At 59.4% G+C, this 428,602-nt stretch carries 424 protein-coding genes, 2 tRNA genes, 1 pseudogene and 1 riboswitch (1 of these 428 only partly in view); of the genes and pseudogenes, 216 read left to right on the top strand and 211 right to left on the bottom strand.

The annotated features are described in order from the left end of the window. Nucleotides 1-277: pseudogene (gene glyA, locus ACRZ95_RS03805) on the bottom strand (serine hydroxymethyltransferase); the annotation flags it as partial. A gap of 122 nt (nucleotides 278-399) precedes the next feature. Here glyA and ACRZ95_RS03800 point away from each other — a divergent pair. Continuing rightward, nucleotides 400-1,206, top strand: a complete 807-nt coding sequence (locus ACRZ95_RS03800; protein WP_170676686.1) for an NAD kinase — start codon at nucleotides 400-402, stop codon at nucleotides 1,204-1,206. A gap of 265 nt (nucleotides 1,207-1,471) precedes the next feature. Here ACRZ95_RS03800 and ACRZ95_RS03795 read toward each other — a convergent pair whose 3' ends face one another. From ACRZ95_RS03795 to ACRZ95_RS03785, 3 genes are all read right to left on the bottom strand, one after another. Then, a complete protein-coding gene (locus ACRZ95_RS03795) occupies nucleotides 1,472-2,911 on the bottom strand; it encodes an amidase family protein (protein ID WP_170676684.1) in 1,440 nt (479 codons plus the stop codon). Between the two features lie 63 nt (nucleotides 2,912-2,974). Beyond that, nucleotides 2,975-4,864 (bottom strand): propionate-CoA ligase PrpE, encoded by a 1,890-nt coding sequence (gene prpE / locus ACRZ95_RS03790; protein WP_170676682.1) that lies wholly within the window; start codon nucleotides 4,862-4,864, stop codon nucleotides 2,975-2,977. Between the two features lie 268 nt (nucleotides 4,865-5,132). Further along, nucleotides 5,133-7,406 (bottom strand): NADP-dependent malic enzyme, encoded by a 2,274-nt coding sequence (locus tag ACRZ95_RS03785; protein ID WP_170641064.1) that lies wholly within the window; start codon nucleotides 7,404-7,406, stop codon nucleotides 5,133-5,135. 163 nt (nucleotides 7,407-7,569) lie between these two features. Here ACRZ95_RS03785 and ACRZ95_RS03780 point away from each other — a divergent pair, with 163 nt between their 5' ends. The 7 genes from ACRZ95_RS03780 (at nucleotide 7,570) to upp (ending at nucleotide 13,948) form a co-directional block, all read left to right on the top strand. Continuing rightward, on the top strand, nucleotides 7,570-8,274 hold the full coding sequence (locus tag ACRZ95_RS03780) for a hypothetical protein (RefSeq protein ID WP_170552672.1): 705 nt from the start codon (nucleotides 7,570-7,572) through the stop codon (nucleotides 8,272-8,274). Further along, nucleotides 8,237-9,340: a cupin domain-containing protein gene (locus tag ACRZ95_RS03775; RefSeq protein WP_170676680.1), complete on the top strand. Its 1,104-nt coding sequence runs from the start codon at nucleotides 8,237-8,239 to the stop codon at nucleotides 9,338-9,340. Before ACRZ95_RS03780 ends, ACRZ95_RS03775 begins: the two co-directional genes overlap by 38 nt. Nucleotides 9,341-9,423: 83 nt before the next feature. Next, nucleotides 9,424-9,816 carry a cytidine deaminase gene (locus ACRZ95_RS03770; protein ID WP_170465629.1) on the top strand — a complete coding sequence of 131 codons (393 nt, stop codon included), beginning with the start codon at nucleotides 9,424-9,426 and terminating at the stop codon, nucleotides 9,814-9,816. Nucleotides 9,817-9,820: 4 nt separating this feature from the next. Then, nucleotides 9,821-11,128 (top strand): thymidine phosphorylase, encoded by a 1,308-nt coding sequence (locus ACRZ95_RS03765; RefSeq protein WP_170676678.1) that lies wholly within the window; start codon nucleotides 9,821-9,823, stop codon nucleotides 11,126-11,128. Next, the gene (locus ACRZ95_RS03760; protein ID WP_170676676.1) at nucleotides 11,125-12,336 is read left to right on the top strand and encodes a phosphopentomutase; all 1,212 of its coding nucleotides are present in this window, start codon (nucleotides 11,125-11,127) and stop codon (nucleotides 12,334-12,336) included. The genes ACRZ95_RS03765 and ACRZ95_RS03760 overlap by 4 nt, the downstream gene beginning before the upstream one ends. Then, entirely contained in the window at nucleotides 12,333-13,319 is a 987-nt protein-coding gene (locus ACRZ95_RS03755) for an adenosine deaminase (protein ID WP_170676674.1), read from the top strand. Before ACRZ95_RS03760 ends, ACRZ95_RS03755 begins: the two co-directional genes overlap by 4 nt. Next, complete coding sequence (upp, locus tag ACRZ95_RS03750; RefSeq protein ID WP_170374268.1) at nucleotides 13,316-13,948, top strand: uracil phosphoribosyltransferase; 633 nt, start codon at nucleotides 13,316-13,318, stop codon at nucleotides 13,946-13,948. The genes ACRZ95_RS03755 and upp overlap by 4 nt, the downstream gene beginning before the upstream one ends. 6 nt (nucleotides 13,949-13,954) lie before the next feature. On the opposite strand, the gene ACRZ95_RS03745 is transcribed toward upp, so the two are convergent. Beyond that, nucleotides 13,955-14,968, bottom strand: a complete 1,014-nt coding sequence (locus tag ACRZ95_RS03745; protein ID WP_170676672.1) for a hypothetical protein — start codon at nucleotides 14,966-14,968, stop codon at nucleotides 13,955-13,957. Between the two features lie 96 nt (nucleotides 14,969-15,064). Here ACRZ95_RS03745 and ACRZ95_RS03740 point away from each other — a divergent pair, with 96 nt between their 5' ends. From ACRZ95_RS03740 to ACRZ95_RS03730, 3 genes are all read left to right on the top strand, one after another. After that, nucleotides 15,065-16,042 (top strand): DMT family transporter, encoded by a 978-nt coding sequence (locus ACRZ95_RS03740; protein WP_480554526.1) that lies wholly within the window; start codon nucleotides 15,065-15,067, stop codon nucleotides 16,040-16,042. After that, a complete protein-coding gene (locus ACRZ95_RS03735; RefSeq protein ID WP_170676670.1) occupies nucleotides 16,039-16,701 on the top strand; it encodes a sulfotransferase family 2 domain-containing protein in 663 nt (220 codons plus the stop codon). The genes ACRZ95_RS03740 and ACRZ95_RS03735 overlap by 4 nt, the downstream gene beginning before the upstream one ends. 161 nt (nucleotides 16,702-16,862) lie before the next feature. Further along, complete coding sequence (locus ACRZ95_RS03730; RefSeq protein ID WP_480554524.1) at nucleotides 16,863-17,648, top strand: Hint domain-containing protein; 786 nt, start codon at nucleotides 16,863-16,865, stop codon at nucleotides 17,646-17,648. Nucleotides 17,649-17,690: 42 nt separating this feature from the next. Here ACRZ95_RS03730 and ACRZ95_RS03725 read toward each other — a convergent pair whose 3' ends face one another. The 8 genes from ACRZ95_RS03725 to ACRZ95_RS03690 all read right to left on the bottom strand — a co-directional run bounded on the left by ACRZ95_RS03725 (nucleotide 17,691) and on the right by ACRZ95_RS03690 (nucleotide 25,412). Beyond that, nucleotides 17,691-19,892, bottom strand: a complete 2,202-nt coding sequence (locus ACRZ95_RS03725; RefSeq protein WP_170676668.1) for a 3-hydroxyacyl-CoA dehydrogenase NAD-binding domain-containing protein — start codon at nucleotides 19,890-19,892, stop codon at nucleotides 17,691-17,693. Next, complete coding sequence (locus ACRZ95_RS03720; protein ID WP_170676666.1) at nucleotides 19,885-20,373, bottom strand: cupin domain-containing protein; 489 nt, start codon at nucleotides 20,371-20,373, stop codon at nucleotides 19,885-19,887. The genes ACRZ95_RS03725 and ACRZ95_RS03720 overlap by 8 nt, the downstream gene beginning before the upstream one ends. Next, nucleotides 20,373-21,584: an acetyl-CoA C-acetyltransferase gene (locus tag ACRZ95_RS03715; protein WP_170676664.1), complete on the bottom strand. Its 1,212-nt coding sequence runs from the start codon at nucleotides 21,582-21,584 to the stop codon at nucleotides 20,373-20,375. Before ACRZ95_RS03715 ends, ACRZ95_RS03720 begins: the two co-directional genes overlap by 1 nt. 11 nt (nucleotides 21,585-21,595) lie before the next feature. After that, nucleotides 21,596-22,234 carry a glutathione S-transferase family protein gene (locus ACRZ95_RS03710; protein ID WP_170676662.1) on the bottom strand — a complete coding sequence of 213 codons (639 nt, stop codon included), beginning with the start codon at nucleotides 22,232-22,234 and terminating at the stop codon, nucleotides 21,596-21,598. Between the two features lie 60 nt (nucleotides 22,235-22,294). Continuing rightward, nucleotides 22,295-22,507, bottom strand: a complete 213-nt coding sequence (locus tag ACRZ95_RS03705; protein WP_170374251.1) for a hypothetical protein — start codon at nucleotides 22,505-22,507, stop codon at nucleotides 22,295-22,297. A gap of 55 nt (nucleotides 22,508-22,562) precedes the next feature. Next, entirely contained in the window at nucleotides 22,563-24,344 is a 1,782-nt protein-coding gene (locus ACRZ95_RS03700) for an acyl-CoA dehydrogenase C-terminal domain-containing protein (RefSeq protein ID WP_170676660.1), read from the bottom strand. A 42-nt stretch (nucleotides 24,345-24,386) separates the two neighbouring features. Continuing rightward, nucleotides 24,387-24,788 carry a MerR family transcriptional regulator gene (locus ACRZ95_RS03695; protein ID WP_170374246.1) on the bottom strand — a complete coding sequence of 134 codons (402 nt, stop codon included), beginning with the start codon at nucleotides 24,786-24,788 and terminating at the stop codon, nucleotides 24,387-24,389. Nucleotides 24,789-25,043: 255 nt separating this feature from the next. Further along, nucleotides 25,044-25,412 carry a MerR family transcriptional regulator gene (locus ACRZ95_RS03690; RefSeq protein WP_170374244.1) on the bottom strand — a complete coding sequence of 123 codons (369 nt, stop codon included), beginning with the start codon at nucleotides 25,410-25,412 and terminating at the stop codon, nucleotides 25,044-25,046. 111 nt (nucleotides 25,413-25,523) lie between these two features. Between ACRZ95_RS03690 and ACRZ95_RS03685 the strand changes: the two genes are divergently transcribed. The 3 genes from ACRZ95_RS03685 to ACRZ95_RS03675 are packed head-to-tail and all read left to right on the top strand — an operon-like array spanning nucleotide 25,524 to nucleotide 27,782. Further along, nucleotides 25,524-25,943, top strand: a complete 420-nt coding sequence (locus ACRZ95_RS03685; protein WP_170676658.1) for a PaaI family thioesterase — start codon at nucleotides 25,524-25,526, stop codon at nucleotides 25,941-25,943. A gap of 1 nt (nucleotide 25,944) precedes the next feature. Then, nucleotides 25,945-26,463, top strand: coding sequence for a PaaI family thioesterase (locus tag ACRZ95_RS03680; protein ID WP_170374239.1), 519 nt, complete (start codon nucleotides 25,945-25,947; stop codon nucleotides 26,461-26,463). Nucleotides 26,464-26,465: 2 nt separating this feature from the next. Further along, nucleotides 26,466-27,782: an MATE family efflux transporter gene (locus tag ACRZ95_RS03675; RefSeq protein ID WP_170676657.1), complete on the top strand. Its 1,317-nt coding sequence runs from the start codon at nucleotides 26,466-26,468 to the stop codon at nucleotides 27,780-27,782. On the opposite strand, the gene arsC is transcribed toward ACRZ95_RS03675, so the two are convergent. From arsC to ACRZ95_RS03655, 4 genes are read right to left on the bottom strand one after another with little or no spacing between them, the layout of a single operon-like run. Further along, nucleotides 27,779-28,120, bottom strand: coding sequence for an arsenate reductase (glutaredoxin) (gene arsC / locus ACRZ95_RS03670; protein WP_170676655.1), 342 nt, complete (start codon nucleotides 28,118-28,120; stop codon nucleotides 27,779-27,781). The two genes, ACRZ95_RS03675 and arsC, sit on opposite strands and share 4 nt — an antisense overlap. Then, the gene (locus tag ACRZ95_RS03665; protein WP_170676653.1) at nucleotides 28,117-29,175 is read right to left on the bottom strand and encodes a quinone-dependent dihydroorotate dehydrogenase; all 1,059 of its coding nucleotides are present in this window, start codon (nucleotides 29,173-29,175) and stop codon (nucleotides 28,117-28,119) included. Before ACRZ95_RS03665 ends, arsC begins: the two co-directional genes overlap by 4 nt. Beyond that, on the bottom strand, nucleotides 29,172-29,603 hold the full coding sequence (locus ACRZ95_RS03660) for a DUF1330 domain-containing protein (protein WP_170639458.1): 432 nt from the start codon (nucleotides 29,601-29,603) through the stop codon (nucleotides 29,172-29,174). Before ACRZ95_RS03660 ends, ACRZ95_RS03665 begins: the two co-directional genes overlap by 4 nt. Then, nucleotides 29,600-29,938, bottom strand: coding sequence for a DUF952 domain-containing protein (locus tag ACRZ95_RS03655; protein WP_170374228.1), 339 nt, complete (start codon nucleotides 29,936-29,938; stop codon nucleotides 29,600-29,602). Before ACRZ95_RS03655 ends, ACRZ95_RS03660 begins: the two co-directional genes overlap by 4 nt. 108 nt (nucleotides 29,939-30,046) lie before the next feature. On the opposite strand from ACRZ95_RS03655, the gene ACRZ95_RS03650 reads away from it, so the two are divergent. From ACRZ95_RS03650 to mnmH, 3 genes are all read left to right on the top strand, one after another. Next, a complete protein-coding gene (locus tag ACRZ95_RS03650; protein WP_170676651.1) occupies nucleotides 30,047-31,630 on the top strand; it encodes a bifunctional metallophosphatase/5'-nucleotidase in 1,584 nt (527 codons plus the stop codon). Nucleotides 31,631-31,713: 83 nt separating this feature from the next. After that, the gene (locus ACRZ95_RS03645; protein WP_170676718.1) at nucleotides 31,714-32,379 is read left to right on the top strand and encodes an SOS response-associated peptidase; all 666 of its coding nucleotides are present in this window, start codon (nucleotides 31,714-31,716) and stop codon (nucleotides 32,377-32,379) included. A 47-nt stretch (nucleotides 32,380-32,426) separates the two neighbouring features. Further along, nucleotides 32,427-33,479, top strand: a complete 1,053-nt coding sequence (mnmH, locus tag ACRZ95_RS03640) for a tRNA 2-selenouridine(34) synthase MnmH (protein WP_170676649.1) — start codon at nucleotides 32,427-32,429, stop codon at nucleotides 33,477-33,479. On the opposite strand, the gene selD is transcribed toward mnmH, so the two are convergent. From selD to ACRZ95_RS03605, 7 genes are read right to left on the bottom strand one after another with little or no spacing between them, the layout of a single operon-like run. Then, nucleotides 33,470-35,629: a selenide, water dikinase SelD gene (gene selD / locus ACRZ95_RS03635; protein WP_170676647.1), complete on the bottom strand. Its 2,160-nt coding sequence runs from the start codon at nucleotides 35,627-35,629 to the stop codon at nucleotides 33,470-33,472. The two genes, mnmH and selD, sit on opposite strands and share 10 nt — an antisense overlap. Nucleotides 35,630-35,634: 5 nt before the next feature. After that, nucleotides 35,635-36,021 (bottom strand): Na+/H+ antiporter subunit G, encoded by a 387-nt coding sequence (locus ACRZ95_RS03630; protein WP_170374220.1) that lies wholly within the window; start codon nucleotides 36,019-36,021, stop codon nucleotides 35,635-35,637. A 7-nt stretch (nucleotides 36,022-36,028) separates the two neighbouring features. Then, a complete protein-coding gene (locus tag ACRZ95_RS03625; protein WP_152457439.1) occupies nucleotides 36,029-36,298 on the bottom strand; it encodes a K+/H+ antiporter subunit F in 270 nt (89 codons plus the stop codon). Continuing rightward, nucleotides 36,295-36,792 (bottom strand): Na+/H+ antiporter subunit E, encoded by a 498-nt coding sequence (locus tag ACRZ95_RS03620; RefSeq protein ID WP_170374373.1) that lies wholly within the window; start codon nucleotides 36,790-36,792, stop codon nucleotides 36,295-36,297. The genes ACRZ95_RS03625 and ACRZ95_RS03620 overlap by 4 nt, the downstream gene beginning before the upstream one ends. Beyond that, nucleotides 36,792-38,327 carry a monovalent cation/H+ antiporter subunit D gene (locus ACRZ95_RS03615; protein ID WP_170676644.1) on the bottom strand — a complete coding sequence of 512 codons (1,536 nt, stop codon included), beginning with the start codon at nucleotides 38,325-38,327 and terminating at the stop codon, nucleotides 36,792-36,794. The genes ACRZ95_RS03620 and ACRZ95_RS03615 overlap by 1 nt, the downstream gene beginning before the upstream one ends. Further along, complete coding sequence (locus ACRZ95_RS03610; protein WP_170676642.1) at nucleotides 38,324-38,683, bottom strand: Na+/H+ antiporter subunit C; 360 nt, start codon at nucleotides 38,681-38,683, stop codon at nucleotides 38,324-38,326. Before ACRZ95_RS03610 ends, ACRZ95_RS03615 begins: the two co-directional genes overlap by 4 nt. Beyond that, nucleotides 38,683-41,553: a monovalent cation/H+ antiporter subunit A gene (locus ACRZ95_RS03605; RefSeq protein WP_170676640.1), complete on the bottom strand. Its 2,871-nt coding sequence runs from the start codon at nucleotides 41,551-41,553 to the stop codon at nucleotides 38,683-38,685. Before ACRZ95_RS03605 ends, ACRZ95_RS03610 begins: the two co-directional genes overlap by 1 nt. A gap of 218 nt (nucleotides 41,554-41,771) precedes the next feature. Between ACRZ95_RS03605 and ACRZ95_RS03600 the strand changes: the two genes are divergently transcribed. Beyond that, nucleotides 41,772-42,242: a rhodanese-like domain-containing protein gene (locus ACRZ95_RS03600; RefSeq protein WP_170676638.1), complete on the top strand. Its 471-nt coding sequence runs from the start codon at nucleotides 41,772-41,774 to the stop codon at nucleotides 42,240-42,242. Then, a complete protein-coding gene (locus tag ACRZ95_RS03595; protein ID WP_170676636.1) occupies nucleotides 42,242-43,066 on the top strand; it encodes an alpha/beta fold hydrolase in 825 nt (274 codons plus the stop codon). The genes ACRZ95_RS03600 and ACRZ95_RS03595 overlap by 1 nt, the downstream gene beginning before the upstream one ends. On the opposite strand, the gene mdoH is transcribed toward ACRZ95_RS03595, so the two are convergent. The 13 genes from mdoH to cbiE all read right to left on the bottom strand — a co-directional run bounded on the left by mdoH (nucleotide 43,067) and on the right by cbiE (nucleotide 57,772). Next, the gene (mdoH, locus tag ACRZ95_RS03590) at nucleotides 43,067-44,935 is read right to left on the bottom strand and encodes a glucans biosynthesis glucosyltransferase MdoH (protein ID WP_170676634.1); all 1,869 of its coding nucleotides are present in this window, start codon (nucleotides 44,933-44,935) and stop codon (nucleotides 43,067-43,069) included. Beyond that, nucleotides 44,932-46,431, bottom strand: a complete 1,500-nt coding sequence (locus ACRZ95_RS03585; RefSeq protein ID WP_170676631.1) for a glucan biosynthesis protein G — start codon at nucleotides 46,429-46,431, stop codon at nucleotides 44,932-44,934. Before ACRZ95_RS03585 ends, mdoH begins: the two co-directional genes overlap by 4 nt. After that, nucleotides 46,428-47,648, bottom strand: coding sequence for an OpgC domain-containing protein (locus ACRZ95_RS03580; protein WP_170676629.1), 1,221 nt, complete (start codon nucleotides 47,646-47,648; stop codon nucleotides 46,428-46,430). The genes ACRZ95_RS03585 and ACRZ95_RS03580 overlap by 4 nt, the downstream gene beginning before the upstream one ends. A 28-nt stretch (nucleotides 47,649-47,676) precedes the next feature. Then, complete coding sequence (locus tag ACRZ95_RS03575; protein ID WP_170676627.1) at nucleotides 47,677-49,047, bottom strand: tetratricopeptide repeat protein; 1,371 nt, start codon at nucleotides 49,045-49,047, stop codon at nucleotides 47,677-47,679. 179 nt (nucleotides 49,048-49,226) lie between these two features. After that, nucleotides 49,227-50,411, bottom strand: a complete 1,185-nt coding sequence (locus ACRZ95_RS03570) for a CoA transferase (protein ID WP_170676625.1) — start codon at nucleotides 50,409-50,411, stop codon at nucleotides 49,227-49,229. Further along, nucleotides 50,398-52,017: a thiamine pyrophosphate-binding protein gene (locus ACRZ95_RS03565; protein WP_170465723.1), complete on the bottom strand. Its 1,620-nt coding sequence runs from the start codon at nucleotides 52,015-52,017 to the stop codon at nucleotides 50,398-50,400. Before ACRZ95_RS03565 ends, ACRZ95_RS03570 begins: the two co-directional genes overlap by 14 nt. A gap of 81 nt (nucleotides 52,018-52,098) precedes the next feature. After that, nucleotides 52,099-52,557: a DUF302 domain-containing protein gene (locus ACRZ95_RS03560; RefSeq protein WP_170465726.1), complete on the bottom strand. Its 459-nt coding sequence runs from the start codon at nucleotides 52,555-52,557 to the stop codon at nucleotides 52,099-52,101. 77 nt (nucleotides 52,558-52,634) lie between these two features. Beyond that, the gene (cobF, locus tag ACRZ95_RS03555) at nucleotides 52,635-53,378 is read right to left on the bottom strand and encodes a precorrin-6A synthase (deacetylating) (protein WP_170676623.1); all 744 of its coding nucleotides are present in this window, start codon (nucleotides 53,376-53,378) and stop codon (nucleotides 52,635-52,637) included. Further along, a complete protein-coding gene (gene cobA / locus ACRZ95_RS03550) occupies nucleotides 53,371-54,099 on the bottom strand; it encodes a uroporphyrinogen-III C-methyltransferase (RefSeq protein WP_170676621.1) in 729 nt (242 codons plus the stop codon). Before cobA ends, cobF begins: the two co-directional genes overlap by 8 nt. Then, the gene (locus tag ACRZ95_RS03545) at nucleotides 54,096-55,424 is read right to left on the bottom strand and encodes a cobyrinic acid a,c-diamide synthase CobB (RefSeq protein WP_480554519.1); all 1,329 of its coding nucleotides are present in this window, start codon (nucleotides 55,422-55,424) and stop codon (nucleotides 54,096-54,098) included. Before ACRZ95_RS03545 ends, cobA begins: the two co-directional genes overlap by 4 nt. Further along, nucleotides 55,417-56,211 (bottom strand): precorrin-4 C(11)-methyltransferase, encoded by a 795-nt coding sequence (cobM, locus tag ACRZ95_RS03540; RefSeq protein WP_170676619.1) that lies wholly within the window; start codon nucleotides 56,209-56,211, stop codon nucleotides 55,417-55,419. The genes ACRZ95_RS03545 and cobM overlap by 8 nt, the downstream gene beginning before the upstream one ends. Further along, on the bottom strand, nucleotides 56,208-56,576 hold the full coding sequence (locus tag ACRZ95_RS03535; protein ID WP_170676617.1) for a cobalamin biosynthesis protein: 369 nt from the start codon (nucleotides 56,574-56,576) through the stop codon (nucleotides 56,208-56,210). Before ACRZ95_RS03535 ends, cobM begins: the two co-directional genes overlap by 4 nt. Continuing rightward, a complete protein-coding gene (gene cbiE / locus ACRZ95_RS03530) occupies nucleotides 56,573-57,772 on the bottom strand; it encodes a precorrin-6y C5,15-methyltransferase (decarboxylating) subunit CbiE (protein WP_170676615.1) in 1,200 nt (399 codons plus the stop codon). The genes ACRZ95_RS03535 and cbiE overlap by 4 nt, the downstream gene beginning before the upstream one ends. Between cbiE and ACRZ95_RS03525 the strand changes: the two genes are divergently transcribed. Further along, nucleotides 57,771-58,535 carry a cobalt-precorrin-6A reductase gene (locus tag ACRZ95_RS03525; RefSeq protein WP_170676613.1) on the top strand — a complete coding sequence of 255 codons (765 nt, stop codon included), beginning with the start codon at nucleotides 57,771-57,773 and terminating at the stop codon, nucleotides 58,533-58,535. The two genes, cbiE and ACRZ95_RS03525, sit on opposite strands and share 2 nt — an antisense overlap. Here the strand turns inward: ACRZ95_RS03525 and cobJ are convergent. Genes cobJ through ACRZ95_RS03490 form a run of 7 tightly spaced genes read right to left on the bottom strand, consistent with a single transcriptional unit; the run spans nucleotide 58,508 to nucleotide 66,478 of the window. Then, entirely contained in the window at nucleotides 58,508-59,260 is a 753-nt protein-coding gene (gene cobJ / locus ACRZ95_RS03520) for a precorrin-3B C(17)-methyltransferase (protein WP_170676611.1), read from the bottom strand. The two genes, ACRZ95_RS03525 and cobJ, sit on opposite strands and share 28 nt — an antisense overlap. Next, on the bottom strand, nucleotides 59,257-59,985 hold the full coding sequence (locus ACRZ95_RS03515) for a precorrin-2 C(20)-methyltransferase (RefSeq protein ID WP_170488651.1): 729 nt from the start codon (nucleotides 59,983-59,985) through the stop codon (nucleotides 59,257-59,259). Before ACRZ95_RS03515 ends, cobJ begins: the two co-directional genes overlap by 4 nt. After that, nucleotides 59,982-60,611 carry a precorrin-8X methylmutase gene (locus ACRZ95_RS03510; RefSeq protein WP_170676609.1) on the bottom strand — a complete coding sequence of 210 codons (630 nt, stop codon included), beginning with the start codon at nucleotides 60,609-60,611 and terminating at the stop codon, nucleotides 59,982-59,984. The genes ACRZ95_RS03515 and ACRZ95_RS03510 overlap by 4 nt, the downstream gene beginning before the upstream one ends. Continuing rightward, nucleotides 60,611-61,750, bottom strand: coding sequence for a precorrin-3B synthase (gene cobG, locus ACRZ95_RS03505; RefSeq protein ID WP_170676607.1), 1,140 nt, complete (start codon nucleotides 61,748-61,750; stop codon nucleotides 60,611-60,613). The genes ACRZ95_RS03510 and cobG overlap by 1 nt, the downstream gene beginning before the upstream one ends. Then, nucleotides 61,747-65,040 (bottom strand): cobaltochelatase subunit CobN, encoded by a 3,294-nt coding sequence (gene cobN / locus ACRZ95_RS03500; protein ID WP_170676604.1) that lies wholly within the window; start codon nucleotides 65,038-65,040, stop codon nucleotides 61,747-61,749. Before cobN ends, cobG begins: the two co-directional genes overlap by 4 nt. A gap of 5 nt (nucleotides 65,041-65,045) precedes the next feature. Then, nucleotides 65,046-66,101, bottom strand: coding sequence for a cobalamin biosynthesis protein CobW (cobW, locus tag ACRZ95_RS03495; RefSeq protein WP_170676602.1), 1,056 nt, complete (start codon nucleotides 66,099-66,101; stop codon nucleotides 65,046-65,048). Next, entirely contained in the window at nucleotides 66,098-66,478 is a 381-nt protein-coding gene (locus tag ACRZ95_RS03490; RefSeq protein WP_170676600.1) for a DUF1636 domain-containing protein, read from the bottom strand. The genes cobW and ACRZ95_RS03490 overlap by 4 nt, the downstream gene beginning before the upstream one ends. A gap of 83 nt (nucleotides 66,479-66,561) precedes the next feature. Continuing rightward, nucleotides 66,562-66,765: riboswitch (cobalamin riboswitch) on the bottom strand. Nucleotides 66,766-66,791: 26 nt separating this feature from the next. Here ACRZ95_RS03490 and ACRZ95_RS03485 point away from each other — a divergent pair. After that, nucleotides 66,792-67,862, top strand: coding sequence for an NAD(P)-dependent oxidoreductase (locus ACRZ95_RS03485; protein ID WP_480554516.1), 1,071 nt, complete (start codon nucleotides 66,792-66,794; stop codon nucleotides 67,860-67,862). A gap of 39 nt (nucleotides 67,863-67,901) precedes the next feature. Here the strand turns inward: ACRZ95_RS03485 and ACRZ95_RS03480 are convergent. Then, nucleotides 67,902-67,975 (bottom strand) — tRNA-Cys (locus ACRZ95_RS03480). 221 nt (nucleotides 67,976-68,196) lie between these two features. Between ACRZ95_RS03480 and ACRZ95_RS03475 the strand changes: the two genes are divergently transcribed. From ACRZ95_RS03475 to ACRZ95_RS03465, 3 genes are all read left to right on the top strand, one after another. Continuing rightward, on the top strand, nucleotides 68,197-68,850 hold the full coding sequence (locus tag ACRZ95_RS03475) for a protein-L-isoaspartate O-methyltransferase family protein (RefSeq protein ID WP_170676598.1): 654 nt from the start codon (nucleotides 68,197-68,199) through the stop codon (nucleotides 68,848-68,850). Between the two features lie 94 nt (nucleotides 68,851-68,944). Further along, nucleotides 68,945-70,363, top strand: coding sequence for a TolC family outer membrane protein (locus tag ACRZ95_RS03470; protein ID WP_170676596.1), 1,419 nt, complete (start codon nucleotides 68,945-68,947; stop codon nucleotides 70,361-70,363). An 86-nt stretch (nucleotides 70,364-70,449) separates the two neighbouring features. Beyond that, nucleotides 70,450-71,205, top strand: a complete 756-nt coding sequence (locus ACRZ95_RS03465) for a hypothetical protein (protein ID WP_480554514.1) — start codon at nucleotides 70,450-70,452, stop codon at nucleotides 71,203-71,205. Nucleotides 71,206-71,209: 4 nt separating this feature from the next. On the opposite strand, the gene ACRZ95_RS03460 is transcribed toward ACRZ95_RS03465, so the two are convergent. Further along, nucleotides 71,210-72,667 (bottom strand): cobyric acid synthase, encoded by a 1,458-nt coding sequence (locus tag ACRZ95_RS03460; RefSeq protein WP_170676592.1) that lies wholly within the window; start codon nucleotides 72,665-72,667, stop codon nucleotides 71,210-71,212. A 60-nt stretch (nucleotides 72,668-72,727) separates the two neighbouring features. Here ACRZ95_RS03460 and ACRZ95_RS03455 point away from each other — a divergent pair, with 60 nt between their 5' ends. Next, nucleotides 72,728-73,297, top strand: coding sequence for a cobalamin biosynthesis protein CobQ (locus ACRZ95_RS03455; RefSeq protein ID WP_170676590.1), 570 nt, complete (start codon nucleotides 72,728-72,730; stop codon nucleotides 73,295-73,297). A 67-nt stretch (nucleotides 73,298-73,364) separates the two neighbouring features. On the opposite strand, the gene ACRZ95_RS03450 is transcribed toward ACRZ95_RS03455, so the two are convergent. After that, on the bottom strand, nucleotides 73,365-73,685 hold the full coding sequence (locus ACRZ95_RS03450; protein ID WP_108785849.1) for a DUF6280 family protein: 321 nt from the start codon (nucleotides 73,683-73,685) through the stop codon (nucleotides 73,365-73,367). Nucleotides 73,686-73,903: 218 nt separating this feature from the next. Between ACRZ95_RS03450 and efp the strand changes: the two genes are divergently transcribed. Further along, entirely contained in the window at nucleotides 73,904-74,467 is a 564-nt protein-coding gene (efp, locus tag ACRZ95_RS03445) for an elongation factor P (protein WP_170459112.1), read from the top strand. Between the two features lie 55 nt (nucleotides 74,468-74,522). Here efp and ACRZ95_RS03440 read toward each other — a convergent pair whose 3' ends face one another. The 3 genes from ACRZ95_RS03440 to ACRZ95_RS03430 all read right to left on the bottom strand — a co-directional run bounded on the left by ACRZ95_RS03440 (nucleotide 74,523) and on the right by ACRZ95_RS03430 (nucleotide 77,222). After that, nucleotides 74,523-75,458 carry an ABC transporter transmembrane domain-containing protein gene (locus ACRZ95_RS03440; RefSeq protein WP_170639490.1) on the bottom strand — a complete coding sequence of 312 codons (936 nt, stop codon included), beginning with the start codon at nucleotides 75,456-75,458 and terminating at the stop codon, nucleotides 74,523-74,525. Between the two features lie 109 nt (nucleotides 75,459-75,567). Next, nucleotides 75,568-76,305: a CAF17-like 4Fe-4S cluster assembly/insertion protein YgfZ gene (gene ygfZ, locus ACRZ95_RS03435; RefSeq protein ID WP_170676588.1), complete on the bottom strand. Its 738-nt coding sequence runs from the start codon at nucleotides 76,303-76,305 to the stop codon at nucleotides 75,568-75,570. Nucleotides 76,306-76,394: 89 nt separating this feature from the next. Further along, entirely contained in the window at nucleotides 76,395-77,222 is an 828-nt protein-coding gene (locus ACRZ95_RS03430; RefSeq protein ID WP_480554511.1) for a hypothetical protein, read from the bottom strand. Between the two features lie 103 nt (nucleotides 77,223-77,325). On the opposite strand from ACRZ95_RS03430, the gene ACRZ95_RS03425 reads away from it, so the two are divergent. Further along, a complete protein-coding gene (locus ACRZ95_RS03425) occupies nucleotides 77,326-78,096 on the top strand; it encodes an alpha/beta fold hydrolase (protein WP_170676587.1) in 771 nt (256 codons plus the stop codon). 13 nt (nucleotides 78,097-78,109) lie between these two features. Here ACRZ95_RS03425 and ACRZ95_RS03420 read toward each other — a convergent pair whose 3' ends face one another. From ACRZ95_RS03420 to ACRZ95_RS03405, 4 genes are all read right to left on the bottom strand, one after another. Then, nucleotides 78,110-78,391 carry a DUF1496 domain-containing protein gene (locus ACRZ95_RS03420; RefSeq protein WP_170676585.1) on the bottom strand — a complete coding sequence of 94 codons (282 nt, stop codon included), beginning with the start codon at nucleotides 78,389-78,391 and terminating at the stop codon, nucleotides 78,110-78,112. A gap of 518 nt (nucleotides 78,392-78,909) precedes the next feature. Further along, nucleotides 78,910-79,533 (bottom strand): hypothetical protein, encoded by a 624-nt coding sequence (locus tag ACRZ95_RS03415; RefSeq protein WP_480554509.1) that lies wholly within the window; start codon nucleotides 79,531-79,533, stop codon nucleotides 78,910-78,912. Further along, nucleotides 79,533-81,491, bottom strand: coding sequence for a DNA topoisomerase IV subunit B (gene parE, locus ACRZ95_RS03410; RefSeq protein ID WP_170676583.1), 1,959 nt, complete (start codon nucleotides 81,489-81,491; stop codon nucleotides 79,533-79,535). The genes ACRZ95_RS03415 and parE overlap by 1 nt, the downstream gene beginning before the upstream one ends. A gap of 111 nt (nucleotides 81,492-81,602) precedes the next feature. Next, on the bottom strand, nucleotides 81,603-82,151 hold the full coding sequence (locus ACRZ95_RS03405) for an NYN domain-containing protein (protein WP_480554507.1): 549 nt from the start codon (nucleotides 82,149-82,151) through the stop codon (nucleotides 81,603-81,605). 155 nt (nucleotides 82,152-82,306) lie between these two features. Between ACRZ95_RS03405 and ACRZ95_RS03400 the strand changes: the two genes are divergently transcribed. The 3 genes from ACRZ95_RS03400 (at nucleotide 82,307) to ACRZ95_RS03390 (ending at nucleotide 85,471) form a co-directional block, all read left to right on the top strand. Then, the gene (locus tag ACRZ95_RS03400; RefSeq protein WP_170676579.1) at nucleotides 82,307-82,915 is read left to right on the top strand and encodes a peroxidase-related enzyme; all 609 of its coding nucleotides are present in this window, start codon (nucleotides 82,307-82,309) and stop codon (nucleotides 82,913-82,915) included. A gap of 124 nt (nucleotides 82,916-83,039) precedes the next feature. Beyond that, nucleotides 83,040-83,969 (top strand): polyphosphate kinase 2, encoded by a 930-nt coding sequence (gene ppk2 / locus ACRZ95_RS03395; RefSeq protein WP_170676577.1) that lies wholly within the window; start codon nucleotides 83,040-83,042, stop codon nucleotides 83,967-83,969. Nucleotides 83,970-84,106: 137 nt separating this feature from the next. Continuing rightward, nucleotides 84,107-85,471 (top strand): MATE family efflux transporter, encoded by a 1,365-nt coding sequence (locus tag ACRZ95_RS03390; protein WP_170676714.1) that lies wholly within the window; start codon nucleotides 84,107-84,109, stop codon nucleotides 85,469-85,471. Between the two features lie 3 nt (nucleotides 85,472-85,474). Here the strand turns inward: ACRZ95_RS03390 and ACRZ95_RS03385 are convergent, their stop codons facing one another. Both ACRZ95_RS03385 and ACRZ95_RS03380 read right to left on the bottom strand, forming a co-directional pair. Further along, complete coding sequence (locus tag ACRZ95_RS03385) at nucleotides 85,475-85,876, bottom strand: hypothetical protein (protein ID WP_170676575.1); 402 nt, start codon at nucleotides 85,874-85,876, stop codon at nucleotides 85,475-85,477. A 13-nt stretch (nucleotides 85,877-85,889) separates the two neighbouring features. Further along, the gene (locus ACRZ95_RS03380; protein WP_170676573.1) at nucleotides 85,890-87,092 is read right to left on the bottom strand and encodes a pyridoxal phosphate-dependent aminotransferase; all 1,203 of its coding nucleotides are present in this window, start codon (nucleotides 87,090-87,092) and stop codon (nucleotides 85,890-85,892) included. A 92-nt stretch (nucleotides 87,093-87,184) separates the two neighbouring features. Here ACRZ95_RS03380 and ACRZ95_RS03375 point away from each other — a divergent pair, with 92 nt between their 5' ends. The 3 genes from ACRZ95_RS03375 to ACRZ95_RS03365 all read left to right on the top strand — a co-directional run bounded on the left by ACRZ95_RS03375 (nucleotide 87,185) and on the right by ACRZ95_RS03365 (nucleotide 88,408). Beyond that, on the top strand, nucleotides 87,185-87,583 hold the full coding sequence (locus ACRZ95_RS03375) for a helix-turn-helix transcriptional regulator (protein ID WP_170374367.1): 399 nt from the start codon (nucleotides 87,185-87,187) through the stop codon (nucleotides 87,581-87,583). Continuing rightward, entirely contained in the window at nucleotides 87,576-87,833 is a 258-nt protein-coding gene (locus tag ACRZ95_RS03370; RefSeq protein WP_170676571.1) for a succinate dehydrogenase assembly factor 2, read from the top strand. The genes ACRZ95_RS03375 and ACRZ95_RS03370 overlap by 8 nt, the downstream gene beginning before the upstream one ends. 77 nt (nucleotides 87,834-87,910) lie before the next feature. Next, on the top strand, nucleotides 87,911-88,408 hold the full coding sequence (locus ACRZ95_RS03365; protein ID WP_170676569.1) for a winged helix DNA-binding protein: 498 nt from the start codon (nucleotides 87,911-87,913) through the stop codon (nucleotides 88,406-88,408). Here the strand turns inward: ACRZ95_RS03365 and ACRZ95_RS03360 are convergent. From ACRZ95_RS03360 to ACRZ95_RS03350, 3 genes are read right to left on the bottom strand one after another with little or no spacing between them, the layout of a single operon-like run. After that, on the bottom strand, nucleotides 88,402-89,115 hold the full coding sequence (locus ACRZ95_RS03360) for a DUF1194 domain-containing protein (protein WP_170676567.1): 714 nt from the start codon (nucleotides 89,113-89,115) through the stop codon (nucleotides 88,402-88,404). The two genes, ACRZ95_RS03365 and ACRZ95_RS03360, sit on opposite strands and share 7 nt — an antisense overlap. Further along, nucleotides 89,112-89,846, bottom strand: a complete 735-nt coding sequence (locus tag ACRZ95_RS03355; protein ID WP_170676565.1) for a DUF1194 domain-containing protein — start codon at nucleotides 89,844-89,846, stop codon at nucleotides 89,112-89,114. The genes ACRZ95_RS03360 and ACRZ95_RS03355 overlap by 4 nt, the downstream gene beginning before the upstream one ends. After that, a complete protein-coding gene (locus tag ACRZ95_RS03350; RefSeq protein ID WP_170374130.1) occupies nucleotides 89,813-90,241 on the bottom strand; it encodes a VOC family protein in 429 nt (142 codons plus the stop codon). Before ACRZ95_RS03350 ends, ACRZ95_RS03355 begins: the two co-directional genes overlap by 34 nt. Before the next feature lie 177 nt (nucleotides 90,242-90,418). On the opposite strand from ACRZ95_RS03350, the gene thyX reads away from it, so the two are divergent. Further along, on the top strand, nucleotides 90,419-91,330 hold the full coding sequence (gene thyX / locus ACRZ95_RS03345) for an FAD-dependent thymidylate synthase (RefSeq protein ID WP_170676563.1): 912 nt from the start codon (nucleotides 90,419-90,421) through the stop codon (nucleotides 91,328-91,330). 58 nt (nucleotides 91,331-91,388) lie between these two features. Next, the gene (locus tag ACRZ95_RS03340; protein WP_170488721.1) at nucleotides 91,389-91,691 is read left to right on the top strand and encodes a hypothetical protein; all 303 of its coding nucleotides are present in this window, start codon (nucleotides 91,389-91,391) and stop codon (nucleotides 91,689-91,691) included. Nucleotides 91,692-91,778: 87 nt separating this feature from the next. On the opposite strand, the gene ACRZ95_RS03335 is transcribed toward ACRZ95_RS03340, so the two are convergent. Continuing rightward, nucleotides 91,779-91,985, bottom strand: coding sequence for a cold-shock protein (locus ACRZ95_RS03335; RefSeq protein ID WP_008758035.1), 207 nt, complete (start codon nucleotides 91,983-91,985; stop codon nucleotides 91,779-91,781). Nucleotides 91,986-92,198: 213 nt separating this feature from the next. Between ACRZ95_RS03335 and ACRZ95_RS03330 the strand changes: the two genes are divergently transcribed. Both ACRZ95_RS03330 and ACRZ95_RS03325 read left to right on the top strand, forming a co-directional pair. Further along, entirely contained in the window at nucleotides 92,199-92,516 is a 318-nt protein-coding gene (locus ACRZ95_RS03330) for an ArsC/Spx/MgsR family protein (RefSeq protein ID WP_170660231.1), read from the top strand. Between the two features lie 41 nt (nucleotides 92,517-92,557). Then, on the top strand, nucleotides 92,558-92,926 hold the full coding sequence (locus ACRZ95_RS03325) for a hypothetical protein (RefSeq protein ID WP_170660230.1): 369 nt from the start codon (nucleotides 92,558-92,560) through the stop codon (nucleotides 92,924-92,926). Between the two features lies 1 nt (nucleotide 92,927). On the opposite strand, the gene ACRZ95_RS03320 is transcribed toward ACRZ95_RS03325, so the two are convergent. From ACRZ95_RS03320 to thrS, 5 genes are all read right to left on the bottom strand, one after another. Continuing rightward, a complete protein-coding gene (locus ACRZ95_RS03320; RefSeq protein WP_170459064.1) occupies nucleotides 92,928-93,446 on the bottom strand; it encodes a DoxX family protein in 519 nt (172 codons plus the stop codon). After that, entirely contained in the window at nucleotides 93,443-94,204 is a 762-nt protein-coding gene (locus tag ACRZ95_RS03315; RefSeq protein WP_170660229.1) for an HvfC/BufC N-terminal domain-containing protein, read from the bottom strand. The genes ACRZ95_RS03320 and ACRZ95_RS03315 overlap by 4 nt, the downstream gene beginning before the upstream one ends. Then, a complete protein-coding gene (gene bufB / locus ACRZ95_RS03310; protein WP_170676561.1) occupies nucleotides 94,201-95,058 on the bottom strand; it encodes an MNIO family bufferin maturase in 858 nt (285 codons plus the stop codon). Before bufB ends, ACRZ95_RS03315 begins: the two co-directional genes overlap by 4 nt. 73 nt (nucleotides 95,059-95,131) lie before the next feature. Beyond that, nucleotides 95,132-95,434 carry a BufA1 family periplasmic bufferin-type metallophore gene (locus ACRZ95_RS03305; protein WP_170374122.1) on the bottom strand — a complete coding sequence of 101 codons (303 nt, stop codon included), beginning with the start codon at nucleotides 95,432-95,434 and terminating at the stop codon, nucleotides 95,132-95,134. Between the two features lie 221 nt (nucleotides 95,435-95,655). After that, complete coding sequence (thrS, locus tag ACRZ95_RS03300; RefSeq protein ID WP_170676559.1) at nucleotides 95,656-97,614, bottom strand: threonine--tRNA ligase; 1,959 nt, start codon at nucleotides 97,612-97,614, stop codon at nucleotides 95,656-95,658. Nucleotides 97,615-97,829: 215 nt separating this feature from the next. On the opposite strand from thrS, the gene ACRZ95_RS03295 reads away from it, so the two are divergent. The 4 genes from ACRZ95_RS03295 to ACRZ95_RS03280 all read left to right on the top strand — a co-directional run bounded on the left by ACRZ95_RS03295 (nucleotide 97,830) and on the right by ACRZ95_RS03280 (nucleotide 101,019). Then, nucleotides 97,830-98,579: an alpha/beta fold hydrolase gene (locus ACRZ95_RS03295; RefSeq protein ID WP_170676557.1), complete on the top strand. Its 750-nt coding sequence runs from the start codon at nucleotides 97,830-97,832 to the stop codon at nucleotides 98,577-98,579. Beyond that, complete coding sequence (locus tag ACRZ95_RS03290) at nucleotides 98,576-99,571, top strand: alpha/beta hydrolase (RefSeq protein WP_480523201.1); 996 nt, start codon at nucleotides 98,576-98,578, stop codon at nucleotides 99,569-99,571. Before ACRZ95_RS03295 ends, ACRZ95_RS03290 begins: the two co-directional genes overlap by 4 nt. Nucleotides 99,572-99,611: 40 nt before the next feature. Continuing rightward, nucleotides 99,612-100,226 carry a hypothetical protein gene (locus ACRZ95_RS03285; protein ID WP_170641379.1) on the top strand — a complete coding sequence of 205 codons (615 nt, stop codon included), beginning with the start codon at nucleotides 99,612-99,614 and terminating at the stop codon, nucleotides 100,224-100,226. 82 nt (nucleotides 100,227-100,308) lie between these two features. After that, nucleotides 100,309-101,019: an alpha/beta fold hydrolase gene (locus tag ACRZ95_RS03280; RefSeq protein WP_170640898.1), complete on the top strand. Its 711-nt coding sequence runs from the start codon at nucleotides 100,309-100,311 to the stop codon at nucleotides 101,017-101,019. On the opposite strand, the gene ACRZ95_RS03275 is transcribed toward ACRZ95_RS03280, so the two are convergent. Together ACRZ95_RS03275 and phaZ are read right to left on the bottom strand one after the other, a co-directional pair. Next, nucleotides 101,016-101,594, bottom strand: coding sequence for a DUF6151 family protein (locus ACRZ95_RS03275; RefSeq protein WP_170676555.1), 579 nt, complete (start codon nucleotides 101,592-101,594; stop codon nucleotides 101,016-101,018). The genes ACRZ95_RS03280 and ACRZ95_RS03275 overlap by 4 nt on opposite strands. Nucleotides 101,595-101,599: 5 nt before the next feature. Then, nucleotides 101,600-102,871, bottom strand: coding sequence for a polyhydroxyalkanoate depolymerase (gene phaZ, locus ACRZ95_RS03270; RefSeq protein ID WP_170374116.1), 1,272 nt, complete (start codon nucleotides 102,869-102,871; stop codon nucleotides 101,600-101,602). A 111-nt stretch (nucleotides 102,872-102,982) separates the two neighbouring features. On the opposite strand from phaZ, the gene ACRZ95_RS03265 reads away from it, so the two are divergent. The 4 genes from ACRZ95_RS03265 (at nucleotide 102,983) to ACRZ95_RS03250 (ending at nucleotide 106,825) form a co-directional block, all read left to right on the top strand. After that, entirely contained in the window at nucleotides 102,983-104,785 is a 1,803-nt protein-coding gene (locus ACRZ95_RS03265) for a class I poly(R)-hydroxyalkanoic acid synthase (protein ID WP_170676553.1), read from the top strand. Nucleotides 104,786-104,928: 143 nt separating this feature from the next. Then, nucleotides 104,929-105,375: a phasin family protein gene (locus ACRZ95_RS03260; protein ID WP_170374114.1), complete on the top strand. Its 447-nt coding sequence runs from the start codon at nucleotides 104,929-104,931 to the stop codon at nucleotides 105,373-105,375. Nucleotides 105,376-105,509: 134 nt separating this feature from the next. Beyond that, nucleotides 105,510-106,058, top strand: a complete 549-nt coding sequence (phaR, locus tag ACRZ95_RS03255; RefSeq protein WP_170552879.1) for a polyhydroxyalkanoate synthesis repressor PhaR — start codon at nucleotides 105,510-105,512, stop codon at nucleotides 106,056-106,058. An 11-nt stretch (nucleotides 106,059-106,069) separates the two neighbouring features. Then, nucleotides 106,070-106,825 carry a trypsin-like serine protease gene (locus ACRZ95_RS03250; protein WP_170676551.1) on the top strand — a complete coding sequence of 252 codons (756 nt, stop codon included), beginning with the start codon at nucleotides 106,070-106,072 and terminating at the stop codon, nucleotides 106,823-106,825. On the opposite strand, the gene ACRZ95_RS03245 is transcribed toward ACRZ95_RS03250, so the two are convergent. The 7 genes from ACRZ95_RS03245 to ACRZ95_RS03215 all read right to left on the bottom strand — a co-directional run bounded on the left by ACRZ95_RS03245 (nucleotide 106,813) and on the right by ACRZ95_RS03215 (nucleotide 115,671). Continuing rightward, entirely contained in the window at nucleotides 106,813-108,027 is a 1,215-nt protein-coding gene (locus ACRZ95_RS03245) for an aminotransferase class I/II-fold pyridoxal phosphate-dependent enzyme (RefSeq protein ID WP_170676549.1), read from the bottom strand. The two genes, ACRZ95_RS03250 and ACRZ95_RS03245, sit on opposite strands and share 13 nt — an antisense overlap. A 116-nt stretch (nucleotides 108,028-108,143) precedes the next feature. Beyond that, on the bottom strand, nucleotides 108,144-109,448 hold the full coding sequence (locus ACRZ95_RS03240) for an NAD(P)/FAD-dependent oxidoreductase (protein ID WP_170676710.1): 1,305 nt from the start codon (nucleotides 109,446-109,448) through the stop codon (nucleotides 108,144-108,146). Between the two features lie 20 nt (nucleotides 109,449-109,468). Beyond that, a complete protein-coding gene (locus ACRZ95_RS03235) occupies nucleotides 109,469-110,827 on the bottom strand; it encodes a glutamine synthetase family protein (protein ID WP_170676547.1) in 1,359 nt (452 codons plus the stop codon). After that, nucleotides 110,827-111,507: a type 1 glutamine amidotransferase gene (locus ACRZ95_RS03230; protein ID WP_170676545.1), complete on the bottom strand. Its 681-nt coding sequence runs from the start codon at nucleotides 111,505-111,507 to the stop codon at nucleotides 110,827-110,829. Before ACRZ95_RS03230 ends, ACRZ95_RS03235 begins: the two co-directional genes overlap by 1 nt. 59 nt (nucleotides 111,508-111,566) lie before the next feature. Beyond that, nucleotides 111,567-112,886: a glutamine synthetase family protein gene (locus tag ACRZ95_RS03225; RefSeq protein ID WP_170676543.1), complete on the bottom strand. Its 1,320-nt coding sequence runs from the start codon at nucleotides 112,884-112,886 to the stop codon at nucleotides 111,567-111,569. Between the two features lie 130 nt (nucleotides 112,887-113,016). Next, nucleotides 113,017-115,203 carry a xanthine dehydrogenase family protein molybdopterin-binding subunit gene (locus ACRZ95_RS03220; protein ID WP_170676541.1) on the bottom strand — a complete coding sequence of 729 codons (2,187 nt, stop codon included), beginning with the start codon at nucleotides 115,201-115,203 and terminating at the stop codon, nucleotides 113,017-113,019. Between the two features lie 3 nt (nucleotides 115,204-115,206). Continuing rightward, complete coding sequence (locus ACRZ95_RS03215; RefSeq protein WP_170374105.1) at nucleotides 115,207-115,671, bottom strand: (2Fe-2S)-binding protein; 465 nt, start codon at nucleotides 115,669-115,671, stop codon at nucleotides 115,207-115,209. 138 nt (nucleotides 115,672-115,809) lie between these two features. On the opposite strand from ACRZ95_RS03215, the gene ACRZ95_RS03210 reads away from it, so the two are divergent. Then, nucleotides 115,810-116,421, top strand: coding sequence for a TetR/AcrR family transcriptional regulator (locus ACRZ95_RS03210; protein WP_170488757.1), 612 nt, complete (start codon nucleotides 115,810-115,812; stop codon nucleotides 116,419-116,421). Nucleotides 116,422-116,453: 32 nt separating this feature from the next. Here ACRZ95_RS03210 and ACRZ95_RS03205 read toward each other — a convergent pair whose 3' ends face one another. Beyond that, on the bottom strand, nucleotides 116,454-118,511 hold the full coding sequence (locus tag ACRZ95_RS03205; RefSeq protein ID WP_480554501.1) for a CocE/NonD family hydrolase: 2,058 nt from the start codon (nucleotides 118,509-118,511) through the stop codon (nucleotides 116,454-116,456). Between the two features lie 146 nt (nucleotides 118,512-118,657). On the opposite strand from ACRZ95_RS03205, the gene dusA reads away from it, so the two are divergent. From dusA to ACRZ95_RS03190, 3 genes are read left to right on the top strand one after another with little or no spacing between them, the layout of a single operon-like run. Beyond that, on the top strand, nucleotides 118,658-119,665 hold the full coding sequence (dusA, locus tag ACRZ95_RS03200) for a tRNA dihydrouridine(20/20a) synthase DusA (protein WP_170676537.1): 1,008 nt from the start codon (nucleotides 118,658-118,660) through the stop codon (nucleotides 119,663-119,665). Nucleotides 119,666-119,703: 38 nt separating this feature from the next. Continuing rightward, nucleotides 119,704-120,528: a sulfite exporter TauE/SafE family protein gene (locus tag ACRZ95_RS03195; protein ID WP_170676535.1), complete on the top strand. Its 825-nt coding sequence runs from the start codon at nucleotides 119,704-119,706 to the stop codon at nucleotides 120,526-120,528. Next, nucleotides 120,522-121,307, top strand: a complete 786-nt coding sequence (locus tag ACRZ95_RS03190) for a hypothetical protein (RefSeq protein WP_170676533.1) — start codon at nucleotides 120,522-120,524, stop codon at nucleotides 121,305-121,307. Before ACRZ95_RS03195 ends, ACRZ95_RS03190 begins: the two co-directional genes overlap by 7 nt. A 523-nt stretch (nucleotides 121,308-121,830) precedes the next feature. Here ACRZ95_RS03190 and ACRZ95_RS03185 read toward each other — a convergent pair. Genes ACRZ95_RS03185 through ccmI form a run of 3 tightly spaced genes read right to left on the bottom strand, consistent with a single transcriptional unit; the run spans nucleotide 121,831 to nucleotide 123,766 of the window. After that, nucleotides 121,831-122,061 (bottom strand): DUF1289 domain-containing protein, encoded by a 231-nt coding sequence (locus tag ACRZ95_RS03185; RefSeq protein ID WP_170374099.1) that lies wholly within the window; start codon nucleotides 122,059-122,061, stop codon nucleotides 121,831-121,833. Between the two features lie 17 nt (nucleotides 122,062-122,078). Beyond that, nucleotides 122,079-122,543 (bottom strand): Holliday junction resolvase RuvX, encoded by a 465-nt coding sequence (gene ruvX, locus ACRZ95_RS03180; RefSeq protein WP_170676531.1) that lies wholly within the window; start codon nucleotides 122,541-122,543, stop codon nucleotides 122,079-122,081. Continuing rightward, complete coding sequence (ccmI, locus tag ACRZ95_RS03175; RefSeq protein ID WP_170676529.1) at nucleotides 122,540-123,766, bottom strand: c-type cytochrome biogenesis protein CcmI; 1,227 nt, start codon at nucleotides 123,764-123,766, stop codon at nucleotides 122,540-122,542. The genes ruvX and ccmI overlap by 4 nt, the downstream gene beginning before the upstream one ends. Nucleotides 123,767-123,941: 175 nt before the next feature. Here ccmI and ACRZ95_RS03170 point away from each other — a divergent pair, with 175 nt between their 5' ends. The 4 genes from ACRZ95_RS03170 (at nucleotide 123,942) to ACRZ95_RS03155 (ending at nucleotide 129,224) form a co-directional block, all read left to right on the top strand. Continuing rightward, nucleotides 123,942-125,186 carry a sarcosine oxidase subunit beta family protein gene (locus tag ACRZ95_RS03170; RefSeq protein ID WP_170666423.1) on the top strand — a complete coding sequence of 415 codons (1,245 nt, stop codon included), beginning with the start codon at nucleotides 123,942-123,944 and terminating at the stop codon, nucleotides 125,184-125,186. A 76-nt stretch (nucleotides 125,187-125,262) separates the two neighbouring features. Beyond that, the gene (locus tag ACRZ95_RS03165) at nucleotides 125,263-125,592 is read left to right on the top strand and encodes a sarcosine oxidase subunit delta (protein WP_170676527.1); all 330 of its coding nucleotides are present in this window, start codon (nucleotides 125,263-125,265) and stop codon (nucleotides 125,590-125,592) included. Between the two features lie 43 nt (nucleotides 125,593-125,635). Beyond that, nucleotides 125,636-128,665, top strand: coding sequence for a sarcosine oxidase subunit alpha family protein (locus ACRZ95_RS03160; RefSeq protein WP_170676525.1), 3,030 nt, complete (start codon nucleotides 125,636-125,638; stop codon nucleotides 128,663-128,665). Further along, nucleotides 128,658-129,224: a sarcosine oxidase subunit gamma gene (locus tag ACRZ95_RS03155; protein ID WP_170676523.1), complete on the top strand. Its 567-nt coding sequence runs from the start codon at nucleotides 128,658-128,660 to the stop codon at nucleotides 129,222-129,224. Before ACRZ95_RS03160 ends, ACRZ95_RS03155 begins: the two co-directional genes overlap by 8 nt. Nucleotides 129,225-129,333: 109 nt before the next feature. On the opposite strand, the gene ACRZ95_RS03150 is transcribed toward ACRZ95_RS03155, so the two are convergent. After that, on the bottom strand, nucleotides 129,334-130,095 hold the full coding sequence (locus ACRZ95_RS03150; RefSeq protein WP_170552934.1) for an FkbM family methyltransferase: 762 nt from the start codon (nucleotides 130,093-130,095) through the stop codon (nucleotides 129,334-129,336). 99 nt (nucleotides 130,096-130,194) lie between these two features. Here ACRZ95_RS03150 and ACRZ95_RS03145 point away from each other — a divergent pair, with 99 nt between their 5' ends. The 3 genes from ACRZ95_RS03145 (at nucleotide 130,195) to ACRZ95_RS03135 (ending at nucleotide 132,458) form a co-directional block, all read left to right on the top strand. Continuing rightward, the gene (locus tag ACRZ95_RS03145) at nucleotides 130,195-130,794 is read left to right on the top strand and encodes a superoxide dismutase (RefSeq protein ID WP_170676522.1); all 600 of its coding nucleotides are present in this window, start codon (nucleotides 130,195-130,197) and stop codon (nucleotides 130,792-130,794) included. Nucleotides 130,795-130,979: 185 nt separating this feature from the next. Then, entirely contained in the window at nucleotides 130,980-131,765 is a 786-nt protein-coding gene (locus tag ACRZ95_RS03140) for an ABC transporter permease subunit (RefSeq protein ID WP_480554496.1), read from the top strand. 234 nt (nucleotides 131,766-131,999) lie between these two features. Then, nucleotides 132,000-132,458, top strand: a complete 459-nt coding sequence (locus ACRZ95_RS03135) for a host attachment family protein (protein ID WP_170676520.1) — start codon at nucleotides 132,000-132,002, stop codon at nucleotides 132,456-132,458. Nucleotides 132,459-132,494: 36 nt separating this feature from the next. Here ACRZ95_RS03135 and ACRZ95_RS03130 read toward each other — a convergent pair whose 3' ends face one another. Then, the gene (locus ACRZ95_RS03130) at nucleotides 132,495-133,034 is read right to left on the bottom strand and encodes a TIGR00730 family Rossman fold protein (RefSeq protein WP_170676518.1); all 540 of its coding nucleotides are present in this window, start codon (nucleotides 133,032-133,034) and stop codon (nucleotides 132,495-132,497) included. A gap of 126 nt (nucleotides 133,035-133,160) precedes the next feature. On the opposite strand from ACRZ95_RS03130, the gene ACRZ95_RS03125 reads away from it, so the two are divergent. The 3 genes from ACRZ95_RS03125 to ACRZ95_RS03115 all read left to right on the top strand — a co-directional run bounded on the left by ACRZ95_RS03125 (nucleotide 133,161) and on the right by ACRZ95_RS03115 (nucleotide 136,950). Beyond that, complete coding sequence (locus ACRZ95_RS03125; protein ID WP_170676516.1) at nucleotides 133,161-134,645, top strand: LysM peptidoglycan-binding domain-containing protein; 1,485 nt, start codon at nucleotides 133,161-133,163, stop codon at nucleotides 134,643-134,645. A 77-nt stretch (nucleotides 134,646-134,722) separates the two neighbouring features. Beyond that, complete coding sequence (locus ACRZ95_RS03120; protein WP_480554537.1) at nucleotides 134,723-136,528, top strand: ABCB family ABC transporter ATP-binding protein/permease; 1,806 nt, start codon at nucleotides 134,723-134,725, stop codon at nucleotides 136,526-136,528. 98 nt (nucleotides 136,529-136,626) lie between these two features. After that, the gene (locus ACRZ95_RS03115; protein WP_170666440.1) at nucleotides 136,627-136,950 is read left to right on the top strand and encodes a hypothetical protein; all 324 of its coding nucleotides are present in this window, start codon (nucleotides 136,627-136,629) and stop codon (nucleotides 136,948-136,950) included. A gap of 56 nt (nucleotides 136,951-137,006) precedes the next feature. On the opposite strand, the gene ACRZ95_RS03110 is transcribed toward ACRZ95_RS03115, so the two are convergent. Together ACRZ95_RS03110 and ACRZ95_RS03105 are read right to left on the bottom strand one after the other, a co-directional pair. Further along, the gene (locus ACRZ95_RS03110) at nucleotides 137,007-140,798 is read right to left on the bottom strand and encodes an efflux RND transporter permease subunit (protein ID WP_170676512.1); all 3,792 of its coding nucleotides are present in this window, start codon (nucleotides 140,796-140,798) and stop codon (nucleotides 137,007-137,009) included. Then, nucleotides 140,795-142,027 (bottom strand): efflux RND transporter periplasmic adaptor subunit, encoded by a 1,233-nt coding sequence (locus ACRZ95_RS03105; RefSeq protein ID WP_170676510.1) that lies wholly within the window; start codon nucleotides 142,025-142,027, stop codon nucleotides 140,795-140,797. The genes ACRZ95_RS03110 and ACRZ95_RS03105 overlap by 4 nt, the downstream gene beginning before the upstream one ends. Before the next feature lie 226 nt (nucleotides 142,028-142,253). On the opposite strand from ACRZ95_RS03105, the gene ACRZ95_RS03100 reads away from it, so the two are divergent. The 5 genes from ACRZ95_RS03100 to ACRZ95_RS03080 all read left to right on the top strand — a co-directional run bounded on the left by ACRZ95_RS03100 (nucleotide 142,254) and on the right by ACRZ95_RS03080 (nucleotide 147,653). Continuing rightward, nucleotides 142,254-142,925 (top strand): hypothetical protein, encoded by a 672-nt coding sequence (locus tag ACRZ95_RS03100; protein WP_170552958.1) that lies wholly within the window; start codon nucleotides 142,254-142,256, stop codon nucleotides 142,923-142,925. 42 nt (nucleotides 142,926-142,967) lie between these two features. Continuing rightward, the gene (locus ACRZ95_RS03095) at nucleotides 142,968-144,290 is read left to right on the top strand and encodes a PQQ-like beta-propeller repeat protein (RefSeq protein ID WP_170676508.1); all 1,323 of its coding nucleotides are present in this window, start codon (nucleotides 142,968-142,970) and stop codon (nucleotides 144,288-144,290) included. A gap of 48 nt (nucleotides 144,291-144,338) precedes the next feature. Beyond that, on the top strand, nucleotides 144,339-145,802 hold the full coding sequence (gene der / locus ACRZ95_RS03090; RefSeq protein ID WP_170676506.1) for a ribosome biogenesis GTPase Der: 1,464 nt from the start codon (nucleotides 144,339-144,341) through the stop codon (nucleotides 145,800-145,802). 162 nt (nucleotides 145,803-145,964) lie between these two features. Beyond that, complete coding sequence (locus ACRZ95_RS03085; protein ID WP_170676504.1) at nucleotides 145,965-146,954, top strand: fatty acid desaturase; 990 nt, start codon at nucleotides 145,965-145,967, stop codon at nucleotides 146,952-146,954. Between the two features lie 72 nt (nucleotides 146,955-147,026). After that, nucleotides 147,027-147,653 (top strand): helix-hairpin-helix domain-containing protein, encoded by a 627-nt coding sequence (locus ACRZ95_RS03080; RefSeq protein ID WP_170676502.1) that lies wholly within the window; start codon nucleotides 147,027-147,029, stop codon nucleotides 147,651-147,653. A 60-nt stretch (nucleotides 147,654-147,713) separates the two neighbouring features. On the opposite strand, the gene serS is transcribed toward ACRZ95_RS03080, so the two are convergent. Together serS and ACRZ95_RS03070 are read right to left on the bottom strand one after the other, a co-directional pair. Then, the gene (gene serS / locus ACRZ95_RS03075) at nucleotides 147,714-149,006 is read right to left on the bottom strand and encodes a serine--tRNA ligase (RefSeq protein ID WP_170676501.1); all 1,293 of its coding nucleotides are present in this window, start codon (nucleotides 149,004-149,006) and stop codon (nucleotides 147,714-147,716) included. A gap of 88 nt (nucleotides 149,007-149,094) precedes the next feature. Further along, the gene (locus ACRZ95_RS03070; RefSeq protein ID WP_480554490.1) at nucleotides 149,095-150,609 is read right to left on the bottom strand and encodes a mechanosensitive ion channel family protein; all 1,515 of its coding nucleotides are present in this window, start codon (nucleotides 150,607-150,609) and stop codon (nucleotides 149,095-149,097) included. 345 nt (nucleotides 150,610-150,954) lie between these two features. Between ACRZ95_RS03070 and yajC the strand changes: the two genes are divergently transcribed. From yajC to ACRZ95_RS03020, 10 genes are all read left to right on the top strand, one after another. Continuing rightward, nucleotides 150,955-151,242, top strand: a complete 288-nt coding sequence (yajC, locus tag ACRZ95_RS03065) for a preprotein translocase subunit YajC (protein ID WP_155151194.1) — start codon at nucleotides 150,955-150,957, stop codon at nucleotides 151,240-151,242. A 33-nt stretch (nucleotides 151,243-151,275) separates the two neighbouring features. Further along, a complete protein-coding gene (gene secD / locus ACRZ95_RS03060; protein WP_170676498.1) occupies nucleotides 151,276-152,937 on the top strand; it encodes a protein translocase subunit SecD in 1,662 nt (553 codons plus the stop codon). Nucleotides 152,938-152,939: 2 nt separating this feature from the next. Continuing rightward, nucleotides 152,940-153,908 (top strand): protein translocase subunit SecF, encoded by a 969-nt coding sequence (gene secF, locus ACRZ95_RS03055; RefSeq protein WP_170374075.1) that lies wholly within the window; start codon nucleotides 152,940-152,942, stop codon nucleotides 153,906-153,908. Then, on the top strand, nucleotides 153,901-154,647 hold the full coding sequence (locus ACRZ95_RS03050; RefSeq protein WP_170676497.1) for a sulfite exporter TauE/SafE family protein: 747 nt from the start codon (nucleotides 153,901-153,903) through the stop codon (nucleotides 154,645-154,647). Before secF ends, ACRZ95_RS03050 begins: the two co-directional genes overlap by 8 nt. Nucleotides 154,648-154,656: 9 nt before the next feature. Beyond that, complete coding sequence (locus tag ACRZ95_RS03045; RefSeq protein ID WP_170676496.1) at nucleotides 154,657-155,010, top strand: Mth938-like domain-containing protein; 354 nt, start codon at nucleotides 154,657-154,659, stop codon at nucleotides 155,008-155,010. A 145-nt stretch (nucleotides 155,011-155,155) separates the two neighbouring features. Continuing rightward, nucleotides 155,156-155,770 (top strand): heme ABC exporter ATP-binding protein CcmA, encoded by a 615-nt coding sequence (ccmA, locus tag ACRZ95_RS03040; protein ID WP_170676495.1) that lies wholly within the window; start codon nucleotides 155,156-155,158, stop codon nucleotides 155,768-155,770. Then, nucleotides 155,767-156,423: a heme exporter protein CcmB gene (ccmB, locus tag ACRZ95_RS03035; protein WP_170676494.1), complete on the top strand. Its 657-nt coding sequence runs from the start codon at nucleotides 155,767-155,769 to the stop codon at nucleotides 156,421-156,423. The genes ccmA and ccmB overlap by 4 nt, the downstream gene beginning before the upstream one ends. A 61-nt stretch (nucleotides 156,424-156,484) precedes the next feature. After that, a complete protein-coding gene (locus ACRZ95_RS03030) occupies nucleotides 156,485-157,258 on the top strand; it encodes a heme ABC transporter permease (protein ID WP_170676493.1) in 774 nt (257 codons plus the stop codon). After that, on the top strand, nucleotides 157,255-157,413 hold the full coding sequence (gene ccmD, locus ACRZ95_RS03025) for a heme exporter protein CcmD (protein ID WP_170374069.1): 159 nt from the start codon (nucleotides 157,255-157,257) through the stop codon (nucleotides 157,411-157,413). The genes ACRZ95_RS03030 and ccmD overlap by 4 nt, the downstream gene beginning before the upstream one ends. Next, nucleotides 157,406-157,945: a DsbE family thiol:disulfide interchange protein gene (locus ACRZ95_RS03020; RefSeq protein ID WP_170374068.1), complete on the top strand. Its 540-nt coding sequence runs from the start codon at nucleotides 157,406-157,408 to the stop codon at nucleotides 157,943-157,945. The genes ccmD and ACRZ95_RS03020 overlap by 8 nt, the downstream gene beginning before the upstream one ends. Here ACRZ95_RS03020 and ACRZ95_RS03015 read toward each other — a convergent pair. Next, nucleotides 157,942-158,643 carry an SDR family oxidoreductase gene (locus ACRZ95_RS03015; protein ID WP_170676492.1) on the bottom strand — a complete coding sequence of 234 codons (702 nt, stop codon included), beginning with the start codon at nucleotides 158,641-158,643 and terminating at the stop codon, nucleotides 157,942-157,944. The genes ACRZ95_RS03020 and ACRZ95_RS03015 overlap by 4 nt on opposite strands. Nucleotides 158,644-158,787: 144 nt before the next feature. After that, nucleotides 158,788-161,478, bottom strand: a complete 2,691-nt coding sequence (gene acnA, locus ACRZ95_RS03010; protein ID WP_170676491.1) for an aconitate hydratase AcnA — start codon at nucleotides 161,476-161,478, stop codon at nucleotides 158,788-158,790. A 222-nt stretch (nucleotides 161,479-161,700) separates the two neighbouring features. On the opposite strand from acnA, the gene ACRZ95_RS03005 reads away from it, so the two are divergent. Then, nucleotides 161,701-162,402: a DUF1223 domain-containing protein gene (locus ACRZ95_RS03005; protein WP_170676490.1), complete on the top strand. Its 702-nt coding sequence runs from the start codon at nucleotides 161,701-161,703 to the stop codon at nucleotides 162,400-162,402. Here ACRZ95_RS03005 and ACRZ95_RS03000 read toward each other — a convergent pair whose 3' ends face one another. The 4 genes from ACRZ95_RS03000 to purB all read right to left on the bottom strand — a co-directional run bounded on the left by ACRZ95_RS03000 (nucleotide 162,403) and on the right by purB (nucleotide 166,601). Then, a complete protein-coding gene (locus tag ACRZ95_RS03000) occupies nucleotides 162,403-163,326 on the bottom strand; it encodes a lysophospholipid acyltransferase family protein (RefSeq protein WP_170666470.1) in 924 nt (307 codons plus the stop codon). Nucleotides 163,327-163,410: 84 nt separating this feature from the next. Further along, the gene (locus ACRZ95_RS02995) at nucleotides 163,411-164,496 is read right to left on the bottom strand and encodes a flagellar motor switch protein FliG (protein ID WP_480554486.1); all 1,086 of its coding nucleotides are present in this window, start codon (nucleotides 164,494-164,496) and stop codon (nucleotides 163,411-163,413) included. A 77-nt stretch (nucleotides 164,497-164,573) separates the two neighbouring features. Continuing rightward, complete coding sequence (locus tag ACRZ95_RS02990; RefSeq protein WP_170676488.1) at nucleotides 164,574-165,122, bottom strand: tetratricopeptide repeat protein; 549 nt, start codon at nucleotides 165,120-165,122, stop codon at nucleotides 164,574-164,576. Between the two features lie 174 nt (nucleotides 165,123-165,296). Beyond that, nucleotides 165,297-166,601 (bottom strand): adenylosuccinate lyase, encoded by a 1,305-nt coding sequence (gene purB / locus ACRZ95_RS02985; protein WP_170676486.1) that lies wholly within the window; start codon nucleotides 166,599-166,601, stop codon nucleotides 165,297-165,299. A gap of 117 nt (nucleotides 166,602-166,718) precedes the next feature. On the opposite strand from purB, the gene ACRZ95_RS02980 reads away from it, so the two are divergent. From ACRZ95_RS02980 to ACRZ95_RS02965, 4 genes are all read left to right on the top strand, one after another. Continuing rightward, the gene (locus ACRZ95_RS02980) at nucleotides 166,719-167,147 is read left to right on the top strand and encodes a DUF6314 family protein (RefSeq protein ID WP_170676484.1); all 429 of its coding nucleotides are present in this window, start codon (nucleotides 166,719-166,721) and stop codon (nucleotides 167,145-167,147) included. Between the two features lie 72 nt (nucleotides 167,148-167,219). After that, a complete protein-coding gene (locus tag ACRZ95_RS02975; protein WP_170676482.1) occupies nucleotides 167,220-167,807 on the top strand; it encodes a biotin transporter BioY in 588 nt (195 codons plus the stop codon). 140 nt (nucleotides 167,808-167,947) lie between these two features. Then, on the top strand, nucleotides 167,948-168,505 hold the full coding sequence (locus ACRZ95_RS02970) for a hypothetical protein (RefSeq protein ID WP_170676480.1): 558 nt from the start codon (nucleotides 167,948-167,950) through the stop codon (nucleotides 168,503-168,505). A gap of 9 nt (nucleotides 168,506-168,514) precedes the next feature. Continuing rightward, on the top strand, nucleotides 168,515-168,850 hold the full coding sequence (locus tag ACRZ95_RS02965) for a hypothetical protein (protein ID WP_170374057.1): 336 nt from the start codon (nucleotides 168,515-168,517) through the stop codon (nucleotides 168,848-168,850). A gap of 12 nt (nucleotides 168,851-168,862) precedes the next feature. Here ACRZ95_RS02965 and ACRZ95_RS02960 read toward each other — a convergent pair whose 3' ends face one another. After that, the gene (locus ACRZ95_RS02960; protein WP_170676478.1) at nucleotides 168,863-170,077 is read right to left on the bottom strand and encodes a bifunctional alpha/beta hydrolase/OsmC family protein; all 1,215 of its coding nucleotides are present in this window, start codon (nucleotides 170,075-170,077) and stop codon (nucleotides 168,863-168,865) included. Nucleotides 170,078-170,293: 216 nt separating this feature from the next. Here ACRZ95_RS02960 and ACRZ95_RS02955 point away from each other — a divergent pair, with 216 nt between their 5' ends. Continuing rightward, nucleotides 170,294-170,485: a hypothetical protein gene (locus ACRZ95_RS02955; RefSeq protein ID WP_170666482.1), complete on the top strand. Its 192-nt coding sequence runs from the start codon at nucleotides 170,294-170,296 to the stop codon at nucleotides 170,483-170,485. A 4-nt stretch (nucleotides 170,486-170,489) separates the two neighbouring features. Here the strand turns inward: ACRZ95_RS02955 and dddP are convergent, their stop codons facing one another. Then, nucleotides 170,490-171,833 (bottom strand): dimethylsulfonioproprionate lyase DddP, encoded by a 1,344-nt coding sequence (gene dddP, locus ACRZ95_RS02950; protein ID WP_170676476.1) that lies wholly within the window; start codon nucleotides 171,831-171,833, stop codon nucleotides 170,490-170,492. A gap of 124 nt (nucleotides 171,834-171,957) precedes the next feature. Here dddP and ACRZ95_RS02945 point away from each other — a divergent pair, with 124 nt between their 5' ends. After that, nucleotides 171,958-172,701: a heme-dependent oxidative N-demethylase family protein gene (locus ACRZ95_RS02945; RefSeq protein ID WP_170676474.1), complete on the top strand. Its 744-nt coding sequence runs from the start codon at nucleotides 171,958-171,960 to the stop codon at nucleotides 172,699-172,701. A 36-nt stretch (nucleotides 172,702-172,737) separates the two neighbouring features. On the opposite strand, the gene ACRZ95_RS02940 is transcribed toward ACRZ95_RS02945, so the two are convergent. The 5 genes from ACRZ95_RS02940 to ACRZ95_RS02920 all read right to left on the bottom strand — a co-directional run bounded on the left by ACRZ95_RS02940 (nucleotide 172,738) and on the right by ACRZ95_RS02920 (nucleotide 177,216). Continuing rightward, the gene (locus ACRZ95_RS02940) at nucleotides 172,738-173,634 is read right to left on the bottom strand and encodes a hypothetical protein (protein ID WP_170639565.1); all 897 of its coding nucleotides are present in this window, start codon (nucleotides 173,632-173,634) and stop codon (nucleotides 172,738-172,740) included. Between the two features lie 200 nt (nucleotides 173,635-173,834). Next, on the bottom strand, nucleotides 173,835-174,626 hold the full coding sequence (locus ACRZ95_RS02935) for a lytic murein transglycosylase (protein WP_170676472.1): 792 nt from the start codon (nucleotides 174,624-174,626) through the stop codon (nucleotides 173,835-173,837). A 63-nt stretch (nucleotides 174,627-174,689) separates the two neighbouring features. Further along, nucleotides 174,690-175,334, bottom strand: a complete 645-nt coding sequence (locus ACRZ95_RS02930; protein ID WP_170676471.1) for an MSMEG_1061 family FMN-dependent PPOX-type flavoprotein — start codon at nucleotides 175,332-175,334, stop codon at nucleotides 174,690-174,692. Between the two features lie 103 nt (nucleotides 175,335-175,437). Then, nucleotides 175,438-176,844, bottom strand: coding sequence for a type I glutamate--ammonia ligase (gene glnA, locus ACRZ95_RS02925; RefSeq protein WP_170374049.1), 1,407 nt, complete (start codon nucleotides 176,842-176,844; stop codon nucleotides 175,438-175,440). A 33-nt stretch (nucleotides 176,845-176,877) separates the two neighbouring features. After that, complete coding sequence (locus ACRZ95_RS02920) at nucleotides 176,878-177,216, bottom strand: P-II family nitrogen regulator (RefSeq protein WP_170325301.1); 339 nt, start codon at nucleotides 177,214-177,216, stop codon at nucleotides 176,878-176,880. 169 nt (nucleotides 177,217-177,385) lie between these two features. Here ACRZ95_RS02920 and ACRZ95_RS02915 point away from each other — a divergent pair, with 169 nt between their 5' ends. From ACRZ95_RS02915 to tig, 3 genes are all read left to right on the top strand, one after another. After that, nucleotides 177,386-179,029 (top strand): NAD(P)H-hydrate dehydratase, encoded by a 1,644-nt coding sequence (locus ACRZ95_RS02915; RefSeq protein WP_170676469.1) that lies wholly within the window; start codon nucleotides 177,386-177,388, stop codon nucleotides 179,027-179,029. Between the two features lie 308 nt (nucleotides 179,030-179,337). Further along, a complete protein-coding gene (locus ACRZ95_RS02910) occupies nucleotides 179,338-180,462 on the top strand; it encodes a porin (protein WP_170553061.1) in 1,125 nt (374 codons plus the stop codon). 184 nt (nucleotides 180,463-180,646) lie between these two features. Beyond that, a complete protein-coding gene (gene tig, locus ACRZ95_RS02905) occupies nucleotides 180,647-181,978 on the top strand; it encodes a trigger factor (RefSeq protein WP_170666493.1) in 1,332 nt (443 codons plus the stop codon). 94 nt (nucleotides 181,979-182,072) lie between these two features. Here the strand turns inward: tig and ACRZ95_RS02900 are convergent, their stop codons facing one another. From ACRZ95_RS02900 to rpsF, 6 genes are all read right to left on the bottom strand, one after another. Next, nucleotides 182,073-182,927 carry an acyl-homoserine-lactone synthase gene (locus ACRZ95_RS02900; protein WP_170676467.1) on the bottom strand — a complete coding sequence of 285 codons (855 nt, stop codon included), beginning with the start codon at nucleotides 182,925-182,927 and terminating at the stop codon, nucleotides 182,073-182,075. Nucleotides 182,928-183,034: 107 nt separating this feature from the next. Next, nucleotides 183,035-183,736, bottom strand: coding sequence for an autoinducer binding domain-containing protein (locus ACRZ95_RS02895; RefSeq protein ID WP_170374044.1), 702 nt, complete (start codon nucleotides 183,734-183,736; stop codon nucleotides 183,035-183,037). A gap of 220 nt (nucleotides 183,737-183,956) precedes the next feature. Next, nucleotides 183,957-184,442, bottom strand: coding sequence for a lytic transglycosylase domain-containing protein (locus ACRZ95_RS02890; RefSeq protein WP_170676465.1), 486 nt, complete (start codon nucleotides 184,440-184,442; stop codon nucleotides 183,957-183,959). A 149-nt stretch (nucleotides 184,443-184,591) separates the two neighbouring features. Further along, nucleotides 184,592-185,212 (bottom strand): 50S ribosomal protein L9, encoded by a 621-nt coding sequence (gene rplI / locus ACRZ95_RS02885; RefSeq protein WP_170676463.1) that lies wholly within the window; start codon nucleotides 185,210-185,212, stop codon nucleotides 184,592-184,594. 12 nt (nucleotides 185,213-185,224) lie between these two features. After that, nucleotides 185,225-185,452, bottom strand: a complete 228-nt coding sequence (gene rpsR, locus ACRZ95_RS02880; RefSeq protein ID WP_005608650.1) for a 30S ribosomal protein S18 — start codon at nucleotides 185,450-185,452, stop codon at nucleotides 185,225-185,227. Nucleotides 185,453-185,479: 27 nt separating this feature from the next. After that, nucleotides 185,480-185,833, bottom strand: a complete 354-nt coding sequence (gene rpsF, locus ACRZ95_RS02875; protein ID WP_068332653.1) for a 30S ribosomal protein S6 — start codon at nucleotides 185,831-185,833, stop codon at nucleotides 185,480-185,482. Nucleotides 185,834-186,117: 284 nt separating this feature from the next. Between rpsF and ACRZ95_RS02870 the strand changes: the two genes are divergently transcribed. After that, entirely contained in the window at nucleotides 186,118-186,636 is a 519-nt protein-coding gene (locus ACRZ95_RS02870) for a hypothetical protein (RefSeq protein ID WP_170553073.1), read from the top strand. A 130-nt stretch (nucleotides 186,637-186,766) separates the two neighbouring features. Then, the gene (locus ACRZ95_RS02865) at nucleotides 186,767-187,339 is read left to right on the top strand and encodes a YceI family protein (RefSeq protein ID WP_170676461.1); all 573 of its coding nucleotides are present in this window, start codon (nucleotides 186,767-186,769) and stop codon (nucleotides 187,337-187,339) included. A 61-nt stretch (nucleotides 187,340-187,400) separates the two neighbouring features. Here the strand turns inward: ACRZ95_RS02865 and ACRZ95_RS02860 are convergent, their stop codons facing one another. Next, nucleotides 187,401-188,627, bottom strand: a complete 1,227-nt coding sequence (locus tag ACRZ95_RS02860) for a cytochrome b/b6 domain-containing protein (RefSeq protein WP_170676459.1) — start codon at nucleotides 188,625-188,627, stop codon at nucleotides 187,401-187,403. 174 nt (nucleotides 188,628-188,801) lie between these two features. On the opposite strand from ACRZ95_RS02860, the gene fabD reads away from it, so the two are divergent. The 7 genes from fabD (at nucleotide 188,802) to mltG (ending at nucleotide 195,123) form a co-directional block, all read left to right on the top strand. Continuing rightward, on the top strand, nucleotides 188,802-189,740 hold the full coding sequence (gene fabD / locus ACRZ95_RS02855) for an ACP S-malonyltransferase (RefSeq protein WP_170676457.1): 939 nt from the start codon (nucleotides 188,802-188,804) through the stop codon (nucleotides 189,738-189,740). A 42-nt stretch (nucleotides 189,741-189,782) separates the two neighbouring features. Beyond that, entirely contained in the window at nucleotides 189,783-190,520 is a 738-nt protein-coding gene (fabG, locus tag ACRZ95_RS02850; protein WP_170676455.1) for a 3-oxoacyl-[acyl-carrier-protein] reductase, read from the top strand. Nucleotides 190,521-190,729: 209 nt separating this feature from the next. Next, nucleotides 190,730-190,963, top strand: coding sequence for an acyl carrier protein (locus ACRZ95_RS02845; protein WP_008756330.1), 234 nt, complete (start codon nucleotides 190,730-190,732; stop codon nucleotides 190,961-190,963). Nucleotides 190,964-191,102: 139 nt separating this feature from the next. Further along, on the top strand, nucleotides 191,103-191,642 hold the full coding sequence (locus ACRZ95_RS02840; RefSeq protein WP_170676453.1) for a GNAT family N-acetyltransferase: 540 nt from the start codon (nucleotides 191,103-191,105) through the stop codon (nucleotides 191,640-191,642). Nucleotides 191,643-191,766: 124 nt separating this feature from the next. Beyond that, nucleotides 191,767-192,510 (top strand): 1-(5-phosphoribosyl)-5-[(5-phosphoribosylamino)methylideneamino] imidazole-4-carboxamide isomerase, encoded by a 744-nt coding sequence (locus tag ACRZ95_RS02835; protein ID WP_170676451.1) that lies wholly within the window; start codon nucleotides 191,767-191,769, stop codon nucleotides 192,508-192,510. A gap of 189 nt (nucleotides 192,511-192,699) precedes the next feature. Further along, entirely contained in the window at nucleotides 192,700-193,965 is a 1,266-nt protein-coding gene (gene fabF, locus ACRZ95_RS02830; protein WP_170676449.1) for a beta-ketoacyl-ACP synthase II, read from the top strand. Further along, nucleotides 193,966-195,123: an endolytic transglycosylase MltG gene (gene mltG, locus ACRZ95_RS02825; protein WP_170676447.1), complete on the top strand. Its 1,158-nt coding sequence runs from the start codon at nucleotides 193,966-193,968 to the stop codon at nucleotides 195,121-195,123. It abuts the gene before it with no gap. Between the two features lie 43 nt (nucleotides 195,124-195,166). On the opposite strand, the gene ACRZ95_RS02820 is transcribed toward mltG, so the two are convergent. Both ACRZ95_RS02820 and ACRZ95_RS02815 read right to left on the bottom strand, forming a co-directional pair. Next, complete coding sequence (locus tag ACRZ95_RS02820; RefSeq protein WP_170676445.1) at nucleotides 195,167-196,423, bottom strand: DEAD/DEAH box helicase; 1,257 nt, start codon at nucleotides 196,421-196,423, stop codon at nucleotides 195,167-195,169. A gap of 319 nt (nucleotides 196,424-196,742) precedes the next feature. Next, complete coding sequence (locus tag ACRZ95_RS02815; protein WP_170676443.1) at nucleotides 196,743-198,248, bottom strand: peroxidase family protein; 1,506 nt, start codon at nucleotides 198,246-198,248, stop codon at nucleotides 196,743-196,745. Between the two features lie 414 nt (nucleotides 198,249-198,662). Here ACRZ95_RS02815 and ACRZ95_RS02810 point away from each other — a divergent pair, with 414 nt between their 5' ends. Both ACRZ95_RS02810 and ACRZ95_RS02805 read left to right on the top strand, forming a co-directional pair. Beyond that, nucleotides 198,663-199,007, top strand: a complete 345-nt coding sequence (locus ACRZ95_RS02810) for a hypothetical protein (RefSeq protein ID WP_170466153.1) — start codon at nucleotides 198,663-198,665, stop codon at nucleotides 199,005-199,007. Beyond that, entirely contained in the window at nucleotides 198,985-200,286 is a 1,302-nt protein-coding gene (locus ACRZ95_RS02805) for a DNA-packaging protein (protein ID WP_480554476.1), read from the top strand. Before ACRZ95_RS02810 ends, ACRZ95_RS02805 begins: the two co-directional genes overlap by 23 nt. A 72-nt stretch (nucleotides 200,287-200,358) precedes the next feature. Here the strand turns inward: ACRZ95_RS02805 and ACRZ95_RS02800 are convergent, their stop codons facing one another. Together ACRZ95_RS02800 and ACRZ95_RS02795 are read right to left on the bottom strand one after the other, a co-directional pair. Continuing rightward, a complete protein-coding gene (locus ACRZ95_RS02800; protein WP_170640794.1) occupies nucleotides 200,359-200,613 on the bottom strand; it encodes a hypothetical protein in 255 nt (84 codons plus the stop codon). Nucleotides 200,614-200,874: 261 nt separating this feature from the next. Further along, nucleotides 200,875-201,723: an SDR family NAD(P)-dependent oxidoreductase gene (locus tag ACRZ95_RS02795; protein ID WP_170676441.1), complete on the bottom strand. Its 849-nt coding sequence runs from the start codon at nucleotides 201,721-201,723 to the stop codon at nucleotides 200,875-200,877. A 239-nt stretch (nucleotides 201,724-201,962) separates the two neighbouring features. Here ACRZ95_RS02795 and ACRZ95_RS02790 point away from each other — a divergent pair, with 239 nt between their 5' ends. From ACRZ95_RS02790 to cysE, 17 genes are all read left to right on the top strand, one after another. Beyond that, a complete protein-coding gene (locus ACRZ95_RS02790) occupies nucleotides 201,963-203,111 on the top strand; it encodes a phage portal protein (RefSeq protein ID WP_170676439.1) in 1,149 nt (382 codons plus the stop codon). Continuing rightward, entirely contained in the window at nucleotides 203,104-203,322 is a 219-nt protein-coding gene (locus tag ACRZ95_RS02785) for a GTA head formation protein, RCAP_rcc01685 family (RefSeq protein WP_170676437.1), read from the top strand. Before ACRZ95_RS02790 ends, ACRZ95_RS02785 begins: the two co-directional genes overlap by 8 nt. Nucleotides 203,323-203,348: 26 nt before the next feature. Next, on the top strand, nucleotides 203,349-203,894 hold the full coding sequence (locus ACRZ95_RS02780; protein ID WP_480554474.1) for an HK97 family phage prohead protease: 546 nt from the start codon (nucleotides 203,349-203,351) through the stop codon (nucleotides 203,892-203,894). A gap of 33 nt (nucleotides 203,895-203,927) precedes the next feature. After that, the gene (locus ACRZ95_RS02775; protein WP_170676434.1) at nucleotides 203,928-205,106 is read left to right on the top strand and encodes a phage major capsid protein; all 1,179 of its coding nucleotides are present in this window, start codon (nucleotides 203,928-203,930) and stop codon (nucleotides 205,104-205,106) included. A gap of 170 nt (nucleotides 205,107-205,276) precedes the next feature. Continuing rightward, complete coding sequence (locus tag ACRZ95_RS02770; RefSeq protein ID WP_170676432.1) at nucleotides 205,277-205,876, top strand: head-tail connector protein; 600 nt, start codon at nucleotides 205,277-205,279, stop codon at nucleotides 205,874-205,876. After that, on the top strand, nucleotides 205,873-206,211 hold the full coding sequence (locus ACRZ95_RS02765; protein ID WP_170639586.1) for a phage head closure protein: 339 nt from the start codon (nucleotides 205,873-205,875) through the stop codon (nucleotides 206,209-206,211). The genes ACRZ95_RS02770 and ACRZ95_RS02765 overlap by 4 nt, the downstream gene beginning before the upstream one ends. Then, nucleotides 206,208-206,621 (top strand): DUF3168 domain-containing protein, encoded by a 414-nt coding sequence (locus ACRZ95_RS02760; protein WP_170458824.1) that lies wholly within the window; start codon nucleotides 206,208-206,210, stop codon nucleotides 206,619-206,621. The genes ACRZ95_RS02765 and ACRZ95_RS02760 overlap by 4 nt, the downstream gene beginning before the upstream one ends. 20 nt (nucleotides 206,622-206,641) lie before the next feature. Next, nucleotides 206,642-207,055 (top strand): phage major tail protein, TP901-1 family, encoded by a 414-nt coding sequence (locus ACRZ95_RS02755; RefSeq protein WP_170374021.1) that lies wholly within the window; start codon nucleotides 206,642-206,644, stop codon nucleotides 207,053-207,055. Then, nucleotides 207,055-207,372, top strand: a complete 318-nt coding sequence (locus ACRZ95_RS02750) for a gene transfer agent family protein (RefSeq protein WP_170458820.1) — start codon at nucleotides 207,055-207,057, stop codon at nucleotides 207,370-207,372. The genes ACRZ95_RS02755 and ACRZ95_RS02750 overlap by 1 nt, the downstream gene beginning before the upstream one ends. Beyond that, nucleotides 207,369-207,578 carry a rcc01693 family protein gene (locus tag ACRZ95_RS02745; protein WP_170482874.1) on the top strand — a complete coding sequence of 70 codons (210 nt, stop codon included), beginning with the start codon at nucleotides 207,369-207,371 and terminating at the stop codon, nucleotides 207,576-207,578. The genes ACRZ95_RS02750 and ACRZ95_RS02745 overlap by 4 nt, the downstream gene beginning before the upstream one ends. Further along, nucleotides 207,565-208,227, top strand: coding sequence for a phage tail tape measure protein (locus ACRZ95_RS02740; protein WP_170676429.1), 663 nt, complete (start codon nucleotides 207,565-207,567; stop codon nucleotides 208,225-208,227). The genes ACRZ95_RS02745 and ACRZ95_RS02740 overlap by 14 nt, the downstream gene beginning before the upstream one ends. Before the next feature lie 12 nt (nucleotides 208,228-208,239). Further along, nucleotides 208,240-208,872: a DUF2460 domain-containing protein gene (locus ACRZ95_RS02735; RefSeq protein WP_170676427.1), complete on the top strand. Its 633-nt coding sequence runs from the start codon at nucleotides 208,240-208,242 to the stop codon at nucleotides 208,870-208,872. After that, nucleotides 208,872-209,759, top strand: coding sequence for a baseplate hub domain-containing protein (locus ACRZ95_RS02730; protein ID WP_170676425.1), 888 nt, complete (start codon nucleotides 208,872-208,874; stop codon nucleotides 209,757-209,759). The genes ACRZ95_RS02735 and ACRZ95_RS02730 overlap by 1 nt, the downstream gene beginning before the upstream one ends. Continuing rightward, a complete protein-coding gene (locus tag ACRZ95_RS02725) occupies nucleotides 209,756-210,202 on the top strand; it encodes an NlpC/P60 family protein (protein ID WP_170676423.1) in 447 nt (148 codons plus the stop codon). Before ACRZ95_RS02730 ends, ACRZ95_RS02725 begins: the two co-directional genes overlap by 4 nt. Then, nucleotides 210,202-214,143, top strand: a complete 3,942-nt coding sequence (locus ACRZ95_RS02720; RefSeq protein WP_170676421.1) for a baseplate multidomain protein megatron — start codon at nucleotides 210,202-210,204, stop codon at nucleotides 214,141-214,143. Before ACRZ95_RS02725 ends, ACRZ95_RS02720 begins: the two co-directional genes overlap by 1 nt. Before the next feature lie 5 nt (nucleotides 214,144-214,148). Further along, the gene (locus tag ACRZ95_RS02715; RefSeq protein WP_170676419.1) at nucleotides 214,149-214,445 is read left to right on the top strand and encodes a DUF7742 family protein; all 297 of its coding nucleotides are present in this window, start codon (nucleotides 214,149-214,151) and stop codon (nucleotides 214,443-214,445) included. A 132-nt stretch (nucleotides 214,446-214,577) separates the two neighbouring features. Next, nucleotides 214,578-215,387 carry a serine O-acetyltransferase gene (gene cysE / locus ACRZ95_RS02710; protein ID WP_170374012.1) on the top strand — a complete coding sequence of 270 codons (810 nt, stop codon included), beginning with the start codon at nucleotides 214,578-214,580 and terminating at the stop codon, nucleotides 215,385-215,387. Between the two features lie 3 nt (nucleotides 215,388-215,390). Here the strand turns inward: cysE and ACRZ95_RS02705 are convergent, their stop codons facing one another. The 7 genes from ACRZ95_RS02705 to ACRZ95_RS02675 all read right to left on the bottom strand — a co-directional run bounded on the left by ACRZ95_RS02705 (nucleotide 215,391) and on the right by ACRZ95_RS02675 (nucleotide 221,504). After that, the gene (locus ACRZ95_RS02705; RefSeq protein WP_170676417.1) at nucleotides 215,391-215,630 is read right to left on the bottom strand and encodes a hypothetical protein; all 240 of its coding nucleotides are present in this window, start codon (nucleotides 215,628-215,630) and stop codon (nucleotides 215,391-215,393) included. A 148-nt stretch (nucleotides 215,631-215,778) separates the two neighbouring features. Beyond that, nucleotides 215,779-217,083 carry a pyruvate dehydrogenase complex dihydrolipoamide acetyltransferase gene (locus ACRZ95_RS02700; RefSeq protein WP_170676415.1) on the bottom strand — a complete coding sequence of 435 codons (1,305 nt, stop codon included), beginning with the start codon at nucleotides 217,081-217,083 and terminating at the stop codon, nucleotides 215,779-215,781. Nucleotide 217,084: 1 nt separating this feature from the next. After that, nucleotides 217,085-217,345 carry a hypothetical protein gene (locus ACRZ95_RS02695; protein ID WP_170374009.1) on the bottom strand — a complete coding sequence of 87 codons (261 nt, stop codon included), beginning with the start codon at nucleotides 217,343-217,345 and terminating at the stop codon, nucleotides 217,085-217,087. Next, on the bottom strand, nucleotides 217,345-218,718 hold the full coding sequence (locus tag ACRZ95_RS02690; RefSeq protein WP_170676413.1) for a pyruvate dehydrogenase complex E1 component subunit beta: 1,374 nt from the start codon (nucleotides 218,716-218,718) through the stop codon (nucleotides 217,345-217,347). The genes ACRZ95_RS02695 and ACRZ95_RS02690 overlap by 1 nt, the downstream gene beginning before the upstream one ends. A gap of 15 nt (nucleotides 218,719-218,733) precedes the next feature. After that, the gene (pdhA, locus tag ACRZ95_RS02685; RefSeq protein ID WP_170676411.1) at nucleotides 218,734-219,723 is read right to left on the bottom strand and encodes a pyruvate dehydrogenase (acetyl-transferring) E1 component subunit alpha; all 990 of its coding nucleotides are present in this window, start codon (nucleotides 219,721-219,723) and stop codon (nucleotides 218,734-218,736) included. A gap of 129 nt (nucleotides 219,724-219,852) precedes the next feature. Then, nucleotides 219,853-220,152, bottom strand: a complete 300-nt coding sequence (locus tag ACRZ95_RS02680) for an FtsB family cell division protein (protein WP_170482904.1) — start codon at nucleotides 220,150-220,152, stop codon at nucleotides 219,853-219,855. 161 nt (nucleotides 220,153-220,313) lie between these two features. Next, nucleotides 220,314-221,504: a phosphoglycerate kinase gene (locus tag ACRZ95_RS02675; protein ID WP_170676409.1), complete on the bottom strand. Its 1,191-nt coding sequence runs from the start codon at nucleotides 221,502-221,504 to the stop codon at nucleotides 220,314-220,316. 132 nt (nucleotides 221,505-221,636) lie between these two features. Between ACRZ95_RS02675 and ACRZ95_RS02670 the strand changes: the two genes are divergently transcribed. Then, complete coding sequence (locus ACRZ95_RS02670; protein WP_170374004.1) at nucleotides 221,637-222,143, top strand: peptidylprolyl isomerase; 507 nt, start codon at nucleotides 221,637-221,639, stop codon at nucleotides 222,141-222,143. Next, nucleotides 222,136-222,690 carry a peptidylprolyl isomerase gene (locus tag ACRZ95_RS02665; RefSeq protein ID WP_170374003.1) on the top strand — a complete coding sequence of 185 codons (555 nt, stop codon included), beginning with the start codon at nucleotides 222,136-222,138 and terminating at the stop codon, nucleotides 222,688-222,690. Before ACRZ95_RS02670 ends, ACRZ95_RS02665 begins: the two co-directional genes overlap by 8 nt. A gap of 57 nt (nucleotides 222,691-222,747) precedes the next feature. Here ACRZ95_RS02665 and aqpZ read toward each other — a convergent pair whose 3' ends face one another. The 6 genes from aqpZ to ACRZ95_RS02635 all read right to left on the bottom strand — a co-directional run bounded on the left by aqpZ (nucleotide 222,748) and on the right by ACRZ95_RS02635 (nucleotide 227,831). After that, nucleotides 222,748-223,434, bottom strand: a complete 687-nt coding sequence (gene aqpZ, locus ACRZ95_RS02660; RefSeq protein WP_170458789.1) for an aquaporin Z — start codon at nucleotides 223,432-223,434, stop codon at nucleotides 222,748-222,750. 92 nt (nucleotides 223,435-223,526) lie between these two features. Continuing rightward, nucleotides 223,527-224,342, bottom strand: coding sequence for a M90 family metallopeptidase (locus ACRZ95_RS02655; protein WP_480554469.1), 816 nt, complete (start codon nucleotides 224,340-224,342; stop codon nucleotides 223,527-223,529). A 125-nt stretch (nucleotides 224,343-224,467) separates the two neighbouring features. Beyond that, nucleotides 224,468-224,968 (bottom strand): bactofilin family protein, encoded by a 501-nt coding sequence (locus tag ACRZ95_RS02650; RefSeq protein WP_170676405.1) that lies wholly within the window; start codon nucleotides 224,966-224,968, stop codon nucleotides 224,468-224,470. Further along, nucleotides 224,958-226,289 carry a DUF5930 domain-containing protein gene (locus ACRZ95_RS02645; protein ID WP_170676404.1) on the bottom strand — a complete coding sequence of 444 codons (1,332 nt, stop codon included), beginning with the start codon at nucleotides 226,287-226,289 and terminating at the stop codon, nucleotides 224,958-224,960. Before ACRZ95_RS02645 ends, ACRZ95_RS02650 begins: the two co-directional genes overlap by 11 nt. A 174-nt stretch (nucleotides 226,290-226,463) precedes the next feature. Next, nucleotides 226,464-227,282 carry a ferritin-like domain-containing protein gene (locus tag ACRZ95_RS02640; protein ID WP_480554535.1) on the bottom strand — a complete coding sequence of 273 codons (819 nt, stop codon included), beginning with the start codon at nucleotides 227,280-227,282 and terminating at the stop codon, nucleotides 226,464-226,466. Between the two features lie 87 nt (nucleotides 227,283-227,369). Continuing rightward, entirely contained in the window at nucleotides 227,370-227,831 is a 462-nt protein-coding gene (locus ACRZ95_RS02635) for a peroxiredoxin family protein (protein WP_170676350.1), read from the bottom strand. A 68-nt stretch (nucleotides 227,832-227,899) separates the two neighbouring features. Between ACRZ95_RS02635 and ACRZ95_RS02630 the strand changes: the two genes are divergently transcribed. From ACRZ95_RS02630 to ACRZ95_RS02615, 4 genes are all read left to right on the top strand, one after another. Continuing rightward, nucleotides 227,900-231,283 carry a YhdP family protein gene (locus ACRZ95_RS02630; protein WP_480554467.1) on the top strand — a complete coding sequence of 1,128 codons (3,384 nt, stop codon included), beginning with the start codon at nucleotides 227,900-227,902 and terminating at the stop codon, nucleotides 231,281-231,283. 41 nt (nucleotides 231,284-231,324) lie between these two features. Further along, on the top strand, nucleotides 231,325-232,371 hold the full coding sequence (gene queA, locus ACRZ95_RS02625; RefSeq protein WP_170676700.1) for a tRNA preQ1(34) S-adenosylmethionine ribosyltransferase-isomerase QueA: 1,047 nt from the start codon (nucleotides 231,325-231,327) through the stop codon (nucleotides 232,369-232,371). 112 nt (nucleotides 232,372-232,483) lie between these two features. Then, nucleotides 232,484-233,764 (top strand): MFS transporter, encoded by a 1,281-nt coding sequence (locus tag ACRZ95_RS02620; RefSeq protein WP_170466251.1) that lies wholly within the window; start codon nucleotides 232,484-232,486, stop codon nucleotides 233,762-233,764. 100 nt (nucleotides 233,765-233,864) lie between these two features. Next, the gene (locus ACRZ95_RS02615; protein WP_170676346.1) at nucleotides 233,865-234,443 is read left to right on the top strand and encodes a DUF924 family protein; all 579 of its coding nucleotides are present in this window, start codon (nucleotides 233,865-233,867) and stop codon (nucleotides 234,441-234,443) included. Here the strand turns inward: ACRZ95_RS02615 and ACRZ95_RS02610 are convergent. Beyond that, nucleotides 234,440-234,874, bottom strand: coding sequence for a hypothetical protein (locus ACRZ95_RS02610; protein WP_170676344.1), 435 nt, complete (start codon nucleotides 234,872-234,874; stop codon nucleotides 234,440-234,442). The genes ACRZ95_RS02615 and ACRZ95_RS02610 overlap by 4 nt on opposite strands. Before the next feature lie 216 nt (nucleotides 234,875-235,090). On the opposite strand from ACRZ95_RS02610, the gene lpdA reads away from it, so the two are divergent. After that, a complete protein-coding gene (gene lpdA / locus ACRZ95_RS02605; RefSeq protein ID WP_170676342.1) occupies nucleotides 235,091-236,485 on the top strand; it encodes a dihydrolipoyl dehydrogenase in 1,395 nt (464 codons plus the stop codon). Nucleotides 236,486-236,621: 136 nt separating this feature from the next. On the opposite strand, the gene ACRZ95_RS02600 is transcribed toward lpdA, so the two are convergent. Next, nucleotides 236,622-238,007 (bottom strand): dipeptidase, encoded by a 1,386-nt coding sequence (locus ACRZ95_RS02600; protein WP_170676340.1) that lies wholly within the window; start codon nucleotides 238,005-238,007, stop codon nucleotides 236,622-236,624. Nucleotides 238,008-238,335: 328 nt separating this feature from the next. Here ACRZ95_RS02600 and hemA point away from each other — a divergent pair, with 328 nt between their 5' ends. The 4 genes from hemA (at nucleotide 238,336) to ACRZ95_RS02580 (ending at nucleotide 242,736) form a co-directional block, all read left to right on the top strand. Then, nucleotides 238,336-239,559, top strand: coding sequence for a 5-aminolevulinate synthase (gene hemA / locus ACRZ95_RS02595; protein ID WP_170660136.1), 1,224 nt, complete (start codon nucleotides 238,336-238,338; stop codon nucleotides 239,557-239,559). Nucleotides 239,560-239,688: 129 nt separating this feature from the next. Continuing rightward, on the top strand, nucleotides 239,689-240,885 hold the full coding sequence (locus ACRZ95_RS02590; RefSeq protein WP_170676339.1) for a helix-turn-helix domain-containing protein: 1,197 nt from the start codon (nucleotides 239,689-239,691) through the stop codon (nucleotides 240,883-240,885). Between the two features lie 70 nt (nucleotides 240,886-240,955). Continuing rightward, nucleotides 240,956-242,077, top strand: a complete 1,122-nt coding sequence (ispG, locus tag ACRZ95_RS02585) for a flavodoxin-dependent (E)-4-hydroxy-3-methylbut-2-enyl-diphosphate synthase (RefSeq protein ID WP_170676337.1) — start codon at nucleotides 240,956-240,958, stop codon at nucleotides 242,075-242,077. A gap of 89 nt (nucleotides 242,078-242,166) precedes the next feature. Next, entirely contained in the window at nucleotides 242,167-242,736 is a 570-nt protein-coding gene (locus tag ACRZ95_RS02580; RefSeq protein ID WP_170676335.1) for a hypothetical protein, read from the top strand. A gap of 36 nt (nucleotides 242,737-242,772) precedes the next feature. On the opposite strand, the gene ACRZ95_RS02575 is transcribed toward ACRZ95_RS02580, so the two are convergent. Further along, nucleotides 242,773-243,531, bottom strand: coding sequence for a DsbA family protein (locus ACRZ95_RS02575; protein WP_480554464.1), 759 nt, complete (start codon nucleotides 243,529-243,531; stop codon nucleotides 242,773-242,775). Beyond that, complete coding sequence (locus tag ACRZ95_RS02570; RefSeq protein WP_170676331.1) at nucleotides 243,528-244,910, bottom strand: M48 family metalloprotease; 1,383 nt, start codon at nucleotides 244,908-244,910, stop codon at nucleotides 243,528-243,530. The genes ACRZ95_RS02575 and ACRZ95_RS02570 overlap by 4 nt, the downstream gene beginning before the upstream one ends. On the opposite strand from ACRZ95_RS02570, the gene ACRZ95_RS02565 reads away from it, so the two are divergent. From ACRZ95_RS02565 to ACRZ95_RS02540, 6 genes are all read left to right on the top strand, one after another. Beyond that, complete coding sequence (locus tag ACRZ95_RS02565) at nucleotides 244,909-246,069, top strand: aminotransferase class I/II-fold pyridoxal phosphate-dependent enzyme (RefSeq protein ID WP_170676329.1); 1,161 nt, start codon at nucleotides 244,909-244,911, stop codon at nucleotides 246,067-246,069. The two genes, ACRZ95_RS02570 and ACRZ95_RS02565, sit on opposite strands and share 2 nt — an antisense overlap. A gap of 66 nt (nucleotides 246,070-246,135) precedes the next feature. After that, nucleotides 246,136-247,356 (top strand): N-acetylmuramoyl-L-alanine amidase, encoded by a 1,221-nt coding sequence (locus ACRZ95_RS02560; protein ID WP_170373984.1) that lies wholly within the window; start codon nucleotides 246,136-246,138, stop codon nucleotides 247,354-247,356. A 94-nt stretch (nucleotides 247,357-247,450) separates the two neighbouring features. Then, a complete protein-coding gene (locus tag ACRZ95_RS02555; protein ID WP_170676327.1) occupies nucleotides 247,451-249,940 on the top strand; it encodes a PBP1A family penicillin-binding protein in 2,490 nt (829 codons plus the stop codon). 112 nt (nucleotides 249,941-250,052) lie between these two features. Further along, entirely contained in the window at nucleotides 250,053-251,177 is a 1,125-nt protein-coding gene (gene prfB / locus ACRZ95_RS02550) for a peptide chain release factor 2 (protein ID WP_170373982.1), read from the top strand. Between the two features lie 190 nt (nucleotides 251,178-251,367). After that, nucleotides 251,368-252,768 carry an amidase gene (locus tag ACRZ95_RS02545; protein ID WP_170676325.1) on the top strand — a complete coding sequence of 467 codons (1,401 nt, stop codon included), beginning with the start codon at nucleotides 251,368-251,370 and terminating at the stop codon, nucleotides 252,766-252,768. 23 nt (nucleotides 252,769-252,791) lie between these two features. Then, nucleotides 252,792-253,565 carry a DUF2189 domain-containing protein gene (locus ACRZ95_RS02540; protein WP_170676323.1) on the top strand — a complete coding sequence of 258 codons (774 nt, stop codon included), beginning with the start codon at nucleotides 252,792-252,794 and terminating at the stop codon, nucleotides 253,563-253,565. Here the strand turns inward: ACRZ95_RS02540 and ACRZ95_RS02535 are convergent. From ACRZ95_RS02535 to ACRZ95_RS02525, 3 genes are all read right to left on the bottom strand, one after another. Next, nucleotides 253,562-254,263: a helix-turn-helix domain-containing protein gene (locus ACRZ95_RS02535; RefSeq protein ID WP_170676321.1), complete on the bottom strand. Its 702-nt coding sequence runs from the start codon at nucleotides 254,261-254,263 to the stop codon at nucleotides 253,562-253,564. The two genes, ACRZ95_RS02540 and ACRZ95_RS02535, sit on opposite strands and share 4 nt — an antisense overlap. Nucleotides 254,264-254,544: 281 nt before the next feature. Beyond that, the gene (gene ilvN, locus ACRZ95_RS02530; RefSeq protein WP_170373979.1) at nucleotides 254,545-255,105 is read right to left on the bottom strand and encodes an acetolactate synthase small subunit; all 561 of its coding nucleotides are present in this window, start codon (nucleotides 255,103-255,105) and stop codon (nucleotides 254,545-254,547) included. A 66-nt stretch (nucleotides 255,106-255,171) separates the two neighbouring features. After that, a complete protein-coding gene (locus tag ACRZ95_RS02525; RefSeq protein ID WP_170676319.1) occupies nucleotides 255,172-256,923 on the bottom strand; it encodes an acetolactate synthase 3 large subunit in 1,752 nt (583 codons plus the stop codon). A 425-nt stretch (nucleotides 256,924-257,348) separates the two neighbouring features. Between ACRZ95_RS02525 and ACRZ95_RS02520 the strand changes: the two genes are divergently transcribed. Beyond that, the gene (locus ACRZ95_RS02520) at nucleotides 257,349-258,194 is read left to right on the top strand and encodes a HalD/BesD family halogenase (RefSeq protein WP_170676317.1); all 846 of its coding nucleotides are present in this window, start codon (nucleotides 257,349-257,351) and stop codon (nucleotides 258,192-258,194) included. Nucleotides 258,195-258,240: 46 nt separating this feature from the next. Continuing rightward, the gene (locus ACRZ95_RS02515; RefSeq protein ID WP_170676315.1) at nucleotides 258,241-258,624 is read left to right on the top strand and encodes a bleomycin resistance protein; all 384 of its coding nucleotides are present in this window, start codon (nucleotides 258,241-258,243) and stop codon (nucleotides 258,622-258,624) included. A gap of 79 nt (nucleotides 258,625-258,703) precedes the next feature. On the opposite strand, the gene ACRZ95_RS02510 is transcribed toward ACRZ95_RS02515, so the two are convergent. Together ACRZ95_RS02510 and ACRZ95_RS02505 are read right to left on the bottom strand one after the other, a co-directional pair. Then, on the bottom strand, nucleotides 258,704-259,342 hold the full coding sequence (locus ACRZ95_RS02510) for a response regulator transcription factor (RefSeq protein WP_170373975.1): 639 nt from the start codon (nucleotides 259,340-259,342) through the stop codon (nucleotides 258,704-258,706). Continuing rightward, nucleotides 259,339-260,772, bottom strand: coding sequence for a cache domain-containing protein (locus ACRZ95_RS02505; protein WP_170466340.1), 1,434 nt, complete (start codon nucleotides 260,770-260,772; stop codon nucleotides 259,339-259,341). The genes ACRZ95_RS02510 and ACRZ95_RS02505 overlap by 4 nt, the downstream gene beginning before the upstream one ends. 248 nt (nucleotides 260,773-261,020) lie before the next feature. Between ACRZ95_RS02505 and ACRZ95_RS02500 the strand changes: the two genes are divergently transcribed. The 3 genes from ACRZ95_RS02500 (at nucleotide 261,021) to ACRZ95_RS02490 (ending at nucleotide 265,522) form a co-directional block, all read left to right on the top strand. Further along, nucleotides 261,021-262,103: a TRAP transporter substrate-binding protein gene (locus tag ACRZ95_RS02500; RefSeq protein WP_170373973.1), complete on the top strand. Its 1,083-nt coding sequence runs from the start codon at nucleotides 261,021-261,023 to the stop codon at nucleotides 262,101-262,103. 120 nt (nucleotides 262,104-262,223) lie between these two features. After that, the gene (locus ACRZ95_RS02495; RefSeq protein ID WP_170466343.1) at nucleotides 262,224-263,150 is read left to right on the top strand and encodes a TRAP transporter small permease subunit; all 927 of its coding nucleotides are present in this window, start codon (nucleotides 262,224-262,226) and stop codon (nucleotides 263,148-263,150) included. A 17-nt stretch (nucleotides 263,151-263,167) separates the two neighbouring features. Then, a complete protein-coding gene (locus ACRZ95_RS02490) occupies nucleotides 263,168-265,522 on the top strand; it encodes a TRAP transporter large permease subunit (protein WP_170676313.1) in 2,355 nt (784 codons plus the stop codon). A 124-nt stretch (nucleotides 265,523-265,646) separates the two neighbouring features. On the opposite strand, the gene ACRZ95_RS02485 is transcribed toward ACRZ95_RS02490, so the two are convergent. The 4 genes from ACRZ95_RS02485 to ACRZ95_RS02470 all read right to left on the bottom strand — a co-directional run bounded on the left by ACRZ95_RS02485 (nucleotide 265,647) and on the right by ACRZ95_RS02470 (nucleotide 267,864). Next, nucleotides 265,647-266,036, bottom strand: a complete 390-nt coding sequence (locus ACRZ95_RS02485) for a VOC family protein (protein WP_170676311.1) — start codon at nucleotides 266,034-266,036, stop codon at nucleotides 265,647-265,649. 7 nt (nucleotides 266,037-266,043) lie between these two features. After that, nucleotides 266,044-266,868 carry an arginyltransferase gene (locus ACRZ95_RS02480; protein ID WP_170676309.1) on the bottom strand — a complete coding sequence of 275 codons (825 nt, stop codon included), beginning with the start codon at nucleotides 266,866-266,868 and terminating at the stop codon, nucleotides 266,044-266,046. 75 nt (nucleotides 266,869-266,943) lie between these two features. Continuing rightward, nucleotides 266,944-267,375 carry an RDD family protein gene (locus ACRZ95_RS02475; RefSeq protein WP_170482976.1) on the bottom strand — a complete coding sequence of 144 codons (432 nt, stop codon included), beginning with the start codon at nucleotides 267,373-267,375 and terminating at the stop codon, nucleotides 266,944-266,946. 66 nt (nucleotides 267,376-267,441) lie between these two features. After that, complete coding sequence (locus ACRZ95_RS02470) at nucleotides 267,442-267,864, bottom strand: DUF2852 domain-containing protein (protein ID WP_170676307.1); 423 nt, start codon at nucleotides 267,862-267,864, stop codon at nucleotides 267,442-267,444. A gap of 143 nt (nucleotides 267,865-268,007) precedes the next feature. Here ACRZ95_RS02470 and ACRZ95_RS02465 point away from each other — a divergent pair, with 143 nt between their 5' ends. The 5 genes from ACRZ95_RS02465 to ACRZ95_RS02445 are packed head-to-tail and all read left to right on the top strand — an operon-like array spanning nucleotide 268,008 to nucleotide 273,275. Next, nucleotides 268,008-268,394, top strand: a complete 387-nt coding sequence (locus tag ACRZ95_RS02465) for a DUF4440 domain-containing protein (RefSeq protein ID WP_480554460.1) — start codon at nucleotides 268,008-268,010, stop codon at nucleotides 268,392-268,394. Between the two features lie 49 nt (nucleotides 268,395-268,443). Continuing rightward, on the top strand, nucleotides 268,444-271,239 hold the full coding sequence (locus ACRZ95_RS02460; protein ID WP_170676305.1) for a [protein-PII] uridylyltransferase family protein: 2,796 nt from the start codon (nucleotides 268,444-268,446) through the stop codon (nucleotides 271,237-271,239). Further along, nucleotides 271,223-271,495 (top strand): hypothetical protein, encoded by a 273-nt coding sequence (locus ACRZ95_RS02455; protein ID WP_170676303.1) that lies wholly within the window; start codon nucleotides 271,223-271,225, stop codon nucleotides 271,493-271,495. Before ACRZ95_RS02460 ends, ACRZ95_RS02455 begins: the two co-directional genes overlap by 17 nt. Nucleotides 271,496-271,533: 38 nt before the next feature. Next, a complete protein-coding gene (locus ACRZ95_RS02450) occupies nucleotides 271,534-272,736 on the top strand; it encodes an RSP_2647 family RNA methyltransferase (protein ID WP_170676301.1) in 1,203 nt (400 codons plus the stop codon). Then, nucleotides 272,733-273,275 carry an RSP_2648 family PIN domain-containing protein gene (locus ACRZ95_RS02445; protein ID WP_170676300.1) on the top strand — a complete coding sequence of 181 codons (543 nt, stop codon included), beginning with the start codon at nucleotides 272,733-272,735 and terminating at the stop codon, nucleotides 273,273-273,275. The genes ACRZ95_RS02450 and ACRZ95_RS02445 overlap by 4 nt, the downstream gene beginning before the upstream one ends. A gap of 70 nt (nucleotides 273,276-273,345) precedes the next feature. On the opposite strand, the gene ACRZ95_RS02440 is transcribed toward ACRZ95_RS02445, so the two are convergent. Beyond that, complete coding sequence (locus tag ACRZ95_RS02440; protein WP_170666582.1) at nucleotides 273,346-274,032, bottom strand: M48 family metallopeptidase; 687 nt, start codon at nucleotides 274,030-274,032, stop codon at nucleotides 273,346-273,348. An 85-nt stretch (nucleotides 274,033-274,117) separates the two neighbouring features. Further along, nucleotides 274,118-276,124, bottom strand: a complete 2,007-nt coding sequence (locus tag ACRZ95_RS02435; protein WP_480554458.1) for a hypothetical protein — start codon at nucleotides 276,122-276,124, stop codon at nucleotides 274,118-274,120. 189 nt (nucleotides 276,125-276,313) lie between these two features. Here ACRZ95_RS02435 and ACRZ95_RS02430 point away from each other — a divergent pair, with 189 nt between their 5' ends. Continuing rightward, on the top strand, nucleotides 276,314-276,790 hold the full coding sequence (locus ACRZ95_RS02430) for a hypothetical protein (RefSeq protein WP_170373960.1): 477 nt from the start codon (nucleotides 276,314-276,316) through the stop codon (nucleotides 276,788-276,790). 32 nt (nucleotides 276,791-276,822) lie between these two features. Here the strand turns inward: ACRZ95_RS02430 and ACRZ95_RS02425 are convergent, their stop codons facing one another. From ACRZ95_RS02425 to ACRZ95_RS02405, 5 genes are all read right to left on the bottom strand, one after another. Then, nucleotides 276,823-278,007 (bottom strand): vWA domain-containing protein, encoded by a 1,185-nt coding sequence (locus tag ACRZ95_RS02425; RefSeq protein WP_170373959.1) that lies wholly within the window; start codon nucleotides 278,005-278,007, stop codon nucleotides 276,823-276,825. A 3-nt stretch (nucleotides 278,008-278,010) separates the two neighbouring features. After that, nucleotides 278,011-278,181: a hypothetical protein gene (locus ACRZ95_RS02420; RefSeq protein ID WP_170373958.1), complete on the bottom strand. Its 171-nt coding sequence runs from the start codon at nucleotides 278,179-278,181 to the stop codon at nucleotides 278,011-278,013. A gap of 7 nt (nucleotides 278,182-278,188) precedes the next feature. After that, the gene (locus tag ACRZ95_RS02415) at nucleotides 278,189-279,553 is read right to left on the bottom strand and encodes a DUF2927 domain-containing protein (protein ID WP_170676296.1); all 1,365 of its coding nucleotides are present in this window, start codon (nucleotides 279,551-279,553) and stop codon (nucleotides 278,189-278,191) included. Further along, nucleotides 279,550-279,999: an N-acetyltransferase family protein gene (locus ACRZ95_RS02410; RefSeq protein WP_480554456.1), complete on the bottom strand. Its 450-nt coding sequence runs from the start codon at nucleotides 279,997-279,999 to the stop codon at nucleotides 279,550-279,552. The genes ACRZ95_RS02415 and ACRZ95_RS02410 overlap by 4 nt, the downstream gene beginning before the upstream one ends. Before the next feature lie 77 nt (nucleotides 280,000-280,076). Beyond that, nucleotides 280,077-280,922, bottom strand: coding sequence for an AAA family ATPase (locus ACRZ95_RS02405; RefSeq protein WP_170466382.1), 846 nt, complete (start codon nucleotides 280,920-280,922; stop codon nucleotides 280,077-280,079). A gap of 371 nt (nucleotides 280,923-281,293) precedes the next feature. Between ACRZ95_RS02405 and dksA the strand changes: the two genes are divergently transcribed. Together dksA and ACRZ95_RS02395 are read left to right on the top strand one after the other, a co-directional pair. Next, a complete protein-coding gene (gene dksA, locus ACRZ95_RS02400; protein ID WP_170374347.1) occupies nucleotides 281,294-281,716 on the top strand; it encodes an RNA polymerase-binding protein DksA in 423 nt (140 codons plus the stop codon). A gap of 71 nt (nucleotides 281,717-281,787) precedes the next feature. Then, nucleotides 281,788-282,939: an FAD-dependent monooxygenase gene (locus ACRZ95_RS02395; protein ID WP_170676294.1), complete on the top strand. Its 1,152-nt coding sequence runs from the start codon at nucleotides 281,788-281,790 to the stop codon at nucleotides 282,937-282,939. Between the two features lie 2 nt (nucleotides 282,940-282,941). Here ACRZ95_RS02395 and xth read toward each other — a convergent pair whose 3' ends face one another. Beyond that, complete coding sequence (gene xth / locus ACRZ95_RS02390) at nucleotides 282,942-283,721, bottom strand: exodeoxyribonuclease III (protein WP_170676292.1); 780 nt, start codon at nucleotides 283,719-283,721, stop codon at nucleotides 282,942-282,944. Nucleotides 283,722-284,002: 281 nt separating this feature from the next. Next, the gene (locus tag ACRZ95_RS02385) at nucleotides 284,003-284,326 is read right to left on the bottom strand and encodes a HesB/IscA family protein (protein WP_170676290.1); all 324 of its coding nucleotides are present in this window, start codon (nucleotides 284,324-284,326) and stop codon (nucleotides 284,003-284,005) included. A 76-nt stretch (nucleotides 284,327-284,402) separates the two neighbouring features. On the opposite strand from ACRZ95_RS02385, the gene ACRZ95_RS02380 reads away from it, so the two are divergent. Continuing rightward, entirely contained in the window at nucleotides 284,403-285,545 is a 1,143-nt protein-coding gene (locus ACRZ95_RS02380) for a deoxyguanosinetriphosphate triphosphohydrolase (RefSeq protein ID WP_170676288.1), read from the top strand. Here ACRZ95_RS02380 and ACRZ95_RS02375 read toward each other — a convergent pair whose 3' ends face one another. Further along, complete coding sequence (locus ACRZ95_RS02375) at nucleotides 285,546-286,091, bottom strand: molybdopterin-binding protein (RefSeq protein ID WP_170676286.1); 546 nt, start codon at nucleotides 286,089-286,091, stop codon at nucleotides 285,546-285,548. A 131-nt stretch (nucleotides 286,092-286,222) separates the two neighbouring features. On the opposite strand from ACRZ95_RS02375, the gene argS reads away from it, so the two are divergent. The 6 genes from argS to ACRZ95_RS02345 all read left to right on the top strand — a co-directional run bounded on the left by argS (nucleotide 286,223) and on the right by ACRZ95_RS02345 (nucleotide 291,825). Further along, nucleotides 286,223-287,968, top strand: coding sequence for an arginine--tRNA ligase (gene argS / locus ACRZ95_RS02370; protein ID WP_170676284.1), 1,746 nt, complete (start codon nucleotides 286,223-286,225; stop codon nucleotides 287,966-287,968). Between the two features lie 87 nt (nucleotides 287,969-288,055). Then, nucleotides 288,056-289,111, top strand: a complete 1,056-nt coding sequence (locus ACRZ95_RS02365) for an SPOR domain-containing protein (protein WP_170676282.1) — start codon at nucleotides 288,056-288,058, stop codon at nucleotides 289,109-289,111. Further along, a complete protein-coding gene (gene nagZ, locus ACRZ95_RS02360; protein ID WP_170676280.1) occupies nucleotides 289,108-290,115 on the top strand; it encodes a beta-N-acetylhexosaminidase in 1,008 nt (335 codons plus the stop codon). Before ACRZ95_RS02365 ends, nagZ begins: the two co-directional genes overlap by 4 nt. After that, complete coding sequence (locus tag ACRZ95_RS02355) at nucleotides 290,105-290,899, top strand: segregation and condensation protein A (protein WP_170483405.1); 795 nt, start codon at nucleotides 290,105-290,107, stop codon at nucleotides 290,897-290,899. Before nagZ ends, ACRZ95_RS02355 begins: the two co-directional genes overlap by 11 nt. Continuing rightward, the gene (gene scpB / locus ACRZ95_RS02350; RefSeq protein ID WP_170676278.1) at nucleotides 290,892-291,542 is read left to right on the top strand and encodes an SMC-Scp complex subunit ScpB; all 651 of its coding nucleotides are present in this window, start codon (nucleotides 290,892-290,894) and stop codon (nucleotides 291,540-291,542) included. Before ACRZ95_RS02355 ends, scpB begins: the two co-directional genes overlap by 8 nt. A 64-nt stretch (nucleotides 291,543-291,606) precedes the next feature. After that, a complete protein-coding gene (locus ACRZ95_RS02345; RefSeq protein ID WP_170483409.1) occupies nucleotides 291,607-291,825 on the top strand; it encodes a hypothetical protein in 219 nt (72 codons plus the stop codon). On the opposite strand, the gene ACRZ95_RS02340 is transcribed toward ACRZ95_RS02345, so the two are convergent. From ACRZ95_RS02340 to ACRZ95_RS02305, 8 genes are all read right to left on the bottom strand, one after another. After that, a complete protein-coding gene (locus ACRZ95_RS02340) occupies nucleotides 291,822-292,901 on the bottom strand; it encodes a 2'-deoxycytidine 5'-triphosphate deaminase (RefSeq protein ID WP_170676276.1) in 1,080 nt (359 codons plus the stop codon). The two genes, ACRZ95_RS02345 and ACRZ95_RS02340, sit on opposite strands and share 4 nt — an antisense overlap. A gap of 61 nt (nucleotides 292,902-292,962) precedes the next feature. Then, nucleotides 292,963-293,039: transfer RNA gene (locus ACRZ95_RS02335), tRNA-Pro, on the bottom strand. Between the two features lie 60 nt (nucleotides 293,040-293,099). After that, a complete protein-coding gene (locus tag ACRZ95_RS02330; RefSeq protein ID WP_170676274.1) occupies nucleotides 293,100-293,660 on the bottom strand; it encodes a MerR family transcriptional regulator in 561 nt (186 codons plus the stop codon). Nucleotides 293,661-293,678: 18 nt separating this feature from the next. After that, complete coding sequence (gene ihfA, locus ACRZ95_RS02325) at nucleotides 293,679-293,981, bottom strand: integration host factor subunit alpha (RefSeq protein ID WP_037316145.1); 303 nt, start codon at nucleotides 293,979-293,981, stop codon at nucleotides 293,679-293,681. A 96-nt stretch (nucleotides 293,982-294,077) separates the two neighbouring features. Further along, the gene (locus tag ACRZ95_RS02320; protein ID WP_170676273.1) at nucleotides 294,078-295,049 is read right to left on the bottom strand and encodes a beta-ketoacyl-ACP synthase III; all 972 of its coding nucleotides are present in this window, start codon (nucleotides 295,047-295,049) and stop codon (nucleotides 294,078-294,080) included. 21 nt (nucleotides 295,050-295,070) lie between these two features. Next, nucleotides 295,071-296,159 carry a phosphate acyltransferase PlsX gene (gene plsX / locus ACRZ95_RS02315; RefSeq protein WP_170548168.1) on the bottom strand — a complete coding sequence of 363 codons (1,089 nt, stop codon included), beginning with the start codon at nucleotides 296,157-296,159 and terminating at the stop codon, nucleotides 295,071-295,073. 24 nt (nucleotides 296,160-296,183) lie between these two features. After that, nucleotides 296,184-296,390, bottom strand: coding sequence for a 50S ribosomal protein L32 (gene rpmF, locus ACRZ95_RS02310; protein ID WP_008756996.1), 207 nt, complete (start codon nucleotides 296,388-296,390; stop codon nucleotides 296,184-296,186). Between the two features lie 204 nt (nucleotides 296,391-296,594). Then, on the bottom strand, nucleotides 296,595-297,131 hold the full coding sequence (locus tag ACRZ95_RS02305; protein ID WP_170676271.1) for a DUF177 domain-containing protein: 537 nt from the start codon (nucleotides 297,129-297,131) through the stop codon (nucleotides 296,595-296,597). Nucleotides 297,132-297,215: 84 nt separating this feature from the next. On the opposite strand from ACRZ95_RS02305, the gene ACRZ95_RS02300 reads away from it, so the two are divergent. The 3 genes from ACRZ95_RS02300 (at nucleotide 297,216) to ACRZ95_RS02290 (ending at nucleotide 300,404) form a co-directional block, all read left to right on the top strand. Then, nucleotides 297,216-297,692, top strand: coding sequence for an outer membrane protein assembly factor BamE domain-containing protein (locus ACRZ95_RS02300; protein ID WP_170466431.1), 477 nt, complete (start codon nucleotides 297,216-297,218; stop codon nucleotides 297,690-297,692). A gap of 100 nt (nucleotides 297,693-297,792) precedes the next feature. Then, nucleotides 297,793-298,527, top strand: a complete 735-nt coding sequence (locus ACRZ95_RS02295; protein ID WP_170676269.1) for a GNAT family N-acyltransferase — start codon at nucleotides 297,793-297,795, stop codon at nucleotides 298,525-298,527. 68 nt (nucleotides 298,528-298,595) lie between these two features. After that, nucleotides 298,596-300,404: an ABC-F family ATP-binding cassette domain-containing protein gene (locus ACRZ95_RS02290; RefSeq protein ID WP_480554451.1), complete on the top strand. Its 1,809-nt coding sequence runs from the start codon at nucleotides 298,596-298,598 to the stop codon at nucleotides 300,402-300,404. Nucleotides 300,405-300,446: 42 nt separating this feature from the next. Here the strand turns inward: ACRZ95_RS02290 and ACRZ95_RS02285 are convergent, their stop codons facing one another. After that, nucleotides 300,447-300,983, bottom strand: coding sequence for a sugar O-acetyltransferase (locus tag ACRZ95_RS02285; protein ID WP_480554449.1), 537 nt, complete (start codon nucleotides 300,981-300,983; stop codon nucleotides 300,447-300,449). A 28-nt stretch (nucleotides 300,984-301,011) separates the two neighbouring features. Then, complete coding sequence (locus ACRZ95_RS02280; RefSeq protein WP_480554447.1) at nucleotides 301,012-301,767, bottom strand: 3-hydroxyacyl-CoA dehydrogenase; 756 nt, start codon at nucleotides 301,765-301,767, stop codon at nucleotides 301,012-301,014. 199 nt (nucleotides 301,768-301,966) lie between these two features. Here ACRZ95_RS02280 and ACRZ95_RS02275 point away from each other — a divergent pair, with 199 nt between their 5' ends. Further along, nucleotides 301,967-302,716, top strand: coding sequence for a hypothetical protein (locus tag ACRZ95_RS02275; RefSeq protein ID WP_170676263.1), 750 nt, complete (start codon nucleotides 301,967-301,969; stop codon nucleotides 302,714-302,716). A gap of 100 nt (nucleotides 302,717-302,816) precedes the next feature. On the opposite strand, the gene ACRZ95_RS02270 is transcribed toward ACRZ95_RS02275, so the two are convergent. Together ACRZ95_RS02270 and tyrS are read right to left on the bottom strand one after the other, a co-directional pair. Beyond that, nucleotides 302,817-303,578 (bottom strand): DNA/RNA non-specific endonuclease, encoded by a 762-nt coding sequence (locus tag ACRZ95_RS02270; RefSeq protein WP_170664970.1) that lies wholly within the window; start codon nucleotides 303,576-303,578, stop codon nucleotides 302,817-302,819. A 109-nt stretch (nucleotides 303,579-303,687) separates the two neighbouring features. Beyond that, nucleotides 303,688-304,938 (bottom strand): tyrosine--tRNA ligase, encoded by a 1,251-nt coding sequence (gene tyrS / locus ACRZ95_RS02265; RefSeq protein ID WP_170676261.1) that lies wholly within the window; start codon nucleotides 304,936-304,938, stop codon nucleotides 303,688-303,690. Nucleotides 304,939-305,231: 293 nt separating this feature from the next. On the opposite strand from tyrS, the gene ACRZ95_RS02260 reads away from it, so the two are divergent. From ACRZ95_RS02260 to ACRZ95_RS02215, 10 genes are all read left to right on the top strand, one after another. Next, a complete protein-coding gene (locus ACRZ95_RS02260; protein ID WP_480554533.1) occupies nucleotides 305,232-306,305 on the top strand; it encodes an anhydro-N-acetylmuramic acid kinase in 1,074 nt (357 codons plus the stop codon). Nucleotides 306,306-306,389: 84 nt separating this feature from the next. Then, entirely contained in the window at nucleotides 306,390-306,671 is a 282-nt protein-coding gene (locus ACRZ95_RS02255; RefSeq protein ID WP_170676259.1) for a hypothetical protein, read from the top strand. A gap of 10 nt (nucleotides 306,672-306,681) precedes the next feature. Beyond that, a complete protein-coding gene (locus ACRZ95_RS02250; protein WP_170676257.1) occupies nucleotides 306,682-307,143 on the top strand; it encodes a hypothetical protein in 462 nt (153 codons plus the stop codon). Between the two features lie 341 nt (nucleotides 307,144-307,484). Then, nucleotides 307,485-308,789, top strand: a complete 1,305-nt coding sequence (locus ACRZ95_RS02245; RefSeq protein ID WP_170676255.1) for an amidohydrolase family protein — start codon at nucleotides 307,485-307,487, stop codon at nucleotides 308,787-308,789. Between the two features lie 36 nt (nucleotides 308,790-308,825). Continuing rightward, nucleotides 308,826-309,809: a BMP family protein gene (locus tag ACRZ95_RS02240; protein WP_170676253.1), complete on the top strand. Its 984-nt coding sequence runs from the start codon at nucleotides 308,826-308,828 to the stop codon at nucleotides 309,807-309,809. Continuing rightward, the gene (locus ACRZ95_RS02235) at nucleotides 309,790-311,184 is read left to right on the top strand and encodes an amidase (RefSeq protein WP_170676251.1); all 1,395 of its coding nucleotides are present in this window, start codon (nucleotides 309,790-309,792) and stop codon (nucleotides 311,182-311,184) included. The genes ACRZ95_RS02240 and ACRZ95_RS02235 overlap by 20 nt, the downstream gene beginning before the upstream one ends. Then, a complete protein-coding gene (locus ACRZ95_RS02230; protein WP_170676249.1) occupies nucleotides 311,181-312,701 on the top strand; it encodes an ABC transporter ATP-binding protein in 1,521 nt (506 codons plus the stop codon). Before ACRZ95_RS02235 ends, ACRZ95_RS02230 begins: the two co-directional genes overlap by 4 nt. After that, nucleotides 312,691-313,734, top strand: coding sequence for an ABC transporter permease (locus ACRZ95_RS02225; RefSeq protein ID WP_170676246.1), 1,044 nt, complete (start codon nucleotides 312,691-312,693; stop codon nucleotides 313,732-313,734). Before ACRZ95_RS02230 ends, ACRZ95_RS02225 begins: the two co-directional genes overlap by 11 nt. Then, on the top strand, nucleotides 313,731-314,672 hold the full coding sequence (locus ACRZ95_RS02220) for an ABC transporter permease (RefSeq protein ID WP_170377319.1): 942 nt from the start codon (nucleotides 313,731-313,733) through the stop codon (nucleotides 314,670-314,672). Before ACRZ95_RS02225 ends, ACRZ95_RS02220 begins: the two co-directional genes overlap by 4 nt. Before the next feature lie 764 nt (nucleotides 314,673-315,436). Further along, entirely contained in the window at nucleotides 315,437-316,978 is a 1,542-nt protein-coding gene (locus ACRZ95_RS02215) for a phospholipase D family protein (RefSeq protein ID WP_170676244.1), read from the top strand. A gap of 59 nt (nucleotides 316,979-317,037) precedes the next feature. Here the strand turns inward: ACRZ95_RS02215 and ACRZ95_RS02210 are convergent, their stop codons facing one another. From ACRZ95_RS02210 to ACRZ95_RS02200, 3 genes are all read right to left on the bottom strand, one after another. After that, entirely contained in the window at nucleotides 317,038-317,382 is a 345-nt protein-coding gene (locus ACRZ95_RS02210) for a hypothetical protein (protein WP_170676242.1), read from the bottom strand. 51 nt (nucleotides 317,383-317,433) lie between these two features. Beyond that, nucleotides 317,434-317,706: a hypothetical protein gene (locus ACRZ95_RS02205; protein ID WP_170676241.1), complete on the bottom strand. Its 273-nt coding sequence runs from the start codon at nucleotides 317,704-317,706 to the stop codon at nucleotides 317,434-317,436. A 117-nt stretch (nucleotides 317,707-317,823) separates the two neighbouring features. Continuing rightward, on the bottom strand, nucleotides 317,824-318,246 hold the full coding sequence (locus ACRZ95_RS02200; RefSeq protein ID WP_170676239.1) for a cupin domain-containing protein: 423 nt from the start codon (nucleotides 318,244-318,246) through the stop codon (nucleotides 317,824-317,826). An 87-nt stretch (nucleotides 318,247-318,333) separates the two neighbouring features. Here ACRZ95_RS02200 and ACRZ95_RS02195 point away from each other — a divergent pair, with 87 nt between their 5' ends. Continuing rightward, the gene (locus tag ACRZ95_RS02195) at nucleotides 318,334-319,752 is read left to right on the top strand and encodes a protein adenylyltransferase SelO (RefSeq protein WP_170676237.1); all 1,419 of its coding nucleotides are present in this window, start codon (nucleotides 318,334-318,336) and stop codon (nucleotides 319,750-319,752) included. Here ACRZ95_RS02195 and ACRZ95_RS02190 read toward each other — a convergent pair. Continuing rightward, entirely contained in the window at nucleotides 319,728-320,645 is a 918-nt protein-coding gene (locus ACRZ95_RS02190; RefSeq protein ID WP_170373929.1) for an adenylate/guanylate cyclase domain-containing protein, read from the bottom strand. The genes ACRZ95_RS02195 and ACRZ95_RS02190 overlap by 25 nt on opposite strands. A 157-nt stretch (nucleotides 320,646-320,802) precedes the next feature. On the opposite strand from ACRZ95_RS02190, the gene ACRZ95_RS02185 reads away from it, so the two are divergent. The 5 genes from ACRZ95_RS02185 to ACRZ95_RS02165 all read left to right on the top strand — a co-directional run bounded on the left by ACRZ95_RS02185 (nucleotide 320,803) and on the right by ACRZ95_RS02165 (nucleotide 324,834). Further along, nucleotides 320,803-321,507 carry an endonuclease/exonuclease/phosphatase family protein gene (locus tag ACRZ95_RS02185; protein ID WP_170676235.1) on the top strand — a complete coding sequence of 235 codons (705 nt, stop codon included), beginning with the start codon at nucleotides 320,803-320,805 and terminating at the stop codon, nucleotides 321,505-321,507. A gap of 83 nt (nucleotides 321,508-321,590) precedes the next feature. Next, nucleotides 321,591-322,004 (top strand): Fur family transcriptional regulator, encoded by a 414-nt coding sequence (locus ACRZ95_RS02180; protein ID WP_170373928.1) that lies wholly within the window; start codon nucleotides 321,591-321,593, stop codon nucleotides 322,002-322,004. Nucleotides 322,005-322,144: 140 nt separating this feature from the next. After that, nucleotides 322,145-323,029, top strand: a complete 885-nt coding sequence (locus tag ACRZ95_RS02175) for a DMT family transporter (protein ID WP_170676233.1) — start codon at nucleotides 322,145-322,147, stop codon at nucleotides 323,027-323,029. A 136-nt stretch (nucleotides 323,030-323,165) separates the two neighbouring features. Beyond that, nucleotides 323,166-324,443 carry a phosphopyruvate hydratase gene (gene eno, locus ACRZ95_RS02170; RefSeq protein WP_170676231.1) on the top strand — a complete coding sequence of 426 codons (1,278 nt, stop codon included), beginning with the start codon at nucleotides 323,166-323,168 and terminating at the stop codon, nucleotides 324,441-324,443. Nucleotides 324,444-324,663: 220 nt separating this feature from the next. Then, the gene (locus tag ACRZ95_RS02165; RefSeq protein WP_170638520.1) at nucleotides 324,664-324,834 is read left to right on the top strand and encodes a hypothetical protein; all 171 of its coding nucleotides are present in this window, start codon (nucleotides 324,664-324,666) and stop codon (nucleotides 324,832-324,834) included. Here ACRZ95_RS02165 and ACRZ95_RS02160 read toward each other — a convergent pair. The 3 genes from ACRZ95_RS02160 to mazG all read right to left on the bottom strand — a co-directional run bounded on the left by ACRZ95_RS02160 (nucleotide 324,831) and on the right by mazG (nucleotide 327,124). Beyond that, the gene (locus ACRZ95_RS02160; RefSeq protein WP_170676229.1) at nucleotides 324,831-325,280 is read right to left on the bottom strand and encodes a GNAT family N-acetyltransferase; all 450 of its coding nucleotides are present in this window, start codon (nucleotides 325,278-325,280) and stop codon (nucleotides 324,831-324,833) included. The genes ACRZ95_RS02165 and ACRZ95_RS02160 overlap by 4 nt on opposite strands. Further along, nucleotides 325,277-326,215 carry a nucleoside hydrolase gene (locus tag ACRZ95_RS02155; protein WP_170676226.1) on the bottom strand — a complete coding sequence of 313 codons (939 nt, stop codon included), beginning with the start codon at nucleotides 326,213-326,215 and terminating at the stop codon, nucleotides 325,277-325,279. Before ACRZ95_RS02155 ends, ACRZ95_RS02160 begins: the two co-directional genes overlap by 4 nt. Before the next feature lie 63 nt (nucleotides 326,216-326,278). After that, the gene (gene mazG / locus ACRZ95_RS02150; RefSeq protein ID WP_170526728.1) at nucleotides 326,279-327,124 is read right to left on the bottom strand and encodes a nucleoside triphosphate pyrophosphohydrolase; all 846 of its coding nucleotides are present in this window, start codon (nucleotides 327,122-327,124) and stop codon (nucleotides 326,279-326,281) included. A 67-nt stretch (nucleotides 327,125-327,191) separates the two neighbouring features. Here mazG and ACRZ95_RS02145 point away from each other — a divergent pair, with 67 nt between their 5' ends. From ACRZ95_RS02145 to ACRZ95_RS02130, 4 genes are all read left to right on the top strand, one after another. Next, a complete protein-coding gene (locus tag ACRZ95_RS02145) occupies nucleotides 327,192-328,355 on the top strand; it encodes a M20 aminoacylase family protein (protein WP_170676224.1) in 1,164 nt (387 codons plus the stop codon). 11 nt (nucleotides 328,356-328,366) lie between these two features. After that, nucleotides 328,367-329,341 carry an agmatinase gene (speB, locus tag ACRZ95_RS02140; protein WP_170676222.1) on the top strand — a complete coding sequence of 325 codons (975 nt, stop codon included), beginning with the start codon at nucleotides 328,367-328,369 and terminating at the stop codon, nucleotides 329,339-329,341. Between the two features lie 89 nt (nucleotides 329,342-329,430). Further along, nucleotides 329,431-330,378, top strand: a complete 948-nt coding sequence (gene speB, locus ACRZ95_RS02135) for an agmatinase (RefSeq protein WP_170676221.1) — start codon at nucleotides 329,431-329,433, stop codon at nucleotides 330,376-330,378. Between the two features lie 65 nt (nucleotides 330,379-330,443). Then, nucleotides 330,444-330,845 (top strand): DUF1499 domain-containing protein, encoded by a 402-nt coding sequence (locus ACRZ95_RS02130; protein ID WP_480554441.1) that lies wholly within the window; start codon nucleotides 330,444-330,446, stop codon nucleotides 330,843-330,845. A 7-nt stretch (nucleotides 330,846-330,852) separates the two neighbouring features. Here the strand turns inward: ACRZ95_RS02130 and ACRZ95_RS02125 are convergent, their stop codons facing one another. After that, nucleotides 330,853-331,134: a hypothetical protein gene (locus tag ACRZ95_RS02125; protein ID WP_170676219.1), complete on the bottom strand. Its 282-nt coding sequence runs from the start codon at nucleotides 331,132-331,134 to the stop codon at nucleotides 330,853-330,855. A 63-nt stretch (nucleotides 331,135-331,197) separates the two neighbouring features. Between ACRZ95_RS02125 and prfA the strand changes: the two genes are divergently transcribed. From prfA to ACRZ95_RS02110, 3 genes are all read left to right on the top strand, one after another. Continuing rightward, nucleotides 331,198-332,253, top strand: coding sequence for a peptide chain release factor 1 (gene prfA / locus ACRZ95_RS02120; RefSeq protein WP_170373916.1), 1,056 nt, complete (start codon nucleotides 331,198-331,200; stop codon nucleotides 332,251-332,253). Continuing rightward, nucleotides 332,250-333,095: a peptide chain release factor N(5)-glutamine methyltransferase gene (prmC, locus tag ACRZ95_RS02115; protein WP_170676218.1), complete on the top strand. Its 846-nt coding sequence runs from the start codon at nucleotides 332,250-332,252 to the stop codon at nucleotides 333,093-333,095. The genes prfA and prmC overlap by 4 nt, the downstream gene beginning before the upstream one ends. Nucleotides 333,096-333,336: 241 nt before the next feature. After that, nucleotides 333,337-333,918 carry a DUF4167 domain-containing protein gene (locus ACRZ95_RS02110; RefSeq protein WP_170466528.1) on the top strand — a complete coding sequence of 194 codons (582 nt, stop codon included), beginning with the start codon at nucleotides 333,337-333,339 and terminating at the stop codon, nucleotides 333,916-333,918. 155 nt (nucleotides 333,919-334,073) lie between these two features. Here ACRZ95_RS02110 and rsmA read toward each other — a convergent pair whose 3' ends face one another. The 5 genes from rsmA to lptG all read right to left on the bottom strand — a co-directional run bounded on the left by rsmA (nucleotide 334,074) and on the right by lptG (nucleotide 340,469). Then, on the bottom strand, nucleotides 334,074-334,916 hold the full coding sequence (rsmA, locus tag ACRZ95_RS02105; RefSeq protein WP_170676217.1) for a 16S rRNA (adenine(1518)-N(6)/adenine(1519)-N(6))-dimethyltransferase RsmA: 843 nt from the start codon (nucleotides 334,914-334,916) through the stop codon (nucleotides 334,074-334,076). 84 nt (nucleotides 334,917-335,000) lie between these two features. Next, nucleotides 335,001-335,966 carry a 4-hydroxythreonine-4-phosphate dehydrogenase PdxA gene (gene pdxA, locus ACRZ95_RS02100; RefSeq protein WP_170676216.1) on the bottom strand — a complete coding sequence of 322 codons (966 nt, stop codon included), beginning with the start codon at nucleotides 335,964-335,966 and terminating at the stop codon, nucleotides 335,001-335,003. Further along, on the bottom strand, nucleotides 335,963-337,216 hold the full coding sequence (locus ACRZ95_RS02095; protein WP_170676215.1) for a peptidylprolyl isomerase: 1,254 nt from the start codon (nucleotides 337,214-337,216) through the stop codon (nucleotides 335,963-335,965). The genes pdxA and ACRZ95_RS02095 overlap by 4 nt, the downstream gene beginning before the upstream one ends. Further along, nucleotides 337,207-339,369 carry an LPS assembly protein LptD gene (locus ACRZ95_RS02090; RefSeq protein WP_170676214.1) on the bottom strand — a complete coding sequence of 721 codons (2,163 nt, stop codon included), beginning with the start codon at nucleotides 339,367-339,369 and terminating at the stop codon, nucleotides 337,207-337,209. The genes ACRZ95_RS02095 and ACRZ95_RS02090 overlap by 10 nt, the downstream gene beginning before the upstream one ends. Then, entirely contained in the window at nucleotides 339,369-340,469 is a 1,101-nt protein-coding gene (gene lptG / locus ACRZ95_RS02085) for an LPS export ABC transporter permease LptG (RefSeq protein WP_170676213.1), read from the bottom strand. Before lptG ends, ACRZ95_RS02090 begins: the two co-directional genes overlap by 1 nt. A 229-nt stretch (nucleotides 340,470-340,698) precedes the next feature. On the opposite strand from lptG, the gene ACRZ95_RS02080 reads away from it, so the two are divergent. Genes ACRZ95_RS02080 through ACRZ95_RS02070 form a run of 3 tightly spaced genes read left to right on the top strand, consistent with a single transcriptional unit; the run spans nucleotide 340,699 to nucleotide 343,709 of the window. After that, entirely contained in the window at nucleotides 340,699-342,165 is a 1,467-nt protein-coding gene (locus ACRZ95_RS02080) for a leucyl aminopeptidase (protein WP_170676212.1), read from the top strand. 4 nt (nucleotides 342,166-342,169) lie between these two features. Continuing rightward, nucleotides 342,170-342,628, top strand: a complete 459-nt coding sequence (locus ACRZ95_RS02075) for a DNA polymerase III subunit chi (protein WP_170676211.1) — start codon at nucleotides 342,170-342,172, stop codon at nucleotides 342,626-342,628. Nucleotides 342,629-342,662: 34 nt separating this feature from the next. Then, the gene (locus ACRZ95_RS02070) at nucleotides 342,663-343,709 is read left to right on the top strand and encodes an aldo/keto reductase (protein WP_170676210.1); all 1,047 of its coding nucleotides are present in this window, start codon (nucleotides 342,663-342,665) and stop codon (nucleotides 343,707-343,709) included. A 71-nt stretch (nucleotides 343,710-343,780) separates the two neighbouring features. On the opposite strand, the gene ACRZ95_RS02065 is transcribed toward ACRZ95_RS02070, so the two are convergent. The 3 genes from ACRZ95_RS02065 to ACRZ95_RS02055 form a co-directional block, all read right to left on the bottom strand. Further along, the gene (locus ACRZ95_RS02065) at nucleotides 343,781-344,761 is read right to left on the bottom strand and encodes a GlxA family transcriptional regulator (RefSeq protein ID WP_170676209.1); all 981 of its coding nucleotides are present in this window, start codon (nucleotides 344,759-344,761) and stop codon (nucleotides 343,781-343,783) included. Between the two features lie 290 nt (nucleotides 344,762-345,051). Next, on the bottom strand, nucleotides 345,052-345,234 hold the full coding sequence (locus tag ACRZ95_RS02060) for a hypothetical protein (RefSeq protein WP_170373905.1): 183 nt from the start codon (nucleotides 345,232-345,234) through the stop codon (nucleotides 345,052-345,054). Nucleotides 345,235-345,314: 80 nt separating this feature from the next. Continuing rightward, entirely contained in the window at nucleotides 345,315-346,181 is an 867-nt protein-coding gene (locus tag ACRZ95_RS02055) for a helix-turn-helix domain-containing protein (RefSeq protein ID WP_170676208.1), read from the bottom strand. Between the two features lie 109 nt (nucleotides 346,182-346,290). Between ACRZ95_RS02055 and ACRZ95_RS02050 the strand changes: the two genes are divergently transcribed. Genes ACRZ95_RS02050 through ACRZ95_RS02040 form a run of 3 tightly spaced genes read left to right on the top strand, consistent with a single transcriptional unit; the run spans nucleotide 346,291 to nucleotide 348,304 of the window. Next, nucleotides 346,291-346,500 (top strand): DUF2061 domain-containing protein, encoded by a 210-nt coding sequence (locus ACRZ95_RS02050; protein WP_170373903.1) that lies wholly within the window; start codon nucleotides 346,291-346,293, stop codon nucleotides 346,498-346,500. Continuing rightward, nucleotides 346,487-347,380: a fatty acid desaturase gene (locus ACRZ95_RS02045; RefSeq protein ID WP_170676207.1), complete on the top strand. Its 894-nt coding sequence runs from the start codon at nucleotides 346,487-346,489 to the stop codon at nucleotides 347,378-347,380. The genes ACRZ95_RS02050 and ACRZ95_RS02045 overlap by 14 nt, the downstream gene beginning before the upstream one ends. Before the next feature lie 21 nt (nucleotides 347,381-347,401). Beyond that, on the top strand, nucleotides 347,402-348,304 hold the full coding sequence (locus ACRZ95_RS02040) for an EamA family transporter (RefSeq protein ID WP_170676206.1): 903 nt from the start codon (nucleotides 347,402-347,404) through the stop codon (nucleotides 348,302-348,304). 12 nt (nucleotides 348,305-348,316) lie between these two features. Here the strand turns inward: ACRZ95_RS02040 and ACRZ95_RS02035 are convergent, their stop codons facing one another. The 4 genes from ACRZ95_RS02035 to ACRZ95_RS02020 all read right to left on the bottom strand — a co-directional run bounded on the left by ACRZ95_RS02035 (nucleotide 348,317) and on the right by ACRZ95_RS02020 (nucleotide 353,198). Then, nucleotides 348,317-349,675, bottom strand: coding sequence for a DEAD/DEAH box helicase (locus tag ACRZ95_RS02035; protein ID WP_170676205.1), 1,359 nt, complete (start codon nucleotides 349,673-349,675; stop codon nucleotides 348,317-348,319). 184 nt (nucleotides 349,676-349,859) lie between these two features. Continuing rightward, nucleotides 349,860-350,789 (bottom strand): glycosyltransferase family 2 protein, encoded by a 930-nt coding sequence (locus ACRZ95_RS02030; protein WP_480554437.1) that lies wholly within the window; start codon nucleotides 350,787-350,789, stop codon nucleotides 349,860-349,862. After that, the gene (locus ACRZ95_RS02025; protein ID WP_170676204.1) at nucleotides 350,786-351,541 is read right to left on the bottom strand and encodes a hypothetical protein; all 756 of its coding nucleotides are present in this window, start codon (nucleotides 351,539-351,541) and stop codon (nucleotides 350,786-350,788) included. The genes ACRZ95_RS02030 and ACRZ95_RS02025 overlap by 4 nt, the downstream gene beginning before the upstream one ends. A gap of 49 nt (nucleotides 351,542-351,590) precedes the next feature. Then, a complete protein-coding gene (locus ACRZ95_RS02020) occupies nucleotides 351,591-353,198 on the bottom strand; it encodes a peptide chain release factor 3 (RefSeq protein WP_170676203.1) in 1,608 nt (535 codons plus the stop codon). Between the two features lie 110 nt (nucleotides 353,199-353,308). Between ACRZ95_RS02020 and ACRZ95_RS02015 the strand changes: the two genes are divergently transcribed. The 7 genes from ACRZ95_RS02015 (at nucleotide 353,309) to ACRZ95_RS01985 (ending at nucleotide 359,600) form a co-directional block, all read left to right on the top strand. Beyond that, entirely contained in the window at nucleotides 353,309-353,671 is a 363-nt protein-coding gene (locus tag ACRZ95_RS02015; RefSeq protein WP_170373896.1) for a SnoaL-like domain-containing protein, read from the top strand. Between the two features lie 74 nt (nucleotides 353,672-353,745). Next, nucleotides 353,746-354,525 carry an SDR family oxidoreductase gene (locus tag ACRZ95_RS02010; protein WP_170676202.1) on the top strand — a complete coding sequence of 260 codons (780 nt, stop codon included), beginning with the start codon at nucleotides 353,746-353,748 and terminating at the stop codon, nucleotides 354,523-354,525. A 2-nt stretch (nucleotides 354,526-354,527) separates the two neighbouring features. Further along, nucleotides 354,528-355,643: a hypothetical protein gene (locus ACRZ95_RS02005; RefSeq protein ID WP_170676201.1), complete on the top strand. Its 1,116-nt coding sequence runs from the start codon at nucleotides 354,528-354,530 to the stop codon at nucleotides 355,641-355,643. A gap of 126 nt (nucleotides 355,644-355,769) precedes the next feature. Next, nucleotides 355,770-356,813, top strand: a complete 1,044-nt coding sequence (locus ACRZ95_RS02000) for an ABC transporter ATP-binding protein (protein WP_247748213.1) — start codon at nucleotides 355,770-355,772, stop codon at nucleotides 356,811-356,813. A gap of 111 nt (nucleotides 356,814-356,924) precedes the next feature. Then, nucleotides 356,925-357,707 carry a 5'/3'-nucleotidase SurE gene (gene surE, locus ACRZ95_RS01995; RefSeq protein WP_170676200.1) on the top strand — a complete coding sequence of 261 codons (783 nt, stop codon included), beginning with the start codon at nucleotides 356,925-356,927 and terminating at the stop codon, nucleotides 357,705-357,707. Continuing rightward, nucleotides 357,704-358,354, top strand: a complete 651-nt coding sequence (locus ACRZ95_RS01990; protein ID WP_170373891.1) for a protein-L-isoaspartate(D-aspartate) O-methyltransferase — start codon at nucleotides 357,704-357,706, stop codon at nucleotides 358,352-358,354. Before surE ends, ACRZ95_RS01990 begins: the two co-directional genes overlap by 4 nt. 64 nt (nucleotides 358,355-358,418) lie before the next feature. Beyond that, complete coding sequence (locus ACRZ95_RS01985; protein ID WP_170676199.1) at nucleotides 358,419-359,600, top strand: peptidoglycan DD-metalloendopeptidase family protein; 1,182 nt, start codon at nucleotides 358,419-358,421, stop codon at nucleotides 359,598-359,600. Between the two features lie 62 nt (nucleotides 359,601-359,662). Here the strand turns inward: ACRZ95_RS01985 and ACRZ95_RS01980 are convergent, their stop codons facing one another. Continuing rightward, entirely contained in the window at nucleotides 359,663-360,334 is a 672-nt protein-coding gene (locus ACRZ95_RS01980; RefSeq protein ID WP_170676198.1) for a helix-turn-helix transcriptional regulator, read from the bottom strand. A 21-nt stretch (nucleotides 360,335-360,355) separates the two neighbouring features. After that, complete coding sequence (locus tag ACRZ95_RS01975; RefSeq protein WP_170466595.1) at nucleotides 360,356-360,658, bottom strand: hypothetical protein; 303 nt, start codon at nucleotides 360,656-360,658, stop codon at nucleotides 360,356-360,358. A gap of 218 nt (nucleotides 360,659-360,876) precedes the next feature. On the opposite strand from ACRZ95_RS01975, the gene ACRZ95_RS01970 reads away from it, so the two are divergent. The 4 genes from ACRZ95_RS01970 (at nucleotide 360,877) to ACRZ95_RS01955 (ending at nucleotide 363,390) form a co-directional block, all read left to right on the top strand. Then, nucleotides 360,877-361,092, top strand: a complete 216-nt coding sequence (locus ACRZ95_RS01970; protein WP_170373887.1) for a twin-arginine translocase TatA/TatE family subunit — start codon at nucleotides 360,877-360,879, stop codon at nucleotides 361,090-361,092. A gap of 6 nt (nucleotides 361,093-361,098) precedes the next feature. Beyond that, nucleotides 361,099-361,557, top strand: coding sequence for a Sec-independent protein translocase protein TatB (gene tatB, locus ACRZ95_RS01965; RefSeq protein WP_170676197.1), 459 nt, complete (start codon nucleotides 361,099-361,101; stop codon nucleotides 361,555-361,557). Next, entirely contained in the window at nucleotides 361,554-362,429 is an 876-nt protein-coding gene (gene tatC, locus ACRZ95_RS01960) for a twin-arginine translocase subunit TatC (protein WP_170676196.1), read from the top strand. Before tatB ends, tatC begins: the two co-directional genes overlap by 4 nt. A gap of 118 nt (nucleotides 362,430-362,547) precedes the next feature. Further along, on the top strand, nucleotides 362,548-363,390 hold the full coding sequence (locus tag ACRZ95_RS01955; RefSeq protein WP_170676195.1) for an ATP-binding protein: 843 nt from the start codon (nucleotides 362,548-362,550) through the stop codon (nucleotides 363,388-363,390). A 59-nt stretch (nucleotides 363,391-363,449) separates the two neighbouring features. Here ACRZ95_RS01955 and ACRZ95_RS01950 read toward each other — a convergent pair whose 3' ends face one another. From ACRZ95_RS01950 to purF, 3 genes are all read right to left on the bottom strand, one after another. Beyond that, nucleotides 363,450-364,106 carry an SDR family NAD(P)-dependent oxidoreductase gene (locus ACRZ95_RS01950; RefSeq protein ID WP_170466605.1) on the bottom strand — a complete coding sequence of 219 codons (657 nt, stop codon included), beginning with the start codon at nucleotides 364,104-364,106 and terminating at the stop codon, nucleotides 363,450-363,452. Between the two features lie 42 nt (nucleotides 364,107-364,148). Continuing rightward, nucleotides 364,149-364,397: a hypothetical protein gene (locus ACRZ95_RS01945; RefSeq protein WP_170373882.1), complete on the bottom strand. Its 249-nt coding sequence runs from the start codon at nucleotides 364,395-364,397 to the stop codon at nucleotides 364,149-364,151. Nucleotides 364,398-364,618: 221 nt separating this feature from the next. Further along, the gene (gene purF / locus ACRZ95_RS01940; RefSeq protein ID WP_170676194.1) at nucleotides 364,619-366,142 is read right to left on the bottom strand and encodes an amidophosphoribosyltransferase; all 1,524 of its coding nucleotides are present in this window, start codon (nucleotides 366,140-366,142) and stop codon (nucleotides 364,619-364,621) included. Between the two features lie 1,181 nt (nucleotides 366,143-367,323). Here purF and ACRZ95_RS01935 point away from each other — a divergent pair. Together ACRZ95_RS01935 and ACRZ95_RS01930 are read left to right on the top strand one after the other, a co-directional pair. After that, complete coding sequence (locus ACRZ95_RS01935; RefSeq protein ID WP_170527811.1) at nucleotides 367,324-368,613, top strand: hypothetical protein; 1,290 nt, start codon at nucleotides 367,324-367,326, stop codon at nucleotides 368,611-368,613. A gap of 206 nt (nucleotides 368,614-368,819) precedes the next feature. Beyond that, the gene (locus ACRZ95_RS01930) at nucleotides 368,820-370,382 is read left to right on the top strand and encodes a serine hydrolase (RefSeq protein ID WP_170575543.1); all 1,563 of its coding nucleotides are present in this window, start codon (nucleotides 368,820-368,822) and stop codon (nucleotides 370,380-370,382) included. A gap of 257 nt (nucleotides 370,383-370,639) precedes the next feature. Here the strand turns inward: ACRZ95_RS01930 and ACRZ95_RS01925 are convergent, their stop codons facing one another. The 15 genes from ACRZ95_RS01925 to ACRZ95_RS01855 form a co-directional block, all read right to left on the bottom strand. Beyond that, nucleotides 370,640-371,230, bottom strand: a complete 591-nt coding sequence (locus ACRZ95_RS01925) for a CvpA family protein (protein WP_170641868.1) — start codon at nucleotides 371,228-371,230, stop codon at nucleotides 370,640-370,642. A 39-nt stretch (nucleotides 371,231-371,269) separates the two neighbouring features. Continuing rightward, nucleotides 371,270-372,634, bottom strand: coding sequence for a DNA repair protein RadA (gene radA, locus ACRZ95_RS01920; protein ID WP_170676193.1), 1,365 nt, complete (start codon nucleotides 372,632-372,634; stop codon nucleotides 371,270-371,272). A 120-nt stretch (nucleotides 372,635-372,754) separates the two neighbouring features. After that, nucleotides 372,755-373,537: a kinetochore Spc7 family protein gene (locus ACRZ95_RS01915; protein WP_170676192.1), complete on the bottom strand. Its 783-nt coding sequence runs from the start codon at nucleotides 373,535-373,537 to the stop codon at nucleotides 372,755-372,757. Between the two features lie 155 nt (nucleotides 373,538-373,692). Continuing rightward, on the bottom strand, nucleotides 373,693-374,139 hold the full coding sequence (locus ACRZ95_RS01910; protein WP_170676191.1) for a paraquat-inducible protein A: 447 nt from the start codon (nucleotides 374,137-374,139) through the stop codon (nucleotides 373,693-373,695). Between the two features lie 83 nt (nucleotides 374,140-374,222). Next, on the bottom strand, nucleotides 374,223-375,419 hold the full coding sequence (locus tag ACRZ95_RS01905) for an adenylate/guanylate cyclase domain-containing protein (RefSeq protein WP_170676190.1): 1,197 nt from the start codon (nucleotides 375,417-375,419) through the stop codon (nucleotides 374,223-374,225). Between the two features lie 66 nt (nucleotides 375,420-375,485). Then, the gene (locus tag ACRZ95_RS01900) at nucleotides 375,486-376,232 is read right to left on the bottom strand and encodes an ATP-binding cassette domain-containing protein (protein ID WP_170466619.1); all 747 of its coding nucleotides are present in this window, start codon (nucleotides 376,230-376,232) and stop codon (nucleotides 375,486-375,488) included. Then, on the bottom strand, nucleotides 376,229-377,011 hold the full coding sequence (locus tag ACRZ95_RS01895; protein ID WP_170458563.1) for an MlaE family ABC transporter permease: 783 nt from the start codon (nucleotides 377,009-377,011) through the stop codon (nucleotides 376,229-376,231). The genes ACRZ95_RS01900 and ACRZ95_RS01895 overlap by 4 nt, the downstream gene beginning before the upstream one ends. Next, complete coding sequence (gene alr, locus ACRZ95_RS01890) at nucleotides 377,008-378,042, bottom strand: alanine racemase (protein ID WP_170676189.1); 1,035 nt, start codon at nucleotides 378,040-378,042, stop codon at nucleotides 377,008-377,010. The genes ACRZ95_RS01895 and alr overlap by 4 nt, the downstream gene beginning before the upstream one ends. Nucleotides 378,043-378,268: 226 nt before the next feature. Further along, nucleotides 378,269-379,312, bottom strand: coding sequence for a Hint domain-containing protein (locus tag ACRZ95_RS01885; protein ID WP_170676188.1), 1,044 nt, complete (start codon nucleotides 379,310-379,312; stop codon nucleotides 378,269-378,271). Between the two features lie 106 nt (nucleotides 379,313-379,418). Then, on the bottom strand, nucleotides 379,419-380,909 hold the full coding sequence (locus ACRZ95_RS01880) for a replicative DNA helicase (protein WP_170676187.1): 1,491 nt from the start codon (nucleotides 380,907-380,909) through the stop codon (nucleotides 379,419-379,421). 259 nt (nucleotides 380,910-381,168) lie between these two features. After that, complete coding sequence (locus tag ACRZ95_RS01875) at nucleotides 381,169-381,846, bottom strand: orotate phosphoribosyltransferase (protein WP_170458556.1); 678 nt, start codon at nucleotides 381,844-381,846, stop codon at nucleotides 381,169-381,171. A gap of 141 nt (nucleotides 381,847-381,987) precedes the next feature. Next, nucleotides 381,988-383,169: an ammonium transporter gene (locus ACRZ95_RS01870; RefSeq protein WP_170676186.1), complete on the bottom strand. Its 1,182-nt coding sequence runs from the start codon at nucleotides 383,167-383,169 to the stop codon at nucleotides 381,988-381,990. A 198-nt stretch (nucleotides 383,170-383,367) separates the two neighbouring features. Continuing rightward, on the bottom strand, nucleotides 383,368-383,844 hold the full coding sequence (locus ACRZ95_RS01865; protein ID WP_170676185.1) for a CinA family protein: 477 nt from the start codon (nucleotides 383,842-383,844) through the stop codon (nucleotides 383,368-383,370). Continuing rightward, nucleotides 383,841-384,338, bottom strand: a complete 498-nt coding sequence (locus tag ACRZ95_RS01860; RefSeq protein WP_170676184.1) for a phosphatidylglycerophosphatase A family protein — start codon at nucleotides 384,336-384,338, stop codon at nucleotides 383,841-383,843. Before ACRZ95_RS01860 ends, ACRZ95_RS01865 begins: the two co-directional genes overlap by 4 nt. Then, nucleotides 384,335-385,465 carry a bifunctional 2-C-methyl-D-erythritol 4-phosphate cytidylyltransferase/2-C-methyl-D-erythritol 2,4-cyclodiphosphate synthase gene (locus ACRZ95_RS01855; protein WP_170676183.1) on the bottom strand — a complete coding sequence of 377 codons (1,131 nt, stop codon included), beginning with the start codon at nucleotides 385,463-385,465 and terminating at the stop codon, nucleotides 384,335-384,337. The genes ACRZ95_RS01860 and ACRZ95_RS01855 overlap by 4 nt, the downstream gene beginning before the upstream one ends. Before the next feature lie 182 nt (nucleotides 385,466-385,647). On the opposite strand from ACRZ95_RS01855, the gene dusB reads away from it, so the two are divergent. From dusB to ACRZ95_RS01820, 7 genes are all read left to right on the top strand, one after another. Next, complete coding sequence (dusB, locus tag ACRZ95_RS01850) at nucleotides 385,648-386,631, top strand: tRNA dihydrouridine synthase DusB (RefSeq protein ID WP_480554428.1); 984 nt, start codon at nucleotides 385,648-385,650, stop codon at nucleotides 386,629-386,631. Next, complete coding sequence (locus ACRZ95_RS01845) at nucleotides 386,628-387,716, top strand: ATP-binding protein (protein ID WP_170676181.1); 1,089 nt, start codon at nucleotides 386,628-386,630, stop codon at nucleotides 387,714-387,716. The genes dusB and ACRZ95_RS01845 overlap by 4 nt, the downstream gene beginning before the upstream one ends. After that, entirely contained in the window at nucleotides 387,716-389,083 is a 1,368-nt protein-coding gene (locus ACRZ95_RS01840; RefSeq protein ID WP_170373863.1) for a response regulator, read from the top strand. The genes ACRZ95_RS01845 and ACRZ95_RS01840 overlap by 1 nt, the downstream gene beginning before the upstream one ends. Before the next feature lie 99 nt (nucleotides 389,084-389,182). After that, a complete protein-coding gene (locus ACRZ95_RS01835; RefSeq protein ID WP_170676180.1) occupies nucleotides 389,183-391,471 on the top strand; it encodes a sensor histidine kinase in 2,289 nt (762 codons plus the stop codon). Next, nucleotides 391,468-392,877 (top strand): nitrogen assimilation response regulator NtrX, encoded by a 1,410-nt coding sequence (ntrX, locus tag ACRZ95_RS01830; RefSeq protein ID WP_170676179.1) that lies wholly within the window; start codon nucleotides 391,468-391,470, stop codon nucleotides 392,875-392,877. Before ACRZ95_RS01835 ends, ntrX begins: the two co-directional genes overlap by 4 nt. A gap of 18 nt (nucleotides 392,878-392,895) precedes the next feature. Next, on the top strand, nucleotides 392,896-393,486 hold the full coding sequence (locus tag ACRZ95_RS01825) for a helix-turn-helix domain-containing protein (RefSeq protein WP_170676178.1): 591 nt from the start codon (nucleotides 392,896-392,898) through the stop codon (nucleotides 393,484-393,486). Between the two features lie 43 nt (nucleotides 393,487-393,529). After that, nucleotides 393,530-394,690, top strand: coding sequence for an MFS transporter (locus ACRZ95_RS01820; RefSeq protein ID WP_170676177.1), 1,161 nt, complete (start codon nucleotides 393,530-393,532; stop codon nucleotides 394,688-394,690). On the opposite strand, the gene ACRZ95_RS01815 is transcribed toward ACRZ95_RS01820, so the two are convergent. Then, the gene (locus tag ACRZ95_RS01815) at nucleotides 394,678-395,157 is read right to left on the bottom strand and encodes a hypothetical protein (RefSeq protein WP_170641851.1); all 480 of its coding nucleotides are present in this window, start codon (nucleotides 395,155-395,157) and stop codon (nucleotides 394,678-394,680) included. The genes ACRZ95_RS01820 and ACRZ95_RS01815 overlap by 13 nt on opposite strands. 96 nt (nucleotides 395,158-395,253) lie before the next feature. On the opposite strand from ACRZ95_RS01815, the gene trkA reads away from it, so the two are divergent. The 4 genes from trkA (at nucleotide 395,254) to hflX (ending at nucleotide 399,809) form a co-directional block, all read left to right on the top strand. Further along, nucleotides 395,254-396,630: a Trk system potassium transporter TrkA gene (gene trkA / locus ACRZ95_RS01810; RefSeq protein WP_170676176.1), complete on the top strand. Its 1,377-nt coding sequence runs from the start codon at nucleotides 395,254-395,256 to the stop codon at nucleotides 396,628-396,630. Then, nucleotides 396,630-398,168, top strand: coding sequence for a TrkH family potassium uptake protein (locus ACRZ95_RS01805; protein WP_170676175.1), 1,539 nt, complete (start codon nucleotides 396,630-396,632; stop codon nucleotides 398,166-398,168). The genes trkA and ACRZ95_RS01805 overlap by 1 nt, the downstream gene beginning before the upstream one ends. 130 nt (nucleotides 398,169-398,298) lie before the next feature. Then, nucleotides 398,299-398,538: an RNA chaperone Hfq gene (gene hfq / locus ACRZ95_RS01800; RefSeq protein ID WP_005982826.1), complete on the top strand. Its 240-nt coding sequence runs from the start codon at nucleotides 398,299-398,301 to the stop codon at nucleotides 398,536-398,538. Continuing rightward, a complete protein-coding gene (gene hflX, locus ACRZ95_RS01795; protein ID WP_170676174.1) occupies nucleotides 398,538-399,809 on the top strand; it encodes a GTPase HflX in 1,272 nt (423 codons plus the stop codon). Before hfq ends, hflX begins: the two co-directional genes overlap by 1 nt. A 3-nt stretch (nucleotides 399,810-399,812) precedes the next feature. Here hflX and ACRZ95_RS01790 read toward each other — a convergent pair whose 3' ends face one another. The 4 genes from ACRZ95_RS01790 to hemB form a co-directional block, all read right to left on the bottom strand. Further along, nucleotides 399,813-400,208 carry a nuclear transport factor 2 family protein gene (locus ACRZ95_RS01790; RefSeq protein ID WP_170676173.1) on the bottom strand — a complete coding sequence of 132 codons (396 nt, stop codon included), beginning with the start codon at nucleotides 400,206-400,208 and terminating at the stop codon, nucleotides 399,813-399,815. 105 nt (nucleotides 400,209-400,313) lie between these two features. Beyond that, entirely contained in the window at nucleotides 400,314-402,776 is a 2,463-nt protein-coding gene (locus ACRZ95_RS01785) for a penicillin acylase family protein (protein WP_170676172.1), read from the bottom strand. A 162-nt stretch (nucleotides 402,777-402,938) separates the two neighbouring features. Further along, nucleotides 402,939-403,511 (bottom strand): lipid-binding SYLF domain-containing protein, encoded by a 573-nt coding sequence (locus ACRZ95_RS01780; protein WP_170373852.1) that lies wholly within the window; start codon nucleotides 403,509-403,511, stop codon nucleotides 402,939-402,941. A 142-nt stretch (nucleotides 403,512-403,653) separates the two neighbouring features. After that, a complete protein-coding gene (gene hemB, locus ACRZ95_RS01775; protein ID WP_170676171.1) occupies nucleotides 403,654-404,652 on the bottom strand; it encodes a porphobilinogen synthase in 999 nt (332 codons plus the stop codon). 119 nt (nucleotides 404,653-404,771) lie between these two features. Between hemB and ACRZ95_RS01770 the strand changes: the two genes are divergently transcribed. Beyond that, the gene (locus tag ACRZ95_RS01770) at nucleotides 404,772-405,296 is read left to right on the top strand and encodes a component of SufBCD complex (protein WP_170665031.1); all 525 of its coding nucleotides are present in this window, start codon (nucleotides 404,772-404,774) and stop codon (nucleotides 405,294-405,296) included. Nucleotides 405,297-405,317: 21 nt separating this feature from the next. Further along, entirely contained in the window at nucleotides 405,318-408,779 is a 3,462-nt protein-coding gene (mfd, locus tag ACRZ95_RS01765) for a transcription-repair coupling factor (RefSeq protein ID WP_170676170.1), read from the top strand. Between the two features lie 133 nt (nucleotides 408,780-408,912). On the opposite strand, the gene ACRZ95_RS01760 is transcribed toward mfd, so the two are convergent. The 4 genes from ACRZ95_RS01760 to ACRZ95_RS01745 form a co-directional block, all read right to left on the bottom strand. Then, on the bottom strand, nucleotides 408,913-410,571 hold the full coding sequence (locus tag ACRZ95_RS01760; RefSeq protein WP_170676169.1) for a tetratricopeptide repeat protein: 1,659 nt from the start codon (nucleotides 410,569-410,571) through the stop codon (nucleotides 408,913-408,915). Nucleotides 410,572-410,632: 61 nt separating this feature from the next. Beyond that, a complete protein-coding gene (locus tag ACRZ95_RS01755; protein WP_170676168.1) occupies nucleotides 410,633-411,841 on the bottom strand; it encodes a multidrug effflux MFS transporter in 1,209 nt (402 codons plus the stop codon). Nucleotides 411,842-411,919: 78 nt separating this feature from the next. Beyond that, nucleotides 411,920-412,588, bottom strand: coding sequence for a DsbA family oxidoreductase (locus ACRZ95_RS01750; RefSeq protein ID WP_170373847.1), 669 nt, complete (start codon nucleotides 412,586-412,588; stop codon nucleotides 411,920-411,922). Next, nucleotides 412,585-414,102 carry a class I adenylate-forming enzyme family protein gene (locus ACRZ95_RS01745; RefSeq protein ID WP_170676167.1) on the bottom strand — a complete coding sequence of 506 codons (1,518 nt, stop codon included), beginning with the start codon at nucleotides 414,100-414,102 and terminating at the stop codon, nucleotides 412,585-412,587. The genes ACRZ95_RS01750 and ACRZ95_RS01745 overlap by 4 nt, the downstream gene beginning before the upstream one ends. 65 nt (nucleotides 414,103-414,167) lie before the next feature. On the opposite strand from ACRZ95_RS01745, the gene ACRZ95_RS01740 reads away from it, so the two are divergent. Next, nucleotides 414,168-414,791 carry a helix-turn-helix domain-containing protein gene (locus ACRZ95_RS01740; protein WP_170373845.1) on the top strand — a complete coding sequence of 208 codons (624 nt, stop codon included), beginning with the start codon at nucleotides 414,168-414,170 and terminating at the stop codon, nucleotides 414,789-414,791. 2 nt (nucleotides 414,792-414,793) lie between these two features. Here the strand turns inward: ACRZ95_RS01740 and ACRZ95_RS01735 are convergent, their stop codons facing one another. Further along, entirely contained in the window at nucleotides 414,794-415,015 is a 222-nt protein-coding gene (locus ACRZ95_RS01735) for a hypothetical protein (RefSeq protein ID WP_170458509.1), read from the bottom strand. A 296-nt stretch (nucleotides 415,016-415,311) separates the two neighbouring features. Then, nucleotides 415,312-417,126, bottom strand: coding sequence for an extracellular solute-binding protein (locus ACRZ95_RS01730; protein WP_170676166.1), 1,815 nt, complete (start codon nucleotides 417,124-417,126; stop codon nucleotides 415,312-415,314). 286 nt (nucleotides 417,127-417,412) lie between these two features. Between ACRZ95_RS01730 and ACRZ95_RS01725 the strand changes: the two genes are divergently transcribed. Both ACRZ95_RS01725 and ACRZ95_RS01720 read left to right on the top strand, forming a co-directional pair. Further along, nucleotides 417,413-418,186: a 3-hydroxybutyrate dehydrogenase gene (locus ACRZ95_RS01725; protein ID WP_170676165.1), complete on the top strand. Its 774-nt coding sequence runs from the start codon at nucleotides 417,413-417,415 to the stop codon at nucleotides 418,184-418,186. Between the two features lie 64 nt (nucleotides 418,187-418,250). Next, nucleotides 418,251-419,276, top strand: a complete 1,026-nt coding sequence (locus tag ACRZ95_RS01720; RefSeq protein ID WP_170676164.1) for a patatin-like phospholipase family protein — start codon at nucleotides 418,251-418,253, stop codon at nucleotides 419,274-419,276. On the opposite strand, the gene ACRZ95_RS01715 is transcribed toward ACRZ95_RS01720, so the two are convergent. The 3 genes from ACRZ95_RS01715 to ACRZ95_RS01705 form a co-directional block, all read right to left on the bottom strand. After that, the gene (locus ACRZ95_RS01715) at nucleotides 419,277-419,954 is read right to left on the bottom strand and encodes a DUF502 domain-containing protein (RefSeq protein WP_170373840.1); all 678 of its coding nucleotides are present in this window, start codon (nucleotides 419,952-419,954) and stop codon (nucleotides 419,277-419,279) included. A gap of 64 nt (nucleotides 419,955-420,018) precedes the next feature. Beyond that, entirely contained in the window at nucleotides 420,019-420,930 is a 912-nt protein-coding gene (locus tag ACRZ95_RS01710; protein WP_170676163.1) for a pseudouridine-5'-phosphate glycosidase, read from the bottom strand. After that, nucleotides 420,927-421,820, bottom strand: coding sequence for a PfkB family carbohydrate kinase (locus tag ACRZ95_RS01705; RefSeq protein WP_170466701.1), 894 nt, complete (start codon nucleotides 421,818-421,820; stop codon nucleotides 420,927-420,929). The genes ACRZ95_RS01710 and ACRZ95_RS01705 overlap by 4 nt, the downstream gene beginning before the upstream one ends. Nucleotides 421,821-421,985: 165 nt before the next feature. Here ACRZ95_RS01705 and ACRZ95_RS01700 point away from each other — a divergent pair, with 165 nt between their 5' ends. After that, on the top strand, nucleotides 421,986-423,092 hold the full coding sequence (locus ACRZ95_RS01700) for a HupE/UreJ family protein (protein ID WP_170676162.1): 1,107 nt from the start codon (nucleotides 421,986-421,988) through the stop codon (nucleotides 423,090-423,092). Here ACRZ95_RS01700 and ACRZ95_RS01695 read toward each other — a convergent pair. Continuing rightward, nucleotides 423,085-423,708 carry a thiamine phosphate synthase gene (locus ACRZ95_RS01695; protein ID WP_170676161.1) on the bottom strand — a complete coding sequence of 208 codons (624 nt, stop codon included), beginning with the start codon at nucleotides 423,706-423,708 and terminating at the stop codon, nucleotides 423,085-423,087. The genes ACRZ95_RS01700 and ACRZ95_RS01695 overlap by 8 nt on opposite strands. 161 nt (nucleotides 423,709-423,869) lie before the next feature. Here ACRZ95_RS01695 and ACRZ95_RS01690 point away from each other — a divergent pair, with 161 nt between their 5' ends. The 4 genes from ACRZ95_RS01690 to ACRZ95_RS01675 form a co-directional block, all read left to right on the top strand. Beyond that, complete coding sequence (locus ACRZ95_RS01690) at nucleotides 423,870-424,613, top strand: RNA methyltransferase (RefSeq protein WP_170676160.1); 744 nt, start codon at nucleotides 423,870-423,872, stop codon at nucleotides 424,611-424,613. 62 nt (nucleotides 424,614-424,675) lie between these two features. Then, nucleotides 424,676-425,821, top strand: a complete 1,146-nt coding sequence (gene ctaA, locus ACRZ95_RS01685; protein WP_170676159.1) for a heme A synthase — start codon at nucleotides 424,676-424,678, stop codon at nucleotides 425,819-425,821. A gap of 4 nt (nucleotides 425,822-425,825) precedes the next feature. Beyond that, nucleotides 425,826-427,295, top strand: coding sequence for a carboxypeptidase M32 (locus ACRZ95_RS01680; RefSeq protein ID WP_170676158.1), 1,470 nt, complete (start codon nucleotides 425,826-425,828; stop codon nucleotides 427,293-427,295). A gap of 87 nt (nucleotides 427,296-427,382) precedes the next feature. Beyond that, nucleotides 427,383-428,602 carry the 5' portion of a DsbA family protein gene (locus tag ACRZ95_RS01675; protein ID WP_480554419.1) on the top strand. 49 nt of this gene lie beyond the right edge of the window, so the window shows 1,220 of its 1,269 coding nt (coding positions 1-1,220); its start codon is at nucleotides 427,383-427,385; its stop codon lies beyond the right edge, outside the window.

Raw genomic sequence — 428,602 nt, 5'->3', positions numbered from 1 at the left:
ACAGCTCTTTCGCGCGGTCGATGGCCAGGTTTTCGGCGATATCGACGAACTGGCAGCCGCCATAGTAGCGACGGCCGGGATAGCCTTCGGCGTATTTATTGGTCATCACCGAGCCCTGCGCCTCAATCACGGCGGCAGAGACGATGTTTTCCGACGCGATCAGCTCGATCTCGTCGCGCTGACGGCCCAGCTCGGACGTGATCGAGCCAAATAGCTCAGGATCACGGTCCGACAAAGACTGGGTGAAAAAACCTGTGTCACGGAGATTGGCGTTCATGATAGCTCCACATGTCTGGGGTATTGCTTGCGGATTTCCTATCGGAAACCCTGCCGAGGCAACAGCTTTAAAGCGACGAATTGCGCCGCGTGGGCGTCAACTCTGGCCTATTGGGGAAAGGTATGTTTGTTTCGGAACCAAATGTGCAGCACCGGAAACCGGAAAAAATGAAAAAGAGAATCGCTTTTCTCGCAAGCGAGGCTGAAGTCGCGCAATCAGCCCGCGAGGTCCTGGTCGCCAAATACGGAAATGCCGCGCCGCGCGATGCGGATGTGGTGGTGGCGCTGGGTGGCGATGGGTTCATGCTGCGCACGCTCAAGAACATGCAGCACCTCGATGCGCCGGTATACGGGATGAACCGCGGGACCATCGGGTTCTTGATGAACACCTATTCTGACACCGATCTCTTGGAACGTCTCGATGATGCCGAGGTGGAGGTCATCAACCCTCTGGCCATGCGCGCCATGGATCAATCCGGGAAACTGCATGAAGCGCTGGCGATCAACGAAGTGTCACTGTTGCGCGCAGGTCCACAAGCGGCGCGTCTGAAGATCAGCGTCGATGGCCGCGAAAGGATGGGAGAGCTTGTCTGTGACGGCGCGCTTCTGTCTACGCCTGCGGGATCGACCGCGTATAACTACTCAGCCCATGGTCCGATTTTGCCGATCGGGGCGGATGTGTTGGCCCTGACCGCGATTGCTGCATTTCGACCCCGTCGGTGGCGCGGGGCCTTGCTGCCCAAAACCGCAACAGTTCGCATAGACGTGCTGGATGCCGACAAACGCCCGGTAATGGCCGATGCCGATTCTATTTCCTTTCCTGACATTGATTGGGTCGAAATCTGCTCGGAATCCGAGATCACCCATCGCATTCTTTTCGACCCCGGACATGGCCTTGAAGAGCGCCTGATTTCTGAACAATTCACTTAGAATTTCGTCAGTTTTGAAAAATAATTTTTCCTTGTGTGAACAAGTTCACATGCGGGTGAGCGTGCGATAGGTAATGTGATCTTGCCTGGAGAACACGCTTAGGTGGGAGTGAGTGGCCACCAAACAGCGTTTTCGACATACTTGCGCATTTTTTGCGCTGGCGAGGGTGGGTGGTGCCACGCTCGTTATCTGAAATCCAGGCATATTTAAGCAAGCGGACCCCGGGCACAAAAACCCGGGGTCGATTCTTTTTTTTGGGGGGGGGTCAGTCGGAGCGGGTCATTCGCTCCCAAAGAGGCTTGCACATCTGCCCGACCCGCGCCTCGATCGCCGCCGCCGCCTCGACCGCCAGATCTTCACGCCAACGACGCGCTGCGATCTGAACATTGATGGGCTGCAGGCCGTTGGGCAATTCTGCCAGTCTTGCCGGAACGCAGGCGGCGGGCAGGCCAAGGAAGTTCATCGCATAGGAATAGACCGCGCAGCCCAGAACCTCATGCACGCCTTCGGCCCCTTCAGTGTCGCGGTCCGGCTTGAAAAAGGGTTGAGGCAAGAAGGGAGACAGGACCAGAGGGTAGTCTTCAAGGAAGAGGGACCATTCACGGGCATAATGGCTGCGTTTGGCGAGCATTTGCAGCAGCTCGGTCTCAATGATGGGCGGAAATTCCTGAAAATAGACCTCGAAGATATCTTGGATGGTTTGGGAGCCGGCCGCTTGGATATCGGATTTCAGAAGGGTCAGAACCTCACCCATCAATGTTCGGTATCCGATGCGACCGCATTCGAAGACATCAGGGGGGTCGATCTCGTCAACCAGATAGCCCGCATCGACCAGCGCGTCGCGCGCGGTGTCCAGCGCCTTTTCGACCTCTGTATGCAGGGCATATCCGAATGTGTTCTTGGTAAAGGCCACTTTGATCGGAGCGTCCAGAGCCTCACCCCGCCATGGCAGAGGAACATGAAACGGGTCGCGCGGGTCCGGGGCGATCAGGCTGGGCATCGACAGGGACAGGTCGGCTGCGGATCGGGTGATCAGGCCCTGAACGGACATGGATTGGGCGAGTATTCCTCGCTCGGCCGTTTGGCTGGGGTTCCAGGCGGGAACGCGACCAAGGCCGGGTTTGACTGCCACCGCTCCGTTGGCGGCAGCCGGAAACCTGAGGCTTCCGCCAATGTCATTTCCATGCGCCAACGCGCCGATCCCGGCCATGACGGCCGCCCCGGCACCGCCCGATGACCCTCCGGCCGAGATATGACGCCCCCAAGGGTTATGCGTGCGCCCATAAAGCGGATTGTCGGTGTCGGCGCGGAAGGAAAACTCGGGCGTGTTGGTCCGACCGATCACGATGGCTCCGGCATTTTGAAGGTTTGACACAACCGGCGCGTCATCAGGGGCGATGACATCTTTCAGCGCTACGACCCCGTTTGTCGTGGCGTGGCCTTTCTGGTCGACATTGATTTTGATGGTTACCGGCACCCCGTGCAGCGGCCCGGTCGGTGCCCCAGCTGCCCGTGCGTGATCCAAGGCGCGCGCGCGTTTCAAGGCCTGCTGGCTCAGATCCTCGACCACAGCATTCAGATCGGGATTGACGGCATTCATGCGAGAGATGGAGGAGGCAACAGCGTCTTCAGCGCTTACATCGCCGTTGCGGGTCAGGGTGGTCAGCTCAGTGGCGCTGAGTTGCCAGATTTTGCTTTGAGTCATGGGCCCTCACTGTCTTAGCAAGACAGTAAGGGGCCTGTTTCAGGTTGCAAGAGGGGGCTCGGGTTACTGAGCGTAGCCAATCGTCTGCAACGCGTCCTTGATCTCGTCCAAGATGGCGGGATCGTCGATGGTCGCGGGCATCTTGTACTCTTTGCCATCGGCAATCGAAACCATGGTGCCCCGCAGGATCTTGCCCGAGCGGGTCTTGGGCAGGCGGTCCACCACCACGGCCAGTTTAAAGGCAGCCACAGGGCCGATTTTGTCTCGGACCATCTTGACAACTTCGTTCGAAACCTCGGCATGGTCGCGGTCGGCACCGGTATTCAGGCACAGGAAGCCCACCGGCATCTGGCCTTTCAACTGGTCCGACACACCGATCACTGCGCACTCGGCGACGTCGGGGTGGGCGGCCAGGACCTCTTCCATCCCGCCGGTCGACAGGCGGTGGCCCGCCACGTTGATCACGTCATCGGTGCGCGCCATGATATAGAGGTAACCATCCTCGTCGATCATGCCCGCATCGCCGGTTTCATAGTAGCCGGGGAAGTGGTTCAGGTACGAGCTTTTGAACCGCTCTTCGGCGTTCCACAGCGTTGGCAAAGTGCCCGGAGGCAGCGGCAGCTTGACCGCAATCGCGCCCAGCTCGCCCGGTTTCAGCGGATGGCCACCCTCGTCTAGGATCTGAACGTCATAGCCTGGCATCGGCTTGGCCGGAGATCCCAGTTTGATGGGCAGTTCCTCGATCCCCAGCGGGTTGCCTGCAATGGCCCAGCCGGTCTCGGTCTGCCACCAGTGGTCGACGATCGGAACGTTCAGCGCATCCTGTGCCCAGGTGATGGTATCGGGGTCAGCGCGTTCGCCTGCAAGATACATCGCGCGCAGGCCGGACAGATCGTACTTGCCAATTAACTCGCCCTTAGGGTCTTCTCGCTTGACCGCGCGGATCGCGGTGGGGGCGGTGAAGAAACTGCGCACGTTATGTTCGGAGATCACCCGCCAAAAGGTGCCTGCGTCGGGGGTGCCGACGGGTTTGCCCTCGAACACGATGGTGGTGTTGCCGTGGATCAGCGGGGCGTAGCAGATGTAGGAGTGCCCAACGACCCAACCCACATCCGAGGCGGCCCAGAACACATCGCCCGGATCGACATTGTAGATGTTCTTCATCGACCAGTTCAGCGCAACCAGGTGCCCGGCGGTCGGGCGCACAACGCCCTTGGGCGCGCCTGTGGTCCCGGAGGTGTAAAGGATATAGGCTGGATCATTGCCCGCGACCGGCACGCATTCGGCAGGTTCGACGCCGTATTGGAAGCCATGCCAGTTGAAGTCGCGTCCTTCGATCAGTTGTGCCACTTCCTGTTCGCGCTGGAAGATGACGCAGAACTCGGGCTTGTGGCTGGCTAGGTCGATGGCGCCGTCCAGCAGAGGTTTATAGTGAACCACGCGACCCGGCTCTAACCCGCATGAGGCGGCGATGATGGCCTTGGGTTTGGCATCGTCGATCCGCACAGCCAGTTCGTTGCTGGCAAAGCCGCCGAACACCACCGAATGCACCGCGCCCAGACGGGCACAGGCCAGCATCGCTTCGAGCGCTTCGGGGATCATCGGCATGTAGATGATGACACGGTCGCCTTTTTCAACGCCTTTGGCGCGCAGCGCACCAGCCAGCGTTGCCACTCGGTTCCGCATCTCGACATACGAGATTTCGCGCTTGGTATGGGTGATTGGACTGTCATAGATGATGGCGGTCTGTTCGCCACGCCCATTTTCCACGTGGCGGTCGACGGCGTTCCAGCAGGTATTGACCTGCGCATCGCTGAACCATTCATACAGAGGGGCATTGTCGGCGAACAAGGCTTTGCTGGGGGCCGAGACCCAATCAATGCCTTTGGCGGCATCCATCCAGAACGCCTCGGGGTCGTTTTTCCAGCCATCGTAAACGTCTTGATATGCCATCAGGCCCTCCTCCCAAAATCACTGCAATTGTTGTTAGGCAGCGATAGGGCAGTGGGCAAGCGGCGCGAGTGACGGCGCGTCAGTTTATCGCAAAATATTTGCAGGATGGCTAAAAACAGCCTGCAAATTTTTGCAAACCTCAAGATTTTATGGAATTTAGCAGGTCGAGAGTAAGGTTTTGCAAACCTGCAAATCTATGAGTGCAAAGGATATTGGTTGAGTCGGACAGCCAGACACCCACAGGATGTCTGGTGTTGAACTAGCCGCCCTAGCCGTAGTGGGTTACGGGCGTGCCCGCGATCGCTGCCATGTTCAGCAGCCCCCTTGAGGTGATCGAAGGGGTCACGATATGTGCCTTATTGCCCATACCCATCAGGATCGGACCAACTTCGATTCCGTCGGCTTTCATCTTTAAAACATTGCGCACGCCGCTTGCGGCATCCGCATGCGCGAAGATCAGGACATTCGCGGCACCTTCAAGGCGTGAGGCGGGGAAAATGCGTTCACGCAGTTCTGGGTTGAGGGCCGTGTCCAGGTTCATCTCGCCTTCATAGGTGAAGTCGCGCGGTTCGCTGTCCAGAATGGCAATTGCCTCACGCAGTCGCTTGCCCGAGCCTTCGGCCTGGTTGCCGAACTGCGACTGCGAGCAGAAGGCAATCTTGGGCTCAAGCCCGAAACGCCGCACGTGGCGGGCTGCGCCCAGCGTGATCTCGGCAAGTTCCGCCGGATTCGGCAATTGCCGTACATGAGTGTCGGCGATGAATAGAGGGCCGTCCTCGAGAATCATCAGTGACAAAGCCCCATGTGGGCGCAGGTCAGGCGTGCCCAGAACCTGCTCGACATAATTCAAATGCCAGCGGTATTCGCCGAACGTGCCGCAGATCATGCTGTCGGCTTCGCCGCGATGAACCATGATAGCGCCTATCGCTGTGGAATTTGTGCGCATTATCGCTTTGGCCAGATCGGGTGTGACGCCGCGGCGCTGCATGATCTGGTGGTATGAGTTCCAGTAGTCGTAGTAGCGCGGATCGTTTTCCGGGTTCACAATCTGCAGATCCTTGCCGGGACGGACGACCAGGCCGAGACGCTCACAGCGGGCCTCGATCACTTCGGGGCGGCCAATCAGGATCGGAGTTTCGGTCGTTTCCTCAAGGATGGCCTGTGCAGCGCGCAATACACGTTCATCCTCGCCCTCGGCGAAGACGATCCGGCGGCTTGAGGCTGCGGCGGCCTCGAACACGGGGCGCATAAGAAGGGCAGATTTGAAGACGGTCTGGTTCAGCTTTTCCTTGTAGGCCTCAAGGTCGTCGATCGGACGTTTGGCAACGCCGCTCTCCATTGCGGCCTTGGCGACCGCCGAAGATACGATCCCCACAAGGCGTGGATCGAAGGGTTTAGGGATCAGGTAGTCCGGGCCAAACGTCAGTTGCTCACCCTTGTAGGCAGCGGCGGCCTCGGCGCTTGTGGTGGCGCGGGCCAATTCGGCAATGCCTTCGACGCAGGCAATCTGCATCTCGTCATTGATCTCGGTTGCGCCGACATCCAATGCGCCGCGGAAGATGAATGGAAAACATAGCACGTTATTGACTTGATTGGGAAAATCGCTGCGTCCGGTCGCGATGATCGCATCAGGCGCGACTTCACGCGCGGCTTCGGGCAGGATTTCGGGCGTCGGGTTGGCCAGAGCGAAGATGATCGGGCGGTCAGCCATTTTCTCGACCATCTCGGGCGTCAGAACATTTGGGCCGCTTAGGCCCAGAAACAGATCGGCCCCACCAATCACGTCGTCCAAGGTGCGTAGGTCGGATTTCTGGGCGAACTGATCTTTGTGCGGATTCATATCCTCGGCGCGACCCTCATAGACCAGCCCGTGAATATCGCACAGCCAGATATTCTCGCGCTTGACGCCAAGTTTGACCAGCATGTTGAGGCAGGCGATCCCGGCCGCTCCACCGCCGGTCGAAACGATTTTTATTTCCTCGAACTTCTTGCCGGCGACGTGCAATGCATTGCGGGCCGCGGCCCCGACAACAATTGCGGTTCCGTGCTGATCGTCGTGAAAAACGGGGATGTTCATGCGCTCGCGACACAGCTTTTCGACGATGAAGCAATCGGGGGCTTTGATGTCTTCAAGGTTGATTGCGCCGAAGGTCGGTTCCAGAGCGCAGACGACATCGGCTAGTTTTTCGGGGTCGGGCTGGTCGACCTCGATGTCGAAGCAGTCGATCCCGGCGAATTTCTTGAAAAGGACGGCTTTGCCTTCCATCACCGGTTTCGAGGCGAGGGCACCGATATTGCCTAGACCTAGAACAGCCGTTCCGTTCGACACGACGGCCACAAGGTTGCCGCGTGCGGTATAGTGTTCCGCGTTCGAGGGGTCGGCCTTGATCTCAAGACTGGCCTCGGCCACGCCCGGCGAATAGGCGCGGGCCAGATCCCGGCCGTTTGCCATCGGCTTCGTGGCCTTGATTTCAAGCTTTCCGGGCTTGGGATGAGCGTGATAGTCAAGCGCGGCCTGCCGCAAGCTGGGTGTGTCAGACATCGGCGGTAAAGCTCCCCTGCAAAATTTGATTTAGCCTTAAACTATTTTTTTCGACTTGGCTATGCCGCGTCTGACGCTTGGCAGAACCCGACCGTTTCCTTGATTAATTGTCGCAAAATTTTTACAAACCGCAAACTCCTGCGAATTGTTCTGAGACACCAAAATGCCCAACGATCTCAAAATGACACCTTCCGAGGTGTTTCCACCATCCCGTTTCCGCTTTGGGGTGGACCGGTTCTGGTTCTGGGCTGCGCTCGGCGTTGCGGCTCTGATCCTCGGGTGTATTGCCTTGTTCCCGTTGCAGGCTGAGGTATTCAACCAAGAAGGCGGATTGATCGAGACGATCTCGGCGGCTGGCTTGTTTACGGCTGGGGTAGTGGCCTTGGTCAAATATCGAGGGCTAGCGCGGCTTTACATCGGCGTGGGGTGCCTGCTTCTGGCGGAGCGTGAGCTTGAGGCGGATATTTACGCCGAAGGCTCTGTGCCATTCGGGGTGCTAAGCGGCTTGGACGGTCTGCTGGACATGACGCTCGTGCGCGTCGCCCTGGCGGTCGTCGTGCTGGGGGGTGTGCTTTGGCACGGCATTCCCAACGCGTGGCGGGCGGTCAGAGTTCAGGCGCCGTTCCTTGCGATCTTTGTGCTTGCCGGAGTGGCCGCAGTTGTGGCGCAGGGGCTCGAAGAAATCTCGGGCCTGTATGAGGCCACGATGTCCTCGGTTATGAAGATACGGCTGTTTGTTCTGGAAGAAACGCTCGAGATGTATTTTTCGATTGGCATTCTGGCGTCGGTTCTGATCGGATGGCCGAAAGAACCGACTGACGAGAGCTTGCATGACCCAGACAGCGCACGCGGCGAGCACCCGCGCTGAAATCCGTTTGCCTACGCAGGAATTGCGCGACGATATTCCGTTCTACACCAAGGTTTTGGGGATGCAGATGGATATGATCTATCCTGCTGACGATCCTCGAACTGCTGTTTTTTCCGGCCATGGCCTAAGGTTGCGGATCGAGAAGGATGCGCCCGAAACCCCCGGCACTTTACGTATTCTGACCGAGAACCCTGAGGGTTTTGCCAATGGGGATCGGGTTCTGGTAGCTCCGAATGGAACGCGTATCGAAATCGAAGATCTCGATCCCCCTCTGGTGATGCCCGAAACGGTGCATTCCTTTGTCGTGCGCAGGCTCAAGGACCAAGCACCGTGGATCATCGGAAGGGCCGGGATGCACTATCGCGATCTGGTGCCGGATCGTTTGGGCGGGTCGATCATTGCCAGTCATATTCGCATCCCCGATGGCGGCCCTGTTCCGGATATGGTGCATTTCCATAAGGTCGGGTTTCAGCTGATCTTCTGCATACATGGCTGGGTCGATGTCGTTTACGAAGATCAGGGCGACAAATTGCGTCTGACCGCCGGGGATTGCTTCATCCAGCCTCCCGAAATCCGCCACCGCGTGCTGGAAGCCTCGGACAATGTGCAGGTGATCGAGATCGGCGTTCCGGCCGAACATGTCACCGAAATTGATCACGAGATGGAACTGCCGACGCCGCATCTGCGCCCCGACCGGGAATGGCAAGGGCAACGCTTTGTTTACAATCAGGCGAAAGATGCGGATTGGGTGCCGTTCCGACTGCCGGGTTATACCTGCCGCGACACCACGATTGCCGAGAACACCAAAGGGGTCGCCGGTGTTCAGGTCGTCCGGCGCGGGCAGGGTGATCCGGTCTGGGCCAGCCACGACACCGACATCCATTTCACCTTCGTCATGAGCGGAGAGGTCACTCTGGAGGGCGAAGGCCGTGACCCCTATCAACTGGAGCAAGGGGATGCCTTTGTGATACCACCGGGGATGCGCACACGCTTGTCGCAGCCCTCTGACGATGTTGAACTGCTCGAGGTGACCTTGCCGGGGGTGTTCAATACGGTTCTGGAATAAATGCGCGGTGGGGCTTCTAATCGCCCCACGTTTTCCGATAGGGTCTGAATTTCTGACCAACTGATCAAAAATGGGGAATCGCCATGTCGCTTAAAGATGCCGCCTTGAAGGTCCGCGAAAACGCCCATGCGCCTTATTCGAACTTCAAAGTGGGCGCGGCGATCCTGTCGGGATCAGGGACGCTCTATGTTGGATGCAACGTAGAAAACGTGGCCTATCCCGAAGGCACCTGTGCCGAAGCAGGCGCAATTGCCGCCATGGTCGCCTCGGGTGAAACCGAGCTGGCCGAGGTCTATGTCGTTGCCCAAAGCCCGCAGCCGGTGCCGCCTTGTGGTGGCTGCCGTCAGAAACTGGCCGAGTTCGGCGCGCGGGATGTAAAGGTCACCTTGGCGACAACCGACGGCGCCGAGTTGGAAACCACGATCGGACAGCTTTTGCCCGGCGCATTTGACGCCTCGCATATGCAGGACAGCTGATCGCATGGATGCGCGTTCGATCATCGTTAAACTGCGCCGAAGTGAAGTGCCCACCGGACCAGAGCTTACGTGGTTTGCCCAAGGTCTGGCCGATGGCAGCGTCAGTGACGCCCAGGCCGGAGCCTTTGCGATGGCCGTCTGCATGGGCGGGCTGGGCGCGCAGGGTCGTGCCGACCTGACCGTGGCGATGCGAGACAGTGGTGACGTGCTGCGCTGGGATCTGGATGGCCCGGTGATCGACAAACACTCCACGGGCGGTGTTGGCGATTGCGTCAGCCTGATCTTGGCTCCGGCTCTGGCCGAATCTGGGGCCTATGTGCCCATGATCTCGGGCCGTGGGCTGGGCCATACAGGAGGGACGCTGGACAAGCTTGAGGCGATTCCGGGCGTCACTACGCAGATCGGGCAAGAGCGTCTGGCGCAGGTATTGCGCGACACAGGGGCCGCTATTGTCGGCGCGACGGGGCAGATCGCGCCTGCGGACAAGCGTCTCTATGCGGTGCGGGATGTGACGGCGACGGTGGAGAGCCTCGATCTGATCACGGCCTCGATCCTGTCCAAGAAACTCGCGGCAAGTCCCGATGCGCTGGTGCTGGATGTTAAAACCGGCAGCGGTGCGTTCATGAAAACCATTGAAGACGCGCACGAGCTAGCTCAGGCGCTGACCGCAACTGCTAACGCTGCCGGCTGCCGAACCTCGGCCGTTATTACCGATATGAACCAACCTCTGGCCTCGGCGCTGGGCAACGCCTTGGAGGTAGCCGAGGTCATGAAGGTTCTGACCGAAGGGGGAGCGTCTCCTCTGGCCGAAATCTCTGCCGAATTGGGCGGGGTGTTGCTGGCGGATGCGGGTATCTCTGAAACAGTAGATCAGGGCCGCGAAAAAATCGTCGAGATCATTCGGGATGGCCGCGCTGCAGAACGGTTTGGTCGCATGATGGTGGCCGTTGGAGGCCCAGTGCAATTTGTTGATACGTGGTCAAGGTTCCTGCCCGAAGCCAGCGTGATCACCGAGGTTCCATCACCGCGCGACGGGTACATCACGGCCATTGACGGTGAAGCTTTGGGGCTGGCCGTGGTGGCTCTTGGCGGTGGGCGTCAGGTGGAAAGCGATGTGATCGACCCGGCGGTGGGTTTGTCAAACATGGTACGGCTGGGCGAGCGGGTCACCAAAGGCGCGCCATTGGCCGCTGTTCACGCGGCGCGCGAGGACGCGGCAACTCAGGCGGCCCAGAGCGTATTGGCGGCGATCACAATCGCTGATGCTCCGGTTGCTGTGCCCGACCTGGTGCATGAAAGGATAATGGCATGAGCCGCGCCTTTCTCGTCGTGATGGACTCGGTCGGTATCGGCGGGGCACCTGATGCAGGCGCGTTCTTCAACGGAGATGTACCTGATACCGGGGCCAACACACTGGCCCATATCGCGCAAGCCTGCGCCGATGGGCGGGCTGAGGACGGGCGCAGCGGCCCGCTTGCGCTGCCCCATCTGGATGCGCTGGGTCTGGGTGCTGCGACGCGACTGGCCTCGGGCGACACAACGCCGGGGTTGGCGGCTCAACCGACTGGCCTGTGGGGATGCGCGCGCGAACTGTCGCCGGGCAAGGATACGCCTTCGGGCCACTGGGAACTGGCCGGGCTGCCGGTGCCGTGGGACTGGCACTATTTTCCTGACACACAGCCCGCATTTCCTCCCGATCTGAGCCAAGCAGCCGCGCAAGCTGCAGGAACCGAAGGTATTCTGGGCAATTGCCACGCATCCGGAACAGCCATCATTGCCGAGCTGGGGGCCGAGCATATGCGCACGGGCTGGCCGATCTGCTACACGTCCGCTGACAGCGTGTTCCAGATCGCCGCGCATGAGGAAAGCTTTGGCCTCGATAACCTGCTTGCGATGTGCCGAACGCTTGCGCCGCGTCTGCATGAGATGAAGGTGGGCCGTGTAATCGCGCGCCCGTTCCTCGGATCGCCCGAAGAGGGGTTCACCCGCACAACGAACCGCAAAGACTTTGCCATCTTGCCGCCCGCGCCGGTGCTGACGAACTGGGTTCAGAACGCAGGCCGCCGCGTGCACGCCGTTGGCAAGATCGGAGACATTTTTTCGATGCAGGGCATCGACACGCTGCGCAAAGGCTCCGATGCCGAATTGATGGTGCACCTGTCCGACCTGGTGGATGAGGCCGAGGATGGCAGCCTGAGTTTTGCCAATTTCGTCGAATTCGACAGCCTCTACGGTCATCGTCGCGGTATCAGCGGCTATGCCCGTGCGCTGGAATGGTTTGATCGGGAAATCGGAGCCATCCTACCAAAATTGCGCCTGGATGACATGCTGGTGTTGACGGCGGATCACGGCAATGACCCCAGTTGGAACGGCACCGACCACACCCGTGAACAGGTGCCGGTCTTGGTGGCCGGGAAAGGGTCAGGCCAGCTCGGTCAAATCCATTTCGCCGATGTCGCCGCCAGCGTTGCCCATCACCTGAGTGTACCGGCGCAAGGGCCGGGAAAGAGCTTTCTATGAGTGTCGCAGACCTTCCGAAAATCGAATTGCACCTGCACCATGAGGGCGCAGCGCCGCCTGCATTCATCCGGCAATTGGCGCATGAAAAACGCATCGACCTAAGCGGTATCTTCAAGCCCGATGGCAGCTACGACTTCCGCGACTTCGCCCATTTCCTCAGTGTCTATGAGGCCGCGTGCGAGGTCCTCAAATCGCCCGAGGATTTCCGCCGTCTGACCTTGGCTATCCTTGAGGAAAGCGCAGCCAATGGGGTGGTGTATTCCGAGACCTTCCTCAGCCCCGATTTCTGCGGAGGTGGTGATCTTCACGCGTGGCGCGACTATCTGAACGCCATTCAGGATGCCGCCGATGAGGCCGAGCGCAAGTTCGACATCACTCTGCGCGGCGTGGTCACCTGTGTCCGCCATTTCGGCCCGGACCAGGCCAAGATCAGCGCCCGGTGCGCCGCTGAAACCGCAGGCGATTGGATCACCGGTTTCGGTATGGGGGGCAATGAATCCATCGGCACTCAGGGCGATTTCAAATGGGCTTTCGATTGCGCCCGCGAGGCCGGTTTGCGCCTTACCTCTCACGCAGGTGAGTTCGGCGGCCCTGAGAGCGTGCGCGACGCGGTGCGCGAGTTGTCTGTTGAACGTCTCGGCCACGGCGTGCGCGCCATTGAAGACCCCGATATGGTGCATGAACTGATCGACCGGGATGTCACGCTTGAGGTCTGCCCAGGATCAAACGTGGTTCTGGGTCTCTACCCGGATTTCGCTGCGCATCCGATTGCGCGGTTGCGCGACGCCGGGGCGAAAGTCACCGTTTCCACGGATGACCCGCCATTTTTCCATACCACTATGCGGCGTGAATATGAGATGTTGCAGGCAGCCTTTGATTGGGATGCCGAAGACTTCGAAGCCCTGAATGAAACGGCCCTAAACGCCGCCTTTTGCGATGAAGACACCCGCGCGCGGGTCAAGAAAAGACTGGAGAACACATGAGCGAACACCTGACCGTCGTTGACCACCCGCTGGTGCAGCACAAACTGACGCTCATGCGGGACAAAGGAACCTCGACCGCCGAATTCCGTCAGCTGCTGCGGGAAATCACGCTGTTGCTGGCTTATGAGGTGACCCGAGAGCTTAAGCTGACCACCCGCCATATCGAAACTCCGATGGAGGAGATGGACGCGCCCATTCTCGCCGGTAAGAAACTGGCGCTGGTCTCGATCCTGCGTGCCGGGAACGGGATGCTGGACGGGGTGCTGGAACTGATCCCTTCGGCCCGCGTGGGATTTGTCGGGCTTTACCGCGACGAAGAAACGCTGAAGCCGGTTCAGTATTATTTCAAAGCGCCAGAGGGCCTGAAAGACCGGCTGGTTATCGCCGTGGATCCGATGCTAGCCACCGGCAACAGCTCGGCCGCAGCGATTGATCTGCTGAAAGAAGCGGGCGCGACCGAGATTCTGTTCCTCTGCCTGCTGGCGGCACCAGAAGGGGTTGCCCGCATGAAAGAGGCCCATCCGGACGTGCATATCGTTACTGCTGCGCTGGATCGTGAGCTGAACTCGAAGGGCTATATCATGCCCGGTCTCGGCGATGCCGGAGACCGTATGTTCGGCACGAAATAAGCCGGATCACTCGCTGCAGATGTTTTGAAGCTGGACCCAATCGCGGTCCGGCAAAACCTGTTCCAGCGTGCGTCCGGCCATTGGGTCGGCCTCGATCAGGCCCAGAACCGTTTCCCCGGTCACATCCCGCGCATAGGCATATGGGGTCGAAGGCAGGGCGGCCTGTGCAAAAACCGACAGCAGTGCTTCATCTGTCAGAGACGGACGAGGTTCCGACAGGACTTGCTCGGTATAGCTGTCGACGATCTCGGGCGTCAGGCCCCCGGTCGTCAGCAGGCGAAAGGCCGAGGAGGCGCCGGTTCTGTCCAGAACATCATCCAACGGGTCTTGTGCCTCGATACGGGCGCGCTCGGCGATGACATAGCCGGCGGCCACGGCGGGATCTTCATGATCCTCGACCAAGGCCCGGTTCAACAAGACCGTCCCGCCCGGCAGGCTGAGGCTGTCCTGCACCCCGGCGGGCAGGATAATGATCTGCCGCACGCCCGTGCGCTTAGCCAGACGATCCAAAGAGGCCTGCGCATCGCGTGAGGCACAGGCGCGCCCCGAGACCCGCTCGATTCGTTTCAGAATCTCGTCACCGATGTCCTGCCGTTTGACCTCGGGCACGACCGAGACCACATGGTTTTGCAGGGCCCCGGGCAACCAAAGCAGCAACACCGCCAGAACAGCGGCGACGACGCCTGCGACGCTAAACCATCGCAACCGACCGGGATGCGGACGCGAGCGGTCGATGGCGCGCTGCAGCCGGTCGATAGCCTCGAGCATCGTCTTTTCGCTTTCGGCCAGTTCCAGCGTTTCGTCCGGGTCGCCGTCAGGGTTGAAAATCGCAGGGAAACTGCCCGGATTCTGCCGCTCCAACGCGGCCAGAGACCAGTGCGTCAGCGCCCGGTCATTGAAATCCGAGATCGTCAGGGTCGCCTCACCAATCGAGACCACAACCTCGCGCCGCTGATCATCGGGCGAGGGGCGCCACAGACCGGTGGCTTCGATCCGCTGGTACTGTTTCAGGGCCGTCATCTGGATTGGGCTGCTCGTGTTTTTCTTTTGCCAAAGCATAGCATGTGGAAATCACGGGGCGCAAACCTGTTGCGCAGGCTTTCAGAAATATGCTGGATGGCACAAGCGCTGTTGCGCGTATCCAACCCGAGGCAGGACATGCAGCCAGGCAAAGAAACCCTCCCCTTTTTGGCCTCGGTGCTGATGGTCTCGGCGATGGCCATTCTTGGCGTGATCGACAACGTGGTGATCCTGCTGGCCGAAACCATCGGGCTGTGGCAGTTCCATCTTAGCCGTGCTGTTTTGATGTTGCCTCTGATCATCGGACTGTCCCTGTTGGGTTTGGGAAGTCTGCGGCCAATACGGCTGCGGTTTGTCCTGCTGCGCAGCGTTCTGATCGCGACGGGCATGTTGTTCTATTTCGCGTCGCTGGCGTTGATGCCTATTGCGCAGGCCCTGGCGGGTTTGTTCACCTCACCGATGTTCGTGCTGTTGATATCGGCGCTAGGGCTGAAACAAGTCATCGGACCATGGCGCATCGGCGCGGTTCTACTGGGGTTCATGGGCATCCTGTGCGTGTTGCAACCCAACCCGACCGAGTTCGATGTTAGGACCTTTTTGCCGGTTGTCGGAGGGTTCTTCTACGCGCTCAGCGTGATTGTCACGCGGACCTATTGCTCGGATGAAAGCACGGTCGCCCTTCTGGCAAATAATATGCTTGTTCTGGGCGTTGCCGGGGCCATCGGCTTGATCGTTTTCACGGCCTTTCCCGCATCCGGACCCGACGGTCCCGAAGGCTTTGTGACCCGTGGTTTGGTCTTCGATATGCGCGCTGCCTTGCCATGGGTCGCGGTGCAGGCCGTCGGGTCCACCGTGGCCGTTTTCATGATGATCAAGGCCTATCAGGTCGGAGAGCCCTCATTCGTTGCCGTGTTCGAATATTCGATCATGATCTTTGGTCCTCTGTTCGCCTGGGTTGCCCTTGGACAGACGATCGGAGTGATGCAGATCTTTGGCATCGGCCTGATTGCAACAGCTGGCGCAGTTCTGGGCTGGAGAGCCAGGCGCGCGGCCCCCGAGCAGGAGGTCGCATGATCATCTCTCGCGGCCGCCGCTATGTGTTTGTGCATATTCCAAAGACGGGGGGAACTTCGCTTGCTTTGGCGCTGGAGCAGCGGGCCATGAAAGATGACATCCTGTTAGGAGACACGCCCAAGGCCCTGAAACGGCGGCGCCGCGCCAAGGAACTGACCGCGCGGGGAAGGCTGCACAAACACGCGACGCTTGAGGATATCGACGGGGTGTTGCCAGAGGGTGAACTTGAGGCCATGTTTGCCTTCACGCTGGTTCGCAACCCTTGGGATCGCATGGTCAGCTATTACCACTGGCTACGCTTTCAGAGTTTCGCGCATGAGGCTGTCACCCTGTCCCAGCAATTGGCGTTCGAGCCTTTTGTTCTGCACCCAACCATTCGTCGTTCGTTTCAGGACCATCCGGCGCGGCGCTATATGACCCGCGCGGATGGGGTCGAACAGTGTCAGTTGTTCATACGGTTGGAACAGTTCGAACAGGACGCTCAAGCTCTGTTTCGCCATCTGGGGTTTGAGGTGGAATTGCCCCATATCAACCCCTCGGACCGGCAGGCGGATTATCGGGCGTACTATTCAGACGTGTCCGCCCAATCTGTGGCAGAGACCTGCGCAGAAGACATCGAGAGATTCGGCTACGCTTTTGACGCGACGACCGGCTTATAGTTTCCGATTAGTTGATAAACCCACTCTTGCACTGCTTTCTGTCGCGAAAACCCCTCGTTTTAGCCCAAATCGGGCGTAAATACGGCGAAACTAAGACCGAAAGCCGCTAGGTCTGCTATCTCTTGAGATGTGAGTATTTGTGCCAAAAGGGGGTTCGGCACGTGTTGGAAGTAGTGAGTTTTTCGGATGTTTCCGAGTATCATGACGATGCGGATCTGCCAGTTGCGCTGGACGCAGTGTCATCGCGCAGAGGAGGGTTCCTGCACGGAACCAAAATCGCGACCACCAGTGGATGGAAGCTAATCGAGCGTATCGCCGCTGGCGATTTGGTTCGAACGCTGGATCACGGATTCAAAGAAGTCCGCAGAGTCTCGACCAGTTGGGTCAATATCCCCGCAGGTGAGAGGCGATCAGCCCATCTACCGATCTTTGTGCCTGCGCGGGCGGCCTATAACGGGCGCGCGGTTTGGTTGATGCCGGAACAGGGTGTCGCGCTGGATCGCGGCAAACTCGACCTGACGGATCAAGGTGTTTCTGTTTTGCCTGCGCGGCTTCTGGACGGAGCCTGTCGGTTGTCCTCGCAGTCGCCGGGATCGTCCTTCGAGGTCACGACCCTGTTCTTCGACCAGGACGAGGTGATCTATATCGAGGGTGGCTTGCAAGCCTATTGCCCTTCGGGGCGCTTCAGCCGCACGTCTGGTCAGGCAAAAGAGTATGCGGTGGCCGACGAAGACGCTGCGACTGCGTTGGTCGGTGCGCTTGCTGCAAGTGGTGAGATTTCGGCACTGGCGAACCCATTGGGCGCTTTGCCTGCTCCGATCCCGACGGATCCGATTTTCCCGATCCGCCCAGCGGCGGGTATTCGTAGGCCCGGACGGCCGGGTCGACCAAATGCGCCGGTTCTGTTTCTCCGGCCTGAATGGCAAACCGCTCCGGCTGTTCAGTAAGGAAGACGCAGGCGCAAGGGGAGTTGCGCCTGCGTCGTTGTTTTAAGCGGCTTTGGCGTCCGGGTTGAACCGGCCGTAGAAGCTTTGACCTTTTTCAGCCATTTCACGCAGCAGGGGCGGGCAGGCGAAACGCGCGCCATAGGCCTCGGCCAGTTGATCGCAACGCTCGGCCGCGTAGGGCGTGCCGATGATGTCCAGCCAGCTGAGCGGACCACCGGACCAAGGCGCAAAGCCCCAACCCAAAATCGCGCCCACGTCACCTTCACGGATGTCTTCCAGAACGCCTTCTTCCAGCGCACGGACCGCTTCCAGAACCTGTGCGAACATCAGACGTTCCTGCACTTCGATCAGGTCAGGCTGCTCAGCGGCCAGAGGGTACTTGTCCTGCAGACCCTTCCAATATTCGACGCGTTTGCCCTTCTCGTCATAGTCGAAGAAGCCTGCATTGGCCTTGCGACCCAGACGGCCCTGTTCCTCCATCCAGAAGATCAGATCGTCCGAAGGGCTTTCGGGATAGGCATTGCCCATCGCCGCCTTGGTCGCACGTGCAATCTTGGCACCCAGATCAATTGAGGTTTCGTCGGTCAGCTGGATCGGTCCCACCGGGAAGCCCAGCTGACGCGCCGCGTTGTCGATCAGGATCGGGCTGACGCCCTCGGTGATCATGCGCGCGCCTTCGTTGATGTAAGGGATGATGCAGCGGTTGGCGTAGAAGAAGCGCGCATCGTTGACCACGATTGGCGTCTTCCGGATCTGGCGCACATAGTCCAGAGCCTTGGCGACGGCGCGATCACCAGTTTCCTTGCCTTTGATGATCTCGACCAGGAACATCTTCTCAACGGGTGAGAAGAAGTGGATGCCAATGAACTGCTCGGGCCGGACGGAGGCTTTTGCCAGATCGGTGATCGGGAGGGTCGAGGTGTTCGAGGCAAAGATGCAATCCTCGGGGATGATCGCCTCGACCTTTTTGGTCATATCGGCTTTCACACCGGGGTCTTCGAACACGGCTTCGATAATCAAATCGCAGCCTTTCAGATGCTCTAGATCAGGGGTCGCGGTGATGCGGGCCAGCAGGGCCTCTTTCTTCTCAGCCGTGGCTTTGCCGCGCTTGATACCCTTGTCCATGTAGCTTTCGGAATAGGCCTTGCCCTTGTCGGCGGCAGCCTGATCACGGTCGACCAGAACAACCTCCATCCCGGCCTGCGCCGAGACCAGAGCGATACCGGCGCCCATCATGCCAGCGCCCAGAACGCCGACCTTTTTAACGCGCTGATCGGCCACATCTTTGGGGCGAACCGCGCCTTTCTCCAAGGCTTCCTTGTTCAGGAACAGCGACCGGATCATGGCCGATGATGAGGGATTCATCAGGACGTTTGTGAACCAACGCGCCTCGATCTTCAGGGCGGTGTCGAAGTCGACCAGCGCCCCTTCGTATATCGAGCTCAGCAGAGCCTTGGCAGCCGGGAAGGCGCCTTGGGTCTTGCCGTTCACCATCGCGTTGGCACCAACGAAAGTCATGAAGCCAGCAGGGTGGTAGGGCGCACCGCCGGGCATTTTGTAGCCTTTCGCGTCCCAAGGCTTGACCAGATCGGCGTCTTTGGCGTTCAGAACCCATTCCTTGGCTGCTGCGACCGGATCGTCCGAAACATCGTCGATCAGCTGTGCGCCCTTGGCTTTCTTCGGGTCCATCATTTTGCCTTCCAGCAGGACCGGAGCGGCTGCCATCGCACCAACCATACGGCTATAGCGCATGGTGCCGCCACCACCGGGGAAGATGCCCAGCAGGATCTCAGGCAGGCCGATCTTGGACTTTGGGCTATTGGTCATGACGCGGTGGTGACAAGCCAGCGCGATCTCGGTCCCGATGCCGGCGCAGGTGCCGTTGATGGCACAGGCGATCGGCTTGCCGCCCTTCTTGGTCTTGGGGTCCATGCCCGCCAGTTCCAACTTGCGCAGTATGTGGTGGCCGCCCATGACAAAATCGAACAGCGCCTGCGCCGGTTCATCACCGGCCTCCTGACGGATGGTGGCCAGCGTGTTCAGGTCCATGCCACCCGCGAATGAGCCTTCTTTGCCCGAGGTAATAACGATCCCTTTGATCTCATCATCGCTCAGGGCCTGATCGATCAGCTGGCTGACCTCCTGAAAGGCCTCGCGGGTCAGAACGTTCATGGATTTGCCCTGAGCATCCCAGGTCACAAACGCGACGCCGTCTGCGTCTTTGGTCAGAGTGAAATCAGTCATTGTCATCTCCAATCTGGTCAGCCGTCAGTGGGCTGCCGTCTTTCCGGGTGAAAGAGAATCCGTTCTCATCATCCTTCACCATCATGTCTATGTCGCTGTAGTAGCCGGTCTCGGTCGGGGTCCGTGTGCCCACCACTAGAAAACTCGCGGGCGCATCGGTCTTGTTCACAAGGTGATGGCCGTTGGCCTCACCGGCTGGCCACGCGGCGCAGTCACCGGGCAGCATCTCATGCTCACCATCGTCGTCGATCAGCACGCATTTGCCGCTGAGCATGACGGCAAACTCGTCCTGCTCCATGTGGTAGTGGCGCAGCGAGGACAGAGCCTGCGGTTCAAGCCGTACGATGTTGACCCCGAACTGGGTCAGTCCGCCTGCATCTCCGACGCCTTGGTTGAAACGGCCAACGACCGCTTCTGCGAGTTTGCCGGGATAAGACGAGCCACCCTTGAACGGGATCTGAGAAAGATCCAGCTTGGGCATCAGACCCGCTCGATAATGGTTGCCGCACCCATGCCGGACGCAATGCAGAGCGTGGCGAGACCGGTCTCCTTGTCCTGACGCTCCAGCTCATCCAGCAGCGTGCCGATGATCATGGCACCGGTTGCACCCAGCGGGTGACCCATTGCGATCGAGCCGCCGTTGACGTTTACCAGCGCCGGATCGACATCGAACGCCTGCTGGAAGCGCAGCACAACCGAGGCGAAGGCTTCGTTCACTTCGAACAGGTCCAGATCGCTGATCTTCATGCCGTTGTTGGCAAGGATCTTCTCGGTCACCGGAACCGGGCCGGTCAGCATGATGGTCGGGTCGGTGCCGATCTTCGCAGTTGCTTTGATGCGGGCGCGCGGCTTGAGGCCGTATTTCTCACCGAATTCCTTGTTGCCGATCAGAACAGCGGCTGAGCCGTCAACGATGCCCGAGCTGTTGCCCGCGTGGTGGATGTGGTTGATCCGCTCCAGATGCGGGTATTTCAGCATCGCGACTTTGTCGAAGCCGGGCATTTGCTCACCCATCATCTGGAAGGACGGGTTCAACGCGCCGAGGCTCTGCATGTCGGTACCGGGGCGCATGTATTCGTCGCGGTCCAGAATGGTCAGGCCGTTCTGGTCCTTGATGGTGATGACCGACTTCTCAAACCGGTTGTCTTCCCAAGCCTCTGCCGCGCGTTTTTGAGACTCTACGGCCAGTGCGTCGGCGTCGTCACGGCTGAACCCATACTCGGTCGCGATGATGTCGGCCGAGATGCCCTGCGGCACGAAATAAGTGTCCATTGCCAGCGTCGGGTCTACGGCAATCGCAGCACCGTCGCTGCCCATGGCCACGCGGCCCATCATCTCAACACCACCAGCGATATAGGCGTCGCCCGCGCCGCCTTTAACCTGGTTCGCGGCCAGGTTCACGGCTTCCATGCCCGAGGCGCAGAAGCGGTTGATCGCAAGACCAGGGATCGACTGGTCGAGGTCCGAGGCCAGAACCGCCGAGCGCGCAAGACAGCCGCCTTGCTCCATCACCTGCGTAACGTTGCCCCAGATCACATCCTCAACGGCGTGGCCTTCGAGGTTGTTGCGTTCCTTGATCGCGTTCAGGGTCAAGGCGGACAGGCGCACCGAGGTTACCTCGTGCAGGCTGCCATCCTTACGGCCCTTGCCGCGCGGAGTGCGCAGGGCGTCATAAATGTAAGCTTCGGTCATGGGTCTTCTCCTTAAGCTCGATCCGACGGGTTGCCGGGCATCAGGTCATAGGGGTGTTTCCAGCCAGGCTGCTCAGACATACGAGTCAGCCAGGCGTCGATGTTGGGCCAGTCGGCTCTGTCAAAGCCGAACGGTTCAGGATAGTAGAGGTATCCGCAGCAGCTGAGATCAGCGTTGGTCACGCTGTCCCCAACAATCCAGTCGCGGCCCTCAAGGTGATTGTTCAGTACATCGTAGGCCGCTTTCAGACGGCCTTGGTTGAAGGCAATCACATCGGCATTGCGGTGTTCTTCTGGCAGGAAGTTCATCAGAAACCGCGTCATGCCGGCCATTGAACTGAGTTTGTGATTGTCCCACAGAACCCAACGCAGAATGTCGTAGTTCTCTTCCCGTGTCTTGCCGCCGAACTTGCCGGATTTTTCGGTTACATAGGCCTGGATCGCGCCGGATTGGGAGGTTTTGAAATCGCCGTCGATCAGGAAGGGCGCTTCGCCCATTACATTTACGTCCGAGCGGAACTCGGGGCTGCGGGTGACGCCTTTGAAGAAATCGACAAAGACCGGCTCCCACTCAAGGCCGGACATTTCCAGCGCCAGAGCGGCTTTGTAAGAATTGCCGCTTTCACCGAAGCAGTGCAGTTTTATGGTCATGCGGTCGCCCCTCCCGTGGCGTTTTGTGCATCGTCCGCCCAAGCTTTTCGGCCTTGGTGCCTAGCGCTTGCGTGCCTCCAACTCGGAATTGAAGAGACGCAACCGGTGGGTCAGGTTGTCTTCGTCGATGACGCTGTTGAAGTTCTCGAACAGAAAAGACAGCGCTTCGCCTTCATCCAACCCGGCCTCGCGGGCGAAGCCGCGAAGTTTGCGATAGCCGTCCTCGGTCATGGCGACCGGGAAACGGCGGGTCAGGCGAAAGCGTTTGGGCATTCTGTCTCCTCCGAATAGTAGGGCCCGGGCGGTGTCGCCCGAGCCCAGACTTTGATCAGAAGTTCGCTGCGTCCAGAACCATCACCGTGTCTGCGCCGGTCTGAATGCGGGAAAGATGCATAGCTGTCGCGGGCAGGCGGCGGGCCATATAGAAACGGCCGGTGTTGATCTTGGTCTCGTAGAACTCTTTGTCAGAGGCCCCACCGTCCAGCGCGTCTTGAGCGGCCTTCGCCATCTGCGCCCACATCAGGCCCAGGCAGACATGACCGAACATGTGCATAAAGTCATAAGACCCGGACAGAGCGTTGTTGGGGTTCTTCATGCCTTCCTGCATGAAGTACATGCCAGCGGCCTGCAGATCCTTGGACGCTGCTTTCAGTGGTTCGATGAAGGCTTTATCGTAGGCTTCGTTCTGGCCCGCGTTTTCCTTGCAGAAGGTTTTGACCATTTCGAAGAACGCCATGACATGCTTGCCGCCATCCTGCGCTAGCTTACGGCCGACAAGGTCCAGCGCCTGAACGCCGTTTGCGCCTTCGTAGATCATGGCGATTCGGGCATCACGGGTGTATTGCGACATGCCCCATTCTTCGATGTAGCCATGGCCGCCATAGACCTGCTGCGCCTGAACGGTCATGTCGTAGCCTTCGTCGGTCAGGAAACCCTTGATGACCGGTGTCAGCAGCGAAATCAGCCCGTCCGCGTCTTTGTCTTCGGAACGGTGCGCCTTGTCGATCATGGTCGCGCCCCACAGCAGGAACGCTCTTGCGCCTTCGGTAAAGCTTTTCTGATCCATAAGGTTACGGCGGATGTCGGGGTGGACGATCAGCGGATCGGCGGGGCCGTCCGGGTTCTTTACTCCGGTCACATCGCGGCCCTGTAGGCGATCTTTGGCATATTCCAGGGCGTTTTGATAAGCAGCTTCGGCCTGTGAGACCCCCTGCATACCCACACCCAGACGCGCTTCGTTCATCATGGTGAACATGGCGCGCATGCCTTTATGCTCTTCGCCCAGCAGCCAACCGGTGGCCTCGTCATAGTTCATGACGCAGGTCGAGTTGCCGTGGATGCCCATCTTCTCTTCGATCTTGCCGACCGAAACGCCGTTACGCTCACCCGGGGTGCCGTCTTCGTTCACGATGAACTTGGGCACGATGAACAGCGAAACGCCCTTGATGCCTTCTGGGCCACCGGGGATTTTGGCCAAAACCAGATGGATGATATTGTCGGCCATGTCGTGATCACCGGCCGAGATAAAGATCTTCTGGCCCGAGATTTTATAGCTGCCGTCGCCCTGAGGTTCCGCTTTGGTGCGCATCAGTCCCAGATCGGTACCGCAATGCGGCTCGGTCAGGTTCATGGTGCCGGTCCATTCGCAGCTGATCATGTTCGGCAGGTATTTGTTCTTCTGCTCGTCCGAGCCGTGCGCCAGAATGGCCGAAGCTGCACCGTGGGTCAGGCCCTGATACATCGTAAACGCCTGGTTCGCGCCCGAGAACATCTCGCCCACGGCCGTTCCAATAACGTAGGGCATGTTCTGGCCGCCATACTCTTCCGGCATGTCGAGGCCAGTCCAGCCGCCTTCTTTCATCTGCTCGAAGGCATCTTTGAAGCCTGTGGGTGTGTACACGATACCGTTTTCCAAACGGCATCCTTCGGTGTCGCCGACAACATTCAACGGGAGAAGAACATTGGTGGCGACCTTGCCAGCTTCTTCCAGAACGGCGCCGGTGAATTCGGCCTCTAGTTCGTTGTAACCCGGAATGTCAGATTCCGAGATTTTCAGGACATCATGCAGGATGAACTGAGTGTCTTTTGTTGGCGCGTTGTAGACGGGCATGTGAAGCTCCCTTAATTCATATGTCCGGAGGGCAGGGCGAAGTTATTCGGCCGCCTTCTTTTCCTGTTTCATCGAGGCGATGACTTTTTCGCCCCAGCGCAACTGCTCTTTCAGATCGTCGATGGCCTGCGTCAGCTCTTCACGGCGCGATTCCATATCGGCCAGACGTTCGCACGCGATTTCATAGGTGCGCGACATCTGGGTCACCTGCTGGTCGCCCACGTGATACAGGTCCAGAAGCTGGCGAATTTCCTCAAGGCTGAAACCAAACCGCTTGCCACGCAGAATCAGCTTTAGCCGCGCGCGGTCGCGTTTGGTGAACAGACGCTTCTGACCCTCGCGGATCGGAAACAGAAGTTCCTTCGCCTCGTAGAACCGCAAGGTGCGGGGCGTGACATCATAGGTCTCGCACATTTCACGGATGGTCATCAGATCTTCGGTCATTCGTCATACTTTCGTCACTGGCGTCTTCCGAATAGAGTTGCGCAGTTGCTGGACGCTTTACAACATGTAGGTGACGTTTACGTAATCCAGACGCTGCGTCATTTCTAAGTTGACGTAACTTCCAGTCGCGTAATGACGGGTTTCGCGAAATTTTCTTTCCCTAGGGGCAAGGGAAATTCGCCCTCAGATTGGTCCGAGGACGCGATTCCAAGGTGCATTGCTTGGTCTCACCAGAACCCAGAAGGGCAGGGTGTTCTACTTGATGGACTTAGCCGTTTGATCCCGAAGCTGTTTGAGGGCATCCATCGCCTCATCAAGCTGGGCGCGCTGCTGGCGCAGCTCTTCCATCTGACGATCTGCCATTTCTACGAAGGTCGCCATCTGAGCTTCGTTGCCTTGATCTTCGTAGATCAACAGCCATTGGCGAATCTCTTCCAAAGGAAACCCGAATTTCCGGCCGCGCATGATCAGGGTCATGCGGGCGCATTCTCTGGGGCCATAGTACCGGGATCGCCCTTCACGGTCGGGCTGCAAGAGCTCGATGTATTCGTAGTAACGCAGGGTGCGTGGAGTCACGTCGAACTCGGCACACATCTCTTTGAATGACAAACGGTTGTCGGACATTCGGGGTCTCCTCGGCAGCAACCTAGGACGTCATGCGAACAAGCGCAACAGGTGGGCTTGCCCTTTGATCGGATGGCGGCTCATAAAGGGGCAAGACAACAGGATATGATCATGGTCGACAAAGCAAAGCTAGCCCGCCAGTTTATCGAAGCTATTCCGCATGCGCGCGCGATGGGCCTTCATCTTAGCCAGATCGGGGAAGGTGAAGCCGAGATAACAATGCCTTACAACGAAGATCTTATCGGAGATCCGCGCACGGGTGTGGTCCACGGCGGCGCGATTTCGACCATCCTGGATACCTGCTGCGGGGCCGCAGTCATGAGCCATCCGTCTTCTCCGGGCGGAACAGCGACGATTGACTTGCGCATCGACTATATGCGCGCTGCCACGCCGGGGCAGAGCATCACCGCGCGGGCCAATTGCTATCACATCACCCGAAACGTCGCCTTCGTGCGGGCAACGGCGATGGATGACGATCTTGACCTGCCAGTGGCGACCGCTTCGGGTTCGTTCACGGTTGAGGGGAAGTAATATGGCCCGTTCCCGTCCCGAACCCATGCAAGTGGTCAAACAACGGCGCGACGCCGCCTTGCGCGCTTTGGTTGATGGCGTGCCCTATATCCGGTTTCTCAATATCAGTTTCGACCGGCGCGGGGATGAGCTGACCGGCGTGCTGAACTTTGACGAGAAACTGATCGGCAACCCGTTTCTTCCAGCCCTTCATGGTGGTGTTACCGCGGCGTTTCTTGAGGTCACTGCCGTTATTACGCTGAGCTGGGAGCACATGTTCTCGGACATCGAAAGTGGTGAAATTGATGCCGAGGCCATTGTTACGGATGAATCGATCCGCTTTCCCAAAACCATCGACTTTACGGTCGACTATTTGCGCTCGGGTCTGCCGCGCGATGCCTATGCGCGCGCCTTTGTGAACCGGGCCGGACGGCGTTACGCCTCGGTTCGGGTTGAGGCCTGGCAAGACAACCATGCCAAGCTTTTTGCACAGGCGACGGGGCATTTCCTCATGCCGCAACAGCCCCGCGACAAGGGCTGAACATGCAGGATGCCTCGGCACCCATAACTCACAAACGGGTGCTGAAGATCGCGGTTCCCATTGTGTTGTCGAACGCGACTGTACCGATCCTCGGCGCGGTGGATACCGGCGTTGTCGGGCAGATGGGGGCGGCTGCTCCGATTGGCGCGGTGGGCATGGGCGCGGTGATCCTGTCCGCGATCTACTGGATATTCGGCTTTCTTCGCATGGGTACCACGGGCCTCGCCGCGCAGGCGCGCGGGGCCGGAGAGACCGCCGAGATGCGCGCCTTGCTCATTCGCGGGTTGATGCTCGGGGGGGCGGCAGGCCTCGTGTTTATCCTTGCCCAGGTCGCGATCTTCAGTGGCGCGTTCTGGCTATCCCCGGCCAGCCCAGAAGTGGAAACACTTGCGCGCTCGTACCTTGAGATTCGAATCTGGGGGGCACCCGCGACCATTGCCCTATACGCGATCACAGGCTGGCTGATCGCTGTTGAGCGGACACGGGGAGTGTTCCTACTGCAGATATGGATGAACGGTCTCAACATCGTGCTGGACCTGTGGTTCGTTCTTGGGCTGGGCTGGGGCGTAGAGGGTGTTGCGATTGCGACCCTGATCGCGGAGTGGACCGGATTGGCACTGGGTCTATGGCTGTGCCGGGACGGGTTTGCCGGGCAAATCTGGCGCGACTGGCCGCGCATTTTCGATGCCACGCGGCTGCGCCGGATGGTGCAGGTGAACGGAGATATCATGATCCGGTCGGTTCTGCTGACTGGCTCGTTCACCACCTTCCTTTTCGTCGGGTCCGATTTGGGAGACGTCAATCTGGCGGCCAATCAAGTGCTGCTTCAGTTCCTTGAAATCACCGCCTTCGCTCTGGACGGATTCGCCTTCTCCGCCGAGGCACTGGTCGGAGGCGCGGTTGGCGCACGGGACCGATACCAAGTGCGGCGCGCCTCGGTCATGGCGTCTCAGTGGGGTGTCGGTGGCGCGGTGCTTCTCAGCGCCGTTTTCTTCTTTGCAGGTCCCGCGCTGATTGATCTGATGTCCACCTCTCCCGAAGTACGCGAGGCGGGACGCACGTTCCTGTTCTGGGCGGCTTTGGCTCCGATCATCGGTGTCGCAAGCTGGATGTTCGACGGTATCTATATCGGGGCCACATGGACCCGCGACATGCGCAATGCGATGCTGCAATCAGTGGCAATCTATGTGGTCGCTTTGTTCATTCTGGTGCCCGCGTTCGGCAACCATGGCCTGTGGGCCGCGCTGATGGTTCTGAACCTTGCGCGCGGCGTGACGATGGGCTGGCGTTATCTGAAGCTTGAAGCTCAGGTGGCCTAGAGCAGGGCGAGCAGATTTTCGGGTGGGCGGCCAATTGCGGCTTTATCGCCCGAGATGGCCAGAGGACGTTCGATCAGGATCGGGTTGTCCGCCATGGCTTGGATCAGCTCCGCATCCGGCGCGTCCTTTGACAGGCCCAGCTCCTTGAACCGTTTCTCGCCCGCGCGCATCATCTTGATGGCTGGCAGGTCCAGCAGAGATTGCGCAGCGCGCAATTCGTCGACCGAGGGAGCGTTCTCAAGGTATTTCCGAACCTCGATCTCTGCACCGCGCTCCTCTAGCAAAGCCAATCCCATGCGGGATTTTGAACAACGCGGGTTGTGCCAATATTCGATCACAGCCAATCCTCTCGCTTGCTGCCTACAGCCTGAGCGACGGTGTCAAACCCATCGCGGGCCAAAAGGTCATCCAGACCCTGCGCGATATCGGCGGCCAAGGACAGGCCGCCATAGACCATCGCGGTGTAAAACTGCACTGCCGACGCGCCTGCGCAGACCTTGGCGTAGGCCTGCTCCGCCGAGCTGACACCGCCCACACCGATCAGAGGGATTTTGCCATCGGTCAGCTGGCTCAAATGGGCCAGAACGCGGGTGGACTTCTCAAACAATGGCGCACCGGACAGGCCGCCTTTTTCGTCCTTGTGCGCACTAAGCAGCCCGTCGCGCGACAGAGTTGTGTTGGTGGCGATGACCGCATCCACTCCCGTTTCCGAGGCCACTTCGGCGATGTCCCGCAATTCATCCTCGGTCAGGTCAGGCGCGATTTTCAGGAAAATGGGCAGAGGGCGCGGCAGAGCGTCCCGCGTCTTGATCACACCACTCAACAAAGCGCCAAGGGCCGCCTTGCCCTGAAGATCGCGCAGCTTTTCGGTGTTGGGGGAGGAGACATTGACCGTCGCGAAATCCAGATGCGCGGCGCAATGGGCCAGCACTTTGGCAAAGTCGCCGGGCCTGTCATCGCTATCCTTGTTGGCACCGAGGTTCAGGCCGATCACCGCATCCTTAGGACGGCTGGCCAACCGTTCAGCCATCACCTCCATACCTTCATTATTGAAGCCGAAACGGTTGATGGCGGCTTTGTCCTCGGTCAGGCGGAACAGGCGGGGTTTCGGGTTGCCGGGTTGCGAGCGTGGGGTCACCGCTCCGACCTCGATGAACCCAAACCCTGCGCGGGAAAGAGGGGCCAGAACCTCTCCGTTCTTGTCGAACCCGGCGGCGAGGCCTACGGGGTTGGGCAGGCGCAGCCCTGCGAGTTCGGTCTGTAGACGCGATGACGTCACCGGTCCGGGCGTTGGCGCCAGGCCGGCCTGCAAGGCCTTGATCGACAGACCATGGGCCGCTTCAGGGTCCATACGGTGCAGGGCGGCGAGGCCCAGTTTCTCGGTCAGTTTCATCCGAAAGACGCGCCTCCTTGCGCGGTACCGCAGCGGATCAGGCGGGAGGTTGCGACAGCGGCCTGACGGTGGACCACCGCAGACCGGTAAACCGGGTCTGTTACCATTTCAAGAAACGCATGGGCTGTAGGATATCGGGCAATGAACACTTCATCCCAGACCTCGTCTTGCGGTCCGATCAATGTGGTCTGAAACGCCCCGCGCCACAGGATTGACGCACCGATTCTGGCGATGATCGGGGCGGTTTCAGTCCCGTAGTGCCGATAGGCTTCGGCGCCCGTCAGATCTTTATCTGCCAAAGCATGGCCCATCGGATAGTCGGCCTTGGCGCGAAACCTGACAAGGTTCAGCATCTCTATGGGTTGATCCCGATCCAATGCCTTGAAGGCTTCGAACTGTTCGCGGTCGGGATCAATATAGGCGGTCATACCATCTCGCTCGGGAATTGGTGGGTTTGACCATCGAAGGGCAGGGGGCGGGACCAGACCACGTCGCTCAGCCGGATTTGGCGGTAGAGATGCGGAAACAACGCCCCACCGCGCGACACTTCCCATTTCAAGTCGTCGCCCATGGCGTCAGCGTTGCAGCCAAGCAGTGTCAGACCTTCAACCCCAGCAAAGTGTTTGGCAGCGGTTTCCGCCGCCTGTTCGGCTGTCGAAAAGTGGACGAACCCGTCAGCGATATCAATTGGCGCGCCATCAGTTGCGCCATTTGCCTGCAACGCGGCCCATTCCTCGGCCCGGAATATCTTGTAGATCAGCATGAGGGTCTGATGCCCCGCATAGCCCGTGGAATCAAGCCGGATTTCCCCCTTTGACTCTTCCGCCGCATCAGCGCACGATCCCGAAAAACAATGACAGGGAGTTTCAACATGGTAAGCCGCCTTTTGACGTCGGTCGCGATCCTCGGCCTGAGTGCAGGCATCGCTGCTGCCGACTACAAGCTGACCATTCTGCACACCAACGACATTCACAGCCGGATCGAGTCGATCAACAAATACGATTCCACTTGCGATGCTGAAGATGAAGCCGAAGGGAAGTGTTTTGGCGGTGTGGCGCGTCTGAAAACAGCCGTTGACGCCAAGCGCGCCGAACTGGCGGATGAGAATGTACTTTTGCTAGATGCGGGCGATCCGTTTCAGGGCTCGTTGTTCTACACGACCTACAAAGGTGCCGCCGAAGCCGAGTTCATGGAAGCTATCGGTTATGACGTGATGGCCGTCGGCAACCACGAATTCGATGACGGCCCCGAAGGTCTGGCAGCCTTCATCGACGCGGTTAGCTTTCCCGTCATCTCGGGCAATCTGGACCTGTCCTCTTCGGCCGAGCTGAAGGACAAGGTGCAAAACCACGTGGTGCTTGAGGTGGGTGGCCAGAAGATCGGCATCATCTCGGCCCTGGCCACGGATACGGTGGACACGTCGAGCCCTGGCAAGGACGTTGTTTTTCAGGATGAGGTCGAAAGCCTGAAGGCGGATGTGGCGGCTTTGGAAGCCGAAGGTGTGGACATCATCATCGCGCTGAACCACGTGGGTTTGGCTCAGGATATTAAGATCGCCGAACAGGTGCCCGGCCTTGATCTGGTTGTCGGTGGGCACTCGCACACCCTGCTGTCCAACACGGATGAGGACGCGGCAGGTGCGTACCCGGTGATGGTGGGCGAAGTTCCGGTGGTTCAGGCCTATGCCTATTCGAAATATCTAGGCGAAATCACCCTGACCTTTGATGACGACGGCAATCTGATTTCGGCAGAGGGTGAGCCGATTCTGTTGGATGCCTCTGTCACACCAGACGAGGGCATCGCAGCCCGTGTCGCCGAAATGGGTGCCCCGATTGAAGAGATGAAGGGCCGCGTTGTCGCCAGCTCAGCTGCGACCATCGAAGGCTCGCGTGATGTCTGCCGTGTGCAAGAATGCGAGATGGGCAATCTGGTTGCAGATGCCATGCTGGCCCGCGTTGCGGATCAAGGCGCGCAGATCGCGATTGCGAATGCGGGTGGCCTGCGTGCCTCGATCGACGAAGGCGAGGTCACCATGGGCGAAGTGCTGACGGTCCTGCCGTTCCAGAACACCCTGTCGACCTTTGAGATCAACGGTCAGGGCGTGATCGACGCGCTGGAAAACGGCGTCAGCCAGGTCGAAGAGGTCAAAGGCCGGTTCCCGCAAGTCGCAGGCCTGACCTTTACATGGGACCCCTTAGCCGCCCCGAATGAAGGGCGCATCACCGAGGTGATGGTCGCCGATGGCGACGGTTTTGTTCCGATTGATCCCTCGGCCACGTATCTGGTGGTGACCAACAACTACGTGCGCAACGGCGGTGACGGCTACAGCGTCTTCGAAGGCGACGACAAGAATGCCTATGACTTCGGCCCGGATCTCGCGGATGTAACGGCGGAATATTTGGCAGAAAACGCGCCGTACCAGCCTTATCTGGATGGTCGTATCAAGCAGAAGTAAGACCTGAAAAGCCGTGCCCGTTGGGTGCGGCTTTTTTGGGTGAAATCGCATCCCGCTACGATCCGGGATTGGACAACGGACTGATGTGCGGACGGTTTGCAATCACTTTGCCCAATGACGCGATGGCGCAGCTGTTTGCCGCGCGCCCAGCGAATGCTTTGCCCGAAGTGCCCAACTATAACGTCTGCCCGACCAATCAGGTGCACGTCGTTCGCGCAGGAGATTCTGGTCGTCGCTTGGATGCGCTGCGTTGGGGCTTTCTGCCCCATTGGTACAAGGCCGAAAATGCAGGCCCCTTGTTGATCAACGCACGGGCCGAGACTCTGGCCGAAAAACCCGCTTTCCGCGACGCCTGTCGATCGCGGCGCTGCCTGATCGTGGCGACGGGGTTCTATGAATGGACTAAGACCCAACAAGGGACGCGCCTGCCATGGTACATCCATCGCAAGGACGGTGCGCCCACCGCCTTTGCGGGTGTCTGGCAGGATTGGGGGCCGGAACAGGCACGGCAATCCACCTGTGCCATCGTGACGACTCAGGCGAACCAGAACCTGTCGACCATTCACCACCGGATGCCTTTAATCTTGGAATCAGACGATTGGTCCCTTTGGTTGGGAGAGGCGGGAAAAGGTGCCGCGCGGTTGATGCAACCGGGTGCCGAGGATGTGCTGGAGTTTCATCGTGTCGACCCCGCCGTGAACTCCAATCGGGCGTCTGGCCCGGACCTGATCGAACTCATCGAGGACTAACAGCAGATGCGTTCCCTTTACTTGCGACCAAAAGGCAGGCGCTTGGTATGGCATTGAAATTCAAAGATCTACCGCAGCTTTATGCGCACGGGTTCGATACGGTCATCGACGTCCGCAGCCCGGCAGAGTTCGCCGAAGACCACCTGCCGGGGGCGATCAATCTGCCGGTTCTGGACAATGAAGAGCGCGCGCGGGTCGGCACGATTTACAAACAGAAAAGCCCTTTTCTGGCGCGAAAGCTTGGGGCGGCGCTGGTGTTTCGCAATGCGGCCAACCATATCGAACAACGCCTCAGCCATCATGAGGGGAACTGGCGGCCCTTGGTTTATTGCTGGCGCGGCGGGCAACGCTCGGGCTCGTTTACATGGATGTTGCAACAGATCGGCTGGCAGGCGGATGTCGTCGATGGAGGTTATCGGACCTATCGTCGGCTGGTGAAGGCCTACCTATACGACCAGCCGCTGCCCTTCCAACTGATCGCGCTGGATGGCTACACCGGCACCGCCAAGACCGAGTTGTTGCACCATCTGGATCGTCGCGGCGTGCAAGTGGTTGATCTGGAGGGGCTCGCCAACCATCGTGGCTCACTGCTGGGGGAAAGACCAGGTGGGCAGCCCAGTCAGAAGGCTTTTGAATCCGCCCTGTCAGCCGCCTTTTGCGCCCTGGACCCATCTCGCTCGGTTGTGGTTGAAGCGGAGTCGTCGAAAATAGGCGATCGCATCCTGCCACCCAGCGTCTGGACGGCGATGTGCGCCGCGCCGCGTATTCATATAGACGCGCCTTTGTCCGCCCGGTCGGCTTATTTGACGCAGGCCTATGACAACATCCTGTCGGATACCGAGCGCCTTCGGGATCGCCTGTCTCCACTGCGATCTCATCGCGGGCATGAGGTCGTGGACGGGTGGTTGAACCTCATGTCGTCCGGCGACAAACAGGCTTTGACGCGTGCGCTGATGGAGCAGCACTATGATCCGGCATATGCTAAATCCCAGCGTCAACACCCGGCCAAGATTTTGGCGCGGATCGAGATTGCGCAGTTGGATGACAATGGCCTGAGGGGCGCGGCGGATCGCATCAAAAACACGCTGGATCAGCTTTGAAGGTTCAACCCCGGAGTGTCGGTCAAATGCCCGATCCGCGCAGCCGGGTAACCCGCCGCTCGCAGATCCTCAAGCAATTTGTCGGCGATCTCGGGTGCTACCGCAGCCAGCAGTCCGCCCGCTGTTTGTGGGTCGAACAACAGCGCCGCTTTGCCGTCCATGTGCAGCTCGGGCGCGATAGAACGGTTATCTGCAAAAAGGGTCGATTGGATTCCGGCGTCGCTGAGCTCGATGGCTCCGAGCATCACGGGGACGGCCTCAAGATCAAGCACAGCGCCGCAATGTGATGCCTCACACAGCCCGTGGAGATGCCCGGCCAAGCCGAACCCTGTGACGTCGGTCATCGCGTGGGCCTCTGCCAGAATGCGGGACGCTGCGCCTTGCGGTTGGGTCATCATCTCATAGGCTTGCGCGACCGTTGCGCCCTCGGCCCGTCCGGCCATTTCGGCAGCCATCACAACGCCGCTGCCGATGGGTTTGGTTAGGACCAACACATCGCCGGGCCTGCCGCCCGCGAGAGTGATTGGGTCTTTCGTGCATAGTCCGGTCACCGTGAAGCCAATCGTCATCTCATCGCCCATTGAGCTGTGGCCGCCGACGATCTCGGCTCCGGCGTCTCGCATGACGTCGTTGGCGGTTTGCATGATCTCGGAAAGCGTCCGTTCCTGCAGGTCAGAGGACATGCGTGGCAGGATGAGAGTGGCCGTTGCAGCCTGTGGCGCGGCCCCCATCGCCCAAATGTCCCCCAGCGCATGGACCGCAGCGATGCGAGTCATCAGGACGGGGTCGTCGGTGACACTGCGCAGGTGGTCCGTGGTGATGACCTGCCGCGCTGTCCCAGTTGTCAGCAGCGCGGCGTCGTCTCCGGGCAGCGCCGTCACGTCTTGACGCAATGGCTCAGGCAGCGCAGCAAGAGCGCCGCGTAGCGCGCCACGACCGAGTTTCGCCCCACAGCCGCCGCACATTGGTTTGTTTCCAAGCGCTTCGGTCATACCGGCGGCATGGGCGCGCGGGAGGGCGGGGGTCGCCATGGTAGGCAGATTGCGGAACTTATTCATGAAGCCTTGGTCGATATGGTCCTTCCAACGCCACATCAGGGCGCCGCTGAACGACGTGCCCAGACGCTCGGCCAACGCGGACTTGCCGCCCAATGAGATAAGCTTCAGATAGTCCTTCTGCGGCACATAGCGCTGCATGGTCCCAGCCCCCAGCGCCGCGCGCAGGTTGTTGAACAATACTGGCGCCTCGCGCACCGCGTAGACGCCTGCTTTGGGGCGCGGGTTCTCGGTCAGGTGGGCGCAGTCTCCGGCGGCGAAGATGACGGGGTCGCTGGATTGCAGGTGGCCGTTCACGCGGATGAAACCTTCTTGCAGGTCCAGCCCGGTGTGCTGGATCCAGCTATAGGGTCTCGCCCCCGCAGCGCCGGTCACAAACTCGGCAGGGATCTGGCGGCCATCGTCAAGTTCGACATGATCTGCGGCGATCTCTTTTATTGAAACTCCCTCGAGCACGTCGATGCCAAGACCGGCCATAGCCTTGCGGATCGTCGCTGCGGCCTTGGGGCCGGTCGCTGTCAGGGCCGAGGCATTGTCGATCAGCGTGATCCGCGCGGGTCTGCCCTTGGTTTCCAGCGCTTGGGCCATGGCCATCGCCAGCTCGACCCCAGCGACGCCTCCGCCTATCACGGCCACCGAGGCAGGGCCGGTGCTGTCTAGATATGCAGACCAACGCGCGGCAAAGACGCCCAAGGGTTTGGCCGGAACGGCATGGTCTGCAAAACCTGGCAGGGCGGGCATGTCCGAGGTGATCCCGACGTTGACCGAGGCGACATCGAATGCCACCGGAGGCCGTCCCGGCACATGCAAATGGCGCTGGTCAATGTCGAGCCCCTCAACCGCGCCCAGAATGACCCGTGCGCCCGCGAAACGGGCCAGACGGACCAAATCAATGTCCAGATCAGAGCGGGAGTAGTGACCAGCGACAAAGCCGGGCAGCATCCCAGAATAGGGCGCAGTCGGGCCGGGGTTGATCACCGTTACGCGCGCGCCGTGCAGAGGGTTCATCCCCCATTTACGCAGCAGCAAAGCATGGGTGTGACCTCCGCCAATCAAAACCAGATCACGGGTCAGGGGCAGCGGAGGGTTATGCATCAGGCTCAGTTCGTGCTGTGATCAGGGACGTCTTCAACCTGCTCGACCGCGTGGGTGGCCCAAAGCTCGTCCTCGCCCGCATCCGGCAGATCCTGCGGCTTTTCATGACGATGAATGTGCCATTTGGCAATGAACAGGGCCGTGATCGGGGCCGTCAGGAACAAAAACAGCGTGATCAGCAGCTCATGCATCGACAGTTTGCCCTCAAGCAACACGGAATGTGCAATCGAGGCCAGTAGCACGCCGCCCACACCCAGCGTTGTCGCTTTGGTCGGCGCGTGCAGGCGCGACATCGGGTCTTTCAGTTTGATCATCCCAAACGATCCAACGAAGCCGAAGATACCCGACATGATCAGGAAGGCGGCAATCAGCAATTCGACGAGAAATGTCATGTCGCCCTCACTCGATGATGTTGCCGCGCAGCATGAAGCGCGCATAGGCCACGGTTGAAACGAAACCCAGCATGGCGATGATCATGGCAGCCTCGAAAAAGATCTCGGTGCCTTGATCCAAACCGTACAGGATCATCAGCGCGATGGTGTTGATCACCATCGTGTCCAGCGCCAGAACGCGGGTGCCGACACCATCGGCGGTGATGATCCGCCACAGGCACATCATGATGGCGGCTCCGAAGCAGGCGAAGGCGAAGTAGATCGCATAATCAATCATTCGAAAATCTCCTTCAGGCGGCGTTCGTAGCGCTGTTTGATCTGATCGCGCACGGCCTCAGGGTCAGGAGCATCAAGGCAATGGACCAGAAGGTTATGCCCCTGCGCCGACAAATCGCAGCTGACGGTACCCGGCGTCATGGTGATTGTCCCGGCCAGTACGGTGATTGCCTCGGGCGTACGCAGTTCAAGCGGGACGCAGATCCAGTTTGGTTGGCGAGCGTCGTCGCGTTTGAACAGGATGATCCGGGCGACGGTGATATTGGCGATAACGATATCCCACAGGACCACCAGGATGTACTCGGCCACCATGGGCCAGTTGCGCAGTTTGGGGCGGTCGGGCCAGTAAGGTTGGGTGACAAAGGGAATGATGATCCCCAGGATCAAACCAAAAACGAGCGAGTTCAAGGACCCGTTATTGGCAAGCAGAACCCAGACCAGTGTCAGCAGAAAGCTCAGGTGAGGGTGCGGGAATATGCGATGTAGCAGCTTGATCATTCTGCCTCTCCCAATACGGCCGAGATGTAGTCTTCGGGTGTGAACAGTTGCTCGGCGGTTTTGCTGGTGTATTCGAGCGCGGGGCCCGCAAACAAGGTCAGCAGGACCAGACCGCCGACCAGACCGAAGACCGCTGTAAATGCCAGACCCGGGTGCGGTTCAGGGGCGGGTTGAGGCTCGGAGTCTTCCTCCTCGGGCTGAGGGTTATGGTCCGCGTCGTGGCTTTTCCAAAAGATCAACGTGCCGGTCCGTGCCAGACCAACGATAGTGACAAAGGATCCGATCAGGATGACCGCCCAGACCGAGGTTGCGTCAGGTGCATCCCGGGCCGCATCCAGAACCAGCAGCTTGCCGATAAAACCGGACAGCGGAGGCATCCCGGCCATCGCAATCGCTCCGACGAAGAACAGCGCTGAGATCAATCCGGTCTGCGCCATTGGCCTCGTGGGCGCGATGGCGCCGCCGCGGCGTTCCATCACCAGATCGGCGACAAGGAACAACAGAGCCGTCGCAAGCGTTGAGTGGAACACATAGTAGAGCGCGGCTGCACTGGCATCAGGCGTGAACAGCGAAATGGCAATCAGCAGCGTACCCATTGAAGCGATAGCACAGAAGGCCACCATCCGCGCGATATGTTGCGAGCCGAGGATGCCGATGGCCCCGACGGCAAGCGTAACTAGCGCGGCAGGTTGCAGCCAATTGCCGACCAGCCCTTGCGTTGCTTCAACCTCGGGGCCGAAGGCCAGAGTGTACATCCGGATGATCGAATACGCCCCAACCTTGGTCATGATCGCGAACAGGGCCGCCACGGGTAGGGGAGCGTTGGCGTAGCTGGCCGGTAGCCAGAAATGCAACGGTAGAACGGCGGCCTTGATACAGAACACCAACAACAGCAACACAGCACCAACCCGCAGCAGTGCGGTATCCTCAGGCGGTATCTCGGCCACGCGCAGGGCGATATCGGCCATGTTGAGCGTGCCAGTCACACCATAGAGTGTGCCCAGGGCAAACAGGAACAGGGTCGATCCCAGCAGGTTATAGGCCACGTATTGCACGCCAGCCTTCAGCCTGACCGCTCCGCCACCATGGGTCATCAGACCGTAGGAGGCGATCAGCAGGACCTCGAAGAACACAAAGAGGTTGAAGGCGTCTCCGGTCAGGAAGGCCCCGCATACGCCCATAAGCTGGAAATGAAACAAGGCGTGAAAATGCTTGCCACGCTCATCCCAACCCGAACCGATGGCGTAGAGCACAATGGGCAGGGCCAGTAGGGCGGTCAGCAGAACCATCATGGCTGAAAGCCGGTCCAGCACCATGACAATCCCGAAGGGGGCGGGCCAGTTGCCCAGCTCATAGACCTGAATGTCGCCTCCCGCGGCCTGCGCGGCGATGGTCAAGGCAATGCCCAGCAGGGCAACAACCCCCGCGACCGAGAAGATGCGCTGCAGGTCGAGGTGATAGCGCAGGACCATGATGATGAATGGAGCCAGGATCGCAGGAAGAACGATCGGCGCAACGATCCAATGGTTCATGCGTCTTCTCCCGGCGCGTCCACACTGTCATTCGGGCTCATGTCGATATGGTCATCCTTCGAGGATAGATAGGCCGAGAGCGAGATCATCACGATCACCGCCGTCATCCCGAATGAGATCACGATGGCCGTCAGCACCAGTGCCTGCGGCAGCGGATCGGTATAGGGGACGTCTTCGTATTTGTTCAAAACGGCAGGCGAATTCAGCGCCAGACGTCCGGTTGCGAACAGGAATACGTTCACCGCGTAGGTGATCAGCGAAAGGCCAAGAATGACCGGGAATGTCCGGCGACGCAGGATCAGGAAAATCCCGGCGGCGGTCAGAATACCTACGGCAGAGGCAACGAGCGCTTCCATCAGGCCTGCTCCTTCTCTTGTTCTTCTTCCGGCGGAGCGTCCCGCAACGGGTTGATATCCATCGGGAACTCCTGTGCCATGCCCGGCTGCCATGCAAAGCGGGACAGGCTATCCAGCGCCAGCATCACCGCGCCCAAAACAGCGAGGAAGACACCGGTGTCGAACAACATTGCGGTGGCCCATTCGAATTCTTCCAGCGGTGGCCAGTTGATGTAGCCGAAGTCGCTGGTGAGGAAGGGGCGTTCATTGAACCAGGCGCCGAGACCGGTAGCGGCGGCGATCAGCACGCCCCAGCCGATGGTGCCGTGATAGTAGAACCTTTGCCGTTCGATCGCCCAGGTGTAGCCGCTGGCCATGTATTGCATCAAATAGGCGATGGCGACGATCAGGCCGGCGATAAAGCCGCCTCCGGGCTGGTTATGGCCACGGAAGAAGATGTAGGCACCCACCATCAGGGCAATTGGCATCATCACGCGGGTCACGACCACCATCATTAACGGATGGGAGTCGCCCGATTGCGGCCAATGCGGCTTGCGATTCAGCAGGTAGCCCCGGACATTGCTGCTCAGGACCGCTTCGGTCAGGGCAAAGATGATCAGCGCCGCGATGCCCAGAACGATGATCTCGCCGAAGGTATCAAAGCCCCGGAAATCCACGAGGATGACATTCACCACGTTGGTGCCGCCGCCGCCCTTGTACGAGTTGGCAAGGTGGAATTCGGAAATCGTCGGGAACGCGAAATCGCGCAGCATGATCGCATAGACCAGCGCCCCGGTTCCAAGCCCGGCCACGACCGAGATCGCAGCGTCCCGCCAGCGCCGCGCGGCGGTGCTGTCCCATGGGGTCTCGGTCGGCAGGAAGTTCAGCGACAGCAGCAACAGGATCATCGTCACCACCTCGACTGAGATCTGCGTCAGTGCCAGATCCGGAGCCGAGAGGTAGTTGAACGCAACCGAAACGATCAGCCCGACAACACCAATCAGAACCAGCGACAACAGGCGGTTACGGTGGAACCACATGATGCCCAGCGTTGCGCCCACCAGACAGATCCAGCCAACGATCGGAATGATCTGCGCAGGCAGCGGCACGCGGGTTTCAACTCCGATCGTCCCGGTGGAATAGGCGTAGTAGCCAAGGCCGACGGTAAAGGCGACAAAGATGATCGCATACCGGCTGAGGACACCATTGTGCAGCTCATCTGTGATCCATTGGCTGAGCCGCGTAAACGCATTGATAATGGCCTCGAAAATCACTTTGGCCTCAGGCCGGGGCAGGGTGTTCCAAAGCTGCTGCGCGCGTTTGTGTTGCGACATCAGGAACAGACCGCCCAACGTCGCGACAACGGACATATACAGCGCAGGGGTAAAGCCGTGCCACAGTTTCAGCGAATAATAGGGCAGCTTTTCGCCACCGATCACGGCGCTGGATACGACGGCCACCAGCGGGCCGACGATGGCCGCTGAATAAAGGCCGATCAGCACGACCAGAACGACCATGAAGGCGGGTGCCAGCCAAAGCCCGACCGGAGGGTCATGCGGATGGGCCGGGTAATCCTCGCGCTTTGGTCCAAGGAAGACATGGCTGACAAAGCGGAAGGAGTAGGCCGCCGAGAACAGCGCTGCCAGCAGGGCCAAACCCGGCACCAGATAGTGAGAGTTCAGCCAAGTGGTGTGGACGGTTTCCTCCAGCATCATCTCTTTTGACAAAAAACCGTTCAGCGGAGGCAGGCCGGCCATGGACAAAGCTGCGATGGTGCCGATGGTGAATGTGATCGGCATCAGATGACGCAAGCCGCCCAGCCGTTTGACATCGCGCGTTCCGGTTTCGTGATCCACGATCCCGGCGGTCATGAACAGCGCGGCTTTGAACGTCGCGTGGTTGATGATGTGGAACACCGCGGCCACGGCTGCAAACTTGGTGCCAAAGCCCAGCAGCATGGTGATCAGGCCCAGATGTGACACGGTTGAGAACGCCAGCAGCGCCTTCAGATCGTCCTTGAACAGCGCGATCACCGCGCCCAGCAGCATGGTCACCAAACCGGTTGTTGCGACGATATAGAACCACGCCTCCGTCCCCGCCAGAACCGGCCACATCCGCGCCATCAAGAACAACCCGGCCTTCACCATGGTGGCCGAGTGCAGATAGGCGGAAACCGGCGTCGGGGCAGCCATCGCGTGAGGCAGCCAGAAATGGAATGGGAACTGTGCTGATTTGGTAAAACAGCCCAACAGGATCAGGATCAGCGCGGGTAGATAGTAGGGCGAGGCCTGGATCAGCTCTTTGTTCTGCAAAATCACGCTGAGGTCATAGGACCCGACGATATTCCCCAAAATCAGCATCCCGGCGATCATCGCCAATCCGCCGCCTCCGGTGACGGCCAGCGCCATGCGCGCGCCTTGTCGGCCTTCGGGCAGGTGTTTCCAATAGCCGATCAGGAGGAATGAGCTGAGCGAGGTCAGCTCCCAGAAAATGAGCAAAAGCAGGATGTTATCGGATAAAACAATCCCAACCATCGCGCCCTGAAACAGCAGCAGATAGGTGTAGAACTGCCCCATCGGGTCTTCACGCGACAGGTAGAACCGCGCATACAGGATGATCAGCAGGCCGATGCCGAGGATCAGCAGGGCAAACAGAAAACCAAGCCCGTCCAGCATGAAATTCGCGTTCAGCCCCAGCCCCGGTATCCAGTCAAACCGCGCTGTCACGACATCGCCGCGCAGCACGCTGGGGATATGGATCAGCAACCCCATCAGGGCCAGGAAAGTGGTCAACCCTGCGGCCGAAGCGGCTGCATTTCGTCCCGCCCGTATCAGGAGGGCTGGGAAAACAGCTCCGAGGAAGGGAAGGGCCGCGATGAGGAATAGGGACAAGTGCGATACTCCGGTCTGGGCGGTCAATATGACAGATTTTGTAGGATAATTTAATGATTGTCCAAAAATTGCAAGGTTTTGACAGATGTTAAAAGGTGTATATCGAACCTATCTTTCTGCGTGATAATGACGCGAACTTGATCCCGCTGCCGGAATTCCCCGGCGCGCGGTTGCAACCCTTGTGATAGAACCAAGCCATGAGTGCAGGAGAACGCCATATGGCAGACGGGAAAAGCCGAACGCGACGGTGGGTATTGATGGGCGGGGCAGGCGCAATTGCCGCAGGAATTGCCATTCGTGAGTACCGTTTGATCCCGCAGGACTACACGGGCGGCCAACTGGAAGTGACGCAGGCGCATCAGAAAGCCGTCGCCGGAGATGTGTTGCTGGTGGACATCCGCACACCTCGGGAATGGAGGGCCACAGGCGTCGGACAGGGGGCGCAGCCTCTGGACATGCGGCGCGAGGATTTTATTCCGGCCCTTGTGCAAATGGCTGGCGGTGACAAGTCCGCCCCTGTGGCTCTGATCTGCGCGCGTGGGGTCCGTTCGGCACGGTTGAGCAATCAACTGACCGCAGCCGGGTTTACCAATATTATTGACGTGCCAGAGGGCATGTTGGGTTCGGCCGCCGGGCCGGGCTGGGTGCGGGCCGGTCTGCCGGTTGAGACCTTTGTTGAGGGGACGTGATGAAACACAAATGCTGGCTATCTTTTTGTCTGGCCGCAGCGGCGCAACCGGCCCTGGCCGATTGTGGCCCGGATGAAGGCACCTGCGAGATCACCTCGGGCGCATATCACATTGAATTGCCCGAAGCCGAAAACCCGCCACTGGTCGTGTTTCTGCATGGCTACGGAGGCAGCGGCTCAGGAACGATGAACAATCGCAGCATGGTCGAGCCTCTGCTGGCGCGCGGCTATGCGGTGATGGCGCCGGAGGGGTTGGAGCGGCCGGACCGGGGCGGCATTCAAAGCTGGAACTTCTATCCCGGCTTTGGCGAGCGTGACGAAACGGCCTTTCTCAGCGAAGCGGTGGATGACGCCGCTGAGCGGTTTGGCATTGACGGTGAACGCGTTGTTCTAGGAGGGTTTTCCGCCGGCGGCTTCATGGTGAATTACCTCGCCTGCGATGCGCCTGAGACCTTCTCGGCCTATGTCCCCGTCTCAGGTGGCTTCTGGCGTCCGCATCCCGAATCCTGCGCCGGACCGATCCGCATGTTTCACACCCATGGCTGGATCGACAATGTCGTTCCGCTCGAGGGGCGTTTGCTGGGCGGTGGCCGTTTCCATCAAGGCGATATCTTTGCCGGGCTTGAGATCTGGCGCGAGGCAAATGGCTGTGTTGATACCAAGCCCAGCGGGTTCTCGACCACGGGCCAGTTCATGCGGCGCAACTGGATGGGATGTGCCGAGGGCAGCGCGCTGGAGTTCGCGCTGTTCCCCGGCGGTCATACGGTGCCCACCGGGTGGGCGGATATGATGCTGGATTGGTACGAAGGATTGCCCGGCGGTTGATTATTCCGCCGGGGTCATGCTGCCCTTACCCTCGATCAGGCGCTTCAACTCATTGCGATGACGACGGGCCGAGCGGGTGATGGCGGGCTCAGCAAAATCCTCACGCATGCCGACCATACGGCGGGCGGTACCAGCCGATACACCGCTGAGCGCCGAAAGCGGGATCGCCAGTGCAAGGCTGATCGCAATTGGGGCCAGCCAGACCGAGACCAGCCCGGCCAGAATACCAACGCTAAGTGCCATGCCACTGACGGTTTCCAGCGCATGGCACAGGACCAGCGTGCGTAAGGAATAGCTGCCACCGTCACGCGCCTGCGGGGACCAGCCCTTTTGGATGCCCAATGCCGTGCGGAACACAGCGATCATTTGCTGCACCATTAGGATTGGCGCATAGAGGATCGACAGGATGACCTCGAACAGGAACGAGGTGAAGAACCGTCTCCAACCGCCGAAATCGGAATAGCGCACTCCGCTGAGGGGGAGGGCGGCAACGCCCAGAACCTTGGGGGCCAGCAGCATCGCATACATGACGAGAATGATCAGCACATGGCGTGTCTCAGACATCTCCGGCCATTGTGGGAACAGGGGGTTGTCTGGGCTGAAATAATGCAGGACCGAGGCTTCCTCACCCTGACCAATCAACGCCCACATAAGCAGTAGCGCAAACCACAGCGGGGACATCAAATAGCCGACCGCCCCGTGGAACATATGAAACCGCGAGACGGACCGGAACCCGCGCGAGCCCAGCAGTTTCAGATGTTGCAGGTTCCCCTGACACCAGCGGCGGTCCCGCATGGCGTGGTCGATAAGGGTGGGTGGTGTTTCTTCGTATGAACCACGAATGCGCGGCAGGAACCGAACGGCCCAACCGGCACGGCGCAGCAGACCGGCCTCGACAAAGTCGTGGCTCATTATCAGCTTTTCCTGCCCGTTGAACGTGCGCAGCTTGGGCAGTCCGGCACAAGTGGCAAAGGCCTTGGTGCGGATGATGGCATTGTGACCCCAATAGTTGCCCTCTTGCCCACACCAGCGGGCCAGACCTTCGGCAAAGGCGATACCGTAGACGCCATTGGCGAATTGCTGCATCCGGGCGAAGACCGACTGTGCGCCAATGAGTTGCGGGTAGCTTTGAATCAAGCCCGCGCCGGGATCGCGCGCCAGAGAATCCGTCAGCCGAGCAATCGCGCGGCCTGTCATCAGGCTGTCGGCATCCAGCACCAGCATCGCGTCCCAATCCGCGCCCCAGCGGCTGACCCAATCGGCGATATTGCCAACTTTTCGGTCAGTATTCTGTTCGCGACGGCGGTAGTAGAGCTTCAGGTCGGGGGCTAGCGTGGTGCGCAGCGCCTCAATACTGGCTTGCTCTTGCGCGGCGATGTCCGGATCGCGGGTGTCAGAGAGGATGAACATCGCGTATTCATGCTGTCCACCTCGGGCGCGCAGTTCTTCCAGCATGGTGCGGGCATTGCCCAGCACGAACCACGGCACCTCGTTGTAGGTTGGCATCAGCAGGGCAACGCGCAGTGGTTGCGCGCGGTCTTGTCGGATCGGGCGCTCCTGCCGGGACAGCGAGATCATGCCCAGCAGCACTGTGCAGACCGTGAACGAGATCCAGAAGAAGTTGAACGAGATCAACGCTAGAAGGATGGCTTCGACAAGGTTGATGCCTTCAGATCCGAACCAGTCGCTCATGACCCATAGCAAACCCAGCGTGGCTGCCATTGCTGGCGAAAACGCCAGCGCGCGCCAGAACCCGGCCGATGGGCGGGCACCCGCAGGTACCTGCGCATCGCGGAAACCATTGCGGAAATCCTGCGCGGGCATCGCCAGCGGGGCCTCGGGTGGCATGATATGCAGGTCGCGGCTCATGCGGTCCAACGGTACAGCCAGACTTCGGAGGCGGGTTGCTTGCCGACCAGCAATTGCGCGCGAAGCTCCACATGGTCTCGTTCGCCCGGCTGGAACGAGAACGCCAGACGCACACCGCCGGTATCGGGGTTGCGCTGCAACACACCGTCCGAGGTTTCCGCATGAGGCGAATTCGCGAAAATGCTGACTGCCTCCAGATCGTCGAACAGAGGGCTGGGCTCAAAGTCGATCACGGCCAGACGGCCCTCGCCAAAGGTGTTTTCACCCATCGCCGTGTTGATGACCCGTGGCATCGGCGTGCGCTGAGGTTCCTCGCCCCAGATCAGGCGATAGCTCAGGTCAACCTGGCTGCCGGCGGCATAGGGTTCGGCGGGCCGCCAGTAGGCGACGATATTGTCGTAAATCTCCTGATCGGCAGGGATCTCGACCAGTGTCACCGTGCCCTTGCCCCAATCAGAGCCGGGCTCGACCCACAGGCTGGGGCGTTTGTGATAATTCGCCTCAAGATCCGCGTAGTCCGAGAATTCGCGCTTGCGCTGCATCAGGCCAAAACCCTGAGGGTTCATGTCCACGAAAGACGAGATTTGCAAACGGGTTGGGTTCGCCAGCGGACGCCAGATCACCTCACCTGCGCCGTTGCGGATCAGCAGCCCGTCGCTGTCATGGACAGCGGGGCGGAAATCGTCGAACCGGCTGTGATTGGTCTGATCGAACAGGAACATCGAAGTGCCGGGCGCGATACCCACATGGGGCAGTTCTTCGCGGGGGAAGAGGGTGGCCTCAATATCCATGATGCAATCGGCACCGGCGGTGACGTTAAATCGGTAGGCACCGGTCACGCTGGGGCTGTCCATCAGGGCGTGGACAACCATGTTGCGCTGACCGGGTTCGGGACGTTCCAGCCAGAAGCGGATGAATTCGGGGAATTCCTCGCCATCCGGGTCGCCGGTTTTCAGGGCCAGACCGCGCGCAGACAGGCCGTAGACCTCGTGCAGACCAATGGCGCGGAAATAGCTGGCCCCCTGCCAGACGCAGAACTCATCGGTCTTGCCGGGGCGGTGCATTTCCGTACGCAGACGCAGGCCCGAGAAGCCAAGCGTTTCGTCGATTGGAAGGGTCGGGACCTCTTCGGCCTTGTCGAACATCTCAAGGTCGAAAGCGACCGGCTTTGTCATCCCTTTCTCGACGGTCGAGACCTTGACGGTGCGTGGGAAATACAGGCCGGGGGTGAAAAAATCGACGTTGAAGGGGGTCTCGGTCTCATACCAAAGCGCGCGGTCCAGCCGGAACCGGATCGAGCGGTATTGCGTATAAGTCAGGTCCTGCCATTCCTGCGGCACCATCTCGCGCTCGGCAAAGGGGCGGCTGGCCAGTTCTCGGGCCAGTTCGATCACGTCGTTGCGGTCGAACGGAACCTCTGACCCCGAGGCAAAGGTGGCCGGCGCCAGAAACAGCGCGGAGCTCGAGGCCAGAAATGCGCGGCGAGTCAGATTCATTTCTTTGATTTCCATGGCTGAGATTTGAACCAGGCGGCCAGATAGGCCACCCCGATGATCATGGCAAAGCCAATCATGTTGGCGACAAAGACACTGGCAACTTCCCGCTCGGTCTGATCCAGCGCGACCCCGATCAGGCGGGCTGCGGCCATCGAGAAGACAAAGACCGCCAGCGATTGTTGTCCCACTTTGGTGATCAGTTTCAGAACCACCTGCCAGATGCGCGCGCCCACAGAATGCCCAGTGGCGATCAGACGGTGACCATGCTCACCGGCAACGACCCAGCCCAGATAGGCCAGCGATAGGAAGTGGATGTAGCGGAATAGGCCGAACTCGGTCTTGCTGCGCAGTTCTTTGGTCAGAGGCCAAATCTCGCGGATTTGCTCGGCCAGACCGGGGGCCGCGGATTGAACCCAAAGGAAAACCTTCCACGACCCAAAGGGCGCGGACAGAACCAGAAATGCAATGGCCGCCCAGATCAGCGTTTTTGATACCGGAGGGGCTGGAATCCAACCACGCATAAAGGCGAACCCGGTGAAGAACAGCAACTGCCAACCGAACGGGTTGAAGAACCATTGACGGTCCGACCATGGCTCGGCGGGAAGCGCCAATACTCCGGTCTGGGCGACAAGCCAGATCGAAACCGACACAGCCGCCATCAGCCAAAAGCTGACGCGGTAAAGGGCCATGTAGAGCGGCATCATCGCCAGAACGACCAGGTACATCGGCAGGATGTCGAAGTAGTTGGGCACATAGGTCAGGGTGAAAATCCCGACCATTTGCGGCAGCGGATCATTGAAGAAATGCTGCAGGTTCAGCGACGAGACATAGCTTTTTTCAAACAGGCCGGAATTGTCCAGCGCGGCCATGCTCATGGCCACGAAGAAGAACAGACAGATATGCGCCCAGTAGACCTGCCAGATGCGGAACGCCACGCGAGCGGTCCCCATCCACCAGCCTTTGCGTAGGAAGGCACCGCCGAATGCAATGGCCGAGGCCATGCCCGAACAGAACACAAAGATCTCGGTCGCATCCGAAAACCCGAAACGGGCCGGGATCCATTTGGCCCATGGGTCGTTCGGGATATGGGCGATCAGGATGATGAACATCGCGATGCCGCGATAGAAATCCAGTCGCGGGTCGCGCACACGGGCAGTAGGCGCTGCGGCCGAGGCCGCAACAGTCGCAAAATCAGAAGCGGGCGAAACAGTCGCCATACGTTTTCTGTCCTTCTTAGTCTTTTTGTTATTCAGCCGGAACGCTTTGTGCGTCGCCGTTGTCGCGGGCCACGCTGATCAGAGCGCGGCGCGCGAGTGCGTAATTGTCCTCGCCTCCGGCGCGTTTGGCGCGGCGGTCATCCAGAATGCGCTCGACAGCATCCAGGCGTCCGGCGCGCAGGCCGGAATCAATTGTGATGCGCTCGAATACATCACGTTGGGCGTGGCTGCCACCGGCCAACTGCATGCCGGAGCGGGCGGTTGAGAGGAAATCAAACGCCGCGCCGTACAGACCATCACCAAAGGCTTCAAGCCCTTTGGCGGCGGCAATACCCGGGTCAGACATGCGGATCGGTGTGTCGCCTTGGTTGCGCTGAGCGTCTTTCTGGATGCGTTGTAGCATCTTGGCCGTCGCGTCCGAGCGGTTGTCGCCGGTCAGCGCCAGTAGATAATGCAGGTCGGCGAAAATCAGGCAGCCATCTTCAGTCCGGGCAGCGCTGAGATCGGCCAACTCCTCCCAGCGGTCGCCGACATCAATGCCTTCAAGCTCCATCCGGGACAGTAGCGAGGTTGCGTTCGAGATATCGCGATAATCGTCAGTCTTGTCCTTGCGGATATGCTGGTCATAGAGGTCGATGACCTGATCAACCTGACCCAGATCCAGATGCATCAGCGCCTTGTGCCACCAAACGTGATAGCGGAAGTTGTTGCAATGGGCCCAGGCGTCCTCACGCCCTGCCAGCCAATCCAGGCCGAGCTGAGCATTGCCCGTCATCTCGTGAACATGGGCGACCGCGTGCAGACCCCAGGCATCGTCGGACACCATCCACAGGGCCTGACGACCGGCAATCTCGGCCTTTTCGTAGGATCCGGTCTCTTCCAACGCGAAGGAATGACAGCCCAGTAGATAGCCACGGCCCGCATGATCCGGCTCATAGGCAGGCATGACGCGTTCGATCGAACGCCGCATGCCCTCTGCATCGCCAAGCACAAACCGGGTCGCATGGCTGAGCTTCATCGCCAGCGAATCCGTCGGATGGGCGCGCAGCACCTCTTCGAACTTCTGCACGGCTTGCGAGGGTAGGTCCGCCAGATAGAGGGACAGGGCCTCAACAAATAGCTGCTCTCGTTTCGAGATGGGCTGGCGTTTCATCGCTTCATTGGCGGCGCTCAGCGCGTCGACGGCGACGGGTAGCATCTCGCGTCGGCCCAGAAGAACCATGAACAGGCCCTTGACCGCGTGGCCCAAAGCGAAGTCGGGCTCGAGCTCCAATACCTTGCCCAAATGCTGGGGGGTAATCGCCGCATGCGCCATGAACCCAAGCAGAACACCGTCCCATGCCTCGACGGCCGCCGGGTGGGTCAGAGTGTTCATCTGTCCAAAAACGTCTTGTTTCATACTTGGGTCCAATCTGGTTGCGGTATTTGACACTGTTCGATTTACCAGAGTCTGCGACGGCCTCGTAACAGTATCGACCCTGCTCTCGAATTGGTGAAATCGCGTGTGTGAAAAAAGTGAAAAAAACCGCCGATTCAAGGGCATGTTTCAGCAAGTTGCTGCCGAAACATGCAAGTGTTTCAATCTTCGAACGGGTTTTCAGCGCTTAAAATATCATCAGTATCGGCCCCGAAGACCGGTGGCGCATGCCGATATGTTACAGGCGTGCGCGACAGGTTTAGCGGATTGCCGATCAAATTCACCTGTCCCGGTTGGGCCTGCATCGCGATCTTCATCTGCCGCGCGGCGACCTGATCGGTGTCAAACACCTGATCCACCGTTTGCACCGGGCCGACGGGCACTTTGCGGGCCTCAAGCTCGGAAATCACAGTCGTCGTCGGACGCTGTTTCATCGCCGGGCGCAGGATCGCGTTCAGTGCGTCGCGGTGCTCCAGTCGCGCCGGATTGGTGGCAAAACGTACGTCGTCGGCAAGATCAGCGTGGCCGATGAACGCGCAGAACCTGCGGAACTGGCTGTCATTTCCAACGGCCAAAATCACGTGACCATCTGCTGTCTCATACACCTCATATGGGACAATATTGGGATGTCCGTTGCCGCGTCGCTGAGGCACCTGGCCCAAGGTCAGGTAGTTTGTGCCTTCATTGATCAACCACGAGATCTGTGCATCCACCAAGGCAAGGTCGATTTGTTGCCCTTCACCGGTCAGGTCGCGATGGCGCAAAGCTGCCAGAATGCCAACGGTTGCGTACATGCCGCACATCACATCGGCGATGCCGACGCCAACCTTCATTGGCGCGCCCTCGGGGTCGCCTGTCAGGGACATGATCCCACCATACCCTTGCGCCATCAGGTCATAGCCGGGCTTGCTGGAGTTGGGGCCCGTCTGCCCATAGCCGGAAATCGAGCAATAGACGAGGCCGGGAAGATCCTGCGACAAGCTGTTGTAATCCAGTCCGTACTTCGCCAAACCACCGGGTTTGAAATTCTCGATCAGGATATCCGCATGCGAGGCCAGCCGCTTGATCTCGGCTTGCCCTTCTGGCGTTGCAATGTCGATGGCAACGGATTTCTTGTTCCGGTTGGCCGACATGAAATACGCACTCAGGTCGGAACGGTTGCCCGCTTCATCCTCAACATACGGAGGGCCCCATTGCCGCGTATCATCCCCACCGGTCGAGGGGTTTTCGATCTTGATGACACTTGCGCCCAGATCGCCCAGCAGTTGAGTGCAGGTCGGTCCGGCCAGAATGCGCGACAGGTCCAGAACCTTTACGCCTTTCAGCGGCCCATTAGATTCGGCCATCATATCCTCCACGCTCGATCTCGGCAGCGATGACGGTGAAGCGGTCGGCTTTGACCGCCTCATCCAGTGCTGCACGCAGTTCTGCGCGGTTGCGGACCGTGTGTCCATAGCCTCCGAACGCGCGACCCAGAGCGGCAAAGTCATGGCGGTCGAAATCGACCCCGTTGTTGCCCATCTGCCGTTGGCGTTGTTTCAACTCGATCAGGGCGAGGGAGGCGTCGACAAAGACCAAAAAGATCGGGTTGCCGCCCATTTCGGCGGCGGTCGACAACTCTCCGGCGACCATCAGGAACCCGGCATCGCCCGAAAGGCTGATCACCGGTCGGTTCGGTTCTACCAGTTTCAGCCCGATCGCCATTGGAACAGCGCAGCCCATGGTGCAAAGGGCTGAGGACTGGATCAGCCCGCGTGGCTCCGAACACTCCCACATCTGGCTGAGGAGAATACGGTGCGCGCCGCTGTCCGCCGTTGCCAAAGTATTCGCGGGCAGGGCGGCACGGGTTTCGGCGATCACGCCAGCTGGCCCCCAATCGTCATTCTGTGGGAAGGCGTCCGCCAAAGCGGCTTTGACCTTCGCAGGCTCTCCGGCAGGCCATGTGGCGCGGGCGGGGTTGCCTTTGGCGATGGCCTCGAGGGTCTCGCCAGTATCGGCGACAAGGTTTAGCCCGGCCTGATGCATGTAGTGATCATTGACCACGGCCGAGATATCGATCACGCGCGTTTCTTCGGGATCCCAGATCTCACGCCAGCCGGGGCGCATTTCGATAGGGTCATAGCCCAGGCACAGAACGAGATCGGCCTGTTCCACCAGCGGGACAAGGTGTTTGTCGGCCAGAGGGGACAACCCGGCACCGCCCAGACACAAGGGATGATCTTCGGGCACTACGCCTTTTGCTTTGTAGGTCGTGACGAAGGGGATGCTGAAATGCTCCAGGAACGCCTGAACCACGCTGCGAGAGTCGTCATAGAGGACGTCCAGCCCGATGATCGCAATCGGACGCTCGGCCTCGGCCACCCAGCGTCGGGCTTTGGATAGGCAATCGCCTTCGGGGGCCACTGCGGCCACTTTGGCCAGACGGCGGCGTTTCGTCGATAAGACGCGGGTATCCGCGACCGAGATCGGTACGTCGACATGCACCGGGCCGGGCCGGGGCTGGTTGGCAAGCGACACCGCTTTGTCTGCGATGATGTCCGCGCCCTCGGCGGTGAGGGTAAAGGTCCCTTTGGTGATCGAGCGATAAACTTGGCTGTGGTCCATGACCTGATGCGTATAGGTCAGCGCCTCATCAGCGTCGACACAGCCGGTCAGCACGACCATGGGCACCCGGTCTTGCAGCGCGTTGGCAACCACGTTGATCCCGTTCATCGCGCCGGGACCAAGGGTTGCAACCAGTATCGCGGGCGCGCCGTCGCGGTGATGGACGGCTTCGGCCATGAAACCGGCTGCGTTCTCGTGTTTGGTCAGATGAAAGGTTATGCCGGCCCGTTCGAGGGCGTCCACCAGCGTCAGAACCTCGCCGCCTGGCATACCGAACGCATGGCGGCACCCTGCCTCATACAATCGTTGAGCCAGTAGATCCGCCGCGCGGGGAGAGAGGTCCTGCATCAGTCATGCTCCGAGAAAAAGATATGTGACAGCAAATGTCTGACACACTGGCAAGAGGCAAGCGGGTTCACATCAGTGTGACTATTTGACGGCTGTTTCCGCAATTGATTGAAACTTTTGGTCCAGTTCTGCGGCAATATCGGACAGGTCCTGCCCACCTTGATCCGCGTAAGGCTCAAACACAAAGCTGGGGGTTTTGTATGACAAACTCGCAGTGCCGTCGTCATTTTCGGTGACATACAGGCGAATCGGCGCCTCGATCATCGCTGCGGTCGAGGTTTCGAGTACCCGCACCGCATAGTCGTTGTTGAATACGCCGATCACGCGATTGCCCGGAATGGTGATCCCTCGGGCCGCCGCCGCTTTGGTCGGCCCGGCTTGAGTGACAACGATCAGCCCGTGTTCCTTGACGGCGGCCTTGGTGTCAGCCACCAGCGCGTCATAGGATTTCCCTGTGTCATGAACGGCCCATCCCGGCAGGGCCTGATCCGCAAGGGCAGGCGAGGCTAGCAAGTAGAACGCAGCGCAGATTGCTCTCATCACAGGGTCTCCGTGTTGTTGGTGCCCAACTAGAGCAGGTTTCGCCTGCCTGTGCATTCACATTTGCGTATGCGTCTTCAGAGTGACCGCTTTTGCAGCAGGTAGATATCCATGATCCAACCATGATCGGCTCGGGCCTGCGCGCGGGTGGTCAAGATGGTTTCGGCTACCTCATCTAGTGGGCCGTGGATCAGGATCTCTTCCTTCATGCCGACATAGGCGCCCCACCAGATATCGAACGCCTTCATATCCAGCGCTTGGAATGAACACTCGCCGTCTAGCATCACGGCCACCTTGGTGGCGTCCGAGGGCCAGCCTTCATCGCGGATGCGGCGGCCAGTGGTAACAACATAAGGCGCGCCGATATCGTTGATGGGAATGGTATGGGCTGCTGTCAGCGCTTGTAGCGCGGTAATCCCCGGAATCACGCGTTTGCGCGGTTGCGGGTCCAGCCGAGAGGCAATCCGAAGCGAGCTGTCATAAAGCGAGGGATCCCCCCAGATCAATAGGGCGATCTTTGAGGCCTCAGGATGTTCCGCCATCGCTTCTTGCCAGCGCAGTGCAATAGCATCGTGCCACTCGTCGACGCCTTGCAGATATCCGTCGTCCGAGCGGCGCTTGGGGATATCGAAATACGCGATCTGCGGAGGCATCTCAGTGACCTTGGCGATGATCTCCTCCCGCAGTCCGGCCAGATCGGCTTTGTTCTCACCCTTGCGCGGGATCAGGATCAGATCCGCCTCGCGGATTGCCTGCGCGCCTTGCAGGGTTACGTGATCGGGATTTCCGGTGCCAATTCCGACCAGGGACAGCTCATACATCCTCGAACTCCGCCAAGGGCCCATAGAGGATAAGGGCAGGGGCCGTTCCGATCTCGGATTTCAGCGTGTCGGCCAGCGCGCCAATGGTCGAGCGGTGCAGCTTCTGATCCGGTGTGGAAACGGATTCCGCCATCAGTGCAGGCGTATCCAGTGGCAGGCCGTTGGCGTGCAGGGCCTCGACCAGCAGCGGAAAGGTCCGTTTGCCCATGAACACAACGGTGGTCGCCGCAGCGTCCGCCAAAGCGGTCAGGTTCAGATCGGGGGGCAGTTGCCCGCTGACATCGTGGCCGGTGACAAACTGTACACGCCGGGCCGTCAGCCTGCGGGTCAGCGGAATACCGGCAGCGGCTGCGGCTGCGATGGCCGAGGGGATGCCGGGGATGATCTCATAGTCGATCCCGGCTGTACGCAGGGCGACGATCTCTTCCTCAAGCCGTCCGAACATGCCGCCATCACCGGATTTCAACCGCACGATACGTTGTCCGGTCTGCGCGTATTCCACGAGCAGGCGGCTGACATGATCCTGTTTCGGCGAGGGCCGCCCGGCCCGTTTGCCGACGCCCACAAGATCAGCATCCGGTTGCGCGTGGCTCAGAATCGGCCCGCTGCTCAGATCGTCGAACAGAACGGCGTCGGCCTTCTGCATCCGGTCCACGGCCTTCAGGGTCAGCAATTCCGGGTCTCCCGGACCGGACCCGATGAATGATACAAACCCACTCATGCCGAGGCCTCGGCGATCAGGTGAAAGAACGTACCAGTGACGTTGCCACGGCGCGATCCGGTCTGCGGGCCTTCATCCCCTTCGGCATCGAACACACGCGCCAGCGGTGCATCTGGCTGTTCGACGATCGAGGAATAGTGGAACTCGTGCCCCCGCAGCGATGCACCTTGCGCAAACCCTGGCATCGACGCCAGCAGTTCGGCCCGGCGATACCCCAGATTGAATTTGCGCTTCTGGTACGAGGTCTGCAGCCCCAGCAATCCAGCCATCTGGTGCGGCGCGCCCTCTTTGTCGATCAGAACCTCACCAAGGGCCATGTAGCCGCCGCATTCCCCATGCACCGGCTTGGTCTCCGCATGCTTCCGCAAACCGGTCAGGAACGTGTCCGCAGCAGCCAGAGTACCTGCGTGCAGCTCCGGATACCCACCCGGCAACCAAACCAGATCGGCATCATCAGACGGGGCTTCATTGGCCAATGGCGAAAACGGCCGGATCTCAGCCCCCGCCGCGCGCCATCCCTCCAACAGATGCGGATAGGTGAACGAAAAAGCCGCATCCCGGGCCAACGCGATTCGTTGCGCCGGAGGCCGCGGCAGCGCGGCTGACGATGGCCCTTTGGGGCCTGAGGAAGCCGCCAGTTTGATCGCTTCAAGGTCCACATGTTCCCGCAGGAATGCTGCGTATCCAACGATGGCACTTTCCAGATCGGGATGCTCAACCGCTTGAATCAGCCCCAGATGACGTTCCGGCAGAGTCAGGTCTCCGCGACGGGGCAATACACCCAGAACCGGCAGACCTGCCCGTTCCATACCCAACCGCGTCAACCGCTCATGCCGAGGGCTGGCGCAGCGGTTTAGGATCACTCCGGCAAAAGGCAGGTCAGGGTTGTACATCTTGAACCCCAGCGCAGTCGCCGCTGCCGATTGGGCCTGACCGCCCACGTCCAATACCAATACAACCGGCCAGCCCATGCGTTGCGCGGTTTCGGCGCTCGATCCGTGGCCCAGCTCTCCGGGTTTGGCGACGCCGTCAAACAAGCCCATCGAGCCTTCGGCCACCACGATATCCGCCCCTTCGGCCTGATCCGAGATCGCGCCAAGCAGCCCGTCGCCCATCGCCCAACTATCAAGGTTGAACGACGCCCGCCCTGCCGCTGCGCGGTGAAAGGCCGGGTCGATATAATCAGGGCCGCTCTTGAACGGCTGTACGGTGAGGCCATCCTCAGCCAGCGCCCGCAAAAGGCCCAGCATCACGGTGGTTTTGCCGGTCCCCGAAGAGGGGGCCGAGATCAGAATGCCCGGAGGGTTCGTCATCGAGTCATTCATCCTCGGGGCTCCAGCTTGACCACGGGCTGTCCGCACTTTGCGGGCGATAGCGACGGTCATAGTCTTTTGAGTACAGGCAGCTTTCGTCAAACCCTTCACCCGCCAGCGCAGGCCCGACCATAATCAGCGCGGTGCGCGAAATGCTTTCATCCAGAGCATCTTTGAGGGTGGCCAATGTCGCGCGGATGATCCGCTCATCCGGCCAGCTGGCCCGGTAGACGACCGCTACGGGGCAGTCCGCGCCATAGGCAGGGCTCAGATCGGCAATCACCTTGTCCAGATTGCCGATCGATAAATGAATGGCCAGTGTCGCGCCGGTGCGGGCGAAGTTCTCCAGTGTTTCGCCTTCGGGCATTGAGGACGCACGGCCCGGGGTCCGCGTCAGAACCACCGATTGCGCCAGGCCGGGCAGGGTCAACTCTGTGCCCAATGACGCCGCAGCCGCTGCGAAGGACGGCACGCCCGGGGTAACGCTGACGGGGATGCCCATCTCTTTCAGACGGCGGATTTGTTCACCCATCGCCGACCAGACCGACAGGTCGCCCGAATGCAGGCGTGCCACGTCTTGTCCGTCCTGATGCGCCGCGTCGATCTCGGCCATGATCTGATCCAGATCCATAGGCGCGGTGTTGATGATCTTCGCGCCTTCGGGACAATGGCTCAGGATCTCCTCGGGCACCAGAGATCCCGCATAGAGGCAAACGGGGCAGGAGGCGATAATATCGCGCCCGCGCAGGGTCAGTAGATCGGCAGCGCCCGGTCCGGCGCCAATGAAATGAACGGTCATGAGTGTCCTCCGATGGCAATGGCGCATGTCGCCAGCCGGTCGTCCGAGATATGTCTGGGTGAAAGAAGCCGCGCGCCAGTTCCGGCGGCGGCCAATGCGGATGCTTCGGCCACGCTGCCGGTGCCATAGGTGGCGCGGCTGCGGTTCGAGCATGTCAGGGTGCGTTGCCCGGCCAGATCGGCTGCGGCAACGAAATGCAAGGGCAGGGCAAGGGTTTCTGCGAAACTGGCCAGAGCCAGATGACCCTCTTTATCAGCAACGGTTGCCAGGGCTTGAACGTCATGCGCAGCGGCGGCGGCGTTATAGGCTGCACGCAGGCTGTCCACTGTCGCGCTTGATGAAAAGCCAAGGCCTGCAACGATCATAGCGTCACACTCCACTGCACGACCGGATAGGCCGATTTCCACCCACGCCGGGGGCCGAGTGGAGCCGATTGCGCGAGCTCAATCCGCAGAAGATCTCCCCCCAATTCTTCGTGCCAGCGGGCCAATAGCGCCTCGCTTTCCAGTGTAACGGCATTGGCGACCAACCGGGTGCCCGCAGGAAGGGCATCGCGGAGCCACGCCAAGAGATCGGCGCTGAGACCGCCTCCGATGAACACAACATCGGGCAGAGGCAGACCTGACAGCGCATCCGGCGCCGTGCCATGAATGACGTTCAACCGATCTTGCCCCAAAGCATCGGCATTGCGTCGAATGCGTTCGGCACGGTCGGCACGCGGTTCGATGGTTGTGGCCGTCAAGGTCGGATCACACATCAACCATTCAATGCTGATCGAGCCTGTACCGCCACCAATATCCCATAGATGCTCGCCGCGTTGCGGGGCCAGCGCCGACAGGGTGAGCGCTCGGATCGGGCGTTTGGTGATCTGGCCGTCGGTTTCGAAAATATCGTCGGGTTTACCGGATACCTTGGGGAAAACGCGCCCTTCGCCTGCAACCTCCAGCCCGACGCAGACCGGGTGATCGAACGTGCCCAGAAGCGCCTCGGTCAACGAGACCGAGCGCGCGCGTTCACGCGGGCCGCCCAATGCCTCCATCACGTGCAACTGGGTATCGGCGAACCCCGTCTCGGTCAGATAGGTCGCAAGTTCCGCAACGGCTGCACCATTGCGCAACAGGATGATCGCCCGCAGCCCCGGAGACAGGTGCGGTCGCAGACGCGTCAGAGGAGCGGCGTGCAGGCCAAAGGTCTGGGTGCCCTCCAACGGCCACCCCAAACGCGCGGCGGCCAGAGAAAAGGTGGATTGGCCGGGCCGGGCGGTCCACTCGGCAGCCTCGAAATTGCGTGCAATCACCGAACCCGCGCCGAACCAGAACGGATCGCCCGAGGCCAGAACCACCGTCGCGCGGCCCCGAAGCCCGGTCAGGATCGGCAGGCCGTCGGAGAAAGGCACTGGCCATTCGATCCGTTCAGCCCCTGTTTCCGGCACCAGTGACAGGTGGCGGGGCGGGCCCATGATGACCTCGGCCCGATCCAGCACTTGACGGTTTGCGGGCGACAGGCCATCAAGCCCATCTTCACCCAGACCCAGAACAGTCATCCACGGAGTATCAGACATGACCAACCTCCTGATCCCCAATGTGCTTATTCTGGGCGGCACGACCGAGGCGAACGCTTTGGCCAAAACTGTTTCCGAACAGGGCCTTGCGGCGACCTATTCCTACGCAGGCCGGGTCGAGAATCCGCGCCCGCAGCCTTTGCCGGTTCGGGTCGGCGGGTTTGGCGGCGTGCAGGGTCTGGTTGCTTATATCCGCGACAACGGGATCAGCCATGTGATTGACGCGACTCATCCATTCGCCTCGCAAATGAGCCGAAACGCGATTGAGGCCTGCCGTGCAGCGCAAACGCCAATGGCCGCGCTGACGCGACCCGCTTGGCGCGTGCAGCCCGGTGATGACTGGCGACACGTTCCCGATATCCCCGCCGCAGTTGATGCGTTGAACGTCGAGGCGCAGCGCGTGTTCCTTGCGGTTGGTCGGATGCACCTTGAGGAGTTCTCTGCCCAGCCCCAGCATCACTATCTGCTGCGTCTGGTCGATGCGCCCGAAGAGCTGCCCTTGCCGAATGCCGACGTGGTTGTCGCCCGCGGCCCGTTTGCCGAGGCTGACGACCGCGCGTTGATGCAGATGCACGGGACGCAGTTGGTTGTGTCCAAGAACGCAGGCGGCACGGGCGCGCGGGCCAAGCTGGATGCGGCGCGGGCGCTGAGCCTGCCAGTGCTGATGATCGACCGTCCGGTCCTGCCAGAGCGGACCGAGCTGTCGACGATTGCACAGGTTCTGGACTGGCTGGCTCATTCCGGGGTGAACCTCGGGGTGTAGACGATCGGCGCGCCGTCGCGCTCGATCACGCGTGTGCGCGATGATCCGACGATGACCACCGTCTGCATATCCGCCATTTCGGGCGTGGCCTCGGCCAGGGTGGAAATCCGGATCGCTTCGTCCTCGCGCGACACGGCGCGCGCGAACAGGATCAGACGTTCAGGCTCACATTCCTCGCGCAGGATTTCCAGCGTCTTTACAAATCCTTCTGGCCGCGACTTCGAGCGCGGATTGTAAAAGGCCATCGAGAAATCCGCCTGTGCCGCCAGACGCAACCGCTTTTCGATCAGCGACCAGGGCTTGAGGTTGTCGCTAAGGTTGATGGCGCAGAAATCATGCCCCATGGGCGCGCCGGCACGGGCAGACGCGGCCAGCATCGCCGTTATACCCGGCAGCACATCAATCTGAAGGTTGCGCCATTCTTCTGGACCGTTCTCCAGCGCTTCGAACACCGCAGCGGCCATCGCAAAGACACCCGGATCACCCGAGGACACAACAACCACGCGTTTCCCCTCAGCCGCCATCTGCAGCGCGTGTTGCGAACGATCGATCTCAACCCGGTTGTCACTGGCATGCACACTCAGGCCGGGGCGTTCGGCCACGCGCGCGACATAGGGGATGTAGCCGACCACATCGGTCGCCTCGGCCAGTGCAGCGGAGACTTCGGGCGTGACCAGGTCTTCATTTCCCGGCCCGAGGCCCGCGATCTTGACCCAGCCGCTCATGGCCGTCGCCCCTGACCGTGTACCAGAATGATCGAGAAATAGGGGGTGATCCCCTCACAATTCTCGGACAATTTGCAGACCCGCTGGTTTGGCATTTGCGCGTATTCCACGATCCACGCGCGATCATACATTCCGGCGGTCTTAAGCGCGCGCTTCACCTTGTCGATGTTGCGCCCGATCTTCATCACGACCAGTGCGTCGGTCTGCGCCATACGCTCGGCCAGAACCTCTTCGGGCAGGGTGGCGGCCAGAACGGTCAGGATGTCGTCGCCCCATGTGATCGGATCGCCGGTTGCTGTCCAAGCGCCGGACATGCCGGTAATGGCCGGGACGACCTCGACGGGGGCGATGTCGCGCAAACGGGTGTAGAGATGCATGAACGAGCCGTAGAAAAACGGGTCACCCTCGCACAGCACGACGACGTCTTCGCCCCTCTCAGCAAGAGCTTTCAGATGCTGCGCGCAGTCCTCGTAGAACGCGGCCAACAACTCGTTGTAGCGCGGATCGTTCAGAGGGATCTCGGTTGTGACGGGGTATTCCATCGGGAATTCTACCGCGCCTTCCGGGATCATACCGTTGACGATCTGGCGGGCCTGACCACTGCGGCCGGGTTTGCGGAAAAACGCCACATGGCGGGCATTGCGCAGCAGGCGGTCGGCCCGCACGCTCATCAGGTCGGGGTCACCGGGGCCGAGGCCAACGCCATATATCTTGCCGGCGCTCATTCGGCGCGGCTCGCGATGGCGTTGATGGCGGCGACTGTGATGGCGCTGCCACCGAGACGGCCTTTGACGATGCAGGACGGCACCGGCTGCGCCTCCCACAGGGCGTCCTTGGATTCGACCGCGCCGACGAAGCCCACAGGGCAACCGATGATGGCGGCGGGGCGCGGGCAGTTGGGGTCTTCCAGCATGTTCAGCAGGTGAAACAGGGCCGTCGGCGCGTTGCCGATGGCGACCACAGCGCCTGCCAGATGCGGGCGCCACAGCTCAAGCGCTGCGGCCGAGCGTGTGTTGCGCATCTCAGCGGCCAAAGGGCGCACACGCTCGTCATGCAGGGTGCAGATGACCTCATTCTCGGCGGGCAGGCGGAACCGGGTTACGCCCTCGCTGACCATGCGCGCGTCACACAGGATCGGCGCGCCTTTTTCCAGAGCGGTGCGTGCGGCACTGACGAAACCGGGTGAGAAATGGACGAACTCTTCCAGCCCGACCATGCCAGCCGCGTGGATCATCCGAACCGCGACCTGCTCTTCATCGGCGTCGAACCGGGCCAGATCGGCCTCGGACCGGATGGTTGCAAAGCTCTCCTTGTAGATCGCCGCGCCGTCGGTTTCGTATGTGTAGGGCATCAGTTGAAGTCCATCGTCATCAGTGTTTCGGGGGTCAGCCCGCGTAGGATTGGCTCATCCCCCGCACGGCCCTGTTTGACAAGATCAAATCGTCCGTTCTGGCCGACTAAAGTCACATCCGCGGGGCCCATCCGGGCGCACCCTTTGGAACACCCCGAAACATGAAGTGTGCCGGGTACAAGCGGGGCCAATTCGCGCGCGATATCGCGGGTTTCCGCTTGCGCCTGCGGGCAGAACGGAGCGCCGGGGCAGGCGTCAGTGGTCATAAGCGGGTCGGTGCCATCCGTGACAAAACCCGGTGCGGGTACCGCCGCCCCGCCTTCCAGCAGGATCAGTCGCCAAGGGGTGACACGCAGGGCAGAGGCGCCGCCGTCGCGGATCAGTGCGCGCAGCTCATTTGCTGGCAATTGCCCGAAGGCCGCACCGTAGAGGTTGCCCAGATCGCAAGTGCCTGGTTGTAACGACGCGCCAATTGGTCCGGGGTCGCGGCCCTGCCATTCCGCAGGCAGACCAAAAGCCGCCACGGCCCGGGCCATGCGGCGGGTGTCTGGTGTGAAGACCTCGGCAAACCATGTGGCCAGAGCAATCAGGTGATAAATGGCCCCGGCCTCGGAGACGACACGTCCGGTCTGCGCCCCATCTGCGCGCAGGATCAGACCTTCGGCGGAACGCTCCAACCGGATATCGGCCGAATCCGCCGCCAGCAGGCGCTCCGGTCCTGTATCTATGGCAAAGCCGAATTTGGCCGGCAGCGCGGGCAAATCGTTCAGGCGGTCGATCAATTCCTGCGTCAGCCGCGCGGTCAGATCGCCCGGCTGGTAGAGCGGTGAGACCAGAATGTTGCGCCGGACCTCAATACCCGGCTCCGCGTCCAACAGCCCAAGCGCGGACAGCTCGGACAGCAATGCCTGGTGTTCACTTTCCTGCACGCCGCGCAACTGCAGGTTCGCACGGTTGGTCAGGTCGATTGTGCCGTTGCCGAATTGCTGGGCCAGTTCACACAAGCCAAGCGCTTGTGGCGCGGTCAGCCGAGCCAGCCGAGGGCGCACGCGCACCACCAGCCCATCCCCAGACATCATCGGTCGGTGGGCGCCGGGGCACCAACCTTGGACGACTGGTTTTGGGGTGGACGCGCTCATCCCAGCCCCTCCAGATCCGCACGGATCGAGTTGCGCCGCGTATTCCACAAACCGGCATCCAGCAAGGCGCGGAACCGGTCCTGCATGGCCTGATGGGCCTGCGGATTGGCCTGCTGCAGGAAGGCATCCACATCTTCATCGCCCAGTGTGGCATCGTGGTAGAGGTCGAACAGATGCGGCGCAACGGTGCCCGACAGATGCGCAAACGAGGCCATGTGATCCAACGTCGCCGCGATCTCGGCCGCGCCCCGGAAGCCGTGCCGCTGCATCCCGGCGATCCAGTCCGGATTGGCAGCGCGGGCGTGGACAACGCGGCTGATCTCTTCCGGCAGGGTTCGGGCGCGTGGGTTTGCAGGGTTGGTATTGTCCAGATGATACAGCTGCGCGGTGCCGCCCGTAGCCTTCTTGGCGGCGGCAAAACCGGCCTCATGCGTGGCGTAGTCATTGGCCAGCAGCAGGTCTGTCTCGGTCAGGTCCTGCAGGTGAACAAAACTGTCGGCATGCGCCACGCGTTGTGTGATGCCCGCCTTATCCTGAACGATATTCTCGCCCTCCAGCGCAAAAGAGCTGGCCTCAAGCCATGCCTCACCCGCCTGCGCGCGGGCCTCTTCAGTATAGACCTCGGACAGCTGGGTCATGTTGACGCCATAGCTGCCGGGCGCGGGGCCGAACACACGGGCCGACGGGGCCTGACCGGCATAGGGGTTCCAGTCGGTCGCCTCATCCCGCGCCGCCAATGCGCGGATCGCCTGACCGTAAAGTGCCGAGAGGGTCGGGAAAACGTCCCGAAACAGGCCCGACACGCGCAGCGTCACGTCCAAGCGCGGGCGGCTGAGGTCGGTGATCGGCAGCACCTCGATCCCCGAGACCCGCTCAGAGCCTTTATCCCAGACCGGTTTCACGCCCAAAAGGTGCAGCGCCATGGCGAATTCCTCTCCCGCCGTGCGCATGGTGGCCGAGCCCCACAGATCGACGATCAGCCCCTTGGGATAGTCGCCTTCTTCCTGAAGGTGGCGGCGGACCAGTTCCTCGGCCAGTTTGACGCCTTGGGTGTAGGCCGCCCGCGTCGGCACCGAGCGGGGGTCGGTGGTATAGAGGTTCCGCCCGGTCGGCAGAACATCCGAGCGACCGCGATAGGGGGAACCGGACGGCCCGGCCTCGATCCGTTTCCCGGCCAGCGCGTCGATCAGAGCGTTGCGTTCCGCATGGGCCGAAGGCGCGGGGTCGAAAGTACCGGGAACCTCAGGCGCACGGCCATAGATATGCAGCCCGTCGCCGAACTGGCTTTCTTTGATATCGCAGACAAAGCGGTCGATGCGGGTAATCGCCTCGGCGGTGCAGGTGGCCTGATCGAGACCCAGATCGCTTTCCAACCCGATGGCTTGTGCCTCGTCGCGGATATTTTCCTGCAGGCGGTCACGGCGTTTGGGATCAAGCCCGTCTGCGTTCGAGAACTCATCAAGCAGAGACTCCAGACGTACCATACGATCTGGGGTGCCGCTTTCCTTCATAGGGGGCGGGATATGGCCCAGCGTCACGGCCCCGATCCGACGCTTGGCTTGCGCGGCCTCGCCTGGGTCGTTGACGATGAAGGGGTAGATCACTGGCAAGTCGCGGATCAGCGCCTCGGGCCAGCAATTCGCCGACAGAGCAACGGACTTGCCCGGAAGCCATTCCAGAGTGCCATGCGCGCCGATATGGATCAAAGCGTCTGCGCCCAGCCCCTTGCGCAGCCACAGATAGAAGGCGACGTAGCTGTGACGCGGGGTGCGAGACAGGTCGTGATAGTCGTCATTGCGCAGCTCGGGTGTGCCGCGTTCGGGCTGTAGAGCAACGAGCGCGTTGCCTCGGCGCAGGGCGGTGAAGTGGAACGCGCCTTCAGTAAAAACCGGGTCGTCTTCGGGCTTGCCCCAAACGGTTTGGAGATCGGCCCGCAGTTGCTCAGGCAGGTCAGCTAGGGCTGCCTGGTAATCTTCCAAAGACCATGAAATGCGCGCATCCAGCAGGGTTTCAGCAATTGGTTCGGCCGGTGCGGTGTTGTAGCCCTCGGCCTGAAGATCGGTCAGGATCGCCTCGGCCGAGGCCAGCGCGTCGAGCCCCACCGCATGCGCCATTTGCCAGTCTTTGCCGGGATAGGTCGACAGCACCAGCGCGGGCACCTGATCCGCCTTGGGCTTGTCATGCAGGGTCAGCCAGCCGGTGACACGGTCGATAATCGCTTCGATCCGTTCTTGCTCAGCCCGGTGGGCAAAGCGGGAATATTCCAGATGCGGATCACGCTTGCCCGGTTCCTTGAACGAGGCAATGCCCGCTGAAATGCGCCCGTCGACTTCGGGCAGCACCACATGCATGGCAAGATCGGCAGGGGAAAGGCCCCGTTCGGCCTCGGCCCAAGCCTTGCGGCGGGACGTGGCGAGGGCCATCTGAAACACGGGCACGCCCGCCGCGTCCAAAGGGGACGTACCCGATGCGCCTTTGCCCGAGAACGAGGTTGCGTTGATGATTGCCGAAGGCTTCAGCGCGACGATGTTGTCACGCAACCACTCAGCCGCAGCAGGAGCCTTGAGCGAAGGGGCGAAGAGACCTACGGCCTCGAACCCGCGATCTCGCAAGCTGCGGATCACGGTGGCGACAGGGGCCGTGTCCGCCGAGGTCAGATAGGCGCGATAGAAGGTGACGACGATACGTTTTGCGTCGCCCGCAAAGGCAGTCTCAACCGGGATCACGCCGCGATCAGGACACCACGCGCCAGATTCGGGCAGGGTTTTAGCCCCCATAACAGGGCCGGCATAAAGCCCCGCCGCCAACGCCATCTGCGCCAAGGCGGCCTGTGCCGCGACTTCGCCGCCTGTGTCGCAGAGATGTGCCAGACGGCGCAGGGTCGAGACGGGCAGGGTGGAATAGTCATCCAGCCGCGGGTCCTCACGCCCGTCGGCGGGTAGGACGGCCAACGCGATGCCCTTGGCCTTCGCCAGCGACAGCACTTGCTGCAGCCCGTAAGCCCAGTAAGGCACGCCGCCAATCAGGCGGATCAGAATGCCCTTCGCACCCTCCAGCGTCTGCTCCACGTAGGTGTCGACGGACAGAGGATGTTTCAACGCCGTCAGGTTCGCCAACCGCATCGTGGGCATACGCCCATCCGGCCCGCCACCGCGATGCCAGCCCGCCGCGAAAGCGCCAAGGTCGCTGTCCGAGAAGGACAGCACCACCAAATCCGCCGGGCTCTGGCCCAGATCGGTTGGGATTTCCGTTTCTTCTAACCCGTGGCTTTCGCGGAAGACGACGTGCATGGGCCTTACTCGGCGGCCTCGGTCACACCCGCGAGGATATCGCGGATTTCCGCTTCTTTGATATCGTCATGCTCGGCGATCACCACCATGCGCGAGCGGCGTTCCTCACCGGGGCCCCATGGACGGTCGTATTGATGACGCACACGGGCACCCACGGCCTGCACCAGCAGGCGCATCGGCTTGCCTTGCACGGCGGCATAGCCTTTGACGCGCAGGATGTTCAGCTCATTGGCCAGACGTTCGATCTTGGCGACCAAATCGGCAGGATCGGACTGTTCCGGCAGATCAACGATGATGCTTTCGAAATCGTCATGCTCGTGATCGTGGTGACCGTCGTGATGCGAAGGACGAGCGTCCATGTCATCCTCGGCTGCGGCCTCAAGACCCAGAACGACGCGCACATCCACGGCGCCTTCGGCCACTTCGACAACGGGCAGCGGGCGAGGGGCCTCGGCGGCGATGATCTCTTTGGCTTTTGCCACGCCTTCGGGACCGGCCAGATCAGGCTTGGTCAGCAGGATGATATCGGCGCAGGAAATCTGATCCTCAAACACCTCGGATAAGGGCGTTTCATGGTCGATCGAGTCATCAGCCATGCGCTGAGCGTCCACCGCTTCGACATTCGGAGCAAAGCGACCAGCGGCGACGGCCTCGGCATCGGCCAGCGCGATCACGCCATCAACAGTGATTTTCGATCGGATATCGGGCCAGTCGAACGCCTTCAGCAGCGGCTTGGGCAGGGCGAGGCCCGAGGTTTCGATCAGGATGTGATCGGGGCGCGGCTCCAGCGCCATAAGGGCTTCGATGGTCGGGATGAAATCATCGGCCACAGTGCAGCAGATGCAGCCGTTCGCCAGTTCCATGATGTTTTCCGCCGGACAATCCGGGATCGCGCAGGATTTCAGGATATCGCCATCGACGCCGACATCGCCGAACTCATTAACAACCACGGCCAGACGCTTGCCTTGCGGGTTCTGCATCAGGTGCTTAACGAGAGTTGTTTTGCCCGAGCCCAAGAAGCCAGTGATCACGGTGACGGGGAGTTTTTCCAAGTTGCTCATTTCAGGGCTCCAATCGGGGGAATACGGGCTGCGCAGTTTTTGCGGAAGTGTTCAGGGCGCTCACGCCATTTGACCAAGCCGTCCTCGGTCGCGAGGTACTTGGTGGCGCCGTCCACGATCACGTCGACATGGTCGGTTTCGTTCAGATGTTCATAGACGAAGGTCCAGCGTTCCGGGCCGCCACGCAGCACGATGGAACAGCCCTCGTTGCAGTTGGATAAACACTCCACGGCTTTAAGGGTTATCCCTTCCGGCAGGTCCGCCTGTTCAAGCGCCTTGTGCAACAGGGTGCCGGGGCGTTTCGCGTCGTCTTCAACGGGCAGTCCGCGACGACAGGTGGTGCAAACCAGCAATTCGACCGGAGCGGTCTCGGTCATGTCTCTCATCCCCCCAAATCCTCATCGTGGGGGACGGGGTTTCATGCGGGTCCCTTGACCCGACACCGGAACACCCCGTCCGGTTTCATCTTCGGGCGCTGGCAGGTCTCCCGGCTTGCGGATGTCAGAGGCGTCCTCTGTCGGATGTCCCGCCTTCCCGGCTTTGCGCCAGTGGCTCGGGCACCCTCTCCGGTCACGGTCGCGGGGGCGGCTGCGTTTGGCGGAAAACCCGTTGACGCATTCCCTTTTCATCTGCTCTCACAGACACCAACAGGAGGCTCATGCGGCACCGACCCTCAGCTTGTCAAGCGCGATGCAGTCCAGACCGCTGTGGTGCGTTGAAAAGCGACCTGCCAGCGTCGCTAGGCGGCATGAATCGGGCGCTGAGGCGTGGTCGCATGGCCTTAGGGCGCAAACGGAGGCGAAATCCATGAAAGTAGGTTTTATCGGGCTTGGGAATGTGGGCGGCAAGCTGTCGGGGTCATTGCTGCGTAATGGAATCGACCTGACGGTTCATGACCTGAGTTCCGATCTGGTTGAGGCCTTCGTCGCGCAGGGGGCCAAAGCGGCTGATAGCCCGGCCCAGATGATGCGCGATTGCGATGCCGTGATCACCTGCCTGCCGTCGCCTGCGGCTTCGGACGCGGTGATGCAAGAGATGCTGCCCGAGGTTGGTCCAGGTAAGATCTGGATGGAGATGTCCACCACCGACGAGGCTGAGGTCAAGCGGTTGGGGGCTTTGGTTTTGGAGCGCGGAGGGGCCGCAGTCGATTGCCCTGTCTCGGGTGGCTGTCACCGCGCGGCGACGGGCAATATCTCGATCTTCGCTGGCTGCGACCGCGACACGTTCGAACTTATCTTGCCCTTCCTGACCACCATGGGGCGGCGCGTTCTGCACACCGGAGAGCTCGGCTCGGCCTCGGTTCTGAAGGTGCTGACCAACTATCTTGCCACGGCCAACCTGATCACCTGTGCCGAAGCGCTGGTCACCGCCAAGGCCGCCGGTATGGATTTGAACACCACCTATGAGGCCATCAAAATCTCGTCAGGGACCTCGTTCGTGCACGAAACGGAAAGCCAGGTGATCCTGAACGGTTCGCGCGATATTTCGTTTACGATGGATTTGGTGAAAAAGGATATCGGCCTCTTTCAGGACGTCGCCGACCGCGCCGGTGTTCCGCTGGAAATCAATCCGGTGATGATCAAGATCTTTGAGGATGGCATCGCCCGGTTTGGCGAGCGTGAGTTGTCGCCAAACATCATCAAACGCCTGGAGGAGGCCACGGGCTTGGACATCCGCGCACCGGGTTTTCCTACGGAAATGCAGGACGATGAGCCGGAAGAACCAGGGTACGAGGTTGTGCCTCAGGGGCGTTCCTCCTGAAAACTGATTTCCGAAGACGGTATTTAGAGGAAGGGGATGTGGAGGCGAGTACCGGAATCGAACCGGTGTACACGGATTTGCAATCCGCTGCGTCACCACTCCGCCAACTCGCCTTTTCAAGTAAAATCAAATACTTGCCGTGGTGTGGTGGGCGTTTTAGCAGCTTTCATCGGGGGCGTCCAGAGGATTGCCGTCGATTTTGGGCCGCAAATCAATATTTGTGGGCGGCCGGTCTAAACGGATCGTGAACCAGGCTTGCGGCATCTGGGCCGTTGTCGAGACAGGTCGAGTGTGGCACAAGCCATTTATCCAAGGGATTGAAAAGAGAGATCAGATGTCAGATTTCGCAGCCCGGCGCCGCACCATGGTTGATACGCAGGTACGACCCTCGGATGTGACCAAGTTTCCAATTATCGACGCGATGCTGTCCGTTCCGCGTGAAAGCTTTGTGCCAACTGCACAGCGCGAAGCGGCCTATGTCGAAGGGTTGATCGATCTGGGCAACAACCGCTGCATTCTTGAGCCGCGCACTCTAGCCAAGATGTTGGATGCGCTGAATATCTCCAATGAAGAAATGGTCCTCGATATCGCGTCGGCCTACGGGTATTCGACCGCAATCGCCGCTCGAATGGCGCAGCTGGTGGTAGGCGTCGAATCCGACGAACATCTTGCCTCTGAGGCGCAAAGCGTGCTGACGGAAGAAAACGTCGATAATGCCGTCATCCATGTAGGTCCTCTTGAAGAAGGGGCTGCCGAGCATGGCCCTTATGACGTGATTATGATACAAGGTGGTGTCGAACATGTGCCCGACGCGGTGCTGGACCAATTGAAGGATCAGGGCCGGATCGCATGTCTATTTGTGGACGGGCAACTGGGTACGGTTCGCATCGGTCGCAAGGCCGGTGGTGTGGTCAGTTGGCGGGATGCCTTCAACGCCAGTGCGCTGGTTTTGGACGGTTTTTCCCAAGAGTGTGCATTTTCGCTATAGTCCGCTGACTGTTGTTTCCACCACCTTGATTAGTTGAACATAAAGACGCAAACTGCCGGAGAGGCAGCGTAATTTCGATTTGAGAGGATTTGGTATGCGTGGAAAGACAGCGGGAAAGCTGGTCAAAGCGCTTGCAGTGACTGCGGCCATTGCCCTGAGTACTGTTCCCGGACGGGCCGTCTGGGCTGACAATCTGACAGATGCGTTCATCGGAGCGTATAACACCAGCGGTCTGCTGGAACAGAACCGAGCCCTGTTGCGGGCAGCGGATGAAGACGTAGCAATTGCACTTTCCGCGCTGCGCCCGATCATCAACTGGACGGTTCAGGTCAGTCAGGATTACACGAGAACAAGAACTGACTCCGTCAGAACAAGCACCGACCCGTCGCGATTCTTCTCGGGTCTGACGCTCAGCCAGCTTTTGTATGATGGCGGGGCATCGGTGCTGGGCAAGCAGTCCGCACAGGAAACGGTTCTGTCGACGCGCCAGTCGCTGATCGATATCGAGCAGCAAGTTCTTTTCCGGGCCGCAACCGCGTATCTGAGCGTCCTGCTGCAAGAAGAAACAGTTCAGATTCGGCAAAACAACGTCGATCTGTCGAGCGAGGAACTTCGGGCCTCGAATGACCGCTTCGAAGTGGGTGAAGTCACGCGTACCGACGTGGCTCTTTCTGAGGCGCAGCTGGCCAGTTCGCGCGCGGATCTTGCGGATGCCAAAGGGGATCTCAGCACTGCTCAGGCCGAATATGTGAATGCGGTCGGCAAACTGCCGGGGCGTACGGCTGGGCAGCCGGGGCTTCCGAATCTCCCACGCTCGCAATCCGAGGCAATCAGCCTCGCGCAGCGCAATCACCCGGCGATTCTATCGGCTCAGCACCAGGTGCGGGCGCTGGATTTGATCGTGCAGCAACAACGCGCCAACCTTGGGCCCAATGTCAGCCTGAACGCGGATGCGGGTGTGACGCAGCGATATGACAATGATGACTACATCAACGACGCCACGGTTTCGCTGAACTTCAACCAGCCGATCTATGCAGGCGGTCGTCTTGCAGCCAACGTACGTCGCGCGATGGCAACCCGGGATTCGTCGCGGGCCAATCTGCTGAACGTGCAGAAGAACATCACGCAAGGCGTGACAGATGCCTTTGTTCGGTTCCAAACGGCAACGGCCAGCCTGACGGCCTCGACCGAGCGGGTCCGGGCCTCGCAAGTGGCCTTTGACGGGATTCGCGAAGAGGCGACGCTGGGCGCGCGAACCACGCTGGACGTGCTGACCGCTCAGCAGGATCTTCTGGATGCCCAATTGGCCGAGGTGGCCTCGCGCACGGAACGGTCATTGGCGGCATACCAGCTGCTGCAGGCGCAAGGCCTTCTGACGGCTGAACGTCTGGGGCTTGCGGTGCAGATCTATGATCCGACGCTGTACTACAATCTGGTCAAAAAGGCTCCGGCGCAGGTCAGCAAGCAAAGCAAGGATCTAGATCGCGTTCTCAAAGCGTTGCGGCGGGACTGATCTATACTACTGGTTGTGACGCCCGACGTGTTTGGCTACACTTGGTCTCAAGAATAGAGCGGTAGAGAACAATGTCGGATAGCGTCATGACCTCAGGTATCGAGGATGTACTGTCGTCGGTAAAACGACTGGTGAGCGAAGACGGTCGCAAAGTGTCGGATACCGATACTGCGGCCGCTCCACGCAAGCCGGGCCGATTGGTCTTGACGGACGCGCTGCGCGTTGGTGACGCGCCAAAATCCGAACCCCTGAAACTGGAACCTAAATACAGTCCCGAGGATTCGGCAAAGCCGATGCTCCTGCGGGCCTGTGATATTGTTCAGCCGGGCGAAGCAGCCAATCACGATGGTGCTGAGGAGGTCGGCGACGAGACCACGTCGGACAACCCGACCGGCAGCCTGAGTGCCAAGATTGAAGCCCTTGAGGCCGCCATCGCGCGAACCGAGGACCAATGGGAGCCGGACGGAGACAGCGACGACGCGTATTCCGGCACGCCCTCGAAGGCGCTGCATTGGATACCTGCGCCCACCTTTGAAGAGGAGGACGCCGAGGATGTGGATGCGCCCTCAGGCGAGGCGGATGCCGCGAAAGAAGAACCGGCGACATTCGTTCGGCATGGGGACACTCCTAAAGCAGACCCAGTTGAAGACGACGCGCCTGAGGAAGCGATCGAGGACGAGATCGGGTTGTCTGCGTCCGAGGAGGAGGCCTTGCGTGAGATGATCGCCGAGGTTGTCCGGTCCGAGCTTCAGGGCGCGTTGGGGGAACGCATCACCCGAAATGTCCGCAAGATGGTCCGGCGTGAGATTCACCGCGCGCTGACCGCCAAAGAGCTGGAATAGAAGCTCAGGCCCGTTGCGGCGTCTGAGCAAGCTCCAGCAGTAGATCCAGATCCATATGCTGTTCAAGATGGTCTGCCAGATCATCCAGCGCCTGTTCGACTCCGTCTTCGTATGCGGTCTCGGAGGTGACATCCAAACCCGACAGGTACTGCGCACGGAAGGCATCGGATGAGAAAATCCCATGCAGATAGCTGCCCAGAATGCGCCCATTGGCACTGGCTGCTCCTTCAGGGCGTCCTTGCACCTCAAGCCAGGCACGTGCGCAATCAGGCCCTTCGGTGCGGCCCATGTGAATCTCGTAGCCGCTGACGGGTTCGCGATTTGGCAGGGCGCAAGCCTCGGTTAGGGTCACGTGTTTCTTGCCCGCCATGACCGTGTCAACGTCCAGTAGCCCTAGGCCCTCAACCGTGCCGGGGCGGCCATCCACGCCTTCGGGGTCTGAGATCGTTTTCCCTAGCATCTGATATCCGCCACACAGACCTAAAACGTGACCACCACGGCGCACATGTGCGTAGAGGTCGATATCCCAGCCCTGCTTCCGGAAATAGGTCAGATCACCGATGGTCGATTTGCTGCCGGGCAACAGCACCAGATCGGCATCACCGGGCAGGGGGCGGCCTGCGGGAATGATCTCGACACTGACGCCGGGCTCAGCCGACAGAGGGTCCAGATCGTCGAAATTGGCCATGCGCTCCAGTTGAGGCACCACAACCTTGCAGGCCCCACCGGTATGAGAGCGGATGTCCATCATATCTTCGGCGGGTAGTTTCCATGCGTCGTGGAACCAGGGCACAACACCCAGGCAAGGCCAGCCGGTCCGTGAGGCGATATCATCGCGCCCTTCATCAAACAGAGATACATCGCCTTTGAAGCGGTTGACGGCAAAGCCACGGATCATCGCCAGATCGCCCTCGTCCAGCACGGCCTGAGTGCCCACGATTTGCGCAATCACACCGCCCCGGTGGATATCGCCAACCAGCACTACTGGAGCCCCGGCCGCGCAGGCGAAACCCATATTGGCGATGTCACCTTTGCGCAGGTTTGTCTCAGCCGGGCTGCCCGCGCCCTCAATCAGGACCAAATCAGCGTCGCCGCACAGCCGGTCAAAGCTTTCGAGCGCGGCCCCCAGCAGTTTGGATTTGTCCTTGCGATAGTCGCCCGCCTTCATGGTTCCGGCACGCTGCCCCTGCACGATGATCTGCGCGCCGGTGTCCGTTTCGGGCTTGAGCAGGACCGGGTTCATATCCGTATGGGTCGGGCGTTTGGCTGCGCGCGCTTGCAAGGCCTGTGCGCGTCCGATTTCACCTCCGTTTTCTGTCACAGCCGCGTTGTTCGACATGTTCTGCGGCTTGAACGGGGCGACCCTCAGACCGCGCCGCGTGAACGCTCGCGCCAACCCGGCAACCAGAACCGATTTGCCGACATTGCTGCCGGTGCCTTGAATCATGATGGCGCGAACCATTGGCGTCTCCTATATGTTGGGGGCAAATGACCTGATTTGACGCCAAAGGGAAAGCCCCAGATGAACACGCCTGCGCATCTTTTGATCGGCGCAGCCGCCTTTGCGCGGCCTGCACGCGGGCGCATCCTTTGGGCGGCTGTGCTGGGGTCGCTGTTGCCGGACCTGTCGCTGTACCTGATGGCGGCGGTGTCTTTGCATATTCTCAACATCCCGCCACATGTGGTGTTCGACGAACTGTATTTTTCACCGCAATGGCAGACGGTTTTCGCCATCGATAACTCGTTCATCCTGTGGGGGCTGGCACTGGCGCTGGGGCTTTGGCGGGGGTGGCGAGTCCTGTCGGTCGCGGCATCGGCAGGGCTATTGCATATAATGATGGATTTCGGGCTGCATGCGGGGGACGGGCGCCCTCATTTCTGGCCACTGAGCGATTGGGTCTTTCACAGCCCGGTCAGCTATTGGGACACGTCGCATCACTCGATTTGGGTTATGCCGGTGTCAATCGCGCTATGCGTCGGCTCTTATGTCGTGCTTTGGAGCAGGGGGCTTTCGTTGTCCGCAAAGCTCTTCTTCGCGCTGCTGCTGGCGGCCGAGATCTGGATCGCACGGCAATGGGTTCTGTTCTTCTAGGCAGAGCCAAAGAAAAACGCGCCCCAAAGTCTGGAGGCGCGATTTTTCGTAGTGAAATCGCCTTGGATCAGGCGGCTTCGGCTTGTTGGGCGGCGTTGCGACGCTCGCTTTCTTCGCGTGACAGGGCGACGGAAGTCCGCACACCACGGCCAACGAAGTCCATCAATCCGCTAACAACCCGCTCATTCGGGTCAATACCCGCGCAGGACAGCACCTCGCGACCATCGCGCGAGCGGGCCCAGCGGGCGATTTGTTCGGGGCCGTTGCCGTATTTCTTGTCATCGGCGATGGCATCATCCAGTGCGGCCAGCACAACAGCCGCGAAAAGTTTACGCGCACGATTGCCTTGCTCATTGTTAAAGGCAGTGCCGTCAACGAAATCTCTCATCTCGTCTTCCTTGTTGTTCTTGCTCTTGCATTTTCGGCGTGACGGTCCTTATGACCTATTAGCTCCGATTCGGATACAGCTAAAATGCATAGTTGCGTTGCGTCATTTGCATGGCTTGCTGCATGTGCAGCACTAGGTGTCGTTGTCTTGTCAGGGATGGTCCTGCCAGATATAGGGACGACAACTGACGCATCAACCGTTTGTGAAGGAATTATGTCATGCCCAAGATCAATGGGAACGAAATTCGCCCCGGCAACGTGCTTGAGCATAATGACGGGCTGTGGGCGGCTGTAAAAGTAGACCATGTAAAGCCCGGTAAAGGCGGCGCTTTTGCACAGGTCGAACTGCGCAACTTGCGCAACGGGTCTAAATTGAACGAGCGGTTCCGGTCGGCGGACAAGGTCGAGCGTGTGCGGCTGGAACAGAAGGATCAGCAGTTCCTGTACGAATCCGACGGCATGCTGGTGTTCATGGATGCCGAGACCTATGAGCAGATCGAACTGCCTGCAGACCTGCTGGGCGAGCGTCGCCCGTTTCTGCAGGACGGCATGACCATCGTGGTCGAGTTTTACGAATCCGAGGCGCTGAACGCCACGCTGCCCCAAAAGGTCACTTGCCAGATCGTCGAGACCGAGCCGGTGGTCAAAGGTCAGACCGCTGCGAACTCGTTCAAACCGGCGGTTCTGGACAATGGCGTCAAGGTTATGGTGCCTCCGTTCATCGGTCAGGACGAGATGATTGTGGTGAACACCGAAACCATGGAATATTCTGAGCGCGCCTGATCGCCGCCCGTATGTATTGAAACAGACCGCGCTAGCCTGCCGCTGCGCGGTCTTTTTATGTGCGGTGGCGATAGCGTGTCGGATCAGGGCCAAACAGCTCTAGCATCAACTCATACTTGATCCGGTTGGCGCTGACTTGCCGGTAAAAGGCGATCAAGAAGGCCGTGGGTCCCTGAATGCGGCCGAGGCCACTGGTGGCGGCCACAACGGTCCCCACATCGGTTTTTCCTTCAAGCACCAGCCAGCCGCCTAGCATCAAAATGCCGACCGTTCCCGCGCCGTTGATCACGCTCAGCAAGAACTTGGCTGAGAGCTTCCACAGGAACATTCGTTTGCGGGTTTCATAGATGTCGTCGAACAGGGCATTGATATCCTGCTCGACCGCGTCAAGATCCTCGGTTGTCAGCTGATCGGTCGCACTGCGCAGGATGCGGACGCGTTCGGCCACGAAGACATTCACTTTGCGCTGCGAGACCAGAACGATGATGATCTGCGGCACGATCATCGAAAAGGCGATCAGGCCCAGCCCCGGCTGCGTGGATGAGATATAGCCGATGACACTGATCAACGTGCCGATCTGGACCACCGGGTCCGAGAATGCGCCGCCTGCGAATTTGCCCAGCTCCTCCGCCTCGGCCGAGATTGCCGTGGTCATGGTGCCCTTGCGCACGCTCTCGCCGGTTTCGTTGATGTCTGAGGACCGCCAAAGCAGGCGTTGGCGGATCAAGCGGATCATGTCCTCGCCCAAAGTACCCGCGCGGTAACCCAGAACCCATTTCAACGCGAGGCTCAGCAGGATCACCCCCATCATGCCAAGACCCAGATAGACCAGGCGTTCTGCGCCCACATCGAGCGAGGTCAGATGGTTGACGATTGCGCGTTGAAACTCCAGCGGAACAGCGGCCAGAGCGGCCACGGCCACCGAGAGTAGGATCAGTAGGATCTGACGCCCGGCGCTTGCGCGCCAAATTGCGGAGTAAAGTCTGAGCATGCGGGTATCCGGTTCATTCGAATAGCCGCACTGTGGCAGGGCGGGGACCGGGGTTCAAAGGGTCAGCGTTGAAACCGCTTTGGCCACGTGCCGATTGAGCAACAAAAAATCAGTCGATCAGACGGATCGTGGCCGCGTCGGCCTGCATGTCACCGGTTGCCCGATCAAAGCGCAGATAGGCGATGGCGTGGCCGCCCGATTGCGTGAACAGGGTGCCCACCGGCTTGCCGTTGGCCTCAATCGCGCTGCCCACAGGGGCTGCCCCGTCGATGGCGACGCGACACAGTCCTTTGCGCAGCTCAGTCTTGTGTTTCATGCGCGCAGTCACCTCTTGACCGACATAGCAGCCCTTTTTGAAGTCGACGCCCTGCAGCGGTTCGAACCGGGATTCGAGGATATAGCTGTCCGGGTGCAATTCGATGCCGGTTTCGGGAATACAATGGCGCACGCGGATTGCGTCCCAATCGGTATCATCATCGCTTTCCGTCGACGCGATGTAAGCCCGCCAGCCCAAGTCAGGATGACGCGGGTCAGGCAGTGCGCCCTCTGGCGCAGGCCCGGTGCCACGATGCAGGTTAAGGCCCGAGGCCTCGATCGCCACATCCGCCCGCAGCTTGTACATGCCTAACCGTTTGATCAGGCCATCCGCCAACGACTCGGCCACATCCAGCAACAAGGCGTCGCCGTCGCGTTTCAGGAAGAAATCGGCCAGGTATTTGCCCTGCGGCGTCAATAGCGCGGCATAGACCAGCCCTGCATCCAGCCCGCTGATGTCATTTGTGATCAGGTCCTGCAAAAAGCTCTCGGTATCCGAGCCGGTCAGGCGCAATATGCGACGGGTTGGCATGGCGTGGTCCTTATCATCTGCCTCGGCCCCGAGATATAGGGAGTTTTGTGGCCGAGACCAGTAGGTTTCGGTGCTTTGACAGGCCTGCACTAGCTGTCTGCCTGCGCTTTGCTAGGGCTGTCAGGCGCTGTATCGGTCACCTCCTGCGGCGCGTCAGGATGCCGCGTTGTCCGCAGCTCGACAATGGATTTCCCCAATCGGAAGGGCGCGGCAAAACTGACAAGACACAGCGCTACGATCTGTAGAACAAGAATGTGGGCGTTGGCCTGCAGATACTCCCATTCATCTTTCAGCTTGCTGACCTGCTCGATCAGCTCATCGTAGCTTTGGGCGAGGATCAGATAGTCTCCGGCAATTGCGGGGACTTTGCGGCGCAAATTGTCGATGGCGGTTTGGGTTTCGTCATCCAGCGAGGTGAAGACCAGAAATTGTTCAATATCGAATGCATCGGCTTTGGCAGCCATCTCCTCCATCTCGTCTTTTTCTTGCCGACCGAACAGGAAATGCAAACCCTGCAGGGGGGCGACCTCGTTTGTGACCGCGATGAAAAGAGGCAGATCGGTATTGCTGGCGGTTGAGGCCGACAGAAACTCGACCTTTTCGCACAAGGCACCGGTGTCGGGGTCATAGGCGGGGTCGCAAAACCGCAACCGGAACCGCGCCGCATCACGGTCAAAAGCCGAGGATGCTGCGTAGGCCACGTCTATCTGCCGATCCAGCTGCGAGCTGTCGGATGTATAAAGCCCCGCTAGAACGGCTACCAGAGCGCCGATCCCGCCGAGGACCACCCAAACCAAATCGGCCAGCTTCCACGCCCTGTGCCCGGCTGGTTTACGAAACAGAAAGCCCGTTCCAACCGATCCGATCAGGAAGAATAGGATCAGCAGAGGCAATTGGTTTTCGGTCACAAAAGTCATGAGACAAGTTTAAGTGGTCCGCCCCCTCACGCAACAGCGATCACGCGCTGTTGTTTCGTCTTTCAGGATGACCATACTGGGCGGAAATAGGTGGGAGGTTTTTATGAAGAAGCATATTGTCCTGATCCACGGCGCGTTTGCCGGCCCTTGGTGTATGGAGGACTACGCTGGTTTTTTCCGTGACCGCGGTTGGACGGTCCACACCCCGGCTCTGCGGTATCACGATGCGGACCCCAAGGCCGAACCTGATCCGGGCCTGACTGACACGAGCGTCATGGACTATGCGGATGATATCGCGGAGTTTGTCGAAGGGCTCGACAGCAAGCCTGTGCTGCTGGGCCACGCCATTGCCGGGGTCGTGGCGCAACAGGTCGCCGCGCGCGGCCTGGCCAGTGCAATCGTGCTGATCAACCCAAACGCCGCCTGGGGCACTCTGCCCGAGACCGACGATGAACGCGCCGTGCCGCGTGCGTTGATGGAGGGTGGGGCCTTCTGGAAGCAGCCCATGCGGGTCGATTTCGATCTCATGGCCCCGTTCGCGCTGAACAAGCTGCCCGAGGCGCAACAACACGCGGTCTTCGATCGGCTTGGTCCGGAAAGCGGGCGGGTGATGTTCGAGATGTTCTTCTGGATGTTCGACGACCACCACGCGATGAAAGTGGATATCGACAAGGTCGAATGCCCCGTGCTGATAGTGTCCGGCACCGAGGACCGGGCCGTGAACCCCAACACCTGCCGCGCCTTAGCGGATCTCTACGGAGACCGTGCGACCTTTTTGCCTGCCGAAAACCACGCACATTTCTTGTTCATGGAACCGGGATGGGAGGGACCAGTCGCGCAGATCGCGGACTGGCTGGATCAAAAGGTGGGGTAGGGCGGCAGGCTCGTTAGTTATTGGTAGAGAATGTACTCTGTGGTCGCCATTTCAGGGTACCGTCGCTGTCGCGGTGGCATCGTAACAGGCGTTCCTGCACGGTGGAAATTGTGTCGGTGACGGTGTTGTCGCCGACCAGCAGGACAAAGGCGTCTTCGGAATAGGCCAAGCCTTCGTAGTAGCAGAACCGGCTCTCGGCCCCATCCGGTATGGGCGATGCAAGGCTAAGCGTTTGCTGCGCGGCGGCGGTCGAGGCCAGTACGGCCAGCGCCAGACCTAGGGTAAGTGTTTTCATGTCGTCCTCCCGTTCGAAACTCTGTTCGTGGTTAGATTGGGTCTTGGACGCTCGGAACCTCAAATGTCGTTCTTGGATGACGGTTTGAGGGTAAGTGTGAACGGGATCAACGGGTTAGGCAAGGGGGTTGCGGTGTGCCGGGCTGAAGCCCGGCCTACGGGGATATCGCTGAGATCGGACGCCGGGATTGTGGTGGTGTAGGATGGGTGTTTACACCCATCTGGAGGCGGGAAATTTGATGGGTTGGAAACCCATCCTACGCTTGCTTCGGGGGGCGAAGATGCCGCGCGTTATCGACTTACATGGGCGAGAAGGATTGCTTGGGAATAGTTAGGCAGACTCACTAAGAGGGCCAAAATAGCTTTCGTAAGCTATGTTCAGCATATTCTGATAGTGAAATGAGGCTTCGTATGAAATCGTGCTGACAGCAATGTTAGGTCGATCGCCAAGCCAGATTGAGAGATCCCCGTCGTGTGTTTTGGATATTGGCGAGAACTCAAGGTGCGCGACTAACCCATCTACGTAAACTCTAGCGAAAGGTACCTGCTTCTCGTTTTTGCCATCTGAACTTGGTTGTAATTTCGTATCAATGATGGGGAATGATTGTGTGCTTCTCCCTTGGTAGACAACTGGATAAGTGACACTGGAAGTTCCAAGCATGAGGTTCTCTGCTTCAAGATGGCATCTCGCGCCATTACCTCAACTTCCTCGGGAAGCTGAAAGTACTTCATATCAGCTATTTGGGAAACACTAGCTCGCCATGCGATACTCCAAAAAAACCTCCAGATGGCTTCCTGATTGATTTTTTTGACGGTACGTAGGCCATGGTCTGGCAGGTACGGGCCAATCGGCTCGAAAACCGGTGGCACGATTCCCCAACCTGACCACACCAATTTCGCTCGTCTCAGTTCCTTTATAGCTACGTCATCGATCGCGCTTAGAATGTCTTCGCCGGCACGTGCCACTAGTGAAGCGTCATACCAACTCGTCCAACGCCTTCTATGGCCTTCACCTTTTGTCGACTGAAGAAGCGGCTCACCGTTTATTGCAGGACGAGTGAAGGCTTGCGGTAAAATATGGCATTTGACGAGCTTGTCGGTCTTCCCAGTGAGGAGGCAGGTGCCGATTTTCTTGTTAGCCACTAAACATCCAACTCTTCCACAAACCGCGCGTTCTCCTGAATATACTGGAACCGCAGTTCGGGTTTTTTGCCCATCAGGCGCTCGACCAGATCGCCGGTTTCGCCGGGTTCGTCCTCGTCGATGGTGACGCGGATCAGTTTGCGGGATGCCGGGTCCATCGTGGTCTCTTTCAGGTCCTTGGCATCCATTTCACCCAGCCCCTTGAAGCGTGAGACGTCGATCTTGCCTTTGCCGCCCAGACCTTTCTCCAGCCATTCGTCACGCTCGGCCTCGTCCAGACAGTAGACGCGTTTCGCGCCTTGGGTCAGACGGTAAAGGGGTGGGCAGGCGAGATACAGGTGACCTGCGTCGATCATTGGCCGCATTTGGGTGAAGAAGAACGTCATCAGCAGCGAGGCGATATGCGCGCCGTCCACATCCGCGTCGGTCATGATGATGATCTTGTCATAGCGCAGGTCGTCGACGTTGAATTTGGTGCCAAGCCCTACACCCAGCGCTTGGGTCAGATCGTTGATCTCGGCATTGGTCCCCAGTTTCGAACTGGCCGCTCCCAGCACGTTCAGGATTTTGCCGCGCAGGGGCAGCAGGGCCTGTGTTTTTCGGTCGCGTCCCATTTTGGCCGATCCGCCCGCCGAGTCGCCTTCGACGATGAATAACTCGGTGCCGTCGCGTGTTGAACTAGAGCAGTCCACCAGCTTGCCGGGGAGACGAAGTTTCTTAGTGGCGGACTTGCGTTGTGTTTCCTTCTCGGCCCGTCGGCGCAGGCGTTCCTCAGCCCTCAGGATGAGAAAGTCGAGGATCGCCCCGGCGGATTTCGTGTCGGCAGCCAGCCAGTTGTCGAAATGGTCCCGGACAGAGTTTTCGACCAGCCGCTGCGCCTCGACCGTGGCCAGACGATCTTTGGTCTGGCCGACGAATTCGGGCTCGCTGATAAAGCACGACACTAATGCACAGCCGCCGGTGATCAGGTCATCGCGGGTGATCTGACCGGCTTTCTTGTTGTTGATCAGTTCCCCATAGGCCTTGATCCCCTTGAGAACCGCGGCCCAGAAACCGGCGACATGGGTGCCGCCTTCGGGCGTGGGAACGGTGTTACAATAGGATTGGATGAACCCGTCGCGCGAAGGTGTCCAATTGATCGCCCATTCGACTTTGCCCGGCGTTCCGAATTTTTCGTTGAAATCCACAGTGCCGGCAAAGGGCTGCTCGGCATAGGTGGAGGAGCCGTTCATCGTCTCCTTCAAATAGTCCGACAGGCCGCCAGGGAAGTGGAAGGTGGCCTCGGTCGGGGTTTCGCCGTCGTCGATGGCCGATTTCCAGCGGATTTCCACACCCGAGAACAGGTAGGCCTTGGAGCGGATGGATTTGAACAGCCGCGCCGGTTTGAACTTGTGATGGCCGAAGATCTCGGCGTCTGCGTGGAAGGTCACGGTCGTGCCGCGCCGGTTCGGGGCCGCACCGACCTTTTCCACTGGACCCAGAGGGATCCCACGCGAGAAACGCTGCTCGAACAGCGTTTTGTCTCGCGCCACCTGCACGACCATCGAATCCGACAGCGCGTTCACTACCGAAGCACCCACACCGTGTAGACCGCCCGAGGTCTGATAGGCCTTGCCCGAGAATTTACCGCCCGCGTGCAGGGTGCATAGGATGACCTCAAGCGCGGATTTGTCCGGGAATTTGGGGTGCGGGTCGATCGGAATGCCACGCCCGTTGTCGCGCACCGTCAGGGCGTAGTCTGCGTGCAGCTCGACCTCGATCCGGTTGGCGTGACCAGCGACCGCCTCGTCCATCGAGTTGTCGAGGATCTCGGCGACCATATGGTGCAAAGCGCGCTCATCCGTGCCGCCGATATACATACCGGGGCGTTTTCGGACCGGTTCCAACCCTTCAAGCACCTCGATCGAGGAGGCGTCGTAGGTGGCGGTCGCGCTGGGCGTCAACAGATCGTCGGGCATCGGTGCTGCTCTTGTTTTTGAGTTTCCCCCATTATGGCAGGTGATGTGGGTCGGGGGAAGAGGGACCCGAGGTCTTGTGGATGGATTGCCTAAATGTCGGCGATTGACATCTTACAAAGACAGCCAAAGCGCCCCATCCCTGTATCCGCCACGCACGGAGTATTCCGGTTGCAAAACCGCGCCAAACTCCTCGGCCCAGTCGCGGAAGCGGTCGTTTGATACGACGATTGCCCCATAATCTTTAGCAACTTGCAGCACCAGGGGGTCGGCGGGCGTGCCGCTGGGGGCCACCATGACGCGATCCTCGGGCAGGTTTAGCAGATCGGCAAGGGCGTTGTGGTGCAGGTAGCGGCCCTTGATCTTGTAGCCCACGTTAGCGTCGAAGACTACGCCGGGCGTTAGACCGGCGCCGGTCAGTCTCTCGACTACTTCTCGCACCGTTTCTATGCGAGGCTCGCCATCCTTCCAATGCATGACATTCGATCCATCGACAACAGCCCAGCTGCGAGGCTTGCGCTTAAGCAATCGTGCCAGGATCAAAAGCGCACTGGCCATGGCGCAAGGGGCAGCTAGCAAAAGCCAATCGGTAGAAATCAGAGAAAGGACGGCAAAGGCAGTAGCGGCGGAGGATAGAAGTAAAGCAAAAATGAGAATACGCACAGTGGCCTCTGGAAATGAACCGCGTCTAGGATGAGGTGTCTGGACGGAGTTCAATCCTTTTGGCATCTGTTTTCAATACCGATTGATTGTTCGCCTCAAATGTAGCCAAGCTGTGTGTGACCTAAAATGTTCAAAGAAAAAGGGGCCTCGTTTCAATGAGCTGGATCAAAACCGTGCCATTTCAGGAAGCGACCGGTAAGCTAAAAAAGTTGTATGACCGGGTGACTGGGCCCGACAATAATGTGGACAACATCATGATGGCGCATTCCCTGCGCCCGCATTCGATGGAAGGCCACATGACGCTGTACAAAAACGTGCTGCATCATTCGGCCAACACGATCCCCAAATGGTTTCTGGAGACGCTCGGTGTTTGGGTCAGTGCGTTGAACACCTGTTCCTATTGCGTCGAGCATCACTTCAACGGTCTGCAACGGCTTCTGGCCGATCCTCCAAGGGGTGATGCGATCCGCGCGGCGATTGAGGCGGGCGACCCGGAGGCCGCGCCTTTGAACGCGGCGCAGATCGCAGCGATGCACCATGCGCGTAAGTTGACCGAGGCGCCCGGCGCCATGGTCGAGGCCGATGTCACAGCCCTGCGCGACGCCGGGTGGGACGACGGAGAAATCCTCGAGATCAATCAGGTCTGCGCATATTTCAACTACGCCAACCGAACGGTTCTAGGCTTGGGCTGTTCGACTAAGGGGGACGTGCTGGGGCTGTCGCCTAGCAACTCGGATAATCCCGATGATTGGGGGCACCGCTAGGTTGGTCATCTCGGAAGCCCCAGTTTTTTCGTCGAAATTCGTCCCAATTTGATCCCAATCAACGCGGGATCTTGCGCTTTTTGCTAGCTCGTTCTCAAGACAAGAACAACAAGAGGACAGCTGAATGGAAACGACCGCCCAGAAGAAACCCGGAGCCGTTAACATCAAGGTAGTGCCGACACCTGCACCCGAACCGGCCGTGCCCAGCGCCGAGAAGATTCGGCACGCGTTCGAAAGCGGGAAGTACCCCTATGGTCGCAAGATGGCACGCAAGCACTACGAGACGCAGAAAGCCAAGTTGCAGGCCGAATTGCTGAAGGTTCAGCATTGGGCTCAGGATACGGGCCAGCGTTTCGTTTTGTTGTTCGAGGGTCGCGACGCTGCGGGCAAGGGCGGTACCATCAAGCGCTTCATGGAACATCTCAACCCGCGTCAGGCGCGTGTCGTCGCGCTCAACAAGCCGACGTGGGAGGAGAAAGGCCAGTGGTATTACCAGCGCTACATTCAGGAGCTGCCCACCGTTGGCGAAATGGTGTTCTACGACCGCTCCTGGTACAACCGTGCCGGCGTTGAGCGGGTGATGGGCTTTTGCGATCCCAACGAGTATCTGGAATTCATGCGTCAAACCCCGGATTTGGAACGGATGCTGGTACGCTCGGGCATCAATCTCTACAAATACTGGTTCTCGGTAACACAGGAAGAACAGCAGCGCCGCTTCAAGAGCCGCGAGACCGACCCACTGAAACAGTGGAAGCTGTCGCCCATCGACAAGGCCAGCTTGGACAAGTGGGACGACTACACTGAGGCGAAAGAGGCGATGTTCTTCTACACCGACACCGCCGATGCGCCATGGACCGTCGTCAAATCCAACGACAAGAAACGCGCGCGCCTGAACTGCATGCGCCATTTCCTGTCGACGCTGGATTATCCGGACAAAGACGTCTCCGTAGTTGATCAGCCTGATCCGCTGATCGTCGGTCAGGCGCATCATGTGATTCACCGCTCGGATCATATTCTCGGAACGGCGCTGCACCCGGACGCCAAATCCAACTAAAACGCAAAGTGGAAAGAAGCCGTTTAGTGCCAACCTGCAACGGCTTCTTCTTTCGGCGGGCTTCCATCTAAAGTCTCACACTGAGTTTTTCTTTTCTGCCTTGATTTTGGGCAGGGCGCGGGCCTATGGCTGGCGAGATGACGAAAGTGATGACATATCCCGCCCATTTCCGGGCGATTGCTGTGCTTGGCCTACCGCTGGTTGGCGGGCATTTGGCGCAGTTCGCAATCGGCCTAACCGATACAGTGATGCTCGGCTGGTACGGGGTTGAGGCCCTGGCCGCAGTGACACTGGCAAGCAGCTACTACTTTGTGTTGTTCCTATTTGGGGCCGGATTTGGCTGGGCCGTTATGCCCATGGTAGCGACGGCCGCCGCGGAAGAGGATGAGACCAGCATCCGCCGCTCGACCCGCATGGGCTTGTGGCTGTCACTGCTCTATGCCGCACTGATGATGCCACTGCTATGGTGGTCCTATCCCATCCTGATTGCCCTGAAACAGGAGCCGCAGGTGGCGCAGACCGCCTCGGAATATCTTCGCGTTGCAGGATGGGGGTTGTTTCCTGCGCTGCTGGTGATGGTGCTGAAGTCCTATCTGGCCGCGTTGGAGCGTACTCAGATCGTGCTATGGATCACCGTGATCGCTGCGGTCGTGAATGGCGTCACGAATTATGCATTGATCTTCGGCAATTGGGGCGCGCCCGAGCTTGGGGTCATGGGGGCAGCAATTGCGTCCGTGGTGACTCAGATCGTATCTCTGGTTGCGGTTGTCATCTATGCGGTTCGGGTGCTGCCGGAACACAGTCTGTTTCAACGCTTCTGGCGTCCGGATTGGGACATGTTTGGCAGGGTTTTGCGGCTGGGCGTTCCGATTGGCCTGACCACACTTGCCGAAGTCACACTGTTTGCGACCTCAGCGATTATGATGGGGTGGCTGGGGCAGGTGCCGCTGGCGGCGCATGGGATTGCCCTCAACCTCGCTTCGGCCACCTTCATGGTGCATCTGGGCCTGTCAAACGCGGCGACCATTCGCGCGGGCAACGCGCTGGGCCGCCGCGACCGCGCGCATCTGGAGCGTGGCGCGATTGCGGTGACGGGGATGTCTCTGGTCGTGTCCGTGCTGACGATCATACTGTTCCTAACCTGTGCCGAGCCTCTGATCTCGCTATTTATGGAGGCCGACAACGCACAGCGCGGCGAGATTTTGGCGATTGGCACCGGCCTTTTGGCCATGGCAGCCCTGTTTCAGCTGGTCGATGGTGCGCAGGTTATCGCGCTGGGCCTGCTGCGCGGTTTGCAGGATGCACAAGTGCCGATGATCATGGCAGCCCTCAGCTATTGGGTGATCGGAATCCCGGCCTCCTACTATTTCGGCTTCGTGCAGGGCATGGACGGAATTGGCGTCTGGATGGGCCTTGTGCTCGGGCTGGCCTTTGCGGCGGTCTTGCTGATGGCGCGGTTCTGGATGCGATCTGTCCGCGAGGTGGGCGTACCGGCCGAGTAACCCTCAGCCGCCTTTCAGCCGATCCGCTTTCTTGCGCACCAGAACCGAGCGCAAATCGTGCATCGCCATCAACAGCCGGCCGGTTACCTCTTCAAGCTGTTCCTCCGAGGCTTTGGACTGCGCCCATTGCGTGGTCAGGTTCAGGTAGTCGACGGCCCGGTGAATATCGTCAATATCGCGCTGGGCCAGCAGGGCCTTGCGCGCATCCATCCATCGGGCGATCTCGGCCTTGTCGGCCTCGGTCAGGCTGCGTTGACCATGTGGCTTGACCTCTCCGTTGCGGATATTGATGACCGCGATCTGATCCATCTCGATCCGCTGCTGCCGATTCTCGGTGTCGATCCTGAACACCACGGCCCCGTTTTCTCGGACACGGAAATAATACTCTGGCAGCTCTGCGGTCATGCGTGGCTCCGGCTTAGGTCAAAGAGGCACAGAAACGCTGGATACGCGTGCAGGCTTCGGTCAAGGCCTCATCCGAGGTTGCGTAGCTCACTCGGAAGTTCGGCGACAGGCCAAAGGCTGCACCGAAGACGACGGCAACGTCATGTTCTTCTAATAGGGCGGTAGCAAAGGCTTCATCCGAGTCGATCACCGTGCCTAGCGGCGTGGTCTTGCCAATCAGCCCCGCGATGGAGGGGTAGACATAAAACGCGCCTTCAGGCGTCGGGCAGGTGATTCCCTCGTTGGCGTTCAACATGCCGACGACCAGATCGCGGCGGCGTTTGAATGTCTCATTGTTGGGGGCCAGAAAGTCCTGCGTGCCGTTCAACGCCTCTACCGCTGCCCATTGGCTGACCGAGCAAGGGTTCGACGTAGACTGGGACTGGATCTTGCGCATAGCGGCAATGATCTCGACCGGACCGGCGGCATAGCCGATCCGCCAGCCGGTCATCGCATAAGCCTTGGAGACGCCATTGCAGGTCAGCGTGCGATCATAGAGGCCAGGCTCAACCTCGGCCGGCGTGCAGAACTCGAACCCGTCATAGGCAAGGTGTTCATACATATCGTCCGACATGATCCAGACATGCGGGTGGCGCATCAGAACGTCGGTCAGCGCTTTCAAATCGTCCCTGCTATAGCCCGCGCCTGTGGGATTCGAGGGCGAGTTGAAGATGAACCATTTGGTCTTGGGTGTGATCGCGGCTTCAAGCTGCTCGGGCGTCAATTTGAAGCTGTTTTCCAAAGTGGTCTCGACCACAACAGGCGTTCCGCCCGCCAGCAGGACCATATCGGGATAGCTGACCCAATAAGGCGCAGGGATAAGAACCTCATCACCTTCATTCATCGTCGCCATCAACGCGTTATATAGCGTCTGCTTACCGCCTGTTCCAACCGAGATCTGCGCGGGTGTGTAGTCCAGCCCATGATCGCGTTTCATCTTGGCGCAAGCCGCCTGTTTCAGCTCGGCAATGCCATCGGGCGCTGTATATTTCGTCTTGCCCGCAGCAATGGCCGCAACGGCTGCATCCTTGATGTTTTGCGGCGTATCGAAATCCGGCTCACCCGCGCTGAGGGCGATGATATCGCGCCCGGCGGCTTTCAACTCGGCTGCTTTTGCGGTCATCGCAACGGTCGGAGAGGGTTTTACGCGTGACAATGTCGCAGACAGGAAACTCATGAGCGGCCTCGGTTTGTATGTTCAACCTGTCTGTCATAGGGTGCGCCCGATTGACGATCAAGCTGTATGAGACACCAGAATTGGAGACCCCGATGAACGACGAAACCGACTGGTACGGACCGGATGCTGCAACGTTCGGAGACAGACTAGCCGGGGCGCGCGAAGCGGCGGGGATGACGCAGGCACAATTGGCACGCCGTCTGGGGGTCAAGAAGGCGACGATCGCGGCCTGGGAGAACGACCTGTCCGAACCGCGCGCCAATCGCTTGTCGATGATGGCGGGCATGATCAACGTCTCGATCATGTGGCTGCTGACCGGGGAAGGCGAAGGCATGGAGGCCCCGGTAGAAGAGGGCGAAGCCAGTCTGGAACTGGCGGGCGCGGTTGCCGAATTGCGTGCCATTCGTGGCGAGATGCGTGCCAGCGCGGAGCGGGCCGCCCGTTTGGAAAAGAAACTGCGTTTGATGCTGGAGCAGGACAAGAATGACTGAAACACGCGAGGTTCGGATCAAACGTCTGCAGATGCGATCCATGCGGCGTGGGATCAAAGAGATGGACCTGATCCTGTCGGCTTATGCCGAACGCAACCTGAACACGATGGATGCGGCCAGGCTGGATTTGTATGACGCACTTCTGAAGGAAAACGATCAGGACCTGTATCAATGGGTCACAGGGCAGGTGAATACGCCTGATCCTTTTGCTGAACTGATCTTGGATATCGCGCAAACGTTTCAAAAATAAAGAAAATCAGACTTAACCGATTTTTCGGAAATTCAGGTCATCGTGTCTGAAACGACACGGCTGAATCGGAGGGTCGGATGAGTGTGGAAATGCAGGTCTCTGCGTCGGGGGCCAAAGGTTTCATGACCAGCTATCTTGAGGCGCTTGCGTTGGTCGAGCGTCTGCATCGTCTGTTGCTGGATGTCATCAAGGATGAGTTCGAACGGGTGGGCGTGCTGGAAATCAACGCGGTTCAGGCGCTTTTGCTGTTCAACATCGGCGATCATGAGGTGACCGCTGGCGAATTGAAAAGCCGCGGCTACTATCAGGGCAGCAATGTCAGCTACAACCTCAAGAAACTGGTCGAGATGGGGTATATGCACCACCAACGCTGCGAGATTGACCGGCGCTCGGTCCGCGTTCGTCTGACGCCACAGGGGCGCGAGATTCGCGATATCGTGTCCGAGCTGTTTCTGCGCCATGCCGAAGGGTTACAGAACCGCGGCGTTCTGGGGTCGGAAGGGATTGAAGATATCACCACCTCGCTGCGTCGGGTCGAACGCTATTGGACGGACCAGATCCGCTATATCTATTGATCAGAGGCTTGGGATAGGATGATCCCCTGCAGCTCTCGGATCAGTTTGCGGGTCATGGCGTCCTTGTAGGCCTCAAAACCCAGTGCGACCTCGACAAACGCATCGGGGCCAAGGATGACCCAGGCGTTGTAATAAGCTGACAGCTCTCCAATCTGGACATCCCGTTGGTCGCCGTAGTTGGAGTCGTCGACACCGATCACCAAACCGTTGATGGTGATGCCCGTATCCTGCAGCAACGCTTTGGCGGCGCGTGGATGGAGGCCGAGATTATGTTTCCCATCTCCGGACAAATCCAAAGTGCGCTTCCAACAGTCCGGTTGTTGATTCAAGAGGTCCGCGCCAAACAGCATCGCATCGCCCACGGCTGTGCCTTGCGGCGCGGCGCTGCGGGTCACGTCTCCCAGTCTCGCCGCGATCCTGCCTAGATCAGATTCGGTGCGGATTTCGGTCCATTTTACAAGCACGCGCTGATGGCCGGGTTCGCTCCATTCGAACACCGCAAGGCGAACGGGAAATGCGGGATTTGCCAATATGATCTTGCGGATTTCAGGGCGCCGCAGCGCGGCGGCCAAGCCGTCGATCTGCAACCTGTACTCGTGAACGTCGACAGAGCCGGACACATCCAACCCAAGCGCCAGAGCTTGGCGACATTGCGCGGAAACGGATCCTGCCAGAAGGCAACAAACAATCGTGAGCAACCGGGTCATCTATGACCTGTTTCTTGCAGAGAACCGAGTTGCAAGCCGCTCAATTCTCGTTCCAGCTTGCGGCGCATGGCACGCTCAAAGTCTTCAAACCCCTGCGCGATTTCAAGAAAAGCACCCGGTCCGTGCAGAACGTTTTCCTGGAAGAATGGAACCAGAAACAACTCGCCCTCGAAATCGGCGGCATTGATCACCAACCCGTTCACCGTAACGGCGTCGAAGGGAAAATGTTTGTAAGCGATTTTAGGGCCATAGCCGTCATTGTTCGCCCCATCTCCGGAGAGATCAATGGTCCGAAACAGACAGTTCGGACCATCCTTTAGCATGGTGGCTCCGTAAGCCAACGCATGCCCCATCGCGGTGGCAGACCCGGAATCTGAACGCTCGGACTGGCTGATCCGGGTTGCGGCTGCCAGCAGGTCGCCTTCGTTTTCTATCATCTTCCAAGGCAAGACAACGTGCTGCGTGGATCGGCCGCTCCATTCATAAACGGCCAGCGCAACAGGAGCGGGAGACGAGAAAAAAGCGGCCTGAACCTCGGGCGCGAGCATCGCGGCGGCAAGGCCCTGACGTTGCAGCGCATCCTCGGCCTGATCTACTGAGACCGAGATATCCAGCGCCAGCAAAAGGGCCAAGCGGCAGCCCTCGGCCTGCGCGGGGCTGGCCAACGCGGCCAACCCCAGTGCTGTCAGAGTGCGGATCACCAGTGCCCGGTACTCTCCATGCTGCTCCATGGCTCGGCGGGCTCGAGTGCGTCACCGTTCTGCAGCAGCTCGACCGAGATGTTGTCGGGCGACCGAATGAACGCCATCCGACCGTCGCGAGGCGGGCGGTTGATCACGACGCCATTGTCCTGCAGGTGCTGGCAGGTCTCGTAGATGTTGTCGACACCATAGGCGAGATGACCGAAATGGCGGCTGTCACTCGGCAGCGCATCGTCACCGTCCCAGTTATAGGTCAGCTCGAGCGGGCGATCCTCCTGCCCGGGAGGGGCCATGAAGATCAGCGTGAACCGGCCTTGTTCACTTTCGTGGCGGCGCGTTTCCTTCAGGCCTAGCAGCTCATAGAACGCCATTGATTTCTCAAGATCCTTCACGCGGACCATGGTGTGCAAATATCTCAGCCCCATCTTGGCCTTCCTCCTTTTCTTCGCTTGGTGCGCAGCTTAGCGCGGTTGCGCGAGGTGTCGAGAGGGGCGGCGAACACGATTTCGAACTTCGCGCCGTTTACGGCAGATATCGCGGTTCCAGTGGTGGAGTTGACGATATATAGTGGGCATCGACTCATTCTTGGAAAGGATAATTTCATGCCTCTGTCTGCCGACCAACTGGCCGAGATCGAAGCGCAGCGCGCGCAATCGCATCCAACTCGCCGCGTTGTTGCACCGGGCATGGAAGACCATCTGTACACGGCCCATCAGGTGTTGGACCACGGTTTTGTCCGGGTCATCGACTATATGGGCGACGATGCAGCCATTTGTCAGGCGGCGCGCGTGTCCTACGGCAAGGGCACCAAATCCGTGCAAAATGATGAGGGCCTGATCCGCTATCTGATGCGTCACTGGCATTCGACGCCGTTTGAGATGTGCGAGATCAAGCTGCATGTAAAGCTGCCGGTTTTCGTCGCGCGCCAGTGGATTCGCCACCGGACCGCCAATGTGAACGAATACTCGGCGCGCTATTCGATTCTCGACCGTGAGTTCTATATTCCCGCCCCTGACCACGTGGCCGCGCAGTCCGAGGTCAACAACCAGGGTCGAGGGTCCGCCTTGGAAGGGGAAGAGGCCGCGCGCGTGCTGGAAATCCTAAAGGCCGACAGCGCCCGCTGCTATGACAATTATGAGGCGATGATCAATCAGGACGGGCAACAAGGTTTGGCGCGCGAACTGGCGCGGATGAATCTGCCCGCAAACATCTATACGCAGTGGTATTGGAAGGTGGACCTGCACAATCTGTTCCACTTCCTGCGTCTGCGCGCTGACCCGCATGCCCAATACGAGATCCGGGTCTATGCCGATATGATGTGCAAGATCGTCGCCGATTGGGTGCCTTTCGCCTATAGGGCGTTCGAGGATTATCGGCTGGGTGCCGTTAACCTCTCGTCCCAAATGGTCGACAGCCTGCGCCGGATGTTGGCAGGTGAGACTGTGACCCAGGAGAACTCGGGCATGACGGCGCGAGAATGGCGTGAGTTCGAGGATGTAATCCGCAAGGATTGAGCCTCAGAAGCATATCTTTTGTATATACGTTTTGTCGTGAAGCTGTTACATTGGCTTCATGACTTATTTGTTTCGCCTGATCCCACTGTGTCTTGTGCTGGCGTCACCTGCGCAGGCAAAATCACCTATAGCCGAAATACTGTGTGAAGCGACTCCTAGGCTGCAAGAGAAACTGACACGCCAATTCGGCGCCGAACGCGTGGCAACCGGCATGCGCGGGCCCGAGCAGATCATGGAGGTCTGGAGCAGCGACCGTGGCGACTGGACCATGGTCGTTACTTACGCGACAGGAACGTCCTGCATCGTGGCTATGGGCGAAGACTGGCATGCCCGCACCAACGAAAAATCGACACGTGGGTAACGCCGATTTCTAGGGAATATTTGGCTGACGGCCTGAAATTGGCCGTCAGCCTTGATTGGAAACACCCCACATCTGGCGGGGTGGAGGTTACAACGGCTTCAAATCAGCTGCCATCTGGCGGCCGTCACGCCCGTCCTGCAACTCGTACGAGACTTTCTGATTGTCTGCGAGTCCGGTGAGGCCGGATCGTTCTACGGCCGAGATATGAACAAACACATCTTTGCCCCCCTCATCAGGGGCAATAAACCCATAGCCTTTGGTAGTGTTAAACCATTTCACGGTGCCGGTTGGCATGTCCCGTGTCTCCTTCTACTTGCGCATTGTCCCACAAATTGGTGGGGGCTGTGTCGACGTCATGGCGTATCGGGCTGATTTCTGGGTCAGATACAGTCCGAAATGCACGTTTCGTCTTTTTCAACATTGCACGGTGAAGTAAAAAATCAAGAATTACCGCTGGAAACCAACCAGTTTGCATAAAAAAGTTACAAATGCAGGAGCAGCTCAAAAATGCGCCTTTATGGTTTGAAAAACTGCGATACGTGCCGTAAGGCGCTGAAATCGCTACCAGAAGCGACTCTCGTGGATGTAAGGGCGGACGGAGTTCCGGCTGAGACCCTTTCGCAAGCTTTTGCCACGTTCGGCGAGGCTTTGCTCAATACCCGGTCAACCACGTGGCGCGGATTGGACGAAGCCGAGCGCGCACGGCCGCCGCTGGAGTTGCTGGCCGATCATCCGACGCTGATGAAGCGCCCTCTGATCGAAAAGGACGGAGAGTTGTTTCTGGGGTGGACCGCTGAAACACGGGCCTCTCTTGGTGTTGCGTAGCCGCGTACCTATCTGCTGATACGAACTGTAAAGGAAGATACATGCGAAACGCTGCCATGATTTTGGGCGTCATCGCCGGTTTGATCGGTATGATTGTCGGTTTTTTCGGATATGGCTATGTCGAAGCCATCAAGCATTTTGGCGATATCGAAGGGATTGCCGAGCAGGTGGATAACCCTGACCTGATTCAAGCGGCCTCGATCGTTGCGCCTTTGTTGGCGATCGCGGGTGGGGCCATGGCCCATGCGCGGGCGTTGATTGCGGGGATCTTGCTATTGGCCTCGGCTGCTGGGATGTACTATGCGTTCGGTTTCGGCGTCTTCACCATGTTCCCGATTGCCTTTGCCGCGGTAGCCGGGGTGCTCGGGCTCGCCGCGGGAAAACCGGACGAACCCAAGGCTCATTTCTGAGTTATTTCAGGCGCAGGATGCGGTCCAACGACAGCGGGCCTGCGCCATTGATGACCATAACCAGAAACAGGAAGGTCCACATGGTGCGCTGATCCACAAGGTCAGGCGCGGCATTGAACAGGCTGCCCAGTTTCACGCCATGGCCGGTCACGTCGACAATGGTCTGCACCCAGACAAACCCGATCATTGCGACCGCCGCCAGACGCGTGAACAGACCAACCAGCAGCAGCGCGGGCAGGACGAACTCGGCCACGGTGCCAAGGAAGATCACGATCCGCTGGAAGAACGTCATTTGCGTGACGTCCCAAAGCACGGCTTCGGCGGCTTTCGGAAAGATTTGCCCAAACGCACCACTGGATGGCGAGAAGATCGACCCATCAATCTTCAGCATCGCCGAGTTCCAGTAGTAGACGAGCAATACAGCAATAAACACGAGCCGGGCGAGGGTAGGCGTCAGCCAACCGGACGCATGGTCCACCTTTCCCAAAACGGAGTTGTGGATTGAGATGAGCGCAGTCATGACTCCAGCCTTTCGATAGTCACAGAGGTTATTGCACCGCCTTGCAAAAGCAGTGCCAGAGTGGTTCCAAGATCAAAATCGGGCGTGTCGGCAGCGGTTTTTTCGAACGCGCTGCCGATGGTGTCGCCCGCTTGCATATGTGCGATCCAGTCTGCTCCGCCTTTGGGCAGCAGATGTGGGGCTGGATCATATTCCGGGCGGGTGACCAGAACATCCTCGGCTTGAGCGGCCGGTTTAGGGGCGTCCGCTTCCGAATTGTAGCGCCAGATCGCGTGGATCGGCCAATCCGACTGGATCACCCGCATCGCCGGGGCAAAACTCAGCCGTGCGCGCATCACGTCTTCCGGGGGAACGGCCAGCGCATCGGCGGGTGCGGGCGTGCTGTCTGCCGCGTGGTAGGAGTGGCGCAGGGCAAGTTCCAGCCGCGCCATATCGGCAAGGTAGCCCAGATGGGACAGCTGAGGCATTCCGGCGACAAAGGCGGGAAACTCCTCACCATAAAACATCATCAACGGGGATGTAGGCGGGTGCTGGCGTAGGAAAATGCCCGAAAGGCCATCCATGTTCTGTGGTCCAAGCAGCTTGGTGATCACGGGAAAGGCCTGCTGCATGGCCTCGGTCAGTGAGACAGCGACATTGTTGCGATAGACGCTGAACCGCCGACCGGCGGGTTGGTTTTCAGAATCCAGCAAACCCTCCGGGACCGGGGTAGTGGCGTCCAGAAGCGCGGCGCGGAACTGGGTTTGCGACACGCTCATGCCGGGATCCGCTCCAGAGCCGCCTGGGCGCGCACGGCCTCGTCCCGCAGGACCGGCCAGTCAGGAACATCCGTGTCCCACTCGACCAAGAGAGGCTTCGGCCCCGACCGATCCAGAACATAGTCCAAAAGCGCCCAGACCGGATCAACGACCTCGCGCCCGTGGCTGTCGATCAGCAGAGGTTTACCGTGGTCGTCTTCGTCTTCATCGTGACCGCCGAGGTGAATCTCACCAACCTTTTCAAGCGGGTAGGCATCGATATAGCCCTGGGGCGAGAAGTCCAGATTGGTGGCCGAGACAAAGACGTTATTCACGTCCAGCAACAGCCCGCATCCGGTTCGGTTCGAAACTTCGCGCAGGAAGTCAGGCTCGGACCAGTTGCTTTCCTCAAACGCCAGATAGCTCGAGGGGTTTTCGAGCAGCATTTGCCGTCCAACCACCTCTTGTACCTGGTCGATATGATCGCAGATGCGGGTCAAAGTGGCATCGGTATAGGGCAGGGGCAGAAGGTCGTTCAGGAAGTGGCTGTCATGAGTCGACCAAGCCAGATGCTCGGAGAAGCTGGCCGGGTTCAGCCAGCCGACCAGATGTTTCAATCGCGCCAGATGGTCTGCATCCAGCGGGCCTTCGCCGCCGATGGACAGGCCAACACCGTGGACCGAGATTGGGAATTGTTCTGATAGATGGCGCAGTTGCGCCAGTGGGCGGCCGCCGTCGCCCATGTAATTCTCAGCATGGATTTCCAGCCATGCGACGGGCTGCGCGTGTTCAAGGATCTGTGCAAAGTGCTGCGGTTTATACCCAACACCCGGCGCTGCGGGCAGGCGGTTCGACCTGAATGCGTCGTCCAGCATGTGTCAGTTCCCTATGATCACGTGAAAAGGGGCGGGCGACTTGGCCCGCCCCTTGGATCTTGTGTGGCAGATATTATGCCGGCAGGTCGCGGTTCAGTTCTTCCAGCGAACCTTTGCGCGGGGTGCCGTCTGCCTGTGCGGGCAGTTCGATATCGGCGCAGGTGCCTGCATCAACCAGAGTCCAGGCGTTGCCCTGATAGTCAACGGTCGAGGTGCCCGCGCATGTGGTGCCGGGGCCTGCGGCGCAATCGTTCTGACCGGCCAGCGAAACGCCATAGCATTTCTCTTTCGCTTGTGCGGAGGCGGTGGTTGCTGCGCCCGAAACGGCGGCTGCGACTGCTGTTGCGATAACCAGGGATTTGGCTGTGTTCGACATCTCGGTAATCCTTTTGATGACTGCGTATGTCTGCTTGTGACAATGACAAAGGTAACGACTAGTGAGCCACAGTTAAATTCACGAGGCCGTGTCTCACAAGCGCGTCAGGCATTGTCATGCCCTCTTGCAGGTTAACAAATTGTTTTTGAATTGAAAAATGGAAAATGTTTCAATCCGGCCCCGATTTCAGGGCCGGATGAGGGGTCAGAAACTGACTTATGTTACAGCAGGTCCGGTGGGGTGGCTGCCTTGGACAGCTCATTTGTTACAGTCTCAAGAGATTGAACCTGCGTTTGTTTTTCGCCCAGTCGGCGGACACTTACAGTGCGATCATCCACCTCGCGGTGACCCACCGCCAGGATGACCGGAACCTTACCGACTGAGTGCTCGCGGACCTTGTAGTTGATCTTTTCGTTGCGGATATCCGCCTCGGCCCGGACGCCAGCGGCGCGGAGCGTTTCAACAACTTCGGCGACATAGTCATCCGCATCCGACGTGATCGAGGCCACAACGACCTGCCGCGGCGCCAGCCAGAACGGCAACTTGCCCGCGTGTTCTTCGATCAGAATGCCGATGAACCGTTCGAACGACCCAAGACAAGCCCGGTGCAACATGTAGGGGCGATGCTTGGACCCGTCCGCGCCGATAAAGTTCGCGTCCAGTCGCTCCGGCAAGTTGGGGTCGACCTGCAGCGTGCCACATTGCCAGTTGCGGCCGATGGCATCTGTCAAAGTGAACTCCAGCTTCGGACCGTAGAACGCGCCTTCGCCTTCGAGAACCTCATAGTCATAGCCAGCGGCCTTGCAGGCATCGCCCAAGGCTTTCTCGACAAAATCCCAGCTTTCATCGCTGCCGATCCGCTTTTCCGGACGGGTGGACAGTTTGATGGTCCAGTCGTGGAAGCCAAGGTCGGCATAGACCTTCGACAGGAAGGCGATGAATTTTGCGGTCTCGGACTCGATCTGATCCTCGGCGCAGAAGATGTGACCGTCGTCCTGAGTGAAGCCGCGCACCCGCATGATCCCGTGCAACGCGCCCGAGGGCTCATAGCGCGCGCAGGAGCCAAACTCGGCCATGCGCAGCGGCAGGTCGCGATAGGATTTCAGGCCCTGATTGAACACCTGCACGTGGCACGGGCAGTTCATCGGCTTGAGCGCGTTGATCGCCTTTTCGCGGGCATGCTCTTCGTCAACTTCGACGATGAACATGTTCTCTTGGTATTTGTCCCAGTGGCCCGAGGCTTCCCACAGTTTGCGGTCAACGACTTGCGGTGTGTTGACCTCAACATAGCCGTCACGGTCCTGCATCCGGCGCATGTAGTCCTGCAGGGTGGTGTAGATTTTCCAGCCGTTGGGATGCCAGAACACCTGACCCGGAGCCTCTTCCTGCATGTGATACAGGTTCATCTCGCGGCCCAGCTTGCGGTGGTCGCGCTTTGCGGCCTCCTCCAGCATGTTCAGGTGCGCTTTGAGCTTTTCCTTGCCGGTGAACGCTACGCCATAGATGCGCTGCAACATCGCGCGGTCGCTGTCGCCACGCCAATAGGCACCGGCGATGGACATCAGTTTGAAGGCATCGCCCGGTAGTTGACCGGTGTGCTGCAGGTGCGGGCCGCGGCAAAGGTCCTGCCAGTGCCCGTGCCAGTACATCCGCAGCGGCTCATCACCCGGAATGGCTTCGATCAGCTCGACCTTATAGGGCTCATTGTTGGCCTTGTAGAATTCGATCGCGCGGTCGCGATCCCAGACCTCGGTGGTGACGGGGTCGCGCTTGTTGATGATCTCTTTCATCTTTTTCTCGATGAGGCCGAGATCTTCGGGCGTGAATGGCTCTTCGCGGTCAAAGTCATAGTACCAACCGTTTTCGATAACGGGGCCAATGGTGACTTTGGTGGCGGGCCAGATTTCCTGCACGGCGCGGGCCATCACATGCGCCAGATCGTGGCGGATCAGCTCATTGGCCTGCGCTTCATCCTTCATGGTGTGGATGGCGATTTGGGCATCTGCATCGATGGGCCATTGCAGGTCCCAGTGCTGACCGTTCACTGTGGCCGAGATGGCTTTTTTCGCCAGCGAGGTTGAGATGTCGGCAGCCACCTGCGCGGGCGTTACGCCTGCGTCATAGGAACGTGCATTGCCATCGGGAAAGGTAAGAGAGACGGATTTTGAATCCAGGGCCATGTCGGCTCTCCTCGTCGGTTCGGCGCCCACTGAACGCCCGGTTGCGGGTTATTTGCGTCTGGCTGCTTTGGCAGGTGGTGGGGATTGTGTCAAGAGCGGGAGCGAGGGGCCAGCCCCTCGCGCTCCCCGAGGTATTTTTGGCCAGATGAAGGGGGATCACGGAATTGCACTTAGGCGGGGGGCGTGCATGATGTCAGGAAAGCAAAGAGGACTTCATGGCAGCAACAGATTTTTTGGAAACGGCGCAGGGGCGGCGGTTGGCTTATCACAAGAGTGAAGGGGCCGGGCCGACCCTTGTTTTTCTGGGCGGTTTGAAATCGGATATGGAGGGGACCAAGGCCGTTCATCTTGAGGCTTGGGCGCAGGCGCGGGGGCAGGCGTTCTTGCGGTTTGACTATTCCGGGCATGGCGAAAGCTCTGAGGTGTTCACTGATGGCTGCATTGGCGATTGGCACGAAGATACGCTGGCCGCGGTGGGTGCCTTGACTGAGGGGCCTTTGGTGGTCGTGGGGTCCTCGATGGGTGGTTGGCAGGCGCTGCTGCTGGCAAAGGCGTTGCCGGAGCGAATTGTGGGCATGGTGACCATCGCGGCAGCCCCGGATTTTACCGAGGACGGCTATTGGGCGTCCTTTTCAGATGCGCAGAAGGTAGCGCTGGAGGAGGTTGGGCATGTAGAATTGCCCTCGGATTATATGGAGCCTTACATCATCACCAAACGTATGATCGAGGATGGTCGGCAACGCCTGGTTCTGCGGAACGCGTTGGATCTGCCGTTTCCCGTTCGTTTTTTGCAGGGGACGGCTGATACGGCGGTGTCGACTGAAACAGCCGTTCGCCTGCTAGAGCACGCGACCGGACCGGATATGCGATTGTTGCTGGTCAAGGATGCGGATCATCGGTTCTCGGACGGGCCATGCCTTGGCTTGATCGAAAAAGCCGTTCTCGACGTTTTGGGGAATGAATGATGCGCTGGTTTGGGTGGGCTCTTGGCCGGGTTTTGCTGGTTCTGATCGTTGTCGGAGGCCTGATTTATTGGTTTGGGCCGAGGGAAGAAGTGAACCTGAACCCGGATTTCGACCCCCGCAAGTTTGGCGAAGGCGTTCAGGTCTATTTTGAAAGCACGGAATCCGCCTTTGACGATATCGTCCCCGGTGTCGAAAAGCGTGTGATCTGGCAGGACGGGTTCAAAGAGCGGCGGACGCCCTATTCGGTGCTGTATGTCCATGGCTTCTCGGCCAGTTCAGAAGAGATCCGTCCCGTGCCTGATATGGTCGCTGACGCTCTGGGGGCCAATCTGGTATATGCACGCTTGCAAGGACATGGGCGCAGTGGGGCCGCGATGGGCGATGCGACCGCCTCTGGCTGGATGCAGGACATGGCCGAGGGGCTGGCGGCGGCCAAGGCCGTTGGGGAAAAGGTCGTGGTCATTTCGACATCGACCGGCGGCACGCTGGCGGCGGCGGCGGCTTTGAACCCGGCACTCAGCGAAGATGTCGCGGCAATGGTGTTTGTGTCGCCGAATTTCGGAGTGAATTCGACAGGGGCGTTCATACCCGGTCTGCCGTGGGCGCGGGATTGGTTGCCATTGTTGATGGGGCCGGAACGAGATGTATCCGGGCCAGATCCAGAAAAGAACAAGTACTGGACGGCCGTTTATCCGTGGGAGGCTGTGGTGCCGATGACAGTTCTGGTCGAAACGGTCTACGGTCTTGATTTCTCGCAAGCTTTGGTGCCAGCGCTGTTCTGGTTCTCGGATGATGATCAGGTCGTGCGCCCGGACAAGACCCACAAGGTGGCCGAGGCCTGGGGTGCGCCAGCAACGGTTGAGCTTGTCACGATGGGGCCTGAAGATGATCCGATGTCGCATGTGATTGCCGGTCGCCTGATGTCTCCGGACCAGACAGAGCCGACGGTGAATGGGATATTGGCGTGGTTGAAAACGCAGGGGATCGAATGACCCCTCCTTCAAGAGCATAGAGATGCGCAAGCCGGGCAGCATGTGGAGCCTTGAGACGCTGGGTCGTGTGCGTCTGTCCCGGCATTTCTTCATGCGCGATTTCCTGTACTCCGAGATCGGGAATTTCCATCAAAAACAGAACCTGCCTGAGAACCCGGATCTGGCCATCGAAACCGGCAGCGCCTTTTGCCAAACTTTGCTGGACCCGCTGGAGGAGACCTTTGGCCGGGTCGCGGTGCGCTCGGGCTATCGGTCGCCGTCCTTGAATGCCTTTGGCAACGAAAACCGCCTTAACTGTGCGCGCAACGACAATCCGCTGGAGTGTCATATCTGGGATTGGGGGCAGGGCAAGGCGCGGGTCGCTGGGGCATCTATCGTGATCCCCTGGTTTGCGGATCGCTACGCGCAGGGGCGGGACTGGCGTGATTTGGGCTGGTGGATGCATGATCATCTTGACTACTCCGAGATCTGGTTTTTCCCGAAACTCTGCGCATTCAATCTGGTGTGGCGTCCAAAGCCTCAACGCCGGATCGACAGCTATATCGCACCCAAAGGTTGCCTTTTACGACCGGGGGCCGAGCCGGGCGAAACGCTTTCAGCCCGTCAGAAACGCTATGCTGACTTCCCGCCATTCCGAGGAATCGCCTATCCATAAAGATTCACTTGCTGGGCTGATCCAAACCTTCCATCCTGATGAGAAGGAACGACTCGGATAACCGAGCAAAAGGAGGCCCCACTTGATTGAGCCGCTGGTGTTGTTGCCGGGTTTGATGTGTGATGCCCGGCTGTTTCATCCCCAAATTGATGCCTTTTCACGCCGCGGCGCCGTGGTCGTCTCGGCGATCAGCCGGGGGGAACGGATCGAAGAGATCGCCTCGGATTTGCTGGATCAGCTGCCTCATCGGTTCGCGCTGGCCGGGCACGGGCTGGGAGGCGTGGTGGCGTTGGAGCTTGTCCGTCGCGCCCCGGATCGGGTGTCGCGCCTGTGCCTGATCTCAACCGATGCGCAGGCCGACACACCGCAGATCGCGGCCGCGCGGGAGGATCTGATCATCGGCGCGCAGGCTGGTCGGCTTGAGGAGGTGATGCGGCAGGTTGTGGGGTCGGACACTCTGGCGCCGGGAACGCAGCGCATCCCTGTGTTGAATGACCTACTGGCGATGGCACTGGACTTGGGCCCAGAGGTGTTTGTTACCCAGATGCGTGCGCTACAGAGGCGCGCGGATCAGCAGGGCACGCTGCGCCGGATCAAAGCGCCCAGCCTGATCCTGTGTGGAAAACATGACCGGCTGACGCCCGAGCGCAAGCATGCCTTCATGGCGGACATGATCCCAAATGCAGTGATGCACATAATCGACGCGGCTGGATATCTGCCAACGCTGGAAGCGCCCGGGCAGGTGATCGACCTGATGCAAGCATGGCTGGATGAACCCTTGCGCATGGCCTAAGGGTAGAGCGCTGCGCGTTCCTCTTTGCTGATCACTGTCGGTGTCACGGCGGGTTCAAAACTCTCAGGATCAAAGAACGGCGTGTTTTTCCACCCGCCGGATAGTCTTGATTTGATCACGCGCCTAAGCAACCCAATTGCCGCCGGAGCCAGATTTTCGTGCTTTTGCTTGCCGTTGGGCCGAGGCACAAATCCACGAGTCGAGATCGGGCCAAGTCGTGCGCGATCGGCGATGCGCAATGCGATGAACCCCACAAAGGGAAATCTGGCGGTGCGTGGTGTCGTAGCCAAGGATGAGTTGCAGCATTTGGCATACCATCGCAGCATACCCTTCGGGCTTAGTGACATCGCCGCCAAATGTTCGGCGCCGCTGTCAATCGTGGCCTCGTCGGGGGCGATTTGAAACACCTCAACCGGGCCGGGGGCCGGGTCGGGTTGGCCGAAGTAAAGCTGGGCCGCACGGCAGTCGTGGCAAAAACATTCGGCATGGGTACCCAGACGCGCACCATCAGATGTGATGCGGCCTGTCAGTTTCCTGCAGGCGCAAGAAAAGGTGAGGTCAGCCTCTGACGCCAAAGCCCTTACGCGACTTTGTTGCTGTTGGCCGCCCGACGACGCGGTTTGCGGCTGTTCTCGTTCATGAAGTCGATGACCAGCGGGCGGATATTGTCGCGCCAGCTGCGGCCAGCGAAGATGCCGTAATGCCCCGCACCGGGTTCAACATGGCTGGCTTTCTTGCTGTCCGGCAGACCGGTACACAGATCAAGCGCGGCGATACACTGTCCGGGGGCCGAGATATCGTCATTCGCGCCTTCCACGGTTTTCACGGCCACATCGGTGATCTTGCCCATATCCACCTTGTGCCCGGCGACGACAAATTCGTTCCGCCCAATCTCGCGGTTTTTGAAAATGCGTTCGACCGTGGAGAGATAAAATTCGGCCGGCATATCCATGACAGCGAGGTATTCATCGTAGAAGCGATTATGGGCGTCATGGTCCGAGGCCTCCCCCCGCATCACACGCTGAATCTGATCCGTGAAGGCTGTGGAGTGGCGTTCGGCATTCATCGACATGAACGAAGCCAGCTGCAACAGGCCGGGATAAACCATTCGACCCACGCCTTTGTATTTGAAACCAACGCGCTGGATCATGGTCTCTTCCAACTGGCCCATCGTCACGCGACGGCCAAAGTCGGTCACGTCAGTCGGGGTGGCGTCGGGATCGACCGGGCCACCAATCAGGGTCAGGGTGCTGGGCTGGGCCTTTGGTTCGACCTCGGCCAGATAGGCGGTCGCGGCCAGTGTCAGTGGCGCAGGTTGGCACACAGCGACCACATGGGTGTCCGGACCAAGTTCCTTCATAAAATCGACAAGGTAGAGGGTGTAATCCTCGACATCGAACTTTCCGGCGGACACGGGGATATCGCGCGCGTTATGCCAATCGGTGATGTAAACTTCGCAATTGACCAGCAGGCTTTTGACGGTCGAGCGCAGCAATGTGGCGTAGTGACCGGACATTGGAGCCACCAAAAGCACCTTGCGAGGTTGCGTTTCGCGCCCGTTTACCTTGAAATGGAGAAGGTCCCCAAAGGGACGCTCCAGAACCGAGGTGACTTCGACCAGATGATCTTTGCCATCTTCACACGTGAACGTCCGGATGCCCCAATCGGGCTTCGCGACCATGCGTTGAAAGGTGCGCTCGGTCACTTCACCCCAAGCGGCCATCCAGCTGAACGCCGGGTTGGGAACCATCGAAAACAGCGGGTAGGAGGCCATCGCATTTGCCGTCGAACCAAGCCATTGGTTCGTATTGCGCATGGTTTCCATCAGATCGTAGGTCATCATGTAGCGCATCGAAGGATCCTCCGGAGTATCAACCTAAGAGTTCGGACCATTCGTCGCTTTGTCGACCAACGTCCGCGACGTTATTCTGCATAGCAGCGAGAGTAGGGGTGAATTGTTAAAATGACAACAAGTGAAGACAATACGGGCCAAGTTACCGAAGAACATATTGAACGCATTAAAGAAAATATGGAGAAGGTTGAGGCTCTCTCCAAGCGCCTGATCGAAGTCATGGCTTCGAAAAAGTCTCATGTCCCGGCATTGGACGGCCCGAATCAAGAGCTTTATGCACGTGCGGCAACGGCCTATTGGGCCGACGCCTTGCAGAATCCTGCCAAACTGCTGGAGCAGCAGATCGAATACTGGGGCAAGTCCGTTTTGAACTTTGCCGAGGCTCAGCAGGCCCTGACCACAGGTGAAGTCGATGAAGACGAACCCAAACCCAAGGATAAACGCTTTTCCAACCCGCTTTGGGACACCAACCCCTATTTTCGCTTGATCCGCCAGCAGTACCAGACCAATGCCGAAGCGATCGCGCAGGCGGTGTCGTCGGTTGAGGACCTTGAAGAGAAGGACAAGCAGCGCCTTCAGTATTTCTCGCAGCAGATCATTGACCTGATGGCCCCCACCAATTTTCTGGCAACCAACCCCGATGCCTTGGAGAAAGCTGTCGAAACCGAGGGGCAATCCCTGATCCAAGGGCTTGAGAACCTCGTCTCGGACCTAGAGGCCAATGATGGTGAGCTTGTGGTCAAGCTTGCGGATGACAGTGCATTCGAGGTTGGGGTCAATATTGCGACCAGCCCCGGCGATGTTGTTTATCGCAACCGCATGATGGAGCTGATCCAATACAAACCAGCAACCGAGACGGTGCACGAAACGCCCATCGTTCTGTTCCCGCCGTGGATCAACAAATTCTACATTCTTGACCTCAAAACCCAGAACAGCCTGATCAAATGGGTGACCGAGCAGGGATACACCCTGTTTGTCGTTAGCTGGATTAATCCCGACTCCACCTACGCTGATGTGGGGATGGAGGACTATATTCAGGACGGGTTCCTGACTGCGATCGAGACGGTCAAGAAGATCTGCAAAGTAAAACAGGTCAACGCCGTCGGGTATTGCATTGCGGGCACCACGCTCAGCCTGACCCTGTCACTGCTCAAACAGCGCGGGGACAAATCGGTCAAGTCGGCGACCTTCTTTACGGCTCTGACCGATTTTGGCGATCAAGGAGAATTCACGCCGTTTTTGCAAAACGACTTTGTGGATGGGATCGAGGATCAGGTCGCCAAAGATGGCCTTCTACGCGCGTGGATTCTTGGGCGTACGATGTCCTTCCTGCGTTCGCGCGACCTGATCTACACGCCTGCAATCCGCAGCTATATGATGGGAGAGACCCCTCCGGCTTTTGACCTGCTGTATTGGAATGGCGACGGCTCGAACCTGCCGGGGAAGATGGCGGTGCAGTATCTGCGCGGCCTGTGCCAGCACAACGAATTCGTGGGCGACGGCTTCGAGATGCTGGGCCACAAGCTGCGTGTCAGGGATGTGGACGTCCCCCTGATGGCTATCACCTGCGAGACGGACCATATCGCCCGCTGGAAAGACTGCTATCGCGGTGTTCAGCAGATGGGGTCCAAGTCCAAGACTTTTGTCGTATCAGAGTCCGGCCATATCGCCGGAATTGTGAACCCGCCCAGCAAGAAGAAATACGGCCACTACACCAACCCTGATCTGAAATTGGATGCCGAGGCCTGGTTAAAAGACGCTGACTTTCACGAAGGATCCTGGTGGCCGATGTGGGGCGCTTGGCTGAAGAAACGGTCTGGCAAGCAGATCCCGGCGCGCGAAACGGGTGATTCGGAGCATCCGAGCCTGTGTCCAGCGCCTGGCAGCTATGTTTTGCTCAAGGCAAATCGTTGAGCAAATCGCTGATTTCAAAATGAAACTTGATTTTTTCTGCATTGCAGCAAGAAAAAACTTGAAATGCTGCGATGCAGAAATCATATTGTCCTCAAGCCGATGGAAACCGGGGTGGGCCCGGTTCGGTGAAAAGGATTAGGACAATGGCAAAGACCCAAGACTTCACCGCGATCATGAAAGACGTCATGGGCGCGTTTCCGGTAGACACCACCGCAATGGAAGGTGCCTTCAAATCGACCGCAGCGCTGAACGAAAAGCTGTCGGGCGTTGCTCTGGACGCGGCTGAGAAATCGGCTGAAATCTCGAACAAATGGACCAAGGACACCCTGGCCAAGCTGACCGAGATGTCGAAAGCAAAGGCCGAGCCTGCTGACTACGCAAAAGCTGCAACCGACTTCGCAAGCGCGTCGGCTGAAGTTGCTGCTGAAAACCTGGCTGCTTTCGCTGAAATCGCGAAAAAAGTTCAGTCGGAAACCGTTGAGCTGCTGATGGCTGCTGGCAAAGACGCTGCTGAAGAAGCAACCGCAGCTGTCAAGAAAGCGACTTCTGAGGTGACGACTGCTGCCAAGAAAGCCGCAGCTGCCAAGTAAGAACGTCCGCGACGAGCATCTTATCCTCCCTATAGGTGCCATCGCGTTGGGCAGGTCGATTGACCTGCCCTTTCTTTTTGTGCTGCAGTCGCATAACCTCTGCTGCAACGCATCATCCTTGGGGAGGGTACAAGGTGTCGGACAAAGAAAAACCGCTGTTGATCAAGCGCTATGCCAGCCGTCGGCTGTATAACACTGAGACCAGCGATTACGTGACGCTCGAAGATATTGCGGGGTTCATCCGCGACGGGCGCGAAGTTCAGATCATTGATCTGAAGACGGGCGATGACCTGACCCGCCAGTACCTTTTGCAAATCATTGCCGAACATGAAAGCCGGGGCGAGAACGTCCTGCCGGTGAATGTCCTGAACGATCTGGTGCGCAGCTACATGGTGCCGGGTGGGGGCATGATGCCGCAATTCCTACAAAGCTCGTTCGACATGCTGCGCGAAAGCCAAAGCAAGATGATGGAGAACATGAACGCCATGAACCCGATGTCTCAGATGCCGGGATTCGAGGCGATGCAGGCGCAGCAACAGGCGTTCCTCAAGGCGATGACCGGCGGGTTGTCCGGCAACTGGTCAGGCCCGGATAAAGAGGATGAGTCCGAACCAAAAGAGGACCTGGACGACATCAAAAAGCAATTGGCCGAGTTGCAGCAGAAGCTTTCGAAACTGAACTAGAGGCATAAGCGATGCGCTGGCTGGTCCTGTGTATCGCCATTCTTTGGTCGCAAGCCGTTTGGGCCGAGGGGCAGTTCTCTGAAAACTGGTCGGCAGTCTGTCGGTTGGGGACAGATACCTCTGCCGGATGTCAGGATATCCGGGCGCGTGAGATACTCGATGCGTCCGAGGCCCCTTGGCGCGCGATTGGTCGCGTCAACTACGCAGGGCGGGACCAACGATCTCATTGTACGGGCGTTCTGATCTCGGAAAACCATGTGTTGACGGCGGCGCATTGTCTCTACAATCGATCACGCAAACGCTGGATACCACCCGAGAGTATTCGATTTGCTGCCGGGTACCAGCGGGGCGAGGCGGTCTCGGTTGCGCGAGCCGATGACTATATCTTGCCTGCAGGTCAAGACGTATCGGCCAGCTTCTCCGATCAACCCGAATTGGACTGGGCCATTCTGGTGCTGGACGCTCCGATCGGGGCCGAGGTCGGTTTCGTGAAACCGGCAGATCAAGAGGTCGAGGCGGGTTTCGTCGCGGGCTATCCGGGGCTAAGACCTCATGTCCTGAGCCAGACAGAGACTTGCCCCATGCGTATATATGCAGGCCAAATGCTGCATGGGATCTGCCCGGTGATGATGGGGGATTCCGGCGCACCGCTTTTGGTGAATACCTCGGGCGGGCTGCGGGTGGCTGCTATCTTGTCCCGCATCGCACCGACCCCCGAAGGGATCGATGCGTTGTTCGTCTCAGTGCTCGGAGTTCAGGTACCGTAAGCGGGGACAGGGCCAATCACCTCACCGACCGAGGCCAGCAAGATATCGGCGATCACGTCCAGTTCCTCACGCGTCAGGCGCACGGGCAGGCGCACGTCACAGGCTGTCATCAGCATGGCACGTGTTTGCGGCAGTTCGAATTGCTCAGGCAGGAACTGCCAGTTCCAGAAGGCGCGGGCATTGTCTTCGCTCATGCCAAAGACCTGAACTTTGACGCCGCGCGCCTCGGATGCGGCGGCAAAGGCGCGGATTTCATCCTCATCCATGCCGACCAGATTGAACTGAATCGAATCCGGCGCACGACGTTCGGGCGAAAGCGGGGCAGGGACGTCGATATAGTCCGAGCTGTTCAGACGTTCCGCCACATAATCGTGGTTCGCCAGCCCATCGCGCACGCGGCGCGCCAGTTCTGGAATCTGAGGGCGGATCACTGCGGCGCTGAGGTTGCTCATCCGCAAGTTATATAGCGGCAGTTTGTTCTGCCAGCGGGCAAAGGCCTGCTCCAACTCAGGTGAGTTGTCGCCATGCGGAGTTTTGTGCTTCTTCCAGTTATGCTCATAGGCCCCTGACATGATCACGGTGCGGGCCACCAGATCGGCGTCGTCGGTGATCAAAATGCCACCTTCGCCGGCGTTGATCATCTTGTAGGACTGGAACGAGAAGCAGCCAATTTTGCCGATGGTGCCAATGTTGCGCCCATGCCAGGTCGTGCCCAGCGAATGGGCGGCATCTTCGATCACCGGGATATCGCGCGCGTCGCACAGCGCCATGATCGCATCCATGTCCGAGGTATGGCCGCGCATATGGCTAATGATGACCGCCTGCACATCGTCCAGCTTGGCCTCGAAATCAGCCATGTCGATGCGGTAGTTCGGACCAACTTCGCACAGAACCGGAACGCAATCCGCATGCACGACCGAAGATGGTACGGCTGCAAATGTGAAGCCTGGGATCAGAACCCGCGCATCCCGCGGTAGGCCCAGTGCCTTCAGCGACAGAAACAGAGCGGCCGAGCAGGAGGAAACAGCCAATGCGTATTTCGTGCCTAGTAGTGTGGCGAACTCGGATTCCAGCAAAGAGACCGGCGCGTCCTGCGGCGCGGTGTAACGAAACAGGTCGCCTGACTGCATCAGGGCGTCAATTGCGTCTCGTGCGGCGGCGGGGATGGGTTCGGCGTCATGAACGTTGGGTGGCAGCGTCATATTTGGTTTTCCCGAATTCTAACTTTCACTTTATTAAATCAAGCATCCCGCCCGTGCCAAGCCCCCAATCGCAAGATCGGCAAAATTTCACCAAATTGTCGTATGGAAAACGGGGGCTAGATCCCCAGCCGATCCCGCATCGCGTACCATGTCATCGCCAGCACCAGCAGAGGGCTGCGCAGGGCCGGACCACCGGGAAAGGGCAGGGCCGGGACACGGGCCATTGTATCGAACCCTTCGGCCTGCCCTTGGATGGCCAATGCCATCAGTTGACCGGCATGTGTTGCGGTGCCGACGCCATGGCCGGAATAGCCAGAGGCGGACAGGATATTCGGCGCAACACGCGTAAGATAAGGCATCCGCCGCATTGTAATCGCCAGAGTGCCGCCCCACGCGTAGTCGAGCCTGACGTCCCGCAGATGCGGAAAGATCTCGGTCATTGGCTTGCGCACGGTGGCGGCGATATCCGAGGGGAAACGGTAGCCATAGCTTTCGCCTCCGCCAAACAGAAGGCGCCCATCGGCGCTGAGGCGGAAGTAGTTCACCACGAATTTCGTATCCGCAACCGCGACATCCTGCGTCAGTACATGTGCGGCCTCATCCCCAAGCGGCTCCGTCGCGGCTATGAAGTTGTTGATCGGCATCACCCGCGCCGCGACCTGCCGGTTCAGCGTTCCAAGGTATCCGTTGCAAGCCAGAATGACGTGTTGGGCGCGGACATTCCCACCTTCGGTAAGAACAGTAGCCGGGTCGCCTTGTTCGATCCCTGTCACCTCGGTGCCTTCGAAAATACGCACGCCCGCGGCCTCAACAGCACGGGCCAGACCGAGCGCATAGTTCAACGGGTGCAAATGCGCCGCTCCCATGTCCAGATACCCACCCTTGTAAGCGGGTGAGGGGCAAAGGGCGTGGCCCGCCTCTTCATCCAACAGCTCGATCTGATCGTAGCCGTAGCGGTCCGACAAATGCGCGGCATGGGCGTGCAGATCGCTGCGCTCGGACGCTGACAGGCCCAGGTTGGCGATGCCAGGCTTCAGGTCGCAGTCAATTTTGTGCTTTTTAATCAGCGATTTGACCAAGGCTTTCGCATCCTCGGCCAGATCCCAAAGCTTGGTGGCGTCGTCCTGTCCGACGAGCCGCTCCAGATCCTCCTGGTCCATGCGCTGGGCGCTGCCCAACTGGCCGCCATTGCGGCCTGATGCGCCGAAGCCCACTCGGTGTGCCTCAAGCAGGACAACGTCCATCCCGGCCTCGGCCAGATGCAGCGCAGCCGACAAACCCGTATAACCGCCGCCGACGATGCAAACATCGGCGCGCGTTTCGCCTTTGAACTCAGGAAAACGCGCGAGCGGATTGGCTGTCGCGGCATACCAGCTTGCCGGATACTCGGCTTTGCTATCGTTGGAATAGAGAAGGTTCATCTCTGGTGACCCCAAAAGGCTCAGACGTTCAGCAAGAGATGTTCCCGCTCCCACGGAGAGATCACCTGCAGGAACTCTTCGTACTCGGCCCGTTTCACGATGCCATAGACGCGGGCGAATTCAGGGCCCAGTATCTCATGCAGCTCCGTGGCTCCGTCGAACAGGTCCAGAGCATTCCCCATCACCTGCGGGATATCCCCTTCGCCCTCATAGGCGTCACCGTAGAACTGCCGGCGGGGGCGTTCCTGTTGGACCAGACCCAGATAACCACAGGCCAGTGACAACGCGATCCCGAGATACGGGTTGCAGTCCATTCCAGCGATACGGTTCTCCACGCGTCGTGCTTCAGGGCCGGACAGCGGCACCCGGATACCCGTGGTGCGATTGTCCCGCGCCCATTCCAGATTGATCGGCGCGGCATGGTCTTTCACATAGCGACGGTAAGAGTTCACATACGGCGCCATCACGGCAAGACCGGCGGGCAGGTGGGTCTGCAGGCCCGCGATGAAGTGATAAAACGCGTCCGTCTCACCTCCTTGCGGACCGGAGAAGATGTTCTGGCCGGTCGCTATGTCGATGATCGAATGGTGGATGTGCATGGCCGATCCCGGCTCATCCTCGATCGGTTTCGCCATGAAGGTCGCGAAGCAATTGTGGCGCAGCGCGGCCTCGCGGATCAGGCGTTTGAAGTAGAAGACTTCATCCGCCAGCTTCACCGGATTGCCGTGGCGCAGGTTGATCTCAAGCTGGCCTGCGCCGCCTTCTTGGGTGATCCCGTCGATCTCGAACCCCTGATGTTCGGCGAAATCATAAATGTCGTCGATCACCGGACCGAATTCGTCCACGGCCGTCATGGAATAGGCCTGACGCGCGGCGGCAGGACGGCCCGAGCGGCCCATCATCGGCTCAATCGACTGCGCCGGGTCAACGTTGCGGGCGACCAGAAAGAACTCCATCTCCGGGGCGACCACCGGCTTCCAGCCCTTGTCGTGATAGAGCTGCACAACACGTTTCAGCACGTTGCGCGGGCTGTAGGGGATCGGGTTGTCGTCGCGGTCATAGGCGTCGTGGATCACCTGCAGCGTCCAGTCGCCAGTCCAAGGCGCCGCCGATGTGGTCGAGAAATCCGGTTTCAGGATCATGTCGCGTTCAATGAATCCGTCCTCACCCGCGGCTTCACCCCAGCCGCCCGTGATCGTCTGGTAGAAGATACTGTCAGGCAGGTGGAAATAGGATTGCCGCGCGAATTTCGATGCGGGAACGGCCTTGCCGCGGGCAATGCCCGGCAGGTCCGAGATTATGCACTCGACCTCATCCAGCCGATGTCCGGCGATATAGTCTTGTGCGGCCTGCGGTGCTGCGTCTGTCCAATCGGCCATCAGGCCCTCGCTTTCTTCAGAAAATCCGCCATGATCTGCGCGATCCGGGCATTATGGTCTGGTGCTGTTTGTCTGTTCGCCGCGGCTTGCATGAGGTCATCAGGCACCAACCCTTTGCCGCGCGTGCGCATCAGGCCCGAGACGAAATCGTTGGAAAATTCAGGATGCGCCTGCACGGTCCAGATCTGGTCACCATAGCGCAGCATGGCGTTTTGGCAGAAGTCATTGCTGCCGATCACCTCGGCCCCGTCCGGCACGTCCACGACCTGATCCTGATGCCATGCGTTTAGCCAGACGTTGTCGCCATCAAAGTCATATTCAGTACGTCCAACCGACCAACCACCTTGGTATTTTTCGACCTTGCCGCCCAGCGCCTGCGCGATGATCTGGTGACCAAAGCAGACACCCACCAGCGGCTTGCCGCTTTGGTGAATTTGGCGGATCAGGTCCTCAAGCGGGGGAATCCATGGCAGGTCCTCATAGGCCCCGTAGCGAGAGCCTGTGATCAGCCAGCCATCTGCGTCTTCTGCGCTGTCTGGGAAGATCCCGTCAACGACTGCGAAGGTTTTGAATTCAAACCCATGTCCGTCCAGCAACGCCGGAAACAAAGAGTCATAGTCCCCGAAATCCTGCATGAGCGCATCAGGGGTGTGGCCAGTTTGTAGAATGCCGATTTTCATAAGTCACCGAATTTGATCAAATTCAGAAATACCCGAGAGCGGGCCTTCGGGCAAGGGGGTCACACGGCCTCGAGATAGCTTAGCCAGTGTTCGTCCTCCGGGCGGTCTGCAAAACGTGCAATTTCCTGCCGTTTGGTCATCGACAGATTGCGGATCAATTCCGATGGGAAAAGCCGGGCAATGATCGGGTAGCTCTCGAACAGGTCGATGGCGGCGGACCAGTCGCCAGCAAGCTGAGGCAGACCGTCAATTTCATAAGCATTGCCCGAGATCGGGGCGGGGGGCACCATGCCGTCCTCGATGCCGACCAGTGCCGCGCCCAGAACGGCACTCAGCATCAGGTAAGGGTTGATGTCGCCGCCAGCCACGCGGTGTTCGATACGTCGGGCCACGGGGGCACCGCCCGGAATGCGTATGGCGGCGGTTCTGTTCTCATAGGCCCAGCTTGCACCGGTGGGGGCATGAGCGCTGGGCACAAGCCGCGCGTATGAATTCCCATGAGGGGCAAAGATCAGAGTGCTGGCAGGCATGGCAGCAAGGCACCCGGCCACGGCTGAGCGCAGCAGGTCGGTGCCCTCGGGCCCGCCATCGTCGAAGATGTTCCGCCCGTCTTGGTCCAGGACCGAGAAATGCACATGCATCCCGTTTCCCGCGTCCTCGGCATATGGTTTCGACATGAAGGTCGCAGCAAAACCGTGTTTTCGGGCCAAACCGCGCGTCAAAGCCTTGAAAAGCCACGTATCATCAGCGCAGCGCATGGCGTCCTGATGATTGAGGTTGATCTCGAATTGACCGATACCGCTTTCGGATATGGCGGTTTGTGCGGGGATGTCCATTGCAGCGCACCCGTCATAGAGGTCGGTGAAGAACGCCTCGAACGCGTCCATTTCGGCGACGGACAGAACCGCTTCATCCGTCAGGCGGCGACCAGTGATGGGGTTGAGAGGCGGTAACGGTTGGGGGCCGGATGCGTCAACAAGGGTGAATTCCAACTCAGTCGCCGCAACGACTGACCAGCCGCGCTGCGCGTAGCGCGACAGCACGGATGCAAGCGCATGGCGCGGGTCGCCTGAAAAGGGAACGCCGTCATCGTCATAGAGGCTCATGGGAACCAGGGCCGTCGAGGTTTCCAGCCATGGCACTGGCACAGGCCCGCGCTCGGTCGGAAGCAGGATACCATCGGCGTCACCGGTTTCGAATACGAGGGGGCTTCCGTCGATGTCCGCGCCCCATAGATCGACGTTCAAGGCCGAGAATGGCATGCGCACGGCACCCTTGCTCAGCTTGTCGGCATAGGTAGGCGGGACGCGCTTGCCTCGCATCTGACCGTTCAGGTCGCAGGCGGCAACGCGGAAATTATGCAAGGCGTTCAGGTCCATTGGGGCTGTAGCTCCTCTCGGTTATCCGAGATGTAGCGAAGCCAAACGGCCTTGTCACGAAATTTGATCAAATTTCGGCGGTAGTAAAAAGGCGTCGGCACAAATTGCGCCGACGCTCTGTTTCTTAGGATCAGACGAAGGTTACGCCGTTTTCCGCCATGGGCAGGGTCGTAACCTTCACGCCCGAAAGAGCGCGGATTGCATTCGCCAGCGCCGGGGCGGACGGAGGCGTGCCCGGCTCGCCGACGCCCGTGGGCGCTGCGGCTGATGGAACGATATGGACGTCAATCGCCTGGATGTCACCAATCCGCAGAGGCTCGTAATCCGGGAAATTGAACTGGTCTACTGCGCCGCTGGTCAGCGTGATCTGGTCGCGCATGACGTGACCAATGCCATAGCCGACACCACCTTCGATCTGTGCTTTGACCACATCGGGGTTCACCGCGATGCCGCAATCAACGGCACAGGTGACTTTTTCGATGCGAACTCCGCTATCCAAATCGCCGGACACCTCGACTACTTCGGCCACATAGGAGCCAAAGGACTTGTGGACCGCGATGCCTTGCGCGCGCCCGGCTGGAGCGTTGCCCCATCCGGCCTTCTCAATCGCCAGCTTCAAAACTCCGGCTTTGCGGGCCTGATCTGCGTTGCTGTCATCGCTTAGATGCGCCAGGCGGAACTCGACCGGGTCACGACCGGCGGCCTCGGCGGCCAGGTCCATCATGGCCTCCATCGCATAGGCCGTATGGGTGTGCCCGACCGAACGCCACCACAATACAGTCGTCGCTTTCGGTGTATCCGTCAGACCCACGGCCATGCCGGGGATGGCGTAGGGGCTGTCAGAAACCCCTTCGACCGAGCTGTGGTCGATGCCGTCATGCACCAGGACGGCTTCAAACGGCGTACCTTTGATGACCGATTGACCGGCGATTTGATGGTGCCATCCGACGATATTCCCTTCGCCATCCAGACCAACACGCACTTTGTGACCAAAGGCAGGGCGGTAGTAGCCGCTGCGAATGTCATCTTCACGTGTCCAGACCAGTTTGACCGGGCGAGAGCGGTCGGTGACCACGAAGGCCAGCGCGGCCTCGACCTGATAGTCCGCATCAGGTGTCGCACGGCGTCCAAAGGACCCGCCTGCCAGCATGGTGTTGATGTGAATCTTCTCGGCCGGAAGTTCAAATATCTGCTGGTAGGCCATATGTGGGCCGGTCGGCATCTGCGCGCCATCATGCAGGACAATGTCGCCCTCTGCAGTCTGTTCGATGGTGCAGTTCAGCGGTTCCATCGGCGCATGGGCCAGAAGCGGGAAGTAGAAGGTCCGCTCAACCACAGTGTCAGCGCCGTCGATAGCGGCAGAGACGGCGGCAAAATCGGCCTTGTTGACGTTGTAGGTCGGCTCGGCATCGAGCGCGTCCATGATCTCGGCCTTGATCTGATCCGAGTCGCGAGTTTCAGCGCCCGACATATCCCATTCGACCTCAAGCGCATCACGCGCCTGAATCGCGGCCCAGGTGTTTTCCGCGTAGACAGCGACACCCGCTTGGTTGGGTAGAACCGCGGCACTGATGTAGCCTTTGACCTCTTTCGAGGCGCTATCGTCAAACCCTAGCGCAATTCCGCCTTTGGATTCAGGGCGTTTGATCATGGCGATCATCTGATTGGGAAGGTGAACGTCCATGGCATACATGGCCTGACCATTGCCCTTGATCGCCGAATCCTTACGCCGAACGGCTTCGTTTCCGATCAGGCGGAACTCGGACGGGTCCTTCAGGCGCGGCTCGGACGGAGCGTCCAGCTGAGCGGCTGCGGCCACGAATTCGGCAATCGGAGCGGACTTGTCGCCGGATTTGACAATGCCTTCTTCGATTGTGATGCCCGATGCGTCGACGCCCCAGCTTTGGGCCGCCGCGTTGATCAGCATCTCGCGTGCGGCAGCACCGGCCTGACGGTATTGCAACCACGAATTCGCCATCGCGGTCGACCCGCCCGTGCCCTGGAACGGTCCGAACAGCAGGTTGTTGTAGACGTTGGGATCAGAGGGCGCGAATTCGTATTCGATCTGGTCCATCGTCAGGCCGATTTCTTCGGCGATCAGCGTGGGTAGGCCGGTCGCAGGGCCCTGACCCTTCTCAAAGTGCTTGACGATGGCGGTCACGGTGCCATCCGCGTCGATCTTCACGAACGGGTTGAACTGAGCGGTCTCGGACGAAGCAGCCGCCAGCGCGCCATCCGGACGCGCGCCAACCAGCAGGACGGCACCAGCAGCAGCGGCGCCTTTCAGAAATCCACGGCGAGAGGTGTTGATGGTCATGGATCAGGCCTCCAGAATTTCAGATGCGCGCTGGATGCCGGCGCGGATACGTTGATAGGTGGCACAGCGGCAGGCATTGCCGTACATGTATGCGTCGATCTCTTCAGCGCTGGGCTTGGGGTTCTCAGCCAGCAGGCCAACGGCCGACATTACTTGACCCGACTGGCAGTAGCCGCACTGTACCACGTCTAGCTCGACCCAGGCCTGTTGGACAGCTGCGCCGATCTTGTCCTCACCGACGGCTTCGATTGTGGTGATCTCGGCGTCTTCGACGTCTTCGATATAGGTCTGACACGAGCGGACGGGCTCGCCATTCAGATGCACGGTGCAGGCGCCGCAAGATGCGACACCGCAGCCAAATTTGGTTCCGGTGAGCTTCAGCTCATCCCGGATCACCCAGAGCAGGGGCGTGCCGGGTTCGGCGTCGACAGTATGCGTCTCGCCGTTCAGTTTCAGATTGATGGCCATGAGGGGACACTCCGTGTTGGCTTGCTACCTGAGTCGGTAAACTGGCGGGTTTACATGTGGCACAGAAAGTCGCGCCTGTAAACTCCCGCGTTTACCTAGTGTTTGACCCGGCGCGGTCAATGGGTCTATAGCAATGGAATGAATGAGATCAGCGCACCCAATGCGTCCAAATATGCACAGATCATCGAAGCTGCCGTGGCCGAATTCCAGGAAAAGGGGTTCGCGGCGGCCAGCATGGATCGTATTTCGCGCCAGGCCGAGGTGTCCAAGCGGACGCTTTATAAGTATTTCGAAAGCAAGGAAAATCTGTTCCGCTCAATCGTGGCGGAACTATCCAGTCGCTTTGCGGAAGTGCTTGAGATCAGGTACGAAAAAGGGCGCGATGTTCGCGAACAACTGACTGAGCTGGCCTGGGCCGAGGGGCGCATTCTGATGCTGCCCGATGTGATGGCCATGTCCCGCATGGTGATCAGCGAAATCCTGCGCAACCCTACGTTGGCCGAACAAGCGCAGGGCAAGCTGGACAAGACGGCCTCGTTCATCGACATGCTGCGTGAGGCCGCCGCGGACGGGCAATTGAAGATCGACGACCCCGAACAGGCCGGTCGTGAATTCATCGGCCTGATCAAGGCGCGGGCGTTCTGGCCGCTGTTGTTCTCAGGCACGGTTCTCAGCCATCAGGAAATGGCGGACACGATCAACAACAGCGTCGAGATGATGATGCGCAGATACGGCCCGGACACTGCGTAGTGTTCAAGGCCGTACGGCGGACAAACCGGCCCCTACATGCCGTTGCGCGGGATCACGTGATTCCATTCCGTTTTGAAGAACAGCGAGTCTCCGTCCCAGCATTCGACCGTGGCGTTCAACACGAAATCGGTTGCCGTGGCCGTCTGCTGAGACCAGGTCTTGATACGTGCATCCCAATCGCCACGCTCAAAGCGGGTTTCCTGCCGCATGGTCGCGATCGCGGATAGGGGGTCATCGGGCAGGATGGAGTAAATCCGCTCGGACATGTCGGAAATCTCGGTCCCTGTTTCCAGCACCTTCTTTGACGACGGCCCCATGACGCCGCCACCGATGAAGACACGTTCCGTCAGTCTGCCAGTGTGGGTGTCTCGAGTCAGCGTCGTCTCGGACCCGCCCTGACCTCTGGTCGAGGTCTCGGGTACCGAACCCGGGGCCGGAACCGGAAGGTCCCGAGGGGTCGGCGCATCCGGCGCATTTGTGCGAACGGGCAACGACAAGGCCGAGGAGCCGGGCACGACAGTCGCGCAAACCGGATTCGGGGCGGGCCACAAGATGGGCCAATAGGCGGTCGCAAGCTGCACCATGATCCGGTGACCGACAGGAACGTTGTAGCCGATGGCGTGCAACTGGATCGAGATCTCCATCTCTTCTCCTGGCACGACCGGGGTTGGTTCTGTGTCACTTTCGCGGTGCATCAGGTTAAAGAACCCGCGTGAGATCAGGGTCTGCGCGCCGTCGGGGGCTTCATCAATCAGCAAGGCCGCGACAAAGGCCTGAGGTTGGTCGACACTGACCTGCAACGCGATTTCAGGTTGGCCCAGAATGTCCACCGATGACTCCAGCGTGTCACTGCGGAACACCATCGCCCCAGCGGCGTCGATCCGACAATCCAGAGGCAAATCGCCCGGAATACCGAAAGAACACATGACCCCACCGGCCGAGCCGAACGTCTGCGGAGAGGTGATCTGCATCGGCGCGCCTGTTTGCGCCTGTGCGTCGAGCGACCCCGCGTTCAGCCAATAGGTTTCACTCGAAACATTGGGCGAGGGCCAACTGGGCTCCTCGACCCAGCGCCCGGGGCGGTGCGTTTGCGTTCCAGCGGGGCGCATGCTGTCCATCATGTATAGGTGCAGCGGTGGCTCCTCCTCGATCCCGGTGTCGATCCCCTTCAGCCAATAGTCCCAGAACCGCAGAACCTCGGCGATGAAATCGACCTGAGGGGTGGGCTTTCCTTCATGCGGGTAGAGATGCGACCACGGGCCCATCATCACCTTGACCGGCACATTCAGCTGTTCCGAAATACGGAACGGCGTGTCGCGATACAGGTCTGCCCAGCCGCCGAAATAATAGACGGGCACATTGACTGCGTCATAGTCCTCGCAGATCGAGCCACGTCGCCACATCTCGTCATGGGTCTGATGTTCCAGCCACATGGCGGGCCAGAACTCCATCGCCTCAAGGCGTTCACGCCAGAGGTCGCGCCACTTGTCCTCGCCCACGATTTCGGGGTCCGGAGGGAAGGCGTTCAGCAATTGCATGATCGATCCCCACCAGAAATTGTCGCCGGCCAGGACGCCTCCGTAGAAATGGATGTCTTCGCGCCAGCGGTCGTCGCAGCCCATCACCGGCGCGATTGCTTTCAGCGCAGGGGGGCGTTTGGCGGCCACCTGAAATGAGTTGTAGGCCCCCCAGCTTTTGCCAAACATACCGACATTGCCGTCGCACCACGGCTGTTCGGCCAGCCACGCGATGACATCAACGCCGTCCTGCGTTTCCTGGTGCGAGTATTCATCCTCGGCCAGCCCACCGCTATCGCCGTTGCCGCGAATATCGACCCGGATGGAGGCATAGCCCGCCTCGGCAAAGCGCGGATGCATGGTTTCATCGCGCAGGCGCGTGCGATCTCGGCGACGATAGGGGATGTACTCTAGCAGACAGGGGACAGGATTCTCACGCGCATTGGGTGGTAACCACAAACGCGCGGCCAATTGCGTGCCATCGGGCATCGGAATCCAGACGGTTTCGATCACCTCTACGCTGTTCATGGCCGGGTCCTTCCTGTTGTTTTGGCTTGCGTTTCTCTCAAGCACGTTCGTCGCGTCGCCGCTTTTGGTCGTATGAAACGCACAACCCGTTCAGCGCGCAAGCGAATAGGAGGCTTCGGGCTGCAAAATGTGACTCAAGTTTGCCGTTCCGCTGTGATAGCCACACGCAGGCACAGACCGGGATTTGTCAGGTGACAGAGAAAAACGTGAAAAACTTGGACCGAGCAGCGCGTTTAAGCGTGGCACCCATGATGGACTGGACCGACCGCCATTGCCGGTTTCTGCATCGGCTGCTGAGTGAGCAGACGCTGCTTTACACCGAGATGGTCACTGCGCCCGCGCTGGTGCGTGGTGGGGCGCTGCATCTGCTAGACTATAGCCCACAGGAACATCCCGTTGCATTGCAGCTTGGCGGCTCGGACCCAGAGGAACTGGCGCAGGCCGCGCGGCTTGGGGCCGAAGCTGGGTATGATGAGATCAACCTGAATTGCGGCTGCCCCTCGGATCGGGTGCAATCGGGCACGTTTGGGGCTGTGTTGATGAAAGACCCCGCGCGTGTCGCCGACTGCGTGGCCGCCATGCGTGCGGCCGTCTCGGTCGATGTGACCGTCAAATGCCGGATTGGCGTGGATGATCAGGAACCGCGCGACGTGCTGCCGGACTTTCTGGACAAGATACAGCAGGCCGGGTGCCGACGGGTGACGATCCACGCGCGCAAGGCGTGGCTACAGGGGCTCAGCCCGAAAGAGAACCGCGATATCCCTCCGCTCGACTATGACCTCGTTCATCAGATGAAGGCTGATTTCGCGGATCTTCACATTTCGATCAATGGCGGCATCACCTCGTTGGACGAGGCGCAGACGCATCTGGAGGCCGGGCTGGACGGGGTGATGATTGGACGGGCGGCCTATCATCAGCCTTCTGACATCCTCTCCGAAGCGGATATGCGAATTTACCAGAGCGGCAACGCTCGGGACCCGATCGAAGTGGCCCGGCAAATGGTGCCCTATATCGAGCAGCACCTTGTCAACGGAGGGCGTTTGCACCAGATCACGCGGCATATGCTTGGCCTCTTTGCCGGTCGCCCCGGCGCACGGGCTTGGCGGCGCGCGCTGTCAGAAGGGGCGGTGCGGGATGGGGCAGGGCCCGAAGTGATGCTGAAGGCGCTCGATCACGTGGCGCCTCTGGCCGAGGTTTGAACGAATGAAGCCCGGTCTCTGACCGGTTTGGGGGGAAGATGCCCGAGACGATGTTGCTGGCCCAGATGCTGGGCCTTTTGCTTGTAATTGGCGCACTTGCGGGCGTTTTGGCAGGGCTGCTCGGCGTTGGCGGAGGCATCGTGCTTGTGCCCGCGTTTTTCTATGCGTTCCAAACGCTTGGATATGGTGGGCCGCAGTTGATGCAGCTATGTCTGGCGACCTCGCTGGCGACGATAATCGTAACCTCGATCCGGTCGGTGCTGGCCCATAACAAGAAAGGCGCAGTCGATTGGCAGATCCTGCGAGGCTGGGGGCCTGGCATCGTCGTAGGGGCGGTTGTTGGCGTGCTGGTCGCCTCGGCCCTGCGGACTGAAGCCTTGCAGGCGCTGTTCGGCGTTCTGGGCATGGTGATTGGTGCGTATCTGGGCTTTGGTCGCTCGGAATGGCGTTTAGGGGATGCGATGCCCAAGGGGATCAAGCGCGCGGTTCTGTCCCCATCCGTGGGCTTCCTGTCTGTGCTTATGGGGATCGGAGGCGGCAGTTTCGGCGTCCCCCTCATGAGCCTTTACAACACGCCCATCCACCGGGCTGTGGCAACGGCTGCAGGGTTCGGAGTGATCATCGCCGTGCCATCTGTATTGGGTTTTCTCTTTCTGGAGATTGCCCCTGAACACAGGCCTCCGCTGACGATCGGGGCCGTGAACTTGGTGGCCTTCGGGATAGTAGTCGCGATGACGATGATCACCGCCCCGTGGGGCGTTAAACTCGCTCATGCGATGGACCCGAAGCCGCTCAAGAGGGTCTTTGCACTGTTCCTGACACTGGTCGCTTTGAACATGCTGCGGAAGGCATTGGGATGGTAGAGGATTTCTGGGCGAAGGGTTGGGTCAAATTCCCGTTCGACCCCGCCCTAGCAGAATGGGTTGGGCAGGTTCTGCCCGACGCTCAGCGGTCCGCGACGGCACCTGAACATGCCGAGTGGCTGGATTGTGAGGGCACGTGGTTCATTGGCGTAGATGCCTTGCCCAATGATGAATTTGGGCAGGTTGCGTCGTCAAAACCGCTGTCCGGGTTGGCCATGGATTTCATCGCCGCGCATCTGGGCAGCTTGCCGCTGCATCCGGGGCAGGTGTCGATCATCTATCCGGGGTATCCCCGCCCTCGGAAGGGTGAAAGCGAGGCCGCCGGGCGCTACAGGCGCAATCGCGACGCGGCCCATGTGGATGGGTTGCGACCTATGGGTCCGGATCGCCGCCGTCGCGTGGATGAACCGCATGCGTGGATTTTGGGCACTCCCCTGTCGGAAGCCAGCCCCGATGCCTCGCCCATGGTGTTGTGGGAAGGTAGTCATATCCCAATGGGCGAGGCCTTTAGAGCGGCTTTTGCGGATCAGTCCCAGACCGATCTGAGCCAGGTCGACATCACCGATATATATCAGGCGACCCGCCGCGAGGTCTTCGAGACCTGCCCAAGGATCGAATTGCCTGCCAAACCCGGCGAGGCCTATCTGCTGCACCGCCATTGTCTGCATGGTGTTGCGCCATGGCCGGAGGGGGCGACCGCTGGGCCGGATGGACGGATGATTGCCTATTTCCGCCCCGAATGCGCCAACGGCGTCGCGGAGTGGATTGAAACACGCTGATGTCTCGTGAGGGAAACGGTTCCCGCGAATTACCCCAGCAGACCACGCCCACATCTGCCCGTTTCGCAACTTTTGGGCTTCAAAACCCGACCTGTCACGAAAAATGACGTGGGGTCACTTTGCGATAAGTTTATTGATTGCCGAGTCAATGAATATACAACGGAAGGCGTTTTCTTCGTCGTTCCGGCTGAAAACTCTTTAGCCAGACCGTGCCGCTGCGGGTCGCCACTCACTCACGGAACCGGCTTTCGCCTCGCTTTTTTTTCGAGGCGTGCGTCCGGCCCGCAGCAGGCACACTTAATTGATTGGTTCTTAATGTCTTTCAAAAGCTTTCTACAACGCTTTTCCAAGCTGCGAGATCACGCGCAACCCGTGACTGTCGACACCACGATGGAACGGCCTGCAAAACATCCAAGAACCAGCCGGTCCGAATACTCAGACCTGTTCAAGGAAGAACTCGCGACCCGACAACAGGGCAGGTGTTACAAATCAAAGGATGAAACCAGCGCGGTGGACTGAGCGGTCAGCTTTTCAGGCGGGCCGAACGCCCGCCGCGCCGTTTGGCGAGGCGCGGTTTACGGGCGGGCAGAGCCTCCATGATTTCGGCGCGTTCGCTGCTGTCCATACGTGACCAGCGCGCGATCTCATCAAGGGTGCGGTAACAGCCGGTGCAAATCTGCTCTGTCGGGTGGACAACACAGATTCGTACACAGGGGCTTTCGACCTCATCGCGCTGCCAAACCATGTTCGTCATTCGTGGTCTCCGACCCATTACAAAAAGCGCAGCCTGTCCAGCGCTCCCTGCAAGATATACCCTGCTGCAACGTGATCAATAACCTGTCCGCGACGTTTTCGTGTCGTATCCGCCTCTAAAAGTGCCTTTTCTGCAGCAACTGTGCTCAGACGCTCGTCCCAAAAGCCGATGGGGCAGTCGGTCAGGCGGGTTAAGTTGCGGGCAAAGGCACGGGTAGATTGGCAACGGGGGCCTTCGGTACCGTCCATGTTTTTTGGTAGCCCGAGGATGACGCCGCCTATCTCACGATCCTTGATCAACTCAAGCAAGCGCGCGGAATCGAGGGTGAATTTCTTGCGACGCACGGTCTCCAGAGGGCTAGCCACCCCGCGCATCCGGTCCGAGACCGCCACGCCGATGGTCTTTTCACCCAGATCCAGCCCCATCAGCGCCGTCATCGGCGACAGGGAAGCGGCGAAACCTTCAAAATCGTCGTGGATCATTGGGCAATACCGGCTTGCAGGGCGGCTGCATCGATCATCTCAAGCGCCTCGGGGTTGTCGGCAAAGAGGACCTCGGCTTCGTCGCGGATATCTATTGCACGCTGGGCCTGACCCAAGACGCCAAGCGCCGCGATCAGGCGCGCCCAGTCCTGAGGAGGGCCGCCCTCAGTCGCCAGGCGATCAGACAGACGGTCAACCATGCCTTGGATCATCTCTTGCCGTTCTTCCGGGGTCATCTCCGCTGCGGCGGCGACATCGTCCTGACTTGGGCCGGGCTGCCCCAATGAGCTGGGGTCGGGGCCGTTGAAAACCCCCGCGCGAAAGGCAAGCTCATCCAATTGGGCGCGAATCGCATCACCCCAAGGAGCGCCCGCTGGCGCATTCCGCGCGGTGTCGACCCAGACACGATAGGCGAGGTCTGGACGGCCGGTCTGGGCCAGCATTTGCCCCCAGTAGTAGCGCGCCGGGCCGTGTCGGGGATCACGCTCAAGCGCGGCGGCCAGAACTTGCTCGGCCTCGGGCGAGATGTAGCCGCCTGCCGCAAGGATCATCTTTTCGGCCAGATCCGAGTAATCATCGGCTGTTGCAGCCTGACCCGAAAGCTCGACAACGCGTTGCTGCGCGGCATAAGCGGCCTTGAAGTTCCCCGCATTGGCTTCGTGCTGTGTCAGCAGGATATGCCCTTGCAGGTCATTCGGCCGGGCCGCCACGGTGTCGCGCAGTTGCTGGAGCAGCGTTGCGTAGCTTTCTTCCAGTTGTCGCGGCTGCGGCGGGGTGGCAAGGACTTCGGCTGCTTCCTGCGCTGGGCGGTTCGACCGGACCTCCTCGGCCAGTGCCAGCCGTGCGGTCAGGGGTTGGTCGGGCAGGCCGACGGCACCGGTTCGGTAATACATCGCCAGCGCGCCACCAATCACGACCAGCATCACGATTGCGATGGTGACGACGGAAACCCCGCGCGACGGGCCCGAGGCCACCCGGTCGCCCTGCATCTGGGCGTCTGCTGCCAGAATGCGGCGTGAGATCTCGGTGCGGACCCTCTCGGCATCGGCTTCGCCAATGACTCCTCGGGCCAGATCACGGTCAACACCCGCCAGTTGTTCGCGGTAGACGCGCAGATCGTAGGCTGCGGTTGGTTCGTCCGCGCGGCGGCCGCGCAAAAGCGTGTAGCCGAGGAACCCTGCGACCAGCAGCGCGATCAGACATGAAATGACCCAGAACGTCATGCTCTCTCCTGAAATTCTGCCCTGACTTAGACCTGCGGGCCGCCTAAAAAAAGGGACAAATGGCCGCGAATGTGCCACATGTCGCAATAGTGCTATATTGCGGCGTTGACCGGCGTGGATATACCCGGTCGACGCGGCATACCTGCGCCAATCACCGAACCGGATGGATTCGCTTATGAAACACTATTCAGCCTTTGCTGTCGCGCGCGAAGCGTTGCGCTATCACACCGGATGGGAGCGCGCATGGCGCTCGCCTGAGCCGAAGAAAAAATACGACGTGATCATCGTCGGTGCCGGGGGGCATGGTCTGGCGACCGCCTACTACCTTGGTAAAAACTACGGCATCCAGAATGTCGCCATCATCGAAAAAGGATGGCTGGGCGGCGGGAACACGGGCCGGAACACGACCATCATCCGGTCGAACTACCTGCAGGATCCTTCGGCGGCGCTCTATGAAAAGGCGCGGGGCCTCTATGAGGACCTGAGTCAGGACCTGAACTATAACATCATGTTCAGCCCGCGCGGCGTGATCATGCTGGCGCAGACCCAGCACGAAATTCGCGGCTATCAGCGCACCGCGCATGCCAATGCGCTGCAGGGTGTTCAGACCGAGTGGATCGGGCCCGAACGCGTGAAAGAGCTGGTGCCGATCATCAATCTGGATGGTCCGCGCTATCCGGTTCTGGGTGGCCTTTGGCAGGAACGCGGCGGCACCGCGCGTCACGATGCGGTGGCATGGGGCTATGCGCGCGCCTGTTCGGCCATGGGCATGGACATCATTCAGAAATGCGAAGTCACCGGCGTTCGCTCGGACAATGGTCGCGTGGTCGGCGTTGATACCACCAAAGGTGCGATCGACTGCGACAAGCTGGGGATCGTCGTTGCGGGCCATTCCGGTCAACTGGCCGAAATGGCTGGCTTCCGCTTGCCGCTGGAAGCCGTTGCGCTGCAGGCGCTGGTGTCCGAACCGATCAAGCCCTGCATGGACGTGGTCGTGATGGCCAACACTGTTCACGGCTACATGTCGCAGTCCGACAAGGGCGAGATGGTGATCGGCGGCGGTACCGATGGGTTCAACAACTTCACCCAGCGTGGCAGCTTCCATCACATCGAGGAAACCGTCCGCGCATTGGTCGAGACCTTCCCAATGATCTCGCGCCTGAAAATGCTGCGTCAGTGGGGCGGGATTGTGGATATGACCGGCGACCGGTCTCCGATCCTGTCGAAAACACCGCTTCAGGGCTGTTTCATCAACGCAGGTTGGGGAACCGGTGGCTTCAAGGCCATTCCGGGCTCGGGCTGGGGTATGGCACAGCTGATGGCGACAGGTCATTCACCACTGACCGAGGCCTTCTCGATGGACCGCTTCAAAGAGGGCCGCTTCATCGACGAAAGCGTCGCCGCCGGGGTGGCTCACTAAGGGCGCTGCCCGAGGTGGCCACAACACAGAATTCTGGTCGGCCCGAGTGCCGACCAACCGAGAAAAGGATGACCATATGCTGATCCTGAATTGCCCCTATTGCGGCGTCGATGCCGAAGAAACTGAACTGGCCGCTGGCGGCGAAGCGCATCTGAAGCGCTTTGGCCCCGGCTCGTCGGATGATGATTTCCACGACTACCTGTTCATGCGTGAGAACCCTAAAGGCGTTCATTTCGAACGTTGGCGCCACGCAAATGGCTGTGGCAAGTGGTTCCACGCGGCGCGCTGCACCAACACTCTTGAGGTATTCGGCACCTATTCGGCCCAGACCACCGAGCCACCGCAAGAGATCAAGGACGCTATCACCGCGAAGCGTCCCGGCTGGACGTGGAGAGAGTTTAAATGATCCGCCCAGCCATCCGTAATTCCGCCTGCGAAAGGTCCGCAACATGAGCACCCGTCTCGCAAATCAAGGCCGGCTGATTGACCGGTCGAAACAGGTTACCTTTACCTTCAACGGCACCTCGATGCAGGGCTACGAAGGCGATACCCTTGCATCCGCCCTTCTGGCCAATGACCAGATGATGATGGGCCGGTCGTTCAAATACCACCGTCCGCGCGGCGTCGTTGCCAGTGGCGCGGAAGAGCCGAACGCTCTGGTCGGTTTGGGCGAAGGCAACCGGTTTGAACCGAACCAGCGCGCCACCACAACCGAGCTGTTCAACGGTCTGACATCCGTGTCGCAGAACCACTGGCCGAACCTCGAGTTCGACATCGGGTCGATCAACACCCATCTGTCGCGCTTTCTGCCTGCTGGCTTCTACTACAAGATGTTCATTCATCCGAAGCCGTTCTGGAAACATGTCTACGAGCCGTTCATCCGTCAGTCCGCCGGTCTCGGCAAAGCGCCCGACAAGGACAACCGTGACGCAGACACCTATGAGCATTTCTATCACTTCACCGATGTACTGGTGATCGGTGGCGGTGTTGCCGGTCTGCAGGCGGCCAAAACGGCGGCTCAATCCGGTGCGAAGGTCATGCTGATCGAGCAGACTGCGCATTGGGGTGGTCGTGCTCCTGTTGATGGTGGAACGATCGACGGTGAGCCTGTGGATAAGTTCGTGGAACAATTAGTTTCTGAACTCGAAACAATGGACAACGTCATCCTGCGCAATCGCTGCATGGGGGCAGGGGTTTATGACCACGGTTATGTACTGGGCTACGAACGCCTGACGGACCACACTCCGGGCGTGCAAGGCCCGCGTCATCGCCTGTGGCGCATCCGTGCCAAACAGGTTGTCACAGCAACCGGCGCGATTGAGCGTCCGCTGTCTTTCGCGGGTAACGATGTTCCGGGCGTGATGTTGGCCTCGGCTATGCGGGATTATGTGGTGAACTGGGGCGTGACCCCCGGCGACCGCGTGATCGTTGCGACCAACAATGACGACGCCTATCGCACTGCAATTGCCCTCAAGAAAGCCGGTGTTGATGTTCTACGCGTGGTCGATGCGCGCGCAAGCGCCGGACCTCTGGCGGAAGAGGCGCGCCAACTGGGCATCCGTGTCGATCCCGGCAAGGCCATCGCCAAGGTCAAAGGCGGCAAGCGCGTCAAGAAAGTTGCGCTGTGCAACCAGGAAGGCATCGGTGGTGCGCGGGAAGAGGTCGAATGCGATGCAGTCGCCATGTCGGGCGGCTGGTCTCCGGTTGTTCACATGTGGTCGCATTGCGGCGGCAAGCTGATCTGGGATGAGGCGAACGCCCATTTCCGTCCTGACCCTGAACGTCCTCCGCTGGGCGCAGACGGTGAAGGCTTCGTGATCGCCGCGGGTTCGTCCAACGGTCCGCTGGCTCTCGGCGACGTTCTGACCGACGCGGATGCCGCAGGCAAAGCAGCGGTGAAGGCGGCCGGGTACAAAGCAAAACGCACCAAGGCTCCTACGGGCGAAACCACGGCCGAGGCTCCGATGGCTGCTGTCTGGTTGATGCCTGCGAATGCGGACATCCAGCTGCGTATGAAGTCGTGGTTGGACTTCCAGAACGACGTGAAGGTCTCGGACGTTCAGCTGGCTGCGCGCGAAGGCTATGAAAGCGTCGAACACACCAAGCGTTACACCACGCTGGGTATGGCGACCGATCAGGGTAAGTTGAGTAATATCAACGGCTTGGCGATCCTTGCTGATGCGCTGGATTCGGAAATTCCGAAGGTCGGCACCACCACGTTCCGTCCGCCCTATACGCCTATCTCGCTGGCGTCGATTGGTGGTGAAGCACGTGGTGAGGTGTTCCAACCGATCCGCCAGACCCCGATGCACAACTGGCACGATCAGAATGGCGCAGACTGGGAGCCGGTCGGCCATTGGCGCCGGACCTATGCCTATGTCCGTCCCGGTGAATCCGTGCATGACGCGGTGAATCGTGAGGTGAAGAACACCCGTGAGAACCTCGGCCTGCTGGACGCCTCGACACTGGGTAAACTGATCGTCAAAGGCCCCGATGCGGGCAAGTTCCTGGACATGATGTACACCAACATGATGTCCACTCTGAAGGTTGGCAAATGTCGCTATGGCCTGATGTGTTCCGAGAACGGCTTCCTGATCGACGACGGTGTTGTTGCCCGCATCGACGAGGACACATGGCTCTGCCACACCACCACCGGCGGTGCCGAGCGTATCCATGGTCACATGGAAGAATGGCTGCAGACCGAGTGGTGGGACTGGAAAGTCTATGTCGCCAACGTGACCGAGCAATACGCTCAGGTCGCCGTGGTTGGCCCCAACGCCCGCAAGGTGCTGGAGAAGCTGAACGCCCAAGCAGGCGGCGGCATGGATGTCTCGAAAGAGGCGCTGCCCTTCATGGAATGGCGTGACGGCAAGATCGGCGCGTTCGACGCGCGGGCCTACCGCATCTCGTTCTCGGGTGAGCTGTCCTATGAGATCGCGGTTCCTGCAAGCCAGGGCCAGGCGTTCTGGGACGCTCTGTTCGACGCGGGCAAAGAGTTCGGCGTGATGCCTTACGGCACCGAATGTCTGCACATCCTGCGGGCCGAGAAGGGCTTTATCATGATCGGCGACGAGACCGACGGCACCGTGATCCCGCAGGATCTGGGGCTGCACTGGGCGCTGTCCAAGAAGAAAGAGGACTACCTCGGCAAGCGCGCCCATTCGCGGACCCATATGGCCGATCCGGAGCGTTGGAAACTGGTCGGTCTGGAGACTGTGGATGGATCAGTTCTGCCGGACGGAGCCTATGCGGTGGGCGAGGGCGTCAATGCCAACGGTCAGCGCAACATGATCGGGCGTGTGACTTCGACATACTACTCGGCCAATCTGGGCAAAGGCATCGCGATGGGTCTGATCAAGCACGGTCCTGACCGCATGGGCGAGATTGTCGAGTTCCCCGGAACCGATGGCAAAACCTACAAAGCCAAGATCGTCGATCCGATCTTCTACGACAAGGACGGGGAGAAGCAGAATGTCTGAACCCATCAGTGCACTGAACCACGCCAGCTATGACGGTATCGCCAAAGTAGCCGAGGTCGGCCTGCAGGGCATGATCACCCTGCGCGGCGATCTGTCCGACAAGGTGCTGGCCAAGGCTGTCAAGGATGCAACCGGGCAAAAAATGCCCGGCCAGCGTGAGGCTCTGGTCGATGGCGATACCGGCGTGTGCTGGATGTCCACCGATGAGCTGCTGGTGCTTGTGCCCTATGCCGAGGTTGAGGCCAAACTGGCCGAGATGGCCAACGCGCTTGGCGGTACGCATGCGCTGGCCGTCAATGTCTCGGACGCCCGTGCGGTGTTCTCAGTCACGGGCAGCAACGCGCGTGAAGTTCTGGGCAAGGTTGCTCCGGTCGATCTGTCACCTGCGGCTTTCCAACCCGGCCAAATTCGCCGTTCGCGTCTAGCTCAGGTGGCTGGTGCATTCTGGATGGACGACGCCGAGACCCTGCGCATCGTCTGCTTCCGTTCGGCGGCTGACTATGTGTTCAAACTGCTCAAGGTTGCGGCGCAGCCGGGCAGTGAGGTCGGGGTTTACTAACGAACCGACGACTGATGTCAAAAAAGGCTCCGGTTTTGGCCGGAGCCTTTTGCGTTCCGACCTTGGGAATACCAGTTAAGAGTGATCGGAGGCCCGAACGGCGCCCACTTCAATCATGTAAAAGGATCGTTTGAAAGCGGCTGAGCGCCGCGGGTTCCAACAGCGCCTGTACCGTCACCGGCTGTCCGTTTTCGTCGCACAGATGGTTGTAGAACCTTAGGCTTTCTAGCAGGCTTTCCATACGGGAACGTCGGTTCGCCTCTTCCAAAAGTGGCGCATGCAGGGACAGAAACAAAGCGGGACGTTTCTGTTTCAGCCAGTCCAGTAACGTAGGCAGGACAAAGAACTCGGCCCCTTCGATATCCATTTTCACCAGCGAGACGCGGCTTAAATCCTGGGCGGCCTGGAACTGATCCCATGCGATTGTCAAAGCATCCGTTCCATGCGCCGCGTCATGCAAAAGGGAACTGGTGGAATCGCCTGGCTCTCCTCGGGTTGAGGCCATGCGGGCCACTCCGAACTGATCCGACAGAGCGACCCCAAAGGCCGAGACATTGCGGATATTGTTCAGGTCCAGGTTCCAGGCCAGATGACGAAAAGCGGTCGGGTCAGGTTCAAAGCAATACACATGGCGGGCTTTGCGCGCACCGTAAAGGACAGTCGGCCCGATCCACGCGCCAATATCCAGATAGTCGTTTTTCGGGGACAGGAACTGATCGAGAACGGCGAAGGTCTCAGGCTCCCAATCTCCAGCCGAGGCTTTTCGCCAGAATTTGGAATGGTAGGGATCAAGCCGGAACGCCTGACCATTCAGGTTCCCAACATAGTATCCGCGGGCGCGGTAAAACATCTTGCGCGCCTGTGTCAGCATCGCGGACCTCCGGGTTTTATTGTCTCGCCCCTTGACCTGCGGCGGTTGCCAAAGCATTTAACCGTTGGGAACCGCAACTTTATTTTACAGGGGGCCGACATGGCTTTTGAACTTCCTGATCTTCCTTATGCACATGACGCGCTGGCAGCCAAGGGCATGTCCGCCGAAACGCTGGAATATCACCACGACCTGCACCACAAAGCCTATGTCGACAACGGCAACAAGCTGATCGCCGGCACAGAGTGGGACGGCAAGTCGCTGGAAGAGATCATCGTAGGGACCTACGACGCAAACGCCGTCGCACAGAACGGTATCTTCAACAACATCAGCCAGCTGTGGAACCACAACCAGTTCTGGGAGATGATGGGCCCCGGCGAAAGCGCGATGCCTGGTGAGCTTGAAAGTGCGCTGACCGAAAGCTTCGGCTCGGTTGACGAGTTCAAGTCGCAGTTCAGCGCGGCTGGCGCTGGTCAGTTCGGCTCGGGCTGGGCATGGCTGGTCAAAAACGCAGACGGCTCGCTGGCCGTGACCAAAACCGAAAACGGCGTGAACCCGCTGTGCTTTGGTCAGACCGCTCTGCTGGGTTGCGACGTGTGGGAGCATTCCTACTACATCGACTTCCGCAACAAGCGTCCGGCTTACCTGTCGAACTTCCTCGACAACCTGGTGAACTGGGAAAACGTCGCATCGCGCATGTGATCTGAGAGTCCCGTTTGGGCACAAGGGCCTGCTGGCGGAGACGCTGGCAGGCCTTTTTCATTGGCATAGTTTTTATGTGGCGCGTTTGGTTAATCCGCGCAGCAAACCTTGCGGGACCGCCTCAACCGTGACAGTCCTGCTGTAACCAACTGGCAAACCGCCATTTTGACGATTGGACCTCAAGCTTGCGCGGAAACCACCTCCTCGATCACGTGATTCTTCTGGCGGGCGTTGCCTTGATGTGCGGGCCGGTCTGTCTGCTGCTTTGGCAGTTGATCACGGCCCTTGATCTGCCCGAGCTTTGGGCCTTGGTTCAGCGGGTCTGGCGTGGTGGCCTCAGCAGCGCTGGCATTGGGGCAGGGGCGATGATGTGGAATTCGCTGGTACTGGCCCTTGGCGTTGCCATCTTGAAAAGCGTGATGTCGATGATGGCCGCCTACGCGTTGGTGTTCTTTCGATTGCCTTGCAGCGGGTTGATCTACGGCGTGATTCTGATCGCGATGTTCTTTCCGATCGAGACCCGCATCTTGCCAACCTTCGCCGTCGCCAGTGATCTTGGGCTGCTCAATTCCTATGCGGGGATGATCCTGCCGATCATGGCCAGTGGGCTGGGCGTGCTGGTGTTCCGCCAATACATGCGCCAGATTCCCAATGAGGTGATCGAGGCTGCCCAGATGGACGGCGCCGGACCGCTGCGTGTGCTGGTCGATATCATTGTCCCTCTGTCTCTGCCGATGATCGCGGCTGTTTTCGCGATCCTTTTTGTGCTGGGGTGGAACCAGTATGTCTGGCCGATCATGATCACCACCACCAGTCAGGACCATGACACTTTGGTGCGCGGCATGGCCTATTCGGGCTTTGGCGGCACGGCAGGTATGGTTCTGGCGCTTTTGGCGCTGCTGCCTCCGGCTGTGGTGGTGATTGGGCTGCAGCGATGGTTGATGCGGGGTCTGACCGCGGGCATCCACTAGGTCCGCGATATGCTCGAACATGAAGCGCAGGTGAAAACTTGCCGATACGTCAAGTTTCGGTATGAGACGGGATTGTACCGGGTCCCCCAGTGCTTAAGTAAATAGGGCGGAGGGAGAGAACCGCACCCATTGGAAGCACAAGCAAACACTGCGACAGAACGCTCTGGCCGCGAAGCAAAGAACTTGTGCCCAATACGTGAGGGATAGCCATGGAAACCACTACGGGAGAGCATAATGGCTGCACTTGAACAGGGAACCTGGGTTATTATCGCGGATGGGGAAAAGGCACTGTTCGTCGAGAACATCACCGATGCCGAAGACCCCAATCTGGTTGTCGTTTCGGTTGAGGAGCAAGAGGCGCAAGACCGCCCCACAGACCGGGCCGGGCGTCGCTCTGATCCGGGGCCTAACCAGAAATCGGCGGTTGAGGAACCAGACTGGAAATCCCATGCGAAATCGCTGTTCGTGCAGGACCTTGCCAATCTTCTGAACCGCAAAGGGCTGAAAGGCAAATTCAGCAGGCTTGTTCTGGTGGCCAGCCCCCATATTCTGGGCCTGCTGCGGCGCAGGTTGCATAGTGAGGTACTGGCCAAAGTTGTGGCCGAGGTGGATAAAACCCTGACCAACCATCCGCTTCACAAGGTCGAACAGGTGCTGAAACAGCGCCTTCGCCCTGCGCCACGTCTGGCTTGAATTAAAACGGGCGGCTTCGGCCGCCCACATATTTGCCTACCGCAAAGCTGCGATGGCGGCGTCCGCATCCTCGACCCAAGTCACGAAACTTAACAGGGACTGATCGGCAAAGCCCTGTTCGATCACCTGTTCCAGAAGGTCGCGGAGCTTATCCCAGTAGCCCCCCACATTCACCACCACAATCGGCTTGTCATGCAGGCCCAACTGCCGCCATGTCAGGGCCTCGAACAACTCATCCAGTGATCCCGGCCCCCCGGGTAGCACCACGACAGCATCCGAATTCATGATCATGACTTTCTTGCGCTCGTGCATCGTCTCGGTGATCACGTAGTGGGTCAGGTCGCTTTTGCCGACCTCGCGCTGGACCAGATGCACCGGAATAACGCCGAAGGTCTCGCCCCCGGCAGATTGCGTGGCGCGCGCGACTTCCCCCATCAGACCCACATCTCCGGCCCCGTAGACCAGTCGCCAGCCTTCTTGCGCCAGCGCGGTTCCCAACTGTTTGGCGGCGTCAGAATAGGCGGGATTGGTGCCATTGCGTGACCCGCAATACACACAGACGGATTTCTGGGACATAACAGGTGCGCTCCGGGCTTGTTTCAGACGTTTTGACCCCTGATAGCGAGATTGATAGGTTGGCTCAACTGTCCGCCGGAACACGAGTCACTCACATCAGTTTCGCGGCGGAATGAAAGGGAAAGAATGAACGGCACATCGGGAAGCGGAAGCTCGGGCAGCTTCATCTGGGGGCTGCTTGTCGGCCTTGTGGCAATTCTTGCGGCCGGTGGTCTGTATTTGTCAGGCGTGTTTTCGAGCAGCTCGGAACCCGTGCAGGAACAGGCTGAGGTTGCAGAGGAAACCCTTGCGCCTCAGGGCGCACCCGAAGAAGAGGCCCTGCAGGACCCCGCACCGGAGCCAAAGGAGGCTGTCACCGAGGCCGAGGCTGAGGAACCCGCAGCCGAAGACCCCGAATCCCAGCCCGAAGACGTCGCGGTTGAGGCCAATCCCACGACACCTCCCGCGTTGGATCAGATTTTCGTGTCGCCGGACGGGAGCGCGTTGCTGTCGGGTGAGGCAGAGCCGGGCAGTGACGTTGATGTGGTGCTGAACGGCGAGATCGTGCATCAGTTTTCGGTCGATGAGACGGGCGAGTTCGCCGAATTCGTTGCGGTCCCATTCAGCGATGATCCACGTGGCCTTGTTTTGCAGTCTACCGATGGGGATGAAACCGTTCGATCTGACGACTATCTGATAGCAGCACTGCCAGTACCCGCCCCCGAGGAGCCAGCGCCAACGGTTGAGGAAACGTCCTCGGAACCGGAAGTTGCTGAAGATCCCGAGCCTGAGGCGGAAGATACGACTGTGGCAAATGTTGAGCCCGAGCAGTCGACGGAAACCGCAGACGCGGGTACCGAAGCCGCGGACGCCGGTACGGAAACTGCAGACGCGAGTACGGAAGCCGAGGACGCCGGCACGGAAACTGCAGACGCGGGTACGGAAGCCGAGAACACCAGTACAGAAATTGCAGATGCCGGTGCCGAAACCCAGAACACTGGTGCGGATACAGAAAAGGCCGTTGTTGAGGCTGAATCGACCTCGGAAGAAGCAACTGAAACCCCTGCTGAAAACCAACAGGTTGCCATCCTGCGTTCAGGCGAGGATGGGGTTGAGTTGGTGCAATCCCCGTCCGAAGAGAACTCCGCGCCCCAGCAGGTTGAGCTGGACACAATCGGCTATTCAGACACCGGCGATGTGCAACTGACAGGCCGTCTCAACGAAGGATCGGCTGTACGGATATACCTCAACAACCGTCTGGTGGCGGATGTGACCCCGCAAGAGGATGGCAATTGGCGGGGCGACCTCGAGGGGATTGATCCCGGCGTTTACACCCTGCGAGTGGACGAGGTGCATTCCGACGGCACAGTCCTCAGCCGGGTTGAAACGCCTTTCAAACGTGAACCCGTCGAGGTGTTGCAGGCGGCTGAGGCGCAGACCTCGGAGCAACCGCAAGAAACCTCTGCGCCGATCCGGTCGGTCACGGTTCAGGCGGGCGACACCCTGTGGGCCATCTCGCGTGAGCGGTTCGGAGACGGCGTGTTGTATGTCCGCCTGTTCGACGCTAACCGCGAACTGATCCGCGACCCGGACCTGATTTTCCCGGGGCAGGTGTTCACCATTCCTGAATAAGCTCAGGCTCTGGCTTTTCTCGGGCCGGGGTCCATATTGCACTTCACACTAGGCAGGTAATGCGACGTATGCCCCCCATGACATCGGACGAATTGGCCGGAATTGACGAACGCCGTTCTGGCTGGCGGACGATCCGCAAGGTCGCGCCTTATATGTGGCCGGATGATGAGCCATGGGTGAAGCGTCGCGTTGTGATTGCCATGGCGATGCTGGTGTTGGCCAAGCTGATCGCCGTCTATACGCCGATCCTTTACAAGGGCGCAGTGGACGGTCTGGCGGGCGAGGGCGTGCCCCCGCTGGCCCTTGGCGCTGTTGGGTTGACTGTGGCCTATGGTGTCGCCCGGATGATGACCGTGGGCTTTCAACAATTGCGCGATGCAGCCTTTGCCCCCGTTGGCCAACGGGCCTTACGTGCGCTCGCGTTAGAGACTTTTCAGCATATCCACCAACTGTCCATGCGCTATCACGTTGGACGCCGGACCGGTGGCCTAAGCCGGATCATTGAGCGTGGGGTCAAGGGCGTCGAGTTCCTTCTTCGGTTCCTGCTGTTTTCCATCGGGCCGCTGATTCTGGAGCTGCTGCTTGTCGCGATCATTCTGATGTGGTTGTTCGATATCTGGTATCTGGTCGTCGTGGCCGTCACCATTGCGCTCTATATCTGGTTCACCTTTGCCGTCACCGAATGGCGCGTGAAGCTTCGGCGCGAGATGAACGATCAGGATACCGAGGCGAACCAACGCGCCATCGACAGCCTGCTGAATTTCGAAACCGTCAAGTATTTCAACGCCGAACAGCGTGAAGCGAACCGCTATGACGTGTCGATGAAAGCCTATGCAGTGGCGGCCTTGAAAACCGCTTATTCGCTGGCCTTCCTGAATTTCGGGCAGTCCTTCCTGATCACCTGCGGCCTAATCGGGGTGATGGTCCTGGCGGCAATCGGGGTCCAGAACGGCACGCTCACCGTTGGTGATTTCGTCATGGTGAATGCCTACATGATTCAGATCACCGTGCCGCTGAACTTCCTGGGCACCGTGTATCGCGAGATCCGGCAGGCGCTGGTCGATATGGGTCAGATGTTCGACCTGCTGGAGCAGCCCGCCGAAGTGAAAGACAAGCCGGACGCCCCGGACCTGAAGGTCAATGGTGGCGAGGTGACCCTCCATGATGTGCGCTTTGGCTATGACCCGGAGCGGGAGATCCTTAAAGGAGTGTCGCTGTCGGTGCCTGCGGGGCAGACCGTAGCCATTGTGGGCGCGACGGGGTCCGGGAAATCCACCATCGGGCGCTTGTTGTTCCGGTTCTACGATGTGACCGGAGGTGCGTTGAAGATTGATGGTCAGGACGTGAGGGATGTGCGTCAGACCAGCCTGCACGCGGCCATCGGCGTCGTGCCGCAGGACACGGTGCTGTTCAACGACACCATCCGCTACAACATTGCCTATGGCCGTGACGGCGCAACTCAGGACGATGTGGAAGAGGCCGCGCGCGCAGCACAAATCCATGATTTCATCGCCTCTCTACCCGAAGGCTATGACACCAAGGTGGGTGAACGTGGGCTCAAGCTCTCGGGCGGCGAAAAGCAGCGCGTCGGCATCGCGCGGACGCTGCTCAAGAACCCGCCTATTCTGTTGCTGGACGAGGCGACCTCGGCCCTCGACACCGACACTGAGCAGGAGATCAAAGATGCTTTGGCCCGAGCGGGCGAAGGGCGGACGGTGATCACCATCGCGCACCGTCTGAGCACGATTGCCGAGGCCGACCAGATTGTGGTTCTGGAAAGCGGTGAGATCATCGAGCAGGGCACTCATGATTCGTTGTTGGCGCGCGAAGGTCGCTACGCCCAATTGTGGAACCGCCAGCAGGCCGACACACAGGCTGCCTGAGATTTTCTGTTTGACGCGACTCGTCCGCTGGTTGAAACCCCAACTAGCGCAGTATCGCGTCAAGTTTGGGTTTGCCATCGAACAAGAAAGAGCAAAGAATGAAGAAAATCGTCACATCCTTGACACTCGGTTTGACACTCGCAGCATCTGCCGCGTCAGCCGAAGATCTGGAGTTTCTGCTGGTCAATGAAACCAGTGCGGATCTGGTCGAATTCAATGTCTCCCCGGCCTCATCCGGCAGCTGGGAGGGGAACCTTCTGCAGGGTGGATACCTCGCGCCAGACTATGAGATCGATGTATTGATCGCGGATGGGCTTGTGACCTGCGTCTATGATATTCGCGGCGTGTTTGATGACGGCAGCGCGGTTGAGGACTACGACCTGGACCTGTGCGATCTGGGCGAATACGCGTTCTCGGAATAGAAAAACGTTTGAAGAAATGAAAAATGGCGGGCCATCGGCTCGCCATTTTTTGTTGGTTATTCGGCTGCTTTTAGCGGCGACCCAGGTGGGATGGTGGGGTGGTCCTCTTCTGTCCCCGTGGGCTGTTCGGGCCGAGGCGCAGGCTGCTCGTCCCAGACAATCTCGGTTGCTTGCGCGGCTCGTGCGCTTTGGCCGATGGCCATGTCCTGTGCAATCTGGCTGTACCGGCCTGCTGTGACCCGCGCCAGAAGTTTGCCCAGCCAGATGGCATAGGTTGTCACCCAGACCCGCAGGGCCAGCATCGATGGCGTCACGATCAGGGTCAGCACGGTGGCGATGCCGAGGCCAAAGACCACAGCGGTGGCCAGCTGTTTCCACCACAGTGCTGTCGGGCTGTCGATGGTGTAGCCGCCATTGATGAAGTCCAGCGACAGGCCGAACATCATCGGTGTCAGACCGGCCATCGTGGTCAGCGTTGTCAGCAGAACGGGGCGAATCCGAGCCTCAGCCGTGCGCACGATCGCGTCGATCCGCGGCATGTAGCGGCTGTACTCCTGATAGGTGTCGATCAGAACGATGTTGTTGTTCACAACAATCCCTGCCAAAGCAACGATCCCCGTACCGGTCATGATGATCGAGAAGGGTTGCTCCATCACCAGCATCCCGATCAGAACGCCGGTCGTGGACAGTACAACCGCCAGCAAAACCAGAACCGAGTTGTAGAAGCTGTTGAACTGTGCCAGCAGGATTACGAACATCAGCCCCAAAGCCGCCAGAAACGCGCTGGACAGGAAGGCCTGGCTTTCGGCCTGTTCTTCCTGATCACCGGTCCATTCCCACGTGATCGAGGGGTCGAACGGGTTGGTGCTCAGCCATTCGGTCAGGACGGCGATACGTTCATTTGGATTGATCGGCGCGATGCTGGCCTCGCCATTCTCAACGGCGGTGCGCAGCTCCTCGGTTGTCTCGGCCTCGGTCAGTTGCACCAGATCGTACTGCTTGCCATTGGGCGCTGTGATCGCTGCAGAGGACGGGTCAGCCCCATCCTCAACCGCGCGCAGAACGGCCAAACGTTTTTCACCACCGTCTGGTCCAGCGACCACTGCTTTGCTCAGGCCAGCTTCGACATCGGCTTTGACGTCATAGTAGCGTTCCTGATCAACCCGGTTGATTTCGGCCAGTTTGGCAACCGGCTGGCGGGTGACGAAGTTGGACAGGGGCACGAGGCCGTCCGCCGTGCGTACCTTCAACGTGTCCAGCGTTGAAAGAACACGGTCCTCTTCGGGCAGGCGGACACGGATCTCGATCTCTTCATCCGTGGTGTCGGGGCGCATTTCGCCCAGAAGGATACCGCGTGTGACCAGCTGTACCATGGCCCCGACGGTGGCCACATCCGCGCCAAATCGGCCTGCTTTGGCGACGTCAACGTCGATCTGCCAGTCGATGCCAGGCAGGGGCAGAGTGTCTTCTATCTTGATCAGGCCGGGGGTCGTGTCGAAAACCTCTCGGGCGGCGACAGTAGCAGCAGTTAGCGGCTCCCACCCGTCGCCCTTGATCCGCAGATGCACGGGCTTGGCTGAGGCCGGGCCTTGTTCCAGCGCCAGAATCTCAACCTCGAAACCCGGCAGCTCGGCCAGTTGGGTATTCAGTTCTTCCAGAACATAGTCGCCATCATATTCGGGGGCGATGAAATGCCGGTCAAACAGCCCACCCAGAATGGGCTCCGAGACGTTGGGGCGGTCTTCCCATGGGATGATTTCGAACTGGACGCGTCCAACCGTGTCTGCCGGGTCTTGCGCGCCGCCATTATTCTGCGTCAGCCCACCTTCGCCCGCAAACGAGAAGACGTTAATCACGGCCGGGTGCGCGGCAATCACCTGTTCGGCGGCCAGCACCATGGCGTCTTTTTCCATCAACGAAAGGTTGCCCCGCGCGCGGACGTAAGCCGTGGCCTGTTCCGGCTCGCTTTCGACGAAGAACTCAACGCCCCGGTTGTTTTCGCCGAACACTAAGATCACCGTCATCACAGCCATGAAAACGGCAGCGATCGAGACAATCGGCATCACCGGATTGCCCACGAGGAACTTGATGACATAGCCGAAAGGCGTGTGTTCTTTCGCCGTGTGAACCTTGGTAGCGGGTTTGCGCTCGATCCGGGCCGCGCCTAGCGTGACCGATCCGGCGAAAGCTCCGAGGATCATCAACACGGCCCCAAGGAGCGAACCACCGCCCTCGACCAAATAGGAGGGGTTCAGCACCTGCATCGCGCCTAGGAAGACCAGATAGAATGACGGGGGGACCAGAACGGCGCGCAGCCACCAAGGCGTGCGACCGCGCAACCAGTCAGAGGCGCGGTCGAAGATGCGGCTCAGCCGGCCCGAGACACCGCCCATAACCGGCAGATAAATCAGGGCCACGATCAGCGATGCGGAGAGAACAAAGATCAGCGTGACCGGCAGCATGCCCATGAACTCACCCGGAATACCCGGCCAGAATAGCATCGGCAGGAAGGCACAGAGTGTCGTGGCCGTCGAGGAGACGATGGGCCAGAACATGCGCTGCGCCGCCTCGACATAGGCATGCATCGGGCCGACGCCCTCTTTGATACGCTTGTCCGCATATTCGACCACAACGATCGCGCCATCCACCAGCATACCAACGGCAAGGATCAGACCGAACATCACGATGTTCGAAATGCTGACGCCCATGACCGCAAGAAAGGCAAAACACAGCAGGAACGAGGTCGGAATCGCAAAGCCCACCAACAGTGCTGCCCGCGACCCCAGAGAGGCCAGGACGACGATCATCACCAGCGCAATCGCCGTCAGGACCGAGCCCTCCAACTGGCTGACCATGGATCCAACGATCCGGCTTTGGTCATTCGAGGTGCCCACGTCGACAGCTGCCTGCAATTCGGCGGGCCACTTGGTTTGCGCTTCGGCGATAGTCGCTTTGACCTGCTCGACCGTGTCGATCAGGTTGAAGCCTTTGCGCTTGACAACCTGCAAAGCGACGGTCGGCACGTTGTCGAACCGGGCCGTGCCTTCGCGGTCCTCAAACGTGTAGTTGATTTCGGCCAATTCACCCAGAGTGACGACCCGGTCGCCGTTGACCTTGATGGGCAAGCCATACACGTCCTGCGCGGTTTTGAAGGACGAGGGGATTTTGACCGAAAAGGCCCCTTGCGCGCTGTCCACTTCGCCCGCCGCAATCAACTGGTTGTTGTTTTGCACAACCGTAATCAGCTCATTGGCAGTGACGTTGTACGCCTCAAGGCGCAGAGGGTCGATGATGACCTCAAGCAGCTCATCCCGGTTGCCAGCGATTCCGGCCTCAAGCACGGAATCAAGCGCTTCGATGTCGTCCTGCAGGTCCTTGGCGATACGCGCCATGGTTCGTTCGGGCACCGCGCCGGTCAGGTTCACGATGACGATGGGGAATTCGGAGAAGTTTAGCTCGCTCAGCGAGTATTGCTCGGCGCCGTCCGGGAACTCGGCCTGTGCGCTGTTCATCGCGTCGCGGACATCGGCAGTGATCGCGGTTTTGTCCCAGCCGAATTCGAACTCAAGAAACAGGCCTGCATAGCCCTCGGCGGCGGTGGCGGTCATCTCTTTGAGGCCGTCCAAATCTGCCAGCTCGGTCTCCATCGGTTTGACCAGCAGGTTTTCGGAATCCTCGGCCGAGATTCCGGGGAAGACGACCGATACGAACAGGGCAGGGACTTCGATATCCGGCTCGCCCTCTTTCGGTAGATTGACATAGGCGAACCCGCCGATGACCAGCGAAATAAGAATGAAAGCCAGAACCATGCGGGCCCGGTCAGCGGCCCAGCTGACGATACCCGTCATTGCGTGACCTCCTGATAGGTCGGGTTCACGGTGACGCCTTTGACGACGAATTCTTGCCCCACCACGATGATATCGGTTGTCTCGGGCAGCCCGTCGATCCAGACGCCTTCGGCCGTGTCGCGCAACACGCGGACCGGCAAGAAATCGACCACATCGCCCGCGCCGACGGTGCGCACGCCCAGTTGCCCTTCGTTGCTGAGGGTCAGAGCCGATTGCGGCAGCAGATGCGCCTTGGCCCCTTCGGCCGAGATACGGATTGTCGCTGTCTGGCCGTCGCGAATGGTCAGGTCTTCGTTCGGCACGGTGATCTCGACCTCAAAGGTGCGGGTCGTCTCATCTGCCGAGCGGCTGAGGAAGGTTACGCGGCCTTCGACCTGACGACCGGTGACCAGCTGCGCCGAGGCCAGCGCCCCGACCTGAACGCGGTTAACTTCGGTTTCGGGCACGAAACCAACAAGCTTGATCGGGTCCAGCTGGATGATCGTGGCGCAGAGCGTTCCCGGCTGCATCAGGCTGCCCAATTCAGCGGTGTCGCTTTCCAGCAGGCCCTGAAACGGAGCTTCGATCGTCAGCCGATCTATTTCACGTTGGGCGGCTTCGACCTCTGCCGCGGCGGATTCGATGCCGGCGCGGGTGGCTTCCAGCCCGGCTTCAGCCGATTTGATACCTGCCTCGGCGCTGCTCATCGCGGCCTCGGAGGAGACGCGGCGGGTTTCCGAGCCAAAGCCCGTCTCGGACAGTTTGCGGGCCGCTTTCAGGTTGATATCTGCCTCGGCCACAAGGGCATGTGCTTCTTCCAGGCGCGCCTCGGCCTCAGGGATACGGCTTTCGGCCTCAAGCTTGCCTGCCTTCGCTTCGGCCAGGCTAGCGGGGCGGGTGCCGGGATCAAGCTCACACAGCAGATCGCCCGCCTCGACAAAAGCACCGCGGCGCTTGGGTTCTGAGATCACGGTCGAGGTCGTCTCGGCCAGCACTTCGACTTGACGGTTGGCTTTTGTTTGGCCGCGCAGCAGGACGGCGCTGTCAATCTCGCGCGCGACCGAGCGCAGGGCAACTACGCGCACAGCATTTTCATTGGCCGGCGAAACCACGGCCTCTTCGGTCTCAGACGTAGTGCTTTCCTCGTCGTCACCCCGGCCAGCAAAGGCGAAAAGCGCATCACGCTCAAAAACAAGGAAATACAGCGCGACAATCACCAAAGCGGCATTGATGAATGAAATCAGACGCATAATGCTGGTCTCCTTAAAAAAATTCGCCGGCTTAGACCGGGTTAGTATAGTGAAAGATGGGCGTCGGCTTGTGTATTTTCTACGCTAAACTGATTAGTTCGGTTTATTTTTTTTCGCAAGGGCGCATGCAGTCAGCGGAATTGTGCAAAATCCGACCCTTGGCTTGGCCGTGGTGCCGGGGTATGACATGGCCCACCAAGACAGGATACACAGCCCGGGGGCAGGTATGAGCGATACCGACAGTTTCATTGATGAGGTCACGGAAGAGGTGCGCCGCGACCGGCTGTATCTGCTTTTGCGGCGTTGGGGCTGGGTCGGTGTTGTTGCCGTCGTGCTGATCGTCGGTGGGGCCGCCTTCAACGAATACCGCAAGGCGCGGGACACGTCGCAGGCTCAGAAGTTGGGCGATGACATTCTGGCCGCGCTGGCGGAAAACGATACTGCCGCGCGTGTCGCTGGCCTAGAGCAGGTGGACGTACTGACGCCGGGTGGTGAGGCTGTGCGCAACATGCTTCTGTCCGCCTCACAGCTCGATGCTGATTCCCGGCAGGACGCGGTCGACAGTCTGAATGCTGTGGCCGTTCAGGGCGATCTGCCCGAGATTTACCGCGCCATTGCCAGCTTCAAGGCACTGCTGCTGCAATCCGACACGATGCCCGCTGCAGACCGTCGGCAACAGTTCGAGGCTTTGGCTGCACCCGGCGCGCCGCTGCGCCTTCTGGCGCAAGAGCAACTGGCCCTGATCGACATCGCCGAGGGCGAAGTAGACGCCGCGTTGGAGCGGTTGCAGGCGTTGCGTCAGGACGCAGAAGTCAGCGTGGATCTGCAGCAACGCGCGGCGCAATTGATTGTTGCACTGGGCGCTGAGCCCGAGCCATTGGTCGCTCAGCAGGGCTGATCGGGCGGAACACAGGTTAATGACAGGCGAGTTCGGATTAAAATGGTAACAAGACTTTTCTCTCGCGTGGGACTGCCGATTGCGGCGCTGGCCCTGACCGCTCTGGCCGCTTGTGAAGAACCCGAACAGATCTTGCCCGGCGAGCGTGAGGATATCCGACCCGCCTCAGACCTTGAAACGGTTGCCAAAAGCGGCTCGCAACCCATTAGCCTGCCATCGCAGAGTGCAAATGCAAGCTGGCCCCAAAGCCCTGGCACGCCAGCCTTCCGGACGTCAAATGCTTCTCTGCGTGCGACACCCCAACGTATTTGGTCGGCCTCGATTGGGGATGGAGATTCCCGCAAACAACGAATTACGGCTGACCCGGTTGTCGCGGGGGGGCTGGTCTACACGCTTGACGCGGGGGCGACGGTTTCAGCGGTGACACCGCAGGGACAGGTCGCGTGGAGCACCAATCTGATTCCAGCAACCGACGGAGACGCGGATGCCACGGGCGGTGGTATGGCCTATTCCGGCGGCGTTCTCTATGTCTCCTCGGGTTTTGGCCGTCTGACGGCGTTGGATGCAAAGACCGGCGCGATCCGGTGGCAGAAGCGCCTGAACGCAACCGGCAGTGGCGCGCCTTTGGTGAGTAACGGACTGCTGTATCTTGTCGCTGGGGATGAAACCGGTTGGACCGTTGACACCAAGGATGGCCGCATTCAATGGCAGATCGAAGGCACCCCTAGCGTTGGCAACGTTCTGGGCGCACCTGCGCCGGTTGTGACCTCGGACCTAGCTATCTTTGCCTTTGGTTCGGGTGATATCGCCGCAACATTCAAGCGGGGCGGGATCAGCCGTTGGAATGCCTCGGTGGCGGGGGGCCGCCGTGGACGCGCGACTGCGCGGATCGTCGACGTGACAGGTAGCCCAATGGTAGTGGGCGACACCATCTTCATCGGTAACCACTCCGGCCGTACCGTTGCTTTTGACGCGGGAACGGGTGAGCGCCGCTGGACTGCAGATGAAGGTGCTGTCGATACGGTCTGGCCAGCAGGCAATAGCATCTTCCTGGTCAGCGACCGCAGCCAGCTGGTGCGTTTGAACAGCGCGGATGGTTCTGTGATCTGGGCGCAAGACCTGCCCGGCTTTGTCAAAGACAAGCCAAACCGTCGCGGTCCGATCGTGGCCCATTATGGCCCGATCATGGCCGGAGGGCGCATTGTGATCGCCTCGAATGACGGGTTCCTGCGGTTCTTCAACCCGGTGAACGGGGCGCTTGTGCATCAGGTCGAAGTTCCCGGAGGCGCGACCACCGCGCCTGTCGTTGCCGGACAAACACTGTATGTCGTGTCGACCAAAGGTGATCTACACGCTTTCCGTTGACCAAAAGATACGCTAAAGGGCGCATCTTGAGTCTTGAAAGTTGAGAACATGTCACTGACCCTCGCCATCGTGGGGCGCCCGAATGTGGGCAAATCCACTCTGTTCAACCGCCTTGTGGGCAAACGTCTGGCCTTGGTCGACGACCAGCCCGGCGTGACGCGCGACCTGCGCGAGGGTGAAGGGCGGCTGGGTGATCTGCGGTTCACCGTGATCGACACGGCGGGTCTTGAAGACGCAACTGATGATAGCCTTCAGGGCCGCATGCGCCGTCTGACCGAGCGCGCGGTCGATATGGCAGATGTCTGCTTGTTTATGATTGACGCGCGCACCGGCCTGACTCCGACCGACGAGATGTTTGCCGAGATTCTGCGCAAACGCTCCAAACACGTGATTTTGGCTGCCAACAAGGCCGAAGGGTCGGCTGCTGATGCCGGTGTTCTTGAAGCCTATAACCTTGGCCTTGGCGAACCAGTGCGCCTTTCCGGCGAGCATGGCGAGGGGATGACCGACCTTTACGCCCAGCTGATGCCTCTGGCGGATGCGGCTGAGGAAGAGGCCGAAGACGACGCTCCCGTGGTCGAGATTGAGCTGGATGAGGATGGAGAGGGCGAATCCCCTCTGATCACCATAGCGAAGCCGTTGCAGGTTGCCGTTGTCGGCCGACCGAACGCAGGTAAATCCACACTCATCAACAAGATCATGGGCGAGGATCGCCTTCTGACCGGCCCCGAGGCTGGGATCACCCGTGACGCGATCAGTCTTCGGGTCGATTGGGCCGATCCGGATGGCGAAAGCACTCCGATGCGGATTTTCGACACTGCGGGCATGCGCAAAAAGGCCAAGGTTCAAGAGAAGCTCGAAAAGCTCTCGGTCTCTGATGGACTGCGTGCGGTGAAATTCGCCGAAGTGGTTGTCGTCCTGCTGGATGCGGCCATTCCGTTCGAGCAGCAAGACCTTCGCATTGCCGATCTGGCCGAACGCGAAGGCCGTGCGGTCGTGGTCGCCGTCAATAAATGGGACGTTGAGGAAAACAAGCAGGAGAAACTGCGTGAACTCAAAGAGTCCTTCGACCGACTGCTGCCGCAACTGCGGGGCGCACCTCTGATCACCGTGTCAGCCAAAACGGGCCGGGGGCTGGAACGTTTGCGCGCCGCCATCTTGCGTGCGCATGATATCTGGAACCGCCGGGTACCCACCGCCGCGCTGAACCGCTGGCTGACCGCCATGCTCGAGCAGCACCCGCCGCCAGCCCCGCAAGGCCGCCGCATCAAGCTGCGCTACATGACCCAGGCAAAAACGCGGCCGCCGGGCTTTGTCGTTATGTGCTCGCATCCCGACAAGATGCCGGCCAGCTATACTCGCTATCTGGTCAACGGCCTGCGTGAGGATTTTGACATGCCCGGCACGCCGATCCGCCTGACGTTGCGCGGGCAAGGTGACAAGAACCCTTACAAAGGGCGGCGCAAGAAAAACGCCGGTGCCTTGGCCAAACACCTCAAGGGACGCGCGTAACTGCGCCAATTTTCAGCATTTTCAGCGCAAGGGCGTGACAGCGCCCTTTCTGCACGCTAGCATTCAGGAGCGTGCATTTGTTTCCTGTGCGCGGTCCGTCCTGCGGCGGGTCTGAATTCCTTTTGCTTCTCATTTAACCGGGCCATCGTGGGAGAGGGCTTGATGAATCTCAGAGACTACACGCGGCAATACGCGGTTCAGGACAACAGGCTTGCAGCCCTGAGCTATTTCGGAACCTTCGCCGTCTATTTTGCCTCGCTGGCCTTGGCGATTGTGAACGTGGACCACTGGTATGTCATGGTCCCAGCCGGGATCATCTTCGCCTTTTCCGCTGTGCGACTTTACGTGCTGCAACACGACTGCGGGCATCATTCCCTGTTCGAAACCCGGCAGCAGAATGAATGGGCGGGGCACGGCCTGTCGCCTTTCACCTTTGCCCCTTTTGAGGTGATGAAGCAGAACCACAATCTGCATCACGCAGGGATCGGCAACCTTGAGCATCGGGAGACTGGTGAAATCCACACCATGACCCTGCGGGAATGGAACGAGGCGGACTGGCTCAAACGTCTTGTCTATCGCCTGTACCGCAACCCGTTCATTCTGGTGCCGGTCGGTGCTTTGTTCACTTATTTCATTCGCTACCGGTGGCCCAAAAACACGGTGCGGTTTGGTGTAAAGGGCGTTGTTCTGCACAACCTCTCGATCGTCGTTTTTCTCGGGCTGCTTTATCTGATCGCCGGGACGACCGGTATTTTGGTCTGGCTTGTGTTTTCCTTGCTGGGTGGGATGCTGGGCGTATTCCTCGTCTACCTACAGCACAATTTCGAGGACACATATTGGGATCGTCGCCCGGAGCTGGATCCGCAGATCGCGGCGCTTCAGGGCTCGTCAGCGCTGGATTTCGGTTGGTGGTTCGACAACGCGGTGGCCTGTATCACCTTGCACGATATTCACCATTTCAACGCTCGCATTCCGTCCTACCGGTTGCGTGAGTGCCACTACAACCTGCCGCCCGAATACACCCCGCGTCGGATCAAGTTTCCCGAAGCCGTGGCCGCGTTAAATCTAAAACTGTGGGACGAAGACGCCAAGCGACTGGTGCCTTTTCCGAAAAAAGGGCAGACTGCTGACTTGGCCCATGGATCGTCATAGGCGCAGCTCCGCTTGAAGAACGTATATCCTGTGTATATACAGGTGACCAGGGAGATAGAGAAAGGACCCAGAATGACCGCATTGACCGAGATAAAAGGCGTTGGCGATACTCTCGCTAAAGGTTTGGCGGATAACGGTCTCAAGACCGCCGAAGCCGTTGCGAAAGCGAAACCGGAAGATCTCGTCAAGGTCCCCCGCGTCGGTGTGGCGCGCGCAGCGGTCCTGATTGCCGCTGCAAAAGAGGCGACCGCTGCGAAACCGGCGGCTGCCAAGCCAGCCCCGCGTCGCGCGGCCGCTCGCAAACCTGCTGCCCGCAAGCCCGCTACGCGTAAACCGGCGGCCCGACGCCCCGCTGCACGCAAGACAGTTGTCGCCGCCGCTGCCGAGAAGCGCGCCGCCGAAGCTGCACGCAAAGCCGCCGAGGAAAAAGCCGCTGCAGAAGCCGCAGAGGCGAAGGCCAAGAAGAAAGCCAAGGCAAAAGCCAAGGCTGAGAAAGCCGCGAAAAAGCGGGCCGAGATGGAGGCTGCGTTCTCAAAGGCCAAGGACAAGGTGAAGGCCAAGTCCAAGAAGGGGAAGAAATCCAAGAAGGACGACAAGTCCAAAAAGGCCGAAAAGAAGAAAGATACTGGCAAAAAGGATGCCAAGAAGTCGGACAAAAAATCTGACAAGAAGAAGGATAAGAAAAAGGCGAAGAAGTAGCCTTTCTTCGCCCTTTCAAGTGTTTCGGACCGGCACCGCGCAACGCGGATGCCGGTTTTCTTATACCAGCGTGCCGTCCAGTTGCAGCGTCAGCTTGCCACCCAGATAGGGGGCAAGGACATCGGGCAGGGTAACGGTGCCGTCTGCGTTCTGACCGTTTTCAAGCACGGCAATCAGGCAGCGACCCACCGCAAGGCCAGAGCCGTTAAGCGTGTGGACGTATTCCGGTTTACCGCCACCTTCGGGCCGGAAACGTGCATTCATGCGGCGGGCCTGAAAATCGCCGCAGGTCGAGACCGAGCTGATCTCGCGATAGGTGTCCTGACCGGGCAGCCATGCCTCGATGTCAAAGGTACGGCGGGCGCCAAAGCCCATGTCGCCGGTACACAGGATAACGGTGCGATACGGCACGCCCAGCTTTTCCAGAATGCCCTCGGCGCAGCGCACCATGCGTTTTTGTTCGTCATCCGAGGTCTCGGGATGGGTGATCGAGACCATCTCGACCTTTTCGAACTGATGCTGACGCAGCATTCCGCGGGTGTCTTTGCCCGCCGAACCGGCCTCGGACCGGAAGCAGAGCGAATGCGCGGTATAACGGCGGGGCAGGTAGCTTTCTTCGATCATTGTGTCGTTGACGATGTTGGTCAGCGAAACCTCGGAGGTCGGGATCAACCACCAACCTTCGCGGGTTTGATAGCTGTCCTCGCCGAATTTCGGCAGCTGGCCGGTGCCCTGCATCATCTCGGACAGAACCAGAACCGGGCCGTTGACCTCGGTCAGTCCGTTTTCGTTGATATGCGTGTCCAGCATGAACTGGGCCAGCGCACGGTGGATACGCGCGACACCGCCGGACAGCAGCACAAAGCGCGAGCCAGAGAGTTTCGCGGCGGTTTCGAAATCCATACCGTTTTGAACGGCCTCAATCTCAAAATGCTCTTTCGGGGCAAAGTCTAACTCGCGTGGGGTGCCCCAGCGGCTGACCTCGACGTTGTCGTTCTCATCGGCACCTTCTGGCACATCCTCGGCGGGCAGGTTGGCAATACGGATCAGTTGGTCCGCCAGCAGAGCGTCCAGATCCTTGGCCTCGGTCTGCATCCGGGCGATTTCGGCCTTCTTTTCGGCCACCAGCGCGCGCAGGCGTTCAAACTCGGCCTCATCACCGCGGGCTTTGGCAGCACCGACTTCTTTAGACGCTTTGTTCTGTTCGGCCTGAGCGGTTTCTGCGGCCAGTATCTTGGCGCGGCGGCTTTCGTCCAGCCGCAGCAGGTCTGACGACACCGGCGCGTCCCCACGGCGCGCGAGTGCGGCGTCGAAAGCGGCTGGGTTTTCGCGAATGGCGCGGATGTCGTGCATAGTTCAGATCCTTGAATGCAGTGAATCACTGCGACTGCTTATGCACCATATATCTCGGAGGGTGTAGCGTTGGTTAACCAAACTGCGCCTAACTGTCCGGCTCCTCATCGTGATGAGCCAGATGTCCGTCCCATTCCCCGGTCGGGATCTTTGGTTCGGGCGGATCAGCGATGTAGGAGGGGGTCATGATCTGCACGTTATTCTCGTTGAATACGGCCACAATGTTGCGATGCAGATCTGACCGGATCTTGGGAATAATGCTGCCCCGGGTCGTGTATCCGTTGATCTGATAATTGATCGCGTAGTCGGCCAGTGCGGTCCACAGGACAAAGGGTTCGGGCTTGGACTTGATGCCCTTGGTGCGATTGGCGGCCTCGATCAGCATCGCCTCGATCTTTTCGGGTGGCTCTTCATAGCCGATCCCTACAGTTGTGTGCAGCAACAGCCCGCTGCCATCTGTCTTCTTCGAGAAATTCACCACGTCCGAATTCATCAGCTGCGCGTTGGGGATTGAGATCAACTCGTTCTTGATGGATTTCAGATGTGTTTCCATCAGCTTGATCTGCACCACGTCGCCGATGTGGTCTCCGATCTGAATACGGTCCCCGATTGAGGTCGAGCGGCGATAGATCACGAACAGCCCGGCCAGCATGTTCGATACGACCGAGTTTGCGCCCAGCGACAGCATGGCACCGACCAGAATGGTCAGGCCCTGAAATGCCGCCGAATCCGAGCCTGGAATGTAGGGCACGGCAAAGACCAGCGCGATCAGTATCACGACCACTCGGGCAATGTTGAAGGTCGGGTTAACCCAATGCTTCTCAAAATCGCCCATATCGAACGATCCCGCTTCGACCGCGTCGAAGAAGACCCGCATGCCCTTGATAATATACAAAGTTACCCAGGCGATCAGGCCAAGCATGATCATGTTTGGGATATAGCTGAGGATGCCTTTGAAGATCAGGAGGACCGGCTCGGTCAGATAGGTCAGCAGCAATTGCGCGAAATACCGAGTTTCGGCAAAGGCCAGTAAAACGAAAGACAGGTAGTAGTAGAAACCCAGGAAGAAAATCACCAAAAGGACGAAATTCAGACCGTAGCGCACCAAGGCTGCAATGGCCTCAGCTTGAACGCTCTTGGCAGTGGCGGTTTCCACGTCCTTCAGATAGCGCTTTACGAATCTCAGTGTCCGCCGCCGGATTCTGCGGTGCAGCCACAAGATCATCACGATAAAGACAACGAAGCCCAAGGTCCAAGCCGCGGCTTCGATAGCACCTGAAACCCGCGCCTGTTCTGTTCGATTCAAACGGTAGGCCTCAATAGCCTGTTTGATCGCATTGCCGTGCAGAACGCTGACAACGCTGAGTTCCATCTGGTCCAATTCTGCATCGGCTTCGGTGACGATCGAAACCCGTTCACCATCAACCAGAACCCAGGTGCCGAACTCGGTTTCCTCAAAGCTGATCGTGACCTCGGACGCGTCCGACGCTTCGGCGATTTCTATGATCTTGTCTTGAACTTCTTCGGCACGCTCGGGGGCGGGTAGTGCGCTTGAGCCTCGAACCTGAAACAGAACGTCCCCGTCGATTATAACTGGGGCCATAAAAGTTTCTGATTCTGCAGCTTCTGTCACAGGCGCATCGGTCGGTGACTCTTGTGCCTCGACAGGTTGGCTTAGCCAAAGAGCTGCCGCCATTGCAGTCAGCAAATAACGTAGCAAATGGAAGGGTTTGAATTGCCGTGCCATGTGTCCCCCTTGTTTGGAACTATACCCGGTTTGAACAGCGTTCCTAGGACATATCTGCAACGTTTTGACGGTTCTTGTGGCGGCAGGTGTGCGTTCAGGTGGGTCACGCTGCCGCCATTGCTTGCAAACACGCATATCAGCGCATAGGTTCCCGCCAAATTTGCGGAACGGTGCCGCAGGTCAAAGAAAAAGGAATATCCCATGGAAGGTGGCGCAATCGCCCAGTTTCTCCCGCTGATCCTGATCTTCGCGATCATGTATTTCCTGCTGATCCGTCCGCAGCAAAAGAAGATGAAAGAACATCAGGCCATGGTCGAGGCCGTGCGCCGTGGCGATCAAGTCGTCACACAGGGTGGTCTGATCGGCAAGGTGTCGAAGGTCAAGGAAGGCGACAACGAGATCGAGGTCGAGATCGCCGAGGGCGTTAAGGTTCGAGTGGTCAAATCGACCATCGCTCAGGTTCTGAATAAAACCGAACCTGCGAAGTAACTTCGCCTTACAATTCCTTGAAAAGGCAGGGTTATGCTGCAAATTGATACCTGGAAGCGGGTTCTGATCTGGCTGGTCTGTGTGACCGGCCTGCTCTTGGCTCTGCCGAATGCGTTCTACACGCGGGTCGAACAATCCAACGACGCCAAAGCCGCGATTGAGCTTGGTGCGGATACGCCCGAAAATCAGGCCGAAGCGGCGCTGTGGCCGAATTGGCTGCCGTCCTCCTTGGTCAATCTGGGCCTCGATCTGCGGGGCGGTGCGCATCTGCTGGCCGAGGTCAAGGTCGAGGATGTCTACGAATCCCGCATGGAGGCGATGTGGCCCGAAATCCGCGACGCCCTGCGGGATGAGCGTTCCACCGTTGGCACGATCCGTCGTCAGGACTCGGACCCCGACCAGATTCGCGTTCGCATCAGCCAACCCGAGGGGATGGCGCGCGCGCTCGAAACCGTTCGCGGTCTGGCCCGTCAGGTTCAGACGCTGACAGGTGTCGGTGCGACCGATATCGAGGCTTTTGCCGATGGCGATACAATCGTCGTGCAGCTGTCCGAGGCGGAGAAGTTGGCCTCGGACGATCGCACCGTGCGTCAATCGCTTGAGATCGTGCGCCGCCGGATTGACGAGGTTGGTACGCGTGAACCCACCATTCAGCGCCAAGGTGCAGACCGTATCCTGATTCAGGTTCCCGGGATCGGAAGTGCAGGCGAGCTGAAAGAGATCATCGGCACGACGGCGCAGCTGACTTTCAACCCGGTTGTCGGTCGTGGCACGGACCCGGATGCCGTTGCAGGTATCGGAGAAGAAGTGGTGCCGTCGATTGACGAAAGCGGTGTGTACTACACGCTTGAATCCTCTCCGGTCGTGACCGGGGAAGAACTGGTGGATGCGCAGCCCTCGTTTGATCAGAACGGCCGTCCCGCGGTCAGCTTCCGGTTCAACACGTCGGGCGCGCGGAAATTCGGTGACTATACGCTGGAAAATATTGGCGCGCCTTTCGCGATTGTGCTGGATGATGAGGTGATCTCGGCCCCTGTGATCCAAAGCCACATTCCCGGCGGCTCAGGCATCATCACAGGCAACTTCACGGTCGAGGAAAGCACCAACCTTGCCATCCTGCTACGGGCAGGGGCCTTGCCTGCCGAGCTGGAGTTCCTGGAAGAACGTACCATCGGCCCTGAATTGGGTCAGGACAGCATCGACGCCGGTAAAGTCGCCACTATGGTAGCCTTTGCTGCGGTGCTGGTTTTCATGGCGCTCAGCTACGGTTTGTTTGGTCTTTTCGCCAACATTGCCTTGATCATCAACGTAGGCCTTTTGTTCGGCCTGCTGTCGCTGATCGGTGCGACGCTGACCCTGCCGGGTATCGCGGGTATTGTTCTGACGGTCGGTATGGCCGTGGACGCCAACGTGCTGATTTTCGAACGTATCCGAGAGGAACTGAAATCCGCCAAAGGCCCTGCGCGTGCGATTGAGTTAGGCTATGAAAAGGCTCTGTCGGCCATCGCGGATGCCAACGTGACCACTTTCATAACGGCGGTGATCCTGTTTGCTATGGGCAGCGGACCTGTGCGTGGGTTCGCCATCACTCTGGGCCTGGGTATCCTGACCTCGGTCTTCACCGCGATCTTCGTGACGCGCCTGATGGTCGTCATGTGGTTCGAACGCCGCCGTCCGAAAACGATCGAGGTTTGATCATGAGACTGAAACTCGTACCCCAAAGCACCTCGTTCGATTTCTTCAGCCGCTGGAAGCTCTGGCTGGGCATCTCGGCCCTGATGATGGTTGTGGCCTTCGCCTCATTCATGTTGCAGGGCCTCAACTTCGGTATCGACTTCCGTGGTGGCACAACGATCCGTACCGAAAGCACCCAGCCGATTGACGTGGGTGTCTATCGCGACGCAATTGCACCTCTCGAACTGGGCGATGTCTCGATCACCGAGATTTTCGACCCGACCTTCGGACCGGAAGACAACGTTGCAATGATCCGCATTCAGGCGCAGGCAGATGCAGAAGCTGTCGAAGCCTCGACCATCACAGCTGTTGAGGGCGCGCTGCAGGCCGTGATCCCCGATATCCAATTCGTATCGGTAGAGTCGGTTGGCCCGAAAGTCTCGGGCGAATTGATCCAGACAGCCGTAATCGCCATCGTTTTGGCCATCGGAGCGGTGCTCGTCTACATCTGGTTGCGGTTCGAATGGCAGTTCGCTCTTGGCGCGGTCGCGGCGCTTGTGCATGACGTGATCCTGACCATCGGCATATTCTCGGAGCTTCAAATCCGCTTTGATCTCGCCATTATCGCGGCGCTTCTGACCATCGTGGGCTACTCACTGAACGACACCGTGGTCGTGTTCGACCGCGTGCGCGAGAACCTGCGGAAGTACAAGAAGAAAGACCTCAAAGAGGTGCTCAACATCTCGATCAACGAAACCCTCAGCCGGACGGTGATGACGTCGGTCACGACCCTTCTGGCGCTGATCTCGCTCTATGTGCTTGGCGGGGACGTGATCCGAGGCTTTGTCTTCGCGATGATCTGGGGTGTGATCGTGGGGACCTATTCGTCAGTCTTCGTGGCCTCGACCATCCTGTTGTGGCTGGGTGTCAAGCGTGACTGGTCCAAGCCGTCCAATAACGCGGGCAACCAGTTTGCCAACGTAGATGCCTGAGATCTTCGGCCAGTCCCCACAGGGTCTGGCCGTTGTCTTATTTGCAGCCTTTCTTGGGGGCGTCGTTCGCGGTTTCTCGGGGTTTGGCACCGCTTTGGTTTTCCTGCCCATAGCCACCCCATATCTCGGCCCGTTCGGAGCGCTGATCGGCCTAACGATCATGGATATCTTTGGCCCTCTGCCTAATCTGCGCCGGGCATGGGGTGCCGTGAACAAGGGCGATCTGACACGCCTACTGCTTGGCTGCGCACTGGTCCTGCCGCTGGGACTGTGGGTGCTGACGCAGGTTGCGCCCGAGGTTTTCCGCTATGCGGTCAGCAGTCTGGCCCTTGCGATGCTGGCCATTCTGATCCTCGGCCTGCGCTATCACGGTCATGTCAGCCGCGTGATGGTCACGGGTATCGGCGGAGCCGCCGGGTTTCTTGGCGGTGTCGCCGGGCTCCCTGGTCCGGCCGTTATCCTGTTCTACATGTCGCGCCCACTGCCGGTTGATGTCATTCGCGCGACGATCCTGCTGTTTCTGTTCGGGTTCGATTTCCTGCTACTCGGCTATCTTACCGGTATGGCGCAGGTCACCCTCGCCGCTGCTGGGCTGGGTTTTCTTCTGGCGCTACCCAACCTGCTAGGCAATTGGCTGGGCGGGCGGCTTTTCCGACCAGACCGAGAACGCCTCTACCGCGCGGCCGCCTATCTGGTGATTGTGTTGGCGGCCTTGTCCGGCCTGCCGCTTTGGGGGTAAACACAGCGCATGCGATTGAATGAGATCAACTACACCAACGCCGAACCGGTCGATGGATACGGCCCCGGCTTTTTCCGGATCGGAGGGCGCGTTCATCAAGGCGCAGTGCTGACTGGCCCGAAGGGAACGAAGGCGTGGGGCGGATACTCAGACGACGAGCCACTGCGCGAACTGTCCGAGGTCGTCGATGTCCTGTTCATAGGAACCGGAGCAGAGCTTGCCCACATCCCGCCCGAGCTGCGCCAAACTCTCGAGTCCGCTGGGATCGGCGTAGAGATCATGAACTCACCGGCCGCCTGCCGCACCTACAACGTCCTTCTGTCAGAAGGTCGCCGCATCGCGCTCGCTCTGATCCCGGTCTGACGGGATCCGCTTCATCTGGCCAAAAATATCCCAGGGAGCGCGAGGGGCTGGCCCCTCGCATCCGAACCCATCCAAGCGCACTGCCCTAGCTCCCTGCGTCAAATCCAACCTTTTGCCTGCGTCCCCAATCGGATAAGCGAGTCTTATGACACTATCCGTTTCCGATCTGACCATCACCCGTGGTGGCGTGCCCGTGCTCGAGGGGGTGAGCTTCAAACTCACCCCCGGTCAGGCGCTCATTTTGCGCGGGCCAAACGGAATCGGAAAAACAACGCTCCTGCGCACTTTGGCGGGGCTACAACCTGCCTTGGCGGGGCACATCGAAGGGGCAGAGGACCAGATCGCCTACGCCTCGCATTCCGATGGTTTGAAACCAACCCTAACAGTGGTCGAAAATCTTGCTTTCTGGGCGTCGGTCTTTGGGACCCATGACATACAGCCGGCTCTGGACGCCTTCGCGCTGAATGACCTGTCCGACCGCCATGCGGGCAATCTGTCGGCAGGGCAAAAGCGCAGGCTGGGCCTTGCACGGATGCTGGTCACGGGGCGGCCGATCTGGATGCTGGACGAACCAACCGTCTCACTCGACAAAAACGCCGTTCAGATGTTCGCCAGCGCCGTGCGTCGGCATCTGGGGCAGGGCGGCTCGGCCCTGATCGCGACCCATATCGACCTCGGCCTCGACGGAGAGGTTCTGGACGTCGGCCCCTATAAGGCCAAGCCGCAACCCATCGATGACTTCGACGGAGGCTTCCTGTGATCGCCCTATTGTTGCGCGACCTGAAGCTAGCCTTCCGCGCAGGCGGAGGCTTTGGTCTCGGCCTTGCCTTCTTCCTGATCGTAACGGTTCTGGTGCCTTTTGCTGTAGGTCCACAATCGTCGCTACTCTCGACCATCGCGCCGGGAATTCTATGGCTGGGTGCTTTGCTGGCCTGCCTGTTGTCCCTCGACCGTCTTCTGGCCTTGGATTGGGAGGATGGCTCGCTGGACCTTTTGGCCACCGCTCCTCTGCCGCTAGAGGCCGTCGTCTCGATCAAAGCGCTGGCGCATTGGATCACGACCGGTTTGCCTCTGGTTCTTGCAGCACCGTTTTTGGGCGTCTTGCTGAACCTTCCCACGCCGGGCTTCTTCTGGCTGGTGATCTCGCTCCTGCTCGGAACGCCCGCCATGAGCGTCATCGGCACCTTCGGCGCAGCCCTGACCGTCGGACTGAAGCGCGGTGGCCTTCTGTTGTCACTGCTGGTTTTACCGCTCTATGTCCCAACCCTGATCTTTGGTGCAGAAGTCGCCCGTCGGGGCGCCGTCGGGATGGAGACCCAAACCCCACTTTTGATGCTGGCGGGGATCACGATGGCTACGATTGCGCTGCTGCCCTTCGCCAGCGCGGCGGTCCTGCGGATCAATCTGCGGTGAAGCGCCACAAGTTTGACCAAGGTCAATTGAGACCGCATCCGATTCAGACTAAATAACGCCCATGACACTCGCAGCCAAAGCCAACGCCCTCTGGGAATATGCCAACCCGCGCAAGTTTCTTGCCACCAGTGAGCGTGTCTTGCCGTTTTTCTGGATCACTTCTGCCCTGTTTCTGGCGGTCGGACTGGTCTGGGGCTTTTTCTTCACGCCCGATGATTTCCGACAGGGCTCGACCGTAAAGATCATCTACCTGCACGTCCCATCTGCACTGATGGCGATCAATTGCTGGCTGATGATGCTGGTGACCTCGCTGGTCTGGTTGGTGCGCCGCCATCACGTCAGCGCTCTGGCCGCGCGTGCCGCCGCACCTGTGGGCATCGTGATGACCCTAATCGCATTGGCGACCGGGGCGATTTGGGGCCAACCGATGTGGGGCACCTGGTGGGCCTGGGATCCACGCCTGACCTCGTTCCTGATCCTGTTCCTGTTCTATCTCGGCTACGTCGCCTTGTGGGAGGCCATCGAGGACCCGGACACCGCCGCCGACCTGACCTCGGTCCTGTGTCTTGTGGGATCGGTTTTCGCGATTCTCAGCCGTTATGCGGTAAACTTCTGGAACCAGGGGCTGCATCAGGGCGCCTCGGTCATGCGGGCCGGAGCGGTCACGGGCACGGATACTGAAGAGAAGGTCAGCAACGTGTTCTTCTATCCATTGCTGACCTGCATCATTGGCTTCGTTCTGCTGTTCATCGCTTTGGTTCTGTATCGTACCGGCACTGAAATCCGTGCGCGTCGGGTCAAAGCGCTACTGGCTCGTGAAAGGGTGGGCGCATGATGCCTGATCTTGGAAAATACGCAGACGCTGTCTTGTCGTCCTACGCTGCTTCGATCCTGCTGCTCGTTGCGCTGGTCGTCTTCAGCGTGATCCGGGGACGCAAAGTGCGGGCCGAAATGGAGAAAATCGAACAAAGGATGTCGCGCAATGGCTAAGATTTCGCCTTTGATGGTCGCGCCGCCGCTGATCTTCGGTGCTTTTGCCGTTCTGGCCGGTATCGGCATGTTCCGAGACGACCCCAACGCCCTGCCATCCGCCCGCGAAGGGCAACCCGCTCCTCCGGTCGTCCTGACTGAGTTTCCGGGCAAAACGCCTTTCGACGACGCGACCCTGCGGGACGGGCAGGTAAAGCTGGTCAACTACTGGGCCAGCTGGTGTGCCCCCTGTCGCGCAGAGCATCCAAACCTTGAGGCGCTGTCGAACGAAGGCATCCCGGTCTACGGCGTCAACTACAAAGACAAGTTGGACAATGCGCAAAGCTTTCTGACTGAATTGGGCGATCCCTATACCGGCATCGGTCGCGACGAGCAGGGCCGCATGGCTTTGGATTGGGGGCTTTACGGCGTTCCCGAAACCTATGTGATCGACGGGGAAGGCACCGTGGTCCTGCGTTTCGCCGGTCCGATCACCCAACGTGTGATCGAAAGCACGATCCGCCCGGCGCTTGAAAAAGCGGCTGGCGGTTAGAGCCTGTAGCCACCGGTCACAGCCAAGGTCTCACCCGTGATGAATGCGGCGTCGTCTGACGCCAAGAACCGCACGGCCTTCGCGATATCGTCTGGCTTCCCAATCCGCCCCATGGCTGTGTTCTCGACGAACAAAGCGGTCAAGTCTTCGGGGCGTGGGTCTTCGGGGATATTAATCGCCCCCGGTGCCACAGCGTTGACCCGAATACCCTGAGATCCAAGCTCCTTTGCCATCCCGCGTGTCCAAAGGTTCAGGGCTGCCTTGCTTGCCCCATAGATCACCGCGTCCTTCGGCGGCAAAACGGCGTTCATCGAGGAAATGCTGACAATCGCCGCGCCCGGTTTCAAATGGGGCAGAGCAGCCGCTAACAAAGCGGCAGGGACCAGCAGGTTCAAATCTAAAATGGAACGATGATCTTCCAGGTCAAAAACCTCTTTCGGAGTAGACCTGACCAAACCCGAATTGTTCACGATCATGTCCAGCCGCCCGAAACGTTCGACAACGTCGCGTATAACCCCTTCAGGCTGTCCGTCCTGCGTCAGATCGGACCGTATCGGTTGCAAACTTTCCCCTTCCAACACCGGATCGGGTTCGGTGGACAGCCATGTGAAAGCAACACGATGATCGCGCCGTAGGTCTTCCACGATGGCGCGCCCGATCCCCCGCGCGCCGCCGGTTACCAAAGCCACTTTCTCCATACCAACCTCCCGCGCACGGTTGATAGTCCACTCAGGACACAATCAACTTCTTCTGTTCAAAAATACCTCGGAGCGCGAGGCAGAGCCTCGCATAAAAAAAGGACGCCGACCGGCGTCCTTTTCAGTCTGTGGATCAACACCACGTCAACCCGCCTTCGCGAGATTGCGCAGCACATAGTGCAGAACACCGCCGTTCTCGATGTATTCGATCTCAGGGGCTGTATCTATGCGGCATTTCAGGGTGATGGTCTTCTCTGTCCCGTCGCCATAGGTGATGGTGCAGGGCACCTCCTGCAGCGGCTCAATCGTGTCCAGACCATGGATCGAGACCGTCTCATCCCCCTTCAACCCAAGCGTTTTGCGGGTATCACCACCGGTGAACTCAAACGGAATCACGCCCATGCCCACGAGGTTTGAACGGTGGATGCGCTCAAAACTCTCTGCAATCACGGCTTTGATGCCCAGCAGAGCAGTCCCCTTCGCGGCCCAGTCACGGGAAGAGCCCGCGCCATATTGTTCACCTCCGAAAACGACCAGAGGGGTGCCATTCGCCTGATACGCCATCGACGCGTCGTAGATCGAGGTCTGCGCGCCATCCGGCCCCTTGGTGTAACCACCTTCAACCCCGTCCAGCATCTCGTTCTTGATGCGGATATTGGCGAAGGTGCCGCGCATCATGACCTCATGGTTGCCCCGGCGCGAGCCGTAGGAGTTGAACTCACGCGGCTGCACCTGACGTTCCATCAGGTACTGACCGGCGGGCGAGGTCGTGGCAAACGATCCAGCGGGTGAGATATGGTCGGTCGTGACCATATCGCCGAGGATCGCCAGCACCTTGGCCCCCTCGATGTTCGAGATCGTGCCCGGCTCAGCCCCCATGCCCTGAAAATAGGGCGGGTTCTGGATATAGGTCGAGGTCGGCGGCCAGTCATAGGTTTCCTGCTGCGGAACCTCGACCTCACGCCATTTCTCATCCCCTTTGAAAACGTCGGCATATTTCGACTGGAACGCCTCGCTGGTGACGGTTGCTTCGACCAACTCCGCGATTTCGCTCTGGCTGGGCCAGATGTCCTTCATAAAGACGTCATTGCCGTCCCGATCCTGACCGATGGGTTCGGAGGTCAGGTCAATATCCATGGCGCCTGCCAGCGCATAGACAACGACCAGAGGCGGCGAGGCCAGATAGTTGGCGCGCACATCCGGCGAGATCCGCCCTTCGAAGTTGCGGTTGCCCGAGAGAACCGAGGTGGCGACAAGATCGCCTTCGGAAATAGCTTCGCTGATTTCTCGCTGGATCGGACCCGAGTTACCGATACAGGTGGTGCAGCCATAGCCCACAAGGTTGAACCCGATCTTGTCCAGATCGTCTTGCAGACCCGCCGCCTCAAGATAGGCGGAAACCACCTGCGATCCCGGCGCAAGCGAGGTCTTCACCCATGGCTTTCGGTCCAGACCTAGCGCGGCGGCCTTGCGGGCTACAAGACCCGCTCCGATCATCACATAGGGGTTCGAGGTGTTGGTGCAGGAGGTGATCGAGGCGATCACGACCTTGCCTGATTCCATACCGTAGTTCTCGCCTTTGACTTCGACCTGCTTGCCCATCGGGCGTTTGAAGGTCTTCTCCATCTCGTTCAGGAACGCGGCCTTCGCTTCCGTCAGCGCCACATAGTCCTGCGGACGTTTCGGCCCCGAGATCGCAGGCACAATGGTGCCCATATCTAGTGACAGGGTGTCGGTATAGATCGGCGCGTAGTTCTCATCACGCCACAGCCCGTTTTCCTTGGCATAGGCTTCGACCAGCGCAAGTCGCTCTTCGTCGCGCCCGGTATTGCGCATGTAGCGCAGGGTTTCGCCGTCGATTGGGAAGAAGCCGCAGGTTGCGCCATATTCGGGGGCCATGTTGGCGATCGTGGCACGGTCGGCCAGCGGAAGGCGATCCAGACCATCGCCGTAGAATTCGACGAATTTTCCAACCACGCCCTTTTCACGCAGCATCTCGACGACTTTCAGCACAAGGTCAGTGCCGGTAGTGCCCTCGACCATCGCGCCGGTCAGTTCAAAGCCCACGACCTCGGGGATCAACATCGAGATCGGCTGGCCGAGCATCGCTGCCTCAGCCTCGATCCCGCCGACGCCCCATCCCAGAACGGCCATGCCGTTGACCATGGTGGTGTGGCTGTCTGTACCGACAAGGGTGTCGGGATAGGCGACCTCTTCGCCATTCTGATCAGTATCCGTCCAGACGGTTTGGGCCAAATATTCTAGGTTCACCTGATGGCAGATGCCGGTGCCAGGCGGTACGACGCGGAAATTGTTGAACGCGTTCTGACCCCATTTCAGGAATTGGTAGCGTTCCATATTGCGCTCATATTCACGGTCCACATTCATCTGGAACGCACGCGGGTTGCCGAACTCGTCGATCATGACCGAGTGGTCGATGACCAGATCCACCGGGTTTAGCGGATTGATTTTTTGCGCATCTCCGCCCAAAGCTTTGATCCCATCGCGCATCGCCGCCAGATCAACCACGGCAGGCACACCGGTGAAATCCTGCATCAGCACGCGGGCAGGGCGATAGGCGATCTCACGCGGGTTCTCGCCCCCGTTTTCGCCCCATTCCGCAAAGGCCTTGATGTCGTCGACAGAGACAGAGAATCCGTCATCCTCGAATCGAAGCATATTTTCCAGCACCACTTTCAACGCGGCGGGCAGCTTGGAGAAATCACCCAGACCGGCCTCCTGAGCGGCGGGGATGGAGTAGTAGGAAATGGTTTTACCATTCACGCTCAGGCTGCGGCGTGTTTTGGCGGTATCCTGTCCGGTTTTGATAGGCATCCTGTGGCCTCCCTCTCAAATAACTTGGAAAATGGGATTCGCTGCGGTTTATCTTGATCACGTTTGTCCGGGGTTCAAGCGTCAGTTAGTGACAAATCGAAAGTGTATACTGTGGTATGCAAATTCAAGGGCAGGAGGTCGCCTCGTCTCAAGAAACCTTGATTGGAGCTTGAAGAGCAAAACGATTATCCGTTTTGCAAGATTTTCAAGCCGAGGGGACTCATGTTCAAATCCGCCGTAGCAGCCGCCATTCTATCCGCCTGTGCCGCCTTTTCAGTATCGGCGCAAGAGGATCCGGTTGTGATCGAGCTGTTCACCTCGCAAGGGTGTTCGTCCTGCCCCCCGGCGGATCGGCTTTTGCATGAGCTGGTCAAGCGCGACGACGTGATCGGGCTGGCGTTGCATGTGGACTATTGGGATTACATCGGCTGGAAGGACGAATACGCCATTCCTGATCATACGTCGCGGCAACGGGCCTATGCTCGCAATGGTGGCCGGTCGATGATCTACACGCCACAGATGGTGATCAACGGACAGCATGATGTGGTTGGTGCGAAGGCGCAGGAATTGGATCGGCTGATCAAGGCGCATCTGATCGCCGCGCCCACAGCCGAAGTTGAAGCCGAGCGTTCGGGGCAAGAGGTGACGGTGCGCGTGACGCCGATCGACTTGCCAGCTGGGGATACCTACGACGTGCGGATCGTCCAGTACACGCCGCTGCGTCATGCCTCGATCCGGCGTGGAGAGCTCGCGGGCCATGATCTCGACTATGCCAATGTGGTGGAAAGCTGGCAGATGGCCGGGCGCTGGGATGGGGGCAGCGAGCAGGCGTTTTCAGCGCAGTTGGACTCGGACCTGCCAGCGGTTGTTCTGGTGCAGCGGGCAGGTCACGGGCCAATCATCGCGGCCGCGCATGTGAAGTGATCAGGGCATATCTTCGGGCTGAACACCAAGTCCGTTCCAGGCCTTCCAGCGGCGGTGAATCCAGAACCATTGACCCATATGCTGGCGCACCATCTGCTCCAAATCGTCATTGATATATTGGGTCATGGTCTTGGGATCGGAATGCGGCACCGGGTCGTGCATCGCGATTTCGAAATCCAGACCATTGGGTTGGCGAACCGCGTAGCAGGGGATCATGACCGCGTCGAACTTCATCGCGAGTTCGGCATTCAGAACGGATGTGACGGCGGGCTTGCCAAAGAACATCAACTCCTCGCCGCCGTGAACATGCAGGTCAGAGACGATGGCGATCATTTCACCGCCTTTGAGGGAGCGCACCATCTCAACCATCCCGCGCCGACCCTGTTCGAACATGGGTGAGCCGGTTTTGTAGAAGGCTTCGACGTAGGCCTCGTTGAAATAGGGGTTGGCCATGCGACGGTAGAGGCAGCCTAGCGGGCGCCCGCTGCGGGCTTGCAGCGCGATCCGCGTTGCGAGGTAGTGGCCGAAATGCGCGGCGATGATCATGACCGGTCGCCCTTCGGCGGCGGCAGCATCAAAAGCGGCAACACCAGGGCCGGAAAGCTTGGCGTTGCGTTGGCGCGCCGTGAACCCTTCGGGTGAGAAATGTTCCATCAAGGCCCGACCTGCATTGTCCGAGACCTCGGCAGAGATACGGTTAATGTCACGTTCTGACAGTTCGGGGCAGGTGAGTTTCAGGTTGTTTCGGACCCGTTTGCGAAACCCGACCAAAGGTGCCAATCCGCGCACCAAGGCCCCCATTGCCGCGATGCGGGTCCCATAGGGCAGAAGCCGCATGCCACCGATCACGCCTTTCAAGAACAGACTGGCGACATAGTATTTCCCAAGCTCAAACCGGCTGAGCTCTGACTTTTCGGCAGGCATGGAGGTGTCTCACGGCGTGTTGCGTTTTGCTGGGTTTGACATACAGGCCCGGCTCGGCAAGCTCAAGCACTCAGCCGATTTAGGTCAGTCTTCGTCTTCTTCCGGCTCGACCAGTGTAAGCGTGCCGTCGTCCACCAACGTGCGTATTGCGCCTACGATCTCAGTCATGGCCTCTTCGGCCTCGGACTGTTTGACGCGCCCGCGCTCAGCCATTTCTTCGCGCAGATTGTCGGCCATACGAGAAGATATGTTGGAGAGGATAAATTCGACCGAGGCCTTTTCATCATCGGCAGGGGCCCCCGCCAACGCGGTGATAAGGCTGGTCTGTTCCACCCCGCGCAGAATGGCGGGCACATCGCGTGCGGCGACACGGGCCGGGATATGCGCGAAGGTAAAGATGGATTGACGCACGATATCCGCGAATTCGGCATCCTCTTCGTTCAGGGCCGTCAGCAAACCATCTCGGGTCGAGGCCGCCGATTGATTCAGGATCGCCCCCACACGCGCGCCGGGGCCGTCGGAAAAGGCCTGAGAAGGCCGTTGATCCAATTGAGCAGCCATCGACCAGCCGATCCGTTCCACCGCTTCGGGGGTCACATTGGCCGTTTTGGAGATAGCATAGGTGATGCGTCGCGCAATGGGGCCGGGCAGGTGCCCTAGCAATTGCGCGGCTTTGGCCGTGTCGAGCTTGGACAACATCACGGCGGCCACCTCAGTGCTTTCTGCCTGCGCCATCTGGGCCAGATCCTCGGCCGAAATTTCTCGCAGTCTTTGCCACGGATCACCAATCTGACGCACGCCGGCGATCTTGCGCAATCTCGCTGCGGTGGCGGGGGCAATCTTGCCGTTTACCGCATCCAGCGCACTGGCGAGGCCATGGGGGAAGGACAGGCCCACGCTATCCAGCGCGTCGCCAAACTCCTGCGCCACGGCATCCAGCGTCACACGGTCTACAAGACCCATCTGACCCAGTTGATGCGTGAGTGTTTCCTGCAATTCGTCGGGCAGTTCCTCTAGTGGAATGTCCTCTCCTTCATTCAGCAACAGACGCACCACGATAGCGGCCTTTTGGCGATTGCTAAGTGTGCGTGGGACGACGCGGGGCGCGTCGCCCGCCTGACCTGCGCCCGAGGGCTGAGCCCCCGGTGCCACCTGAACCAAAGTATTCATGTCTTGCATCTGCCTGCGGTGCCAAAGTTGCGTTCCACAGGCAGGTTAGCGGGAATCAGGTAAAGAAAGGCTGAACCTCAGTAGTTGTAGGTCAGCCCGGTCTTGATGGCCTCGCGCAGAGACGCCTCCGCCCAGGTGCCTTCGCCGCCACGGGCCTTGATTTCGCGCCATTGCGCAATGGCCAGATCAGTTTTCCCTTCGGAAATAAAACCCTGAGCCATATAGCTGCGTGCCAGCAGGTTGTCGGGGTTTGTTGCGATGGCCTGCTCGTAATAGGCATTCGCTAGCTCAATGTTGCCCATCTTGCGGTGCGTGAAGCCCCAGTAGGTCAGAACGCGGTCATCGCTTTGATCGCTCATCACGCGCAGGATGCTCTGGGCGTTTTCCAACTGACCATCATAAGCCAGCTCACGCACGGCCTCATAGAGGTCCTCATCGGTGAAATTCGTAGCACTCGGTTTGACGCAGCGCCCGCGGTCTTCGCTCCAGACCCGGCCGAACAGGCATTTTTTTGTCGTGTTGGTGGGCTTGGGGGGATTGGCACCGCCGCCACCGGCCGCGTGGGCTGCGATGGGGGAAAAGGCAAAAGAGGTCAGTGCAATCGCGGATGCAAGAAGAATGCGCATAGTTTTAACTCCGTGGTCAGGTCTGCTCATTGAAATCATAGTGTGATCTTCAAAAAAGCTAACACCGGAGCTTTTCGATTTATTCACAAAGCAGACAGAATTTTTGTTCACGAAGTGCGTGGTGATGTAAAAAGCGCCCGGTTGATGAGGGGCCGGGCGCTTTTCTGAGATGGTTTATTCGCCGAAGACACGCTCAAAAATCGTGTCGACATGCTTGGTGTGGTAGCCCAGATCGAATTTCTCTTCGATCTCTTCCACACTGAGGGCGGCGGTCACCTCGGCATCACCCAGAAGTTCGGTTTTGAAGTCCTTGCCTTCTTCCCAAACCTTCATCGCGTTGCGCTGCACCAAACGGTAGGCATCTTCGCGGCTGACACCGGCCTGGGTCAGGGCCAGCAAAACGCGCTGGCTCATGACCAAACCACGGAATTTGTTCATGTTGGCCAGCATGTTTTCTGGGTAAACGACCAGCTTGTCGACCACGCTGGTCAGGCGCGACAGCGCGAAGTCTAGAGTAACGGTGGTGTCGGGGCCGATGTTCCGCTCGACCGACGAGTGTGAGATGTCACGCTCGTGCCACAGGGCCACGTTCTCCATCGCGGGTACGACAGCCATGCGGACCAGACGGGCCAGACCGGTCAGGTTTTCAGTCAGAACCGGGTTGCGCTTGTGCGGCATCGCCGAGGAGCCTTTTTGGCCTTTCGAGAAGAACTCTTCGGCCTCAAGAACCTCGGTCCGCTGCATGTGGCGGATTTCGATGGCGATGTTCTCGATACTGCTGGCGACGACGCCCAGAGTTGCAAAGAAGGCCGCGTGGCGATCACGCGGAATGACCTGAGTGCTGATCGGCTCGGGCACCAGGCCCAACTGGTCGCAGACATGCTCTTCAACGCGGGGGTCGATATTAGCGAAGGTGCCGACCGCGCCGCTGATCGCGCCGGTGGCGATTTCGGCACGCGCGTCGCGCATACGGGAAAGGTTGCGGTCCATCTCGGCGTAGAAGCGGGCGAAAGTCAGGCCCATTGTCGTCGGCTCAGCGTGGATGCCGTGGCTGCGGCCGATGCGAACCGTGTCTTTGTGTTCGATGGCGCGGCGTTTCAGAGCGGCCAGCAACCCTTCGAGGTCTGCGATCAGAATATCGGCGGCGCGGGTCAGCTGTACGTTGAAGCATGTATCCAGAACGTCTGAGCTGGTCATGCCCTGATGCACAAAGCGGGCCTCTTCGCTGCCCACATGCTCGGCCAAGTGCGTCAGGAATGCGATGACGTCGTGCTTGGTGACAGCTTCGATTTCATCAATGCGGGCCACGTCGAATTCCACGTCCTTGGCTTTCCACACCGCGTCGGCGTTTTCACGCGGGATCACGCCCAGATCAGCCATGGCTTCGCAGGCATGCGCCTCGATCTCGTACCAGATGCGGAACTTGGTTTCGGGCGACCAGATGGCAACCATCTCGGGGCGGGAATAACGAGGAATCATTGGCAGCAGGACCTTATTGTGATTTGGCAGAGAGCGTTGCGGCGGGGTTTAACGCCGCAGGCGTATGGGAACAAGGCATGAGTGCCTGATTGCGGCGATCTGGCCGGGATAGTGGAAATGACGACCTTACCGACAACATTGTCCGATTTCGAAGGGCGCTGGCGCCTGACGCGCATAATCCGCGATGCTCGGGCCGGGCAGGTCGTGCAGGCAGAGGGAGAGGCCCTGCTGCAGCGATCCGAGGACGGGCTGATCTACACCGAAGAGGTGACGCTCGACATCCCCGGACAGCCTTCGATGAAAGGGACCCGCAAGTATTTTTGGCACGACGGTGGAGATCGCGTGTTGATCCATTTTGACGACGGGCGGTTTTTCCATGCCTTGACGCTGGGCGACCAAAACGCCTCGGACCACCATGATTGTGCGCCTGACAGTTACGATGCGGTCTATGATTTCCACGACTGGCCCCGCTGGTCGGTGCAATGGACGGTGAATGGGCCGCGAAAATCCTACGAAATGACCACAGACTATGCTGCGGTAGCGTAATCATGTTGCAGTTTGAGCGCTGACAAGGCATTGCTGGTGCAGAAATCTTGGTCCGAATTGGGAGAAGTTAAGATGAATGTAAACGTTCTGGCCAATGCGTTTGGCCCGCGTGAAGGTACGGCGCTGCTTGTAAAGCAGGTTGTACTGGTCGTTCTGGGCATCGTGGCCCTGGCGGTTGCTGCGAAAATCAAAGTGCCGATGTGGCCTGTTCCTATCACAATGGGCACTTTTGCTGTCTTGACCATCGGCACCGCCTATGGCGCACGTTTGGGTCTGATCACCATGCTTGGCTACCTGTTGGTTGGCGCGCTGGGCTTTGACGTGTTCGCAGGTTCCTCGGCCGAGAAGTTCGGTCTGACCTACATGATGGGCGGCACCGGCGGCTATCTGGTCGGCTACCTTATGGCGACCGTTCTGCTGGGCGCTCTAGCCGCGCGCGGCTGGGACCGCTCGGTTACCAAACTGGCACTGGCGCTACTGCTGGCCAACGTTCTGATCTACGTACCGGGCCTGCTGTGGCTCGGTCAGCTCTACGGTTGGGACAAGCCGATCCTGGAATGGGGCCTGACACCGTTCCTGCTGGGCGACGCCATCAAGCTGGGTCTGGCGGCACTGCTGATCCCCGCCGTTTGGAAACTGGTCGGAGAGGCGCGCAGCTAAGCGCCTGAGCCTGCTGAAATTCTAACCCGCGCCCCGAGATCCGAGGCGCGGGTTTTTTCTTTTCCAGGCAAGGGGGTGCTGGACAAGACCAGCCGCGACGGGCCAATCTGCGATCAGTGAAATAATTAGGCAATTGAGATATGCGTATTCGTTTAAAGACGGCTCTGGCGGCCTGCGCGGCCCTTTGGGTCGGGGCGGCTGTGCCAGCTGCCGCAGATACCCCGGTGACTTATACCGACGCCGGGCGTGCGCTCTTCAGCTTTGCGGTGCCGGATTTCTGGGTGCTGCGCACAGGCGGACCACGCGACATTGAAGACACGGAGCTGGGCGACCCCCGCGCTGTGGCGCGTGTGATGGGGTTCAAGCCGGTCACGGATGACTCGGTCTGGATGGGCTTTGTCTCGCCGGCAGGAGTTAACAGCATTCAGGACGGGTTGCGGTATCTGGATGATATCGACAAGTTTCTGGTGAATGATCCCACGGTTACCAGCACCAGCGACATTCGGATTGCAGGACTGCCTGCCAAGGTGATCCGGGGCACCGGCACGCGAGACGGAGGGGTGAGTTTCACTGCCACCATTATTGATCTGCCCCGTGGGCGCGTTGCGATTGCCGTGACGATCCTGCGGAATGGGGCCGATCCTGCCTATGTGGATGATCTGAACGCCGTGTTCGCGTCGTTCCGGTCGTTGCAATAGGAGGCTCAGATGACACGTAAACTGATGAAGCGATCCGTGCTTGTGTTGGGTCTGGGGATTTCTAGCCTGACGTTGGCGGCCTGTGATGGCGTCAGCGTCGGGGTAGGGGTCGGATACGGGTATGATCCCTTCTACGACTCGATGCTGTGGAACGATTATTACCACGACGTGGATGTGGATATCGATATCGACCGTCCGGACAGGCCGGACCGACCGCCGGTCAACAGACCTCCGGCACGTCCGACGCCGCCGATCGCAAAGCCTCCGGCGCGGCCACGGCCTCCGGTTGCGCGGCCGCCAGCAGCGCGGCCTCCGATCCATCGGCCCGCGCCTCGTCGGGGCTGAGAATCGTCACGCTCAGGGGAGGAGTTCGGTTGTGATATGTGCCGAACCCTCCAACGTGCGATGCACCGGGCATTTGTCGGCGATTTCCAGAAGACGATCGCGTTGGGCCTGATCCAGAGGCCCCTCAAGCCGAATCTTGCGGCGGAACAGATCGACCTTGGCATCGCCGTTCAGCCCCGCATCCTGCGCGTGGACTTTGTTGTGACAAACATCGACCAACACACTGGTCAGCGGCCACTTCTTGCGCCGCGCATACATGCGGATCGTCATTGACGTGCAAGCCCCAAGCCCCGACGAGACAAATCCATAAGGCGACATGCCCCGATCCGTGCCGCCATATGAGGCGGGCTCGTCCGCGACGACGTGATGGCGCGGCCCGGCCTGGATATCCTGCAGGAAGCCATTGGGATCGGCCTCGGTCACCCGGACAACCCCTTCGGGCGCGCCCGGAGGCGGAGCAGGCGGGCGGAGGTCGACATAGCGCGACACCCACGCCGAAATGACGTCAGCGGCATATTCGGCATCGCTTGCCCGAGTGATAAGGTGATCGGCATCGTCGAGCGTCACGAAGCTTTTAGGGTGTTTGGCCGCCATAAAGAGCGTGCTGGCATTGTCGATGCTCACCGTTTCATCCCGCGGCGCGTGCAGGATCAAAAGCGCGGCTTTGAGGTCGACGACCGAGGGGGTCAGCGCAGCCTCCGAAATATCATCGACAAAGGCCTTGCCGATGCGGAACGGGCGACCGCCCAGAGAAACCTCGGCGCTGCCTTCTTGTTCGATCTCGGGCAGAGCCTGTTCGAAATGGTGCGAGACGTGCCCCGGATCGGCTGGCGCCCCAAGCGTTACCACCGCCTTGATCGAGGGAATGCCCGCCCGCGCGCGCAGAACCGCAGCACCGCCCAGGGAATGCCCGATCAGCAATGCAGGGGCCATGTCTCGGCCAGCAAGGTAATGCGCTGCCGCGATCAGGTCTTCGACATTCGAGGTGAAGGTTGTGTTTGCGAACTCGCCCTCGGAATGGCCCAGCCCAGTGAAATCAAAACGCAAAACGGCAATGCCCATTGCCGCCAAACGAGCCGAGATCCGACGCGCGGCAGGAATGTCCTTTGAGCAGGTGAAGCAATGCGCAAACAGAGCGGTCGCCAGGACGGGTCCTTCCGGCAGGTCGAGTCGCGCGGCCAGACGGCCGCCGTCGTGACCGGCAAAAGTGATGCGTTCGGTGGGCATGGCAGTTCCTTGGATTTCGGTATGGGATCAATAGTGTGCAGTTGTGCCGGATGTCTCAACCCCATTGTAGGAAGCGTCACGGGAAGGTGAGCAAAAACCAGTGAATATTTCGATATTCACGAAATGTGATGATACACACATCAAATATTCGTTTTCATAATTGATCTCTTCCCCCCATCTTGCAGCTGTCACACCAAGCAAGACAAGGAGACCGAGATGACACATACGTTATGCACCCCTCGCCAGCCTAACCTCCGCGCTGATCTGCTGATCCTTATAATGCTAAGCGGGGTATTGGGCTTTTCACTGGGTCAAAATTGGGAAAGGGCGACCCCGACCAGTGTCGAAGCCGCCCTTCCATCCGAGGATTGGCACGGGAATGTCCGGCGCTCAACCTGGCCGGACTGAGTGCTTATTCCTGACCCATCAATTGGGCATCAAACGGGTATTTGGTCAGGTTCTCATAGCCGTCTTCGGTGATCAGAACCTGATCCTCCAGCTTGATCGAAAAGTCCCCACCGACCTCACCAACGGCGGCCTCGACGCACAGGACCATGCCGGGTTCGAGCGCGTAGTCATAGGCGCCCTCGACCGCTTTGTCGGGATAGGCAACCAAAGGCCATTCATCGCACAGACCGACACCATGCATCAGGCAGCCGTATTTCTGGGCCTGGAACTTGTCATCCAGCTTGTGCGCATTGGCAGTAAGCTCAGGGATCATGACGCCGGGTTTGAGCATTTCCATGTTGGTCATGATATGCTCATGCGCGTGCTGCATGGCATAGACCATGTCCGGGCGCGGCTTCTGGTCACCGATCCACCATGTGCGTGAGATATCGATGCAGATCCCGTATGAACCGACCAGATCGGTATCAAAGGCGATGATCTCGTTTTGTTGCGTGATGCGTGGGCCGCACTCCTGGAACCACGGGTTAGTGCGCTGGCCCGAGGCCAGCAGGCGGGTTTCAATCCACTCGCCACCGCGACGGATGTTCTCGGCGTGTAAAACCGCCCAGATGTCATCTTCCGAGGTCTTGCCGTTCCCTACATTGGCGCGGGCGAATTTCTCCATCTCGGCCACGGCTGTTTCGCAGGCGTGGCTGGCGCAGCGCATGGCCAGAATCTCATCCGGGCCTTTGATGGCGCGGGTTTTCTCGGTCAGCTCTTCGCCTTCCATCACCTCGAATCCTTGCGCCTCAAGCGCGCGCAGACCGTGCAGCATGATCTTATCGACGGCCAGACGCTTGTTGCCGCCGCTATGTTCATCGATCAGGATTCGCACCTCGTTCGAGAACACATCCGCCGCGACATCCACCTTGTCGCCTCGGTCGAAGTAGAAAAGGTCCGCGCCAGAGCGCTGCTCGCGCACAAGCGGGTTGAATTCGGATAGGAAGGGGGAGTTCTTGTAGTCCCAGATCACCATATACCCGTCAGCGCACAGCAGAACGGCGCGGAATGGGTTGTGGGTGTTCCACAGCTGCATATTCGTGCTGTCAGTTGCGTAGCGGATATTGAGCGGGTCAAAAATCAGCAGCCCGCCATATCCACGATCCACGATGGCTTGGGTCAGACGCTTCCAGCGATGCTCGCGCATACGCTCGAGGTTGGGCAGGGTCAGCCCGGCCTCGGCCCATTCTTCAAAGGCAAGCTGGGTGGGCCCGATTTCGATTCGGTCATTGTCATTCGGCGTACCGTCGCCGAGCGTTACGCCTCGGGTCGGGTCGATTTTACGCGTATCGCGGTAATGCTGGTTCATGACTGGCCTCTGCTGGTTCACCCGAGAGGTATCAAACTTCGGTCTGGGGTGTCCCAGAAGAATACGACGGATTCTTGGTCGCTTTTTTACCGACAGTCGGTCAGGCTGATGATAAGTGGATGGCATGGTTGCCATTTTACAGTCCAGTATCCCATACGATCCGAGCCAAACCCGTGCCTTGCCAGGCATTCAGCCCACCGATATGGCGGAATGGTTGCACCAGGACGATGTCTTCGCCGCGCAGATGGCGCACCGTGCCGCCCTGTTGAAAAACCGGCGGGACGATGTTCTGGCCCTGTCCCCCGAGGCGGAACCCGCCGCGCAAGAGCTGTTGCAGTTTGTTCTGCACCAAACTTATCCAGACGCGACGGACTACGCGTTCCGCCCGGATGGCGTGCGTGTGCCGATTGATTTTGCAAACCCGTTGGATACGCTGTGCAATCTGGTGCAAGAGGATTTCTGCATCCTTCAGAAGCAGGGGAATGAGCATGTTCTGACCGGTGCGATCCTGTGCTTTCCGGCCAGTTGGCTCTTGCGTGAAAAGTTCATGCGGCCGTTGGTGGGAATTCATGTGCCCGTGGACAGCTACGATGACAATATCGCCCGTCGCGTGCAGCGTCTGTTTGACGGGATACAACCGGGGCGACCGCTTTGGCGGTTCAATGCCCTCTGGTATGACGACCCCGAGCTGCACCAGCCCCGTAGCGCCAACGATCGGCGTGAAACCCGAGATCATGGTCGCGCCCCATATTTGCGCAGCGAACGTCAGACCCTTCTGCGTCTGCCGGAAACGCGCGCAGTTGTGTTTTCGATCCATACATACGTTCTGGCCGCAAACCAGGTGCCAAAAATGGAAAACCCCGCCTGATGGCGGGGCCTCCAAGGAGGGTCTTCGGTAGTTGGGTTACATGCCGAGCGCGGTGGCGACATCGGCAAATGCATTGCTGGCGTTCAGCGCAACGATGGCAAAGGTAAAGACCAGAACCTGAGTGTTCAGGCGGAAATCCTCGCCCCGGATCAGGTTGACTGCGGCCATCGACACAGCAATCGGAGCCGACATGCTGGCGACGACACCAGTCAGGCACCAACTACTCAGCCGTAGGGCGTCGCTTGGGCGATCGGATGTGTACTCTTGCGGATCAGGTGTCGCTTGCGCCACTGGGTCATCTTCGGTTCGAAAGGCGATGCTCAGCAATTGCTCATCGGTCAGTTGGATGGGGCGGGGGGCAGGTTTGGCAATCTCGGACTCTTCGGGTTCCGGATAGTTCAACCCTGCAAACTGTCCGCTGACCGACTGAAAGATCTGTTTGCGATTTCTTGGTTTGGTCGGTGCGAGCGTGTCAAAGGCGCTCATGAACTGCTCGACTGTCAGAACCGTATGAGGCGACAGCCACTCCACCCGTTGGGATGAGCAGATGTCGACCATGCGATACAGGATAACCACCAGCATCAACTCCGAGATTTCGGAATCATCCAGCAAGGGGGACACTGGGGAGATGTTGATAACCAACCGGTTGCGAGGACGCGACGCAGACGGCCTGACCAGGGTCTTCAGCCCGGCAGCGCGGTCCAGGCGATCATGCCGGTCGTCGGGCTGCAGCTCCTCTGTCTCGAGCGTCAACCGCACCAGATACTGGCTGCAGACGATGCTCGCCTCAGTGTTGCTCAGCAGGGCCTTGCGCTCAACGAGGTGGCCGTAATCTTCAAGGGTCGCGGCGACAATTGTTCCGAAACGCTCGACCGCGCCGTCGGTGTCGCCTGCAAACTGCAAGCCGCCATGATAGCTGTGCTTTTTGGTCACTGCGCATTCCTTTGCCGCAAGTCGTCTTGGGCATCATTCTAAAGCGCGATGTGGGGCAGAATTTGACGAAACTACAAAAAAAATCGAAATTCAGATGGATTGACTACGCTTTGGAAACCAAGCGATTGAGGCTTTTTCCGTGCAACTATGGCGATATTGTGGCTGAACTGTGAGGGGTGCGCGGCGGGATCGCGGCCGGGCTATCCATCGATTCGGGCAGCCATTATCGCGATAGATTGCTGGTAGACCGAGGCGGCGTTCCACTGCTGGATAACCTTGAAATTGGGTTGCCCCGGCTGGTAGCCGCGACCGGGTTTCCAGCCTTTCTTGCGCAGGAAATTGGCGGTTGAGGCCAGCGCGTCCGTCATGTTGTAGAAGTCGACACGCCGGTCCCCAGTGGCATCGACACCATAGGTCAGCGCGTTGCCGGGTAGAAACTGAGTATGGCCCAACTCGCCATGTTTTGCCCCTTTTGTCGCCATGGTAATACTGCCTTGATCGACCAGCTTCAGTGCCCCAATTGCGTGAGGAATGAAGAACTCGGATCGGCGACAATCATAGGCCAGAGTGGTTATTGCTGACACAACCTGACTGTCGCCCATAAAACCCCCAAAGCCGGTTTCCATACCGTGAATGGCAATCAGAACCCCTGCTGGAACTCCATATTGGCGTTCCAACGCGGCATAGAATTCCGGGTTTCTTGCCTTACGTTTGCGTCCCTGCGCAACGATGGTATCGGCCCCGCGCACGCGCATGAATTTATCCAGCGAGTATTTGAAGCTTTTCTGGTTGCGATCCGCGGCAATGGTTCCGGTCGCATATTGCGTCTGTGCTAGGGCTTGCAGACCCTTCTTCTTTACCCCGGATTTCTTGGCCTGCTTGGCAAAATCAGCTTTCCAGGCCTCGAACCCGGCACTGGTGTTCCCACAAGGGGCCGCGAGGCTAAGCGTCGGTGCAGACAGAGCGAGCGTCAGGGTTAGAATGCGCAACATCAGGTCAATTCCCTCATACAATCTGCATTAAGGCTAAACGCCAGCCCTTGCTTCGAAAAGGGTTTAATACAGGTCCAACTCGCCAGCTTGCTTGAGGTCTTCGAACCATTCATCAGGCGTTCTGCCGATCTTGGCGTGTTTGACCATCATCGCGTTCATGTTCGGCAGATCCGAGGAGTCAGGCCAGTTCTCCGGCTGCCAGAGGTTGGAGCGGATGACGCATTTAGGGCAGTGGGCAAAAGCGGTTTCGACATGGACCAGTAGCGCCAACTTGGGCGCTTTGCCTTTGATGGCCATGGTCCTCAAGAGCGTTTCATCGACACAGATACGCGCCGTACCGCGAAGGCGCAGCGTCTCCATCTTGCCGGGGACGAAGAAGATCACACTAACGCGTGGGTCCTTCAGAACGTTGTGAAAGGTATCGACGCGCTTGTTGCCGGGGCGATCGGGGATGGCGAGCATCTGGTCCGAGATGACATGCACGAATCCTTCTGGGTCGCCACGCGGCGAGATATCGAGATAACTGTCCGGGTTGGCTGATGCGATCAGGCAGAAGGTGGACCTGTCGATGAAGTCCCGGCACATCTGATCCAGAGCCGAAAGTTCCTTTGCGATGATCTGAGGCAATGGCGCGCCGGTGATGCCTTCCAGCTGATCAGCCGAGGTCACATATTCGTTGAATTGCGCGAACGGGTCATCGGGTGACATGCGCTCTCTCCCAACCTGTTTTGACGGCCAGTTTGAAAGATCACGCCATATGAGACAAGGGCGCCCGAATGGACGCCCTTGGAATGGTAGGTCTGCAACCGGCTTAACAGCTGTAGTACATGCCGTATTCTACCGGGTGCGGTGTGTGCTCGTAGGTTTCGACCTCTTCCATCTTCAGTGCGATGTAGCCATCGATCTGGTCTTTGGTGAACACGTCGCCCTGCAGCAGGAAGTCGTGATCGGATGCCAGAGCTTCCAGAGCCTCACGCAGCGAGCCGCAAACGGTCGGGATGTCGGCCAGCTCTTCGGCAGGCAGATCGTACAGGTTCTTGTCCATGGCTTCGCCCGGATCGATTTTGTTCTTGATGCCGTCCAGACCAGCCATCAGCAGTGCGGCAAACGCCAGGTAGGGGTTCGCAGCTGGGTCAGGGAAGCGAGCCTCGACGCGCTTGGCTTTCGGGCTTTCGGTCCACGGAATACGGACACAACCCGAACGGTTACGGGCCGAGTAGGCGCGCAGAACAGGTGCTTCAAAGCCCGGGATCAGACGCTTGTAGCTGTTGGTCGATGGGTTGGTGAAGGCGTTAAGGGTCTTCGCGTGCTTCAGAACGCCGCCGATGAAGTACAATGCTTCGTCCGACAGGTCGGCGTATTTGTCGCCAGCGAACAGAGGCTTGCCGTCTTTCCAGATCGACATGTTCACGTGCATGCCGGTGCCGTTGTCACCTGCGATCGGCTTCGGCATGAAGGTGGCCGATTTGCCGTAGGCGTGTGCAACGTTGTGGATGACGTATTTGTACTTCTGCAGCTCGTCGGCTTGCTTGGTCAGGCTGTCAAAAATCAGGCCCAGCTCGTGCTGACAGGACGCAACCTCGTGGTGGTGCTTGTCCACTTTCATGCCCAGACGCTTCATGGTCGACAGCATTTCCGAACGCAGGTCTTGTGCTTCGTCAACGGGGTTCACGGGGAAGTAGCCGCCCTTGACGCCCGGACGATGGCCCATGTTGCCCATCTCGTACTCGGTGTCAGTATTCCACGACGCATCGGTTGCATCAACTTCGTAGGATACCTTATTGATACTGTTCGAGAAACGGACGTCATCGAACAGGAAGAATTCGGCTTCGGGGCCCATGTAGGCGACATCACCGATACCCGAGGATTTCAGGTATGCTTCAGCTTTCTGAGCGGTGCCGCGAGGATCACGCTCATAGGCTTCGCCGGTGTCGGGCTCAACAATCGAGCAGTGCAAGCAGATGGTCTTTTCCGCATAGAACGGGTCGACATAGGCGCTTTCGGTGTCGGGCATCAGTTTCATGTCCGACGCTTCGATCGACTTCCAGCCCGCAATGGACGAACCGTCGAACATGAAGCCTTCTTCCAGGAAGTCTTCATCGACCTGGTCGGCCATGATGGTCACGTGCTGAAGCTTGCCGCGCGGGTCGGTGAAACGGATGTCGACGTACTCTGCGCCTTCTTCCTTGATCAGCTGAAGAACTGCGTCCTTGCTCATTCTCTTGATTCCTCTGGGTTGAAGATGTGTGTGTTACAGGGCTTCCGAACCGGTCTCGCCGGTACGGATGCGAATGGCTTGCTCGACAGGTGAGACAAAGATCTTGCCGTCACCGATCTTGTCGGTTTTCGCGGCCGAGACGATGGCTTCGATCGCAGCGTCAACCTGATCGTCGTCGAGTACGACCTCAACTTTTACTTTGGGCAGAAAGTCGACGACATATTCCGCGCCGCGATACAGCTCGGTGTGACCTTTCTGGCGGCCAAAGCCTTTGACTTCGATCACGCTGAGACCCTGGACGCCAACGTCCTGCAGTGCCTCTTTCACTTCGTCCAGTTTGAACGGCTTGATGATCGCTTCGATCTTTTTCATTCCGGCTCACCTTGCATGGTTGTCTGAGGTGCAGTGATCACGTCTAAAGGGATGCAGCAATCCGATTGCGCGCTTCGGCGTGATCTGGTGCATTGAAAAAAGGCGCATGGTCAAATTTTGATCGGTTTGCACAAAAAGTAATCGAAATTGAATCGCGTGAGGAATTGAGATGGTTGATTTGCTGACGGCTGCGCAGATGGGTGCGCTGGAACGGGCGGCCATCGACTCGGGCGAGGTGACCGGGCTGGAGCTGATGGAGCGCGCGGGTCAGGGCGTTGTGGACGCGATCTTCGAGGAATGGCCAGAGCTGAGGGATCGAGGGGCAAGCCCCTCGAGCTCCCCGGGATATTTAAGGCCAGATGAAGGGGATCCCTTGCGAGCCATGGTGCTGTGCGGGCCTGGGAACAATGGGGGCGACGGTTTTGTGGTGGCGCGGCTGCTTCGACAACGGGGGTGGGCGGTTGAGGTGGTCTTGTTTGGCGACCCGTCAAAACTGCCTGAGGACGCGCGGACGAATTATGAGCGGTGGGGTGGACCAACACGCGCGGCTGCGGATTTGGGGGATGAGGACTTGCGCCATCCGGATGTGTCGATTGATGCGCTGTTTGGGACAGGGTTGGCGCGGCCAATCGACGATGCTGCGCTTTGGGAACACCTTTGGGCGCATGATGATGCAGCAGATGCCTGGGCTTTGCGGCGGAAGGGGCGCGGTACAGATATCGTGCCACCACGGACCGTCGCGATTGATCTGCCCTCGGGGCTTTGTTCAGACTCAGGAAAGGTTTTGGGGGGTGCGTTTCCGGCACATGGCCGGCGCTGTGCCCGCTCGGCCCTGACGGTCACGTTTCATTCGCGCAAACTTGGGCATGTGCTGGAGGATGGGGCGTCCTATTGCGGGAAGCTGGTCGTCAAGGATATCGGGCTTAAGGGTGAGCCGAGCGCATCCGAGGTGGTGACGGCGGTTCGGCAGCCGTCTGGCGAGGAGCTAGGGAAAGGTGTACCGGGCCACAAATACGCGCATGGGCATGCTTTGATTCTGACGGGTGGGTTTGGAAAAACTGGAGCCGCGCGACTGTCTGGGCGGGGGGCGTTACGGATTGGGGCAGGGTTGGTGACATTGGGTGTGCCGCCCTCGGCGCAGATGGAGGTGGCCTCTCAGATCACGGCCTTGATGATGATGCGGGTCGAGGGGGGCGACGACTTGCGCGACATTCTGACGGATCATCGACTTAACGCTGTGTGTCTTGGTCCTGGAATGGGTGTTGAGCGGGCGGCGGATCTGGTACCTGTTGCCCTCGCGGCGAAGCGCGCGACGGTGTTGGACGCGGACGCGCTAACGGCATTTTCCGAAGACCCTTCGGCCTTGTTCGCTCAGCTACATGTGGCTTGTGTTCTGACGCCTCACGGCGGCGAGTTTGCGCGGCTGTTTCCTGATATTGCCGAGAAGCTCTCCGCCCCACCGACCCGTGGTCCTGCCTTTTCTAAGGTGGATGCAACGCGTGAGGCTGCAAAGCGTGCGGGCTGTGTGGTGCTGTTCAAAGGGCCAGATACAGTGATCGCCGCCCCGGACGGGCGGTGTTCGGTTCATTCGGCGCAGTATGAGCGCGCGGCCCCTTGGCTGGCGACGGCCGGGTCCGGGGATGTGTTAGCCGGTTTCATCACCGGATTATTGGCTCGGGGGTTCGACGCGATGGGCGCGGCGGAGACGGCGGCGTGGCTTCACGTGGAATGCGCGCGTCGGTTCGGTCCTGGATTAATCGCTGAAGACCTGCCTGAGGTCTTGCCTGATGTTTATAAGTGTATGAATATGTAAGTGCGTCTTGCGCGATCGGGATGCGAAAATCACATCTGATCGCGCGTTCGTTACAGGAATTTCCCTGTGCGCATAGCGGCTATTTGCTGCGCTCATGAGAAGCTATCGGATTTTTCTTGGGGGCAGCCCGTTGTTTTTGCGGGAAGGCAGTTAGATGATTGAATTAAAACAACTTATCTTGATTGCGCCAAGGTATTCTGTTGCGGATTCGTCACCTTCTTTCGGCGTAGGGCGCGCCCCATTGGAACGGCTCGGTGTGGTGAGCATGTGAGCAAGACCAAATAACAAACTATTTCAAGGTGAGTGACATGACCCTTAACCTGAAAACCTCGTCTGTTGCGGCGCTTTTGGCGGCGACCACGGCCATTCCAGCTGCGGCTGAGCTGAAATACGAAAACAATAGCGGCGGATATGTAGAGCTCTACGGACAGTTCAACCCGGCGCTGATCTCAGTTGACGACGGACAAGACACCGAGACACGTTTGCTGGACAACGACCTGTCCAACAGCCGTGTCGGCTTGCGCCTTATGCAGCCCTACGGCGACAACGAGTTTACGTTTCGGCTCGAAACCGGACTAGGACTGCCAAACTCGAGCGAATGGAACCAGTTGGGTACGGATTTCAGCGGTTGGACGCGGGAAGATATCCGTCACGTGGATTTCGCGCTGAAGGGCGGCTACGGCAAGTTCTCGGCGGGGCAGGGCAGCATGGCTTCGGACGGGGCGGCTGAGACGGACTTGTCTTATGTTGGAACGGCGCTCTATTCGTTCACCAACGATGAAAACTCGGGCTTCTTCTATCGCGGAACCGATGGGGTACTCAGCGACATTACGGTCGGTGACTCCAGCAGCAACTTTGACGGTGGCCGCCGGACGCGCGTGCGCTACGATACGCCTGACTTCAACGGGTTCAGTGCAGCTGTCGCCTATGGTGAAAACGCGCTCTCCAGCAGCGACGATGACACGTATTACGACTTTGCGATCGCGTATAACAACACCTTTGCCGGTGGCGTCGAGTTTGCTGCCAGCGTGGCCTATGCCGTGCGAGATTTCGACAATGTTTCGGGTGAGCGCAAGGATACCATAGGGTCTGCCTCGGTTCTGCTGCCCAGCGGGTTCAGCTTTACCGCTGCTGCAGGGTCGCGGGACGACACCGCAAGTGGCGCATCGGACCCAAGCTTCTGGTATGCAAAAATTGCTTACGAGGGCGACTGGGTGGCCTGGGGTAAAACCGGTGTGGGCATCGACTACTACGATGGCTCAGACTTCAACAACGATGGGTCGGACACCAAAGCGTGGGGTATCGCAGTCGTGCAGCGGATCGACTCGATCAACACGGATGCCTACCTGAAATACCGCAACCACGATTTCGAAGATGGGACGTCGTTCGACAAGAACGAAGCCTGGGTCTTGGGCGCGCGCTGGCAGTTCTGATCAGCGATAGATGTTTCACAAAACGCTCTGGTTCCAACTGGGGCGTTTTTTTGCTGTTGAAGACGGTAAAACCGGGGTGATCCGGGCATTGCCCCCTTGCACGTGGGCGGCTGGGCAAATAGAAGGCGTCAAATTTGCCCGGCGCGCCGTTTTGCGCGCCCCGAATCCTATGGGGACTACCATAATGCAGGTTACCGAGACGCTGAACGAAGGTCTGAAACGCGGCTACAACATCGTTGTGACCGCAGCCGAGCTGGACGACAAGGTCAACGAGAAGCTGACCGAAGCGCAGCCCGAAGTCGAGATGAAGGGTTTCCGCAAAGGCAAGGTGCCGATGGCGCTGCTGAAAAAGCAGTTTGGCCAGCGTCTGCTGGGCGAAGCCATGCAGGAAACCATCGACGGTGCGATGAACAAGCACTTTGAAGATAGCGGCGACCGCCCTGCGCTGCAGCCCGAGGTCAAGATGACCAACGAGGACTGGAAAGAAGGCGACGATGTCGAGGTCGCAATGTCCTACGAGGCGCTGCCGGAAATCCCCGAGGTCGACCTGAAATCGGTGGAGCTGGAAAAGCTGGTTGTCAAAGCGGACGACGCAGCCGTTGAAGAAGCGCTGAACAACCTGGCCGAGACCGCGCAGGACTTCAAAGCACGCCGCAAAGGTTCGAAAGCCAAGGACGGCGACCAGATCGTGTTCGATTTTGTCGGCAAGGTTGATGGCGAAGAATTCGAAGGTGGCTCGGCCGAGGACTACCCGCTGGTTCTGGGCTCCAACAGCTTCATCCCCGGTTTCGAAGAGCAACTGGTTGGCGTGAAAGCCGAGGAAGAAAAAGACGTCAACGTCACCTTCCCCGAGGAATACGGCGCCGAGCATCTGGCCGGTAAAGACGCTGTCTTCACCTGCACCATCAAAGAAGTGAAAGAGCCGGTTGCAGCCGAGATCAACGACGAACTGGCAACCAAATTCGGTGCCGAGGATCTGGAAGCCCTGAAGGCCCAGATCTCTGAGCGTCTGGAAGCCGAATATGCCGGTGCTGCACGCGCTGTCATGAAGCGTGGTCTGCTCGACGCGCTGGACACCAAAGTGTCGTTCGACCTGCCTCCGTCGCTGGTTGAAGCCGAAGCCAAGCAAATCGCACACCAGCTGTTCCACGAGGAAAACCCGGATGTGGAAGGCCACGACCACGGCGAGATCGAGCCTTCGGATGAGCACAACAAACTGGCTGAACGCCGCGTGCGTCTGGGTCTGCTGCTGGCCGAGCTGGGTCAGAAGGCCGAGGTTGAAGTCACCGACGCCGAGATGACCCAAGCGATCATGAACCAGGCGCGTCAGTACCCGGGGCAAGAGCGTCAGTTCTTTGAGTTCGTTCAGCAGAACGCACAGATGCAGCAGCAGCTGCGCGCGCCGATCTTCGAAGACAAGGTCGTCGACTACGTGTTCGAACTGGCTCAGGTGTCTGACAAAGAAGTCAGCAAGGACGACCTGCAAAAAGCCGTTGAGGCACTGGAAGAGGAATAATCCTCTTCCCCCCTTTTGGGGCGCCAAAATAGAAGCGGAGCCGCCTGATCAGGGCGACTCCGCTAGGGTGGCTTTGTACTATGAGGTGAGGGGGTCAGGCCTCATGAGCAAAAGCACGGGGGGTATGTAGCAGAGCAGTCTTCTGCTCTGGCGTGAAGGTGTTGGAGAGCGTCTCGATGAGCCTCAGAACATCTTGCCGTTCGGCCTCATTCCGCGCTGCGTTCATCTGCTCCACAAAGTACTTCTCAAGCTCTGTGAGCGGCTTGTGGTCGCGATTTGCAGGGTTCTGTTCAACCTGCTTCTTTCTGTTGAACAGCTCGAGCGCCTTGTCTTCTTCCAGGAAAACGTCGGTTTTGATGCCTGCAAAGTCCCGAATGGCGTCGATGCGCTCATCGGTGCAATCCAGAAGGGCGGCAAGGGCCGAGACTTTGCCCATCGGCACGGTTTTACCCACATAGTCATAGGGCGCACAGTTCGACCGTTTCAGAACCCGATCCATGATCGGGTCAATCACGGTGATGATGTCCTGAATACCGGCGTTCTTTGCATATTCCAGCGAACCGATCATTAGCTCACAGGTTGCGTAAGAAACCGAGTTCTTGTCTTTGCCGCGGTTCAGCCGTTGGGTGTCGACGCAGAAGCGGGTGGATTCCCACATTGTCGCGCTGCGGATCGGAGGTTCGCCGTCAAGGATGGCCGAGAATACGTCCGACAACATGTGCGGTCCGGTGGTCTGCAGGGCGCGCACGGCTGCGACGACATTCCCCCCGTCGTCGAGTCCGATTACGTATGCAGGATCAAGATGATCGAATTCATCGATTTCTTTGCCGTCTTCGATTTTGACGTCCCAGCCCAAGCGCTCGCCGAATACGCGCGCGCGCAGTTCAAACATTTCGTCAAGAACGTCGCTGAATTGGTGTCTGTTCAGCCCATCTACTACGATGATCATGGTTTCCCCCTTCGAGTGGTTGTTCGGTAAACCGATCGTTACTCGTTTGAAGGGAGATTTCTATTGGGGGTTTCCCGTATTTTGGCCGAATTGTGTGATTTTTGTGTTTATCCCGGGGTGATAAGCCCGATCGCGATCGCCCGCCCAACGGCCTGAGGCGTCGTCAAAGCGCTGAGTTTTTCGCGGCTGGAGCGCAGATGAACCTCAACCGTGCGGTGCGAGATCGACAGAATGTCGCCGATATCCTGCTGAGATTTCCCTGCCGCCACCCATTGCAGGATCTCGGCCTCGCGGGTCGAGAGGTTCGGGTGATAAAGCGCACCTGTCAGCTCATCCGAGGTCACCACGTTGTCATGGATATGCACGGCCATGGACTGCAGATCGCTGATCACATGGGTATACAGCTTACGCCATTCTTCCTTGGAGCAATCCCGCGTCGCGCTCAGGAACCCGATATCCCCGTATGGGCCGCGAACCGGTATCGTAACGCCTTGATTGGACAAGCCAAAATCATGTGCATCGCGGAATACGCGTTGGAAGTCGGGGCTGCGTTCCAGGCGGCTCCAATCAACGGGGGCGATGCTGCGTTTTGCCATGTGAAGTGTCGGGTCAATCATGACCAGACCCTGTTTCTGGTAATGCTCGTTCCAGGCATCATCATAGGTCACAAAGCCAGCAACTTTGCCCGCAGCGGGGTTCATCCCAGCGTAGGCGGCGTGATCCATATCGTGTTTTTCGCACACTTGCTTCAGAAACTCGGTGTACCGAGTTTCTGAGTCCGGCAGAGTGCTCAGATCAACGATCTCCATCTTTCGCCTACGACCTGCGGCTTATCTTGAAGTCCAGTGGTGTGGCCGGACTTGCAATTTACCTAGAGTGGAACCCAACTTACCTCACGGCAATCAGGACATCACATAATTCAAAACATGACAAGTCAATGCAGGAAATGTCTAAGCTTTTGGCGTGTTGTTTCAAGCTATAGAGCATTTTTGTCACTATTTTGCCCAAACTGCTAACAGCGTCTAGGGTCTAGGGCGCGGGTCGTAGCCCTGTTTCTACGAGCATTCCGCGCGCCTTTGCTTCGGGGTAAAACCCTTTGGCGTAAAGGAAAATCGCGCGTTGTTGATCTCCGTCCGCCAGCATCCAGGCACCTTTCAGGTACTTGCCTGCATATTCAAGATTTGTGTCTGCATTCAGCAAACCTTGGGCATTTCCCTTGTATCCCATCGAACGTGCGGTAGCGGGTAGGATCTGCAAAAGCCCGTAATACGGCCGGTTTACAGCCCATGGCCTGTGCGTGCTTTCGCGTATCGCAAGTTTGTGGACCAGCTCTCTGGGGAGTTCGTAGTGATCGGCCCATTTGTTGATTGAGGCCCTCAGCTCGGGCGTTTCGTTGGGGTAGAGCGGCGGATCGAAGGGATCGGCGTCACCGCGTGAAACCTCGGCACCGCTGCACGCGGCGAGGGCAGACAGGGCAAGGAAAGCGATGATGCTGCGACGTGAGAATGGGGCCATCAAACTACTCCGAACTTCAGGCGGCGATCATATGGATCAAGGCTTTTGTCGCAACCTTAGCATTAAATTTTGGCTGAATTTTGCTGGTCCCGACATGAAAAAGGGCCGCGCGAATGGCGCAGCCCTTCATTCTTTTTGCGCAAGCTAGGTTAGGCTTTGGCTTCGTCTTCGTCAGCCGGAGCCGCCTCGGTCGCCAGATCTTCGTCTTCCGACGCGGCTGAGCCGATGTCGTCAAACAGTTCGGCGATTTCGAATTCAGCAGCAGCTTCCTCTTCAGCAGCCAGTTCCTGAATCGATTTGCCCGATGCCTGCAGTTCGGCTTCTTCTTCCGAACGAGCAACGTTCATCTTGATCTCGACTTCAACCTCGGGGTGCAGGCGAACTGCAACCGCGTGCAGGCCCAGTTCTTTGATCGGAGCGACCAGAACGACCTGTTTCTTGTCGACGGTGAAGCCTGCTTCGGTCGCAGCGTCTGCGGCGTCACGCGGGGTGACCGAGCCGTACAGAGCGCCAGCATCCGATGCCGAGCGAATCACGATGAACTGCTGACCGTCCAGCTTTTCAGCCAGCGCTTCAGCTTCTTTCTTGGTTTCCAGGTTGCGTGCTTCCAGCTGCGCTTTCTGGGCTTCGAACGACGCGATGTTGGCGTTCGATGCGCTCAGGGCTTTGCCTTGGGGCAGCAGGAAGTTGCGGGCGTAGCCGGGCTTGACGTCAACGACGTCGCCCATTTGACCCAGTTTCGCAACGCGTTCCAGAAGGATAACTTGCATGTCAGTCTCTCCTTACTTCACAGCGTAGGGCAGCAGGGCGAGGAAGCGGGCGCGCTTGATAGCACGAGCCAGTTCACGCTGCTTTTTCGCCGAAACGGCGGTGATGCGCGAAGGTACGATCTTGCCACGCTCAGAGATGTAGCGCTGCAGCAGACGGGTGTCTTTGTAGTCGATTTTCGGCGCGTTCTCACCCGAGAACGGGCAGACCTTGCGGCGGCGGAAAAATGGTTTTGCGGCCATGGTTTATGTCCTTTCGTCAGGCGTTGATCAGCGGCGCTCGCGGCGGCCTTCGCGCTCATCGCGCTTCTGCATCTGGACCGAGGGGCCCTCGGCATGCTCGTCGACCTTGATGGTCAGAACGCGCATAACGTCATCATGCAGGCGCATCAGGCGTTCCATTTCCTGAACCGCACCCGAAGGGGCATCGGTTTTCAGAAAGGCGTAGTGGCCTTTGCGGTTCTTGTTGATCTTGTAAGCCATCGTCTTGACGCCCCAGTACTCGCTTTCGACGACGTTGCCGCCGTTGTCAGCCAGAACGGTGCCGAAATGTTCGACAAGGCTTTCTGCCTGCGCGTTGGACAGATCCTGACGCGCGATCATTACATGCTCATACAGTGGCATGTGCACTCCTGTTTATATCAAGGCGCATTTCAAAGGCGGGGCCATCTGGTCCTTCGCGACCCTGCCACGAGAGGCTGCGCGATTCATATCTCCTGCGAAGGATGGCCCCGTATACACGTTTGAGCGGGCGGGGCAAGCCCTGCCACATATGCCTCTGTGAAGTCGCCCAATTTCCACTGCCGCGCCCAATTCCTGACGCTTTTCGCCCCGAAGTTGATAAGCAACCCGGAAATAACCGGATAGCACAGACTCACGACGGTAACCTTAACAAGGGTATGGATGTTATGACCGCGATACAGACAAATACGCTCGACAATAAAGCGACGGGTACGAGCTTTGAGCATTCCGTTCCGGTCATGATCACGTTCAAAGCGAACTGGCAAGCGCGGCTGGTATTGGCGCGCGCCGTCGGAGCCTTCCTGATCGTTTCCGCCTTTTCGATGTGGCTGATGCCCGGTTCGATGTTGGGTGCCGAGGTTTGGCCGATCAAAATGGTGGCCTCGATGGTGTTCCTGATCGTTGGCGTAAGCCTGTTGACGATCGAAGTGATGGACAGCCGCCCGGATGCCTATTTTGACCCGATCCGCCGCGAGGTGCGCGTTCTGCAGAAGAATGAAAACGGACGCCCTCAGACCGTTCTGCGTCGCAGCTATGACAGCTTGGGTGGTGCAAAGTTCGAGGATGACGAGGTGCAGTTGTTCGATGTCGACGGCAGCCTGCTGATGAAACTGCCGCTGCAATCGGCGGATGTCAGCCGAGCGCTGAAAGGGCAACTCAGCCAAAGTGTAACAATTTTCGCCTGAGATTTATTCTGTTCAACCAGGCACAGAAATTGTGAATCAAAAAGACTTGTGTGCTGCCCTTGGGCAGCACATTTTTGTTTCCGAGCAAACGCACTATGTTTGCGTATAGTCCACAAACCCGGAGACAGTCATGAAATCCACCCTCCTTGCTGCCGCGCTTGCCCTAACGGCAACCACTGCTTTCGCCAGCGCCGAAAAATACGTTCTGGACCCCAGCCATAGCCAGGTGCTTTTCAGCTACGATCACCTTGGTTTCTCGACCACTTACGGCATGTTCTCGGGCTTTGAGGGCGAGATCATGTTCGATCAGGAAGACCCCGCCGCGTCGAGCGTTTCGGTCTCGATGCCGGTTCTGGAGATGTTCACGGGCTGGAAGCCGCGTGAAGATCACTTCATGACCGAAGATTTCTTTGGTGCCTCTGAAGGGGATCTGGTCACGTTCACCTCGACCTCGATCGAAGTGACCGGCGAGAACACCGCCAATATCACCGGTGACCTGACCATGAACGGCGTTACCAAGTCGGTTGTTCTGGATGCCAAGCTGAACAAGGCTGACAGCCACCCGATGGCAAACAAGCCCTGGGCCGGCTTCGACGCAACAACGACGCTGGTGCGCAGCGAGTTCGACCTGGGTCAGTTCGCGCCCTTCGTGAGCGATGAAGTTCAGGTGCAGATCTCTGTCGAGGCTCAGAAAGCCGAGTAAATCTGCTCTGATCCTTTGGATCACAACCGCCGGGGGCCAAAACCCCCGGCGGTTTCTTTTTTTATTCTGAACGTTTCGCCGTCAGGTCAACGGAGACCGTAACGTTGAAGCCCAGAGACTCCTCGGTCGGTTGGGATGTGCCGACATCGAACGCCATGCGGTTCAGTTCTAATGTGCCGGACATGGTTGCCGTGTTGTCCTCGAGTTGCAGGGAGAAGGGCAGTACGACGTCCACCGATTTGTCTCGGATGGTCAGGGGGCCTCGGGCCTCGTAGCCTGAATCTGTTTTGAACAGGTCAGCTTTGAACTGGGCCGTTGGGAATTGCGCGCTGTTGAAGAAATCAGCGCCCATGGCTTGGTCTGTGACCGTCCCGAGGCTGAGCGACGCGATGGCGATGGTCACATCCACCGATCCCGCAGGGCCCGGTTGGGCGGGGTTTTCAAACGCGATTGCGGCCGTCCATTCGCCGAAGCTGCCGGTGACGGGGCTGCCCAACTGCGAGATGGTGATCGACAGGGTGCCTTCTTCGACGTTCCAGTCGGATTGCACATCGCCAAGCTCGGCCGCATCCACGGCGCCTTTTGCGTGATCCTCGAACACTCCGATGGACCAGCCACCGACCAGAACGGCACCCCAGATGGCCAGGGCTGCAAATGCAGGTACGGGTGAGTGGTGCTGGGCCGGAGGCTCGGGCGCGTCAGTGCGTCCCGGCAGCATCCGCCGCAGGGTGCTGTCCTTGTCCACGACATGATGTTTCAGCGCGCCCGCGATGTGCAGCGCCAGCGACCCGCCAAGAACCCAGATGAACAGCCAATGCAGGTTTGCCGTCACCTCGGACAAATAGAGGGATTTGGGCACGAAGGGCAGGTTTTGGCCGAAGGGCCACCAGATGGGCGCAAAGCCTTCGGTCGCGGCGTGGTGTATCCAGCCGGTCAAGGGCACCAGAACAAGCGAAGCGTAGAGCATCCAGTGAACGGTTTCGGCTGCGAAGGCCTCGGGCTTGTTGTCGGCATTCAGCAGGCCGGGTTTGGTTTGGGTCAGCGCCCAGAGGATACGCGCCAGCGCCACGAAGAACACGGTGACCCCGATCGTTTTATGCAGGGAAAACAGCGTTGCGGCCCGTGCGATATCGGATTCGCTGGTCGGGATGTTCGGGTCATAAATGGCATGCGCCAAATCATTGGCAAACCAGCCCAAGGGCAGGGCGGTCAGGATCAGCAGGGCGGTCAACCAGTGGAAAGTCTTGGTCACGCTGCCATAGGTGGAAAAGGTATTGGTCGAGGGCATCTCTTGCACGCTCCGGATTCGATTGGCTGTCTTGAACCTAAAGCCAGACGGATTCGGCACAAGCCCGACCCGCGCACAGAGATGGTGCCCGAATGCAGAGCGCAGGCCCTACTTGTGCCGCGTCCTCACACGGTTTACACCCCGCCGCAACCTAACGTCATCCAAGAGGTTGCAATGACACGCGCGTTCGTTTTCCCAGGGCAGGGTGCCCAGACCATAGGCATGGGCAAGGCTCTGGCCGAGGCATACCCGGCAGCTCAGGCCATTTTCGACGAGGTGGACGACGCGCTTGGCGAAAAGCTGAGCCAGCTGATCTGGGAAGGCGATATTGCCGATCTGACCCTGACGCAGAACGCACAACCGGCGCTGATGGCGACCTCGATGGCGGCGATGCGCTCGCTTGAGGCCGAAGGCGTCTCGGTCACCGATGCCGCTTTTGTGGCCGGGCATTCATTGGGTGAGTATTCCGCACTGGCTGCTGCTGGTGCGTTGACGGTGGCTGATACTGCTCGCCTGTTGCGGACCCGTGGGCAAGCCATGCAAAGCGCCGTTCCGGTAGGCGAAGGTGCGATGGCCGCGATCTTGGGGCTGGATCTCGATGCCGTGCGCGCCGTTGCCGAAGAAGCCGCGCAGGGTGAGGTTTGTCAGGCAGCCAATGACAACGACCCGACCCAGGTTGTGGTATCCGGCGCGAAGGCTGCTGTGGAACGTGCGGCTGAGATTGCCAAGGAAAAGGGTGCAAAGCGTGCGGTTATGCTGCCCGTCAGCGCTCCGTTTCATTGCGCGCTGATGCAGCCCGCGGCGGATGCGATGGCCGAGGCCCTGGCCGCAGTTGAGATCAAGGCACCGGCCGTTCCACTGATCGCCAATGTGCGGGCCGAGGCGGTCACAGATCCGGATCTGATCCGCCAATTGCTTGTCGAGCAGGTCACAGGATCGGTCCGGTGGCGGGAAAGCGTGCAATATATGGCGGCGCAGGGGGTCACCGAGACATGGGAAATTGGCGCGGGCAAGGCTCTGTCTGGTATGATCCGCAAGATTGACCGGGCAATTGCGGGCAAGGCCGTTGGTACGCCTGAGGATGTTCAAAAGGCCGTACAGGCCGAATCGTAAGCATAGAACGCGCCCTTCGGGGCGTCTCACGAGGGAAATAGAATGTTTGATTTGACAGGTAAGAACGCGCTGATCACTGGCGCTTCGGGTGGTATCGGAGGCGATATCGCACGGGCTCTGCACGGCGCGGGTGCCTCGGTCGGTCTGTCCGGCACGCGGGTTGAACCGCTGCAGAAACTGGCCGACGAACTGGGCGAACGCGCCCACGTGCTGCCGTGCAACCTGAGCGATTCCGAAGCCGTCGAGGCCCTGCCGAAACAGGCAGCTGAAGCGATGGGCTCGGTCGATATCCTGATCAACAACGCGGGCATCACCCGTGACAACCTTTTCATGCGCATGTCCGACGAGGAATGGCAGAGCGTGATTGACGTCAACATGACCTCGACCATGAAGCTGTGCAAAGGCGTGATCCGGGGCATGATGAAGGCGCGTTGGGGCCGGATCGTGAATGTCTCGTCCGTGGTTGCAGCGATCGGCAATCCGGGGCAGGCGAACTATGCGGCCTCAAAGGCAGGGATGATCGGGTTCTCGAAAGCGCTGGCGCATGAGGTCGCAACGCGTGGGATTACGGTGAACGCAGTGGCCCCTGGCTTTATCACGACGGCGATGACGGAAAAGCTGACGGACGAGCAGAAAAAAGGTTTGTTGCTGAAAGTTCCGGCCGGTCGCATGGGTGACCCTGAGGAAATCGCGGCAGCTGTTCTGTACCTGTCCAGCCCCGAGGCCGGATATGTGACCGGAACAACCTTGCATGTGAACGGCGGCATGGCCATGTTGTGACCTCAACCAAGGCAGTGCGAAAGCGTTTGCCTTGCGCGTCGACTATGTTATAGGCGGCGCATCTATGCTGGGGCCGGTCGTTTTGGTCGGCCCTCGACTTTCCCGGACAGCCGGGAGCCAAACCGCCCGGAACGGGCAAAACAAGTCCATCCCGAGCGGGCAAGGGCAGAACCGGGCGGATCGCCCTGAAGAAAGAATGAGGAATAGACATGAGCGACGTCGCAGATCGCGTGAAGAAGATCGTTGTTGAACACCTGGGTGTTGAAGAAGACAAAGTAGCGGAAAACGCTTCGTTCATCGACGACCTGGGCGCAGACAGCCTGGACACCGTTGAACTGGTCATGGCCTTCGAAGAAGAGTTCGGCATCGAGATTCCCGATGACGCAGCCGAGACCATCCAGACCTTTGGCGACGCCGTCAAATTCATCAGCGAAGCGTCCTAAGCGTATCGTACTGATAGAAAAGCGGCGCTTCCGGGCAACGGAGGCGCCGCTTTTTTGTGCCCGCGTTAAATTCAGGGTTGCACGAGGCGATTTCGATTCGCACTGTTTCCACTGAGGCACAATTCAAGGTGGGCAGGACATGATAAGATCCACCCCGATGATAAACACGGCACGTCTGACACTCTGTGCGATGCGCCCTGAGGATTTTGAACGGTTCGCCGAGATCTGGCGCGACCCGTGTGTAACGCGCCATATTGGTGGCACCCCGCGGTCGCGCGGTGAGGCCTGGGACTCGTTTCTGCGCAATGCAGGGCATTGGCAGATGGCCGGGTTCGGGCAATGGGGTGTGCTGCAGCAATCGAATCGCAAGCTGATCGGTCAGGCCGGTTTCTTCTATGGAAACCGTGCAATGGGCGAGGATTTCGACACTTATCCCGAAGCCGGTTGGGTTCTGGCCCCCGAAGCTCAGGGGCTGGGTCTCGGATATGAGGCCGCTCAGGCCGCCCATGACTGGTTTGATCGGATCATGCCGGGCCGATTGGTGGCGATGGTGAACGCAGCCAACGCCTCGTCGCAGAAGCTGGCGAAAAAGCTGGGCTATGTCGTAATGCGTGAGGCCAAGTACAACGGCACCCCGGTCCATCTTCTTCGTCGCAACGGCCCTCCGGCGCGGGCGTAATACCGCCAACACACCGCTATGCCGCAAACAGCGCAAACAATGCCGATCCTAGTCGCAGCAGGCTCGGAAGTGAGCGTGTATGTTACTATGAGACTTTAGGGCGCTTGGGCGGAGGAGAAAGCTCATGAGAATCTACCCCACAATGGAACTTCAGAACGGTCGCTGCGTCACCTTGGACAAAGGGCGTCTGGAGGATGCGATGATCTGGCATGTGAACCCGGTCGAAACCGCGCGGGGTTGGGCCGAGGCCGGGGCCGAGTGGATGCATCTGACGGACTTCGATGCCGTAGAAGGCCGAGATACCAACCATGAACTGGTGGAAGAGATCATTCGGTCGGCCGAGATACCCGTGCAATTGGCCGGTGGTATGCGTAACCGCGAGCAGGTCGAATACTGGATTGACAAGGGCGCGGGCCGCGTTGTGATCGGAACGCTTGCGGCGCGGGACCCCAACTTGGTGAAAGAGCTGGCCAAGCTCTACCCGGATCAGATCGTTCTTGCGGTCGATGTCTGGCAGGGGTTTGTCATGACCGACGGTTGGCGCAGCCAAAGCGCGTTCACACCCGAGGCGTTTATTGATGCCTTTGACGGCACGCCTTTTGCAGCCATCGTTGTGACCGATATCGACAGTGATATGGAAGACGTTGAGGCGCAGCTGGGCCTGATCTCCGGTCTGGCGCAGCATTCGCGGACGCCAGTCATTGCCAGCGGCGTGGTGCGTACTGCGGACGATATCTCACGCCTGTCCTACATCCCGAACATTGCGGGTGCGATTGTTGGTAGGGCTTTGTTCCGGAAAACAGTCGATCTGTCCGACGCTCTGGGCGTAGCAGCTGGCGCGCATGAGCCAGTGGCGCAGTTCCAGTAACGGTACCGAAAATGAATCTCTCTCGCCCTGCGATGTCAGCGGGGCGAGGGGGATTGGCAGGCGCAGGATCGCCCAAAATCAAGCTGAAACCGCAAGATGCAGACGGGGAATGTAGCGTGGCCCTTGCCCCCGTACCCCGGGCCGGGGTATGAGCGGTTCGCATAACAGTAAGCAGGCAAGAGGCACTTCATGCGCAGAGTCGTCGTAACCGGTCTGGGGTTGGTCACTCCTTTGGCCAGCGGAGTCGAGGAAACCTGGTCGCGTCTGCTGGACGGAGAGTCCGGCGCAGGGCCAATCACACATTTCGATGCCGAGGCAAGCGGGGTCACTACGACCTATGCCTGCGAGGTGCCGCGTGGGGACGGAACAAACGGAACGTTCAACCCCGATGACTGGATGCCTCCGAAAGAACAACGCAAGATCGAAGACTTTATCCTGTACTCGATCGCTGCGGCGGAGATGGCGTGCAAGGATGCAGGCTGGACCCCTGAGGGTGAGGAAGATCGCCTGCGCACTGGCGTTCTGATCGGCTCTGGTATTGGTGGGCTGGGCTCGATTGCGGATACCGCTAACTTAATCCGTGACAAAGGCCCGCGCCGTGTGTCGCCCTTCTTTATTCCCGGCGCACTGATCAACCTGGCGTCCGGTCAGGTGTCGATCCGGTTTGGGTTCAAGGGACCGAACCACTCGGTCGTGACTGCGTGTTCGACAGGTGCCCATGCGATTGGGGATGCAAGCCGCATCATCCGCGCAGGCGACGCCGATGTCATGGTGGCCGGTGGCGGCGAAGGCTGCATCTGCGAGATCGGCATTGCAGGTTTCAATGCCTGTAAGGCGCTGTCGACCAAATATGCAGACGATCCGAAGAAAGCCAGCCGCCCCTACGACGTTGACCGCGATGGTTTTGTTATGGGCGAGGGCGCAGGCATCGTCATTCTGGAAGAATACGAGCACGCCAAGGCGCGCGGCGCGAAGATCTATGCCGAGGTTCTGGGCTACGGCATGTCGGGCGACGCTTATCACATCACCGCACCGTCCGAGGATGGCGACGGGGCTGAGCGTTCGATGAAAGCCGCTCTGCGCAGCGCTGGGCTGGAGCCGAAAGATCTGGACTACATCAATGCGCATGGCACCTCGACCATGGCGGATACCATCGAATTGGGTGCTGTTGAGCGTCTGTTGGGTGACCATGCAGCGAATGCCACCATGACTTCGACCAAATCGGCCACGGGGCACTTGCTCGGGGCTGCAGGCGCGATTGAGGCGATCTTCTCGATCCTTGCGATCCGCGATCAGGTGGCTCCTCCGACCATCAACCTCGAAAATCCGGCGGTTGAAACACCGATTGATCTAGCTCCGAACGAAAAGCGCGAGCGTGAGATCAACGTGGCCCTTTCGAACTCGTTTGGGTTTGGTGGCACCAATGCCAGCGTGATCTTCGGAAAGGCCAGTTAAATGTGGCGGGCCATTGCATCGAACGCGCTGACCATCCTGGTGGTCGGCCTGTTTCTGGTGGGCGGTCTGATCCTTTGGGGCCAGACCCAGTATCAGTCAGAAGGCCCGCTGGAAACCGCGATCTGCCTGCGGGTGGAAAGCGGTTCGAACATGACGCGGGTCAGCCGCGAGCTTGAGGACCAGGGCGCGATCACCAACGCCACGATCTTTCGCATGGCCGCCGACTACACCGACCGGGCGCAGCAGTTGAAAGCAGGCAGCTTTTTGGTGCGTGAAGGCGCGTCGATGGAGCAGATCATCTACGAGATCACCAGCAGCGGCGCGAGCACCTGCGGTTCGGAGATCGAATACCGCATCGGCGTGACCCGCGCTCAGACTCGCGTGCGTGAGTTGAACCCAGCCACGCTGGAATTCGACGAAATCGCCGAGTTTGATATGGCCGAGGAAGAATCCCCGGCGGCCTATCAGGAGAAGCGCCAAGAGGCAGACACGCGCTATCGTGTTTCACTCGCAGAAGGCGTGACCTCGTGGCAGGTGGTTGAGGCGTTGAAGGGTTTTGAAGCGCTGAGCGGCGAGATTTCCGAGATTCCTGCCGAAGGCTCGCTTGCGCCAGACAGCTACGATGTCGCTGCCGGTCAGGACCGCAACGACATCCTGAAAGCGATGCAGGACAAACAACAGCTTCGGATCAATGCTGCCTGGGAAAACCGCCAAGAGGGTTTGCCGCTGGAAAGCCCTGAGGAAATGCTGATCCTTGCCTCGATCATCGAAAAAGAAACGGGCGTTCCAGGAGAGCGGGGCCAGGTCGCCAGCGTCTTTGTGAACCGTCTGAATCAAGGCATGCGCCTTCAGACAGACCCGACGGTGATCTACGGCGTCACCAAGGGGCAGGGAACGTTGGGACGTGGCCTACGGCGCAGCGAGTTGAACCGGCCAACACCTTGGAACACCTATCAGATCGACGGGCTACCACCGACCCCGATCGCCAACCCCGGTCTGGCGAGCCTCGAAGCAGCCGTTGCGCCTGACAACACGAACTATGTGTTCTTTGTTGCGGATGGCACTGGAGGTCATGCCTTTGCCGAGACGTTGCAGGAACATAACCGCAATGTCGCGAAATGGCGCGAGATTGAGGCCGAACGAAACTCGGGCAACTAAGTTAAAACGAAAAACAGCGCCGCTTTCGGCGCTGTTTTTTTGATCAGGCCGCGGGTTTGCGACGGGGGCGCCGGCGCTTGTTTTGCCCGGGCTTCGCACTTCCGTTCGCCGATCTCGGCTTGAAACGCCGATTGTTCTGGCGGCGTCCGCTACGTTCCGCCTCAACAGGTTCGGGCTGTGTGCCGCTGGCAACCGGGATGTCGATCTTCATCAGCCTTTGGATTTGACGCAGCAGATCGACCTCTTCCGCCGAGCAGAACGCAATCGCCTCGCCTTCGCGACCGGCCCGGGCGGTACGGCCAATGCGGTGGACATAATTGTCGGGCACCTCGGGCAGGTCGTAGTTGATCACATAGGCCACACCGGGAATGTCGATCCCGCGCGCGGCGACATCGGTTGCGACCAGCACGTTGATCTCTCCGGCGCGGAAGGCCTTGATGGCGCGGTCACGCTGTCCCTGGCTTTTGTTGCCGTGGATCGAGGCTGCGTTGTAGCCATCGGCAACCAGCCCCTTCATCAGCTTCTCGGCCCCGTGCTTGGTGCGCGAGAAGACAAGGGTCAGGGCGTCGGTGTCCTGCGACAGGATCTCACGCAGTTTGCCAGGTTTCTCGGGTTTGGTGACGAAGTGAACCGATTGCGTGATCTTGTCCGCCGCTTTACCTGGAGGCGAGACTTGCACCCGCTGCGGATTGGTCAGGTAAGCCCGGCTGATCTCTTCCATCTGCTTTGGCATCGTGGCCGAGAACAGCATGGTCTGACGCGGCGTGCCCAGAGCAGGCGCGATTTTGCGCAAAGCGTGGATGAAGCCAAGATCCAGCATCTGGTCGGCTTCGTCCAGAACAAGGTGGCGAACCGACCCAAGGTCGACGGCCTTCCGCTCCATCAGGTCGATTAGACGCCCCGGCGTGGCCACCAGAATATCTGTGCCGCGGCCCAGAAAGGCGATCTGTTTGTTGATGGACTGACCACCCACAACAGTTGCCACGCGCAATTTGGTCTTGCCGGTTAGAACGCGCAGGCTGTCGGCAATCTGGTTCACAAGCTCGCGCGTGGGCGCGAGGATCAGAGCCTTGGCCGTTTTGGGCGCAGGTTTGCCGGGTTGGTTTAGCAGGTGATCAATCAAAGGCAGGCCAAAGGCCAGCGTTTTGCCGGTACCGGTCTGCGCCAGCCCCAGAATATCATGCCCGTTTAGAGCCAGCGGGATCGCCTGGTTCTGGATCGGCGTGGGCTGTGAGAAATTCGCACTTTTCAGTGCATCGTTGAGCGCTGGTGCAAGGCCCAGCATATCGAAGTCGAACAATATTTATCCTTTGCCGCCCGCAGCATTCGCCAACGGGCAAGTCGTGATGGGCCGCATTCGCGACCGATAGGGTCAAGCGGGACCTCGGGACAGGCAGGCGAATCCTGCTCTATCTGGTCGTCGCGTTAAGAACCCTGCGTGATGGGGAACTGGAAAAATCTGTGGCGCTGTGGGGCAGATGGTGCCCGCCGAGGCTCACGCGTCAGCGCTGGTCAGAGGCACATGATGCGTGGCAACTGAATTGTCAAGGCTTGTCAGTGATAGCTCCTTGGTCTTGGGAAAACCCTGATCCGGCTTATCGGATCAGGGCAGGGCAAGTTTAGGTGCGAAGATCCCCCGCATGGGCGATGCTATCGCGATTGGCTTCAACGAATTTCAGCATATGCCCCATCGAATACGTTCCGTCGTCATCTGCGCCAAGTTCTTTCCACGGCTTAAAGTCATGGGTCGAGCAGACAAGGCTTTCCGGGTCAAGATACAGAAGCCGCAGCAACACCGTCGCGACGATCGTGCCGCCCACCGGCCCAAGTCGACCGCCATTGCCTTCGGCCTCTTGCAGACAGTAATACCACAGCGGTGTTTTAGTGACGCCGTGGTCTGACAGCTCAGGCGGAGCCGCAAGTTCGGGCACATGCATCTTACGCGCCATTTGTTGACCTGAGGCAAGCTCCAACGTGAGGCGGTCGCGCAGCAGGTTGCGCAAAGGAAGTTTGCGGTTCTGATCCTCGGTCATTGTGGCGCCGCCGATATCGGCCGTGCCGCTGATGAAGGGGAGCGCGAAAATGGATTGCGCCATTTTGCGCCCAATGGGACGCGCACGCTTGCCTGCAGTTTGACCGGGATAGTCGAACAATTTCTCGAAATGAATGTTCAGGTCTGACGGCCGGAAGGAGAACTCGGGCCGTCCTAACTGGAACAGGTCGAAATCCAGATTGTCATGATTGAGTTGGTATTTGGATTGCACTGTTGCGTGTCCGAAGCGGTAAGCCGCGCCGGAGAATTCTATCGGCATAACCGGAGAGTCATCTTTGAAAGGCTTTGGAAGTGTCCCGCCTTCGAGATGATCGCGCACATGTTTTAGAGTGTGGGCGTCGACGAATGCCTGAAGCAAATCATGGGCTACGAGATATTGATAGTGCAGCCGACAAATACGGCGTGCAACCTGGAAAGGCTCCTCGCTTTTCTTGAAGGTATGCATGGCTGCCGCTGAGATGCCGGACAAGGCTTTGCGCGCCATGCCACTGTCTGCCTCCAAGGCTGTCATGACGATGTTGTGTAAGCAGATAAAAGCGCCCTGCAATTGCGAAACGATTTGGTTTTCGTCGTTACGAGGATCGCCAATCAGCGCTGTACCTTGCTTGGTTCGGGCAAGATCGAGATGATTGTCAGCGTTGCCAAAAAGAAGGAAACCGTGATGGTGCGGGTGATAAAGGTGCGGCGATGCTTCGGGGCCATCACCGTAAACGCAATCGAGGTCCAGTGTCGGGGTGCGGATATTGCGAATGGTGGCTGGATCAATAACTGTCCCAATGGCTGAGGTCGCGTCCAGCGTTACATCGTGGTCAACGAATTGACCGAAGAAAGTCATGCCGGCGGCGACGTCATGCCCCTGTGGGTCATTGGTATCTTTCATTGAGTCGACCGCTGCATCAAACGCGGCGAGGACATCAGCGGTATCAAAGGGCTCACCGCCTGGGGCGATACCTGAGAGAGGGTTGCGATGCCCAATTCGTCCAAACGTATCCGGCAGCGGTGGGCGTGGGGTATCCGCGCATTCTTTTACCAGCGTTTCATATCGGCTAAGCCCATGGGGTTGGCGTGACATAACTACTCCAAAAAATAAACAACTTCGTTCTAGGTTGAATCATGCTCACAAAATGATGAGCATAATGGTCAAAATAGCACAAAAGAGGATATAAATCCTTCTTTTTCTCAAAATCGGAAACGAAATTGAGGAATAAGTCTGTGTTTAATCTGGGTATGCAGGCTGTATTTGGGGGTATTTTCTTTCGAAAAGGTGGTTCGTGCAGGACAACGCTCGCGGAGGGTTGTGAAAAGGTTAATAAAAAGAACGGCTTAGGTGTTGCGACCCGTTGCGCCCCAACTTGACACTGCGCACTTATTCTCGTATAAGTTGTGCCATGCTAGAAGAAGTGGGCAACGGCCCCGGGGCAACCCGGCGGCCGTTTTTTCGTTTCTCTCGTGCGGAGAAAACTCACGCATGAGGTCACAGGCAAACATGACTTTGATTACCCCGGAAGAGCGGATTTCCCAGACGGCTGACTTGTTGCAGTCGCTCGAGAGGTCCATTCGCGATCTGCGCCATGCAGCGGAAGAACTGCGCCAGCAGATCGGAGCCGGGGAGGATGCAGACCTTGCCGGAACAGGCAAACAACTCGGCCAGCTAGAGGGGCTGATCCGCAGTTGCCAGAAAGTGGAGACAAGCTTTGTCGAACAACATCACAGACAAGCCGGAATTGCCCAAGGGGGATACGCACTCGACCTTGACCGGGCTCGGTTTGAGGTCGGGTGCAGGCTGGCTCGCCTCCGCACCTGTTGCGGTGCAGGACAGATTTCTGAGTGAGATCGGGAAGGGGGGGCTTTGTGCCCTCCCTTTTCTTTTCGAGTTCTGGGCGCTGCCGCATCAGCTTCCGCCCGATGGCGACTGGCGGTCCTGGGTGATCATGGGCGGGCGCGGGGCTGGCAAGACGCGAGCGGGGTCCGAATGGGTGCGGTCGATGGTCGAAGGGTCCAAGCCTTTGGACAAGGGCGCTGCGTCTCGTGTGGCTCTGGTGGGTGAGACCTTTGATCAGGTGCGTGATGTGATGATTTTTGGCGATAGCGGTATTTTGCAGTGTTCGCCGCCCGATCGACGGCCCACATGGAAGGTTTCGGAGCGCAAGTTGATCTGGCCCAACGGGGCCGAGGCGCAGGCATTTTCGGCGTATGATCCCGAGGGGTTGCGCGGCCCTCAGTTCGATGCCGCCTGGGTGGATGAGTTGGCCAAATGGAAGAAGGCCGGTGAGACCTGGGATATGCTGCAATTTGCTTTGCGTTTGGGGGATCAGCCTCGGGTTTGTGTGACGACCACGCCGCGCAATGTGAAGGTTCTGAAAGAGTTGCTGGCGTCGCCCTCCACCGTTCAAACCCACGCGCCGACCGAGGCGAACCGCGCCAATCTGGCCGCGTCCTTCCTCGAGGAGGTGCGCGCGCGCTACACGGGCACACGGCTGGGGCGTCAGGAGTTGGATGGGGTGCTGCTGTCGGATGCCGAGGGGGCGCTTTGGACGGGCTCGATGCTGGAGACGGCGCGTTGCGCGCATCTGCCCGAGTTGGACCGGGTGGTCGTTGCACTTGACCCGGCGGTGACAGCAGGCTCGAATGCGGATGCCTGCGGGATCGTGGTCGTGGGCGCGCAGCTACAAGGGCCGCCCGAGGAGTGGCGCGCCTATGTGCTGGCCGACCGCACTGTGCAGGGCGTCGGCCCGGCGGGCTGGGCGCTGGCGGCGATTGACGCGATGGATGAATTCGGGGCTGAGCGGTTGGTGGCCGAGGTCAACCAGGGCGGGCAGCTGGTGGATGAGGTGGTGCGGCAGGTGGACCCTTTGGTCCCGTTCCGCGCTGTGCGAGCCTCTCGCGGCAAGGTCGCGCGGGCCGAGCCTGTGGCGGCTCTGTACGAGCAAGGGCGGGTGAGCCATGTGGCCGGGCTGGACGCGCTGGAAGAGCAGATGTGCCAGATGACCGCGCGCGGGTTCGAGGGGCAGGGCTCACCCGACCGCGTCGACGCTTTGGTCTGGGCGCTGCATGAGTTGGTTGTGAGACCGGCGGGAGTGTATCGGCGTCCAAGGGTGCGGAGTTTGTGAACTCTAAGAAGTTTGCTTGCCATCAATCACATTTTGCATAGCGGACTGATCCCTTGTTGGAAGCACTCAGGTTCAGGACATCGGCTTCCCTTGGCTCCAACTATCCTCATATTCACCGAGCAATCGGGACAACGCCAACAGCGAAGAAAACAGCCTTGCATAGACATCCGGTGACATCATTGTTTTGTAGTCATCAAGCACCTGCACAAGATTGACTACACTTGACGCAAACGCCTCGTAGACGTGTTTGTCAGCAGCGGTAGGTTCGTTTGTCCAGATATCGTGCGCATCGTAGTAGATGGACGGGATAGGGTCATTTTCATTCATTGTGTTGCCTCTTGCACTCGAAGCGCACGTGGGGGGCAAGTGAGACGCAAACAACATCTCTGGCATGAATTCAAAAGACTTTGGCTGCGACTGAAAAGGAATTTGGCTCAAACTTCAACGAGCGGCCAATTCTTACAATTGGCCATTTTGGATTCAGGGCAGGGCTCACACGACCGGCTCGACGCGCCGGACAGGGCGCTGCACGAGTTGATGGTGGGGCCCGCGGGGGCGTATCGGCGGCCTTGGGCGTGGTGCCTTTAGTTATTGCTCACCAGTTTTCTCGAATTTAGCAAATGCTTCTGCGTAATCGGGGTGCCAGCGAGAGAGTGGAGGGCGGTTTTCGGTAATGTCTTGAATAGCCCATTGTGCTCGACGTCGGTCGCGTGTCTCGTCGACATCGTTGTCCGGGCAAAGGATATAAAAATCACCATTGGCCATTCGATTGAACAAGTGATCAACCGTTTGTTCACTGGTCCACGCCGCGGGCGGTTTTTCCGGGAGGAAAGACGCAATCATACCAGTGTATGTAAAACCTGGCACAAACAAGTGAACAGAAATTGGTGCTCCGGCTTCACGCAACTCATGAGCCAATTGTTCGCTTAGCACTTTGACCGCGGCCTTGGTGACATTATAGCCGGGGTTGCCCGGTGGTGTTGTAATACCCTGTTTCGAGCCGGTATTTATGACTACAGCAGGGCGGTTAGCTTCGATCATGCGAGGCATAAAGGCCTGCACGCCTCGTAGAACGCCGAAAAAATTCACCTGCAAAAGCCGTTGCCAGTTTTTCATTTCTGACCAAGCGGTTGTCGGCAGACTTATCCCCGCGTTGTTCATTAAAGCAGCAATTGGACCTATCTCAAATGCGCGATCGGCAAGTCTGTTTACCTCTTCATCTGATGTCACATCAGTCGGTATGCCTTCAATAGGTGCGTCAGCGGACGCCAATTGGCGTGCTTCTTGAACAGCTGCGTCAAGTTGTGCTCCGGCTAGGTCTGCTAGAACGACGCCCAAACCCGCCTGCGCAAACCGTAGTGCCGCAGCACGCCCGACCCCACTTGCCGCCCCGGTAACAACCGCAACGCCACCATGTTTCACTGCGTCGTTGAACATTTTGCTTTCCTTCCCGATCCATAAAGCTGCGCAAATTTGAAATGGTCATCCAAAAGTAACAAAGGTTGCCTCAATAGAGTATCAGGCTCGTCACCAATTCTGTCTACCACTCAGGCCACAGATGATTTTGGGTGCTTGTGTTGCTCTCCCTCCGCGCGCTCCATTCCCAAGCTTTAAACTTCTTTCCGTCATAACTCCTTTCAACAAGCCGGACACAACGGCGGCAGAAAGGAGCACAGATGGTATTCGATTTCTTGCGTCGTGGAGCGCCCGAGGCGAAGGCGAGCGCGGCTGGCCCCGTGGTGGCTTGGCAGACGGGCGGGCGCGTGGCGTGGAGCCCTCGGGATGCGGTGTCGCTGACGCGGACGGGATTTTCGGGGAACCCGGTGGGGTTCCGCTCGGTCAAGCTAATAGCCGAGGCGGCGGCGGCCCTGCCTTTGGTGTTGCAGGATCAGACGCAGCGCTATGACGTGCATCCGATCCTGTCCCTCATGCGGCGTCCGAATGCGGCGCAGGGGCGGGCAGAATTGATGGAGGCACTGTTTGGGCAGTTGCTGCTGTCGGGTAATGCCTATGTGGAGGCTGTCCAGACTGATGAAAGTTTGCCGGTTGAGCTGCATGTTTTGCGCTCGGATCGCATGAGCGTCGTGCCGGGCGCGGATGGGTGGCCCAAGGCGTATGACTATGCGGTGGGTGGCAAGAAGCACCGGTTTGCAGCAGAAAACATCTGCCATATCAAGTCGTTCCATCCGCAGGATGATCACTATGGATTCTCGCCGATGCAGGCTGCGGCGATGGCGATTGATGTGCATAACAGCGCGTCGCGCTGGTCGAAATCGCTGCTCGACAATGCGGCGCGGCCTTCGGGGGCGCTGGTGTGGAAAGGCGATGGCCATGGGGTGATGGCGGAGGATCAGTTCCGGCGTCTGAGCGATGAGATCGAGCAGAACTATCGCGGGGCGCGGAATGCGGGCCGTCCGATGGTTCTGGAAGGGGGACTGGATTGGAAGCCGATGGGGTTCTCTCCGTCCGATATGGAGTTTCAAAAAACCAAGGAAGCCGCCGCCCGCGAAATCGCGCTGGCCTTTGGGGTCCCACCGATGCTGCTGGGGATACAAGGCGACGCGACCTATTCGAACTATCAGGAGGCCAACCGGGCGTTCTATCGCCTGACCGTGCTGCCCCTGGTGGCGCGGGTGGCGGCGGCGGTGTCGGAGTGGCTGGTTGGCTTTACCGGCGAGGATCTGATGCTGAAACCCGATCTGGATCAAGTGCCCGCGCTGTCGGCGGAACGCGATGCGCAATGGGCGCGGGTCAACGGGGCTGATTTCCTCACGGATGCCGAGAAACGCGCGTTGTTAGGGTTGCCAGAGCGTGCCGATGTCTGAAGGGTATCCTCCGTTCGAATGCGCGCCGGGCCTGCGTCTGGCCGCGCATGAGCGGGTGGTCGAGATCCAGCACGCGCATCTATGCAGGCGGCTGGATCAGATCGAAGAGATGATGGAGCGGCTGGAGCGCCGGTTGTGGCTGACGGTCTATGGCGTGGTCGCGGTGATCCTGGCGCAGGCGTTTCAATCCATCTTGGTTGTAACGCCTTGAATTCAGTAGTTTACATGGAGAAGTTCATGGATTTAGAGCGTAAATTTGCCCGGTTCGGAGACGGGTTGTCCGTCACCGATGACGCCGTGATCGAAGGCTATGCCAGCCTGTTCGGACAGGTCGATCAGGGCAGCGATGTGGTGCAGCGCGGGGCGTATCGCGGCTCGCTTGACGGGCTGGCAAAGGCTGGGCAGCGGGTCAAGATGCTGTGGCAGCACGATCCAGCGCAGCCCATCGGTGTCTGGGACGAGGTCCGCGAGGACGACCGGGGCCTTTGGGTCAAAGGGCGTCTGCTGGAGGCTACGCAAAAGGGCCGTGAGGCGGCGGAACTGATCCGGGCGGGCGCGATGGATGGCCTGTCGATCGGCTATCGCACCAAGCGGGCCGTGAAGAACGACAAGGGCCAGCGGGTCCTGACTGAACTGGAGCTTTGGGAAGTGTCTTTGGTGACCTTCCCGATGCTGTCCAGTGCGCGGGTGGTGGCGAAGGGCGTGGACCCTGAGGCCGAGAACACCTGGCGCAGTATTGCCGAGGCGTTCGACGACGCTCGGCAGGAGCTGGCGCGGACCTAGCGCGCCTCAATCCTACCCAAAAAGGAAGTGCTGATGAGCAAGACCGAAACCCCGGCCTTGACCGGAGAGGGTGCGCCCCTGGTTCAGGAGGTGAAGCAGGCGATGGCTGGCTTCGTGAATGAATTCAAGGACCTCAAGGCCAAAGTTAAAACACAACTGCAACAGACAGAAGAGCGACTGACCATGCTGGATCGTAAATCAACCATCGCGGCGCGCCCGCATCTTTCGGCCTCGATCCAGGACGGCGCACCACATCAAAAGGCCTTCGACGCCTATGTGCGTTCGGGCGAGGATGATGGACTGCGCGGGCTTGAAATGGAGTCGAAATCTCTGTCGAGCGCGGTGAACAGCGATGGCGGCTATCTGGTTGATCCGCAGACCGCCGAGACGATCAAGTCGGTTCTGAATTCGACCGCCTCCATCCGTTCGATTGCGTCGGTGGTGAATGTCGAGGCGAACTCGTTTGATGTGCTGATCGACCATACCGATGTTGGCGCGGGCTGGGCGGGTGAAAACGCGGCTACGGCAGAAACCGGCACCCCGTCGATTGATCGCATTTCCATTCCGCTGCACGAGCTGAGCGCGCTGCCCAAAGCCTCGCAGCGCTTGCTGGATGACAGCGCGTTTGATGTCGAGGGCTGGCTGGCCGGGCGTATCGCCGACAAATTCGCCCGCGCCGAGGCTGCCGCGTTTATCGGTGGTGACGGGGCGGACAAGCCCAAGGGTATTCTGGACCACCCGGCGGTCGATAATGATGTCTGGGCCTGGGGCAATCTGGGCTACGTTGCGACCGGCACCGCGGGTGGAGTCGATGCGGATGCGATCGTGGATGTGGTATATGCGCTGGGTGCGCAGTACCGCGTGAACGGCACCTTCGTGATGAACTCGAAAACCGCCGGTATGATCCGCAAACTCAAGGACAGCGATGGCCGCTTCCTGTGGTCCGATGGTCTGGCCGCCGGTGAGCCCGCGCGTCTGATGGGGTATCCGGTGCTGATCGCCGAGGATATGCCGGATGCGGCAACCGACAGCTATTCGATTGCCTTTGGCGACTTCCAGTCGGGCTACACCATTGCGGAACGTCCCGATCTGCGTGTGCTGCGCGATCCGTTCAGCGCCAAACCGCATGTCCTGTTCTACGCGACCAAGCGCGTGGGCGGCGACGTGAGCGACTTTGCTGCAATCAAGCTGCTGAAATTCGGCACTGCCTAAGCGGTGACGGATCCGGGGGGCTATCGGCCCCTCGGACGGCGGGCGCGGGCCGGGGTGAGATCCCCCGCGTTGTCTAGCTGCTCCCCTCCGTCCGAGCAACGTGGGGCGGCGCGTGCCCGTCATTTTCATGAGAGAGGCCCCGGAGGGGTCCGAGATTGCGGAGTGAATGGATGATGTTGATCGAAGAAACCGCCATCGCGGATGCGGCGCTGCCGGTGGATCAGTTCAAGGCGCATCTGAGGCTGGGCACTGGTTTTGCAGAAGACAATGTGCAGGACGAGGTGCTGAAAAGCTTTTTACGTGCGGCCATTGCGGCGATTGAGGCGCGCACTGGCAAGGTGCTGATCGAGCGTGATTTTTCGTGGGGCCTGAATGGCTGGCGTGATGGGGCGGGCGAAGTGCTGCCGGTGGCTCCGGTCGGGGTGATCAGTGCGGTGACGCTGACGGATGCGGCGGGGGTCGAGACCGTTATGGAAGCGGCTGCTTACCGGTTGGAACGTTATGGTCAAGGCCCTCGGTTGCGTCCGGCGGGATCTTGTTTGCCGTCGATTCAGACTGGTGGATCGGTGAAGATCGTCTTCACGGCCGGGATGGCTGCGGATTGGGGCGGGCTGCCCGCTGATCTGGGTCAGGCAGTGCTGCTGCTGGCGGCGCATTACTATGAATATCGTGATGAGACGGCACTGGGCGCGGGCTGCATGCCTTTTGGCGTGACCAGCCTGGTCCAGCGCTATCGCACGGTGCGCTTTGGCGCCGGGGTGACGCAATGAGCGCGCCGCGACTGAACCGCAAGCTGGTGCTGGAGGCTCCGGTCCGGAGTGCCGATGGCGCGGGGGGGTATACTGAGACATGGGCTGCGCTGGGCTCGCTTTGGGCCGAGGTGACGGCGCGCAGCGGATCGGAACGCGCGGTCGGCGGGGCTTCGGTCTCGCGCGTTGGCTACCGGATCGTTGTGCGTGGCGCGCCTGAAGGGTCGAGCATGCGGCCCGCTCCGGACCAGCGGTTCCGCGAAGGTGCCCGGCGGTTCGTGATCCGCGCGGTCGCCGAGCGGGATCCGCGGGGCCAGTACCTGACCTGTTTTGCAGATGAAGAGGTGGCGGCATGAGTTACGGCGTATCAGCCGCTTTGCAGGCGGCGGTGTTTCAACAGCTTTCAGGCGACGCGCAGGTAAGCACGTTGTCGGGCGGGGCGATCTATGACGCGGTGCCTGCCGGGACCATGCCGCAAACCTACGTGACTTTGGGCCCGGAAGAGGTGCGAGAGGCCTCGGACCGCGCAAACGCAGGGGCTGTGCATCGTTTCACGGTCTCGGTGGTGTCCGAGGCGGCAGGCTTTGGTGCCGCCAAGACGCTGGCCGGCGCGGTGTGTGACGCGCTTGAAGGCGCGGCGCTGAGTTTGGACCGGGGTCATCTGGTGGGCTTGTGGTTCGAGCGGGCCAGCGCTCGACGCACTGGAACTGGCGGCGCGATCCGCCAGATCGACCTGAGATTCCGCGCCCGCGTGGAAGACGACTAAGCAATCAACGGAGAGAGCACATGGCTGCCCAGAACGGAAAAGACCTGTTGGTCAAAGTGGATATGAACGGCACGGGCCTGTTCGAAACCATCGCGGGCCTGCGCGCCACGCGGATCAGTTTCAACGCGGAAAGCGTCGATGTCACCAGCCTGGAAAGTCAGGGCGGGTGGCGCGAGCTGCTGTCGGGGGCGGGGGTCAAGTCGGCCTCGATCTCAGGCTCGGGCGTGTTCAAGGATGAAGGCACGGATGAACGGGCGCGTCAGCTGTTCTTTGACGGCGAGACGCCCGGTTTTCAGGTGATCATCCCCGATTTCGGCATTGTCGAAGGGCCGTTTCAGGTCAGCAGCATCGAATATGCGGGCTCGCATAACGGTGAGGCGACCTATGAGATGAGCATGGCAAGCGCCGGTGCGCTGAGCTTCACGGCGCTCTGATGGCCAATCCGTGGACGGGCGAGGTGGCTTTGACCATCGATGGGGAGCAGCGGGTGCTCAAGCTTACATTGGGTGCCTTGGCGGAATTGGAACAGCAACTGGGGGCCGGATCTCTGGTCGAATTGGTGCAGCGGTTCGAAGGCGGTGCGTATTCCAGCGGCGACGTGCTGGCGCTGTTGGTCGCAGGTCTACGCGGCGGCGGCGCGCCGGTCACACGCGATGACCTGCTGCATGCCGAAATCGCTGGTGGACCGATGGCGGGTGCCAAAGCGGCGGCCGAATTGCTGGCCCGCGCCTTCATGGTGCCGGAGCAGTGAGCGGGTTCGACTGGCCCGCGCTGATGCGGGCCGGGATCCTCGGCCTGCGGCTGACGCCGGATCAATTCTGGCGTCTGACCCCGGCTGAGTTGCGGCTGATGCTGGGGCAGGGCGCGGCGATGCCTGCGATGAACCGGAAGGGCCTCGACGCTTTGCTGGCGGCCTATCCGGACAAGGAACAAGGAGAGCGTGATGACGGATCGTGAGGGTTTTGACGACCTGCAGGAGCGGGGCGAGTCGCTGGGCGATGCGCTGGGTGACGCGGCGAGTATGGCGGCGGCGTTTGATGGTCACTTGCAGCGGGTCAGGGCCGCCTTTGAAGAGACTGGGAAGGACGTTGCGACTCTGGAACGGGGCCTGTCCGGCGGTTTGCGCAAGGCATTTGACGGCGTGGTGTTGGACGGGATGAACCTGTCGGATGCGCTGGATGTGCTGAAGAACTCGATGATCCGTACGGCCTATTCGGCGGCGATCAAGCCGGTGACGGATCATTTCGGCGGCATGCTGGCCAATGGGGTTGGCAGTCTGGTGCAGGGCATATTGCCTTTTGCGGATGGAGGCAGCTTTAGCCAGGGCCGGGTGATGCCTTTTGCCAATGGCGGCGTGGTCACTAGCCCGACGATGTTCCCGATGCGGGGCGGCACTGGGCTGATGGGTGAGGCTGGGCCTGAGGCGATCATGCCTCTGGCGCGCGGCGCGGACGGAAAGCTGGGCGTTCGGACGCAGGGCGGCGGGCGTGCCGTGAACGTGGTGATGAATATCTCCACGCCCGACGTGCAGGGGTTCCGCCGGTCGCAAGGCCAGATCGCGACGCAGATGAGCCGCGCCTTGGGTCGTGGCAATCGCAACAGATAAGGGGAGCAGAAGATGAATTTCCACGAGGTGAGATTTCCCGCGAGCTTAAGCTTTGGCTCGGTTGGCGGTCCGGAACGGCGCACGGATATCGTAACGCTGGCCAACGGGTTTGAAGAACGCAACACGCCCTGGGCGCATTCGCGCAGGCGCTATGATGCCGGGCTGGGGATGCGGTCGTTGGATGACATCGAAACGATGATCTCATTCTTCGAGGCGCGTCAGGGCCAGATGTTCGGATTCCGCTGGAAGGACTGGTCGGACTACAAGTCCGGCTCGGCCACGGCTGACGTCGAACACGGCGATCAGGTCATAGCGCGCGGCGACGGAGAACGCACCGAGTTTCAACTGGTGAAGACCTATAGCTCGGGCGGGGTCAGCTATGTGCGACCGATCACCAAGCCTGTCCTTGGTACGGTGCGTCTGGGCCTTGATCAGGACGCCATGCGCGAAGGCGTCGACTATGAGGTCGATCTGGCCCGTGGGGTGGTCACATTCGTCGCCCCTCCGCCCGAGCAAGTCGAGATCACGGCGGGGTTCGAGTTTGACGTGCCGGTGCGTTTCGACACCGACAAGATCCAGACCAGCGTGGCCAGCTTTCAGGCCGGGGATGTGCCGAATGTCCCTGTGGTCGAGGTGCGCGTCTGATGAGCGGGGATACTCAGGCACTTCAAGCCCATCTGCAAAGCGGTCTGACCACGGTCTGCCGATGCTGGGCGATCACCCGCAAGGACGGTCAGGTCTTTGGCTTCACCGATCACGATATGGAGCTGCGGTTCGACGGGCTGGCCTTTCGGGCCAGCACTGGCCTGACCGCAGCCGCCATCGAACAGGCCACCGGGCTGTCGATCGACAATTCCGAGGCGATGGGCGCGCTGTCCGATGCCTCGGTCCGTGAGGATGATATTGAGGCCGGTCGCTTTGACGGGGCCGAAGTGCGCGCCTGGCTGGTCAATTGGGCCGCGCCCGAGCAGCGTGTGTTGCAGTTTCGCGGCTCGATTGGCGAGTTGCGCCGGGCAGGTGGAGCTTTTCATGCAGAACTGCGCGGACTGACCGATCTGCTGAACCGCCCGCTGGGGCGGATCTATCAAAAGCCCTGCACAGCCGTTTTGGGGGATGCCGCGTGCCGATTTGCCGTAAGCCTGCCCGGTTATCAGGTCGAGGCTGAGGTCTCCGGTTTTGACGGAGGCACGTCGCTTCGGCTGCTTGGTGGAGCCTCCTCGGACGAGGCCTGGTTCGAACGGGGGCGGTTGGATGTGACCTCGGGCTCGGCAAATGGGCTATGGGGGTCGATCAAGCAGGACCGCCGGACGGAAGACGGGCGCGAGATCACCCTGTGGGCCAGCATCGGTGGTGGATTGGCCGTTGGGGACCAGGTGCGCCTGATCGCTGGTTGCGACAAGCGGATGGAGACCTGCCGGTTGAAATTCAACAATTTTCTGAACTTTCAGGGCTTTCCTGATCTTCCGGGTGAAGACTGGGTGATGGCGGTGCCCAAGAAAGGCAACGCGAATACAGGCGGTAGCAGACGATGACGAAAAGCAAGCAAGAGATCGTGGACACCGCACGCGCGTGGCTGGGCACGCCTTATGTGCATCAGGCCTCGGTTCGCGGGGCGGGGACGGATTGTCTGGGCCTGCTGCGCGGCGTGTGGCGCGAGGTGATCGGGCGCGAACCCGAGGCGGTTCCCGTCTACAGCATGGACTGGTCCGAACCGCAGGGTGAAGAACGCATGTGGGCAGCTGCGCGCAGACACCTGAGCGAAAAACCCTCAGCTGAAATGGCCGCCGGAGATGTGCTGCTGTTCCGGATGCGGGACAGCGGCGTTGCAAAACATCTGGGCATTGTCAGCAGCATCGGCGAGGTGCCGCGTTTCATCCATGCCTATTCCGGACATGGCGTCGTCGAAAACGCCCTGAGCGACCCCTGGCGCCGCCGGGTGGTCGCCTGTTTTGAATTCCCGTTGGAGGGTCGCTGATGGCTACTATTCTTCTTTCCGCAGCCGGGGCTGCACTGGGCGGCTCAATCGGCGGCACGGTGGCCGGTTTGTCCACTGCCATTGTCGGTCGGGCGGTCGGGGCCACGCTGGGCCGCGTGATCGACCAACGCATGATGAGCCAATCGGTCATGGGCAGCGGCAGCGAAGTGGTCGAGACCGGCCGCATGGACCGTTTCCGCCTGACCGAAACGGCCGAGGGCGCCCCCGTGGCCACGGTCTTTGGCCGTATGCGCGTGGGTGGTCAGGTGATCTGGGCCTCGGACTTTCTGGAGACCCGGACCACTAGCACGCAATCCTCGGGCGGGGGCGGCAAGGGTTCGCCGAAACCGCCCAAAGTGACGACAACCACCTACAGCTACTCGATCTCTCTGGCGATTGCGGTTGGCGCAGGTGAGATCGCCGATGTCACGCGCGTTTGGGCCGATGGTGAGGAGCAAGAGCGCGCGAGCCTGAACATCCGTGTCTATCACGGGACACAGGATCAACTCCCCGATCCCCTGATCGAGGCTGTCGAGGGCACCGGCAATGTCCCGGCCTATCGCGGTACGGCTTATGTGGTGATTGAGGACTTCCAGCTGGCGTCTTTTGGCAACCGGGTGCCTCAGTTCTCGTTCGAAGTGGTGCGTCCGACACAGCCCGAAATGCCGGATCGCGTGTCCGCGCTGGGCCAAATCGTCAAGGGCGTGGCCCTGATGCCGGGCACTGGCGAATATGCATTGGCCAGCACTCAGGTGAACTATTCCCAAGGGCGCGGGCGCAGTTGGGCGGCCAATGTCAACTCGGCCTCGGGCGAGGCGGATCTGGTCACCTCGACCAAAGCGCTGGCGCGTGAGCTGCCGGGCTGCGAGGCGGCCTCCCTGATTGTGTCGTGGTTCGGAAATGACCTGCGCTGCGGAGACTGTCAGATCACGCCCAAGGTGGTGCGCGATGACATAGATGGTGTGAATATGCCGTGGGTCGTGTCGGGCCTTCGGCGCCATACGGCCGAGGTGGTCCAGCATCAGGATGACCGGCCCGTTTACGGTGGCACTCCGGCGGATGGCGCGGTTGTGCAGGCGATCCAGCATCTTAAGGACGGCGGTAAAGATGTGATGTTCTACCCGTTCATCCTGATGGATCAGTTGCAGCAGAACGGCTTGCCAGACCCCTGGTCGGATGGCGAGCAGCCGCATCTGCCCTGGCGCGGACGGATCACGCTGGACGTGGCTCCGGGGCGCGCCGGGTCGCCGGACCAGACAGCCGACGCCGATGCGCAAGTGGCCGCGTTTTTCGGGGTGGCTCAGGTCAGCGACTTTGGCATCAGCGCGGGGCAGGTGACCTATTCCGGCCCGCAGGAATGGGGGCTGCGGCGCTTTATCCTGCACTATGCCACCCTCTGTCAGATCGCAGGCGGTGTTAGTTCCTTCTGCATCAGTTCCGAAATGCGGGGGCTGACGCAAATTCGCGGAGAAAACGGCTTTCCTGCCGTCGAGCAGCTGCGCCAGCTGGCTGCGGATGTGCGCCAAATTCTCGGCCCGGATACCAAAATCGGCTACGCTGCGGATTGGAGCGAATATTTCGGCTATCAGCCCTCGGGGACAGGAGACAGGTTCTTTCACCTCGACCCCCTTTGGGCGGATGACAATATCGATTTCGTTGGTATCGATAACTACATGCCTCTGTCCGATTGGCGCGATGGTGAAGATCATCAGGACGCCGATGCCGGGTCGATCTACAATCTGGACTACCTGCGCGCCAATATCGAAGGCGGCGAAGGCTATGACTGGTACTATGCCTCACCCGAGGAGGCCGAGGCGCAGATTCGCACTCCGATCGAAGACAGCACCCATTATGAGCCGTGGATCTGGCGCTACAAGGATCTGCGCAACTGGTGGTCGAACTGGCACCACGAACGGATTGGTGGCCTCCGGCAGAACGACCCGACGGACTGGGTGCCAGGGTCCAAGCCGATCTGGTTCACGGAACTGGGCTGTGCTGCCGTGGATAAAGGTACCAACCAGCCGAACAAGTTTCTCGACCCCAAATCCTCGGAATCGAGCCTGCCGCCGCATTCCAACGGCCTCAGGGATGACTTCATTCAGGTGCAATATCTGACGGCAACGCTGGGCTATTGGTCCGAGCCGCAGAACAACCCGGTATCCGAGATCTATGACGGCCCGATGCTGGACCTCTCCAACGCCTATGTCTGGGCCTGGGACGCGCGGCCTTATCCCACCTTTCCAAACCTGCGAAGCCAATGGGACGATGGCGAAAACTACGCCCGAGGGCATTGGCTGAACGGTCGATCTGGCGCGCGTACTCTGGCTTCAGTGGTGACCGAAATCTGCCATGGGGCAGGGGTCACGGATATTGACGTCTCGCAGCTCTATGGCGTGGTCCGGGGCTATGCGGTCGAGGATATCTCGGACGCGCGTTCGGCGTTGCAACCGTTAATGCTGCGCTATGGGTTTGACGCGATTGAAAGGGACGGTGTCCTGCGGTTCCAGACACGTGATGGCTTTGGTGCTGTGGCGCTGGACCCGGATCATCTGGCTGTCAGCTCCGATCTCGACGGCACCGTCGAATACCGCCGCGAGGCCGAGGCCGAGATGACTGGACGTGTTCGCCTGCGCTTTGTTCAATCGGATGCCGATCACGATCTGGTCGCGGAAGAGGCCGTTCTGCCGGACGCGCAGACCCATGCGGTTGCGGTCAATGAGATGCCCCTGTCCATGACCCGTGCCGAGGGTCGCCAGACCGCCGAGCGCTGGCTCAGCGAGGCGCGCGTGTCCCGCGACACCGCCCGGTTTGCCCTGCCTCCCTCCCTGTTGCATCTGGGGGCCGGAGATGTGGTTCGCCTGTCTGAACAAGACGGCAGTGCGCTCTACCGTATCGACCGGTTGGAAAAAGCGGATCTGCAATTGGCCGAGGCCGTGCGGATCGAACGCGGTGTCTACACGGCCAACGGCTTGCAGGACGATCCAGTAGCGATCCGGCCCTTCGTCGCCCCTGTGCCCGTCGTGCCGGTGTTCATGGACCTGCCGCTGTTGACGGGGACAGAGGCTCCGCACGCGCCGTATCTCGCTGTCTCGGCCGATCCTTGGCCCGGTAGCGTCGCCGTTCATGCCTCGGCCAGGTATGAGGACTATGCGCTGCGCGACGTCATTTTGGACCAGGCGGTGATGGGCTTTACGGAAACGCCGCTGCATCGCGCCTCAGCCGGGACCTGGGATGAGGGCGCGCCTCTGCGGGTCAAGCTGATTGACGGCATTCTGGAGTCCCGTCCGCGCACATCCTTGCTGAATGGGGCCAATTTGGCGGCCATCGGTGACGGAACACCGGGCAATTGGGAGGTGTTCCAGTTCTCTGACGCCGCCCTGCAAGAGCCGGGGGTCTATGCGTTGTCCGGACGTCTACGCGGTCAGCTAGGAACGGATGCCCTGATGCTAGACGTCTGGCCCGAAGGATCAAACTTCGTCCTGCTGGATGAGCGTGTGGCGCAGACCAGCCTGTTGCCAAGCGAGCGGCGCGTGGCCCGGCATTTTCGGATCGGCCCGGCCTCGCGCGGGTATGACGACCCATCCTACGAGTATATGGTCGAGGCCTTTGACGGGAACGGCCTACGCCCCTATGCGCCGGTGCATGTGTCTGTGCAGACCCTGCCGGACGCGGACACGTTCAGTTGGATCAGGCGCACGCGGATCGCAGGGGATGACTGGGCGGGGTTGGATGTACCGTTAGGTGAGGAAAACGAGTCCTACCTCATACGTGTCCGGGCCAACGGTGCCTTAGTCCGCGAACAGATCGTGGCCGAACCACGCTGGGCCTATACCGCAGCCGTGAAGTCCGCCGATGGCCTGACAGGTGGATATGAGGTCGAGATCGCGCAAATCTCAGCCACATACGGCGCTGGTCCGGCGGCTCGCATTCAAGTCGCGTAAGACCTGTGCGCCCCGTCCTCCACGGAGACGTCAGCGCTGCGGCACGCGCCCTCTTGGCTGTGCCGCAGCGTTGTCGTCGAACCCTCTGTATCAGGATGGTGGCAGAGGCCGAACTGGCCGACCGCCATGTCCAGCGCACTGGTCGGCTGCACCCGCTCTACGGCAATGGATCCCTGATGACAGCCGCCCGCACTCGGGTGCTGGCGGATGAACCGGGCTTTGACGATCTTGATTATTGCCAGTGTTTTGAGATGGTTTTGCGCCAACTTATACTACGTCAGGCTCGGCGGGCGCTGGGTTGACTTTTTAGAGAGCCGAAAGGCACCAGCACCCACTTGGAACACATTCATTTTGGTTAAGTTGAAGATCACGGGTTTGCGTTTGGCGTTTTTACCACTAAATGGCATGCTAGGCGCAGCAAAGGATCAAAAGCCATGTTTGAAAAGCGCAGCCACGTGACCCCCGTCGATCCGGTCTGGAACCGGATCACGACTGAGGCCCATACCGCCGTTGAGCAAGAGCCCCTGATGGGCGGGCTGGTGCATGCCTGTATTCTGCATCACCGCAGTCTTGAAAGGGCATTGTCGTACCGAGTGGCGGCCAAGCTGTGTTCGAACGAGATGTCGATGATGGTCCTGCGTGAGATCGTGGACGAGGCCTATGCCGACGACCCAAGTTTGATTGAGGCCGCGCGCGCCGACCTGATGGCCGTCTATGAGCGTGACCCAGCCTGCCACCGCCTTCTGCAGCCGATCCTTTATTTTAAAGGCTATCAGGCGATGCAGGCCTATCGCGTGGCCCACTGGTTGTGGCGCAAGGGACGGCATGATCTGGCCTATTTCTTCCAGATGCGTTCGTCTGAGATTTTCGGCATCGACATTCACCCCGCCGCCAGGATTGGCAAAGGGATCATGATCGACCACGCCCATTCCATCGTGATTGGTGAGACTGCCGTGGTTGGTGACAATGTCTCGATGCTGCATTCTGTGACGTTGGGCGGAACCGGCAAGGAAGAAGAGCAGCGCCACCCAAAGATCGGTGATGGAGTTCTGATCGGTGCCGGGGCCAAGGTTCTTGGCAACATTGAGGTCGGCCACTGCAGCCGGATCGCCGCAGGATCGGTGGTGCTGCAAGAGGTTCCCGCTTGCAAGACAGTTGCCGGCATTCCGGCCAAAATAGTGGGCGAGGCGGGGTGCGATCAGCCCTCTATCTCGATGGACCACATGCTGGGCAAGGACCAGTAAACCTCAGTTCGAGCGGTTGTTCTTTCTTTTCAACCGCTCTTGCCGTCTTTGCTCCCGCCGTTCCTTACGCTCGTCGATGCGTTGCTGGCGCTCGGCTCTTTGCTGGGCGATGACGGCTGGGTCACTGGATTTGAACCTGGAGTTTTCGCCCGGGTAGCTGTTGGGTTTCGCCAGCGCCGTGTCAGCAGCAGTTGAGGACGCGGCAACGAAAAGCAATATCTTGGTCAAAACGGAAAAGCGCATGGGCCACCTTTGGTTCTCAAAACCGTCTGTTTAAAAGCTGGGAAAGCGCGGTTGCTGCGGCAACCTTTGGGGCTATCACGCTTGCTCACTTCGTGGCCGTAATCGAGAGAGCACCCGCCGAGGTCGGACCCCGGCGGGTAGAGTTTGATCAGGCCAGCATGACCATCGGATTTTCCAGATTTTCGACGATGGCTTGCAGCAACTGAGCCCCAAGCGCGCCGTCGATGACCCGGTGATCCACAGACATCGTGACGGACATCACGGTTGCAACCGTCAGCTCTCCGTCTTCGCCGACAACTGGCTTTTTCAGGCCTGTGCCGACCGCAAGAATACCAGCATGTGGCGGGTTCACGATGGCGTCGAAATTGTCGATGCCGAACATGCCCAGGTTCGAAACCGCGAATGTGCCACCCTGGTATTCATGCGGAGCCAGCTTGCGTTCGCGGGCGCGACCGGCAAGGTCCTTCATTTCGGTCGACAGGGCAGACAGAGACTTGGTGTCGGCATCCTGCAGGACCGGAGTGAACAGACCGCCTTCGATCGCAACCGCAACGGCCACATCAGACGGTTTCAACTGCAGCACGCGGTCGCCCGCCCAGACTGCGTTGCATTCGGGAACCTGCTGCAGCGCGTTGGCGACAGCTTTGATGATGAAGTCGTTGACGCTGAGCTTCACGCCACGGCCTTCCAGCTGTTTGTTCAACTGGCTGCGGAACTTAAGGAGCGCGTCCAGTTTAATATCGCGGCGCAGGTAGAAATGCGGGATGGTCTGCTTGGCTTCGGACAGGCGCGCGGCAATGGTCTTGCGCATGCCGTCGAGCTTGATTTCCTCGTAATCTCGAGTTTCGTACATCTTGGCGACGGCATCTGCCGATGGGCCAGCCGGTGCCGCCGTTGCGGGGGCGGCGGCTGCTGCAGGGGCCGGAGCGGCTGCTGCTGGCGCTACGGTTGCGCTTTCCACATCCGCTTTGACGATGCGACCATGCGGGCCGGAGCCAGTGATCTGTGCCAGATCAAGGCCCTTTTGCGCCGCGATGCGACGGGCCAGCGGTGAGGCGAAGATACGACCACCATCGGCTTTGGCAGGCGCTGCCGGGGCAGGGGCGGGCGCCTCGGATGCCGCTGGCGCGGCGACCTCGTTACTCGCGGCGGCGGCAGGTGCAGCCGCTGGGGCCGCGGCTGGTGTTGTGCCAATATCATCGGCGCTTTCGCCATCTTCCAGCAGAACTGCGATGGCAGTGTTGACCTTAACCCCTTCGGAGCCTTCCGGGATCAGGATCTTGCCGATGGTGCCTTCGTCAACAGCCTCGAACTCCATCGTGGCTTTGTCGGTTTCGATCTCGGCCAGCAGGTCGCCGGAGGAGACGGTGTCGCCCTCTTTGACCAGCCATTTGGCAAGGGTGCCTTCCTCCATGGTCGGAGACAGGGCGGGCATTAGGATTTCGGTGGGCATTTCAGCGCTCCTCAATCAGAGTAATTTGGTCAAAGGGCGCCTTGGGGCGCCCGGTGCCGCGTGCGAGCGTCGCAATCGCGGCCTCGATTTTTTCTTTGTTCTCTGCCATCCAGACATAGGCGGTCTGGTGCGAGGGGCGCGCGCCTATCAACCGCATATCCGCCGCCAGTCGCTCGGGCACAAGCGCCCGTACGATGCGGTTGTCGATGTCAATCTCGACACGGTAGCATTCGGTTGCTGGATCGCGGCCCCTGATCTCCATTACCGGTAGGTCACCTGTTTGACGGCAGCGATCACCTCATCCGTGGTGATTAGGGCCAGTTTTTCGAGGTTCGCGGCATAGGGCATCGGAACATCCTTGCCCGTGCAGTTGATGACCGGCGCATCGAGATAGTCGAACGCTTCCTGCATCACGACCGAGCTGATGTAGCTACCGACCGATCCTTGTGGCCAACCTTCTTCCACAGTCACGAGACGGTTGGTCTTCATCACCGAGTTGATGATCGCGCCTGTGTCCATCGGTCGGATAGTGCGCAGGTCGATGACCTCGGCGCTGATGCCCTCTTCGGCCAGTTTGTCGGCGGCTTCGAGGGCATACTGCATGCCGATGCCGAAGCTGACGATGGTCACGTCCGAGCCTTCGCGCCAGATGCGGGCCTTGCCCAGAGGAATGGCTAGGTCATCCACTTGCGGCACGTCGAAAGTGCGTCCGTAGAGGATTTCGTTTTCCAGGAAGATCACCGGGTTGGGGTCGCGGATCGCCGATTTCAGCAGGCCTTTTGCGTCGGCGGCCGAGTATGGCATCACGACTTTCAAACCAGGGATCTGCATGTACCATGCGGCGTAGTCCTGAGAGTGCTGCGCGGCCACGCGGGCGGCGGCACCGTTGGGGCCACGGAACACGATCGGGCAGCCCATCTGGCCGCCGGACATATAGAGCGTCTTGGCGGCGGAGTTGATGATCTGGTCAATCGCCTGCATTGCGAAGTTGAAAGTCATGAACTCGACGATGGGTTTCAGACCACCGAAGGCTGAACCAACCGCGATACCGGCAAAGCCATGCTCCGTGATCGGGGTGTCGATCACGCGTTTGGGGCCGAATTCGTCCAGCAGACCTTGGCTGATTTTATAGGCGCCCTGATATTCGGCGACTTCTTCACCCATCAGGTAAACGTCTTCGTCGCCGCGCATCTCTTCGGCCATCGCATCGCGGAGCGCTTCGCGGACAGTCTCGGTTTTCATTTCCGCGTCAGCTGGCCAATCGGGCGACAGGTCCACGACCGGAGCGGCCGGGGCGGCGGCTGCGGGAGCGGGGGCCTCAACCGCCGCAGGGGCGGCCTCGGTCACCGCTGCGGCTGCGTGGGCAGCCGCGGGCAGGGCGGAGGCATCTTCGCCTTCTTCAACCAGGATCGCGATGGGGGTGTTGACCTTGACCCCCTCGGTGCCTTCTTCGATTAGGATTTTGCCGACTATGCCTTCGTCAACGGCCTCGAACTCCATCGTGGCCTTGTCGGTTTCAATCTCGGCCATGATGTCGCCGGAAGATACGGTGTCGCCTTCCTTGACCAGCCATTTGGCCAGCGTGCCCTCTTCCATTGTGGGCGAAAGGGCGGGCATGAGAATTTCGGTTGCCATGTCTTATTCGTCCTCTCAGGCGTAAATATCTGTCCAGAGCTCATCCACCGACGGCTCAGGGCTTTCTTTCGAGAATTCGGCGGCCTGGTTGACGACCTCTTTGATCTCTTTGTCGATCGCCTTGAGGTCATCCTCGGTCGCGTGTTTGCCAGTCAGCAGCAGCTCGCGCACATGTTCGATCGGGTCGCTTTGCTCGCGGACCTTCTGAACTTCTTCGCGGGTTCGGTACTTGGCCGGGTCGGACATTGAGTGGCCACGGTAGCGGTAGGTTTTGACCTCAAGGATGTAGGGGCCTTTGCCTGCGCGGCAGTGCGCGACGGCTTTCTCGCCCGCGGCTTTGACCGCCAGAACATCCATGCCGTTGACCATTTCGCCCGGGATACCGAAGGCCTGACCACGGTGATAGATATCCGCCGAAGAGGTCGAGCGCGCCTGGGCGGTGCCCATAGCGTATTGGTTATTCTCGATCACGAAAACCACGGGAAGTTCCCAAAGGGCTGCCATGTTGAATGTCTCGTAGACCTGACCCTGGTTGGCCGCGCCGTCACCGAAATAGGTGAAGGTCACGCCACCGTTTTCCTTGTATTTATCAGCGAAGGCCAGACCCGCGCCCAGCGGGACCTGAGCGCCAACGATACCGTGGCCGCCGTAGAAATGCTTCTCTTTCGAGAACATATGCATCGAGCCGCCTTTGCCCTTAGACAGGCCGCCCTCACGCCCGGTCAGTTCGGCCATGACGCCGCCCGGATCCATGCCGCAGGCCAGCATGTGACCGTGGTCGCGATAAGATGTGATGCGTTTGTCGCCTTCTTTTGCTGCAGCCTCAAGGCCGACAACAACCGCTTCTTGTCCGATGTAGAGGTGGCAGAAACCACCAATCAGACCCATACCGTAAAGTTGCCCCGCCTTTTCTTCGAATCGACGGATCAACAGCATTTCGCGGTAGTAGGTTTTCAGCTCTTTCGCAGAAACGTTTGGTTTCTTTGTGGTTTTTCGCGCAGCCATTGTGGCGATCTCCCCCTTTCGGACAGATAGTTTAGCGTTAAACTATCTTTTAGAGCATTTCTTGCGATCTGGCGAGCGTAAATATGACGCAGCGTAGCTTTGCGCAATTCATGCAGTGGGAGAAGGGGGTTAGCGGATGACGATTTCATCCGCGCGGATCATGCCCAGTACGGATCGGGCCTGTTGATCCAGTAGGTCGAGATCAAGGTAATTGTCCGAAAGACGGCGGGTGAGGTTTTCCATCTCGGTGATCTCAGCTTTTAGCGCCGCGAGGTCGCGTGACAGGGCGTCCCGTTCCGCCGAAATCTCGACCCGTCGAAACAGGCCATAGTCTCCTTGCACGGCGGCGAAGGTGAAATATACACCCAGCATAAAAGCCACCGAAAAGAAAAAAACTGCGCCCAAACCGGGCCGATGGGAACGGGACACTCTGTTGACCGCCGTATGAAGTCTGCCTCAATAACGGGCCCTTTGTGGGCCTCTGAACACACTATGTCACAGGTGATTCGGGATGTGAATCCCCTGATTCGCAAAAATTGCGTGGTTGAGTCAGATTGTCTCGCGGCCTGGTTTTGAGCGTGCCGCGGAGGTCACTGGTCCAGTGCTGCGACGCCGGGTAGGGTCTTGCCCTCCATCCATTCTAGGAAGGCTCCGCCTGCGGTCGAGATATACGAGAAGTCCTGGGCCGCGCCCGAAGCATTCAGGGCGGCAACGGTATCGCCTCCACCTGCGACCGAGATCAACTGACCGGCGCGTGTCAGCGCAGCGGCTTTCAGGGCGGCGGCGTTGGTGGCGGCGTCAAAGGGCTCCAACTCGAACGCGCCGAGCGGACCGTTCCAGATCAGGGTCTGGCTTTTGCCGAAGATCTCAGTGATGGCGGCGACGCTTTCAGGGCCTGCGTCAAGGATCATGCCGTCTGGGGGGCACTTATCGGCGGGCAAAACCTGATGCGGCGCGTTTGCCTCGAATTTCTCGGCGACGACCACATCAACGGGCAGCACGATGGTGCAGCCGGATGTTTCGGCCTTAGCCAGAATCTCTGCGGCGGTGTCTTTCATCGCGGTTTCGGCCAGCGATTTGCCGACATCGACGCCCTTGGCGACAAGGAACGTGTTCGCCATACCGCCGCCGATGACCAGATAGTCGACCTTGTCGATCAAATTGCCCAACAGCTCCAGCTTGGTGGATACTTTCGCGCCACCAACAACGGCCGTCACAGGGCGTTTAGGCGCGCCCAGAGCGCCCTCCAGCGCCTCAAGCTCGGCCTGCATCAGGCGACCGGCGCAGGCGGGCAGCAAACGGGCCAGCGCCTCGGTCGAGCTGTGGGCGCGGTGCGCGGCCGAGAACGCGTCATTGCAGTAGACATCGCCCAGACGCGCCATGCCAGCGGCCAGATCGGGATCGTTCTTGGTTTCAGCCGCGTGGAAACGGGTGTTTTCCAGAAGCAGCACCTGACCGGGCTGCAGGGCGTCAGCGGCCAGTTCAGCCTCAGTGCCCACACAATCGGCGGCGAACAGGACTTTTGCTCCGAAAGCAGACTCCAAGGTCGGGACAAGTTGGTTCAGCGACAGGCTTTCGCGGCGTTCGCCGCCAGGACGGCCGAAATGGGCCAGAAGGATGGGTTTGCCACCGGATGCCAGAATGTGCTGCACCGTGGGCACAATGCGCTGAATACGGGTGGCGTCGGTCACAACACCGTCAACGACCGGCACGTTGATATCCACGCGCACCAGCACGCGTTTGCCGTTCAGGTCCATATCGTCCAGTGTTTTCCAGCTCATCGCGCAATCCTCGTGTTTTGATACCCTTTGGGCGGTTCTTTTCCTGCATTTTGCCCTCAGGTCAATGCGTCACTTGGCATTCAGGCGCTTGGCGCATAGGTATTTGCGCAAGACAAACGACAGGAGGGCCAGATGGCCGAGATCAAGGATCCCGAAAACACAATCATCATTGAGCTGAAAGACGGCAATGTCGTCATCGAGCTGCTGCCCGACGTGGCACCTCTGCACAGCGCCCGGATGAAAGAGCTGGCCCGTGGGGGGGAGTATGACAACGTGGCCTTCCACCGTGTGATTGACGGCTTCATGGCCCAAACCGGTGATGTCCAGCACGGTGACATGGAAGACGGGTTCAACATCCGCATGGCGGGCACAGGCGGGTCGTCGCTGCCGAACGTTCCGGCTGAATTCTCGAAACTGCCACATGACCGTGGAACGCTGGGCGCGGCGCGCTCGCAGAACCCGGATTCGGCAAACTCGCAGTTCTTCATCAACTTCAAGGACAACCACTTCCTGAACGGTCAGTATACGGTTTATGGCCGCGTGATCGACGGGATGGAGCATGTAGACGCTATTGTACGGGGTGAGCCGCCTGCGAGCCCGGACCGCATGATCAGCGTCAAGGTAGCGGCAGATGCATAAGCTCGCCGCCGCTTTTGTCCTGTTGGCCAGCCCCGCGCTGGCCACCGGGCTGCAGATCGAGGTTGAGGGTGAAGCCAATGGCACCATCACCGTCGACCTGTTCGAAGATGTCGCACCCAAGCACGTTGAGCAGATCACCGCGCTTGCCAATGCGGGTGAATATGACGGCGTCGTCTTCCACCGCGTGATCGAAGGGTTCATGGCCCAGACCGGAGATGTTCAGTTCGGCAACCAGACCAAGGGCAGCTTCAACGCTGCGAATGCAGGTCGTGGTGGCTCGGACCGTCCCGACCTGCCGGCCGAGTTCTCGGACATCACCTTTGATCGCGGTGTGGTCGGCATGGCGCGGTCTCAGAACCCGAACAGCGCGAACTCGCAATTCTTCATCATGTTCGAGCCGGGACCATTTCTGGATGGCCAGTACACCGTTGTCGGTCAGGTCACGGACGGGATGGACGTGGTCGACGCGATCAAGCGCGGTGCGGGTCAGAACGGTGCCGTTGTCGGCCAGCCTGACGCGATGAAAAAGGTCACAGTGACCGAGTAACGAAAAACCTCGGCGCAAGTCATGCGCCGGGGTTTTCTTGTGGACTAGGGACTGAAATCAGTCGTCGCCCATTGCTTTCCAGATCAACGCTCCGATTGCACCGCCGATCAGAGGGGCGACCCAGAACAGCCACAGCTGTGCAAGGGCAGGGCCATCCGCAAACAGGGCCACGCCTGTGGACCGCGCTGGGTTGACCGACGTGTTGGTGACAGGGATTGAGATCAGGTGGATCAGGGTCAGGGCCAGGCCGATGGCGATCGGGGCAAAGCCCGCAGGTGCTCCGCTGGAGGTGGCCCCCAGAATGATCACGATGAAGAACGCGGTCAGCACGATCTCGATCACCAGCGCGGACATCATGGAATACCCTTCGGGTGACGCCTCGCCATAGCCGTTTGAGGCAAACCCGCCCACGCCTTCAAAACCGGGCGCGCCGCTGACGATCACGTACAGTACCACCGCTGCCGCAATTGCACCCAGCACCTGCGCGACCCAATAAGGCAGTAGGTCTTTGGCGGGGAAGCGCCCTCCGATCATCAGGCCGAGGCTGACGGCAGGGTTGAAATGCCCGCCCGAGATATGGCCCACTGTGTAGGCCATGGTCAAAACGGTCAGGCCGAAGGCGAAGGATACACCAAGCCATCCTATGCCGACATCAGCGACCCCTGCTGCCAGAACTGCGCTGCCGCAGCCGCCCAGAACCAGCCAGAACGTGCCGAAGAATTCGGCCATGAGTTTTGATGACATGAATAGTCCTCCATTAATCAATGAGAACCAGAGTAATTCAAAAACCGTGATTTGTGAAACTTGCGTTTGGGGGAATTTTCACGGCCTGCGCATCAGTTAGGCCTTTCGCCCCATGTTGCGGGATCGAGATTGAACAGCGCGGCAAGCTGTTCATAGACATGAGGTGCCGCCTTTTGCAGGGCGTGAGGGCGCTCAAAAAACACCTCGACCGAGACGGCAAAAAACTCCTCATGGCCTTCGGCACCGTAGGGGTCGATGACGGTGCGATGCCCGGCCTCTACTGCTGCGACATGGTCGGAATAGGCCGTCAAGAAGACACGTTCCCACTCGGCATAGCTCTGTCCTTTTGCAAGAACCGGAACTCCGTTGGTGCCACCTGACAGGTCGTCGATCTGATGCGCAAACTCGTGGAACACCACGTTGTGCCCGTCATGGTCATTCATCGCGCCCTGTTTGCTATGCGCCCATGACAGGATCACCGGCCCATGGTCCCAGCTTTCGCCGGTTCGGATGATCTCTTTCTCAGTTATCACATAACCGCTGCGCCTTTGTTGCCGAGACTTGAAGGCGTTGGGGTAGATCAGAACGGTTGTCAGATTGTCGTACCAGGTATCCGTGTTCACCACGAGCAGACAGGCTTGCGCGGCAATGGAGAGTTGCATCTCATCGGTGACCTCGAGCCCGTCGCAGCCATAAAAGCTCACCTGTTCCAGAAACAGGTTGATCTTGCCATCCAATTTCTCACGTAGGTCGGATGGGACGCGTTGGAGGATTGGGACTTGTGCTGCGATGATGCGCCGGTCGTCTTCGCTCAATGGCTCGGCCAGAAGCGCAGCGCGCGCCTTTTTCTTGGACCAGGACCAGTATAGAAACGCGCCTGCGACGGCTGCGACAAGAGCAAAAAACATCCACATGGACAGAGTTTAGCCGTACTAGCTCAAGCTTGGAACTGGATTCAGAAGAACGCCTGCAGTTGAATCGAAAACGCCGCAGGATGACCTGCGGCGTTTGGAAAATCCGGGTTGGATTTGCTTTACTGTTTGACTTCCGCAGCCGGGTTGGCACCCGGTTTCGCGCCGCGGCCAGGATTCAGTGGGTCGTCCTGGCGCTGCACCGAGCCTTCGAAATGCGCGCCGCTTTCGATGGCGATTGTCTTGTGGATGATGTCGCCTTCGACCCGTGCTGTCGAGGTCAGGCGGACTTTCAGGCCACGCACGCGACCCACGATACGGCCGTTGACCACAACGTCGTCTGCAGTGACTTCGCCTTTGATGGTCGCGGTTTCGCCGATGGTCAGCAGATGCGCGCGGATGTCGCCTTCGACAGTGCCTTCAACCTGAATGTCACCGGTTGTCTTGATGTTGCCGGTGATGTGCAGGTCCGAAGACAGAACCGATGCGGGTGGCTTCGGCTTGGGCGCCGTGCTGGCTTTGGGTTCAGAAGGGGCAGGGGCCGCCGGAGTCGCCGGAGCAGCAGGTTTTGCCGCCTCAGACTCCTTGGATGCGGGCTCGTTGATTTTGCTTTTAGAAAACATTTCTCGCAGCCTTGATGTAAGTCATTGGGTTTACAGGTTTTCCGTTCACGCGCACCTCATAGTGCAAATGCGTGCCGGTGGACCGTCCGGTGCTACCCATATCAGCAATATGATCCCCGCGCGAGACCCTTTGGCCGACCTTCACACGGATCTTGGTGTTATGAGCGTAAAGTGTCTCAATCCCGAAGGCGTGTTTGATCTTCACAAGGCGTCCAAAGCCGGACTGCCAACCGGCATGGGTGACCACACCATCTGCGGTTGCAAAGATATCGGTGCCTTGGGGACCCGCGAAATCAACGCCGTTATGCATCCGACGTCCGCCCGTTTTGGGGTCACGGCGGGTGCCGTAGCCGCTGGTGAATCGCACAGCAGAATGAACCGGGTTCGCAAAGGGCGCTTTTTCGGCCGCCAGACGATACAGGTTCAACTGATCCATTTGTTGCAGAAGCTGGTTTGCGCGCACCTCGTCGGCGGAGATGTCACTCTCCTCGCCGCGGGTGCTCAAGGATAAAGGGGTTAGCGGACCGCCCATACCGCTATATCCGCGCCGCACCTCTTCGATGATGCGGTCTGTGGGCATGCCCGCCTGGCGGAACATCTTGTCCAGAGGCTCGACCGAGATCACCATCGCCTCTTCCAACTGGCGGAAAATCTCGTCACTGCGTTCCTGCATCAGTCGGATTTCCAGCTCCAGGTCATCGCGCTGGTCCAGCGCATCACGCGCGTCGGCTGCGATCTGATCCCGCTCTTCCGCAGTGCGGGTCAAAGCGTCGGTCATGAATTCCATCTGCGCCGGGGCCGAGGCGGCCACGACGTAGGAGTCCGTTGTATCCGCATCCTGTTGCAGCTTCGCCAGTTCGCCGCGGGCCTCTTCGCGTTGCTTCATCGTTGCGCGCAGCGTGGTCTGGATCACCTCGATCCCAGTCTCCAACTCGCGCCGACGGTTTTCCGAGGCCAAAAGCTCGGACTGCATCGCCGAGACCTGTGCCAGTGCAGCGTTGAACCGGTCCTGTGCGGCCAAGGCTTCCTGAGCGCGGGCGTCACGCTCAGCGGACAGGATGTTGAGACGTTCTTGATAGGTGGCCTGATCGCGTTTGGCTTGCTCGCGGAAGTTGCCAGATCCGATACTGTCCATCAGCAGAATCGCTGTGGCGACGGCGGTCCAGCCAACCATGACGGCCACACCGGTCACCGCAGCGATCTGCGTTTCCGAGCTGAGTCGGATGTACCGTGTGTCTTTGTCAGATTTCAGAAAAACCCGGCGTTCCGGGAAATGCCGTTCGAGCAGCGAGTGAAATTTAATTGCCAGACGTGTTCTCACGCGTCTTACCTCTCATCCCCAAGATCGGGACCGGTCGTGGTGCAATAGCCGTCCCTTGGACGGGATGCTTAATAGGGTCTCAGCATTCGGGCAAGTTTGTTGACCAATTTGTCGTCGAAGGTGCAGTTTTCCCCCTACGGATCGGCGAAAACCTGCCGAAATTAACCTTTAACCTCAGTCTGAGACCTGACCCGTCGAGGGCATATCCTCGGTGAGTGGCCAGTAGAAGTCCGGCGGCAATCCTGCCTCGGCGCGCTTCTCTTCGTTAAAGGGTGGTTTCAAGGCACCGTGGAAATAGCGCCGAACCAATTGGTGGAAGACGTCCTTGGGGTCGGCGTTTTCGCGTCCGCATAGAAAATGGAACCACTTGGAGCCATAGGCGACGTGGCCGACCTCTTCTGCATAGATCACCTCGAGCGCAGCGATGGCCTGTTCCGCCTTTGCCTTGCGAAAGATATCGATCATGCCGGGTGTGACGTCCAGCCCGCGTGCTTCTAGCACCATGGGGACCACAGCAAGGCGGCCCATCAGATCCTCGGCGGTGTCTTCGGCGGCGCGCCACATGCCTGCATGGGCAGGCAGGGCACCGTAAAAGCTGCCCATCTGTTCAAGACAGTCGCAGACCATCTCAAAATGGCGCGATTCTTCTTCTGCGCATTTGACCCAGTCATCATAAAAACCGATCGGCATGGGCACGTGACCGAAGCGGGCAATAATGTCCCAATGCAGATCCACCGCGTTCAGCTCTATATGCGCAACGGCGTGCAAAAGCGCGATCCGCCCGGCATCGGACCCCGGTTTGCGCTTTGGCACTTCGCGCGGTGAGAGCAGCTCGGGCTTTTCAGGGCGTGCAGGGGTCAAAGGCGGGGTGGCGGTGCCGATTTCAATCGCTTCAGCCTCGCCCTTGCGTGACGCGAACCAAGCGGCGGCATGGCGTTTGGACAGGGCGGTTTTCTCCCGCCCGTCCGCTGTTGTCAGAACCTCGGTTGCCATCTGGGTCAGTGTTTTGGGCACTGGTACGCTCCGCCTTGTCGTGTCGGGGCAGGGGATAGACCGGATGGCGCTCGAGGTCGAGGGGGGCTACATCGCCTTAACGGCTTCAAGCACTGCATCCACGTGGCCCGGCACTTTGACCTTGCGCCAGACCTGCGCGATGCGGCCCTCGGCGTCGATCAGGAAGGTCGAGCGTTCGATGCCCATGGATTTGCGGCCATACATGTTCTTTTCGACCCAGACGCCGTAATCCTCGCAGACGGTCGAGTTTTCATCCGACAGCAAAGGCGTAGTCAGGTCGTGTTTGGCGACGAACTTGTCATGTTTGGCCACGCTATCGCGCGAGATGCCGAAGACCTGAGCGCCCGCATCGGCAAAGGCCTGAAGCTGCTCCGAAAAACCGATGGATTCCTTGGTGCAGCCCGGCGTATCATCGCGGGGATAGAAGAATAAAACGACGGCATTGCCGCGCAGATCCGCGAGGGATACCTCACCACCGCCGTCTCGGGGAAGGGTGAAGTCAGGGGCCGTGTCTGAAACGTCGGGCATTGGAAACTCCGCTAAAGGTTTTTAAACGCTGCCCGATATCATAGGGCAACGCGGACGGGTTGAAAGGCGTGGAACGCAAATTGGTGCAGCAGGATCAGGACAATAGCGAAGAGGTCGGCAAACCGAAACGTCGCCGCTCGCGCCGTCGGACGGCGGGCATCTGGACGTTGCGCGGCGTTGTTTTGCTTGTCGTTCTGGCTGTGGTCACAGGGTTCATGGTGCTGGGTCAGCGCATGCACGCCCCGGCCTGGCTGCGCAGTCACGTTGAGGCGCGGTTGGAGGAGAATCTGGGCGGTCTCCAGATCCGCTTTGGCGATGTCAGCTTTATCATTCACGAAGGTTGGCGGCCCCGTTTGCGTCTGACGGATGTGTCCATCAGTGATCAGGCCGGACAACAGATCGCCCAAGTGTCGGATATGCGGGCCAGCCTGGCGATGCGGCCCTTGCTGCGCGGTCATGTGCGACCCAAGCGGATCATACTCAGTGGGGCACAGATCGCCCTGACGCGGGGTGAGGACGGTGCGCTGACCCTGACGGTGGGCACTGGCAGCGCGCCCGTGCAAAGCGCATCGAACCTTGCCGAATTGATCGAGGCCGGGGATGAGGTGTTCCTTTCTCCGGTCCTGTCCGCGCTGACCTCGGTGCAGTTGGACGCGATCACGCTGGACTATCGCGATCTGCGGTTGGGGAGGTCCTGGATACTAGACGGCGGCCATATTCAGCTGACCCGCAATGACGACGACATGCGGCTGGCCACCGGGTTCTCGGTCCTGTCCGGGCGCGATTTTGTCAGCCAGATCGAGGCCAATTACACCAGCATTCTGGGCACGCCCGAGGCACGTTTTGGCGTGACGATCACCGATCTTCCAGCCGAGGATATCTACGGCCAAAGCCCGGCGTTGGCGTGGTTGCAGGTTCTGAAAACGCCGATCTCAGGCGCGGTGCGGGGCAGTGTCGATAGCTCAGGAGCTTTCGGCCCTGTTTTCGCGACGCTCAATCTGGGCGCCGGGGCGGTGCAGCCGAATCCAGAGACACGTGCCATCCCGTTCGATTCCGCTCGCACCTATTTCACCTATGATCCAATCCGGCAGGAACTGGACTTCAACGAGGTCTCGATTGATTCCGCCTGGGGATCGGTGCAGGCCGCGGGCAAAGCCTATCTGCAAGGGGTGGAAAACGGGACGCTCGACAGCCTGGATGGGCAGTGGAGCCTGACGGGGATCAACGTCAACCCGGCCAACCTCTTCCCCGAGCCGCTGAACCTGAAAAGTGCCGATCTGGACGTTCAGATGAAATTCGCCCCTTTCCGGCTGCGCGTCGGTCAGATGACGATCGAGGATGGCGGCCACCGCGTGCGGGCCTCGGGTCTGCTGGTCGGGCTGGCAGATGGCTGGTCGGCCGATCTGGATGCGCATCTCAACCAAATGAACTCTGAAGAGGTTCTGAACTATTGGCCCGAGCGTCTTGCGCCGAAGCCGCGTGAATGGGTGACAAAGAACCTCTCCAAAGGGGCATTGTCGGATATGGATTTCGCTCTGCGTCTGCGGCCCGACAACAAACCCGACATCTATCTGGATTTCGGATTCGAGGATGCCACCATTCGTTTCGCCAAGACCCTGCCTCCGGTCGAAGGCGCGCAGGGGCAGGCCAGTCTGATTGACGACCGCTTTACCGCAACCGCGCAGCAGGGAGTGGTGATGGCCGATCAGGGCGGGGCCGTGGATGCGTCGGGTACGTCCTTCATTATTCCCGATACCGAAATCAAAAAAAATACGCCGGGTATTGCACGGATAAGTGCGACGGGGGGTGTCACTGCTGCGCTATCCCTGCTGGATCGCCCGCCTCTCAGCCTGCTCAGCAAGGCAGGGCTGCCGGTCGAGATGGCAGAGGGAAATGTGGCGCTTTCGGGCACGTTGTCCTTGCCGCTAATCAAGGGCCTAAAGTTTCAGGACACGCAATTTCACTTTGCAGGCACCCTCGGCGACCTGCGGAGCGACCGTCTGGTGCCGGGATTTTCCGTCAGTGCACCGATGCTGGAGCTGACCGGAGACCAAACCGGCGTGCAAATCGCGGGGCAGGGCCTGTTCGGCGATGTGCCCGTGCAGGCCAAATGGCAACAGCCGATTGATGGCGAGACGGCGCAGCGCAGCACCGTGACGGGGCAGATTGAGCTGTCTCAGCTTCTCATGGCCGAATTGAAGGCCGGATTGCCGCAAAGCTTCCTCAGCGGGTCTGGCACGGCTGGTTTTACGCTGGGCATCGGTGCAGGCGCGCCGCCGCAACTGTCGGCCTCCTCCGATCTGGTGGGCGTTACGCTGGCCATACCCGAGCTGGGATGGCGCAAACCCGCTTCGACAAGTGGCACTCTGACCGCTGATGCAACGTTGGGCGAGGGGCTGAAGGTTGATGCCCTGAACCTACAGGCGGCGGGGTTGCGGACTGCGGCGTCGATCACCTTCCGGGAGGGAGAGTTTGACCGTGTTTCCTTCAGTTCCTTCGATTTGGGTAACTGGCTGGCGGTTCCGGCCGAGCTGATCGGGCGGGGCAACGCCACACCCGACATTCGCGTTCTCGGGGGGGTGCTAAACCTGGGCCGCGCCACATTTGGCGGGTCTGAGGGCGGCGGCAGCGGGTCGGGCGCTGGCCCGAATCTCGACGTAACGCTTGACCGCCTCCAAGTCACTGAGGGCGTGGCGCTGACCGGCTTCAAGGGCACGTTTCAAACGACCGGAGGGGTCAACGGCACCTTCAAAGCCCGTGTCAACGGAGGGGCTGCCATGCAAGGGCGCCTCACGCCGCGGGGCGCGCGCAGCGCGGTAGAGCTGACCTCGAACGATGCCGGTGCCGTCTTGCGCTCGGCGGGTTTGCTGACGCAGGCACGGGGCGGAACGTTGGACGTACAGTTGGAACCGGTCGCAACCGCAGGCAGCTATGATGTGATCCTCAGCATCGTGAGTACTCGCATTCAGGATGCCCCGGCCATGGCGGCGCTGTTGAACGCGATCAGTCTGGTCGGACTGCTGGATGAAATGGCCGGGCAGGGCATTTTCTTCTCGTCCATCGACAGCCGGATGCGGATCACCCCGACCGAGGTCAAGATCCTCAGCGGCAGTGCGGTCGGCCCGTCAATGGGGCTGTCTTTTGATGGAACGGTGAATACGGTGGCTGGGACGCTGAACCTGCGAGGCGCTATTTCCCCGATCTACCTGCTGAATGCGGTCGGCAGCGTCTTTACCAAAAAGGGCGAGGGGGTCATCGGGTTCAATTATTCCCTTACGGGGCCTTTGGCAGACCCGAAGGTCTCGGTGAACCCGCTGTCGGGCCTCGCGCCGCTGTTCCTGCGCAACCTGCTGCGTCCACCAGCCCCAACGGTTTCAGATGGGCCGAATGCCCAACCACGTAAACCTGACGAACCCAAGCGTACTTACGGCGCCCCGAAAAGCGACCGCTAGGGGATATGGCCGAATCTCTTGCGGCCTTGTATGGCGCGACCATGAAACTCAGCGATTTTGATTTCCATCTGCCCGAAGACCTGATTGCGACCCGGCCCGCCAACCCGCGCTCGTCCGCGCGTTTGCTGGTGGCCAAGGGCGAGGCGATCTCGGACAGCCGTGTGTTCGATCTGCCCAACTGGATGCGCCCCGGCGATCGGCTTGTGTTGAACGACACGCGCGTGATCCCGGCGAGGCTCAGCGGGCGGCGGCACCGTGACAGCGCCCAAGGGCCGGTTTCCGCCGCGATTGAGGCGACGTTGCTCGAGCCTCAGGCGGATGGATCATGGACCGCGCTGATCAAGCCGCTGAAAAAGGTCAAACCGGGCGAAGAGATCGTATTCTCGGACGATCTCAGTGCGACTCTGGACCGGGTAGAGGACGGGCAGGCCTATCTCCAGTTTAACCTCAGTGGTGAGGATTTTGACGCCGCCCTTGAACAGGCCGGTGCGATGCCCTTGCCACCCTACATCGCCGCCAAACGTCCAGCGGATGAGCAGGACAAGACGGATTACCAAACCATCTGGGCGCGCAACTCGGGCGCTGTGGCCGCACCAACCGCGTCGCTGCATTTTGACGATGCGCTGATGGCGGCACTGGCAGAGCGCGGGGTGGAGTTCAGCCACGTGACCCTGCATGTGGGCGCGGGCACGTTTTTGCCGGTCAAGGTCGAGGACGTGACAACCCACAAGATGCATGCCGAGTGGGGCCGGGTCAGCCAGCAGGCCGCTGATGAGATCAGCGCCACCAAAGAGGCAGGGGGCCGGGTGATCCCGGTCGGCACCACCGCACTGCGTCTGATCGAAAGTGCGGCGCGCAGTGGGCAGATCGCGCCTTGGGAAGGGGAAACCGACATCTTCATCTATCCGGGCTTTCAGTTCCACGTTACGGATGCGCTGATGACCAATTTCCACCTGCCCAAATCGACCCTGCTGATGCTGGTTTCGGCCCTGATGGGGCAAGAGCGTATGCGTTCCGTCTATGCCCATGCGATTGAACAGAAATATCGCTTTTTTTCGTATGGGGATTCATCCCTTCTGATCCCCTAAAACCTTCAGCCGCGACACTGTCAGACAGGGAATGTCGTAGACAGGCGCGATCTGCATTTGTTTTGATCACATAACGACTCGCAAATCAGCTTGGCACATCCCGGAGGCCCAAATGATTCAGGTTCTGTCCACCGCTTGGGCGCTTCTTCTCGGCATGGGTCTGCTGATGGTCGGCAACGGCCTGCAAGGCACGATTCTGGGTGTTCGCGGTGAAATCGAAGGTTTCTCGACCCTCGAGATGTCCTTTGTGATGTCGGCCTATTTCATGGGGTTTCTGGGCGGATCGCGCCTTGCGCCCGAGATGATCCGTAGGGTCGGCCATGTGCGTGTCTTCGCAGCCCTGGCCTCGTTCATTTCCGCGGTCATGATCATGTATCCGATGCTGACCGACCCGATCGCGTGGTTCCTGGGGCGTGCCGTGATCGGCTTCTGTTTCTCGGGCGTTTATGTGACCGCTGAAAGCTGGCTGAACAATGCGGCTAGTAACGAGAACCGGGGGCAGGCGCTGTCGCTTTATATGATTGTGCAGATGCTGGGGATCATTTCGGCTCAGGGATTGGTCTTGCTGGGCGATCCGGCTGGGTATGAGACGTTTGTGATCGCGTCGATCCTCGTTTCTGTCTCGTTCGCTCCGATCCTTTTGTCGATTTCTCCGACCCCTGCATTCGACACCACCAAACCCATGACCCTGCGCGAGCTGATGGGCAAATCCCCCTTGGGCTGTGTGGGCATGTTCCTGTTGGGTGGAGTGTTCTCGGCGCAGTTCGGCATGGCGGCGGTCTATGGCGCGCGTGCTGGGCTGAGCCTGATCGAGATTTCGACCTTCGTGGCCGCCTTCTACATCGGCGCCATCGTGCTGCAATACCCGCTGGGATGGTTCTCGGACCGAATGGATCGGCGTTTCCTGATCCTGCTGGCGGCAGCCATAGGTGGTGCCAGCGCCGTTGCTGGCATGCTATTCGGCGTGAATTTCCCGATCCTTCTGGTTACCGCTTTCTTTATTGGCGGTATGTCAAACCCGCTCTATTCCCTGCTGATCGCCCATACGAACGATTTTCTGGATCGCGAAGACATGGCCGCTGCATCTGGGGGTTTGCTTTTCATCAACGGATTGGGCGCGATTGCTGGCCCGCTGATTACAGGTTGGTTGATGGGGGACGGGATCTTTGGACCTCCGGGCTTTTTCCTGTTCATCGCGGCGTTGCTGTTCGCGATGGCTGGCTACGCAATGTATCGCATGACGCAGCGCGCGGCGATCCCAGTCGACGAAACCGGCACCATGTCGCCTCTGTACCCGTCCGCATCCCCCGTTGCGCTTGAGGTGGCCCAGGAAGTGGCCATCGAAGCCGCCGAGGCCGAGGAAGACGCACAAGATGTTTCCGCTAACGCCTAAATATGTCCGAAATGTAGTAATATTTTACTGTTACAAATCTGTAAAACAGCCTTAAATGACCTTACGTCCCTGGGGAGGGCAACACACGGAGTTAAGGGCAATGGTTGGTCCTGAAGACGTATTGAGTTTTTGGTTGGATGAGGTCGGCCCCAAGGGGTGGTACATGCAGGACGACGCGCTGGATCAGCAGATCCGCGACCGTTTCCTGACCACTTGGGAAGCCGCGGCAGAGGGCAAGTTTTCGCTCTGGCTGACATATCCCAGCGGGTCGCTGGCCTATATCATCCTAACAGACCAATTCCCGCGTAACATGTTCCGGGGTGAGGCACGGGCCTTTTCGTCGGATCGGGCGGCTCTGGCCGCTGCGAAATGCGCGGTGGACAAGGGCTGGGATATGAAAATCGACGAACCCGCGCGGCAGTTCTTTTATTTGCCGATGATGCATTCCGAAAACCTGTGTGATCAGGAACGCTGCGTGCGTCTGATCTGCCAGAACCTCAGCAGCCAGGACTCCAGCAACCTGCTGCACGCGCGCGCGCACCGTGAGGTGATCCGGAAATTCGGACGCTTCCCCTATCGGAATGAGGCCCTGTCACGCACCCCAACCGTGCATGAGACCGCCTATGTCGACATGGGCGGCTACGGCGCCACTGTGCGTGAGTTGCAGGCAGCCGGTTAACCTTCGGGCCCGCATCCACGAATAGCAATGATCCGGTCGGCTACCACGTCGGCCAAGGTCTCAATTGCATGGTCAATTAATTGGTCAGGTGATTCCGCCAACTGTGCAAACCGCGTCTGAACGGTCTGCAGCTTGGTTTCTATCATTTCCAGCTTATCCAGCGTATTGGACATTCGCAGTGAAACAACGGTGTTGCTCACCAGACCATCCTCTTGAATGCGGGCCAAATCACTGCGCAGCCCTGATAGCTGCTCGCGAATACCCTGTGCTTCGTCCTTCAACGGAGTAACAACTTGCAGCTTTTCCGACAGGCCCGAGGTGGCATCCTCGACGGTCGAAGCCAGTTTCCATCCCAAAAACAGGCAAAGCGCGACAAGGATCAGCGTTGCATTCAGAAGTGCAAGGAGAAGGTCTTTGAGGGTCTTGGCCATGATAAGTCTTTCGAATGCTTTGTGAATATAAGACGGGCGGAGGCCCCGGCTGTTCTTTTCTAGCCTTTGAAAAAGCTTGGGTATAGGCTGAAAACTGCACGTATCGACCATAACGTACCGACGTCGCTTTTGTCGCGGTATGTCTATATTGATGCGCTGTGAAAAATAGTTTAATGCTAAACTAAATTTCAAACCGACCTGGGCCGAGAGGGACACATGGCTGAAAAATCTTTTGATCTGATCGTAATCGGTGCTGGTCCGGGCGGCTATGTGGCCGCAATCCGCGCGGCGCAGCTGGGCCTCAAGACCGTCGTGGTCGAGCGAGAGCATCTGGGCGGCATCTGCCTGAACTGGGGCTGCATTCCAACCAAGGCAATGCTGCGCTCGTCAGAGGTTTTCCATCTGATGGAGCGCGCGAAGGACTTTGGTCTGACGGCGGACAAGTTCGGCTATGATCTGGACGCGGTGGTCAAACGCTCACGTGGCGTTGCTGGCCAATTGTCGGGTGGGATCGGCCATTTGCTGAAGAAGAACAAAGTCAGTGTCGTGATGGGCGAGGCGACGATTACCGCAAAGGGCAAAGTTTCGGTGAAAACCGAGAAGGGCACCGAAGAGCTGACCGCCAAGAACATCGTCCTTGCCACCGGCGCACGTGCGCGTGAGCTTCCAGGGCTGGAAGCAGATGGCGATCTGGTCTGGACCTATAAACATGCACTGCAGCCACCGCGGATGCCGAAGAAACTGCTCGTCATCGGCTCGGGCGCCATCGGCATCGAATTTGCCAGCTTCTACAACACGCTGGGCGCGGATACGACCGTGGTTGAGGTGATGGACCGCGTGCTGCCCGTCGAAGACGCTGAAATCAGCGCCTTCGCGAAGAAAGCCTTCACCAAGCAGGGCATGACCATCATGGAAAAGGCGATGGTCAAGCAGCTTGATCGCGGCAAGGGTAAGGTCACCGCGCATATCGAGGTCAAAGGCAAGGTCGAGAAGCACGAGTTCGACACAGTGATCTCGGCCGTTGGTATCGTCGGCAATGTCGAGAATCTGGGACTGGAAGCACTTGGCGTGAAAATCGACCGTACGCATGTTGTGACGGATGAGTTCTGCCGCACCGGCGTTGATGGTCTCTATGCGATTGGCGATATCGCCGGCGCGCCTTGGTTGGCTCACAAAGCCAGCCACGAAGGCGTCATGGTGGCCGACCTAATCGCAGGCAGACACGCGCATCCGGTCAAACCCGAAAGCATTGCAGGTTGCACCTACTGTCACCCACAGGTGGCCTCGGTTGGCTATACCGAAGCCAAAGCCAAAGAGCTGGGCTACGACATCAAGGTCGGCCGCTTCCCCTTCATCGGGAACGGTAAGGCGATTGCGCTAGGAGAGCCTGATGGCATGATCAAGACGATCTTCGACGCCAAGACCGGCGAACTGCTGGGCGCACACATGATTGGCGCGGAAGTAACCGAGTTGATCCAAGGCTACGTGGTCGGTCGCCAGTTGGAGACGACAGAAGAAGACCTTATGAACACCGTCTTCCCGCACCCGACACTGTCAGAAATGATGCATGAAAGCGTTCTGGATGCGTATGATCGCGTGATCCATATGTAAGGGGTTAGGGGGCGCTGCCCCCGCTGCGGCAAGCCGCGTTTCCCCCAGGATATTTATAGCCAGATGAAGCATGGGATCCGTCCTTCATCTGGCCGAAAATATCCCGGAGCGCGAGGCAGAGCCTCGCAAAAGACTCCTATGAATTCAAAGCATCCAGAATGCGGGCCCAAGAGCGGATGCCCTTGTGGAAGCTTTTGACATCGTATTTCTCGTTCGGAGAGTGGATGGCATCGTCGTCATTGGCGTAACCCACCAGCATCGAATCCAGGCCCAGAACGGTGTCGAAATAACCAACAACCGGGATTGAGCCGCCCATTCCGGTGAACACGGCCTCGCGGCCCCATTCGTCAGACAGTGCCGCGCGGGCCGCTTCGAATTCAGGGCGATCCAGGTTCATGACCGAGGCTGGTGACCCTTCAAGGTCATTGTCCCAGACAACTTTGACATCCGGGGACAGGCGCTCTTCTACGTGTTTGCGGATTTTGTCGCGCAAGGCGTCGGGGTCCATGTCGCCAACAAGGCGGCAGGTGATTTTGCAGTGAGCTTCCGATGGAATCACCGTTTTAGATCCGGCACCATTGTAGCCGCCCCAAAGGCCGTTGACCTCAAGTGTGGGGCGTGCCCATTGCTGTTCCAGCGTGGAATAGCCTTTTTCGCCATGCGGTTGGCTGTAGCCCACCGAGTTCAGATATTCAGCTTCGTCGAAGCCGCAGTTCTCCCACTGGCGCAGCTGATCTGCCGGGACCTCGTGAACGCCTTCGTAGAAACCTTCAACAGCGACGCGCCCGCTCTCATCGTCATAGAAAGAAGCCACGATTTTGGACAATTCGCGCAGCGGGTTCAGGCCGGGGCCGCCGTAGTGGCCGGAGTGAAGGTCGATGCGGGGGCCGACGATGGTGAACTCATCCTTCAGCATGCCTCGCAATTGCGACGCGATAGAAGGCACTCCGCGTGACACCATCGAGGTGTCGCAAACCAGGGCCAGATCGGCCTGCAATTCGTCTTTGTTCGCTTCGAGGAACGGCACCAGCGAGGGCGAGCCTGATTCCTCTTCACCTTCGAAGAAAAAAGTGATGCGGCATGGTAGGGTGCCGTGGACAGATTTCCAAGCGCGGCAGGCCTCGACAAAAGTCATCAGCTGGCCCTTGTCATCGGATGATCCACGGCCGCGAATGACTGGTCCGTTTTCGGTTTCTTCAATCGCGGGGTCGAACGGATCGCGGTTCCACAGGTTCAGCGGGTCGACGGGTTGTACATCATAGTGCCCATAGAACAGCACATGCGGGCCTTCGTTACCCTCACCCACATGACCCACGACCATCGGGTGTCCGGGAGTTTCGCGCTTTTCTGCTGCAATACCAATGCTCTGCAAGTCCGAGACCAGCCAGTCGGCAGCCTTGTTGACTTCGGCCTTGAAAGCGGGATCGGTTGAGATCGATTGGATGCGCAACAGCTCCATTAGGCGGTCGATCGAGGTTTGCAGATCAGAGTCGATCCGGCTCAGCACGGCGTCTAGCGACATAACAGGGCTCCTGCTTGGGAATGATTTGCGCGAACCCTAGCAGTGTTGGCGCTGCCGTCCAGAGCAGAGTGTGCCGCACCGCCCCGTAGTAAGTGGCCGAATTAAAGCTTCTGTACCTGCGTCGTTTCCCCGCGTCTTTTAGACGTAAGTTTACTTGCTGCGCGGCTATGAAGCTTATATTTGATGCAAATCAAAGTTGGGTTCTAACGAGCGGCATTAGAAAGGTCGAACGTGCGAACACAAAGCTGCTTTAGGGGCGATGCCCTTTCGGGTGGCGGAATACAGGCTTTGGGTGAGGGGTTTGCCCGAGGCGATCAAGGAGGGTCCGTTGGACTATACTGCTCAGCTCGATTCAGCGATTGCCAGGCTGCATGACGAAGGACGTTACCGGACCTTTATCGATATCGAACGCCGCAACGGGCACTTCCCGCATGCCGTTCGGACCCGTCCCGATGGAACGCAACAGAACATTACCGTGTGGTGCGGCAATGACTACCTTGGCATGGGCCAGCACCCGGTTGTCCTGAACGCAATGCACGAAGCCGTCGATGCGGCTGGCGCCGGCTCGGGCGGGACACGCAACATTTCGGGCACGACTGTATATCACAAGCGCCTTGAGGCTGAGCTGGCCGATCTGCACGGCAAAGAGTCCGCCCTGCTGTTCACCAGCGCTTACATCGCCAATGACGCAACGCTTTCGACCTTGCCGAAACTGTTCCCCGGTCTGATCATCTATTCGGACGCGCTGAACCATGCCTCGATGATCGAAGGCGTGCGGCGTAATGGCGGCGCCAAGCGTATCTTCCGCCACAACGATGTCGCGCACCTGCGTGAGCTGCTCGAAGCAGACGACCCTAAAGCCCCCAAGCTTATCGCCTTTGAGTCGGTCTACTCCATGGATGGTGACTTCGGCCCAATCGAAGAGATTTGCGATCTGGCGGATGAATTCGGTGCGCTTACTTATATTGACGAGGTCCACGCGGTTGGCATGTACGGCCCGCGCGGTGGTGGTGTGACGGAACGTGATCGTCTGGCGCATCGCATCGACATCATCAATGGCACTCTGGCGAAAGCCTATGGCGTAATGGGGGGCTATATCGCCGCTAGCGAAAAGATGTGTGACGCCGTGCGCTCTTACGCGCCGGGGTTCATCTTTACCACGTCTCTGCCGCCCGCTGTTGCGGCTGGTGCGGCGGCCTCGGTCGCGCATCTGAAAGTGACGCCGGAACTGCGCGAGCAGCATCAGACACAGGCCAAAATCCTGAAGCTACGCCTGAAAGGCTTGGGCCTGCCGCTGATCGACCATGGCAGCCACATCGTTCCAGTCATCGTCGGAAACCCAGTTCATACCAAAATCCTGAGCGACCGGTTGTTGGATGATCACGGTATCTATGTGCAACCGATCAATTTCCCGACCGTTCCACGCGGTACGGAACGCCTGCGCTTCACCCCATCTCCGGTCCATGGACCCGGTGAGATGAACCGTCTGGTTCAGGCGATGGACGAACTTTGGTCACATTGTGCGCTAAATCGCGCCGAACTTGCCGGTTAACCTCACGCTAAAGTGTGCAACGTGTTTGCCGCGTGTTAAGCTTACGCTAACAAAATAAGTGGACGAATCGTTATGGGGACGATTCGCCATTAGCGTGAAACACGCGACAGGCAAAATGGGGCGGCAGGAATGATTGGGCGCAGATCACAGCGCGATTCCGAAGAAGGTGTAGAAGTCAGACCAAAGGGTTTTGACGACTATGAAGTACGGCTTGGTGATCAGATGCGCGGCGAACGCGCCACCATGGGCAAATCCCTTCTGGATGTTCAGCGCGAGCTGCGGATCAAAGCCAACTACATCGCTGCCATCGAAAACGCCGATCCTGATGCGTTCGATACACCCGGCTTCATCGCCGGGTATGTGCGTTCTTACGCACGGTATCTGGGCATGAACCCGGATGAGACCTTTGCCGCCTTTTGCAAGGAAAGCGGCTTTGAGGTCGCGCATGGCATGTCCGCCGAGGCCTCGGTCGTGCGCAAACCGACCGGAGATCTTCCGGCCCGTGGCCCGATGGGGCGAGATCCGTTTGTGTCTCCGAACACGCCATATATCCCCGGCAAAGAATCTTTTGTCAGTCAGGTTGAACCGCGCGCGATTGGCTCATCCCTAGTGTTGCTGGCCGTTATCGGCGGTATTGGCTATGGCGGCTGGGCCGTGCTGAACAAGATCCAGCAGGTGCAGGTCAGCCCGGTTGAGCAAGCACCTGTTGTTCTGTCGGACCTCGACCCCCTTGATGCGGCAAGTAGCACAGAAACTGCCGAGACTGCTTCAACCGAAGCACTGGATCGCCTCTATCGCCCGCAAGCGCTGGATGTTCCGGTGATGGTCGCGCGGGATGCTCCGATTTCCACGCTTGACCCACGGACCGTCGGCACGTTCCGTCCGCCGGAACTGCCTGAGGTTCAGGTGGCCGAACTGCATACGGTTGAACGACCGGCCTTGCCGCAGGTGGTCGAGCAGTTGGATACGACGTTGAAAATTGTCGCCGTGAACCCTGCGTGGATGCGCGTCACGGCCGCCGATGGCAGTGTGATCTTCGAAGGCACGCTGGGCACGGTAGAACAGGGCAGTGTTTTCGAAGTGCCGCTGACCGAAGAACCCCCGCTGTTGCGGGCCGGGGCGTCGGGTTCGGTGTTCTTCTCGATGAACGGTGAACATTTTGGTCCGGTTGGTGCGCCGGGCACTGTGGCGAAAGGCGTCGTCCTGTCCAAGGACGCAGTGGCAGAGACCTATGCCGTCGCCGATCTCGAGGCTGAACAGAACAGCGCCCTCAAGCAATTGGTGGCCGAGCTTCAGACGCAAGCAGCGGACGAGCCTGCCGAATAGTCTTGCCATTGCTCAACTGCGGTTGCCGAACTATCTATGAGGCAACCTAGGCAGATGCGGACCTCTCTTCATGTCGCTCAACCACGTACGTCCCTGGCGCGATATTTACCGCCGCAAATCCCGTCAGATCATGGTCGGTACCGTGCCGGTCGGCGGCGATGCTCCGATCGCTGTGCAAACCATGACCAACACCCTGACCACCGACGTGGCGGCAACGGTCGCGCAGGTTCAGGCGGCGGCTGAGGCCGGGGCCGATATTGTTCGGGTTTCCGTTCCGGACGAGGACTCGGCCAAGGCGCTGAAAGAGATCGTGCGCGAAAGCCCGGTTCCCATCGTGGCTGACATTCACTTTCACTATCGCCGTGGCATCGAAGCGGCCGAAGCCGGCGCCGCTTGCCTGCGGATCAACCCGGGCAATATCGGCAACGAACAACGCGTGAAAGAGGTCATCAAGGCTGCAAGGGACCATAACTGCTCGATTCGGATCGGGGTGAATGCGGGCTCGCTAGAGCGGCACCTGCTTGAAAAATACGGCGAACCCTGTCCCGAGGCGATGGTCGAAAGCGGGTTGGAACATATCCGCATACTGCAGGACAATGATTTCCATGAGTTCAAGATCAGCGTGAAAGCCAGCGATGTGTTCCTGTCTGCGGCGGCCTATCAAGGCATTGCCGAGGCCACCGATGCCCCCATCCACCTAGGCATCACCGAGGCCGGAGGGTTGGTCAGCGGCACCATCAAATCCGCCATAGGTCTAGGCAACCTGCTGTGGATGGGGATCGGAGATACGATCCGCGTCAGCCTGTCCGCCGACCCGGTCGAAGAGGTCAAGGTTGGCTTTGAAATCCTGAAATCCCTGGGCCTGCGCCATCGCGGCGTCAACATCATCTCATGCCCCTCCTGCGCGCGACAGGGATTCGACGTTATCAAAACCGTCGAGGCGCTGGAGCACCGCCTGGAACACATCAAAACGCCGATGTCCCTGTCGATCATCGGTTGCGTGGTCAACGGCCCGGGCGAGGCGCTGATGACCGATGTCGGCTTCACCGGCGGCGGAGCAGGGTCGGGCATGGTCTATCTGGCGGGCAAGGCCAGCCACAAGATGTCGAACGATCAGATGATCGATCACATCGTGGAAGAGGTGGAGAAGAAGGCAGCCGAATTAGATGCAACGGCTGAGGCCGCCGAGTAGTTTCTGAGATTCATAGCATCATGCCATGTTCTGGCCCGATTTGCCGCTACTAGTAGCGGCAAAGGAATGAATTTCAGGAGCAGTGAGTATTGAAACTCAAAGCGATTTGCGCGGGGCTTTTTTCCACCGCTTTGACTGCGTGTAGCAGCCCTTCAAGCGACTATAACAAGCGGCCGGGCGCCTTTCATGTCCCGGTTCCGCCAACGCAGGGAACGCTGCTTGGGTACTTGTCCGTCAACGTATCAGGGTTCAATGAGAACGGAACCACGACGCGCACCGATGTGCGTATCAGCCCGGGCGGGAGGGGCAAACCAAAGGGCAGCCTCACGCCGATCATGACAGTTGATCCGCAGTTGACGTCTCGGGTTGCATTGTCGTTGCGCGATGGTCGCGATGCAAAAGCGGCGTTTGCGTTTGCGCAACAGATTGCCCGGGGCACCTATTGCCCGTCTGGGCCAATCACTGAAAATACCGGAATCCGCAAATACACCAATCCGCAAGATTTGGAGGCAATCCTGACGGAAAGCCAAAGGCAGGGACGCGATGTTATTCCCGCCGGTATCAAGGGCGAAGCGGTTCCGGCAACTGAGTTCAAGTCGAACGGCACGCCGACATGGGTCGTGTCCATGAAATGCGACGCGCCATATCCCTTCGATTAGTATAGAGAAAAGGGCGGTATGACCGCCCCGTGAAAGTTACCCTTGTTCAGCTCGCACGCCGTCTGCGATCTGCTGCATCTGATCTGCAGGCAGGAAGCCGCGCAGCATTTCGGTGCCCAAAACGAACGAGGGCGTGCCGGTGATCTGCATCCGTTGTGCCAACTCTCGGGTGCGGGTGATCTCTTCGGTGACCTGGTTGCTGTCCATCGCGGCGATGATGGCGTCGCTATCCAGCCCAAGCCCGTCTGAGATACGGCGCAGGGTCACTTCGCTGGGTTCTCCGCTGAATTCCATAAGGGCGTCGTGGACCTGTTTATAGGCGTCATCCCCGGCGACATGTTTGGTCGCCACGGCAAAACGCGAGGACAGAACCGAGGCATCGCCAAGAATCGGGAACTCTTTGATCACAAGACGGATATTGCCGTCTTCGGCCAACAGGCTGGCCACCTCGGGCACGGCGCGGCGGCAATAGCCGCAACGGTAGTCCATGAACTCGACCAAGGTGATGTCGCCATCCGGATTGCCGCCCACCCAGCTATAGCCGTCATTGAACAGCTCATCCGCGTTCGAGGCGACCAGATCGCGGTCGGCCTGCTCCTGGGTCGCTGCGTTGCGCTCCTCCAGAATGGTGATCGCCTCAATGATCACTTCGGGGTTTTCCATCAGATACTCGCGCACCTGTGCTCCGAACTCTGCCTTTTCGGCGTCGCTGAGCGCGTTCAGGTCCAGCGCCTGCGCCGAAGTCGATATCAGGGAAAGCCCCAAAAGGGCGGGGGCTGCATGTTTCAGGATCATTTGCGTTTCCTTTTCGCTTTCTCTGCGCGTTTCGAGGCAATCAACACATCTTGTGCCCTTTGCCAACCCGGTGAGCCTTCGGGAAGTTGCCCGATGGCCCGTTTTGCGTGAATGCCTGCATCGGCCAGTCGGCCCTGCAAGGCGTATCGTTCTGCGGTGACGGTCGAGGCCATCCCTTTATTGCCCACCTTGGAATAGGCCACTCCCAAATCCCGCATCAGCCGCGCGTTGCGGTAGTCGCGGGCGCGGGCTTTCTCAAGCGCTTCCAACGCCGTGTCGGTCTGGCCCTGTAGCAGCAGCGCCCGTCCGTATCCGGCAAGGATCAGCGCGTCGTGCGGCGCCATTTCAACCGCTTGGGCATATGCATCAACAGCCTCGGATAATTGCCTGTTTTCCAGAAGGATTTGCCCTTTCAGTTCATAGTAGAAGGGATCTTCGGGTCGAATTTTCAAGGCTTCATCTATCGCTGCGCGCGCACGGGCCAGATCGCGATTCTGGTGATGGGCCGACGCCTCGCGCATCATTCTGATGTCGTAAGCCGTTTCCTCTTTCGCGCGGCGCATTGTCCAACTCGGAGAGCGCAGAAAGGCCGAGAGCTTGCCCTTCACCCGTGCAAACCAATAGTCGGCGGTTTCATTGGGTTGGGTCTGATCGCCAAACTCGTCCAGAAACGCCTCAGCCGCGCGCAAGCGGTCCCGGCTGGTGGGGTGCGAGCGCATATAGGGGTCTTGATTGGCCGTGCTCAGCAACTCCTGACCTGCGAATTTGCGGTGGATCGCGACCATCCCCTTGGGTGAGATTCCGGCCCACCGCAGATAGCTGGCCGCGCTGCGATCGGCCGAGGCTTCCTCGGCCCGCGTGTGCCCCAGAAAGCCGCGAATGGCCGCGCCTTGCGTGCCAGCTGCAATCCCGGCAGCGGCTTCCCCTCCGCCCGCGGCGGCTGCGATCAGAGCAAGCGCCGTGCCTAGGCTCGCTTTGCGCTGCGCGTCTTGCAGGTTTTGGTGACGGCGGGCCAGATGACCGTTGGCGATATGGGCGGCCTCGTGGGCGATGACGGCTTGCAGCATTTCGGGGCTGTCGACCGACAGGATCAGGCCGTAGTTCAGGTAGATCGCGTTGTAGTCGATCACGAAGGCGTTGAAGGTGGTGTCGTTGACCACCAGAATGCGCACCTGATTGGTGCTTAGCCCGGCTGCGCGCAGCACCGGAAAGGCCAGTTCACGCAGGCCGAACTCGATATCGGGATCGCGGATCAGGCTTTGGGCGTGGCTCTGCGCTGCCGCCGTCAGCCAGAGGACAGCCGCAAGTATCAGGGCCGGGATTGACGCCAGCCGGGATACGCGTTCAAAAGCCATGGCTGCAACATGGGAGATGGGCATGAGAAACTCAACCCGGTCCGGGGTCGATCCGTTTATTGTGATGGACGTGATGGAGGCCGCGCGCAAAGCCGAAGAGGCCGGACGCCACATCATTCATATGGAGGTTGGCCAGCCCGGAACCGGCGCCCCGAAAGGCGCGACCGAAGCCCTCGCCAAGGCAATGGAACAAGGCCCGTTGGGCTATACCGTCGCGCTTGGGCTGCCCGCCTTGCGACAGCGGATCGCGCAGATGTACGGCGAGTGGTACAATGTCGATCTGAACCCCGAACGGGTGGTGGTGACACCTGGGTCTTCCGGCGGGTTTTTGCTGGCCTTCACTGCGCTGTTAGACAGCGGGGATCGCGTGGGGATCGGCGCGCCGGGTTATCCGTCCTACCGTCAGATCCTCAAGGCGCTTGGGCTGGTGCCCGTCGACCTGCCGACCTTGCCCGAGAATCGGCTGCAACCGGTGCCTTCGGATTTTGCCGGACTTGATCTTCAGGGCCTGATGGTCGCGTCCCCCGCCAACCCGACCGGCACTATGTTGGATCATGCCTCGATGGGCGCGTTGATCGACGCCGCGCAGGGGCAGGGTGCCTCTTTCATCAGCGACGAGATCTACCACGGGCTGGAATATGAGGCCAAAGCCGTTACTGCGTTGGAGCTGACGGATGAGTGCTATGTGATCAACTCGTTCTCGAAATATTTCTCGATGACCGGTTGGCGGGTCGGCTGGATGGTCGTGCCCGAGGATCAGGTTCGCGTGGTTGAACGGATTGCCCAGAACATGTTTATCTGCGCGCCCCATGCCAGCCAGGTGGCCGCCTTGGCCGCGATGGATTGCGACGAGGAGCTGCAGGCCAATCTCGACGTCTACCGCCGCAACCGCGAGCTGATGCTTGTAGGGCTGCCAAAAGCCGGTTTCACGAATATCGCGCCACCTGACGGGGCATTCTACGTCTATGCCGATGTCTCTGACCTGACAGATGACAGCCGCGCCTTTGCAGCCGAGATTCTGGAAAAGGCCGGTGTCGCCGTCACGCCAGGTTTGGACTTCGATCCTGAGCGCGGACATACGACCCTGCGATTCTCCTACGCAAGGGCCACTGCCGATATTCAGGACGGGTTAGAGCGTCTGCGCAGCTTCATGGCCGAACGCGGCGCGTTGCAGCCGGTGTAAAGCGTTCACAAGAGGGGGCGGATGCGCTAGGGTCACGCTCAAACGATCTCGGGAAAACTTGAGGCCATGAGCAGGATTTTCTATTGCATCGCGCTGATCTGGGCGCTGTCCGGTGCCGCATTGGCGCAGGACTTCACTGCGTTGGCGCGCGTGCAGCCGGACCAAAGCCGCATCATCGATTCCGGTCGCACGGCGGTTCAGGTCGACCTTGGTGTCAGTCAGGGTGTGCCTTACCGCATTTTCACGCTGCGCGATCCCTACCGCATGGTTCTCGACTTTCAGGAGGTCGACTGGACCGGCCTCAACGCCGAAGAATTTCTGCAAACCGACCGGATAAGCGGCGTGCAGTTCGGGGCCTATGTCCCCGGCTGGTCCCGTATGGTGCTGGAACTGGGCGCACCGATGGCGGTGGACACGGCCGAGTTGCGTTTGGATGAGGCCTCGGGCGCGGCGCTGTTGACCCTTCAATTGGTCGGTACCGATTTTGACACGTTCAACGCGTCCGCTGGCGTGCCGCAGAACCACGGCTGGGATCTTCCAGAACCCGCCGTCACCACGTCCGAGGTCCCGCGCAATGTGGCGCAGGTCATGCGGGTGATGCTGGACCCCGGCCATGGCGGTATCGACCCGGGCGCCGAATTCGGTGGCATTGACGAGAAAACCATGATGCTGACCTTCGCGCGTGAACTACGTGAATTACTATTAAGGTCAGGTGGTTACGAGGTGGTGCTGACGCGGGTAGAGGATCAGTTCGTCTCACTAGAGCGTCGTATCGCTCTGGCACACAGGGCGGGTGCAGATGTGTTTATCTCGCTGCATGCCGATTCCCTCTCCGACGGGCAGGCCCACGGCGCGGCGGTCTATACCTTGTCCGAGGATGCCTCGGACGTGGCCAGCGTCAAACTGGCCGAGCGCCATGATCGGGGCGATCTTTTGTCTGGGGTCGATCTGAACGGGGCAGATGATCAGGTCACCGATGTGCTGCTGGATATGGCGCGGCAGGAGACCAAACCCCGCACCACATCACTTGCTGGCGCGATTGCCAATGGCATGGCGCAACAGGGCGGGCCGATGAATCGTAAACCGCTGCGCACCGCATCGTTTTCGGTGCTGAAGGCGGCAGACATACCGTCCGTTCTGGTCGAACTTGGGTTTCTTTCCAGCCCCAGAGACTTGAAAAACATCAAAGATCCCGAATGGCGCGCCAAAATGGCGCTGGGGATTTATCAGGGGCTCGAGGACTGGCGGCAGCAAGATGTGATCAGGCGGTCCTTGATTGGACAGTGACCTGACGACGCAAAACGGCTAGAATGCGCTTGTGGTTTTGACCCTCGGGCTTGGCATCCCTATATAGGCGGCAGCGCGAAAAAAAGGCAGTGACGTGATCCGGTTCATTCTATCGATTTTCGGGGCAGTTTTCAGCCTCGTGACTTTGGGTATCTTCATGGTTGCGCTGGTGATCGGCGCGGTCTTTTGGATGTATGGCCGCGACCTGCCCAGCCACGAGTCGCTGGCTCAGTACAAGCCGCCCACGATCAGCCGGATCTATTCCGGTGAGGGTCAGTTGATCGACGAGTTCGCTCAGGAACGTCGTCTGTTCACCCCGTCCGAGGAAATCCCCGACCTGGTGAAACAGGCCTTCATTTCTGCGGAAGACAAGAATTTCTACACCCATCAGGGCTATGATCCACGCGGCATCATCGCTGCTGGTGTCGAAGCTGTACGCACCAAAGGTGAAACTGTTCGCGGTGCCTCGACCATCACGCAGCAGGTGATGAAGAACTTCCTTCTGTCAGGCGACCGCCGGGCTGAGCGCAAGATCAAGGAAATCATCCTCGCCACCCGGCTTGAGGATACGCTCGACAAGGAACAGATCCTCGAGCTTTATATGAACGAGATCTTTCTGGGTCAGAATTCCTATGGCGTGACCGCTGCGGCGCAGACCTATTTTAACAAAACCCTGCAGGAACTGGCCCCGCATGAGGCCGCGATGCTGGCCGCGATGCCCAAGGCGCCGTCGGACTATCACCCGGTCCGTCAAAAGGAACGCCTGCTGGCTCGCCGCAACTATGTTCTGCGCGAGATGAACCAGAACGGCTACATTGATCAGGCGACTTATGAGACCGAGGTCGAGATGCCTCTGCGTTCGGTTCAGAACGGGGATTTCGAAAGCTTCCGCACTGCCTTGCCGCCGCGCGATTACTTCACCGATGAAATCCGCCGTCAGCTGAGCGAAGACTTTGGCGAGGGTGAGTTCTTTACCGGCGGTTTCACCGTACGAGCCTCGGTCGACGAAGAAATGCAGGTCGAGGCCGCGCGTGCGCTGCGTGAGGCATTGCAGAAATACGACCTGTCACGCGGTAGATGGCGTGGCACGGGCGAGGTGATCGCCGAAGAACAGTTGGCGGATGAAGCCCAATGGCGCGATGCGCTGGCGCAGATGGAGATCCCCCGTGACGTCGTCCTGCCGACCCAGTGGTACCCGGCCGTTGTGCTGGATGTGGCTGAGCAACAATTGACCGTCGGAATCGAGGATGGCCCCGCCGATGGCACCATTCCTCGCTCTGACATCAAGTGGATGCAGGGCAACTTCTTCGACAATTTCAAACGTGGCGACGTGATCCTTGTCATGGCCGGGGAAGAGGGCCAATGGTCCGCCCGTCAGGTGCCCGAAGTGCAGGGTGGCTTTGTCGCGATGGACGTGAACTCGGGCCGTGTTCTGGCGATGCAGGGCGGGTTCTCGTATCAAGATACCGTGTTCAACCGCGCCACGCAGGCGCAGCGCCAGCCGGGGTCTTCATTCAAGCCGTTCGTTTACGCCGCCGCGCTCGACAGTGGCTATAGCCCGGCGACGATCGTTGTGGACGCGCCGATTGAGGTGAATACACCGCAGGGCCTGTGGCGCCCCAAGAACTCGTCGAACAAGTTCTACGGCCCGACACCGCTGCGCACCGGGATCGAACAGTCGCGGAACCTGATGACCATCCGTCTGGCGCAAGAGGTCACGATGCCCGTCGTTGCGGGTTATGCGGAACGGTTTGGTGTCTATGAACGGATGGGTGCGTTCTTGGCCAACTCGCTCGGGTCCGAAGAAACCACACTGTATAAAATGGTTGCGGCCTACGCGATGTTCGCAAATGGCGGTGAGCGGGTCGAACCTACTCTGGTCGATCGGATTCAGGACCGCTTTGGCAAGACAATCTATCGCCATGACGATCGCCAGTGCCTCGATTGCAACTCGACCTGGTTGGAGCAAAACGAGTCGCCGACCATCGAGACCAACCGCTCGCAGGTCATGGATGCGATTACCGCCTATCAGCTGACCTCGATGATGAAGGGTGTTGTGGATCGCGGGACAGCGTCGCGCTATGTCAACCTGCCGGTGCCGACGGCGGGCAAGACCGGAACGACCAACGAATCCAAGGATGCGTGGTTCATCGGCTTCACCTCGAACATCGTGGCCGGTTGCTATATCGGTTATGACCGTCCGCGTCCGATGGGCCGGGGGGCTTATGGTGGCACCATGTGCGGGCCGGTCTTCCAGAGCTTCATGGAAAAAGCCGTTGAGAAATACGGCGGTGGTCCGTTCGAAGTGCCCGAGGGTGGTCACTTCATCAAGATCGACCGTTTCAGTGGCGCGCGCCTGCCTGATGACGCATCCGGCGAATATGTCGTGGCCGAGTTCTTCCGGGATGGTGTGGATGGGTTTATCGACCGCGTTTATGACGGCGGCTTTGCCATCGGATCGGACCTTCCGCTGTTCGAAGAGGCGCAACGCGCGGGCGTTCAGGTGCAGACCTCGACGGGCAGCACTGTCACTGTTGGCCCCAAAGCCTCGCAAGGGGATTTGAGTACCGGCGGCCTTTACTGATCGCTTCGTGAAATCTCTTTCGGCCAGACGTGCAATCCCGTCTGGCCCGTCTTGTGGTGGCCTTCCGCTCTTGCTATCACGCAGTCCTGTTTGACCAAGTTGGGGCAAGACCATGCGCGCCGAAACCCAGAATATCGTGGCGGAAATCGAAAAGTCACTAGAGCTGCTGGCGCAGCGCATGGACTATGAAACCGCGCCCCATCGGCTTGAGGAATTCAACGCGCGGGTCGAGGATCCGAACCTGTGGGACAGCCCCGAGAACGCACAGAAACTGATGCGCGAACGGCAGATGCTGGTCGACGCGATCGAGACCTACGAGTCCATCAAAACCGATCTCAGCGACAATATCGAGCTGATCGAGCTGGGCGAGATGGAAGAGGATGAAGAGGTTGTTCAGGACGCCGAAGCCTCGATCAAGTCTCTGAAGGACAAAGCCGCCAAGAAAGAGCTGGAGGCTCTGCTCGATGGCGAGGCTGACAGCAACGATACCTTCCTCGAGATCAACTCGGGCGCGGGTGGGACCGAGAGCTGTGACTGGGCCTCGATGCTGGCGCGGATGTATGTGCGTTGGGCGGAAAAGAAGGGCTACACGGTCGAGCTGCAATCCGAGACAGCCGGCGAAGAAGCCGGGATCAAGTCGGCGGCCTACAAGATTTCGGGTCACAATGCCTATGGCTGGCTGAAATCGGAAAGCGGCGTGCATCGTCTGGTGCGAATCTCGCCTTATGACTCGGCGGCCAAGCGGCATACATCGTTCAGTTCGGTCTGGGTTTACCCCGTGGTCGACGACAATATCGAGATTGAGGTGAACCCAGCCGATATTCGTATTGATACCTATCGGTCCTCGGGAGCGGGTGGACAGCACGTGAACACCACGGACTCGGCGGTGCGGATCACGCACATCCCGACCGGGATTGTTGTGACCTCATCCGAGAAGTCGCAGCACCAGAACCGCGATATTGCCATGAAAGCGCTGAAATCGCGCCTCTACCAACAAGAGCTGGACCGTCGGAACGCCGATATCAACGCGGCGCATGAGGCAAAGGGGGATGCGGGCTGGGGCAACCAGATCCGATCCTACGTCTTGCAGCCTTATCAGATGGTGAAGGATCTGCGGACCAATCATGAGACCTCGGATACCAAAGGTGTTTTGGACGGAGATCTGGATGGGTTCATGGCGGCGACGCTGGCGTTGAACGTGGCGGGCAAAAGCCGGTCCGAGGCGCAGGGCGACTAAGTCTGGGCAGGGGGCGCTGCCCCCGCCGCGGCAAGCCGCGACTCCCCCGAGATATTTTTAGCCAGATGAAGGGGATCCGGGTGGTGCTTAGCCATTCGGGAAAAGATGTATTTAAACAATGGGTTTTATTGGTCGGGGTGCGCGGCTAGGCTGGATTTGAACCAAACAGATCGAGGTGATTGAAACCCGGATGGATATCACTCAGCTTTCCGCAAAGACGCTGGTCGATCAGTTGTCATCTGGTGCTGTTTCAGCGGTCGAGGTGATGGCTGCGACGCTGGAGCGGGTCGAGGCCGTGAATGGAACGGTCAATGCGATTGTGGCGCTGCGCGATGCGGATGATCTGATGGCCGAGGCGGCGGCAATGGATACGGGTCCCAAGCGGGGGCCATTGCATGGGTTGCCGATTGCGGTGAAGGATCTGGTCAATGTCGCCGGGATAGTGTCATCGCAGGGATCGCCACTGTTTCGTGATTTTGTGCCCGAACAGGACGATCTGATCGCGGCGCGGATGCGCGCGGCTGGGGCAATCTTGATTGGCAAGACTAACTCACCCGAGTTTGGGCTTGGCTCGCACACGTTCAACCCTGTCTATGGAGCAACCCGGAACCCTTATGATGGGGCGCGTACCTGTGGGGGGTCGTCTGGTGGCGCGGCGGTTGCGTTGGCGACTGGGATGGTCGCGTTGGCCGATGGCTCGGACATGATGGGAAGCCTGCGCAACCCGGCCGCGTGGAACAACGTTTACGGATTTCGCCCCAGCTGGGGGCGGGTGCCGTCGGAACCCGTTGGAGAAGGGTTTCTGCATCAGTTGTCGACTCTGGGGCCAATGGCGCGCAGCCCTGAGGATTTGGGGCTTTTGCTCGACGTGATCTCGGGCGCTGATCCCCGGTCACCTTTGGTCTCGGATGCCGGGCACGTGAGTCCCGTTCAAGCCGCTGATCTGCGCGGGGCGCGGATTGGGTGGTTGGGAGATTGGGGCGACGCATTTCCGTTTGAGGACGGCATTCTGGACCTTTGCCGCGATGCCCTAAGCGTTTTCGAAGACCTGGGTGCAGTGGTCGAAGATGTGTCTGCGCCCTTCGATGCCGAAAAGATGTGGGACAGTTGGATTACCCTGCGGTCCTGGGCGGTGGCGGCGGGATTGCAGCCGTTGCAGGGCAAATCAGAGGCCTTGAAGGACAGCGCACAGTGGGAGTTGGAGCGTGGCCTGATGCTATCCGCCATGCAGGTGCACGAGGCCAGCGTTACCCGGTCGGAGTGGTTCCGGCGGGCGGCTGGGCTGTTTCAGGACTATGATGTTTTGGTTCTGCCGGCCGCACAGGTCTGGCCCTTCGATATCGAGACGCCGTATCCGCGTGAGATCATGGGGCGAGTGATGGATACCTATCATCGCTGGATGCAGGTGACAGTGCCGGTCAGCCTGATTGGCTTGCCCTGTCTGGCTGCGCCTGCCGGGTTCGGAGCGGAAGGCCTGCCAATGGGCTTTCAGCTATTGGGACCCAAAGGGTCGGATGCGCGGCTGCTGTCCATGGGGGCGGCGTATCACGAGGCAACGACATGGCCGCAGAAAAGGCCCGCGATGAGATAGGGCCAGACGGGGAGGAGAAACAGATGGAAAGACCTTTCGGAGCGCCTCAGATGCGCCCTGTTGACAGTGGGATGCTAAAACAGGCGATGCGGCGGGCGTGGGTTGACCTTCGCAGGGCGCCGCTGTTCGGCTTGATATTTGCGGGGTTCTATGTGTTGGCGGGCTGGGCGATCGCTTGGGTGACCCTCCGGACAGGAACAAGCTATTGGTTGGTCCTCGCCGCGATCGGGTTCCCTCTGATCGGTCCGTTTGCGGCAGTCGGGCTATATGAGGTGTCGCGTCGTTTGGAGGCCGGAGAGGAGCTTGATTTTAACGCGATATTCGGGGTTGTGCTGCAGCAGAGCCGTCGCCAGCTGCCCTCCATATGCGCGATCATTGTGGTTATGTTTCTGTTCTGGTTCTTTCTGGGCCACATGATCTTTGCCCTGTTCATGGGGCTGTCGACGCTTACGAACGTGTCCTCCTCGCTCGAAGTGTATCTGACGGCAAACGGGTTGATGATGCTGGCCGTAGGGTCGGCCGTCGGGGCGGTCTTTGCCACCATCCTCTATATGATCACCGTACTGTCGATCCCGATGCTGCTGGACCGCGAACTGGATTTTGTGACGGCAATGATCGAAAGTTTCTCCTACGTGAGGGACAACTTTCCGGTCATGATCGGGTGGGGCATTTTCATCGCCGTGCTGACGTTTGTCGCGATGGTGCCATGGTTCTTGGGACTGCTTCTGGTGCTGCCGCTTTTAGGTCATGCAAGCTGGCACCTGTATCGCCTGATCTGCGAGGATGGCCCGAGCTAGCGCCGTTCGTCGGGCCTGTTGGCCCGCATCAGCTTGCGCGCGACACCAAGCGCATCTGTTGCATCCTGCCCCAATCGGGTCAGGGTCACGGCGCGCGCGTCGTCTTTGTCCGGGCGGGTGTAGCTTGTGCCTTGCCAGAGGGTATCTTTCTTGCTGACCACATAGACCCGGCTGTTCTGGCCGTTACGACCGGAAATCAGCATGTAGACATAGTCGCCGGAACAGCTTGCTATGCCGCGCACCTCTCGTGCAATGGATGGGCTGCCGGGCATGGCGCTGCGCGGTGTGAAGCCTCGGATCAACGTGCATTGCGGCAGCCTTTTCGCGTGCAATACGATGGACGTTCGGGTGTCCGTCGCCGCATAAAAACCCGGTGGAAAGGTGCAGTCATGTGTGGCCTGGGCGCCCGAGCCGAGGAATTGCGTCAGAGTGGCGTTCACATGATGCGTATTGGCATCCGGGATGTCGTCAAGCGGGGTGAGAACGATGCGGGCATCCACATCAAAGAAGCGACACATCCGGTCCAGAACATCCGCGCGCGGAAAACTCTCGCCCGCAAGATATCTGTTGAATTGAGTTCGGTTGATGCCCAGTTCGCGGCACAATGCCGAAATCGAAGGGTAGTTTCGTGCCAAGCGTCTGAGGTTTGCACCGAACATGGCGCGAAGTTCGTCCGGGCTGCGCGTATCCTCTGGCATCGGTTCCCCCTGCATCGGCGGTTTCAGTCGTGAAAACAGCGGTGCGGACCGGCGGACCGGATGTGTGACCGAAATCGTAAAGATGACCCCAAAGCAACGTTTCCCCACGCCGCGTTGCACTTGAGATGCTAATCGGACGTAGGGTAAAGGCAATAGGTATTTGTCTGCTGGTGGTGATCTTTATGGTTTATTTGCAGGCTTTTTTTTAATGAAGTATCAAATGGGTACTTGTTGTAAAAAGCGAAAGGTCCCAGCGGTACCCTGCCGGGACCTTGCAACTGTCAGTCGCCGCGCAACAGGGCGGCCACGCCAGTTCTGGCGATTTCGACGAGCCCCAACGGGCGCATGAGGTCAGCAAAAGCATCGATCTTGTCGGGCGCGCCCGTGATCTCAAATATGAACGAGTTCAACGTGCTGTCGACCACATTGGCGCGGAAAATATCGGCCAGACGCAGCGCCTCGACCCGCTTGTCGCCTTCGCCAACAACCTTGATGATCGCCAGTTCCCGCTCGACCGAAGGGCCTTCGACTGTCAGGTCATGGACCTCGTGAACTGGTACGATGCGGCCCAATTGGGTCTTTATCTGCTCGATCACCTGCGGGGTACCGGTGGTCACGATGGTGATGCGGCTGAGGTGTCCTGTATGGTCGACCTCGGCCACGGTCAGGCTTTCGATGTTATAACCACGGCCCGAGAACAGGCCGATCACGCGGGCTAGAACGCCTGGCTCGTTCTCTACCAGAACCGCAATCGTATGGCGCTCCTGCACGTCCGAAAAGGTCGGGCGTAGGTTATAGGCCGAGTGGCGGGTGGAGCCTTTTTTGATATGTAGGGCAGACATTTATGTCCCTTTCATCATCTTGCGAAAACCGGGCGTCGGGCGCCCGGTCAATTCCGACGAATGTTGTTAAACCAGAACCGAACCTTTGGAATCGATCACGCCCTGCGTTTCGGCCTCGCCCAGCAGCATCTCGTTATGAGCTTTGCCCGACGGGATCATGGGGAAGCAGTTCTCGTGCTTTTCTACAAGGCAATCAAAGATCACCGGGCCGTCATAGTTGATCATCTCCATGATCGCGTCGTCCAGATCGGCTGGGTCGGAACACAGGATGCCCTTGGCCCCGAAGGCCTCGGCGAGTTTGACGAAATCGGGCAGGGCTTCGGACCACGAATGTGAGTAGCGCTCACCATGCAGCAGCTCTTGCCATTGGCGGACCATGCCGAGGCGTTCGTTGTTCAGGATGAACTGTTTCACCGGCAGGCGGTACTGAACGGCGGTGCCCATTTCCTGCATGTTCATCAGCCACGAAGCCTCACCCGCGACGTTGATGACCAACGCATCCGGATGCGCCATCTGCACACCGATCGAAGCCGGAGTGCCGTAGCCCATCGTGCCCAGACCGCCTGAGGTCATCCAGCGGTTGGGGTCCTCGAACCCAAGGTACTGCGCGGCCCACATCTGGTGCTGACCAACTTCGGTCGTGATGTAGCGATCGTGGTTTTTCGTCAGCTCTTCAAGGCGTTGCAGCGCGTATTGCGGTTTGATGGTCTTCTCGCTGTTGGTGTAGGCAAGGCAGTTGACCTTGCGCCAGTCGGCAATCTGCTCCTGCCACTTGGCGACCGAGGCCGCATCGGTCTTGCGACCGCGCGATTTCCAGACCTTCAAAATATCTTCCAGAACATGCGCAACATCGCCGACGATCGGGATGTCGACGCGGATCACCTTGTTGATCGAAGACGGATCAATGTCGATATGCGCCTTTTTCGAGTTCGGTGAGAACGCGTCGATGCGGCCGGTGATCCGGTCGTCGAACCGAGCGCCGATGTTGATCATCAGGTCACAGTCATGCATCGCCAGGTTGGCCTCATAGAGACCATGCATCCCCAGCATGCCCAGCCAGTTCTCACCCGAGGCCGGGTAAGCGCCAAGGCCCATCAGGGTCGAGGTGATCGGGAAACCCGTCGCATCCACCAGCTCACGCAGCAATTGACTGGCTGCGGGGCCCGAGTTGATGACGCCGCCGCCGGTGTAGAAAACGGGTTTCTTGGCGATCTCCATCGCAGCGACCAGTTCGGTGATCTCTTCCAGATCGCCCTTCAGAACAGGCTGATAGCGAGAGGTCGAGGTCTTGGGGCCAGTATAGTCTCCGGATGCAAACTGCACGTCCTTGGGAATGTCGATCAGCACCGGACCCGGACGGCCCGAGGTGGCGACGTGGAACGCCTCGTGCATGGTTTCGGCCAGCGAATCCGTGTCCTTCACCAGCCAGTTATGCTTGGTGCAGGGGCGGGTGATGCCAACGGTGTCGGCCTCTTGGAACGCATCCGAGCCGATCATGAAGGTCGGGACCTGACCGGTCAGAACAATGATCGGGATCGAGTCCATCAGCGCATCCGTCAAACCGGTGACCGCATTGGTCGCGCCGGGGCCGGATGTCACAAGCGCAACGCCGGGTTTGCCCGTCGAGCGGGCATAGCCTTCGGCCGCGTGGACCGCGCCTTGCTCATGCCGCACCAGGACGTGGCGAATGTCGTTTTGCAGAAAGATCTCATCATAGATCGGTAGGACGGCGCCACCGGGATATCCGAATACTGTGTCCACGCCCTGATCCTTGAGGGCCTGAACCACCATCTTTGCGCCGGTCATCTCACGTGTCATCTGCTTTGCTCCGTTCGCGACATGTGTCTTGCGTTTGCCAAAAAAAAGCCCCCGAGTTTTTCGGAGGCGCATGGGTTCGATTGTGGTTTTCCGTTACCGGCCCATACGCGTGTTTCCTACGATTACGACTAGCGTGTTCATCGCCAGAGGCTCCTTATCAGCTTGCAGGGGACATTATGTTCGGCACGACGGAGCGTCAACAGTCAATCGTATGAATTTCATGACCGGATTGATGAATTTTGCGACATTTTGTTGCGCAAAATGCCGCATGTCGGGAATTTCCGGTAAAACCATAGGGCGCGCGCGGTGTTTTGACGGATTTCCGACTTGTCCAAAACCGCCAACGCGATGTCTGAAATGAACCAGAAGCGCGTCATGTGCTGCGGCAGGCTGCCTTTTATGAGGGGCAAATAGGGAGGTCGGCCTTGCTGCAGGAACTCGTGGATTTGGGGCGCTATCCGATTGATCGTCCGGACTCGACCGCGTACCGCCAGTTGATCGGTGATCTGCGCCGAGAGCTTGAGCATGACGGTTGCGCGGTTCTGCCGGGATTTGTGCATGAGGGCGGGTTGGAGCAGTTACTGGTAGAGGCAGATGCCGTCGCGCCCAAGGCTCATCGGTCTTTCAACCGTACGAATGTTTATTTCACCAAGGATGACCCCAGCTATGGGATCGGGCATCCGGTGCGTCGGTTCTATGATAGGTCGAATGCGTTTGTACCTGCAGACAATTTCCCCGGATCGGGTCCTCTGCGGCGTATTTATGAGTTTGACGGTTTTCTGCCGTTCATTCGCGATGCGCTGGATGAGCCTGAGGATCGGTTCTTTCGCTATGATGATCCGCTGGCGGATGTCATCATCAACGTCGTGGAAGAGGGGCAGGGGTTTCCCTGGCATTTCGACACCAACAACTACACGGTGACCTTGGCCATTCAGAACGCCGAGACAGGCGGCGCGTTTGAATATGCCCCGGATCTACGCAGTTCTGAGGATGAGAATTTTTCGGCGGTAAGAAGAGTTCTGGATGGCGATATGCAGGCCGTTCACCGGATCGACTTGCAGCCCGGTGATCTGCAAATATTCAAGGGTCGCTATGCCTTGCATCGTGTTGCGCCGGTTGAAGGCGCGCGCAAGCGCTACGTTGGCATCTTCTCATTTGTGGACACCGAAGGCATGTGTGGCGGGGTTGAGAGGACGCGGCAGCTCTATGGTCGGGTTCTGCCGCATCACTACGCGCGAGAGGGCCGCCGGGCCGATGAATTATTGGACTGAGTTGCCGACACAGGTAGGTTAGGGCCCATTCAGGGAGGGCTTTGGCATGGCGCGTATACTGCAACTCACTCCGTTTGTTTTGTGTTCGTCGTTGCAGAACCAGATTGATTTCTATTGTGAGCGCTTGGGATTCAGCTGCGGGTTTCGACAGGACAATTATGCTTTTCTTTCGCGCGGACCGTTGGCTATTCGGCTGCTGGAATGCCCGCCGCGAGACGATGGCAAGCTGCTGGGGGAAGAGCAGTCCTTCTACATAGATGTCGAGGGGGTTGATGCGCTGTATGACAGCCTCAAACCGGGGTTGGAAGATCTGCCCGACGGACGTGTGCGCTCTCCGTTTGATCAGCCGTACCAGCAACGCGAGTTTCACGTCATTGACGAGGATGGGACATTGATCTTTTTCGGCGAGGATATCAGGCCGCGCGGGTAGCCCTCCCGCCCATCGTCAACGCGCCTGCGGCGCGCCTCCTCTGGTTGGGCCGGGCAGCGCGTGCCGCGCTGTGGGTGGCTCAGAAGCCGACGCCGGTACCCTGCAATACGCCATGTTCCAGCGCATAACGGGTCAGGCCTGCTGTAGAGGAGATGCCCAGTTTGCGTTTGATGTTCTTTCGGTGCGTCTCGACAGTCCGGACCGAGATATCGAGTGCCAGGGCGACTTCTTTGTTGGATTTTCCCTGCGCAAGTTCAAGAAGGATGGTCTGTTCGCGCCCGGTAAGGGCTTCGCGGGCGCTGTCGCCTTTGGGCTTCAAGGACCCGCTGGCGCCGGTGCATAGATATTGCTCGCCCTTCATCACGGCATCAATCGCCTCTTTGATCTCATCCGTGGGGACGTCTTTCAGCACATAGCCTTTGGCGCCGTGGCTGAGCGCGGTTGAGATGTATTCGGGGCTGTCATGCATCGACAGGATCAGAATGCGGGTTTCGGGCAGGCGTTCGAGGATCAGTTCGGTCGCGCTCAGGCCGCCGAGACCGGGCATGTTGAGGTCCATCAGGATCACGTCGGGTGTCAACTCGGCCGCGTGATCAACCGCGGCCTGACCGCTGCCCAGAGTGCCGACGACCTCTATCTCATCATAGCTTTCGAGGATCGACTGGATGCCCTCGGCCACCATGGGGTGATCGTCGACAATGAGGACTCGGATGGTCATGTCCCGGCCTTTCGGTTCGGTGTTGCGTCTTCCTGCGGCGGCAGCAGGTGGCTGAGGGGCAGGCTGACTTCGATCACCGTGCCCCCGTGCGGGCCGCGTGATGACAGAATACGCAACGTGCCGTCAAGCTGTTCGATCCGTTCCTGCATGTTGCGTAGCCCGATGCCGGTGCCGCTCTGATCCGGTTCAGAGCGCAGCCCGCGCCCGTCATCAGTGATCCGCATGGTCGCGCCTTTCTTGTGCCCGCGCAAGTCGATTGTAACATGCGAGGCGTCTGCGTGGCGCTCAATATTGGTCAAAGCTTCTTGAGCGATGCGGTAGAGGGCGATCTTGCTGTCCTGATCCAGCCGGTTGCGGAAGACAACGGTCGAAAACTCGGTTTCGATCCCTGTGCGCTCGCGGAAGTCATCGGTCAACGCCTTGAGGGCCGGGCCGAGGCCTAGATCATCCAGCACGCCGGGGCGTAGGTCGCGGCTGATGCGGCGTACTTCGGTGATCGCCGTGCCGAGATGATCAATGCCCTTGTCCAATGGGGCCTGCGCGCCCGCGTCATCGCCTCGGGACAAGCGCCTTCGCGCATTATCAAGAGCATAGCGGACACCGACAAGAATCTGGCTGATCCCGTCATGCAGCTCGCGCGCGACCCGGCCGCGTTCTTCTTCCTGAGCGTCGAACACTCGCTGGGTCAGCTCTTTCAGCTTTGCATCGGCCAGCCGCCGCTCGCGTATGTTCAGCAACATGCCCGAGGCAAAGACGATCAGGACTGAGGCTACAACGATGGCGCCAATATACATGAAGGTGCGTTGGACCCGGTCCTCGACCTCCGCGCGGGCATTGGCGACGGTTGCCAATATGTCGTCGATGAAGACACCGGTGCCCACGGCCCAACGCCAATCCTGCAGGCCCACAACATAGGCGATCATCTGCGCCTCTTCCCCGGTCGAGGGCTTTTCCCACATGAAACTGTGCCAGCCTGCACCTTGGCGTGCGAGACGGATGAACTCATCCACGACCGGAGTACCGTCGCTGTCGGTCAGACCGTCCCAATTGCGGTTGATGAACTGGGTCTGGCGGGGGCTGACCAAGTTCGTGCCGTCATAGTCATAGACAAAGAAGAACCCGTCCTGCCCGTAGATCATCGCCGACAGAATCTGAGTTACCAGCGTTTTGGCGACGTCATCGTCAGGTTCAGCGCGCCCGTAGATATAGGCAAACCCGTTGCGCGCCTGTGTGACGTAGTTCTTCAGTTCTTCCTTCTTGGCCTCGATCAGGCGTAGCTCCAGCGCCTGTATTTCGCGCTCGGATGTCGCTCGGGCCTGATAGGCGACCAGAAAGGCAATGGCCGCGACGGCAACGACCAGAGGGATGGCCGCAACCAAAGACAGTTTCTGCGCATAGGTCAGCGAAACCAGATGTCGGAGTCTTTGCATGGTCGAATCGATACGCAAGCGGCGGCGAAAATGCAAAAAGATTGAGCGTTTCTGGGGGTAAATGCCCTCGGGAACGTGGGATGGCTGGCTTTTTTGCCGATTTTATCTGCGAAAAACGGGCAGAAATTCGGGTTTCTACGCAGTAGTAGGTATTCCCTTTCATATCCCTGCCTCTAGGCTCCGATCCATTGAAAGCGACAGGCCCGGACACCTCCGGGTGATGACTTATGAAGGGGAGGAACACTCATATGGATCGTCGTTCATTTCTGAAGAAATCTGCTCTGGGCGGCTCGGCTGCTGCGGCAACCGCACTGGCGGCACCGGCTTATGCGCAGGGTCAGCGGACCCTGACCATGGTTACCTCGTGGGGTCGTGGTCTGGCCGGGGTGTTCGACAGCGCACAGCGCTGCGCCGATAGCATCAACGCGATGTCCGATGGCAGCCTGAACGTAGAAATCAAGGCCGCAGGCGAACTGGTTGGCGCGTTCGAAGTGTTCGACGCCGTTTCGTCCGGTCAGGCCGACATGTACCACGCGGCTGACTACTACTTTGTGGGTCAGCACCCAGGCTATGCCTTCTTCACCGCTGTTCCGTTCGGCATGACCGCGCAGGAACTGGTGAACTGGTACTACCACGACGGCGGCATGGAGCTGCATGACGAGCTGGGCTCGATCTTCGGCCTGAAGTCCTTCCTGGCGGGTAACACCGGCGCGCAGGCAGGCGGCTGGTACTCGAAAGAGATCAACGGCCCCGAGGATTTCCAGGGTCTGAAGTTCCGTATGCCAGGTCTGGGTGGCCAGGCACTTGGCAAACTGGGCGCATCGGTTCAGAACATTCCGGGTTCCGAAGTGTATCAGGCGCTGTCCTCGGGTGCGATTGACGGCACCGAGTGGATCGGCCCCTGGGCGGACGAAAAAGCGGGCTTCCAGGAAATCACCAAGACCTACTACACCGCGGGCTTCCACGAGCCGGGCGCAGGTCTGTCGCTGGCGACCAACCGCGACGTGTTCGACGAACTGACACCGGCCCAGCAGAAGATCATCGAGATCGCAGCGGCCGAAGCGCACCAGTGGAACCTGGCGCAGTTCCTGGCCAACAACGGTGCAGCTCTGCAGCGTCTGCAGTCGGGTGGCGTGAAGGTCATGGAATTCCCAGACAGCGTTTGGGATGCGTTCGGTCAGGCTTCGCAAGAGGTTCTGGACGAGAACATGGGCGACGAGCTGTTCAAGAAGATCCACGACAGTGCAATGGCATCGATGGCATCGTCCTCGGGCTGGTTGAACCTGTCGTCGGGTGCTTACACCGCTCAGCGCGACCGCGTTCGCGGCTAATCCCAAGTGAACTGACAAAACGGTTTCCCCGCAATCGCGGGGGAGCCTTTCTTGTTGCATATGCGCGGACCCATCATGCCGCTATAATTTGCAGTGCAACTGACGTGACCCGGGGACAACATGCAGGACGATAACGGTATCTCGTTTTTCGGCGCCCTGTGGAATGGACTGATCTGGTTCATTCAGAACATTGCCGAAGCCTTCTATAATTTTGGATATGCGATCACGCATCCGCAGCTGTGGCTGGATTGGTCCGACAAAGAATCCATCATGCGCTTTGTCTACTACGGAGGCTCGGTCGAGTTCTTCTTCGTGGTGTTCACGCTGTTTCTGGTTCTTACGGCCATCGGCCTCTACTACCGAAACGTGATGTGGGGCATGGTGCGCGGACTGGAGGCTTTCGCCAACACGACCGGACGTTTCTTTGCCTGGGCGGGTTTGCTTATGGTGATCCAGCAGATCGTTATCGTGTTCATGCAGCGGGTCTTTGCCCGGCCTGACATGTCCTTTGGCCTGGGTATTCCCTTCAATCAGGACATCAGTTGGTTTGCCGAAGAGCTGAAGCTCTATAACGCGATGGTCGTCTGCCTGTGCTGCACCTACACCTTCGTGCAGGGCGGGCATGTGCGGGTTGACCTGATCTATGCCGGTATCAGCCACCGCGCCAAGCGGGTGGTCGATATGTGCGGAGCGGTATTGTTCATGATGCCGATGGCCGTGCTGACCTGGATGTATGGCTGGTACTTCATGTGGCGGCACCTGATCGTACCGAAACCCTCTGCCAGTGACACACTGGACAGGCTGGTGGCCAAGTCGCGCGCCCTGCGCTGGAACGTGGAAACCATCGGCTTCAGCCCGAACGGTTTCAACGCGTATTTCCTGTTCAAAATCCTGCTCGTGATCTTTGCGGGCATGGTGTTCCTGCACGCGGTTGCCTTCCTGTGGCGGTCGTATCTGGAATACGTGGAAGGGCCGGAAAGCGCCGGAAAATACCTCGACAAGGATAGCCTTGGTGAGGGTGAAGAAGCCTACGAAGGCGCACATTAAGGACGGAGACCAAGACAATGCTATTCGGACTTGATGGCGTCGAGATAGGCCTCATTATCGTATTCTTTTGCCTTTTCGGAGGCATTCTCTCAGGCTTCCCGGTGGCCTTCGCCATCGGTGGAGCGGGTGTGATCTCCTTCGGGATCATCGCCGCGCTGGACAGCGCTGGACTGCTTATCCACCAGGCGATTGACACTGGTTCACAAGCTTACCGAGACCTGGTGAATTCGGGGGTCAAACCCGATACGGTCTCGGTCTTCCGATACCCGGACTTACCAAGGATAGGCGAGCCGGTCTTCCCCTCGGGATGGGAAACCGCGCTGGACCGAAACGTTTCCTTCATCGTCAACCGCATGAACGAACGGGTTCTGGCCGGTCAGTCGATTGAGACCCTTCTGGCCGTTTTGATGTTCGTTCTGATGGGCATCACGCTGGAGCGTTCCAAGATCGCAAACGACCTGTTGACAACGATGGCACGTGTCTTTGGCCCGCTGCCCGGTGGTCTGGCCGTGTCGATTGTTGTTGTGGGTGCGTTTCTGGCCGCCTCGACCGGTATAGTTGGCGCGACCGTGGTTACCATGGGCCTGCTGGCGCTGCCGACGATGTTGCGTAACAACTACTCGCCCGAGTTGGCGACAGGTGTGATCGCGGCCTCGGGCACGCTGGGGCAGATCATCCCTCCGTCGATCGTGATCGTTTTGTTGGGCACTTTGGCGGGTGACTTGTACTCGACGGCGCAGGAAGAGCGTGCGGTCGAGGCAGGCTGTACCGATGCCCTGACCTTTTTGGGCGAACCTGCGGTGGTCTCGGTTGGAACCTTGTTCCAAGCGGCTTTGTTGCCGGGGATCATGCTGGCGCTGCTCTATGCGCTTTATGCCTTTGGTTATGCACTGCTGAACCCGGACAAGGCTCCTGCGGTTGAGCTGTCGGGTGGCTCTGGTGAGACGATCACCCGCTCTGAGGGTCTGACCTGGCTGCTGGGTGCGCCGGTTGCGATCATCGTGGGTGCGGTGCTTCTGGGCAGCGCGGGTGTGATCGGTAGCCAGAACATCTCGGTCTCGGCCTTCTCGGATGTGGGGCAGGGCGCGTCTTTGCGCACGAATGTCTCGGCTGAGTGTCAGGCCTCGATGATCGAACTGCATGGCCAATCCGCCTGGGATCAAGCTGTGGCCGAGCAAGAGGCAATCGACGCCGCCGGTGGCGTTGCCAGCGCTGAGCGCCTGAGCGACGAAGAACTCGCCGCCGCCCGTGACGCCAAGATCGCCAATGCGGCTCCGATCGGAACCGGCGTTTCGATTGTTGTGGTGCTGCTGGCGCTGACCTTGGTTCTGGGTCGTGGCATCGCGCCTTCACGCTCGCCGCAACCTCTGATCGTTGGGGCGATTGGCCTGTTGTTGATGCTGTTGGTGGATATTCTCTTCATCCAGCCAACAACCTCATCCGGGGCGACATTCGTGTTGCTGGCGATTCCCTTCGCCATCGCGATCTACGGCTGTAAGGAGGCTGCCGCGCGTTGTGCCACCAACGATCTGATACGAGTTGTGTTCCCGCCGCTGGTTCTGATCATCGCGGTGCTGGGTTCGATCCTTGGCGGTGTTACCAATCCGACACCTGCTGCGGCACTGGGTGCCGGTGGTGCGATCATGTTGGCTGCGTACCGCAAGCTGCAGGATCAGGGCCGGTCCGGAAGTGTGATCATCTGGTCGACCTTTGCAGTCATCATCTGTTTGCTGATGGGTGTGAATTTCGATCTGCGTATCAATCAGGGCAATGTCCCGGTTGAGACCTGGATCGCCTTCATTCTGGCTTATGCGACGTACCTGTACGCTCTGTTCGGTCTGTTGTTCGGCTGCTGGGTCCTGTTCTCAAGCGGGGTTCTGACGCCGGTGGTGCGCGAGACGGCGAAGGTGACCTCGATGGTGTTTACCATCCTGATCGGGTCGCAGTTGCTGAACCTTGTGGTGATCTCCTTCGGGGGTGAGCATTACATCCAGCAGTTCCTGCGCAGCTTCGACAACGAGTTCACGGTCTTCCTGATCGTGATGCTGGTGCTGTTCATTCTGGGCTTTGTGCTGGACTTCCTTGAGATCATCTACATCGTGATCCCGATTGTTGGGCCGGTGATCTATGGCGGGTCGTTCGATCCGAAATGGGTGACCATCATGGTGGCGGTGAACCTGCAGACCTCGTTCCTGACGCCACCCTTCGGGTTCGCCTTGTTCTACCTGCGAGGGGTCGCCCCGAAAGAGGTGACGACGGGCCATATCTATCGTGGCGTCGTACCGTTCGTGATCATTCAGGTCGTCGGTATTGCGATCCTATGGTTCTTCCCGACCATTGTGACCATCGTGCCGGATCTGATTCCGAACTGATCACTGAGTGTAGTCCAAATGAAAAAGGGGGCCTGGAAGGCCCCCTTTTACTTTCTTATTTTAGGTTTAAGGCGAAGAGCTTGCGCGGACTTTAAAAGAGTTATCTTCGGCCGGATGAACGGGATCATGCGAACTGGATGAGGTCCCAACGATTTCCGAAAGGGTCCTGCCATACCGCGACTGTGCCATAGGGTTCAACACGGGGCTCTTCTTCGAAATGGACACCCTTTGCCCGCATTGCTGCGTGATCGCGTTGGAAGTCATCTGTTTGCAGAAAGAACCCAACACGCCCCCCGGTTTGGTTGCCGATAGCAGTTTCTTGTTCAAGACCGTCGGCTTTGGCCAGCAGTAAGGAGGCCTCTCCTAAACCCGGCGGCGTGACGAGGACCCAGCGTTTTCCGCCTCCCAGATCAATATCTTTGGAAAGAGTGAAGTCTAGCTTTTCGGTGTAGAAATTGATCGCAGCATCGTAGTCAGGCACCACAAGGGTGACAGCGTGCAGGCTCTGTTTCATGAAAGGATCAGCCTTTAGTGGGGTGGCGGTCAGGCAGTTGGATGTTTGCCACTTGCTCGGCTATAGGGGCCGAGGCGAGAGGGTGGTGCGAGGCATCTGCGAAAGCCTCGGGGTTGGAGATTTTCTCCCAGCGCCCCCGAACATAGGCCTCTAGCCCGGAAAACTTGGCTTTGTAGCCCATTTTCGGACTGCCCGGGACCCAGTAGCCTAAGTAGATATAGGGCAGGCCGGCCTCACGCGCGATCTCGATATGGTCGAGGATCATGTAGGTGCCCAAAGAGTTCTGCGGCTGGTTTGGGTCGTAGAAGGAATAAACCATGCTGAGGCCGTCATCCAGAACATCGGTCAGGCTGACGGCGATCAGGTTTCCAGTCTCGGGGTCGGCATACTCCACAACGCGGCTGCGGATTGGGGTTTCCTCGATCATCGCGGCGAACTCGAAAACGTCCATATCGGCCATGCCGCCATCAGCGTGGCGGGTATCGAGGTAGCGACGGAACAGCTCGTATTGATCATCGGTGGCCCAGGGCGAGGTTGCGCGGCGCTCTAGATAACCATTACGTTTGGCCGCGCGTTTCTGGCTTTTGGTCGGGCGGAAGGCCGAGACGTCGATCCGGGCGGAAAGGCACGCAGCGCAATCAGTGCAGGATGGGCGATAGAGGACGTTCTGCGACCGGCGAAACCCTTGTTGGGACAGCGAATTGTTCAACTGATCCGCGCCTGCGCCTTGCAGAGCGGTGAAGAGTTTGCGCTCCATCCTGCCCTCAAGGTAAGGGCAGGGCTGGGGAGCCGTCACATAGAATTGTGGCGCAATTGGCAGCGTGTGTCGCATGAAGGTCCCATGTAGCCTCGGACCGGATGATAGCAACGGATTTTCAAGCCGCCAAGTGATTCAAGTGTGTTGCGTTCAGGCCCGCTGGTTGATCATGACTGTGCCAAGGAAGGCATCCGTCAGACCCTGGCAGCGCGCGCTGGTCAGCATCATGATGACAGATACGATCTGAACAACGAAGAACGCCATGCTGATGAAGTATCCGGCCGTATGGGCCACGGCCTTGCCCATATCCATCCGTTCGCCGAACGCGTCGCGCAGCTCGATCCCCATGAACCGCATGCCAAGCGTGGCAGATCCGTTCGAGATTGTGATGACCCGGTAGACAAAGCTGATCACGGCATAGATCAGCGGCAAGAAGAACAGCCCGGCCCCAAGTGTCAGGAAGACGGGGACGATGCACAGAAGTGAGATAAAGGCGATGTCGAACAACCATGCGACAAAACGCTTGGTTGCGACGGACTGGTAGAACTCGGGTTGAGTATCGGGATCGGGCAGATGGTTCATTGTCAGGTTTCCGAAAGGGTAGGTCGTGTTACCCTGTCCCGAATGGTCGGGACAGGGCAAGTCAATTCAGGCCGGTTCGCCTTTGCCATCGTCTTCGTGGTTTTCACGTGCGCGTTCATCCATGAACTGGTCGAACTCGGCTTTGTCCTTGGCTTCGCGCAGGCGGCGCAGGAAGGCTTCGAAATCCTGCTGTTCACGTTCCAGACGGGCCAAAGTGTCGGCCTTGTAGGCGTCGAAGGCGCTGTTGCCTGATGGCTTTATTGCACTCATGTGACTGTGCCAGGATTTGCGGCGGCTGCAGGACTTGCTGAACATGCGTTTGCTCCAGATCATATAGGCCAGAAGGGCGAGGCCTACGGGCCAGAAGAAGATGAACCCAAGAACCATGGCGGCGATCCAGGCGCCTTTGCCTTTGTCGTCCATCCAAGCCTCGGCACGATAGAGCCACCCCGGATTTGCGGGTGCGGCGGGTTCGGACAATGCGGTCATGTGGTCTCTCCTGGGGTTGATGTAAATTCCTTTCACATGATCTAGATGGGGAGCGCTTGCGGGGTTGCAAGGGGTCGATGTGAAAAAGATTTACATTTTCGGATTTGGTTGACGACGCAGGCCTCGGGCAGCAGGGTGCGGACATGATGAATGAGAACGCAAATGCGTCAACGCTTGTTGAGATCTTGGAGCTGGAAAAACAGGTATGGTCTGCTTTGGCAACAGGCGACGCCCAGGCTGACAGGGCGCTTCTGAGCGCCGATTTTCTGGGTGTCTACCCGTCGGGTTTTGCAAATCGGGACGACCATGTAGGGCAGTTCGCTGAGGCTCCGACAATGGCGGAATTCAAGTTGAGCGAAGAGCACCTGCGGATTTTGACCCCGGATATCGTGTTGCTGTCCTATCGGGCCGATTATGTGCGACCGGGCGCGGAGGAGTGGGAGGCGATGCTCATATCTTCCCTTTGGGAACGTCGGGCGGGGGCTTGGATCAACAGTTTCAGTCAGGACACTCCGGTCGAACAGGAATAATGCGTTTGCCGCATTGACCTTGCCGCCCAGCGGTGCGCAGGGTCCGGGTATGACTGAGAGTTTGACCATCAACCGTCTGCCGCGCGCGTTCGACCAGTCTTTGGGCGATGAAACCCGCGCTCTGCTTGCCGACCTGACGCCCGAACAAGGCGATTTGATCGCCGGAACCGCCGGGTCCAGCCCGTATCTGAAGGGCCTGATCGAGCAAGAGAGGGAGTGGCTGCCGCAGGCCTTGCACCAGCCGGACCACGCTTTGGCAGAGGTGATGGAGGCCGCGCGCGCCTTGGCACCAGATCTGCTCAAGCCGGGATTAAGGCTGGCCAAGCGGCGGATGGCGGTACTAACCGCTTTGGCGGATATTGCAGGTGCTTGGCCGCTGGAAAGGGTCACGGCAGCGTTGACCGAGTTTGGTGCGCTGGCGGCAGATGTGGCCGCAAAGGCCGAGATTGCCGCCTTGATCCGCCGCAAGAAGCTGCCCGGAATGACTGAGGATGATGTCGAAACCGCAGCCGGGATGGTCATTCTCGCGATGGGCAAGATGGGCGCGCATGAGCTGAACTACAGCTCGGATATCGACCTGATCGTTCTGTTTGATGAAACACGCTTTGACCCGGATGACTTCTACGAAGCCCGGCACGGGATGGTGCGGGCCACGCGCAATTTCTGCGCCACGCTCAGTGACAAGACCGCCGACGGCTACGTGTTCCGCACCGATCTGCGCCTGCGGCCCGACCCGGCGGTGACCCCGGTCTGCATGGCGACGGAGGCGGCCGAACGGTACTATGAGAGCCTCGGTCGCACATGGGAGCGGGCAGCCTATATCAAAGCACGCGCCTGTGCGGGTGATTTGGCGGCCGGAGAGCGGTTTCTGGATACGCTGAAACCCTTTGTCTGGCGTCGGCATCTGGACTTTGCCGCCATTCAAGACGCCCATGACATGCGCCTGCGCATACGAGAAAACAAAGGGACGGGCGGTAGCCTCTCGATCCCTGGTCATGATATGAAACTGGGTCAGGGCGGTATTCGCGAGATCGAGTTTTTCACCCAAACCCGGCAGTTGATTGCAGGTGGGCGCGACCCCGATCTGCGCGTGCGCGGCACGGTGCCCGGGCTGGCGGCTCTGGCGCAAAAGGGCTGGGTGCCGGAAGAGGTTGCGGAAAAGCTGACCGATCACTATCGCGCGCATCGCGAGGTCGAACATCGCATTCAGATGATCCACGACGCTCAGACCCATAAGGTCCCTCAATCTGACGATGGGATCGAACGGGTCGCCTGTCTGCTGGCGCTTAGTAGCGGCGATCTGACCAAGGGTCTGACCCGCCGCCTGACCGAAGTGCATGAGCTGACGGAAGGCTTCTTTGCACCGGGTGCAGGGCCCGCGCCGACGCCCACGCCTGAGGTGACGTTCGACCAGAATATCCTCGCCCGCTGGGCCACATATCCGGCCCTAAGGTCCCAGCGCGCGCGGCGCATCTTCGACCGGTTGAAGCCCGAGCTCCTCTCGCGCCTCGCCAAAACCGCGCAACCTGACGAGGCGCTGCTGGCGCTGGATGGGTTTCTGGCAGGCCTGCCTGCGGGTGTTCAGTTGTTCTCGCTCTTTGAGGCCAACCCACATCTGAACGACCTGTTGATCGACATCGTCGGCACCTCTCATGCGCTGGCGTCCCACCTGTCGCGCAACGCTTCCGTTTTTGACGCGGTGATCGGAGGCAGTTTTTTCAGCGATTGGCCCGGTTTGAAGGCTTTGCAGGCCGAGTTGGTGGAAGCACTGGCGCAGGAAGCCGACTATGAAACGCAACTCGATCTGGCGCGGCGCTGGTGCAAGGAATGGCATTTCCGCATTGGCGTTCACCACCTGCGCGGCCTGATCGATGGGGCGCAAGCCGGCCGACAATATACAGAGCTGGCGCAAGCCGTTATCGCCGCGATCCTTCCCTTTGTGACCGACGCCTTCGCCCGCAAACACGGCCCGGCACCGGGGCGCGGAGCCGCCATTCTGGGCATGGGGTCGCTCGGGGCAGGGCGGATCAACTCGCAATCCGATCTGGATATGATTGTGATTTACGATCCGCTTGATCAGGACATGTCCGACGGTCCCCGCCCGCTGGCCACGCGCACCTACTACGCTCGGTTCACGCAGGCGCTGATCACGGCGCTTTCGGCTCCCATGTCTCAGGGGCGGCTTTATGAGGTCGACATGCGCCTGCGCCCTTCGGGCAATCAGGGGCCGGTGGCGACCAGTTGGGCAAGTTTCACGCACTACCAGCAGGAAGAGGCGTGGGTGTGGGAACATCTCGCCCTGACCCGCGCTCATGTCGTCGCCGGAGACTCGGGCTTGGCTCAGGATATCGAAGCCTTCCGAACTGAGCTTTTATCGCGCCCTCGGGAGGCAGGCAAAGTTCTGCGCGAAGTGGCCGAAATGCGGACGCGTCTGGCGGCGGCAAAGGCCCCGGCGGGCGTTTGGGATGCCAAGAACGGCCCGGGCCGAATGATGGATATCGAGTTGATGGCCGAGACCGGAGCGCTGATGGCAGGCCTCGCAAACCGGGATGTGATGTCTGGCCTCGACGGGGCGGTCGCTGCCGGTTTGTTGGATGTCGCGCAGGCACAAACATTGAAGGACAGCTACGATCTATGCTGGTCGGTACAATGCGCGGCGCGGCTGCTTTCGGGCAAGGTGATTGAGGCGGACAAAATCGGCGAGGGCGGAGCGGCCTTCCTGTGCCGTGCCACCGGGTTCGAACAGGTCGAAGCGCTGCAATCCGCATTGCAGGACAGCTATTCCACCGCCGCCGAAATCATCGGCAGCGTAATCAAAGAGGATGAAGATGGCGCGCAGCACTGATCCAAACGACCCCAAGGGCCTGATCCGCGAGGCGTATAACATCGAAGGTATCTCTATGCCCGAATGCCGCAGCATCTTTCTGGACTGGGCGCTCAGCCTGCCCGATGGCGTGGACCAGAAACAGGCTCTGGCCGAGCTGCATGCGGTCTATTCCGCTCAGGAGCCCGAACATCCCATGACTCAGGTGATGACCGAGGGGTTGCAGGCCGCCCAAGCGCCTAAACGGCGCGGGGGCTGGCGCTCTCGTCCGCGCTAGGGGTTTTCCTTCGGGCTGTTCGCGACTATGAGGCGGTCATGATCCAAGCCGTAGACCGCCCCCGTATCCGCCTGAAACCCAAAGCCAATGCGCGCGGGCTGCGCCATGGTTTCCCATGGGTCTATGCCAATGACATCGTCACTGATCGGCGCACTCGCAAAATCCCCGCCGGGGCGCTGGCCGTGCTTGAGGATGAAAAGCGCGCTCCGATCGCTCTGGTCGCGGTGAACCCTGAGTCGAAGATCATGTGTCGCGTTCTGGATCGCGATATTGAGGCCGATCTGAACACGAACTGGTTCGAATCCCGCCTGCAGCGCGCGCTTGAGATGCGCGAGTGCCTGTTCGACGCGCCATACTACCGTCTGATCCACGCCGAGGCCGATGGCTTTCCTGGTGTGATCATCGACCGTTTTGGTGACGCCTGCGTGATACAGCCCAACGCCGCCTGGGCCGAAGCGCATCTGGAGGCGCTAACCGACGCGCTGCTCAAGGTGACTGGCGTGACGACGGTTCTGAAAAACGCCTCTGGCCGGACTCGCGGATTGGAGGGGTTGGACGACGTCAACAAAACCCTGCGCGGAACCGCGCCTTACGCGCCTCTGCCCGTTCCCATGAACGGCGCGACCTATATGGCCGACCTGACCGGCGGTCAGAAAACCGGCCTGTTCTACGATCAACGTCCCAACCACGCTTTTGCGGCGCGTTTGGTGCATCCCGAAGCTCAGGTGCTGGACGTGTTCAGCCACGTGGGCGGCTTCGGCCTCGCCATGCTGGCTGGAGGGGCGGCACAGGCACTATCCGTCGATGGCTCTGCCGCCGCTTTGGACCTAGCCACCAAAGGGGCCCAAGCAAGCGGATGTGCTGACAGGTTCCAAACCCGCCAAGGCGATGCCTTCGATGTGCTGACGCAACTGGGCGAAGAGGGCGCACAGTTCGACGTCGTCATCTGCGACCCGCCCGCCTTTGCGCCCTCAAAACAAGCCCTCGACGCTGGTCTGCGCGCCTATGAACGCATCGCCCGCCTCGCCGCCCCACTGGTCAAATCCGGCGGCTATCTGGGCCTCTGCTCCTGCTCTCATGCCGCAGATCTGGGCCGTTTCCGCGATGCCTCATCTCGCGGGATCGGACGGGCCGGGCGGCAGGCGCAATTGATCCACACGGGCTTTGCCGGACCCGATCATCCACAATTGCCGCAATTGGCTGAAAGCGGTTACCTCAAAGCCGTATTCTACCGGCTGTGAAGGCGGTTCTGGATACATGCGTCATCTACCCCACGGTGATGCGTGAGATGCTGCTGGGCGCGGCAAAACTGGGCCATTTCACCCCCATATGGTCCGCGCGTATCCTCGAAGAATGGGCCCGCGCCGCCCGCAAACTCGGCCCCGAAGGCGAAGCACAGGCCCGCGCCGAGATCGCTCTGGCCCAAGCGCACTGGCCCAAAGCCGAACGCAAGGTAACAATGGGTATCGAACAACGTCTCTGGCTGCCCGACAAGGCCGATATCCATGTGCTGGCAACGGCCATTGAGGTCTCGGCAGATATCATCGTCACCGTCAACGCCAAGGACTTCCCCAGAAACATCCTGGCCGAAGAAGGCCTTGAGCGCCGCGACCCGGACAGTCTGCTCCACAGCTTCTGGCAAACCGACCCCACAGGCATGACGGACGCGGCCAACGCGGTCCTTTCCGAAGCCAACCGCCTATCGGGCGATCAATGGACCCTACGCGCGCTCATGAAAAAGGCCCGCCTGCCGCGCCTTGGCAAAGCCCTGAACACCTAGGCGGAATCCCTCTTCATCTGGCTAGAAATACCTCGGAGAGCGCGAGAGGCTGGCCTCTCGCTGCGCACACTCAACCACGCGCCCAACGCTGTTCCAAAGCCTCCAGCGCCGCAATCCGCTCATCCGTCTTTGGATGACTCATCAGCCACGCAGGAACCATCCCTGCACGCTGCTGCGTTAGATCTTCCAGCTTATGAAACAGGGATTTCTGCGGCGCGATCCCAATCCCGGCCTTCGTCAGCAAGGCCGCAGCATACTCGTCCGCCTCATACTCATCCTGTCGGGACAAGCGCGACGCCAGCAACGACGTCAGCGCATTCGCAATCATGGCCCCTATGAAAGGAATGAACCGGTTCAACACAATGATCAACGCAGTCCGCATCGCGTTCTGGCCTGAGAAATCAATCATCCGCCGTTTCGCATGCCCCAAGGCCACATGACCCAGCTCATGGGCAATCACGCTGGCCATTTCTTCGGCCGAGACCTCACCGTTGCGAAACTTGCGATAAAACCCGCGCGTGATGAATATCCGCCCGTCCGGAGCTGCCAACCCGTTCACCGGGTCAATCTCGTAGATATAGACCGGCACCCGCGCGATATTCAAAGCAGCGGCCAGCCTGTCCGTCATTCGTTTGAGGGCAGGATCAGCCAGTTCGGTCGACTTCTGATCCAACTCACGATGGGTGCGCCAGATGGAAATCCGGTACATCACAAGGCCATAGGCAATCGCCAGAAGGATCGGAGTTAAGCGAAGCATGACATAGATATGGGCGGCTCACCCAGTCTAGGCAAGCCGCAATTGCAGTTAAGTCCTAGGTCAAAACATGCCCCGAATGCTGAACCTACCTACCCGGCAGAGGAAGCTGCAAGTTCGAATGGAATTCAGAGAGAGACTGTTTCGTCAACGTGGCACCTTTTGAAGCCTCGAAAAAGGCATGTTCTGCCTCCTTCTCCGCGACCAGTGCATCCACTCTCAAGTCCCTGACATCCGCGCGCAGGTCGTCACGTGCCTCTTCATAGGTTTCGGCGTCACGCAGTTCATCCTCAAGCGCGTTCAGGTCGTCCTCGTAATTGGGGTCTGAGGGATCAAGCGCGGCGATGTCGTCGGCAATGTCGTCGCTGCTACGACCGTCATAGCTTTCATTCAGGTCCCGCAGCTCGCGCCGTGCGTCATACAGATCCCCGCGCAGGTCGTAGTAGGCTTCCGCAGCGACCTGATAGGTCGCGATCTTGCCTACATTGCTGTTGGGAGACGCGTTGCGAAACGCCGGAGCCGCCGCTTTCGATGCGTTCAGATTGCGCAGTTTGTCCGAGCCATACGGGTCGGTAATCGCAGCCACAAGCGGATCGCGGTAGTAGCGGTACCGATCCTTCTTTTGATGCGAATAGGTGTCATATACATCCCGCCGATCATCCCACTTTTCATAGGGCGCATCGTCTTTGGTGTATCTGTAACGATCAGGATCGTAGGGCACGGGCTGGATTGTTGCTCCATCCTTGTAGCGATGCCGCGGCTGCGGCAGATCCAGGTAGCCGTGGAACTGAGACAAAGTGCCTTTGGTCACTGTCCGGCCTTTGGACGCGTCGAAGAAGGCGGTCTCTGCGTCTTGCAGGGCGTCGCGGGTTTCGTGGCGCAAGTCCCTTACATCTGCGCGCAGGTCGTCACGTGCCTCTTCATAGGTTTCGGCGTCACGCAGTTCATCCTCAAGCGCGTTCAGGTCGTCTTGGTAGTTGGGGTCTGAAGGATCAAGCGCGGCGATGTCGTCGGCAATGTCGTCGCTGCTACGGCCGTCATAGCTTTCGTTCAGGTTACGCAGCTCGCGCCGTGCGTCATAGAGATCTCCGCGCAGGTCATAGTAGGTTTCCGCAGCGGCCTGATAGGTCGCGATCTTGCCGACATTGCTGTTGGGGGACGCGTTGCGAAACGCCGGAGCCGCCGCTTTCGATGCGTTCAGGTTGCGCAACTTGTCCGAGCCATAGGGGGCGGTAATCGCAGCCACAAGCGGATCGCGGTAGTAGCGATACCGATCCTTCTTTTGATGCGAATAGGTGTCATAAACATCCCGCCGATCATCCCACTGTTTGTAAGTCGCATCGTCTTTGGTGTATCTGTAACGATCTGGATCGTAGGGCACGGGCTGGATTGTTACTCGATCCTTGTAGCGATGCCGCGGCTGCGGCAGATCCAGGTAGCTGTGGAACTGAGACAAAGTGCCTTTGGTCACTGTCCGGCCTTTGGACGCGTCGAAGAAGGCGGTCTCTGCGTCTTGCAGGGCGTCGCGCGTTTCGTGGCGCAAGTCCCTGACATCTGTGCGCAGGTCGTCACGTGCCTCTTCATAGGTTTCGGCGTCACGCAGTTCGTCCTCAAGCGCGTTCAGGTCGTCCTCGTAATTGGGGTCTGAAGGATCAAGCGCGGCAATGTCGTCGGCAATGTCGTCGCTGCTACGGCCGTCATAGCTTTCGTTCAGGTCACGCAACTCGCGCCGTGCGTCATAGAGATCTCCGCGCAGGTCATAGTAGGCTTCCGCAGCGGCCTGATAGGTCGCGATCTTGCCGACATTGCTGTTGGGAGACGCGTTGCGAAACGCCGGAGCCGCCGCTTTCGATGCGTTCAGGTTGCGCAACTTGTCCGAGCCATAGGGGTCGGTAATCGCAGCCACGAGCGGATCGCGGTATCTACGCTTTTCCGGGTTTTGTTCGTCGTATCGCTTGGTGCGATAGTCCGAGCGAGCAACTGGTCGCGGGGAGTATTCGACCGGAGCAATGGACGCTTTGCGGTAGGCTTTGTTTACGCGTTTTCCGCTGGCCTTGGGTTTCACGCGTGAGCGTTTGCCGAACAGTTCTTCCACATCGCGTTTGAACTCTCGCCCAACGTTCGCCAGGGTTGTTTTCTGAACTTTGCCGCTTCGCGACTTGTTGCTGGAAGGTTTTTGGGACTTCGCTTTCTGCTTGTTGCCAGTTCCGAATATGTTGCGAGAGCGTTGAGTTGTGGGCTTGGCTTTTTGCTTCTTGCCATTTCCAAATAGGTTGCCAGAGCGTTGGGTTTTGGACTTCGCTTTCTGCTTGTTGCTACTTCCGAATTGGTTGCGAGAACTCAGGGTTTTGGATTTGGCTTTTCCATGATCCTTACCGGCATTTTTTGCGCCGTTGCTTTTGCCAGATTTTCCCTTTTCGCCGCTCTTGCCCCCGTCTTTTCCTCCCTTACCGGAATTCCCCTTGCCACCTCCGTTGCCCCTTCCGTTCCCCTTGCCTTTGCCGTTGCCTTTATCGTTTTTTGCGTAAGCCGCATCCGGCGCAAAGGCAAAAGTCGCAACGGTACCGGACGCCAGCACCAATGCAGAAATGGTCAAAAAAGATGTCAGGTAATTGCGAAGTTTAGATTTGGTCATCTCAGCCCCCCAGCATCGATCCATCTGGGTTATACCACGAATCTCAAAAATGTGGGGAGTATCGCTTCGATTGTTTCCTCTGAAGCTATTTCGAGGGCAAAATCTATGACTTTGTCTTGTTTTTAGCAGCGTTGATCTACTTCGGCGCGCAGTGACGTCTAGCGAGTCAACTCTCGCATGCCCTGTTCCAACCCAGCCAGCGTCATTGGCACCATGCGGTCCTCGAAAATCTCTTGGATCATGCCGATGGAGTGGGTGTAGCCCCAGTATTTCTCGGGCACCGGGTTGATCCAAAGGTTTGACGTCCACTGCTCGCGCGCGCGTTGCAGCCAGACTTGGCCTGCTTCTTGGTTCCAGTGCTCGTTGGCGCCGCCGGGGTAGGCGATCTCGTAGGGGCTCATCGAGGCGTCGCCCACGAAGATGCATTTGTAGTCGCCGCCATAGGTGCGCAGCACCTCGTGGGTTGGGATCTGTTGGTCCCAACGGCGGCGATTGTCGCGCCAGACGCCTTCATAGAGGCAATTGTGGAAGTAGTAGTATTCCAAATGCTTGAACTCGGTCCGCGCGGCCGAGAACAGCTCTTCAACCACCTTGATATGCGGGTCCATGGAACCGCCGACGTCGAGAAAAAGCAGGACCTTGACCGCGTTATGCCGCTCTGGCCGGGTTTTGACGTCGAGATAGCCGTGTTCGGCAGTGGCGCGGATGGTGCCGTCGAGGTCCAGCTCCTCTGCCGCGCCCTCGCGGGCCCAGCGGCGCAGACGCTTCAAGGCGACCTTGATGTTGCGCGTTCCTAGTTCAACAGTGTCGTCTAAGTTCTTGAATTCGCGCTTGTCCCAGACTTTCACCGCGCGCTGGTGACGGCTTTCCTTCTGGCCGATCCGCACGCCTTCGGGGTTGTAGCCATAGGCCCCGAACGGAGAGGTCCCTGCCGTGCCGATCCACTTGTTGCCCCCCTGATGACGGCCTTGCTGCTCTTTCAGGCGTTCGCGTAAAGTGTCCATCAGTTTGTCAAAGCCGCCAAGGGCTTCGATCTCGGCCTTTTCCTCGTCCGAGAGGTGTTTTTCGGCCATCTTGGCCAGCCAATCCGCGGGGATGTCGACCGCCTCCAGTACCTGATCGAAACTGATCTCACCCAGCCCCTCAAAACTGGCGGCAAAAGCGCGGTCGAACTTGTCGATATTGCGCTCATCCTTCACCATCGAGACACGGGCGAGGTAGTAGAACGCCTCGACATCATAGGTGGCCAGGCCCTTTTTCATCCCCTCCAGAAAGGTCAGATATTCCCGAAGAGAGACCGGAATGCCTGCTTTTCTGAGGTTTTCGAAAAAGGGCAGGAACATGGGCTACACCAAGAACCGCACAAGGATCAGAGACAGGATCAGGCCCAAAAGCGCAAAGGCGATGCCGTAACCGGCGGCGTATTGCGCCATGTCGGCCCGGTTGCCGTTGCGCTTGCGCGCGGCCATTACGCCCAGGATCGCACCCAAAACAGCCATTCCCACTACTACGAGCATTCGTCTGTCATCCGCCTGTATTCTTTCTCGACGTTCCCGCGTCGCCCTCTGCCAGAGACCGGGCCACCAGATCCGAGCCAAACCCGTATCGCGCCCATCCGATACTGTCCAGCCTGACGGCACGTGCCTGCTGCTCCTGTCCGGCTTGTTTCAGAGCCTCGGATTTCAATAGCAGCAACGTCGCCAGAAGTGAGGCGTTCTCGGCTCGTGTTATCACGTCAATTGCGGAGTTCAGATCGGGCAGGATTTCGGGCCCTCTGTCCTGCGCCAGCGCAAAAGAGGCTGTTTGGGCCGTGACATGCGCGCGGTGAACCTCGGTTCCGGGGGTGGCGTTCAGGAATTGCAGCGCGATCTGATAGTTCTGCAAGGCGGCGGCGGGATCGCGAAACTGGATCATGCGGCCCATAAGGTAATGCGGATAAGCACGGCGGTGGTCGGTCCAGCCCTGCCGCCGTCCGATCTCGGCCGCGCGTTTTGCTGCGCGCAGCTGTCGGGGGGAACCGGGACCGGGGCCGAGGGCTTTATTGATCGCGTCGACCCATTCGCGCGGGGTTTCGGTCAACGGTTGCACCGGCAGCCGGTCGCCGCGCGGGTTGAGGCGGCTGAGCAGGCCGGGGATTACGGCCTCGACCTGTTCACGGGACATCCCCGAGCGCAGTTCAGGAGAATAGGCTGCCCGCAGGATCAACATATCGAACCCGGTCAGAACGGTGTGGATATTGTCATCGTTGAACACGGAATCGGGCAGATGATAAAGGTCGTTGAGCGGCCCCAGCGCCTGCGCCAGTTCCTCATGTAGACAATCGCGAATTTCCTGCGGGCTGACATCTGCAGGGATGAAAATGCCCAGACGCTCGCGCCGTTGCAACTCGGTCCAGCTGCTTTTGGGCTTGCGGCGGTCGCGGCGGTATTCCTCTAGGCTCGATGAATTGGGGACCACGAAACAGGCGGCATTGGGCAGGATGCGTTGAATATCGCGCTGGGTGACGGCCTCAATGGTGATGTTGGCCTGACCCTCTGGAATTTGCCGGATGTCGATCCTGGCCTCGCGCCGAATGCGAGACAGCAGGTTGTTAAGGTCGCGCTGCATGCTGGCCGTCGGAGTGCCGGTCAGGCGCACGGTGACGGGTGTTTCGAACCGGGTGAAAACCGGCAGCTCAACGCCGCTTTCCAGCGCAAAATGAAGGTCAAAGAAATCGGCAGCAATGTTGGTATTGGACCGCGCAGGTGGCGTTGGCCGCGACGCCGAGAACGACTTGGTAGGGGGCAGGGATTGCTCAACGACCTTGACGTTATCCGGCAATTCGATCCGTTCGACCGTTGTACAGGCTGACAGCGCCAATACGGCAACGAAGGCGGCAAATCGCTTCATGCGCGATTGTACTTTATGAACGGCGTCAGGGTGCCAATCCGATCATAGAGCTGGCGTGCGGTGTGATTAAACTCCTGCGTGAGCCAATAGACTGACGGAGCACCCTGACGATCGGCCTCATCATAGACCGCCTGTATCAAGGCGCGCCCAACGCCGGTTCCGCGCGCCTCGGGGCGGGCGAACAGGTCCTGCAGATAGCAGACATTCTCCACCTTCCAGCCGTGACGGTGAAAGAGGAAATGCGTCAATCCGACCAGCTTGCCGTCCTGTTCCGCAACGAAGCCCGAGAAATCTTGCGGGTCATCGCCCAGTAGACGTTCGAATGTCGTCTCGTAGATGGCGTCGGGCAGGGTGGTTTCGTAGAATGCAAGATAATCACGCCACATGTCGGCCCATTGGGCCTTGTCCGCGGCGGTCAGTGGGCGGATTTTGAGGTCGTTGGCCAAGTGATGCGTCCTGCTTATTTGGTTTCTGGGATGCTGACACCCGGACCGCCAAGAAGCAAGCCGCGCTCACATCCTGTTCAACGTCGACTGCGCGCCATGAAGGCCAATCGCTCAAACAAATGCACGTCCTGTTCATTTTTCAGCAGCGCGCCGTGCAGTTTGGGCAGCGCATTGGCCCCGTCGCGCTTGAGGTCTTCGGCGCTCAGATCCTCGGCCAGCAGCAGTTTCAACCAGTCCAGAACCTCGGAGGTTGAGGGTTTCTTTTTCAGGCCCTGCGTGTCGCGGATTTCGTAGAACTGCGTGAGCGCGGTGGTCAGCAGTGCATCCTTGATACCAGGATGATGGACTTCGACAATGCGGCGCATCGTGGCCTCATCCGGGAAGCGGATATAGTGAAAGAAGCAGCGGCGAAGGAAGGCGTCGGGCAGTTCTTTTTCGTTGTTCGAAGTGATGATCACGATCGGGCGGTTCTTTGCCTTGATCGTCTCGCCGGTCTCGTAGACGTGGAACTCCATTTTGTCGAGTTCCTGCAGAAGGTCATTGGGAAACTCGATATCCGCCTTGTCGATCTCATCAATCAGCAGAACGACCTTTTCGTCGGCCTCAAACGCTTGCCAGAGCTTGCCCTTGCGGATGTAGTTCGAGACGTCATGCACACGCTCTTCGCCCAGCTGGCTGTCCCGCAACCGGCTGACGGCGTCGTATTCGTAAAGGCCCTGCTGCGCGCGCGTTGTGGATTTCACATTCCACTCGATCATGCGCAGACCCAACGCGCCGGCGACCTGTTTTGCCAATTCGGTCTTGCCAGTGCCGGGCTCCCCTTTGACCAGCAAGGGGCGCTCCAGCGTGACGGCGGCGTTCACGGCGATGGTCAGATCATCGGTGGCGACATATTCGGCTGTGCCTTGAAAACGTGCGGTCATCGGGTCCTCTTGCTGTTTCCGGCGAAACTGTGGTGTCCGGGTTACAGAGCGATGGGGAATTTGACAAGCCGGGCCGCTGCGTCGGTGAATCAAATTTACCAGCGAGTCCAACCGCTTTTGCATGATTCGCAGGCAGGTGTCTTTCTCGAGGGTTGAACAATGCCCTGAAATTGCCTGTCGATTTTCACAGAAAAACAAGGATTTGTTGTTTTAAGTCTCATATTTAGATGAAGGCTTGCGACGGGGCGTCGGTTCTACGTTTGTGTAGTGACATTCCAGTGCCCGTCGGCTAAACGCTGCGCAGAAGGGAGAGCCAAATGTCTGGTGAAGCAACCGTGACCGACGTTACAGGCCATACCGAGGGAGCAAATATGAAGCAGGAAGTTTTTCTGCCGGAGGACTACCGTCCGGCCGAAGATGAGCCTTTCATGAATGATCTGCAGCTTGAGTATTTTCGCCGCAAGCTGCTGGACTGGAAGACAGAACTACTCGCAGGCAGCCGCGACACGATCGAAGGGCTGCAGGACAACACCCGCAACATTCCGGACGTCGCCGACCGCGCCAGTGAGGAAACCGACCGCGCGCTGGAACTGCGCACACGGGATCGTCAGCGCAAACTGGTAGCGAAAATCGACTCGGCGCTGCGCCGGATCGACGAAGGCGAATACGGGTATTGCGAAAAAACAGGCGACCCGATCTCGCTGAAGCGTCTGGATGCGCGCCCGATCGCGACAATGACGCTCGAGGCCCAGGAACGGCATGAACGTCGCGAAAAGGTCCATCGCGACGATTGATCGTCCTGATAAAGTGAATAATTCAAACGCCGGGGCCTGTCGCTCCGGCGTTTTTGCGTTAAGGCAAGGCCATGAAGATCAACGGTTTGAAGTTTTGCGTGGTTGGCGGCGGCATTGGCGGCCTTGCGGCGGCGTTGGCTCTGCGTCAGCGCGGGGCGCAGGTGACGGTGCTAGAGCAGGCCCGAGCGCTGACCGAGGTCGGAGCAGGCCTTCAAATCAGCGCCAACGGGATGTCCGTTTTGCGCGCCTTGGGGGTTGCGGGGGATCAGCCTAAAGCCGCGCAATTCTCGTGCGGAACACTTCTGCGCGACTATCGCAAGGGCCGGGTGATCAGTCGTATTCCAGCCCCGGCGGCGGGCCCGACATTCTACTATCACCGCGCTGACTTGCTTGAGTTGTTGCGACAGGCATCAGAGGAAGCAGGTGTCGACATACGCCTTGGTGCGCGCGTGCAGACGGTTCGAAAACACCCGTCCGAGGCCGAGATTGTGCTGGATGACGGTGAGCGCTTGGGGGCAGAATGTGTCATTGCGGCAGATGGAGGTCGCAGCACCCTTCGCCCGATCCTGAATGGCCCCGAGGCTCCTGCCTTTACCAACCAGATCGCCTGGCGTGCAACGGTGCCTTGGGAGGACCGGGTCGAGAGACCGCAAGCCTCACTGACTATGGGGCCGGGGCGCCATGTGGTCACCTATCCGCTGCGCGATCAGCACCTGATGAACGTCGTCGCAATTGAAGAACGCTCGGACTGGCAGCAGGAAGGCTGGCGCGTAGAGGGCGATCCCAATGAACTGCGCGCTCGGTTTGCCGATTTTGGAGGGCCTGTGCGGGACATTCTGACAAAGGTCGAAGAAACGCATCTGTGGGCGCTGTTCCTGCGTCCGGTAGCCGAGAGATGGCAGAACGGACGCTTGGTCCTGTTGGGCGATGCCGCCCATCCGACGTTGCCCTTCATGGCGCAAGGGGCCTGTCTGGCTCTTGAGGATGCCTGGGTTCTGGCACGCTCTTTCGACAGCCAATCGGGTGTGAGGCAGGCTCTTGCAGCCTACGAAGCCGCGCGCCAGCGTCGCGCGCAACATGTGGTCGCTGCGGCTTCCACAAATGCGCGAAACTTCCATTTGCGCGGTCCGATGCGTTTGGCCGCGCAAGCGGTTCTGGCAGCAATAGGTCCGCGACTGACGCGTAAATACGACTGGATCTACAACTACGATCCGACCGTCTGATCTCAGGTGTCCAGATCGACCCAGACCGGCACGTGATCCGAGGGTTTTTCGTGCCCACGCACCTCTTTGTCGATCTGACAGTCCCGCATCAGATCTGCGGCCTGTGGGGTCAGTAGAAAATGGTCGATGCGAATGCCGTCATCCTTGTTCCAGGCTCCGGCCTGGTAGTCCCAGAAGGAATAGTGGCCTGCACCTTGCACACGGGCACGGAACGCCTCAGTGAAGCCAAGGTTCAGGATTTTGCGGAAGGCAGCCCGGCTTTCGAGGCGGAACAAGGCGTCCTCGCGCCATGCATCGGGGCGTTTTGCGTCTTCTGCTTGGGGAATGATGTTGTAGTCGCCCGCCATTAACGCAGGCTCTTCGCTGGTCAACAGGGCGCGGGCGCGATTGTACAGACGCTCCATCCACGCCAGTTTGTAGTCGTATTTTGGCCCGGGCGTTGGGTTTCCGTTCGGTAGATAAAGGCCACAAACCCGCAGCGCCTGCTTTCCAACAACCGTTGCTTCGATCCAACGCGCTTGTTCATCTTCTTCGTCACCGGGCAAGCCGCGCGTTACATCCTCCAAAGGTAGCTTCGAGAGGATTGCGACTCCGTTGAAGCTCTTCTGACCATGTGTTTCGACATTGTATCCGCGTTCTTCGAAGATTTCTCGGGGGAAGTTCTCGTCGACGGACTTGATTTCCTGCAATAGAACCACGTCCGGCTGGGCTTCATCCAACCAACGTGGCAAGGCTTCGGCCCGCGCTTTTATGCCATTGATGTTGAACGTGGCGATTTTCATGCGCGATCCTCCGAAGCTGTTGGCAACCTATCGCCCAGAATGATCCCAGCGGCAAGGTGGTGGGTGCGGTTGCGAGGCTCTGCCTCGCGCTCCGAGGTATTTTTGGCCAGATGAAGAAACGGATCCTTAACCAATTTGGTTGTAGCAATGAGATGCGGTACAGGCGGAGGCGCCGATGACCGCGCCAGGTGAAGCTCTCCGGCGTTCAGGTCGGAGAGTGGATCCCTGCTTCATCTGGCTGAAAATACCTTGGGGGTGTGGGGGCAAAGCCCTCACGTGGTTTACATGGAAAACGACGTGCCGCATCCGCAGGAGGACGTCGCGTTGGGGTTTTCGATCACGAACCGCGCGCCGATCAGTTCCTGGGTAAAATCAATGACCGCATTTTCCAGAAAGGGCAGGGAGATCGAGTCGACAATCACCTTTTGGCCTTTGCCTTCGAGAACAAGGTCGTCCTCTTTTGGTGCGTCCAACGCGATTTCGTATTGAAAACCGGAACATCCGCCGCCTTCAACGGCGACACGCAATGCCTGACCCTGATTGGCGGCACCGATTTCAGCAAGGCGCTCAAACGCTCGTTCTGTGACTGTCGGAGGCAGATTCATGCCGGACTCCAAAGGTTTATTTCCCAACCAACGTACAATATATGAAACCTATCGACAGGCGACAAGGACCAGACTTTTGGATAGAGCGGGTTTTGCCTCGGATCCAGGCCGCGCACGGGGGCGGTTGGTGCCTGAGGAGGAAAGCAGTTTCCGGTCATGCTTTCAGCGAGATCGGGATCGCATCATTCATGCCAGCGCGTTCCGGCGGCTTAAGCACAAGACGCAGGTTTTTGTCGAACATGAGGGCGATAGCTACCGCACCCGCCTGACGCATTCAATCGAGGTGGCTCAGGTTGCGCGGACCATTGCGGGTGCGTTAGACCTGAATCCGGAGCTGACGGAGGCCATTGCGCTTGCGCATGACTTGGGTCACACGCCTTTTGGGCACACGGGGGAGGATGCGCTGCATGCGTTGATGGCGCCCTATGGTGGTTTTGACCACAACGCGCAGGCCATCCGCATCGTAACCAAGTTGGAGCGCCACTATGCCGAGTTCGACGGCTGCAATCTGACTTGGGAATGTCTTGAAGGGATCGCAAAGCACAACGGACCGGTGACCGGAGAGCTGCCTTGGGCTCTGGCCGAATGTAATGGTGGGTTCGATTTGGAACTGCACACCCACGCCAGCGCCGAGGCGCAGGTGGCGGCCTTGTCGGACGATATTGCCTATAACAACCACGATCTGTTGGATGGGCTTCGGGCCGACCTGTTCTCTGACGATGAAATCCAGCTACTCCCGATTGTGGGAGAGTGTTATGCGGCGGTTGATCGGGCCTATCCCGAGCTTGATCCGTATCGCCGCCGGCATGAGGCGCTGCGGCGGGTTTTTGGTGTCATGGTCTCGGACGTAATTGATACGTCGCGAGAGCTTATTGCCGGATCGGGTGCGCAGTCGGTTGAGGATATCCGTCACCATGGCGCTCCGGTCATTCAGTTTTCTGACGGGCTTTGGGTGCAACTCAAGGAAATCCGCGCCTTCCTGTTCGCGCGGATGTATCGCGCGCCCAGTGTGATGGAGGTTCGGGAAAAAGTGGCTCGTGTGGTTGAAGATCTGTTCCCGATCTACCTGAGTGATCCCAAGCAGATGCCGACCCGTTGGCATGACGATATCGAAGCGGCGCAGGATGAGATCGCGCTGGCACGGATCGTTTCAGACTACATTGCGGGCATGACCGATCGGTTTGCGCTGCAGGATCACAAGCGCCTGACCGGCCAGTAACTATTCGATCCCGATATAGGCCAGCGCCCAGACCTGCTGACCGGCTTGTTCCTGAGCCAGATCAGCGTCGTCGGTAGGCGGGAACACGATCATGGTTGGGCCGTAGCCACCGATGCCCATCGGGCTGCCGTCCGCATGGGTCGCGACAATGGGGTTGTGGGCCTCAATACTGCTCCAGGGAATTTCGGCCTGATAGCCGTCTAGCGCCATGGGTTTGGCGGTTTTCCCTTCGGCCCCGGCCATGGTCATCACCGCTGACAGAAGTGGGCCAGAGAACGTGATCTCGCGTTTGTTGCCTTCGGGGCCGTAGGGGATCGTGATTTCGGTCTGATCAAGCGCGTCCAGCATCGCGGTGTCGAAACCGGCGGCTCCGTTATGCGTGACCTCCAAATACCCAAGCAGACCGCCGTCATTTTCACCGCGCGCTGGCAGGTTGGTCTCAGAGACGGCGCCGCCCAATGTCAGCAGAACGTGCCCCTTGGGCGAGGGCATCTCGGCCCATACGGGCGTTGCTAGGGCAAGGACAAGGGGCAGGACTAGGCGCATGGGTCGTCTCCGGTTTTGTAATCCTGCCCAAATTAGCTTTGTTCGGGGACAATCCAAGCCCAAACCGATGCCTTCCATTGACCTTGACGGTTTGCGTGGTAAACCGCCGGGCAAGCAAAAGGACATCCGAAATGAACCTGTTTTCCGAGATCCGCGGTCTTGTACTGGACGCGTTGGCGCAGATGCAGTCCGAAGGCGCGCTGCCCGAGGGGTTGAGCTTTGACAGCGTGGCGGTCGAGCCGCCGCGCGATGCCGCGCATGGCGATATGGCGACCAATGCGGCGATGGTGCTGGCCAAGCCCGCCAAGATGAAGCCGCGCGACATTGCGGACGCTTTGGCACTCAAGCTGGCCGCCGATGACCGGATCACCAGCGCCGAGGTTGCGGGGCCGGGGTTCCTGAACCTGCGTCTGGCCGCGACGGTCTTGCAGGGTGTTCTTGCGCGCGTGTTGGAGATGGGCACGGATTATGGCCGCTCGACCATGGGACAGGGGCAGAAGGTCAACGTGGAATATGTCTCGGCCAACCCGACCGGCCCGCTGCATGTGGGCCACACGCGGGGCGCGGTGTTCGGGGATGCTTTGGCGAGTTTGCTGGCCTATTCGGGTCATGACGTGACGCGCGAATACTACATCAACGACGGTGGCGCGCAGGTGGATGTGCTGGCGCGTTCGGCCTACGAACGCTACCGCGAAGCCAATGGTCTGAGCCCCGAGATTGCCGAGGGTCTCTATCCCGGTGACTACCTGATCCCGATCGGCGAGGCGTTGAAAGAGAAATACGGGGATAGTCTGATCGACAAGCCCGAGAGCGAATGGCTGGAAGATCTGCGCAACTTCGCCACCGACGCGATGATGGACCTGATCCGCGCGGACCTGAAGGCGCTGGGCGTCGAGATGGACGTTTTCTTCTCGGAGAAATCCCTCTACGGCACGGGCCGGATTGAGGCCGCGCTGCAGTCGCTGACCGACAAGGGCCTGATCTATGAGGGCGTGCTGGAGCCGCCCAAAGGTAAAAAGCCCGAGGATTGGGAACCGCGCGAGCAGACCCTGTTCAAATCGACCGAGCATGGCGATGACGTCGACCGCCCGGTCAAGAAATCGGATGGTGCCTGGACCTATTTCGCCCCGGATATCGCCTATCACTATGACAAGGTCAGCCGTGGTTTTGATGCGCTGATCGACGTGTTTGGCGCGGATCATGGTGGCTATGTCAAACGGATGAAGGCCGCCGTTTCCGCGCTATCTGACGGCAAGGTATCGCTGGACATCAAGCTGACCCAGTTGGTGAAGCTGTGGAAGAATGGCGAGCCGTTCAAGATGTCCAAGCGGGCCGGGAACTTTGTCACCCTGCGCGATGTGGTCGATCAGGTTGGCCCGGACGTGACCCGTTTCGTGATGCTGACCCGCAAGAACGACGCGCCTCTGGATTTCGATTTCGACAAGGTGCTGGAGCAGAGCCGCGAGAACCCCGTGTTTTACGTACAATACGCCCATGCCCGCGTCATGAGCGTGCTGCGCCGCGCGGCCGAGGCCGAGATTGCTGCCGACGATGCGACCCTTGTGGGCGCGGATCTGGGCAAGATCGACCATGCCTCAGAGCTGGCTGTGGCCAAGAAACTGGCCGAATGGCCACGCTTGGTTGAGATCGCAGCCCGCACCAACGAACCGCACCGCGTTGCGTTCTATCTGTATGAATTGGCAGGGGATTTTCACGCTCTGTGGAACAAGGGCAACGAAGAAACTCAGCTGCGCTTCATCCAGGATGGCGATGTTGCCACAAGCCAGTCGAAAATCGCATTGGCCCGTGCCGTTTCTGTTGTGATTTCAGCAGGCTTGGGTATTCTTGGCGTTACTCCGGCGCAGGAGATGCGGTAACCAATACCGCCCGAACCGCCGGTCTGAGGCAGACAAGAAATGACCCGCGCGCCTTAATTTCAGGCGCAATCGGGCGGTGAGGCGGACATGACGAGTTACGATTACTCGGGGCATCAAAGCCCCGGGCAGATGCATTACCCGAATCAATCCTATGCCGATGATGGGTATGATTACCCAGACGAAATGGCCGACCATGCCGCGCCGCGCAGCGGTTTTGGCGTCGGCAAGGCGATGAATGTGCTGGGGGCGGTCGCGTCTTTGGCGCTGGTCGCCGGAATCGGGATCTGGAGCTACAAGCTGGTGATGCGCGATGTCAGCGGCGTGCCTGTTGTCCGTGCCGCCGAAGGTCCGATGCGCATTCAACCCGAAAACCCGGGCGGACGCCCAGCGGATCATCAGGGTCTGGCCGTGAATGCCGTTGCTGCCGAAGGCTCGGCAGCCGCTCCTGCGGATCGTCTGATCCTGGCCCCGCGTCCAGTCTCGCTGACCGATGAGGACCTGCCCGCTGGTGAATTGAAGCCCACCAAAGCTGTTCATGTCGTCGAAGAGCCTATCTCGAACGAAGAGGCCGCGGCGCTGCGGCAGAACGCAGTGGACGCACTGGTAGCCGAACTCGCGGGCGAGGCGGCTCGTGCCAATGATGAACAAACCGAGGATGGAGTGCAGTTGGCGTCTCTGGTGACGCCCGAGGAAGAGCCTGCGATTGACCCGGCGGATTTCGCCGCAGCCCTGCCGGACCCGGCCATTGCCGAGCTCCCGGGCGTGCGCCGCTCATTGCGCCCGCAGACCCGCCCGGCTCGCCGTGCGGTGGTCACCGATACGTCTGAGGCGGCGATCAATGCGGCCGTCAAATCCGCCGTTGGGTTGGATGTAGACCCTGACACGCTGAGCAAAGGCACTCGTCTGGCGCAGCTTGGCGCTTTTGAAAGTGCCGATGTCGCCAAATCCGAATGGGCGCGTCTGAACGGTCAGTTCGGTGAGTATATGGATGGAAAACAGCGTGTTATCCAGAAAACCTCAAGCGGTGGCCGCACTTTCTACCGGTTGCGCGTGAGTGGCTTTGATGACTTAAGCGACTCACGCCAGTTCTGTGCGGCGTTGGTGGCGCAGGGCGCCGACTGTATCCCGGTGGCCGTCAGGTGACGTTCGGGGCCGCAATTTCTGACGCAAAAGCGCTGCGGCTGACCGATGACGAAAGGGCCCTGTTCCGTGAGATGAACCCGTTTGGGTTCATCCTTTTTGCCCGCAACATCGAAAGCGCCGATCAGGTCCGCGCCCTGTGCGATGATTTTCGCGAGGTCGTCGGACGGAATTGCCCTATCACGATTGATCAAGAGGGCGGCCGTGTTCAACGCCTGCGCGCCCCTCTGGCGCGCGAATGGATGCCGCCGCTCGATCATGCTGAACGGGCCGGAGAGCATGCGGAACGCGCCATGTACTTGCGCTATCGCCTGATTGCGCATGAGCTGTTTGAGCTGGGGATCGACAGCAACTGCGCCCCGATGGTGGACGTAGCGCGACCGGAAACCCATGCCTTTCTCCGTAACCGCTGCTACGGCAGTGATCCAGATAGCATCGCTCAACTGGGGCGCGCCGTTGCGCAAGGCCATCTGGATGGTGGAGTATTGCCCGTCGTTAAGCACATGCCCGGTCACGGTCGGGCCACGCTGGACACCCATTTCGACCTGCCGCGCGTCGACCTGCCTCTCGACGAGTTAACTCAGACCGATTTTGCTCCGTTCAAGGCTTTGAACGACCTGCCAATGGCGATGACCGCTCATTTGCTATTCGAACAGATCGATCCGACTCCGGCCACGATCTCGGCCCCGATGATGAAGGTCATCCGCGAGGTAATCGGCTTTGACGGGCTGGTCATGACTGATGACATCACCATGAAGGCGCTAAGCGGGTCTGTGCCCGAGCGTGCGGCACGGGCCTTGCAGGCGGGCTGTGATGTCGTGTTGCACTGCAACGGCAGCTTCGCCGAGCGTCGTGATGTGCTTGCGGCCGCGGGCCAGATGACCGAGGCGGCGCAGGTCCGCGCAGATCGGGCCTTGGCCATGCGCAAAAAGCCCGCCGAACTTGACATCGAGGCCACTGAGGCTGAACTATCTGCCCTAATGGGCGGGCAGGTATATGAACGATAATCTTTTCAGCGAAGATCCGGTTTCGGTCGCTGACCGGCTGGCAGCCGAAGCGCTGATCGTTGACGTCGACGGGTTCGAAGGCCCGTTGGACGTGCTGCTGACCCTATCGCGGACGCAAAAAGTCGACCTCCGCAAGATCTCGGTTCTGGCACTGGCGCAGCAATATCTGGCTTTTGTCGAAAAGGCGCGCGCGCTGCGGATCGAACTGGCCGCCGACTATCTGGTGATGGCCGCTTGGCTGGCCTTTCTCAAATCCCGCCTCCTGCTGCCGCCTGACCCGGACGATGAGGGGCCTTCGGGAGAGGAACTCGCCGCGCATCTGGCGTTTCAGCTCGAACGCCTGCAGGCCATGCGCGATGCCGCCGCCCGGCTCATGGCGCGCGACCAGTTGGGGCGTGATTTCTTCAAGCGTGGGCAGGCCGAAGACGTCACCCGCATTCGCACTGTCACCTATTCGGCTACGTTGCTGGACCTGATGCAGGGCTATGCGCGCATCCGCACCCGCGATGAATTCCGCCCCTTTGTGATGGACCGCGACTCGGTGTTCACGATGGAGCAGGCGCTGGAGCGTATGCGCCCTCTGATCGGGTTTGCCGGTGCCTGGACCGATATGGAGACCTATTTGCCCGACGGATGGGACGGTGATCCGGTGCGGCGACGCTCGGCTACGGCGGCAACCTTTGCGGCCTCGCTGGAGCTGGTGAAAGAAGGACATATGGAGATCAAGCAAAGCGACACCTTTGCCCCGATCCATCTGCGCAAGAGGACCGAGACCCGTGACTGACGCCCCCGAAGAAACCGGCACCCTGTTCGAAGCGCCCCCTCTGGCCGAGCAGGAGCGGATGGTCGAGGCGGTGTTGTTTGCCAGCGCCACGCCGGTGACAAATGCCGATCTTGAGGCGCGGATGCCGCATGGTAGCAATGCGGCGCAAGCCGTTGATTTGCTTCAGAAACGTTACGAGGGCCGCGGTGTACGCGTGGTCAAGGTGGGTGAGGCATGGGCGATCCGGACCGCCCCTGACCTTGGCTTTCTGATGCAGAAAGAAACGGTTGAGACTCGCAAACTGAGCCGCGCGGCAATCGAAACACTTGCCATCGTGGCCTATCACCAGCCTTGCACGCGGGCCGAGATCGAAGAGATTCGCGGTGTCTCCGTCTCACGTGGGACAATCGACCAACTGCTTGAGATGGAGTGGATCCGTCTGGGCCGCCGCCGCATGACGCCCGGTCGTCCGGTAACCTTTGTCGTCACGCCCGAGTTTCTGGATCACTTCGGGCTGGAAAACGCCCGCGACCTGCCGGGCCTCAAGGAATTGCGCGCCGCTGGCTTGTTGGAAAACCGCCCGCCGCCGGGTGCTATCCCACTGGGCGAGGGGCGCGAAGACGAAGTTGACGAAGATCAGACCGAACTCTTCGAGGAAGAGTGATCAGACAGCCCTTTTGCCGCCGGATAGATACCCTATCTCTAGGCGCAGGAAACGGAGTTGAGCAATGAATGCAAATCGGATCATCGACATGATCGTCCGCCAGGTCACGCGCCGTCTTGTCAACAAGGGGATCGACAAGGGATTTGATATGGCCAGCCGTATGGGCGGTTCGTCGGATGCGGACAGTAGCCAACCAAAAGGGAAACCGGGGCCGGCCCAGTCGCAGAGTATCAAACAGGCCAAGCAGATGACCCGTCAGATGCGGCGGTTCATGCGGTTTTAGGTAGCCGCCTTGAAGTGTTTGGACAGTTTCAGTCCCTGTCCTTGATAGTTCGAGGCAATGCCCGCGCCATATAGCTGTGTGGGCATTTCGGACATCTTCTCATAGACCAAGCGCCCTACGACCTGACCGTGTTCTAGCACGAACGGGGCTTCGTGGCAGCGAACCTCAAGCACACCGCGCGATCCGGCACCACCTGCGGCCGCGTGGCCAAAGCCGGGGTCAAAAAAGCCCGCATAGTGAACACGGAACTCACCGACCATGGCCAGATAGGGGGCCATTTCTGCCGCGTACATGGGTGGGATATGCACCGCCTCCCGGCTGACCAGGATATAGAACGCGCCGGGATCGAGAATGATGCAGCCATCGCTCGTGCGCACCTCTTCCCAATAATCCTGCGGATCGTATGCGCCGATCCGGTCCAGATCAATCACGCCGGTATGCGGCTTTGCGCGATAGCCAACCAGATCGGTGTCAGGCAATTGCAGGTCAACCGAAAAGCCCAGACCGTCCTGAATAACTGCAGGCCCATCGACCAGCGGGGATTCGGTGTGCAGGGCGGTCAATTCCGCGTCGGTCAGAACGGCCTGACCCTGACGGAAGCGAATCTGGTTCAGCCGCATGCCGGGCCGTACAAGAACCGAGAAGGAGCGCGGGCAGATTTCAGCGTAAAGCGGGCCGGTGTAGCCTGCGGGCACCCGGTCGAACTCGGTGCCGCCATCGGTGATTGTTCGCGTCAGCAGGTCCAGCCGCCCGGTTGAGCTTTTGGCATTCGCCACCGCGCTGGTCTCAACGGGCAGGGCGAGCGATTCCATCAACGGCACGAGATAGACGCAGCCTTTCTCGAGCACGGCTCCGTCGGTGATATCGATCCGGTGCATCTCAAACTCGGCCAAACGGTCGGCGACCGATCGCCCTTCGCCCGCAAGAAATGAAGCGCGGACGCGGTAAGCCACTGTTCCCAAACGAAGATCAAGGCTGGCGGGTTGCACCTGTGCCGGGATCACGTCCGGGCTGGCACTGATCTCACCGCGTGTGATCATCGCTTCGATCTGCTGGTTTGGGCATACACCTGTCATTTCGATCCCCCCTGATGCCAGAGCGGGATCTGGCCTGTCTGCCATAAACGTCGGTGTGATTTGGTCGGGCTAGCAGGACTCGAACCTGCGACCTTCCGTCCCCCAGACGGACGCGCTACCAGGCTGCGCCATAGCCCGACGTTGGAGTGTTCATAACGGTTTTCCCGGCAGGGGCAAGAGGAAAACATTGCCTTTTTTCTATCCTGCCGCCCGTGTTTCCACCCGGTTCAACCATGCGCGCAAATCCTTGGCCAAGGGCGCGATACGGCTGAGTAGTTCATCATCGAATTCGGACCGATTCCATGCCAGTGAAGCAATGCCTCCAACCAAAGGCGCGGCATCCAGATCGGCTGGTTCGGCGCTTTCCTCTGGTGCCTCAGCCTCTCGCGGTGCGTCGAGGTCCATCGGGATTTGTTCGGTCTGAGGTGCAGGTTTGGCGGAAAAGGGAACAACGGTGCTGTCCGTTTCCTCGACTGCAGGCTCATCCAGAGACGGCGAGAGCGCTGCGACATGGGCGACACCCTGTTCGCGCAAAATCCGCTGTACGGCCTTGATGGTGATCCCATCCTCGTGCAGCAGCTTTTTGATACCGCCCAGCAGACGCATGTCATTAGGGCGATAGTACCGGCGCCCTCCGGCCCGTTTCACGGGTTTGACCTGGGTAAACCGGCTTTCCCAAAAGCGCAGGACATGGGCCTGTACTCCGAGCCAATCCGCAACTTCACTTATGGTGCGAAATGCGTCGGGGGATTTGCTCATGTCCGCGAGTTCCTAGGATTACTTGCGATTCCCGGCGGCGACGCGATCCTTCATCAGGTGCGACGGACGGAAAGTCAGCACGCGGCGGGGTTGAATGGGAACCTCTTCGCCGGTCTTGGGGTTGCGACCGATACGAGCGGTTTTGTCCCGAACGCTGAACGTGCCGAATGAGGAAATCTTAACCTGTTCACCGCGAACCAGCGCGTCGGACATGTGGTTCAGAACGCTTTCCACCAGCTGCGCGCTTTCGTTGCGTGACAGGCCAACTTCACGAAAGACGGCTTCGCTTAGATCCATTCGGGTCAGTGTTTTGTCGCTCATACCTTTTCCCCTGTTGATGTCAAAGCATAGGGCGGGGGCAAATTCACTGTCAATATCAATGAATTGCAGGTGGGGGCGTAAGCTGAATTGCGCCGGTTACCAGCGCAGAACAACCGCGCCCCAAGCCAGCCCGCCGCCAATGGCTTCGGTTACGATCAGATCGCCTTGCTTGATTTGCCCACGCTGTTTGCCAACCGACAGGGCCAGAGGGATCGACGCGGCCGAGGTATTGCCGTGATCCTGCACGGTGACCACAACATTCTCCATCGGCAGGCCCATCTTCTTGGCTGTGCCTTGAATGATGCGGATATTGGCCTGATGCGGCACGATCCAATCCACGTCCGAGGCCGTCAGCCCGGCGCGATCGAGTGCGGTGTTAGCGGTTTTGGCAAGCTTTTCAACGGCATGACGGAAGACCTGGTTGCCTTGCATCCGCAAATGACCGGTCGATTGCGTTGACACGCCACCATCCACATAGAGCAGGTCCTGATACCGCCCGTCCGAGTTTAGATCGGTTGCCAGAACGCCTCGGTCGTCCGACGTGCCGGTGCTTTCCTGTTCCTCAAGGATCAGGGCGCCTGCGCCGTCGCCGAACAACACGCAGGTCGAGCGGTCGGTCCAGTCCATGATTCGGGAAAACGTTTCGGCCCCGATCACCAGAACGCGTTTAGCCTGACCCGAGAGTATCAGCGCGTTCGCATTGCTCAGCGCGAAAACGAATCCGGCGCAGACGGCCTGCACATCAAAGGCAAAGCCGCGCGTCATGCCAAGGCGGGCCTGAACCATCGTCGCTGCAGACGGAAAGGTCAGATCAGCGGTTGAGGTCGCAAGGACGATGGCGTCAATGTCGTCGGCTTCCAGCCCCGCATCTGCAAGGGCGGCTTGTGCGGCATTGGTCGCCAGATCTGAGGTGGTTTCACCTTCGGCAGCAAAGTGGCGGCGTTCGATCCCCGACCGGGTTCGGATCCATTCATCCGTCGTATCCAAAGTCTGTTCAAACTCGGAATTCGGGACAACACGTTCGGGCAAATAATGTCCGACACCTACAACGACTGAACGGCCTGCCATGTTTGAGGTACTGCCTTTTTGTTATTTTTCCGCCTGCGGCGCGGCATGCGCGGCATCTTGTGCAAGCTGGGCCGTTGATGCAACCCGTGCTGCCAATTTTTCGGCAAAACCTGATTGGGCCAGTGTAAAGGCCAGCTTGACTGCGGCTGACACTCCGGTCGCGTCTGCGCCGCCGTGGGATTTCACCACGGTTCCATTCAGCCCCAGGAAAACGCCTCCGTTCACGCGGCGCGGATCGATGCGTTTTTTCAGGCGGTTGAGCGAGGTGATCGCCAGCACCGATGCAAGTCGAGAGAGGGGTGTGTATTTGAACGCTTCGCGCAGAAGATCGCCGATCAGGCTGGCTGTGCCTTCGCCGGTCTTGATTGCGACGTTGCCGGTAAACCCATCGGTCACAATTACATCTGCCTTGTCGCCGGGAATATCGCTGCCTTCGACAAAGCCGACGAAATCGAAATTCGCGGATTCGGCGAAGTCGGTGATCATGGCATGCGCTTCTTTCAGCTCTGCCCGACCTTTGTGTTCCTCGGTGCCGACATTCAGAAGCCCGATCCGAGGGCGTTGCAGCGCCATGCCGTTGCGCGCGTAGGAGGCGCCCATCAGCGCATATTGCAGCAGATCCTTGGCGTCGGCGCGCACATCGGCGCCTACATCCAACATAACGTTGAACCCCTGAGGGTTGCGCGAGGGCCACAGAATCGCAATCGCCGGGCGGCTGACACCGGGCAGTTTTCGCAGACGCATCATCGACAGCGCCATCAGGGCGCCGGTGTTGCCACAGGATACCGCGCCATGGGCATCGCCCTGACGCACGGCCTCAAGCGTGGACCACATCGAGGTCTGTTTGCCGTTGCGCACAACCTGGCTGGGCTTGTCTTCCATCGTCACGACGTCAGGACAATCACGAAAATCGACGCGCCCATCAAGGACGCGCCGTTTCGCTACGAGCTTGCGCAGCTTGTCTTCCGGACCGTGCAGCAGAAACCCGATATCGGGGTTTTTTTTCGCCGATTGCGCCAAACCTGCAACAACGGCTACGGGACCATCGTCCCCCCCCATGGCATCAACGGAAATGATGATCCGTCCGGCGTGCGTGGGTTGTTCCGTCATGCGAAGGCTGGCGCTCGATCAGGCTTAGGCTGCGTCTTCGTCCAGGTCGATTTCGTCGGCCTGAGCGACGACTTCACGGTCGTCATAGTGGCCGCAGGATGCGCACACGTGGTGCGGGCGCTTCAGCTCGCCGCAGTTCGGGCATTCGTTCGGGTTTGCAGCAACCAGAGCGTCGTGTGCGCGGCGGTTGTTGCGACGCGACTTGGAAACTTTGTTCTGTTGGACGGCCATGGTCTCAACCTTTGTCTACTGAGGGTCAGCAGAATCGCCGCCGACCGGGTTTCATATTTCGTTTATCGTGGTTTGACGCGCGTTTAGGGTACATGCCCCACGTTGTCCAACCCTAAATCCGATGAGCGCGCGAAAATACTGCGATTCTCGACATGTTCAAGCGATTTTTCTGACCGCTTGCTATGACAGGAAATCTCTGCCCTGTCACTCGTCTTTTTTCAGCGCATCGCGCAAACCTGCCAGTCCGGCAAAGGGTTTGGCATCTTCGTCAGTCATCGCCTGTTTGCCTGGCTCGGTATAGTCGGCCTGCTCCAGTTCCGCACCCTCCTTGCGTGGATAAAGGGGGAGGGCCAACGACAGCGCCTCGATCATCACTTGGGTGGGGTCAATTTCGGACCCCAAGGCTTCGGTTTCGTCGCCTTCGGGGATTTCGAACTCTTCATCTTCTGGGTCCGCCCATTCGGCTAGGAAGGAGCGAGTCACAGGGACGTCGATACGCGTGGTCACCGGTTCCAGCGTCACGACGCAGGGTTGCACGACAGTTGCGCCCAGTTTGGCGGTCAGGACCCAGTCCTTCTTTCCTTCGGCCTCAACTTTGCCGACAAAGCTGAGCTTGCGCAGACCCAGCAGGTCAAGCGCGGCTTTGATGTCGTCCAGTTCCGTCGCGTTTGGGCGCAATTCGAAGGATGTTGGCGTGTTTTGGGGCAGGTCGGCCACCCGCAGAGATGTCGTGTTGCTCATTCGTGACCCTTTCCTATGTTGAACCGGGGCATCGGTTTCTGTAAGCGGATAGGGGCCGTTACGGATCAAGGCAAGAGGGTGTATATGGTGATGGGTGCAAACAAGGTGAAACGAGCAGCGAAATCGCTCGTCTTTATTGCCTGTCTGGCTGCTATTGCGGCCTGTACGCCGACCTTCAAGAATCACGGCTATATTCCGCCTGCCGAAGATCTGGCCGAGATCAAAGTGGGTGTCGATACCCGCGACACCGTGGCCGAAGCCATCGGCGCGCCCGGAATTTCCGGCGTTGTGCAAGATTCGGGCTACTACTACGTCGCCTCTCGCGTGCGCTTTTACGGCCCCAAACGGCCCGAGGTCGTATCGCGCGAGTTGGTTGCAATCAGCTTTGACCAGCGCGGCGTAGTCCGCAATATCGAGAGGTTCGGTCTGGAGGACGGTGTCGTCGTGACCCTCGAACGGCGCGTGACGGAATCCAGTATCCAGAACAACGGCTTCCTGCGTCAGCTGCTGGGCAATATCGGCAACTTCAACCCAGCTAACATTCCGGGCGCCACCAACTAAGTCACAGGATTGTCGCGTCGCCTTCACAAGGCAGTCACATCTGCTGTGCTAGCAGAGCCACAAGGTTGAATTCCGGTCGGCAAGGGCGGAGGATGCAGTCATGGCTGTGTTGTTGAGCAAAGGGCGCTTTCGGGCGCGTCTGGCGCAGAGTGACGAAGATCTGGCGGCGGCGCAGGCGCTCCGAACGTGGGCGTTTGGCACCGGCGCATTGGATGCTGACGCGTTCGATCCCGTTTGCGCCCATGTTCTGGTCGAAGACCTGCAGGACGAGGGCGCTCTGGTCTGTTGTTTCCGCATGCTGACCATGGAGAGCGGTGCTGAAATCGGGCGTAGCTACTCGGCGCAGTTTTACGATCTGACCAGCCTCGAAGGATTCTCAGGCCGCATGGTCGAGATGGGGCGGTTTTGTATCCACCCCGACTGGACAGACCCGGACATCCTACGTGTGGCGTGGGGTGCGATGACGGCCTATGTGGACCAGAACGGGATCGAGATGCTGTTTGGATGTTCCTCATTCGCAGGGACCGAGACGGCCGAGTATCTGGACGCGTTCGCGATGCTCAAACACCGTCATTTGGCCCCGAAACGCTGGCTGCCGCGGGTGAAAGCGCCGGATGTGTTTCGGTTTGCGTCCAAGCTGCGTCGCAGGCCGGACGTCAAGAAAGCGATGCTGCGAATGCCGCCATTGCTGCGCACCTATCTGATGATGGGCGGCTGGGTTAGCGATCATGCGGTGGTGGATCGGCATATGAACACGTTGCACGTTTTCACCGGGTTGGAGATTGGGGCGATTCCTCCAGCCCGAAAACGGTTGTTGCGGGCAGTGGCCGGGTAGTTCCGTATTTTCAACGACAAGACGGTGTGGGCGTTGACGCGCCAGCGCTGCCGGTTTAGCTGGCGGGCATGGCGAGAATTCCTTTGTTGCAGATGTCTGGCATTTCCCTGACCTTCGGGGGTGATCCGGTGTTTTCCGGTTTGGATCTGGTGGTCCAGCCGGGTGATCGAGTTGCGCTTGTAGGGCGCAACGGCTCGGGTAAATCCACCTTGATGAAGGTGATGGCGGGGCTGGTTGAGGCGGATCAGGGCGAGATCGTTGTGCCTCCCGGCAAATCCGTTGGGTATATGGAGCAGGACCCGGGGATGGAGGGGTTCGCGACGCTGGGCGATTATGCCTCAAGCGGGTTGGAGTCGGGCGAGCTGTACAAGGTCGAACGCGCCGGTGAGGGACTGAAATTCGATCCGTCACGCCCCGTTGAGACCGCCTCAGGCGGGGAACGGCGGCGGGCCGCTTTGGCCAAACTTATGGCCGAAGCGCCGGACCTGATGTTGCTGGACGAGCCGACCAACCATCTGGACATCGAAGCCATCGCTTGGCTCGAGCGCGAATTGGGCGCGACGCGGGCCGCTTATGTGCTGATCTCGCACGACCGCGCGTTCCTGCGGGCATTGACCCGCGCGACCCTGTGGATTGATCGCGGCATGGTGCGGCGACAGGAGCAGGGTTTCGAGGCGTTCGAGACTTGGCGCGACAAGGTCTGGGAAGAGGAAGATCAGCAGCGGCACAAGTTGAACCGTCTGATCAAGTCCGAGGCGAAATGGGCGGTCGAAGGGATCAGCGCGCGGCGCAAACGCAACCAGGGACGTGTGCGGGCGTTGCAGGCCCTGAGGGCCGAAAAGGCAGCGCAGATCAAACGTCAGGGCTCGGCGGCTATGTCACTCGAAGCGGGTCCGAAATCCGGTCGCAAGGTGATCGAGGCCAAGGCTCTGTCCAAAGCCTATGGCGACAAGCAGATCGTGCGCGGCTTTGATCTATTGGCGCAGCGCGGCGATCGGGTTGCTTTTGTTGGACCGAACGGGGTGGGCAAAACCACTCTGTTGAAGATGCTGCTGGGGCAGGAGGCGCCGGATGAGGGCTCTGTAACCCTTGGCACCAATCTCGAAATCGCGGTGTTTGACCAGACCCGCGCGCAGTTGGACCCTGAGATGAGCCTGTGGGACAGTCTGACCGGAGACCCCGAAATGCGGGTGTCGGGCAAGGCCGATCAGGTCATGGTTGGCGGGCAGCCCAAGCATGTTGTGGGTTACCTGAAAGAGTTTCTGTTCGATGAACGCCAGGCAAGAGCAGCTGTTAAGTCCCTGTCCGGCGGGGAAAAAGCGCGTTTGTTGCTGGCGAAACTGATGGCGAAACCGTCGAATCTGCTGGTGCTGGACGAACCGACCAACGATCTGGATGTGGAAACTCTGGACCTGCTGCAAGAGCTGTTGGACGACTATGACGGCACGGTTCTGCTGGTCAGCCACGACCGGGACTTTTTGGACCGCGTTGCCACCACAACCATCGCGATGGAGGGCAATGGCCGCGCGACCGTCTATGCGGGCGGGTGGTCGGACTATATCGCTCAGCGGGGTGATCTTGCCCCTAAGAAAGAAGAGAAAACAAAAGCTTCCAAGCCAAAGGTGAAGCAGGAAGCCAAGCCGAAGACAGGCCTGTCCTTCTCGGAAAAGCATCGGCTGGAGAAGCTCCCGGCCGAGATTGCGCGGCTGGAGGCTGAGATTGCCAAGCTGGAAGAGCTGATGGCAGACCCCGACCTGTTCACGCGCGAGCCGGTCAAGTTCCAGAAAGCCACCGAGGCGCTGGTCGAACGGCAGGAGAAACTGTCGGTCGCTGAGGAAGAGTGGCTGATGCTGGAGGAAAAGGCCGAAGGCGGGTAGTAAAAGACCCGAAACCCGTTTCCTCAGAATTTCAAGGTCGTCTTATGCGCGTCCCCGGATCGGGCGTGCGGGGTTGCCAACGACCGTTTCATCGGGTGCGACAGATTTGGTCACGACACTGCCCGCGCCGATAATGGCCCGGTCACCGATTGAGACACCAGGCAGGATTATAGCGCCGCCGCCAATCCAAACATTCTCTCCAATCGCGACCGGATGCGCGATTTCAAGACCGTCTGCGCGCAGGTCGGGGTCCTTGGCGTGTTCAGCGCAGTAGATCTGGACGTTAGGGCCGAGCATTGTGTCGCTGCCGATCCTGACAGGCGCGGTATCCAATATGGTACAGCCCGCGTTAAAATAGACACGATCGCCCAGAGATAGGTTGAATCCATAGGCGCAATGAAACGGGGCTTCGATGAAGCACATATGCCCGGTTTCGGCGAAAAGCGCGCGCAACTCAGGCGCGATAGGGCCGCGATCATCGGGATGGCATGTGTTGTGGGCGTAAACGGCGCGACGGGCGGTCTGGCGCAAGTCTTCCAGTTCTGGATCGAGGCAGGTGTACCACGCACCCGCTGTCATTTTCTGCCGTTCACTCATGTCCTTAGGGTTAGCGCATCCGCAGCGCTCCGTCGATGCGGATGACCTCTCCGTTCAGATAGCCCATCTCGACGATGAAGGCGGCGAGGCGTCCGTATTCCTTCGGGTCCCCCAAGCGAGGTGGGTTTGGGACGTCAGCGGCCAATTGGGCTTGCACCTCTTCCGGCAGACCGGCCAGCATGGACGTCATGAAGATGCCGGGCGCGATAGTCATCACTCGGATACCTGTTGAGGCCAGATCGCGTGCCATGGGCAGCGTCATACCAACCACGCCGCCTTTTGAGGCCGCATAGGCCGCCTGACCCTTTTGCCCGTCGAATGCCGCGATTGAAGCGGTGTTGATGATGACTCCACGGGCACCGTCCGCGTCGGGCTCATTCAGGGCCATTTGGGCTGCGGCAAGACGGGCGACATTGAAACTGCCCACCAGATTGATGTCGATTGTGCGCTGGAATGCGTCCAGAGGGTGCGGGCCATCGCGCCCAACGGTTTTGATACCATCCGCAATACCGGCGCAATTCACGGCAGCGGTGATCTTGCCCATTTTGGCCGTGGCCAGCCCGACCGCCGCTACGACCGAGGCTTCTTGGGTTACGTCAGTCTCAGTGAAATGCCCTCCGATCTCGGCGGCGACCTTCGCGCCTCGCTCGGCATCGCGATCCAGCAGCGTGACCTGAGCACCTTGCGCGGCAAAGTACCGGGCGGTGGCTTCGCCCAAACCGGACGCACCGCCGGTGATGATGGCTGCGGTGTCGGACAGGTTCATGATAGGCCTCCTCGCGGGTTAATGAACATATGTTCAATAAACAGTTTAGCCGCGTCCTGTCTATAGGTTTGGCTTTGGACCCCGCGTTGGGTTCTGAAGAAATCCTCAGAAACCCTTCAGACTGGCTTCACGGTAGATCGCCAACTCGTGAATGAACAACCTGACGAGGTCGGGTGTTTTTTCGTCAGGAGGTGCTGAAATGTTAAAGAGTACAAAGCAAAAACTTGGCGCGCTTGCGATTGCGCCGTTTGTCGGGGTGTTCATGGTCGGAAGCGCAGCAGCCGCGCCTGAAACCTGCAACTGGAAAACAGCGCGTGATCTCGCCAATGCCGGAGACTACGCAGGTTTGTGCGATTGCGTGCAGGTTACGCCCAGCTTTCTGGAGCGTCTGCAGAGGCGGGCCGATTTCGAAACCACCCTCAGCGTAACAGGTGCGCAATGCCCGGGATTGGCCACGTTGCTGACCGATTTGCCCACGGCGAGTGTGCAGGCCGCTTCGAACCAAGGCGAGGACAGGTCTTCTAGCGGTCCGGGCAACGGCGGCGGAGTAGGTCCGGCAGGTGACGGTGGTCCAGGCGGCGATGACGGCCCCGGTGATGGGGGCGATGGACCCGGAGATGGTGGCGGCGATGGACCGGGTAACGGCGGCGATGGTCCCGGCAACGGTGGCGGCGGTGACGGCCCCGGTAACGGTGGCAATGGCGGCAGCAACGGTGGTCCCGGCAACGGCAATGGAAATGGTGGAAACCCTGGAAACGGTGGTGGAAATAACGGAGGTTCAGGGCCGGGCACCGGTAACGGTGGTGGGAATAATGGTCAGGGCGGCGGCTCCGGAAACGGCGGCGGCGGCAACGGAAATGGTGGAAACAGCGGAGGCGGCAAAGGCGGTGATGGAAAAGGCGGCGGTACAGGCGGCGGCAAGAACGGCGGAGGAAAGGGCAAGAAGTAGCCCATGGTGACGCAGTCCCTGAAATTTTTGTAGGTCGCCACATCCGGCGACCTACACCAGCATATCAAACTCCGGATACAGCTAGCGCCATCTCGGTAATTTACAGCGCCAGCGGGTAGGTGACCGGTTTAGCGCCAGTCGCTTTAGGCATCTTCTTTGCTGCCGATGCCGGTAATTTCGACTTTGCGATCCGCTCGCCAGGTTTGCCGTCTTTGAAAAAGCTGTCGACCCGCCAGCTTGCTTTCAGGGTTCTCGGCAGCTTGCTCAACATGCGCGAGGTTTCCTTCGACGCACTGCTCCACCAGGGTTTCATGCCGCCGCTGCACTTCGCATGAAACCGGACGCGGACCCGATAGCCCGAGGCTTTTTCTTCTTTTCTGAAGTCCTGCAAGCTCTTGATCAGTTTGGATTCAAAGGCGCTGTAGTAGGTCGAGTTCGAGCTGGCCGACATGGGCGTCAGATTGACATTGGTGCCGGGCCCGCCAAGTTTTTCGCTCAGGATGTGTCCTTTGATGTATGTCTGTGCCTGCAGTTCCGAGTAGTCGGACAGCATCTGAATTTCTGTCAGCGCCAGAAGCTCCAAAATCTTGTCGACCGAATTTGCCTTGGCAAGCTTTTGTAGCGTCGACTTGCTGGACAGGGCCTTTTGCACCGCGGCCAGATCAATCAGGTCTTTTACATCCCAGCGCGAGTTGAACCGTTCGACAATCGCGCAATGGCCGGTAGCCGGAGAGCTGCCCTTTTGCTTCAAGCTGTCGGTTGTCAGGATGCAGGTGACCTCATCCGCGCCGGTTGAGAATTTTTCGCCTTCAAAGACAACGTCGGCGCGGCGGGAAGATGTGAATTTGTTCGCAACTACCATGTTCAAATCATACTAAAACGCTTCAATAGTCAGCAGTTTAGCATAGATTTGGGCTTCAACGAAATAAGGCGTTCCGGGCGCAGGTGTTTGCGCCCGGAAACGAGAAAGATCAGCCTAGCTGAACCAGAGCGTGGCGTTTCTTGCCTGCGCTCAGTTTGATCGGAGAGGACAACGCGCCTGCGTCAATCATCAGGCCTGCATCCGTCAACGGCGCGTCGTCCAGCTTGGCGCCGTTTTCCGATATCAGGCGCTTGGCCTCTTTCCCGGACTTGGCCAGACCGGATTTCACGATCAACTGCACGATCGACATGCCATCGCCCAGCTCATCCGCGCTGAGCGTGAGGGTCGGAAGGTCTCCGCCAACTCCGCCTTTTTCGAACACCTCGCGCGCGGTGGCCTCGGCTGTGGTAGCGGCTTCGGCACCATGCAGAAGGGTCGTGACCTCATTGGCGAGGCGGATTTTGGCTTCGTTGATCTCGGACCCCTGCAACGCGCCCATGCGCTCGCACTCATCGACCGGAAGCTCGGTGAAGATCTTCAGGAAGCGACCCACATCGGCGTCGGTGGTGTTGCGCCAGAACTGCCAGAACTCATAGGGCGACAGCATATCGTCGTTCAGCCAGATCGCACCGCCCTGCGATTTGCCCATCTTGCGGCCGTCGCTGGTGGTCAGCAGAGGCGTCGTCAGGCCGTAGATTTCCTGATCCAATACGCGGCGGGTCAGGTCGATGCCGTTGACGATATTACCCCACTGATCTGAGCCGCCCATTTGCAGAACGCAGCCATAGCGACGGTTCAGCTCAAGGAAGTCGTAGGCCTGCAGGATCATGTAGTTGAATTCGAGGAAGCTCAGCGATTGTTCGCGGTCCAGCCGGGATTTCACGGACTCGAAGGACAGCATCCGATTGACCGAGAAATGCCGCCCGATATCGCGCAGGAAATCGAGGTAGTTCAGGCTGTCGAGCCATTCGGCATTGTTCAGCATCAGCGCGCCGGTCTCGCTGTCGTCATAGGACAGGTATTTGGCGAAGACCTTCTGCATTCCGGCGATATTGGCGTCAATCTGTTCGGGCCCCAGCAGGGGGCGCTCGTCCGAGCGGAACGAAGGATCGCCCACCTTGGTGGTGCCGCCGCCCATCAGGGTTATCGGCTTGTGGCCGGTCTTTTGCAGCCAACGTAGCACCATGATGTTCATCAGGTGACCCACATGCAGCGACTGCGCGGTGGCGTCATAGCCGATATAAGCTGTCTGCACCCCGTCGATCAGCGCGTCGTCAAGGCCTTGATAATCGGTGCAGTCGGCCAGAAAGCCGCGCTCGATCATCGTGGCGATGAAATCCGATTTGGGGTGGTAGGTCATATCGTGCCCTCGGGGTTACTGTTGCGGGGCACTGTATAGGCGGCGGCGTAGGGAAGGGGAAGGTGCCTTTTGCGTTGAAAAACACCCCGGGCCAGCGTCGCATACAGGGCGCTCGGAGCAGAATTCTTTGCAGCTCGGGCGCAAGGCGCTTGCCTTGTCTGCCATCGGCGGTGCAGGTTGGCGCCGTTGCACGCTCTGATTGTTCGGAAGACAGGTGCAACGTCTGATACAGGCAGGAGGCAGCCGTGCGGCAGTCCAACAGGATGCAAGGTCCGATCCGGGCGCTTGGGGCGATGTCAGGGACGTCAATGGATGGCGTGGATGCCGCCGTGGTCGAAACCGATGGTCATCAAATCTTCAGCTTTGGTGAAACCGGCTATCGCGCCTATTCCGAGGCTGAACGTGCGGTGATCCGCGCAGCCTTGGGTCAATGGCAAGGGGCGGATGTCGAGGTCGCGGGCGAGCTGGTGACCGTGGCCCATGCCGAGGCCCTGTCGGAATTCGAAGAGGTGGATTTGATCGGCTTTCACGGCCAGACCCTTGCGCATGAACCGCGTGGGCGCGGCACCTTGCAGGTGGGCGATGGTGTCGGACTGGCGCAGGCGCTGGGTTTACCGGTTGTCTGGGACTTCCGCAGTGATGACGTGGCTTTGGGGGGCGAAGGCGCGCCTCTGGCCCCGTTCTTCCATTTCGCCTGTGCCAAATGGATCGATGCGCAGGAGCCGCTGTGTTTCCTGAACCTCGGCGGTGTCGGCAACTTGACCTATGTAGACCCGTCCTTTGATGGCCCCGAAGCGCCAGGGGCGTTGCTGGCTTTTGACACGGGCCCGGCAAATGCGCCTGTGGATGATCTGATGCAGGTTCGTCTGGGCCAGCCAATGGATCGCGACGGTGGTGTCGCCCGAGGCGGTACCGTGGAAACCGGTGCGCTCGAGCTGTTTCTGGCCGAGCCATTCTTTGCGCGCATGCCGCCCAAATCCTTGGACCGAAACGACTTCGCCGAGATGGTGCGTCTGGTGCAGGAGTTGAGCGATGCGGACGCGGTTGCGACCCTGACCGCGATGTGTGCCGCGGGTGTGGCGCAGGGGATGCAGCATTGCCCGAAACCGCCCGCGCGCGTGCTGGTGACTGGCGGAGGGCGGCATAACCCCGTTCTGATGGAGATGCTGCGCGTCTCGTTGGATTGCCCGGTTGAGCCGGTCGAGGCCGTGGGGCTGGACGGCGATATGCTCGAGGCTCAGGCTTTCGCCTATCTGGCGGTCCGCGTGGCGCGAGGTTTGCCGACTTCATGCCCCGGAACGACGGGGGTTCAGGCCCTGGTGGGCGGTGGCATTGTCAGCCGTGTCTCGGTGGATCAGGCCAGCTAAGCTGGGAACTTGGACCAAGTGGTTCAAAAGCGGGCATAAATGTGCAACGCTTGTGTGAACGTGTTTCAACAAGGGTCTTGTTTCATGGCGACAAAAGCGGAACTGGAAGCCGAACTTGAGGCGTTGCGGGCTCGTAACGCCAAGTTGGAAGAGAGCGCCGAGGCGGGCGCGGAAGAGAAGGCCTCGACCAAGACCAGCGATGAGATTCGGCGATTGCTGAAGGAGCATGGCGTTGATCTATCCGGGGCCGAGGCCATGGGTGAGGAGGTCGTTGCCGAGTTTGGCCGTTTGCAGAAGGACTATCCGATTACGGTTCTGCTGATTGCGTTCTCGCTTGGGTATGTGGTCGGTCGGGCCAGCAGGTAGAGAGGGTGAGATGAGCAGGTTTAGCAGAAATCTTGTAACGATCTATCGCACGGAACGCCTGATCGCGCGTCGGCGTCTTGCGGTGATGCAGCAGCAGACGATCCTGATGGTGCTGGCGGGTCTCGCGGCGCTGGCTGGTTTGGTTGCCCTGAATGTTGCCATTTTTTTCGCACTGGACGCGTTGATGTCTTCCGCCGGTGCAGCAGCGGTGCTGGCGGCCGGGAACTTGCTTTTGGCGGCGCTGCTTGTTCTGTTTGCGCGGCGGACCAATGTCGAGGATGAAATCGCCCCGGCGGTGGAAGTTCGCGACATGGCAATCGCGGACGTTGAAGACGAGATGGAAGAGATGGCCACTGAGGCGCGTGAGGTGGTTCAGGCGGTCAAAAGTATCGGGGCAAATCCGCTGGGGTCTTTGCCAGCGTTGCTGGTGCCCTTGTTGACCGCGCTTTTGAAGAACCGGGCCGAGAAATAGGGGCATGCGGGGTTGGGGGCGCTTCCAAGCCGTCGATTGCATTTTTGTTGCTACTCGCTCGCACTTGTCAATTGTGGCGAGATGCCTTGGCGCTCCTGCGCCTAGCTGAATGCTAAGGCTATAGCCGCGCTATCAAGCCAATGTGTTCAGGATAATTGGATAGCGCGGATGGCTCCAAAGCCGCCATCCATCGATACGACGAATTGCTGCGTTCGCATTCCGCCTTGCAGGCATTCGAATTGCGTCAGACTATCCGAAGCGCTGCTTCCTGAAACACAGCAAAAAAATGTAGCATTTTATCAGAATACTTTTACCTTGTGGTCAAATTTGGGGGAAGATGAATGCTCGACATCATCATTAGACAAGCCCAACTGCCGGATGGCCGAGGGCCGTTGGATATTGCGATCAAGGGTGACCGCGTCGCAGAAATTGCCCCCAAGATCGAGGCTGAGGCGGGCGAAGTCATTGACGCGGCTGGGCGCTTGGTTTCGCCCCCGTTTACCGACCCACACTTCCATATGGATGCGACCCTGAGCCTTGGAACGCCTCGCATGAATGTCTCGGGTACACTATTGGAAGGCATCGCGCTTTGGGGCGAATTGAAGCCCCTGCTGACACCCGAGGCAGTAATTGAACGCGCCATGCGATATTGCGACCTTGCCGTATCGCAGGGATTGCTGGCAATCCGTTCGCATGTGGATGTTTCATCCACACCTTTGGTTGGCGTCGAAGCGCTGTTGGAGGTCCGCAAGCAGGTCGCTCCCTATATTGATCTGCAATTGGTAGCATTCCCGCAAGATGGCCTTTACCGCGCGGAGAATGCAGAAACATACTTGATCCAAGCCCTTGATATGGGTGTCGATGTAGTGGGCGGCATCCCGCATTTTGAGCGTACAATGTCGGAAGGCGCCCGGTCGGTCAGAAGACTGGCCGAGATAGCGGCAGACCGAGGTCTGAAGCTGGATTTGCATTGCGATGAAAGCGACGATCCAATGTCGCGCCACGTGGAAACCTTAGCCTATGAGACCACGCGCCTTGGGCTTGGCGGGCGGGCAACGGCAAGTCATGTCACCGCAATGCACTCGTATGACAACTACTATGCATCGAAGCTCATACCGCTAATCGCAGAAAGTGGCATGAATGTAGTGCCCAATCCTCTCATCAATATCACGCTGCAAGGCCGTTCGGATACCTATCCGCGTCGTAGGGGGCTGACCCGGGTGCCAGAGCTACGCGCGGCAGGTGTAAATGTCGCGTTCGGGCAGGATTGCACGATGGACCCATGGTATTCGCTTGGCTCCGCCGACATGTTGGAAGTGGCTCATATGGGCGTGCATGCCGTGCCGATGACATCCCGCGCGGCGATGGAGTGGGCGTTTACGTCCGTTACTCAGAATGGTGCCAAAGCAATGGGCTTGCCCGACCCGACGATCCGCGAAGGCGGCCCTGCCAATATGGTTGTGCTGCAAGCGCAGGACCCAATTGAAGCAGTTCGCATGAAAGCCACCCGGCTTGCCGTTATAAAAAACGGAAAGGTGTTGGCCCGCACAGAACCACGAATGGCCGCGCTTTCTTTGCCTGGCCGTCCCACGACCCTGGATCCCGCAGATTACGCGCCCAGGCCCGATACTCAGGAAGCTCAATAACAAGAATAATTGCCACCAACAGAAGAGGATTTACCGATGAAGCTCACAACAACCCGCCGTCAATTGATGATCGGCGCTGCGGCCACGCTGGCCCTGCCGGCTTATATCCGACGCGTGAATGCGCAATCTGCGATCCGTGTCGCCGGCGTGCACATGTCTCCGGTTGAAAATGCGTGGAACAGTCGCATTCACCTGGCGATGCAGGAAGCTGCTGACGCTGGCCTGATAGAGTATGAGTTTTCAGAAGGCGTAGCGCCGACCGACTATCCCCGCGCGATGCGCGAATATGCCGAGGGAGGTGCGCAAATTATCTGGGGTGAATCTTACGCTGTGGAGCGTGAAGCACGCGAAGTGGCGGGTGACTACCCCGACACTGCGTTTCTGATGGGGTCTTCCGGTGGGCCAGAAGGTGACAATTTCGGTGTCTTTGGCACACGCAACCACGAGGCAGCCTATCTGGCCGGTATGCTCGCGGGTCAAATGTCCGAAAGCAATGTCTATGGCTCGGTCGGTGGTTACCCAATCCCCGAGGTGAACCTGTTGATCAATGCTTTCCGCATGGGCGTAAGCGAAGTGAACCCAGACGCCACCTTCGTCAACGGCTTTATCGGTGCATGGTTCGATCCGGCCCGCGCGCAGGAAGCTGCGATTGCCCAAATCGATGCGGGCGCGGACATACTGTTTGGTGAGCGCATTGGTACTGCGGATGCGGCCCAAGCGCGAGGTGTAAAGGCCATCGGTTCGCTCATCGACTATACTCCACGCTACCCGGGCACGGTTTTTGCCAATGCGATCTGGAATTACGGTCCCACAATCGAGGCCATCGTGGCGGATGTTCAGGCCGGCAACCCAACGGGTCGTAACTACACGGAATATTCCTTTATGGCTCATGGCGGCAATGAACTGATCTATGTCGCCGATGAAGTGCCTGCCGACGCCATCCCGGGGATGGAGGCCAAACAGGCCGCGATTCAATCCGGTGAATGGGACGTGCCGATTGATGAAAGCGAGCCCTCCTGATCCCGAGGGCCTTGACGTGACCGATGCCACGGCTCTTGCAGCTGCCATCGCGGCAGGGCAGATCTCTGCCTGCGAACTGATGGAATCCAGTCTTGCCGCCTGCCACGCAAGGGCGGATTTGGGGGCCGTGGTATATCTGGACGAAGAAATGGCCCGCGATGGGGCAAAGGTGGCAGACGCATTGCCACCAGACCAGCGCGGGCCATTTCATGGGGTTCCCTTTTTGGTGAAAGACCTAGGTGGTTCCGCAAAAGGGTTGCCGGCGGCGGCAGGATCTGTGGCAATCCGTGCGCGATGTCGTAGACCCGAAAGCGACAGCCACCTGCTACACCGTCTTCGCCGAACCGGCCTGATCCCTTTTGGCTTGACCGCAACACCGCCGTTTGGCCTTTCACTGACATGCGAACCCGATGGCGCGGCTGTGACCCGTAATCCATGGAACCCCGCACTGACACCCGGTGGTTCATCCGGCGGTGGCGCAGCCGCGGTTGCAGCTGGTATTGTTGCAATTGCTCATGCCACGGATGCAGCCGGGTCCATCAGGGTTCCGGCTGCGTGCTGCGGCTTGACCGGACTCAAGCCTTCTCGCGGCGCAGTGCCCGGAGGCCCTGATTTTGCCAATCACCTGATGGGCATAGCGTCTGAGTTGGTCCTTGCGCGGTCGGTCCGCGATGTGAAGACAGCCTTTGACGCGGTAGTCCAGCCCATGGCCCCTGTATATCCGCTAGAACGCCCCCGTGTCGCATTGGCCTTGCCGGAGCGGTGCGGTGTCGACCAGTGCAAGGCCGCGAAAAGTGCTGCCGACGCGCTACGCGATGCGGGTTGTGAGGTGCGCGATATTCGTGCCCCTGACCAATTTGGGGATGAGGCTCACGCAATCGCCCGAACCATACTAGGTGTTTCCTTGGCCGAGTGGCTGACTGCGCTCAAGATCACTGATGATGAGATTCCGCCACTTGCCGCAGCCATGGCTGCCGAGGGCCGTGCGAAGTCCGCCACGGCGCTTTTTGCGGCCTCGCGACAACTCGCACGTCTAACGAATCGATCTCGTAAGCTTTTTAAGTCTGCCGATGCTGTCCTGATGCCGATCCTCTCGTCTGCGCCGCCCGTTGTTGGCGCTTTGGATCTGTCCGGCTCCTCCCCAGACGATCACATGGCGCGGCTCGAGGCTTTTGCCCCGAACGCAGCACTTGCAAATGTAGCGGGCTTGTCAGCTTTGGCGCTGCCTTTTGGCATGGCAAATGGTCTTCCAATCGGCGTTCAGCTGATTGGTCCCCCCGGCTCGGATTTAGCGCTGCTGAAACTTGGCGCACTTATCGAAGCCCGCGCGCCCGCAATCCCTTTTCCACACGCAATCGCAGGCCTGACCACATGACCAAGGTTCTGGAACTAAACGGTATAACCAAGCATTTCGGAACACTCACCGCCAATGATGATGTGACCCTCACACTAGAAAAAGGTGAAATTCTTGCTCTTCTGGGCGAAAATGGTGCGGGTAAGACCACGCTAATGAATATCCTGTTCGGCCATTACGCAGCCGACGAAGGCTCGGTCAGGGTGTTTGGCAAAGAGCTGCCCCCGGGTCAACCACGCGCCGCGATCGAGGTGGGTGTGGGAATGGTACACCAACACTTCACGCTTGCGGGCAACCTCACGGTTCTTGAAAACGTAATGCTGGGTTCCGAACCGCTGACGCGCACGCGTTCCGCTCGTGGTGAGGCACGCAAGAAACTGTTGCAGATTTCAGAGCGGTTCGGCCTGCCTGTAAACCCAGAGGCCAAGGTTCGTTCGCTATCTGTTGGTGAACGACAAAGAGTCGAGATTCTGAAAGCGCTCTATCGCGACGCGCGTATTTTGATATTGGATGAACCTACTGCGGTTCTGGCCCGGCCCGAAGCGATGCGCCTGTTCGAGACGCTGCGCGATATGACGAAAGAAGGTCTCTCACTGATCTTCATCAGCCACAAGCTGCATGAGGTCATGGCAGCCTCTGACCGTGTGGCGGTGCTTCGTGGCGGCAGGATGGTCGCGGAACGCAAAACACCCGAAACCACTCCAGAAGAGTTGGCGGAACTGATGGTTGGCCGCAAGGTCGAGCGTCCTGTGCGTCAAGACCATGAGATTGGAGCGCCAGTCCTGATCGCAAATGATGTGAGCGTAGAAGAAGATGGTGAATTGCGGCTGGATGATATGTCGTTCGCTGTCCATGCCGGTGAAATCCTTGGTATCGTTGGCGTATCAGGCAATGGTCAGTCTTCCCTCGGAGCGCTGCTGTCAGGATTGGCACACCCGAGTACGGGTCAGTTAACACTTTTGGACGAAGATATCGGCCATCTGGGTCCGCGCGGCATGATCCGCGCGGGGGCAGGCAGGGTGCCTGAAGACCGGCATGCAGAAGGCGTTGTGGGCGAATTGAGTTTGTGGGAAAACGCGGTGCTTGAGCGCTTGCGCACACCGGAATTTTCGCACCGCGGCTTTGTTCGACAACGCGCCGCCCGGGATTACACTGCAGGGCTGATCGAACGTTTTGATATCCGCGGCGCCAGCCCCGACACGCGAACAAGGCTGCTGTCCGGCGGCAATATGCAAAAACTGATCCTTGGCCGGGTTCTGACCAATGGGCCGCGCTTTGTGCTCGCAAATCAGCCGACGCGTGGTCTTGATGAAGGGGCAATTGCTTCGGTTCATGCCGAGCTTTTGGCAGCGCGGGCGGAAGGTGCCGCAATCCTGCTCATCTCGGAAGAATTGGAAGAAGCTGTGGCCCTGTCAGACCGAATACAGGCCATCGTAAAAGGTCGCTTGTCAGAACCGATATCGGCGGATGAAGCCGACCCACAACGCCTTGGCTTGATGATGGCAGGTGTCTGGAAGGAAAACGACGATGCGGCTTGAACGACGCTCACATGTGCCGCTGCACCTCGCGATCATTGCACCACTGGCCGCGATCTTTGCTGCATTGCTTTTGGCCGCAGGTCTCATCGCTGCTGCTGACGTAAATCCGCTAGCAGCCTATGGTGAAATGGTGAATGGCGCATTCGGCTCGCGCCTTTCGATCGCCGAGATGCTGACCCGCGCCACTCCGCTTATCTTTACGGGGCTTGCCGCAGCTGTCGCCTTCCGAGCGCGGCTTTGGAACATCGGGGGCGAGGGACAGTTCTTTGTTGGGGCGCTAATCACCGCTTGGATCGGTCATTCACTCGGGGTTCCAGGGTGGATAGGTATTCCGATCTTGATGTTGTCAGGCATGGCGGCAGGCGCGGCCCTGTTGGCAGGGCCTGCCTTTCTACGCTTGCGTTTCGGCGTAGATGAGGTGGTGACAACCCTGCTACTCAATTTCATCGTGATCCTTTTCGTTGGTCTCATGATTGAGGGTCCTATGCGCGATCCGCTGGCCTTTGGGTGGCCCTCTTCGGTGCCCGTAGACGGTGAATACCGCCTTCCGGATCTGATCCCCCGTACACGTCTCCATATCGGGCTGCTTGTTGCTATCGCTGCGGCAGGTGCTGTTTGGCTGATCCTTGCGCGCACTGTTTTTGGTGCTGAAACACGCGCCGCAGGTTTAAATGCCAGCGCTGCTGCTTTTGCCGGAATTTCCCTGCCCCGAACGATCATGGGTGTGGCCCTGCTTTCGGGCGCGCTGGCTGGGCTTGCCGGGTCTGTCGAAGTCATGGGGGTCACTGCGGGTGTCACCACCACTATGAGCCCCGGATTTGGTTATGCAGGCATTGTCGTCGCCATGCTCGCCGCTTTGCATCCGGCCGGAGTGGTCGCTGCCGCTGTTTTCGTCGCCACCGTCTTTGTCGGGGCCGACGCCATGAGCCGTGCGACGGGTGTTCCCAGTTTCATTGCCGATGTGATTGTGGCGCTTTGCCTACTCACCATGATCGTGGCCCTTCTTTTCACAACCTACCGGGTGCGCAGATGAGTGATGCAATTGACCTGCTGCTGAATACCAGTCTTTGGGCTTCCGTGCTGCGTATTGCGACACCGCTCATATTTGGTGTTCTGGGTGCGTTGCTTTGCGAACGTTCGGGCGTGCTTAATCTGGGAATCGAGGGGATCATGACCATGGGGGCGATGAGCGGTTGGCTTGTCGTCTACATGGGAGCACCATTGCTTGCAGGCCTCATTTTTGCAGCGTTTTGCGGCGCGGTGATGGGATTGCTTCATGCCATGCTGACAGTTCCACTAGGGCTTTCGCAACACGTCTCAGGGCTGGGCATAACGCTTTTTGCATCCGCTTTAGCCTATTACTTGTACAGGTTGCTTGTTGAGGTGGGAGATTTGCCCCCTACGATCGAGGCTTTTAAGCCGCTCGATATTCCGGTCCTGTCAGATCTTCCCGTTTTGGGACCGATCCTTTTTAACCAAGCTTTGCCGACCTATCTGGCGCTCGCTGCGGTGGTTGTGATGGCCTATGTTCTTGCCCGCACGCCCTTGGGGTTGGCTATTCGTATGACCGGAGAGAACCCTCATGCGGTTGAGGCGCAGGGGCTGAACCCGATCCGTATCCGTATCGGCGCAGTTGTTGTCGGGTCGGCCTTGATGGCGGTCGGCGGAGCCTTCCTGACCACAACGGCGTTCAACAGCTTTTTCCCGGGCATGGTGCAAGGGCGCGGTTGGATCTGCATCGCATTGGTAGTTTTCGCTAGCTGGCGGCCCAGCAAGGCTTTGATTGGCGCGATGTTGTTCGCTTTCTTCGATGCCTACCAACTGCGATTACAGACAACGGTTGAGGGTGTGCCATATCAATTGTTCCTTATGGCGCCGTATGTACTTTCGATCGTTGCGCTCGTCCTTGTCGCCCGCAGAGCCGAAGTCCCCGCGGCATTGATGGCACCCTACCGACGCGGCGAACGTTAGTGGCATAGTTTCAAACATATTGGCTAGAATACGATAGACTCATCAAATAACCAGCTACTCGACCAGACAACGAAGTGCTAGGCACAAGACCTAGATCACAATCCGGAATTCTCTGCAGAATACCTGTTTTTTCACTCTCCGGCATCATTCAGTCGCGCAGATTGAAAACCGGTCTTAGGGTCATTTGAATGCCTGCCTCCGACTGTCCGACCTGACAAGCTCGCGCACGCGGCGAATGGCCGGTTTCCGCCCTTTTCGATGAACGCTGCGCTGATCGCATTGGTCGTTTTAGGGTTCGAACCAAACCTTCGATTCGGCTGACGCAAATGGCTGCCTTGGGCGATTTTTTCGTTTGTGCTTGGCCACTGCCCGAGAGATCACAATCAGGAGTGATAACTTCTCGAGTAAAACTGAAAGTAAAGCTATAGAAGGCGCCAAAGGGTGCTGCCAAGTCGTCGATTGCACATTTGGTTGGCACCGTATTGCACTTGTCAATTGTGGCCAAATACCTTGGCGCGGCCGCACAAAGCTGAGTGCCTAGGCGATAACCACGCTATCAAGCAAATGTGTTTAGAATATTTGGACGGCGCGGACTGCTCCTAGAGCTGATTGGCTATTGCCGTGGCGAACGTCAGCTTAGAGCCCAAAGTGGACAAACTTCTGTGCTGAATTTGTTGCTCCAACCTAGGCTCTTGAAAAACTATCAGTCGATAGGCCAATCTCAACTGTAAGGCTAATCCCGCGCGCCAACTACGGAACCCTGAATGCGGCTGATCAGAATATGTTTGATTTCGGTGGCGATGATGGCAGTGGCCATAGTCGGGTTAAGGTGGACCTTTCCACTTCCTGAAGAAAATTTTTCTCAGCCAACGTTTAAGCAAGATGCCGATTGGGACGGACCATTAGGCGCAACTATTAGAAATGCACTTGAGCGTAACCCCGGGCTTGACGGTGTAAGGCCTTTGGGCAATGGACGCGCAGCTTTTGCGGCCCGGGCGATCCTTGCGAGAGAAGCAACATCCTCAATCGATGCTCAGTACTACATCTGGCAAGATGACGTTACCGGCCTGATGCTTCTTGAAGAACTTAGGGCAGCAGCAGAGCGCGGCGTGCGCGTCAGATTGCTGGTCGACGATAACGGTATCTCCGGATTGGATGATTTGCTTGCCGAACTGGACGCCTTGCAACATGCAAAAGTACGCATCTTCAATCCGTTCACTTTGAGGAACCCAAAACTTCTGTCCTATGCATTTGACTTTGGTCGCCTGAACCGGCGGATGCATAACAAGTCAATGACTGTGGACGGGGTCGCCACGATAGTTGGGGGACGCAACATTGGTGACATCTATTTCGACTACGGGGCGGGAACGCACTACCTGGATGTAGACGCGATAGCTATCGGCCCGATTGTGGATGAGGTATCGCAATCATTCGACGCATATTGGAACAGTGCCTCCGCGTACGATGCTGATCTCTTCTTAGACCCTCCGGCGGGAAAAAGCCTGAAGGCAAAGGCGGATGCAGCACGCCAGACTGCGGTTGGTGCAGGCTATCAAAGGGCAATTCAGGATAACGAACTGGCCGACCGGATAGCGGCACATGATCTGAAGTTCGAGTGGAGCGAAGTTACACTTTTTGTCGACGACCCGTCAAAAGGTTTGGGCGAAGTAGAAAGTGAAGACCTGATTGTCGAACAACTTATCGAGTTCGCCAAAACCTCTCAGACCTCATTGGACTTGGTCTCTGCGTATTTCATTCCGGGGGAAAGAGGCGCGGAGGTTCTGGAAGGGTTGGCAAAGTCCGGAGTGAAGGTCCGCGTCTTAACCAACTCACTGGATGCCACGGATGTGATGCCCGTGCACGCGGCATATATGCGATACAGGGAAGACTTGCTGAACAGCGGTGTAGAGTTGCTTGAGCTTCGAGCTTTGCGGCGTGAACATCGCGAGCGCAGCCTGCCCGAGATGCTGGCTGGATCGGCGTCCGGACTACACGCAAAAGTCTTTGGATCGGATGGAGAACGGATATTTATAGGTTCTTACAACCTCGACCCGAGGTCCGCGCGACTAAATACAGAAATGGGCCTTATGATCGAAAGCCCAACGATTGCTGCGTCGCTTGCGGAGCAATTGAACCGGCCTGAGTTTTCTTACCGCGTCGAACTCAACGAAAGCGGCGAGATGATCTGGCTGCAAGAAGAGCAGGATGGGACAGTCACCATTCACACAGCAGACCCGGAAACCACCGGTTTACAGCGTGCCCTGACGGCCGTTGTCAGGTGGGTGCCGGTCGAATGGATGCTCTAGTCATCAAACGACCGACAATCTGTTGACCCGCAGCCAGAGACACCAGTACGTGATCTGACCTACAGTGAAGTCACAATGGCCCTGGCGTAAGCTTCCATGTCGACACTGGCACCTCCGGTTGCGTGCCAAACCACGACAGCGTCTTTTCCTGGCGAGACATAGATGCCTTGGCCATTCATCCCACTTTTGTAAAAATCGCCATCGGCAAAAACGGCATCCCATTGGTATGCGTTTGCCATCGGCTGTTCACGGAATGCTTCAGTAAGGTGCGGCCCAAGCGTTCCCTTCATGTAGTTTTCAGCGACACCCGCTGTTTGGATCGTGCCGATCATCTTTTCAGAAACAATGCGGTCTGACGCTGTCTTGTCCCAGCTCGGCGTGTAGAGAAGACCAATCTTTGCCATGTCGATCAATCGGCTGCTGATCAGACCGTGTATGATGCCGTTTGCCAAAAACTATTGGTTTACGCGAATGAAGAAGGCGGCTCCGTTGTCATTTTCAATGACATTGCCGCCTTGGCCGAGTTGCACTACGGTTCCTCCGCCGAACCTCATCACGGTTTGAACAAACGGCTTACCGCAACATTTCGCACGGCAATTCAGTAGCCGCTGCTTGGAAAAAGCAATACAAACCGGATAGCAATTGGCCATCTTTTCGTCGTCCGCTTTGGGCAGATTTTGAAGTTCGCGCTTGGGCAATACCCCAGAGAAAACAATCAGGGGTGACAACTTCTCGACCACAACTGAAAGTGCAACTATCGAACGGGCTAAGATCTCTGCCCCCGCCGCGCTTTGCGCGGCTCCCCCTGGATATTTTTAGCCAGATGAAGTTTGGATCCGCAATTGCTATCGGTTGCGAGGGATGTCGAAACCGGGGACGGCGAGGTCGAAACCTTCGAATTCGAAACCGGGAGAGACGGTGCAGCTGACCAGAGTATAGTCTCCGGTCGTTCGGGCGGCTTGCCAGTGGTTTTCAGGAACAATCAGTTGCGGTGCGCCTTGGGACAGGTTGGGGGTGAGAAGGTGATCGGTGGCGGGGCCTTGGTCGGATTCACTGATCGATAGCACCAGAGGCGCGCCTGCATGGTAAAGCCAGATCTCGGTCGCATCGACGCGGTGCCAGTGGCTGGATTCCTCGGCCTCTAGCAGGAAATAGATGCAAGTGCCCGTGGCACGGCCTTCGTTTTGCGCGCGCCATGTCTCGCGGTACCAGCCGCCTTCGGGGTGTTTTTGCAGGTTCAGGTGGTCGATGATCTCTTGCGCGGTCATGTTTGGCCTTTTGGGTTTTTGCGCGATTATGCATGGGTCCGCACGATCCGCTATGGCAATCATCGCCTAAGGTCATATGTTTGCGCCATGACCCTTACGATCCCCTTTGATAACTCCTACGCCCGTTTGCCGGATGCCTTTTACACGCGGCAGTCTCCGGTTCCTGTGAAAGAGCCTCAGTTGATTGCGTTTAACGAGGGGTTGGCGCGGATATTGCGCATCTCACCCGGAGATGTCACGGAGATGGCACAGGCCTTTGCGGGCAATACGGTACCCGACGGGGCAGAGCCTTTGGCGCAGCTGTATTCTGGTCACCAGTTCGGGACTTATAATCCTCAGCTTGGCGACGGCCGTGCGGTTTTGCTGGGTGAGACTGTGGGCGAAGACGGGATACGCCGTGACATTCAACTAAAGGGCTCGGGCCGGACGCCTTATTCGCGGCAAGGCGATGGGCGAGCATGGCTGGGGCCGGTGTTGCGGGAATATGTGGTCTCAGAAGCGATGCATGCTCTGGGCATTCCGACCACGCGGGCTTTGGCCGCTGTTGAAACAGGTGAAGCCGTTTACCGCGAAGGGCCGATGCCCGGGGCGGTTTTGACCCGAGTGGCGCAGAGCCATTTGCGCGTTGGAACATTTCAGGTCTTTGCCGGGCGCAGGCAGGTCGAAAGTCTGAAGCAATTGACCGACTATGCCATCCAGCGCCACTACCCCGAGGCTGAAGGGCCAATGGGTCTTTTGCGGGCCGTTCGCGATACGCAGGCAAAGCTGATCGCGGCGTGGATGAGCGTTGGGTTCATTCACGGGGTGATGAATACGGACAATTCCTCGATCGCGGGGGAGACCATCGACTATGGTCCTTGCGCCTTCATGGACAGCTACCATCCGAATACGGTCTACAGCTCAATCGACCGGATGGGGCGCTATGCCTATTCCAACCAGCCCGAAATTGCAGTGTGGAATCTGGCGCAACTGGCGACGGCCTTGATCCAGCAATACGATGATCCTCAGGACAGTGTCGAAGAGGCGACCGAGATCGTACACGCCATGCCCGATTTGCTCCAGCAGGAGTGGTTGCGCCGCTTCCGTGCCAAGCTGGGTTTGACGCGCGCAGAGGAGGGGGATCTTGGGCTGATCACCGACCTGTTGAAGCGTATGGCGGAGGAGCATGCGGATTTCACCAATACGTTCAGGGCGCTGGGCGGTGAGCGCGCGCGGGACCAATTCACGAACCCTGAGGCGTTTGATAGCTGGGCTGAGGGTTGGCAGGCCCGCATGTCACGCGAGGCGGACCCGCACGGGGTGATGTCAGCGACAAACCCGGCCTTCATCCCGCGCAACCACCGCGTTGAGCAGATGATCGAAGCTGCGGTGACGGGGGACTATGCCCCGTTCCATCGTTTGAACGATGTGTTGTCACGCCCCTTTGTGGATCAGCCCGAGAATCCCGACCTAACACGGCCCCCCAGTGCAAATGAGGTAGTTCACGCCACGTTTTGCGGAACCTGATTGCGGCCCAGCAGCTCGAATTGCAGGCAGGTCTCGGACATGTCGATGGGCAGGGTCGGTGAGATCAGGCCACTATCGGCCAGCATGACCGATTCCCGTTTCAGTTGGATTTCGCGTCCGGATTCTGATTTCACGTAGGTCCCCGAGGTGCTGCGGTCTGTCAGGATCAGCTTACCCGCTTTCATGGCAAGGACCGCATGCAGGCGCGAGATCCAGGGCTGCGGTAGCACCACATCGCAGTCAGGCGCGCGGCCAATCTTGAACTCTCCGTTTCCGAGACAGCGCCAGACGCGGTCCTCGTGGCGCAGGATCAGGGTCAGGCCTTCGCGGGGCTGCCAGTTCTCCTCGGTGCGGCCGAAATTCTGCGGCAGCCTGGTCTGCATGATCGAGTCAGACTCGGGGTGGATTAGCGAATAGGCTGTCTGAGCCTCGGTAAGCCCCTTGAGGCTAAGCTGGCCCAGCGGTGTAAGCGTGGTTCGTAGTTCGGCGGGCAGCAAGACAGCGATCCCTTGGCTGAAACAAGCCTCGCCCGGATTGGCTGCGGTTGCAAAACGGGCGGTCACGTTGACGGCCTCGCCATAGATGCCGCGCTTGCCGATCACGATGGGGCCGCAATGTACGCCGACGTGGACGGATAGCGGCGTATGGGTTGAAGGCTCGATCAGCTTCAGGGCTGCATTGTAGGCCGAGCTTGGGTTCTCGAAATAGCTGAGAACATCGTCGCCCTTTTGCCCGACCGGAATGCCGCCAAATTCCTGCAGGACCGAGCGCAGCCGGTCGATCTCGAGCTGGATCAAGCGCTGGGCTTCGTCATCGCCCACCGCCTTGTAGAGCGGCGTACTGCCCACGATATCGGCAATGATCATCGTGGCGAATGTGGATTCAACGTCCAAGGGCGAGTTTCCTTTTTGCGGCAGTTTAACCCCGCTTAATTTCGTGTAAACTTATTTAATGTAATGCTCATAAACCTTTGAGGGAACGCGCTGAGAATTGCAACAGCGTGCCCATTCCAAAGGTCCCAAATCGGTGCCGTTGATTCTGAAAAGCGATATGAAAATACCCTCAGTTCTGCGGCTTGCCAGCTACAATATCCAGAAATGTGTCGGCCTTGATCTCCGGCGTCAGCCACAGCGTATTCTTCAGGTTCTCGAAGGAATGCGCGCCGATATCGTCGTGTTGCAGGAGGCTGACAAACGCTTGCCGCCTAGGCCTGCCGCGCTGCCTCAGTTCATGTTGGATGAGGCCGGATGGCAGATCGTCGATCTGGGCGGGGCGGGCAGTTTGGGATGGCACGGAAATGCGGTGATCTGGCGGGGTGATGCGATCTCGGTCCGTCAGACTGGGCATCACGAATTGCCGGGGTTCGAGCCGCGCGGCGCTGTACGGGTTGAGTTCGATACCCCCATCGGGCCGCTTAGGGTGATGGGTATGCATCTGGGGTTGCTGTCCGCCTCGCGTCGACGGCAGATCACCCATATCCGCCAGTTCGGCGCGGATCTAGAGGATATGCCCACGGTCTGGGCCGGGGATTTCAACGAATGGTCGCGCTCACCGGTGCTCGATAACCTCGTGCCCGAGATGCGGTTTCTGCCTCCGCTCCCCAGCTTTCCCGCTGCCCAGCCCTTGGGCGCTTTGGACCGGATCGCCCTTGGGCAGGGGGTCGAGGTGCATGCGCATGGCGTGCACGAGGATCGCCCGGCCCATATCGCCTCGGACCATTTGCCGATCTGGGCCGATCTGCGCCTTGAAGGATGATCTGCGCAGGCATGTCGAATTCTTGTGGCGCGGCGCGTGTGGACATACTAAGACAGACACCCGAGTAGTTTCTGAGGGGCATCATGCCGGATACGATCATTTCGCGCTGTGAGGCCAAAGGCCTTCGCATGACCGGCCAACGGCGCACTATTGCGCAGGTTCTCGAGGAGAGCGCGGACCACCCGGATGTCGAAGAACTCTATGCCCGTGCGTCGGCTTTGGATTCGGGTATCTCGATCGCAACGGTCTACCGCACGGTGAAACTGTTCGAAGAGGCTGGCATTCTGGAGCGTCTGGAATTCGGCGATGGCCGAGCCCGTTATGAAGATGCCGAGAGAGATCACCATGATCACCTGATCGACATGCAATCGGGGGAAGTGATCGAATTCGTCGACCCCGAGATCGAAGCTCTGCAGGAAAAGATCGCGGAAAAATTGGGCTATCGCCTGAAGGGGCACCGGCTGGAGCTGTATGGCGTTCCCATCAAGCCCGAGTGATCCATCAACAAACGCGATGGGTGGCAACAAGACAATTCATCGCTCGCGATGTGATAGGTCTTGATTTAACGCAATACATACGGTTTTGCTGAAGTGAGAAGGCGGCAATTGGTGCCGCCCGTTTCTTTACGGACAGACCCATGAACAACGTCAACGGCATTTTGCTGGTTATTGCGTCTATGGCGGCTTTCACGCTTGAGGATGTGTTCATCAAGCAGCTGACGTCATCCATCATGCCTGGCCAGATTCTTGTTATGCTGGGGCTGGTCTGCTCTGTCGTATTTCTGGTCATGGCCATCGCGACCCGCAAACGGATTTTTGTGCCCGAGGCGTGGCAGCTTTTGCCGATGATCCGCGCTATGTCCGAGGCCGTCGCTGCGGTGGCCTTTGTGACGGCGCTGGCCCGTGTGGACCTTTCGACCGTCGCGGCCGTGTTTCAGGCAATGCCACTAGCGGTCACCATGGGGGCAGCGCTGTTTCTGGGTGAACAGGTCGGCTGGCGACGCTGGAGCGCGATTGGCGTTGGCTTTGTCGGGGTACTAATGATCATCCGTCCCGGGTTTGAAGGTTTCCGCCCGGAATCCCTCTACGTAGTGGCTGCAGTTATTGGCGTGGCGGCGCGCGATCTGATTACACGGCGGTTGGACAGCAAGGTCTCGTCGGCGGTGGTGTCCTTGCAGGCCTATCTGGCCTTGGCTGTCGGCGGTGCAGCCTTGATGATCATGAGCGGCCATCCTTTGGAAGCCATGCAAAGCGCAGAGGTCTGGCCTTTTGCCGGAGCGGCCTTGTTCGGTGTTCTGGGCTACTATGCCATCGTGATCGCAATGCGCGTCGGCGAAGCCTCAGCCGTTACGCCGTTTCGCTACACGCGGCTTCTGTTTTCGATCCTTGCGGGTGTCTTGGTCTTTGGCGAACGTCCGGACCTGATGACACTGGCCGGGGCGTCCCTGATCATCGGCTCGGGCCTGTATACCTTTCTACGCGAACGCAAATTGGCGCGAGCAATGGCCTTGGCCGCCGCGTAACCCTGTTGGCGCAAACATGGCGCTGTTAGCCCTAAAGGGCCGGGAATATGTGTGTTAGCGATAACGGAAATGGTTTACTTTTGGTTCCGTGCTGCTATGACGCGTGCAACGGAATGCAGCCACAGGGACCGCCCTCATGAGTACCATCATCGACATTCACGCACGCGAAATCCTGGACAGCCGGGGCAACCCGACGGTCGAGGTCGACGTGATTCTGGAAGACGGCACAATGGGCCGCGCGGCTGTGCCCTCGGGTGCCTCCACCGGCGCCTATGAGGCGGTTGAAAAACGCGACGGTGACAAGGCGCGTTACATGGGTAAGGGCGTGCTCGAGGCCGTTGCTGCCGTCAACGGTGAGATCGCTGAGGAACTGGTGGGTTTTGACGCGACCGAACAGGTCGCCATCGACCAAGCTATGATTGAACTGGACGGCACCGAGAACAAGGGTCGTCTGGGCGCAAACGCCATTCTGGGTGTTTCGCTTGCAGCGGCCAAGGCGGCGGCGGATTTCACCACGCAGCCTCTGTACCGCTATGTCGGCGGTACCTCGGCCCGCGTCCTGCCGGTTCCGATGATGAACATCATCAATGGCGGCGAGCACGCCGACAACCCAATCGACATTCAGGAATTCATGATCATGCCGACCTCGGCCGCGAATATCCGCGAGGCGGTCCGCATGGGCTCCGAGGTGTTCCACACGCTTAAGCGCGAGCTGTCGGCTGCCGGTCTGGCCACCGGAGTGGGGGACGAAGGTGGCTTTGCCCCCAACATCGCGTCGACGCGCGAGGCATTGGATTTCATCCTGCAGGCGGTCGAAAAAGCGGGCTACAAGCCGGGTGAGGAAATTCACCTCGCGCTGGATTGCGCCGCGACCGAATACTTCAAGGACGGTAAATATGTGCTGGCGGGTGAAAATATCTCGCTGACCTCAGAGGAAAACGCCGAGTATCTGGCGACCTTGGTCAAAGACTATCCGATCATCTCGATCGAAGACGGCATGTCCGAAGACGACTGGGATGGCTGGAAAGCACTGACCGACGCGATCGGTGACAAGGTTCAGCTGGTCGGCGACGACCTTTTCGTTACCAACCCGGAACGTCTGGCCGAAGGGATCGAGCGTGGTTGCGCCAACTCGATGCTGGTCAAGGTGAACCAGATTGGTTCGCTGACCGAGACCCTGCGCGCTGTCGATATGGCCCACCGCGCGCGCTATACCAACGTGATGTCGCACCGCTCGGGTGAAACCGAAGATGCCACCATCGCTGATCTGGCCGTGGCGACCAATTGCGGTCAGATCAAGACCGGCTCGCTGGCGCGGTCGGACCGGCTGGCCAAGTATAACCAACTGATCCGTATCGAAGAATCTCTGGGTGAAGTTGCGGAATACGCGGGAGTATCGATCCTGAAACGGTGATTTCAAACCCGGTTCTGAGCACTGCAAGAGGCCCTCTTTCCACGGAAAGAGGGTCTTTTTGATAGCAATAGGACTGTTGCGACAGTGAATTTCTCTGGCTATGAGAATTCGCCGTATTTGCAGGTATTTAGAAGTTTATAGGATGTTATGTGTGAACTTAATCACACAGCGCTCACGGTTTCGTGTTCTATACTGTCGCCATTACAGAAAGGAGCACACCATGACTGGTTCGAAATTCCTTCTCGTAGCGACAGTTCTCAGCACTGTATTTCTGGCGGCCTGTGCAGGGCCGGGGACCTATCCAATCACAGGGCAAAAGGTCTCCTCCGACGATCCGGTGCAGGAGATGTACTATAACCCGAGTGTGATTTTCCGGGGCGAGTCGCGCTAGAGCGCTTTGCTCATCAGCATGTAGCGCTCGCGTGGTTTGAAGCCGGTGCGCAGATATAGTTTCTGCGTCGCCTCGTGCGTGCGGTCGACTTCAAGGTGCAGGGCGGTTAGCCCTGCCTCAGCAAGAGCCTTGGGCAGTTCCAGCAGAACCTCGGTCGCGATGCCACGGCCACGAACGGCGGGCCGGACGTAGATTTCGTCTATGAACCCATCCATGCCACCGAACTCTACCGACCAGCCGAAGGTCAGGATGATATAACCTAAAGGCGCGCGACCCGGGCCAATCAGGTAGATGCAGCCATGGGGGATGCCCTCAAGCAAAGGCATAAGCGCCTCGCGCCGTTGGTCGGCGTCCTGTGCGATCCCTTGTTCGGCGTGGAACGCAGAGACAAGCCCCATCAGGCGGTCAAGATCTTCGGGGCGAGCCAGTCTTAAAGCGGCGGTCATAGGCGGGCCAGCCTTTCCGTGAGGAGGGTGAAGAATCCTTGGGCGTCCACGTCGCCCATGAATATAGCATTCGGTTTTCGGTCTGTTACACGCCACCAGTCAGCGACTGTCATGCCCAGCGTTAATTCTGATTTGGTTTCGATCTCAACGTTAATGTGGCGACCCGAAAACAGTTCTGGCTGAATCAAATAGGCGGTAACGCAGGGGTCGTGCAAAGGTGCGCCTTCTGAGCCGTACTTTTCCTTATCAAAGCGCTCGAAGAAATCGGTCATTTCAGCGACGGCATGACCGACCTTACTATCCAGCGATCTGAATGCGTCATTGCGATGCGGTGTAACCAAAGCGTCATGGGTCACATCAAGAGGCATTACGACAATATGAGTGCCAGATTTAAACACGATATCAGCAGCTTCGGGGTCGACATAAATGTTGAACTCCGCGGCTGGTGTGATGTTCCCGACCTCGAAATAGGCACCGCCCATCAGTACGATTTCCTGCACCCGGTCGACGATATCGGGTGCCTTCTGGAAGGCGGTCGCGATGTTCGTCAGCGGCCCCAGCGGGCAGAGCGTGACTGTCCCGGGTTCCTGCGTGCGCAGGGTTTCGATGATGAAATCGACCGCGTGGCCCTCGGTCAAAGGCATTTCGGGATCGGGAAGCACAGGCCCGTCGAGCCCAGTTTTACCGTGCACATGTTCAGCGGTGACCAAAGGCCGGTTCAAGGGGCGATCGCATCCGGCGTAGACGGGGATATCAGTGTGACCGGCTAATTCACAGACAATCCGCGCGTTCTTGGCGGTCAGTTCAAGAGGCACATTTCCGGCGACGGCAGTGATGCCCAGCACCTCGATCTCTTCGGGGCTGGCGAGCGCCAGAAGAATGGCGACGGCGTCGTCCTGACCGGGGTCGGTGTCGATGATGATCTTGCGGGGCATTGGAGTCTCCGGGGGGCGTGAAGGTCGGACAGTCGCAAGTGTCACGCGACTTGTCCACCTGATTCAGGCCCCAACTGGCGGGAGTTTGCCATTGGCGCGGTGTTCCTCAGTCTTCACCTCATCCCACAGCGCGTCCATCTCGGCCAGATCGCTTTGCGCAGGGGTTTTGCCCCGCGCGGCCAGGCGGGCCTCGACCTGCTCAAAGCGGCGGGTGAACTTGGCGTTGGTGCGGCGCAGGGCGGCCTCGGGTTCGATCCCCAGATGTCGACCGAGATTGACCATCACAAAGAGCAGATCGCCGAATTCGTCCTCAAGCGCGTCGGCGTCTTTGGCGTTGCGCGCTTCCTCCAACTCAGCGGCTTCTTCGGTGATCTTGGCGAGGACATGGCTGGCATCGGGCCAGTCGAATCCCACACGCGCGGCCCGTTTCTGCAGCTTATGCGCCCGCAGCAGGGCGGGCAGGTTGGCGGCCACACCGTCCAGCGCGCCTTTCTGTTCCTTGCCCGCACGTTCGGCAGCTTTGATGGTCTCCCAATCCTTGGTTTGCTGGTCGGCGGATTTGTCTCGGGATTCGTCGCCGAACACATGCGGATGTCGGCTGACCATCTTGTCGGACATGGTTCGGACCACATCCTGAAAGGTGAAATGCCCCGCTTCCTCAGCCATTTGCGCGTGGAAGACTGATTGGAAGAGAAGGTCACCCAGCTCTCCCTTCAACTCATCATAGGCCTGCCGTTCGATGGCGTCGGCGACCTCATAGGCTTCCTCGATCGTGTAGGGGGCAATGGTGGCGAAATCCTGCTCGATGTCCCACGGACAGCCGCTTTGTGGGTCGCGCAAGCGGCGCATGATTTCCAGCAGGCGCTCGATACCCGCATCGCTGTCATGGATCAGAGGATTTTCAGCCATTGCGAACCCTTTCGTTCCGGTGTCAGAATGCATCCATTCCGCAGTCCCGATCAGGAGTCCACCCCAGATGCCCGTCGTCAACCGAATTGCCGATTTTGCCGCCGATATGGCCAAGTGGCGCCAGCACTTGCATACGATCCCTGAACTGGAGTTCGAATGCTACGAGACAGCCGCTTTCGTGGCCGAGCGTCTGAGGGAGTTCGGCGTGGATGAGCTACATGAAGGCATTGCCAAGACCGGGATGGTAGCGATCATCAACGGACAGGGCGACGGCCCGACCATCGGGTTGCGGGCCGATATGGACGCGCTGCCGATCCCCGAGGAGACGGGCGTTGAATATGTCTCGAAGAACCCCGGCAAGATGCATGCCTGCGGGCATGACGGGCACACCACGATGCTGTTGGGGGCTGCGCGCTATCTGGCCGAGACGCGGAATTTCGCGGGCCGCGTGGCGCTGATCTTTCAACCGGCCGAAGAAGAAGGTGGCGGCGCGGATGTGATGGTGCAGGAAGGCATCATGGACCGGTTCGATATCTCTCAGGTCTATGGCATTCACAATGATCCGGGAAATCCCGAGGGGGCCTTCTACACGACCGCCGGGCCTCTGATGGCCGCCGTGGATACGTTCGAGATCCACGTGCAAGGGCAGGGCGGGCACGGAGCGTTGCCGCACCAGACAAAGGACCCGGTGATGGCGGCCTGCGGGATTGCGCAGGCCATCCAGACAATTGTCAGCCGAAACCATTATGCGGTGCAGGATCTGGTGATCTCCGTCACGCAGATTCACGCCGGGACGGTGAACAATGTAATCCCGGATACGGCTTACCTGAACGGCACCGTGCGCACGTTTGACCCTACGGTTCAGAAGATGGTGATCGAGCGGATGGAGCAGATCGTGGCAGGGCAAGCGGCCTCATACGGGGTTGAGGCAAAGTTGGACTATCAGATCGGCTATCCGGCGACGATCAATGACGCCGAGAAAACGGCCTTTGCCGCGGATGTGGCGCGCGAGGTTTCGGGCGAGGACCGCGTTGTCGACAATATGGGCCGCGATATGGGGGCCGAGGATTTCTCATACATGTTGCAGGCACGTCCGGGGGCCTATCTGTTTCTGGGTCAGGGTGAGGGCGCCGGGCTGCACCACCCGAAATACAACTTCAACGATGATATCGCGCCGGTCGGAGCCTCGTTCTTTGCCCGGATCGTGGAAAAGGCGCAGCCGCTGGGCTGAGGGGACAAGACATGGCACTGGAAGACGCAAAACATCAGGTCGATGAGGCATTTACCAACCCCGACCTCAAGGGCTTGTCCTACGAGAACACGTTCGGCGGCGCGACCTCGTTTCTACGGCGGCTTTACACCAAGGATCTGAAGGGCGTGGATATCGCCGTCACCGGCGTGCCCTTCGATCAGGCGGTGACGAACCGCCCCGGCACAAGGCTCGGCCCCCGCGCGATCCGCGAGGCGAGTGCGCTGCAATCCCCCGATGCACCATACGGTTGGCCCTTTGACGCCCTGAGCGAGCTGGCGATCGTTGACTATGGCGATATGGCCTATGACTACGCCAATATCCCGGCCTTTCCGGATACGCTGACCGATCATATCCGCACGATTCTGGCGGCTGACGTGGCCTCGGTCACCTTAGGCGGCGATCACTATATCAGTTTTCCGATCCTGAAAGCTTATGCCGAGAAATATGGCCCGATGTCCTTGCTGCAGTTCGATGCGCATACGGATACCTGGGCGGACGATGATATGTCCCGCGTCGATCACGGCACCATGTTCTACAAGGCGGTCAAATCGGGGATTGTGGACCCGAAACGCTCGGTTCAGGTGGGTATCCGTACCAGCAACGAGGATACGCTGGGCGTCAACATCATCGACGCGCGCGAGGTCTACGAATCCGGCCCCGCTGCCGTGGCGCAGAAGATCAAATCCATTCTCGGCTACCGTCCTGTCTATCTGAGCTTCGATATCGACGGCTTGGACCCGGCCTTTGCGCCGGGGACCGGCACGCCAGTTTGGGGCGGTTTGTCCTCGATTCAGGCGCAAATCATTCTGCGCGACATCGCCGGGATCAACATCAAAGGCGGGGATGTGGTCGAGGTCTCTCCGCCCTATGACACCTCCGGGGCGACTGCCATTGCGGGCGCGCATGTGGCCACGCAAATCATCTGCCTGCTGGGGTGGAACCGGCTGATGGCCGAGAAAAAGTAAACGGGGATCGAAACGCGTTAACCAATGGTTAGCCAAGTTTCCGGTATGTGCTGAGAAACATGATCTTATGGGATGGGAACCAACCGCAAATGACTGAATTTAATCAACCGATCAGCGGAAATGATCTGGCGCGGTTCTCCGGGCCGAACACGTTCATGCGGCTGCCGCAGTCGACTTCGCTGGCGGGGCTGGACGTGGCGCTGTTGGGAATACCGATGGATATCGGCACGTCGTGGCGGTCGGGCACGCGGTTCGGACCCAAGCAAATCCGCAGCGAAAGCGCGATGATCCGACCCTACAACATGGCTACATCGGCAGCCCCGTTCGATACGTTGCAGATTGCCGATATCGGCGATCTGGCGATCAATACGTTTTCGCTGTCCGAAAGCCTCAAGATCATCAAGGACAGCTATGACGGTATCCTCGCGCAGAATGTGGTCCCTGTGGCGATGGGCGGAGATCACTCCATCACCCTGCCGATCCTGCGTGCGATTGCGGCGAAACACGGGCCGGTCGCCCTGGTGCATGTGGATGCCCACGCGGATGTAAATGACGATATGTTTGGCGAGCGTGAGACACACGGCACTGTCTTCCGTCGCGCCTATGAGGAAAAGCTGATCGTCCCGGACAAGACCTTTCAGATCGGCATTCGCGGCTCGGGCTATGCCTCAACCGACTTTACCGAGGCGCAGGGTTGGGGCTTCCAGCAATTTCCCGCATGGGAGTTGTGGCAGCAGAACCTCACGCAGATCGGCTCGCAAATCCGCAAGACGGTCGGCGATCACCCGGTCTATATCACCTATGACATCGACAGTCTGGATCCGGCCTACGCCCCCGGCACCGGCACGCCTGAGATCGGAGGGCTGACAACCCCGCAAGCGCTGCAGCTGATCCACGCGCTGCAAGGGGTGAACGTGGTGGGCTGCGATCTGGTCGAGGTCTCTCCGCCTTACGACTCGTTAGGGAACACGGCGCTGACGGCGGCCAATCTTCTGTTCGAGCTTCTGTGCATTCTACCCGGTGTGACGTCACGGTAGCTGGCCGGGTTCGTCTTGAAACCGCATCTGTTCCGCATAGGGTTCAGGAAAAGGACTTAGGTGGAATGAAACGCATGCTGGTTTTGGGTGTTGTTGGTCTGGTGATCGCGCTGGGGGCCTATATCCGGCTTGCGCCCTCCGATCCGGCGGACTGGCACATTGCCCCTCAAGCCGAGACCAACCAGGATCTGCAAGGCGGCGTATTGCGCGTGGTCGAAACGGGGCCAGAGGGGTTGGCCGCGCTGGATGCCATTGCCCGCAACGCGCCGCGTACAACTGTTCTGGCTGGGTCGGTGGGTGAGGGGCGGATCACCTATATCACCCGCACCAAGACTATCGGCTTTCCCGACTACACCACAGCCCAGCAGGACGGAGACTTGCTGCGCATCCATGGCCGCTTGCGCTTTGGTCGCAAAGATTTCGGAGTGAACAAGACCCGCGTTGATGGGTGGCTGTCGCAGATGTAGGCGGCGTTCAGGACGCGGATGTCTTGAGGGTCTGATCCAGATCGGGCCAATCCAAATCTGACGACAAACACCCTTCCTGCACCTCGCGCCACATCGGCACATTCAACGACATCTGGCATTGCGCGGTGAAAATCCGGCCATCAACCTGCAGGCAGATCATTTGCCCCAACTCGATCCGCGAGCCTGACTTGTCGGTGCAGTAGCAATCGCGAACCTTGCCATCTGGCCCGACATAATCGGCCATGGCGGGTAGTGCGAGCAGCGATAAAATGAAAACCAACCCCTTCATGATCCAAAGCTTAGCACAAGGCTGGCCCTTGACCAAAGCCCCAGATTAAGAGACACCCGCCGGATGATCCCCGAAGAACGCCTTGAGCAGATAACCCAGCGATTCCAATACCTCGAAGCCGCCATGGCTGATGGCGCCTCGGGCGGGGATATTGCGACCCTGGCCAAAGAATATTCTGACCTCAAACCGGTTGTCGATCAGATCCTGTCCTGGCGTCAGCTGGTCTCGGATCTGGCCGAGGCCGAGGCTATGCTCGCCGACCCGGATATGAAGGAACTGGCCGAGGAGGAAATCCCCCAGCTTCAGTCCCGTATCCCCGAGGCCGAACATGCGCTGCAACTGGCGCTGCTACCCAAGGACGCTGCGGATGCGCGACCGGCCATGCTGGAAATCCGTCCCGGCACCGGCGGGGATGAGGCGGCGCTCTTCGCCGGGGACCTGCTGCGCATGTATCAACGCTATGCCGAGGCGCGGGGATGGCGGTTCGAGATCATCGAAGAACAGGCCTCGGACCTTGGCGGCATCAAAGAGGTCGTTGCCCATATCAAAGGCGACAATGTCTTTGCGCGGATGAAGTACGAATCCGGCGTGCATCGGGTGCAACGCGTGCCCGAAACCGAAAGCGGCGGGCGGATTCATACCTCGGCGGCGACGGTCGCGGTTCTGCCCGAGGCTGAGGATGTCGATATCCAGATCGACGCCAATGACATTCGCATCGATACGATGCGGTCGTCCGGGGCCGGGGGGCAGCACGTGAACACCACCGACTCGGCCGTGCGGATTACCCACTTGCCGACCGGTCTTGTGGTGACCAGCTCTGAGAAATCGCAGCACCGCAACCGAGAGATCGCAATGCAGGTGCTGAAAACACGCCTCTATGATCTGGAGCGTCAGCGGATCGACAGCGAACGCTCGGCGGATCGGGCCAGTCAGGTGGGTTCAGGCGATCGGTCCGAGCGGATCCGGACCTATAACTTCCCACAAGGTCGAATGACAGACCATCGCATCAACCTGACGCTCTACAAGCTGGATCAGGTCATGCAAGGCGATCTGGATGAGGTGATCGACGCGCTGACCGCGGATGATCAGGCCCGGTTGCTGGCCGAGATGGCGCAATGATTGCGGCCCTGACCGCCGCCAAGGCGATGGCTGCCGCAACAGCCCGCCTGCGTGCTGCCGGTGTCAATGACCCGGCCCGCGATGCGCGGGTCCTTTTGGCACATGCGGCCCGAATTGAGGCCAGCCGCGTCACTCTGATCGCGCCCGAGGAGCTGTCGCCCGACATCGCCGAACGCTATGAGCAACTGGTGTCGCTGCGCGCGATCCGGGTGCCTGTGTCGCATCTGTTGGGGGAGCGGGAATTCTACGGTCGCAACTTCCGCGTCAGCCGCGATGTGCTGGACCCGCGCCCGGAAACCGAAACGCTGATCGAAGCCGCGTTGAGCGAACCGTTTGACCATGTTCTGGACCTTGGGGTTGGCTCGGGCTGCATCCTGGTGACGCTGCTGGCCGAACGCGCCAGTGCTACGGGCCTGGGTGCAGATCTGAGCGAAGCGGCCTGTTTGCAGGCCAGCGCCAACGCCGTGCAGCACAATGTACAGGACCGGGCCGAGATTGTGCGCTCGGATTGGTTCGAGCGGATTGAAGGGCAGTTTGACCTCATCGTCTCGAACCCGCCCTATATCGCGCTTTCCGAGATGCAGGATCTGTCGCCCGAAGTGCGCGAGCATGAACCGCGCATGGCTTTGACCGATGAAGGGGACGGGCTGGACGCCTATCGCAGGATCGCGGCGGGTGCACCTGATTTCCTGATGGCGGGCGGGCGCTTGCTGGTTGAAATCGGGCCGACACAGGCCAAGGACGTGTCGGCCTTGTTCGACGCCGCTGGCTTGTCGGATATCCGAGTCATCCCTGATCTGGATGGGCGCGACCGTGTTGTTTTGGGCAGAATCCCGGGTTGAACGCAGCGTTAGAGGCCGAAAAGCGCCGGTCTTTGTAAAAAAGCTGCGAAATATCCCAGAAACCTCTTGTCTGACGCGGCAGGACATGTTTACTCAGAACTGGTCGGAGAGGTTGACGCTGGTTCAGCGCGCCCCTGACGCCAAGCCCAAAAAAGCCGATGACACGTTACGGGACAGGCCTCTGAGCAGCGTAAGGTACGGGTTGATCGGCAGCGAATTGATAAGGCTGACGTAAAGTAAGATGAGATCTTCCAAATCCCGCTCGCGGGCCAAAAATAACCGCAATCGTCCTTCTGGCGGCAATGTCGTCAACCGGGTGTTCGACAGCTCGGGCCCCGAGGGCAAGGTGCGTGGCACACCGCAGCAGATCATTGACAAATACAACCAGCTTGCGCGCGATGCACAGCTGTCCAACGACCGTGTCGCGGCTGAGAACTTTCAGCAGCATGCCGAACACTATTTGCGGATGCTGAGCGAGGCGCAGCGTGAGATTGAAGCGCGCCGCGAAGAGCAGGAGCGCCAGAACCGTGAACGGCAGGCCGAGCGCGACCGTGAACGCGCCGAACGTCAGGAGCGTGAAGCCGCCCGTCAGGCCGACCCGGCCGAGGCGCCCCAGCCTGATGTAATGGATTTCAGCGCGCCCGAGCCTGCGCCGGAAAGCGGGTTGGTCGAGACCCCTGAGAGCAAAGACAAAGGTGCTCAGGCCCCTGAGAAGAAGGAAAAGCCGCCGCGTAAACCGCGCGCGCCTCGCAAGCCCAAAGCTGCACCTGCGGCTGAGGAAGCGCCAAAAACCGACGGGGACGCGCCCGAAGCGGCTGAGTAAGCCCTGCACGGATAAAAAGAAAGCCTCGGTTTTATCCGGGGCTTTTTTGTTGCGCCTAGATCGCTTTGCGTTTGATTGGAATCGAAATACGCTGCCTCTCCCTGCGGTCGTACGCGCATTTCGGTGGCTTTGCCTCAGCTAAAACGCAAAACGCTTTAGGTTTTTTTGACTTCGCGCGCGAGGGCACAAAAGGCCTCAAGCGGGACCTGTTCGGCCCGCTCGGTAGGCTTGATGCCGGCTGCGATCAGGCGGTCCTCGATATCAGGCGTCACGCCTTTCAGGGAAGCGCGCAGCATTTTGCGGCGTTGGTTGAATGCGGCGGCCACGACGCGGGACAGGGTGCTGGCGTCGGCGGGATAGCGCGGCTCGGGCAGGGCGGTCAGGTGAACCACTGCGCTGGAGACTTTCGGTGGTGGGGTGAACGCACCGGGGGGTAGAGACATGGCGATGCGCGCCTCGGCCCGCCATTGGGCCAGAATCGCAAGTCGACCATAGGCTTTGCTTCCGGGTTGGGCGACGATGCGTTCGGCCACTTCGCGCTGGAACATGAGCGTCAGGCTTTGCCAGAAGGGCGGCCATTCCGGCGGGGTCAGCCAACGCACCAGCAGCTCGGTACCGACGTTATAGGGCAGGTTGGCCGCGACGCGGATGGGCGGGGTCAGGTGCTCCAGCGGGTTAATTTCTAGCGCATCGCCGTTGATCACATCCAACTGGCCGGGATAGGCGGCGGCGATGTCGTTCAGGGCGGCGATGCAGCGGGTGTCTTTTTCCACCGCCACAACCTTGCGCGCGCCCTCAGAGAGCAGCCCACGGGTCAGCCCTCCGGGGCCGGGGCCGATTTCCAGAACGTCACAAGTGCTGAGGTCTCCGGCCTGACGCGCGATCTTGGCGGTCAGGTTCAGGTCGAGCAGAAAGTTCTGGCCCAGCGATTTACGGGCGGACAGCTGGTGGGTCGCGATGACTTCGCGCAGCGGAGGGAGGGTGTCGATAGCGCTCATGATCCGGTTACCGTGACGCGTTTGGGGTGGTTAGCGCCAGAGATTTTTTGCCTCCGGCGGGGATATTTCCAGCCAGGTGAAGGATCAAGCGCTTTGTGCCATCTTCTGCGCGAGTTTCAGCGCTTCGATCAGGCTGGTGGGATTGGCGATGCCTTGCCCTGCAATATCCAGCGCGGTGCCGTGATCGGGTGAGGTGCGGACGAAGGGCAGGCCGAGGGTAACATTCACGCCCCGGTCGAAATCCAACGTTTTGATCGGGATCAGGGCTTGATCGTGATACATCGCGATAGCTGCATCAAAGCGGCTGCGCGCGGCGGCATGGAACATCGTGTCGGCGGGGTGCGGGCCGGTGGCACTGTAGCCCTCGGGTTGCAGGTTCGCCAGCATCGGGGCGATCCAGTCCAGTTCTTCGGTTCCCATTTTGCCGCCTTCGCCCGCATGGGGGTTCAGGCCAGCCACGGCGATGCGCGGCGCCTCAATGCCGAACTGGGTGCGCAGGCCGGTGGCGGTGATCTCGATCGTGTTGTGGAGCAGGGCCGGGGTCAGCTCTTGCGGGACACGGGAGAGGGGGATGTGAATGGTCGCGGGCACGACGCGCAGTTGATCGCTGGCCATCATCATCACCACCCGTTCACGGCCCGCCAGAGCCGCCAGAAATTCGGTGTGGCCGGGGTAAGAGAAACCCGCACCGTCGATGAGTGCCTTTTTGTGGATCGGGGCCGTACACAGGGCAGAAGCCGCGCCGGATTGCACAAGGGAAACGCCCTGTTCGATGGCGTCGATAACCGATGGTGCATTGGCCGGGTCGGGTCGACCCGGCGTGTTGGGGGCTGGGAATCCCAGTTGCAGGACCGGTAGCGCGGTTTGGGAAACCGAGATGGCCTCGGCCGGGTCACTGATCAGCTGGGCCGGTGTACCCGAGGGCAGATGCGCGACGTCCCCGATGTAGAAAAAGGGGCAGGTGTTGCGCAATTCCGCCCATGCTTTGGCGGCGATCTCGGGGCCTATGCCCGCCGGATCGCCGCAGCTGAGCGCGATGGGGGCGTTCATTGTTCGATGATGCTGGCGTCGGCGCGTAGTTGTTCCAGCAGGCTGTCCGCAAAGGCTTGCAGGCGCTGTTGCGTCAGCGCATTGGCCACATCCGCGCGCGAGGTGTTCTCGCCCAGATCGCGGGTGCGGTTGCACAGCATCAGGAACATCAGCGTTTGGCCGTTGTTGCGTGTCAGCGTGGTCGAGACGTCGTTCGGGTCCAGCTTGGCCAGCTCGACCGCAATGTCGCGCGGGATCTCTGAGGGAGCGGCGTCGACACGCTCCAGCACTTCGGCCGGTTGCTCCTGCGCGATGCCGTATAGGTCATCACAGGTGTCGATCTCTTCGCGAAGTTTCGCGGCGGCGGCCAGTGTTTCGGCGCTACGGCCGCCGGCCATGAAATAGATGGCGTAGTCGATTTTGGAGTAAGAGGGCGTGCCGGTTGCAACCTCACGCAGGCCGCGCATCTGGAACAGAGCGATGGCGTTGGGTAGGGCGATCGGGCTGGTGATCTCACCATTCTTCAAGCCAAGAACCACGGGCTGCAGTGCTGGGGGTAGACCGGACAGGTTCAGCCAGTCGAGCCGGCCGCCATTGCTGCGGGTTTCTGCAGCCGAGTATTGCGCAGCCGCAGCCGAAAACGCGTCAAACCCTTCGAGATTGGCGATTTCTTCAGCGAGAAGCTCGGTTTGGGCGAGGGTCTGCTGGTTTACAGGAATGATGATTTCAGACAACAAGACCTGAAGTCCGCCACCGCCGCCCTGACCCAGAGCGCGGTTGATCTCTTCCTCGGAGGGGTTGGCCTGAGACAGGAAACGAGCGCTGATATAGTTGCGCCATGTTAGCTGATCGGCGACGAAATCGCGGACCGTTTCCGGATCGACGCCTTCGTTGGCCAGCAATTGCAGGAACTGCTCGGTGCTGAGGCGCCCGCGGGCCGCGAATTCATCGACACCCGCCTGAATCGCCTCGGGCGGGACCTCGATCCCGGCTTCGCGCACGGCTTGTTTGCGCAAGCGGTCATCAATCAGTGCTTGCCGGACTTCGGCCTCGGACCCGCCAGAGATACCGAGTGCGTTTATGAATTGCTGACGTTGCTCCAACTCATACCAAGTTACCACGTCCTGATTGACCCGGATCGCTGGCGAAAACAGGCTTTGCGCAAACGTATGGGGCGCGGTGAAGGTAAGAGTCGTAGCGGCCAGGGCCGGAAGCACCAGCCGGATCGAAGCGGAACGAAGAAACCGTGAGAAAGTTGATATCAACTGCATGTTCTCTTGTAAGTGTTACCAGCGCCTTCGAGGGCGTATCCTGTCAGGGATACGGTAAAGCCGAATTCGGTCGAAGGCTCAATAGTTGATGTTGAAGTAAAGCGCCGCCTTACGGACATGTTAACCCGAACGCATTCGTTCTGGTAGGTCACGCCGAGGCCCAGGCGAATGGGTTCGGATTCGTTCAGGTCGTAGCGGGCCTCGGCCCGGGTCAGCCAGTTCTGGTCAACCTGATAGCGCCCGCGCAGCCAGACCTCGGAGACCGCCTCTTCGATGTTTTCAGCCGGGTCGGGTTCCAGCCAGATATAGCTGCCGGTGAAGGCTGAACCTTCTTTCGCCCACTCTCCACGCAGCTCGGCCTTGGCAAAGCTAAGGTCACCGTTGAGAATTCCGCGCCCGGCCAAAGACCAGCCATTAGCGGTTTTGAGCTGACCGGCCAGCAGGATATCGGACGATGTGCCCTGCAGTCCCGAAGTCAGAGTGAAATCCGGATCGGCATCCGCACGAAATACTTGGCCCACCGTGGCAAGCGCCTGCCAGCCTCCGCGACCATAGCGCGCCCAGTTGACGCCGACAGCGGCAGTTGCGCCATCCTCGCGGCGATCCTCGGCCGGAAAGCGCGACAGAGACAGTAGGTTGCCTTCGTCGAATTCCTGAAACGTGCTTTCGTCGATCGGCACATCATTGTCGGAAACATTGGTCCAGCCGAACTGAACGATGGGTTCCAGAAACTGCGTCGCGCCGGATTTTTCGCGGCGTGTCATCGGATAGCGCAAGGTCAGGGCGGCCCGAGGGGTCGTCCGGGTGGCTTGCGTGGGGAAATTGCTGTCGTGGCGGATGTTGAACGCGTCAATGGAGGCACCGAACAACGCATCAGCCCGCAATCCGGTGGCAAAGGTCCAGCTGCGCAGCCATTCGGCGTCAAAGGTTGTGCGCGCCACGTCGCGTCCGACCACGTCCTCATCGCTGGTGCGCTCATGCGCGTGGGCGATGACGTTTACCCGAACTTCTCCGCCGACGGAGGTTGGGAAATAGCGCTTTTGGAAGTTCAGATCGAATATGCGCGAGGGGATTTCATCCTGATCTTCGCTGTCACGCAGAGTCTTGTAGTGAATGAAGCTGGTCCGGAACGCTGTGTCGCGCTTGATCCGTTCCAACGCAACTTCGCTGCGGAGGCGGTCCAAATCGGGCAGGCCGTAATCGGCCAGATAGGAATCATCCGAGGTCGTTTGCAGATCGAAGGTAAAGCGATAGTCATTTTTAAAGTCGAACCAGCCTTCGGCGAACAGATAGCCGCGATCCTGATCCGGTTGTATGTCGTCCCGGGTCTGCGCGCCGTTGATCTCGATCCGACCATTCACGAAAGCCTGTCGATAGCGATAGCCAAGCGTTGTGGTTTTGGGCGAGATATAGGGCGTCAGGGTCAGGTCCTTGTGGTCGCCAATTTTGAAGAAATACGGCACCTGCACCCCGGTTCCGAGCTGCGAGGTGGTGCGAATGGACGGCACCAGAAATCCGGTCGCACGCTCCAGCGTCGGGTCGGGCAGGCGCAGATAGGGGAAGTAGAAAACGGGGACGTCCAGCACCCGCAGCTGCGCACCCTCAAAGTAAAGCTGTCGCTCTAGCGAGTCATGCGTGACCTTGCGCGCCCGGATCTGCCACAGAGGCGGACGGCCATCGGTGCAGACATGGCACGAGGTTGCGGCGATCTTGCTGAATTGCGTGTAGCGCCCTCCGGCGCGGCGGGCTTGAACGGATGCGATTTGCACCTGCTGCTCGAACACCATCCGTGCGCCCACCAGCAGGCCATTCTGAAGCCCGTTGTCCAGCTGCGCCGACTCCGCCAGTACGGTCGTTTGCCCACCCTGATCAATGCGGAAGGGGCCATCCAGCGTTAGCTCTCCGGTTTCGCGGTCATAGACGATGCGATTAGCGCTGAGTTTGACGTTGCCCTGAAACGCCTCGACATTGCCTTCAGCCACCAGCTTGCGGTCGGGCGTTATAAAAATCTTGTCGGCTACAAGCAGCGCCGGTTCTTCCTCTTGGGCCGGGCTTTGGGTGACGGTCGGATCGGACAGATTCTGCGCGGCCAGGCCAAGGGGCAGGGTCAGGGCCAGCAGGCTGGTCGCTGCAAACGGCAGAAAACGTCGCATCAGCCGTCCTCCGCGTGCAGCAATAGGCCAAGCGAGAGTAGGATCGCTGCAAAGGGCGGAGCCCAGGCGGCGACGTAGATCGGAAGCTGGCCGTTTTCGCCAAGTATCTGCGCGAAGTTGCGCACGAAATAGATCGCAAAGCCCAACAGAACCGCAGTCAGCACCGCCACACCGGTTCCACCAAACCGCACATGGCGCATGGTGAAGGCCGCTCCGATCAGGACCATGGCAACCAGAAACAGGGGCCGGGCAAGTTGGACATGCAGCCAGACCTCATATTGCTTGGTCGAAAACCCGGCCTCACCTAAATCGCGGATCAGTTTGGGCAGATCATAGACCGAGACCGAGTCCTGCTTACCCAGCGTGTCCAGAATGCGTTCGCGCGTCAGCGTGGTCGGCAGCTCAAGACGTTCATGCGAAACAGCGTTTGTTTCAGGGTTGAGGTCGTCTCGCAGCGGCCAGAGTTTGGCGTCGGTCAAAACCCAGGTTCCGTTGGTTAGCTCCGCGCGTTCGGCGACGATCTGCTGGTTTGGCTTTCCGCCGCCCGAGAAGGTGATGATGGTCACATCGTCAAGACCCAGAGTATCCCCGTTAGATGTACCCTTGGCGTGGATCACCGATTGGCCATTGTCCGAGCTTTGACGCAACCACAGCCCCTCGCGGCTGATCGACAGGGCAGAGCTGCCATCGTCGCGATAGGCATCCGATAGACGCTCGAACTCTTCCGACGTCGCGGCGGCGATCGGGTTCAGCAACGCAACGGCCAGAATGCCAATCATCAGGGCCAGGGTGACGGGGGCCACCAGCGCCCGCAGGCCCGAGCGCCCGGTGGCGCGGGTCACCACCAGTTCTGAGGTGCGCGCCAGCCCAACGAACAGCGCGATGGTGGACAGGATAATCAGCAGGGGCAGCATTTCGCTGATCGCGGCTGGGGTGTTCAGCAGTGTCAGGCCCAGCAGTTGGCCGACGGACAGGTCATAGTCGTCAAAGCGGCGCAGCTGTTCGATCAGGTCGATCAGAATCATCAGGGTCAGAAAGATGCCGCCGATGACCACAAAGCTTTGGAGAAAGCGGCGCGCGAAATAGCGGTCGAGGATCACGGAAAGACCCTCTCAGGGCTTGAAACGCAGGGGTTCACGCCCGGTTCGCCAATGCATGTCATCATGCGCGACAGCGAATGCCTGCCGTTTGGTGCCACTTAGATCTCCCCCGAGCCTGCCGTTTATTTTTGCACGACTTTAATGCAAATGGCGGGCGGGGAAAACTGCTATCTGGTCAAGTCGTGCAGCGCGGGCTAGGTCTTGGGGAACAGATTTTGAGGAGTTTGCTATGAGCAGTCTGGTACCAATTCGTTTTGAGGCTTTTGACGTGGATGCCATGGCGCAGGCGGAGGGGCGCGTGGCAATCATCATTCCCGCCGATGGCAAGATGAGCCCAGCCGTGCGACGTGCCAACAAACTGACCCGTGGAGCGGTTGCTCGATTGGTGGAAAGCGATCGGTTCGAAAAGGTGAAAACCGGGGATGTGATCTCTCTGGCATGGCCGGTTGGTATGGCCGCGCAAGCGTTGGATATCGTGGTTCTGCCACGCCGCCCCGAAGTGGACGAAGCGCGCAAAGCGGGGGCGGCATTGGCAAAACTGGCCGGCGGCAAAGACCTGTTGGTGATGGCGGGCAATCAGGTGCGCGTGGAGGATCTGGCGATGGGCATCGCTCTGCGTAGCTACGATTTCGATGTCCACAAGACCAAGGAGAGCGATGCGGCAGGTTCGGTCACGATCAGCCACAGCAAGCATGACGAGGCTGAGGCTACCTTCGCCCCGATGTATGCGGTTGCCGACGGTGTGCGGATGACCCGCGACTTGACGAATGAGCCTGCGAACATCCTGACCACTACCGAATTCGCCGACCGTCTGGACGAGATGAAATCGCTGGGCCTTGAGGTTGAGGTTCTGGAGGAAGACAAGCTGGCCGAACTGGGCATGCGCACGCTGCTAAGCGTTGGGCAAGGCTCGGTTAGCCCGTCGAAAGTTGTGGTGATGCAGTGGAACGGGGGCGACAAAGACGATGCGCCTCTGGCTCTGGTCGGGAAGGGCGTTGTGTTCGACACCGGAGGGATCTCGCTGAAACCGGCGGGTGGCATGGAAGATATGACCATGGACATGGGCGGCGCGGGCGTCGTGGCCGGTACCATGCGCGCGCTGGCCAAGCGCAAGGCCAAGGCCAATGTGGTCGGTCTTGTAGGGCTGGTCGAGAACATGCCCTCGGGCAATGCGACCCGTCCGGGCGACGTGGTGAAATCAATGAAGGGCGACACGGTCGAGATCATCAACACAGATGCCGAGGGCCGTTTGGTTCTATGCGACGTGATGTGGTACGCGCAGGAGAGGTTCTCTCCGGTCGGCATGATCGACTTGGCGACCCTGACCGGGGCGGTCATCATCGGACTTGGCCATGAGAATGCAGGAGTGTTTTCGAACAACGATACCTTCTGCGATGCCTTCCTGAAATCGGCCAAGGCCGAGGACGAAGGCGCGTGGAGACTGCCCTTGGGCGCGGCCTATGACAAGCAGCTGAAATCGCGCATCGCGGATATGAAGAATGTGGGCGGACGGCCTGCAGGCTCGATCACCGCGGCGCAGTTCCTGCAACGCTTCGTCAAGGAAGAGACACCTTGGATTCACCTCGATATCGCGGGTGTCGCCTCTGTCGCGGCTGAGACATCTTATGCCCCCAAGGGGGCCACAGGCTGGGGCGTGCGCGCGCTGAGCCGTTTTGTGCAGGACAATTTCGAGTAAACCCATGGGGGCTGTCTATTTCTATCACCTGACCCGTCAGCCGCTGGAACATACTTTGCCGGTCCTGCTGGACAAGGCGCGTCAGGCCGGGTGGAAGATCGCCGTGCGGGGCACTGATCCCGCCCGGCTGGACTGGTTGGATGAAAAACTCTGGTTGGGACCCGAGGACGGGTTCTTGCCGCATGGACGGGCTGGTGGGGCGCATGATGCGATGCAACCGATCCTGTTGACGTCGGACATGCAGGCCGCAAATGATGCCAGCTGCGTAATGGCGGTGGACGGGGCGGCGGTTGACCCGGATGAGGTCGCCGCGCTGGACCGAGTTTGCATTCTGTTCGACGGCAATGACATGGAGGCTGTTCAACATGCGCGCGGCCAGTGGAAAGCGCTGACCAGCGCGGGGTGTTCAGCGCAATATTGGTCCGAGGAATCGGGCCGTTGGGAAAAGAAAGCCGAAGCCTAGCGCGCGGCTGTTGCGGAAATCAGGAGAGCGACAAATGGAAATGAAGCCTTTGGGCCGCACCGGGATCATGGTGTCTGATCTATGTCTTGGGACGATGACATTCGGATCGCAAACCTCGGAAACCGACGCGCATACGCAGATGGACGTGGCGCTGGCAGCCGGGATCAATTTTGTCGATGCCGCCGAGATGTACCCAGTCAACCCGGTCGCCAAAGAAACCATTGGCCGGACCGAGGAAATCCTTGGCAACTGGAATGCGGCCAATTCTGCGCGTCGGGGGGATTATGTTCTGGCCACCAAGCACTCGGGTGAGGGGCTTCGCTTTGTCCGCGATGGCGCGCCGATCACCGCTCAGACAATCCCCGAGGCCATCGAGGGCTCACTGCAGCGTTTGAAGACCGACTATATCGACCTCTATCAGTTTCACTGGCCCAATCGCGGCAGCTATATGTTCCGGCAGAATTGGACGTTCTCCCCGAAGGGGCACAACACCGATGAAGTGCTGGAGAATATGCAGGAGTGTCTGGAGGCGCTTCAGGTTCAGGTCGACAAGGGCAATATCCGGGCTTTTGGTCTGTCCAACGAAAGTGCCTGGGGTACGGCGCAATGGCTGCGCCTGTCAGAGCAGATGGGCGCCCCACGGGTGGCGTCGGTTCAGAATGAATACTCTCTGCTGTGCCGGCTGTTTGATACGGACATGGCCGAGTTGAGCGTTCATGAAGACGTGGGCCTGATGGCGTTCTCGCCTTTGGGAACTGGGTTGCTGACCGGCAAATATCAGGGCGGTGCCATTCCGGAAGCCTCGCGCATGTCACTGACGCCGGAGCTGGGGGGGCGCAAGTCCGAGCGGGTTTTTGATGCCGTTGACGTCTATTTGCAGATTGCCGCGCGGCATGGGCTGGACCCGACATTGATGGCGCTGGCGTGGTGCCGGACCCGTCCGTTCATGATGTCAGCCATCTTTGGCGCGACGACAGTGGCGCAGTTGGAGCATATCCTGTCTGGTATCGACCTGCGCTTGTCCGATGAGGTTCTGTCCGAGATCGAGGCGGCGCACAAAGCGCATCCGATGCCGTATTAGGGGGCGCTGCCCCCGCCGCGCGTGCCGCGCGCCTCCCCCGAGGTATTTTTGGCCAGATGAAGCAGATCCGGTCAGTGATGGGTAGGGTTGGCGCTGCCTTGTCTGAGGTCACGGGCCGATAGGCCGTGGGCGGTGCGGAACGCGCGGGAGAAGCTGGATTGCGAGGTGAACCCGGTGGCTTGGGCCACGTCCATCAGCGACATATCGGTATCGGTCACCAGACGGCGGGCCTCGGCCATGCGTAGCTGCAGGTAGTGGTCCTGCGGCGTGGTGTTCAGGCGCAGGCGAAACTGCTGCTGCAGGGTGCGCGGGCTGGTGCCCAATCTGTCGGCGATATGGTTCAGTGGCAGCGGGTCGTCGAGCGCGGCCTCCATCAGGCTATTGGCCTTGGAGGTCAGCGCGGAGTGGTGGTTCGCCTTGGGGGCGTCTGTTTTGGTTTGGGCCGAAGCGCCTTGGTACAGGAACTGGTTTGAGACACGTGCAGTAAAACCCGCACCATGGCGCGCGGCGATGATGTGCAGCATCATATCGACCGCGGGGATCGCGCCGCCCGAGGTCAGGCGGTTTTCGGAGATTGCGAAGCGGTTTGCCTGTACATCGACCTTGGGAAAGCGGCTCGCGAAACTGTCGAGATCGTCCCAATGGGTGGTCGCGCTGTGACCATCGAGCAGACCAGCCTCGGCCAGCAGCCAGGGCCCTCCGTCTATGCCGGCCATGGTGGCACCCGTGGCCGCGATGCGCCGCAACCCCGCGATCAGGCTGGGGGTTGCTTGGCGGGCCATTTGAAACCCGGCAACCACAATCATCAGGTCGCAGCTTTGCAGACGGGCCAGCGGAATGCCGGGAACGGTGAGCGCACTGGTCAGCATGACTGGCGCGTCCGTTGGGGTCACGTAGTCCCAATCAAAGGCCGGGCGATCCGCCAGACGGTTGGCGGCGCGCATCGGATCCACGGCCGAGGCAAAGCTGAGCGTGCTGCATTCATCCAAGACCAACAGCGCCGTTTTAAGGGCGCGATGTTCCGGCTGCAGTATGTTTTTTGCGGATTTCATCAAGTTCGATTCGCATTCTGACAAGTGTTCCCACAAGGCTGCGTCAGAGGCGGCGGTTGCGCAAATCGGAATCTGGGGAGAAGCCTGGGGAAAACTTTGGTCAAAACTGGGTATAACTTGGGGAAAACGTTTTTGCCCGGAAAACGGCAGCTATTGCACCATTCGGACCCGAACCATTAGGGAGGGCCGGGCACCGTGTTTCGATCTGCTGGCCAGCCGAATTGGCCCGCGAACCGGATGGGCGGAGCGTGTTGTTTTTGATGGCGCGACAAGCGCGTAGAGCTAGGGCATCAGCCTTGATTCGGGCCCCGGATCTGGCGGATTGTGCGGCGGACGGCTTGCCAGTCTTTGGCCTCTTGCGTGTTTCCGGCGGCCTCACATTCGCGCATCTTCTGAGCGGCTTCCGCCTCGGCCCGGTCGCCGTGCGCGGAATAGAGGGCGCGTGCATATTGAGCGGTTTGTAGTGCGTCCATTCTGATCATCCTCCGTAGAGTGTCTGCGCGTTCGCGGTGTCACTATACTACAGGATCTGAAAAACCGCACGTTTGAGGCGTCAGCCCTTTGCAATCTCGGCCCGCAACCCGCGCAGGTATTCGGGGAAACGGCGGGCGGTCATTTCAGCCTCGCGGATCAGGGTGTCGAAATGCCGACTGAACACCTCGATCCGGTCGCGGTCACGGAAGGCCATATAGTGGCTGCCCGCATAGAAGACGCAAAGCAAGGGCCCGAAGATCGTGACAGGCGCGGAATACAGGCGTTTGGCATCGAACAGATAGATGCGCAGGCGGGGATAGTGCTGCTCGCTGAGGTCCAGAAGGTGGTCGATCTGTTCCAGACGGACCGTTAAGGGCAGGCCTTCGTAGTAGCCGGTGCCGAGTGCGAAGCTGCGGATCTCATACAGAGGCATGGCGATCTCATAGTCCGACTGGGCGCTGCGCATCCAGGACAGGCGATCCTCGGACGCACCTATGGCTTGATCCGCAGTGCGGCCCAAATGCGGGGCGTATTCCCATTCGAGTATGGCGCGGGTCTTGAGCATATCGGGCAGGGTGGCGGGCACGTAACGGATTTTGTAGCCCGCAGCCTCTTGATGCCATTGGAAAATACGCTCATCGACAAGGGCGCGGGGGGCCTCGGTCATGGTCAGAGAACTGGCCAGCAACTCGGCGGCGCTTTCGGGGCGGTCTGACAGGCTCAGCAGCCAATCCGCCGAGACGCCCAGAGCAGAGGCGCAACTGCCGACCACATGGGCGTTGGGCAGGCGGGCGCCCTCATCGGTCAGTAGCTGTGATACGGTCGAGCGGTCGACACCGATATGTCGGGCGAGGGCGCTTTGGCTGACACCGGAGTCCTCCATCGCGCGGGAAAGCCGCTGGCGAAACTGCACAGCGCGCACTCGTTTGTCGATTTTATCTATCATGTGATGGAAATTAACACTTTTGATGATTTTTGTTAATCATATTCAGAATTCCCAACGCGCGGCCCGTTGAGTAACGCTTTTGTGACAACAACAAAAAACGGGGTCCGGAATGGAAACGCGACGAAGATCGGTCGTGAAAGCACTCATTTGGAATGTGATGGGGCTGGTGATGATGACGCTGGTGGGCCTGATCGCCACCGGGTCGGTTGCCTTGGGTGGCGTAGTAGCGCTGGTCAACACCGCTATCGGTCTGACGCTTTACATTGTCTATGAGCGGGTCTGGGCGGGTATCTCATGGGGGCGTCATGGGGAAAGCTGAAACGCCCGAATGGGACACGCTGGCCGTGATCGCCGCATGCTACGCAGCCTGGTTGATTGCCACTTTCTACGTGGCGGATTGGAGCCTGTGGCTTGCTATCCCGATGATGGGAGCGGTTGCCGCCCTTCATTCCTCGCTGACGCATGAGGCTTTGCACGGACATCCGTTTCGCACGAAATGGTTGAACGAGGCGTTGATGGCCCTGCCATTGACCCTTTTCATTCCGTTTAATCGATTTCGTGACCTACACCTTGCGCATCATCAGGATTCGATCCTAACCGACCCTTATGACGACCCCGAAAGCAACTACCATGACCCAAAGGTCTGGGCGCAGCTGTCTGGATGGCAAAAGAGGCTGCTTGCCGCCAACAACACCCTGCTCGGGCGCATGGTGTTGGGGCCTGCGATCGGGCAACTTACGTTTCTGCGGGACGAATGGAACAGCCTGATCGGTGGTGACCGTTCGGTCGCGCTTGCATGGGCGCTGCATATCCCTGGAATTGCGGTGGTTCTGTGGGTCGTCGCGCACTCCTCCATGCCGATTTGGGCCTATGTCATGTCGGCCTATATCGGTTTGGGTGTTGTTAAGATCCGCACCTTCCTTGAACACCGCGCGCATGAGAAATCACGCGCCCGCACGGTGATCGTCGAAGATCGCGGTTTACTGGCTTTCTTGTTTCTGAACAACAACCTGCACGTGGTTCATCACATGAATCCATCGGCCCCGTGGTACGAACTACCCGCGCTCTATCAATCGGGAAAAGAGCGGTATCAGGATTGCAATGAAGCCTATGTCTACGCATCCTATGCCGAGATCTTCAGGACGTATTTCTGGAGGGCGAAGGACCCGGTGCCGCATCCGCTCTGGCCAAAACCCTGATTTAAAGACAGAAGGGAGTTCATGAGTTTATGGATTCCAATCACCATCGCCGCCGCCGGTTTTCAGACGGTCCGGTTTATGCTGCAAAAATCGCTGAGCAGCGTGAAACTGTCTGCGGCGGGGGCGACCTTTGCGCGCTTCGCCTATTCCTTGCCGTTGGCCTTGCTGGGGTTGGTCATCGCGATTCAGGTCACCGGCTTGAGCCTGCCAGATTTGTCCGCGCGGTTCTGGGTGTTTGCAGTGATTGGCGGCACCTCCCAGATTTTGGCGACGATTTGTGTCGTCGCGCTGTTCAAGCAGCGCAACTTTGCCGTCGGAATCACGTTCAAGAAAACCGAAGTCATCCAAACCGCGATCGTTGGATTTGTGGTGCTGGGCGATCAGGTCTCGACCGGGGCGTTGGGTGCGATCGTCGTGGGGCTGCTGGCGGTGCTGCTTTTGTCCAAAACACCCGGAGGGGACGGGGCGTGGTGGCAACATCTGACCAATCGCGCCTCGCGACTTGGGTTGGGCTCGGGGGTGTTATTCGCCTTCTCCTCGGTCAGCTATCGCGGAGCCTCGCTTGAGCTAGGCGATATCGACGCGTGGTTTCGCGCGTTGGTCACGCTGGCCGCAGTAGTCACGTTCCAATTCGTCAGCATGGGGATTTGGCTGCTGTGGCGCGACCGGGCCGAGTTGCGCGCGGTCTGGAACACTCGCCGAACCGGCGTGTTCGTTGGCCTGACCAGCCTGTGCGGATCGTTCTGCTGGTTCTTCGCTTTCACCCTGCAGAATGCGGCCTATGTCAAAGCATTGGGACAGGTCGAGCTATTGCTCAGCCTGCTTGCCTCGACCCTCTTCTTCCGTGAGATCATCACCCGGCGCGAGATCGCCGGGATGCTGTTGCTGGGCGCGTCGATACTGGCGCTGGTACTGTCAATCTAAGCGTCTGGGTGGTTAGCCCGCGCGGCGTTCATCAAAGCTGAGGGCGATGAAGCTGGGCAGGTGATCGCCCATGCCGACAACCGCCGGGCCATGATCGTCCTTGCGGCCACGACCGCGACCCTTGGGTTCGCGGGGCTCGCGTTCTTTCTTGCCTTCGCTGCGCTTGCCTTCCGCCGCTTTGGCGGGCTTCTCGGCTTTCGGTTTCTCGGGCTTGGGTTCTTCCTTGACCGGGTTGTCGAGGCGCGGAATTTCCTTCTGGATCAGCTTTTCAATCGCATCCAGTGCCTTTTCGTCACGACCCGAACAGATTGTCACGGCCTTGCCTTCACGTCCAGCACGGCCCGTGCGTCCAATGCGATGAACATAGTCCTCGGCATGGCCGGGCACGTCGAAGTTGAACACATGGCTAACTGACGGGATATCAAGACCGCGCGCCGCCACATCTGAGGCAACCAGCAGGCGCAGTGAGCCATCGCGGAACCCGTCTAGCGTTTTCATCCGCTGCGACTGGTCCAGATCGCCATGGATCGCGGCGGCGTTATAGCCGTATTTCTTCAGCGATTTCGCACAGATATCAACATCCGTCTTGCGGTTGCAGAAGATGATCGCGTTGGTGCATTTGTCACCTTCGGCGTCGATCAACGCGCGCAGAACCTTGCGTTTGCCGCTGGCTTCACGATCCCGGCGACCGCCTTTAAACATCACCACGCCTTGTTCAATCGTCTCGGACGCGGTGGCCTGACGGGCGACCTCAATCCGGGCGGGCGCGGACAAGAAGGTGTCGGTGATACGCTCAATCTCCGAGGCCATGGTGGCCGAGAAGAACAGCGTCTGACGCGTGAAGGGAGTTAGCGAGAAGATGCGTTCGATATCGGGGATGAAGCCCATATCCAGCATCCGGTCGGCCTCATCCACGACCATGATCTGCACGCCGGTCAGCAGCAGCTTGCCGCGTTCGAAATGGTCCAGCAAACGGCCCGGAGTGGCGATCAGAACGTCTACGCCGCGGTCGATCAGGGCCTCTTGCTCTTTGAAGCTGACACCGCCGATCAGCAGCGCTTTGGTCAGTTTCAGGTGTTTGGAATAGGTGTCGAAATTCTCGGCGACCTGCGCGGCCAATTCCCGTGTCGGGCATAGCACCAGCGAACGCGGCATCCGCGCACGGGCGCGGCCACGGGCCAGCAGGGTGATCATCGGTAGCGTGAAGCTAGCGGTTTTCCCGGTGCCGGTCTGGGCGATGCCCAATACGTCTCGCCCTTCCAGCGCGGGTGGAATCGCACCTTCTTGAATCGGAGTGGGGGTTTCGTATCCGGCTTCCTCAATGGCTTTGAGGACCTTCGGGTTCAGGTTCAGTTCGGTAAACTTTGTCATATATGTCCGATTATTGCGGACACTTTACCTGGCCCGCGCGTCTGCGTCATGCCGGGTCAATCTGACCATGCGCACCATGCGCGTTTCGGCTTGAGGCGGGACATAACAAAAACGTGGGGCGGGGTCAAATGAACTGAAATCCCGACGGCGTCAACCGGCTGGAATTGGCATTTTTTGCAACAATTCAGCAGCTTCTGGGAAAGTGTTTCGCCACTTTTTCATCCAGTTGCAACGGGCGGTGTCGGATCTGGTCATGCGCTTCAAGCCGGGCACGGACGTCCGGGTCGGTAGCGCTGAGTTCATCGTAAAACGCACGTAGCCCATCAAGACCATGGGCGGATTCGATATGACTGAACAGCTCGTTCTTGTTCACACCGCCTTGATCGCGGGGCAGGTTTGGGGACATGCCGGGTTTGTATGAGCCACGCTCCATCCGGAAACGGTAATGTTTGAACCAATGCTCCCAACTCGGGGCGTGATGGTGGCACAACTCCAGCCCCGGCAGTTCGAATTTGCAGGGCAGGAGGGTCTTGTCCTGAAACAGGTTGTGGATGCGAAAACTAAGCTTTTTCAGACCCGTGCGCACGATCAGTTTACCCTGCACGTGGCTGAGGAAACCCCCAAGAACATGAGCGCCATAGGTGGGATAGAGCGCCTGCACCAAAGCCTCGCGGTCCGGGCTTTTGGGGATATGCGCTTTGTACAGGCCCTCGGCCCCGGCAATGGCCTCGATCGGGCGGACCCTAACGGCGGGGATGTCTGCGGGCACGGTATCCAGTAGCTCCGGGATGGGCGTGTCTGTCCACAGGAACTCATCCACATCAATATGGGCCAGCCAATCCAGATCGGTTTTGCGATAGGTATAGCTGGCATGAGTGGATTGGCGCACCTGATGCTTGCCCGGGCGCGTCCGATTCCGGCCACGCCAGAAAGCATCATCGCAGAGGGTCACCTGCACCTTTGGATGCTGCTCCAACAGGTGCTGCGCCTCGGGGTTGGGCTCATCCAGATAGAGGTATAGCCGGTCGGCCCCCAGATCGAGGTGATGGGCCGCGAACCGCAGGATATCCTGCGCGGGCCCTCGCACCATGGAGACAACACCCCATGTGGTCATCGTCGCTGTATCCGGGCGAGACGGCGTTCGCGCATCTTTTTCAGGCGACGAAAGACAGTTCCGGGGTCTTTGTTCAGTTCGGTCATCAGGTGATCCGCCAGCGGCGCGATGGTCGGATCGGTCAGCGCCTTGGTCCAGATCGGCGCGATGAGCGATACGGCCAGCCCGCCGCGCTCCAGTGAGAAAGACTGCATCTGCAACGGCAGCGGAGCGGTGCTTTTGCCGCGAAACCAATGGGTTTCCTCGGGGCCGCGTTTGGAGAACAACCGTTCGAACTCATAGAGCTTCATCAGCCCGAACAGCATCCGCAGCGCCTGACCAACCTCGCGCTGGGTCGGGGTGTCGCCGTGATCGGCAAAGGTCTGCACCGACGAGACGAGCCAGCGCAGATCGAGCGCTTCAAGCAGATGCCGGGATTGCTCAGCCCAAAGCCGCCGGAACAAAGCGGGCGTGTGACGCGGGTAGGAGCGTTTGCGCAGATTGGCGATCAACTGGGCGTTCAGAAACGCCAGTTCCGAATTGCCCACGAACTCGGTGGCGATCTTGGCACGCTTCTGGTCCCACGCGGTGGCATCGTCGCCTTCGGGGGCGAGGGTCGCGCGTTCCGGCACGATCTGCTGCGCCAGTGCATCCAGATCGACGTCCAGATCGGGTAGGGGGCGGGTGCCGAACACAAAAGGCGCGCGCCTGTTTTCCAGGATCTCCAGCATATCGGGCAGGCCGCCGGGAAAGGTCAGGTCGTCATCGCTCATGCGGGCAGAATTGCACAGCCTGGATTGGCTGTGCAATCAGGCAGTTGGATCACACCATCATCTCTTTGGTGGCCGTCAGGTTCAGCGCCGGATAGTCCCGCACGACCCGGTCGATATCCCATTGCAGGCGGGTCAGATAAACGATGTCGCCATCGTGGTCGTGAGCGATGTGCTGTTTGTTGGCGTTGACGAATTTCTCAACCTCGGGTTTCTCGCCGCTGACCCAACGGGCCGAGATGAACTGTGACGCCTCAAATCGCACCGGCAGGCCGTATTCCATCTCAATCCGGCTGGCGAGCACTTCGAATTGCAGCGCTCCCACGACGCCCACGATAAAGCCCGAGCCGATCGAGGGTTTGAACACCTTGGCCGCGCCTTCTTCGGCAAACTGCATGAGCGCCTTTTCCAAATGCTTGGCCTTCATCGGATCGCCCGGACGGACCGTCTGCAGCAATTCCGGTGCAAAGGACGGGATGCCGGTCACGCGGATCGCTTCGCCCTCAGTAAGCGTATCGCCAATGCGCAGCTGACCGTGGTTCGGGATGCCGATGATGTCCCCGGCCCAGGCTTCCTCTGCCAGTTCCCGGTCCGAGGCTAGAAACAGCACCGGGTTCGAGATCGCCATGGGTTTCTTGGAACGCACGTGGGTGAGCTTCATGCCACGTTTGAAATGGCCCGAGGCCATCCGTACAAACGCCACCCGGTCACGGTGCTTGGGGTCCATATTGGCCTGCACCTTGAAGACAAACCCGGCGACCTTCTTTTCATCCGGAGAGATCTGACGGGGCTCTGCCGATTGGATCTGCGGCTGAGGACCATAGGCGCCTATACCCTCCATCAGCTCTTTCACGCCGAACGAGTTGATCGCCGAGCCGAACCAGATCGGGGTCATGTGCCCCTCTAACACGGCCTGAGGGTCGAGCGCGGGCAGAAGCTCGCGCGCCATTTCGACCTCTTCCAGCAGCTTCTCCAGCAGGTGTTCGGGCACGTGTTCGGCCAGTTTGGGATCGTCCAAACCGTCGATCTGGATGCTTTCGGCCACTTTGTTGCGGTCGGCGCGGTCCATGAGCTCAAGCCGGTCGCGCAGCATGTCGTAGCAGCCGATGAAGTCGCGGCCCACGCCAATCGGCCATGCGGCAGGCGTGACGTCGATCGCCAGCATCTCCTGAATTTCGTCGATGATCTCGAACGTATCGCGGCTTTCGCGGTCCATCTTGTTACAGAAGGTCAGGATCGGCAGATCGCGCAGGCGGCAGACCTCGAACAGCTTCTGTGTCTGGCTCTCCACACCCTTGGCACCGTCGATCACCATCACAGCCGCATCCACCGCAGTCAGCGTGCGATAAGTATCTTCCGAGAAATCGCTGTGGCCGGGCGTGTCGACAAGGTTGAACCGGAAATCCCCATAGTCGAACGACATCGCCGAGGCGGATACCGAGATACCCCGATCCTTCTCCATCTGCATGAAGTCCGACCGCGTGCGCCGCGCCTCACCCTTGGCGCGCACCTGACCGGCCATCTGAATCGCGCCCCCATACAGCAGGAACTTTTCCGTCAGCGTCGTCTTGCCCGCATCCGGGTGCGAGATGATGGCGAATGTCCGGCGCCGGGCGATCTCGGGCGGCAGAGAGGGTTGGTTCGAGGCGATATCAAGCATGAGCGCGCGTATAGGCGGGGAAACCCGCCGAAGCAAGACAAACGGACTGGTTCGAATCGGCTAGCTGTGGCAAAGAGAACATATAGTGAACAAATTATGGGAGTGAACCAATGGAATTGAAAGAGATTGCAAACGAGCTTGTCGCCGGTTGCCGCGAAAACCGGACCGCCGAAAATCTGGGTAAACTCTACGCCGCAGATGCTGTCTCGGCTGAGGCCGTGGATGACGTTGGCATGGGGCGTGAGGTTCAGGGTCTGGATGCCATTCGCGGCAAACACGAATGGTGGGATAGCGCGACAGAGGTCAGCCATGTCTCGGTCAGTGATCCGATGTTGCATGGCGACGACCGCTTTGCCGTGATTTTCGAGATCAAGGGCAAGTTCATAGAAAGCGGCGAGAATTTCGATATGAGCGAAGTGGGTGTCTACCACGTGGCCGATGGCAAGATTGTGAGGGAAGAGTTCTTCTACTAAGGCCTGTTGAATTCTGGTCTTCTCTGTCTGGCTGGTGCTAGACATGCGGGCAACAACAGACAGAGGGGATCAGAATGGATCTTGGAATTCGCGGCAAGCGTGCGTTGGTGTGTGCCAGCAGCAAGGGGCTTGGACTGGGCTGTGCCGAGGCGTTGGCCGAAGCGGGCGTTGATCTGGTGATGAATGCGCGCGGTGCTGAAGCGCTTGAAGCCGAAGCAGCGCGGTTGCGTGCGGACCATGGCATTGCGGTTGAAACGGTGGCTTGCGATGTGACCTCAGTCGAAGGTCAGGCACAGGTGATCCAGGCCGCGCAAGGTATTGATATTATGGTCACAAATGCGGGCGGGCCGCCTCCGGGGTTGTGGTCGGACTGGGATCGTGAGGACTTCATCAAGGCACTGGATTCCAACATGCTGACGCCGATCGCTTTCATGAAAGCGCTGCTGCCAGGGATGATGGACAAAGGTTGGGGGCGGGTGGTGAATATCACCTCGCAATCCGTGCGTGCGCCGATCCCGGCTCTGGGTCTTTCGAATGCTGCGCGCACCGGGCTGACCGGCTATGTGGCCGGAACGGCGCGTCAGGTCGCCCCGCTAGGTGTGACGATCAACAACCTGCTTCCGGGGATTCATGACACTGACCGCGCCTTGTCGCTGGATACCGGTGTGTCCAATCAACAGGGCATTTCGCTGGATGAGGCCCGCGCGGCCCGGTCCGCCACGATCCCGGCGCGCCGCTATGGCACGCGTCAGGAATTCGGCGCGGCCTGCGCTTTCCTGTGTTCTCATCATGCGGGCTTTATCGTTGGGCAGAACATCCTGCTGGACGGTGGCGCAACCAATTTGACGATGTAGGAATGGCACAGAATTTCTCTCTGAAGGACCAATTGTTCAACATGGAAAAGACCCGCTATCTGGCGGGTTTGTTCCAGTCGGCGGAACCGGATTTCGACGCCGAGGCGTTCGAAGCGCAGGTCATGTCGCGCCTGTTGGATCTGGAGCTGAAAGAGAGAATGACCTGGATCGCCGATTGCCTGCAGCAGTCCTTTCCGGGCTATCTGCCAGCGGTTGCGCCTGTGGTCCTGCGCGCCTTGCCGCCGCCATTGGATCCCAGCAAGACAGATGATGATTTTGGCGATTTCATCTTTGCGCCGCTTGGGGAGTGGGTTGTCGCCGTTGGAGCCGAGCATCCAGAGCTGGCTCTGGACGTGTTGGAGGAATTGACTCAGCGCTTTTCGATGGAATGGGCGATCCGTCCGTTCCTGAACACCCATCCCGATCTGGTCTTGGCGCGGATGCAGCGTTGGAGCCAACACGACAGCTATCATGTGCGCCGTCTCGTCAGTGAGGGCACGCGGCCCCGTTTGCCATGGGGGCAGGCGGTGGGTCTTGCGCTGACAGACCCCTTGCCGTTGTTGGATGATCTGCATCGGGACAAAACACGTTATGTGACGCGCTCGGTTGCGAACCATCTGAACGATATCACCAAAAAGGACCCGGATCTGGTTCTTGAATGCCTGCAGCGCTGGCGCGAGGCGGGTGAGCAGGAAGAGGCGGAGTTGGAGTGGATGATCTCTCATACCCTGCGCGGCCTTGTAAAGGCCGGGCACCCGGGGGCGATGAAGATGCTGGGTTATGACCCGGACGCGGATGTCACCGCTGCCATTTCAGTAGACGGCGAGGCGCGGATCAATGGCGCGTTGGCGTTCGCGGTCGATTTGAAAGGGTCTGCTGATCAACCGGTTCTGGTGGATTATATCATTCACTTTCAACGCCCAAACGGGAAAACCTCAGCCAAGGTTCACAAGCTGAAACAGGCCGCGCTGAAGAACGGCGCATTGCGTCTGGACAAACGCCACAAGCTCAAAGGCAATGCGACCACGTTCAAACTGGTGCCCGGCGCGCATCGGCTTGAGGTTCAGGTGAATGGAAAAATCCGCGCCGGTGTCGATTTCGAGCTGCTTGCGGAATAGCTGATCCCTTGCGCCGGACGGGCGGGGTTGCTATCCCCGCTCAAGCCCGATGGAATTGATCGGGAAAGGCAACAGGACCCATCTGTGACAGGCAACACACCTCCTCCTCGTTTGGAAATTCGCAATATGATCCGCCGGTTTGAAGGTCGGGTTGTGGTGGATGACGTCTCGCTGACGGTCGAGGCGGGGCGGGTGACCTGTCTGCTTGGGCCGTCCGGCTGCGGCAAATCCACGACATTGCGGATGATCGCCGGGGTCGAGATGCAGGATTCAGGTGAAATCTATGTCGACGGCAAACTGATCTGTGACACGGTGTTCCGTGTCCCACCAGAACGCCGCGAGATTGGCTTGATGTTTCAGGACTTTGCCCTGTTCCCGCATCTCAGCGTGGCCGACAACGTGAGTTTTGGCCTGAAGGGTAGCAAGGATCAGAAACGTGCGCGGGTCGAGGAACTGCTGACCAAAGTCGATCTGATGCGGTTCATCGACGGGTTCCCGCATCAACTCTCAGGCGGTGAACAGCAGCGGGTGGCTTTGGCGCGCGCTCTGGCCCCGCGCCCCCGGATCATGCTGATGGACGAGCCGTTCTCGGGCCTCGACAACCGCCTGCGCGACGGTATCCGGGACGAAACGCTCGCGATCCTGAAAGAGGAAGACGCCGCCGTTCTGCTGGTCACCCACGAGCCGGAAGAGGCCATGCGCATGGCCGATGAGATCGCCCTGATGCGGGGCGGCAAGATCGTGCAACAAGGCGCGCCCTACAACGTCTACACGCGGCCAGCGGACAAGGCGGCCGTGGCCTTTTTCAGTGATGTCAACGTGTTGCAGGCGCAAGTGAATGGTGCCTTGGCCGAGACCCCGTTCGGACAATTCCTGGCACCGGGCTTTCCGGACGGCACCGATGTCGAGATTGTTTTCCGCCCCCAACACCTCCGGCTGGATTTCGACCGAAACGGCAAAGGGCCTTTGCCCACGGCCACAGACGGCGTCGCCGCGCGGGGCGTTGTTGAACGCGCCCGGTTCCTGGGCAATGAAAGTCTGGTCGAGTTTCGGATGGACTATGACGGCTCGATCCTGAAGGCGACGGTTCCGAACGTGTTTGTCCCCGCGCCTGGGCGGGCGATGTGGCTGACCATCCGACGCGACCGCTGTTTCGTTTTCCCTAGATAGAACGCAATTTACCCGCAAGTGGTGCGCGAAAGCCGCAGATTGCGGGCCTGCATTGCTTGCCGCAACGCGGGGTCGGGTCTATCAAGGGCGAAACGCGGGGGTGGGACGGTCATGCGTATTCTGATTACCAATGATGACGGCATCAATGCGCCGGGGCTGATCACGCTTCAGGCGATTGCAAAGGATCTGTCCGGACCTGGCGGTGAGGTCTGGGTCGTGGCCCCAGCATTCGAGCAATCCGGTGTCGGCCACTGCATAAGCTACACCCATCCCATGATGGTCGCCAAACTGGATGAGCGGCGATTTGCTGCCGAAGGCTCTCCGGCGGATTGTGTTTTGGCGGGTCTGCATGACGTGATGAAGGATTGCCCGCCCGATCTGGTGTTGTCTGGCGTGAACCGGGGCAACAACTCGGCGGAAAATACACTCTACTCCGGCACTATTGGCGGCGCTATGGAGGCCGCTTTGCAGGGTGTGCCGGCCATTGCCTTGTCGCAGTATTTCGGCCCACGCAATCTGGGGCTCGAGGATCCGTTCGAGGCCGCCAGTCGCTTTGGCGCCGATCTGGTGCGCCGTATTTTGGACGCGACGCCCACGGAACAGGGCGACTACCGCCTGTTCTACAATGTGAATTTCCCGCCCGTTCCCGCCGATGAGGTTCTGGGCACGCGCGTTGCCCCGCAAGGGTTCCGCCGCGATACGCATTTTTCGGTCGAGCCACACAGCTCGCCCTCGGGGCGGCGGTTTCTGTGGATCAAGGGCGGATACCAGCACAACCCGACCGCGCCCGGCACGGACGCGGCGGTCAATCTGGAAGGCTATATCTCGGTCACGCCGATGCGCGCGGATCTGACCGCGCATGACACGCTAGAGGCATTGAAGTCGATCGAATGAGTGGACTGGACCCAGAAACCGTCATGCAGTTCCTGTTCGCCCTGCGTAAGCGAGGCGTGACCGATGCGCGTGTTCTGGCCGCGATGGAGGCGGTCGACCGGGGGCGCTTCGTCACCGGCCTGTTCGCCGACCGCGCCTATGAGGATATGCCGCTGCCTATCGCCTGCGGTCAGACGATCAGCCAGCCGTCGGTGGTGGGGTTGATGACACAGGCACTGGATGTGCGTCCGCGTGACACTGTGCTCGAGATCGGGACCGGGTCGGGATATCAGGCGGCGATCCTCGCGAAACTGGCGCGTCGCGTTTACACGGTTGAACGGCACAGGCGGCTTGTTAGCGAGACCGGCAAGCTGTTTGCCGAACTGGGGCTGACCAATGTCACGTCGATGCTGTCGGATGGCTCGTTCGGTTTGCCGGAACAGGCACCCTTTGATCGAATCATCGTGACCGCCGCGGCCGAGGACCCGCCAGGCCCGCTCTTGGCGCAGCTGAAAATCGGGGGTATCATGGTGCTACCCGTCGGGCAGTCGGATGCGGTGCAGCAGTTGATTAAGGTGACGCGCACCGAGACCGGTTTGGACTATGATGAATTGACGTCGGTTCGGTTCGTGCCGTTGCTTGAAGGGCTTGGCAAGGACGAGACGTAACAGGTTTTTTGGAATGGATCGCCGGAACCCCGGATAACAGGGGCAGGTGTTGAGGACAAAAGTCATGAGAGCAGTTACCAAATCAACGATGCGCCGTTGTGCGACAGGAGTTGCGGCTCTGGCCATTCTGGCCGGGTGCGAGGGGCCGTTGGACTACGATCTGCGCGGACAGCTCGGTGGGTTTTCCACCACGGATGCTGCGCAATCCGCAACCACCAGTCGCCCTGCGCCTGATGCGCGCGGGGTGATCACCTACCCGAACTATCAGGTCGCCGTAGCGCGCCGGGGCGATACCGTGCGCGATGTGGCGGCCCGGGTTGGCCTGCCCGAAGGTGAGCTGTCGCGGTTCAACGGCTTGCAGACAACCGACGCGCTGCGCGAGGGTGAGGTTCTGGCCTTGCCGCGATCTGTTGGCGCGTCAAGCGGTGTGGATATTGCCTCGATCGCTGGAAACGCGATTGATCAAGCCCCGGATACGGGCGGGGTGCAGACGACGCTGCTGAAGCCGGTTGAACCGGCGCCAACGCCTGCGCCGGTCGCCTCTGGACCGGAGCCGGTGCGCCACAAGGTGAAACGGGGCGAGACGGCCTTTACCATTTCGCGTCTCTATCAGGTGCCGGTTGAGGCTTTGGGAGAGTGGAACGGGTTGGGCCCGGATTTCGCCATTCGTGAGGGGCAGTATTTGCTGATTCCGGTGAAGAACCAGGCCGCCCCGCGTCAGGCGGCAGCAGCGGCTCCGGTCGCTGCGACCGAGGTGACGCAGCCGGGGCAGGGTTCTCCGACGCCGACACCGCCGAGTGCGACCCAGCCGCTCCCGGATGAACAGGTCGCGCCGCTGGCCGAGGCGCCCGAGGCGCCGGATGTCACTGCCGAAGCGCCAACCCGCAGTTCCAGTTCCTCAGCGCTGTCCTTGCCGGTCGCGGGCAACATTATCCGGACCTATGACAAGGGTAAGAACGAAGGCATCGACATCGCAGCCGCACCGGGTACGTCGGTCACTGCAGCCGAGGCAGGTACCGTAGCTGCGATTACCGCAGATGCCGATCAGGTGCCGATCATTGTTGTTAAGCATAACAATGACTTGCTGACGGTATATGCCAATGTTGAGGATATCACCGTCAAGAAAGGTGATCGCGTGCGGCGGGGGCAGAAACTGGCGGAATTGCGCGGTGGCGACAACGCCTATGTGCATTTCGAAGTCCGCAAAGGCTTCGAGTCGGTTGATCCTGAGCCGTATCTCAGGTGACCAGAATGGCCCGTTCCGGGCCATGCCTCCGGCGGGGATATTTTGGCCAGATGAAGGGCGGATCACCCGTGTGGATCGAAGTCGCTTAGGCGTTTTCCCGGCTCGTCTGTGAATAGCTCGGGCAGGGGAGTCACGGTTTCGATCAGGTCGATGCGGAAAACGCGAAAGCCGTTGCGCAGCTCGCACCATGCGGTGAGGGTCCAGACGCGGCCCCAATACTCCATATGGAGGGGACGGATGGTGCGTTCGGTTAGGGCGCCGTCGATGCGGCGGTAGGACAGGTGCAGTTTCTGGCGGGTTTTGATGGCGGCGCGGAGCGGGGCCATATGTGCCAATCCGCGCGCAGCATCGGCGAAGGGGTAGACCGCAAATTTCCAAGTATCGGCCTCGGCCACGACCTGCGTGGGTAGGACGGCGTCGATCTTTTCTGCCAGAGACTCGGCTGCGGCCTTCAGGTCCGGGTCAGCTGCTTCGGCGACGATGGCCATCCCGAGGTTCAGCGCCTCAAGCTCGGCCGTGGTCAGGTTGAGCGGGGGCAGGGTGATCTGCTCGCGCACCATGTAACCCACGCCACGTTCGCCTTCGACGGGAACACCCGAGGCGACCAACGTGTCCATGTCGCGATAGATCGTGCGGACCGACACCTCAAGCCGGTTCGCGATGTCCTGCGCGCGGTGCAGTTTACCGTCGCGCAGGATTTGGATGATGTCGAACAGGCGATCAGTCCGGCGCATGATACGCCGTTCTGACCTGTGTCAGGTCATGTTCCATAGTACTGCCTCATGCCGCATCTGCAGGCTTTCGGGGTTGATGGCTGCCATCAGGGCCGGTGCAAACTCCTGTTGCGGGAATTCTGCAGCCGCCGTCTGAGCGGCCTTCATATCTTGCCAAACGACATAGTCCGTCCAGCGACCATCTTCCCCTTGACTGAGGTGGCGATGGGCAAAGCCGGGCGCTGCGCGAACGAAACTTTCGGTCGATTGGCTGAGTTTGACGAAGGCCTCGGGCGAGGTGCCTTCGGCCAGGGTGAAGGTGACGATTTCGGCGACATGGGTCATGTGTTTCTCCGTTGACCAGGTTGCAATACCGCTGTCCTAGCCTGTTACAACTGACATAAACCTGTCAGTTGAGAAAAGCGAGAGCCATGAATCCGCAAGATCACATCAAATTTGCCGCCCGAATTGGCTCGGCCACCTTTTGAGAACGCGGCTTGCCGCGTAAACACGGGGTCAGACAAGGGTTCAGGCGCAGTGCGCCTTTTAGAAGGAGAATAAACATGCTCAACAATATCGGACTTCCCGGCCTGCTGCTGATCGCTGTTGTGGTGCTGGTGCTGTTTGGCCGCGGCAAGATTAGCTCGCTGATGGGTGAAGTGGGCAAGGGTATCACCTCGTTCAAGAAAGGCGTCAAGGAAGGCGCGGACGAGTTGGAGCAGGACGCAGCGGAAGTGGCCAAGGACGTCACGCCCGAAACCGAGAAAGACAAGGTCTAAACCCGGATGTTTGATCTGGGCTGGACCGAGCTTCTGGTCATCGGCATCGTTGCCCTGATTGTGGTGGGGCCGAAAGACCTGCCCGTGCTGTTTCGCAATGTCGGGCGGTTTGTCGGCAAGGCCCGCGGCATGGCGCGCGAATTCACCAGCGCCATGAACGAGGCTGCAGATCAGGCAGGTGTGAACGAGATCAAGAAGGGTCTGAACGCGGCCACGAATCCCGTGAACAGCGCGATGGACGGTGTGAAAAAGGCCGCTCAGGATCTGAGCAGCAGCATCGATCCGTCCAAGTTCGATCCTGAAAGCGAAACGGGCAAGCTGGCGGCTGAGCGGGCTGAACAGGCCAAGAAGATTCAAGCCACAACCGCCCGCACTGCTGCCGAGCGAAAGGCCAAAGAAGCCGCTGACGCGCTGGCCAAGGCCGAAGAGGCCGAAGCCGCGCTGAACACTGAGAACAAGACATGAGCAAGACCGACGAAATCGAAGACAGCTCGGCCCCGCTGATCGAGCATCTGGCCGAATTGCGCACACGACTCATTCACTGCGTTGTTGCGTTTCTGATCGGTATGATCATCTGTTTCACGGTTGCGACCCCTCTTTTCAACTTTCTTACGCATCCTTTGTGTGAGGTGTTGAACGAGCGTGGGCAGGACTGCGGGCTGATCTTCATCTCGCCGCAGGAAGGCTTCTTTGTTGCGATCAAGGTGTCGCTGCTGGGGGGCTTCATACTGGCGTTCCCCTATATCGGGATGCAGATGTGGCGCTTTGTTGCTCCGGGGCTTTATAGATCCGAGAAGAACGCGTTCTTGCCGTTCATGTTGGCCTCGCCCTTCATGTTCCTGTTGGGGGCAAGCTTCGCCTTCTATGTCGTAACGCCTTTGGCCTATGACTTTTTCCTCGGGTTCCAGCAGTTCGGCGCTGAAGGTGAGGCCGTCGTGGATGGCGCCACCGCCGCACCACTGAGCGTGGTGTTCCAAGGCTCCGCTCAGGAATATCTGAACCTGACGATCAAGTTCATCGTGGCCTTCGGGTTGTGTTTCCAACTGCCCGTGTTGCTGACGCTGATGGGCAAGGCGGGGCTGGTCACGGCTGAGGGGCTGGGGAGTGTCCGCAAATACGCGGTAGTCGCCATTCTGGTGCTTGCTGCGCTTGTGACGCCTCCCGACGTGATCACACAGATCATTCTGTTCGTAGTGGTCTACGGCCTTTATGAGGTGTCGATCTTCCTTGTGGCGCGTGTTGAAAAGAAACGCGAAGAACAACTCCGCGCGGATGGCTACTATGATGACGAGGCCGGAGCGGATGAGGACCTGATGCAGGAAGAAGACGGGAAGTAATCTCTTGCTGTTCCCAAGACAGGCGCGCCATGACTGGCGCGCCTTTTTCGTTGGAACCCCTTGTTGCCAAAAGCCGAACGTGGTTTGACACCGTTGGAATATGACCCCGGAGGCCACCATGGATACCCAAGCCCTGAACCGTATCGCAGACGCGTTAGAGCGGATGGCTCCGGCCCCTTTGGCGGCTCCGGACTTCATTGCCGCGCCGGCTTTCGTCTGGCAGGTTGAGCCAGACCGGCTTGAGCCTGTCCCTCAGGTCAACCGCGTTGATCTGGAACTGCTGGTCGGCATAAACCGTTCACGCGATACGCTGTTGGACAACACAAGGCGCTTTGCGGCGGGGTACAAGGCCAACAACGCGCTGCTGTGGGGCGCGCGAGGGATGGGGAAGTCCAGCCTCGTCAAGGCCGTCCATGGCACGCTGCAAACCGAGCACGCAAACCTGAAACTGGTCGAGCTTCAGCGCGAAGACATGAGTTCGGTCGCGCGGCTGTTGAACCACCTGCGCGCAGCGCCGCACCGGTTCATCCTGTTCTGCGATGACCTGTCGTTCAGCCACGATGACCAGCACTATAAGTCGCTCAAGGCTGTATTGGATGGCGGCATCGAAGGCCGGCCTGAAAACGTAGTCTTCTACGCCACCTCGAACCGCCGCCACCTGATGCCACGGGACATGATCGAGAACGAACGCTCCAGCGCTATCAACCCGTCGGAAGCAGTCGAAGAAAAGGTCTCACTGTCCGACCGGTTCGGGCTTTGGCTCGGCTTCCATCCCTGTGACCAGGACGAATACCTGGCCATGATCGACCGTTACTGCGCCGCCTACAATGTGTCGGTCGACCCGGAAACCCTGCGCGCAGAAGCCATTGAATGGCAAGCGACACGCGGGTCACGCTCGGGCCGTGTAGCGTGGCAATTCTTCGTAGATCTCGCAGGGCGCAACGGCGTCCATATCGCGTGATCCCAGCTTCATCTGGCTAAAAATACCTCCGCCGGAGGCATGGCCCAACCGGCCACTCCCTACAACAACGCCAGAATCCGAGCCGCTTCATCCGCTGTGCTGGTCAGCACATCGCGATCCTCACCGGGGTGAAACCGCGCGCGCACGGCTGTCGGCATCGGGGCGGGCTCGACAATCGACACCTTAGGCCCAGTCCGTTCAGTCTCAACCTGCCAACTGCGTGCCAGTCCCATCTGGGCGGCCTTGGTGGCGCCGTAGATGCCATAGAACTTCTCGCCCGCCTTGGGGTCATCAAAGAACACGGCATGACCGGCCTCACCCAATAGAGGCGTCACATAAGGAATCAGAACCGAGGTGGCATTGGCGTTGGTGTTCATCGCCTTTTTCCACTCTTTGGGATCAACGAAATGCGCCGGTGTGAGGGCCGAGGTGTGGACGGCCGTGTGAAGCCACAAATCCACTTTGCCCCAGCGGTCATGAATACCCCTGCACAGGGTGGCCATCGCGTTGGGATCGGTGATGTCCATGGGCGCAAGGGTAGCCGAACCACCCTTGGCTTTGATCCGGTCGTCCAGCTCTTCCAACCCGCCGGTGGTACGGGCGACGGCGACGATGTGATATTCGGGGGCCAGCGCTTCGGCCAGGGCTGCACCCAACCCGCGAGAGGCCCCAGTGACGAGGGCAATTTTGGTGGCAATTTTGGTCTGATCGGTCATGGCAGCGGTTTGAACGCCTGCGCGCGGGTCGTCAAGAGGGCGCTAGCCCCCCGGAATTCCAATCCGGCGGGTCTGGCCGCTTTGTCGCAGCATGATCCCGTGTTCATCAATGGCGACAACTGTGCCCGACGCCACGCGGCTTCCTGGCTTGACCTCTTTTACACGCCCCGATGACAAGCGCATCAACGCGCGTAGGTCGGCTTTCGGGCCAAAGACACCCAGAACCGAGACCGAATTTCTTTTCAACGCGCCCCGCTGCGTGGCCGCGCTTTTGACATTGGCATTTGGCATATTCTGCGGCTCGAACCCGGTTCGAACCCCTTGTGTGAGTGGTGGTGAAGCGCTGCCTACCAAACCGCAAAGTAAATCAAAAGATCACCCCGCTCTCTTCAGATCACGGCGGGGTGAGGGGGCCGGAAGCCTTTGCAATCAGGTCATTCCTATCGGCAAAATCCAGCCAAAGCTGTGGCGATGCCCACGGCCTGCGTTGTTTTCTGATTCGCGTTGTCTCTTTAGCCCGACGCCAGTTTCGCCGCGTTCCACGACCCCCCAACAACCTGCATGTCTTCGCGCTTTTTACTGACGCGGGTGCTGTTTTCGAGACTGTCGAGATAGTCACCGCTGACGCTGCCGGTGATGTAGTTGCCGTCAAAGCAGGAACAGTCGAACGCCTCGATCTCAGGGTTGCCTTCCTTTGCGGCCCAGATCAGATCGTCGAGGTTCTGATAGAACAGAGCATCCGCACCCAGTTCTTCGCGAATCTCTTCGATCTCTTTGCCATTGGCGATCAACTCGTGCTTGGTGGGCATGTCGATGCCATAGACATTGGGGTATTTCACCGGCGGTGAAGCGCTGGCGATGTAGACCTTCTTGGCCCCGGCCTCACGGCACATCTGCACGATCTTCTTGATCGTATTGCCGCGCACGATCGAATCGTCGATCAGCAGGACATTGTGATCCTTGAACTCCAGCGGAATGGCGTTCAGCTTGCGGCGGACGGATTTCTGACGCTCTGCCTGACCGGGCATGATGAATGTTCGACCGACATAGCGGTTCTTCACCAGACCTTCGCGATAGGGGATGCCGGTGATCTTGGCGGCCTCAAGCGCCACGGGGCGTGCGCTGTCGGGGACGGGAATGATGCGGTCGATCTGAAGACCCGAGTCTTGTATCTGTTTGGCCAGCGTTTGCCCCATACGCATCTGGGTTTTGTAGACCGAGACGCCGTCCAGCAGGGAATCCGGACGGGCGAGGTAGACATATTCAAAGATACAGGGCGTCAGCTTGCCTTCGACGGCGTGAAACTCGTGCATATTGCCGTCCAGATCAATCAGGATCGCCTCGCCCGGATTCAGGTCACGGATCTTGGTAAAGCCGTTGATACCAAAGGCCACATCCTCGGAGGCAAAGGCGTAGTCATTGCCATCGCCCTCGGTCTCACGAATTGCAACCGAAAGCGGACGAATGCCGTGCGGGTCGCGGAAGGCCAGCATGCCAACACCGGCGACAAGGCAGATGACCGAGTAAGCGCCTTGCACACGCTCCATCGTCATCTTAACTCCGGCAAAGATGTTGCGGATGGGCTCGGCGTTTCCGTTCACTTTGATCGCGTCGGCCACTTTGTCGGCCAGAACGTTCAGCAGGATCTCGGAATCTGACGTGGTGCGCAGGTGACGGCTGTACTTGCCGGTGACCTTTTCGCGTTGCTCGGCGGTGTTGGTGATGTTGCCGTTATGGACCAGATAGATCCCGTAGGGCGCGTTGACAAAAAATGGCTGCGCCTCGGACGCGCTGAGCGACCCTGCCGTGGGATAGCGCACATGCCCCATGCCGACCTTGCCCAGAAGCGTTTCGGCGTCCGTCGCGTTGAACACGTCCTTGACAAGACCGTTTGCTTTTTTCTCGCGAAAGAACTCACCGTTGTATGTGACGATCCCCGAGGCGTCCTGCCCCCGGTGCTGAAGCATCAACAGCCCGTCATAGATTTCCGCAAACACATCATGTGTCCGGCTTGCGATCCCCAAAATCCCACACATGTACGGGCTCCAATTTCTATGACGTTTTGACCAGAGGGTTGAGTGACGGCCGGATAGGGAGGGGTCGTACCGTTCGTATCTTGCAGGCCAGACGGTGCATTATCACCGCATTGCAGGCAGATGAACATTGAAAGGACAAACCCGACAGCTCCGATTCCGTGGCATTTTGGCCTCCACATACTGCCTTAGAACGCGGCTGTCATCAAAGGATCACATTTCTATAGGCCGCAGTTCCGATTTCTTCAGTTGCGGCGTGGTGACATATGAATTCATTTGTGCTGACATATGCATAATTTCATCGCGGATCTTATCGGGGAGGGGGCCAGAATGTGGCAGGAACGCTCACCAAACAAGAAAGATGAGCCGCCGAAAAGGCGCTGCCATCGGTGCCGCGGCATGGGGCGTGCGCCGTGCCCGATCTGCAATGGGGCAGGTGAAGTGGTCAAAAGTCGTGATATTCTGGGTAAACCGATTTCCAGCCGGTGTGATGGCTGTTTCGGCTTGAAAACCACCCGCTGCACGGTCTGCGGGGGTGAGGGGTTCGTTCAATGAAAAAGCCCGGCGCGAGGCCCAAGCCACTATAGGTAAATGTTGACGAGCTATCGACCAGCAGCTAACCTGCTGGTCGTTTTCGTTTAGAAATAAGAGCTTGTGACATGCCGGACCCCAAGAAAGCTTCGCAAAAATCTGCGAACAAAATGAGAACTCGGCTTCCTCGCCTGCCTGGCGGCTTCTCAGTCAATTTTTGCCGCAATCCACTTTGTGACCTTTACGGCGTATTACCTGACCCACGAGATGGGCGCGGCCGACCAGCTAACCCTGGTTCGAACTTGGCGCGGGGCAAGGTCTCCGGGTCTGGAGGTGAGCGCACCTATATTTGCCCAAGTTGCGGACGGTCTAGCATCCTCAAATCCAACAAGGCATTGGCGGAAGAATACGCAAGGCTCTCCCGCCTGAATAGAAGAACAAAACGTGAAAGTTGTCCGAGTGTTGCATGTATCAATCATGGAGCGACCGTTGGGCTCATGCCGAGCCGGTATCGAAAGTTTGGTAAGACGGCCAAAGGAGATCCAAGATATCAGTGCAAAGCGTGTAAGAAGACCTTTTCGATTGGTCGCTCGACGAGGCGACATAAGCGTAGTGACCTAAATGGTAAAGTCTTTAGATCGCTGGTTAATGGCGTGACGCTTTCAGCTATCTCACGAGTACTCGATACATCACTTCCGGAAGTCTATTCGAAGATCGACTTCATCCACGAGCAATGCCAAGCCTTTGCGGCAGATCGGGAGAAGCGACTGCCCGAAGTATTTGAAGGGGATAGTCCTCACTTCGCCACGGACACACAAATCCTTCAGGTGAACTGGCCCGACAGAGGTATTCGTAAACTTGTAGAAGTGCGCCACATGTGCACCGTCCACAGCGACAGCAAGTATGTCATTGCGTCTACAACAGATGTTGATCCTGACGTTCACCCGCTTGCCGTCGAAAAGGCGATGGATATTGTCGGAGACAAAGAAAAGCCTCGTTCTATGCGGGAGAACGCTCGGATTTGGTTTGCCAGTGAGTACATCGAGTACATTTGCAAGCGACACAAGGCGACCAACCCAAAATCAAGTAGGTGGCACCGTAACAAAAAGCCAAGAGAACTTGATGACGATATCAGGCTCCTTGAGATGGCCGCTAGGGTTCGACAAGACGCGGCCGAGTTTGCACATATCATGCTGCTCAAGAAGAAGATCGGTCGGAAGTATCGACTGCTGAACTTTTCAGTTGACCGCGATACGGGTGTCTCTTCAGCCTTTTTGGCTGTGTTCAAAAATGAAGTGCAGAAGAGATTGGTGCGGATTGCAGACGTCACCATGGCAAAGAATGAAAGCCATCCGCGACGCCTGGGGTTTGTGGCTGATGGTAACAAGGAATTAGAGCGCGTGGAGTATTTGATGCGTCAGGCAGGGTACTTGCCTGGAGACGGTGATCAGGCTGTCTCCAGGCCACAGGACGGCGCCATGGAGTACCTTTTGGAAGCCTCCTTTGGCAATGTGGCGCTCTCCGACATCAGGGCGCTCCTAATGGATCATACCGGTCAGTCTGAATCGGCCGGCATTCACTATCCGTTCCACTTCATCAACGAGCCGCATAAGCGGGTGATTTTCCGCACTGACCCAACACGATTAGATTTTGCCCAGATGGCACAGTTCGCAGTTCGGGCGGGAACGCATCCGGTGGACATGTATCACGCTCGGGCACGGACCAAGGTCATGGGATTTGAGCGTGGTTTGTCAACCTCGGGCCGCAAAAGCCTGTGGTACTACAAGCAGTACTACAATCCGGTCATGGTCATGAAGCTGGTGGATATCCTGAGGTTTGCCCATAACTACACCGACCTCATGGTAAAAGAACACAAGAGCCCAGCTATGAAACTCGGTATTGCAAAGGGCTTTGTGTATGATCGGGATCTCTTCAGTTTCTGAACTCGGCAAGCAAAAAAAACGCCGTTCGTTTTTGCGTTGCGCTAAGGCTGCTCTGCGGACAAAACCGACGTCGGAGGTTTCATCCCTTAAAGGAAGAATTCGAGCTGAGAGCATCAAATCATTCGCCGCATACTTGCAATGCAACTTGTTACTTTAATTACTTCGTTCACGCGATACACTTCGATAACCCAAATGGAGAGAACGAGATGCCGAACCGTAGAGAGTTCATTTTAACTTCAACAACTTTTGGCGTTTCCGCACTTGCCACCCCGGCGATTTCCGCTTCTCATTCTTCGAGCAGATTTGACGTAGATGCTCTAAGAGACGATCTCGAAAAAGTCCTTGGTGCATTCTCCGCACCTGGAATGGCAGTTGTCGCGTGTAGTGGCGAAGACATCGTCTTCCGTGAGGGCTTTGGGTTTCGGGATGTGGCACGCAATGAGCCTTTCACACCGGAAACGGTAATGCTGGTGGCTTCCACCACGAAATCCTATACAGCCGGATTGGTCGGAGGTCTTGTCGATGATGGCATAGTTTCTTGGGACACGCCTGTCAGGGAGTACTTCCCAGATTTTCAAATGATGGACCCTTCCGCTACTCGCGACATGACGCTAACGGACATGATGTGCCACCGATCAGGCCTTCCCTATCATGAAAACTTGCTAGCACACGGAGTTGCGCGCGAACTTCCGGATGACGGCCGAGATTTTCGCCGCCACCTTCTGGACCGGCTGCAGCATTTCGCTCCATCTCACAGTTTCAGAAACCATTTCCAATACCAAGACATAATTTACACCTCGGCGGGTGCGATACTTGAGGCCGCGACCGGTGAGTTCTTTGAAGACCTAATGCAGGAACGCCTCCTAGACCGCCTCGGCGTGAAGGCAACGTTTGTCCGCGCGGAAGCGACCGCAACCGGTCGTCTGGCCAAGGGCTACGGTCTCGTTGACGGGCAGATCAAAGAGATCGAATTTTGTGACACGCGCTACTTCGCGCCCACTGCTGGCCTCTATATGACCGCCGATGAAATGATCAAGTGGATCAAGTGCCATTTGGCGAACGGACGGGCCGGTGATGATCAGGTGATTTCTGAGGAAAGCATTTCTTGGATCAGACGATCTCACATGCCAGCTGAAGTATTTCGGCCCTTGGTTGGCGGGGCGCTCTACAATTATGGGTTGGGCCTCGCTCAAAGCATGTTTATGGGACATCTGACCTTTGATCACGGCGGGTCCTTTAACGGTGCTCGGACGTCTATAGCCTTCGTACCGGATACTGGTCTGGGTGTGGCCGTTCTGATGAACATGAACTTAACCAATGGCGTAATCGCAACCCATCAAGTGGTCCTTGCCCATCTGCTCGGTGAACCGGATACCGACCGTATTATTGCACATTTTCTGGCACTCGATCAGGCAAGAACAGAAGGGGAAGCTGCCGCGGAGGCGGCCTTTGAAGCGGGACGCAATTCTGCGAACCAACCGCGTCTTCCTTTCGATGCATATGAGGGAACGTACCATCATCCTGGATACGGAACATTTGTAGTGAAGAGGCAGGGAGATGCGCTCCTTCAAACATTTGATGGAAGATCCTTCCCCCTAGAGCCCTACGATGGCGAAACATTCGAAACCAAGTACCAATCTACTGAAAACCACCTGCACCACATGACCATGACCTTTGAAAGCGGCACTGATGATCGCGTAGATGGAGTGCGTGTGCCAATCGTTCCTGGCATTGCTCCGCCCAAATTTGCGAAACAGCGCGACAGCTAGGTCTTCGATCTTCATCTGCCCTTAGCGGTGAAATTGCTCGCCATCCGAAGCCAACCTGCGCAGCACATGAAGTTGTCTCCTTTGGGCTCGAAGCGATCCTTCGCTGCACCAAAATCGAACGTCTGATAGTTGGCGGCAATTTTCGAACTTCTCAATCTGAGCACAAAAGGAAAGAGGCTGAACTCTCAACCTCTTTCAACATTTACCTATAGGGCCTTGGCGCGAGGCCGGGCTTTTCGATTAACTGTCTGTGTGATTTAGCTGTCGGTGGTTTCCGCAGCAGGGGCCGAGTCGCCTGCGGTGCAGCTGGCCACCAGCTCTTCGTATTGTGCAGTGACCCAACCCAGCGCGGCCTCGGGGTTTTGTTCTTCGATCTGGGTGCTGAACTGTTCGAACACCTTGGCCGAGCGGCTTTCGTCTACAAGCGTGTAGGACTGGCCGGTCATCACGGTGTCGTAGACAAAGAACGCGATAGCGACCAGCAAGATGCCCCGCGCGATGCCGAAGAAGAAGCCAAGCGCCTGATCCAGACCGCCCAGTGCCGACCGTTGCACCAGCGATGAAAATAGCGGCGTGAAGATGCTGACGATGATCAGGGCAATTGCAAACACGGCCGCAAAGCCGGTGATGACCGATAATTCGCAGCTGTCGCGCAGGAAATCTCCGACCACCGGGATTTCTTTGACCAGCGGCACGGCCTGCGGTGCGAAGATGAATGCCAGAACGGCTGCTGCCACCCAGCCCGCGATGGCAAGAACCTCGCGCATGAACCCGCGCGAATAGGCCAGAATGCCTGACAGCACGATGATCAGGGCCACAACCCCGTCAATAATTGTAAAACCTTCCATGGCCCTCGCCTGTTCTTTTCTGCCCCTCAGGGCCGGACTTTAACCTGCTCCGAAGGTTTCGCCAACAAACCCGACCAAATCAGAGGGTCGGGTGAGTGTCAGACCTGCCACAGTGCCGGTCTTGCCGCCCGCCGGAGCGATTGCCGATGTGAAACCAAGTTTTTGTGCTTCTTTCAACCTGTTTTCGGTCTGAGGGGCCGGTCTAAGTGCCCCGGACAGCGAGATTTCTCCGAAAACGACGGTATCAGCGGGCAGGGCGCTGTCTTCTCGTGCACTTAGTAACGCTGCGGCAACGGCCAGATCGGCGGCGGGTTCACTGATCTTCAGCCCTCCGGCGACGTTCAGATAGACGTCGAGACCCGCGAAGGGGATGCCGCAGCGGGCCTCGAGCACGGCAAGGATCATCGCCAGCCGTCCGCTATCCCAGCCGACGACGGTACGGCGGGGTTGCGAATGCGGTGACGGGGCGACGAGTGCCTGCAATTCCACCAAGACGGGGCGAGTGCCTTCGATCCCGGCAAAAACGGCCGAGCCGGGGCTCGGCGTGCCGCGTTCGGACAGGAACAGGGCCGAGGGATTAGTGACTTGCGCCAACCCTTTGCCCGTCATCTCGAACACGCCGATTTCATCTGCGGGGCCAAAACGGTTTTTGACCGCGCGCAGGATGCGGAACTGGTGGCCGCGTTCGCCTTCGAAATAGAGAACGGTGTCGACCATGTGTTCGACAACGCGCGGGCCTGCGATTTGGCCCTCTTTGGTGACATGACCAACCATCACGATCGAAACACCGTGTCGTTTTGCAAACGTGGTCAATTCATGCGCTGCGGCCCGGACTTGTGAAACCGAGCCGGGCGCACTGTCCACATTGTCGGCCCACATGGTCTGAATCGAGTCGATGATGGCGAGGCCGGGTTTTTCAGCCTCAAGCGTTGTCAGAATGTTGCGCAGGTTGGTCTCAGCCGCCAGTTGAACCGGCGCGTCCTCGAGCCCCAAACGGCGAGCACGCATACGGACCTGCGCGCTGGCTTCTTCGCCCGAGACATAGATCGTTTTGACGCCCGCGCGCGCGAACCGAGCGGCGGCTTGCAGCAGAAGGGTGGATTTGCCGATGCCAGGGTCTCCGCCCACCAGCAGGGCCGAGGCGGGGACGAGGCCGCCGCCCAGAACGCGGTCAAGCTCATCCACCCCGCTGAGTGTACGGGGTGGCGGGGTCTCCTCGGTCGACAAGTCCGTGAGTGCAATGGACTGGCCCCGCTTACCGCCGAGGGATTTCTTTGCCGGGCCCGCCGACAGGGGCACGTCCTGGGTGATCGTGTTCCATTCGCCGCAGGCGTCGCATCGCCCGGACCATCTTGTATGTGTCGCGCCGCAGGCCGAACAGGAGAAAGAAGTCGTCTTTGCCATGAGGCCTTTGGTGCCCGAGGATGGGCGGTTCTTCAAGCCCTTGCGGGCTTTCCTCTCCGCCGGTGGCGCGCCGCGCCCTCAGGCCCTGCGGGCCATCGGGTGCGGCGGGCGCTGACGCGCCTATTCTGCAGCGCGTGGGGGCGACATGGCGACCACGCTGGACGCGCTTGGGTCGCTGCCGTCGGGGGGTGTCTGCAATTGCGCCGAAAGTTCAGGAAGAAGGTCGAACAGTTCATCCCGCAGGCGCGTCAGTTGGGATTTGGCGATGGATTCCTCGATCTCGATATCTCGCGTCCATTGGCTGAGTTCGTGCAGGATGGTCTGGGCGTCTTCAATCCGTTGTTGGAACAGTTCGACCTCTTCCTGCCGCTGTTTCAGGAATGTGCGGGCGCGTTCGACCCGCTCGTTGCCATAGGTTTCGGCCAGTTCGTGGCTGATCTGGCTCATCTGAGCGGCGGTTTCCAGGATCTCAGGTTCCAACGCCTGAAGGTCGGGGTGGTCGCGCAGAAAGGCCATACGCTCTTTGACCGCATCGAACTCCGAGGCCAGAGCGAAAACGCCGCTGCGGTCTGCGGCATGGGCGATCTGGTAGGCCTCGACGATGTCCTGCATGTTCAGCGAAAACTTCCTGTGCGCGTTCTCGAGCGCCATCATCCGGGCGCTGGAGGGTAGGTAGAAGCCCAGCATGAGAATCAAGCAGGTCAGGCCGATCTGAACAAAAATCCCGGCGTCGATCACGCCGGTCTGGCCGAATCCGGCCTGAAGGGACAGCCAGGGCAAAACCCCCAGCGCCGAGAGTGAAGTTGCAACCACCGCGCCAAGGGCCGCGATGCAGATCATGAAAAAAGTCAGTCTTAAAAAGGCATTCTGAAATTGCAATGTAATGTTGTTGAGGGCGGGCATGGTCGTCCATCTCCTTCTCAAACCGATACAAATCGGGCCGAAGCGGAGGACATATCAAACACGCAAGGTGATCCTCTGCGGACCCGTACACACTAGAATTTTGCTGCTCGAAATATAAAGATGATACTTAGAAATGTGTTTTCAATCAACACGGTCTAAGCTTTTCGTGAAGTGGATGTCATCTCGGTAATATATCCCAGCGCGATCGAGGCCAGAATGCAGCCGGTAAACAGGTAGAGGCCCCAGGCCGTCTCGATGGTCGCGTAAGAGATCCCCTTGGCCAGCGTGATATAGAGCGCGATGAGAAAGATATCGGCCATGGCGAGCTTGCCCACGATGTTCAGTGCGGGTTGGACGCGGGCATCTAGCAGGTCCCATTGGATCAGGGCGGTGCCGATGGTTTTGATGTAGGGCGCGAAGAGGGCGAAGACGGTGACGACCAGCGCGAGGAAGATGTCGGATTTCCACAGGGATTGGAGGCCGGTGATGACGCTGATTTCGGAAAGTCCGAAGATCGGCAGCAGGCCTGCGCGCATCAGAGGGGCGAACCACGCGATGGGGTAGAGGATCAGGAGAGAGAGGGTGGCGAGGCGGAGGGTCATAGTCTCGAACAAGAACGCGGATACACGAAAACGTACAAAGTACTGAGTCCTTACTAGTCATGTACAAACTGATCTGGCTGACACTATGAGAATCCTTTCCACGTTGCAGGGATGGAGTAGTTTCGAATTTGGTAGACTTTTTGGCTTTTTTTGAAACCACGAAGCTCACGCTCCATCGCAACCGTTTCGATGTCGTCGAGAAGATCTTGAAAAGCAGCAGAACATATCATCTTGATACCTTGTTTGGTCGCCTCTTCGAGCATCCGCGCTGTTAAATTCACTGCTGGCCCTATCGCAGTAAAGTCTAATCTCGACTCTGTTCCAATGTTTCCTAGGAACACTTCGCCTACATGGAGGGACGATTTGAACGAAAGATGCTTCTCTGGAAATTGAGCTTCCATTTCTTTTTTTATATCTTCAACAGTTGCTAAGGCACATTGCGCAGCTGCTTTTTGCGCGTCTCTAGAAAATGAAGAGCTGTAAATTACTAAAACTCCATCTCCAATGAATTTTAAAATCTCACCTTGGTACTTTTCGACGTTCTGCCCGACGATTCCAAAAAAGGAATTAAGAGTTCCCAACACGCTCTCATAATTTGATGCATCAGCAATCTGAGTGAAGCCCGAAAGGTCCGCAAACAAGACGACCGCTGTAACCACTTCGCCTTCACCTCGACTTACTTTGCCGCTAAGGATTTTTTTGCATGGTTCGCGTCCGACATAGGACTCGAGAACATATTTTTTGTCAAAATGCTCGGTGTGATATTCCTTCAGCCTTGCAATTGGGTTCCGGAGCGCATTGAGAGCCTCAACTTGCTGGCCATTGAAGCCTCCTGCGTCTTTAGTCGAAAACTCTATGTTTCCCGTGGCGCTTCCGTCAGTGTTCACTAGAGGTAAAATCAAGACGTCGCTATACCCCAAGTCTTTGTAGGCTCTTTGAAACCTTGACGTAACTCGCGTTTTTCCGCTCGAAAAGCGAAAACGAATCTCTTCTGGATTTTCAATCATCTTGGAAAGCGGCGTTTCGAGGAACTCTGGAGATTTCATAAAGGAATGATCAAAAGTTCTTCTTCTGACGCCTTTTTCTCGTGTCCAGCTGTACCGAATACCTCTGATTTGAGGATGTACGAAAATACCGTTAACCACACATGCAGAAAGCGGCACCCCAGCGTCGATAAGACGAGAAGAGCACTCTAACAAAAGTTCTTCAATTGACTTGGGCGGGGGTGCTCCCGCGACTAGCCAGTCTACAATGGAGCCAACTTTTATACTGTCGACCATATGGATGCTCAAAATTGCTTGAGAGCAAACTCTACTCGAATTCAACGAATTGTTCGACTGGTTTTATCACCGCACCGCCTCAATCGGCCCCTCCGCGCTTCCGCTGATGAACTGCTCCAGATACGGATCGCCCGAGGCATCCATCTGACCCACAGGCCCGGTCCACTGGATCACCCCGTCATGCAGCATCGCCACGTTGTCGGCAATTGCGCGGACAGAGGTCATGTCGTGGGTGATGGTCATGGCGGTTGCGCCCATCTCTGTCACGATCTCTCGGATCAGATCGTTGATGACGCCAGACATGATCGGGTCGAGCCCGGTTGTGGGTTCGTCGAAAAAGATAATCTCGGGCTCGGCGGCGATGGCGCGGGCAAGGCCCACTCGTTTCTGCATGCCCCCCGACAGCTCGGACGGAAAGCGGTCGGCGACGTTGGATTTCAGGCCAACACGGCGGAGTTTCTCGATGGCGATCTCGCGCGCCTCATCCGTGGGGCGTTTCAGCGACCCGCGCAGCAGACGGAAGGCCACGTTCTGCCAAACGGGCAGTGAGTCAAAAAGGGCCGCGCCCTGAAACAACATGCCAAAGCGCGCCAGAAATGCGTCTCGGTCGCCTTTGCTGGCGTCCTTGCCGTCGACATAGATCATGCCGCTGTCGGGCTTGATCAATCCAAGGATACATTTCAGCGCGACCGATTTACCCGTGCCGGATCCTCCGATGATCACCATCGAGGTGCCCTTGGGAATCTCAAGGTTCATGCCCTGCAGCACGTGGTTGTCATCGAAGGACTTTTTGACGTTCTCCATCCGGATCATAGCGAGAAGAACACTCCTGTAAGAACGAAGTTGGCGGCGAGGATCAGCACGGCGGCGGCTTCGACCGAACCCTTGGTGGCGCGACCCACGCCCTGTGCGCCTCGGCCCGAGTTCATGCCGTAGTAGCAGCCCATGATGGCGGCGATCAGGCCGAAGGCGGCGCCTTTGACAAGGGATGAGACGATGTCGCGGGCCTCAAGGAAGTTGACCGTGTTTTGCAGATAGGCGGCCGGGTTGAACCCGAGGTTCTGTGTCGCCACCGTATAGCCGCCCATGATGCCGATGATGTCTCCGATACCGACAAGGATCGGCACCGTGATCAGCGCCGCCAGCACGCGTGGGGCGGTCAGGTATTTCATCGGATGGGTCGACAGGGTGACCAGCGCGTCAATCTGCTCGGTCACTTTCATCGTTGCGATTTCGGCGGCGATGGAGGAGGTCACGCGGGCGGCGATCATCAACCCGACCAGAACCGGGCCAAGCTCTCGCACCATGCCGATGGCGACGATCTGAGGGACCACGGCCTCGGCATTGAACCGTGCGCCGCCTGCATAGATCTGTAGGGCCAGCGCGCCGCCGGTGAAGATGGCGGTCAGGCCGACCACGGGCAGCGACAGCCAGCCGATATTCAGCAGCGCCATCGCGATCTCGCGCGGGTAGTAGGGCGGGCGCAGGATGTGCGACAGCGAGTCCAGAGCGAACAGGGTCACGCGCCCAAACGCGGCCAGCAGGGTCAGAACTGTGCGGCCCAGCCCACCCAGCAGAGACAGCGGGTTCATTCCACGTACCCTCGTGAATAACGGCGGCCCATAGAGGTCAGGATTTCATAGCCGATTGTGCCTGCAGCCTCGGCCAGATCGTCAACGGTTTGATGTCCGTTGAGGATGCGTAGTTTCTCCGGCTCAAAGCCCAGATCGGTGACGTCGATGGTGATCAGGTCCATCGAGATGCGACCGACGACCGGGCAGGGTTGGTTTCCTGCGAAGGCGTCAATGCCACCGCCAATGGCACGGTGCAGGCCGTCTGCGTATCCTGCTGTGACGGTTGCGATCTTCGACGGGCGGCGTGCCGTCCAGCTGTTGCCATAGCCTACGGTTTCTCCGACCGCGACGTCACGCACCTGCACGACCGGCAGATCGACGGTGACGACGGGCTTGGCATCGGCAAAGGGCATCCCGCCATATAGGCCGATGCCCGGGCGGCAGAAGTCAAAGTGGAATTCAGGTCCCAGCAAAGTGCCTCCGGTCGCGGCCAGAGACCGTGGGGCCGTCATACCATCAGTCATCCCGCGAAACGCGGTCAGCTGCTGCTGGTTCATCGGGTGGTCCGGCTCGTCCGCGCAGGCCAGATGGGACATCACAACCGCCGGGTTCAACGCCTCGGCCTTGGGGCGCAACTCGGCCCAGTCGGCGGGCTCCAACCCCAGACGGTTCATGCCGGTGTCAAGCTGGATGCCGAACCCATGTTCAGGCAGAGCCTGTTGGTGGCGTTGGAATTGCTCGCCCGAGTTGATCAGGGGTGTCAGGTCGTGATCGCGCAGCAGCTCGGTATCCCCGTCCATATGACCTGAGAATACAGCGATCATCGGACCGGGCCCGACCGCCTCGCGAACGTCTGCGCCTTCTTCGGCGACGGCGACAAAGAACTTGCGGACACCTTCCTCGGCCAGAGACCAGGCGACAGGTTCGGCCCCAAGACCATAGGCGTCGGCCTTAACGACGGCGCCGGTTTCGACATCCGTTTTAGCATCGAGCGCCCGCCAGTTGCTGGCGAGCGCCTGAAGATTGATCGTCAAACGTGCGGTACTCATGGAGTTGTTCATGACACTGGAACGCGGCAGGTCAAGAGGGGATCGTACACAACCTGTCTGGAAAATCCGCAAGATAGGCGGCATACGGCCATCTGACGCAGGAATTTGGGCAGGTTTGAGGGGCTTTTGACTGGCAGTGATGCGCGTAACGGGATTGTGCAGCGATACAAGTCAAAGGTCCTTTGAACGGCGGATCGTTCAGAGTGACCCACGCGGGTGACCCGTCTTATCGCCGCTCGTCAAGCAGGGGCTTGTTGTTGTTAAGGTGCCGGGTCACCAATTTGCGTTGGCGTTTATTGCTTGGAATGTAGCGAGCAGGCTGTGGGGCGGCAAAGAGAGCCAGTTGCGGGAACAGCAGCATCAACTCTTCGCGTGAGGCGTCATCCATGGATTGCAGCGCCTGCGGGCCGGTAAACAGACTTTCGCTGGGCGCGCCTTCGGCAAACAGCACCATGTGGCGGTCGAACACAAGGTGGTGATAGGTCACCTGCGAGACACTGGTGTCGACGAAAACGCCGGGCATTCGGGTCAATTGAATAGCCGAGACCAAAACGGATTCGGTCCCGAACATGCGCTGCGCAATCGGAGATCGGATCAGCATCCGATGCTGGCGCGAGACCATAAGATCACGTTTCGGCAGCGATTGCCCAAGCGCGCCAGCGACGATGCGAACTGGAAACAACCGCGGGGTCTTTATCAACTCGGCCCGGCTAAGGCTGCGCGACAGGGTCAAATGCAGCGCCTCGGGCGGGCCATCTTCAGTCAGAACCTGATCTCCGGCGCGGAGTGCCTCAACGGGAACGTTGCCACGTGGCGTGCCGATCAGAGTGCCTGCCGTGAAACAGGGCGCGCCGGGGCTCGGGTTGGGGTTCTCGACGAAATTCACCCCGTCGGTCGAGGTAAGGGACGAGGTGTCATCTGTTCCGTTGCTGCCGATCTGGGTAGAGGTTTGCCCGCTGGCGGCGCCTTGTGTTGCAGTGACCTCATTGTCGAAGGACACAAAACTGAGCACAGCGCCATTGTCATCCAGCGACACCGCGCCCAGCCGGTTGATGCGGGCAGAGACCACGTAATAGTCGAAACCGCTGACCGTGTTCACCGGCGCAGTGTCGACATCCGTGGAGCTCCGGACGGAGCCATTGGCGTTGTAAACCTGCACCCTCAGGCCCGAGACATCCGTACCGGTCGGAACGCGGATTTCGATGAAATCGCCGTCCGGCGCAAAATTCGGCCCGTTTCTGTATCGTATTTCCGAGATGATTGCGGGCAATGACGTAGGCCTTGCTAAAATCCGGCAGTACGTGCCGTCATTCAGTACACACTAACACAGGACGATTGGCATTCAAAATCGGCTGTTTGAATGTGAAAGGTGACTATTAGTACCCTTCGATCTCGCCGCCCTGTTGCCAGGGTTTGACAAGATTGCCAAAGCGGGTGAACTGCGCCTCGAACGACAACTCGACCGTGCCGATGGGGCCGTGGCGCTGCTTGCCGACGATGACCTCGGCTTTGCCATGCAGGCGCTCCATGGCCTGTTTCCACTCTTCCATCTTTTCCAACTCGTGATCGCCGGGCTTTTCGCGTTCCTTGTAGTATTCCTCGCGGAACACGAACATCACCACATCGGCGTCCTGCTCGATCGAGCCCGATTCCCGCAGGTCGGACAGTTGCGGGCGCTTGTCATCGCGGTTTTCGACCTGACGCGATAGCTGGGACAGGGCGATCACCGGGATGTTCAACTCTTTGGCGATTGCCTTCATGCCCATCGAAATCTCGGCGATCTCGTTGACACGGTTGTCCGACATGCCGCGGCACAGCTGCAGATAGTCGATGACCAGCAGGTCCAGCCCGTGCGTCCGCTTCAACCGCCGCGCACGCGCTGCCAACTGCGAAATCGGCAGGGCAGGCGTGTCGTCAATGAACAGGGGACAGGCCTCCAGTTCTTTGGCGGCATCAACGAAGCGGCGGAACTCGGCCTCGGTCATGTCACCTTGACGGATCTTGTGGCTGGAGATTTCCGAGGCTTCGGCCAGAACACGACCTGCCAGCTGTTCGGCGCTCATCTCGAGCGAGAAGAAACCCACGACACCGCCATCAATCGCGCCTTCGCTGCCATCGGGTTTCAGCCCGCGCTTATAGGCCTTGGCCACGTTGAACGCCACGTTGGTCGCTAGCGAGGTTTTACCCATCGACGGACGACCCGCGAGAATGATCAGGTCCGATGGGTGCAACCCGCCCAATTGTTTATCCAAGTCGGCCAGACCGGTGGAAATCCCCGCCATGCCGCCACCGCGCTGGTACGCCTCATTGGTGACGTTGACGGCTTCTGTGACCGCCTTTAGGAAGGATTGGAAACCCTGTTCGGTCTGGCCCTGCTCGGAGAGCTGATAGAGCTGTTGCTCGGCCTCGACGATTTGCTCTTTGGGCTCACTGGACACATCGACCCGCGCGGCCTTGTCCGAGATGTCGCGACCCAGCCGGATCAGCTCGCGCCGGATCGCCAGATCATAGATCATCTGGGCATAGTCATGCACCGCGAAGGCACTGATCGAGGCCCCGGCGAGTTTGACCAGATAGGCGGGTCCGCCCAATTCCTTCAGGCCCTCGTCATCCGCCATGAAGGATTTCAGCGTCACGGGTGAAGCCAGCGCATTCTTGGCGATGCGCGTGGCTGCGACCTCGTAAATCCGCGAGTGAACTGGGTCGTAGAAATGCTCGGCCCCGATGATCGAAGCGACCCGGTCATAGAGGTCGTTATTGGTTAGGATCGCGCCCAAAAGCTGCTGTTCGGCCTCAATGGAATGCGGCATGGTCTCGGCGTTCTGAATCTGCGCCGCTGCCTGCTCGATACTGCTGATCTCGTTCATATTGTCCCCGCTGCCCGTTCCGAGGTTCTACACGCCAAGCCCCGGTTCAAGCTATCTGCAAATGAATGGGGGTAAGTTGGTATAACCGCCCCCGGCTTCGGGATAACTGCCCATCTGAATGGGGATAACTTCCGCCCAGTTTTGCACGGGACGAAAGCTATCGCAACATTTGGTGTGATGGGCGCGAAATTCGACTAGATAGGCGCGCGTTGGATCGATTCGAAAATCAACTATCCCCAGCTTACCCACAGGCCGAATTTTACGATTTATTCGCGTCCTGCCACCCGCGCGGGTCGTTCAGGAAGGCTTCGACACCGCTAAGGGTCTCTTCGTCAAAGGCCTTTTGCGCCTTGGCCTCGGCCAGAACGTCCCACCAAGTGCACAGCGAATGCAGCTTCACGCCGTGATCGCCCAGGGTCTTCTCGGTCTCTGGAAAGATGCCGTAGTAAAAGATCACCGCTGTATGGCCGCAGGTCGCGCCCGTTTCACGGATCGCATCGACAAAGGACAGCTTGGAGCCGCCATCGGTGGTCAGATCTTCGACCAGCAGCACGCGTTCACCTTCGCTCATCGCGCCTTCGATGCGGGCGTTGCGGCCGTAGCCTTTGGGCTTTTTACGCACATAGGTCATGGGCAGGGCCATACGCTCGGCGACCATGGCGGCAAAGGGGATGCCCGCCGTTTCACCGCCCGCGATATTGTCGAACGCCTCGAACCCGGCTTCGCGCATCACTGTGACGGTCAGGAAGTCCATCAGGGTCGAGCGGATGCGGGGGTATGAGATCAGCTTGCGGCAATCGATATAGGTCGGGCTTGGCAGGCCCGAGGCCAGCGTGAACGGCTCACGCGAGTTGAAGTGAACGGCCTTGATCTCCAGCAGCATCCGCGCGGTCAGGCGGGCAATTTCAGAGCTGTCGGGAAATGAACTGGGGATCATGGCGCAAACCTCGGGGCTGAAAGAGTGTTGCGGGCTGATAGCCTGTCCATCGGCCCGGAGTCGAGAGGGCCGAACAAAGAAAAAGCGGACCCGCGATAGGTCCGCTTTTGCCCTTACGGGCAATGGGCAACCAAGGTGGGCTTAGCTGCTCATGTCATAGGCACGCTCGCCATGTACCGACAGGTCGAGGCCGTTTGTCTCGGTCTCGGCGTCTACGCGAAGCGGAGTGATGGCTGCAACCACCTTAATCAACACAAAGGTGACAACTGCCGTAAAGGCACCCACAATCAAAAGGCCTCCAAGTTGTGCTGTCCATGTGCCCAGACCGAACAGCGCAATCATCAGGGTGCCAAAGATGCCCCCGACACCGTGCACGGCAAAAACGTCCAGCGTGTCGTCGATGTTCAGCTTGTTGCGGATGATAAAGACGGCCTCCTGACAGAGAACACCTGCAACGGCCCCGATGCTCAGCGCTTGCACCGGACCCACAAAGCCCGAGGCCGGAGTGATCGAGGCCAGACCAGCAATGGTGCCTGTGACCAGACCGACCATTGACGCTTTGCCAAAGCGGATCTTCTCCCACAGTGCCCAGGTCAGGGATGCAGTCGCGGCGGACAGATGTGTGACGGTCATGGCCATCGCGGCGCCTCCGTCAGCGGCCAGTTGCGAACCGCCGTTGAAACCGAACCAGCCGACCCACAACATCGCGGCGCCGATCATGACAAAGCCCGGATTGTGCGGAGGCGTCGTGCGGTTGCGGCGTGGGCCGAGGATCACGGCGATGATCAGCGCGGCCAGACCCGCGGTCTCGTGAACAACAATGCCGCCAGCAAAGTCGCGCACGCCGATCTCACCCAGAATGCCGCCATCGGACAGCATCCCACCGCCCCAGATCCAGTGGACCACCGGTGCATAGCACAGCAGCATCCACAGGCTCGAGAAGGTGAGGACAAAGCCAAAGCCGACCCGCTCGACATAGGCGCCGACGATTAGGGCGGGGGTGATGATCGCGAAGGTCATCTGGAAGGCAAAGAATAGGATTTCGGGTAGGGTGCCCGCCAGACTGTCGGTATCGACACCGCTCAGGAACGCTTTGCCCAATCCACCCCAGAACCCACTTTCACCGGGCCCGAAAGCGATGGAATAGCCCGCGACCAGCCAAAGGATGCTCATTAAACAGGCAATCGAGAAGCAGTGCATAAACACGCTGAGGACATTTCGGGCACGCACAAGCCCGCCATAGAACAGGGCAAGGCCCGGCAATGTCATGAACAGGACCAGTGCGGTTGCCACAATGATCCAGGCTGTATCGGCTCCGTTCATGGGCCGGTCTCCTTTTTTGCCGTTTGGGCGTCGGCCGGGCAAACCGCCACGGCCGACACCTCGTGAGTGGTGTGCGGCGGGTTGAAGCTGAGCTGGATCGGGGAAAAAAGAGGCAGAGGTGCAAAAAGACGCCTATTTTGGCAGCTTTTTGTCAACTGACGCATAATTTTGCGTCATGGTGACGTCTTTGATGTAAATTTAAGCGGTTTGCGAAAGACCGAAATAAAGCATTTTCAGTGCATGATCCCGCGCGGCCTGACGAACCCTTTCGCGCCCCAGAGCGCCGAACTCGACAGTTTCGGTGCGCGTGGGTTGCCCTGCGGCAGCGAGGCCAAAGCACACCCGACCTTCGGGTTTGAATTCTGACCCTCCGGGGCCTGCGATGCCAGTGATCGACACGGCTAGTTGCGCGCGCGACTGCCTCAGTGCGCCATCGGCCATTTCTTGTGCGACCTGCTCTGAGACCGCGCCATAGGCGTTCAGTGTCTCGCCGCGCACGCCTAGCATCTGCTGCTTGGCGTCGTTGGTGTAGGTGACGAACCCGCGGTCCACTACGGCCGAGCTGCCGGGGATGTCGGTCAAAGCAGCAGCCACCATGCCGCCCGTGCAGCTTTCTGCAGTCGCGATCATGATGCCTTGGGCTTTGGCTTGGTCCAGCAGCTCGGATACGGTCATAGGCCCAACACTCCATGTGCGATCCCGGCCAGAACCATCACACCGATGGCGGCAAAGATCCCGGCGATCACATCGTCCAGCATCACGCCCATCGCGTCTCCTTTGCGATCGGCCCAGCCGACCGGGCCGGGCTTGGTGATGTCGAATAGCCGGAACAGCAGGAAACCCGCGACCCAACCGGGCCAGAGCGCAGTGATTTCGATCCCGTGTGCCCAGCTTGGGTAGGAAATGGCCCAGAGCGCGATGAATTGGCCCGCGACCTCATCAACGACGATCTCGGAAGGGTCGTGATCCTCTTGCCCGGCGGTCATCACCTTGGTGGCCCACAGCCCTGCGATGAACACAACGAGCGTCGCAAGGATGAGCAGGGGGAAGCCGCCCAAAACGTGCAGGACCCAGACTAGGGGTAAAGCCGCAAGCGATCCCCATGTGCCGGGGGCAGGGCGCAGATATCCGACGCCGCAGACAGTTCCGATCAGACGCGCGATACTCATGCTTTCACCAGACAAGCAGTGGCGAGCGACGCGATGCCCTCGCTACGACCGGTAAAGCCCAGACGCTCAGACGTGGTGGCCTTGACCGAGACCTGATCGGCGCGCAATCCCATGATTTTAGACATTTCTTCTTTCATTTTGGGGGCATGAGGGCCGATCTTGGGGTATTCGCAGACCAGCGTACAATCGACGTTCGAAATGCGGTAGCCCATCGTCTCGGCCAGCTCGACTGCATGGCGCAGGAAGATCTCGCTTGCCGCGCCTTTCCACAGCGGGTCGGAGGGTGGGAAGTGCTGGCCGATATCCCCTTGCGCCAGCGCGCCGTAAATCGCGTCGGTGACCGCATGCATGCCGACATCCGCGTCGGAATGCCCTTGCAGCCCGCGCTCATGCGGAACTTTCACGCCGCAGAGGATCACGTGATTGCCATTGCCAAAACGATGCACGTCATAGCCGTTGCCCAGCCTCACATCCATAGTCGTTCCCATTATGCTTTCCGCCCGTTCGAAATCCTCGGGGCGGGTGATTTTCAAATTGTCCGCATCGCCCGGTACAATGCAAACCTCAAGACCTGCGGCCCGTGCGACCTCAACATCATCCGCAGCGCCACCCGGATGCGCGGCATGTGCTTTGACAATGGCATCGTAGTCAAATCCCTGAGGGGTTTGCGCGGCAAACAGGTTGCTGCGGTCCTGCGTCCCAGAAACCGAGCCATCATGCCCGATCCAAAGCGCATCCGTAACGGGCAAACCGGGGGCGGCAGCCTGGTGGGTATCCAGCGCGCTCAGAACGTCCTGAATGAGATGCGCTGAGACACAGGGCCGTGCGACGTCATGGATCAGCACGCGGCTCACCTGGTGATTTTCCAATGCGTGCAACCCGTTACGAACCGAACTTGCCCGATCCGCGCCACCTGCGGCCAGTATCAGGTCGGTGTCGCGAAACTCCTCCCAAGCCCGGGCGTCGTCTTCCGACAAGACCAAAACGATGTGATCGACAAGGTCGCGAAACCGGTCGATCGTCCAATCCGCCAAGCGTCGACCGGCAAGCGCGCGCCATTGCTTGGGCGTGCCGCCTCCGGCGCGCAATCCGCGCCCTGCGGCAACGATTATGGCGGCTGTGGTCATGGTCGGGTTTCTCCGGAATGCTGCGCTTTGTTTAGGGTGCGGTGAATGCAGAGGCAATCACCCATGGTATTGTGATTAAAAAATGGGCAAGTGATGATTTTGCAGGCTTGATGGCCGTCGTTTTGTTGTTCATATGCTTCGAATTCGATATCAAATCCGCAATTGCCCAAGGATTAAGCACGTTGACGCTGCACCTCGCCGACAAAACCGTATCTCCGCCTGTGTTACTGGCCCCGATGGCTGGAATCACGGATCGCCCGTTCCGCGATCTGGTGATGCGCTTTGGCGCGGGCATGGTGGTCAGTGAAATGGTCGCCAGTCAGGAAATGGTTCAGGCCAAACCTGGCGTGCGCGAGCGGGCCGAGCTGTCGGCAGATGTGGAGAACACAGCGGTTCAGCTGGCCGGGCGTGAGGCGCATTGGATGGCTGAGGCTGCCCGTCAGGTGGCAGATCGTGGCGCGCGCGTGATCGACATCAACATGGGCTGTCCGGCCAAGAAAGTGACCAACGGTTATTCCGGCTCGGCCTTGCTCAAGACACCGGATCACGCCCTGAGTTTGATCGAGGCTGTGGTTGAGGCCGTCGATGTCCCCGTGACGCTAAAAACGCGGCTTGGATGGGATGACGCGTTGCTGAACGCGCCTGACGTGGCGCGCCGGGCCGAGGAGGCGGGGGTCCAGATGGTCACGATCCACGGGCGGACACGCTGTCAGTTTTACAAAGGCCATGCCGATTGGCAGGCAATCCGAGCAGTGAAAGAGGCGGTCTCAATCCCTGTCATCGCCAATGGGGACGTCGTGGATACGGATGCGGCCCGCACAGCGCTGAAGCAATCGGGCGCGGATGGCGTCATGGTTGGCCGAGGGGCGCAGGGCAAGCCATGGCTGCTGGCGCAAATCTGCCATGAGGTCTATGGCACCGATGCGCCGGAGATCCCCGAAAACGCGGATCTGATCGACATGGTGCGCGCGCACTATCAGGCGATGTTGAGTTTTTACGGTACCGACCTTGGCCTCCGCGTCGCTCGCAAACATCTTGGCTGGTACATGGATGACGCCGGAACGCCTGCGCCTCTGCGTCGCGCAGTCCTGACCTCGCGCGATACGGATGAGGTGCTGCGCCTGTTGGGCGATGCGCTTGAGAGTCAGCAGGGAGTGGCCGCATGACCTCGGATCAGAGCATCTGGAACTCGCTACCCGTTCCAGCCTTCATCATCGACCAAGACGACAGGATTTCGGATGTGAACTCCTCGGGCGAAGGGTTTCTGAACGCCTCGCGCAAGTCGGTGATCGGCCACCCCGTCTGGGATCAGATCGCCGTTGATGCGCCGCTAGAGGAAGCCTTTGACCGCGCGCGCGCTCAGGGAACGCCTTTGTTCGTCAACGATGTGGACGCGGGGTCGGGCAACCGCGCACCGCTGCAATGTGCCTTACAGATTGCGCCGCTGGTTGGGCATCCCGGATCGATGATCATGATAATATCCCCGCGCGAATTGGCGGGGCGTATGACGCGGGGCAATACGGTCAAATCCGCCGCGCAATCCGCCATCGGAATGGCCGAAATGCTGGCGCATGAGATCAAGAACCCACTGGCGGGGATCACGGGTGCCGCGCAATTGCTAAGCATGAATATCGCGCCGCAAGACCTAGAACTCACGGATCTAATCGTTGCCGAAAGCCGCCGGATCGTAAAGCTGTTGGAGCAGGTCGAGCAGTTCGGAAACCTGCAGCAACCGGATTTCAAGCCGGTGAATATCCACGATGTTCTCGACCGCGCCCGCCGTTCGGCCTTGTTAGGCTTCGGCGCGGATATGGCCATTGTCGAAGACTATGACCCCTCGCTGCCGCTGGCCTTTGGGGACCCGGACCAACTTCTGCAAGTTGTTCTGAACCTGTTGAAAAACGCCTCCGAGGCGGCGGGTCCGCAGGGAGGTACAATCCGCCTGCGCACCTATTTCGAACATTCCTTCCGCCTGCGCCGCAGCGATGGATCGGGGCACTCGCTGCCGCTGCAGATCGAGATCATCGACGATGGTCCGGGCCTGCCGGAGAAAATCCGCAGTGACATCTTTGACCCCTTTGTCTCGGGCAAGGAAAACGGGACAGGGCTGGGGCTGGCCTTGGTCAGCAAGATCATCTCGGACCATGACGGCTGGATTTCCGTTGATTCCGTGCCGGGGCGGACCGTTTTCAAACTGTCGCTGCGCCGTGCGCCGGCTGAAAATAAAAAACTTAAAGAGGAGAGTATCTGATGGATGGCACCGTTCTGGTCGCGGATGACGACCGCACGATCCGCACCGTTCTGACACAGGCTCTGACGCGCGCCGGATGTAAGGTGCATGCCACATCCTCGCTGACCACGCTGATGCGCTGGGTTGGCGAAGGCAAAGGGGACGTGGTGATCTCGGACGTGGTCATGCCGGACGGCAACGGTTTGGAAATGCTGCCAAAGATCGCCGAGGACCGGCCGGGATTGCCGGTGATCGTGATCTCGGCTCAGAACACGATCATGACCGCGATCCAGGCGGCCGAGGCGGATGCTTACGATTACCTGCCCAAGCCGTTTGACCTGCCGGATCTGATGAAGCGGACGGCGCGAGCTTTGGAGCAGAAGCAACGCCTGCAGAGCGATCCCGAACCTCAAGAGAATGAGCGCCCGGATGAGTTGCCTCTGGTCGGGCGCACGCCGGTGATGCAGTCGCTATATCGTCTGGTGGCGCGGGTGATGAACACCGATCTCTCGGTTATGATTTCTGGTGAAAGTGGGACCGGTAAGTCACTGATTGCGCGGGCTATCCATGACTTCTCGGATCGTCGGACGCTTCCGTTTGTGACGGCAACTGCGGCTGATTTGCGCGACCTCGAAGGCCCCGCACGCGTTATGGCGCGGGTGCGTGGCGGGACGCTGCTGATTGATGAGATCGCCGATATCGATGACGAGATTCAGGCGCGGATCGTGAGGATGATGGATACGCCAGGCGACCACGTGCCCCGCTTCATGGCGACCAGCCAATCGGATCTGACTGCCGGGATGGAGGGCGGGCGTATCCGTCAGGACCTCTACTACCGCCTTTGCGGCGCAACGATTCACGTTCCAGCCCTGCGCGAGCGAGTGGATGATATTACCCTGTTGGCCGAGCATTTTCTGGCCCGTGAGGAAAAGGACCTTGGGTCCAAACGCTGGCTCAGCGCTGATGCGGTTGAGTTGGTCCGGCGCTATTCCTGGCCCGGCAACGTGCGGCAGTTGGAGAACGCGATCCGCAGGCTCAGTCTGACCAGCCGGTCCGATGAGATTTCGAAAGCCGAGGTTGAGATGGTTCTGGGCAGCCAGCCCGAAGCCGAGCCCGTTCTGGGCGGAGGAGAGCGTGAGAAGCTGGCAACGTCGGTTGAGCGCCATCTGCGCCGTTATTTTGATTTGCATGGAAATATGTTGCCGCCTCCGGGCCTGTATCAGCGCATTTTGCGCGAGGTTGAGGCGCCGTTGATCGAAATTGCACTGGAAGCCACCGGCGGAAACCAGGCAAAATGCGCGGATTTACTTGGGATTAACCGAAATACGCTGCGGAAAAAGATCACGGACCTCGATATTCAGGTGACACGCCGTCGCAAACTGATGTAATATCGCCACACAAAGCGTGGCATTCGGGTATCGCCCGGGAATAGACCACGAGATATGGCGGTTCGCTGCGAAAGCAGCACATCAGGATGAGGGCAGACGGTGGCAACCCGGGCACAGAGCGGGATTCTCCCATCGGTTAACCGGTGGCGCAGATCCCGGAAACTGCGCAATTACAGCACCTTCGGGCTGGTTCTTCTAGGGCCAGTGTTGGCGCTTGCGACGTATCTTGTCATTGGTCCGTTCGATCTGGGCGCAACTGCCCCGACGTTGCGCCTGATTCTGCTCGCCGACCTTGTTTACGTGCTGGTCGTTGCGGCCCTTGTGCTGGGGCAATTGGGTAGTCTGATCGCAGCGCGGCGGGCCAAATCGGCTGGCTCGCGCCTGCATTTGCGTTTGATCGGCGCGTTTACACTGCTGGCGTTGGTGCCGACGGTGACGGTCGCGATCTTCGCTGGTCTGACGGTGAATATCGGCCTTGAAGGCTGGTTCTCGGACCGGGTTCGGCAGGTTGTGGGATCGTCCCTCACCGCAGCTGAGGCGTATGAGCTTGAGCACCGGCAGGGCTTGACACAAGACGCCGCCGTTCTGGCGCTTTTCCTCGATAATGCGCGCGCGCGCGATTTTTACATCTCGGACGCCGAGCTGCGTGAGGTTCTGGCGCAGGGGCAGGCTCAGATCCAGCGTGGCCTGCGTGAGGCCTATGTAATAGACGGCGACGGTGAGATCCGGTCGCGCGGTGATCGCTCTTACCTGTTCAACTACGAAGCGCCGACCCCCGAGCAGATGGCCGCAGCCACAGAAAGTGGCCTTCTGATCATCGCGGACTGGCAGAACAACGAATTTCGCGCGCTGGTGCCCTTGCAGGCGTATCTGGACCGATACCTCTATGTCAGTCGTGAGGTCGACGGCCAATTGCTGACGCTGCTGGATGACACCAAGGAAACAGCTCAGTTCTATCAACAGCTTGAAAGCGAACGCGGGCGGGTGCTGTTCGAGTTCGGTCTTCTTTATCTGGGCTTTGCGCTGATCTTGATCCTTGCCGCGATGTCGCTGGGGATGTGGTTCGCGGAACGCCTCTCGCGGCCCGTGGGGCGCCTGACCACAGCGGCGCAGAGGGTCGGGGCGGGCGACCTGAGCGTGCAGGTGATCGAAGAGGCCAGCGATGACGAAATTGCTATGCTGGGTCGCTACTTCAACCAGATGACACGGCAGCTGAAGGGCCAGCGGGACACGCTGCTCGAAAACACTCGCCAAATCGAAAGCCGCCGACGCCTGTTCGACTCGGTGCTGAGTTCGGTGACCTCGGGCGTTGTGGGCGTGGACCCGGAAGGGTGCGTGACCTTCGTCAACCGCTCAGCCGAGCGGCTGCTGGATTGGTCCCGGGGCGAGGAGCATCTGGCCATCGGCATCGCGGTGCCTGAATTCCTGCCTCTGTTCGAAAGCCTGAAAGACAGCGGACAAGAGGCCGTGCAAGGTGAGATCAAGGTCACCCGCAAAGGCCAGCTGGAGAACCTGCTGGTACGGATGGCCACGCGGCGGGGCGAGGATGGCGGGCTTGAGGGCTATGTTGTCGCCTTTGATGACGTCACCGATCTGGTCAGCGCGCAGCGTATGGCCGCGTGGGGCGATGTGGCCCGGCGGATTGCACACGAGATCAAGAACCCTCTGACCCCGATTCAGTTGAGCGCTGAGCGGATCAAGCGGAAATTCTCGCGCAAGCTGGATGAAGAGGATTGCGATATCCTTGTCTCCATGACCGACGTGATCGTGCGTCAGACCAATGACTTGCGCCGGATCGTGGATGAGTTCTCGAAGTTCGCGCGCATGCCCGAGCCTGAACGGAGCGAAGAAGATGTTGTTGCGCTGGTGCGCGAGGCGGTGCTGCTGCAACAGGCTGGTCAACCCGAAGTGCAGATTGATGCGGATCTTCCAGACCAACCGATCCCGGTGGATGTGGACGCGACAATGCTAAATCAGGCCTTCACCAACCTGATCAAGAATGCCGGGGAAGCCATTGAAACCCTGAAAGAAAAGGGCGCTCCTGAAAACCTGAAGCCGCAGATCAAGGTGGCTGTCTCCAGCGACGATGCTGGGACTATCATCACCATCGCGGATAACGGGATCGGGCTGCCGGAAGACCGTGCGCGGTTGTTTGAGCCCTATGTAACCACACGCGACGAAGGGACCGGGCTAGGCCTGCCTATCGTCAAGAAAATCATCGAAGAACACGGCGGAGCGCTGACGCTAGAAGACGCGCCCACCTTTGACGGACAGGACCATTTCGGCGCGATGGCTGTGATCCGTTTACCGGGGGCGAACCTCCCACCCAATTCAGCGCCACAGAAGCAGGCGATTAAAACCAACATAATGAAAGCAGGCCAAAGATGAGCGACATTCTGATCGTAGATGACGAACGCGATATTCGCGAACTGGTGTCCGACATTCTGGAGGACGAAGGCTATTCAACCCGACTGGCGGCGAACTCGGATGAGTGCATGTCGTCTATTAATTCCGAGCCGCCGGGGCTCTTGATCCTGGATATCTGGCTGAAAGACAGCCGCATGGACGGGATTGATATTCTGAAGGCGGTAAAGCGCGACAACCCGGATGTGCCGGTGGTGATTATTTCGGGTCACGGAAATATCGAAATCGCCGTCGCCGCCATCAAACAGGGCGCGTATGACTTTATCGAAAAGCCCTTCAACATCGACCAGTTGATGGTCGTGATCCGCCGCGCGATGGAGACCTCGCGCTTGCGTCGCGAAAATGCCTCGCTGAAACGCAAAGAAGTCAGCTGTTCGGATATGATCGGCAAATCGGCCTCGTTCCGGGCGATGCAGGGCCAGCTGGACAAGGTCACCAAGTCGAATGGCCGCGTGATGCTGAGCGGTCCGGCCGGGTCGGGGAAGGAAATCGCGGCGCGCTATGTCCACGCGCATTCCAACCGAGCCAACGCGCCCTTCGTGACGGTCAACTGCGCCGGGATCGAACCAGAGCGGGTCGAAGAGGTTCTGTTCGGGCGCGAAAGCAGCGAGCGCGGCGTAGAGCCGGGCCTGCTGGAAGAAGCGCATGGCGGCGTGATCTATTTCGACGAAGTGGCCGATATGCCGTTGGGTACCCAGTCCAAGATCTTGCGGGTTTTGGTCGATCAGCAATTCCAACGCGTTGGCGGCTCGGACAAGGTGCGGGTCGATCTGCGCGTTATTTCCTCGACCAATAAAAACCTCGATGATGAGATCGTGGCCGAGCGGTTCCGCGAAGAGTTGTATCACCGCCTGAACGTTGTCCCGATTGATGTACCATCGCTTGAGGACCGTCGCGAGGATATTCCGGTTCTGGCACAGCATTTCATCGAAATGTGCAATGAAACTCAGGGCTTGCCGGTTCGGGAGCTGTCCGAGGAAGCGGTTGCTCTGCTGCAGACCATGACATGGCCCGGCAACGTCCGTCAGTTGAAGAACCTGATCGAGCGTGTCCTGATCCTCGGCGATGGCACGGGTCCGATTGAGGCGCGCGAGCTGCCGAGCGATGAGGACAAGGCTGAGGATTCGGGTCGTGTGGTCCTGTCCGGGGCACTGGCCACTCTGCCACTGCGCGAGGCGCGTGAAGCGTTTGAACGGGAATACCTGCTGACCCAGATCAACCGGTTCGGTGGCAATATCAGCCGCACGGCCAGCTTTGTCGGGATGGAGCGCAGCGCGCTGCACCGCAAGCTGAAATCGCTGGGCGTTGTGACCTCGAACAAATCGGGCGCGCGCGTTGCCCAAATTGATGAGCCGGAACCGGCGGAGTAATCTGCCGGGAGGATCACGATGGGTATTGGCGCACCAACCTCGGGCAAGCAGTTAGAGAGTCGGGGCTATCCGGGCTTCGGCAAACGCCTGAAACGGTTGCGCCGATCCGTCGGGTACAAACAGGCCTATCTGGCCGAGCTGCTTGAGGTGGATCAGGCCACTATCTCGCGTTGGGAGAGAGGCGGGCAGACGCCGCCTCCGGACACGCAACAAGCGGTCTTTGCCGCGCTTGGTCCAAAGCGATCGGATGACAGTGCGTTGCGGCGCTTGGTGCTGAATTCCTCCGATTGCCTTCATCTAGTCGAAGAGGCGAGCCACAAGTGCCTTGCCTATTCTGCCAGTCGGTCAAGGGACTGGAAAACCAGCCAGAACGCGCTTTTGGGCGTGTCGCTCTGGCAGTTTGCGACCGAAGAAATCCAGAAGGCCGAGGCCGAGTTGGAGGCCGAAGGATGGTGGGATACGCACACGCCCGCGCCCAAGGCCTTCCAGACCTCCGAAGCGATCCACGATCGTATTCGGATCAGTGCCGGAGAAATCTTCTGGGAACGTCTCTACCTGTCTGACGGCACGCCGGTTCGTCTGGTCAGCGGGACAAAAGCGGGCGCATAATTTATGCGTTCCGTGGGCTGAGCAGGCGCTGTAGAAGCGCTCCATGATACAAGCATCTCAGGTTCTTCTTCTCTGGTTGGCCGGTCTGGGCGCGGCCACGCAATTTGCCAAGATTGCCGTGCCGTTTCCTGAGCTTGTGTTGCTTTATGCCAGCCATGCCGAGAGCATGGGGTGGCTGTTGTCAATCATCAGCCTGTTGGGCGCGGTTCTGGGTGCTGTGTCCGGTGCCGTCGTCGGGCGCGTTGGGGCGTTGAAACTGCTTATAGGCGGGTTGTGTCTGGGCGGCGCGCTGTCGATCTTTCAGGCGAGCCTTCCCGGGTTTTACACCATGCTGGCCACCCGGTTTGTTGAGGGGGTCTCACATCTCGCCATCGTTGTCGCAGCACCCACGTTGATCGCTCAGATCACCAGCGGCAAGGCGCGCAATATCTCGATGGTGTTTTGGAGCACATTCTTCGGTGTGGCCTTTGCGCTGAACGCCTGGATCGGCCTGCCGGTCGTTGAGCATTTCGGGCTGCCCTTTTTCTTCGCTCTGCACGGTGGTCTGATGATCACCATCGCGGGTCTGATCCTGCTTTGTGGACTAAACGTTCAACCATCTCAGGGTGCTGCCCCTTGGCGTTGGGTCGAACTCTTTGACGTGCATCTGCGCACCTACCAGTCGCCCTTTGTGTCGGCCCCGGCCATAGGCTGGTTCTTCTACACTTTAACCTTCGTCTCTTTGCTGGCCATCCTGCCGGGTCGGCTGCCCGAGGAGCATGCCGCGACGGTTGCGGGCCTCATGCCTTTGGCGGGCATTGTTCTGAGCTGGCTCGCGGTCCCGATCCTCTTATCCCGCATGTCCTGCGTCGCGGTCGTCAATCTGGGATTTGCGCTCGGAATGTTGGCTATCGTCGGCGTTTTTCTCGGCGTGCCGCTCGAACTTGTTTGTATATGTTTGTTTGCGGTGCTGGGCCTGGTGCAAGGGGGTAGCTTTGCCGCCGTGCCGATCCTGAACCAAACGCCCGAGACGCAGGCCCTCAGCTACGGCGCTATGGCGCAGATGGGCAATGCGGGGAACCTGTTGGGAACGCCTGTTCTGTTGGCTGTCCTTGGGCGGACGGGCGAGGCCGGTATGTTGATCACAGTGATCGGAATCTACGCGGTTGCGATCCTTGCGCATGTCGCATTGGCGCGAAAACGAGCGCTCCGTCAGCCGGCCTGACCGGGCGTGATGATCTGAAACGACCCGTCATCGAATTTGACGAAGCAAGATTCCGTATTCAGCGGAGGCAGGGTCGTTGTGCGGGTTGCCGGAACGCGGGATTTCACCCCGGATTTGCAGGGCGGCAGGCTGACAGGGCGAAACCCTTTCTGCGCCATGCACTGTGCCTCAACCGTGTTGCGAAGGGGTTGGTTGACGTCGACCGTGTATATGCGCCCAGGCTCCCACCAACCGCCCGACCGATAGCACCGTCCGCTTCCGTCGCAATAGGTGCGGCCCGGCCAATAGGTCGGCGGACCCTGACGGACCTGGTTGGCAACCGGTGCCTGTTCAAGCGCCTGAACCTTACACTGAGTGGTTTGTTCCTGCATCTTCGACACGCTTTCCCCCTCGCGATAGTATATGGAAAGCGGGCCGCAGGCGGTCAGCAGCATCACTGGAACAAGCAGGGGAACGAGTGTTTTCATATGCTTATTCTGCCCGAAAAGGTCGGGTATGACAATTCAATTGACCCTCTCAGGACCATCTGTCATTCAAAGATTTCAGGCAGAAGGGCCAGAAACATGAAGGTCATCATTTGCGGTGCGGGTCAGGTTGGCTGGCAGATCGCGCGGCATCTATCGGGCGAGCTGAACGACGTCACGGTGGTGGACAACAACCCTGATCTTGTGCGCCGGGCGACGGAAACGCTGGACGTGCAGGGGATTGCGGGCTTTGCCAGCTACCCGGATGTGCTGGAACGGGCAGGGGCGCGCGATGCCGACATGATCATCGCCGCGACCCACTCGGACGAGGTGAATATGGTCACCTGCCAGATGGCCCATTCGGTTTTTGCCATCCAGCGCAAGATCGCGCGTTTGCGGTCGCAATCCTACCTTCAGGCGATCCACTCGGACCTCTATCGCCGCGACCACCTGCCAATTGATGTGGTGATCAGCCCCGAGCGTGAGGTCGCCGCCGCCGCTATGCGCCGCTTGTCAGCCCCGTCCGCCTTTGACACCGAGATGTTCATGAACGGCAAGGCGCAGCTGCTGGGCATTCGGATCGACGAGGATTGCCCGATCGTGAACACGCCTCTGCGGCAATTGACCGATTTGTTTTCCACCCTCAGTTCGATCGTGGTCGGGGTCCGGCGCGAGGGCAGCCTGTTTGCGCCTGAATCCGAAGATCAGCTGTTCGTTGGTGATGAATGTTATGTCTTCACCAGCGTGAAGGATGTCGACCGGACGATGGAGGTGTTCGGCAAAGCGCAAAAGCGGCAAGACCGTGTGGTGATCGTCGGCGGCGGTAATGTCGGGCTTGAGGTCGCGCGAACGCTGGAAGAACGCGAAAGCCGCGTGAGGGCCAAGATCATCGAACGGGATCGCCATTGTGCCGAAAAAGCCGCCGAAGCGCTTGAGCGGACCATTGTCCTGCATGGCGACGGGCTGGACTCGGCTTTGCTGAACGAGGCGGGCATTGAGCGTGCCGATGCGATGCTGGCCGTCACAGATGATGACCGTACCAACATGCTGGCCGCCGTGCGCGCCAAGGCCGAAGGCTGTGCGCTGGCGATTGCGTTGATCAATGACCCCAGTATGGTCGCGTTGATGGGGCCTCTGGGCATTGACGCCTATATCAACCCACGGGCCACGACCGTCAGCTCGATCCTGCGCCATATCCGGCATGGACGGGTGCGGCAGGTCTATTCCATCGGCGACGCCGAGGCCGAAGTGATTGAGGCCGAGGTGCTTTCGACCTCGCCCATGGCCGGGCAGAAACTGCGCGACATCGACTTCCCCGAGGGTGTTCTGGTTGGCGCTGTTCTCAAAGGCGATGAACTGTTGCGCCCAACGGGCAGTCTGCGGATTGACGAAAAGGACGTGCTGTCGATCTTTGCCATGGCTAAGGACGTCCCCGAGGTCGAACGGCTGCTGCAGGTTTCGATTGATTTCTTCTGATGGCGCGTGTGGTCACAGCTCGGATCGGGGTATTGCGGCGCTTGCCGCTGTTTCTGCTGATCTGGGGAATTTCGGCGCTGTCTATGTGGGTGCCAGCGGGCTATGCGCTGGCGCTGGATGATCACGATACCTCGCGGTCTTTCCTCTATTCCGGGTTGCTTGGGTTGTTTCTGGTATCCGCAATTGCGCTGGCGGCCTCGAACCGGGTGCCGCGGCGGGGGACGCTGGGGCAGTTGGCGGTGCTACTGGGTTGCTTCACCATTCTGCCGATCTTTCTGGCCATCCCGTTCCACGACGCGCTTGGCAATACCACCTTTCTGAACGCCTATTTCGACATGGTCAGCGCCTTGACCACGACCGGAGCCGACCTGTTCCCCGACCCCAACCGCCTCAGCGCACCGTTGCATCTGTGGCGCGCGCTGGTGGGCTGGATGGGAGGTCTGCTGATGTGGATCGCCGCCGCTGCGATCTTGGCACCGTTGTCACTGGGCGGGTTCGAGGTCACGGCACGCGGTCAACCCGGTCGGCCGGTCTCGGGCGTGGCCCAGAGCGAACAGGTCGATCCGCGTGGCCGCCTATTGCGTGTGACCCGCACCCTGACGCCGATCTATGCGGGCCTGACCGCCGTGGTCTGCATCCTGTTGTTGATCGCCGGAGAGCAGGGCCTGACTGCGATTTGCCATGCGATGTCGGTGATGGCGACCTCGGGTATCTCTCCTGTTGGCGGGCTGGAGGGCGCGCAGGCGGGCATCACAGGAGAAATGATCCTGTTTCTGTTTTTGCTTTTCGCCCTGTCGCGCCTGACCTTTTCAACCGACACGGCCGCCAGCGGCTTTGCCCGGCTGGACAAAGACCCCGAGTTCCGGATCGGGCTGTTCATCGTGTTGGCTGTCGCTGTGCTGCTGTTCTTCCGCGTTTGGGCAGGGGTGAATGAAATCGGAGGCCAGCTGGAACCCTTGCAAGCCCTACACGTCATTTGGGGTATGCTGTTCACGGGCCTTGCTTTCCTGACCACAGCTGGGTTCGAGAGTGCCAATTGGAACGATGCCCAGCAGCTTTCGGGTCTGGGGACTCCGGGGTTGGTTCTGATGGGGCTGGCGCTGGTGGGCGGCGGTGTCGCGACAACGGCAGGTGGGGTCAAATTGCTGCGGGTCTTTGCGCTCTACCTCAATGGTGCGCGCGAGATTGACCGGCTGATCCACCCGTCCTCGGTCAGTGGTACCGGCGGCGGCAACCGCCGCATTCAAAGCGACGGAGCTTTCATCGCGTGGATCTTCCTGATGATGTTCGCGCTGACCCTTGCCCTGTTTAACCTCCTACTGGCCCTGATGGGGTCGGGGTTTGAGCAGGCCATGGTGCTGAGTGTCGCTGCTCTCAGCACAACCGGACCGTTGATCGAGCTTGCGACGGATGTCCCGATCCGCCTGGTTGACCTGTCGGGCGGGGCCAAACTGACACTCTGTGCGGCGATGGTGATCGGTCGGCTTGAGACGCTGGCGATCATCGCGCTGATCACGCCGACCCTGTGGCGGGATTGAACCACTGCGCGTGCCCGGCGTTACTGCCTGATTTTTCGTCTGGAATATCTGTGCGCGTCACTCCATACTCTGCCAGAGGGAGCGCGTTGGTCCGCAGCGCGTAGCAAGAACAATGGCGAGTTAATAAAATATGGCTTCGGACAGACAGAATCTGCAGGACGCGTTCCTGAACAATGTACGGAAAGCAAAAGTCCCGGTCACGATTTTCCTGATCAATGGCGTGAAATTGCAGGGTGTGATCACTTGGTTCGACAATTTCTGCGTATTGTTGCGCCGCGACGGACAGTCGCAGTTGGTCTACAAACACGCGATTTCAACCATCATGCCATCGCAGCCGATCAACCTGTATGAGGGCGAAGACGCCTCTTGATGGAACATGAAAGGAAGCGCACCCGGGCCTGGGTGCTGCATCCTGAAATCAAATCAGATGAACAGCGCCGCGTCCCCGGACCCGCGCTGGAAGAGGCGGTGGCACTGGCTGCCGCATTGCCCGATCTGGATGTGATCGGGTCCGAGATCGTGCGCCTGCCGCGCGCCCAACCGGGTCTTCTGTTCGGCAGCGGCAAGATCGACGAACTGGCCGAACGGTTGCACGATAGCGAGGTCGAGCTGGTTCTGATCGACGGCCCCGTGACACCGGTTCAGCAGCGCAATCTAGAGAAAGCATGGAAGGTCAAGATCCTCGACCGGACGGGTTTGATCCTTGAGATTTTTAGCGACCGCGCACGTACACGTGAAGGTGTTTTGCAGGTCGAGATGGCCGCGCTCAGCTATCAGCGCACACGGCTTGTCCGGGCTTGGACTCACCTGGAACGTCAACGGGGCGGGTTGGGTTTTGTTGGCGGCCCCGGTGAGACTCAGATCGAGGCCGACCGCCGTGCCATTGATGAGCAACTGGTGCGTTTGCGTCGGCAACTGCAAAAGGTGGTCAAAACGCGCACGTTGCATCGGGCCGCGCGGGCCAAGGTGCCGTATCCGATCGTTGCCCTGGTAGGCTATACCAACGCGGGCAAATCCACCCTGTTCAACCGCCTGACCGGGGCTGAGGTGATGGCCAAGGACATGCTTTTCGCCACGTTGGACCCGACCATGCGCCGCGTTGTTCTTCCCGACGGCCCCGAGGTGATCCTGTCGGACACGGTGGGTTTCATCTCGAACCTGCCGACCGAGCTGGTCGCTGCGTTCCGGGCAACGCTTGAGGAAGTTCTGGGCGCGGACCTGATCGTGCATGTGCGCGACATCAGCCATGACGAGTCACAAGCGCAGGCCGATGACGTTCAGGCCATCCTCACCTCATTGGGTGTGGATGATGAGCGGCCGATGTTGGAGGTTTGGAACAAGACAGATCTGCTGGAAGCGGATGAGCGCGAGGCGGTTTTGGCGCGCGCTGACCGCGATCCGTTGATCTTCGCGATCTCGGCCGTGACCGGGGAAGGGATCGCGCCTCTGCTGGCTGATATCGCGACAAAACTGCAGGGGGTCCGGCGCGAAACTACTCTCTCGCTGAGCTTCGCCGAAGGGAATAAGCGCGCGTGGCTGTTCCGACAAGATGTGGTTCGATCCGAAGAGCAGACGGAAGACGGGTTTGAGATTACGGTACTTTGGACCGACAAACAGGCGGCGCAGTTTGCCGGGCTTTGAAGGCTATTTGCCGTCGATTTGTCTTTGATAGTCCTCGGCGTCAAACCATCCCAATGAGGACCGTACTTTGTGGTCTTCGGTCAACTCCCACTCTTCCCAACCTCGCGTGACCACGTGATTGCCGGTTTCCGCATGGTGCCCTTCAAGGGTCCAGACAAAGATCGCATGTGACCCGGCCCAGCGGAGCATGTCGCAACGGACCTCGAGGTCGGGAAATTCGGCATAGAACCCTCGGGCCATCTCGGCGATGGCGTCCCGGCCTTTGAGAGGGTCGCCTCGGTTGATGATGATCTGCCCGTCAGGTGCATAAAAACTTGCGACCGAATCTGGGTCGCCCGAACTCCAGGCGATGGCATAGTCGCGCGCAAGCGTGTTCAGAGTATCCCGTATGCTGGCCATGATCCCCCCCTTTAGATGCGGTTTCGCCCGATTATGGTAGGACGAAACCACAGATCATGCCACGGCACCTCGGAATTCGGGGCGGGGAATTGCCAAGTGGGCGGATTATTGCGGGGTGAGGGTGGTGACACCCACCGCGGCGGCCCGCGCCAGATCAATGTCGAGGGACATCGGGATATACTCTCCGCGCCGCCACAGCTGCGCCTGATCGTCATAGTAGCGAGACAGGAAATGCCCGGACTGCCCGGTTGCGGTGATAAAGACCGAACTGTCGGGATCAGCGAAATCGTAGACTCCGCGATAGCCAGCACCATGCACGTTCAGGAAGGGATCGGGGCCTTCACCCGAGGTCCGTCCACGCAGCAGAGTGTTGTCGCCTCCGCTGGTCGATTGGCGAATGTTAACGAAATAGCGCAGGACCGGAACCCTCCCAAGAACCGGATGATCATGGGTGGCCTGATGGGCATCGCCCCAGCGAAGGGATTCCAGCGTGGTGCCGTAGGTCTCGGCGATCCAGATCAGCGCGTCGTCCAACGCCAGCTCTGCCATGTCCGAGCAGGTCTCGACCGGGGCGCTTTGGCGTACGTCACACCAGACCGACGCGCCATCAATGTCGCGGTAAACCCGTTCGATGAAGAGAGGTTCGACATGTTTGAACTCACTGGCCAGCGGGCCGAGTTCATCGCCGATCAGGCGGATCTGCAAGGCACGCAGCCAAGCGGCATAGATCAATGGCTCTGGCAGATGTTCGTTCATCTCGCCATTCCAGTCGGCCAGCAGGGACAGGGCGATCTGGCGCTGGCGCTCGGGCGTGCCTTCGGGGGCCGAGGCGCCGGTGAACCAAAGATCAGCCCCGATCAGCGGTAGCAGCGAGCGCGCGGTGAAACTGACGGTGTCCAGTTGTGCTTCGATAAAGCTGTCGCGGGTATGGACCTCGCGTGATTGCATCAGCCGTTCCCAGCGGTGAACGCGCTGCGTGTCACCCCATTCGAATGAGACATGGTTGGGAAATGGACGGTCGATAATCTTATTGTTGGTATTGCCCAACAGACCACCGGCGGGTGAGGTGAACTCGGGGTTGGTGGCATAGGGCATGCGGCCTTGCCACCGGTTTTCCGCAATCCAGCCGGGCGTTGGAATGCGCCCTTTGCTTTGGTTCAGGCGGTCGCGCTTAGGGACTGCTCCGATCAGTTTCAGGCCAATCGTTTCGGTGTCGACCAGGGACAAGTTCTGCGACGGCGCGATGAATTTCTCTGCGACGTCAACGGCTTCGCGCACGGTATCAGCGTTCATCAGCGCCATTGAGGCGCTCATCGACGTGTCATTCGGGCTGAGTGCGGTCCAGGACAATGACGCGACATGTCCGGGTGGCGTTATCGTCTCCAGATCATAGTGGCTGCCGGGAAGAACCGGGCCATTTTCCGTCCAGCGCAGGGTCAGAGTGATGGGGGCTTCGTCCTTGATTTCGATGATCGAAGGACGGCTTTGGAATTCCTTGAACCCGTCGGGGGTCAGGTATTCCTCGGGATTGTCAGGGTTGAGCTGCTCGATATGCAGGTCTTGATCGTCCAGATAAGAGGAGGTCAGGCCCCAGCCCAGACGGTCGCTGCGGCCGCTCATCACGGCGGGAATACCAGGGATCGTTGCACCGATCACGCCGCCCTTTGCAAGGTCCAGATGCGCGAGGTACCAAACTCCGGGTGCGGTGAAACCCAGATGCGGGTCGTTGGCCAGCAGGGTTCCGCCACTGGCCGAGCGGGACGGCGCGGCAACCCATGCGTTTGACGCTCCGGCTAGACCACGTTTGGGGAATGGCGACAGCGGCGTATCCGGCATAGGCGCCCCAGTGGCATAGCGCGGCAGGCCGGGAAACAACTGGGCATATTCGGGCAGGGCGGCGATACCAGCACCGGGCACGTCCGGCAGAATGTCGGCCAGCCGCGCCGGATCGTCCAGCATCAGCGAGGTACGGGCGCGCAGAACCTCATCTTTCAGGTGGCCCGACAGCTGTAACCCCATAAGTTTGATCACGGCGAGGCTGTCGCCTGGTTGCCAAGGAGAGACTGGGGCGTTGAACAGAAACATCTCAGGCGCGCCACGGCCCAAAGCCTCTTCGTTGATCTGTCTGAGGCGGGCGTTGACTCCTGCGGAATAGGCGCGCAGCGCGGCCTTTGTGTAGTCGTCCTGCGCCTCGACCGAGCGATGGGCCAGACCGTAGAGGTCAAGCCTACGCAGCAGCTTGTCGATGGCAACGGTGCGCGCGCCAAAGACCTCGGACAGACGGCCTTGGGCGGTTCGGCGCATAACGGTCATCTGCCACAAACGATCCTGCGCGTGCGCATAGCCCAAGCCAAAGAACACATCCGGGTCGGTTTCGCCAAGAATATGGGGCACGTTTGCCGTATCACGAATAATCTCAACCGGGGCAGTGACACCCTGTACCTCAAGGGTTTGGTCGTATTCGGGCAGCGATTGGCTGGCCAGAAAATAGACCAGTCCGATGGCGGCAAGTACCAGCAGGACAAGACCCGTGGTGATGCGTATCAACCAGCGAAAGACAAGAGCCATGGACGTCCCACTTGTATTCGTTCTTCACGTGGCGAGAGGTTACTTCAAGGCCGCCCCGACCGAAAGAGGAACACTGCGGAAACCTGCCTTGAAGTGGCAATGAAAAAGACCCCGCCCCAAGAGGGGACGAGGTCCTTCAGTGAGGGGCGTGGTAGTGCAAAATCAAGGAATGATGCGGGTGTATTTGATGCCTTCGACGGTTGCGCCGATCTGCAGGCCCGCCTGGCCAAAGATGGCTGCCAAGACCGGGCTGAGCAGGGTTGTCGTATCGGTCGACAACTGGTCACCCTGATCGCTGACCACGTAGCCGATATCGGCACCGGCGGTCCACCCGCTGGAGCGGCGGAAGTCGTTCAGTGCGTCCTCGGTCATGAAGAACAGGACATGTGCGTATTGCTGCGCGCCGATCTGCAGACCCGCGGTGCCTTTGACGGCCGAGTAATAGTCAACCGTGGCTCCATTGATGCGCAGTGCGCCCTGACCATACCCGCCGCCGAATACGAACCCGGCCTCGGTGATCAGGGGCATGACCAGCATGCCATTGGCTTTTTCTGCGATCTCGACCGTGTTGGGGTAGCGGGCAAACATCTCAGTCAGGGTGGCGTCGACACGGGCATCAAGGGTGGCCGCGTTCGAGTTGCCGACGCCGTTGCCGCAGGCTGCGGTCAGGGTCAGACCTGCCATGCCCAAGGCAAAGCCGCGACGGTTCAGTCGGGGAAGGGTGGAACTGCTCATGGTTTTTGTCTCTGTAACTGTGCCTGATATGTCGGGTGTTCCCGATCTTATGTGCAAGAATACGCCGATTGGCCCTGCATGTCACGACAAAGCTGCCGCGACCCGCGAAACAATCGGCGAAAAATCGCGAGGTGTCGGGGTTTTAGCCTTGAAGAACCCGCGCGACCTGCGGCGCGAAATAGGTCAGGATTCCGTCACAACCCGCGCGTTTGAACGCCAGCAGACTCTCCAACATCACCTTGTCGCCATCGATCCACCCGTTCTGCGCCGCCGCCTGGATCATCGCGTATTCGCCCGAGACCTGATAAGCGTAGGTGGGCGCACCAAACGTGTCTTTCACACGGCGGCAGATATCCAGATAGGGCATGCCCGGCTTGATCATCACCATATCGGCCCCTTCGGTCAGGTCACGCTCGATCAGGCGCAGGGCCTCGTTCGAATTTCCAGGGTCCATCTGATAGGTTTTCTTGTCGCCGGTCAGAGCGCCAGAGGCACCAACCGCATCGCGGAACGGGCCGTAGAAGGCGCTGGCATATTTCGCGGCATAGCTGAGGATCATCACGTTGTGATGGCCCGCCGCCTCAAGCGCCGAGCGCATCGCGCCGATCCGGCCGTCCATCATATCAGACGGACCAATGATATCGGCCCCGGCCTCGGCCTGCGCGAGTGTCATCTTGACCAGCGCCTCAACGGTCTGGTCATTCACGATCTCGCCATCCACTACATAGCCGTCATGGCCGTTGATGTTGTACGGATCCAGCGCCACGTCGGTCATGACCGCGATATCCGGCGCCGCGGCCTTGATCGCGCGGATCGCGCGGTTCGAGAGGTTGTCAGGACTCCAGGCCTCGGCGCAATCCTCGGTCTTGAGTGAAGCATCGGTATAAGGAAAGATGCAGATCGCGGGGATTCCAAGGGCTTGCGCCTCGACCGCTGCTTTAGCGATCAGGTCGACCGACCGCCGCATCACGCCGGGCATCGAGGGCACCAACTCTTCAACGCCTTCGCCGTCGCGCACGAAAACCGGCCAGATTAGATCATCGTTGGTCAGTGTATGCTCGCGCACCAGCCCGCGGATCGCATCGGACTGACGCGCCCGGCGAAATCGGGTTTGGGGGTAGGGGGCGATGGTCGGTTTCATGGCGCGTCCTCCTTGAACATTGCCGCATTGGGTGGCATGAATTTGCCAAGGGCTCAAGGGCATCAATGGACGCGCCATCGCGACAGAACCCTCTGAGGATTGTGAATAAAGGGCTGCGTTTGGACTGGTACTCTAAGATTTTCGAACTCATCGACATGCGCAGCTTTTCGAATCTGTGGTTCTGGATTGTTCTGGCTGTGATCTGGTCTTCGGCCAGTCACTGGTCGATGGGTGTACCCTACGACATGGTAGTCCGCGCCCGCCGCGTCGGAGGCCAGCTTGAGGCTGACCTGCTGGACATCGTGCGCATCAACACCAACCGTATGCTCTACTATGTCGAGGTGTCGGGCATGGTGATGCTGGCAATGGCGTGTTTCGTCTTTACGGCGTTGGCGACACTTGGCTTTTACTATTGGGTTGAATTCGCACAGGCCGTGTTCCTACTGTTGTTTCCCCTAGTGATCGTGACCTTCATCAACATCTTTCACGCACGCCGTTTGCGGCGGCACGAGCTGACTTTGGAGCGGGTCTCCAAGACGCTGTCACGATGCCGCCTGTACACGCAGATCATCGGCATGATCTCGATACTGGTCACTTCGATGTGGGGTATGTATCAGAACCTTTCAATCGGCGTTCTGGGATAGCGAAATCTGAAAGGGTCAGGGATGAAGGCTCCGAACCACGTGACAGTCGGCGGCGCCCCCGAAGGGTATGACGCACAGCTTGTTCTGAACGAGATTGCGCGCTCGGGCGGGCCGGTTTGCCATGTGGCGCGCGATGACAAGCGGCTCGAGGGGATGCGGGCAGCACTTGCGTTCTTTGCCCCAGATATGCCGGTTTTCGTTTTCCCCGGTTGGGATTGTCTGCCCTATGACCGGGTCTCGCCCAACGCGGATATTGCCGCAGCGCGGGTGGCGACGCTGGCGGCGCTGGTCCACCAGATGCCCGAGCGTTTCGTACTGCTGACCACGCTGAATGCTGCGACTCAACGTGTCCCCGCGCGCGAGGTTCTGCGCGAGGCCGCCTTTACCGCTCGCGTCAACCAACGCGTGGACGAAGACGCTCTGCGCAAGTTTCTGGTGCGGATGGGGTTCACCCAAAGCCCGACCGTGATGGAGCCCGGAGACTACGCGATCCGGGGCGGGATCATCGACATCTTCCCTCCGGGCGAATCCGGCCCCATCCGGTTGGACCTGTTCGGAGACGTTCTGGACGGCGCGCGCCGCTTTGATCCGGTCTCGCAGTGCACCACCGAAAAGCTTGACGTGATCGAGCTTGCCCCCGTATCCGAGGTTATTCTGGACGAGGCCGCCATCACCCGGTTCCGTCAGAACTATCGCATCGAATTCGGCGCGGCGGGCACGGATGATCCGCTCTATGAGGCCGTCAGTGCGGGCCGAAAACATCAGGGCATTGAACATTGGCTGCCGTTCTTCCACGAAAAGCTGGAAACCCTGTTCGACTATCTGCCGGAGGCGACGATTTCTCTGGACGATCAGGTCTCACCCGCGCGTCTGGCGCGGTGGGATACGATTGCCGATCAGTATGAGACACGGCGGCTGGCGCTGGAAAACCGCTCACGCATGGATACGGTTTACAAGCCGACACCGCCGGGTTTGCTTTATCTCGATGACGCGGCGTGGGATCGGGCCGTGGGCGATCGGCGCGTGCTGCAATTCAGCCCTCTGCCGCAGGCCAGCGGACCCGGCGTGATCGACGCGGGCGGGCGGATCGGGCGGAACTTTGCGCCCGAACGCCAACAGGAAAGCATCAGCCTGTTCGGTGCTCTGGCGGATCACATCAAGGGCAAGCTGGACAAGGGGCCGGTGCTGATCGCGTCCTATTCCGAAGGCGCGCGAGAGCGTCTAACCGGCTTGATCGAAGACGAAGGTCTGGCCGAGGCGATCCCGGTCACCGATGGTACGCGCATCGGCAAAAGGGGCCTCCATCTGGCGGTCTGGGCCTTGGAACATGGGTTTGAGACGGCTGACCTGACCGTGATTGCGGAACAAGACGTTCTGGGCGACCGCCTGATCCGTCAGCCCAAGAAACGCCGCAAGGCCGAGAACTTCCTGACCGAGACCCAATCCCTAAGCCCCGGCGATCTGGTCGTTCATGTTGACCACGGCATCGGTCGCTACATGGGGATGGAGGTCGTCACAGCCGCCGGTGCGGCACATGAATGCCTGCTGCTGGAATATGCCGAAGCAGCCAAGCTGTACCTGCCGGTCGAGAATATCGAGCTGCTGTCCAAATACGGCCACGACGAAGGGCTGCTGGACCGTCTGGGCGGCGGCGCGTGGCAGGCGAAAAAGGCCAAGCTGAAAGAGCGCATCCGCGAGATGGCGGACAAGCTGATCCGCATCGCGGCCGAACGCGCCCTGCGCAAAGCTCCCGTGATGGACCCACCGCCCCACGCGTGGGAGGAGTTCAGCGCGCGTTTCCCCTATCAGGAAACCGACGACCAGCTGCGCGCAATCTCCGAGGTGATGGAGGACATGCATTCCGGCGCGCCGATGGATCGTCTGATCTGCGGCGATGTGGGCTTTGGCAAGACCGAAGTCGCCATGCGCGCGGCCTTTGTCGCCGCCATGTCAGGCGTGCAGGTAGCCGTCGTTGCGCCGACCACTCTGCTTGCTCGTCAACACGCAGCCTCGTTCAAGGAACGCTTCCGAGGCTTCCCTCTGGAGGTCCGGCAGCTATCGCGTTTTGTTTCGGCGAAAGAGGCGCAACAGACTCGAGACGGGCTGGCGCGCGGGACAGTCGATATTGTGATCGGCACCCATGCTCTGCTGGCGAAAGGTGTCCGTTTCAACAATCTCGGCCTGCTGATCATCGACGAGGAACAGCATTTCGGCGTTGGCCACAAAGAGCGCCTGAAACAACTGCGCTCGGATATCCACGTTCTGACACTGACCGCAACGCCCATCCCTCGGACGCTGCAACTGTCACTTACCGGAGTGCGCGACCTGTCAATCATTGGCACACCACCCATCGACCGACTGGCGATCCGCACCTACGTCAGCGAGTTCGACGCTGTGACGATCCGCGAGGCATTGCTGCGCGAACACTATCGCGGTGGGCAAAGCTTCTACGTTGTGCCGCGCATCTCGGATCTGCCTGAGATCGAAGAGTTCCTGAAGGAGCAATTGCCAGAACTGACATACGTCGTCGCTCATGGGCAGATGGCGGCAGGTGAACTCGACGACCGCATGAACGCGTTCTACGATGGTAAATATGACGTGCTTCTGGCGACGACCATTGTGGAAAGTGGGTTGGATATCCCAACGGCCAACACCATGGTTGTGCATCGGGCCGATATGTTCGGCCTCGCGCAGCTCTATCAGATCCGAGGTCGGGTCGGGCGCTCAAAAACCCGCGCCTATGCCTACCTCACAACCAAGCCGCGCCAGAAGCTGACCGCCACCGCCGAAAAGCGCCTGCGCGTTCTGGGGTCGCTCGATACGCTGGGGGCCGGGTTCACGCTGGCCAGTCAGGACCTCGATATTCGCGGGGCCGGAAATCTGTTGGGCGAAGAACAATCCGGCCAGATGCGCGATGTGGGCTATGAACTCTACCAGTCGATGCTTGAAGAGGCGATTGCCAAGATCAAGGCCGGCGAGATGGAAGGGCTTTCGGACGCCGATGACCAATGGGCGCCTCAGATCAATCTGGGCGTACCGGTACTGATCCCCGAGGATTATGTGCCTGACCTCGATGTCCGCCTGGGCCTCTATCGCCGTTTGTCATCGCTCTCGACCAAGGTCGAACTTGAGGGCTTTGCCGCGGAACTGATTGACCGCTTCGGGGCGCTGCCAAAAGAGGTGAACACCCTGATGCTGGTCGTCCGCATCAAGGCCATGTGCAAGCGCGCGGGTATTGCAAAACTGGATGGCGGGCCGAAAGGGGCGACGATCCAGTTTCACAATGATAAATTCGCCTCGCCGCAAGGGTTGGTCGAATTCATCCAGAACCAGCGCGGCATGGCGAAGGTCAAAGACAACAAAATCGTTGTGCGGCGCGACTGGAAGAAAGACAGCGACAAGATCAAAGGCGCTTTTGCGATTGCGCGTGACCTTGCTGAGAAAGTCGTGGCAGAAAGAAAAAAGGCCAAAACAGGCGGATAGTTAGGAAGGGGGGCGCTGCCCCCGCCGCGGCAAGCCGCGACTCCCCCGGGATATTTCCGGCCAGATGAAGCATTGGATCCGGACTTCATCTGGCTAAAAATACCTCCGCCGGAGGCATCGCGCGTAGCGCGATTCAGGTCTGCATAGCGGACTGGGCGCAGAAACAGGATGCGGCGACTGCGCGGTCGGCCCTTGCCAGGGCCAAGTCCAGCCTCTGTTTGATCTGAGGTAGCTCAATCGTATCACCGCGGGCTTTCAGGCAATCGTGCAGGCCCTTCAAACTCCAGATATTGTCCGGATGGATCGAGGCGCGACTGAGAGTTCCACCAAGGCCCAGATCTTCTCGGTAAACGGTTTCCGCCTCGGTCAAATAGCCTTGTTCGAAGAGCAGCGCGCCCAACGCGTGGCGGGTGGGTTGCATCCATCCCCAAGGCTCGTCGTAGGGCAATGTGTCGTCCAATTCGACAGATCGGCGCAGGTGGGCGAAGGCGAGATCGAAGTTTTCCTTTCGGTATTCGATCTCACCGCGCAGCATTTCGGTCGCGATCTCCAGCAGATCGATGACGCGGTTATTGTGCAATCGCCGAGCCTCGGGCACTCGGTCCTTTGCTTTAAGGAAAAGCTGCTCCTCGGCCTCGGCTTTGGGCACGTCGCCGGTCGCGGCGAAAGCAAGCGCGCGGGCGTAGTGGGTGGTTGCTGTAAGCGTGCGGTACAGGTTGGGGTCGTTGGGTAGCGCCAGCGCTTTTGCCTCTTCCCATCGGCCAAAGCGGATCAGGATGTGAGGCCCCATGGACATGTAGCTTTCAAAGAAATCCGCCATGGGCGGGCTCTCGATGCGCAACATCTCTTCGGGGGTCGTGTCCCAGATACCCTGGTTGGCCCGCAGGGCCGGTTCGATCTGACCCAGAAACATCGCGCCATAGATGGTGAAATGATAGTCGTGCTGGCGGTAGCCTGTGTAGATGTTGAACGCCCCTTCACGCTCATAGTATTTCAGGTCCGCTTCCGAGGCTTTCTGGTTCCAATGCACCACGTTCTGATAGTGGCCGCAGAGGATATCTATATGCGTCGGCATATGCACAAGGTGGCCTGCATCCGGGACCAGAGTGCGCAGGATATCGCCCGCTTTGAGGGCCTTTTCGGGGGTTGGGGACATCTCCATCAGGTGAACGTACAGGTGCAGAAGGCCGGGGTGAGACATGGCGTCGGTGTCGTTCTGCATAGCCCATTCCAGCGCCTCTTGCGCCTCAAGCGTGGCGGCCCCGTCGGCGGGTTGACCAGTTGACAGGTCCCACATTTGCCACGGCGTCAGGTTGAGCAGCGCCTCAACATAGATTGTACGCAGGTCCAGGTGATTTGGCTGAGCTTTGAAGGCCGCGCGCATAGCGTCGGCAAAATCATAGTCCCAATCATGCATGCCCTCGGTCGTGTCGCGCTGCGGATACCGGGACGGCAGGGCGTGGATCAGAGCCTTTTCAACTTCGGTACAGCTATCGGTTAGGCTCAGCGCCTTTTGCGTGGCGTCAAAGGCTTTGGTCAGGGCTTTTTGCCGTCCCCGGTCATCTTGCAAATCCCACGGCAGGTTGTAGTTCGGGCCAGCCGCGTAGGCGACGCCCCAATGCGCCATGGCACAGTTTGGGTCATGTTCGGCGGCTTTTTCAAAGCAGGCGACGGCCTCATCATGGTTGTAGCCATAGGTCCAGACCAGCCCTCGGTCAAACCAGAGTTGGGCTTCAGCGGATGCTGTAGAAACAGGGCAGGAATAGGTGCCCAGATCGTAGTACTCGCTCATAACTGACCCTCCGCCATGTTTGTCGGGACAGCGTAGCGCGTTTGATCCGGGCTGAAAATCCTCAGGCGAGCAGTCTGTTTTCGATGCGCCCCATGTGGATCATTAGGCCAAAGGCCAGGATACACATGGTCAGAATGCCGGTGGTCAAAGGCACTATTGAGCCGTCGAACAGCAGCCCGACCGGAGCGGCAATGGCCGCGGCGAGCACGGTCGAGACCGAGCCGATGACAGAGGCCGCCATGCCGGCAATATGCCCCATCGGCTCCATCGCGATGGCGTTCAGGTTGCCCATGGTGACACCCGCCATGAAGAAAACGGTGGTTTGCCAGGCAACGAACAGGCCAAACGAGGCGTCGGGCGACAGCGGGAAGGAATTGGTCACGATCACCAGCGCCGTGATGCCAATCTGCGCCCCGAGCGCCCATGTTACCATGCGGCGCATGCCGACGCGCACCACGAGGGCCGCATTCAACACACTGGCCGATCCGGACATCAGGGCGACGAACCCGAACCAGAACGGAAAGCTCTCGGCCCGGTCGTGGATGACGTCATAGACGGGCTGAACCATGGTCAGCATGGTGAACAATATCCCCATGCACAGCGTTTGCACCATGATCGACAGACGCACGGTTGGATGGGCGAACATCTCTTTCGTTGCGGCGACCATCAGTGGAAGGCGGAAGGGGCGACGGTTTTCTACGGCCAGCGACTCGGGAAGGCGGGTTCCCATCCAGACGCAGACGATCAGCGCGAACAGAATGAAGGACATAAAGATACCGCGCCAGCCGAACAGGGCGATCACTCCGGCCCCCAACATGGGCGCCACGGCGGGTACAAGCGTGAACAGCAGCATCGCGATCGAAATGATGCGCGCCATGATCCGGCCCGAGTACAAATCGCGGATGACTGCCATAGCCACAACCCGTGGACCCGCAGCACCCAGCCCCTGCGCCACACGGGCAGCCAGAACGAGTTCAAGCGAGAAACTGGCCCAAGCTACGGCCGAGGCCGCAATATAGAGCGCAACACCGCCATAGATGACCGGTTTGCGGCCAAACGCATCCGACAGAGGGCCGGTAAAGAACGTGCCAATCCCCATCCCAAGCACGAAAGACGTCAGAATCAGCTGTGCGCGATTGACGTCATCCGGGCTGAGCTGCGCGCCGATCTCGGGCAGGGCGGGCAGCATCGAGTCGATCGAAAAGGCGATGGTCGAGAACATCATTGCGATCAGCGCAATGAACTCTCCACGAGACATGCGGTTGGTCATGGGGACTCCTTACCTGATCGCGCTATCACGGCAGATCAGGTTGCGCCAGACCGGAATTTCGCACAGACCTCTGTGCTTCTATGCAGAGGAAGCCTCAAGTTGAGACATGATTTCTCCGATCACTTTCTCCCACATTTCAGGAGGTTGCGCGCCCGGAACGGCATGCTGATTGGCAACAATGAAGGTCGGGACCGAGCTGACGCCCATCTCACGTGAGTGGGTGTCGCGGTTGCGGATATCCTCGCGGTCGGCGTCGGATTTGAGCAGTTTCATCACCACTGCCGCGTCCATACCAGCGCTGTCAGCGATGTCGGACAGGACCTCTGGGTCGCCGATATCACGCGCTTGAACGAAGTAAGCGTCGAACAGAGCATCGACAACGGCGTTCTGCTTGCCCTCGATCCCAGCCCAGTGGATTAGGCGATGCGCGTCCAGAGTGTTTGGTGTGCGCTTCATCCCCTCAAAGTCGATTTTGAGGCCCGCATTTTCGGCATGTTCGACCACGGGCGCATAGGCGCGCACCGCACCGTCCTTGCCGCCGAATTTCCGTTCCAGATATTCGCGCCGATCCATGCCGGCATCGGGCATGTCGGGGTTCAGCTGGAATGGGTGCCACTCGATCACAAACGGATGGTCCGGCAGTTTTGCCAAAGCTTTGTCCAGATGGGTTTTGCCGATGTAGCACCACGGGCAGATCGGATCGGACAGGATATCAAGCTTGACGGTCTGGGTGTCTGTTTGGCTCATGGGGTGGACGCCTTGAAATAGGCCGGCAACGCGCGGCGCAGGAGTTTGCCGTTGCCGCCGGTTGGCAACTCGGGAAGGTGAACGAAGGCGCGCGGCTGTTTATAGTGCGCCAGATTGGCTTGGACATAGGCGTGCAGAGCGTCTTCGTCCAGTCTATCGGGGCCGGAGTAGAAGGCCGCTATCACAAATGTGTCCTGTTTAACCTCGACGGCTGCGGCCCCGACCTGAGTGATGCCGGGATAGCGGGACAGGACGGATTCGACCTCAACCGGCGAGACGCGGTAGCCGCCTGCGTTCATCATGTCATCGTCGCGCCCCAGATAGGTGATCTGCCCATCGACGGCCATGGCGCCTTGATCGCCGGTCAGGAACCAGTCGCCTTGCAGTCGGTCGGCCGCCTCGTCGGGTGCGTTCAGATAGGTCAGCATCAGGCCGGGGTCGGAGCGGTGAATGGCGATGGTCCCCTCGGTCCCTTGCGGCACGGGTCCCTCCGGCCCGAGGATCGCGACTCGGCGGCCCGGTTGCGGCTGTCCGAGGGCATCCCCGCGCGCAGGATGGGTCGGGCTCGACGAGATAAAGGTTGAACATTCGGACATGCCGAACGCTTCGTAGAGCTCCGTTCCGGTGGCCGTTTCCCACTGGGCATGCAGCGACCGAGACAGCTTTTCCCCGGCGCATAGGCCGTGGCGCAAATCGGGCAGCTCAATCCGATCCGTACCGGACAGCATCTTGCGGAAAACACCCGGTGCCGCAGCAAAGATCGTCGCGCGGTTTTGGCGCAGCATTTGCGGTAATTGAGACATATCGGTGCCGGGTTCAGGGATCAGGGCCGAAGCGCCGATCGTCCACGGATCCATTAGGCCGGTGCCCAGCGTATAGGTCCAATTGAACGCACCCGCGTGGCACAGGCGGTCCTTTTCAGTCAGCCCGTACCAGCCATCGACCATCATCTGACGCGCCCAAATCGCACGATGAGCATGGGCGACTGCGCGGGGCTTGCCGGAGGTCCCCGAGGTATAGACCACATAGGCCAGACGCTCGGGGTCGCCCATATCGAACGATGCGGGCGGTAGGTCATGCATGGCGATCAGGTCGTCCAGATGGATCTGACGTGGATGCTGGGCGCAATCCACCAAAGGGTCGCGCAAGATGGCGGCGGGCGAAAGCTCCGCGATGATCCGCGCGGTTTCCGGCTCGGTCAGTTGCGATGAGGTCGGAACAGGAACGATACCGACGGCGATGGCCCCAAGATAGGCGATCGGAAACTCGACGGTGTTTCCAAGACGCATCAGCACGATGTCCCCGGGGTGCAGTCCGGCCTGCAACAGGCCCTGACCCGTTCCCAGAACGGCGGCTTTCAATGCGCGATAGCTCCAGTTTTCGGACCCGTTTTGGCGCAACACGGACAGGGCCGTTTTATCGGTCAACGCATCCGCCTTGCCCAACACATGAGCGGCCAGATTGAACGGGGTCGGGCAGGGCGTCGGTGGCCCCTGATCGAAGATTGACAGCATGGCAACTGGCTAACCCGGCCCATGGCGCGTTGCAAGCGCGGCTTGTGCGCCCTATAGACGATGGCATGAGTACCCAAGATCCCAAATCCCTGATCCGCATTGCCCGCGATGCAGGCGAACACACGGAACCCGAGCCTTTGGACCTGGGCGCCCGCGTGCGCGAATTGCGCAAGGCGCGCAACTGGACGCTGGAGCAGGCGGCCTCGCAGGCCGGTCTGGCGCGTTCTACGCTCAGCAAGATCGAAAATGGCCAGATGTCGCCCACGTACGATGCGCTGAAAAAGCTGGCCATCGGGTTGGAGATCTCGGTGCCTCAGCTCTTCACCCCGCCGCAGCGTGAGCAGGTGATTGGCCGTATGGCCGTGACCCGGTCTGGCGAAGGGGCTGCACATGCCACCGCCACATATGAACATGAGTTGCTGGCCGAAACCCTGACCAAAAAGCAGATGCTACCCTATCGCGCCCGCGTCCGCGCCCGTTCGATGGATGAGTTCGAAGGTTGGGTGCGTCACGACGGGGAGGAGTTTATGTACGTCCTGACCGGCGTCGTGCGGTTGTACACCGAGTTCTACGAACCAGTGGAGATGCGCCGGGGCGACAGCGCCTATTACGACGGCAGTATGGGGCATAATGTGATTTCGGTCAGCGATGAGGATGCGACCATCCTCTGGGTGACGTCACTGGCCTAGGATCAGTTCAATTCGCGGTTCAGCGATTCCGTGAACAGAAAATCCTCGACCTCTTCGTGAGCTTCATTGACGGTCAGGTGATGGCGTTCGGCCAGATAAGCTTCGAACTGTTTGCGATCCTTGCCAACGCGCGGCATGTCCTGGTCCCTCAGGTTGGGAAAACGGCGTTTCGCGCGGGCGTAGCACGCGTTCCAGTCTTGTGTCAGATCGGTCCAGTTCAGCATCTGCGAGCTTTCCTTCTTCGGGTTTCAGGACGGCTCTCCCCTACGAGTAGGGTACGGAGGAGTTAACGTTGCGTAAGACATGACAAGATGTCGCACCCCTGGCCTGATCAGAATTATGCCGATCAGAGTCAGGTTTGCGCGGCGGGTCTGGTGCAAAATCCGGTGAAACGCCCATATATAGGGAGCCTTTGTGCTATGAACCCATGATTTTGTTCATCGCAGAATGTGCCAGTTTTTGCCGATCATCGCGTGCATAAGGTGTTAGGTCCGGTGCGCTACACCCTATGCGCGTGGTTCTACTGAGCGTACCACCAGACCTCGGGCAGGTATTGCGGGCCATCGCCGTAGATCGGCAGAGTTTCGGGGTATTTCAGCGCACTGACATGGGCGATGCGGCCGACGTCGAAGCTCCAGATCGGGATCACGTATCGGCCAGCCGTCAGAACGCGGTCGAGGGCGCGGGTGGCGGCCACGAAATCCTCGCGGCTTTCCGAAGCCAGCATGGAGTCGATCATCCCGTCAACAGCGGGTGAGGAGACGCCCATCAGGTTGCGCGTGCCCGGTGCATCAGCGGACTCGCTGCCCCAATAGAGGCGCTGTTCATTGCCTGGTGACAGTGACAGGGCACGGCGGAACGGGGTCATATCGAAATCTAGCTCAGATACCCGCCCGGTATATTGCGCATTGTCGACACGCTCAGTCGTGACCTGAATGCCCAGACGTTCCAACGCACGGGTGTAGATCTCGACCGCTGTCTGCATCTCACCATCGCCTTGTTGCAGCAGAACGGTGATCTGAAACGGCTCACCCGCTGCATTGCGCAGCACGCCGTCCTGAATGGTCCAGCCAGCCTCGGCCAACAGTTTTGCCGCCTTACGCAGGTTCGCGCGGTTTCGGGCCGAGCCGTCGCCCTCGGGTGGGGCGTAGCCTTCAAGCGTTCCGGGGATCAGGTCTGCGCTATAGGGCGCCAACAGGTCCGCAACGCGCCCCGTCGCGGGTCCCGGTTGCATCGCCAGATCAGAGCCCGAGAAATAGGATGAGATCCGCGACTGCGCACCGCCGGTGATCGTGTCGTTGATGAATTCGAAGTTGAAGGCCAGCATCAGGGCTTCACGCACGCGCCAGTCGTCGAACGGAGCTTTGCGGGTGTTCATCACCAGCCCGGTCATGCCCGAGGGCTTACCATGCGGGATCTCGGTCTTGATCACATCGCCACGTTGAACGGCGGGGAAGCTGTACTGCGTGTCCCATTTGTCGGCGTTGAACTCACGCACGGCGGAAAGCTCTCCGGCTTTGAAGGCTTCGAACAGAACGGTGGCATCGCCGTAGAATTCAATCCGGATGTCATCGAAATTCATCGTGCCTTGGCGAAACGGAACATCAGCGCCCCAATAGTCCGGATTTCGACGCAGGTTCACGTAGCGACCGGCCTCGTAATCTTCGACCACATAGGGTCCGCTTCCGACAGGAACGTCGTGCAGCTGCGCGTCGGCAAAATCCTTCCCCTCCCATTGAGCTTTCTGAAGGATCGGGCGCAGCCCCACGATCAATGCAAGTTCGCGGTCAGCCTCGTTGAAGCTGATCCGGACCGAGCGCGGACCGGTCTGTTCGATACTGTCGATCTTGGACCAGAGACCACGATAGCGCAGATGCCCTTCGGTCCCGAGGGTCTGGAAAGACCAGATCACATCGTCAACTGTGACCGGGGTGCCATCGGAGAATCGAGCCTCTTCCCGGAGGGTGAATTCCACCCATGACCGGTCTGGTGCAGTCTCAACCGATTCGGCTAACAGCCCGTAAAGAGTGAAAGGTTCATCCCAGGAGCGGCCCATCAGGCTCTCGTGGGTCCAAAATCTTAACTGCCACGGAGGGGTGCCTTTTTGCACAAACGGGTTCAAACTGTTAAAGCCGCCGGTATTTCCGAAAACGACTTTGCCGCCTTTGGGTGCCTCTGGGTTCGCATAGGGTAGAGACACAAAATCCGGTGGTAAGGCCGGGTCGCCATACATAGCTATGCCATGAGTCGATTCTGCCTGTGCCAGTGAGGACGCAAAAAGCAGGGCGATTCCCGCTGCCAAACCACGAAGCGGGTGTGAAAAATACGGGCTCATTTTGGAAACAATCCTGCTCTGGCCTTATTTTGTTGGGATTCATCGTAGCGATGATTTTTCTTGTTTTCAAACTTTTAGCTTGGACGAAAGCGCAGAATTGCTTATAAAGGTCTCACTGCTCGATAGGTTTCTTGCCTGTATGAAACCTGCCTCAATAACTTAACGCCCGCTTCGTGCGGGCGTTTTTTTTTGCAGATTTGCAGCCACTCATTCTGCAGTTCCCCGTTTTCTTTGCAGGTGCAGCATGGCACTCTGCGTTTCAGGTGAACTCAGAGGGAATGCAGTCATGAGCCTTTCGGGAAAAACGGCAATCATCACGGGATCAAATTCGGGCATCGGTCTGGGCATCGCGCGCGAACTGGCGAAGGCCGGGGCGGACGTGGTTTTGAACTCGTTCACGGATCGGGATGAAGATCACGCTTTGGCCGAAGAGATTTCGAAAGAGACCGGTACGAGCGCGCGCTATATTCAGGCCGATATGTCCAAAGGGGATGAATGTCGCGCCCTGATCGAGAAGGCGGGCTCCTGCGATATTCTGGTGAACAATGCGGGTATTCAGCACGTGTCGCCAATTGACCAGTTCCCGATCGACAAATGGGACGCGATCATTGCGATCAACATGAACTCGGCCTTCCACACGACCGCCGCCGCCTTGCCGTTGATGCGCGCGAGCGGGTGGGGGCGCGTGGTGAATATCGCCTCGGCCCATGGTTTGACGGCCTCTCCGTTCAAAGCGGCTTATGTGGCGGCCAAGCATGGTGTTGTTGGCATGACCAAGGCCGTCGCATTGGAAACCGCGCAAGAGCCGATCACCTGCAATGCGGTTTGTCCGGGCTATGTGCTGACCCCTCTGGTCGAAGCGCAAATCCCTGACACGATGAAGGAATACAACATGAGCCGTGAGGACGTGATCAAGAACGTCATGCTGGAGCGGCAACCGTCCAAGGAGTTCGCCACGGTCGAGCAATTGGGCGGGACGGTACAGTTCCTCTGCTCGGATGCAGCGGCGCAGATCACTGGTACGACGATCTCGGTCGATGGGGGCTGGACGGCTTTGTGAGGTTTCATGGGGGCTCTGCCCCCAAACCCCCGAGGTATTGTTGGCCAGATGAAGAGGCGGAACCATGAAACGGATCAATCTGGCTTTACAGGGCGGTGGGGCGCATGGGGCGTTCACCTGGGGTGTTCTCGACCGGCTTTTGGATGAAGAGGATATCGAGGTCGCGGCGATCACCGGAACTTCAGCCGGGGCATTGAACGGGGCTGCGTTCAAGTCAGGCATGGTTGCAAATGGGCGCGAGGGCGCGCGGGCGCGGCTGGACGGATTGTGGAAACGCATGGGGGCCCTTGGTGATATGCGTATTGCCAACTGGTTCAGGGGGCTTGAGCCTGCGAGCATTGCGCAGGCGATGGAGTATTCGCTGCCTTACTCCATTGGCGATGCTTGGTCGCGGATGGTGTCGCCCTATGCTTATGGTCCATTCTATTCGAACCCTCTGGAATCCGTGGTGGACCGGTTCAACTTTGATGAGGTTTGCGCTGATCAGGGGCCACGTCTGTTTGTGTGCGCCACCTGTGTGCGCAGCGGCAAGATCCGCGTGTTCACGGGCGATGAGATCTCGACAAATGCAATTTTGGCTTCGGCCTGTTTGCCGACGCTGTTCAAAGCGGTCGAGATTTATGATACCAAGACCGACAGGACTGAGGCCTATTGGGATGGCGGCTATACCGGCAACCCGGCGCTGTACCCGTTGTTCGAGGACGACCTGCCGGATGATGTGGTGATCGTGAATATCAACCCTCTGGAACGGGACGAGTTGCCGGTTACGCCGCAGCAAATCCAGAACCGGATCAATGAGATCAGCTTTAACTCATCCCTGTTCCGCGAGCTGCGGGCGATTAATTTTGTTCAGCGACTGCTGGAAGAAGGCAAGCTGAAAGCCGGTGAGATGAGCCGCGTTTTGGTCCACATGATTGCGGATAATGAGCTGATGAACAGCTTGTCTGTGGCGACCAAAACGGTGCCCAATCCGGTGATCCTGCACAAGTTGAAGCACGCGGGCCGCGACGCGGCAGATGGGTTTCTGGCGCGCCACAAGGATGATCTTGGACAGCACAGTACCGTCGATCTGCCCGCGATGTTTGGCTGATTACTCTGGCGGCTGCGTCGGGTCTTTTTCGTTGGGATAGACCAGACCGGCCGAGATTACGAGCTTTGCGGCCTCTTCTATCGACATGTCCAGCAGGATCACATCTTCTTCCGGGAAGAACAGCAGAAAGCCGGAAGTTGGGTTGGGCGTTGTCGGGATGAAGATGCTCAGGAGGTTGCCGCCTGTTTCCGCGCGATTGCTAACCTCACCCCTTGCTGTGGTCGAAACGAACCCGATGGCCCAGATGCCACGGCGTGGATATTGCACCAGGCAGGCTTTCTCGAAGGAGCGCTCGGTTTGCGCAAATACCGTCTCCGAGATCTGTTTGATCCCGGAATAGATCGAACGGACGATGGGCATCCGATCGACGAGGCTCTCGGTGAACGAGATGAAGGACCGGCCCAAGATACCTTTAGCAACCCAGCCGACCAGAATGGTGAACACCAGGAAGATGATGACCCCGACGCCGCGCAGGTTGATTCCCACATATTCCTCAGGGCGGAACTGCTGTGGCACCAGCGGCAACACAGCGCTGTCGATCCAGCCCACGACGGACCAGATCAGCCAGATTGTCAGCCAGACTGGCGCAATAACAACGATGCCCGTCAGAAAAGAACCGCGCAGGCGCGAGAACAGGCCGGGGCGGCGGTGGGGCTCTTCGTCAAACGGTGTGTTCATTACAGGTCCGAGTGGTTTGCAAAACTACCTAAGCAGTCCGATGCGCCGGTGCAATAGGGCAGGTTTACGCGCCGTTTACCAGTGCCTTAGCAATATTCGCCGCCAATCGTGCGTTGTTGCGTACCAAGGCGATGTTCGCGGTGAGTGAACGGCCCTTGGTCTTTTCAAAGATCCGCTGCAGTAGGTAGGGTGTGACGGCCTTGCCGGTGATCCGATGGGCATCGGCATCTGCTTGGGCTGCAGCGATGATCGGGGCCAGTTCCTCGGCCGGGATCTGGTCTGCGGTTGGGATTGGGTTCGCGACCAGCTGACCGCCCGGTAGGCCCAGCGCGCGGCGCGTCGCATGAGCCTTGGCGATGGCGTCGGCACTGTCCATGCGCAGCGGTGCGGCATATGGGGATTGCGCGGACCAGAAGGCGGGAAACGTGTCCTGACCATAGGCGATGACCGGAACGCCCAGCGTTTCCAGCACTTCCAGCGTTTTGGCGAGATCGAGGATCGCTTTGGCACCCGCTGCCACGACCGTCACAGGGGTTTGGCCCAGCTCATGCAGGTCGGCTGAGATATCAAACGTGGTCTCGGCCCCCTGATGGACGCCACCGATCCCGCCGGTCGCAAACACCTCGATCCCCGCATATTGCGCGGCGATCATTGTTGCGGCCACGGTTGTGGCTCCGGTCCCGCCGGTCGAGATGCACGCCGCCATATCCGCGCGTGAGATTTTCGCAACACCCTGAGCCTGGCCCAACGCCTGCAACTGGTCGGGTTCAAGGCCCACATGCAGTACGCCTTCGATCACAGCCATGGTGGCTGGCACAGCTCCGGCATCGCGGATGTCCTGTTCCACCTGCGCGGCGACCTCAACGTTCTGAGGGTAGGGCATGCCGTGGGTAATGATGGTGCTTTCAAGCGCCACGATGGGGTGGCCTGCGTCTTTCGCGGCGCGGACCTCGGCAGAGTAGTGGATAGGGATCACAGCGGAGTTTCTCCTGAAACGTAGGTTGCAGCGGCGTGGAGCGCGCGGGTCAATGCCGTTTGCGCATCGGCGCCGTCTGATTCTGAAGCGATATGAGCGGCCATGAATGTGTCGCCCGCGCCGGTCACGCGAGTTACAAGCACAGACGGAGGTGTCTGGGTCAGAACGCCCGAGGCCGAGCCAACGGTGGCCGAATTGCCGCCATCGGTGACGAGAACGCGCAGCGCGCCCCGGTCCAGCAGGCCTTTGGCGGCGGATTCGGAATCGGTGAACTCGCGCTGACACAGCAGGCCAGCCTCCTCGAGGTTCACATAGAGCGTCGCGCGGGCATGTTTTAGGAAGGGCAGCAGTCGCTCGGCTTTGCCGGGTGAGGCGGGTGCAACCCGTAGGTCCGCCTTGGCGAAGGCGGGGCTTTGGGCGATTTCTTCCAAAAGGTCCAGCGTTAGGTTGCCGTCTAGCGCTATGGGCCCTTCAAACGGCGTGTTCTCATAGCCCAGCGGCCCGTGCATCAACGGACGCAGGATTTTCGCCCCCGAAGCCTCAAGCGAGTGGGCATCAGCGATGGCCGCGATCAGACCGTTGGCCCCTTCGACCGCCATGTAGCGATCGGTCGGCAGGTCTTGCGAGCGGTAGATATGGTCGGTGACCATGCCGAGCCGGGCGCAAGCGTGGACCAGCTCGTCACCCTCCGGGTCGCGGCCAATGGCAGTCAGCAGGGTTGGGGTCATGCCAAACCGCACAAGCGTCATGGCGATGTTCATGGCGACGCCGCCGGGCAGGCGCGTGATCCGCCCCGGCACGTCCGATCCTTGCCGCATGGCACTGGCTGAGCGTCCGATCACGTCCCACAGGACCGAGCCGATACACAGGATTTCACTGTTCTGAGTCATGGTGTTGTCATGCCGCAGCACCGAGGGCCGTGCAAGTCAGAACGTCAGCGGTAACAGAGATAAGGCCTCTGTGATCTCGCCCGCGGTCGTTTCGACTTGCGATCCGACGCGTTCGGCGGGACACTCGACCTGTATGATTGATGATTTTATTGATGAGCGTCGCAGATGAACGGTATTTTCCGTTTTCTCCTGATTTTACCTGTCTTTCTGGTGCTTTCGGCGTGGCCCGCGAAGGCTCAGACCACTCCGACGATTGTCGAGTTCTGGACGAAAGCAGACACTCTGTTCCTTGAGGTCACGCTGAATGCCGAGATGTTCGTGGCCGGGATCGACCCAGAAGCCCGCCCGGATTTCGCCGATGACGCGCGGTACAGAGAGTTGCGCCGGCGGGTCTCCTCAGAGCTGGAGCCTGAGGTTCGGTCGTTTGTCAAAGACTGGGCCGAGACGCTGAGGGTCGAACTCGCAGGCCCGGTCCGGCTGTCCTATGAGGGCGTGCGCATTCCCATTGTCGGTGATCCTGATACTCCGCGTTTGTCAAAGCTGCTGCTGGCTGCGCCGCTGCCGGAAGGCGCGTCCAGTCTGCGCCTGACATGGCCCGAGGGGCATGGGCCTGCCGTCGTTAAACAACAGCGTGTCGACGCACCCTACACGGGCTATCTGGTCGCCGGAGAGGTCAGCCCTCTAATCCCGTTGCAAGGCGGTGCCGCGCTCGGCCCGCAACAGGTGCTGCAGGTGTTTCTGCCAAAGGGGCTCTCTCGCATCCTGCCGTATGGCTATCACGAGATTGCCCTTGTGCTGTCGCTGGTCTTTTTGACCCTCAGCCTGCGTCCGTTGTTGGCGCAGATGTTGTTTGTGTCCCTCGGGCTGATCTTCGGTCTGGCGGTTTCGGTCTACGGCGCGGTTGCTTTGCCGTTTGCCTCTCAAGCGCTTACGGCTGCAACGCTTTTGTTGGCGCTGTGGAATTTGGTTCTCAGGCGTCTGACCGTTTTCCGCTTGCTCGCTGTTTTTGGTGCCGGATTGTTGTGTGGGATCGCGCTAAACACCTCGCTGGCGACGATTGGAGTCCCACCGGATCATTTGCCACCCGCGATATTCGGCTATGCGGGCGGGGTGCTGGTGGCGCTTTACGCCATAGCCGCCGCGTGTTTTGCGATTTCAACGCTGATTGCCGGAGCGTCTGAGAGGATGCGAGGCCGGATATCGGTTCTGGCCTCGATCCTGATTGCGGGAATTTCCGTCTATTGGTTGGCCGAGCCGCTGATACTCAGCTAGCCATATGGGACAACAGGTCGTTCAGTGCTGCCGACGGGTCCTCGGCCGACCAGATTTCATCACCGATGCCGAAGAAATCCGTATGCGGTGACAGGCTGCGGATCAGGTCTGGGGTCAACCCGCCCTCGGCCACGACCGGAACCTCTATCATTTCCGACCACCATTGGAACAGATCCTTTTCGGCAAGAGTGCCGTCGCCCAATGACGATGCTCCGACCGGGCCGAAGGCGACATAGTCAACGCCTGCTTCGCCAGCCGTCATGCCGTCATGGCTGGAGGCCCCACAAAAGCTGCCGACAATCGCATCTGTGCCGAGCTCCTTTCGCGCAGCCCGGACCGAGCGCGCTGCATCGTCCAGATGCACGCCGTCCAGCCCCAGCCGTTGCGCCAGTAGAACGTGGTTCGAGATCACGATGGCCACGTCCCGCGCATGGGCAACCTCGCGGCAGGCATCTGCGGCGCGGGCGATCGTGTCCTCGTCGCTGCCAGCCAAGGCCAGCCGGATGCAGGCAATCTCGGTCCCGTCCAGAACCCGCGCCAATTGGTCGGGGAAGGTACTAAGCGTGATGGTCGGCGGTGTGATCAGATAGATCTGAGGCTGCTCGGGGGTGTCCATTAGCGCGTCCTTCGCTTTCATTCTTTGGCGCGGTTTAGCGGATTGAGTGGGGGAAGCAAACTTTTATGCCTGCCGAGCGGGTATTTGGGAACAGAAGAAGAGGATCGGGTTGCCCTGATGAGGCTGGGTGATTAGAGCAGGCGGAACTTTCGGAGACAGCCATGCCTAGTGACACCTCTCAGCCTTCCTTTGTGCTCGTGCGCCCGCAAATGGGCGAAAACATCGGGGCCGCCGCGCGGGCGATGTGGAATTTCGGGCTGGACCGGATGCGGATCGTGGCCCCTCGGGACGGGTGGCCGAACCCTAAGGCGGTGGCGATGTCCAGCGGCGCTGGTCGGCTTCTGGATGAAGCGCAACTGTTTGAAGATCTGGCTGGGTCGCTGTCTGACACAACCTTCGTGTTTGCGACCACCGCACGGCAACGCGGGTTGACCAAGCCCGTCTACAGCCCGGAACGCGCCATGCAGATCGCGGCTGAAAAGGTTGCTGCGGGCGAAAAGGTGGCGGTTCTCTTTGGCCCCGAACGCGCCGGGCTTGAGAATGAGGATATCGCCAAGGCCAATGCCATCATCTCCGTGCCCGTGAACCCGGAATATGCCTCGCTTAACCTTGGGCAATGCGTGCTGCTGACCGCCTATGAATGGATGCGTCAGACCGGTGATGTGGTGCATGAGGCCACCGATCTGGGCAAGGGCGACTGGGCGACCGGGATCGAGGTCGAGAAGCTGGTCGAACACTATGAAGATCGGCTGGAAGAGGCTGGTTTCTTCTACCCGCCGGAAAAGGCCGAAGGCATGAAAACCAATCTGCGCAACCTGTGGTCGCGGATGCGGATGACGCGGGCGGATGTGCAGATGTTGCACGGTGTCATGCGTCAGATGGTCCGTTGGAAAGACAATGGGTAAGGCTGGACCTTGCCCCTCACTGGCCCTAGCTTGCGACAAAATCCAGGACATATGAGGACAGCATGAGCGCCAAGCGCAGCATCTTCGAAGAAGTCTCAGACACCGAAAAACAACAAGCCGTTCAACCCGGTATGATCGACAAGGGCCGGGGCGGGGCACGCAGGGCGATCCGGGCGTGGCTGATGATCCTGTTCGCTCTGGTCGTTGTGATGATCGCCGTGGGTGGCCTGACGCGCCTGACCGATAGCGGGTTGTCGATCACCGAATGGCGTCCGATCACTGGGGCCATTCCGCCGATGACCGAGGCCGACTGGCAATCCGAATTCAACAAATACAAGGAAATCGACCAGTGGCGCATCCAGAACCAGTGGATGGAGCTGGATGATTTCAAATTCATCTACTGGTGGGAATGGGGCCACCGCCAACTGGGCCGCTTGATTGGTCTTGTCTGGGCGATTGGCTTCTTTTGCTTCCTGATCGCGCGCAAAATCCCGACGGGTTGGACCGGCAAACTGCTGATCCCCGGTGCCTTGGGTGGCGTTCAGGGTGCGGTCGGCTGGTGGATGGTCGCCTCGGGCGTCACGCAGGGCGAAGGCATGACGGCCGTTGCAAGCTATCGTCTGGCAACACATCTCGGCTTGGCCTTCGTGATCCTTGGCTTCCTCGCCTGGTATATCTTTGAACTGGGCCGGGACGAGCGCGACCTGATGCAGGCGCGCCGCGCGAAAGAGGCGAAACTGTTCTCACTCTCGACCGGCCTCCTGCATTTCACCTTTTTACAAATACTCATCGGTGCGCTGGTCGCCGGGATCGACGCAGGGCGATCCTACACCGACTGGCCCCTGATCGGGGGGCAGCTATTGCCGCCTGATGCGACCATGCTTGAACCGATGTGGCGCAACTTCTTCGAAAGCCCCGGTCTGGTGCAGTTCATCCACCGTTGCGCGGGATATCTGCTGTTCATCTTTGCCATCATCGTCTGGCGTCGGGGGCAGACCAGCGCCCACCCGCAGACCCGTTTCGCCTTCAACGCAACCTTTGCGGCCCTGTCGCTGCAGGTGGTGGTCGGGATCGTCACGGTCGTCTACGCAGCCCCTTGGCAGATCGCTATTTTTCACCAGTTCATGGCCGTCGTGGTCTGGACCCTGATCCTGCGCGCGCGCTTCCTGAGCGGCTACCCCATTGCAACCTCAATCCGTGGAGCGTGACCCGATGAGCGCCTTTGATGACCTGATGGCCTTTCAACGTGAAACCTCGGCCCTTGGTCAGATTGCCGGCCGGCTCGGCTGGGATCAGGAAACCATGATGCCGCGCGGAGCCGCCCCGCAACGGGCCGAGGAAATGGCCGCGATCGAGGCCGTTTTGCACGCTCGCAAGTCCGACCCGCGCGTGGCCGAATGGCTCGACCAAGCCGACGCGAGTGATGCCTCGGGTCAGGCCCAGCTGCGTGAAATCCGCCGGTCATATGAACGCACCATCAAAGTTCCTGCCGATCTGGCCAAGGCGCTTGCTCGGGTCACCTCTGCCGCGCAAGGCAAATGGGCGCAGGCGCGCGCGGATGAGGACGTCTCGGCCTTCCTGCCCGTGCTGGAAGAAGTCGTCGCGCTGAAACGCGAGGAAGGGGCCGCGCTGGCACAAGGTGGTGACGTCTACGACGCTATGGTCGAGGACTATGAGCCCTATACGACCGGAGCTCAGATTGCCGAGATCTTCGATCAGATGCGCCCCCGCTTGGTGGCACTGCGGGCGGCGGTTCTGGATCGACCCTCCCCAAAGGCTCTGGATGGCTCGTTCGACGAAACCGAACAGATGCGCCTGTCGCAAAAACTGGCGCGTGCCTTCGGCTATGATCTAAACCGAGGCCGGGTCGACAAGGCTGTGCATCCATTCAGCTCGGGCAGTGGCTCGGACGTGCGGATCACGACCCGAACCAGCGCGACTGACCCGTTCAACTGCTTTTACTCAACTATTCATGAGGTCGGCCACGCCGCTTATGAACAGGGTATCAACCCCGACTACGCGCTGACGCCTCTGGGACAGGGCGTGTCGATGGGCGTGCATGAAAGCCAAAGCCGGATTTATGAAAACCAGCTTGGCCGCTCGCGCGCCTTCACCGGATGGCTGTTCACCCAGATGCGCGACGCCTTCGGAGATTTCGGGATCGCGGATGCCGACGCCTTCTACGCGACTGTGAACCACGTCCAGAACGGTTATATCCGGACCGAGGCGGATGAGGTGCAATACAACCTGCACATCATGCTGCGCTTTGATCTGGAGCGCGCGTTGATGGCTGGGGAACTGCAGGTCTCGGACCTTGAGGCCGCGTGGAACGACCGCTTCAAGGCAGATTTCGGTTATGGGGTCGACAAGCCCTCGAATGGGTGTTTGCAGGATGTCCACTGGTCCGTGGGTCTGTTCGGCTATTTCCCGACCTACTCGCTGGGCAACGTCTATGCCGGGTGTCTCTATCAGGCGCTGCGCGGCGCCGTGCCTGGGCTGGACGATCAACTAGCCCAGGGTGATACCTCGGGCGCGACCACGTGGTTGCGCGAGAATGTCCAGCAATATGGCGGACTCTACGCCCCGCGTGAGGTCATCCAGCGTGCAAGTGGTGTTGAACCGGGGCCGGACCCGCTGCTGAGTTATCTTGAGCAGAAATTCGGCGCGCTCTACGGGCTGTAACCCGGGCCACTCACGTTGCCGTGTGCCCGCGTGGTATTCCGCGCGGGAGTGGCTAGGGTAGGGCATCTGACCCCGGCGGAGACGACTGTGCCCTTCACATCTTTGGTAAAACCCCGGCTGGCCGAAATTATCACCAGCCGAGGTCTGCAAAACGCGCGTCGTGGCCTGCACGAACTTGGTTGTAGGGCGCGTGGTGCGCGACGCGAGGTTCACTATTTTCACGATGCGTCAGACCCGTATTGCGCGCTGACGGCGCAGGTTTTGCCAGCATTTGAGGCGCGTTATGACATTGCGCTACGCCCGCATTTGATCTCAGGCCCGCCAGCCGAGGCGGTTCCTGATCCGAAAGCGCATCGCGAGAACGCGCTCAAAGATGCAACGCGCTTGGCCCAAAAGCTAGGTTTGGAAGCGCCGAAGGCGGATAGTGTGACGCCAGAGGTCAACGCTGGTCTGGCGGCCCATCTTGGAGAGTCGGATTTCGCCCAACATCTCAAAGCCATCAGCTCCGCCCAATGGGCCGGGCGGGACTTACCTGCGGGCAAACAGATTGATCCCACCGCTGCCATGCACGCCGGGGATCAGGCGTTGCGGGCCATGGGGCACTACCTCGGTGGCACGTTTTACTATGGCGGCGAATGGTACTGGGGTGTGGATCGGCTGCACTATCTTGAAGACAGGTTGCAAAATGCCGGGCTGGGCACAGGCCCCCTTCTGGTGCCACCCCCAGAGCCGGTGTTCGACGGCCATGCCGCCACCCCGAAAACTCTGGAGTTCTTTTTCTCCTTCCGCAGCCCTTTTTCCTATCTGGCTTTTGACCGGGTCCAGCACTTGGCAGAACAATGCAACGCGGAACTGATCCTGAGCCCTGTTTTGCCAATGCTGATGCGCGGCCTGCCAGTGCCCAAGGCGAAATCCCGATACATCCTGCAGGATTGCTCGCGTGAGGCGCGGCGGCTGGGTATCCCGTTTGGCCGCATCTGTGATCCTTTGGGCGCCGGGGTCGAGCGCGGCTATGCCTTGTTCGATTACGCCGAATCCGAAGGTCGGATGGCAGTGTTTTGCTCTACCTTCATGCGCTCAGTCTGGTCGGAAGGCGTAGACGCGGCCAGCGACAAGGGCCTCTCTCAAATCGTCAAAGCCGCCGGTCTGAATTGGCCCACGGCACGCGATGAGCTGAAATCACAGATTTGGCGTCGGCGGGTTGAGCAGAACCAAAACAGGCTGCAAGACGTTGGCCTTTGGGGTGTTCCCAGCTTCCACGTCGACGGTCAGAGCATTTGGGGTCAGGATCGGCTCTGGGCTGTGGC

It is taken from the genome of Ruegeria sp. AI3 (genome assembly GCF_056541245.1).
This window is presented reverse-complemented; position numbering and strand designations above follow the sequence as displayed.

Excerpts from the sequence above, each read along its gene's own strand:
- ACRZ95_RS03800 (WP_170676686.1), top strand. The coding sequence starts at position 400 with ATGTTTGTTTCGGAACCAAATGTGCAGCACCGGAAACCGGAAAAAATG.
- ACRZ95_RS03795 (WP_170676684.1), bottom strand. The coding sequence starts at position 2,911 with ATGACTCAAAGCAAAATCTGGCAACTCAGCGCCACTGAGCTGACCACC.
- prpE (WP_170676682.1), bottom strand. The coding sequence starts at position 4,864 with ATGGCATATCAAGACGTTTACGATGGCTGGAAAAACGACCCCGAGGCG.
- ACRZ95_RS03785 (WP_170641064.1), bottom strand. The coding sequence starts at position 7,406 with ATGTCTGACACACCCAGCTTGCGGCAGGCCGCGCTTGACTATCACGCT.
- ACRZ95_RS03780 (WP_170552672.1), top strand. The coding sequence starts at position 7,570 with ATGCCCAACGATCTCAAAATGACACCTTCCGAGGTGTTTCCACCATCC.
- ACRZ95_RS03775 (WP_170676680.1), top strand. The coding sequence starts at position 8,237 with ATGACCCAGACAGCGCACGCGGCGAGCACCCGCGCTGAAATCCGTTTG.
- ACRZ95_RS03770 (WP_170465629.1), top strand. The coding sequence starts at position 9,424 with ATGTCGCTTAAAGATGCCGCCTTGAAGGTCCGCGAAAACGCCCATGCG.
- ACRZ95_RS03765 (WP_170676678.1), top strand. The coding sequence starts at position 9,821 with ATGGATGCGCGTTCGATCATCGTTAAACTGCGCCGAAGTGAAGTGCCC.
- ACRZ95_RS03760 (WP_170676676.1), top strand. The coding sequence starts at position 11,125 with ATGAGCCGCGCCTTTCTCGTCGTGATGGACTCGGTCGGTATCGGCGGG.
- ACRZ95_RS03755 (WP_170676674.1), top strand. The coding sequence starts at position 12,333 with ATGAGTGTCGCAGACCTTCCGAAAATCGAATTGCACCTGCACCATGAG.
- upp (WP_170374268.1), top strand. The coding sequence starts at position 13,316 with ATGAGCGAACACCTGACCGTCGTTGACCACCCGCTGGTGCAGCACAAA.
- ACRZ95_RS03745 (WP_170676672.1), bottom strand. The coding sequence starts at position 14,968 with ATGACGGCCCTGAAACAGTACCAGCGGATCGAAGCCACCGGTCTGTGG.
- ACRZ95_RS03740 (WP_480554526.1), top strand. The coding sequence starts at position 15,065 with ATGGCACAAGCGCTGTTGCGCGTATCCAACCCGAGGCAGGACATGCAG.
- ACRZ95_RS03735 (WP_170676670.1), top strand. The coding sequence starts at position 16,039 with ATGATCATCTCTCGCGGCCGCCGCTATGTGTTTGTGCATATTCCAAAG.
- ACRZ95_RS03725 (WP_170676668.1), bottom strand. The coding sequence starts at position 19,892 with ATGACTGATTTCACTCTGACCAAAGACGCAGACGGCGTCGCGTTTGTG.
- ACRZ95_RS03720 (WP_170676666.1), bottom strand. The coding sequence starts at position 20,373 with ATGCCCAAGCTGGATCTTTCTCAGATCCCGTTCAAGGGTGGCTCGTCT.
- ACRZ95_RS03715 (WP_170676664.1), bottom strand. The coding sequence starts at position 21,584 with ATGACCGAAGCTTACATTTATGACGCCCTGCGCACTCCGCGCGGCAAG.
- ACRZ95_RS03710 (WP_170676662.1), bottom strand. The coding sequence starts at position 22,234 with ATGACCATAAAACTGCACTGCTTCGGTGAAAGCGGCAATTCTTACAAA.
- ACRZ95_RS03705 (WP_170374251.1), bottom strand. The coding sequence starts at position 22,507 with ATGCCCAAACGCTTTCGCCTGACCCGCCGTTTCCCGGTCGCCATGACC.
- ACRZ95_RS03700 (WP_170676660.1), bottom strand. The coding sequence starts at position 24,344 with ATGCCCGTCTACAACGCGCCAACAAAAGACACTCAGTTCATCCTGCAT.
- ACRZ95_RS03695 (WP_170374246.1), bottom strand. The coding sequence starts at position 24,788 with ATGACCGAAGATCTGATGACCATCCGTGAAATGTGCGAGACCTATGAT.
- ACRZ95_RS03690 (WP_170374244.1), bottom strand. The coding sequence starts at position 25,412 with ATGTCCGACAACCGTTTGTCATTCAAAGAGATGTGTGCCGAGTTCGAC.
- ACRZ95_RS03685 (WP_170676658.1), top strand. The coding sequence starts at position 25,524 with ATGGTCGACAAAGCAAAGCTAGCCCGCCAGTTTATCGAAGCTATTCCG.
- ACRZ95_RS03680 (WP_170374239.1), top strand. The coding sequence starts at position 25,945 with ATGGCCCGTTCCCGTCCCGAACCCATGCAAGTGGTCAAACAACGGCGC.
- ACRZ95_RS03675 (WP_170676657.1), top strand. The coding sequence starts at position 26,466 with ATGCAGGATGCCTCGGCACCCATAACTCACAAACGGGTGCTGAAGATC.
- ACRZ95_RS03665 (WP_170676653.1), bottom strand. The coding sequence starts at position 29,175 with ATGAAACTGACCGAGAAACTGGGCCTCGCCGCCCTGCACCGTATGGAC.
- ACRZ95_RS03660 (WP_170639458.1), bottom strand. The coding sequence starts at position 29,603 with ATGACCGCCTATATTGATCCCGACCGCGAACAGTTCGAAGCCTTCAAG.
- ACRZ95_RS03655 (WP_170374228.1), bottom strand. The coding sequence starts at position 29,938 with ATGCTGATCTACAAGATATTCCGGGCCGAGGAATGGGCCGCGTTGCAG.
- ACRZ95_RS03650 (WP_170676651.1), top strand. The coding sequence starts at position 30,047 with ATGGTAAGCCGCCTTTTGACGTCGGTCGCGATCCTCGGCCTGAGTGCA.
- ACRZ95_RS03645 (WP_170676718.1), top strand. The coding sequence starts at position 31,714 with ATGTGCGGACGGTTTGCAATCACTTTGCCCAATGACGCGATGGCGCAG.
- mnmH (WP_170676649.1), top strand. The coding sequence starts at position 32,427 with ATGGCATTGAAATTCAAAGATCTACCGCAGCTTTATGCGCACGGGTTC.
- selD (WP_170676647.1), bottom strand. The coding sequence starts at position 35,629 with ATGCATAACCCTCCGCTGCCCCTGACCCGTGATCTGGTTTTGATTGGC.
- ACRZ95_RS03630 (WP_170374220.1), bottom strand. The coding sequence starts at position 36,021 with ATGACATTTCTCGTCGAATTGCTGATTGCCGCCTTCCTGATCATGTCG.
- ACRZ95_RS03625 (WP_152457439.1), bottom strand. The coding sequence starts at position 36,298 with ATGATTGATTATGCGATCTACTTCGCCTTCGCCTGCTTCGGAGCCGCC.
- ACRZ95_RS03615 (WP_170676644.1), bottom strand. The coding sequence starts at position 38,327 with ATGAACCATTGGATCGTTGCGCCGATCGTTCTTCCTGCGATCCTGGCT.
- ACRZ95_RS03610 (WP_170676642.1), bottom strand. The coding sequence starts at position 38,683 with ATGGAAGCGCTCGTTGCCTCTGCCGTAGGTATTCTGACCGCCGCCGGG.
- ACRZ95_RS03600 (WP_170676638.1), top strand. The coding sequence starts at position 41,772 with ATGGCAGACGGGAAAAGCCGAACGCGACGGTGGGTATTGATGGGCGGG.
- ACRZ95_RS03595 (WP_170676636.1), top strand. The coding sequence starts at position 42,242 with ATGAAACACAAATGCTGGCTATCTTTTTGTCTGGCCGCAGCGGCGCAA.
- mdoH (WP_170676634.1), bottom strand. The coding sequence starts at position 44,935 with ATGAGCCGCGACCTGCATATCATGCCACCCGAGGCCCCGCTGGCGATG.
- ACRZ95_RS03585 (WP_170676631.1), bottom strand. The coding sequence starts at position 46,431 with ATGAATCTGACTCGCCGCGCATTTCTGGCCTCGAGCTCCGCGCTGTTT.
- ACRZ95_RS03580 (WP_170676629.1), bottom strand. The coding sequence starts at position 47,648 with ATGGCGACTGTTTCGCCCGCTTCTGATTTTGCGACTGTTGCGGCCTCG.
- ACRZ95_RS03575 (WP_170676627.1), bottom strand. The coding sequence starts at position 49,047 with ATGAAACAAGACGTTTTTGGACAGATGAACACTCTGACCCACCCGGCG.
- ACRZ95_RS03570 (WP_170676625.1), bottom strand. The coding sequence starts at position 50,411 with ATGGCCGAATCTAATGGGCCGCTGAAAGGCGTAAAGGTTCTGGACCTG.
- ACRZ95_RS03565 (WP_170465723.1), bottom strand. The coding sequence starts at position 52,017 with ATGCAGGACCTCTCTCCCCGCGCGGCGGATCTACTGGCTCAACGATTG.
- ACRZ95_RS03560 (WP_170465726.1), bottom strand. The coding sequence starts at position 52,557 with ATGAGAGCAATCTGCGCTGCGTTCTACTTGCTAGCCTCGCCTGCCCTT.
- cobF (WP_170676623.1), bottom strand. The coding sequence starts at position 53,378 with ATGTATGAGCTGTCCCTGGTCGGAATTGGCACCGGAAATCCCGATCAC.
- cobA (WP_170676621.1), bottom strand. The coding sequence starts at position 54,099 with ATGAGTGGGTTTGTATCATTCATCGGGTCCGGTCCGGGAGACCCGGAA.
- ACRZ95_RS03545 (WP_480554519.1), bottom strand. The coding sequence starts at position 55,424 with ATGAATGACTCGATGACGAACCCTCCGGGCATTCTGATCTCGGCCCCC.
- cobM (WP_170676619.1), bottom strand. The coding sequence starts at position 56,211 with ATGACCGTTCATTTCATTGGCGCCGGACCGGGCGCTGCCGATCTACTG.
- ACRZ95_RS03535 (WP_170676617.1), bottom strand. The coding sequence starts at position 56,576 with ATGATCGTTGCAGGCCTTGGCTTTTCATCAAGCGCGACAGTGGACAGC.
- ACRZ95_RS03525 (WP_170676613.1), top strand. The coding sequence starts at position 57,771 with ATGACCAACCTCCTGATCCCCAATGTGCTTATTCTGGGCGGCACGACC.
- cbiE (WP_170676615.1), bottom strand. The coding sequence starts at position 57,772 with ATGTCTGATACTCCGTGGATGACTGTTCTGGGTCTGGGTGAAGATGGG.
- cobJ (WP_170676611.1), bottom strand. The coding sequence starts at position 59,260 with ATGAGCGGCTGGGTCAAGATCGCGGGCCTCGGGCCGGGAAATGAAGAC.
- ACRZ95_RS03515 (WP_170488651.1), bottom strand. The coding sequence starts at position 59,985 with ATGAGCGCCGGCAAGATATATGGCGTTGGCCTCGGCCCCGGTGACCCC.
- ACRZ95_RS03510 (WP_170676609.1), bottom strand. The coding sequence starts at position 60,611 with ATGCCCTACACATACGAAACCGACGGCGCGGCGATCTACAAGGAGAGC.
- cobG (WP_170676607.1), bottom strand. The coding sequence starts at position 61,750 with ATGAGCGCGTCCACCCCAAAACCAGTCGTCCAAGGTTGGTGCCCCGGC.
- cobN (WP_170676604.1), bottom strand. The coding sequence starts at position 65,040 with ATGCACGTCGTCTTCCGCGAAAGCCACGGGTTAGAAGAAACGGAAATC.
- cobW (WP_170676602.1), bottom strand. The coding sequence starts at position 66,101 with ATGAGCAACTTGGAAAAACTCCCCGTCACCGTGATCACTGGCTTCTTG.
- ACRZ95_RS03490 (WP_170676600.1), bottom strand. The coding sequence starts at position 66,478 with ATGACCGAGACCGCTCCGGTCGAATTGCTGGTTTGCACCACCTGTCGT.
- ACRZ95_RS03485 (WP_480554516.1), top strand. The coding sequence starts at position 66,792 with ATGCAGTCCAGACCGCTGTGGTGCGTTGAAAAGCGACCTGCCAGCGTC.
- ACRZ95_RS03475 (WP_170676598.1), top strand. The coding sequence starts at position 68,197 with ATGTCAGATTTCGCAGCCCGGCGCCGCACCATGGTTGATACGCAGGTA.
- ACRZ95_RS03470 (WP_170676596.1), top strand. The coding sequence starts at position 68,945 with ATGCGTGGAAAGACAGCGGGAAAGCTGGTCAAAGCGCTTGCAGTGACT.
- ACRZ95_RS03465 (WP_480554514.1), top strand. The coding sequence starts at position 70,450 with ATGACCTCAGGTATCGAGGATGTACTGTCGTCGGTAAAACGACTGGTG.
- ACRZ95_RS03460 (WP_170676592.1), bottom strand. The coding sequence starts at position 72,667 with ATGGTTCGCGCCATCATGATTCAAGGCACCGGCAGCAATGTCGGCAAA.
- ACRZ95_RS03455 (WP_170676590.1), top strand. The coding sequence starts at position 72,728 with ATGAACACGCCTGCGCATCTTTTGATCGGCGCAGCCGCCTTTGCGCGG.
- ACRZ95_RS03450 (WP_108785849.1), bottom strand. The coding sequence starts at position 73,685 with ATGAGAGATTTCGTTGACGGCACTGCCTTTAACAATGAGCAAGGCAAT.
- efp (WP_170459112.1), top strand. The coding sequence starts at position 73,904 with ATGCCCAAGATCAATGGGAACGAAATTCGCCCCGGCAACGTGCTTGAG.
- ACRZ95_RS03440 (WP_170639490.1), bottom strand. The coding sequence starts at position 75,458 with ATGCTCAGACTTTACTCCGCAATTTGGCGCGCAAGCGCCGGGCGTCAG.
- ygfZ (WP_170676588.1), bottom strand. The coding sequence starts at position 76,305 with ATGCCAACCCGTCGCATATTGCGCCTGACCGGCTCGGATACCGAGAGC.
- ACRZ95_RS03430 (WP_480554511.1), bottom strand. The coding sequence starts at position 77,222 with ATGACTTTTGTGACCGAAAACCAATTGCCTCTGCTGATCCTATTCTTC.
- ACRZ95_RS03425 (WP_170676587.1), top strand. The coding sequence starts at position 77,326 with ATGAAGAAGCATATTGTCCTGATCCACGGCGCGTTTGCCGGCCCTTGG.
- ACRZ95_RS03420 (WP_170676585.1), bottom strand. The coding sequence starts at position 78,391 with ATGAAAACACTTACCCTAGGTCTGGCGCTGGCCGTACTGGCCTCGACC.
- parE (WP_170676583.1), bottom strand. The coding sequence starts at position 81,491 with ATGCCCGACGATCTGTTGACGCCCAGCGCGACCGCCACCTACGACGCC.
- ACRZ95_RS03400 (WP_170676579.1), top strand. The coding sequence starts at position 82,307 with ATGAGCTGGATCAAAACCGTGCCATTTCAGGAAGCGACCGGTAAGCTA.
- ppk2 (WP_170676577.1), top strand. The coding sequence starts at position 83,040 with ATGGAAACGACCGCCCAGAAGAAACCCGGAGCCGTTAACATCAAGGTA.
- ACRZ95_RS03390 (WP_170676714.1), top strand. The coding sequence starts at position 84,107 with ATGACGAAAGTGATGACATATCCCGCCCATTTCCGGGCGATTGCTGTG.
- ACRZ95_RS03385 (WP_170676575.1), bottom strand. The coding sequence starts at position 85,876 with ATGACCGCAGAGCTGCCAGAGTATTATTTCCGTGTCCGAGAAAACGGG.
- ACRZ95_RS03380 (WP_170676573.1), bottom strand. The coding sequence starts at position 87,092 with ATGAGTTTCCTGTCTGCGACATTGTCACGCGTAAAACCCTCTCCGACC.
- ACRZ95_RS03375 (WP_170374367.1), top strand. The coding sequence starts at position 87,185 with ATGAACGACGAAACCGACTGGTACGGACCGGATGCTGCAACGTTCGGA.
- ACRZ95_RS03370 (WP_170676571.1), top strand. The coding sequence starts at position 87,576 with ATGACTGAAACACGCGAGGTTCGGATCAAACGTCTGCAGATGCGATCC.
- ACRZ95_RS03365 (WP_170676569.1), top strand. The coding sequence starts at position 87,911 with ATGAGTGTGGAAATGCAGGTCTCTGCGTCGGGGGCCAAAGGTTTCATG.
- ACRZ95_RS03360 (WP_170676567.1), bottom strand. The coding sequence starts at position 89,115 with ATGACCCGGTTGCTCACGATTGTTTGTTGCCTTCTGGCAGGATCCGTT.
- ACRZ95_RS03355 (WP_170676565.1), bottom strand. The coding sequence starts at position 89,846 with ATGGAGCAGCATGGAGAGTACCGGGCACTGGTGATCCGCACTCTGACA.
- ACRZ95_RS03350 (WP_170374130.1), bottom strand. The coding sequence starts at position 90,241 with ATGGGGCTGAGATATTTGCACACCATGGTCCGCGTGAAGGATCTTGAG.
- thyX (WP_170676563.1), top strand. The coding sequence starts at position 90,419 with ATGCCTCTGTCTGCCGACCAACTGGCCGAGATCGAAGCGCAGCGCGCG.
- ACRZ95_RS03340 (WP_170488721.1), top strand. The coding sequence starts at position 91,389 with ATGACTTATTTGTTTCGCCTGATCCCACTGTGTCTTGTGCTGGCGTCA.
- ACRZ95_RS03335 (WP_008758035.1), bottom strand. The coding sequence starts at position 91,985 with ATGCCAACCGGCACCGTGAAATGGTTTAACACTACCAAAGGCTATGGG.
- ACRZ95_RS03330 (WP_170660231.1), top strand. The coding sequence starts at position 92,199 with ATGCGCCTTTATGGTTTGAAAAACTGCGATACGTGCCGTAAGGCGCTG.
- ACRZ95_RS03325 (WP_170660230.1), top strand. The coding sequence starts at position 92,558 with ATGCGAAACGCTGCCATGATTTTGGGCGTCATCGCCGGTTTGATCGGT.
- ACRZ95_RS03320 (WP_170459064.1), bottom strand. The coding sequence starts at position 93,446 with ATGACTGCGCTCATCTCAATCCACAACTCCGTTTTGGGAAAGGTGGAC.
- ACRZ95_RS03315 (WP_170660229.1), bottom strand. The coding sequence starts at position 94,204 with ATGAGCGTGTCGCAAACCCAGTTCCGCGCCGCGCTTCTGGACGCCACT.
- bufB (WP_170676561.1), bottom strand. The coding sequence starts at position 95,058 with ATGCTGGACGACGCATTCAGGTCGAACCGCCTGCCCGCAGCGCCGGGT.
- ACRZ95_RS03305 (WP_170374122.1), bottom strand. The coding sequence starts at position 95,434 with ATGTCGAACACAGCCAAATCCCTGGTTATCGCAACAGCAGTCGCAGCC.
- thrS (WP_170676559.1), bottom strand. The coding sequence starts at position 97,614 with ATGGCCCTGGATTCAAAATCCGTCTCTCTTACCTTTCCCGATGGCAAT.
- ACRZ95_RS03295 (WP_170676557.1), top strand. The coding sequence starts at position 97,830 with ATGGCAGCAACAGATTTTTTGGAAACGGCGCAGGGGCGGCGGTTGGCT.
- ACRZ95_RS03290 (WP_480523201.1), top strand. The coding sequence starts at position 98,576 with ATGATGCGCTGGTTTGGGTGGGCTCTTGGCCGGGTTTTGCTGGTTCTG.
- ACRZ95_RS03285 (WP_170641379.1), top strand. The coding sequence starts at position 99,612 with ATGTGGAGCCTTGAGACGCTGGGTCGTGTGCGTCTGTCCCGGCATTTC.
- phaZ (WP_170374116.1), bottom strand. The coding sequence starts at position 102,871 with ATGCGCTACATGATGACCTACGATCTGATGGAAACCATGCGCAATACG.
- ACRZ95_RS03265 (WP_170676553.1), top strand. The coding sequence starts at position 102,983 with ATGACAACAAGTGAAGACAATACGGGCCAAGTTACCGAAGAACATATT.
- ACRZ95_RS03260 (WP_170374114.1), top strand. The coding sequence starts at position 104,929 with ATGGCAAAGACCCAAGACTTCACCGCGATCATGAAAGACGTCATGGGC.
- ACRZ95_RS03250 (WP_170676551.1), top strand. The coding sequence starts at position 106,070 with ATGCGCTGGCTGGTCCTGTGTATCGCCATTCTTTGGTCGCAAGCCGTT.
- ACRZ95_RS03245 (WP_170676549.1), bottom strand. The coding sequence starts at position 108,027 with ATGACGCTGCCACCCAACGTTCATGACGCCGAACCCATCCCCGCCGCC.
- ACRZ95_RS03240 (WP_170676710.1), bottom strand. The coding sequence starts at position 109,448 with ATGAACCTTCTCTATTCCAACGATAGCAAAGCCGAGTATCCGGCAAGC.
- ACRZ95_RS03235 (WP_170676547.1), bottom strand. The coding sequence starts at position 110,827 with ATGGCCGATTGGACAGACGCAGCACCGCAGGCCGCACAAGACTATATC.
- ACRZ95_RS03230 (WP_170676545.1), bottom strand. The coding sequence starts at position 111,507 with ATGAAAATCGGCATTCTACAAACTGGCCACACCCCTGATGCGCTCATG.
- ACRZ95_RS03225 (WP_170676543.1), bottom strand. The coding sequence starts at position 112,886 with ATGGACCTGAACGCCTTGCATAATTTCCGCGTTGCCGCCTGCGACCTG.
- ACRZ95_RS03220 (WP_170676541.1), bottom strand. The coding sequence starts at position 115,203 with ATGACCATCAACACCTCTCGCCGTGGATTTCTGAAAGGCGCCGCTGCT.
- ACRZ95_RS03215 (WP_170374105.1), bottom strand. The coding sequence starts at position 115,671 with ATGGCCATCAATCTGAAACTGAACGGCGAGACGCATACTGTCGACGCC.
- ACRZ95_RS03210 (WP_170488757.1), top strand. The coding sequence starts at position 115,810 with ATGAATGAGATCAGCGCACCCAATGCGTCCAAATATGCACAGATCATC.
- ACRZ95_RS03195 (WP_170676535.1), top strand. The coding sequence starts at position 119,704 with ATGCCCGAGACGATGTTGCTGGCCCAGATGCTGGGCCTTTTGCTTGTA.
- ACRZ95_RS03190 (WP_170676533.1), top strand. The coding sequence starts at position 120,522 with ATGGTAGAGGATTTCTGGGCGAAGGGTTGGGTCAAATTCCCGTTCGAC.
- ACRZ95_RS03185 (WP_170374099.1), bottom strand. The coding sequence starts at position 122,061 with ATGACGAACATGGTTTGGCAGCGCGATGAGGTCGAAAGCCCCTGTGTA.
- ruvX (WP_170676531.1), bottom strand. The coding sequence starts at position 122,543 with ATGATCCACGACGATTTTGAAGGTTTCGCCGCTTCCCTGTCGCCGATG.
- ccmI (WP_170676529.1), bottom strand. The coding sequence starts at position 123,766 with ATGACGTTCTGGGTCATTTCATGTCTGATCGCGCTGCTGGTCGCAGGG.
- ACRZ95_RS03170 (WP_170666423.1), top strand. The coding sequence starts at position 123,942 with ATGAAACACTATTCAGCCTTTGCTGTCGCGCGCGAAGCGTTGCGCTAT.
- ACRZ95_RS03165 (WP_170676527.1), top strand. The coding sequence starts at position 125,263 with ATGCTGATCCTGAATTGCCCCTATTGCGGCGTCGATGCCGAAGAAACT.
- ACRZ95_RS03160 (WP_170676525.1), top strand. The coding sequence starts at position 125,636 with ATGAGCACCCGTCTCGCAAATCAAGGCCGGCTGATTGACCGGTCGAAA.
- ACRZ95_RS03155 (WP_170676523.1), top strand. The coding sequence starts at position 128,658 with ATGTCTGAACCCATCAGTGCACTGAACCACGCCAGCTATGACGGTATC.
- ACRZ95_RS03150 (WP_170552934.1), bottom strand. The coding sequence starts at position 130,095 with ATGCTGACACAGGCGCGCAAGATGTTTTACCGCGCCCGCGGATACTAT.
- ACRZ95_RS03145 (WP_170676522.1), top strand. The coding sequence starts at position 130,195 with ATGGCTTTTGAACTTCCTGATCTTCCTTATGCACATGACGCGCTGGCA.
- ACRZ95_RS03135 (WP_170676520.1), top strand. The coding sequence starts at position 132,000 with ATGGCTGCACTTGAACAGGGAACCTGGGTTATTATCGCGGATGGGGAA.
- ACRZ95_RS03130 (WP_170676518.1), bottom strand. The coding sequence starts at position 133,034 with ATGTCCCAGAAATCCGTCTGTGTGTATTGCGGGTCACGCAATGGCACC.
- ACRZ95_RS03125 (WP_170676516.1), top strand. The coding sequence starts at position 133,161 with ATGAACGGCACATCGGGAAGCGGAAGCTCGGGCAGCTTCATCTGGGGG.
- ACRZ95_RS03120 (WP_480554537.1), top strand. The coding sequence starts at position 134,723 with ATGACATCGGACGAATTGGCCGGAATTGACGAACGCCGTTCTGGCTGG.
- ACRZ95_RS03115 (WP_170666440.1), top strand. The coding sequence starts at position 136,627 with ATGAAGAAAATCGTCACATCCTTGACACTCGGTTTGACACTCGCAGCA.
- ACRZ95_RS03110 (WP_170676512.1), bottom strand. The coding sequence starts at position 140,798 with ATGACGGGTATCGTCAGCTGGGCCGCTGACCGGGCCCGCATGGTTCTG.
- ACRZ95_RS03105 (WP_170676510.1), bottom strand. The coding sequence starts at position 142,027 with ATGCGTCTGATTTCATTCATCAATGCCGCTTTGGTGATTGTCGCGCTG.
- ACRZ95_RS03100 (WP_170552958.1), top strand. The coding sequence starts at position 142,254 with ATGAGCGATACCGACAGTTTCATTGATGAGGTCACGGAAGAGGTGCGC.
- ACRZ95_RS03095 (WP_170676508.1), top strand. The coding sequence starts at position 142,968 with ATGGTAACAAGACTTTTCTCTCGCGTGGGACTGCCGATTGCGGCGCTG.
- der (WP_170676506.1), top strand. The coding sequence starts at position 144,339 with ATGTCACTGACCCTCGCCATCGTGGGGCGCCCGAATGTGGGCAAATCC.
- ACRZ95_RS03085 (WP_170676504.1), top strand. The coding sequence starts at position 145,965 with ATGAATCTCAGAGACTACACGCGGCAATACGCGGTTCAGGACAACAGG.
- ACRZ95_RS03080 (WP_170676502.1), top strand. The coding sequence starts at position 147,027 with ATGACCGCATTGACCGAGATAAAAGGCGTTGGCGATACTCTCGCTAAA.
- serS (WP_170676501.1), bottom strand. The coding sequence starts at position 149,006 with ATGCACGACATCCGCGCCATTCGCGAAAACCCAGCCGCTTTCGACGCC.
- ACRZ95_RS03070 (WP_480554490.1), bottom strand. The coding sequence starts at position 150,609 with ATGGCCCCAGTTATAATCGACGGGGACGTTCTGTTTCAGGTTCGAGGC.
- yajC (WP_155151194.1), top strand. The coding sequence starts at position 150,955 with ATGGAAGGTGGCGCAATCGCCCAGTTTCTCCCGCTGATCCTGATCTTC.
- secD (WP_170676498.1), top strand. The coding sequence starts at position 151,276 with ATGCTGCAAATTGATACCTGGAAGCGGGTTCTGATCTGGCTGGTCTGT.
- secF (WP_170374075.1), top strand. The coding sequence starts at position 152,940 with ATGAGACTGAAACTCGTACCCCAAAGCACCTCGTTCGATTTCTTCAGC.
- ACRZ95_RS03050 (WP_170676497.1), top strand. The coding sequence starts at position 153,901 with ATGCCTGAGATCTTCGGCCAGTCCCCACAGGGTCTGGCCGTTGTCTTA.
- ACRZ95_RS03045 (WP_170676496.1), top strand. The coding sequence starts at position 154,657 with ATGCGATTGAATGAGATCAACTACACCAACGCCGAACCGGTCGATGGA.
- ccmA (WP_170676495.1), top strand. The coding sequence starts at position 155,156 with ATGACACTATCCGTTTCCGATCTGACCATCACCCGTGGTGGCGTGCCC.
- ACRZ95_RS03030 (WP_170676493.1), top strand. The coding sequence starts at position 156,485 with ATGACACTCGCAGCCAAAGCCAACGCCCTCTGGGAATATGCCAACCCG.
- ccmD (WP_170374069.1), top strand. The coding sequence starts at position 157,255 with ATGATGCCTGATCTTGGAAAATACGCAGACGCTGTCTTGTCGTCCTAC.
- ACRZ95_RS03020 (WP_170374068.1), top strand. The coding sequence starts at position 157,406 with ATGGCTAAGATTTCGCCTTTGATGGTCGCGCCGCCGCTGATCTTCGGT.
- ACRZ95_RS03015 (WP_170676492.1), bottom strand. The coding sequence starts at position 158,643 with ATGGAGAAAGTGGCTTTGGTAACCGGCGGCGCGCGGGGGATCGGGCGC.
- acnA (WP_170676491.1), bottom strand. The coding sequence starts at position 161,478 with ATGCCTATCAAAACCGGACAGGATACCGCCAAAACACGCCGCAGCCTG.
- ACRZ95_RS03005 (WP_170676490.1), top strand. The coding sequence starts at position 161,701 with ATGTTCAAATCCGCCGTAGCAGCCGCCATTCTATCCGCCTGTGCCGCC.
- ACRZ95_RS03000 (WP_170666470.1), bottom strand. The coding sequence starts at position 163,326 with ATGCCTGCCGAAAAGTCAGAGCTCAGCCGGTTTGAGCTTGGGAAATAC.
- ACRZ95_RS02995 (WP_480554486.1), bottom strand. The coding sequence starts at position 164,496 with ATGAATACTTTGGTTCAGGTGGCACCGGGGGCTCAGCCCTCGGGCGCA.
- ACRZ95_RS02990 (WP_170676488.1), bottom strand. The coding sequence starts at position 165,122 with ATGCGCATTCTTCTTGCATCCGCGATTGCACTGACCTCTTTTGCCTTT.
- purB (WP_170676486.1), bottom strand. The coding sequence starts at position 166,601 with ATGATTCCTCGTTATTCCCGCCCCGAGATGGTTGCCATCTGGTCGCCC.
- ACRZ95_RS02980 (WP_170676484.1), top strand. The coding sequence starts at position 166,719 with ATGACGACCTTACCGACAACATTGTCCGATTTCGAAGGGCGCTGGCGC.
- ACRZ95_RS02975 (WP_170676482.1), top strand. The coding sequence starts at position 167,220 with ATGAATGTAAACGTTCTGGCCAATGCGTTTGGCCCGCGTGAAGGTACG.
- ACRZ95_RS02970 (WP_170676480.1), top strand. The coding sequence starts at position 167,948 with ATGCGTATTCGTTTAAAGACGGCTCTGGCGGCCTGCGCGGCCCTTTGG.
- ACRZ95_RS02965 (WP_170374057.1), top strand. The coding sequence starts at position 168,515 with ATGACACGTAAACTGATGAAGCGATCCGTGCTTGTGTTGGGTCTGGGG.
- ACRZ95_RS02960 (WP_170676478.1), bottom strand. The coding sequence starts at position 170,077 with ATGCCCACCGAACGCATCACTTTTGCCGGTCACGACGGCGGCCGTCTG.
- ACRZ95_RS02955 (WP_170666482.1), top strand. The coding sequence starts at position 170,294 with ATGACACATACGTTATGCACCCCTCGCCAGCCTAACCTCCGCGCTGAT.
- dddP (WP_170676476.1), bottom strand. The coding sequence starts at position 171,833 with ATGAACCAGCATTACCGCGATACGCGTAAAATCGACCCGACCCGAGGC.
- ACRZ95_RS02945 (WP_170676474.1), top strand. The coding sequence starts at position 171,958 with ATGGTTGCCATTTTACAGTCCAGTATCCCATACGATCCGAGCCAAACC.
- ACRZ95_RS02935 (WP_170676472.1), bottom strand. The coding sequence starts at position 174,626 with ATGTTGCGCATTCTAACCCTGACGCTCGCTCTGTCTGCACCGACGCTT.
- ACRZ95_RS02930 (WP_170676471.1), bottom strand. The coding sequence starts at position 175,334 with ATGTCACCCGATGACCCGTTCGCGCAATTCAACGAATATGTGACCTCG.
- glnA (WP_170374049.1), bottom strand. The coding sequence starts at position 176,844 with ATGAGCAAGGACGCAGTTCTTCAGCTGATCAAGGAAGAAGGCGCAGAG.
- ACRZ95_RS02920 (WP_170325301.1), bottom strand. The coding sequence starts at position 177,216 with ATGAAAAAGATCGAAGCGATCATCAAGCCGTTCAAACTGGACGAAGTG.
- ACRZ95_RS02915 (WP_170676469.1), top strand. The coding sequence starts at position 177,386 with ATGGTTGATTTGCTGACGGCTGCGCAGATGGGTGCGCTGGAACGGGCG.
- ACRZ95_RS02910 (WP_170553061.1), top strand. The coding sequence starts at position 179,338 with ATGACCCTTAACCTGAAAACCTCGTCTGTTGCGGCGCTTTTGGCGGCG.
- tig (WP_170666493.1), top strand. The coding sequence starts at position 180,647 with ATGCAGGTTACCGAGACGCTGAACGAAGGTCTGAAACGCGGCTACAAC.
- ACRZ95_RS02900 (WP_170676467.1), bottom strand. The coding sequence starts at position 182,927 with ATGATCATCGTAGTAGATGGGCTGAACAGACACCAATTCAGCGACGTT.
- ACRZ95_RS02895 (WP_170374044.1), bottom strand. The coding sequence starts at position 183,736 with ATGGAGATCGTTGATCTGAGCACTCTGCCGGACTCAGAAACTCGGTAC.
- ACRZ95_RS02890 (WP_170676465.1), bottom strand. The coding sequence starts at position 184,442 with ATGGCCCCATTCTCACGTCGCAGCATCATCGCTTTCCTTGCCCTGTCT.
- rplI (WP_170676463.1), bottom strand. The coding sequence starts at position 185,212 with ATGCAAGTTATCCTTCTGGAACGCGTTGCGAAACTGGGTCAAATGGGC.
- rpsR (WP_005608650.1), bottom strand. The coding sequence starts at position 185,452 with ATGGCCGCAAAACCATTTTTCCGCCGCCGCAAGGTCTGCCCGTTCTCG.
- rpsF (WP_068332653.1), bottom strand. The coding sequence starts at position 185,833 with ATGCCACTGTATGAGCATGTAATGATCGCGCGTCAGGATCTGTCCAAC.
- ACRZ95_RS02870 (WP_170553073.1), top strand. The coding sequence starts at position 186,118 with ATGACCGCGATACAGACAAATACGCTCGACAATAAAGCGACGGGTACG.
- ACRZ95_RS02865 (WP_170676461.1), top strand. The coding sequence starts at position 186,767 with ATGAAATCCACCCTCCTTGCTGCCGCGCTTGCCCTAACGGCAACCACT.
- ACRZ95_RS02860 (WP_170676459.1), bottom strand. The coding sequence starts at position 188,627 with ATGCCCTCGACCAATACCTTTTCCACCTATGGCAGCGTGACCAAGACT.
- fabD (WP_170676457.1), top strand. The coding sequence starts at position 188,802 with ATGACACGCGCGTTCGTTTTCCCAGGGCAGGGTGCCCAGACCATAGGC.
- fabG (WP_170676455.1), top strand. The coding sequence starts at position 189,783 with ATGTTTGATTTGACAGGTAAGAACGCGCTGATCACTGGCGCTTCGGGT.
- ACRZ95_RS02845 (WP_008756330.1), top strand. The coding sequence starts at position 190,730 with ATGAGCGACGTCGCAGATCGCGTGAAGAAGATCGTTGTTGAACACCTG.
- ACRZ95_RS02840 (WP_170676453.1), top strand. The coding sequence starts at position 191,103 with ATGATAAGATCCACCCCGATGATAAACACGGCACGTCTGACACTCTGT.
- ACRZ95_RS02835 (WP_170676451.1), top strand. The coding sequence starts at position 191,767 with ATGAGAATCTACCCCACAATGGAACTTCAGAACGGTCGCTGCGTCACC.
- fabF (WP_170676449.1), top strand. The coding sequence starts at position 192,700 with ATGCGCAGAGTCGTCGTAACCGGTCTGGGGTTGGTCACTCCTTTGGCC.
- mltG (WP_170676447.1), top strand. The coding sequence starts at position 193,966 with ATGTGGCGGGCCATTGCATCGAACGCGCTGACCATCCTGGTGGTCGGC.
- ACRZ95_RS02815 (WP_170676443.1), bottom strand. The coding sequence starts at position 198,248 with ATGTCACGCCAACCCCATGGGCTTAGCCGATATGAAACGCTGGTAAAA.
- ACRZ95_RS02810 (WP_170466153.1), top strand. The coding sequence starts at position 198,663 with ATGACTTTGATTACCCCGGAAGAGCGGATTTCCCAGACGGCTGACTTG.
- ACRZ95_RS02800 (WP_170640794.1), bottom strand. The coding sequence starts at position 200,613 with ATGAATGAAAATGACCCTATCCCGTCCATCTACTACGATGCGCACGAT.
- ACRZ95_RS02795 (WP_170676441.1), bottom strand. The coding sequence starts at position 201,723 with ATGTTCAACGACGCAGTGAAACATGGTGGCGTTGCGGTTGTTACCGGG.
- ACRZ95_RS02790 (WP_170676439.1), top strand. The coding sequence starts at position 201,963 with ATGGTATTCGATTTCTTGCGTCGTGGAGCGCCCGAGGCGAAGGCGAGC.
- ACRZ95_RS02785 (WP_170676437.1), top strand. The coding sequence starts at position 203,104 with ATGTCTGAAGGGTATCCTCCGTTCGAATGCGCGCCGGGCCTGCGTCTG.
- ACRZ95_RS02780 (WP_480554474.1), top strand. The coding sequence starts at position 203,349 with ATGGATTTAGAGCGTAAATTTGCCCGGTTCGGAGACGGGTTGTCCGTC.
- ACRZ95_RS02775 (WP_170676434.1), top strand. The coding sequence starts at position 203,928 with ATGAGCAAGACCGAAACCCCGGCCTTGACCGGAGAGGGTGCGCCCCTG.
- ACRZ95_RS02770 (WP_170676432.1), top strand. The coding sequence starts at position 205,277 with ATGATGTTGATCGAAGAAACCGCCATCGCGGATGCGGCGCTGCCGGTG.
- ACRZ95_RS02765 (WP_170639586.1), top strand. The coding sequence starts at position 205,873 with ATGAGCGCGCCGCGACTGAACCGCAAGCTGGTGCTGGAGGCTCCGGTC.
- ACRZ95_RS02760 (WP_170458824.1), top strand. The coding sequence starts at position 206,208 with ATGAGTTACGGCGTATCAGCCGCTTTGCAGGCGGCGGTGTTTCAACAG.
- ACRZ95_RS02755 (WP_170374021.1), top strand. The coding sequence starts at position 206,642 with ATGGCTGCCCAGAACGGAAAAGACCTGTTGGTCAAAGTGGATATGAAC.
- ACRZ95_RS02750 (WP_170458820.1), top strand. The coding sequence starts at position 207,055 with ATGGCCAATCCGTGGACGGGCGAGGTGGCTTTGACCATCGATGGGGAG.
- ACRZ95_RS02740 (WP_170676429.1), top strand. The coding sequence starts at position 207,565 with ATGACGGATCGTGAGGGTTTTGACGACCTGCAGGAGCGGGGCGAGTCG.
- ACRZ95_RS02735 (WP_170676427.1), top strand. The coding sequence starts at position 208,240 with ATGAATTTCCACGAGGTGAGATTTCCCGCGAGCTTAAGCTTTGGCTCG.
- ACRZ95_RS02730 (WP_170676425.1), top strand. The coding sequence starts at position 208,872 with ATGAGCGGGGATACTCAGGCACTTCAAGCCCATCTGCAAAGCGGTCTG.
- ACRZ95_RS02725 (WP_170676423.1), top strand. The coding sequence starts at position 209,756 with ATGACGAAAAGCAAGCAAGAGATCGTGGACACCGCACGCGCGTGGCTG.
- ACRZ95_RS02720 (WP_170676421.1), top strand. The coding sequence starts at position 210,202 with ATGGCTACTATTCTTCTTTCCGCAGCCGGGGCTGCACTGGGCGGCTCA.
- cysE (WP_170374012.1), top strand. The coding sequence starts at position 214,578 with ATGTTTGAAAAGCGCAGCCACGTGACCCCCGTCGATCCGGTCTGGAAC.
- ACRZ95_RS02705 (WP_170676417.1), bottom strand. The coding sequence starts at position 215,630 with ATGCGCTTTTCCGTTTTGACCAAGATATTGCTTTTCGTTGCCGCGTCC.
- ACRZ95_RS02700 (WP_170676415.1), bottom strand. The coding sequence starts at position 217,083 with ATGCCCACCGAAATCCTAATGCCCGCCCTGTCTCCGACCATGGAGGAA.
- ACRZ95_RS02695 (WP_170374009.1), bottom strand. The coding sequence starts at position 217,345 with ATGGAGATCAGGGGCCGCGATCCAGCAACCGAATGCTACCGTGTCGAG.
- ACRZ95_RS02690 (WP_170676413.1), bottom strand. The coding sequence starts at position 218,718 with ATGGCAACCGAAATTCTCATGCCCGCCCTTTCGCCCACAATGGAAGAG.
- pdhA (WP_170676411.1), bottom strand. The coding sequence starts at position 219,723 with ATGGCTGCGCGAAAAACCACAAAGAAACCAAACGTTTCTGCGAAAGAG.
- ACRZ95_RS02675 (WP_170676409.1), bottom strand. The coding sequence starts at position 221,504 with ATGAGCTGGAAAACACTGGACGATATGGACCTGAACGGCAAACGCGTG.
- ACRZ95_RS02670 (WP_170374004.1), top strand. The coding sequence starts at position 221,637 with ATGGCCGAGATCAAGGATCCCGAAAACACAATCATCATTGAGCTGAAA.
- ACRZ95_RS02665 (WP_170374003.1), top strand. The coding sequence starts at position 222,136 with ATGCATAAGCTCGCCGCCGCTTTTGTCCTGTTGGCCAGCCCCGCGCTG.
- aqpZ (WP_170458789.1), bottom strand. The coding sequence starts at position 223,434 with ATGTCATCAAAACTCATGGCCGAATTCTTCGGCACGTTCTGGCTGGTT.
- ACRZ95_RS02655 (WP_480554469.1), bottom strand. The coding sequence starts at position 224,342 with ATGTTTTTTGCTCTTGTCGCAGCCGTCGCAGGCGCGTTTCTATACTGG.
- ACRZ95_RS02650 (WP_170676405.1), bottom strand. The coding sequence starts at position 224,968 with ATGTTTTCTAAAAGCAAAATCAACGAGCCCGCATCCAAGGAGTCTGAG.
- ACRZ95_RS02640 (WP_480554535.1), bottom strand. The coding sequence starts at position 227,282 with ATGGCAACCGAGGTTCTGACAACAGCGGACGGGCGGGAGAAAACCGCC.
- ACRZ95_RS02635 (WP_170676350.1), bottom strand. The coding sequence starts at position 227,831 with ATGCCCGACGTTTCAGACACGGCCCCTGACTTCACCCTTCCCCGAGAC.
- queA (WP_170676700.1), top strand. The coding sequence starts at position 231,325 with ATGAAACTCAGCGATTTTGATTTCCATCTGCCCGAAGACCTGATTGCG.
- ACRZ95_RS02620 (WP_170466251.1), top strand. The coding sequence starts at position 232,484 with ATGATTCAGGTTCTGTCCACCGCTTGGGCGCTTCTTCTCGGCATGGGT.
- ACRZ95_RS02615 (WP_170676346.1), top strand. The coding sequence starts at position 233,865 with ATGGTTGGTCCTGAAGACGTATTGAGTTTTTGGTTGGATGAGGTCGGC.
- ACRZ95_RS02610 (WP_170676344.1), bottom strand. The coding sequence starts at position 234,874 with ATGGCCAAGACCCTCAAAGACCTTCTCCTTGCACTTCTGAATGCAACG.
- lpdA (WP_170676342.1), top strand. The coding sequence starts at position 235,091 with ATGGCTGAAAAATCTTTTGATCTGATCGTAATCGGTGCTGGTCCGGGC.
- ACRZ95_RS02600 (WP_170676340.1), bottom strand. The coding sequence starts at position 238,007 with ATGTCGCTAGACGCCGTGCTGAGCCGGATCGACTCTGATCTGCAAACC.
- ACRZ95_RS02590 (WP_170676339.1), top strand. The coding sequence starts at position 239,689 with ATGATTGGGCGCAGATCACAGCGCGATTCCGAAGAAGGTGTAGAAGTC.
- ispG (WP_170676337.1), top strand. The coding sequence starts at position 240,956 with ATGTCGCTCAACCACGTACGTCCCTGGCGCGATATTTACCGCCGCAAA.
- ACRZ95_RS02575 (WP_480554464.1), bottom strand. The coding sequence starts at position 243,531 with ATGATCCTGAAACATGCAGCCCCCGCCCTTTTGGGGCTTTCCCTGATA.
- ACRZ95_RS02565 (WP_170676329.1), top strand. The coding sequence starts at position 244,909 with ATGAGAAACTCAACCCGGTCCGGGGTCGATCCGTTTATTGTGATGGAC.
- ACRZ95_RS02570 (WP_170676331.1), bottom strand. The coding sequence starts at position 244,910 with ATGCCCATCTCCCATGTTGCAGCCATGGCTTTTGAACGCGTATCCCGG.
- ACRZ95_RS02560 (WP_170373984.1), top strand. The coding sequence starts at position 246,136 with ATGAGCAGGATTTTCTATTGCATCGCGCTGATCTGGGCGCTGTCCGGT.
- prfB (WP_170373982.1), top strand. The coding sequence starts at position 250,053 with ATGCGCGCCGAAACCCAGAATATCGTGGCGGAAATCGAAAAGTCACTA.
- ACRZ95_RS02545 (WP_170676325.1), top strand. The coding sequence starts at position 251,368 with ATGGATATCACTCAGCTTTCCGCAAAGACGCTGGTCGATCAGTTGTCA.
- ACRZ95_RS02540 (WP_170676323.1), top strand. The coding sequence starts at position 252,792 with ATGGAAAGACCTTTCGGAGCGCCTCAGATGCGCCCTGTTGACAGTGGG.
- ACRZ95_RS02535 (WP_170676321.1), bottom strand. The coding sequence starts at position 254,263 with ATGCCAGAGGATACGCGCAGCCCGGACGAACTTCGCGCCATGTTCGGT.
- ilvN (WP_170373979.1), bottom strand. The coding sequence starts at position 255,105 with ATGTCTGCCCTACATATCAAAAAAGGCTCCACCCGCCACTCGGCCTAT.
- ACRZ95_RS02525 (WP_170676319.1), bottom strand. The coding sequence starts at position 256,923 with ATGACACGTGAGATGACCGGCGCAAAGATGGTGGTTCAGGCCCTCAAG.
- ACRZ95_RS02515 (WP_170676315.1), top strand. The coding sequence starts at position 258,241 with ATGGCGCGTATACTGCAACTCACTCCGTTTGTTTTGTGTTCGTCGTTG.
- ACRZ95_RS02510 (WP_170373975.1), bottom strand. The coding sequence starts at position 259,342 with ATGACCATCCGAGTCCTCATTGTCGACGATCACCCCATGGTGGCCGAG.
- ACRZ95_RS02505 (WP_170466340.1), bottom strand. The coding sequence starts at position 260,772 with ATGCAAAGACTCCGACATCTGGTTTCGCTGACCTATGCGCAGAAACTG.
- ACRZ95_RS02500 (WP_170373973.1), top strand. The coding sequence starts at position 261,021 with ATGGATCGTCGTTCATTTCTGAAGAAATCTGCTCTGGGCGGCTCGGCT.
- ACRZ95_RS02495 (WP_170466343.1), top strand. The coding sequence starts at position 262,224 with ATGCAGGACGATAACGGTATCTCGTTTTTCGGCGCCCTGTGGAATGGA.
- ACRZ95_RS02490 (WP_170676313.1), top strand. The coding sequence starts at position 263,168 with ATGCTATTCGGACTTGATGGCGTCGAGATAGGCCTCATTATCGTATTC.
- ACRZ95_RS02485 (WP_170676311.1), bottom strand. The coding sequence starts at position 266,036 with ATGAAACAGAGCCTGCACGCTGTCACCCTTGTGGTGCCTGACTACGAT.
- ACRZ95_RS02480 (WP_170676309.1), bottom strand. The coding sequence starts at position 266,868 with ATGCGACACACGCTGCCAATTGCGCCACAATTCTATGTGACGGCTCCC.
- ACRZ95_RS02475 (WP_170482976.1), bottom strand. The coding sequence starts at position 267,375 with ATGAACCATCTGCCCGATCCCGATACTCAACCCGAGTTCTACCAGTCC.
- ACRZ95_RS02470 (WP_170676307.1), bottom strand. The coding sequence starts at position 267,864 with ATGACCGCATTGTCCGAACCCGCCGCACCCGCAAATCCGGGGTGGCTC.
- ACRZ95_RS02465 (WP_480554460.1), top strand. The coding sequence starts at position 268,008 with ATGATGAATGAGAACGCAAATGCGTCAACGCTTGTTGAGATCTTGGAG.
- ACRZ95_RS02460 (WP_170676305.1), top strand. The coding sequence starts at position 268,444 with ATGACTGAGAGTTTGACCATCAACCGTCTGCCGCGCGCGTTCGACCAG.
- ACRZ95_RS02455 (WP_170676303.1), top strand. The coding sequence starts at position 271,223 with ATGGCGCGCAGCACTGATCCAAACGACCCCAAGGGCCTGATCCGCGAG.
- ACRZ95_RS02450 (WP_170676301.1), top strand. The coding sequence starts at position 271,534 with ATGATCCAAGCCGTAGACCGCCCCCGTATCCGCCTGAAACCCAAAGCC.
- ACRZ95_RS02440 (WP_170666582.1), bottom strand. The coding sequence starts at position 274,032 with ATGCTTCGCTTAACTCCGATCCTTCTGGCGATTGCCTATGGCCTTGTG.
- ACRZ95_RS02425 (WP_170373959.1), bottom strand. The coding sequence starts at position 278,007 with ATGTTCCTGCCCTTTTTCGAAAACCTCAGAAAAGCAGGCATTCCGGTC.
- ACRZ95_RS02420 (WP_170373958.1), bottom strand. The coding sequence starts at position 278,181 with ATGCTCGTAGTAGTGGGAATGGCTGTTTTGGGTGCGATCCTGGGCGTA.
- ACRZ95_RS02415 (WP_170676296.1), bottom strand. The coding sequence starts at position 279,553 with ATGAAGCGATTTGCCGCCTTCGTTGCCGTATTGGCGCTGTCAGCCTGT.
- ACRZ95_RS02405 (WP_170466382.1), bottom strand. The coding sequence starts at position 280,922 with ATGACCGCACGTTTTCAAGGCACAGCCGAATATGTCGCCACCGATGAT.
- dksA (WP_170374347.1), top strand. The coding sequence starts at position 281,294 with ATGAAGCAGGAAGTTTTTCTGCCGGAGGACTACCGTCCGGCCGAAGAT.
- ACRZ95_RS02395 (WP_170676294.1), top strand. The coding sequence starts at position 281,788 with ATGAAGATCAACGGTTTGAAGTTTTGCGTGGTTGGCGGCGGCATTGGC.
- xth (WP_170676292.1), bottom strand. The coding sequence starts at position 283,721 with ATGAAAATCGCCACGTTCAACATCAATGGCATAAAAGCGCGGGCCGAA.
- ACRZ95_RS02385 (WP_170676290.1), bottom strand. The coding sequence starts at position 284,326 with ATGAATCTGCCTCCGACAGTCACAGAACGAGCGTTTGAGCGCCTTGCT.
- ACRZ95_RS02375 (WP_170676286.1), bottom strand. The coding sequence starts at position 286,091 with ATGCGCCTAGTCCTGCCCCTTGTCCTTGCCCTAGCAACGCCCGTATGG.
- argS (WP_170676284.1), top strand. The coding sequence starts at position 286,223 with ATGAACCTGTTTTCCGAGATCCGCGGTCTTGTACTGGACGCGTTGGCG.
- ACRZ95_RS02365 (WP_170676282.1), top strand. The coding sequence starts at position 288,056 with ATGACGAGTTACGATTACTCGGGGCATCAAAGCCCCGGGCAGATGCAT.
- ACRZ95_RS02355 (WP_170483405.1), top strand. The coding sequence starts at position 290,105 with ATGAACGATAATCTTTTCAGCGAAGATCCGGTTTCGGTCGCTGACCGG.
- ACRZ95_RS02345 (WP_170483409.1), top strand. The coding sequence starts at position 291,607 with ATGAATGCAAATCGGATCATCGACATGATCGTCCGCCAGGTCACGCGC.
- ACRZ95_RS02340 (WP_170676276.1), bottom strand. The coding sequence starts at position 292,901 with ATGACAGGTGTATGCCCAAACCAGCAGATCGAAGCGATGATCACACGC.
- ACRZ95_RS02330 (WP_170676274.1), bottom strand. The coding sequence starts at position 293,660 with ATGAGCAAATCCCCCGACGCATTTCGCACCATAAGTGAAGTTGCGGAT.
- ihfA (WP_037316145.1), bottom strand. The coding sequence starts at position 293,981 with ATGAGCGACAAAACACTGACCCGAATGGATCTAAGCGAAGCCGTCTTT.
- ACRZ95_RS02320 (WP_170676273.1), bottom strand. The coding sequence starts at position 295,049 with ATGGCAGGCCGTTCAGTCGTTGTAGGTGTCGGACATTATTTGCCCGAA.
- plsX (WP_170548168.1), bottom strand. The coding sequence starts at position 296,159 with ATGACGGAACAACCCACGCACGCCGGACGGATCATCATTTCCGTTGAT.
- rpmF (WP_008756996.1), bottom strand. The coding sequence starts at position 296,390 with ATGGCCGTCCAACAGAACAAAGTTTCCAAGTCGCGTCGCAACAACCGC.
- ACRZ95_RS02305 (WP_170676271.1), bottom strand. The coding sequence starts at position 297,131 with ATGAGCAACACGACATCTCTGCGGGTGGCCGACCTGCCCCAAAACACG.
- ACRZ95_RS02300 (WP_170466431.1), top strand. The coding sequence starts at position 297,216 with ATGGTGATGGGTGCAAACAAGGTGAAACGAGCAGCGAAATCGCTCGTC.
- ACRZ95_RS02295 (WP_170676269.1), top strand. The coding sequence starts at position 297,793 with ATGGCTGTGTTGTTGAGCAAAGGGCGCTTTCGGGCGCGTCTGGCGCAG.
- ACRZ95_RS02290 (WP_480554451.1), top strand. The coding sequence starts at position 298,596 with ATGGCGAGAATTCCTTTGTTGCAGATGTCTGGCATTTCCCTGACCTTC.
- ACRZ95_RS02285 (WP_480554449.1), bottom strand. The coding sequence starts at position 300,983 with ATGACAGCGGGTGCGTGGTACACCTGCCTCGATCCAGAACTGGAAGAC.
- ACRZ95_RS02280 (WP_480554447.1), bottom strand. The coding sequence starts at position 301,767 with ATGAACCTGTCCGACACCGCAGCCATCATCACCGGCGGTGCGTCCGGT.
- ACRZ95_RS02275 (WP_170676263.1), top strand. The coding sequence starts at position 301,967 with ATGTTAAAGAGTACAAAGCAAAAACTTGGCGCGCTTGCGATTGCGCCG.
- ACRZ95_RS02270 (WP_170664970.1), bottom strand. The coding sequence starts at position 303,578 with ATGGTAGTTGCGAACAAATTCACATCTTCCCGCCGCGCCGACGTTGTC.
- tyrS (WP_170676261.1), bottom strand. The coding sequence starts at position 304,938 with ATGACCTACCACCCCAAATCGGATTTCATCGCCACGATGATCGAGCGC.
- ACRZ95_RS02260 (WP_480554533.1), top strand. The coding sequence starts at position 305,232 with ATGTCAGGGACGTCAATGGATGGCGTGGATGCCGCCGTGGTCGAAACC.
- ACRZ95_RS02255 (WP_170676259.1), top strand. The coding sequence starts at position 306,390 with ATGGCGACAAAAGCGGAACTGGAAGCCGAACTTGAGGCGTTGCGGGCT.
- ACRZ95_RS02250 (WP_170676257.1), top strand. The coding sequence starts at position 306,682 with ATGAGCAGGTTTAGCAGAAATCTTGTAACGATCTATCGCACGGAACGC.
- ACRZ95_RS02245 (WP_170676255.1), top strand. The coding sequence starts at position 307,485 with ATGCTCGACATCATCATTAGACAAGCCCAACTGCCGGATGGCCGAGGG.
- ACRZ95_RS02240 (WP_170676253.1), top strand. The coding sequence starts at position 308,826 with ATGAAGCTCACAACAACCCGCCGTCAATTGATGATCGGCGCTGCGGCC.
- ACRZ95_RS02235 (WP_170676251.1), top strand. The coding sequence starts at position 309,790 with ATGAAAGCGAGCCCTCCTGATCCCGAGGGCCTTGACGTGACCGATGCC.
- ACRZ95_RS02230 (WP_170676249.1), top strand. The coding sequence starts at position 311,181 with ATGACCAAGGTTCTGGAACTAAACGGTATAACCAAGCATTTCGGAACA.
- ACRZ95_RS02225 (WP_170676246.1), top strand. The coding sequence starts at position 312,691 with ATGCGGCTTGAACGACGCTCACATGTGCCGCTGCACCTCGCGATCATT.
- ACRZ95_RS02220 (WP_170377319.1), top strand. The coding sequence starts at position 313,731 with ATGAGTGATGCAATTGACCTGCTGCTGAATACCAGTCTTTGGGCTTCC.
- ACRZ95_RS02215 (WP_170676244.1), top strand. The coding sequence starts at position 315,437 with ATGCGGCTGATCAGAATATGTTTGATTTCGGTGGCGATGATGGCAGTG.
- ACRZ95_RS02210 (WP_170676242.1), bottom strand. The coding sequence starts at position 317,382 with ATGGCAAAGATTGGTCTTCTCTACACGCCGAGCTGGGACAAGACAGCG.
- ACRZ95_RS02200 (WP_170676239.1), bottom strand. The coding sequence starts at position 318,246 with ATGACCGCGCAAGAGATCATCGACCACCTGAACCTGCAAAAACACCCC.
- ACRZ95_RS02195 (WP_170676237.1), top strand. The coding sequence starts at position 318,334 with ATGACCCTTACGATCCCCTTTGATAACTCCTACGCCCGTTTGCCGGAT.
- ACRZ95_RS02185 (WP_170676235.1), top strand. The coding sequence starts at position 320,803 with ATGAAAATACCCTCAGTTCTGCGGCTTGCCAGCTACAATATCCAGAAA.
- ACRZ95_RS02180 (WP_170373928.1), top strand. The coding sequence starts at position 321,591 with ATGCCGGATACGATCATTTCGCGCTGTGAGGCCAAAGGCCTTCGCATG.
- ACRZ95_RS02175 (WP_170676233.1), top strand. The coding sequence starts at position 322,145 with ATGAACAACGTCAACGGCATTTTGCTGGTTATTGCGTCTATGGCGGCT.
- eno (WP_170676231.1), top strand. The coding sequence starts at position 323,166 with ATGAGTACCATCATCGACATTCACGCACGCGAAATCCTGGACAGCCGG.
- ACRZ95_RS02165 (WP_170638520.1), top strand. The coding sequence starts at position 324,664 with ATGACTGGTTCGAAATTCCTTCTCGTAGCGACAGTTCTCAGCACTGTA.
- ACRZ95_RS02160 (WP_170676229.1), bottom strand. The coding sequence starts at position 325,280 with ATGACCGCCGCTTTAAGACTGGCTCGCCCCGAAGATCTTGACCGCCTG.
- ACRZ95_RS02155 (WP_170676226.1), bottom strand. The coding sequence starts at position 326,215 with ATGCCCCGCAAGATCATCATCGACACCGACCCCGGTCAGGACGACGCC.
- mazG (WP_170526728.1), bottom strand. The coding sequence starts at position 327,124 with ATGGCTGAAAATCCTCTGATCCATGACAGCGATGCGGGTATCGAGCGC.
- ACRZ95_RS02145 (WP_170676224.1), top strand. The coding sequence starts at position 327,192 with ATGCCCGTCGTCAACCGAATTGCCGATTTTGCCGCCGATATGGCCAAG.
- speB (WP_170676222.1), top strand. The coding sequence starts at position 328,367 with ATGGCACTGGAAGACGCAAAACATCAGGTCGATGAGGCATTTACCAAC.
- speB (WP_170676221.1), top strand. The coding sequence starts at position 329,431 with ATGACTGAATTTAATCAACCGATCAGCGGAAATGATCTGGCGCGGTTC.
- ACRZ95_RS02130 (WP_480554441.1), top strand. The coding sequence starts at position 330,444 with ATGAAACGCATGCTGGTTTTGGGTGTTGTTGGTCTGGTGATCGCGCTG.
- ACRZ95_RS02125 (WP_170676219.1), bottom strand. The coding sequence starts at position 331,134 with ATGAAGGGGTTGGTTTTCATTTTATCGCTGCTCGCACTACCCGCCATG.
- prfA (WP_170373916.1), top strand. The coding sequence starts at position 331,198 with ATGATCCCCGAAGAACGCCTTGAGCAGATAACCCAGCGATTCCAATAC.
- prmC (WP_170676218.1), top strand. The coding sequence starts at position 332,250 with ATGATTGCGGCCCTGACCGCCGCCAAGGCGATGGCTGCCGCAACAGCC.
- ACRZ95_RS02110 (WP_170466528.1), top strand. The coding sequence starts at position 333,337 with ATGAGATCTTCCAAATCCCGCTCGCGGGCCAAAAATAACCGCAATCGT.
- rsmA (WP_170676217.1), bottom strand. The coding sequence starts at position 334,916 with ATGAGCGCTATCGACACCCTCCCTCCGCTGCGCGAAGTCATCGCGACC.
- pdxA (WP_170676216.1), bottom strand. The coding sequence starts at position 335,966 with ATGAACGCCCCCATCGCGCTCAGCTGCGGCGATCCGGCGGGCATAGGC.
- ACRZ95_RS02095 (WP_170676215.1), bottom strand. The coding sequence starts at position 337,216 with ATGCAGTTGATATCAACTTTCTCACGGTTTCTTCGTTCCGCTTCGATC.
- ACRZ95_RS02090 (WP_170676214.1), bottom strand. The coding sequence starts at position 339,369 with ATGCGACGTTTTCTGCCGTTTGCAGCGACCAGCCTGCTGGCCCTGACC.
- ACRZ95_RS02080 (WP_170676212.1), top strand. The coding sequence starts at position 340,699 with ATGAGCAGTCTGGTACCAATTCGTTTTGAGGCTTTTGACGTGGATGCC.
- ACRZ95_RS02075 (WP_170676211.1), top strand. The coding sequence starts at position 342,170 with ATGGGGGCTGTCTATTTCTATCACCTGACCCGTCAGCCGCTGGAACAT.
- ACRZ95_RS02070 (WP_170676210.1), top strand. The coding sequence starts at position 342,663 with ATGGAAATGAAGCCTTTGGGCCGCACCGGGATCATGGTGTCTGATCTA.
- ACRZ95_RS02065 (WP_170676209.1), bottom strand. The coding sequence starts at position 344,761 with ATGAAATCCGCAAAAAACATACTGCAGCCGGAACATCGCGCCCTTAAA.
- ACRZ95_RS02060 (WP_170373905.1), bottom strand. The coding sequence starts at position 345,234 with ATGGACGCACTACAAACCGCTCAATATGCACGCGCCCTCTATTCCGCG.
- ACRZ95_RS02055 (WP_170676208.1), bottom strand. The coding sequence starts at position 346,181 with ATGATAGATAAAATCGACAAACGAGTGCGCGCTGTGCAGTTTCGCCAG.
- ACRZ95_RS02050 (WP_170373903.1), top strand. The coding sequence starts at position 346,291 with ATGGAAACGCGACGAAGATCGGTCGTGAAAGCACTCATTTGGAATGTG.
- ACRZ95_RS02045 (WP_170676207.1), top strand. The coding sequence starts at position 346,487 with ATGGGGAAAGCTGAAACGCCCGAATGGGACACGCTGGCCGTGATCGCC.
- ACRZ95_RS02040 (WP_170676206.1), top strand. The coding sequence starts at position 347,402 with ATGAGTTTATGGATTCCAATCACCATCGCCGCCGCCGGTTTTCAGACG.
- ACRZ95_RS02035 (WP_170676205.1), bottom strand. The coding sequence starts at position 349,675 with ATGACAAAGTTTACCGAACTGAACCTGAACCCGAAGGTCCTCAAAGCC.
- ACRZ95_RS02030 (WP_480554437.1), bottom strand. The coding sequence starts at position 350,789 with ATGACCACATGGGGTGTTGTCTCCATGGTGCGAGGGCCCGCGCAGGAT.
- ACRZ95_RS02025 (WP_170676204.1), bottom strand. The coding sequence starts at position 351,541 with ATGAGCGATGACGACCTGACCTTTCCCGGCGGCCTGCCCGATATGCTG.
- ACRZ95_RS02020 (WP_170676203.1), bottom strand. The coding sequence starts at position 353,198 with ATGCTTGATATCGCCTCGAACCAACCCTCTCTGCCGCCCGAGATCGCC.
- ACRZ95_RS02015 (WP_170373896.1), top strand. The coding sequence starts at position 353,309 with ATGGAATTGAAAGAGATTGCAAACGAGCTTGTCGCCGGTTGCCGCGAA.
- ACRZ95_RS02010 (WP_170676202.1), top strand. The coding sequence starts at position 353,746 with ATGGATCTTGGAATTCGCGGCAAGCGTGCGTTGGTGTGTGCCAGCAGC.
- ACRZ95_RS02005 (WP_170676201.1), top strand. The coding sequence starts at position 354,528 with ATGGCACAGAATTTCTCTCTGAAGGACCAATTGTTCAACATGGAAAAG.
- ACRZ95_RS02000 (WP_247748213.1), top strand. The coding sequence starts at position 355,770 with ATGATCCGCCGGTTTGAAGGTCGGGTTGTGGTGGATGACGTCTCGCTG.
- surE (WP_170676200.1), top strand. The coding sequence starts at position 356,925 with ATGCGTATTCTGATTACCAATGATGACGGCATCAATGCGCCGGGGCTG.
- ACRZ95_RS01990 (WP_170373891.1), top strand. The coding sequence starts at position 357,704 with ATGAGTGGACTGGACCCAGAAACCGTCATGCAGTTCCTGTTCGCCCTG.
- ACRZ95_RS01985 (WP_170676199.1), top strand. The coding sequence starts at position 358,419 with ATGAGAGCAGTTACCAAATCAACGATGCGCCGTTGTGCGACAGGAGTT.
- ACRZ95_RS01980 (WP_170676198.1), bottom strand. The coding sequence starts at position 360,334 with ATGCGCCGGACTGATCGCCTGTTCGACATCATCCAAATCCTGCGCGAC.
- ACRZ95_RS01975 (WP_170466595.1), bottom strand. The coding sequence starts at position 360,658 with ATGACCCATGTCGCCGAAATCGTCACCTTCACCCTGGCCGAAGGCACC.
- ACRZ95_RS01970 (WP_170373887.1), top strand. The coding sequence starts at position 360,877 with ATGCTCAACAATATCGGACTTCCCGGCCTGCTGCTGATCGCTGTTGTG.
- tatB (WP_170676197.1), top strand. The coding sequence starts at position 361,099 with ATGTTTGATCTGGGCTGGACCGAGCTTCTGGTCATCGGCATCGTTGCC.
- tatC (WP_170676196.1), top strand. The coding sequence starts at position 361,554 with ATGAGCAAGACCGACGAAATCGAAGACAGCTCGGCCCCGCTGATCGAG.
- ACRZ95_RS01955 (WP_170676195.1), top strand. The coding sequence starts at position 362,548 with ATGGATACCCAAGCCCTGAACCGTATCGCAGACGCGTTAGAGCGGATG.
- ACRZ95_RS01950 (WP_170466605.1), bottom strand. The coding sequence starts at position 364,106 with ATGACCGATCAGACCAAAATTGCCACCAAAATTGCCCTCGTCACTGGG.
- ACRZ95_RS01945 (WP_170373882.1), bottom strand. The coding sequence starts at position 364,397 with ATGCCAAATGCCAATGTCAAAAGCGCGGCCACGCAGCGGGGCGCGTTG.
- purF (WP_170676194.1), bottom strand. The coding sequence starts at position 366,142 with ATGTGTGGGATTTTGGGGATCGCAAGCCGGACACATGATGTGTTTGCG.
- ACRZ95_RS01930 (WP_170575543.1), top strand. The coding sequence starts at position 368,820 with ATGCCGAACCGTAGAGAGTTCATTTTAACTTCAACAACTTTTGGCGTT.
- ACRZ95_RS01925 (WP_170641868.1), bottom strand. The coding sequence starts at position 371,230 with ATGGAAGGTTTTACAATTATTGACGGGGTTGTGGCCCTGATCATCGTG.
- radA (WP_170676193.1), bottom strand. The coding sequence starts at position 372,634 with ATGGCAAAGACGACTTCTTTCTCCTGTTCGGCCTGCGGCGCGACACAT.
- ACRZ95_RS01915 (WP_170676192.1), bottom strand. The coding sequence starts at position 373,537 with ATGCCCGCCCTCAACAACATTACATTGCAATTTCAGAATGCCTTTTTA.
- ACRZ95_RS01910 (WP_170676191.1), bottom strand. The coding sequence starts at position 374,139 with ATGACCCTCCGCCTCGCCACCCTCTCTCTCCTGATCCTCTACCCCATC.
- ACRZ95_RS01905 (WP_170676190.1), bottom strand. The coding sequence starts at position 375,419 with ATGGTCGACAGTATAAAAGTTGGCTCCATTGTAGACTGGCTAGTCGCG.
- ACRZ95_RS01900 (WP_170466619.1), bottom strand. The coding sequence starts at position 376,232 with ATGATCCGGATGGAGAACGTCAAAAAGTCCTTCGATGACAACCACGTG.
- ACRZ95_RS01895 (WP_170458563.1), bottom strand. The coding sequence starts at position 377,011 with ATGAACCCGCTGTCTCTGCTGGGTGGGCTGGGCCGCACAGTTCTGACC.
- alr (WP_170676189.1), bottom strand. The coding sequence starts at position 378,042 with ATGAGTACCGCACGTTTGACGATCAATCTTCAGGCGCTCGCCAGCAAC.
- ACRZ95_RS01880 (WP_170676187.1), bottom strand. The coding sequence starts at position 380,909 with ATGAACGAGATCAGCAGTATCGAGCAGGCAGCGGCGCAGATTCAGAAC.
- ACRZ95_RS01875 (WP_170458556.1), bottom strand. The coding sequence starts at position 381,846 with ATGATCCCCAGTTCATTTCCCGACAGCTCTGAAATTGCCCGCCTGACC.
- ACRZ95_RS01870 (WP_170676186.1), bottom strand. The coding sequence starts at position 383,169 with ATGAACGGAGCCGATACAGCCTGGATCATTGTGGCAACCGCACTGGTC.
- ACRZ95_RS01865 (WP_170676185.1), bottom strand. The coding sequence starts at position 383,844 with ATGACCGTATCCGAGCTGCTGGACCAAGCCAAAGCCCAAGGCATCATG.
- ACRZ95_RS01860 (WP_170676184.1), bottom strand. The coding sequence starts at position 384,338 with ATGAGTATCGCGCGTCTGATCGGAACTGTCTGCGGCGTCGGATATCTG.
- ACRZ95_RS01855 (WP_170676183.1), bottom strand. The coding sequence starts at position 385,465 with ATGACCACAGCCGCCATAATCGTTGCCGCAGGGCGCGGATTGCGCGCC.
- ACRZ95_RS01845 (WP_170676181.1), top strand. The coding sequence starts at position 386,628 with ATGACCTCGGATCAGAGCATCTGGAACTCGCTACCCGTTCCAGCCTTC.
- ACRZ95_RS01840 (WP_170373863.1), top strand. The coding sequence starts at position 387,716 with ATGGATGGCACCGTTCTGGTCGCGGATGACGACCGCACGATCCGCACC.
- ntrX (WP_170676179.1), top strand. The coding sequence starts at position 391,468 with ATGAGCGACATTCTGATCGTAGATGACGAACGCGATATTCGCGAACTG.
- ACRZ95_RS01825 (WP_170676178.1), top strand. The coding sequence starts at position 392,896 with ATGGGTATTGGCGCACCAACCTCGGGCAAGCAGTTAGAGAGTCGGGGC.
- ACRZ95_RS01820 (WP_170676177.1), top strand. The coding sequence starts at position 393,530 with ATGATACAAGCATCTCAGGTTCTTCTTCTCTGGTTGGCCGGTCTGGGC.
- ACRZ95_RS01815 (WP_170641851.1), bottom strand. The coding sequence starts at position 395,157 with ATGAAAACACTCGTTCCCCTGCTTGTTCCAGTGATGCTGCTGACCGCC.
- trkA (WP_170676176.1), top strand. The coding sequence starts at position 395,254 with ATGAAGGTCATCATTTGCGGTGCGGGTCAGGTTGGCTGGCAGATCGCG.
- ACRZ95_RS01805 (WP_170676175.1), top strand. The coding sequence starts at position 396,630 with ATGGCGCGTGTGGTCACAGCTCGGATCGGGGTATTGCGGCGCTTGCCG.
- hfq (WP_005982826.1), top strand. The coding sequence starts at position 398,299 with ATGGCTTCGGACAGACAGAATCTGCAGGACGCGTTCCTGAACAATGTA.
- hflX (WP_170676174.1), top strand. The coding sequence starts at position 398,538 with ATGGAACATGAAAGGAAGCGCACCCGGGCCTGGGTGCTGCATCCTGAA.
- ACRZ95_RS01790 (WP_170676173.1), bottom strand. The coding sequence starts at position 400,208 with ATGGCCAGCATACGGGATACTCTGAACACGCTTGCGCGCGACTATGCC.
- ACRZ95_RS01785 (WP_170676172.1), bottom strand. The coding sequence starts at position 402,776 with ATGGCTCTTGTCTTTCGCTGGTTGATACGCATCACCACGGGTCTTGTC.
- ACRZ95_RS01780 (WP_170373852.1), bottom strand. The coding sequence starts at position 403,511 with ATGAGCAGTTCCACCCTTCCCCGACTGAACCGTCGCGGCTTTGCCTTG.
- hemB (WP_170676171.1), bottom strand. The coding sequence starts at position 404,652 with ATGAAACCGACCATCGCCCCCTACCCCCAAACCCGATTTCGCCGGGCG.
- mfd (WP_170676170.1), top strand. The coding sequence starts at position 405,318 with ATGAAGGCTCCGAACCACGTGACAGTCGGCGGCGCCCCCGAAGGGTAT.
- ACRZ95_RS01760 (WP_170676169.1), bottom strand. The coding sequence starts at position 410,571 with ATGAGCGAGTACTACGATCTGGGCACCTATTCCTGCCCTGTTTCTACA.
- ACRZ95_RS01755 (WP_170676168.1), bottom strand. The coding sequence starts at position 411,841 with ATGACCAACCGCATGTCTCGTGGAGAGTTCATTGCGCTGATCGCAATG.
- ACRZ95_RS01750 (WP_170373847.1), bottom strand. The coding sequence starts at position 412,588 with ATGAGCCAAACAGACACCCAGACCGTCAAGCTTGATATCCTGTCCGAT.
- ACRZ95_RS01745 (WP_170676167.1), bottom strand. The coding sequence starts at position 414,102 with ATGCTGTCAATCTTCGATCAGGGGCCACCGACGCCCTGCCCGACCCCG.
- ACRZ95_RS01740 (WP_170373845.1), top strand. The coding sequence starts at position 414,168 with ATGAGTACCCAAGATCCCAAATCCCTGATCCGCATTGCCCGCGATGCA.
- ACRZ95_RS01735 (WP_170458509.1), bottom strand. The coding sequence starts at position 415,015 with ATGCTGAACTGGACCGATCTGACACAAGACTGGAACGCGTGCTACGCC.
- ACRZ95_RS01730 (WP_170676166.1), bottom strand. The coding sequence starts at position 417,126 with ATGAGCCCGTATTTTTCACACCCGCTTCGTGGTTTGGCAGCGGGAATC.
- ACRZ95_RS01725 (WP_170676165.1), top strand. The coding sequence starts at position 417,413 with ATGAGCCTTTCGGGAAAAACGGCAATCATCACGGGATCAAATTCGGGC.
- ACRZ95_RS01720 (WP_170676164.1), top strand. The coding sequence starts at position 418,251 with ATGAAACGGATCAATCTGGCTTTACAGGGCGGTGGGGCGCATGGGGCG.
- ACRZ95_RS01715 (WP_170373840.1), bottom strand. The coding sequence starts at position 419,954 with ATGAACACACCGTTTGACGAAGAGCCCCACCGCCGCCCCGGCCTGTTC.
- ACRZ95_RS01705 (WP_170466701.1), bottom strand. The coding sequence starts at position 421,820 with ATGACTCAGAACAGTGAAATCCTGTGTATCGGCTCGGTCCTGTGGGAC.
- ACRZ95_RS01700 (WP_170676162.1), top strand. The coding sequence starts at position 421,986 with ATGAACGGTATTTTCCGTTTTCTCCTGATTTTACCTGTCTTTCTGGTG.
- ACRZ95_RS01695 (WP_170676161.1), bottom strand. The coding sequence starts at position 423,708 with ATGGACACCCCCGAGCAGCCTCAGATCTATCTGATCACACCGCCGACC.
- ACRZ95_RS01690 (WP_170676160.1), top strand. The coding sequence starts at position 423,870 with ATGCCTAGTGACACCTCTCAGCCTTCCTTTGTGCTCGTGCGCCCGCAA.
- ctaA (WP_170676159.1), top strand. The coding sequence starts at position 424,676 with ATGAGCGCCAAGCGCAGCATCTTCGAAGAAGTCTCAGACACCGAAAAA.
- ACRZ95_RS01680 (WP_170676158.1), top strand. The coding sequence starts at position 425,826 with ATGAGCGCCTTTGATGACCTGATGGCCTTTCAACGTGAAACCTCGGCC.